At 55.6% G+C, this 461,373-nt stretch carries 439 protein-coding genes, 6 tRNA genes, 1 pseudogene and 1 other annotated feature (2 of these 447 only partly in view); of the genes and pseudogenes, 95 read left to right on the top strand and 351 right to left on the bottom strand.

The genetic code is table 11. From position 1 onward, the window contains the following. The 14 genes from A2V21_301640 to A2V21_301705 form a co-directional block, all read right to left on the bottom strand. On the bottom strand, window positions 1–950 hold the 5' end (the start) of the coding sequence (locus A2V21_301640) for an ATP-dependent DNA helicase RecG (GenBank protein OIJ75000.1). Its footprint begins 1,360 nt before the window's first position; 950 of the gene's 2,310 nt are visible here — the first part of the coding sequence; the start codon lies at window positions 948–950; its stop codon lies beyond the left edge, outside the window. A 113-nt stretch (window positions 951–1,063) separates the two neighbouring features. Beyond that, window positions 1,064–2,857: a potassium transporter Kup gene (locus A2V21_301645; protein OIJ73078.1), complete on the bottom strand. Its 1,794-nt coding sequence runs from the start codon at window positions 2,855–2,857 to the stop codon at window positions 1,064–1,066. 5 nt (window positions 2,858–2,862) lie between these two features. Then, window positions 2,863–6,186 carry a carbamoyl phosphate synthase large subunit gene (locus tag A2V21_301650; protein OIJ73079.1) on the bottom strand — a complete coding sequence of 1,108 codons (3,324 nt, stop codon included), beginning with the start codon at window positions 6,184–6,186 and terminating at the stop codon, window positions 2,863–2,865. A 35-nt stretch (window positions 6,187–6,221) separates the two neighbouring features. Continuing rightward, the gene (locus A2V21_301655) at window positions 6,222–7,352 is read right to left on the bottom strand and encodes a carbamoyl phosphate synthase small subunit (protein OIJ73080.1); all 1,131 of its coding nucleotides are present in this window, start codon (window positions 7,350–7,352) and stop codon (window positions 6,222–6,224) included. A gap of 64 nt (window positions 7,353–7,416) precedes the next feature. Next, a complete protein-coding gene (locus A2V21_301660; GenBank protein ID OIJ73081.1) occupies window positions 7,417–8,706 on the bottom strand; it encodes a dihydroorotase in 1,290 nt (429 codons plus the stop codon). Beyond that, window positions 8,703–9,650, bottom strand: a complete 948-nt coding sequence (locus tag A2V21_301665) for an aspartate carbamoyltransferase (GenBank protein ID OIJ73082.1) — start codon at window positions 9,648–9,650, stop codon at window positions 8,703–8,705. The genes A2V21_301660 and A2V21_301665 overlap by 4 nt, the downstream gene beginning before the upstream one ends. Window positions 9,651–9,653: 3 nt before the next feature. Continuing rightward, window positions 9,654–10,205 carry a bifunctional pyr operon transcriptional regulator/uracil phosphoribosyltransferase gene (locus tag A2V21_301670; protein OIJ73083.1) on the bottom strand — a complete coding sequence of 184 codons (552 nt, stop codon included), beginning with the start codon at window positions 10,203–10,205 and terminating at the stop codon, window positions 9,654–9,656. 128 nt (window positions 10,206–10,333) lie between these two features. Next, window positions 10,334–10,630 carry a hypothetical protein gene (locus A2V21_301675; protein ID OIJ73084.1) on the bottom strand — a complete coding sequence of 99 codons (297 nt, stop codon included), beginning with the start codon at window positions 10,628–10,630 and terminating at the stop codon, window positions 10,334–10,336. A gap of 144 nt (window positions 10,631–10,774) precedes the next feature. Next, window positions 10,775–12,139, bottom strand: coding sequence for a UDP-glucose 6-dehydrogenase (locus A2V21_301680; GenBank protein ID OIJ73085.1), 1,365 nt, complete (start codon window positions 12,137–12,139; stop codon window positions 10,775–10,777). 142 nt (window positions 12,140–12,281) lie between these two features. Further along, on the bottom strand, window positions 12,282–12,617 hold the full coding sequence (locus tag A2V21_301685; protein ID OIJ73086.1) for a hypothetical protein: 336 nt from the start codon (window positions 12,615–12,617) through the stop codon (window positions 12,282–12,284). Window positions 12,618–12,725: 108 nt separating this feature from the next. Continuing rightward, on the bottom strand, window positions 12,726–14,126 hold the full coding sequence (locus A2V21_301690; GenBank protein ID OIJ73087.1) for an undecaprenyl-phosphate glucose phosphotransferase: 1,401 nt from the start codon (window positions 14,124–14,126) through the stop codon (window positions 12,726–12,728). Then, the gene (locus tag A2V21_301695) at window positions 14,098–15,210 is read right to left on the bottom strand and encodes a hypothetical protein (protein OIJ75001.1); all 1,113 of its coding nucleotides are present in this window, start codon (window positions 15,208–15,210) and stop codon (window positions 14,098–14,100) included. Before A2V21_301695 ends, A2V21_301690 begins: the two co-directional genes overlap by 29 nt. Before the next feature lie 472 nt (window positions 15,211–15,682). Next, the gene (locus A2V21_301700) at window positions 15,683–16,612 is read right to left on the bottom strand and encodes a hypothetical protein (GenBank protein ID OIJ73088.1); all 930 of its coding nucleotides are present in this window, start codon (window positions 16,610–16,612) and stop codon (window positions 15,683–15,685) included. 138 nt (window positions 16,613–16,750) lie between these two features. Further along, on the bottom strand, window positions 16,751–17,044 hold the full coding sequence (locus A2V21_301705; protein OIJ73089.1) for a septation protein SpoVG: 294 nt from the start codon (window positions 17,042–17,044) through the stop codon (window positions 16,751–16,753). 358 nt (window positions 17,045–17,402) lie between these two features. Between A2V21_301705 and A2V21_301710 the strand changes: the two genes are divergently transcribed. Genes A2V21_301710 through A2V21_301725 form a run of 4 tightly spaced genes read left to right on the top strand, consistent with a single transcriptional unit; the run spans window position 17,403 to window position 20,284 of the window. Next, window positions 17,403–18,461: a phosphoribosylformylglycinamidine cyclo-ligase gene (locus A2V21_301710; GenBank protein OIJ73090.1), complete on the top strand. Its 1,059-nt coding sequence runs from the start codon at window positions 17,403–17,405 to the stop codon at window positions 18,459–18,461. Further along, a complete protein-coding gene (locus A2V21_301715) occupies window positions 18,461–19,114 on the top strand; it encodes a phosphoribosylglycinamide formyltransferase (protein ID OIJ73091.1) in 654 nt (217 codons plus the stop codon). Before A2V21_301710 ends, A2V21_301715 begins: the two co-directional genes overlap by 1 nt. A gap of 20 nt (window positions 19,115–19,134) precedes the next feature. After that, the gene (locus A2V21_301720; protein OIJ73092.1) at window positions 19,135–19,572 is read left to right on the top strand and encodes a hypothetical protein; all 438 of its coding nucleotides are present in this window, start codon (window positions 19,135–19,137) and stop codon (window positions 19,570–19,572) included. A gap of 40 nt (window positions 19,573–19,612) precedes the next feature. Beyond that, window positions 19,613–20,284 (top strand): metal-dependent hydrolase, encoded by a 672-nt coding sequence (locus tag A2V21_301725; protein ID OIJ73093.1) that lies wholly within the window; start codon window positions 19,613–19,615, stop codon window positions 20,282–20,284. A gap of 34 nt (window positions 20,285–20,318) precedes the next feature. On the opposite strand, the gene A2V21_301730 is transcribed toward A2V21_301725, so the two are convergent. Continuing rightward, window positions 20,319–20,897 carry a hypothetical protein gene (locus tag A2V21_301730; GenBank protein OIJ73094.1) on the bottom strand — a complete coding sequence of 193 codons (579 nt, stop codon included), beginning with the start codon at window positions 20,895–20,897 and terminating at the stop codon, window positions 20,319–20,321. A 116-nt stretch (window positions 20,898–21,013) separates the two neighbouring features. Between A2V21_301730 and A2V21_301735 the strand changes: the two genes are divergently transcribed. After that, entirely contained in the window at window positions 21,014–21,205 is a 192-nt protein-coding gene (locus A2V21_301735) for a 50S ribosomal protein L28 (protein ID OIJ73095.1), read from the top strand. Window positions 21,206–21,252: 47 nt separating this feature from the next. Here A2V21_301735 and A2V21_301740 read toward each other — a convergent pair whose 3' ends face one another. Next, on the bottom strand, window positions 21,253–21,645 hold the full coding sequence (locus A2V21_301740; GenBank protein ID OIJ73096.1) for a hypothetical protein: 393 nt from the start codon (window positions 21,643–21,645) through the stop codon (window positions 21,253–21,255). Between the two features lie 36 nt (window positions 21,646–21,681). Beyond that, entirely contained in the window at window positions 21,682–23,868 is a 2,187-nt protein-coding gene (locus A2V21_301745) for a GTP pyrophosphokinase (GenBank protein ID OIJ73097.1), read from the bottom strand. Window positions 23,869–24,006: 138 nt separating this feature from the next. Here A2V21_301745 and A2V21_301750 point away from each other — a divergent pair, with 138 nt between their 5' ends. Both A2V21_301750 and A2V21_301755 read left to right on the top strand, forming a co-directional pair. Further along, a complete protein-coding gene (locus tag A2V21_301750; GenBank protein ID OIJ75002.1) occupies window positions 24,007–26,385 on the top strand; it encodes a hypothetical protein in 2,379 nt (792 codons plus the stop codon). Then, the gene (locus A2V21_301755; protein OIJ73098.1) at window positions 26,386–27,387 is read left to right on the top strand and encodes a cyclic pyranopterin phosphate synthase MoaA; all 1,002 of its coding nucleotides are present in this window, start codon (window positions 26,386–26,388) and stop codon (window positions 27,385–27,387) included. It abuts the gene before it with no gap. A gap of 339 nt (window positions 27,388–27,726) precedes the next feature. Here the strand turns inward: A2V21_301755 and A2V21_301760 are convergent, their stop codons facing one another. Together A2V21_301760 and A2V21_301765 are read right to left on the bottom strand one after the other, a co-directional pair. Next, a complete protein-coding gene (locus tag A2V21_301760) occupies window positions 27,727–28,464 on the bottom strand; it encodes a hypothetical protein (GenBank protein ID OIJ73099.1) in 738 nt (245 codons plus the stop codon). Window positions 28,465–28,486: 22 nt separating this feature from the next. Next, entirely contained in the window at window positions 28,487–28,795 is a 309-nt protein-coding gene (locus A2V21_301765) for a hypothetical protein (GenBank protein OIJ73100.1), read from the bottom strand. A gap of 157 nt (window positions 28,796–28,952) precedes the next feature. Here A2V21_301765 and A2V21_301770 point away from each other — a divergent pair, with 157 nt between their 5' ends. The 3 genes from A2V21_301770 to A2V21_301780 are packed head-to-tail and all read left to right on the top strand — an operon-like array spanning window position 28,953 to window position 33,650. Further along, complete coding sequence (locus A2V21_301770) at window positions 28,953–29,837, top strand: hypothetical protein (GenBank protein ID OIJ73101.1); 885 nt, start codon at window positions 28,953–28,955, stop codon at window positions 29,835–29,837. A gap of 3 nt (window positions 29,838–29,840) precedes the next feature. Then, window positions 29,841–31,310 (top strand): hypothetical protein, encoded by a 1,470-nt coding sequence (locus A2V21_301775; protein ID OIJ73102.1) that lies wholly within the window; start codon window positions 29,841–29,843, stop codon window positions 31,308–31,310. Between the two features lie 51 nt (window positions 31,311–31,361). Further along, entirely contained in the window at window positions 31,362–33,650 is a 2,289-nt protein-coding gene (locus tag A2V21_301780; GenBank protein OIJ73103.1) for a hypothetical protein, read from the top strand. A gap of 56 nt (window positions 33,651–33,706) precedes the next feature. On the opposite strand, the gene A2V21_301785 is transcribed toward A2V21_301780, so the two are convergent. From A2V21_301785 to A2V21_301960, 36 genes are all read right to left on the bottom strand, one after another. Further along, window positions 33,707–34,732: a 3-isopropylmalate dehydrogenase gene (locus A2V21_301785; protein ID OIJ75003.1), complete on the bottom strand. Its 1,026-nt coding sequence runs from the start codon at window positions 34,730–34,732 to the stop codon at window positions 33,707–33,709. A gap of 140 nt (window positions 34,733–34,872) precedes the next feature. Beyond that, entirely contained in the window at window positions 34,873–35,088 is a 216-nt protein-coding gene (locus A2V21_301790) for a hypothetical protein (GenBank protein OIJ73104.1), read from the bottom strand. Continuing rightward, a complete protein-coding gene (gene leuD, locus A2V21_301795) occupies window positions 35,085–35,579 on the bottom strand; it encodes a 3-isopropylmalate dehydratase small subunit (GenBank protein ID OIJ73105.1) in 495 nt (164 codons plus the stop codon). The genes A2V21_301790 and leuD overlap by 4 nt, the downstream gene beginning before the upstream one ends. Before the next feature lie 23 nt (window positions 35,580–35,602). Next, window positions 35,603–36,250, bottom strand: a complete 648-nt coding sequence (locus tag A2V21_301800; GenBank protein OIJ73106.1) for a hypothetical protein — start codon at window positions 36,248–36,250, stop codon at window positions 35,603–35,605. Between the two features lie 35 nt (window positions 36,251–36,285). After that, entirely contained in the window at window positions 36,286–37,545 is a 1,260-nt protein-coding gene (locus A2V21_301805; protein OIJ75004.1) for a 3-isopropylmalate dehydratase large subunit, read from the bottom strand. A 92-nt stretch (window positions 37,546–37,637) separates the two neighbouring features. Further along, complete coding sequence (locus tag A2V21_301810; GenBank protein ID OIJ73107.1) at window positions 37,638–39,182, bottom strand: 2-isopropylmalate synthase; 1,545 nt, start codon at window positions 39,180–39,182, stop codon at window positions 37,638–37,640. Between the two features lie 4 nt (window positions 39,183–39,186). Continuing rightward, window positions 39,187–39,993, bottom strand: coding sequence for a CDP-diacylglycerol--serine O-phosphatidyltransferase (locus tag A2V21_301815; GenBank protein ID OIJ73108.1), 807 nt, complete (start codon window positions 39,991–39,993; stop codon window positions 39,187–39,189). Beyond that, complete coding sequence (locus tag A2V21_301820) at window positions 39,986–40,627, bottom strand: phosphatidylserine decarboxylase (GenBank protein ID OIJ73109.1); 642 nt, start codon at window positions 40,625–40,627, stop codon at window positions 39,986–39,988. Before A2V21_301820 ends, A2V21_301815 begins: the two co-directional genes overlap by 8 nt. 87 nt (window positions 40,628–40,714) lie before the next feature. After that, complete coding sequence (locus tag A2V21_301825; protein OIJ73110.1) at window positions 40,715–41,731, bottom strand: ketol-acid reductoisomerase; 1,017 nt, start codon at window positions 41,729–41,731, stop codon at window positions 40,715–40,717. Window positions 41,732–41,768: 37 nt separating this feature from the next. After that, window positions 41,769–42,254, bottom strand: coding sequence for an acetolactate synthase small subunit (locus A2V21_301830; protein ID OIJ73111.1), 486 nt, complete (start codon window positions 42,252–42,254; stop codon window positions 41,769–41,771). Between the two features lie 26 nt (window positions 42,255–42,280). Continuing rightward, window positions 42,281–43,978, bottom strand: a complete 1,698-nt coding sequence (locus A2V21_301835; protein ID OIJ73112.1) for an acetolactate synthase, large subunit, biosynthetic type — start codon at window positions 43,976–43,978, stop codon at window positions 42,281–42,283. A gap of 25 nt (window positions 43,979–44,003) precedes the next feature. Beyond that, a complete protein-coding gene (locus A2V21_301840) occupies window positions 44,004–45,665 on the bottom strand; it encodes a dihydroxy-acid dehydratase (protein OIJ73113.1) in 1,662 nt (553 codons plus the stop codon). A gap of 23 nt (window positions 45,666–45,688) precedes the next feature. Then, window positions 45,689–45,910 (bottom strand): hypothetical protein, encoded by a 222-nt coding sequence (locus tag A2V21_301845; protein OIJ73114.1) that lies wholly within the window; start codon window positions 45,908–45,910, stop codon window positions 45,689–45,691. Window positions 45,911–46,166: 256 nt separating this feature from the next. Then, window positions 46,167–46,856 (bottom strand): tRNA (adenosine(37)-N6)-threonylcarbamoyltransferase complex dimerization subunit type 1 TsaB, encoded by a 690-nt coding sequence (locus tag A2V21_301850; protein ID OIJ73115.1) that lies wholly within the window; start codon window positions 46,854–46,856, stop codon window positions 46,167–46,169. Window positions 46,857–46,859: 3 nt separating this feature from the next. After that, window positions 46,860–48,161 (bottom strand): RIP metalloprotease RseP, encoded by a 1,302-nt coding sequence (locus A2V21_301855; GenBank protein OIJ73116.1) that lies wholly within the window; start codon window positions 48,159–48,161, stop codon window positions 46,860–46,862. Between the two features lie 14 nt (window positions 48,162–48,175). Then, window positions 48,176–49,336 carry a 1-deoxy-D-xylulose-5-phosphate reductoisomerase gene (locus A2V21_301860; GenBank protein OIJ75005.1) on the bottom strand — a complete coding sequence of 387 codons (1,161 nt, stop codon included), beginning with the start codon at window positions 49,334–49,336 and terminating at the stop codon, window positions 48,176–48,178. Window positions 49,337–49,348: 12 nt separating this feature from the next. Next, window positions 49,349–50,119 carry a hypothetical protein gene (locus A2V21_301865; GenBank protein OIJ73117.1) on the bottom strand — a complete coding sequence of 257 codons (771 nt, stop codon included), beginning with the start codon at window positions 50,117–50,119 and terminating at the stop codon, window positions 49,349–49,351. 53 nt (window positions 50,120–50,172) lie between these two features. Continuing rightward, complete coding sequence (locus A2V21_301870; GenBank protein ID OIJ73118.1) at window positions 50,173–50,916, bottom strand: di-trans,poly-cis-decaprenylcistransferase; 744 nt, start codon at window positions 50,914–50,916, stop codon at window positions 50,173–50,175. A gap of 178 nt (window positions 50,917–51,094) precedes the next feature. Then, window positions 51,095–51,652 carry a ribosome recycling factor gene (locus tag A2V21_301875; protein ID OIJ73119.1) on the bottom strand — a complete coding sequence of 186 codons (558 nt, stop codon included), beginning with the start codon at window positions 51,650–51,652 and terminating at the stop codon, window positions 51,095–51,097. 35 nt (window positions 51,653–51,687) lie between these two features. Then, window positions 51,688–52,401: a UMP kinase gene (locus tag A2V21_301880; GenBank protein OIJ73120.1), complete on the bottom strand. Its 714-nt coding sequence runs from the start codon at window positions 52,399–52,401 to the stop codon at window positions 51,688–51,690. Window positions 52,402–52,484: 83 nt separating this feature from the next. Then, entirely contained in the window at window positions 52,485–53,129 is a 645-nt protein-coding gene (locus tag A2V21_301885; GenBank protein OIJ73121.1) for a translation elongation factor Ts, read from the bottom strand. 36 nt (window positions 53,130–53,165) lie between these two features. Continuing rightward, the gene (locus tag A2V21_301890; GenBank protein OIJ73122.1) at window positions 53,166–53,957 is read right to left on the bottom strand and encodes a 30S ribosomal protein S2; all 792 of its coding nucleotides are present in this window, start codon (window positions 53,955–53,957) and stop codon (window positions 53,166–53,168) included. Window positions 53,958–54,271: 314 nt separating this feature from the next. After that, on the bottom strand, window positions 54,272–54,925 hold the full coding sequence (locus A2V21_301895) for a hypothetical protein (GenBank protein ID OIJ73123.1): 654 nt from the start codon (window positions 54,923–54,925) through the stop codon (window positions 54,272–54,274). Between the two features lie 11 nt (window positions 54,926–54,936). Then, window positions 54,937–55,779, bottom strand: a complete 843-nt coding sequence (locus A2V21_301900; protein OIJ73124.1) for a hypothetical protein — start codon at window positions 55,777–55,779, stop codon at window positions 54,937–54,939. A gap of 89 nt (window positions 55,780–55,868) precedes the next feature. Further along, window positions 55,869–57,275: an amidophosphoribosyltransferase gene (locus tag A2V21_301905; GenBank protein ID OIJ73125.1), complete on the bottom strand. Its 1,407-nt coding sequence runs from the start codon at window positions 57,273–57,275 to the stop codon at window positions 55,869–55,871. A 15-nt stretch (window positions 57,276–57,290) separates the two neighbouring features. Continuing rightward, a complete protein-coding gene (locus tag A2V21_301910; GenBank protein OIJ73126.1) occupies window positions 57,291–59,492 on the bottom strand; it encodes a phosphoribosylformylglycinamidine synthase II in 2,202 nt (733 codons plus the stop codon). Window positions 59,493–59,500: 8 nt separating this feature from the next. After that, window positions 59,501–60,577, bottom strand: a complete 1,077-nt coding sequence (locus A2V21_301915; GenBank protein ID OIJ75006.1) for a branched chain amino acid aminotransferase — start codon at window positions 60,575–60,577, stop codon at window positions 59,501–59,503. Window positions 60,578–60,584: 7 nt separating this feature from the next. After that, window positions 60,585–61,553: a hypothetical protein gene (locus A2V21_301920; protein ID OIJ73127.1), complete on the bottom strand. Its 969-nt coding sequence runs from the start codon at window positions 61,551–61,553 to the stop codon at window positions 60,585–60,587. A 94-nt stretch (window positions 61,554–61,647) separates the two neighbouring features. Next, window positions 61,648–62,112, bottom strand: coding sequence for a hypothetical protein (locus tag A2V21_301925; GenBank protein ID OIJ73128.1), 465 nt, complete (start codon window positions 62,110–62,112; stop codon window positions 61,648–61,650). A 111-nt stretch (window positions 62,113–62,223) separates the two neighbouring features. Beyond that, window positions 62,224–62,610, bottom strand: a complete 387-nt coding sequence (locus tag A2V21_301930; GenBank protein OIJ73129.1) for a hypothetical protein — start codon at window positions 62,608–62,610, stop codon at window positions 62,224–62,226. Window positions 62,611–62,632: 22 nt separating this feature from the next. Further along, window positions 62,633–63,823 (bottom strand): S-adenosylmethionine synthetase, encoded by a 1,191-nt coding sequence (locus A2V21_301935; GenBank protein OIJ75007.1) that lies wholly within the window; start codon window positions 63,821–63,823, stop codon window positions 62,633–62,635. A 66-nt stretch (window positions 63,824–63,889) separates the two neighbouring features. Further along, entirely contained in the window at window positions 63,890–64,471 is a 582-nt protein-coding gene (locus A2V21_301940; protein OIJ75008.1) for a hypothetical protein, read from the bottom strand. A gap of 83 nt (window positions 64,472–64,554) precedes the next feature. After that, on the bottom strand, window positions 64,555–65,586 hold the full coding sequence (locus tag A2V21_301945) for a Holliday junction DNA helicase RuvB (protein ID OIJ73130.1): 1,032 nt from the start codon (window positions 65,584–65,586) through the stop codon (window positions 64,555–64,557). Between the two features lie 71 nt (window positions 65,587–65,657). After that, window positions 65,658–66,260 (bottom strand): Holliday junction DNA helicase RuvA, encoded by a 603-nt coding sequence (locus A2V21_301950; GenBank protein OIJ73131.1) that lies wholly within the window; start codon window positions 66,258–66,260, stop codon window positions 65,658–65,660. After that, window positions 66,257–66,781: a crossover junction endodeoxyribonuclease RuvC gene (locus A2V21_301955; protein ID OIJ73132.1), complete on the bottom strand. Its 525-nt coding sequence runs from the start codon at window positions 66,779–66,781 to the stop codon at window positions 66,257–66,259. The genes A2V21_301950 and A2V21_301955 overlap by 4 nt, the downstream gene beginning before the upstream one ends. Window positions 66,782–66,793: 12 nt before the next feature. Then, window positions 66,794–67,543 carry a transcriptional regulator gene (locus A2V21_301960; GenBank protein ID OIJ73133.1) on the bottom strand — a complete coding sequence of 250 codons (750 nt, stop codon included), beginning with the start codon at window positions 67,541–67,543 and terminating at the stop codon, window positions 66,794–66,796. 207 nt (window positions 67,544–67,750) lie between these two features. On the opposite strand from A2V21_301960, the gene A2V21_301965 reads away from it, so the two are divergent. Next, window positions 67,751–68,797, top strand: a complete 1,047-nt coding sequence (locus A2V21_301965; protein OIJ73134.1) for a hypothetical protein — start codon at window positions 67,751–67,753, stop codon at window positions 68,795–68,797. Window positions 68,798–69,284: 487 nt separating this feature from the next. Here A2V21_301965 and A2V21_301970 read toward each other — a convergent pair whose 3' ends face one another. From A2V21_301970 to A2V21_302070, 21 genes are all read right to left on the bottom strand, one after another. Then, a complete protein-coding gene (locus A2V21_301970) occupies window positions 69,285–70,661 on the bottom strand; it encodes a hypothetical protein (GenBank protein OIJ75009.1) in 1,377 nt (458 codons plus the stop codon). 198 nt (window positions 70,662–70,859) lie between these two features. Next, entirely contained in the window at window positions 70,860–72,233 is a 1,374-nt protein-coding gene (locus A2V21_301975; protein OIJ73135.1) for a Fis family transcriptional regulator, read from the bottom strand. Then, window positions 72,230–74,452, bottom strand: a complete 2,223-nt coding sequence (locus A2V21_301980) for a PAS domain-containing sensor histidine kinase (GenBank protein OIJ73136.1) — start codon at window positions 74,450–74,452, stop codon at window positions 72,230–72,232. Before A2V21_301980 ends, A2V21_301975 begins: the two co-directional genes overlap by 4 nt. After that, window positions 74,445–74,999, bottom strand: a complete 555-nt coding sequence (locus tag A2V21_301985) for a hypothetical protein (GenBank protein OIJ73137.1) — start codon at window positions 74,997–74,999, stop codon at window positions 74,445–74,447. Before A2V21_301985 ends, A2V21_301980 begins: the two co-directional genes overlap by 8 nt. Window positions 75,000–75,183: 184 nt before the next feature. Further along, window positions 75,184–76,044 (bottom strand): hypothetical protein, encoded by an 861-nt coding sequence (locus A2V21_301990; protein OIJ73138.1) that lies wholly within the window; start codon window positions 76,042–76,044, stop codon window positions 75,184–75,186. A 79-nt stretch (window positions 76,045–76,123) separates the two neighbouring features. Then, window positions 76,124–76,435: a hypothetical protein gene (locus tag A2V21_301995; GenBank protein OIJ73139.1), complete on the bottom strand. Its 312-nt coding sequence runs from the start codon at window positions 76,433–76,435 to the stop codon at window positions 76,124–76,126. A 22-nt stretch (window positions 76,436–76,457) separates the two neighbouring features. After that, complete coding sequence (locus A2V21_302000) at window positions 76,458–77,192, bottom strand: cytochrome C biogenesis protein (GenBank protein OIJ73140.1); 735 nt, start codon at window positions 77,190–77,192, stop codon at window positions 76,458–76,460. A 46-nt stretch (window positions 77,193–77,238) separates the two neighbouring features. Beyond that, on the bottom strand, window positions 77,239–77,784 hold the full coding sequence (locus tag A2V21_302005; protein ID OIJ75010.1) for a hypothetical protein: 546 nt from the start codon (window positions 77,782–77,784) through the stop codon (window positions 77,239–77,241). Window positions 77,785–77,871: 87 nt separating this feature from the next. Further along, the gene (locus A2V21_302010; GenBank protein OIJ73141.1) at window positions 77,872–78,759 is read right to left on the bottom strand and encodes a c-type cytochrome biogenesis protein CcsB; all 888 of its coding nucleotides are present in this window, start codon (window positions 78,757–78,759) and stop codon (window positions 77,872–77,874) included. Continuing rightward, window positions 78,756–80,192, bottom strand: a complete 1,437-nt coding sequence (locus tag A2V21_302015; GenBank protein OIJ73142.1) for a hypothetical protein — start codon at window positions 80,190–80,192, stop codon at window positions 78,756–78,758. The genes A2V21_302010 and A2V21_302015 overlap by 4 nt, the downstream gene beginning before the upstream one ends. 15 nt (window positions 80,193–80,207) lie before the next feature. Then, on the bottom strand, window positions 80,208–80,759 hold the full coding sequence (locus A2V21_302020; protein ID OIJ73143.1) for a hypothetical protein: 552 nt from the start codon (window positions 80,757–80,759) through the stop codon (window positions 80,208–80,210). Window positions 80,760–80,771: 12 nt separating this feature from the next. Continuing rightward, on the bottom strand, window positions 80,772–81,197 hold the full coding sequence (locus A2V21_302025; protein ID OIJ73144.1) for a hypothetical protein: 426 nt from the start codon (window positions 81,195–81,197) through the stop codon (window positions 80,772–80,774). Between the two features lie 134 nt (window positions 81,198–81,331). Next, a complete protein-coding gene (locus A2V21_302030; GenBank protein ID OIJ73145.1) occupies window positions 81,332–82,189 on the bottom strand; it encodes a hypothetical protein in 858 nt (285 codons plus the stop codon). A gap of 9 nt (window positions 82,190–82,198) precedes the next feature. Beyond that, window positions 82,199–82,789, bottom strand: a complete 591-nt coding sequence (locus tag A2V21_302035) for an electron transport complex subunit RsxA (protein OIJ73146.1) — start codon at window positions 82,787–82,789, stop codon at window positions 82,199–82,201. After that, a complete protein-coding gene (locus tag A2V21_302040) occupies window positions 82,790–83,419 on the bottom strand; it encodes an electron transport complex subunit RsxE (GenBank protein OIJ73147.1) in 630 nt (209 codons plus the stop codon). Beyond that, window positions 83,409–84,044, bottom strand: a complete 636-nt coding sequence (locus tag A2V21_302045) for a hypothetical protein (protein ID OIJ73148.1) — start codon at window positions 84,042–84,044, stop codon at window positions 83,409–83,411. The genes A2V21_302040 and A2V21_302045 overlap by 11 nt, the downstream gene beginning before the upstream one ends. Before the next feature lie 21 nt (window positions 84,045–84,065). Then, window positions 84,066–85,046 carry an electron transporter RnfD gene (locus A2V21_302050; protein OIJ75011.1) on the bottom strand — a complete coding sequence of 327 codons (981 nt, stop codon included), beginning with the start codon at window positions 85,044–85,046 and terminating at the stop codon, window positions 84,066–84,068. A gap of 47 nt (window positions 85,047–85,093) precedes the next feature. Further along, on the bottom strand, window positions 85,094–86,434 hold the full coding sequence (locus tag A2V21_302055) for an electron transporter RnfC (protein OIJ73149.1): 1,341 nt from the start codon (window positions 86,432–86,434) through the stop codon (window positions 85,094–85,096). Between the two features lie 268 nt (window positions 86,435–86,702). Beyond that, the gene (locus tag A2V21_302060) at window positions 86,703–87,446 is read right to left on the bottom strand and encodes a hypothetical protein (protein OIJ73150.1); all 744 of its coding nucleotides are present in this window, start codon (window positions 87,444–87,446) and stop codon (window positions 86,703–86,705) included. Further along, a complete protein-coding gene (locus A2V21_302065; GenBank protein OIJ73151.1) occupies window positions 87,446–88,513 on the bottom strand; it encodes a hypothetical protein in 1,068 nt (355 codons plus the stop codon). Before A2V21_302065 ends, A2V21_302060 begins: the two co-directional genes overlap by 1 nt. Beyond that, window positions 88,510–89,208: a glycosyl transferase gene (locus A2V21_302070; GenBank protein ID OIJ73152.1), complete on the bottom strand. Its 699-nt coding sequence runs from the start codon at window positions 89,206–89,208 to the stop codon at window positions 88,510–88,512. The genes A2V21_302065 and A2V21_302070 overlap by 4 nt, the downstream gene beginning before the upstream one ends. Window positions 89,209–89,372: 164 nt before the next feature. Here A2V21_302070 and A2V21_302075 point away from each other — a divergent pair, with 164 nt between their 5' ends. Continuing rightward, window positions 89,373–90,515, top strand: a complete 1,143-nt coding sequence (locus A2V21_302075; GenBank protein ID OIJ73153.1) for a hypothetical protein — start codon at window positions 89,373–89,375, stop codon at window positions 90,513–90,515. Between the two features lie 66 nt (window positions 90,516–90,581). On the opposite strand, the gene A2V21_302080 is transcribed toward A2V21_302075, so the two are convergent. Further along, complete coding sequence (locus A2V21_302080; GenBank protein OIJ73154.1) at window positions 90,582–93,056, bottom strand: ATPase; 2,475 nt, start codon at window positions 93,054–93,056, stop codon at window positions 90,582–90,584. A 459-nt stretch (window positions 93,057–93,515) separates the two neighbouring features. On the opposite strand from A2V21_302080, the gene A2V21_302085 reads away from it, so the two are divergent. The 9 genes from A2V21_302085 to A2V21_302125 all read left to right on the top strand — a co-directional run bounded on the left by A2V21_302085 (window position 93,516) and on the right by A2V21_302125 (window position 101,656). Continuing rightward, window positions 93,516–94,586: a radical SAM protein gene (locus A2V21_302085; GenBank protein ID OIJ73155.1), complete on the top strand. Its 1,071-nt coding sequence runs from the start codon at window positions 93,516–93,518 to the stop codon at window positions 94,584–94,586. A gap of 11 nt (window positions 94,587–94,597) precedes the next feature. Beyond that, window positions 94,598–95,602 (top strand): hypothetical protein, encoded by a 1,005-nt coding sequence (locus tag A2V21_302090; protein ID OIJ73156.1) that lies wholly within the window; start codon window positions 94,598–94,600, stop codon window positions 95,600–95,602. Window positions 95,603–95,604: 2 nt separating this feature from the next. Continuing rightward, on the top strand, window positions 95,605–96,660 hold the full coding sequence (locus A2V21_302095; GenBank protein OIJ73157.1) for an acetoin dehydrogenase: 1,056 nt from the start codon (window positions 95,605–95,607) through the stop codon (window positions 96,658–96,660). Further along, window positions 96,641–97,405 (top strand): hypothetical protein, encoded by a 765-nt coding sequence (locus tag A2V21_302100; GenBank protein ID OIJ73158.1) that lies wholly within the window; start codon window positions 96,641–96,643, stop codon window positions 97,403–97,405. The genes A2V21_302095 and A2V21_302100 overlap by 20 nt, the downstream gene beginning before the upstream one ends. Beyond that, window positions 97,402–98,886, top strand: a complete 1,485-nt coding sequence (locus A2V21_302105) for a hypothetical protein (GenBank protein OIJ73159.1) — start codon at window positions 97,402–97,404, stop codon at window positions 98,884–98,886. The genes A2V21_302100 and A2V21_302105 overlap by 4 nt, the downstream gene beginning before the upstream one ends. Continuing rightward, window positions 98,887–99,378 carry a hypothetical protein gene (locus A2V21_302110; GenBank protein OIJ73160.1) on the top strand — a complete coding sequence of 164 codons (492 nt, stop codon included), beginning with the start codon at window positions 98,887–98,889 and terminating at the stop codon, window positions 99,376–99,378. Window positions 99,379–99,386: 8 nt separating this feature from the next. After that, window positions 99,387–100,316, top strand: coding sequence for a hypothetical protein (locus tag A2V21_302115; protein OIJ73161.1), 930 nt, complete (start codon window positions 99,387–99,389; stop codon window positions 100,314–100,316). 5 nt (window positions 100,317–100,321) lie between these two features. Continuing rightward, window positions 100,322–101,221, top strand: coding sequence for a hypothetical protein (locus A2V21_302120; GenBank protein ID OIJ73162.1), 900 nt, complete (start codon window positions 100,322–100,324; stop codon window positions 101,219–101,221). 87 nt (window positions 101,222–101,308) lie between these two features. Beyond that, a complete protein-coding gene (locus A2V21_302125; protein OIJ73163.1) occupies window positions 101,309–101,656 on the top strand; it encodes a hypothetical protein in 348 nt (115 codons plus the stop codon). 138 nt (window positions 101,657–101,794) lie between these two features. Here the strand turns inward: A2V21_302125 and A2V21_302130 are convergent, their stop codons facing one another. The 12 genes from A2V21_302130 to A2V21_302185 form a co-directional block, all read right to left on the bottom strand. Then, a complete protein-coding gene (locus tag A2V21_302130; protein OIJ73164.1) occupies window positions 101,795–102,205 on the bottom strand; it encodes a hypothetical protein in 411 nt (136 codons plus the stop codon). 17 nt (window positions 102,206–102,222) lie between these two features. Next, window positions 102,223–103,920, bottom strand: a complete 1,698-nt coding sequence (locus A2V21_302135) for a hypothetical protein (GenBank protein ID OIJ73165.1) — start codon at window positions 103,918–103,920, stop codon at window positions 102,223–102,225. An 89-nt stretch (window positions 103,921–104,009) separates the two neighbouring features. Further along, a complete protein-coding gene (locus tag A2V21_302140) occupies window positions 104,010–104,405 on the bottom strand; it encodes a hypothetical protein (GenBank protein ID OIJ73166.1) in 396 nt (131 codons plus the stop codon). A 295-nt stretch (window positions 104,406–104,700) separates the two neighbouring features. Next, a complete protein-coding gene (locus tag A2V21_302145) occupies window positions 104,701–106,104 on the bottom strand; it encodes a Fis family transcriptional regulator (protein OIJ73167.1) in 1,404 nt (467 codons plus the stop codon). Between the two features lie 9 nt (window positions 106,105–106,113). Then, complete coding sequence (locus A2V21_302150) at window positions 106,114–107,781, bottom strand: hypothetical protein (protein ID OIJ73168.1); 1,668 nt, start codon at window positions 107,779–107,781, stop codon at window positions 106,114–106,116. A gap of 8 nt (window positions 107,782–107,789) precedes the next feature. Next, entirely contained in the window at window positions 107,790–109,010 is a 1,221-nt protein-coding gene (locus tag A2V21_302155; protein OIJ73169.1) for a pilus assembly protein PilC, read from the bottom strand. 3 nt (window positions 109,011–109,013) lie between these two features. Then, window positions 109,014–110,135, bottom strand: a complete 1,122-nt coding sequence (locus tag A2V21_302160; GenBank protein OIJ73170.1) for a type IV pili twitching motility protein PilT — start codon at window positions 110,133–110,135, stop codon at window positions 109,014–109,016. A 112-nt stretch (window positions 110,136–110,247) separates the two neighbouring features. Continuing rightward, a complete protein-coding gene (locus tag A2V21_302165) occupies window positions 110,248–111,945 on the bottom strand; it encodes a type IV-A pilus assembly ATPase PilB (GenBank protein OIJ73171.1) in 1,698 nt (565 codons plus the stop codon). Window positions 111,946–112,083: 138 nt separating this feature from the next. Continuing rightward, window positions 112,084–112,458 carry a hypothetical protein gene (locus A2V21_302170; GenBank protein ID OIJ73172.1) on the bottom strand — a complete coding sequence of 125 codons (375 nt, stop codon included), beginning with the start codon at window positions 112,456–112,458 and terminating at the stop codon, window positions 112,084–112,086. Window positions 112,459–112,602: 144 nt separating this feature from the next. Further along, complete coding sequence (locus A2V21_302175; GenBank protein ID OIJ73173.1) at window positions 112,603–114,564, bottom strand: hypothetical protein; 1,962 nt, start codon at window positions 114,562–114,564, stop codon at window positions 112,603–112,605. Window positions 114,565–114,664: 100 nt separating this feature from the next. Then, the gene (locus A2V21_302180; protein ID OIJ73174.1) at window positions 114,665–115,234 is read right to left on the bottom strand and encodes a CDP-diacylglycerol--glycerol-3-phosphate 3-phosphatidyltransferase; all 570 of its coding nucleotides are present in this window, start codon (window positions 115,232–115,234) and stop codon (window positions 114,665–114,667) included. 6 nt (window positions 115,235–115,240) lie between these two features. Next, on the bottom strand, window positions 115,241–115,843 hold the full coding sequence (locus A2V21_302185; protein ID OIJ73175.1) for a hypothetical protein: 603 nt from the start codon (window positions 115,841–115,843) through the stop codon (window positions 115,241–115,243). Window positions 115,844–116,250: 407 nt separating this feature from the next. On the opposite strand from A2V21_302185, the gene A2V21_302190 reads away from it, so the two are divergent. Further along, complete coding sequence (locus A2V21_302190) at window positions 116,251–117,846, top strand: L-aspartate oxidase (protein ID OIJ75012.1); 1,596 nt, start codon at window positions 116,251–116,253, stop codon at window positions 117,844–117,846. Between the two features lie 17 nt (window positions 117,847–117,863). Here the strand turns inward: A2V21_302190 and A2V21_302195 are convergent, their stop codons facing one another. The 27 genes from A2V21_302195 to A2V21_302325 all read right to left on the bottom strand — a co-directional run bounded on the left by A2V21_302195 (window position 117,864) and on the right by A2V21_302325 (window position 144,273). Further along, on the bottom strand, window positions 117,864–118,925 hold the full coding sequence (locus tag A2V21_302195) for a hypothetical protein (GenBank protein OIJ73176.1): 1,062 nt from the start codon (window positions 118,923–118,925) through the stop codon (window positions 117,864–117,866). A 538-nt stretch (window positions 118,926–119,463) separates the two neighbouring features. Further along, entirely contained in the window at window positions 119,464–120,213 is a 750-nt protein-coding gene (locus A2V21_302200; protein ID OIJ73177.1) for a hypothetical protein, read from the bottom strand. Window positions 120,214–120,262: 49 nt separating this feature from the next. Continuing rightward, window positions 120,263–121,087, bottom strand: a complete 825-nt coding sequence (locus A2V21_302205) for a hypothetical protein (protein OIJ73178.1) — start codon at window positions 121,085–121,087, stop codon at window positions 120,263–120,265. Between the two features lie 35 nt (window positions 121,088–121,122). Next, on the bottom strand, window positions 121,123–122,313 hold the full coding sequence (locus tag A2V21_302210; GenBank protein ID OIJ73179.1) for an S-layer protein: 1,191 nt from the start codon (window positions 122,311–122,313) through the stop codon (window positions 121,123–121,125). A gap of 11 nt (window positions 122,314–122,324) precedes the next feature. Beyond that, window positions 122,325–123,284 (bottom strand): hypothetical protein, encoded by a 960-nt coding sequence (locus tag A2V21_302215; GenBank protein ID OIJ73180.1) that lies wholly within the window; start codon window positions 123,282–123,284, stop codon window positions 122,325–122,327. A gap of 2 nt (window positions 123,285–123,286) precedes the next feature. Further along, window positions 123,287–124,021 (bottom strand): hypothetical protein, encoded by a 735-nt coding sequence (locus tag A2V21_302220; GenBank protein OIJ73181.1) that lies wholly within the window; start codon window positions 124,019–124,021, stop codon window positions 123,287–123,289. Window positions 124,022–124,068: 47 nt separating this feature from the next. After that, window positions 124,069–125,253 carry a hypothetical protein gene (locus A2V21_302225; protein ID OIJ73182.1) on the bottom strand — a complete coding sequence of 395 codons (1,185 nt, stop codon included), beginning with the start codon at window positions 125,251–125,253 and terminating at the stop codon, window positions 124,069–124,071. A 155-nt stretch (window positions 125,254–125,408) separates the two neighbouring features. Further along, on the bottom strand, window positions 125,409–126,584 hold the full coding sequence (locus A2V21_302230) for a hydrolase (protein ID OIJ73183.1): 1,176 nt from the start codon (window positions 126,582–126,584) through the stop codon (window positions 125,409–125,411). Between the two features lie 102 nt (window positions 126,585–126,686). Further along, a complete protein-coding gene (locus A2V21_302235) occupies window positions 126,687–127,853 on the bottom strand; it encodes a sulfate adenylyltransferase (protein OIJ73184.1) in 1,167 nt (388 codons plus the stop codon). 40 nt (window positions 127,854–127,893) lie between these two features. Further along, window positions 127,894–128,592 carry a phosphoadenosine phosphosulfate reductase gene (locus tag A2V21_302240; protein OIJ73185.1) on the bottom strand — a complete coding sequence of 233 codons (699 nt, stop codon included), beginning with the start codon at window positions 128,590–128,592 and terminating at the stop codon, window positions 127,894–127,896. Further along, a complete protein-coding gene (locus tag A2V21_302245) occupies window positions 128,561–129,085 on the bottom strand; it encodes a hypothetical protein (protein OIJ73186.1) in 525 nt (174 codons plus the stop codon). Before A2V21_302245 ends, A2V21_302240 begins: the two co-directional genes overlap by 32 nt. A gap of 1 nt (window position 129,086) precedes the next feature. Next, the gene (locus A2V21_302250; protein ID OIJ73187.1) at window positions 129,087–130,514 is read right to left on the bottom strand and encodes an anion transporter; all 1,428 of its coding nucleotides are present in this window, start codon (window positions 130,512–130,514) and stop codon (window positions 129,087–129,089) included. Between the two features lie 19 nt (window positions 130,515–130,533). After that, window positions 130,534–131,727, bottom strand: a complete 1,194-nt coding sequence (locus A2V21_302255) for a hypothetical protein (protein OIJ73188.1) — start codon at window positions 131,725–131,727, stop codon at window positions 130,534–130,536. A gap of 18 nt (window positions 131,728–131,745) precedes the next feature. After that, window positions 131,746–132,573 carry an adenylyltransferase gene (locus A2V21_302260; GenBank protein ID OIJ73189.1) on the bottom strand — a complete coding sequence of 276 codons (828 nt, stop codon included), beginning with the start codon at window positions 132,571–132,573 and terminating at the stop codon, window positions 131,746–131,748. 93 nt (window positions 132,574–132,666) lie between these two features. Beyond that, window positions 132,667–133,110, bottom strand: a complete 444-nt coding sequence (locus A2V21_302265; GenBank protein ID OIJ75013.1) for a hypothetical protein — start codon at window positions 133,108–133,110, stop codon at window positions 132,667–132,669. Between the two features lie 53 nt (window positions 133,111–133,163). Further along, entirely contained in the window at window positions 133,164–134,117 is a 954-nt protein-coding gene (locus tag A2V21_302270; GenBank protein OIJ73190.1) for a cysteine synthase, read from the bottom strand. A gap of 268 nt (window positions 134,118–134,385) precedes the next feature. Beyond that, window positions 134,386–134,622: a FeS-binding protein gene (locus tag A2V21_302275; GenBank protein OIJ73191.1), complete on the bottom strand. Its 237-nt coding sequence runs from the start codon at window positions 134,620–134,622 to the stop codon at window positions 134,386–134,388. Next, complete coding sequence (locus A2V21_302280; GenBank protein ID OIJ73192.1) at window positions 134,619–134,900, bottom strand: molybdopterin synthase sulfur carrier subunit; 282 nt, start codon at window positions 134,898–134,900, stop codon at window positions 134,619–134,621. The genes A2V21_302275 and A2V21_302280 overlap by 4 nt, the downstream gene beginning before the upstream one ends. A gap of 45 nt (window positions 134,901–134,945) precedes the next feature. After that, a complete protein-coding gene (locus A2V21_302285) occupies window positions 134,946–135,191 on the bottom strand; it encodes a tRNA methyltransferase (GenBank protein OIJ73193.1) in 246 nt (81 codons plus the stop codon). Window positions 135,192–135,195: 4 nt separating this feature from the next. After that, window positions 135,196–136,086, bottom strand: coding sequence for a sulfite reductase (locus tag A2V21_302290; GenBank protein ID OIJ75014.1), 891 nt, complete (start codon window positions 136,084–136,086; stop codon window positions 135,196–135,198). A 186-nt stretch (window positions 136,087–136,272) separates the two neighbouring features. Then, a complete protein-coding gene (locus tag A2V21_302295) occupies window positions 136,273–137,526 on the bottom strand; it encodes a threonine synthase (protein OIJ73194.1) in 1,254 nt (417 codons plus the stop codon). Window positions 137,527–137,622: 96 nt separating this feature from the next. Continuing rightward, window positions 137,623–137,738 (bottom strand) — a binding site (SAM riboswitch class I). A 99-nt stretch (window positions 137,739–137,837) separates the two neighbouring features. Then, complete coding sequence (locus A2V21_302300; GenBank protein OIJ73195.1) at window positions 137,838–138,242, bottom strand: hypothetical protein; 405 nt, start codon at window positions 138,240–138,242, stop codon at window positions 137,838–137,840. A gap of 57 nt (window positions 138,243–138,299) precedes the next feature. Beyond that, window positions 138,300–139,223 (bottom strand): hypothetical protein, encoded by a 924-nt coding sequence (locus A2V21_302305; GenBank protein ID OIJ73196.1) that lies wholly within the window; start codon window positions 139,221–139,223, stop codon window positions 138,300–138,302. A 17-nt stretch (window positions 139,224–139,240) separates the two neighbouring features. Then, entirely contained in the window at window positions 139,241–139,582 is a 342-nt protein-coding gene (locus A2V21_302310; GenBank protein OIJ73197.1) for a hypothetical protein, read from the bottom strand. A gap of 219 nt (window positions 139,583–139,801) precedes the next feature. Next, the gene (locus A2V21_302315) at window positions 139,802–141,439 is read right to left on the bottom strand and encodes a hypothetical protein (protein ID OIJ75015.1); all 1,638 of its coding nucleotides are present in this window, start codon (window positions 141,437–141,439) and stop codon (window positions 139,802–139,804) included. 197 nt (window positions 141,440–141,636) lie between these two features. Continuing rightward, entirely contained in the window at window positions 141,637–143,223 is a 1,587-nt protein-coding gene (locus A2V21_302320; GenBank protein ID OIJ73198.1) for a peptide chain release factor 3, read from the bottom strand. Between the two features lie 150 nt (window positions 143,224–143,373). Then, window positions 143,374–144,273 (bottom strand): zinc transporter ZupT, encoded by a 900-nt coding sequence (locus A2V21_302325; GenBank protein OIJ73199.1) that lies wholly within the window; start codon window positions 144,271–144,273, stop codon window positions 143,374–143,376. 315 nt (window positions 144,274–144,588) lie between these two features. Between A2V21_302325 and A2V21_302330 the strand changes: the two genes are divergently transcribed. After that, window positions 144,589–145,140: a hypothetical protein gene (locus A2V21_302330; protein OIJ73200.1), complete on the top strand. Its 552-nt coding sequence runs from the start codon at window positions 144,589–144,591 to the stop codon at window positions 145,138–145,140. 696 nt (window positions 145,141–145,836) lie between these two features. Next, a complete protein-coding gene (locus tag A2V21_302335) occupies window positions 145,837–146,658 on the top strand; it encodes a hypothetical protein (GenBank protein OIJ73201.1) in 822 nt (273 codons plus the stop codon). Window positions 146,659–147,092: 434 nt separating this feature from the next. Here A2V21_302335 and A2V21_302340 read toward each other — a convergent pair whose 3' ends face one another. The 10 genes from A2V21_302340 to A2V21_302385 form a co-directional block, all read right to left on the bottom strand. Further along, the gene (locus A2V21_302340) at window positions 147,093–147,581 is read right to left on the bottom strand and encodes a molybdenum cofactor biosynthesis protein (GenBank protein ID OIJ73202.1); all 489 of its coding nucleotides are present in this window, start codon (window positions 147,579–147,581) and stop codon (window positions 147,093–147,095) included. 7 nt (window positions 147,582–147,588) lie between these two features. Then, window positions 147,589–148,014 carry a molybdopterin biosynthesis protein MoeE gene (locus tag A2V21_302345; protein ID OIJ73203.1) on the bottom strand — a complete coding sequence of 142 codons (426 nt, stop codon included), beginning with the start codon at window positions 148,012–148,014 and terminating at the stop codon, window positions 147,589–147,591. A 79-nt stretch (window positions 148,015–148,093) separates the two neighbouring features. Further along, window positions 148,094–148,342, bottom strand: a complete 249-nt coding sequence (locus tag A2V21_302350; protein ID OIJ73204.1) for a hypothetical protein — start codon at window positions 148,340–148,342, stop codon at window positions 148,094–148,096. Then, entirely contained in the window at window positions 148,339–150,669 is a 2,331-nt protein-coding gene (locus A2V21_302355) for a hypothetical protein (protein OIJ73205.1), read from the bottom strand. Before A2V21_302355 ends, A2V21_302350 begins: the two co-directional genes overlap by 4 nt. A gap of 2 nt (window positions 150,670–150,671) precedes the next feature. Then, complete coding sequence (locus tag A2V21_302360; protein ID OIJ73206.1) at window positions 150,672–151,076, bottom strand: hypothetical protein; 405 nt, start codon at window positions 151,074–151,076, stop codon at window positions 150,672–150,674. A gap of 96 nt (window positions 151,077–151,172) precedes the next feature. Then, window positions 151,173–152,429, bottom strand: a complete 1,257-nt coding sequence (locus A2V21_302365; protein ID OIJ73207.1) for a glutamate-5-semialdehyde dehydrogenase — start codon at window positions 152,427–152,429, stop codon at window positions 151,173–151,175. Window positions 152,430–152,767: 338 nt separating this feature from the next. After that, the gene (locus A2V21_302370) at window positions 152,768–153,886 is read right to left on the bottom strand and encodes a glutamate 5-kinase (GenBank protein OIJ75016.1); all 1,119 of its coding nucleotides are present in this window, start codon (window positions 153,884–153,886) and stop codon (window positions 152,768–152,770) included. Window positions 153,887–153,900: 14 nt separating this feature from the next. After that, window positions 153,901–154,920, bottom strand: coding sequence for a hypothetical protein (locus tag A2V21_302375; protein ID OIJ73208.1), 1,020 nt, complete (start codon window positions 154,918–154,920; stop codon window positions 153,901–153,903). Between the two features lie 189 nt (window positions 154,921–155,109). Further along, complete coding sequence (locus A2V21_302380; protein OIJ73209.1) at window positions 155,110–155,361, bottom strand: 50S ribosomal protein L27; 252 nt, start codon at window positions 155,359–155,361, stop codon at window positions 155,110–155,112. Between the two features lie 33 nt (window positions 155,362–155,394). Beyond that, the gene (locus tag A2V21_302385) at window positions 155,395–155,706 is read right to left on the bottom strand and encodes a 50S ribosomal protein L21 (GenBank protein ID OIJ73210.1); all 312 of its coding nucleotides are present in this window, start codon (window positions 155,704–155,706) and stop codon (window positions 155,395–155,397) included. Between the two features lie 125 nt (window positions 155,707–155,831). Between A2V21_302385 and A2V21_302390 the strand changes: the two genes are divergently transcribed. After that, window positions 155,832–157,022: an MFS transporter gene (locus A2V21_302390; GenBank protein ID OIJ73211.1), complete on the top strand. Its 1,191-nt coding sequence runs from the start codon at window positions 155,832–155,834 to the stop codon at window positions 157,020–157,022. A 16-nt stretch (window positions 157,023–157,038) separates the two neighbouring features. Here the strand turns inward: A2V21_302390 and A2V21_302395 are convergent, their stop codons facing one another. Continuing rightward, entirely contained in the window at window positions 157,039–157,908 is an 870-nt protein-coding gene (locus A2V21_302395) for a hypothetical protein (GenBank protein ID OIJ73212.1), read from the bottom strand. A 193-nt stretch (window positions 157,909–158,101) separates the two neighbouring features. Between A2V21_302395 and A2V21_302400 the strand changes: the two genes are divergently transcribed. From A2V21_302400 to A2V21_302415, 4 genes are all read left to right on the top strand, one after another. Then, a complete protein-coding gene (locus A2V21_302400) occupies window positions 158,102–158,533 on the top strand; it encodes a hypothetical protein (GenBank protein OIJ73213.1) in 432 nt (143 codons plus the stop codon). A 193-nt stretch (window positions 158,534–158,726) separates the two neighbouring features. Beyond that, complete coding sequence (locus tag A2V21_302405; protein ID OIJ73214.1) at window positions 158,727–159,377, top strand: molybdopterin-guanine dinucleotide biosynthesis protein B; 651 nt, start codon at window positions 158,727–158,729, stop codon at window positions 159,375–159,377. Between the two features lie 119 nt (window positions 159,378–159,496). After that, complete coding sequence (locus tag A2V21_302410) at window positions 159,497–160,033, top strand: hypothetical protein (protein ID OIJ73215.1); 537 nt, start codon at window positions 159,497–159,499, stop codon at window positions 160,031–160,033. Beyond that, the gene (locus tag A2V21_302415) at window positions 160,023–160,817 is read left to right on the top strand and encodes a nucleoside triphosphate pyrophosphohydrolase (GenBank protein OIJ73216.1); all 795 of its coding nucleotides are present in this window, start codon (window positions 160,023–160,025) and stop codon (window positions 160,815–160,817) included. The genes A2V21_302410 and A2V21_302415 overlap by 11 nt, the downstream gene beginning before the upstream one ends. A 171-nt stretch (window positions 160,818–160,988) precedes the next feature. On the opposite strand, the gene A2V21_302420 is transcribed toward A2V21_302415, so the two are convergent. Continuing rightward, window positions 160,989–162,554 (bottom strand): murein biosynthesis integral membrane protein MurJ, encoded by a 1,566-nt coding sequence (locus A2V21_302420; GenBank protein OIJ73217.1) that lies wholly within the window; start codon window positions 162,552–162,554, stop codon window positions 160,989–160,991. A gap of 165 nt (window positions 162,555–162,719) precedes the next feature. Between A2V21_302420 and A2V21_302425 the strand changes: the two genes are divergently transcribed. After that, window positions 162,720–162,986 (top strand): 30S ribosomal protein S20, encoded by a 267-nt coding sequence (locus tag A2V21_302425; protein OIJ73218.1) that lies wholly within the window; start codon window positions 162,720–162,722, stop codon window positions 162,984–162,986. A gap of 514 nt (window positions 162,987–163,500) precedes the next feature. Here A2V21_302425 and A2V21_302430 read toward each other — a convergent pair. From A2V21_302430 to A2V21_302440, 3 genes are read right to left on the bottom strand one after another with little or no spacing between them, the layout of a single operon-like run. Continuing rightward, on the bottom strand, window positions 163,501–164,457 hold the full coding sequence (locus A2V21_302430; GenBank protein OIJ73219.1) for a DNA polymerase III subunit delta: 957 nt from the start codon (window positions 164,455–164,457) through the stop codon (window positions 163,501–163,503). Window position 164,458: 1 nt separating this feature from the next. Continuing rightward, on the bottom strand, window positions 164,459–164,944 hold the full coding sequence (locus A2V21_302435; GenBank protein OIJ73220.1) for a hypothetical protein: 486 nt from the start codon (window positions 164,942–164,944) through the stop codon (window positions 164,459–164,461). 11 nt (window positions 164,945–164,955) lie between these two features. Then, the gene (locus A2V21_302440; protein ID OIJ73221.1) at window positions 164,956–167,550 is read right to left on the bottom strand and encodes a leucine--tRNA ligase; all 2,595 of its coding nucleotides are present in this window, start codon (window positions 167,548–167,550) and stop codon (window positions 164,956–164,958) included. Window positions 167,551–167,756: 206 nt separating this feature from the next. On the opposite strand from A2V21_302440, the gene A2V21_302445 reads away from it, so the two are divergent. From A2V21_302445 to A2V21_302455, 3 genes are all read left to right on the top strand, one after another. After that, window positions 167,757–168,296 carry a hypothetical protein gene (locus A2V21_302445; protein OIJ73222.1) on the top strand — a complete coding sequence of 180 codons (540 nt, stop codon included), beginning with the start codon at window positions 167,757–167,759 and terminating at the stop codon, window positions 168,294–168,296. Window positions 168,297–168,382: 86 nt separating this feature from the next. After that, window positions 168,383–169,237 (top strand): 6-phosphogluconate dehydrogenase, encoded by an 855-nt coding sequence (locus A2V21_302450; GenBank protein OIJ75017.1) that lies wholly within the window; start codon window positions 168,383–168,385, stop codon window positions 169,235–169,237. Window positions 169,238–169,402: 165 nt separating this feature from the next. After that, window positions 169,403–169,765 carry a hypothetical protein gene (locus A2V21_302455; protein ID OIJ73223.1) on the top strand — a complete coding sequence of 121 codons (363 nt, stop codon included), beginning with the start codon at window positions 169,403–169,405 and terminating at the stop codon, window positions 169,763–169,765. Here A2V21_302455 and A2V21_302460 read toward each other — a convergent pair. Together A2V21_302460 and A2V21_302465 are read right to left on the bottom strand one after the other, a co-directional pair. Next, window positions 169,762–171,690 (bottom strand): hypothetical protein, encoded by a 1,929-nt coding sequence (locus tag A2V21_302460; GenBank protein ID OIJ73224.1) that lies wholly within the window; start codon window positions 171,688–171,690, stop codon window positions 169,762–169,764. The genes A2V21_302455 and A2V21_302460 overlap by 4 nt on opposite strands. A 29-nt stretch (window positions 171,691–171,719) precedes the next feature. After that, window positions 171,720–172,193 carry a hypothetical protein gene (locus A2V21_302465; GenBank protein OIJ73225.1) on the bottom strand — a complete coding sequence of 158 codons (474 nt, stop codon included), beginning with the start codon at window positions 172,191–172,193 and terminating at the stop codon, window positions 171,720–171,722. Between the two features lie 345 nt (window positions 172,194–172,538). Between A2V21_302465 and A2V21_302470 the strand changes: the two genes are divergently transcribed. After that, entirely contained in the window at window positions 172,539–173,258 is a 720-nt protein-coding gene (locus tag A2V21_302470) for a hypothetical protein (GenBank protein OIJ73226.1), read from the top strand. Between the two features lie 192 nt (window positions 173,259–173,450). After that, entirely contained in the window at window positions 173,451–173,696 is a 246-nt protein-coding gene (locus A2V21_302475; protein OIJ73227.1) for a hypothetical protein, read from the top strand. Between the two features lie 64 nt (window positions 173,697–173,760). On the opposite strand, the gene A2V21_302480 is transcribed toward A2V21_302475, so the two are convergent. Next, window positions 173,761–175,455 carry a proline--tRNA ligase gene (locus A2V21_302480; protein ID OIJ73228.1) on the bottom strand — a complete coding sequence of 565 codons (1,695 nt, stop codon included), beginning with the start codon at window positions 175,453–175,455 and terminating at the stop codon, window positions 173,761–173,763. Between the two features lie 106 nt (window positions 175,456–175,561). Beyond that, complete coding sequence (locus A2V21_302485) at window positions 175,562–177,484, bottom strand: hypothetical protein (GenBank protein ID OIJ73229.1); 1,923 nt, start codon at window positions 177,482–177,484, stop codon at window positions 175,562–175,564. A gap of 166 nt (window positions 177,485–177,650) precedes the next feature. Between A2V21_302485 and A2V21_302490 the strand changes: the two genes are divergently transcribed. From A2V21_302490 to A2V21_302545, 12 genes are all read left to right on the top strand, one after another. After that, entirely contained in the window at window positions 177,651–178,682 is a 1,032-nt protein-coding gene (locus A2V21_302490) for a rod shape-determining protein (GenBank protein OIJ73230.1), read from the top strand. A 25-nt stretch (window positions 178,683–178,707) separates the two neighbouring features. Further along, window positions 178,708–179,559 (top strand): rod shape-determining protein MreC, encoded by an 852-nt coding sequence (locus A2V21_302495; protein ID OIJ73231.1) that lies wholly within the window; start codon window positions 178,708–178,710, stop codon window positions 179,557–179,559. A gap of 95 nt (window positions 179,560–179,654) precedes the next feature. Then, window positions 179,655–180,143 carry a rod shape-determining protein MreD gene (locus A2V21_302500; GenBank protein OIJ73232.1) on the top strand — a complete coding sequence of 163 codons (489 nt, stop codon included), beginning with the start codon at window positions 179,655–179,657 and terminating at the stop codon, window positions 180,141–180,143. Next, window positions 180,140–182,101: a penicillin-binding protein 2 gene (locus tag A2V21_302505; protein OIJ73233.1), complete on the top strand. Its 1,962-nt coding sequence runs from the start codon at window positions 180,140–180,142 to the stop codon at window positions 182,099–182,101. Before A2V21_302500 ends, A2V21_302505 begins: the two co-directional genes overlap by 4 nt. After that, window positions 182,094–183,185 carry a rod shape-determining protein RodA gene (locus A2V21_302510; GenBank protein OIJ73234.1) on the top strand — a complete coding sequence of 364 codons (1,092 nt, stop codon included), beginning with the start codon at window positions 182,094–182,096 and terminating at the stop codon, window positions 183,183–183,185. Before A2V21_302505 ends, A2V21_302510 begins: the two co-directional genes overlap by 8 nt. Continuing rightward, the gene (locus A2V21_302515; GenBank protein ID OIJ75018.1) at window positions 183,179–183,643 is read left to right on the top strand and encodes a hypothetical protein; all 465 of its coding nucleotides are present in this window, start codon (window positions 183,179–183,181) and stop codon (window positions 183,641–183,643) included. Before A2V21_302510 ends, A2V21_302515 begins: the two co-directional genes overlap by 7 nt. Next, window positions 183,640–184,128, top strand: a complete 489-nt coding sequence (locus tag A2V21_302520) for a hypothetical protein (GenBank protein ID OIJ73235.1) — start codon at window positions 183,640–183,642, stop codon at window positions 184,126–184,128. Before A2V21_302515 ends, A2V21_302520 begins: the two co-directional genes overlap by 4 nt. After that, a complete protein-coding gene (locus A2V21_302525) occupies window positions 184,125–184,682 on the top strand; it encodes a 2'-5' RNA ligase (protein ID OIJ73236.1) in 558 nt (185 codons plus the stop codon). Before A2V21_302520 ends, A2V21_302525 begins: the two co-directional genes overlap by 4 nt. Before the next feature lie 23 nt (window positions 184,683–184,705). Then, window positions 184,706–185,737, top strand: a complete 1,032-nt coding sequence (locus A2V21_302530; protein OIJ73237.1) for a recombinase RecA — start codon at window positions 184,706–184,708, stop codon at window positions 185,735–185,737. Between the two features lie 8 nt (window positions 185,738–185,745). Next, the gene (locus A2V21_302535) at window positions 185,746–186,906 is read left to right on the top strand and encodes a type IV pili twitching motility protein PilT (GenBank protein OIJ75019.1); all 1,161 of its coding nucleotides are present in this window, start codon (window positions 185,746–185,748) and stop codon (window positions 186,904–186,906) included. Window positions 186,907–187,110: 204 nt separating this feature from the next. Next, a complete protein-coding gene (locus A2V21_302540) occupies window positions 187,111–187,587 on the top strand; it encodes a hypothetical protein (GenBank protein OIJ73238.1) in 477 nt (158 codons plus the stop codon). A gap of 43 nt (window positions 187,588–187,630) precedes the next feature. Beyond that, window positions 187,631–190,267, top strand: a complete 2,637-nt coding sequence (locus tag A2V21_302545) for an alanine--tRNA ligase (GenBank protein ID OIJ73239.1) — start codon at window positions 187,631–187,633, stop codon at window positions 190,265–190,267. Between the two features lie 88 nt (window positions 190,268–190,355). Here A2V21_302545 and A2V21_302550 read toward each other — a convergent pair whose 3' ends face one another. The 39 genes from A2V21_302550 to A2V21_302740 form a co-directional block, all read right to left on the bottom strand. Further along, window positions 190,356–190,715 carry a hypothetical protein gene (locus tag A2V21_302550; GenBank protein ID OIJ73240.1) on the bottom strand — a complete coding sequence of 120 codons (360 nt, stop codon included), beginning with the start codon at window positions 190,713–190,715 and terminating at the stop codon, window positions 190,356–190,358. Window positions 190,716–190,859: 144 nt separating this feature from the next. Further along, the gene (locus tag A2V21_302555) at window positions 190,860–191,168 is read right to left on the bottom strand and encodes a ferredoxin (GenBank protein OIJ73241.1); all 309 of its coding nucleotides are present in this window, start codon (window positions 191,166–191,168) and stop codon (window positions 190,860–190,862) included. Further along, window positions 191,165–192,253 carry a hypothetical protein gene (locus A2V21_302560; GenBank protein OIJ73242.1) on the bottom strand — a complete coding sequence of 363 codons (1,089 nt, stop codon included), beginning with the start codon at window positions 192,251–192,253 and terminating at the stop codon, window positions 191,165–191,167. Before A2V21_302560 ends, A2V21_302555 begins: the two co-directional genes overlap by 4 nt. Window positions 192,254–192,263: 10 nt before the next feature. Then, on the bottom strand, window positions 192,264–192,536 hold the full coding sequence (locus A2V21_302565; protein OIJ73243.1) for an AbrB family transcriptional regulator: 273 nt from the start codon (window positions 192,534–192,536) through the stop codon (window positions 192,264–192,266). Window positions 192,537–192,802: 266 nt separating this feature from the next. After that, window positions 192,803–193,513 (bottom strand): hypothetical protein, encoded by a 711-nt coding sequence (locus A2V21_302570; GenBank protein OIJ73244.1) that lies wholly within the window; start codon window positions 193,511–193,513, stop codon window positions 192,803–192,805. A 5-nt stretch (window positions 193,514–193,518) separates the two neighbouring features. Continuing rightward, window positions 193,519–194,352, bottom strand: a complete 834-nt coding sequence (locus tag A2V21_302575) for a hypothetical protein (protein OIJ73245.1) — start codon at window positions 194,350–194,352, stop codon at window positions 193,519–193,521. 10 nt (window positions 194,353–194,362) lie between these two features. Further along, window positions 194,363–194,845 (bottom strand): hypothetical protein, encoded by a 483-nt coding sequence (locus A2V21_302580; GenBank protein OIJ73246.1) that lies wholly within the window; start codon window positions 194,843–194,845, stop codon window positions 194,363–194,365. Beyond that, window positions 194,842–195,372 (bottom strand): hypothetical protein, encoded by a 531-nt coding sequence (locus tag A2V21_302585; GenBank protein OIJ73247.1) that lies wholly within the window; start codon window positions 195,370–195,372, stop codon window positions 194,842–194,844. The genes A2V21_302580 and A2V21_302585 overlap by 4 nt, the downstream gene beginning before the upstream one ends. Next, window positions 195,369–197,399: a hypothetical protein gene (locus A2V21_302590; protein ID OIJ73248.1), complete on the bottom strand. Its 2,031-nt coding sequence runs from the start codon at window positions 197,397–197,399 to the stop codon at window positions 195,369–195,371. The genes A2V21_302585 and A2V21_302590 overlap by 4 nt, the downstream gene beginning before the upstream one ends. 359 nt (window positions 197,400–197,758) lie before the next feature. Then, window positions 197,759–199,015 carry an adenosylhomocysteinase gene (locus tag A2V21_302595; protein ID OIJ73249.1) on the bottom strand — a complete coding sequence of 419 codons (1,257 nt, stop codon included), beginning with the start codon at window positions 199,013–199,015 and terminating at the stop codon, window positions 197,759–197,761. A 94-nt stretch (window positions 199,016–199,109) separates the two neighbouring features. Next, on the bottom strand, window positions 199,110–200,279 hold the full coding sequence (locus A2V21_302600; protein ID OIJ73250.1) for a methionine adenosyltransferase: 1,170 nt from the start codon (window positions 200,277–200,279) through the stop codon (window positions 199,110–199,112). A 226-nt stretch (window positions 200,280–200,505) separates the two neighbouring features. Next, on the bottom strand, window positions 200,506–202,278 hold the full coding sequence (locus tag A2V21_302605; protein ID OIJ73251.1) for a phosphoenolpyruvate--protein phosphotransferase: 1,773 nt from the start codon (window positions 202,276–202,278) through the stop codon (window positions 200,506–200,508). Beyond that, on the bottom strand, window positions 202,278–202,571 hold the full coding sequence (locus A2V21_302610; protein ID OIJ73252.1) for a phosphocarrier protein HPr: 294 nt from the start codon (window positions 202,569–202,571) through the stop codon (window positions 202,278–202,280). Before A2V21_302610 ends, A2V21_302605 begins: the two co-directional genes overlap by 1 nt. Before the next feature lie 61 nt (window positions 202,572–202,632). Continuing rightward, entirely contained in the window at window positions 202,633–203,094 is a 462-nt protein-coding gene (locus A2V21_302615; protein ID OIJ73253.1) for a hypothetical protein, read from the bottom strand. 65 nt (window positions 203,095–203,159) lie between these two features. Beyond that, complete coding sequence (locus A2V21_302620; GenBank protein ID OIJ73254.1) at window positions 203,160–203,564, bottom strand: PTS sugar transporter; 405 nt, start codon at window positions 203,562–203,564, stop codon at window positions 203,160–203,162. Between the two features lie 22 nt (window positions 203,565–203,586). After that, window positions 203,587–204,438 (bottom strand): RNase adaptor protein RapZ, encoded by an 852-nt coding sequence (locus A2V21_302625; GenBank protein ID OIJ75020.1) that lies wholly within the window; start codon window positions 204,436–204,438, stop codon window positions 203,587–203,589. Between the two features lie 5 nt (window positions 204,439–204,443). Continuing rightward, window positions 204,444–205,379, bottom strand: a complete 936-nt coding sequence (locus A2V21_302630; GenBank protein OIJ73255.1) for an HPr(Ser) kinase/phosphatase — start codon at window positions 205,377–205,379, stop codon at window positions 204,444–204,446. 16 nt (window positions 205,380–205,395) lie between these two features. Further along, on the bottom strand, window positions 205,396–205,866 hold the full coding sequence (locus A2V21_302635; protein OIJ73256.1) for a PTS fructose transporter subunit IIA: 471 nt from the start codon (window positions 205,864–205,866) through the stop codon (window positions 205,396–205,398). Between the two features lie 97 nt (window positions 205,867–205,963). Continuing rightward, window positions 205,964–206,506, bottom strand: a complete 543-nt coding sequence (locus A2V21_302640) for a ribosomal subunit interface protein (GenBank protein ID OIJ73257.1) — start codon at window positions 206,504–206,506, stop codon at window positions 205,964–205,966. Between the two features lie 161 nt (window positions 206,507–206,667). After that, the gene (locus tag A2V21_302645; protein ID OIJ73258.1) at window positions 206,668–208,113 is read right to left on the bottom strand and encodes an RNA polymerase sigma-54 factor; all 1,446 of its coding nucleotides are present in this window, start codon (window positions 208,111–208,113) and stop codon (window positions 206,668–206,670) included. 43 nt (window positions 208,114–208,156) lie between these two features. Then, a complete protein-coding gene (locus A2V21_302650) occupies window positions 208,157–208,882 on the bottom strand; it encodes an LPS export ABC transporter ATP-binding protein (GenBank protein ID OIJ73259.1) in 726 nt (241 codons plus the stop codon). After that, window positions 208,848–209,402, bottom strand: a complete 555-nt coding sequence (locus A2V21_302655; GenBank protein OIJ73260.1) for a lipopolysaccharide transport periplasmic protein LptA — start codon at window positions 209,400–209,402, stop codon at window positions 208,848–208,850. Before A2V21_302655 ends, A2V21_302650 begins: the two co-directional genes overlap by 35 nt. Before the next feature lie 5 nt (window positions 209,403–209,407). Beyond that, window positions 209,408–209,974: an LPS export ABC transporter periplasmic protein LptC gene (locus A2V21_302660; GenBank protein ID OIJ73261.1), complete on the bottom strand. Its 567-nt coding sequence runs from the start codon at window positions 209,972–209,974 to the stop codon at window positions 209,408–209,410. A gap of 128 nt (window positions 209,975–210,102) precedes the next feature. Continuing rightward, entirely contained in the window at window positions 210,103–210,633 is a 531-nt protein-coding gene (locus tag A2V21_302665; GenBank protein ID OIJ73262.1) for a phenylphosphate carboxylase subunit delta, read from the bottom strand. A gap of 71 nt (window positions 210,634–210,704) precedes the next feature. Further along, entirely contained in the window at window positions 210,705–212,831 is a 2,127-nt protein-coding gene (locus A2V21_302670) for a hypothetical protein (protein ID OIJ73263.1), read from the bottom strand. 43 nt (window positions 212,832–212,874) lie between these two features. After that, on the bottom strand, window positions 212,875–214,134 hold the full coding sequence (locus tag A2V21_302675; GenBank protein OIJ73264.1) for a hypothetical protein: 1,260 nt from the start codon (window positions 214,132–214,134) through the stop codon (window positions 212,875–212,877). Next, window positions 214,131–215,552, bottom strand: coding sequence for a glycolate oxidase subunit GlcD (locus A2V21_302680; GenBank protein ID OIJ73265.1), 1,422 nt, complete (start codon window positions 215,550–215,552; stop codon window positions 214,131–214,133). The genes A2V21_302675 and A2V21_302680 overlap by 4 nt, the downstream gene beginning before the upstream one ends. A 109-nt stretch (window positions 215,553–215,661) precedes the next feature. Then, the gene (locus tag A2V21_302685; protein OIJ73266.1) at window positions 215,662–216,330 is read right to left on the bottom strand and encodes a DNA-binding response regulator; all 669 of its coding nucleotides are present in this window, start codon (window positions 216,328–216,330) and stop codon (window positions 215,662–215,664) included. Between the two features lie 163 nt (window positions 216,331–216,493). Then, entirely contained in the window at window positions 216,494–217,756 is a 1,263-nt protein-coding gene (locus A2V21_302690; GenBank protein OIJ73267.1) for a zinc protease, read from the bottom strand. A 233-nt stretch (window positions 217,757–217,989) separates the two neighbouring features. Next, the gene (locus tag A2V21_302695) at window positions 217,990–220,068 is read right to left on the bottom strand and encodes a polyribonucleotide nucleotidyltransferase (GenBank protein ID OIJ73268.1); all 2,079 of its coding nucleotides are present in this window, start codon (window positions 220,066–220,068) and stop codon (window positions 217,990–217,992) included. A 185-nt stretch (window positions 220,069–220,253) separates the two neighbouring features. Beyond that, complete coding sequence (locus tag A2V21_302700; GenBank protein OIJ73269.1) at window positions 220,254–220,520, bottom strand: 30S ribosomal protein S15; 267 nt, start codon at window positions 220,518–220,520, stop codon at window positions 220,254–220,256. Between the two features lie 146 nt (window positions 220,521–220,666). Continuing rightward, window positions 220,667–221,371: a tRNA pseudouridine(55) synthase TruB gene (locus tag A2V21_302705; protein ID OIJ75021.1), complete on the bottom strand. Its 705-nt coding sequence runs from the start codon at window positions 221,369–221,371 to the stop codon at window positions 220,667–220,669. Window positions 221,372–221,384: 13 nt separating this feature from the next. After that, on the bottom strand, window positions 221,385–222,371 hold the full coding sequence (locus A2V21_302710; GenBank protein OIJ73270.1) for a hypothetical protein: 987 nt from the start codon (window positions 222,369–222,371) through the stop codon (window positions 221,385–221,387). 26 nt (window positions 222,372–222,397) lie between these two features. Beyond that, window positions 222,398–222,754 (bottom strand): ribosome-binding factor A, encoded by a 357-nt coding sequence (locus tag A2V21_302715; protein ID OIJ73271.1) that lies wholly within the window; start codon window positions 222,752–222,754, stop codon window positions 222,398–222,400. 84 nt (window positions 222,755–222,838) lie between these two features. Next, entirely contained in the window at window positions 222,839–223,126 is a 288-nt protein-coding gene (locus tag A2V21_302720; GenBank protein ID OIJ73272.1) for a hypothetical protein, read from the bottom strand. Between the two features lie 162 nt (window positions 223,127–223,288). Continuing rightward, the gene (locus A2V21_302725; GenBank protein OIJ73273.1) at window positions 223,289–225,712 is read right to left on the bottom strand and encodes a translation initiation factor IF-2; all 2,424 of its coding nucleotides are present in this window, start codon (window positions 225,710–225,712) and stop codon (window positions 223,289–223,291) included. Between the two features lie 57 nt (window positions 225,713–225,769). After that, a complete protein-coding gene (locus tag A2V21_302730) occupies window positions 225,770–226,039 on the bottom strand; it encodes a hypothetical protein (protein OIJ73274.1) in 270 nt (89 codons plus the stop codon). Next, window positions 226,032–227,345, bottom strand: coding sequence for a transcription termination/antitermination protein NusA (locus tag A2V21_302735; GenBank protein OIJ73275.1), 1,314 nt, complete (start codon window positions 227,343–227,345; stop codon window positions 226,032–226,034). Before A2V21_302735 ends, A2V21_302730 begins: the two co-directional genes overlap by 8 nt. A 33-nt stretch (window positions 227,346–227,378) precedes the next feature. Then, window positions 227,379–227,843, bottom strand: coding sequence for a hypothetical protein (locus tag A2V21_302740; GenBank protein ID OIJ73276.1), 465 nt, complete (start codon window positions 227,841–227,843; stop codon window positions 227,379–227,381). Window positions 227,844–228,156: 313 nt separating this feature from the next. On the opposite strand from A2V21_302740, the gene A2V21_302745 reads away from it, so the two are divergent. Beyond that, on the top strand, window positions 228,157–228,849 hold the full coding sequence (locus tag A2V21_302745; protein ID OIJ73277.1) for a hypothetical protein: 693 nt from the start codon (window positions 228,157–228,159) through the stop codon (window positions 228,847–228,849). 55 nt (window positions 228,850–228,904) lie between these two features. Continuing rightward, window positions 228,905–229,522: a hypothetical protein gene (locus tag A2V21_302750; GenBank protein ID OIJ73278.1), complete on the top strand. Its 618-nt coding sequence runs from the start codon at window positions 228,905–228,907 to the stop codon at window positions 229,520–229,522. 72 nt (window positions 229,523–229,594) lie between these two features. On the opposite strand, the gene A2V21_302755 is transcribed toward A2V21_302750, so the two are convergent. The 57 genes from A2V21_302755 to A2V21_303035 form a co-directional block, all read right to left on the bottom strand. After that, the gene (locus tag A2V21_302755; protein ID OIJ75022.1) at window positions 229,595–230,086 is read right to left on the bottom strand and encodes a peptidylprolyl isomerase; all 492 of its coding nucleotides are present in this window, start codon (window positions 230,084–230,086) and stop codon (window positions 229,595–229,597) included. A 198-nt stretch (window positions 230,087–230,284) separates the two neighbouring features. Then, window positions 230,285–231,667, bottom strand: a complete 1,383-nt coding sequence (locus tag A2V21_302760) for a hypothetical protein (protein OIJ73279.1) — start codon at window positions 231,665–231,667, stop codon at window positions 230,285–230,287. Between the two features lie 89 nt (window positions 231,668–231,756). Next, complete coding sequence (locus A2V21_302765) at window positions 231,757–234,123, bottom strand: hypothetical protein (protein OIJ73280.1); 2,367 nt, start codon at window positions 234,121–234,123, stop codon at window positions 231,757–231,759. Window positions 234,124–234,348: 225 nt separating this feature from the next. Beyond that, entirely contained in the window at window positions 234,349–235,050 is a 702-nt protein-coding gene (locus A2V21_302770) for a hypothetical protein (GenBank protein ID OIJ73281.1), read from the bottom strand. Window positions 235,051–235,086: 36 nt separating this feature from the next. Further along, entirely contained in the window at window positions 235,087–236,421 is a 1,335-nt protein-coding gene (locus A2V21_302775; GenBank protein OIJ73282.1) for an acetyl-CoA carboxylase biotin carboxylase subunit, read from the bottom strand. Between the two features lie 46 nt (window positions 236,422–236,467). Beyond that, window positions 236,468–236,917, bottom strand: coding sequence for an acetyl-CoA carboxylase, biotin carboxyl carrier protein (locus tag A2V21_302780; protein OIJ73283.1), 450 nt, complete (start codon window positions 236,915–236,917; stop codon window positions 236,468–236,470). A 9-nt stretch (window positions 236,918–236,926) separates the two neighbouring features. Then, window positions 236,927–237,979 (bottom strand): hypothetical protein, encoded by a 1,053-nt coding sequence (locus A2V21_302785; GenBank protein ID OIJ75023.1) that lies wholly within the window; start codon window positions 237,977–237,979, stop codon window positions 236,927–236,929. A 46-nt stretch (window positions 237,980–238,025) separates the two neighbouring features. Then, window positions 238,026–238,385, bottom strand: a complete 360-nt coding sequence (locus A2V21_302790) for a hypothetical protein (protein ID OIJ73284.1) — start codon at window positions 238,383–238,385, stop codon at window positions 238,026–238,028. 13 nt (window positions 238,386–238,398) lie between these two features. After that, entirely contained in the window at window positions 238,399–238,608 is a 210-nt protein-coding gene (locus A2V21_302795) for a hypothetical protein (protein OIJ73285.1), read from the bottom strand. Window positions 238,609–238,688: 80 nt separating this feature from the next. After that, window positions 238,689–239,765 (bottom strand): 3-dehydroquinate synthase, encoded by a 1,077-nt coding sequence (locus A2V21_302800; GenBank protein OIJ73286.1) that lies wholly within the window; start codon window positions 239,763–239,765, stop codon window positions 238,689–238,691. A gap of 81 nt (window positions 239,766–239,846) precedes the next feature. Continuing rightward, window positions 239,847–240,359, bottom strand: coding sequence for a hypothetical protein (locus A2V21_302805; GenBank protein OIJ73287.1), 513 nt, complete (start codon window positions 240,357–240,359; stop codon window positions 239,847–239,849). Further along, a complete protein-coding gene (locus tag A2V21_302810) occupies window positions 240,359–241,558 on the bottom strand; it encodes a chorismate synthase (protein ID OIJ75024.1) in 1,200 nt (399 codons plus the stop codon). The genes A2V21_302805 and A2V21_302810 overlap by 1 nt, the downstream gene beginning before the upstream one ends. A 131-nt stretch (window positions 241,559–241,689) precedes the next feature. Then, on the bottom strand, window positions 241,690–244,446 hold the full coding sequence (locus A2V21_302815; GenBank protein OIJ73288.1) for a hypothetical protein: 2,757 nt from the start codon (window positions 244,444–244,446) through the stop codon (window positions 241,690–241,692). A 69-nt stretch (window positions 244,447–244,515) separates the two neighbouring features. Further along, window positions 244,516–245,031, bottom strand: a complete 516-nt coding sequence (locus A2V21_302820) for a hypothetical protein (protein OIJ73289.1) — start codon at window positions 245,029–245,031, stop codon at window positions 244,516–244,518. Continuing rightward, window positions 245,031–245,663: a hypothetical protein gene (locus A2V21_302825; protein OIJ73290.1), complete on the bottom strand. Its 633-nt coding sequence runs from the start codon at window positions 245,661–245,663 to the stop codon at window positions 245,031–245,033. Before A2V21_302825 ends, A2V21_302820 begins: the two co-directional genes overlap by 1 nt. Further along, window positions 245,663–246,223 (bottom strand): hypothetical protein, encoded by a 561-nt coding sequence (locus A2V21_302830; GenBank protein OIJ73291.1) that lies wholly within the window; start codon window positions 246,221–246,223, stop codon window positions 245,663–245,665. Before A2V21_302830 ends, A2V21_302825 begins: the two co-directional genes overlap by 1 nt. Beyond that, window positions 246,220–247,287, bottom strand: coding sequence for a pilus assembly protein PilM (locus A2V21_302835; GenBank protein ID OIJ73292.1), 1,068 nt, complete (start codon window positions 247,285–247,287; stop codon window positions 246,220–246,222). The genes A2V21_302830 and A2V21_302835 overlap by 4 nt, the downstream gene beginning before the upstream one ends. 10 nt (window positions 247,288–247,297) lie before the next feature. Next, window positions 247,298–247,495, bottom strand: a complete 198-nt coding sequence (locus A2V21_302840; GenBank protein OIJ73293.1) for a transcriptional regulator — start codon at window positions 247,493–247,495, stop codon at window positions 247,298–247,300. Between the two features lie 397 nt (window positions 247,496–247,892). Further along, window positions 247,893–249,173 (bottom strand): hypothetical protein, encoded by a 1,281-nt coding sequence (locus A2V21_302845; protein ID OIJ73294.1) that lies wholly within the window; start codon window positions 249,171–249,173, stop codon window positions 247,893–247,895. Continuing rightward, complete coding sequence (locus tag A2V21_302850; GenBank protein ID OIJ73295.1) at window positions 249,160–253,536, bottom strand: hypothetical protein; 4,377 nt, start codon at window positions 253,534–253,536, stop codon at window positions 249,160–249,162. Before A2V21_302850 ends, A2V21_302845 begins: the two co-directional genes overlap by 14 nt. Window positions 253,537–253,555: 19 nt before the next feature. Further along, window positions 253,556–254,050: a hypothetical protein gene (locus A2V21_302855; protein OIJ73296.1), complete on the bottom strand. Its 495-nt coding sequence runs from the start codon at window positions 254,048–254,050 to the stop codon at window positions 253,556–253,558. A gap of 3 nt (window positions 254,051–254,053) precedes the next feature. Beyond that, the gene (locus A2V21_302860) at window positions 254,054–254,512 is read right to left on the bottom strand and encodes a hypothetical protein (GenBank protein ID OIJ73297.1); all 459 of its coding nucleotides are present in this window, start codon (window positions 254,510–254,512) and stop codon (window positions 254,054–254,056) included. A gap of 122 nt (window positions 254,513–254,634) precedes the next feature. Further along, the gene (locus A2V21_302865; GenBank protein OIJ75025.1) at window positions 254,635–255,936 is read right to left on the bottom strand and encodes a histidine kinase; all 1,302 of its coding nucleotides are present in this window, start codon (window positions 255,934–255,936) and stop codon (window positions 254,635–254,637) included. A gap of 29 nt (window positions 255,937–255,965) precedes the next feature. Further along, window positions 255,966–257,480, bottom strand: a complete 1,515-nt coding sequence (locus A2V21_302870; protein ID OIJ73298.1) for a hypothetical protein — start codon at window positions 257,478–257,480, stop codon at window positions 255,966–255,968. A gap of 1 nt (window position 257,481) precedes the next feature. Beyond that, complete coding sequence (locus A2V21_302875; GenBank protein ID OIJ73299.1) at window positions 257,482–258,261, bottom strand: peptidase A24; 780 nt, start codon at window positions 258,259–258,261, stop codon at window positions 257,482–257,484. A gap of 54 nt (window positions 258,262–258,315) precedes the next feature. After that, a complete protein-coding gene (locus A2V21_302880) occupies window positions 258,316–258,738 on the bottom strand; it encodes a hypothetical protein (GenBank protein ID OIJ73300.1) in 423 nt (140 codons plus the stop codon). 9 nt (window positions 258,739–258,747) lie between these two features. Then, complete coding sequence (locus A2V21_302885; protein OIJ73301.1) at window positions 258,748–259,959, bottom strand: bifunctional ornithine acetyltransferase/N-acetylglutamate synthase; 1,212 nt, start codon at window positions 259,957–259,959, stop codon at window positions 258,748–258,750. Window positions 259,960–259,986: 27 nt separating this feature from the next. After that, window positions 259,987–262,701 (bottom strand): preprotein translocase subunit SecA, encoded by a 2,715-nt coding sequence (locus tag A2V21_302890; protein ID OIJ73302.1) that lies wholly within the window; start codon window positions 262,699–262,701, stop codon window positions 259,987–259,989. A gap of 488 nt (window positions 262,702–263,189) precedes the next feature. After that, entirely contained in the window at window positions 263,190–264,095 is a 906-nt protein-coding gene (locus tag A2V21_302895; GenBank protein ID OIJ73303.1) for a hypothetical protein, read from the bottom strand. A gap of 333 nt (window positions 264,096–264,428) precedes the next feature. Continuing rightward, window positions 264,429–265,085 (bottom strand): hypothetical protein, encoded by a 657-nt coding sequence (locus A2V21_302900; GenBank protein OIJ75026.1) that lies wholly within the window; start codon window positions 265,083–265,085, stop codon window positions 264,429–264,431. Window positions 265,086–265,108: 23 nt separating this feature from the next. Next, window positions 265,109–266,470 carry a hypothetical protein gene (locus A2V21_302905; protein OIJ73304.1) on the bottom strand — a complete coding sequence of 454 codons (1,362 nt, stop codon included), beginning with the start codon at window positions 266,468–266,470 and terminating at the stop codon, window positions 265,109–265,111. Next, window positions 266,454–266,948, bottom strand: a complete 495-nt coding sequence (locus A2V21_302910) for a GNAT family N-acetyltransferase (GenBank protein ID OIJ73305.1) — start codon at window positions 266,946–266,948, stop codon at window positions 266,454–266,456. Before A2V21_302910 ends, A2V21_302905 begins: the two co-directional genes overlap by 17 nt. A gap of 2 nt (window positions 266,949–266,950) precedes the next feature. Beyond that, the gene (locus A2V21_302915; protein OIJ73306.1) at window positions 266,951–268,690 is read right to left on the bottom strand and encodes a DNA repair protein RecN; all 1,740 of its coding nucleotides are present in this window, start codon (window positions 268,688–268,690) and stop codon (window positions 266,951–266,953) included. A gap of 23 nt (window positions 268,691–268,713) precedes the next feature. After that, window positions 268,714–269,577, bottom strand: coding sequence for a hypothetical protein (locus A2V21_302920; GenBank protein OIJ73307.1), 864 nt, complete (start codon window positions 269,575–269,577; stop codon window positions 268,714–268,716). 29 nt (window positions 269,578–269,606) lie between these two features. Continuing rightward, window positions 269,607–270,629 carry an alcohol dehydrogenase gene (locus tag A2V21_302925; protein ID OIJ73308.1) on the bottom strand — a complete coding sequence of 341 codons (1,023 nt, stop codon included), beginning with the start codon at window positions 270,627–270,629 and terminating at the stop codon, window positions 269,607–269,609. A 13-nt stretch (window positions 270,630–270,642) separates the two neighbouring features. Beyond that, entirely contained in the window at window positions 270,643–271,452 is an 810-nt protein-coding gene (locus A2V21_302930) for an autoinducer 2 aldolase (GenBank protein ID OIJ73309.1), read from the bottom strand. A gap of 162 nt (window positions 271,453–271,614) precedes the next feature. Then, complete coding sequence (locus A2V21_302935) at window positions 271,615–271,890, bottom strand: hypothetical protein (GenBank protein OIJ73310.1); 276 nt, start codon at window positions 271,888–271,890, stop codon at window positions 271,615–271,617. Then, entirely contained in the window at window positions 271,887–272,375 is a 489-nt protein-coding gene (locus A2V21_302940; GenBank protein ID OIJ73311.1) for a 2-amino-4-hydroxy-6-hydroxymethyldihydropteridine diphosphokinase, read from the bottom strand. The genes A2V21_302935 and A2V21_302940 overlap by 4 nt, the downstream gene beginning before the upstream one ends. A 128-nt stretch (window positions 272,376–272,503) precedes the next feature. Continuing rightward, the gene (locus A2V21_302945; protein ID OIJ73312.1) at window positions 272,504–273,754 is read right to left on the bottom strand and encodes an aspartate aminotransferase; all 1,251 of its coding nucleotides are present in this window, start codon (window positions 273,752–273,754) and stop codon (window positions 272,504–272,506) included. Between the two features lie 62 nt (window positions 273,755–273,816). Continuing rightward, entirely contained in the window at window positions 273,817–274,620 is an 804-nt protein-coding gene (locus A2V21_302950; GenBank protein ID OIJ73313.1) for a hypothetical protein, read from the bottom strand. Then, the gene (locus A2V21_302955; protein ID OIJ73314.1) at window positions 274,617–275,939 is read right to left on the bottom strand and encodes an argininosuccinate synthase; all 1,323 of its coding nucleotides are present in this window, start codon (window positions 275,937–275,939) and stop codon (window positions 274,617–274,619) included. The genes A2V21_302950 and A2V21_302955 overlap by 4 nt, the downstream gene beginning before the upstream one ends. Next, entirely contained in the window at window positions 275,940–276,854 is a 915-nt protein-coding gene (locus tag A2V21_302960; GenBank protein ID OIJ73315.1) for an ornithine carbamoyltransferase, read from the bottom strand. 16 nt (window positions 276,855–276,870) lie between these two features. Beyond that, on the bottom strand, window positions 276,871–277,185 hold the full coding sequence (locus A2V21_302965) for a hypothetical protein (protein OIJ75027.1): 315 nt from the start codon (window positions 277,183–277,185) through the stop codon (window positions 276,871–276,873). A gap of 199 nt (window positions 277,186–277,384) precedes the next feature. Further along, window positions 277,385–278,596, bottom strand: coding sequence for an acetylornithine aminotransferase (locus A2V21_302970; GenBank protein OIJ73316.1), 1,212 nt, complete (start codon window positions 278,594–278,596; stop codon window positions 277,385–277,387). A gap of 16 nt (window positions 278,597–278,612) precedes the next feature. Continuing rightward, window positions 278,613–279,470: an acetylglutamate kinase gene (locus tag A2V21_302975; GenBank protein OIJ73317.1), complete on the bottom strand. Its 858-nt coding sequence runs from the start codon at window positions 279,468–279,470 to the stop codon at window positions 278,613–278,615. A gap of 79 nt (window positions 279,471–279,549) precedes the next feature. After that, window positions 279,550–280,911, bottom strand: a complete 1,362-nt coding sequence (locus tag A2V21_302980) for an HslU--HslV peptidase ATPase subunit (GenBank protein ID OIJ73318.1) — start codon at window positions 280,909–280,911, stop codon at window positions 279,550–279,552. Further along, on the bottom strand, window positions 280,908–281,453 hold the full coding sequence (locus A2V21_302985; protein OIJ73319.1) for an HslU--HslV peptidase proteolytic subunit: 546 nt from the start codon (window positions 281,451–281,453) through the stop codon (window positions 280,908–280,910). Before A2V21_302985 ends, A2V21_302980 begins: the two co-directional genes overlap by 4 nt. Window positions 281,454–281,462: 9 nt before the next feature. After that, a complete protein-coding gene (locus A2V21_302990) occupies window positions 281,463–282,386 on the bottom strand; it encodes a hypothetical protein (protein OIJ73320.1) in 924 nt (307 codons plus the stop codon). 156 nt (window positions 282,387–282,542) lie between these two features. Beyond that, window positions 282,543–283,241: a signal peptidase I gene (locus A2V21_302995; GenBank protein ID OIJ73321.1), complete on the bottom strand. Its 699-nt coding sequence runs from the start codon at window positions 283,239–283,241 to the stop codon at window positions 282,543–282,545. Then, window positions 283,241–285,031, bottom strand: coding sequence for an elongation factor 4 (locus tag A2V21_303000; GenBank protein OIJ75028.1), 1,791 nt, complete (start codon window positions 285,029–285,031; stop codon window positions 283,241–283,243). Before A2V21_303000 ends, A2V21_302995 begins: the two co-directional genes overlap by 1 nt. 165 nt (window positions 285,032–285,196) lie before the next feature. Continuing rightward, window positions 285,197–285,493 (bottom strand): hypothetical protein, encoded by a 297-nt coding sequence (locus A2V21_303005; GenBank protein ID OIJ75029.1) that lies wholly within the window; start codon window positions 285,491–285,493, stop codon window positions 285,197–285,199. 116 nt (window positions 285,494–285,609) lie between these two features. Further along, complete coding sequence (locus A2V21_303010) at window positions 285,610–286,041, bottom strand: hypothetical protein (protein OIJ75030.1); 432 nt, start codon at window positions 286,039–286,041, stop codon at window positions 285,610–285,612. Between the two features lie 171 nt (window positions 286,042–286,212). Further along, window positions 286,213–287,241, bottom strand: coding sequence for a hypothetical protein (locus A2V21_303015; GenBank protein OIJ73322.1), 1,029 nt, complete (start codon window positions 287,239–287,241; stop codon window positions 286,213–286,215). Between the two features lie 45 nt (window positions 287,242–287,286). Next, window positions 287,287–288,735: a hypothetical protein gene (locus A2V21_303020; protein OIJ73323.1), complete on the bottom strand. Its 1,449-nt coding sequence runs from the start codon at window positions 288,733–288,735 to the stop codon at window positions 287,287–287,289. Between the two features lie 67 nt (window positions 288,736–288,802). After that, a complete protein-coding gene (locus tag A2V21_303025; GenBank protein ID OIJ73324.1) occupies window positions 288,803–289,516 on the bottom strand; it encodes a hypothetical protein in 714 nt (237 codons plus the stop codon). Continuing rightward, entirely contained in the window at window positions 289,513–291,042 is a 1,530-nt protein-coding gene (locus A2V21_303030; protein OIJ73325.1) for a hypothetical protein, read from the bottom strand. Before A2V21_303030 ends, A2V21_303025 begins: the two co-directional genes overlap by 4 nt. A gap of 62 nt (window positions 291,043–291,104) precedes the next feature. After that, window positions 291,105–292,463, bottom strand: a complete 1,359-nt coding sequence (locus tag A2V21_303035) for a DNA repair protein RadA (GenBank protein OIJ73326.1) — start codon at window positions 292,461–292,463, stop codon at window positions 291,105–291,107. A gap of 173 nt (window positions 292,464–292,636) precedes the next feature. On the opposite strand from A2V21_303035, the gene A2V21_303040 reads away from it, so the two are divergent. Both A2V21_303040 and A2V21_303045 read left to right on the top strand, forming a co-directional pair. Then, entirely contained in the window at window positions 292,637–294,148 is a 1,512-nt protein-coding gene (locus A2V21_303040) for a hypothetical protein (protein OIJ73327.1), read from the top strand. Next, a complete protein-coding gene (locus A2V21_303045) occupies window positions 294,145–295,476 on the top strand; it encodes a hypothetical protein (protein OIJ73328.1) in 1,332 nt (443 codons plus the stop codon). Before A2V21_303040 ends, A2V21_303045 begins: the two co-directional genes overlap by 4 nt. A 429-nt stretch (window positions 295,477–295,905) precedes the next feature. Here A2V21_303045 and A2V21_303050 read toward each other — a convergent pair whose 3' ends face one another. The 3 genes from A2V21_303050 to A2V21_303060 form a co-directional block, all read right to left on the bottom strand. After that, window positions 295,906–296,418, bottom strand: coding sequence for a GNAT family N-acetyltransferase (locus A2V21_303050; protein ID OIJ73329.1), 513 nt, complete (start codon window positions 296,416–296,418; stop codon window positions 295,906–295,908). Between the two features lie 181 nt (window positions 296,419–296,599). Further along, a complete protein-coding gene (locus A2V21_303055; protein OIJ73330.1) occupies window positions 296,600–297,199 on the bottom strand; it encodes a hypothetical protein in 600 nt (199 codons plus the stop codon). Next, window positions 297,189–298,484 (bottom strand): methylenetetrahydrofolate--tRNA-(uracil(54)-C(5))-methyltransferase (FADH(2)-oxidizing) TrmFO, encoded by a 1,296-nt coding sequence (locus tag A2V21_303060; GenBank protein OIJ73331.1) that lies wholly within the window; start codon window positions 298,482–298,484, stop codon window positions 297,189–297,191. The genes A2V21_303055 and A2V21_303060 overlap by 11 nt, the downstream gene beginning before the upstream one ends. Window positions 298,485–298,602: 118 nt before the next feature. Between A2V21_303060 and A2V21_303065 the strand changes: the two genes are divergently transcribed. Together A2V21_303065 and A2V21_303070 are read left to right on the top strand one after the other, a co-directional pair. Continuing rightward, the gene (locus tag A2V21_303065) at window positions 298,603–298,899 is read left to right on the top strand and encodes an acylphosphatase (protein ID OIJ73332.1); all 297 of its coding nucleotides are present in this window, start codon (window positions 298,603–298,605) and stop codon (window positions 298,897–298,899) included. Window positions 298,900–298,925: 26 nt separating this feature from the next. Beyond that, complete coding sequence (locus A2V21_303070; GenBank protein OIJ73333.1) at window positions 298,926–299,468, top strand: hypothetical protein; 543 nt, start codon at window positions 298,926–298,928, stop codon at window positions 299,466–299,468. 129 nt (window positions 299,469–299,597) lie between these two features. Here the strand turns inward: A2V21_303070 and A2V21_303075 are convergent, their stop codons facing one another. The 18 genes from A2V21_303075 to A2V21_303160 form a co-directional block, all read right to left on the bottom strand. Beyond that, window positions 299,598–299,915: a hypothetical protein gene (locus tag A2V21_303075; protein OIJ73334.1), complete on the bottom strand. Its 318-nt coding sequence runs from the start codon at window positions 299,913–299,915 to the stop codon at window positions 299,598–299,600. Window positions 299,916–299,919: 4 nt separating this feature from the next. Beyond that, complete coding sequence (locus A2V21_303080) at window positions 299,920–300,753, bottom strand: 16S rRNA (cytidine(1402)-2'-O)-methyltransferase (protein OIJ73335.1); 834 nt, start codon at window positions 300,751–300,753, stop codon at window positions 299,920–299,922. Continuing rightward, window positions 300,750–301,520: a hypothetical protein gene (locus A2V21_303085; protein ID OIJ73336.1), complete on the bottom strand. Its 771-nt coding sequence runs from the start codon at window positions 301,518–301,520 to the stop codon at window positions 300,750–300,752. The genes A2V21_303080 and A2V21_303085 overlap by 4 nt, the downstream gene beginning before the upstream one ends. 55 nt (window positions 301,521–301,575) lie before the next feature. Then, window positions 301,576–302,520 carry an ABC transporter ATP-binding protein gene (locus tag A2V21_303090; protein ID OIJ73337.1) on the bottom strand — a complete coding sequence of 315 codons (945 nt, stop codon included), beginning with the start codon at window positions 302,518–302,520 and terminating at the stop codon, window positions 301,576–301,578. A 244-nt stretch (window positions 302,521–302,764) separates the two neighbouring features. Next, window positions 302,765–303,790, bottom strand: a complete 1,026-nt coding sequence (locus A2V21_303095) for a hypothetical protein (protein ID OIJ73338.1) — start codon at window positions 303,788–303,790, stop codon at window positions 302,765–302,767. A gap of 11 nt (window positions 303,791–303,801) precedes the next feature. Beyond that, complete coding sequence (locus tag A2V21_303100; GenBank protein OIJ73339.1) at window positions 303,802–304,506, bottom strand: DNA-binding response regulator; 705 nt, start codon at window positions 304,504–304,506, stop codon at window positions 303,802–303,804. Then, window positions 304,469–304,894 carry a hypothetical protein gene (locus A2V21_303105; GenBank protein ID OIJ73340.1) on the bottom strand — a complete coding sequence of 142 codons (426 nt, stop codon included), beginning with the start codon at window positions 304,892–304,894 and terminating at the stop codon, window positions 304,469–304,471. Before A2V21_303105 ends, A2V21_303100 begins: the two co-directional genes overlap by 38 nt. A gap of 131 nt (window positions 304,895–305,025) precedes the next feature. Then, on the bottom strand, window positions 305,026–306,444 hold the full coding sequence (locus A2V21_303110; GenBank protein OIJ75031.1) for a glutamate synthase (NADPH), homotetrameric: 1,419 nt from the start codon (window positions 306,442–306,444) through the stop codon (window positions 305,026–305,028). A 91-nt stretch (window positions 306,445–306,535) separates the two neighbouring features. Beyond that, a complete protein-coding gene (locus tag A2V21_303115) occupies window positions 306,536–307,387 on the bottom strand; it encodes a ferredoxin-NADP reductase (protein ID OIJ73341.1) in 852 nt (283 codons plus the stop codon). A gap of 77 nt (window positions 307,388–307,464) precedes the next feature. Next, window positions 307,465–308,226 carry a hypothetical protein gene (locus A2V21_303120; protein ID OIJ73342.1) on the bottom strand — a complete coding sequence of 254 codons (762 nt, stop codon included), beginning with the start codon at window positions 308,224–308,226 and terminating at the stop codon, window positions 307,465–307,467. A 1-nt stretch (window position 308,227) separates the two neighbouring features. Continuing rightward, on the bottom strand, window positions 308,228–310,081 hold the full coding sequence (locus A2V21_303125) for a 1-deoxy-D-xylulose-5-phosphate synthase (GenBank protein ID OIJ75032.1): 1,854 nt from the start codon (window positions 310,079–310,081) through the stop codon (window positions 308,228–308,230). Window positions 310,082–310,129: 48 nt separating this feature from the next. Then, a complete protein-coding gene (locus A2V21_303130; protein OIJ73343.1) occupies window positions 310,130–311,011 on the bottom strand; it encodes a polyprenyl synthetase in 882 nt (293 codons plus the stop codon). A gap of 213 nt (window positions 311,012–311,224) precedes the next feature. After that, the gene (locus A2V21_303135; protein OIJ73344.1) at window positions 311,225–311,428 is read right to left on the bottom strand and encodes a cold-shock protein; all 204 of its coding nucleotides are present in this window, start codon (window positions 311,426–311,428) and stop codon (window positions 311,225–311,227) included. Between the two features lie 265 nt (window positions 311,429–311,693). Continuing rightward, window positions 311,694–312,584: a hypothetical protein gene (locus A2V21_303140; protein OIJ73345.1), complete on the bottom strand. Its 891-nt coding sequence runs from the start codon at window positions 312,582–312,584 to the stop codon at window positions 311,694–311,696. Between the two features lie 71 nt (window positions 312,585–312,655). Continuing rightward, a complete protein-coding gene (locus A2V21_303145) occupies window positions 312,656–313,990 on the bottom strand; it encodes a peptidase S41 (GenBank protein ID OIJ73346.1) in 1,335 nt (444 codons plus the stop codon). 97 nt (window positions 313,991–314,087) lie between these two features. Further along, window positions 314,088–315,245 carry a hypothetical protein gene (locus A2V21_303150; protein OIJ73347.1) on the bottom strand — a complete coding sequence of 386 codons (1,158 nt, stop codon included), beginning with the start codon at window positions 315,243–315,245 and terminating at the stop codon, window positions 314,088–314,090. Continuing rightward, a complete protein-coding gene (locus tag A2V21_303155) occupies window positions 315,242–316,138 on the bottom strand; it encodes a hypothetical protein (protein OIJ73348.1) in 897 nt (298 codons plus the stop codon). The genes A2V21_303150 and A2V21_303155 overlap by 4 nt, the downstream gene beginning before the upstream one ends. Next, window positions 316,138–316,788, bottom strand: coding sequence for a cell division ATP-binding protein FtsE (locus tag A2V21_303160; protein OIJ73349.1), 651 nt, complete (start codon window positions 316,786–316,788; stop codon window positions 316,138–316,140). Before A2V21_303160 ends, A2V21_303155 begins: the two co-directional genes overlap by 1 nt. Before the next feature lie 259 nt (window positions 316,789–317,047). Between A2V21_303160 and A2V21_303165 the strand changes: the two genes are divergently transcribed. The 3 genes from A2V21_303165 to A2V21_303175 are packed head-to-tail and all read left to right on the top strand — an operon-like array spanning window position 317,048 to window position 321,215. After that, window positions 317,048–319,588 carry an ATP-dependent helicase HrpB gene (locus tag A2V21_303165; protein ID OIJ73350.1) on the top strand — a complete coding sequence of 847 codons (2,541 nt, stop codon included), beginning with the start codon at window positions 317,048–317,050 and terminating at the stop codon, window positions 319,586–319,588. Next, window positions 319,585–320,754 carry a cystathionine beta-lyase gene (locus tag A2V21_303170; GenBank protein ID OIJ73351.1) on the top strand — a complete coding sequence of 390 codons (1,170 nt, stop codon included), beginning with the start codon at window positions 319,585–319,587 and terminating at the stop codon, window positions 320,752–320,754. Before A2V21_303165 ends, A2V21_303170 begins: the two co-directional genes overlap by 4 nt. 56 nt (window positions 320,755–320,810) lie before the next feature. Beyond that, window positions 320,811–321,215, top strand: a complete 405-nt coding sequence (locus A2V21_303175; protein OIJ73352.1) for a quinol oxidase — start codon at window positions 320,811–320,813, stop codon at window positions 321,213–321,215. Window positions 321,216–321,285: 70 nt separating this feature from the next. Here the strand turns inward: A2V21_303175 and A2V21_303180 are convergent, their stop codons facing one another. The 19 genes from A2V21_303180 to A2V21_303270 all read right to left on the bottom strand — a co-directional run bounded on the left by A2V21_303180 (window position 321,286) and on the right by A2V21_303270 (window position 344,777). After that, window positions 321,286–323,022, bottom strand: coding sequence for a YgiQ family radical SAM protein (locus A2V21_303180; GenBank protein ID OIJ73353.1), 1,737 nt, complete (start codon window positions 323,020–323,022; stop codon window positions 321,286–321,288). A 56-nt stretch (window positions 323,023–323,078) separates the two neighbouring features. Continuing rightward, a tRNA-Asp gene (locus A2V21_303185) sits at window positions 323,079–323,155 on the bottom strand. A gap of 59 nt (window positions 323,156–323,214) precedes the next feature. Next, window positions 323,215–323,290: transfer RNA gene (locus A2V21_303190), tRNA-Val, on the bottom strand. Window positions 323,291–323,382: 92 nt separating this feature from the next. Next, entirely contained in the window at window positions 323,383–325,833 is a 2,451-nt protein-coding gene (locus A2V21_303195) for an endopeptidase La (protein ID OIJ73354.1), read from the bottom strand. Window positions 325,834–325,906: 73 nt separating this feature from the next. Further along, window positions 325,907–327,163 carry an ATP-dependent protease ATP-binding subunit ClpX gene (locus A2V21_303200; protein OIJ73355.1) on the bottom strand — a complete coding sequence of 419 codons (1,257 nt, stop codon included), beginning with the start codon at window positions 327,161–327,163 and terminating at the stop codon, window positions 325,907–325,909. Window positions 327,164–327,208: 45 nt separating this feature from the next. Beyond that, window positions 327,209–327,814 (bottom strand): ATP-dependent Clp endopeptidase, proteolytic subunit ClpP, encoded by a 606-nt coding sequence (locus A2V21_303205; GenBank protein OIJ73356.1) that lies wholly within the window; start codon window positions 327,812–327,814, stop codon window positions 327,209–327,211. A gap of 28 nt (window positions 327,815–327,842) precedes the next feature. Next, window positions 327,843–329,126, bottom strand: a complete 1,284-nt coding sequence (locus A2V21_303210; GenBank protein ID OIJ73357.1) for a trigger factor — start codon at window positions 329,124–329,126, stop codon at window positions 327,843–327,845. Between the two features lie 57 nt (window positions 329,127–329,183). Beyond that, a tRNA-Leu gene (locus tag A2V21_303215) sits at window positions 329,184–329,266 on the bottom strand. A 316-nt stretch (window positions 329,267–329,582) separates the two neighbouring features. Further along, window positions 329,583–331,769, bottom strand: a complete 2,187-nt coding sequence (locus A2V21_303220) for a hypothetical protein (GenBank protein ID OIJ73358.1) — start codon at window positions 331,767–331,769, stop codon at window positions 329,583–329,585. Between the two features lie 201 nt (window positions 331,770–331,970). Further along, complete coding sequence (locus A2V21_303225; GenBank protein OIJ73359.1) at window positions 331,971–332,630, bottom strand: hypothetical protein; 660 nt, start codon at window positions 332,628–332,630, stop codon at window positions 331,971–331,973. Between the two features lie 3 nt (window positions 332,631–332,633). Then, on the bottom strand, window positions 332,634–334,214 hold the full coding sequence (locus A2V21_303230) for a hypothetical protein (GenBank protein ID OIJ73360.1): 1,581 nt from the start codon (window positions 334,212–334,214) through the stop codon (window positions 332,634–332,636). Beyond that, window positions 334,215–335,063: a hypothetical protein gene (locus A2V21_303235; protein OIJ73361.1), complete on the bottom strand. Its 849-nt coding sequence runs from the start codon at window positions 335,061–335,063 to the stop codon at window positions 334,215–334,217. It abuts the gene before it with no gap. A gap of 349 nt (window positions 335,064–335,412) precedes the next feature. Beyond that, the gene (locus tag A2V21_303240) at window positions 335,413–336,921 is read right to left on the bottom strand and encodes a cytochrome C oxidase subunit I (GenBank protein ID OIJ73362.1); all 1,509 of its coding nucleotides are present in this window, start codon (window positions 336,919–336,921) and stop codon (window positions 335,413–335,415) included. Between the two features lie 228 nt (window positions 336,922–337,149). Next, entirely contained in the window at window positions 337,150–337,683 is a 534-nt protein-coding gene (locus A2V21_303245) for a cytochrome C oxidase subunit II (protein OIJ73363.1), read from the bottom strand. 924 nt (window positions 337,684–338,607) lie between these two features. Further along, entirely contained in the window at window positions 338,608–339,834 is a 1,227-nt protein-coding gene (locus A2V21_303250) for a hypothetical protein (GenBank protein ID OIJ73364.1), read from the bottom strand. Window positions 339,835–340,193: 359 nt separating this feature from the next. Next, window positions 340,194–341,159, bottom strand: coding sequence for a D-arabinose 5-phosphate isomerase (locus A2V21_303255; protein OIJ73365.1), 966 nt, complete (start codon window positions 341,157–341,159; stop codon window positions 340,194–340,196). Between the two features lie 164 nt (window positions 341,160–341,323). Next, a complete protein-coding gene (locus tag A2V21_303260; protein OIJ73366.1) occupies window positions 341,324–342,151 on the bottom strand; it encodes a 3-deoxy-8-phosphooctulonate synthase in 828 nt (275 codons plus the stop codon). After that, window positions 342,132–343,856, bottom strand: a complete 1,725-nt coding sequence (locus A2V21_303265) for a CTP synthase (protein ID OIJ73367.1) — start codon at window positions 343,854–343,856, stop codon at window positions 342,132–342,134. The genes A2V21_303260 and A2V21_303265 overlap by 20 nt, the downstream gene beginning before the upstream one ends. A gap of 180 nt (window positions 343,857–344,036) precedes the next feature. Further along, window positions 344,037–344,777: a 3-deoxy-manno-octulosonate cytidylyltransferase gene (locus A2V21_303270; protein OIJ73368.1), complete on the bottom strand. Its 741-nt coding sequence runs from the start codon at window positions 344,775–344,777 to the stop codon at window positions 344,037–344,039. Between the two features lie 200 nt (window positions 344,778–344,977). Here A2V21_303270 and A2V21_303275 point away from each other — a divergent pair. Beyond that, a tRNA-Leu gene (locus A2V21_303275) sits at window positions 344,978–345,064 on the top strand. Between the two features lie 445 nt (window positions 345,065–345,509). On the opposite strand, the gene A2V21_303280 is transcribed toward A2V21_303275, so the two are convergent. The 11 genes from A2V21_303280 to A2V21_303330 form a co-directional block, all read right to left on the bottom strand. Beyond that, a complete protein-coding gene (locus A2V21_303280) occupies window positions 345,510–345,704 on the bottom strand; it encodes a hypothetical protein (protein OIJ73369.1) in 195 nt (64 codons plus the stop codon). Window positions 345,705–346,323: 619 nt separating this feature from the next. Next, entirely contained in the window at window positions 346,324–347,463 is a 1,140-nt protein-coding gene (locus tag A2V21_303285; GenBank protein OIJ73370.1) for a P22 coat - protein 5 family protein, read from the bottom strand. A 9-nt stretch (window positions 347,464–347,472) separates the two neighbouring features. Beyond that, window positions 347,473–348,027, bottom strand: a complete 555-nt coding sequence (locus tag A2V21_303290; GenBank protein OIJ73371.1) for a hypothetical protein — start codon at window positions 348,025–348,027, stop codon at window positions 347,473–347,475. A 19-nt stretch (window positions 348,028–348,046) separates the two neighbouring features. Next, complete coding sequence (locus A2V21_303295; protein ID OIJ73372.1) at window positions 348,047–349,039, bottom strand: hypothetical protein; 993 nt, start codon at window positions 349,037–349,039, stop codon at window positions 348,047–348,049. A gap of 223 nt (window positions 349,040–349,262) precedes the next feature. After that, a complete protein-coding gene (locus A2V21_303300; GenBank protein ID OIJ73373.1) occupies window positions 349,263–349,928 on the bottom strand; it encodes a hypothetical protein in 666 nt (221 codons plus the stop codon). Window positions 349,929–350,102: 174 nt separating this feature from the next. Continuing rightward, complete coding sequence (locus tag A2V21_303305; GenBank protein ID OIJ73374.1) at window positions 350,103–350,285, bottom strand: hypothetical protein; 183 nt, start codon at window positions 350,283–350,285, stop codon at window positions 350,103–350,105. 143 nt (window positions 350,286–350,428) lie between these two features. Then, the gene (locus tag A2V21_303310; protein OIJ75033.1) at window positions 350,429–351,508 is read right to left on the bottom strand and encodes a hypothetical protein; all 1,080 of its coding nucleotides are present in this window, start codon (window positions 351,506–351,508) and stop codon (window positions 350,429–350,431) included. 743 nt (window positions 351,509–352,251) lie between these two features. Next, window positions 352,252–352,473, bottom strand: coding sequence for a hypothetical protein (locus A2V21_303315; protein OIJ73375.1), 222 nt, complete (start codon window positions 352,471–352,473; stop codon window positions 352,252–352,254). 125 nt (window positions 352,474–352,598) lie between these two features. After that, window positions 352,599–353,441, bottom strand: a complete 843-nt coding sequence (locus tag A2V21_303320) for a hypothetical protein (GenBank protein OIJ73376.1) — start codon at window positions 353,439–353,441, stop codon at window positions 352,599–352,601. A 100-nt stretch (window positions 353,442–353,541) separates the two neighbouring features. After that, entirely contained in the window at window positions 353,542–354,108 is a 567-nt protein-coding gene (locus A2V21_303325) for a hypothetical protein (protein ID OIJ73377.1), read from the bottom strand. A gap of 5 nt (window positions 354,109–354,113) precedes the next feature. Beyond that, entirely contained in the window at window positions 354,114–355,298 is a 1,185-nt protein-coding gene (locus tag A2V21_303330) for a hypothetical protein (protein OIJ73378.1), read from the bottom strand. Window positions 355,299–355,436: 138 nt separating this feature from the next. Between A2V21_303330 and A2V21_303335 the strand changes: the two genes are divergently transcribed. Further along, a tRNA-Leu gene (locus A2V21_303335) sits at window positions 355,437–355,529 on the top strand. 131 nt (window positions 355,530–355,660) lie between these two features. On the opposite strand, the gene A2V21_303340 is transcribed toward A2V21_303335, so the two are convergent. From A2V21_303340 to A2V21_303355, 4 genes are all read right to left on the bottom strand, one after another. Next, the gene (locus A2V21_303340; protein OIJ73379.1) at window positions 355,661–356,170 is read right to left on the bottom strand and encodes a hypothetical protein; all 510 of its coding nucleotides are present in this window, start codon (window positions 356,168–356,170) and stop codon (window positions 355,661–355,663) included. Continuing rightward, window positions 356,167–356,547 (bottom strand): hypothetical protein, encoded by a 381-nt coding sequence (locus A2V21_303345; GenBank protein OIJ73380.1) that lies wholly within the window; start codon window positions 356,545–356,547, stop codon window positions 356,167–356,169. Before A2V21_303345 ends, A2V21_303340 begins: the two co-directional genes overlap by 4 nt. Window positions 356,548–357,038: 491 nt before the next feature. After that, window positions 357,039–357,317: an addiction module antidote protein, HigA family gene (locus A2V21_303350; protein OIJ73381.1), complete on the bottom strand. Its 279-nt coding sequence runs from the start codon at window positions 357,315–357,317 to the stop codon at window positions 357,039–357,041. 177 nt (window positions 357,318–357,494) lie between these two features. Further along, window positions 357,495–358,916 (bottom strand): hypothetical protein, encoded by a 1,422-nt coding sequence (locus A2V21_303355; GenBank protein OIJ73382.1) that lies wholly within the window; start codon window positions 358,914–358,916, stop codon window positions 357,495–357,497. Between the two features lie 289 nt (window positions 358,917–359,205). Here A2V21_303355 and A2V21_303360 point away from each other — a divergent pair, with 289 nt between their 5' ends. Further along, window positions 359,206–361,218 carry a hypothetical protein gene (locus A2V21_303360; GenBank protein ID OIJ73383.1) on the top strand — a complete coding sequence of 671 codons (2,013 nt, stop codon included), beginning with the start codon at window positions 359,206–359,208 and terminating at the stop codon, window positions 361,216–361,218. A gap of 51 nt (window positions 361,219–361,269) precedes the next feature. Here A2V21_303360 and A2V21_303365 read toward each other — a convergent pair whose 3' ends face one another. The 3 genes from A2V21_303365 to A2V21_303375 are packed head-to-tail and all read right to left on the bottom strand — an operon-like array spanning window position 361,270 to window position 364,318. After that, window positions 361,270–362,490 carry a hypothetical protein gene (locus A2V21_303365; GenBank protein OIJ73384.1) on the bottom strand — a complete coding sequence of 407 codons (1,221 nt, stop codon included), beginning with the start codon at window positions 362,488–362,490 and terminating at the stop codon, window positions 361,270–361,272. Between the two features lie 40 nt (window positions 362,491–362,530). Then, window positions 362,531–363,673, bottom strand: a complete 1,143-nt coding sequence (locus A2V21_303370) for a hypothetical protein (GenBank protein ID OIJ73385.1) — start codon at window positions 363,671–363,673, stop codon at window positions 362,531–362,533. A 30-nt stretch (window positions 363,674–363,703) separates the two neighbouring features. Beyond that, entirely contained in the window at window positions 363,704–364,318 is a 615-nt protein-coding gene (locus A2V21_303375) for a hypothetical protein (protein ID OIJ73386.1), read from the bottom strand. A gap of 252 nt (window positions 364,319–364,570) precedes the next feature. Between A2V21_303375 and A2V21_303380 the strand changes: the two genes are divergently transcribed. From A2V21_303380 to A2V21_303400, 5 genes are all read left to right on the top strand, one after another. Then, complete coding sequence (locus A2V21_303380; GenBank protein OIJ73387.1) at window positions 364,571–365,368, top strand: uroporphyrinogen-III C-methyltransferase; 798 nt, start codon at window positions 364,571–364,573, stop codon at window positions 365,366–365,368. A 23-nt stretch (window positions 365,369–365,391) separates the two neighbouring features. Beyond that, complete coding sequence (locus A2V21_303385) at window positions 365,392–365,856, top strand: transcriptional regulator (protein OIJ73388.1); 465 nt, start codon at window positions 365,392–365,394, stop codon at window positions 365,854–365,856. Further along, entirely contained in the window at window positions 365,856–366,347 is a 492-nt protein-coding gene (locus A2V21_303390) for a hypothetical protein (GenBank protein OIJ75034.1), read from the top strand. Before A2V21_303385 ends, A2V21_303390 begins: the two co-directional genes overlap by 1 nt. Before the next feature lie 41 nt (window positions 366,348–366,388). Beyond that, on the top strand, window positions 366,389–367,798 hold the full coding sequence (locus tag A2V21_303395; protein ID OIJ73389.1) for a hypothetical protein: 1,410 nt from the start codon (window positions 366,389–366,391) through the stop codon (window positions 367,796–367,798). Between the two features lie 372 nt (window positions 367,799–368,170). After that, window positions 368,171–368,467, top strand: coding sequence for a hypothetical protein (locus A2V21_303400; protein OIJ73390.1), 297 nt, complete (start codon window positions 368,171–368,173; stop codon window positions 368,465–368,467). Between the two features lie 106 nt (window positions 368,468–368,573). On the opposite strand, the gene A2V21_303405 is transcribed toward A2V21_303400, so the two are convergent. After that, entirely contained in the window at window positions 368,574–368,993 is a 420-nt protein-coding gene (locus A2V21_303405) for a hypothetical protein (protein OIJ73391.1), read from the bottom strand. Window positions 368,994–369,038: 45 nt separating this feature from the next. Then, window positions 369,039–370,634 carry a nitrite reductase gene (locus A2V21_303410; GenBank protein ID OIJ73392.1) on the bottom strand — a complete coding sequence of 532 codons (1,596 nt, stop codon included), beginning with the start codon at window positions 370,632–370,634 and terminating at the stop codon, window positions 369,039–369,041. Window positions 370,635–371,299: 665 nt separating this feature from the next. Here A2V21_303410 and A2V21_303415 point away from each other — a divergent pair. Next, entirely contained in the window at window positions 371,300–371,950 is a 651-nt protein-coding gene (locus A2V21_303415; GenBank protein ID OIJ73393.1) for a hypothetical protein, read from the top strand. Window positions 371,951–372,019: 69 nt separating this feature from the next. Here A2V21_303415 and A2V21_303420 read toward each other — a convergent pair whose 3' ends face one another. Both A2V21_303420 and A2V21_303425 read right to left on the bottom strand, forming a co-directional pair. Then, window positions 372,020–373,762 (bottom strand): hypothetical protein, encoded by a 1,743-nt coding sequence (locus A2V21_303420; GenBank protein ID OIJ73394.1) that lies wholly within the window; start codon window positions 373,760–373,762, stop codon window positions 372,020–372,022. Beyond that, the gene (locus tag A2V21_303425; GenBank protein OIJ73395.1) at window positions 373,759–374,280 is read right to left on the bottom strand and encodes a hypothetical protein; all 522 of its coding nucleotides are present in this window, start codon (window positions 374,278–374,280) and stop codon (window positions 373,759–373,761) included. The genes A2V21_303420 and A2V21_303425 overlap by 4 nt, the downstream gene beginning before the upstream one ends. 122 nt (window positions 374,281–374,402) lie before the next feature. On the opposite strand from A2V21_303425, the gene A2V21_303430 reads away from it, so the two are divergent. Beyond that, complete coding sequence (locus tag A2V21_303430) at window positions 374,403–375,035, top strand: hypothetical protein (protein ID OIJ73396.1); 633 nt, start codon at window positions 374,403–374,405, stop codon at window positions 375,033–375,035. A gap of 153 nt (window positions 375,036–375,188) precedes the next feature. On the opposite strand, the gene A2V21_303435 is transcribed toward A2V21_303430, so the two are convergent. Then, a complete protein-coding gene (locus A2V21_303435; protein OIJ73397.1) occupies window positions 375,189–375,542 on the bottom strand; it encodes a hypothetical protein in 354 nt (117 codons plus the stop codon). Between the two features lie 468 nt (window positions 375,543–376,010). On the opposite strand from A2V21_303435, the gene A2V21_303440 reads away from it, so the two are divergent. Beyond that, window positions 376,011–376,421 carry a hypothetical protein gene (locus A2V21_303440; protein ID OIJ73398.1) on the top strand — a complete coding sequence of 137 codons (411 nt, stop codon included), beginning with the start codon at window positions 376,011–376,013 and terminating at the stop codon, window positions 376,419–376,421. A 354-nt stretch (window positions 376,422–376,775) separates the two neighbouring features. Here the strand turns inward: A2V21_303440 and A2V21_303445 are convergent, their stop codons facing one another. Beyond that, window positions 376,776–377,504 carry a hypothetical protein gene (locus tag A2V21_303445; GenBank protein ID OIJ73399.1) on the bottom strand — a complete coding sequence of 243 codons (729 nt, stop codon included), beginning with the start codon at window positions 377,502–377,504 and terminating at the stop codon, window positions 376,776–376,778. A 142-nt stretch (window positions 377,505–377,646) separates the two neighbouring features. Here A2V21_303445 and A2V21_303450 point away from each other — a divergent pair, with 142 nt between their 5' ends. Beyond that, window positions 377,647–378,273 carry a hypothetical protein gene (locus tag A2V21_303450; GenBank protein OIJ73400.1) on the top strand — a complete coding sequence of 209 codons (627 nt, stop codon included), beginning with the start codon at window positions 377,647–377,649 and terminating at the stop codon, window positions 378,271–378,273. 211 nt (window positions 378,274–378,484) lie between these two features. Here A2V21_303450 and A2V21_303455 read toward each other — a convergent pair whose 3' ends face one another. The 5 genes from A2V21_303455 to A2V21_303475 form a co-directional block, all read right to left on the bottom strand. Beyond that, window positions 378,485–379,081 carry a hypothetical protein gene (locus A2V21_303455; protein ID OIJ73401.1) on the bottom strand — a complete coding sequence of 199 codons (597 nt, stop codon included), beginning with the start codon at window positions 379,079–379,081 and terminating at the stop codon, window positions 378,485–378,487. A gap of 8 nt (window positions 379,082–379,089) precedes the next feature. Next, entirely contained in the window at window positions 379,090–380,136 is a 1,047-nt protein-coding gene (locus A2V21_303460) for a hypothetical protein (GenBank protein ID OIJ73402.1), read from the bottom strand. 19 nt (window positions 380,137–380,155) lie between these two features. Then, complete coding sequence (locus tag A2V21_303465) at window positions 380,156–381,109, bottom strand: epimerase (GenBank protein ID OIJ73403.1); 954 nt, start codon at window positions 381,107–381,109, stop codon at window positions 380,156–380,158. A gap of 89 nt (window positions 381,110–381,198) precedes the next feature. Then, window positions 381,199–381,633 carry a hypothetical protein gene (locus A2V21_303470; GenBank protein ID OIJ73404.1) on the bottom strand — a complete coding sequence of 145 codons (435 nt, stop codon included), beginning with the start codon at window positions 381,631–381,633 and terminating at the stop codon, window positions 381,199–381,201. 86 nt (window positions 381,634–381,719) lie between these two features. Further along, the gene (locus A2V21_303475) at window positions 381,720–382,148 is read right to left on the bottom strand and encodes a hypothetical protein (protein ID OIJ73405.1); all 429 of its coding nucleotides are present in this window, start codon (window positions 382,146–382,148) and stop codon (window positions 381,720–381,722) included. 206 nt (window positions 382,149–382,354) lie between these two features. Between A2V21_303475 and A2V21_303480 the strand changes: the two genes are divergently transcribed. The 3 genes from A2V21_303480 (at window position 382,355) to A2V21_303490 (ending at window position 384,807) form a co-directional block, all read left to right on the top strand. Beyond that, window positions 382,355–383,812 carry an RNA-splicing ligase RtcB gene (locus tag A2V21_303480; protein ID OIJ73406.1) on the top strand — a complete coding sequence of 486 codons (1,458 nt, stop codon included), beginning with the start codon at window positions 382,355–382,357 and terminating at the stop codon, window positions 383,810–383,812. A 2-nt stretch (window positions 383,813–383,814) separates the two neighbouring features. Then, entirely contained in the window at window positions 383,815–384,246 is a 432-nt protein-coding gene (locus A2V21_303485) for a hypothetical protein (GenBank protein ID OIJ73407.1), read from the top strand. Window positions 384,247–384,579: 333 nt separating this feature from the next. Continuing rightward, on the top strand, window positions 384,580–384,807 hold the full coding sequence (locus A2V21_303490; GenBank protein OIJ73408.1) for a hypothetical protein: 228 nt from the start codon (window positions 384,580–384,582) through the stop codon (window positions 384,805–384,807). A gap of 99 nt (window positions 384,808–384,906) precedes the next feature. Here A2V21_303490 and A2V21_303495 read toward each other — a convergent pair whose 3' ends face one another. Genes A2V21_303495 through A2V21_303515 form a run of 5 tightly spaced genes read right to left on the bottom strand, consistent with a single transcriptional unit; the run spans window position 384,907 to window position 389,396 of the window. After that, entirely contained in the window at window positions 384,907–386,439 is a 1,533-nt protein-coding gene (locus A2V21_303495; protein OIJ73409.1) for a phosphoglycerate mutase (2,3-diphosphoglycerate-independent), read from the bottom strand. 24 nt (window positions 386,440–386,463) lie between these two features. After that, on the bottom strand, window positions 386,464–387,807 hold the full coding sequence (locus tag A2V21_303500; GenBank protein OIJ73410.1) for a hypothetical protein: 1,344 nt from the start codon (window positions 387,805–387,807) through the stop codon (window positions 386,464–386,466). Between the two features lie 25 nt (window positions 387,808–387,832). Next, window positions 387,833–388,303 (bottom strand): hypothetical protein, encoded by a 471-nt coding sequence (locus A2V21_303505; GenBank protein ID OIJ73411.1) that lies wholly within the window; start codon window positions 388,301–388,303, stop codon window positions 387,833–387,835. Between the two features lie 7 nt (window positions 388,304–388,310). Next, window positions 388,311–388,706 carry a ribosome silencing factor gene (locus A2V21_303510; protein ID OIJ75035.1) on the bottom strand — a complete coding sequence of 132 codons (396 nt, stop codon included), beginning with the start codon at window positions 388,704–388,706 and terminating at the stop codon, window positions 388,311–388,313. 48 nt (window positions 388,707–388,754) lie between these two features. Continuing rightward, window positions 388,755–389,396, bottom strand: a complete 642-nt coding sequence (locus A2V21_303515) for a nicotinate (nicotinamide) nucleotide adenylyltransferase (protein OIJ73412.1) — start codon at window positions 389,394–389,396, stop codon at window positions 388,755–388,757. Window positions 389,397–389,543: 147 nt separating this feature from the next. On the opposite strand from A2V21_303515, the gene A2V21_303520 reads away from it, so the two are divergent. The 10 genes from A2V21_303520 (at window position 389,544) to A2V21_303565 (ending at window position 398,473) form a co-directional block, all read left to right on the top strand. Then, window positions 389,544–390,869 carry an AAA family ATPase gene (locus tag A2V21_303520; GenBank protein OIJ75036.1) on the top strand — a complete coding sequence of 442 codons (1,326 nt, stop codon included), beginning with the start codon at window positions 389,544–389,546 and terminating at the stop codon, window positions 390,867–390,869. Further along, window positions 390,866–391,396 carry a hypothetical protein gene (locus A2V21_303525; protein ID OIJ73413.1) on the top strand — a complete coding sequence of 177 codons (531 nt, stop codon included), beginning with the start codon at window positions 390,866–390,868 and terminating at the stop codon, window positions 391,394–391,396. Before A2V21_303520 ends, A2V21_303525 begins: the two co-directional genes overlap by 4 nt. Before the next feature lie 5 nt (window positions 391,397–391,401). Beyond that, window positions 391,402–391,902, top strand: coding sequence for a peptide deformylase (locus tag A2V21_303530; GenBank protein OIJ73414.1), 501 nt, complete (start codon window positions 391,402–391,404; stop codon window positions 391,900–391,902). A 159-nt stretch (window positions 391,903–392,061) separates the two neighbouring features. Next, window positions 392,062–392,571: a hypothetical protein gene (locus tag A2V21_303535; protein ID OIJ73415.1), complete on the top strand. Its 510-nt coding sequence runs from the start codon at window positions 392,062–392,064 to the stop codon at window positions 392,569–392,571. Between the two features lie 130 nt (window positions 392,572–392,701). Further along, window positions 392,702–393,688 (top strand): biotin synthase BioB, encoded by a 987-nt coding sequence (locus A2V21_303540; GenBank protein ID OIJ73416.1) that lies wholly within the window; start codon window positions 392,702–392,704, stop codon window positions 393,686–393,688. Between the two features lie 6 nt (window positions 393,689–393,694). Then, a complete protein-coding gene (locus tag A2V21_303545; GenBank protein ID OIJ73417.1) occupies window positions 393,695–394,852 on the top strand; it encodes an 8-amino-7-oxononanoate synthase in 1,158 nt (385 codons plus the stop codon). Further along, entirely contained in the window at window positions 394,842–395,618 is a 777-nt protein-coding gene (locus tag A2V21_303550; protein OIJ73418.1) for a hypothetical protein, read from the top strand. The genes A2V21_303545 and A2V21_303550 overlap by 11 nt, the downstream gene beginning before the upstream one ends. Before the next feature lie 8 nt (window positions 395,619–395,626). Continuing rightward, window positions 395,627–396,415 carry a hypothetical protein gene (locus tag A2V21_303555; GenBank protein ID OIJ73419.1) on the top strand — a complete coding sequence of 263 codons (789 nt, stop codon included), beginning with the start codon at window positions 395,627–395,629 and terminating at the stop codon, window positions 396,413–396,415. 4 nt (window positions 396,416–396,419) lie between these two features. Continuing rightward, complete coding sequence (locus tag A2V21_303560) at window positions 396,420–397,778, top strand: adenosylmethionine--8-amino-7-oxononanoate transaminase (GenBank protein OIJ73420.1); 1,359 nt, start codon at window positions 396,420–396,422, stop codon at window positions 397,776–397,778. Then, on the top strand, window positions 397,775–398,473 hold the full coding sequence (locus tag A2V21_303565) for a dethiobiotin synthase (GenBank protein ID OIJ73421.1): 699 nt from the start codon (window positions 397,775–397,777) through the stop codon (window positions 398,471–398,473). Before A2V21_303560 ends, A2V21_303565 begins: the two co-directional genes overlap by 4 nt. A 73-nt stretch (window positions 398,474–398,546) precedes the next feature. Here the strand turns inward: A2V21_303565 and A2V21_303570 are convergent, their stop codons facing one another. The 3 genes from A2V21_303570 to A2V21_303580 all read right to left on the bottom strand — a co-directional run bounded on the left by A2V21_303570 (window position 398,547) and on the right by A2V21_303580 (window position 403,210). Continuing rightward, window positions 398,547–400,478: an aconitate hydratase gene (locus A2V21_303570; protein ID OIJ73422.1), complete on the bottom strand. Its 1,932-nt coding sequence runs from the start codon at window positions 400,476–400,478 to the stop codon at window positions 398,547–398,549. Window positions 400,479–400,727: 249 nt separating this feature from the next. Continuing rightward, on the bottom strand, window positions 400,728–402,632 hold the full coding sequence (locus A2V21_303575; GenBank protein ID OIJ73423.1) for a hypothetical protein: 1,905 nt from the start codon (window positions 402,630–402,632) through the stop codon (window positions 400,728–400,730). A 14-nt stretch (window positions 402,633–402,646) separates the two neighbouring features. After that, the gene (locus A2V21_303580) at window positions 402,647–403,210 is read right to left on the bottom strand and encodes a hypothetical protein (protein OIJ73424.1); all 564 of its coding nucleotides are present in this window, start codon (window positions 403,208–403,210) and stop codon (window positions 402,647–402,649) included. Window positions 403,211–403,535: 325 nt separating this feature from the next. Here A2V21_303580 and A2V21_303585 point away from each other — a divergent pair, with 325 nt between their 5' ends. After that, entirely contained in the window at window positions 403,536–403,916 is a 381-nt protein-coding gene (locus A2V21_303585; GenBank protein ID OIJ73425.1) for a hypothetical protein, read from the top strand. 306 nt (window positions 403,917–404,222) lie between these two features. On the opposite strand, the gene A2V21_303590 is transcribed toward A2V21_303585, so the two are convergent. From A2V21_303590 to A2V21_303610, 5 genes are all read right to left on the bottom strand, one after another. Next, window positions 404,223–404,297 (bottom strand) — tRNA-Cys (locus A2V21_303590). 212 nt (window positions 404,298–404,509) lie between these two features. Next, window positions 404,510–405,907, bottom strand: coding sequence for an NAD(P) transhydrogenase subunit beta (pntB, locus tag A2V21_303595; protein ID OIJ73426.1), 1,398 nt, complete (start codon window positions 405,905–405,907; stop codon window positions 404,510–404,512). Window positions 405,908–405,919: 12 nt separating this feature from the next. Next, window positions 405,920–407,476, bottom strand: coding sequence for an NAD(P) transhydrogenase subunit alpha (locus A2V21_303600; protein ID OIJ73427.1), 1,557 nt, complete (start codon window positions 407,474–407,476; stop codon window positions 405,920–405,922). A gap of 176 nt (window positions 407,477–407,652) precedes the next feature. After that, window positions 407,653–408,387, bottom strand: coding sequence for a hypothetical protein (locus A2V21_303605; GenBank protein OIJ73428.1), 735 nt, complete (start codon window positions 408,385–408,387; stop codon window positions 407,653–407,655). A gap of 10 nt (window positions 408,388–408,397) precedes the next feature. Further along, the gene (locus A2V21_303610; GenBank protein OIJ73429.1) at window positions 408,398–408,943 is read right to left on the bottom strand and encodes a hypothetical protein; all 546 of its coding nucleotides are present in this window, start codon (window positions 408,941–408,943) and stop codon (window positions 408,398–408,400) included. 185 nt (window positions 408,944–409,128) lie between these two features. On the opposite strand from A2V21_303610, the gene A2V21_303615 reads away from it, so the two are divergent. Both A2V21_303615 and A2V21_303620 read left to right on the top strand, forming a co-directional pair. Next, window positions 409,129–409,329, top strand: a complete 201-nt coding sequence (locus A2V21_303615; protein ID OIJ73430.1) for a hypothetical protein — start codon at window positions 409,129–409,131, stop codon at window positions 409,327–409,329. Beyond that, window positions 409,326–409,775, top strand: a complete 450-nt coding sequence (locus tag A2V21_303620) for a hypothetical protein (protein OIJ73431.1) — start codon at window positions 409,326–409,328, stop codon at window positions 409,773–409,775. The genes A2V21_303615 and A2V21_303620 overlap by 4 nt, the downstream gene beginning before the upstream one ends. On the opposite strand, the gene A2V21_303625 is transcribed toward A2V21_303620, so the two are convergent. From A2V21_303625 to A2V21_303775, 31 genes and pseudogenes are all read right to left on the bottom strand, one after another. Beyond that, entirely contained in the window at window positions 409,772–410,644 is an 873-nt protein-coding gene (locus A2V21_303625; GenBank protein OIJ73432.1) for a 5,10-methylenetetrahydrofolate reductase, read from the bottom strand. The genes A2V21_303620 and A2V21_303625 overlap by 4 nt on opposite strands. Window positions 410,645–410,702: 58 nt before the next feature. Beyond that, window positions 410,703–411,392, bottom strand: coding sequence for a phosphoribosylformylglycinamidine synthase I (locus tag A2V21_303630; GenBank protein OIJ73433.1), 690 nt, complete (start codon window positions 411,390–411,392; stop codon window positions 410,703–410,705). A 234-nt stretch (window positions 411,393–411,626) separates the two neighbouring features. Beyond that, complete coding sequence (locus A2V21_303635; protein OIJ73434.1) at window positions 411,627–411,866, bottom strand: phosphoribosylformylglycinamidine synthase; 240 nt, start codon at window positions 411,864–411,866, stop codon at window positions 411,627–411,629. Further along, complete coding sequence (locus tag A2V21_303640) at window positions 411,863–412,573, bottom strand: phosphoribosylaminoimidazolesuccinocarboxamide synthase (protein OIJ73435.1); 711 nt, start codon at window positions 412,571–412,573, stop codon at window positions 411,863–411,865. The genes A2V21_303635 and A2V21_303640 overlap by 4 nt, the downstream gene beginning before the upstream one ends. 16 nt (window positions 412,574–412,589) lie before the next feature. Then, entirely contained in the window at window positions 412,590–413,501 is a 912-nt protein-coding gene (locus tag A2V21_303645) for a restriction endonuclease (protein ID OIJ73436.1), read from the bottom strand. Further along, window positions 413,488–414,798 carry an adenylosuccinate lyase gene (locus A2V21_303650; protein OIJ73437.1) on the bottom strand — a complete coding sequence of 437 codons (1,311 nt, stop codon included), beginning with the start codon at window positions 414,796–414,798 and terminating at the stop codon, window positions 413,488–413,490. Before A2V21_303650 ends, A2V21_303645 begins: the two co-directional genes overlap by 14 nt. Window positions 414,799–415,106: 308 nt before the next feature. Continuing rightward, window positions 415,107–415,745 carry a hypothetical protein gene (locus A2V21_303655; GenBank protein OIJ73438.1) on the bottom strand — a complete coding sequence of 213 codons (639 nt, stop codon included), beginning with the start codon at window positions 415,743–415,745 and terminating at the stop codon, window positions 415,107–415,109. A 4-nt stretch (window positions 415,746–415,749) separates the two neighbouring features. After that, complete coding sequence (locus tag A2V21_303660; GenBank protein ID OIJ73439.1) at window positions 415,750–417,102, bottom strand: V-type ATP synthase subunit B; 1,353 nt, start codon at window positions 417,100–417,102, stop codon at window positions 415,750–415,752. A 36-nt stretch (window positions 417,103–417,138) separates the two neighbouring features. Beyond that, window positions 417,139–418,893, bottom strand: a complete 1,755-nt coding sequence (locus tag A2V21_303665) for a V-type ATP synthase subunit A (GenBank protein OIJ73440.1) — start codon at window positions 418,891–418,893, stop codon at window positions 417,139–417,141. A gap of 6 nt (window positions 418,894–418,899) precedes the next feature. Then, the gene (locus A2V21_303670; GenBank protein ID OIJ73441.1) at window positions 418,900–419,229 is read right to left on the bottom strand and encodes a hypothetical protein; all 330 of its coding nucleotides are present in this window, start codon (window positions 419,227–419,229) and stop codon (window positions 418,900–418,902) included. A gap of 1 nt (window position 419,230) precedes the next feature. Next, window positions 419,231–420,316, bottom strand: a complete 1,086-nt coding sequence (locus tag A2V21_303675) for a hypothetical protein (GenBank protein OIJ73442.1) — start codon at window positions 420,314–420,316, stop codon at window positions 419,231–419,233. Window positions 420,317–420,352: 36 nt separating this feature from the next. Next, window positions 420,353–420,931: a hypothetical protein gene (locus tag A2V21_303680; GenBank protein ID OIJ73443.1), complete on the bottom strand. Its 579-nt coding sequence runs from the start codon at window positions 420,929–420,931 to the stop codon at window positions 420,353–420,355. Between the two features lie 4 nt (window positions 420,932–420,935). Continuing rightward, on the bottom strand, window positions 420,936–421,148 hold the full coding sequence (locus tag A2V21_303685) for an ATPase (protein ID OIJ75037.1): 213 nt from the start codon (window positions 421,146–421,148) through the stop codon (window positions 420,936–420,938). 36 nt (window positions 421,149–421,184) lie between these two features. Continuing rightward, window positions 421,185–423,071: a hypothetical protein gene (locus tag A2V21_303690; GenBank protein OIJ73444.1), complete on the bottom strand. Its 1,887-nt coding sequence runs from the start codon at window positions 423,069–423,071 to the stop codon at window positions 421,185–421,187. Beyond that, window positions 423,068–423,397, bottom strand: a complete 330-nt coding sequence (locus A2V21_303695; protein OIJ73445.1) for a hypothetical protein — start codon at window positions 423,395–423,397, stop codon at window positions 423,068–423,070. The genes A2V21_303690 and A2V21_303695 overlap by 4 nt, the downstream gene beginning before the upstream one ends. Before the next feature lie 67 nt (window positions 423,398–423,464). Next, window positions 423,465–423,893, bottom strand: coding sequence for a hypothetical protein (locus A2V21_303700; GenBank protein OIJ73446.1), 429 nt, complete (start codon window positions 423,891–423,893; stop codon window positions 423,465–423,467). 17 nt (window positions 423,894–423,910) lie between these two features. Next, entirely contained in the window at window positions 423,911–425,497 is a 1,587-nt protein-coding gene (locus A2V21_303705) for a citramalate synthase (protein ID OIJ73447.1), read from the bottom strand. A gap of 128 nt (window positions 425,498–425,625) precedes the next feature. Then, window positions 425,626–426,867: an aspartate kinase gene (locus A2V21_303710; GenBank protein ID OIJ73448.1), complete on the bottom strand. Its 1,242-nt coding sequence runs from the start codon at window positions 426,865–426,867 to the stop codon at window positions 425,626–425,628. 109 nt (window positions 426,868–426,976) lie between these two features. Beyond that, complete coding sequence (locus tag A2V21_303715; GenBank protein ID OIJ75038.1) at window positions 426,977–428,368, bottom strand: dihydrolipoyl dehydrogenase; 1,392 nt, start codon at window positions 428,366–428,368, stop codon at window positions 426,977–426,979. 51 nt (window positions 428,369–428,419) lie between these two features. Continuing rightward, complete coding sequence (locus A2V21_303720) at window positions 428,420–428,860, bottom strand: tRNA (adenosine(37)-N6)-threonylcarbamoyltransferase complex ATPase subunit type 1 TsaE (GenBank protein ID OIJ73449.1); 441 nt, start codon at window positions 428,858–428,860, stop codon at window positions 428,420–428,422. Beyond that, window positions 428,861–430,411 (bottom strand): hypothetical protein, encoded by a 1,551-nt coding sequence (locus A2V21_303725; protein OIJ73450.1) that lies wholly within the window; start codon window positions 430,409–430,411, stop codon window positions 428,861–428,863. Next, on the bottom strand, window positions 430,408–430,758 hold the full coding sequence (locus tag A2V21_303730; protein OIJ73451.1) for a holo-[acyl-carrier-protein] synthase: 351 nt from the start codon (window positions 430,756–430,758) through the stop codon (window positions 430,408–430,410). The genes A2V21_303725 and A2V21_303730 overlap by 4 nt, the downstream gene beginning before the upstream one ends. A 179-nt stretch (window positions 430,759–430,937) precedes the next feature. Next, entirely contained in the window at window positions 430,938–431,660 is a 723-nt protein-coding gene (locus tag A2V21_303735; protein ID OIJ73452.1) for a pyridoxine 5'-phosphate synthase, read from the bottom strand. Window positions 431,661–431,769: 109 nt separating this feature from the next. After that, on the bottom strand, window positions 431,770–433,128 hold the full coding sequence (locus tag A2V21_303740) for a phosphoglucosamine mutase (protein ID OIJ73453.1): 1,359 nt from the start codon (window positions 433,126–433,128) through the stop codon (window positions 431,770–431,772). A 5-nt stretch (window positions 433,129–433,133) separates the two neighbouring features. Further along, a complete protein-coding gene (locus A2V21_303745; GenBank protein ID OIJ73454.1) occupies window positions 433,134–433,781 on the bottom strand; it encodes a hypothetical protein in 648 nt (215 codons plus the stop codon). Next, window positions 433,778–434,578, bottom strand: a complete 801-nt coding sequence (locus tag A2V21_303750) for a TIGR00159 family protein (protein OIJ73455.1) — start codon at window positions 434,576–434,578, stop codon at window positions 433,778–433,780. The genes A2V21_303745 and A2V21_303750 overlap by 4 nt, the downstream gene beginning before the upstream one ends. A gap of 1 nt (window position 434,579) precedes the next feature. Further along, window positions 434,580–435,728 (bottom strand): dihydropteroate synthase, encoded by a 1,149-nt coding sequence (locus A2V21_303755; GenBank protein OIJ73456.1) that lies wholly within the window; start codon window positions 435,726–435,728, stop codon window positions 434,580–434,582. Between the two features lie 261 nt (window positions 435,729–435,989). Beyond that, window positions 435,990–437,765: pseudogene (locus A2V21_303760) on the bottom strand (cell division protein FtsH). 126 nt (window positions 437,766–437,891) lie between these two features. Then, window positions 437,892–438,731: a hypothetical protein gene (locus A2V21_303765; GenBank protein OIJ73457.1), complete on the bottom strand. Its 840-nt coding sequence runs from the start codon at window positions 438,729–438,731 to the stop codon at window positions 437,892–437,894. A gap of 3 nt (window positions 438,732–438,734) precedes the next feature. Further along, window positions 438,735–440,045, bottom strand: coding sequence for a ribosome biogenesis GTPase Der (locus tag A2V21_303770; protein OIJ73458.1), 1,311 nt, complete (start codon window positions 440,043–440,045; stop codon window positions 438,735–438,737). Window positions 440,046–440,113: 68 nt separating this feature from the next. Next, window positions 440,114–440,992, bottom strand: a complete 879-nt coding sequence (locus A2V21_303775) for a GTPase Era (GenBank protein OIJ73459.1) — start codon at window positions 440,990–440,992, stop codon at window positions 440,114–440,116. Between the two features lie 79 nt (window positions 440,993–441,071). On the opposite strand from A2V21_303775, the gene A2V21_303780 reads away from it, so the two are divergent. Continuing rightward, window positions 441,072–442,019: a glycosyl transferase family 2 gene (locus tag A2V21_303780; protein OIJ73460.1), complete on the top strand. Its 948-nt coding sequence runs from the start codon at window positions 441,072–441,074 to the stop codon at window positions 442,017–442,019. A gap of 31 nt (window positions 442,020–442,050) precedes the next feature. Here the strand turns inward: A2V21_303780 and A2V21_303785 are convergent, their stop codons facing one another. From A2V21_303785 to A2V21_303815, 7 genes are read right to left on the bottom strand one after another with little or no spacing between them, the layout of a single operon-like run. Continuing rightward, on the bottom strand, window positions 442,051–443,835 hold the full coding sequence (locus A2V21_303785; protein ID OIJ73461.1) for a hypothetical protein: 1,785 nt from the start codon (window positions 443,833–443,835) through the stop codon (window positions 442,051–442,053). A 46-nt stretch (window positions 443,836–443,881) separates the two neighbouring features. Beyond that, complete coding sequence (locus A2V21_303790; protein ID OIJ73462.1) at window positions 443,882–444,373, bottom strand: hypothetical protein; 492 nt, start codon at window positions 444,371–444,373, stop codon at window positions 443,882–443,884. Next, a complete protein-coding gene (locus tag A2V21_303795) occupies window positions 444,370–445,779 on the bottom strand; it encodes a radical SAM protein (GenBank protein OIJ73463.1) in 1,410 nt (469 codons plus the stop codon). The genes A2V21_303790 and A2V21_303795 overlap by 4 nt, the downstream gene beginning before the upstream one ends. Window positions 445,780–445,793: 14 nt before the next feature. Beyond that, window positions 445,794–447,323, bottom strand: a complete 1,530-nt coding sequence (locus A2V21_303800; GenBank protein ID OIJ73464.1) for a methionine--tRNA ligase — start codon at window positions 447,321–447,323, stop codon at window positions 445,794–445,796. Next, on the bottom strand, window positions 447,316–448,242 hold the full coding sequence (locus A2V21_303805; GenBank protein OIJ73465.1) for a hypothetical protein: 927 nt from the start codon (window positions 448,240–448,242) through the stop codon (window positions 447,316–447,318). Before A2V21_303805 ends, A2V21_303800 begins: the two co-directional genes overlap by 8 nt. 34 nt (window positions 448,243–448,276) lie before the next feature. Then, entirely contained in the window at window positions 448,277–449,281 is a 1,005-nt protein-coding gene (locus A2V21_303810) for a DNA polymerase III subunit delta' (protein ID OIJ73466.1), read from the bottom strand. Further along, on the bottom strand, window positions 449,278–449,916 hold the full coding sequence (locus A2V21_303815) for a dTMP kinase (protein ID OIJ73467.1): 639 nt from the start codon (window positions 449,914–449,916) through the stop codon (window positions 449,278–449,280). Before A2V21_303815 ends, A2V21_303810 begins: the two co-directional genes overlap by 4 nt. 128 nt (window positions 449,917–450,044) lie before the next feature. Here A2V21_303815 and A2V21_303820 point away from each other — a divergent pair, with 128 nt between their 5' ends. The 10 genes from A2V21_303820 to A2V21_303865 all read left to right on the top strand — a co-directional run. Continuing rightward, a complete protein-coding gene (locus A2V21_303820) occupies window positions 450,045–450,467 on the top strand; it encodes a hypothetical protein (protein ID OIJ73468.1) in 423 nt (140 codons plus the stop codon). Next, on the top strand, window positions 450,464–451,375 hold the full coding sequence (locus A2V21_303825) for a hypothetical protein (protein OIJ73469.1): 912 nt from the start codon (window positions 450,464–450,466) through the stop codon (window positions 451,373–451,375). Before A2V21_303820 ends, A2V21_303825 begins: the two co-directional genes overlap by 4 nt. A gap of 50 nt (window positions 451,376–451,425) precedes the next feature. Then, complete coding sequence (locus A2V21_303830) at window positions 451,426–451,806, top strand: hypothetical protein (protein ID OIJ73470.1); 381 nt, start codon at window positions 451,426–451,428, stop codon at window positions 451,804–451,806. A 24-nt stretch (window positions 451,807–451,830) separates the two neighbouring features. Next, window positions 451,831–453,129, top strand: coding sequence for a hypothetical protein (locus tag A2V21_303835; protein OIJ73471.1), 1,299 nt, complete (start codon window positions 451,831–451,833; stop codon window positions 453,127–453,129). Beyond that, window positions 453,126–454,466: a hypothetical protein gene (locus tag A2V21_303840; protein OIJ73472.1), complete on the top strand. Its 1,341-nt coding sequence runs from the start codon at window positions 453,126–453,128 to the stop codon at window positions 454,464–454,466. The genes A2V21_303835 and A2V21_303840 overlap by 4 nt, the downstream gene beginning before the upstream one ends. Further along, window positions 454,466–457,576: a cation transporter gene (locus A2V21_303845; GenBank protein OIJ73473.1), complete on the top strand. Its 3,111-nt coding sequence runs from the start codon at window positions 454,466–454,468 to the stop codon at window positions 457,574–457,576. The genes A2V21_303840 and A2V21_303845 overlap by 1 nt, the downstream gene beginning before the upstream one ends. Window positions 457,577–457,676: 100 nt before the next feature. Then, window positions 457,677–457,988, top strand: a complete 312-nt coding sequence (locus tag A2V21_303850) for a hypothetical protein (GenBank protein OIJ73474.1) — start codon at window positions 457,677–457,679, stop codon at window positions 457,986–457,988. 936 nt (window positions 457,989–458,924) lie between these two features. Beyond that, a complete protein-coding gene (locus A2V21_303855; protein ID OIJ75039.1) occupies window positions 458,925–459,464 on the top strand; it encodes a hypothetical protein in 540 nt (179 codons plus the stop codon). After that, window positions 459,464–460,009: an ATP synthase F1 subunit delta gene (locus A2V21_303860; protein OIJ73475.1), complete on the top strand. Its 546-nt coding sequence runs from the start codon at window positions 459,464–459,466 to the stop codon at window positions 460,007–460,009. Before A2V21_303855 ends, A2V21_303860 begins: the two co-directional genes overlap by 1 nt. A gap of 3 nt (window positions 460,010–460,012) precedes the next feature. Continuing rightward, window positions 460,013–461,373 carry the 5' portion of a F0F1 ATP synthase subunit alpha gene (locus tag A2V21_303865; protein ID OIJ73476.1) on the top strand. Its footprint extends 154 nt past the window's final position, so only the first 1,361 of its 1,515 coding nucleotides appear in the window; it begins with the start codon at window positions 460,013–460,015; its stop codon lies off the right edge, out of view.

Raw genomic sequence — 461,373 nt, forward strand, 5'->3', positions numbered from 1 at the left:
AACGATATGCCGCTCTCCTTTTTTATGCTCATCCTTCTCATGGCAAGGCCTGTCTCAAGGAGGAATAGCTCGTCGAAGGCGAGGCTCTTTTTGGCGGCGATCGGGGCTTCGGGCCCTCCTTCAGGCAGGTGGGCCTCCCTCATAGCGGCGGCAAGGCCCAGGAGGCCATGCCTCTCGGATACCCCGCAGGGCACCCCGCCTACCGCCTTCCGGGCGTACTCATCGACCACGCCCCTTACAATCTTCCGTATAGTCTTCTGGTGGAAGTTCTCGACCTGCGAGTATATGGGGACGATGCCGCCAAAGTCCGCTGAAAGGCCAGGCTCCTCGTCATGAGAGAGCACCTCTATGTCCGGGTGTATCATCTCCTTTTGCGCGCCGAACGCGGAGACCTGGCCGAATATGATGAGGCGCTGGCCGTTTTTGAACCGCTTTTTTATATGCGGGCCGAAGTTGAACCACTTGACCTTGAGGATGGCGCTGCCGTCGCTTACTGCCATCTCAAGCACCCTCTTTCTACCGTACCTCGCCTCTCCGATAGCGAGCACCTCGCCTGTGGCGGCCTCGCTCATCCCCGGGATAAGCTCGCGTATCTTTTTTATCCTGCTCCGGTCCTCGTATCTTATTGGCAGGAAATAGAGCAGGTCCTCGACGGTCGAAAGGCCTTTTTTAGATAACCTCTCGGCAAGCTTTGGGCCGATGCCCTTTACATAGGTAAGCGGTGTTTTAAGGGCGGCAAGCCTCTTTTCAGCCTCTGCCGGCTGCAAGGGCAATGGGGTGGCTGGATAACTGATAGAACGTATGGCCTCGAACGCCCTTTCTATCCGCTCTTTTTTAAGTGGCGCGTCAAGGCTGTCGAAGCCTGAGAAAAGCTCTCTTAGCTTCTGTATCCCTGAACGGGCTTCTGACGGGAGTTGAAGGGAAAGGGCCTCTGCGGTAAGCGATGAGATGAGCGGCTCCACCGACTTAAGCGAGCCGAGGTGCTGAAAACCATCCTTTGAGGCGAACCTCAATGGCTTGAGAAAAGCCTCGAGGATCTCACCGAGCCTCGTACCTTTCATGGCTACATCTCTACGCGGGTTATGACGCCGTGGAGCTTGTTTGTAGGGAGCTTATAGAATATAAGGAAGGTCGGGGTAAGCTTTTTTATGACAGAAAATACCTTCCAGAAGATGTTCGAGGTGGATATCTCCTCGAGCCCGTAGAATATGGTCTTCTCGTTTATCCCTGAGGACTTTAGTATCGCCTCGACGTCTACGACCTCCATGTATCCTGAGCGTATCTCGAAGACTCTGAGCCCCGGCGCCAGCTCCTCGCCGGACCTTGAGGATATCCCATAGGGGGAGTCTTCCCTCGTTATGGAGACTATCACGTTGTCGTGATATATGATGTTGTTCTTGAACATCGTATGGACGATGTACGGGGCTATCTCGTTCGCGTCCTTGGCGAAAAACAGGGCTGTGCCGTGTATCTTGGGCAAAGCCTTGTAGATCTGGTTGTAGCCTATGAGGAAGGCGTCCCTGTTAAGCGGCTTCAACGCCCTGTATAGCCTCCTTTGGCCCCTTGTGTATATGAGTATGATTGAAAACGGCAGCAGGGCTATGATGATCGACCAGTAGCCTCCGTGGGGGATCTTGAAGATGTTCGAGAAAAAGTAGATAAAAACTATGATCGAGATAAAGACTGAGACGGCGGTCCTGAAATAATCTCCCCTCCGGAAGAATATCCAGGTCATCATGATGCCGGTGACCGCCATCGTGCCCGTTACGGCAAGCCCGTAAGCGGCGGCAAGGCGGCTGGAAGCCTGGAAGACATACATGATGAAGAGGACGGCTACGAGGAGGAACCAGTTTACGAACGGAATGTATATCTGGCTCCTCATCTCGCGGGAGGTGTAATCGACCTTGAAAAGGGGCATGATATGCGTGGTGATGCCCTGGTAGACTATCGAGAACATACCGCTTATCATAGCCTGCGAAGCTATTATCGTGGCCGAGATGCTCAAGATCAGAAAAGGCACGTACAGGAACTGCGCCTGGCTGAAGACCATCTCGAAGAGGACGTTCTTGGTCTCCGGATGGGTAAGGAGGAAGGCGCCCTGCCCCATATAGTTGATCACAAGGACGACGAAGACCATGTACCATCCCTTGACGATCGGCGCCCTTCCGAGGTGCCCCATGTCAGCGTAAAGGGCCTCTCCTCCGGTGGCGCAGAGTATCACCTCGGAGAGGATGAAGAAGCCTGCAAGGCCATGGTCGGCCATGAACTTCATCCCGTAATACGGGTTGACACCTGCCAGCACACCTGGCTCGTTCATTATGCCGGCGATGCCAGAGACGGCAAGCGACGAGAACCATATGAGCATCACTGGGCCGAAGGCCCAGGCCATCTTCTCGGTCCCTTTTCTCTGAAAGAGGAACAGCACGATCGCGATGAGGCCAGCGATCATGACGATACCGGTCTGGCTCAGGTTCTCTAAACCCGGTATGAGGGTCGAGCCCTCGACCGCGCTCAGTATGGAGATGGCCGGGGTTATGACTCCATCGCCGACCAGGAGAGAAACGCCTATAAAGGAAAGTATCGAAATAAAGGCTATCTTCCTGCCGCCCTTGAGATAAGGGAGCAGGAGTTCCCTTAAGACTATAGTGCCGCCCTCGCCCTTTTTGCCGAGGGTCGTGGCAAGCCACGCGTACTGGACGGTGACAAGGGTGATAAGGGTCCAGAAAACGAGCGAGAGCACACCCCGTACATTCTCAAAGGTGGGCTCCAGGAGAAGGAAGATGACAGTAATGGTGTATATAGGGCTTGTGCCTATATCACCGTAGACTATGCCGAGGGATTTTATTATATTTCGCATGAGGCTTAAGTGGTCAGGGTCCTGCTTAAGGGCCTGAAATCGGACTTAAGCCCGTCATGATACTCCTGCAGCGGCTTGACGTCAAGCCCTCCCTTCCGCATCGCCTTGATGCCCTGGGCCGCAGCCTTTGCCCCGGCCACAGTAGTAAAATACGGCAAGCCAAGGTCTACTGAAGACCTCCTGATGGAATAAGAGTCGGCGACACTTTTGGCGCCGAAGGAGGTGTTGATGACCATGTCCACCTTCCTGCTCTTTATCATGTCTACTATGTTCGGCCTGCCCTCGGTCACCTTCAGCACCGTCTCTACGCTCACGCCACGGCCAGAGAGGAACCTGGCAGTCCCTCCGGTGGCCAGTATATTGAAGCCGCACTCCTTGAGCTCCTTCGCGACAACGGCCATCTCCTGCTTGTCCGCGTCCCTCACGCTTATGAATACGGTGCCCGAAAGCGGGAGCCTGTTGCCAGCCGCTATCTGCGCCTTTGCGAAGGCCCCGCCAAAGTCCTGGGAGATGCCCATCACCTCGCCTGTGGATTTCATCTCAGGGCCGAGGAGTATGTCGACGCCGGGGAACTTGATGAACGGGAAGACCGCTTCCTTGACCGAGACATAAGACGGAGCGACCTCAGCCGTGAATCCAAGCTCCTTAAGCGTAAGTCCGATCATGAGCTTGGTGGCGAGCTTGGCAAGTGGCACGCCTATGGCCTTGCTAACGAACGGGATGGTCCGCGAAGCCCTGGGGTTCACCTCAAGTACGTAGACAACCCCGTCCTTCACGGCGTACTGGACGTTCATGAGCCCTATGACCTTAAGCTCTTTGGCGAGCATGACCGACTGCCTCTTTATCTCATCTATCAGGCCCGGAGAGAGCGAATAAGGGGGTATGGAGCAGGCGGAGTCGCCAGAGTGGACCCCGGCCTCTTCTATGTGCTCCATGATGCCCGCTACCACGACCGTCTCTCCGTCGCTTATGCAGTCGACGTCTACTTCCGTGGCGTTCTGCAGAAAACAGTCTATAAGAACGGGGTGCTCTGGAGAGGCCTCTACCGCCCTCATCATGTAGTCTATGAGGCTCATCTCGTCGTAGACTATCTCCATGGCCCGTCCGCCGAGCACGTAAGACGGTCTCACCATCACAGGGTAGCCGACCGACCCGGCTATTCTTACGGCCTCGTCTATGGAGCGCGCCGTCCCGCTATTGGGCTTTCTTATGCCGAGCCTCTCAAGTAGTTTGTCGAACCGTTCCCTGTCCTCGGCCATGTCTATCGAATCAGATGAAGTGCCGAGCACCTTTACCCCGGCCTTCTCAAGGGCGACGGAAAGCTTGAGCGGGGTCTGCCCGCCGAGCTGGACTATGACGCCCATAGGCCTCTCCTTATCGACTATGGCCATGACGTCCTCGAAGGTCAGCGGCTCGAAGTAGAGCCTGTCAGAGGTATCGTAGTCGGTGGAGACGGTCTCCGGGTTGCAGTTGACCATGATGGACTCGACCCCGGCTTCCCGGAGCGCAAAGCTCGCGTGCACGCAGCAGTAGTCGAACTCGATGCCCTGCCCTATCCTGTTCGGCCCGCTCCCGAGTATGATGACCTTCTTCCTGCCGGTCGGGCTTGCCTCGCAGGCGAGCTTCGGAAGATCGCCGGTTGACACGTGGAAGAAGGGTCGCTCGTATGATGAATAAAGGTACGGCGTATGGGCCTCGAACTCGGCGGCGCAGGTATCTACCGTCTTGAATACCGGCTCGACCCCGGCCTCCTTAAGGGCCTTGCTCATGTCGGCCTCGGGAGTCCCTGTCAGGGACGAGAGCATCTTGTTGGAGAAGCCGGCCTCCTTGGCCTTCCTCAACATCTCCTTTGAAAGACCTCCCTGGCGCCCCTGCCAGAAGATACCTTCCTCGATATCGATTATCTCCCTCAGATTATTCAGGAACCAGCGGTCTATCCTGGTAAGCTCGAATATGTCATCGACGTGGAGGCCTGCCCTCAATGCCTCCGCTATGAAAAAGAGCCTCTCCGACCGCGGGGTCTTGAGCATGGCCCTGATGGCATCCATCTCCGCCTCGGTCGCCTTGAAGCGCGGCTCAGGCCTGTTCTTCCTTACCACCCTGTCGAAGCCGCTGCACCCGATCTCAAGAGAGCGAAGCGCCTTCTGGAAGGCCTCCTTGAAAGTCCTCCCGATGGCCATCGCCTCTCCAACTGACTTCATCTGGGTTGTGAGGGTCGGGTCTGCCTTCTGGAACTTCTCGAAGGCGAACCTCGGTATCTTCACCACCACGTAGTCTATCGTCGGCTCGAAGCAGGCCGGGGTCTTCTTCGTTATGTCGTTCGGTATCTCATCGAGCGAATAGCCTACCGCGAGCTTTGCCGCTATCTTCGCTATCGGGAAGCCCGTTGCCTTGCTCGCCAGCGCCGACGACCTCGAAACCCTCGGGTTCATCTCGATGACGTAGAGCTTTCCGTTATCCGGGTTCATTGAGAACTGGATGTTCGACCCGCCGGTATCGACGCCTATCTCCCTTATTATCCTTATGGCGGCGTCCCTCAAGACCTGGTACTCCTTGTCGGTAAGAGTCTGCGCAGGCGCGACCGTGATGGAATCGCCGGTGTGCACGCCCATGGGGTCGAGGTTCTCTATCGAGCAGACGATGACGACGTTGTCGTTACAGTCCCTCATCACCTCGAGCTCGAACTCCTTCCAGCCGATGACAGATTCCTCTATGAGTATTTCGCTCACCGGGCTGCACTCAAGGCCGAACCTGACCATATGCTCGTACTCTTCCCTGTTGTATGCGATGCCGCCGCCCATGCCGCCCATGGTGAACGAAGGCCTTATGATGGCGGGGAAGTTCATCGTCTCGATTATCCCGTCAGCTTCCTGAAAGGTCCTTGCCACACCGCTCCTCGGGACCTCAAGGCCTATTCTCTGCATCGCCTGCTTAAAGAGGTCCCTGTCCTCGGCCTTCTTTATGGCCGGGAGCCTGGCGCCTATAAGCTCTACGCCGTACTTCTCAAGAACGCCGGATTCAGCGAGCTTTACCGAGACGTTGAGCGCGGTCTGGCCGCCCATGGTGGGAAGGAGCGCGTCCGGCCTCTCCCTCTCGATTATCTTCTCGACCATCTCTGGCGTTATGGGCTCTATGTACGTCCTGTTGGCAAGGGTCGGGTCGGTCATGATGGTAGCGGGGTTCGAGTTCACCAGCACTACCTCGTAGCCGTCCTCCCTCAACGCCTTGCACGCCTGTGTGCCAGAGTAGTCGAATTCGCAGGCCTGGCCTATGACGATAGGGCCTGAGCCTATGATCAGTATCTTCTTTATATCAGTTCTTTTCGGCAACTAAAGACCTCCGGATTGAGTGCGGGATACGGCGTTCAACTATTGGCCTCCATCATCTCGGTAAACCTCCTGAAGAGGTACTGCGAGTCATGGGGGCCGGGAGACGCCTCTGGGTGGTACTGGACCGAGAAGACAGGCTTGCCCTTCAACGCAATGCCCTCGCAGGTCCTGTCGTTCAAGTTAATATGAGTGAGGTCAGCTATGCCCTTTAGAGAATCGATGTCAACGGCGAAGCCGTGGTTCTGCGAGGTTATCTCGACCTTGCTGGTCGTGAGGTCCTGCACCGGCTGGTTGCTGCCCCTGTGGCCGAACTTGAGCTTGTAGGTCCTGCCGCCGATGGCCAGCGAGAGTATCTGGTGTCCCAGGCAGATGCCGAAGATCGGCCTTTTTCCGATGAGCTTGCCGACGGTCTCTCTGGCGTAAGAGACCGCTTCCGGGTCACCTGGGCCGTTGGAGAGGAATATGCCGTTGGGGTTTAAGGCCAGGACCTCTTCAGCCGGGGTGGATGCCGGGACGACCGTTACGTCGCAGCCCGCTGAGGCGAGGTTACGGAGGATGTTCTTCTTTACGCCAAAGTCGTAAGCAACGACCCTGAACTTCTTTTTAGCGTTATCGGTCTTCGGGTATCCGCCCTTGTCAAGGTCCCAGAGCTCTCCGTGCCAGTCGTAGGCCTTCGCGCAGGTGACCTCCTTAACGAGGTCCCTTCCGACGAGGCTGGGGGCGGACTGTGCCTTCCTGACAAGGCGCGCGTGGTCGCCATCAACGGTCGATATTATGCCCTGCATCGCGCCCTTATCCCTGATGATGCGCGTGAGCGCCCTGGTGTCTATCCCTGATATGCCTACTATCCTGTTCCGGATCAGATATCCCATCAGGCTTTCGGTCGAGCGCCAGTTCGAAGGGAAAAGGCATGGCTCTTTTACGATAAAGCCCTCCACCCAAGGCCGGATGGATTCCATGTCTTCGGCGTTTATGCCGTAGTTGCCCTGCTGGCTGTAGGTCATCGTGACCATCTGCCCCTTGTATGACGGGTCTGTCAGGACCTCCTGATACCCGGTAAGGGAGGTATTGAAGACGACCTCTCCGCAGGCCTCGCCATCCGCGCCGAAGGATAAGCCCTCGAAGACCGTACCGTCTGCGAGGGCCAGTATTGCTTTTTTCAACATGCCACCTCAAAATATTAATAGATTCGGTTGCTTTAACAATTATACTAAGATTACGTCTTAAATACTACGGCCTGCTGAACTTGACGTTCCCAGCCACTATGGTCTTAAGGACTACCGCCTTAAGCTCTAAGCCTGCCCAAGGGGTGTTCTTTGACTTTGATTTAAGCTCCCTTGGCTCCACCTTCCAGCGCTGCCCCAGGTCGACGATGGTGATATCGGCCTGGCTCCCCACTGAGAGCCTTCCACCTTCGAGCTTGAAGACCTTTGCTGGGTTCGTAGACATGGCCTTCACAACCTGGCTGAGCGTAAGGATACCAGCCTCCACAAGGCCGTAGACGACAGAGAAGGCCGTCTCAAGGCCTATTATGCCGTTGGAAGCCTTGTCGAACTCTACGTCCTTTTCGATTATCGAATGCGGCGCGTGATCGGTCGCTATGCAATCTATCGTGCCGTCCTTGACGCCAATCCTCAATGCCTCTACGTCCTCAACAGAGCGTAGCGGCGGGCTCATCTTTGCGTTCGTGTCATAGCCCGAAACGGCCTTGTCAGTAAGAGCGAGGTGGTGCGGCGTTACTTCAGCCGTGACCTTTACCCCCCTCTCCTTCGCCCTTCTTATAAGCTCGACAGCGCCTTTGGTGCTTACGTGCGCTACATGCAAACGTCCTCCGGTAAGCTCGGATAGCGTTATGTCCCTTGCGACCATCGCGTCCTCAGCGGCGTTGGGTATGCCCCGAAGGCCAAGGCGGGTTGCGACCTCACCCTCGTTCATGACTCCCCCGCCAACAAGGGACGGCTCTTCGGCATGGCTTATGACCGGGATATTGACGATGAGGGAGTACTCGAGCGCCCTCCTCATAAAGGCGCTATCAACGACAGGCACTCCATCATCCGATACCGCAACGCAACCGGCGGCCTTTAGCTCCGCCATCTCCGTGAGGCGCTCACCCTTTTGCCCAACGCTAAGCGCGCCTATCGGGTATACCCGGCAGCCCGCCTCTTCCGCGCGCCTGAGTATATATCTCGTGACCGATTCGTTGTCGTTTACGGGCTTCGTATTTGCCATGCACATGACAGCCGTAAAGCCCCCGGCTGAAGCGGCCAGGCTGCCTGTCCTTATGTCTTCCTTATATTCGTAGCCAGGTTCGCGCAGATGCGCGTGGGCGTCAATAAAGCCTGGCATTACAACCTTGCCTGTAGCGTCTATGGCCTCTACGCCCGGGCCTACCTCGGAGGTGTCGGCCTCGGCCTTTTTTACCGATGCCACCCTGCCGCCCATGATGTAGATATTGTAAAAGCCGTCTATATTCTGCGCCGGGTCGACCAGTCGGCCTCCCCTTATCACAAGCCTCGTCATCTCGCTACCTCTGTATGCTCTTCCTTCGCCCCGCCAAGCAGGTGGTAGAATATGGCCATCCTCACCGCGACACCGTTTGTGACCTGGTCCAGGATGACCGAATAGGGGCCGTCCGCCACTTCAGTGGATATCTCTACCCCCCTGTTTATCGGGCCCGGATGCAGTATCACCACATCGTCCTTCGCCGCCTTGAGCTTCGTCTCATCGAGGCCGTAAAGCCTTGAGTACTCTCTTACGCTCGGGAAGAAGGACTCGCTCTGCCGTTCTATCTGGATCCGGAGCATCATCACTACGTCCGCACCCCTTATCGCCTCATCCATGCTTGAAGTGGCCCTGCACCCGAGTTTCTCTATTCCAGCCGGCAGCATCGTCGGCGGCCCCGCAACCGTCACCTCCGCGCCCATCTTCGTGAAGCCATATATATTCGAGCGGGCTACGCGGGAATGTGTGATGTCGCCGATTATCGAGACCTTCAGCCCCTCTATCGTGCCCTTCTTCTCCTTCACGGTAAGCATGTCGAGGAGGGCCTGGCTCGGGTGCTCGTGCGCGCCGTCACCGGCGTTCACGACAGGGCAGGCGAGATATTTCGAGAGCATGCCCGGGGTGCCTGAAGATGAGTGCCGTATTACGATGCAATCGGGCCTCATCGCCTCCAGGTTCTTGGCGGTATCCCTCAAGGTCTCGCCCTTTACAACCGAGCTTGAAGAGACCGAGATATTCACCGCGTCAGCGCTCATGCGCTTCGCGGCTATCTCGAAGGAGGTCCGTGTCCTGGTCGATGCCTCGTAGAAGAGGTTGATGATGGTCCTGCCCCTTAAGGTGGGGACCTTCTTTATCTCCCTCTCGGAGACCTCTTTAAAGGACTCGGCCGTAGCGAGTATCAGCTCGATCTCGTCCCTTTCGAGGTCCTCTATCCCGAGCAGGTCTTTTCTTTTAAGCCGCATCGTTTAGCCTTGCTCCTGCTTCGCTTCCGGCGCTTCCACCACGACTTCGCTAACGCCGTCAATCTCCTCGAGATGTACCTTGACCCCTTCTTTTACGGACGTCGGTATGTTCTTGCCCACGTAGTCGGCCTTGATGGGAAGCTCCCTGTGCCCCCTGTCTACCAGCACTGCAAGCTGTATCGCGATTGGCCTGCCGAAATCCATAAGCGCGTTCATCGCCGCCCTGATAGTCCTGCCGGTGAAGAGGACGTCATCGACCATTATTATCTTCATGCCGTCTATCGATATCGGTATCTCCATCTTCTTGAGAGACGGCTGGTCTTTTTTAATGCCGAGGTCGTCCCTGTAAAGTGTGGCGTCCACGGCGCCGGCAGGGAGGCTCACCCCTTCTATCTCCTCTATCTTTTTCTGGAGCCTCAGGGCAAGATGGTACCCCCTCGTCGGTATACCGAGGATGACGAGCTTTTCGGTGCCCTTGTTCCTCTCGAGTATCTCGTGGGCTATCCTGGCCAGGGCCCTGTCTATGGCCTTATCGTCCAATACTGTTTTTTTCATCGATTAGTTGGCAAAAAAATACCCCTGGACCCAAAAGGGCACAGAGGCAACAGGATTGTTTTCATGTGATATGCCACTTATTTCCCCGTTTTTAATCTCTCAGGATTAAATTAAAAGGGTTTTTTGTTTCAGCGCATGCTGCCGCTTGCATCCCTTAGCGGCTTATGCACCTTTATGTCGTAAACAAGCGTTTTACTGTACTGGTTGAAAAAATCGAGCTCTTTCCTGTAATGCACGGAGATTGTGATATCCTCCGCCTCCCTCTCGATCAACAGATTTTCCTCAGAGAGCGGGATGGACCAGGCCGAGGCCTTTTTGATGATATGGCCAGCAAGCTCCTCGTCCGTATACATGTGCGCGACCTTTGCCTCCTCCTCCACGTCGGTCTTGAGCATCAAATATCCGAAGTAGGGAGGGGCGAACATATACGCGCCATAGATAGCGGAAGCAAGAAAGAGCAGCCAGAATGTTGACTTTAGCGTGATAAATCCGGCTTTATTTCCCGGTCGTACGTTCACTTCATATTACATATACAACGTATAGACAGGACAGTCAATACAATTCTTGGGCTACCTGGGCTCTGTAACAGGCGCGTTAAAGGTGCTGGCGAAGGTAAGCCCGGTCTTCGTCTCTCCCCTTCCCACGCATACGTACTCGAAACCCATCTTCTTCATTACCTCCGGGTCGTAGATGTTCCTCAGGTCAATTATCCTTGGGGCCTTAAGGAGGCTCTTTAGCCTGCCGAGGTCGAGCTTCCTGAACGGGTTCCATTCGGTCAGAATAACGAGCGCGTCGCAGCCTTCTGCCACCTCATAGGCGTCGTTGCAGAACTGGACCGTCTCAGGCATCGCCTTCCTGGCGTTCTCCATGCCTGCGGGGTCATAGGCCTTTATAGAGACCCCCTCGGCAAGGAGCTTCTCGGCTATGTCCATGGCCGGAGATTCCCTTATGTCGTCTGTATTGGGCTTGAAGGCGAGGCCGAGGATGCCGATGCGCGCGCCCTTAAGCTCGCCAGTAAGCCCCTTTATCTTATCGATCATCCGCTCCCGCTGCTCCCTGTTGACCTCGATGACCGATTCGACGATCTTGAAGACATACCCGTGAGACCTGGCGATCTTGGTTATCGCCATCGTGTCCTTGGGGAAGCACGACCCGCCGTACCCCGGCCCCGCGTGCAGGAACTTGGAGCCTATCCTGTTGTCGAGGCCCATCCCCTTGGCGACCATGCGCACGTCCGCGCCGACCCTCTCGCAGATATTGGCTACCTCGTTTATGAACGATACCTTGGTGGCGAGGAAGGCGTTGGACGCGTACTTTATAAGCTCGGAGGTCTCTACATCGGTTATGACGAACGGGGTCTCTATGAGATAAAGCGGTGAGTAGAGGTCCTTCATGATGGCTATGGCCTGCTCGCTCCTGGCGCCGAGGACCAGCCTGTTGGGCCTCATGAAGTCCTCTACGGCAGAGCCTTCCCTGAGGAACTCCGGGTTCGATACCACGTCGAATTTGTGCTCCCCGCCCTGCCCCTTCTCGATGATATCCTCGATGAACTTTCCAGTGCCGACCGGCACGGTGCTCTTCGTGACGATGACCTTGTAGCCGTTAAGATTGGCGGCTATGGTGCGCGCGACCTCTTCTATATAGCTTAAGTCGGCGGAGCCGTCGTCCTTTGGCGGCGTGCCAACGGCTATGAAGATGACGAGGGATTTCTTTATCGACTCGCATAATTCCGTCGTGAACGTCAGGCGCTTCTCACTTATGTTCTTGTCGACAAGCTCCTTGAGGCCGGGCTCATAAATTGGTATCTCGCCCCTGTTGAGCATATTTATCTTCTCGGCATCCTTGTCAACGCAGGATACGTTCACGCCGAAATCAGCGAAGCAGGTGCCGGTAACAAGGCCTACGTACCCTGTCCCGATGACACAGATATTCATGTGGAAGGACCTCCGTTCAAAGACTATTTTTTTTTAGCTGGCGCGCCGTAACCAGCGGAAAAACACCTGAATTCTTGAGAGTTATCGCTCAGTATAATCTCGCGCAGTCCCTATGTCAAGAAAGCCGGACTTCTAAAGATCCTCAGCGGAAACTGCCTCTTCTCCAGCAGTCTAACTGCAAATAGCTCATGAAGAGGAAGGCGTACACAAAGATCCCCCCGAGGAAGTTGATGACATGCGTGAGCCTGTAAACGGTCTCAAGCCCTATAAGCGGCCTGCCAGGAGCGCCGACTGGCGCAAGCACCAGGTAACCGGACGGGGTCAGGAAGTAGGCCGCTATGTAAACCGGGAGGACATATGCGAAAAGGGACAAAAGCCTTTTCAGGCGGGCCCTTGGGCTTAGGCCCCCGTATATGGACGCGTGGGCGGCGAGGAATATGATAAAACACAGGAGCCCCAGGACTATTGCCTTTATCATCGTCTGTCAAAACCTTACGGATTCGTCTTTTTGGAAGGGCTATATTAACATAACTTGGTGGATTTTTAAAATGTTTACAGCGGGTTTTCAGGCGGGATGATGGGGCTTTCAGTACGCGTTACGGTTCACGAAGCCCTTCCATAGCGTTAGAAAGAGTATCTTGAGATCGAAGGCAAGGGACCAGTGCTCAATATAATAAAGGTCGTGCTCTATCCTTTTTCTTATGTCCGTATTGCCCCTCCAGCCGTTCACCTGCGCCCAGCCGGTAATACCTGCCTTCATCCTGTGGCGGAGCATGTACCTGGGTATGTCGCGCCTGAACTCTCTTATGAAGACCGGCCTCTCCGGCCTTGGGCCGACAAGGGACATATCCCCGCGGAGGACGTTAAAGAGCTGTGGCAGCTCATCCAGGCTCGTTCCCCGAAGCGCAGCCCCCAATACCGTGCGCCTCGGGTCCCCTTTTCTCGCCCAGACCGCGCCTGTCTCTTTTTCAGCGTCCGGGCGCATGGTCCGGAACTTCAGTATCTGGAAGGTATCCCCGCCAATGCCCATTCTCTCCTGCCTGTAAAGGGCCGGGCCCGGCGAAGTTGCCTTTATGAGCGCTAATACCGCGAGCATAAGTGGCCCCAGGAACGCGATCGCCATAAGCGAGAACGTGATGTCAAAAGCCCTTTTCAATATCATGTTCCAGCCGTAAAGGGGCGAGCCCTGAAGGTTGAGTATCGGCATGCCCTCGAACTCCTCCACCCCTGCGCGAAGCGTTATGAACCGCGCTATATCGGGTATCACCTTGATATCTACCGCCTCGTCCCCAATGCCCTTGATGGCTTCCTCTACCAGCGAGTGCTCGTCCCATGAAAGGGCTATAAAGACGATGTCTATGCGCCTCTCCTTTATAAAGCCCCTTATCCCATCGAGATCTGCGACGACCCGCACCCCTGCCACAAGGCGTCCCTTTTGAGCCTCGTCAGCGGATATGAGCCCCTCGACCTTGATCCCGACCTCCGGGTGGGACTCGAGCCTATCGAGCACCATCCTCGCCGGGGCGCCTGTGCCGACAATAACGGCGTACCTCAGGTTGTAGCCCTTCCTCCGAATAAGCTTGAGGGCTTTTCTGAAGAGAAGCCTCTCGACACTCAGTGCCGCTATATTGATGACAGTAAAGAAGACGAAGACAAGCCTTGAGTACTCGTACTGCTTGGCAAAGAATGTGAAAGCTATGAAGAAGAGCATCGACGCGGCGCAGGCCTTGACCAGATCAAATATCTCCGCCTGGCTATCTGTCCTCTTCGGGCGATAGAGGCCGAACCATTTGAATACCACCGCCCAGATGGCGATTATCGGGAAGAGCAGGAGGCTGTAGGCGAGGAAGTCCGGTATGCCCTTGGGTGTAGCGACAAGGCCGGATTGGAAACGGATGTGGAAAGAGAGCACCCAGGATAAGGTGATGATGACGAGGTCTGCTATGAGGAGAAGGCTCTCAAAGAGCTGGCTGTGTTTTTTCAGCATAACCGGTCCAGGATGTATGTTCAGAGTACCTTTCCTCTATGAACGCCCTCACCTTATCCTTAAAAACCGCCCTGTCAAACGAGAGCGCGTGCTCCCTTATCGCCGCCGGGTCGAAAGAACCTTCCAGGCGTTCGAAGGCCGAAAGCGCCTCGTTTAAAGCGGATGGGTTTTGCTCCAGGAAAAAAAGCCCTGTTGCGTTCCCAGCTGAACCTGGCGGCACGACGGTCTCAAGAGCGCCACCAACCCCATAAGCGACTACAGGCCTCCCTGAGGCCATCGCCTCAAGGGGAACGATGCCGAAGTCCTCCTCGCCAGGGAAAATAAGCGCCCTGCAGCCATGATAGAGCGCCGCGAGCCCCTCGTCATCCTTCCACCCTGTTAACTCTATGTTAGGCATGGCGAGCCGCTTAAGCCTCGCTTCGTCCTGACCGGAGCCAGCGATTACGAGTTTCCGCCCTGATGCGTTGAAGGCCTCGATGGCGAGGTCGATACGTTTGTAAGGCGCGAAAGCGGAGACTATAAGGTAGTAATCGCCACGAATACCCCTGAGGCTGAACCTGGAACAATCCACCGGCGGATGGATGACCTCGGCCCCTCTCCCATAAAATCTCTCGACACGTTTCGCCACGTGCCTTGAATTGGCTATGAAATGGTCGACCCTCGCGTTCGTGGACGAGTCCCAGAGCCTCAGGTAATGGGCCGTGGCCCGTGCTACAAGGGCCTTGACGCCCTTTTCCCGCCCAAAATACGCGTCATACATATCCCAAACGTAGCGCATCGGCGTATGTATGTAACAGATATGGAGCGCGCCCGGCGGCGGTATGGCGCCCTTGGCCACGCAATGGCTCGTTGAGAGCACAAGGTCATATCCCTTGAGGTTAAAACCCTCTATAGCCATGGGGAAAAGGGGCAGGTAGTACCTGTACCCCTTTCGTGAGAAAGGGAGCCCCTGAATAAACGAGGTCTCTATCCGCCTGCCCTCTATCTTTTTGGATACCGCTCCCCTGTCGTGGACAAGGGTATAGAGGTCTGCTGACGGGAAGATATCGGTGAGCGCTTCCAGCACCTTCTCACCGCCCCTCATCCCGGTAAGCCAGTCGTGCACAAGGGCGACCTTCAACAAAAACTCCTATGGAGAATCTTCTGGAGAGGCGGACTAACAGGATGTTGAAAAAGTCCTCCTGGACTTTTTCAACTACGATTTGGCCTGAGTGAACCAGTCCAAATCTTACAAATTGCTCGACTTTTCAAGTCTCGCGATTTGGCAATCCGTCCATGGATTGCTTTCAACAGCCTGCTAAAAGATAAACCGCCTCCGGTCAGAGTATAATCCGGCTTTTCAGGACGTCAAACGCGACGTTGAAATATTTTTAATCAAGGATTTTTATTGGAAAACAGAGATGAACGCGCGAAGCCGCCTGTGCGGGGCTTCACTGAAAAAAGCCACGCAGGTTATCACATAGGTTATAAGGAGGAGCGAGGATGAGATAACTTTTTTTGATAAGCCGTATTCACAGGCGACGCAGGCAACAAAGCAGATGGACTTTTCAAGTCTCTTAAGCTGACCTTAGAAAGCTGGAGTACAGGAGATCGCTCTCAGCGAGCTCTGTGTAGCAGCCAGCGCATTTTACCTCGCCGATCTTCTCGAAGGCCTCACGATATCCGAGGAGCGCTCCGCTTGGCCATTCCTTTGAATAGAACGCCGGATAACACGGGGCGACATTGCCGGTCGGGGTTACCGCGCAATAAAGTCTTCCAGCCCAGCACTCCCTCCTGTTCAAGCCCCATACCGGCAGTTTTATGTGGTCGAGGTACTCAGGCGAATTGACTATCGGAGCCCCCTTCTTTTTAAGCTCCTTGAGCCCCTGGATGGCCTTCATATAAGCCTTGCCCTCCGGTGACATGGAGCTTATCCTGGATACGTCAGATGAAAAAGGATAGCTCAAGACCGGCTGGAATGTCATCTTTACACCAAGCCTTTGCGCGTCGTCGACCATAAGAGGCAGATAGTCGAGGTTCTCTTTCGTGATAACGGTATTTGTCCAGACATTAAGACCAGCCATCTTGGCGGCCCTGATGCCTGAGGCGAGCTGCCTGTAGCTCCCTCCATCCCTCAGTTTGCCGTGCGCCTCTTCAGGCCCGTCGAGGCTTACTATGATGAGGTCCAGCTCTTTGAGCTTTTCCATATTATCCTCGAGGAGCGAGCCGTTCGTAAAAAGTGACGTAAAAACACCCTTTCGAACGCTATAGGAGGTGAGCTCGCCTATGTCGTCCCGCGTTAGCGGCTCACCGCCGGTAAAACAGAGCCTGCTCATGCCCATATCCGAGAACTCGTCTATCATCCGTATGGCGTCATCGGTAGAAAGCTCATCATCCCTCAGGCGCCAGATATCGCAGTACTCGCATCTGAAGTTGCACCTGTAAGTAGAAATGAATGTCACGGAAAGCGGATACCTTCTGACAGCCATATTCGACGCCGCCATCATGGAGCGGCTGCCTGCGCTACTTAAAAGGTCTCTCATTGACTGCACCTGTCCCGCTCTCGATCTTTACCGGCTGAGCACGCGCCTTTAATGCCGTACGAACGCGGGAGAGGCCGGCGGCGGGGATCGCCGGCCATTTGGTCAGATAGCCCTTGACAGTTGCTCTCCTTTTTCGAAGCCGGCCTGCATCTTTTTGAACTCATCCATGACCTGGTCTTCAAGCATCTGCCTTGTTGGTTTGTCGAGAGGGTGGACAAGGTCCCTGTACGTGCCGTCTTTCATCTTCTTCGCCGGCATGGCCACGAAATAACCGGTATTGCCCTTGATGACCTTCATGTCCCTTACGACAAAGCAGTCATCAAGTTTTATCGTCACGTAGGCCTTGAGCTTTTCATCCCCATCCACCGGAAGCACCTTGATCTCAGTAATACGCATCTTCTCTCCCTCCTTATAGTGTGATTCTAGGCACCTGCCCGGCACGCCCTTTGAATGCGGGCGTGCTATCCAGAAGTCTGTGTCGAGATCCGTATTGTTAGGATTTAATGGCTTGTTATTGCAACTGGTATGCCAAGGCTTGATGTAAAAAAATATTTAGTCTAATTAACAGGATGGCAAATCAAGGCGAAATGCTTTATTTGGATTTATGCACAATAATTTATGCACCGCACAAAAAATTGTGCATAAAGAGAACCTTTATCCGCTCTCATCAACGGATATTCCGTGATCGTGGAGAAGCCAATTTTCAAACGCATACCCGTTGACTTCAAAAACGCTTTGCTTTAATCTATAGCTCATGAAAAAACTTACATACAGTCAGGCAGGCGTTAACATCGACGAGGGCGCGAGGCTTGTAAGTCTCATCAAACCCGCTGTCCGGTCAAGCTACAGAAAAGAGGTGCTTGGAGATATCGGCGGCTTCGGAGCCCTCTTCTCCGGCAGGTTCAAGGGGCTTAAAGAGCCGGTCCTTGTCTCATCTACCGACGGGGTCGGGACAAAGCTCATGGTCGCCTTCATGGCAGACAGGCACGACACAGTCGGCATAGACCTTGTCGCCATGAGCGTAAACGACATACTCGTAAGCGGGGCAGAGCCGCTTTTCTTCCTCGACTATTTCGCAACCGGCAAGCTCGACGCGAAGAGGGCCGCGGATGTCGTAACTGGGATAGCAAAGGGATGCAAGCTCGCCGGATGCGCCCTCATAGGCGGAGAGACGGCTGAGATGCCAGGGCTATATAAAACAGGCGAATACGACCTCGCCGGTTTTGCCGTGGGTGTGGCGGACAAAAAAAAGCTCATCGACGGCTCGAAGATAAGGCCCGGTGACAGGGTCATTGGCCTTGCCTCAAGCGGCCTTCACAGCAACGGCTTTTCGCTGGCGAGGAAGGTCATATTCGATATCCTGAAGCTTAAGGTAAAAGACAGGCCGAAGGGCTTTACCACCGATATAGGCTCGGTCCTCCTTGCCCCCACCCGTATATACGTAAAACCGGTCCTCAAGCTCATGAAAGAGCACGACGTGCTCGGCATGGCCCATATCACAGGCGGCGGCTTTACAGACAATATCCCCAGGGTTCTTCCTGACGGGGTATCAGTGGTAATAGAAAATGGCTCATGGCCCGTCCCTCCGATATTCAGACTCATAAAGGAAGGCGGCTCGATAGAGACTGGAGAGATGCTCCGCACCTTCAACTGCGGCATAGGCCTTATCCTCATAGTCAGGGCAAAGGACGAGAAAGCCGTCCTCATAAGGCTCAAGGCCCTCAAGGAAAAGGCCTTTACCATCGGCGAGGTCGCCCGCCGCAGGGGCAAAGGCCCACAGGTAGAGTTCACAGGAAAATCGGGTATATTGTAATGGTCGCTATAGGGGTGCTTGTCTCAGGCAGCGGGACGAATCTCCAGTCGATAATAGAAGCAGTTGAAAAAGGCAAGCTCGACGCCTCAATAAAGGTCGTCATAAGTAACATTGCCGATGCCTTCGCCCTCGAGCGCGCCAGAAAACACGGCATCCCCACGGCGGTCATACGGGTAAAGGACTTCCCCGAAAGAGAGGCCTATGACGCCGAAGTCGTCCGTGTCCTTAAGGAGCACGGCGTAGAGCTTGTCGCGCTCGCCGGGTTCATGAGGATAATATCGAGGGTCCTCCTTGACGCCTATCACATGAGGATAATGAACATACACCCCTCCCTTCTCCCGTCGTTCCCGGGCCTTGAGGTCCAGAAAGCGGCCCTCGACTATGGCGTAAAGTTCTCAGGCTGCACCGTCCACTTCGTCGACGGCGGACTCGACAGCGGCCCGATCATAATACAGGCTGTAGTGCCTGTAAAAGACGAGGACACAGTTGAGTCGCTTTCAAAGAGGATACTCGCCGAAGAGCACAGGATTTACCCGCAGGCGATACAGCTATTCTCAGAGGGCAGATTAGAGGTCAGGGGCCGGAGGGTATTCGTACGAAAGAGCGAGGCCCCCTCCGGGACGATGGAAAACCCCAGGGCTGCTACCTTTTAGGGGCGCAAAACATTATTCCAATGTACAACGGACCTGTCATCGTAAGCGCCTGCCTTCTGGGACTCAGGACCCGGTATGACGGCAGCGACGCCTGCAACACGGAGGCGATAACGCTCCTTGAAGGGCGCCAGGCGATACCGGTCTGCCCGGAGCAGCTCGGCGGCCTGCCCACGCCGAGGCCGGCTGCACAGATAGCCCAGGGAGACGGGATCGAGGTGCTTGCTGGCGCGGCAAGGGTCATCGACGAGTTCGGCCAGGACGTTACCGTACAGTTCATGAAGGGCGCGATGGACGTACTGCAGATAGCAAGGCTTACAGGCGCGAATGAGGCTTTCCTCAAGGAGAAGAGCCCGTCCTGCGGCGTCGGCTCCATCTGCAGGAACAGCCATTGCGTAAACGGCATAGGGGTCACGGCTGCCCTGTTAAAGCGCGAAGGGCTTATCATACGGGGATTTTAGGCCTGTTTGACGGCTCAAGGCTATTTCAAAAGGAGGAGCGATGAGGATCACATGGCAGGGGCACTCCTGTTTTATCATTGAGGCCGATGGCAAGCGCGTCATAATCGACCCGTTCCTTAACGGCAACCCGCTTGCGAAGATAAAGCCTTCGGAAATCAAGGTAGATGCCGTGCTTGTAACCCACGGCCACTCAGACCACCTTGGCGACGCGATAGAGATATCGAAGGCCAACAAGGCCCCTGTCATAGGGACCTTCGAGCTCGTGAACTACTGTACCGAAAGGGGCGCGACAGGCCACCCTATGCACATAGGCGGGAGCTACACATTCCCATTCGGCCGGGTGAAGCTGACGATAGCCCACCACGGCTCCACAACCGATACCGGCCCGGTCGGGAACCCATGCGGCTTGATAGTCAGCATGGGCGGCAAGACGATCTATCACGCGGGCGACACCGGCCTCTTCTCCGACATGGCCCTCATTGGGGAGATAAATCCCATCGACTGCGCCCTGCTGCCGATTGGCGACAACTTCACCATGGGCATAGAGGACGCGATAAGGGCCGTTGGCTTCCTTAAGCCTGCTGCCGTCGTCCCGATGCACTACAATACCTTTGACATGATAAGGCAGGACCCGGAGATATTCCGAAAAGGGCTTGCGGGAAAGCCGGTGGATGTCAAGGTGATGAAGCCGGGTGAGAGTATAGATATCTGATACCGCCTTTTGAAGACGACGCCGCAGATTGGCCTTATTTCATGCCTGTTACGGTGAATCTGCCTACATACCAGTAATACTTCACGAACTCGACAGCCAAAAGGCCCAGGCTCTTGCCGCTCCACCACCTCTCACCGTCGAAGTTGGGGGTCGAGATGGAGTAGGCCTCGGTCCTCATGTCAGGCATTACCATGGTAAAGGTGTAATAGGCCCTCTTCATGTGATAGCCGGAGGTAATAAGCACCATCGACTTAAGCCCCCTCTCCTCCATTATCTTCCTCACCTCTATGGCGTTCTCATAGGTGCTGGTCGATTGCTTCTCAAGGATTATCTTCGAGCGCTCGACCTTGTTTATCCTGTTGAGGAATATGGCGTCGAGGTCGGCGTCCTCATGCACTCCGCTCAATATAAGAAGGCCGGCCTTACCCTTCCTGAACTGGGCAAGCCCTTCTTCCGTACGCCCCCTCCCCCCGGTAAGGACGACTATCGCGTCGGCAACGGATATGGCAGGCCTGTAAGCCCTCGTATCGTGGACGAAATCGAGGAAAAGGATGAGGAGAGCGGCAAGCAAGGCCGTGGCCGCGATAAGCTGTATTTTGCTCAGGTTTTTCATATGTCTAAAGGTTTTCGTCAGAAAACCATTTTACTTTACTTTTTTTTAAAAAAAACTTGCAAAAGGATTGCGGTTATGCTAAAAATTACAATTCAAATCTTTTCGGAGGTAATCCCGTGGCAGCCACATGTGAGATATGCGGAAAGGGCCCGTCATTCGGAAATAACGTAAGCCATGCCAACAACAAGACCAAGCGGAGGTGGAACCCCAACCTCCAGCCGGTCAAGGCCATCAGGAACGGCAAGGTCAAGAAGATAAAGGCTTGCAGCAGGTGCATCCGTACAGGGGCCGTTGTAAAGGCCGCCTAAATACGCCTGTTTCCTCTCAGGCCTGCCGTGAACCCGGCAGGCCTTTTTTATTCCTCGTCGCCCGCAACGGCTATGGCGTCTATCTCGACCTCGACTCCCTTTGGCAGGGCGCTGACCTCTACGGTCGCCCTCGCCGGGTAAGGCGGCGTGAAGAACTCTCCGTAGATGCCGTTCATCTCGCCGAACTTCGAGAGGTCTTTGAGATAGACGGTGGTCTTGACCACGTCCTTCATGCTCGCCCCGGCCTCTTCAAGGACCGCCTGCAGGTTCTTAAGCACCTGCCTGGTCTGCGGCCCTATGTCAGCCGACAATACCTCTCCGGAGGACGGCTCAACAGGTATCTGCCCTGAGAGGAAGAGGAACCTCCCTATCCTCACCCCCTGCGAATAGGGGCCGATGGCGCCGGGCGCCTTTTCAGTCCTTAGCTCTTCCTTCTTCATAGCCACTCCGATGGGTTATTGATATCAGCAGCCTGCTCAGGATACGCTTTCAGCCTCAGACTCCCTTGCTTTAAGCGCTTTAATCCTTTCGACCTTTGATACCTTCTTTATCTTTTTCAGGGCCGAGATGATGGTCTTAAGGTGGTTCGCGTCGCTCACCTCGACCTCGAAGGTGCATATCGCCTTGTTGTCCTGGTCTGTCCTTATGTCGGCGCTCGTTATGTTGGCGTCCGCAGTCTTTATGGCGTTGGTCATCTCGGCCAGGAGGCCCTTCTCGTTCCTTGAGACTACCTGGATGGATACCGGCCTCATCGACCTGGCCTTCTTGTCCCAGGCCACCTCTATCCTCCTGTCCCTGTCTATGTGCAGGAGGTTCGGACAACCTGTGGCATGGACCGACACGCCCTGGCCGTGTGTTATGAAGCCCTCTATCTCGTCTCCGGGAAGCGGGTTGCAGCACCCGGCGAACCTTACCAGCACGTCCTCCACGCCCCTTACTATGATGGCGCTCCTGTCCTTCTCGGCGGGCTTCCACTTGTCGAACATTCTCTTGAAGGAGAACTTCTGGCTCTCTTTGAGCTTATCCGGCGGCAGGAGCTTGCCCAACACCTGATTGATGGATATCCTGCCATAGCCGACCGAGGCGTACAACGAGTCGGTCCCCTGCATCCCCATACCCGATGCTATCTTTTCAAGGTCGTCGGATTTAAGCACCTTACCAGGCTCAAGGCCGTGCCTGGATATCTCCTTTTCCAGTATATCCCTTCCGAGAGTAATGGACTTTGCCCTCTCCTCGGTCTTTATCCACTGCCGTATCCTGGCCTTTGCCCTGGAGCTAACGACGAACTTTAGCCAGTCCTTGGACGGGTGATGGTTCTGGGTCGTGATTATCTCAACTATGTCCCCGTTCCTGAGCTTGTACTTAAGCGGCACCATCCTGCCGTTGGCCTTGGAGCCAGAGCACCTGTTGCCTATGTCCGTATGGACAGAGTAGGCGAAGTCGATAGGTGTAGCGCCCAGCGGGAACTGCTTTATGTCGCCCTTGGGGGTAAAGACGAAGACCTCCTCCGGGAAAAGCCCGACCTTAAGAGAGTCCATGAACTCTTCCGAGTCCTTCAGGTCCCTCTGGAACTCAAGGAGCTGGCGGAGCCACGCGAAGCTCCTGTCGTCCTTGCCCTTCTCACCCTCCCTGCCTTCCTTGTACTTCCAGTGGGCTGCTATGCCGTACTCGGCGACCCTGTGCATCTCCTCGGTCCGTATCTGCACCTCCATCCTCACCCCGAACGGGCCTACTACCGTGGTATGGAGGGACTGATACATGTTGAGCTTGGGTATGGCGATATAGTCCTTGAACCTGCCCGGCACCGGCTTCCAGGTAGAGTGGATGATGCCCAGGACACCGTAGCAGTCTTTCAAAGACTTAACTATGACCCTGAATGCCATGATGTCGTAGATCTTGTCGAACTCTACGTCCTGCTCCTTCATCTTCTTATAGATGCTGGTCAGGTGCTTCGGCCTCCCGGAGACATCTCCTTCTACCCCGTGCTCCCTGAGCCTGTCCTCTATCTGCTCCTTGACGGTGCCGATGAAGTTTTCCTTTACGTTTATGGCCGCGGCGAGCTTGTCTTTTAAGTCCTTGTACCTCTCCGGCTCAAGGTACATGAAGGCCAGGTCCTCAAGCTCGGTCTTTATCCAGCCTATGCCGAGCCTGTTTGCCAAAGGCGCGTAGATATCGAGCGTTTCCTGTGCGATCTTCCTCTGTTTGGCTGGCGGTAGCGCCCCGAGGGTCCGCATATTATGGAGCCTGTCGGCAAGCTTTATGAGGATGACCCTGATGTCCCGGCCCATGGCAAGGATCATCTTTCGAAAGTTCTCGGCCTCGCGGTCTGCCTTCTTCTCGAAGGTCATCTTGCTCAACTTGGTAAGTCCGTCGACAAGGCCGGCTATCTCGGCCCCGAAAAGCTCCTCTATCCTCTCTATGGTGGTATGGGTGTCCTCGACGGTATCGTGCAAAAGCCCCGTGGCGACGCTCTGGACGTCCATCTTAAGGTCCGCGAGGATCTTCGCGACCTCCAGCGGGTGGGTAAGGTACGGCTCCCCGGACTGCCTTATCTGCCCCTGGTGGATGACCCCGGAGACGACATAGGCCTTCTTTACAAGCTCCAGGTCCGCCTTGGGGCTGTAGGCCGCTATCTTCTCCAATATGTCTTCAAGTCTGACCATATTATCCAATTTAACCCAACCACCCCTGTTTTTCAATAGACAAGGGGAGCTGAAACAGGCGGGATCCGAGTTCAGCCCCGGTTTAAAGGCGGGGATTGCGATTGCTTTACCTGAGTGTTTTCTGTTATCATTTCTGTCATGCGTCTTCTCAAGATACTGCTTATCCTGGCTCTGGCCTTCACCGCGGCAGGCTTAGGCACATACCTTTACTTCACGCGCGACCTCCCTCCGCTCGACAGCCTCCAGGACTATAACCCGAACCTGGTCACGAAGGTATGGTCCCAGGACAACCGTCTTATCGGGGAGTTCTATATCGAGCGCAGGGTCATAGTGACCCTGGACAGGGTCCCGAAACATCTCATAAACGCCTTTCTTTCAGCCGAGGACTCCGGCTTCTACGAGCATGAGGGCATAAGCTATACGAGCATTTTCAGGGCTTTCCTCAAAAACCTCAGGGCAGGCCGTGTGGTCCAGGGCGGCTCAACGATTACCCAGCAGGTGGCAAAGAGCTTTTTCCTCTCTTCCGAACGGACCATCGCGAGAAAGATACGCGAGGCCATAATGGCCTTCCGGATAGAGAAGAACCTCAATAAAGACGAGATACTCCACCTCTACCTCAACCAGATATACTTCGGCAACGGCGCCTACGGCATCCAGACCGCCGCGGAGACCTACTTCGGAAAGGACGTAAGCGAGCTTACCCTGGCGGAGTCGGCCCTGCTCGCAGGGCTTCCCAAGGCCCCGAGCAAGTACTCCCCGTACGAGAACCTCGACCTCTCCAAAAAGAGGCAGGAGTACGTACTCGGCAGGATGTCCGAGGAAAAGCACATAACAGCCAGAGAGGCCGAGATCGCGGCGCAAGAAAAGATAAGGCTCATGCCGCGGCGTTCAGATAGCCTCTGGGCCGGCCCCTACTTCACGGAAGAGGTAAGAAAGTACCTCGAGGAAAAATACGGCACGGAGCTACTGTACAAAGGCGGGCTCGATGTATATACGACCCTCGACGTCGACATGCAGAAGGCCGCTAACAGGGGCGTCGACGAAGGGCTTCGCGAGCATGACAAAAGGCGCGGGTTCAGGGGGCCTGTCAAGGTGCTCAAGAGCGACGAAGAAGCCGCGTCGTTCAAGAAAGAAATGGACAAAAAACTCCTTTTTGACCCGCCTCAGCCCGGCAAGTATTACCTTGCCGCCGTTACGGCCTTCAACGCAAAGGACTCTTCCTTAAGCGTCGAGATAGGCGGCAGAAGCGGTGTCATCTCAGCCAGGGACATGGAATGGGCCAGGCTCTACAACCCCACAAGCCAGGCTGACAACGGCAAGCAGGAGGAGCTCAAGAGGCTCTTCAAGCCCGGCGACGTGGTGCAGGTAATGGTCAAGAGCCCTCCAGATAGCCCCGGGGCGGTAATACCCCTCAAGCTTGAGCAGGAACCCCTTGCCCAGGCCGCGCTTATGGCGATAGAGCCGGAGACCGGCGCCGTGCTGGCGATGGTCGGCGGCTTCGACTTCTCAAAGAGCCAGTTCAACAGGGCAACACAGGCCCGGAGGCAGCCCGGCTCCTCCTTCAAGCCCGTTATATATACGGCGGCGATGGACAGCGGCTTTACCCCGGCCACTATCGTCATGGACTCGCCCATAGTCTTCGAAGACGCTGAAAAGGAGACCTCCTGGAGGCCGAGGAACTATGACGAGCAGTTCTACGGTCCAACGACCGTCAGGGAGGCCATAACGAGGTCGAGGAACATAATCACGATAAAGGTATTAAAGGAGATAGGCATAAACCAGGCTCTTGAGTACGCGAAGCTTCTGGGGATAAACTCGCCTCTTTCAAGAGACCTTTCCCTTGCCCTCGGCTCATCGGCCGTAACTCTCCAGGAGATGACTGTAGCCTTCTCCACGCTCGCCAACCTGGGTGTTAAGCCGGAGCCGCTCCTCGTTACAAGGGTCACCGACAGGGCCGGTCGCGTACTCGAAGAGAACTCTCCGTACACGACCCCGGTAATAAGCCCCCAGACCGCTTACCTGATGACAAGCCTCCTTCAAAGCGTCGTCGAATCAGGCACCGGCATGAGGGCAAGGGCCCTCGGCAGGCCTGCAGCCGGTAAAACGGGCACCACCAACAACCTTAACGACGCATGGTTCGTGGGGTATACACCCGGTCTTGCCGCTGGGGCCTGGATGGGTTATGATGATGAAAAGCCGCTTGGACACCGCGAGACAGGCGGAAAGGCGGCCCTTCCGATATGGCTCAAGTTCATGCAGGGCGCGGCACAAAAGCTCCCGGCAAGGAGCTTCCCCATACCTGACGGTCTTGAGTTCGCAAGGGTCGACCCGTATACGGGCCTTCTCGCCGGGCCGTCAACGCAGGAAGCGGTATTCGAGGTATTCAAGGCAGGGACCGCGCCAACGCAGGTATCAACCGCCAGGAGCAGGACTCAGCCGTCGGATTTCTTCATGATCGACACAGAACCTGCCCCGGTAACGCGCAAAAGGCCCGACAACTCTGAGTTCATCGACTGAATGATTATGAAGCCCCTTGTAGACGCATACGAACGCAAGATAGAGTACCTGCGCCTTTCTGTTACAGACAGGTGCAACCTGCGCTGCGTTTATTGTATGCCGCCGGAGGGCATAGAGCTTGCCGAGCCGAAGAACATCCTCCGGTACGAAGAGATGCTCCGTCTCGCCAGGATCGCCGCTGCCAACGGGGTAAAAAAGATAAGGGTCACAGGCGGAGAGCCGCTTGTAAGGAAAGGGATAGTCGAATTCCTTCACGAGATAGCCGATATCCCCGGCATAGAGGACTTGAGCCTTACCACTAACGGAGTGCTCCTTAAGGAGTACGCGCGGAGCTTGAAGGAGGCCGGGCTCAACAGGGTCAACGTAAGCCTCGATTCATTGAAAAGGGACAGGTTCATCAAGATGACCCGCGGGGACAATCTCCAGCAGGTGCTCGACGGCCTTGACGAGGCGTTAAAAGTCGGTCTGACACCTGTAAAGATAAACATGGTCGTCATAAAGGGCTTTAACGACGACGAGATAGTCGACTTTGCGCTGCTCTCCAGGACAAGGCCATTCCATGTGCGCTATATCGAGTATATGCCCTTCAACACCCAGGAGGGCTGGCAGAGGGACAAGTGCTTGACCGCAAGGGAGATAAAAGAGATCATCGAAGCGGCGGCAGGCCCGCTTGAGCCTGTCTCCGACCAGACGGGCGCGGGAGGCCCGGCAAGGCGCTTCAGGTTCAAGGGGGCCCCAGGCGAGGTAGGCCTCATAAGCCCGGTATCTGAGCACTTCTGCGGCTCCTGCAACAGGCTCCGCCTCACCTCCGACGGCAAGTTGAGGACCTGCCTCTTTTCTGACAACGAAGTAGACTTAAGGACGCCGCTCCGGGATGGCTCAAGCGATGAAGAGATAGTCAGGATACTTCAGGAGGCCGTGCGCGAAAAACCCAAGGGGCATACGATAAACGAGAACATATTCAAGAAGTGCAGCAGGACGATGAGCCTGATAGGCGGGTAGAAGACGGCTCCCCTGTTTTCTAAGATATACAATTCCATCTTCATAATCCTTCAAAAGACCTTTTGCGCGCTGCCGCGCTTTTTTTGGGCATAAGGCTCGGCTCGCTTTCCACCCCCTTCCTCTTCGCTCGCCCCTTATGTCGCTCGCAAAATGCCTCGCTCCTTCTTCCTCGGCTCGCTCGCCCTTCCCCCAACCTTAGGCTCGCTACGCCTTATGCCCGCGGTGTTTTATTAAGTACAGGACATAAAAAAGGAGAGGTCTAAAAGACCTCTCCTTTCTAAATCAAAGCTACAATCGCTGGGGATTTCGGTCAATAAAACAAAAGTTACTTCTCACCTTTCACCACCCCAGCTTCAATCTTTCCGCAAGCCTCTCCGGAAGGCCTGCCGCAAGTATCTTTTCCGCCGTCGAGTGTATGTCGTACTCGAACCTGTAGAAGTTTATCTGGTTTTTCCTGCTGTCGTAGATGAGGAAGGCGGCCCTGGGGTCACGGTCGCGCGGTTGTCCAATGCTCCCCGGGTTGACGAGGTACCTTACACCCTTCTTGAGCTTAAGGGGGTTCTCCTGGTTGAAGACTACTTCCCCGTCCTCATGGCTATAGGCCGCCGGGACGTGCGTGTGGCCGAAAAAGCAAAGGCTTAAGGTGCTCCGCGCCTCTTTCATAAGGTCGAAGTTCCTCTCGGCGTCCCTCGGCCCGAGTATGTACCTGTCAGTATTATTTATCCAGCCGTGGACGGCCATGAACTTCCTGTTGACGAGGATATCCCTCGGGAGGCCCCTCAGGAACTCCATGCTCTCTTCATTGACGGCGTCCCTTGTCCAGTAGACAGCGGCCGCGGCATGGTAGTTGAAATCTGTCGGCTCCTCGAAGCCCGCAACCCTCGAATCATGGTTGCCGATGACGCACAAAGCCCCGTTATCCTTCAGGAGCTTTATGCATTCATTAGGGTTCGCGTTATAGCCGACGATGTCGCCAAGGCAGATTATCTTGTCGACGCGGAGGCCTTCCGCGGCCTTCAGGAAAGCGGAGAGCGCCTCGATATTTGAGTGGATGTCTGAGATGACAGCGTAGCGCATCAGCGTCGGGGCAGACTTGGGCTCAGTGGATAGTGCCCTTTAAGTCCTCTCCCTCGAATACGGCTTTGCCTGTCTGGAACGGATCGCTGGTGAACCTGTCACGGCAGGTCTTGCAAAGTATATAGATAAGCTCTCTTGAAACGTCCTCCTCAAGGGCCTTGGGGTCCATGTTCTCCATCGCGTCGAGCAGGTCGTTTATCCCCTCCTCCACATCCCCCTCAAAGTCCTCCAGGTAGCCGTCAAAATCGGCGAAACTGCGTATTTCTACGATATATTTCAGATTGCCCTTGGGAAGCTCCCTGCCGCAGCAATGGCACCTGAGTTTCTGCATTATATAAAATCCCTTTCTGACGCTAACTGCCTGATTTTTAATAGCAAAACACCACTCTGCCCGGCAGGTTTTCGGTCATGGCAGCTCTTACATTTTGTAAATCTTAACCCTAAAGATGCCGCTTGTCAAACCAAATGGGACGTGTTAGATTTTCGTGATGTCCTACGACTCTATCCTTTCGAGGGACTCCTTCCTGCTCTCGGTAGAGCTCCGTTTTTTCTGGGCTATAGCGTTTGCCTACGGCATCTCTCTCATCCTTCATATATTTCACGTCCTCACCAGAGGGGCTTTCTCTGGCAAGGCCGCGTACACGGTCCTTTGGGCAGCCGGCGTCTCTCACGCTGCCCTGATAACGTTTCGCGCCTTTGAAGCCGGAAGGGTCCCGATCCAGACCCTGTATGAGAGCCTTTCATGGTTCGCCTGCTCCGCCGTCCTTACATGGCTTTTCGTCTCACGCAAGTGGAAGGGGGTATACCTGCCCGGCGCCATCGTAGCCGCGCTCGCCATGAGCGCTTCGCTTTACGCGTTGCTTGAGCGCTCTCCGGCTATCGGCCCGCTTCCTCCACAATTCAGGAGCTGGTGGTTCGAATGGCATCTCATGCTGACCCTCTTCTCATACGCCTTCTTTGCCGTAAGCGCGGCCATAGAGATAAGCTGGCTTGCCATTAAGCGGTCTGTCCTCTATGGCAGGGCTGCCGGGTACGGACTTACAGCAGGGATGATGGATGGTTTTCATGACGCTTCCATGAAGCTCGTCCTCTTCGGCTTTCCGCTTCTTACCTTCGGCCTGTTATCTGGCGCGGCATGGGCAAACGCGGCGTGGGGCAAGTATTGGATATGGGATCCGTTTGAGGCATGGTCGCTTGTAACATGGTTTGTCTTCGCCATCTATCTGCATGCAAAGGCGGTCCCGACGCTCAAGGGCCTTCCAGCCTCATTTTTCAACCTCCTGGGCTTCGCTTGCATGCTCATGACCTTCCCTGGTGCCAACTGGCTCGCCAGCCTCCTTGGCATACCGGGCCTGCACGTCTATGCGGTGTAGCCTATGCTAAAGGAGATGGTCAAGATCGTACGGCGAGATGTCATCGTGAGGCGGCTGAGAGGCGTTCTTGCCTTGTCGTATAAAAAGCTCTCATCTGTCGAGACCTCGATTATTATCCTCGGCCTCCTCGCCCTCTCCTTCATGGCTGGAAGCATATTCCCGCAGGGCGCTGATATGGACGATTACATTAATGATGGCGGCAGCTTCGTCTTTCCAGTAGAGGCGTTAGGCCTGCTCGACCTCTTTTCATCGCCAATCTTCCTCTTCCTCGCCGCTTTATTTATTCTCAACCTCGTCATCTGCACCTTTGGAAGGTACAAATCCCTTTTCGCCCAAAGGACCTTCCCCGGCCCCTTCGAGCCGGATAAAAGCTTCCTCGTAACGCAGGACGCTAATCGCGCGCACGAAGAGGTTAGACGGGTTGTAAAAGAGCTCCTCGGTTTCAGGCTCGTCGATAAGGATGGCCTCTGGACTGTGATGGAAAAAGGCCTTCCTTACCGCTGGTTGACGTGGGGCTACCACGCAGGCTTCGTAGTCTGCATGGCAGGGCTCGTCTTTACATTCCTCTTCGCCTATGATGATACGATGGCCCTTAAGGCGGGCTCGCCTCAAACTGTCATGCCTTCTACAACAGGCAACGCTCAGTCCATCTGGCAGGAGAAGAGCGCTCAAAGCGACTTTCATCTCCTTCTTGATGGCCTTTCAACCGAGTATGTCGAAACGCCGGTGCTCGATTACCCCGGTGACAGAAAATCGAGGCTCGCCATCGGGCTCGGCTGGCGAGCCCCCCAGTACAGGATCGAAGACGACCAGCTCTTCCCGACAGTCCGGAAGGCGCGCGTCAAGGTATTGCGCAGCAGCTCCACACTCGCCGAAGAAGATATCGAGACAAACAAGCCGCTTAAGTACGGCGGTTACGCCTTTTATATACTCGGCTTTGAGCAGGCATTGAAGCTCAGCATAAACGGCAGCCCTATACTCCTCGAAGCGAAGGCGGATAACACGGTCCTGATACCGGGGAGCACGTCTACACTTTTACTTGGCAGGCTTCGTTACGGCAATGTAACGAGGCTTGACGGCACTGTCGAGGAGCTCACCCCGTATGTAACGGTAAAATATGAGGATAGCGATGATGCCGCCAGATTAAGGCTTGGGGATTCCGTAATCGTTGACGGGACGGTCATAAGCCTTGCGGACTACACCGAATCTGCTCTATTGAGTTACAGGTACGACCCCGGCGTACCGCTCCTCTGGATAGGCGGCATCATCGTGCTGATCGCAATCTCTCTCCGGTTCTACGGCCCTTACTATCTCCTGGCCTACAGGGTGGACGACTCGGATTCTATCGTCTGCGTAAACCTGCATCTATCCACGAAGGGGATAGTCTCCTCACCTGAGACCGTCATGGCGAAGATCGAGCGTGAACTTGCCGCAAATGACCTTAAGCCGGTAGCCCTGCCCTCTCAACCCTGATTACTCCCCTCAAACATGGCAAAGCAAGGCGCGAGATGATAATATTTTAGAGTGGATATCAAAGCGTTCATAGACGAGATAACGGGCAGGGCAGACCTTAAGGAAGTGGTCCATCACGAGGTGTTGCCATCACGCGAGCCTCTCCTTGCCGAGACATCGGAGCCGTTGAGCCAGGAGGTAAAAGCGGCCCTCACCTCACTCGGTATCGATGGCCTCTTCAGCCATCAGGCAGAGGGCATCGACCTCGTAAGGCAGGGCAGGAACGTGGTCGTCATGACCCCGACCGCGAGCGGCAAGAGCCTTATCTATAATATCCCGGTTGCCGAGGCGATACTCAAAGACCCTGAGGCAAGGGCCATGTATATCTTTCCACTTAAGGGCCTTGAGCAGGACCAGCTCGGGGCCTTTCGCGAGCTTGCCTCCAGGCTGCCGCTCCCTCAGCATGAGAGCGCGGGAAAAGGCAGGAGAAAGGCTTATACCCCGGGCATATCAGAGATATACGACGGGGACACAAGCGCGTACAGGAGGAAAAAGATACGCGAATCTCCGCCGGCGGTAGTCCTCACAAACCCGGACATGATCCACCTCGCCATAAACCCGTTCCACCAGAAATGGGAACGGTTCCTTAAAAACCTCAAGTACGTGATAGTGGACGAGGTACACACCTACAGGGGGGTATTCGGCTCTCATGTGGCAAACGTCCTCCGGAGGCTCCGGAGGGTCGCGAGGCTCTACGGGAGCGACCCGGTCTTTATCGCCTGCTCCGCTACCATAGCAAACCCCGGTGAGCTTGCCCACATGCTCACCGGGCTGGAATTCGAGACGATAAGTAAAAGCGGCGCGCCGCAGGGCACCCGACATTTCGTCTTCCTTAATCCTTCGTTCGGCGTAAGCCCTTATACGGTTGCGACCCGCCTTTTCGCGTCATCGGTGCGCTCTGGCTTCAAGACCATCGCCTTCACAAAGGCGAGAAAGATAACCGAGCTTATGCACTCCTGGATAAACGACGGCTACCGCGACATAAGGGAATCGATAAGCTCATACCGCGCTGGGTTCCTGCCTGAAGAAAGGCGCGAGATAGAAAGGCGCCTCTTTAACGGCGAGCTCTCGGGCGTTATCTCAACGAGCGCGCTTGAGCTGGGAGTGGACATAGGCGGCCTTGACGTCTGCATACTGGTCGGCTACCCAGGCACCGTAAGCTCGACCTGGCAGAGGAGCGGGCGCGTGGGAAGGAGCGGCCGGGATTCCCTGATTGTCATGGTCGGCCTTGCCGACGCCCTCGACCAGTACTTCATGAGAAACCCCGCCGACTTTTTCAGGCGCAGGTCCGAGGCGGCGGTGCTCGACCCTGAGAACAGGCCCATAACGAAATCTCATCTGCTATGCGCGGCTACAGAGCGGTACTTGAAGGCGGACGACCGGTTTTATAATGTGCCTAGGTTAGCCCCGCTCATTGCAGAGCTTGAGGCGGAAGGCAAGATAAGGCGCGGCAAGCTCGACGTCTGGTTCTCCCGCAGGAAATACCCTCAGATGGAGGTATCGATAAGGGAGGCCGGCGAGGCCTACTCGATCATAAAAGAGGACGGGACGCTCCTTGGCGAGTCAAGCTCGTCACGGGTCCTCTACGACCTCCACCCCGGCGCCATCTATCTACACAAGGGCATGCAGTACAGAGTACATAAATTGGACATGCGCGACAGAGTGGTCCTCTGCAGGCCGGCCAATGACGTCATGTATTACACGCGTGCCATAACCAACGAAGAATCGGAGATACTTTCAGAGGACGATTCAATTGAACTCAGGAATACTATCGTCAAATTCGGCAGGCTCAGGATAACCGAGCGTATCCTCGGCTACAGGAAAAAGCAGATCTACACAGAGCAGGGGCTGGGAGAATTTCCGCTTGAACTCCCGCCATCGGTATTTACCACGACCGGCATATGGATGAAGGTGGGCGAGGACATCCTTGACGGGATAAAAAGAAAAGGCTTCAGCACCGGCGGCGCGCTCCACGCGGCAGAGCACGCGGCGATAGCGGCCCTGCCTCTCTTTGCGCTCTGCGACAGGATGGACCTTGGCGGCGTAAGCTACCCCATGAACACCGACCTTGGCAGCGCGGCCATATTCATATATGACGGCCACGAGGGCGGGGTAGGCCTCACCAGAAGGGGCTTCGAGTGTGTACGGGACTGGTTCTCGTCTACCGCGGCCCTCATGGAGGAGTGCTCATGCGAAGTAGCCTGCCCCTCTTGCACGCAGGACCCAAAGTGCGGCAACAACAACGAACCGCTCGATAAACGCGGGGCTATCATGATATTAAGGGACTGGCTCGGTAAATAACCAGGGCAAAAAAAAAGCCCCGCCGAAAGGCGGGGCGGTTATAACGACATTTAATCTTACAGCTCGTTCAACACCGCCTCACCCATCTCAACACAGCTGACCCTTTTCTTTCCTGGCTGCATGATATCGGCGGTCCTGTAGCCCTTGGCGAGCACCTTCTCTACGGCGCTCTCTATGATGTCAGAAGCCTCGTTCATGTCAAACGAGTACTTGAGCATCATCGCAGCCGAAAGGATGGTCGCGATGGGGTTCGCTATCCCCTTGCCAGCTATGTCAGGGGCGCTGCCGTGTATGGGCTCGTACATGGCCCTGTTCTTCTCGGCCCCAAGGCTCGCCGACGGGAGCATGCCTATAGAGCCCGTCAACATCGAGGCCTCGTCAGACAATATATCGCCGAAGGTGTTCTCGGTCACTATGACGTCGAACTGCTTCGGGTTCCTTATGAGCTGCATGGCGCAGTTGTCGACGTACATGTGGCTTAGCTCGATATCGGGGTACTCCCTGCTCATCCTGACGACGACCTTCCTCCAGAGCTCGGTCGTCTCAAGCACGTTTGCCTTGTCCACGCTGCAGAGCTTCTTCCCGCGTTTCCTGGCGACTTCAAAGCCTACCTTGGCGATGCGCTCTATCTCCGGGGTGGTGTAGACCATAGTGTTGACCCCGCGTTCGGTGCCGTCAGGTAGCTTCTCGATCCCCTTTGGTGTGCCGAAATAGAGCCCGCCCGTAAGCTCCCTCACGACAAGCAGGTCAACTCCTTCAATGACCTCCGCCTTCAGCGTAGAGGCTTCTATCAGCTCGTTGTATATCTTCGCGGGCCTCAGATTCGCAAAGAGTCCCAGCTCTTTCCTCAATGCCAGAAGAGCCCTCTCCGGCCTGATCGAATAATCAAGTGCTTCCCACTTGGTGCCGCCCACGGCCCCGAGCATGACCGCGTCGCTCCCGAGGGCGAGCTTCAATACGTCATCTGTAAGGGGATTTCCGTAGGCGTCTATCGAAGCGCCTCCGACAAGTGCCTCGGCAAGAACGAACTCGACGTTGAATTTTTTCCCGACGGCCTTGAGGACCTTTATGGCCTCGCCCATTATCTCAGGGCCTATCCCGTCTCCGGGCAATACCGCGACATTGAACCTTTTCACTTCAGTTGCTCCTTGGAAGAATTATAGATGCGCGCGAAAACAGGGACAAGGTCCTTTATACAAGTATGGCTGGCGGTACGCTACGCTTAAAACGTGCCGCCAGCTATCTTCTGCAGGACTTCCATGAAAGCTGCAAGGCCGCTCAAGGGTATGACGACCGTTGAGCGCCTGTCGTTCGAGAGCTCGGCTATCTGCAGGAACTTTCCACCCTCGTTTTCCTTAAGGTCCACAAATATCGTCTTGTTCTCTATGTGGAGCTTCTCGGTGGAGAGGACCTGGCTTTTAGCCCCTTCTCTCTTCATATATTCCCCCTCTTCCTTATCGACTCCATGAGCCCGCCTGCCTTTATAAGCTCCTGCATGAAAGGCGGCACAGGCCGGGCCATAAAGCTCCTGCCTTTGGTGAGGTTTACTATCTTGCCGCTAGCGATATCAACCTCGAGTATGTCTCCCTGGTCCGTTGAGGCGAAAACCTCTTCGGATTCGAGTATGGAAAGCCCCATGTTGAAAGAGTTCCTGTAGAATATCCTCGCGAAGCTCTTGGCTATGACGCAGGCGACCCCGGCGGCCTTAATAGCTATGGGCGCGTGCTCCCTCGACGAGCCGCAGCCGAAGTTCTTGTCTGCCAGTATTATGTCCCCAGGCTCTACCTTTGAAGCGAACGACGGGTCTTCGTCCTCCATGCAGTGGTTTGCCAGCTCCTTCGGGTCGGACGTATTGAGATACCTTGCCGGGATTATCTTGTCGGTATCGATGTCGGCTCCGAATTTCCAGACCTTGCCCTTGAAGTTCATCTGCTCACCTCAAAAAAATTCTTTTATGTTTTCTTTACCGTTACGAGCTGCAAAAACCTGTTCAGGAAAAATGAACGCCTGAAGTCTCTGAAACCGAGGCCTGTAAGGAGCGACTGCAGGTCTCCCCTCACCCATTCCTTCGCGCAATCTCCCTCGAAGAACGTGAACAAGAGCGATTGTGCCGCCCTTGTTGCGGCCCCTTCCGCCCTGTGAAAATCGAGTATGGCGAGCGTGCCGCCGTCTTTAATGACCCTTTTTGCCTCACCAAGCGCCACCATCGCGGCGGAAGGCGCTGCCTCGTGAAGCCCCATTGAGGCGATGACCCTGTCAAAAGAGGCGTCTGTAAAAGGCAGGGCTTGAGCTTCACCCCTAACAAGGCCCATCCGTACCCCGGCGCCCTTTGCCTTAACTCCCGCGGCCTTGAGCATGCCATGGGTTACGTCAAGGGCTGTAACGCTCGCGCCCATCCTCGCGGCCATTACGGAGAGCGTGGCAGTACCTGAAAATATCTCCAGGACCCGCTGCCCCTCTTTTATGCCTGCCTCATCAAGGAGCCTTCTCCTCAAGGCCTCCTCACCGCCAAATGGGAGCGCGGCAAGCCTTACGCCCAGGTCATAGAGCGGTGCAAGCAAGTCATAAAGGAAGTAATGCGAGGGACGGGATCTTCTCATGGTATGGCTTTCAAAGCCCGGCCCTCAAGACATCCTTACTTTGATACCTCGTCAGGGTGAGCTATCCTGCCCATTACGGCTGATGCCGCGGCGATAGCCGGGCTGGCGAGGTAGACCTCGCTTTTGGGGTCGCCCATCCTTCCGACGAAGTTCCTGTTCGTGGTGGCAACAGCCCTCTCTCCGGCGGCGAGTATGCCCATGTGGCCGCCGAGGCACGGGCCGCAGGTGGGCGGGCTTATGACCGCGCCTGCCTTGAGGAATATGTCAAAGTAACCGAGCTTCATCGCCTCGCTGTAGATGAGCGGGGTCGCCGGTATTACGATGAGCCTTACGTACTTGGCGGCCTTCTTGCCCTTTAATATCTTCGCCGCTACCTTCAAGTCCTCAAGCCTGCCGTTGGTGCACGAGCCTATGATGACCTGGTCTATGGTGATGTTCTTAAGCTCCGAGACGTTCTTCGTGTTCTCAGGAAGGTGCGGGCACGCAACCGTCGGCTCTATCTTCGAGCAGTCGTACTCGATGGTCTTGCAATACTGCGCGTCTGGGTCGCTCTCGTAAAACTTGTATGGCCTTTCGGCCCTCTTCTCGACGTAAGCCTTTGTGGCGGCGTCAGGGGCTATTATGCCGCTTTTCGCCCCAGCTTCTATCGCCATGTTACACATGGTCATCCTGGATTCCATCGAGAGCTTCTCTATCACCGGGCCGCATAATTCCATCGCCTTGTAGAGCGCGCCGTCGACGCCTATGTCGCCGATGACCCTGAGTATCAGGTCCTTGCCGCCCACCCATTTATTGAGCTTTCCTCTGAAGACGAACCTCATCGACTCCGGCACCTTGAACCATATCTGTCCTGTGACCATGACCGCGGCCAGGTCGGTAGAGCCTACACCGGTTGAGAAGGCGCCGAGCGCCCCGTATGTGCAGGTGTGTGAGTCCGCCCCTATGACCACGTCGCCGGGGAGCACTATGCCCTTCTCGGGAAGGAGCGCGTGCTCGACACCCACGTCCCCGCCCTCGAAGTAATGGGTAAGCTTCTGCTCTTTAGCGAAGTCGCGCAGTATCTTCACCTGTGTTGCGCTCTTTATGTCCTTATTAGGGGTGAAGTGGTCGGGTACAAGCACGACCTTATTTCTGTTGAATACCTTCTTCGCGCCGATCCGTTTGAACTCATGGATGGCTATCGGAGCCGTTATGTCGTTGCCAAGGGCGATATCGACCTTCGCGTTGATGAGCTGTCCTGGAGCTACCTCTTTCAAACCGGCGTGCCTGGCGAGGATCTTCTCTGTAATCGTCATCTGCCTCATAAAGTCTTCAGCAACCTCTCACTTTCTCAAGGGATTAAATAGACACTGACCGCCTTTAAAAAGACGAACATGTCCGCGATAGTTTACAACACCAGGCTTTCGCGCCTGTCCTTCTTCCTGTACTCGAGCCTGTTGAGCGCGTTTATATATGCCTTCGCGCTCGCCACTATTATATCGGTATGCGAGCCCTGGCCGAGGACGATCTGCTCGCCCTCCCTGAGCCTCACCGTGACCTCTCCCTGCGCGTCAGTGCCGCCTGTGATGGCGTTTACGGAGTACTTGAGGAGCGTACTCTTCGTGCCGGTTATCTTCGCGATGACGTTATAGGCCGCGTCAACCGGCCCGTCGCCGGATCCGGACTCCTTTACGGTCGCGCCCCCGACCTCCATCTCGACCTCGGCGGAAGGGGTGGTGTCGGTGCCGCTCTTCACATTGAGCTTTACGAGCCTGTACCTGTCGGGCATTTCTATACGAAGGACCTCGTCCTGGACTATGGCCTCGATGTCCTCGTCAAAGACCTCTTTTTTCTGGTCAGCGAGCTTCTTGAACCTCTCGAATGCCTTGTCGAGCCCCTCTGTGGAAAGCTCGTAGCCGAGCTCGGCGAGCCTTGTCTTGAAGGCGTGCCGCCCGGAGTGCTTTCCCATGACGAGCGTGGAGCGGGAGATGCCGACCGACTCGGGCACCATTATCTCGTAGGTCGACTTATCCTTCAAGAGGCCGTCCTGGTGTATGCCGGACTCGTGCGCAAAAGCGTTGTCGCCGACGATGGCCTTGTTGGGCTGCACCATGATGCCCGTTATGCCGCTTACGAGCCTGCTCGTCGGGTATATCTGCTCCGTCACGATGCCTGTGTCAAGGCCGAGGATGTCCTTTCTGGTCTTGAGTATCATGACTATCTCTTCGAGAGAGGCGTTACCCGCCCTCTCGCCGATGCCGTTTATAGTGCACTCGATCTGTCTGGCGCCGTTCACCACGGCCGCGAGCGAATTAGCTACCGAAAGCCCCAGGTCATTATGGCAGTGTACCGATATCACGGCCCTGTCGATGTTCCTTACGTTCTCCCTTATGCCCCTTATGAGCGCGCCGAACTGCTCAGGGAGGGCGTAGCCGACGGTATCCGGTATGTTGACCGTACACGCCCCGGCCTCTATTACAGCCTCTATCATCTCATAGAGGAAGGCTGGCTCTGTGCGGGAGGCGTCCATGGCCGAGAACTCCACGTCCTCCATGTGCCCCCGCGCCATCTTGACCATCTCTATGGCCCGTTCAAGCGCCTGCTTCTGAGTCAGCCTGAACTGGTGCTTGAGATGTATTTCAGAGGTCGAGATAAAGGTGTGTATCCTTGTTTTTGGAGCGCCCTTGAGAGCGGCGGCGGCGGCGTCTATGTCCTCCGGCTTGCACCTCGCCAGGCTGCAGATGACAGGCCCCTCGACCTCGTGCGCTATCCTCCTTACGCTGTCGAAGTCCCCCGGAGAGCTATAGGCGAAACCCGCCTCTATTACGTCTACGCCGAGCTTGGCGAGCTGCTTGGCGACGGTTATCTTCTCCTCGGCGTTCATAGAGGCGCCGGGGGACTGCTCACCGTCCCTTAAAGTGGTATCGAATATCCTTACCCTGTTCTCCGTCATCTTCCTACCTGTTGGCCCCGGCCTCTTTAGGCTCTCGCCTGTCCTTGGCGGGCGCTTTTAAGTTTATCTTCCTTCTCCTGTCTATCAAGGTCGTTATCGGCCCGGAGGCCACGTACCCGAAGGTAAGAAGGAATAGCATCAGCTGCGGGTTCGCGGCCACGACTATCAATAGGAAGATAAGCCCGACAAGAAACCTGAAAGGCATCCTCTGTGAGAGGCTAAACTCCTTGAAGCTGTAATAGTGCACGTTGCTTATCATGAGGAAGGCCAGCGCGTAGACGATCACGAGCACGGTCACGTGCTTGACCATCTCCTCGCCCCTGCCGATATAGAAGAACATGAGGACGGTCGTGCAGACGAGAGCGGCCGCGGCAGGGATCGGAAGGCCGTTGAAGCGCTTGCTCTCTACGGTGGTTATCTGGACGTTGAACCGCGCCAGCCTCAAAGCCCCGCATACGACGTACAGGAACGCGGCGAGCCATCCGTACCTTCCGAAAGGCCTCAATGCCCATGTGAAGACGAGCACTCCAGGGGCGAGCCCGAAGGCTATGAGGTCGGCCAGAGAATCATACTCGACCCCGAACTTGCTGCTCGACCCGGTGAGCCTTGCTATCCTGCCGTCCAGGCCGTCGAGTATGCCGGATATTATGATGGCTATCGCGGCGTACTCGAAGTTGCCGTCGAGCGAGGCGATGATGGCGTAAAAGCCGCCGAAAAGGCTCGCCGAGGTAATCAGGTTCGGAAGGAGATAGACCCCCTTCTTGATCTTTTTCTTCTGGCTGTTCTCGATATTTATCTCGTTATCAAGCATCCCAGCACCCCAGTATTGAAGAGCCAGCCCTGACCTTCTCCCCGACCTTTACCGTCGGGGTGCAGCCGGCTGGCAGATATACGTCTACCCTCGAACCGAACCTTATAAGCCCGAACCTCTGCCCCTTCTCGAAGCTCATCCCGGCCTTCGCGTAGCAGACTATCCTTCTGGCTATGAGGCCGGCTATCTGGTTGAAGGCGAACCTCCTGCCGTTTTCAGCCTCCATTATGACGGCGTTCTGCTCGTTGTGAAGCGAGGCCTTGTCGAGCGAGGCGTTGAAGAACTTTCCAGGGTTGTATATGACGTCAACGACCCTGCCTGAGGCAGGGACCCTGTTCACATGGACGTTGAAGACGTTCATGAATATACAGATACGCAGCACCTCGGCTTTAAGGAACTTTTCATCCCTTACCCGCTCCACCTTTATCACCTTGCCATCGGCGGGGCTTATTATCGCGTTCGCGTCTGCCGGAACAACCCTTTCCGGGTCCCTGAAAAAAGCCAGAACGAAAACGCCCAAAGGCGCGAAAAACAGCTCCAACCATACCAAGCCCGCAATCCATATAACAATTATACAAAATAACGCCGCCAGTATAAAGGGATAACCTTCCCTGGCAACCGGGATCCTTGCCAACTAAAAACCTCCGTAAACTGCCTTCTATTAAATAGATACCCTCCCCTGACGGGGAGGGTATCTATGAACAACCCTCGTAGCGGCTTGTCAGTTCCTTGCCTTGTCTACTATCTTCCCCTTCTTGAGCCAGGGCATCATGTCGCGAAGCCTTGAGCCTACTTCCTCTATCTTGTGCTCCTGTCCCATCCTCGTGAGGGCGGTAAAGAGGGGCTTATTCGCCCTGTTCTCCAATATCCAGTCCCTCGCGAACTCGCCGGACTGTATCTCGCGGAGGATCTTCTTCATCTCTTTCTTGGTCTCATCCGTGATTATGCGCGGCCCTCTGGTGAGGTCGCCATACTGGGCGGTATTGCTTATCGAGTACCTCATGTTCGATATGCCGCCTTCGTAGATGAGGTCGACGATGAGCTTCATCTCATGCAGGCACTCGAAGTAGGCCATCTCCGGCGGGTAGCCCGCCTCGGTGAGCGTTTCAAAGCCGGCCTGTATGAGGGCGCTCACGCCGCCGCACAGTACCGCCTGCTCTCCGAAAAGGTCGGTCTCGGTCTCGTCCTTGAAGTTGGTCTCTATTATGCCAGCCCTGCCCCCGCCGATGGCGCTCGCGTAAGCGAGAGCGATCTCTAAAGTATCACCGGAGGCGTCCTGGTGGACGGCCACAAGTGTCGGTACTCCGGCGCCCCTGGTGTACTCGTGCCTCACAAGGTGTCCCGGCCCCTTGGGCGCCGCCATGAAGATGTTACTGGACTTATCGGGCGTTATCTGCGAGAAATGGATGCTGAAGCCGTGCGCGAAGGCAAGGTAAGCGCCCTTCCTGAGGTTCGGGCCTATCTCGGTCTTGTAGAGGTCGCCCTGCAGCTCGTCCGGCACGAGGACCATGACCACGTCAGCCCCTTTTACCGCATCCGCCACGTTCATGACCTTAAGCCCGGCGGCCTCGGCCTTCTTCCACGACCCGCCGTCCTTCCTCAAGCCGACGACCACGTCAACGCCGCTATCATTCAGGTTCTGAGAGTGAGCGTGCCCCTGGCTCCCGAAACCGATGACAGCGACCTTCTTGGACTTTATCTTCTCCAGATTGGCGTCCTTGTCATAATAGACCTTCATTAATCAGCGTCCTCCTAAGGATTTTTCGTAGTAAGTATCACTTCTGCTTCGGGCTTCTGGCCATCGCCACCCTGCCGGTCCTGACTATTTCCTTTATCCCGAAGGGGCGAAGAAGCTCTGTCATGGCCCTTATCTTCTCCTCATCCCCTGTTATCTCTACCGTGTAGGTGCGCGGGCTCACGTCGACGACCTTGGCCCTGAATATGTCAACGATAGATATTATCTCTGCCCTGGTCTCCGCCGTGAGGTTCACCTTTATGAGGGCAAGCTCCCTTTCGATATGCTCTTCGCTCGTGAAATCATAGACCTTGATGACGTTTACGAGCTTGTTGAGCTGCTTGTTTATCTGCTCTAAGACCTTGTCGTCCCCGCTCGTGACTATGGTCATCCGGGATATCTGGGGGTCGAGGGTTTCCGCTACGGAGAGGCTCTCAATGTTAAAGCCCCTACCGGAGAAGAGCCCCGATATCCTTGAGAGGACACCGAATTCGTTCGTGACAAGCACTGATATCGTATGGCGCACAAAAAAACCTCCGGAAAAACTCAAACTTAAACGAGCAGCATCTTGTTGATGGGCTGGCCGGCAGGGACCATCGGGTAGACCCCCTCGAACTGGTCGACCCTGAAGTCCATGAGCACGGGCTTGCCCTTTATCGCCAGCCCCTGCCGCAGCACCTTCTCTACCTCTTCAGGCTTCGTGGCCCTCAAGCCCGCCGCCCCATAGGCCTCGGCGAGTTTTACGAAGTCCGGGGCAACCGAGATGCAGGTATGGGAGTACCTCTTCTGATAGAAGAGCTCCTGCCATTGCCTGACCATCCCGAGGACCATGTTGTTGAGTATCACCACCTTGACCGGAAGCTTGTACTGCACGGCTGTGGCGAGCTCCTGTATGTTCATCTGCAAAGACCCGTCACCCGCTATGTCCACGACGGTCTTCCCTGGGAAGGCTATCTGCGCTCCTATGGCCGCGGGGAAGCCAAAGCCCATGGTGCCAAGGCCGCCTGACGTAAGGAAGGTGCGCGCCTTGTCATATTTAAAGAACTGGGCGGCCCACATCTGGTTCTGCCCGACCTCGGTCGTGATTATGGCGTCCCCGCCGGTCAGGTCGTAGAGCTTGTCGATGACGAACTGAGGCTTTATCTTGCCCTTTGGCTCCTGCTTATAAGACAGCCTGTGGTTGGCGTCCCACCCGGCTACCTCGTTACGCCAGCCCTCGATGCCCTTCCTCTGCTCCTTGAGCGACTTGGGGAGGGCCTTGATGATCTCCTTCAAGACCGTCTTTACATCCCCGACTATCGGGATATCAACCTTGACGTTCTTGCTGATGGAGGTCGGGTCTATGTCTATGTGCACTATGCTGGCGTACGGAGCGAACTCGTCTATCTTGCCCGTCACCCTGTCGTCGAACCTCGCGCCGACGGCTATGAGGCAGTCGGTGTTTGTGACAGCCATGTTGGCGCAATAGGTGCCGTGCATGCCGAGCATACCCATGAAAAGAGGATGGGTGCCCGGGAAGGCGCCGAGGCCCATGAGGGTCAATGTGGTCGGGATGCCGAGCTTCTCAGAAAAGGACAAAAGCTCTTCCGACGCATCCGACAGGATCACCCCGCCTCCAGCGTACACTACCGGCCTCTTGGCGGAAAGTATCAGGTCGATCGCCCTCTTTATCTGGCCAGGATGCCCCTTGTAATTGGGCTGATAGCTGTCGATAGTGACCTTTTCAGGGTATTTATATTCCTGCAGCCTGTCGTTAAGAACGTCTTTCGGGATATCGACGAGCACGGGCCCCGGCCTTCCGGTAGTAGCGATGTAGAAGGCCTCCTTCACTATCCTCGGCAGGTCCCTCACGTCCTTGATCAGGTAGTTGTGCTTTGTGCACGGCCTGGTGATGCCGACGATATCGGCCTCCTGGAAGGCGTCGTTCCCTATGAGGGCCGTTGGCACCTGCCCGGTGAATACCACAATCGGGATAGAGTCCATGTAGGCCGTGGCGATGCCTGTAACGGTATTGGTGGCTCCGGGGCCTGAGGTTACGATGACGACGCCGGGCTTGCCGTTCGCCCTCGCGTAGCCGTCCGCCATGTGTACCGCCCCCTGCTCGTGCCTTACGAGTATGTGCCTTAACGAGGCGTCATAGAGCGCGTCATATATGGGGAGCACCGCCCCGCCCGGGAAGCCGAATACGGTGTCAACGCCTTCCTTGATGAGACATTCGATCAAAATCTCAGCGCCGCTTCTCTTGTTCATTTCATTATCCGTCCCGTTTTTCCGCTCAGCCCTTTACAACCGCGCCGGTATTCGCTGACGTTACCACCTTTGCGTACCTGGCGAGCCAACCGCCCTTTATCTTGGGGGAAGGCATCTTCCACGCCTTCCTTCTCTCGGCAAGCTCCTTCTCGCTTACCTTAAGCTCTATCTTCCTCGCCGGGATATCAAGCTCTATCACATCACCGTCTTTAACGAGGGCTATGGGGCCGCCCTCCATGGCCTCCGGCGAGATGTGCCCTATGCAGGGCCCCCTTGTGCCGCCTGAGAACCTGCCGTCTGTTATAAGCGCAACGCTTTCTCCAAGGCCCATGCCCATCAACGTGGCCGTCGGAGCGAGCATCTCCCTCATGCCAGGGCCGCCCTTGGGCCCTTCATACCTTATGACCAGCACCTCTCCGGCTTTTATCCGGCGACCGAGTATGGCCTTCATGGCGGCCTCTTCTGAATCAAAGACCCTGGCCTTGCCTGTAAACCGCATCATCTTCTCGCTTACGCCGGATTGCTTGACGACAGCTCCGAGAGGGGCGATGTTGCCTTTCAGTACCGCAATGCCGCCTTCCTTGTGGTAGGCTTCACCAAGCGGCTTTATGACCTTCTCATCGATGAAATCGACGCTCTCTATAAGCGCCTTTATCTTCTTGCCGGAGACCGTCGGGTTGTCCTTCACGAGGCCGCGGAGCCTGTAAAGGAGCGCCCCCATACCGCCAGCCCAGTGGAGGTCTTCCATGTAATATTCGCCGACCGGCTCAAGGGACGTGATATGAGGGGTCGTGCGGCTTAAGGTATCAAATGCCTCAAGCGGAAGCTTCACCCCCGCCTCATTCGCTATCGCAAGGAGATGAAGGACCGTATTTGACGACCCGCCGAGGGCGAGGTCCGCCCTTATGGCGTTCTCGAAGGCCGCCTTCGTCAGTATCTTCCTCGGCGTTATGTTCTTTTTCACAAGCTCTACTATGCGCACGCCGCTGTCAAAGGCTATCCTTCTTTTATCGGCTGAGTTGGCAAGCGCAGTGCCGCAAAACGGAAGCGACATGCCCATAACCTCAGTAAGGCAGCTCATGGTATTCGCCGTATAGAGCCCCTGGCAGCTGCCGGCGCCTGGGCAGGCCCCTGTCTCGCAAGAGTTGAGCTCTTCTTTCGTTATCTCGCCCTTCCTGAAACGGCCCATGGCCTCGAAGGTGTCGCGGATAAACGACGTCCTCCTGCCCCTGTACCTGCCAGTGAGCATTGGACCGGCCGTGACCACGATGGACGGGATATTGAGGCGCGCCGCGGCCATCAGCATGCCGGGCGTGATCTTATCGCAGTTCGTGAGGAGCACGAGGCCGTCAAAGGCGTGCGCCTCCGCGACTGTCTCGACCATGTCGGCGATAAGCTCCCTTGAGGGAAGCGAATAGTGCATGCCCCTGTGCCCCATGGCTATCCCGTCGCATATCCCTGGCAGGCCGAAGAGCATGGGGTATCCGCCGCCGGTGTGGACGCCTTTTTCTATGAACCTTTCAAGGTCCCTCATCCCGACGTGGCCTGGTATGAGGTCTGTAAAGCTTGAGGCTATCCCTATGAAGGGCTTTTTCATCTCCCCTGTGGGAACGCCTGTGGCGTAGAGCAGGGCCCTGTGCGGGACCCTTTCAAGCCCTTTTTTTATCCTGTCGCTGCGATTTGCCATCTCGAGTGCGTGTTGCCCCTTTCTCAATGCCTTCTGTAATCGGAGAGCCTCTTTTCCATCTCGTCTTTCAATGCGAGCTTGAGCTTCTTGAGCCTGTTCTTCTCCATCTTCTCATTAGGGCTCAGGGTCGGCTTCTTCTCCATCTTGGCTATCTTGTTCTCGTAATCCTGGTGGGTCTTAAAGGTCTTTCTGAACCCCTCGTCCTCATCAAGAAGCTTTTTGACGATCTCGTCGCGTTTTTCCATAAAAGCCACCTTTTTTCCACCTGAAGGTTTTGGATGGGTTATCTTAACCGCGCCCACTTTGATTTAAATACTTATAATTGCGCCTTCCTTCACAAAAGAGCCTTTAAAGCCCTTAATTTTTAAGGGCAAATGCAGATATTTTATAATAACCTAACCGGGAATGCTTTGTCAATTTGATACTAAACAGATATTTTGCCAAAAACAATAGTAAAAATGATTTTTTATACCGTTATTGTCACTAAGTCCATACAAACAATCATGACGGCCTTTTAAGCTCCGCCTCGGATTTCCTAAGATATATCGGGGAAAGCGCCGCAGGCTCTACCGCCTCATCCAAACGGTCAAACGCCAGGAGGCCGACGTTCGCTGCCTTTATCTGCCAGAGCGGCTGACTGGCGACTTTAGCGCCGCCCAGGGCGTCGCTAAAGATATCGAGGTAGGCGGTAAGGCCGCTCCCAAGAAAGATTATATCATCTCCGAGGTTCATCTCCGAGACGGTCTTCACCAGGTCGTCAGGGCTCATGACCGAATCGGGCAGCACGGCCCTTGGAAGGCCCGAGACGGTATCGTAAAGGGCGGCATATACCTCGCCCTTTCGAGCGTCAAGCACCGGGCATACCATCTTTCTGGAATAAGGGATATTCATGGCGAGGGAGGCAAGGGTCGAGACACCGGCCACCTTCCTTCCAGTGGACCAGGCAAGGCCTTTTAGAGTGGATATCCCGATCCTCAAGCCGGTGAACGAGCCTGGGCCGATATCAGCCGCGAAGATGTCGATAGCGGCCACAGGACATCGGGCGCTTTCCAGATGGGACTTTATTGAACCAAGGAGCCAGTTCGAGTGCGTCCCGGCGTCCCCGACAGTCCATTCTGAAATGAGCCTTCTGTCCTCGATAAGGGCTATGGAGCCCGACGAGGAAGAGGTGTCGATCGATAGGACCTTCAATAGCTATCCGAAAATCCTGAAAAGGTCGTTGTAGGTGACAAGGACCATGAGCGCGACAAGGAGCGCGATGCCTACCTGCTGAGCAACCGTCATGAACTTCTCGCTCAAGGGGCTGCCCTTTACGGCCTCGATGCTGAAAAAGACGATATGGCCGCCGTCCAGCACCGGTATCGGGAAAAGGTTTATTATGCCGAGCTGGAGGCTCAGGAAGGCCACGAGAGAAAGGATATCCACAAGGCCGCTCTCCGCGGCCTTGCCCGCGACCTGGGCTATCATGATCGGGCCGCCAAGCGTCTTAAGGGAATACTCGCCCAGGACAAGGCCCTTTATTACCACAAAAAGCTTGGAGGTCATATCTATGCCGGATGAGACCCCCTTATCAATGGACTCGATCAGGCCGTAGCGCCTAAGGACCTGATCTTCCTGCCTGGATATGCCGACGAGGTAGGCCTTCGCCTCTTCGCTGTACCTGGGCGTTATCACAAGGCTCAGCTCCTCGGCCCCCCTCCTTATCACAAATGTCTTTTTATCGCCGCTTTTGTGTATAGCCACTTCGAGCTCTGCCCAGTGGACAATCGGGGTGCCATTGACGGATATTATCCTATCGCCGGGCTTAAGCCCCGCCTCTTTCGCGGGAAACCCGGGGGATATATCGCCGATCACAGGCTCCATCGGCGGGTACAGGCCACCGTAGCCGGCCCCGGTCTTCTCTGAGGTCTCAGGGACAAGCGAGGCATTGAGCCTCTGCCCGTCCCTCAAGAACCCTACCTCAAGTGTTTTGCCAGGGCTCATCGTAAGGGCTCCAAGGAGCTCCTCCCAGGTCTTTATCGCCTTGCCGTTTACCGTGTTTATGATGTCGCCGTTCCTGATGCCAGCCTTTGAAGCGGCGTCTCCCGGGACAACATAGCCGGCTTGGGCAGGCTTTTCAAGGTACAGGGGCACCTGTATGCCTATCATGAAGATGACCGGAAGGAGGGCTATCGCGAGCACCAGGTTCATGACCGGCCCTGCGGCAACTATAGCCGCCTTCTTCCACACAGGCTTATGCGTAAAGGATTTTGCCCTTAACTCCTCTGTTATCTCCTCACCGGGCGCCTCGCCGACCATCTTGACGTAGCCGCCAAGAGGAAGCGCCGATATCCTGTACTCGGTCTCACCCCTTCTTACGCCGATCAATTTTGGACCAAAGCCCAAAGAGAACTTCTCAACGCCGACTCCGCAAGCCTTGGCGACCGCGAAATGGCCCAGCTCGTGGATGAATATCAGGATCCCAAGAACGATTAGAAAAGAGATAAAAGTTGTCATTTTTCTATTATATACTATGTCCTGTCTGATATGGAGGAGGCAGCCTCCTGGGCCGCCTCCCTGGCCGTTCTGTCGGCCTCTATTACATCCTCTATTGTCTGTATTTTCATGGGCTTATGCCTGCCAAGCACTTGAGACATAACCCTGTAGATGCCGGTAAATGGGATCCTGCCTTCAAGGAATAGCGCCACCGCCACCTCGTCAGCGGCATTAAGGGCCGCCGGGGCCCCTCCGCCAAGCCTCAAGGCCTCGTAAGCGAGCCCAAGGCATGGGAACCTTTCGGGGTCAGGGTCGCTGAACTCAAGGGAAAGAGATCTAAATCCCAGGTGTTCGGTACCGGACGGGACCCTTTCCGGGTACGAAAGGGCATAGGCGATGGCCCCGCGCATGTCGGGGTTGCTCATCTGCGCCATTATGGAGCCATCTATATATTCAACCATTGAGTGTACTATCGACTGGGGGTGTATTACAACCGATATCTTCTCGGGAGGGAGCGCGAAAAGCCACCTCGCCTCTATGACTTCGAGCCCCTTGTTGAAAAGCGTGGCTGAATCTATGCTTATCTTCCTGCCCATCTTCCACCTGGGGTGGTTCAATGCCTCTTCCGGGGTCGCCCTTTCAAGGGTATCGACTGGCCTTGTGAGGAACGGCCCGCCTGAGGCAGTAAGTATTATCCTTTTGACATCCTCCTTCCTGTGGCCAAGGAGGGACTGAAAAACAGCCGAATGTTCGCTGTCTATCGGGATTATCTTTACGCCGCGCCTGGCGGCCTCGTCAATGACGAGGCTTCCGGCAAGGACAAGGGCCTCCTTGTTGGCAAGGGCCAGGTCTACCCCTGCCCTTATGGCGGCCATCGTCGGCAAGAGTCCAGCAGCCCCGGATATTGCGGATACCGCCATCACAACCCCGTCAAAAGAGGCGGCCTTCATGGCGCCTTCGACCCCGTAGCCTGTCTCGACTTGAAAGGAGAGCGACCTTTTCAAGGCTTCGGAAGCCTCTTCGCTTGCTACAGATATGAAGGCTGGCCTGAACTCCTCTGCCTGCTCTTTTACAAGGGCCACGTTATTCCCGGCGGCAAGGGTCACGACCTTGAACCTCTCCGGGTGCATGCGCACGACCTGAAGGGTATTCCTTCCTATGGACCCGGTCGAGCCGAGTATGGCCAATCCTTTTATCTTCATCGATATCTAAACCTGACAGGCGAGATAATAATACAATAGCGGCACAGAAAAAAGAAGGCTGTCTATCCGGTCGAGCACCCCTCCATGGCCTGGGATTATCGCCCCGGAGTCCTTGACTCCCGCGGCCCTTTTAAGCACCGATTCGGCAAGATCGCCTATCATGGCGACGATCCCAATTACAGCAGCCAGCACAAAGACGTTTAACGGAGAAAGGCCCATTCCGGCAAGATAGCTGAACAATACCGCTACAGCCGCGCCGCCTATTATGCCGCCCGCCGCGCCTTCGACCGTTTTTTTCGGGCTTATCTCTGAAGCGAGCTTATGAGCGCCCAAACCCCTGCCGATAAAATAGGCGAAGGTGTCGTTGGACCATATCACTATAAGGAGAAACAGGAGCCACCATTGGCCGTTTTCTATCTCACGGAGAGGCGTTAGAAACGAAAGCGGCAGGGCGATGTAGACCAGGCCAAAGGCCTTGTGCGTTGTATCCTGGGAGGCATCCTTAAGCTCTCTTCCGGATACAATCGCGTAGAAGAAAAAAGCGAATAGCAGAACAAGCGCGGCTGGCGCGAAAGAGCCGGCCCCGCCATAATAGACCACGGGGACAAGCGCGGTCCCGGCCATGACGCCTGTCCAGTCGAAGATGGCGTCCCTCTTCTGGACAATGGCAAGGCCGTTGAACTCGTAGAGGGCAAGAAGGGTTATGGCGGCTGAGACCGCGAGTATAAGATAAACAGAAGCGTACAGGACTATCGCGACGAATATCGGGATAAGCACTATCCCGGTGACTACCCTTTTCAGACTACCCTCCGATAAGGCGGACTCAGGCGCTATCCAGCCGCGCCAACCCCTTTTTCCTTGACCAGGCCGAACCTGCGTTCCCTTTTCTGATAATCCCTTATGGCCGCCTCAAGGTGCTCCCCTGAAAAGTCCGGCCAGAGCGCGTCGCAGATGTATATCTCGGTATATGCGAGCTGCCAGAGGAGGAAGTTGGATATCCTCATCTCGCCGCTCGTCCTTATGAGGAGGTCCGGGTCCGGGGCGCCAGCGGTGTAGAGGTTTGCCTGGAAGGTCTCCTCGGTTATCTCTTCAGGCAGGAGCCTCCCCTCGGATACAAGCCTCGCTATCTTCTTCGCGGCGCTGGTTATCTCCTCTCGTCCGCTGTAGCTCAAGGCCAGCTGAAGGACCATCCCTGTATTATAACGGGTCTTCTCCTCGAGGTCGGAGATGACGCCCTTCACACCTGCCGGCAGGTCCTCGACTCTGCCGATGGCGCGGAAGCGGATATTGTTCTCTACCAGGTTCTTCTCCTCGCCGCGGAGATGGACCTCGAGGTACTTCATGAGCATATTCACCTCGAGGGCGGGGCGGTTCCAGTTCTCTTTCGAGAAGGTGTACAGGGTAAGGTAAGCGATGCCCATCTCCCTGCAGAGGCGTACGGTCTCCCTGGCGACCTCGATGCCCTTCCTGTGGCCGTTTATCCTGTTGAGGAGGCGTTTTTTCGCCCACCGTCCGTTGCCGTCCATTATGACGGCTATGTGCCTGGGGAGATTTTCCCTTGTGATATCGCTCATAGGTTTTTGCCTGGACTTGAGAGTTCTCTAACAGGTTCTTGAAAAATACGGATTCTGTTCAGGCTGCTTAAAAAAACATATGCGAGGCGATTCTCGCCGTTTGACGAATGAGGCGTACTCCTTATCAGTGACGAGCTTCTGAAGCCAACGACGCAGATGAACTTTTTCAGCAGCCTTGTCAGACCTCCATTATCTCCGTCTCTTTCTGGGCTACCATCTCATCGACCTTGTGTATCTGCTTGTCGATTATGTCCTGGACCTCTTTCTGCAGTTTCTTGTGATCGTCCTCTGAGATGCCCTTGTCCTTCTCAAGCTTCTTGAGCCCCTCGTTAGCGTCCCTCCTCACGTTCCGTATGGAGACCTTGCACTCCTCTCCGTACTTCTTCGCGAGCTTGACTAACTCCTTCCTTCTCTCCTCGGTAAGAGCAGGTATGCTTATCCTTATGATCTTGCCGTCGTTGGAAGGGTTGAGCCCCAGGTCCGAGGTCATTATGGCTTTTTCTATGGCGTGGAGCTGGGATACGTCCCATGGCTGAATGGTGATGGTCCTGCTCTCAGGGACCGAAAGGGTGGCTATCTGCTTTATGGGAGTCGAAGTCCCGTAGTAATCCATCTTGACGTGGTCGAGAAGGGCAAGGGAAGCCCTGCCGGTACGGAGCCCGCCCAGTTCATGGGCGAGCGCCTCGATGGCCTTCTCGGTCCTTTTTTTCATCTCGGAAAATATCTCTTCCTTCATCCCTGTTCTCCGTTGCCTCCGGCAGATTTTTTATTTCAGGAAACCAACGTGCCTATGCTCTCGCCTCTGACGACCTTCAGGAGGTTGCCGGAGGTCTTGACGCTGAAGACGATGATAGGGAGGTTGTTGTCCATGCAGAGCGAGATGGCGGTAGCGTCCATCACCTTGAGCCCGTCCTTGAGGACGTCTATGAACTTGAGGCTCTCGTACTTTCTGGCGTCCTTCTCCTTCATCGGGTCCTTGTCGTATACCCCGTCGACCTTGGTTCCCTTGAGTATCACGTCGGCGTGTATCTCCATCGCGCGGAGCGACGCTGCGGTATCGGTAGTGAAGTACGGGTTGCCGGTGCCGGCGGCGAAGATTATCACCCTGCCCTTTTCGAGGTGGCGGACGGCGCGCCTGCGTATATAAGGCTCGGCAAGCTCCTTCATCTCTATCGCGGACATGACGCGGGTGAAAACGCCGTTCTTCTCGAGCGCGTCCTGCAGCATGAGCGAGTTTATGACCGTTGCGAGCATGCCGACGTAATCGGCTGTCGCCCTGTCCATGCCCTTCGCGCTCGCGGAAACACCCCTGAAGATATTGCCGCCGCCTATGACGACGGCCACCTGGACCCCAAGGTTATAGACCTCTTTTATTTCCTGCGCGATAGCGTTGATTACGGCGGTGTCGACCCCGAACTCCTTGTCGCCCATGAGGGCCTCGCCCGAAAGCTTAAGGAGTATCCTTTTGTATTTATGCTCTGGCATTTTTACGTCCGGTGCGGGCAGCGAGGCCCGTTGAAAGGTGAGATTATGGAACAAAAAAAGGGAGCCCTTGCGGGCCCCCTCGCCTACTTCTGAGCCGCTGCGACCTCGGCTGCAAAGTCAGTTACCTTCTTCTCCAGGCCTTCGCCTACCTTGAACCTGGTGAACCTTCTGATGGAGATGTTCTCGCCAAGCTTGGCTATATTCTCGATGACGAGCTTCTCTATGGTCTTGTCCGGGTCCTTCACGAAGGGCTGCTCAAGGAGGCATGCTTCCTTGTAGAACTTCTCCAGCTTACCTTCTACCATCTTCGCTATCACATGGTCAGGCTTGCCGGACTCCTTTGCCTGAGCCTCATAGATGCGCTTCTCGCTCTCGACCACATCGGCCGGGACTTCCTGCCTCGTCACATACTGCGGGTTCATGGCCGCTATGTGCATGGCTATCTCGCGGACAATGGCGCTGAAGCCCTCGGTCTTCGCCACAAAGTCGGTCTCGCAATTGACTTCGAGAAGAACGCCAACCTTGCCGCCGTGTATGTAACTGCCGACTATGCCCTCGGAAGCGAGCCTCGAAGCCTTTTTCTGCGCCGCTGCCAGCCCTTTCTCGCGCAAAAAGCTTACGGCCTTCTCTATATCGCCTTTGGTCTCGGCAAGGGCCTTCTTACAGTCCATTATGCCGGCCCCGCTCTTCTCTCTAAGCTCCTTTACCGCCGCTGCTGAAATCTCCATTATTGCCTCAACCCTCCAAAAAGTTTTTCTCTTGATTTAGCCCTGTGCGGTGCCTTCGCTGGCCGCGGCTGGGGCTGGGGCTGGGGCGGAGACGGCCTCAGGCTTTTCGGCCTGCTTGTCGCTCTTCGCCTGCATGGCCTCTTGATAAAGGGCCTTGCCCTCAAGACAGGCATCCGCCATGGAGGATGAGAAGAGCTTAATGGCTCTGATGGCGTCATCGTTACCCGGTATCACGTAGTCGACCTCGTCCGGGTCGCAGTTGGTGTCGACTATGGCGACGACCTTTATGCCGAGCCTTTGGGCTTCTTTTATGGCGATAGCCTCTTTCTTGGAGTCGATTATGAAGATGGCCTCAGGCACCCTGTCCATTTCCTTTACGCCGCCGAGGTACTTATCAAGCCTATCCTTTTCCCTCTTGAACATCAAAAGCTCTTTTTTGGTAGCAGATGCGAAAACAGGGTTGGTGTCGAGGGTATCAAGCTCCTTGAGCCTGTTTATAGACTTCTTCACAGTCGCGAAGTTGGTGAGGAAGCCGCCTATCCACCTGTTGTTGATGTATCCCATTCCGGCCCTGGCGGCCTCTTCCTTGATGGCGTTCTGGGCCTGCTTCTTGGTGCCTATGAAAAGGACCCTGCCGCCCTTCGACGCCGTTTTCCTGATAAAATCATAGGACTCTTTAAAGAGCTTGACCGTCTGCTGAAGGTCGATGATGTAGATGCCGTTCCTGGCCCCATAGATATACGTCTTCATCTTGGGGTTCCACCTCTTGGTCTGGTGCCCGAAGTGGACGCCGGATTCCAGCAGCTGTTTCATTGTCAAATAAGCCATTTCCCGTACTCCTCCTTTTTTTGGTTAGCCTCCGCGTGGCATTACTTCACAACCGGGACCCCTGAGGGGCACCGCCGGTTTTAAGCCTACGCGTGCGTAGTTAATCGAAAATATTTAGCATAATAAAGCGTGTGTTGCAAGAAAAAAGGCATCCTGGCCGTGCCTTTCGGCAAACCGCCGGATGCAACCCATTGATTTTAACCAAGTTTAACACGAAAATCGATCGGTGGGCGATTTAAGGAATGTACAGGGCATCTGCAGCACGAAAGAAAAGCAAAAACGCGAAAAACGGGACGATAAAGATGAGCGGCCCCTTACTTCCCCCCTGAGCGCCACTCAAGGGCGCCTTTGCCCATTACTCCGGTCACTGTGAGCCTTACCAGGCCGTCCGGGCCGGGTATCTCCTGGCCGGTCTCATTGTACTTTGGAAATTTTACGACGTAGGCCTTGCTCCACAGGTCGTAATAGGGAAAGAACTCCCTGATGACAGCGTCAGAGTTCTCTACCCTTGCTATCGATATGGGCCTGACCTTGCCCCCGCTGCCGTCCTCCAGGTAAAGCTGCCAGACCGAGGCCGCTTTATCGAAGTCGTTGATAGACTCATCGGGGGTATAGGCCGCGAAAAAGAACTCGTTATACCCTTCGGCCTGCTCAAGCTCCCTTTCAAGGAGCATCTGCGAGCGTTCCGGGCCCATGGCATAGCTCTCCGAGTACCTCTGTATATAAGCCTTCCTGAACTCCACGCTCTTATAAGTGGCGTTCATATACAACCTGGACTCAAGCCCCTCGTAGACCTTGAACCCGCGCGACCACCTGTTGAGAGCCTGGTTATAGCCCGCCTCTCCGGCGGGCTTACCCGACTCTTTCCCTACCCCGCAGCCCTGAAAAAGCGCCGCCGACAACAAAAGAACGCAGAGGACCGCAAGGCCCCTGCCCACGCCTGTCTTTTTGGTAAAATGGTAGCGCATCAGCGTCCCTGTCACTCAACGAGCCTGAAGCCGAGTGTCGGAAGACTTTTGCCGGGCTCAAGGCCATACCTGTAAGTGGTGCGGAGCTTACTAGGCTGGTCCAGGAATGAGCCGCCCCTGACGACACGGAACATCGAGTGATCAGCGCCGGGTGGATTTTCCAGCGGACTTATCTTGTAGTAGTCGAAATCGAAGTAATCCTCGACCCACTCAAATACATTGCCGGTCAAGCCATAGAGGCCGAGGGCGTTCGGCTGTTTGCTTTTTACAGGCTCCATCATGACGCTGTTGTCGCTGAAGACGGCATAGTCCCTGAGTTCGGCCTCGTTATCGGTGCCAGACCACCGCATATCCTTGCCGCGCTCCCTGGCGGCGAATTCCCATTCGGCCTCGGACGGCAGACGATAGAAGCCGCCGGTTACCTCGTTGAGCTTTTTTATGAACGCGGACACACCGGTCCAGGTAACGTAATTTACGGGCGCCTGAGGGTCTTTTTTCATATCAGGGTTTATCCTGGTCGCAGGCAAGCTCCCTATCAAGGCCTCGAAGAGCTCCTGGGTCACCTCGGTCTCAGCCATATAGTAGTCGTCAATGCACACCTCATGGGCCGGCCTCTCGTCATCATCGCCATCCCCTGTAAAATCCCCCATATTGAAACAGCCGCCCTTAATGAATACCATCTTTATGGGAGGAAGGTCCTCTTTCTTGACTATTCTCTCCTCTTTTTTCTTCTTCTTATTTTTTACGGCCTCGTCCTTCATCTGCTCGCCGATGCCGAGATCATCGTCTTCAGCCGCGGCGCCTTGGCCTTGGTCAGCCGCGTATGCCTTCGCGCCCATGACGGCGAGGGCCAACAATAGCGAAAAAATGATCAAAGAAGTCCTTTTCCTCACGTTCCAGCCTCCTTCAGCTTTTTACCTTGATAGGGCCTGGGCCCTTCTGCTCACTTGAAAAGTGCGAGCTGGGGCACAGGCTTCATACAAACGTCCACCGGGTATTTTCCAGTAAAACAGGCGTCGCAGAAGCTTCCGCCCGCTTGACGCACCGCGTCATAGAGCCCCTCGACGCTTAAATAGCCAAGCGTATCGGAAGTTATGTACCTGTTTATGGCCTCCGTGCTCTGGACAGCCGCTATTAGCTCTTCCTTACTTGGCGTGTCTATGCCGTAGTAGCATGGGCAGATGGTCGGAGGCGAGCTGATCCTCATATGTACCTCCCTGGCCCCGGCCGACCTTATCATCTTTATTATCTTTCTGCTGGTGGTGCCCCGCACTATGGAGTCGTCTATGACCACGACCCTCTTGCCCTCTATAATATCCCGTATTGCGTTGAGCTTTATCTTTACACCGAAGTGGCGTATCGAGTCCTTGGGCTCTATGAACGTCCTGCCCACGTAATGGTTCCTGACGATCCCCTTGTCGAACGGGATGCCGGAGGCCTCGGCGTAGCCTATCGCGGCGGGCACCCCGGAGTCCGGGACCGGCACGACTATGTCGGCCTCGACCGGGTGTTCGAGCGCGAGCCTCGCCCCCAACCTCTTCCTTACCGCGTGCACGTTTGCGCCGAAGATCCTCGAATCCGGCCTCGCGAAGTAGATGAACTCGAAGACGCACGGAGTGTAAGCCGCGGGAGGGAAAGGCTTGTAGGAAGTCAGGCCGTTCTTGTCGATAAGCACTATCTCGCCAGGATCTATGTCGCGGACGTATTCGGCCTCGATAAGATCGAACGCGCAAGTCTCGGAAGCGACCACCCACGCCCCCTTGTGCCTGCCGAGGGAAAGAGGCCTGAAGCCGTGTGGATCGCGGACCGCTATCATCGCGTCATTTGTAAGGAAGAGTAGCGAATAGGAACCCCTTACCCTTTTGAGAGAGGCAGCTATCCTGTCGACAAGAGTGTCCTCCTTGCTGGAAGCCAGCAGGTGGACGATTATCTCGGTGTCCATCGACGACTGGAAGATGGAGCCGTATGCCTCGAACTCGGCCTTGAGGAGCGCGGCGTTGACTATGTTGCCGTTGTGCGCGACAGCTATGCCGCCCCTTGAGTACTCCACCACGAAAGGCTGAGCGTTCCTTATGTGTGACTCCCCGGCGGTAGAGTACCTGACGTGGCCTATCGCCGCGTTCCCGTGGAGCCTCTCTATATCATTGCTTGTGAAGACGTCCGCCACAAGGCCCATGCCCTTGTGCGAAAATATCTCCTTGCCGTCGGTAGAGACTATGCCGGAGCTCTCCTGCCCCCTGTGCTGAAGCGAGTAGAGTCCAAGGTAGGCGAGGTTAGACGCCTCCGGGTGGCCGTAGATGCCGAATATACCGCACTCGTCATTGAACATGTCTTCTCTGAATGGGCTCATATAGGAAAAATACCTTTAGGAACGTATATAGTTGTCAAGCGCGCCTGACCAGGCATCTTTGGCGCTCTCAAGGGCGATATCAATGAGACCGCCTATCTGCAGGGAACACCCGCCGACCCTGCCTATTACAGAGAAAGTCGCTCCGGCCCCCTGGGCTATCTCCTTCATCCTTGCGAGGTCGTCCTCATGAAAGCTCACCACTATCCTTGACTGGGCCTCGCCAAAGAGCGCGTCGTCAGGCCTGAGCGCGCCGCCGATATCGACCCTGGCGCCTACCGCGCCGTCCGGGTTAAGGCACGCCTCGGCAAGCGCCACGGCGAGCCCGCCATCCGAGACATCGTGGGCAGACAATATTATACCAGCCTTGATGGCCTGCGAACAAGCCTTCTGGACGGCCTTCTCCCTTTCAAGGTCCAAGGCCGGGGGAAGCCCCCTTTCAAGGCCGTGGACAACGCTTAAGTATTCGCTCCCGCCGAGGCCCGGCCCGCTATCGCCTATAACGCCGATGAGGCCGCCCTCCTCCAGGAACCACTGCCTTGTGTGGACGTCGAGCTTTTCGATGAGGCCGACCATGCCGATAGCAGGCGTCGGGTGGACGGAGGTGCCGGAAGTCTCGTTATAAAGGCTGACGTTCCCGCTCACCACAGGGATATTGAGGGCGATGCACGCCTCCTTGATGCCTTCTATCGCCTCTACTATCTGCCACATGACCTCAGGCCTTTCCGGGTTGCCGAAGTTGAGGCAATCGGTCAGGGCCATGGGGCGCGCGCCGCTTGCCACGAGGTTCCTCGCCGCCTCAGCCACGGCTATCCTCGCCCCCGCTCTCGGGTCGAGGAAGCAGTACCTTGAGTTGCAGTCGACGGTAAGGGCCAACCCCTTGTCTGTACCCTTTATCCTTACCACAGCCGCGTCAGAGCCGGGGCAGACGACGGTATCGGTCCTTACCATGTGGTCGAACTGGCGGTAGATCCATCCCTTGCTCGCAATGTTGAGCGATCCAAGGAGCCTCAGGAGGACTCCGTTATAGTCCTTCGGCTCTGGAATAGCAGATATGTCAAGTGAGTTAAGCTCGTCCTGGCCTGCCGGCTTTGATATCGGCCTGTCATAGACAGGGGCGTCGTCGGTAAGGAAAGCAACTGGTATATCGGCCGCGACCCTGCCGCGCTCTATAATGCGGATATTGTTCCCCTCGACGACCGTCCCTATCACCTCCGCATCGAGGTCCCATTTCCTGAATATCTCCTTTACGAAGCCCTCCGTGCCGGCGCGGACGACCATGAGCATCCTCTCCTGCGATTCTGAGAGCATTATCTCGTACGGCGTCATCCCCTCCTCGCGCCTGGGGACCATATCCATGTCGAGCTCGATCCCCACGCTCCCCCTTGACGCCATCTCGACGCTTGACGATGTAAGCCCGGCCGCGCCCATATCCTGGATGCCTACGACGTAATCTGTCCTGAAAAGCTCAAGGCAGGCCTCAAGGAGCAGCTTCTCGGCAAAGGGGTCGCCCACCTGGACGGTCGGCCTCCTCTCCTCGCCACCTTCTCCGAATACGTCAGAGGCCATGGTGGCCCCGTGAATGCCGTCCCTGCCGGTCTTGCTGCCGACATACATGACCGGATTGCCGAGGCCAGCCGCCTTGCCCCTGAATATCCTGTCTTTTTTTACGAGCCCCGCGGTCATAACGTTCACAAGACAGTTGCCGTTGTACGAGGCGTTGAACAGGACCTCGCCGCCGACCGTCGGTACGCCGATGCAGTTGCCGTAACCGGCTATGCCTGATACGACGCCTTCAAGGAGGAACTTCGTCCTCGCGTTATCAGGAGAGCCGAAGCGGAGCGAATTGAGGGAGGCGACGGGCCTGGCGCCCATGGTGAATATGTCGCGCAGTATCCCTCCCACGCCTGTGGCCGCGCCCTGGTAAGGCTCTATGAAAGACGGGTGGTTGTGGCTCTCCATCTTGAAGGCCACGGCCAATCCGTCGCCGATATCGACTATTCCAGCGTTCTCGCCGGGCCCCTGGAGGACGAACTCGCCTTTTGTCGGGAAACCCTTCAAGTGCTTCCTCGACGACTTGTACGAGCAATGCTCGCTCCACATGACGGAGAAGATGCCAAGCTCAAGGAGGTTTGGCTCCCTGCCGAGCGAGCTTACTATCCTTCCGTACTCATCCGGGCTAAGCCCGTGCTCTTTTACGACTTCCTCTGTTATCTTCATTCCCTCTGTTATTCCGCCGGTATGGTGTAGACCCACCCGAACCTGTCCTCGGCCTCCCCGTACTGGAGGCTGGTTATGTAGTCATAGAGCTTCCTGGCAAAGGGGCCAGTCTCGCCGTTATTTATCCTGATATAAGCGCCCTGGTGGTGTATCTCGCCTACAGGAGAGATTACAGCCGCGGTGCCGGTGCCAAAGGCCTCCTTGAGGCTTCCGTTGCCGCACGCGGCGAATAGCTCATCAATTGATATCCTCCGCTCACAGACCTTTACACCCCACTCCTTCGCAATACGTATCACCGAATCCCTTGTAACGCCGCCGAGCACAGATCCTTCAAGGGAGGGAGTTACAAGCTCGTCCGCGATGAGGAAGAAGATATTCATGGTGCCGACCTCTTCGACGTACCTGCGCTCAATGGCGTCGAGCCATAAAACCTGGGTAAAACCCTTTTTCTTCGCCTCTTCGGCTGGAAGGAGGCTGGCGGCATAGTTTGCCGGGGTCTTGGCGGCCCCGAGGCCGCCCTTCACGGCACGCACATACTCGCCCGGGGTAGTGAGCCTCACCGGGTTTATGCCTTCCTTGTAATAAGCGCCGACAGGGGAGGTTATGATGAGGAACTTGTATGTCTCCGAGACCCTTACGCCGAGATAGTTGTCTGAGGCGAAGATAAAGGGGCGGATATAGAGCGAGTAGCCCTTCTTCTTCGGAACCCAGTCCCTGTCGGTCTTTACAAGGGTGGACAGCCCGGCAAGGAAATCATCGTAGCTCACCTGAGGTATGCACAGGCGCGCCGAGGACCTGAGCATCCTTTCGTGGTACTTATCGGGCCTGAAGATGTTTATAGAGCCGTCAGGGGCGTGAAAGGCCTTGAGCCCCTCGAAGATGGCCTGTCCGTAATGCAGGGTCGTGAGGGCAGGCGAGACTTCGAGGTTGCCGAAGGGGACCACCATGGGTTCACCCCACCTGCCGTCGCTGAAATCCATCGAGAGCATGTGATCGGAAAATATCGTGCCGAAGCCAGGGTTCTCCAGCGCCGCCGGGTCAAGCCTGCTCTTAGCCGTCTTTTGTACCTCGATATTTTTAAGCATATCCATATCAGCCCTTTTTCCTGGCGTAAACCTCTATGGTGCCGCCTGCCCTCAAGAGCGCCTCAACCGCTGAAAAGACGGTCGAGAGAACGGCAACAAACGGCAATGTCGCGAACATGAAAGCGAGGCCAGCCCGGGTCTTGACGCTCCGCGCTGATCTCGACCTCAGGTATTCATACAGTAGGTTCTGCTTAAGCCCCATGGCGTTATAAAAACTCTGCAGAAAGCCGTAAGGGTTGTACTCGAACGAAAAATGCCTTCTGCTTTTTACCTCGAACCCGTTTTTCTCAAGGAGCCTCTTCATGTTCCCTGCCGAGTAGTGGTACAGGTGGAAGGGCGGGTCGAGGTGGAACCAGGCGCTGCCCGTTGTCATGGACTGCAGGCTCGCCGTGTTCGGCACAGCCACCAGTAGAAGCCCTCCTGGCTTTAGTATCCGGGCGCACTCTTTAAGCGTCCACTCTGGGTCCCTTACGTGCTCAAAGACGTGCCAGAACGTGACGGCGTCGAAGTACCCGTCCGGGAAGCTCGAATCAGAGAGGCTCCCGTATCTAAGCTCAAGGCCGGGCCGGTTAAAACTGCTCACGCGCTCATCGAGCTCGAGACCGAAGCATTCCCACCCTCTTCGAAGCATCATGAGGAGGAAATCCCCCCTGCCGCAGCCTATGTCGAGTATACGCCCCTTGCGCGCGTACTTCTCGACGGCCCTTCGCCTGCCATCCCTTACAATGCCTATAAGCCATTCCAGGGGAGCGGGAAACCTGGTAGAGTCCTCCTTACGGTAGGTGCTCGAATAGAGCTTTTTAAGCTCCGATTCTTCAAGGAATGGCTCTGTCTTGCCCAGGCCGCAGCCCTGGCAGAAGACCACCTCATAATACTTTCCCTCGGCCTTGAGGCCTGTAAGCCTCTTGCCTGAAAAACTGCCTCCGCAGACAAAACAACTCTGTGTCGGCCTCCTTTTCTGAGGGATGCTATGCACGATTTCCCAGGACCCGAAGAATCTAATGAATTTTTAAAATAACCCAAAATGGATTAAATGACAAGAGTGAAAACAGGGGGTTGTTGTGGAGTTTTTACGGCCTTCGCTGGCCTGTGGCCTCGCTGGACTCAAGCTCCCTTATCATCCTTTTCGCTTTTTCGATTATTTCCTTCTCGTCTTTGAACCTCATGAGCCCTACGGCCTCATCTATGGTGACCCACCTGCACTCGTCGACCTCCTGGTCGTGGTCTTCTACGCGGCCTGAGGCATATTCCATGAGAAAGAAATAGACTATCTTGAATATCCTTTTGATCTCGTCTTTATCCCTGAAGCTGAAAAAATACTCGATATGGCCGATCTTCTCGATTATATGCCCTTCAAGGCCGGTCTCCTCCCTTACTTCTCTGTGGGCTGTCCTGGCGAGGTTCTCACCCTTTTCTGCCGTGCCCTTGGGGAGGCCCCAGACCTTGCCGCCCTTTGTGGAGATGACGGCGATGTCGACTTCGGCGTCCCTTCTCCTGAATATCACCCCTCCGGCTGAGATCTGCCGCTCTGCCACAACCCACTCTCCGATTCATGACATCAATTGCGCTTGCAATTCACTTTTCCAAGGCAGGACTGCTGGATTATTATATCAGGAAAAGAAACTCGGCTGAATCAAAAAAGCCCTCTACATCGTGGGCTTTTTTCCTCCGCCTGACTCCATTTCCGCCTGGCACCTGACGCAATAGCCTGTATATGGCATGAGCTTAAGCCTTTCCTCTTCTATCAGAACGCCGCAGCTGTCGCACTTGCCGTAGGTGCCCTCCTCGACCTTCCGTAGCGCCGCGTCGAGCATCTCAAGCTCCTGCCTCCGGATATCGGAGACCGTCAACCCCAGGTCCTCTACATGGTCGAGGACCGAGAGGTCCTCTATGTCCTGGGGCGTGTCGAACTGGGCATTGTAGTCCTTGCCAAGCTTCCTGAAGATCTCGTCCCTCAGGTCGACCCACATCTTTCGCTTGCGCTCAATGAGTATCACCTTGAGCTTGTTAAAGCGGTCATTATCTTTGCCCACAGTTTAAGCCTCCTTTCGGTAGTCAGCACACAGGGTGCTCGCCCCTTGAAAGCTCCTCTGTGAAAGCCGGTATACTTAAGAGGAACTCGTCGATTATCCTCCAGACGTTCCTGGTGATCCGGGCCTTGAGAGGCTTTTTCCCCGGCCTGACCTCCACGTAGACCTGCTTTGGCTCGTTTATCGGCCTTCCTATCTCGCTCAAGAGCCAGACCGATACCTCTTTCAGCCCCTCTACCCTCTCGTATATCTCATTGGCCATCTGATGCGATAATATAGAGTATATCTTGCCTACGTGGCTTACGGGGTTTTTGCCCGCCGCCGCCTCCGTGCCCATGGGACGATTTAACGAGATCACACCGTTTACGCGGTTGCCCCTGCCTACCTGGCCAGAGTCGGCGTCCTCGGCGGAAGTGCCGAGAAGGCTTATATAAACGCCCCGCGTGCCCTGCCCTTTCGCGTCAAGAGAATTGAAATTGAGGTTTACTTTTGAGAAAGGGCGGGTGGAGAGGAATTCCATCACGGCGGCGTGTATCTCCCGCTTTTTCCTGAAATAGGCTCTTTCGCTGTCGATGAGGCTGGCCATGAGCGGACAGGCGAGCGTAAGGTCAAGCTCTCTGCCTCTCCTGACGCCCATGACCTTCACGTCCTCTCCGGTCTCTGGAAAGCGGAGCTTGAATGCTGGCGAATTTATAAGCCGCTCCGTGGCGAATACAGCCTGTTCAGTCGGCGTAAGCGGTGCATAGCCTGCGGCGGCAGAGGTGTCGTTAGCGCCCCTTACCCTGCCCCGCCTCGCGAATATGCCGGCAAGCTCAACAGAGCCTGGTTGCAGTACGACCCTGACCTTGAGATGTTTTTTTGGGTCTATGTGCGGCAGGTTCTCGCGGAACCAGGAAAAAACGGTCTCTCTGGCTATTTCAGCAACTGGCACGCGGGAGCGCCCTGTGCCGTAGGAGGCCCGGTCGCCTACTATAAGCTCCATGGGCTTTATCACTTTCCCGCCGCCGAAGCCCTTCACAACCTGCCCGGCCACCAGCAGCCCCTTATCGGTATTATGATGGAGCACCGTGCCGAACCTTTTCAGATACTCGCGGCTCAAAGCGACCGATATCCGCTCCATCACCGCGTCGCAGATATAGTCCGGGTGTCCGGTCCCCTTCCTTTCTACTATCTCCACGGCCTGCTCTGCCACGGGGGCCCTGTTTGATATTTCGATCGTCTTGTGCACTCTGTCACCAGTGGGGGATTAAAAATAGACAGGTCTTAAACGGATGTGAGCCTCTTACTTTTTTTTAAGCTTTTTTGAATACCTCTCTATCCGGCTGTATACGCAGCCGCAGTACTTCTGCATATAAAGGCCCAGCCCCCTCGAAGAGTCCATGCCCTCCTGCCAGAGGGTCCTAAAGTCCTCGTACAGGAAAAGTATGCCGTACTTCCGGGCTGATTCAATACCAGCTTCCATTATCTGTTCGTGCCCCTGATACATGCTGAAAAGAAGCGACGATGTGAAGGCATCGAAGCCGCGCAGAGCGGCTTGCCTGGCCGTTGCGTCGAGCCGGGTCGAGTAGCAGTAAGCGCACCTGCCGCCGTGGGGCGGGATGCCGGAAGGCGTCATGGTCTCCTCCCTTACGCCCTTTATAAACGCGGATGGAGAGTACTCCTCGTCGCAGATGACTGGCAACGAAAGGATGCGCGCGAGCTCCTTTACGGACTCAAGCCTTTTTTTGAACTCAGAACGGGGATGGATATTCGGATTGTGAAAAAACCCCCATATGTCGGCGTGTTCGCCGAGCAGCTTCCGCAAGGGCGCCACTGCGCACGGGCCGCAGCAGATATGGGCCAGCACCCTTGGCCTCTGGCCCATGGATGCCTTTTCCATGAGGCCATCAAAAGTCACGACCTCTTTCATAGTTTGCATGAGATATTTCGTATAACTTATTGAAAGACTTAAAAAAGGCCATCCTGTGTGTCGGCCTTGCCTGCCTTTTTGTATGGCCTTCCAAGATGAGCATATGAAAGCTCTGTGGCGATCCTGCCCCTCGGGGTCCTGTTAAGATACCCTTCCTGAAGAAGATAGGGCTCATAGAGGTCCTCTATGGCGTCCTTCTCTTCATGGAGCGAGGCCGCCAGCGCCTCTATCCCAACCGGCCCGCCGCCGAACTTGTCTATGATGGCAAGGAGTAGCCTCCTGTCCATCTTGTCAAAGCCCTTCTCGTCTATCTCCAGCATGTCAAGGGCCCTGGAGGCTACCTCCCTGGTGATGACCCCTTTTGCCTTGACCTGGGCGAAGTCCCTTACCCTCCTCAAAAGGCGGTTTGCCACCCTCGGCGTGCCCCTCGACCTGCCGGCTATCTCATCGGCCCCGTCCTGGGTCATCTCCACGTCGAGTATCGCGGCAGACCTCGTGACTATGGTCTTAAGCTCGGTGGGGGTATAAAAATCAAAGCGGATGATCACCCCGAACCTGTCCCTCAAAGGGGCGGTCAAGAGGCCGGCCCTGGTAGTAGCCCCTATAAGGGTGAACTTCGGAAGCTCGATCTTCACAGACCTGGCCGAAGGGCCCTGCCCTATGAGTATGTCTATGTGATAGTCCTCCATGGCCGGGTAGAGTATCTCCTCGACGGTAGCGGACATCCTGTGTATCTCGTCTATGAAGAAGACGTCCATTGGCTCAAGGTTGGTGAGCATGGCGGCAAGGTCGCCGGTCTTCTCTATTATCGGCCCTGAGGTCGCCTTTATCTGGCTGCCGAGCTCGTTGGCTATGATATTGGCCATCGTGGTCTTGCCGAGCCCCGGAGGGCCGTAGAAGAGCACGTGGTCGAGCGCCTCGTTCCTTCCCTTGGCCGCCTCAACGAATACCTTAAGGTTCTCCTTGAGCTTCTCCTGCCCGATAAAATCGGTAAGGAGCCTGGGCCTGAGTGTTACCTCAAGGTCGTCTTCCATGAGCTTTGCTGGTGTTATATCGCGCTCGTCTTCCATTTTAATCCTATCGGTATGTTAATAAAGCCCATCCATGGATCGCCTTGGCAGGCTGCTTTTTCAAAAGTCCGCTATTTCTTCGAGAGCAGCTTCAAGGACTCTTTCAAAACCGTTTCAAAGGCGGCCTCGCTGCCAAGGGCCTTTATCGCCTTCCTGGCGGCCTCCTCGGCCTGCGCGCTCTTATAGCCGAGGTTTTCAAGGGCTGATGCCACATCGACCGTAAGCGGGTCATTTGACGCGGCTTCCATCGGGGCAGCGGCCTTAAGCGCTATAGAGCCTATCTTGTCCTTGAGCTCGAGGATGAGCCTTTCGGCTGATTTGGCCCCGATGCCTGGTATCGAGTTGAGCTTTGCCTTATCTGACGTCCCAAGCGCCTGGACAAGGTCGACAACCGCTACCCCTGAAAGGATATTCCTCGCGAGCTTGGGGCCTACACCAGAGACCCCTATAAGGAGCAGGAAGACGTCCTTCTCCTCCTGCGTAAGAAAGCCGTAAAGCTGTATGGCGTCCTCCCTCACATGGGTGTAAACTCTCAAGTTTACGTCCTCGCCATGGCCGGGGAGCATATAAAAGGTTGAAAGGGGTATGAAGAGCTCGTAGCCGAGTCCATTTGCCTCGACGATGACCGACTCCGTTGACTTGTGCGTTATCCTGCCCCTGATGCTCGCTATCATACAGGGCGTTTTGCCTTAAGCACGCCTTCTCCTTTTATCTTAAGTCCTGGATTATGGCTGTTCAGATGGCATATCGCTATGGCGAGGGCGTCTGTAGCGTCAGATTTTCCTGAGAGGGCGCGGTCCTTTAAAAGGATCCTGACCATCTTCTGCACCTCTTCCTTTGTAGCCCTGCCGTAGCCGGTTACAGCCTGCTTTACCGTTGTCGGCGGGTACTCGAAGACGGGGATGCCGAACTCCGCCACAGTAAGAAGGGCCGCCCCCCTCGCCTGCGCGAGCGTTATGGCGCTCTGAGCGTTCCTGGCGAAAAACATCGACTCTATTGAAACGGCCTCCGGCCTGTATGTCTCAAGGAGCTCCCTCAGCTTTGCGGATATGCCGAGAAGGCGCTCTGTAAGCGGCAATCCCGCGCCTGGCGAGATACTGCCGTGGCAGACGTAAGTGAAGCTATTCGCGCCAGCCCTGTCGATTGCGCCGTAGCCGGTGGATAAGCTTCCAGGGTCTATCCCCAACACCCTCAACGGATACCTCGCTTAAGCAAGTTTCGCCATCTCTTCAGGGGATATATCGAAGTTGGCAAAGACCGATTGCACGTCGTCCAGGTCCTCCAGCTCTTCAAGGAGGTTAAGCACCTGCTGCGCCGCCTTGCCCTCTACCTTGACCGTGGTCTTTGGTATCATCGCCAGGTCAGAGTTAGAGTATTTTACCCCTGCCTGGTCAAAGGACGCCTTTACCCTGGCGTACTCGGTCGGGTCTGTATATACCTCGAAGACCTTATCTTCCTGGTTGGTCACCACGTCCTCGGCCCCGGCCTCAAGGGCGGCCTCCATGAGCGACTCTTCCGTAATAGAGCCCATGTCGAAGGTGAAGACCCCCTTCTTCTCGAACATGTACGCCACCGAGCCGCTCTGGCCGAGGCTCCCGCCGAGGCTTGAGAAGGCGTGCCTGACTTCAGACGCGGTCCTGTTCCTGTTGTCGGTCATGAAGTTGACGAGAACGGCCACCCCGCTCGGGCCGTAGCCCTCGTAGGTGCCCTCCTCGTAGATGACGTTACCCAGCTCGCCTGCGCCCTTCTTGATTGCCCTGTCGATATTATCAGCGGGCAGGTTTTCCGCCTTCGCCTTCTCTATGGCGAGCCTTAGCCTGGGGTTTCCGGAGGGGTCGCTCCCGCTTTTGGCCGCGACCATAATCTCCTTTACGAGCTTCGTGAATACCTTGCCTTTCTTTGCGTCTGATTTGGCCTTTTTATGTTTTATATTGGCCCATTTGGAATGACCTGACATCAATTACCTCCAAAATATTTCACAATAAATAAACACAGATTTCATAACACAAAAGGGCTTTATTTTCAATTTACAATATCGATGAGCGCCATGTTTGCCCAAAACAGGGCCGTCCATGCGGAGCGACGTTCATAGTTTTTTTGTTATAATGGAAAATAGAGGAGAAAGTCCATGGGAGTACCATCGAGCGGAAGAGAAGATCTCTTGATGGAGATAGAGCTGCTCAAACGGCGCGTGGATGAGCTTCAAGAGGCCGAAGAGAGGCGAAAAAGAGAGGTCGAGGAGAGCCCTGCCACCATAGAAGCCCTTATGGACTACATCCCGGAGGCCATCACGATAATATCGGCGCATGAACAGAAGATACGGATGGCGAGCAGGGAAGCGCTCAGGATCCTTGGGGCAGAGCGCGAAGGGATCGAGGGCATGACGCTTGCCGAACGCGCCGAAAGATGGGCTGTATACGCACCCGACGGCCACAGGCTCGCCAACGAGGAGCTTCCGCTTACAATAGCCTTAAACGAAGGCAGGACGATAAAAGACCAGGAGATGGTCCTTGTCAGGCCCGACGGCCAGACCATCTGCCTCCTGGCCAACGCAGGCCCGATATTCGACCACGCCGGAAAGCTCCTGGGCTCCATATCCGCATGGAGGGACATAACAGCGAGGAAAAAGGCCGAAACGGCCCTCAAGGAGAGCGAACGGATGCTCGCCGAGGCCCAGAGGATGACCCATGTCGGGAACTGGATATGGGACCTTGAAAAAGACCTCTTCTGCGGCTCTGACGAGGCGTACGTGATATTCGGCAGACCAGCCGGGACGCCCATCAAATACGATGAGTTCATCGGTACGGTAGTCCAGGAAGACCAGGAATCCATACAATCGGCGATAGCCCGCGCCCTTGAAGGCGAGCCGTACAAGGCCGAGTACAGGATCGCTGTGCAAGACAGACTGAAGCACATCCTGGCGCTCGGCTCTACGGAGTTCAGGGACGGAAGGCCGGTGTCGATGAGGGGTACCGTACAGGACGTGACCGAAAGGAAAGAAAGGGAAGAGCAGCTCATGGAGGCCCTCGCCAAGATAAAGACCTTAAGCGGCCTCATACCCATCTGCGCGAACTGCAAGAGGATAAGGGACGACAGGGGCTACTGGATGAGGATTGAAAAATACATAGAAGAGCGATCGATGGCTGAGTTCACGCACAGCCTTTGCCCCGAGTGCGAAGAGAAACTTTACGGGAAGGAAAAAGAGCAGTAAACCGGCTTTCAATAGCAACCGGATGACCCTGAACTCAAGCGGCGGAGATATCTGAATCCATCAGTTCTCACCACTGTCCCCTTCGGACAGAAGCCAGTTCTCAGGTATCAGGTGGAAGAATAATATTAACAAGCCCAGGCTGCGTAAAATCAGACATAAGATGATGAAAACGGCATAGTGTAAATCCCGACTGAAATCTCCCCCTTTTCCAAATGGGTACTAAGGGGGATTATAAACCATTCAAAGATAATCTCCCCTGACCCCTCTTCAGGAAAGAGGGGGACCGGGAATATCCATCGCTTCCACCAACGCTTCCACCAACGCTTCCACCAACGCTTCCACCAACGCTTCCACCAACGCTTCCACCAACGCTTCCAATTGATATCGCGCTTTCAGCCTGGCATGGGACGTAAGCTTGAAAATCTCATTAGACGCACTGGAAGTCTTCGCCTGTAAGGCGAGGGATTTCAGGTCCCGTTGTGAGACATTAATGGCCCGGGGATTTTATGCCGAGCTCTTTCATCTTAAGGAGAAGCGTATTCCTGTGAATATTGAGCGCGCGAGAGGCCTCAAGCCTGTTCCAGTTGCTCCTGTCGAGCACGCCTGTTATGTAGCGCCTTTCAAAAGACCTTACCGCGTCCCTGAAATCCGGCGAATCGCCGTTGCCAGCCTCCAGGCCGGTAAAGAGGCCTAAAGGAAGGTCATCGGCCCTTATAACGCCGCCTTCAGGGGCGAGGACCACAAGCCTCTCCATCAGGTTCTCAAGCTCCCTGATATTGCCCGGCCACGAGTAGCCCATAAAGGCGCTTACGACAGCCGCCTCCACGCCTTCTATCCTTTTGCAGCATTTTCTGCTGTGCTTCTCTAAAAAATGTTGTACGAGAAGAGGTATGTCCTCTTTCCTGCCGCGCAAGGCCGGCAGGTCTACCGGCACGACCTTGAGCCTGTAGTAAAGGTCCTCCCTGAAACGCCCCTTCAGGACCTCGCCCTCAAGGCCGACGTTAGTAGCCGCTATTATCCGGATATCGACCTTTATAGGCGTGTTGGAGCCGAGCCTCTCGAAGGACCTCTCCTGCAATACCCGGAGGAGCTTTATCTGCAGATACGTTGGAAGGGTCGAGACCTCGTCAAGGAATATCGTGCCCATGTCAGCGTACTCGAACTTCCCTATTTTTCTCTGGTGTGCCCCTGTAAACGCCCCCTTTTCATGGCCGAAGAGCTCGCTCTCCATCAGTTCCGCAGGCACCGCGCCGCAATTGACGGCCACAAAAGGCTTCTCCTTCCTGTCGCTCATGTAATGTATGCCCCTTGCGACAAGCTCTTTGCCGGTGCCGCTCTCTCCCGTTATAAGGACGTTTGACGGCGTGCGGCTTACCGCCTTCATCAGGTCGAATATCTTCATCATCCTCGGAGACTTGCTTATTATCTCCCCGTAGCTGTACCTCTCCTTATAGCTCTCGTTGAGTTCTTCCTTGAGGAACTCAAGCTCGCTTTTAAGCTTGAGCCCCTCCGAGAGCCTGCCGAGGGTTGATAGCAGCTCGTCGTTGTCAAATGGCTTGGTTATATAATCATAGGCGCCCTTCTTAAGGGCCGTGACCGCCTGCTGGGCGCTGTCAAAGGCTGAGAGCATGACAACCTCTATCGACCCGTCGAACTCCTTTATCCTCTCAAGGGTCTCCAGCCCGTTCATGCCCGGAAGCTTAAGGTCCAACAGCGCAATATCTACAGCCCTCGAATTTATTATGCCAAGCGCCTCGGGACCGTTCTTCGCCTTTAGTACGCAATAGGAATCCCCCAGGATTATCTCCAGGGTATCTGAGATGAAATCATCGTCATCCACGACAAGGACCACGGGTCTTTTCATAACGGCTACCGTCCCGATCTGTTTTTTGTAAAGACGCGCCATAAGCCCTGATTAACTTTTAATGTAAATTCAGGCTTATGGTAACAAATTATTTACATATGTCAAGCACTATTTTAAATATTTTGTTTACGACGGGAGGCTTGCTCCCAAGGTGTGGGTTTCCAGGTGAGGTCTTGCTATTTGCAGCTACTTACGCTGTCAGGCTGTTTCAGTCGTGTCGGCATGCTCTATGCCATAGCTTCTTATCTTTCTATACAGGTGGCTCCTTTCTATCCCAATGGCCTCGGCTGTCCTGGCTATATTGCCGCCGAACTCCTTGAGCTTTCTCGTTATGAACTCACGTTCGAAATCGCTTCTGGCCTCCTTGAGGAGGTCCCTCCTGAAAAGGTCCCTTGGTTGAGCCGGCTGCGCGCCCTTTATATAGGAAGGTATGTCATCTGCGGTTATGGTATGGGACGGGGCCATTATTACGAGCCTTTCTATAAGGTTCCTGAGCTCCCGTACGTTACCCGGCCAGTCGTAGCCGTAGAGCACGCCCATCGCCTCTTTATTGACCGTAAGAACCTCCCTGGCCGTCTCCCTCGCGAACTCCTTGAGGAAATGGTCTATCAGCAGGCCTATGTCTTCCCTGCGCTCCCGAAGCGGCGGCACGTGGAAGGGTATGACGTTGAGCCTGTAGAAAAGGTCTTCCCTGAACCTGCCTTTGGCTACCTCGCTCAACAAGTCTTTGTTGGTGGCGACGATGACCCTCGCGTCTACGTTTATAAGCTCTGTGCCCCCCACCCTTTCAAAGCTCTTTTCCTGAAGCACCCTTAATATCTTGGCCTGCGTACGCAGACTCATGTCGCCTATCTCGTCGAGGAAGATGGTACCCTTATCGGCAAGGTCGAACTTCCCCTTTTTCTGGGCCACGGCGCTGGTGAAAGAGCCCTTCTCATGGCCGAAGAGCTCGCTTTCTATCAGCTCTTCGGGTATGGCCGCGCAGTTGACCTCCACAAAGGGCCTTCCCGACCTGTTCGACAGCAGGTGCATGTTCCTCGCGACAAGCTCCTTGCCGGTGCCGTTCTCGCCGGTTATGAGCACCCAGCTGTTGGAGGGGGCGGCCTTCCTGATGTCGGCCTTAAGAGAGAGCATGACCTGGGACGACCCTATTATCTCGTACTTGGCCCAGGCCTTGAGGCGCAAGTGGCTGTTCTCCTCCAGAAGCCTTTTCTGCTCTATGGCGTGCTCGACGGTCAAGGTCACTTTTTCAAGCGAAAGGGGCTTCTCGATAAAGTCGTACGCCCCGAGCTTTGTGGTCCTTACCGCTGTCTCGATATTCGCGTGCCCCGATATCATTATGACCGGTACGCCAGGGTACCTCGACTTTATCTCTTTTAGCGCCTCTGTCCCGTCCATGCCAGGCAGCCAGATATCGAGCAGAATGGCGTCAGGAACGCGCGCCTCAAGCTTTTTAAGGGCCTCCTCGGCGCTCCCCGCCGCGATAACGTCGTGCCCCTCGTCTTTAAGTACGCCCTGCAGGGCTTCCCGTATATCCTTCTCGTCGTCTACTACAAGAATGGTGGTCTTCATATGTTTATCGCCTTCACCGGAAGCTCGATGACGAACCTTGTGCCCTTGGGCTGGTTGTCCCTTACCCTTATATAGCCATTGTGGTCGGCTATGATGTTATTGACTATGGCAAGGCCAAGGCCAGTGCCTGTCTTTTTCGTCGAAAAATACGGCTCAAAGAGCTTCTGCTTGGACTCAGCCGGTATGCCCTCCCCGGTATCGATGACCTCGATGCGGGCGAGCTGCATCTCATCAAGAAAGTGTGTCTCAACCCTCACGGTGCCCTCGTCGCCCATAGCGGCGAGAGCGTTGTCTATAAGGTTAATAAGTACCCTTTTTATCTGGTCCCTGTCAATATCCAGCACAGGGACCAGATCGTCAAGCGAAGACTCGAACTGGACGGTCTTCCGCCCCGGCTTATAGAGGGCCATCGCCTCGCGTATGACCTCATTCAGGTCATTTGGGCTACGGTTCGCGGCAGGCATCCTCGCGAAGCTCGAGAACTCGTTCACAAGGGTCTTAAGCTCGTCTACCTGCTTTATTATGGTCATGGTGCACTCGTCAAAGACAGTATCATCCTCCGGGAACCTGTCGAGGTACTTCTTCCTGAGCCTCTGAGCTGATAGCTTTATGGGCGTAAGCGGGTTCTTGATCTCGTGCGCGATCCTCCTGGCGACCTCCTTCCAGGCCGACATCCTCTGCGTCTTTAATAGATGAGTAAGGTCGTCCAGGACCGCGACCATCCCCAGGTAGTTGCCTGATTCGTCCTTGAGGGCGTTAAGGTTGGCAAGCACTGTCATCACCTTGCCGTCGACCTCGACCCGCATCTGCTTCTCCAGGGACTCAAGGCCCACTTCGGTCATCTCGCGGATCATCTCGCGGAGCACCTCCCTGTCCTCCTGCCGGAGCACCTCCCTGTAGTTCTTGCCGAGGGCAAAGTCTTCGCCAGTGCCGAGCATCTGGGCTGCCACCCTGTTAATCGAAACTATCCGTCCGGATTTGTCGATCGATACGACACCGGCGGGGACGTTCCCGAGGACTATCTCGATATACCTCCTCCTCTGTTCAAGCTCCATGTTGGTGCGCCGGAGGTCAAGGTTCGCCGTCTCTATCTTTCCCTTGCCGGTCTTCAGGTCCTCTGTCATCCTGTTGAAGGATTTCACCAGCAAGCCGATCTCGTCGTTCGATTCGACGTTTATCCTGTAATCGAGGTTGCCGCTGGCAACGGCGTGCGTGCCCTCGGCAAGCTCGTGGATTGGGACGGTAAGCTCCTTGGCGAGGTAGCGTCCTATCCAGATGGAAAAGAAGACTATGAGGAGCGTTATGATGAGCAGTATCGTGAAGTAGCTCGCCTTAACGGGGTTTTTGAGCAGCTTGAGCTGTTTGTACCCCTCGAAGGCGGCGGATATCTCCTTCATCTTGTCGATGAGGCTCAGTGGGACGTAATAGTTGACGACAACCGCCCCTGCTGGCATGCCGTCCACAGAGACCTGTACCGGCGCGACAGCCCTTACCACGTCCCCTACCTGCATGGTCTGCACGTAGCTCGACGCCTCTCCGGCAAGCGCTTTAACGACAGATTCAGGCGCGATGTCCGGGACCATGTTCTGGTTTATCTTGTCCGAGATCGAGTAAAGCACCCTGTCGCCAGAGGCCGAATATATCTCGATGGTGGAAAAATCCCCCTCGACGAGCTTCCTGTTGATAAACCGCTCAAGCTTTTCGTTATCACTGCCGAACCCTTCGGCCACGATGGATACGGCAATGATCCTGGAGGCCGCCTCGACCCTGTCGTTTATGTCCTTGTAATAGTTCTGGGCAAGCTCAAGGGATTCCTGAAGCGAGTCCTCCACCTTTATCCCGAACCACCCGTCAATGGAGCGGTTTATGAACCCGATGACTATCACGAAAAGGAGGACTGTGGGGACGATCGAAAGGCTCACGAAGGCTGTGACGAGCTTGGTCCTAAGGCGCGAGCCCATCACCTGGCTCTTCCTTTCGATGAAGAGCTTGACCATGTTCCTCAATATCAGGAAGACGAGCAGGATAAGGAGGATGATATTCAGGTTTATGAGGCCGAAAATGAGGATGTTCGTGGCGATAGGCACGTCGCCGCTTATGGTGGAGACGTGCGATTCCACAAGGGTGAGGATTATTATGGCGGGCACTACGAGCAGTATTATAAGAAGCTCGCGGCGGCGCCTTTTGGCTTCCCCCTCTATCTTCTGGTTGTCATTCATAGGTCTGGGACGGCAAAGGTCTCACGTGCCAGTCGGTCTCAAAATCAAGAAGCTCAAGGAAAAAAAAGACGTAATTAAAAAGGAACGGCAGCTCTACCGGGTCCATCTCCGCCTTTATCCTTAGCTCGTACTCTTGCCCGGGCTTAAGATGTGCCGGGGCTATCGTAACGCCGGAGCATGAGCTCATGAGGCGCTTGACCTCACCAAAGTCCTTTATCTTCACCGGCCTCTCCCCTGTCTCGTCAAGGGTTATCTCGTACTCGTCACGGAGGCTGTCGTACTTGACGGTATGCCTGAACTCCCATCTTCCTGTGTTCTCATTTGGCAGCAGGCGGTTTACCCTGTTTATCTCTACTATGAAGTTGAACGATGTCGGCAGGCCGCTTTTTACCGCCTCCTCTATGTCCTTGCTGAAGGCGTCTTTTACATGGAAGGATACCTTAAGCGGCGGCCTCGTAACCGACACGTCTGTGATGGTGGCTGTGCCAGCCATGACCTGAAGCGGCAGCAGCCATATGGAAAAGACGAGTATTATGAGCTTTTTCATGGAAAATTCGATTTAAGAACAGGCTTATATTTAAAGTGGCCAGGTCGAAGGGCCCCCGTGGACAGGCCCGCCAAGCTATTATCCCGTCTATCCGGTTGAGTCAAAATATATCGAATTTTATTGGAAAAAGCAATAACAGGAGCCCTGTCCGGGACAGATTCAGGCCGGCTCTTCTATAAGCGTATTAAAAAAAAACTTTAATCATCGCCTTGAAGCGGTTAAAAATCCTTATTAAAAAAATTGGCTGTCTTGTAAAACGATAATCCTTGTCCGTCTCCGTTTTTTCTCCCGTCTCTACGATCCTGAAGCCTGAGGAGACGAGCAACAGGCCCAGAAAACGCTCAAGCGCATGGGCTAATGTGCCGTCTAACTGGCCTTGCTCTGGCTCAAAATCGTTCCTTGAAAGCTTCAGGCTTAAAAGCTGCTTCAAGGCCAACGGGCGAAACCAGAACATCGAGCCGGCTACAAATTGAAATTGCGCGCCGGTATACGGGATATTGATGATCTCAGCCAACTTCCTGACCTTGGGCTCATTGGCGCCCAAATTAAAAGATAACGGCAGCACATGCCCTTGCGGAGCGATCACTCCGGTATTCAAATTGGACTCAAAAGTCACTTTTATTTTTTGGACCAACATCTTTGAGCCCAGGAGCTTCTCCATCAGATCATGACGCCAGATATCGCCGTCCTGACGGTGCCTGGTTTTTTTGGTATGTATCTTCAAAACATATTTATACTGGCGATCGATGATAGACGAGAGTATCTCCAAAAAAGGAGCGATATCGCGCCCCCTGTTCTCACAGCGATATATATAGGTGTCACGATGTCCCTCAAATATCTTTTGCTCCGCAAAATCGACATCTTCAGGTATCGAAACGAAGAGGTCAAAATCCCCCTCAATGTTCCTTAAATACAGGCTCGTCTCCTCCCACAGGTCCGGATAATACAGATGGAGGATAACGGCTGTATCATGATGTTTTTCTACGCTTTCCGTCGGTAGTGAATCATGCGTAAAAAAACGCGCTGTCGTTTCCACTTTGACCATAATCCATATTTTGTCGGGCTAAATGGGTTTTCAGGCGGAAATAAAAACAAAAAAACTGATCGGATGTGGCGCTGGCAGGTCAGCTGTAGCGCTCTTTTTTGGAGAGGCGGAAAATCCCGGCTTTTATGATCTCTTTTCTAACCTTCTTCCTGAACTCCGCCTCATCGACCTTATACTTGAAGGCCTTTTTCCCGTTGATAAAAACAGTAGGGATCTCGCCCGTGTACTTCCTCATGAGGTCATCGCTCGAGTCTATGTCCACCTCCTTGCACTGGAAAGGGACATCCTGGCTGACCTTGCCTATTACGCTCAATGCCTCCATGCACAGGGCGCAACCCTGCAGCTTGCAAAGGGCACAGTCCTTACGGGCATATACTTCGATGAGCGGCATAGTCATAGGGTAAAGGTAGAGATCAGCTCAGGCTCGGGATCAGGCTATTCAGGTACACCGCTATAATACCAAGAGAGTTGGTAAATATCAATAGTCCAGTGGCTACCAGGAAGATGCCGGTTACGACAGATACGACCCGCATGTGTTTTTTGAGCCTGTTGAAGTGCTTAAGGAAGGTGTTGATGCCAAGGGACGTCAGCAGGAATGGTATGGCCAGCCCAACGGAGTAAGCTATGAAAAGGAGCATGCCTGACCAGGGGCTTTCGGAGGTGGCTGCCACGGCGAAGATGGCTGAGAGTATCGGGCCTATGCAAGGTGTCCAGCCCGCGGCGAAGCCGATGCCGACAAGGAACGAACCGAGAAGCCCAGTGGGCTTCTCGCGGAAGAAATGGAGGCGCTTGTCCCTCTGGAGTATGTTGAAGTTGATGATGCCTATGATGTGGACGCCGAGGAGTATTATGACCAGGCCGCCGATCTTCCGTATGACGTCCTGGTACTCCATGAAAAGGCTTCCGAAGAGCTGGGCTGAGGAGCCCAGGATGACGACGAAGACGGTGGAGAAGCCGAGTATGAACATGAGGGAGTTGAAGAGGATCACCTTCTTGAGCGACTTGTCCCCTTCCACGCTGGTGAGCTCCTCGAAGGAGATGCCTGTCACAAACGAGATATACGACGGCACGAGCGGCAGGACGCATGGCGATACGAAGGACAGAAGCCCTCCCATGAACGCGAGCGGTATTGAGACATCGGTTGTCATCTTGGGACCCTTCCCTCACTAAAACGGTCAGTGACTCCAGAAGCTATTATTTCGCCTCGGCCTTGTATTCGCCCTTTTTCCTGGCTCCGTAACTGATGAGGTCCATGATGGTCTTTGTCGCATCAGGGTCGGTCCAGTCCTTCGGCCCCCATATCTTCTCGGCTATGACCCCGTTCTGGTCTATTATGAACGTCTCGGGGACACCTGTTGTCTTGTATCTCTCCTTTATCTTGCCGTTCCTGTCATGCAGTATGGTAAAGGTCAACCCGTAGCGCTTCGCGAACTCCGCGACGGTCTCAGGTCCGTCCTTATCGACGCTTACCGCGACTATCTCAAAAGGGAATGTCTTAAGGTTCTCATAGAGCACCTGCATGGACGGCATCTCATCCTCGCACGGCTTGCACCAGGTAGCCCAGAAGTTCAGGAATATCACCTTGCCCTTGTAATCGCTCAGCTTGTGCATCTTGCCGGAAAGGTCCGGGAGCTCGAAGTCTATCATCTCCGAGTTCGCGACCACCGGTTCGAACTTCTGCCTCTGGGTAAAGACTATTACGACCACCGCGGCGACTACAGCCAGGATGATTGCGGCTATGGCTGTCTTTGGCAGCCCTTTCTCGTTATCGTCGCTTTTCAACTTTTCGCTCATCACATCCCCTGAGATCTTTTTTTCTATCCCTGATCAAGCGTACGCGTGCAGGCCCGGGAGTATGAAGCTTACGCCCCAGTACAGGAATATCACGGCAAGGAAGCCGGCTATGGAAAGATAGGCTGCCCGCGTGCCTCTCCATCCCCTCGTGACCCTGGCGTGAAGGTACGCCGCGTATATCAGCCAGGTGATGAGCGACCACGTCTCCTTCGGGTCCCAGCTCCAGTATGTGCCCCATGCGTAGTTGGCCCATACAGCGCCCGAGACGATGCCGACCGCGAGGAAAGGGAACCCCCAGGCGACAGCCCTGTAGCTGAGCTCATCGAATACCTTCGAATCAGGGAACGAGTCTATGATCGAATTTCGTTTCCCGCTGTTCTCGTATCTGTGCTTTACCAGATAAAGCAGCGCGAGACCGAACGATATCGCGAAACCGGCATAGCCGACGAAGGTCATAAAGACGTGGAAGTCGAGCCAGCCAATGGCGTACTTCTGAAGGCCCCATGTGGACAGGATGTCAGACATCCAGTGCCACTTGTTCTGCAGGGCGGGGTTCAGCGGCTCCGCGTCCTTGAAGCTGTACGGAAGTAAAGAGGCGGAAAGCATGGCCAATGACTCGATGCCCATTACTACGGCGCCCACGGACTTGAGCTTGTGCTTGTACTCCATCAGCAGATAGCCCGCGTTAGTCGCCCAGATAAAGAGCATCATCGACTCCCACAGGTTCGAGAAGGGGGCGTGCCCGGACTCCCCTGCCCTGCTGATGAGTATCATGGAGGTGGAGACCAGGGCGACGAAGGCCATCGCCGTTGCTGTCTGCCCAAGCCACTTCTTCTTTAAAAACCAGTTGCTAACGTACAGGACCGTCGTGATCAGGTAAAAGACGAACGAGAACGTAAAAAAGACAAGAGAAAGTATCATTTATTCCCCCTGGACGCATCCGTTGAAAGTGCGCTGGTTATTTCCTTTATATCCTTTTCGAAGACCAGCTGGTTCTTGTTTATGGTACCGCCTATCCTGACCTCGGTCGATTGACCGGTGTCCTTAAGATAGATCCATATTCTCCTGTGATATATGAAAAAGGCCAGGATGAAGCCAAGGCCCATGATGATCGAACCGAGCCAGACTATGTTGGTGCCAGGGTCCTTGTTTACAGAGATGCCGGAATACATTATAGGACGGTGGGCGAGATAGACGAGGTCCTGGCTGGAATCGGGAATGGCCGGGAATATCCCAGGGTACTTCATAAAGAGCCACGGGGTGGACACGAGCCTGTCCCCGTCGTCATATACCTCGACCATCACCGCCGGGTTGTTGGCCTCCGGAGACTTGGAGAAGACGGTGCTTGTCCTCTCGTCATAGGCGAAATCCGCGGTATAGCCGACAAGCTTCACCGAGTACTTGCTGCCGGGGACTTTCTGCACGGCATCCCATTTAACGGTAAAAGGCGCCTCAGGCTTGCCCTTGTCCTTGTTCCTCAGGGCGATTTCAGCCTCTGAAACCTTGTTCCAGGACTGGCCGTAGCTCGACTGATAGAACCTTATCCCCTTGTAGTACAGAGGCTCGTTCACCCATATCTGCTTTTTAAGGACCTCTTTGCCGTCCTCCATGACGGCAAGGTTGGAGTTAAACTGTCTTATCTGGCCCGAATCATAGTAGTCTATCCAGAACTTATCGAGCCGGAGATTGAAATCGGCCTGCGGCACGCTTATGGTGCCGCCCTCGTTCACGGCAAAGAAGTCCTTATATCCGGCATAACTGCCCACGATGGAGCCGAACAATATGACGAGCAGGCTTATGTGGATCGCATCTGAGCCGAGCCTGCCATGCCTGCCCTTCCAGGCGTAGATGTAATATTCCTTCCCGCCTCCGGAAGAGACTACCCCGAACTTCTTCTTCCTGAGCACGCCAAGAAGCTTCTCCTTCAAGGCTTCGGGGCTCTCTTTTATGCGCAGGGTCTCGTGGTGGGCAAACTTCTCTATGAGCTTTGGGTCGAATTTCTCTACCTTGTGATTCAATAACGACTTCCACTTGGGAGGGAACCTCTCCATGGTGCAGACGATGATGGATATGGACATAAGAGACAGGAGGGACATGAACCACCAGGCGTGGTACATGTCGTTAAACCTGGCGTAGAGGATGACCCTGGTCCACGTCTCACCGTATTGGGCGAGATATTCCTCGACAGGCGAGTTCTGTTCTACGACCGTCCCTATTATCGCGGTCAAGGCGATGGATACGAGGATGAATATGGTCAGCTTTAGGGAGTTAAGAGCGCTCCAGACCCTGGACCCGAGAGTCTTGTACCACCTGGCGTCGACGACTTGAGCCGCTTCCTTTGCTTTATCGGGCATATTGGTCAGGCTTCCTTATTTTTTAGTCAGAGCTGAAAGATATTCCGCGGCGGCCTTGCCGATCTGGCTCTCAGGGTTGAGGGCGTTGGCCTTCTCCCAGGCTGCCTTTGCCCCCTCCATATCGCCTGAGCCGTAAGCGAGTATGAAGCCCTTGGTTAGCCATATCCTCTGGTGGTACGGGTTCTTGTTTATGCCTTCCTCAACGTACTTGAGGGCCTCTGCCGAGTTGCCCAGATAATGGAGAGAAAGACCCAGGTCGTTATACAGATCGGTCTCGCCCGACTTTATCGCCAGCACTTTTTTGTAATAGACGGAGGACTGCTCGAACTGTTTTGACTCAAAGTAAACGTCAGCAAGTTGCCAGAGGAGCTGTGTGTCCTTCGGGTTCTCTCTCAGCTTGCCCTCCAGCTCGGCTACGAGATTGGTGTTGCCCATCGATGGATGCGGGGCCTGTTGCGTCTGCTGGACCTCCCCGCCGGGTTGCTGCCCTTTATCCTTTGAGCAACCCGCAAACGCGAGCCCGATGGTTACTATAGCGGTTGCCAGGACAAGGTTCCTGCTCTTCAAGGTGCCTCCTTATTAATGCCTCAGATGTGAGAAGCGCTCGTCTATCGCCTTTTTTATTCCGTTCATGTCCACGCCTTTTTTATGCAGGTCATGGGCCATGATGGCCTCGTAAATACAGATATCGCAATTGGCCCCGTGCTCGTCGACAAAACAGCTCAGGAGGCTCTTGTGGCCGAAGTTCTTCTCGCAGTCGCAATAGCAGTACAGGCCGTCAAGCACTTCAGGCACCTCGGCGGCTGCCTGGTAGGCCGCAGCTGTCTCACCGGTAAAGTTCGACGCAGGAAGGGTCGGCCTCGTCTCGCCTCCCTTTCCAAGGGTAACCGAGCTTGCCGGTTGAGGAGCGGCCGTCTGTTTGGCTGAATCGCAGGATGAAATGCCGAGAGCGAGGAATGCAACAAGCGGGAATATTGCTACTAAATATTTTAAGCTACGGACCATCTTTATTATCGCCTTACCTCTGACTTTTTAGCTTTTTTCAGCGCGTTACAAGTCATGGACATATTAACAGACCTGAATTAAAAATCCATTAAGTTTTTATTAGGAATTGAAAATGAAGGGGCAGGTCCGAACGTCTACAGCGCGTGGTCCTTCTTTGGCTCTGAAGCAGAGTAGCTTGCCTTTGTTATCTTCTCTTCCTCGTTAAAGAGAATGCACTTTGTGGGGCACCTCTTTATGGACTCGTCGGTCTGGGGGGCGACAGCGTAGTTCACTGCCGCGAGGTTTTCCTTTAAGGCGATGCCCCCGGGCACCGAGCAGTCCTTCACGCACAGGCCGCAGGCGATGCAGGCGACCTTGCAGGCCTTCTTGGCGTAGGCGCCCTTGTCCTTGCTCTTGCAGTAGACGAAGAGCTTGTGGTCCTCGGGGTGCATCTCGATTATGTCCCTGGGGCATGCCCTGGCGCACGCGCCGCACCCCACGCACTTGTCGTATAAGACGACCGGCAACCCGTTGGAGTTCATCACCATGGCGTCGAAGTCGCAGGCGTCAACGCACTCCCCAAGCCCAAGGCAGCCATAGGTGCAGGACTTGTCCCCGCCGGTGATGTCGGCCGCCGTGCAGTTCATATCGCCCTTGTAGGCGGCGCGCCTTTCGGACTCGGCGTCGCCTCCGCGGCACAGCACCACGGCGAGCATCCTCTTCATCGACCCGGCCTCGACCCCGAGCATGGCGGCTATATGCGCGACCGCCTCGTTGCCGCCTACCACGCACCCGGTAGGCAAGGCATCTCCCTTTACAAGGGCCTCGGCGAAAGGCCTGCAGCCAGGGTACCCGCAGCCGCCGCAATTGGTGTTCGGCAGGGCGTTTATGACAGCCTCTATCCTCGGGTCCTCCTCGACCTTGAGCTTCCTGTCGGCGAAGGCGAGAAAACCTGCGAGCACCGCCCCGATGACGCCCATGCTAAGGGCTGATATTATAAGTATCTCTACCATTAAATTTGATTATCCTCTTATAAGCCCGGCAAAGCCCATGAAAGCGAGGGCTAGCATGCCGGATACAATAAGTGTCATGGAAACACCCTGAAAGTGCCTGGGGACGTCGGCGAACTCAAGCTCTTCCCTTATGCCGGACATCATGACTATCGCAAGTGTAAAACCCACGCCGGTTGCGAAGCCGAAGACTATCGATTGGAGATAGTTGTAGTCCCTCAACACCATGAAAAGCGCAAGGCCCAGCACCGCGCAGTTAGTTGTTATAAGAGGCAGGTAAATACCTAAGGCCCTGTAGAGCGCCGGGCTTGACTTTCTTATGTACATCTCCACCAGCTGGACAAGGGCGGCGATGATTATTATGAACGAGACGTACTGGAGGAACGGGACATGAAAAGGCACGAGCACGTAGTTGTATATGGGCCAGGTCGCGGCGGCGGTAAGGGTCATGACGAAAGTGGTAGCAAGGCCCATGTTAACGGCGTTCTCAGTCTTGTTCGACACCCCCAGGAACGGGCATATGCCGAGGAAATAGGTCAGGACGAAGTTGTTTATGAGCGCGGCCGATATGAATATCAGTATAAGTGTTCCAAGAGTCTCCATTTAAACCCTCGCCGTCTCGGCCGCCTTTGCGGCCTTCCTGCTTGATATGTAGTTTACGAGCGCCACGAGCCCCCCGAAGACGAGGAACGCCCCGGCCGGGAGTATCATGACTATCCAGGGCTCGAACCAATCGCCGAGGACCCTGAAATGCAGGATGGTCCCGAAGCCAAGGACCTCGCGTATAAGCCCCATAGCGGCGAGGCTCAACAGAAAACCGATCCCTATGCCGAGAGCGTCCGCTATGGAAGGCAGGACCGGGTTTTTCTGGGCGAACGCCTCTGCCCTGCCGAGTATCATGCAGTTGACTATTATAAGCGGCAAGTACGGGCCAAGCGCTTTTGATATGGGCGGGAAAAAGGCCGCCATGAACATATCGGTCACTGTGACCAGCAGCGCGATGATGACGATATAAGAGGCGATCCTCACCTGCGAGGCCACGAACCTCCTCAGGAGAGATACCATGATATTCGCACCGAGGAGGACGAAAAGGGTCGCAAGCCCCATGGCGATGCCGTTTACGACTGAGTTCGTGACCGCCAGCGCCGGGCATGTCCCCAGAACGAGCCTGAAAGGAGGCAGCTCCTGCCAGAGCCCTTTTTTGAACTCATATCCAAGGCCTTTACCTGCCATGTCTTACCTCCGGCGCCTGCTTCTGTTCCTCCGAAGCCGCCTTGGACAGGTCTTCAGCCTTAGGGAACGCCTTAAGGACCTTTTCCACGGCCTTGTTTATATTGCTCACAACGGCGTTGGAGGATATCGTGGCGCCTGTTATGGCCTGGATCTGGTTAGGCTTCTCCGGCTTCCTGTATTTTATATATTCGACCATGGGCTGAGCCTCGACACCATTAAATTGGTCCTTGAACGCGCTCTCCCTTATCCTGTCTCCGAGGCCGGGGGTCTCGGTCTGGTCGAGTATCTCAATGCCTTTGAGCTTAAGATAATCGAGGTTGAGGCCTACCATGACGCCCACGTTGCCCTGGAACCCGACGCCGTCGGCCTTGAAGGCCACCCCAACAGGCTTTTGAGTCTCGTCAAGGCCGATATATACGACCACCGGGTTGCCAGCGCCAAGCTCTTTTTTAACGGTCTTTATGTTCTTGGCCTCAGGTAGCACCTTGAAGATGGCCTCCTTGAGCTCTTTTTCCTTGTTGGCGCGTATCATCGGGTCGGCTACCGAAAAGACGCCCGCGAGGACGGCCCCGGAGAACGAGCCGATGACGACAAGGTTCAAAAACATTTTTATCGCTGTGTTCAAAAAAACCTCCGGGCTAAAACTTTAGCCCCGTTCGCCTGCCCCGAAGACCCTGGGCCTGGTGTGCTTGTTGAGGAGCGGCACAAAGGCGTTCATGAAAAGTATCGAGTACATGACGCCTTCGGGGAGCCCTCCGAAGAGCCTTATGACCACCGCCAGCATGCCGGCGCATATGACGAATATCCACTGCCCCATCGATGTCGTAGGAGACGTCACCATGTCGGTTACCATGAACCAGGCTCCGAGCATCGCGCCGCCCGCGAGGAGATGGAAGAGCGGGCTCGGGTACTTCACCGGGTCGGAGAGCCAGAAGATCGACGAGAAGGCGGCTATCGTGCCCAGGTACCCCAGCGGAAGCTTCCAGTTTATATAGCCCTTGTACCTGAGATAAAGTCCGCCGATTATTATAGCTATGGCAGAGGTCTCTCCGAGTGAGCCGGAAGTATTGCCGAGGAACATGTCCATCCAATTGAAATCGACCTTGCCCTCGAACTTCGCAAGGGCCAGCGGGGTAGCGGCCGTTACCGCGTCAACCGCCTTCTGGACGGTCCGTGGCTCCACCCAGGTGGTAGTAAGGACCGGGTACGTCGCCATGAGGAAGGCCCTTCCAAGGAGGGCCGGGTTAAATATATTGAAACCGAGGCCGCCGAAGAGTTGCTTGCCCACGCCTATCGCAAATAACGAGCCGAGCACAGCGCCGTATACCGGGAACCCCGGCGGCAGCGTAAGCGCCAGGAGCATGCCTGTTATTATGGCGCTGCCATCGTATATCTTTATGGGCTTATTTCTTATCCTCTGGAATGCGTACTCGGTTGCGAGGCACGCCGTCACGCAGACGGTGATAAGAAGGAGCGCCCTCCACCCGAAGAAATAGACGCTCGCGGCAACGGCCGGGAAAAGAGCGAGCACGACCGTGTGCATTATCTTCGGTATGCTCTCGTCGTTAAGGAAGTGCGGCGAAGGAGATACGACCAGCCTTGCGGCCGCCTTGGCCGGCGCCTCGATCGGGGCTTCCTTCAGCTGATTATTGTTTTCCACGGTCTTCTGGTCCATTATTTTGTCTCGCCATGGCCATTCTGGGCCTCCTGGCGGAGCTTGAGCTTCCCGAGCCTTATCCACTGCAGCAGCGGCCTCTTCGACGGGCACACATAGGAGCAGCAACCGCACTCTATGCAAGTGAGCCCGTCCCAGCCCTTGAAGTCAGCGGTCCTGTACGCCTTTCCGTAATCACCGAGCCTGTAGGGCATGAGACCCATGGGGCAGGCCTCCACACAGCTCGCGCACCTGATGCATGGCTCGTATTGAAAGGTCTTTCCGGCATCAGCGGCTATGACCGTAATGCCTGATGTGCCCTTTACGACCGGCACGTTGAGGGTCGGCTGGGAGACGCCCATCATCGGGCCGCCGTTCAAGACCTCAACTTCCTGACAGTCGATGAGGCCGCCGCAGAGCGCCAGTACGTCTTCAAAAGACGTGCCCACGCGCACCCTTAAGTTCCTGGGCTCCTTTACGCCGTTGCCGCTTATGGTGACGACCCTGTCTATGAGGGGCTTGCCCCAGTTCAGGGCCTCGTATACGGCGATGGCCGTGCCGACGTTGCTGACGATGACGCCAACGTCAAAGGGGAGCTTGCCGACAGGGACCTTCCTGCCAAGGGCGGCCTTTATAAGCATCTTTTCCGCGCCCTGGGGGTATTTGGCCTCGAGGACTATTATCTTTATATCGGAAGAGCCGGCTACGGCCCTGCCAAGGGCGCTTACAGCGTCGGGCTTATTCTCCTCGATCCCGATGACGCCGCTTGGGGCGCCTACGGACCTCATGATGGCGCGCAGGCCCCAGACGACCTTGTCCGGCTCCTCCAGCATCATCCTGTGGTCTGCGGTAAGAAATGGCTCGCATTCGCAGCCGTTAAGTATAACGGCATCAATGGCCTTGCCCTTCGGTGGAGAGAGCTTAACCGAGGTCGGGAACGCGGCCCCGCCCATGCCGACGATACCTGCGTCCTTCACGGCTTCGCGTATGGCCTCGGGAGAAAGGGAGGCGAGGTCGGCAACACCGTTCTGAGGGCCCCATTCCTTCGCGGAGCCGTCCCCCTCGATGATGACAGACAGGCACCTGAAACCGCCCGGGTGCTGCGCCATCTCTATATCTTTTATTTTTCCTGAAATACTTGCGTGGACAGGCGCTGAGATGAAGGCCTTTACATCGCCTATCATCTGCCCTTCCTGGACCACCTCGCCTTTCTTGACGAGTGCCTCGCAGGGCGCGCCTAAATGCTGCTGAAGAGGTATGGTTACCGTCTTTGGCAGTGCAGCCGGCTCGATGGGCCTACCGGCGGTAAGCTCTTTATAATAAGAGGGGTGTACCCCTCTTTCAAATGTCTTGTGTCCCATTTGTTTAGGAGGTCAAGAGATATAATCTTCTGACCGTCGTGGGTCAAGTTTTTTCTTACGGACAATAAAAAACCGTCATAGCAAAGCACGCAGCCTCATTTGGCTGCAGGTCTTTGCCCAGACGGTCGGCATGCTACATATCACGTTTCCCGATCCCCAGTGGTAGCCACCTTGATTCCGTCAGTCACGGGAAAACTCAGTTATCTTATACTATGATAATTCATGATGCCTTGTATTGTCAAGGTCAATCACCAAAATAATAACAGGCTCAATCACCTTTGAGCAGCCACTTCAGGAGACAGACAAAGGCTATAAGGAGGCCGGCTGAGACCAGGGCTGTGCTGAATACCGCCATGGGGAGGACAGAAGCTTCCGCCGCCGCCTCGCCGAGCGCGGTCGTCCTGAAGCCCATTATTATCCAGGCCAACGGGTAGAAAAAGCTCCCGGTGCCAAGAGCGGCTGCGGCAAGGGTCTTTGTCCTCGCCCCAGCGGGCACAAAGGCGAGCATCATGGATACGCTGATGGTCAGCACGCCAAGGCCCATCGCGTGCAGGTGCCCCCTGGCGAGCCTCTCGTGGGCCTCTTCCATTTCAGGGCCATGGTGGCCAGCTTCCTGGGCCACCCTCTCCGATATCTCTTTTCTTATCTCAAACAGCTCCTTTTCCATCCCGGCGCCCGCGCCATCCCGGCTACCGGAGAGATGGCCATGTGCGGCGTCTTCATGCCCGGAGTGGACTTCGCCCTCAGCCCCGGCCATGTGCGCCTGCGCATCTTCCGAAGAGGCGTCCATCTGATGACCAACGTGCCCCTGATGCGACTGGTGGCCCGCGCCTGAGATCACGAACTTTTCTTCCAGGGCCGCCCTCGCCGACTCGCTCAGCTGCCTGTGTATGGAATCATGGTTTACCGTGATGTAGACGGCCCAGGATACCCCGAAAAGCAGGCACAGGACCCCCAGAAGGAACCCGATGCCTACGCCCTTTACCTCCTGCCTTATCTCCTTGAGCCTCATCAATAGTCCCTCGGCATCTCCTCAAGGGTGACCTTGAGGTATATTGTCTTGCTCTTTCTTACGGCCTTTATGGACGCTATCCCGCCCACCCCGACGGCGTCTACGATCCCGTTAAGCTCGTCCATGGATGAGACGGCCTTTCCGTTTATCCCTATGATAAGGTCACCGCCTGAAGCGACGATGACGTTGCCGAGCCTTAAGCTGCCTGAAGATGCCGTAATACCGGCCTTCTCGGCAGGGCTCCCCCTGAACACATCGGCGACCAGGACACCGCCGGAAGGCAGCCCCATAGCCATGGCGTCCGCGGCGTCTATCGTCTGCCCTGTTATCCCGAGCCACGCCCTCGAAACATACCCCTTGTCTATCAGGCTGGATAGCGCTTTTTTTACGGTATCCGCGGGGATGGCAAAGCCGATGCCGATTGAGCCGCCTACGGGGCTGAAGATAGCCGTATTGACGCCTATCATCCTGCCCTGGCTGTCAAGGAGAGGGCCTCCGGAGTTGCCGGGGTTTATGGCCGCGTCAGTCTGTATTATGCCGCCTATGAGCCTGCCGTTTGTAGCCCTCATCGTCCTTCCCAGAGAGCTCACCGTGCCGACGGTAAGCGTCCTCTCAAGGCCGAAGGGATTTCCTATGGCAAGCGCCTTCTGCCCTACCTTAAGCGATGAGGACTCTCCAAACCTTATCGGCTTGAGCCTGGATAGCGGCGCGTTCACGGCTATTACGGCGAGGTCGTCCCCGGGGTCTGAGCCCACTACCTCGGCCTTGTACCTGCTGCCGTCGAAAAGGGTCACCTCAAGGCTCCTGGCCCCATCTATCACATGGTAGTTCGTCACTATGTAGCCGCGTTTTCCGCGCCTGTCGACTATGACGCCGGAGCCGGAACCGGTCGTGGGTACGGGGTTGTAGAAGAAATCGTAGGATACGGCGCTGGTCACTATGTTTACAACGGATGGGCCGGCCTCCTCGTATATCCCTATATTATTCTCCTCATCGGGCGAGAGCGCAAGGGCAAGGGCCGGGAATAGCAGAAAGACAAGGATGGCTTTTATTGCATTTTTACTCATCTTAAGAGATTGAACTTGAATATATGCCAGAAGGCCGCGATACCGTCCTTCCAGTTTATCTTCTTGCCTTCCTCGTAGGTACGCCCCGCGTATGATATCGATGTCTCGTATATGCGGCACCTCTTCCTGGCGACCTTGGCCGTTATCTCCGGCTCGAAGCCGAACCTGTCCGACTCAAGCCTTATCTCCTTTAACACCCCGGCCCTGAAGGCCTTGTAGCCGGTCTCCATGTCGGTGAGGTTCAGGTTCGTAAGCATATTCGAGAAAAAGGTCAGTAGCTTGTTCCCTATCATGTGCCAGAAGAAGAGCACCCTGTGCGATTCCCCGCCGATGAACCTTGACCCGTAGACCACGTCAGCCTTTCCGTCGAGTATCGGCTGGATGAGCTTGGAGTAGTCATTGGGGTCGTACTCGAAGTCCGCGTCCTGCACTATGACGATATCGCCTGTCACCTCTGAGAAGCCGGTCCGGAGGGCCGCGCCCTTTCCCTTATTGAGGTCGTGCATGAGGAGCTTGAGGCGCACCCCCTCATTCCACTCCGCCTGCATGCCCTTCAGCACGTCCCTTGTGCCGTCCCTTGAGAAGTCGTCGACGATGACGATCTCGTCAAGCATGCCTGTTGCGAGCACCCTTTTTATGACCGCGGATATGTACTCCCGTTCATTGTAGACAGGCACGACTACCGAAATGCTCATTTTACCTGCAGGCATCAGTCCGGCTCCGTTATGGTTTTTATTTTTATACAATAAAATCAAAACGAAATCCACTGTCTGCCGTCTTCTCTTGCTGTTTTGTTTTGATATGCGAGCGAAAACTGGTATAATCCCGCGCATCCGGTAAAAACTTTTTGAGGTTGAAGATGATTAGAAAGGCTGTAATTACGCTACTTATAGCGGCCTTCGGCTGGGCAGCCATTTGCCAGCAGGCCCTTGCCGAGGAGAGCAAGTTCAGGAAGAGCTTCAGGACGAGCTACGAGCAGAACAGGTTTGACGCGCTCGGTTTTCTTGTCAGGACCAACAGAGACAAGCTGCCAGGCGAGATACAGTCGCTTATCGACGAGGCCAGGGCAGCCGAAAGCTTTCCCGAGAAGATGGTCATCCTGGACCTCGCGAACGCCATGGCTACGATGCACAAGGAATGGCACGGGGTGGACACCTTCCTTCCAGAAATAGAAAAGATGCAGAAGGAAGAGATAAAGAAGGAAGAGTCGAGGAAGGCCGAGATCGAGAAATGGGAAAGGTACGAATCCTTCCCGGGCAACCTGTTGATGAAGGCAAAGGCGGAGGAGCTGGAGGCCATAGGGCTTTCTCCTGTAATCTTCCCTCACTGGGTCCACAGGATAAACTTCGAGTGCAAGGCCTGCCACCAGGAGCTCTTCCAGATGAAGAGGTCGGACGCGATAACCATGACAGAGATATTCGAGGGCAAGCTCTGCGGAGCGTGCCATAACGGGAAGGTGGCCTTCGACGCAGCCGAAAGCTGCGAGATGTGCCACGTTGCCGGCAAACCCGAGGCAGAGCCGCTCGTCTCACCGAAAAAAGCGGATATGAAAAACATAAAGGCCACCGCAGACCGTCTCGGCACAGGGCTCGACCTTGACCTGCTGCCCAACAATAAGCTTCCATTCGACAAGTTCGGCAACATAGACTGGACGCTCCTGAGGAAGGCCCAAAAGCAGCCTATAAAATCGATAAAGAAGGACCCTCCAACGGACGAGACCAGGGATAACGAGATACTCTTCGAGTCGCCGGTACCCTTTGTGAGCCACGTGGTCTTCAGCCACAAGAAACACTCTGAAATGATCGTCTGCTCATCCTGCCACCAGGAAGTTTTCAGAGAGGATCTCGGCTCGTCAAGGGTCAACATGACCGAGATGTCTCGTGGAGCCTCGTGCGGCGCATGCCACGGAAAGGTCTCATTCAAGTTCGCGGACTGCAAGCGCTGCCACTCAAAGCCTGCCGGAGAGACAGCCGGGGGGATGCTGCTTCGGAAGAAGCGGTAAGGATGAGCGCTTTAAAAAAAAGAAGGCGGGCCATCTGGCCCGCCTTCGCTCATTTCACTCCGCGCTTTAAATAGCAGCGGGGGTGAATCTCCTTAAACGGAGAGAATTGCTCACGACGCTTACAGATGAAAGCCCCATCGCCGCCGCCGCGAACATCGGGTCAAGGAGCACCCCGAAGAATGGATAGAGCGCGCCGGCCGCGACAGGGATGAGCAGGATGTTGTAGAAGAACGCCCAGAAGAGGTTCTGCTTTATATTCCCGATAGTCGCCCTGCTCAAGGCGATAGCGGTACCAATGGACCTCAAATCGCCCCCGACAAGGGTTATGTCAGAGGCCTCTATCGCCACGTCCGTCCCTGTGCCTATGGCCACCCCTACGTCAGATTGCGCCAGCGCAGGCGCGTCGTTTATGCCGTCGCCCACCATCGCTACGATCTTCCCCTCTGCCTGAAGCCTTTTTACCTCTTTGGCCTTATCCTCCGGCAGCACCTCAGAAAGTACCCTTTCAACACCAAGCTCTTTCGCGATCGCCATGGCTGTCCTTCTGTTATCACCCGTCATGATGACGGTTTCAAGCCCCATTCTTTTCAAGACGTCTATCGCCTCTTTCGAGTTCTCCTTGAGCGTGTCGGCAATGGCTATTATCCCTGCCGCCTTCCCGTCGATGGCGACGAAAACAGGCGTCTTCCCCTCGTCAGAGAGCCTGTCACCTTCTTCAGCGGCCTTGTACATCGCTATATTCCTGCCCCGCAAGAGCCTCTCCGTGCCCAGGAGCACGTCTTTCCCGTCCACGCGCGCGGCTATTCCATGGCCTGGAAGCGCTTCGAAGCCCTGAGCGTCAACCGTACTTATCCCAAGCTCGGCGGCCTTTTTCACGATAGACTCGCCGACCGGGTGCTCAGAGCCCCTCTCGGCTGAGGCGGCGTAGAATAAGAGCTCCTCAACGGTGATGCCTGGGCCGTAGCCAAGCGGCACGACATCCTTTACGGAAGGACGCCCTTTTGTGAGCGTCCCGGTCTTATCGAGCACGACGGTATCGAGCTTGTGGGCCGTCTCAAGAGACTCCCCTCCCCTTATGAGGATGCCGAGCTCCGCGCCCTTGCCTGTCCCGACCATTATGGAGGTCGGGGTAGCAAGCCCCATCGCGCACGGGCAGGCTATGATAAGTACGGCTATGAAGTTAAGCAGCGCTATCGTTGCGGCTGGCGCGGGGCCGAACGAGTACCATGTGATGAAGGTAACGACGGCAATGGCTATGACCGCCGGGACGAAATAAGAAGCGATGACGTCTGCCAGCCTGGCTATGGGGGGCTTGCTGCCCTGGGCACGCTCCACGAGCCTTATTATCTGCGCGAGCGCGGTATCCTTTCCGACCTTTGTCGCCCTGAACCTGAACGCGCCTGTGGTATTTATGGTCGCCCCTATGACCTCGTCCCCCTCCTTTTTCTCTACAGGCATGCTCTCGCCGCTTATCATCGACTCGTCAACCGACGAATAGCCGGACGTTACGACTCCGTCCACCGGGACCTTCTCCCCCGGCCTCACGGCGACTATCTCTCCGGGGAGGACCTCATTCGCCGGGATATCTATTTCAGCGCCCTGCCTTACCACACGCGCCGTCCTTGCCTGAAGCCCGATGAGCTTCCTTATGGCCTCGCCTGTCTGCCCCCTGGCCCTAAGCTCAAGCATCCTGCCAAGGAGTATGAGCGCTATGATAACCGAGGCTGTCTCGAAATAGACCTCCCCGGCAAGGCCGCGCGAGGAGAAAAAGCCGGGGAAGAGCGTTACGGCTGCGCTAAAAAAGTACGCCGCGGATGTGCCGACAGCGATAAGGGTGTTCATGTCAGCGTACCTGTGCCTTGCGGCCGCCCACGCGCCCCTGTAAAAACGCCAGCCGCTCCAGAACTGCACAGGGGTTGCCAGTATAAGCTGCGGGAAATGGTCGCCGAGAAGGTCCGGGGCCCTATCAAGAAGGCCAATGAGGGAGGCTGCCATGAGAGTGGCCGAGACAAAGGCCGCGAAAAGGAACCTTATACGCAGACCCCGTATCTCTTCATTTTTAACACGGCTGTCCTTCGCAAGAAGGTCGTCTTCTTTTGCCGGAGGCTCGGCCCTGAAACCGGCGTCAGTTATCGCCTTTACAAGGGCGTCTATCGACACTACCGCGGGCAGGTAATTTATGTCAGCGCGTCCGGTCGCCAGGTTAACCGACGCGCTTTCGACCCCTTCGACCCTGTCGAGCGCCGCGGTTATCTTGCTTAAGCAGGATGCGCAGCTCATGCCATGGACCGTTATCGCGACACTTTCTACTACAGAGCCGTAGCCAAGCTCTCTTACAGCCTTTACAAGGTCTTTGATGCTGACCAATTCAGGGTCGTAGAATATGGATACATTCTCGGCGGCGAAGTTGACCCTGGCTGATACAATGCCGGTTAAATCCGTGAGCCCCTTTTCTATCTTGGCTGCGCACGAAGCGCAGCCCATCCCTGTTATGGGGAAGCTGACCGTTTTGTGCAAATCCCGATTCTCCTGAACGTTCAAACTATGTAATTATATCATAGCCGCTTGTTTAATGTCTCACAATGGTATCTGAAATCCGTCGCCTTACAGGCGAAGACTTCCAGTGCGTCTAATGAGATTTTCAAGCTTACGTCCTACGCCAGGCTGAAAGCGCGATGTCAATTGGAAGCGATGGTGGAAGCGATGGATATTCCCGGTCCCCCTCTTTCCCCCTTTAGAAAAGGGGAAAAATTCAGCCGACTGTTTTTCGAACCTGCCGCCTTCCAGGCGGTAGTGGTTCAGTTCTAAAAACCTGTGCTATGACCGGTCGCGAGCGCGATCTTAAGCCCGCGGTTTCCGCTGGGAGCTTCAACCGCCGGTTTGCGGGACAGGAGCCCGTCCAGTTCCGGTTACAAGAGTATTTTAGTATTGTCTTAGGCTGTTTACCTATGCTATCTTTTATAGAGATTTTAACATCTTGCAAGGGACTGCCGGGCGGCCATAATGGATGAATTCAGGATCGACAGCCACAAGCTCATGTACCATGTTGGCCGGGTGAGCGATTGGCTGAAAGGTGATAACATCTACCCGCTGTACATGGAAGTCTCGCCCATAGGGGCATGCAACCACAGGTGTACCTACTGCGGTCTCGACTACATGGAATACCAGGCCCGCTCCCTCGACGCCTCCATCCTGAAAACACGCCTTACAGAGATGGGCAGGCTTGGCCTCAAGTCCATAATGTACGCCGGTGAGGGGGAGCCCTTCCTCCACAAGGATATCGCCGGTATCATCAACCACACCAAGGCCTCCGGGATAGACGTCGCCATCACCTCAAACGGGGTGCTCTTCGGCAGAAAGCTCTTTGAGGCAACACTAGCCTCCATAACATGGATAAAGGTCAGCATAAACGCCGCCACACCGGAGACCTACTCAAAGATACACAGGACAAAGCCAGAGGACTTCCCCAGGGTAATAGAGAACATAAGAGAGGCCGTGAAGTTCAGGGAGGCCAATAAGCTCTCCTCGACCATCGGCATGCAGATGATACTCCTCCCGGAGAACATTGGAGAGGCGGTGCTGCTGGCCAGGAAGGCCAAGGAGATAGGCGCCGACTACCTGGTCATCAAGTCCTACTCCCAGCACCTCAAAAGCGTCACACGCCAGTACGAGGAATTCAAGTACACGGACTTCTACTACCTGAACGACGAGCTCAGGAAGCTATCTGACGCGAAGTTCAACGTAGTCTTCAGGATGAACGCCATGAAGAAGCTCGAGGAGGGCACAAAGAGGTACGACAGGTGCATGGCCCTGCCCTTCTGGTCGTACATAGACGCCGGCGGCTGCGTCTGGGCCTGCAGCGCCTTCCTGGGCGACGAAAGGTTCCTCCTGGGCAATATAAACGAAAACAGCTTCGAGCAGATCTGGAAGAGCGACCGGCGCAAGGAAGTGATGGAGTTCGTGGATAAGGAGCTGGACACCACCGAATGCCGCAGGAACTGCAGGATGGACGAGGTGAACCGCTATCTCTGGGAGCTTAAGCACCCATCCTTGCACGTCAACTTCATCTGACCGGAATACCAATGAAAAAAGAGCTCTCAAGATACGGCCTTGGCGCGATAGACGCGAATACGCTTCCCGGACTCCTGAGGAACATGCTGAGGATAAGGATGTTCGAGGAGAAGATAGTCGAGCTTTACCCGGAGCAGGAGATGAAGTGCCCGGTGCACCTCTGTATCGGGCAGGAGGCCATAGCCGCCGGTGTCGCCGCCCACTTGAAAAAAGAGGACTACGTCTTCTCCAACCACAGGGGGCACGGCCACTGCCTTGCCAAGGGCAGCTCCATGAAGCCGCTTTTCGCCGAGTTCTACGGAAAGGCGACCGGGTGCAGCAAGGGCAAGGGCGGCTCCATGCACCTGATAGACCTCGAGAACGGGATCTTCGGCACCTCCGCGATAGTCGGCGGCGGCATACCGATGGGCGTTGGCGCGGCCCTGGCGTCAAGCATCAAAGGCGAGGAACGTGTCACCGTCATATTCTTCGGCGACGGCGCATATGACGAAGGCGCCTTCTACGAGTCCTTCAATTTCGCCGCCCTCAAAAAGCTCCCCGTGCTCTTCGTTTGCGAGAACAACTTTTACGCCACCAACTCGCACCAGTCATCAAGGCAGCCGGGCTGCCGGATATCAGACGCGGCCGCGGCCTTCGACGCGCACGGCAGGTGCATTGACGGCAACAGCGTGCTCGAGGTCTTTGATGCCGCCGGGGACGCTATTTCGGCGGCGCGCGGCGGCACCGGCCCCTCTCTCATAGAGGCCAGGACTTATAGATGGAAGGGGCACGTGGGGCCTGATGAGGACTGGACCAAGGGCTGCAGGCCTGAAGAGGAGCTGCGCTTCTGGAAGGAACAGTGCCCCATAAAACGCTTTAAAGAGCTGCTCGTCTCTGACGGCGTCCTGACCGACCGGGAGATAGACGATATGGCCTCTTTAATAAGGGCTGAAATAGACGAGGCGGTGGCCTTCGCCAAGGCGAGCCCTTACCCCGCCGCTTCAGAACTCCTTACAGACGTTTACTTCGAGGCATAAGGATGCCCTGGACAAAGATATATTCCAATAAGACAGAATTTGAAAAGGCTCTCAAGGAGAACCCGGATCTCCGCGGCCTCACATATAAAGAGGCGATACGCGAGGCGACCGCCCAGCTCCTCTCATCCGACCCGTCGGTATTCGTACTCGGCGAGGGGGTCGATGACTCAGGCGGTGTATTCGGCACTACCATCGGGCTTCAGGATGAGTTCGGCAAGGCAAGGGTCATGGACTCCCCGCTTGCAGAGAACGGCGTAACCGGCATAGCGGTCGGCGCCGCCGTCTCCGGCATGAAGCCGATACTCGTCCACATGAGGGTCGACTTCCTCCCCCTCTCCCTCGACCAGATAATGAACCACGCGGCCAAATGGCATTACATGTTCGGCGGCAAGGTAAACGTGCCGCTTGTCATACGGAGCATAATCGGGCGCGGCTGGGGCTCGGCTGCCCAGCACTCGCAGAGCCTCCAGGCCATGTTCATGAACATACCGGGGCTCCGGGTCGTAATGCCGGCTACACCTTATGACGCCAAGGGGTTGCTCATCGCCTCGGTGCGCGACGGTAACCCGGTAGTCTCCATCGAGCACCGCTGGCTCTACGAGCACACCGGCTATGTGCCGAAAGAGATGTACGAGGTAGAGCTTGGCAAGGCGATAGTCAGAAGGGCAGGCAGGGACATTACCATCGTCGCCATATCTCACATGGTGCACGAGGCGATGCAGGCGGCCGATGAGCTCGCCCTTGCCGGCATAGATTGCGAGGTCATCGACCTGCGTACGCTTAAGCCGATGGACTCAAGTACTGTAGCCGAATCGGTGGCAAAAACAGGGCGGCTCGTAGTCGCGGATACCGGCTGGAAAGATTGTGGTGTAGGCTCGGAGGTCATTGCCAGAATAGCTGAGGCCGGACTACTCCTTAAGGCCCCAGCGGCGAGGGTAAACCTCCCTGAGGCCCCGACACCGGCAAGCCCGGTGCTGGAGAAGGCCTATTACCCGGGAAAAGAGGCGTTGGCTGAGACGGTCAAGAGGGTGCTTGAATATGGAAAAGTCCAGGCTTAGCGTCTCCATAATCGTGCCCTGCTATAACGAGGAGGGCAATATCCTCGGCACTATCGGCGCCATCAAGGAAGCGCTTTCCGCCGCCAATACCTTCAGCTCCTATGAGATACTCATCTTTAACGATTGCAGCGCCGACAATACCGGCAAGATAGCCGAAGAGATAAAAAAAAGCGAAAAAAGCGTACGCGTTATCCACAACCCAAGGAACATGGGCTTCGGCTACAACTTCACCGAAGGCGTAAGACAGGCCCGGAAAGACTATATAATAATGGTCCCCGGGGACAACGAGATACCAGCGGAGGCGATAAGGCGTGTATTGAGCCGCGCTATAGAGGCTGACGTCATAATCCCGTACACCGCCAACCCCGAGGTAAGGCCGCTTTCACGGCGCGTCATATCGAGGGCCTTCGTCGCGCTCATAAACACGATGTTCGGCCTGAGCCTCAGGTACTATAACGGCACCTGCCTGATAAAAGCCCCTCTCCTCAAGAAGGTCCCTCTAAAGACCTGGGGCTTCGCCTACATGGCGGCGATACTCGTGAGGCTCCTGCGCTCCGGGGCGAGCTACTCCGAGGTCGGCATAGATATAGCGCAGAGGAGCTCGGGCAGGACAAAGGCCTTCGCCTTAAGGAACATCGTAAGCGTTATAAAGGCCATACTGACGCTTTTCTGGGACGTAAGGGTAAAAGAGAGGTCGAATTACAGATCGAGGCCAGTTAGGCCGGAGGCGAAGACGGCAAGTTGAAGATACTTTTCGTTATAAAGGACGTAGAGTATATCGACCCCATGGGGATCATGCTCCTTTCAGCGCTCGCGAAGGAGAAGGGGCACCAGACGGCCCTCGCCGTAATGGCGGATGGAAACCTCAGGGAGAAGGTAAGGGAGTACGGCCCTCAAGTCGTCGCCTTCAGCGCCAAGACGGGCGAACACAAGTACTATCTCGCCGCCAACAACCAGGTAAAGGCCATAAACAAGGATATCTTTACGGTGATGGGCGGGCCGCACGCCACCTTCTTCCCTGACATAGTGGCGAAATACGATATCGACGCCATCTGCATCGGAGAGGGCGACGACGCGTGGCCGGAGCTGTTGACCGCGCTCTCCGAAAACAAGCCCGTCGACGGCATCCCCAACATAATCACGAAAAAGAGCTTCAACGCCGGCACGCCGCCGGTCATACGCGAAAGGAGGAGGTCGATAGACGACCTGCCTTTCCTCGACCGCGACCTCGTCTATTCCGCCACGCGCCTCGCAAGGTTCCCGATGCGGAGCTTCATGGTCTCGCGCGGCTGCCCCTACAAATGCACATACTGCTTCAACCACAAGTACAACATGCTCTACAAGGGCAAGGGGCCTCTGTATTCGCGCATGAGCGTCGACAGGGCGCTGACAGAGCTGAAGGAGCTGAAGAGAAAGTACGAGACCCAGTTCATAAAGTTCTACGACGACATCTTTATCATGAAGGACGACCAATGGCTTGACGAGTTCTCGGAGAGATACCCGCGCGAGATAGGGGTCCCCTTCCACTGCCTCATGAGGGCGAACCTTCTTACCGAGTCCATCCTGCTGAAACTTAAAAAGGCGGGGCTCGCCTCGATGAGCATGTCGATAGAGCACGGCAACGACAAGACAAGGAACGAGGTCCTTAAAAGGAACATGACGAAGGAGACGCTCATCGAGGCCTTTGACCTTTGCCAGAAGCACGGGGTGCCGACCTTCTCCAACACCATATTCGCGATACCCGGCACGTCCATTGCGGAGGACATCGAGTCCCTCGACCTGAACCTGAGCTGCCGCGTGACCTTCGGCGAGTTCCCGCTCTTCTTCCCTTACCCGAAGACCGAGCTTGCCGAGTACGCCATATCAAGGGGGGACTTCGACGGGGACTTTGACAAGCTCCACATGAGCTACCAGTCGACCTCTCCCCTCACCTGCTTTACCGAAGAGGAGAAAAAGCTCCAGAGGAACCTGTCTCTCCTGTCAACGCTCTGCCTGTGGATGCCGTCGCTCCGCAACCTTGTCGTAAAAAGGCTCATCTACCTGCCCCTTGACGGCCTATACTTCGTCCTCTATTACCTTGTGAAGGCTTACCTGGTAAAGACCAGGATATACCCCATGAAGTTCACGTTCCTCAACACCCTGAGAGGCATCTACGAAAGCTTCGTGCTTGAGAAGTTCAAGCATACGGAGGAGATAGTAACGAAGGACGAGATGAGCAAGGTCTGAGTGAGGCCGCGCGACCACGTAATAGCCGGCGCGGCGGGGGCCGCGGCGCTCTCTCCCTTCATCGGCTGGGGCGAGAGCCTGGTCTTCATGGCGGCCTCGGTCTTAATAGACGTGGACCATTACCTCGATTTCCTCTGGCACAACCGATTCACGGACTTTAGCCTCAAGGGGATGTTCAGGTACCACGCATGGCTTAAGGAAAGGTGGCTCAAGCCAGAGTTCCTCAACATCGAGGTATTTCACACGGCCGAGTTCCTCGTGCCGCTCCTGGCCCTTTCGTACCGGCTTGGTTCGGGGCCGCTTTTCGCATTATGGCTCGGCTTCTTCTTCCATGCGGCTGTTGACGCGATATATCTTTCGGCTAACAGGGTCCCCTTCATAAGGGCCCACTCCTTCGCCGAGTACTTCATAAGGAGACGCAGGCTCGAAAAACGGGGCCTCAGGCCCGCTCTGCTCTACCTCGAAGCGGTAAAAATGACAAGGGAGGATTAAACCTGTATATGGCAAGGGAGAAGACGCTCATCATAAAACTCGGCTACTCCGAGACTCTCGTCGGGGAGATAAGCCGTAAGACCAGCCTCGGGGACGTGCTCCGGAGCACCGTCCTCCTGCCGCATTTCAAGGACGCCCGCATAACCTGGCTGGTCGACGAGAAGGCCATAGCGCTCCTTAAGGGCAACCCCTACATAGAAAGGATCATGCCCTACGACCTGACCTCGATATTGCAGCTCAGGGCCGAGAGGTTCGATACCATTATAAACCTGGAGAAGGTCGCTGGCATCTGCGCCTTCGCCGACTCGCTAAACGCCTGGCGGAGGTTCGGCTTCAGGTTCGACCCGGAGGAAGGCGACGCCAAGGCCTACGACGGCTCCCAGCACGTGCTTGACCTCTGCCTTAACGAGAAGGAGAAGCTATCCAACAAGAAGTACTGGGAAGACTTCCTCTTCGAGATGGTCGGGAGCAAATGGCGGGGAGAGATACCGATAATAGGATACAAGCCTCAGTCAAAAGAGGTCTACGACATAGGCTTCAACTTCAACGTCGGCGAGAAGTGGCCCGTAAAGGCGTGGCCCCTTGAGTACTGGAAGGAGCTTGAGGCGGCGATAGGCTCCAGATACTCGATATCATGGCAGCAGGGGCTCAAATCCATAGAAGAATATATCGAATGGATAAATTCCTGCAAGCTCATAGTCACCAACGACAGCCTGGGCCTCCATATCGCCCACGCCCTCGACAAGAAGATAATAGCGCTCTTTGGCCCGACGCTCTCCAGCGAGGTCTATGTAAAGAACGGGGTAAAGCTCCTTCCGGAGGCGGAGTACGACTGCCTCCCTTGCATGTCGACCAGCTGCAGCAGACCCAGGCCATGCATGTACGACATAAGCACAGCGACCGTCCTCAAGGAGATAAAAAAACTTCTGCCGGAGTAGACCAGATGGAACTCAAGCCGATAAAGATACCGGAGCATTACAATTACATAGCCGCCTTCCTGACGCTGGCCTGCAACCTGAAGTGCAGCTACTGCATAAACCACTACGGCAAGGACGGGTTTACGAAAAAGCACCTGACAGGCGAGGAGTGGGTCAGGGGGCTCAACAGGATAATCTCCAGGGACGACTTGCCGCTCACGCTGCAGGGCGGCGAGCCGAGCCTGCACAAGGACTTCATATACATAATAAACAACCTGAAGCCCGAGCTGCACATCGACATCCTCACCAATCTGCAGTTCGACATCGAAAGGTTCATAAAAGAGGTCGACCCGAACAGGCTCCGCCGGAACGCCCCTTACGCCTCGATAAGGGTGAGCTACCACCCGGAGCAGATGGAGCTCGACCCTCTCGTCAAGAAAGTCCTCCGCATGCAGGACGCCGGCTTCTCCATCGGCATCTGGGGGGTGCTGCACCCCTCTCAGGACAAGATAGTGAGGGAGGCGCAGGAGAAGTGCGTCAAGTCAGGGATTGACTTCCGCTTCAAGGAGTTCCTCGGCGAGTACGAGGGGCAGATGTACGGGACCTTCAAGTACGAGGGGGCGTGTGACAAGACCTTCGAAGAGACCGTGCTTTGCAAGACCACGGAGCTCATCATGGGTTGCGGCGGCGGGGTCTACAAATGCCACAGCGACCTATACGAAGGCAGGGAACCGATAGGCAACATCACCGACCCTGATTACTCGCTTGAGGACATCTACCACGTATGCGAGGCTTACGGCAGGTGCAACCCCTGCGACATAAAGGTCAAGACCAACCGCTTTCAACAGTTCGGCCACACTTCCGTCGATATAAAGGAGATACCGGGCGGGTTCAAGGTCAAGAACCTTTACGAGACGACCACGTAAACCCCCTTTTCTAAAGGGGACCAATGTGATCTTCCCCCTTTCCTAAAGGGGGACTGAGGGGGATTACCAATCGGCCGAGTTCCTTCTATGGTCTATTACAATATCCGTCTGAAGAAATATGCACGCGAACTCAGGAATAACCCGACCGAGACTGAAAAACTGCTATGGTCACGATTGAGAAACAGGCAACTGAAGGGGAAACAGGTCTACAGGCAAAAGATAATCGGCGATTACATCGTGGATTTCTACTGCCCTAATGCAAAGCTAATCATTGAGGTTGATGGTGGGCAACACTACACTGAAGAGGGATTAAGAAAAGATAAAATCAGAGATGCTTATATCGAAAAACAGGGGTTTAAGGTCATAAGGTTTTCAGATGTCGACGTATTATCGAACATCGAAAGTGTGATAGAGACTATATACGAAAACATGTAATCTCCCCTGCCCCTCTTTAGAAAAGAGGGGTTTTTTTATGCGCTTCCCCCTTTCCTAAAGGGGGAGTGAGGGGGATTACCAATCGGCTATCAAAAAAAATCTCCACTGCCCCTCTTTAGAAAAGAGGGGTTTGTTTTTTCAACAGTGGCTGCCGTCAGCCCAGGTGCAGGCGCTTGGGCTTATCCATGTGAGAGGGGATTTTCCTGGCCCGGCGTTCGAGTTCTCCACAGTGACCACGAAAGAGTCCGAGACACCTGTGCCGCCTGCCGTTACTTCGAGCGTATTATCCCTGCTCGCGCTCACCGAATTGAGCCCAATGGCGAATGTAGCGGGGCCGGTCATCGACGGGATGACAACATAGGTCTGGTTCTCTGTCTTGTAGTTCTCTTCCATTATGACAGTGTTCTTGGCGTCCGATAGCATGCTGAGCCTCGTGGCGCTCTGGATGTAGGCCTGGAACCTGGGGACCGCTATCGCCGCCAGTATCGCCAGTATAGCGACCACAAGCAGCAGCTCTACCAGCGTAAAGCCCCTGTCCTGTCCGTGCATGCCACCAATGCTTCTCATCACTCGCTCCGTAAGGGTTCCGCCACGCCTAAAGCCCTTGCCTGCCTGAGGCTTATATCGGCCTTTGCCTGGTCCCCTGCTTTCATGTAAGCCATAGCCATATTATAATATGCCCCGCCGTTTTTAGGGTCCGCCTTGACCGCCCTGTTGAAATCATCTATGGCCAGGTCGAACTTCCCCGCCTTGTAATAGGTAAAACCCCTGTTATTGTAGGCTCTATCAAAGAAAGGGTCGAGGGATATCGCCCTGCTGAACTCCTGGACAGAATCGTCCAGCCTGCCCTGTACGCCATAGACGATCCCCAGCTCGTTATATGCCTTTGAGTATAGCGGATTCAAGCTTATCGCTCTCTTTAGGTCTTCCACAGCTGCAGCGTACTCACCTGACGACTGAAAAGCGCTCCCCCTGTAGAGGTAGGCCTTTGGCAGCGATGGGAATAGCCCTATCTCATGCGTCCATAAGGAGACAGAGTCCTTCCATACGCGCTGTTGGTTTACGGTCAGGACCAAAAGCGCGCCAAAAGCCAGCAGCGCCGTTGCAGCAGTCATATTTTTTAGCGCACGAGCATGCAACCGGGCGTAGAAAAAGGCCAGAGCCGCCCCTGCCAGGATAAAAAAGCCGAGGCTTGGAAGATACATGTACCTGTCAGCGGCAGACTGCGCGCCCACGTGAACTAAGCCAATGACAGGGATGAGTGTCAATATGAAATAAATCCATACCGAAGCGAGTATCTTAGACCGATAAAGGCATAGCGCCGATATGGCGACGAACAGAATGGCTGCTGATATGTACTCAAACCCGTAAACCTCCTCCACACCCGGGTACGGATAGAACGGGGCGAGGCCGGAGGGCCAGATGAGCTTCCAGAGATAGAAGACATAGCTCTTTACAGCTACAAGCAGGCGAGCCGGCAGAGGCGTCACCTCAAGCGGGACCATAGCCCCGCTATCGTCCTGGGCGATTATCGTCGCGGTGGCAGAAAATACGCTAATGACGAAGAATGGTATCTTTGCATAAAGTAAGGCCGAGATATCGTGCTTGAGCCCCTTTATCCTCTCAAGGGGATAATAATCGAGTATAAGGAGAACGAGAGGAAGGGTCATCGCCATAGGTTTGCTCATCAAGGCAAGCGTAAATAATACGATCGAGATGGCGTAAAAGAGCTTCCTCCTTGAATTGAAAGATTCGTTATATCTTAAATAGAATATGAGGCTTGAAAGAAAAAAGAGGCCATAGAGCACATCCTTCCTCTCCGAGACCCACGCAACAGACTCCACGTGCAGAGGATGTATGGCGAAGAGCGCGGCGGCGACTACTGCGGCGATCATACTCCTGAGGCCGGGAAGCCCGGCAATCCTGGCAAGCATTATCGTAAGGACCAGGACGAGGGCCGCATTGGCCGCGTGAAGGATGACATTGGTAAGATGGTAGACGAACGGGTCTTTTCCGCCGACAGTATAGTCAAGGGAATAGGAGATCCATGTGAGCGGGTGCCAGTTGGCGGCATCGTTCGTGGTGAACGCCCACTTTATGAAGGAGAGATCGATGGCGCCCATCATAGGGTTATCGTAGATGTAGAGGCCGTCGTCCCAGTTGACGAAGGCGCTTCCCAGGGACGGGAGATAGGCAACAAAGGCCAGCAATGCGGCACCAGCTGCCGCAAGAGCCACGTTACGTCTGTTCATCTGCCTGGTCATATCTTTTCAGGGCTTGAGGCTAAGCTTAAATGAATAGAGGGACCCGTGGGTCCCTCTATTCTCTCTTCCGTTCAGGCGTTAAGCCCTTATTACGGGTTCGGGGACGACTTGGTAAGCGTACCCACGTTGCTGATTGTGGCGTCGGTCACGTCCCACGCGGCAGGCGCGGCAATCGTAAAGACACCAGCGGAGGCGTCTATTGTGCCGGTGCAGGTCACGCTAGCTGAAGCCTGATAGCCGGGAACTTCAGCGGCGACTGCACAATCGGAAGTCCCCTCTGGGCTATCCGAGAGGTAAGCCATCGCGGCCGTGTAGGCGTTCTTGGCGTCAGAGTTGAGGGTAGCGGCATAACCCCTCTTCCTGTAGGCTGAGAACTGCGGGATGGCTATCGCCGCCAGTATGGCTATGATAGCGACGACTATCAGAAGCTCGACCAGCGTGAAGCCATCTTCCCTCTTGATCTTCCTTGCGAACTGTTGCAGCATTTTGTTTCCTCCTTTCGGCCTTTGAGTGATATTTACATACATTTCGGAAAAACAGATGGGAACTTTACAACAATTATCTTGATTCTTTAATAATGCATCTGGCGTGCCAATAAGCAAAGTACTTTAAATTCAACAACTTACAAAAATCATACGAAATCAAGCTCCGAAGAAGTAACAATTTTTGTCAGTCAAGATGACATTTTATGTCAAAAAAACGCTAATGAGAGATTTAGCAACAGGACCGTCTGAATGTTGGTCTTATAGCCAGGGGCGACGATCTTATCCTGATATCTGCTCAGTCCTCATGGATGGCATACTTGCTGAGCTTGTATCTCATCGACCTGAAAGAGAGACCAAGAAGCTCCGCGGCCCTTTTCTTTACTCCACCCGCTTTCTTGAGGGCATCGGTTATTATCGCCTTTTCAAAATCCTCGACGGTCTTTTCAAGGTCCATCCCTCCATCAGGGACGCCAAGGCCCTGCGCGCCGACAGGCACGACGGAGAGCGCCGGAAGAGACGGCTGAGGCGCCCTCAGATGGTCCGGCAGACTTTCAAGGGCCGCCTCTGTACCCTCTTCAAGGGTAACAGAGCGCTCGATGATATTTTCAAGCTCCCTGACGTTGCCTGAATAATCATAGTCCATAAGAGAGCGCATGGCCTCTTCAGATATCTTTTTTACGTCCTTGGCAAGTGCCTTGTTGTACTTCTCTAAAAAATGCCTGCAAAGGTGTGGGATATCCTCCTTGCGCTCCCTGAGAGGCGGCATGGCGATCCTTATGACGTTTAGCCTGTAGAAGAGGTCTTCACGGAACCTCCCCGCCTTTACCTCTGATTCGACATCCCTGTTTGACGCGGCGACAAGCCTTATATCGACGCTTATGTCGTTGCCCCCGCCGACACGCCTGAAGCTCCTCTCCTGTATGAAACGCAGGAGCTTCACCTGCAGATGCAGCGGCAGCTCGGTTATCTCATCGAGGAAGAGGGTCCCGCCGTCGGCCTGCTCCGCAAGCCCTTCCCTGCTGGCCACGGCGCCGGTAAAAGCCCCCCTCACATGGCCGAAGAGCTCGCTTTCAAGGAGGTTTTCAGGTATCGCCCCGCAATTGACCGCAACGAAAGGCCTATCCTTCCTGTCGCTCTCGTTGTGTATGGCCCTGGCGATAAGCTCTTTCCCGGTGCCGCTCTCCCCGCTTATGAAGACGTTGGTCCTTGTCTTGGCAACGCTCATTATGAGAGAGTAGACCTCGGCCATCCTCGGGCTTGTGCCTATGATATTGGAGAAGCCGAGCCTGGATTTAAGCTCGTTTTTGAGGAGCCTGTTCTCGCGCTCCAGCCTCTTAAGCTCCAGCGCCTTCCTTACGGTGAACTTTACCTCGTCTATATTGAAGGGCTTGGTGAAATAATCGTAAGCGCCAGCCTTCATCGCGTCGATGGCCGTCTCAACGGAGGCGTAGGCGGTTATCATCACGACGAGGGCTTCGGGGTCCATTTCCTTCATGGCCTTAAGGAAGTCCACCCCGCCCATCACGGGCATCCTTACGTCAGAGATGACGAGGTCGGCCCCGCGGCTCTTTATCTCTTCGAGGGCGACAGGGGCCGATTCCACCCCCAACGCGTCATACCCTTCCTTCCTGAGCATTATCTCAAGGAAGTCCCTCATGTCCTTTTCGTCGTCAACTATTATTATACGCTGTTTGCTCATAGTAACCCGCTAAGTAAGAACTGCCCGCTCCTCGATAGGGAGCAATATCCTGAACGTAGCCCCATTGCCAGAAACGCTTAAAACCTCTATAAAGCCGTTATGGCTCTGTATTATCCTGTGGACTATAGCGAGGCCAAGGCCGGTGCCCCTGTCCTTCGTGGAAAAGAACGGGTCGAATATCTTCTTTATGTCCGCTGGCCTGATACCGGCCCCAGTGTCAGCCACCGTCACCTCGACGAAGCCGGCCCCGTCCTTGTCATGCAAGATGCCGCCTTTCGTGGTATAGCCTGTAGAGACAGTAAGCCGCCCGCCCGCCTCCATCGCGTGGGCCGCGTTCACGAAGAGGTTCCAGAAGACCTGCCCCAGCTGCCTGGGGTCTCCGTGGAGCCGGAAGCTGTCGCTTACATGCGTCTCTATGCTTATCCGCGACGCCTCAGGGCAGTTCCTGAAGACCTTTACGGTCTCGTTTATTATGGCCGAAAGGTCGACTGTCTCGCGAGGCTCTCTGGCGGGCTTGGCGAAAAGGAGGTAGTCGGTTATAAGCAGGTTCAGCCGGTCGGTCTCACGGAGTATTATGTCCATGAGCCTCCTGTCGTCGCCGGTGGGGTCGCTATCCTGCCTGAGCATCTGTATCGAGCCGCTTATCGAGGCGAGCGGGTTCCTTATCTCGTGGGCTATGCCTACTGAAAGCTCTCCGAGGGCCTTCATCCTCTCGTCCCTCTGGAGCGCCTCCTCCATCTCACGGAGCCGCGTGAGGTCCTGGAATATTATTATGCTGTCAACGTCACCGCCCTGCCCCTGCGATATGGTAAAGCCCAGGTATATCTCCTCCCCTGTCTTCTTCCTGAACTTCTCCTCGACCCTGACCCCGCTCATGGCGTACTCAAACCCCTTGCCGAGCATGCCCGGGAATATCTCCTCTACGCCCCTGTAATAGACCTCCCGGAGGGTATAGCCGGTGACGTTCTCGGCCTCGCGGTTGAAGGACGTTATGCGCATCCTGTCGTCAAGCGTCATTATGCCGCTCGTGATGTTCTCCACTATCTGCCTGTTCAGCGCCTCGAGCCGTTCGTAGTCGATCCCCTTCTCCTCAAGCTCCCTTTCGACCTTTGCCGTCCTCTCGGCGAGGTACCCCGCGAGGTAAGCGACCGTAAAGAAGGCGAGTATGTTCGTGGAGACGGTCATGAAGACGTCTTCCCACGCCGGGGCGAAAGGGGCGCTTATGAGCTTGTGTTTTATCGGCAGCATCCTGTAGAAGTCCATGTCGATGAGGACCCCGTAGGCGATGCTGGAGACGGAGGCCGCGTAGAAGCCTCCGCGCTTGTTAAGGAGTATCGCGGCCCCGATAACGGTAAGTGGATAGAGGGCTGGCAGATAGCTTTCAGTGCCGCCGGTTATATAGACGATTATCGTGGCGAGGGCTATATCGACGGTAAGCTGCGCGTAAGTAAAGAGTTTGAGGTTCCTGACCCTGTTGAGTAGCAGGGCATAGAGAATGGTGAGGAAGCCTACCGCGGCCACGATGACGTAGAGCGGGAAGAAGTTCACCCTCGAAAAGGAGAACTCCCTTACCTGGAACCATGCGGTAACGCCCAGGAAGGCAAGGGCAAGCACCACCCTCAATATCATCATGGCCAGGAGCCTGGCCCTGAGGACCTTCTGGGGGTATGCCTGCATCCTGGCCCTTAGCTTCCGGCTGCGCCGGCTATCTGGAATATCGGGAGATAGAGCGCTATGACAAGGCCTCCGACGACGATGCCGAGGAAGGCCATCAGCAATGGCTCGATAAGGGAGGTCAGCGCCTCGACGGCCTGGTCGACCTCCTCTTCGTAAAAGTCCGCTATCTTCGTGAGCATGGTATCTAGCGCGCCGGTTGACTCTCCCACAGCTATCATCTGGGTCACCATGCCGGGGAAGACCTTTGTCTCCATAAGCGGGTCGGCAAGGGTCTTGCCCTGGCTGAGCGAGGTGCGCGCCTTGAGGACCGCCTCTTCTATGATGACGTTCCCGGCGGTCTTGGAGACTATCTCAAGCCCTTCGAGTATAGGCACTCCGCTTGAGAGCATCGTGCCGAGCGTCCTCGTGAACCTGGCGACGGCGGTCTTTCTTATGAGGTCGCCAAGCACCGGGAGCTTAAGGAAGGTCTTGTCCATGACCCTGCGCCCCTTGGGGGTCTTATAGGCCCTGTTGAGACCAACTCCTATGCCTACGCCGGTGGCGATGATGGCGTACCAGTAGGACTTAAGTACGTTGCTCATCTTGACGACCATCTGGGTCGGCGCCGGCAGGGCCTGGCCGAAGCCGGAGAACATATCCTCGAATATGGGGACGACCCAGAGAAGCAGGCCGCTTACTACAAGCGAGGCTATGACGATGACCGCGGTCGGGTAGGTCATCGCGCTCTTTACCTTGCCCTTGAGCTTCTCGGATTTCTCAAGGAAGGACGATAGCCTGTTAAGTATGGTATCGAGGATGCCGCCGATCTCTCCGGCGGCTATGAGGTTGACGTAAAGGTCGTCGAATACCTTCGGGTGCTTCTTGAGCGCGTCGGCGAATGTCGAGCCGCCTTCTACAGAGGATTTCACGTCGAGGAGGACCTTCTTGAACTCGGCGTTCTCCTGCTGGCTCGCGAGGATATCAAGGCACTGCACGAGCGGGAGGCCGGCGTCTATCATCGTGGCGAACTGGCGGCTGAAGATGACTATGTCCTTTGTCTTGACGCCCTTGCCAAGGCCGGGTATCTTTATATCGGAGAGCGCGAACCCCGCCTTCTTCTGCGAGATGGAGGCGGGCATTATCTGCTGGCGCCTCAAGGCAGCGGTTGCCTGGGCGAGGCTCGCCGCCTCTATTTCCCCCTTTTTCCCATCCCCGCTGAGTGTCCTGCCGCTGTAGACGAAAATAGGCATGGCTTACATCGTCCTCCCTGTTGGCGCGCCGGTCCTCAACACGCCAGCGTTAACGAGCATCTGGCGGAGCTCATCAGGCTCCTGGCTCCTCCCGAGGGCCTCCTCGAGGGTAATAAGCCTCCTGGAGTAAAGGCTCATGAGGCTCTGGTTCATGGTCTGCATCCCGAACTTTGCCTGGCCAACCTGCATCTGCGAGTAAATCTGGTGTATCTTGTCCTCCCTGATGAGGTTCCTTATGGCGGCGTTCGGCACCATCACCTCGAGCGATATGACCCTGCCCTTGCCGTCAGCCCTGGGTATCAATAGCTGCGAGAGCACCCCTTCGAGGACGAAGGAGAGCTGCGCCCTTACCTGCGGCTGCTGGTCAGCGGGAAATACGTCCACGATCCTGTTTATGGTCTGCACGCATGAGTTGGTGTGAAGGGTCGCGAAACAAAGGTGGCCCGTCTCGGCGATGGTGAGCGCGGTCTCGATGGTCTCCATGTCCCTTAGCTCTCCGAGGAGCACCACGTCCGGGTCCTGCCTGAGGATATACTTCAACGCCTTTTTGAAGGCGTGCGTGTCGTACCCGACCTCCCTCTGGTTCACGAGCGCCATCTTGGAGTTATGGAGGTACTCTATAGGGTCCTCGACGGTTATTATGTGCTCTGCCCTTTCGGTGTTTATCTTGTCTATGATTGACGCGAGCGTCGTGGACTTGCCGCTCCCGGTGGGGCCAGTGACGAGTACGAGGCCGCGCGGCTTCTTCGAAAGGTCTTCCATTATGGGCGGAAGGCCAAGCTCCTGGAAGGACATGATCTTAAAGGGGATGGTCCTGAAGGCGCCGGCCACGGTGCCCCTCTGGACGAAGAGGTTGCCCCTGAAACGGGAGAGGCCCTTGATGCCGAATGAGAAATCCAGCTCGTTTTCCTCTTCGAACTTATGCTTCTGGGCGTCTGTCAGAATGGAGTAGCAGAGCTGCTTTGATTCAATGCCTGTTAACGCCGGGGTGCTCATCGGGGCCAGTTTGCCGTGAAGCCTTATCCTCGGAGGCGAGCCAGCCGTTATATGCAAATCGCTTCCGCCCTGGTCGATCATCACCCGCAGAAGCTCCTGAATATTGTATTTATTGCCTTCAACCGCCATGAACCTCTCCCCCTTAAGTTGCACGTTCTTACGCAGTCTACCTGAAAATCTTAGATAATAAAGCGCTCCGGCGTAAGGACAAAAGTTACAAGGCCGCAATAAAGTCCCGGCCTCAGTCGGCCATGGTCACCCTCAAGACCTCTTCGAGAGTCGTGACACCCTCGCCAGCCTTGGTCACGCCGCTCATCCTCAAGCTCTTCATCCCGTCTTTTATGGCCGCCCTCTTTATCTCGACCGAGGAGGCCCCGTTAAGGACCAGGTCTTTTATCGTATCGGTAAACGGCATTACCTCGTAGAGGGCGATCCTGCCCTTGTAGCCGCTCCCTCCGCACGTGGCGCAGCCGTTCCCCTTGCATATCTCCATTTTTTTGGCCTCCTCTGGCGTGACACCCAGGTCAAGGAGCACCTTTTCAGCTATCGGTGCCTTTACCCTGCAGTCCTTGCAGATCTTCCTGGCAAGCCTCTGCGCCAATATGAGGTTGCATGACGACGATACGAGGAAAGGCTCTATGCCCATGTTAAGCAGCCTGTTTACAGTCGAGGGCGCGTCGTTGGTATGGAGGGTGGAAAGCACCAGGTGGCCGGTAAGGGCCGCCTTTATCGCTATCTCGGCAGTTTCGTAGTCCCTTACCTCTCCGACCATTATGATGTCCGGGTCCTGACGCAGGAAACTCCTCAATGACGCCGCGAAGTTAAGCCCGATGTCCTCATGCATCTGGACCTGGTTGATGCCCATGAGGTTGAACTCGACCGGGTCTTCAGCCGTGGATATGTTCTCGCTTATCTTGTTAAGCTCGGACAACGCCGAGTAGAGCGTAGTAGTCTTTCCGCTTCCGGTGGGGCCCGTTACCAGCACGATGCCCCAAGGCCTGTGAATGGCACCCATGAAGTCTTTTAATGCCTTCTCCTCGAATCCGAGCTTGGTCATGTCGAGCTGGAGGTTCGCTTTATCGAGGAGCCTGCAGCAGACCTTCTCGCCAAAAAGGGTGGGAAGGACCGAGACCCTGTAGTCCATCTCCTTGTTCTTCGAGAGCTTGAGCTTTATCCTGCCGTCCTGCGGGAGCCTCCTCTCGGCGATGTCCAGGTTGCTCATTATCTTTATCCTGGAGACTATCGCGTTCTTGAGCTTCATGGGAGGCTTCATCACCTCCATCAGGACGCCGTCTATCCTGTACCGTACGCGGAAGTGCTTTTCGTAAGGCTCGATGTGTATGTCGCTCGCGCCCTTTTTTATGGCGTCGGTCAGGATGAGGTTGACGAGCTTTACAACAGGCGCGTCCTCTACCGCCTTCTTGAGGTCCGAGAGGTCTACCTCTTCCTCTTCCTTGATGACCTCCATCTCGCCCTCGTCGAACTCCGTGAGCACCCCTTCGAGGCCCATCTCAGGGGTCTCGTAATACTTCTCGATGGCGCTCTTTATGGCGGTGTCAGAGGCCACAAGCGGCTCGACGTTATAGCCAGTGAGGAACTTTATGTCGTCTATGGCGAATATATTCGAGGGGTCGGCCATCGCGACGACCAGTGTAGAGCCGGTCCTGGTGACCGGTATTACCTGGTATTTCTGGGCAACGTCCTCAGGGATGAGCTTTACTATCTCGTGGTCTACTTCCTGGACGGAAAGGTCAATGGTGGGGATACCGTACTGCCTGCTTAAAAAAGAGGTGAGGTCCTTTTCGGTAATATAGCCGAGCTTCGCGAGGTTAAAGCCAAGCCTTCCCCCGCTCTTTTTCTGCTCATCTATCGCCTTCTTCAGCTGCTCCGGCGTGATGAGTCTTTCCCTTAGAAGAAGCTCGCCTATCCTGTCTGTCATCGTCCCTGATAGTTTGAGTGACAAAAATTGTCGTTAGTATCGTATTAAATTAAGTCCCTGATGTCAAGGTAAATAGGCCGTCAGATATTGGCGCTAACGGCCCGAAAATAAAGGAGATTAAGGGCTTTCCGGGCACATTCAGGCGTATTTTACTGCGGTGTTTACTATTTCCTCGGAGAAAAAGGGCTTCCTGATGTAGACGTCTATCATCCCCTCTTTTACCCCCTCGAAGATAGCCTTGTCCGCATCCTTGAAATAGCCTGTAAAGAGCACAACCTTAGCGCCTGGCTTCCTCTTCCTGATCTGCCTGAACGTCTCCAGGCCGCTCATGGCCGGCATCACCATGTCCAGGAATATCAAGGAATAATCAGCAGTTTCAAGCTTCTGAAGCGCCTCGCTCCCGGATGTAGCGTAGCTTGCCTCAAACCCCGCGTCCTTGAGCATCTCTGACATGCCTATGCCGACAGTCTCCTCGTCGTCCACGATGAGGACCTTTTTCGCCATTTGGGCCATAAACCAGCCTCCTTTTATATCGGCATCTATCACGATACCTTGAAAAACATTTGAAGCTCCGCGGAAGAGCGCGGGGAATTGTCGACATGCAATGGAAAATAGGACCATTGCATGTCTGCTTGCTTGACCCCGCCGCGGGCCTGTTCACTCCCCCTTGTGAACAGGGAGGGATATCCTGAAGACAGCCCCGCCGCAAGGGTGCTCTTCGACCGAGATCTTCCCGCCGTGCTCCTTTATTATGCTCTGCGAGATGGAAAGGCCAAGCCCGATATTGTGCCCGCCTCCCTTCTCCTTTGTCGTAAAGAACGGGTCGAATATCTTATCCCTGATATCCGGGGGCACCCCTGGGCCCGTGTCACGGAACTCCGCCGTCGAATACCTGTTGCCATTGTCTTCCGTCACCAGCGTCTTGATGAATATACTGCCGCTTCCGCCTATGGCGTCCCTCGCGTTCTTGAGTATGTTGAGTATTACCTCCATTATCTGCCCCTTGTTGCCCAAGACCTGCGGCAGCTCTCTGTCGAACTGCTCCACTATCTCTATGCCCCTGGTCTTTATCTCAGAGGTGAATATGGTGAGCGTGCCCCTTACGGCCTCGTTCAGGAACATCGGGGCAAAGCCGGCCTTCGACGGCCTGGAATAGGTGAGCATGTCGAGTATTATGTACTTCGACCTCACGGCCGCGTCCTTTATCTTATCGAGCAGGAAGTAGCTTGGGTTCTCCTTGCCGAGCCTGGACATGAGCACCTCTGTTATGGAGAGGATGCCGGCAAGGGGGCTGTTGAGCTCATGGGCGATCCCCGCCCCCATCTCGCCGAGGCTTACGAGCTTTGCCGACTGGATGAGCCTCTGCTCGGAAAGCTGAAGCCTTCCGTACGCCTCTACAAGATCTCTTAGGGACCTGTCAAGCTCGGAGGTCCTTTTTTGAACGGTCCCCTCAAGCTCCTGAACGTGCCTTCTAATCGTCTCCTCAAAGCCCTTTCTCTCTGATATGTCCCTCCATATCTCCTGTACGCACTTCCTGTCCTTTAACTCCAGGACCGATGCGGCGACCTCTACCGGCACCGTAGATCCGTCCTTTCTCCTGACCAGCGCTTCATGCAGGTAGCCTTTGCCTTCGGCTGTCCACCTTGAGACCGCCTCCCTGTAATCGGCTATGGCAGGGGCCTCGTAGAGGCTCTCCGGAGATAACCCGAGGAGCTCTTCCCTCGAGTAACCGAGGAGGCGGGAAGCGGCAGGGTTGGCCTCTACATATTTCATGGTATCGAGGTCGATGAGCACGATGACGTCGGTTGCCGCATTGACGAGCTTCGAGTACTTCTCACTCAAGTCCCTGATCTCGGAGGTACTTCTCAACAGTGTGTCGGCCATCCTGTCGAAGGCCTCGCCGACCAGCTCAAGCTCGTCCCCGGTCTTGATCCCCACCCTGAAATCGAGCCTGCCCTCCGAGAGCGACTCGGCGGCTTCTTTTAACCTGGCAAGCGGGGCAAGCATGCGCCTGTGGACGAGCGCGAGCACGGCTAAAGAGATAGCCAGCAGTATGCCCCCTCCCAACAAGAGGAACTCCAGGTTATGCGATGCTATTATCTCTTCATATCCCTTGAGCGACACGTAAAGCGAAACGGCTACAGAGACAGCCCCCAGGACCTCGCCCTCCCTGGCCCTGTGGCAGCTCAAGCACCCCCGCTCAGCGAAGACGGGCCTTACGCTGCGCGCCACCATATAGCCCTTTTCTACCTCGTATATCCCGGTCGACCCCTTGCCTGCCAATGCCATCCTGTCAATCTCATCGACCGGGCCCTCGTCCAATTCGACGCCATACTGCCTGTCTATCGCTTCGCCGTGCATGACCCGTAAATCCTCGATGCCAGGCAGCTGCCTGTACCTTTCTATGATAGCCTTGTTCTCGGCGCGGCCTCCGCCGAGGCGCATGGAGATATGAAGCTGTTCGAAGATGGCCGCGGAAAGTTTACCGGCCTCTCCGAGCGCCACCTCCTCAAGGAGCGTCGAGCTCGACCACCGGTCAACGTACATAAGCGCCAGCAGGCCGGCGATAAGGATAGTCCCTATGTAAAGGGTAAACCTTTTGGTAAGGTTGATACGCATACTGGGGAGCTACGCTCCTGTCAGGGGTTTTTGAGGGTTTGCGGGGAAGAGGCCAAGGACGATGTCGCTGTGGGAATTCTATCGACGAACTGCTGACTTGTCAATTTTCAGCGGCCTTTTCAGCCCTGAAAAACCCGATGAAATAATCGATACCTGACCACATGGTCAGTATGAACGCGACGGAGAGCAGTATGGCGCCGGCAAGATGGAAGTCAAAGCCGTAATAGGTGTAGTGGACAAGGAGCGGGACAAGGCAGACTATCTGGGATATCGTCTTGAACTTTCCAAGGCGGCTTGCAGCTATGACAACACCCGCGTCAGAGGCTATGGCGCGGAGCCCCGTTACAGCTATCTCCCTTCCTATCATGAGGGCGACCACCCAGGCAGGCACCCTGCCGAGCGGAATGAGCATTATGAAAGCGGTAGTGATGAGGAGCTTGTCGGCGAGCGGGTCGAGGAACTTGCCGAGCGAAGTGACGATCCCCCTCTTTCTCGCCACATATCCGTCGAGCCAGTCTGTCGTGCATACGAGCGCGAAGAAGACGGCAGAGGCGAGGCTCATGCCCTTGCCGGGCGAAAGAAGCATCAAAACAAATACCGGGGCTGTAACTATCCTGATAAGAGAGATGCTGTTGGGAAGGTTCCAGCGGGGCTCTGTTCCGTTGCGCATAAAGGCCTATTGGGTCCCTGCGCTGTATTGGTCATAGTAACGGAGGACCCTTTTTACGTAAGTCTGTGTCTCGGCATATGGGGGGATGGTACCATACCTCAAGACGGCGTTCTCTCCAGCGTTATAAGCCGCTACCGCCAACGGCACCTGCCAGTTGAACATGGTAAGGAGCTTGCTCAGGTACTTTATGCCTCCTTCCACGTTCTCCTCCGGGTCATGGATGTTCTTGACCCCCATCCTGGAGGCCGTTTTAGGCATAAGCTGCATGAGCCCCCTCGCGCCCTTGCTGGATACAGCCGTATGGTCGAAGTCGGATTCTGCCTTCACGATGGCCTTAACGAGGGTCGGGTCTATGCCGTACCTCTGCGAGGTGCTCCTTATCATATCATCGAACTTCTGCCTGGAGACCTTCTTGTAGGCAGGGTTCATGGGAGAGAGCAGCGACGGCCTCCTCTCCACCATCATCCACCTGTACTTCGCGGAGGTCGGCACGTTGGTGATATGGATAGTGCCTTCCTCGTCGGTGTACTGGAAGAAATCAGCCCTGACAACCGCTGGCAAGGCGAGCGCCGCTATAATTATCAGAATGAGAAAAAACGGTCTGGTCATATTCTGTCTTTGCCTGTTTAGCAGGCCTGTATTAGCGGTAGACTTCTCATCGTTACGTTGAGAATCACGCTCAAACCGGCAGAATACCTCAAATATTCTATACCGGCAAAGTGGAAAGGGCAAGTTTTTTCTCTTCATTAGCTGAGTCTCTCAATTTGAAAATTGACAAATAGCGTCTCTTATCATACTCTGAAATTCCCGGTATTCATATCGTAAAAGTCACAGGAAATATTTAATTTTTTTTTCAGGCTATCTCTAAAAATCAGGTATTTTTTCTGAGGCCAAGGAAGGGCGGGAATAAAAAGCGCAGCATATACAATAATATGTGAGCATTTTTATTTTTGCCCTGACGTAGCGATCAGGAAAAAGAACAATCTTTAGAGGCAGCCTTGAGCGTCAGGAGCATTTTGGAGACAAAGTCTGATTTTCTCATCATAGGCAGCGGCATCGCCGGGCTAACGTTCGCCCTCAAGGCGGCCTCGTCAGGCAGCGTCGCGCTTGTGACCAAGCGGGGTTTGAGCGAATCCGCCACCTACTATGCCCAGGGCGGGATAGCGTCCGTTATAAGCGCCGAGGACACCTTTGACGCGCACATAAAAGACACGCTTTACGCGGGGGCCGGCCTCTGCGACAGAGATATAGCAGAGCTGGTGGTACGGGACGGCCCGGCGAGGATACAGGACCTCATTGCGCTCGGGGTCAAGTTCTCCATCAGGCAAGAGAACGGCCATGAGCTCGACCTCGGCAAGGAGGGCGGCCATTCCAAGCGAAGGATCGTCCACGCCGAGGACCTTACAGGCAGGGCGGTCGAAAACGCGCTTGTAGCGGCGGTAAGGGCGCACACTGGCATAACAGTCTACGAAGAGCATATAGCCATAGACCTCATACCGCATTCAAAATTCGTCTCCCCGTCTGGCAAAGAGGCGGTCTGGGGCGCCTATGTCCTCGATAAGGGCACGGGAGAGGTCTCTACCTTCCTCGCAAGGGCCACAGTGCTGGCCACGGGAGGGGCAGGCAAGGTCTATCTCTATACCAGCAACCCTGACATAGCCACAGGCGATGGGCTTGCAATGGGCTACCGCGTTGGCGCGGAGGTCGCCAACATGGAGTTCATCCAGTTCCACCCGACCTGCCTTTACCATCCAAGGGCCAAGAGCTTCCTCATATCAGAGGCGGTACGCGGAGAAGGCGGGGTGCTGCGCCTCAAGGACGGCACGCCTTTCATGAAGACGCACCACCAGATGGCAGACCTTGCCCCGAGGGACATAGTAGCGAGGGCTATAGACTACGAGCTAAAAAAGAGCGGGGACGACTGCGTCTACCTGGACATAAGCGGCAAGCCGGCCGATTTCGTCCGCGCCCGCTTCCCGAACCTCTACAAAAAGTGCCTTGAGTTCGGCTTTGACATGACCAAAGAGCCCATCCCGGTAGTCCCGGCAGCCCATTACACCTGCGGCGGCTTGAAGACCGACAACAACGGCAGGACAAGCGTCGGGAGGCTCTACGCCATAGGCGAGGTCGCCTGGACCGGACTTCACGGGGCCAACCGCCTCGCCTCCAACTCGCTCCTTGAGGCCCTTGTCTTCGCTGACAGGGCCTCAGCCCACGCGAGCCTCATGATAAAGGCCGACAAAGACGAAGTGCCTCTGATACCGCGGTGGCAGACAGGCGGGGCTATAGTGAGCGACGAGGCGGTTGTGATCACCCAGAACTGGGACGAGATAAGGCGGTTCATGTGGAACTACGTCGGGATCGTCCGCTCGGACAGAAGACTTGAACGGGCCGACAGGAGGATATCGCTTTTAAAGAACGAGATAAACGAGTATTACTGGGATTTTACCATCACCAACAACCTCGTGGAACTGAGGAACATCGCCACCGTAGCCGAGCTTATCATAAAGTCGGCCAGGATGAGGAAGGAGTCCAGGGGCCTTCATTACAACATGGACTACCCTGGAAAAGATGATGAGAACTTCCTTAAAGATACTATTCTAACTATTTAAAATCAAAGGACTATCTATCACCTTGCCGGGTGGAGCCTTACTGTCACGACAGTGCCCTTGTCCTTGGCGCTATCCACCTCTATCTCACCACCGTGGTCCTGGATTATCCGGTAAGTTATGGTAAGGCCCATGCCAGCGCCCTCGAACTTGGTCGACTGAAACGGGTTGAATATCTTCCTTACCTCTTCCTTTGTCATCCCGACTCCGTTGTCGGTTATCCTGATAATGAGCGTCTCATCGGCCACCGGCGCCGTCTCAACCGTTATGACCCCGTTTGTCTCTATCGCCTCGACCGAGTTCTGGAGGATATTGAAGAGCGCCATCTTCATATTCCCATAGTCGTAGTTCACCGGCGGCGCGTCTGGCATAAGGTTCTGCCGTACCTCGATAGTCTTCCCCTGCCCTTCGATAAATTCCCTTATTTCGTTTGTGGCTTCAGCAACTACCTTGTTTAAATCCCCTTTTACGAGGGTAGATACGAGGATCCTTTTGTACTCGTCGATCCTTTCGATCATCCGTTCAAGCCTCTCAACGGACTTTATTATCCATTGGGCGTACTCCCTGTGCTGCGGTTCTGTCTCGTGCTCAAAAAGGCGCCTCGCTATGCCTCCGATCGCCGTAAGCGGGTTCCTTATCTCGTGTGCTATGCCGTCGACCATCTCGCCAAGGGCGGCGACCTTCTCGGTCTCCCTGAGTTTTGTCTGCAGCGCCCGCATCCTCAAAAGGGATTTGACCCTCGCTGAGACCTCCAGGAGGCTGTAAGGCTTGTTTATATAGTCCTCGGCCCCGACCTCAAAACCCAGCACCTTGTCCTCTACCTCTGCCCTTCCTGTGAGCATTATGACAGGTATGTACCTCGTCTCTTCCCTTGACTTAAGGTGGCGCAAGGCCTCGTACCCGTCCATCCGGGGCATCATCACGTCCATTATTATGAGGTCCGGATGAAAGCTGGTCACCTGCTGCAAGGCCTCGATACCGTTTCTGGCAGTGGCCAGCTCATAGCCATCCCTGTCGAGCTTGGCAGACAGGAGCGCCAGGTTCCGCTCGTCATCGTCAACGGCAAGGATACGCGGTTTCATAATATATCCCTGCCTTCCTTCAGATTATTCAAATTCGCCTCCTTGACGCCCATACCGCCTTCCCCGGCCAACCTTGCCATATTACAGCCCTTTTCCAATTATACAACGCATCCCGCGGCCCCGCCTTCATAATGAGCCATCCTTGAATGAGTACGTTTTAGAGATTTAGCCTATTAAAATTTACTCAATAATTACACCTATATTGATGCCTAGTCAAGAATCTTTCTTGGATGGTGATTAAAAGTGATCAGGAGGAAAAATCTCAGGGGTCGCTTTTGATGGACTGTACGAGTAAGGCTATATGGGCTTTGGCTTTATATCTTTATGCCTCATCCAAGGCGCTGGGGCCTGTTTGACCAGGCCCCAGCCAATAACAGTTTAGCCGGGCTAAAAAAACACAGAGTTTGTTCAGGCTGCTTAAAAAACCATATGCGAGGCCCCAATTAAATCGGGAAGCGAGAATGAGGCGTACTCATTATGTACGCCGCAATGGCTGGCTTCTGGAGCCAACGACGCGGATGGACTTGATTCATGCCTGTTAAAAATCAGCCCTGAGCATCACGAAGGGCCCCTTTACGGTCAGGTCCGCGAGGTCGTCGTCGCTTTCAAGGTGGAGCTTAAAGATCCTGTAGCCGCCGGATATCACAACAAACGGCGCTGGCTTCAGGTTCACCATCGCCTCGCCATCGATGATATAAGCCTCGCTTCCGATGCCCATGCCCGTGACCTCTCCCCCGACGCTCAGGAGGAATGGAAGCCCGACCTGGGCCGCTATGCCGACCGTGGGTATCGGCGCCTTGAAGCTCTCGGTCTCATCGAGGCCGGCTGACGGGGCCGTGAGGCTCGCCTCTCCGTCAAAGTACTTTATCTCGAATATCACACCCAGGCGGTTGTTGAGCGTATCGATGAAATCGTACTCGTATCCAAGCCGGTGATAGCCCATCTTAAGCTCGGATTGAACATCGGTCGAGGCCGAGTAGGTCTCGCCGTTAAAGACTATGTTCTGGGTAGTGGTCTTGCTGCCGTTCCATTTTAGCGGCATATACCCGTACCTTATCTTGTGGCTCCCCAGCTCAAGGGTTATCCTTGCATCCAGAAAATCATCGTCCTCGACCCCGAGGTCGTCGGTTAAGTCTATCTCCGTTCCGCTTGTCCCGCCTTCAGTTACCTTGACCGTGCCGTCGAGGTCTGTAAACCAGTACCTTCCCTCGATATCGACGACAGCGAAAGCCATGGAACCGGTAAAGAGCACCAACATGAACGCGAACAAAAAAGAGAGCTTTTTCACAGACGACCTCCAGCTTTTATTATAGACCCGATTGCCTTATTCCAACGTCTCAGTTCAACACAAAGACGACCCTCGCGGCCTCGAAAAATCCGCCGGTCTGGTTCGCCGAGAAGACCATCACCGCCTCTTCCGGCGCAAGCTCGACGTCGGTACCCCTTACAACGCCGCTCGCCTTAACGACAAGAGGGTTCTTTGAGCCCCTCGCAGCGAGGATGGACATTGCCTCATCGATGCCGCTGGTATAACCCGCGGCGCCCCTTGAGGCGATAACCTCCCGCGCCACCTTTGACGGGTCATATATAGCCTCTCCGCCTTTTGTGATTATCCTGTTTATGAGCGCAGGCTTCATTTCCAGCTCCCGCGCGTCGATTATCAGCCCATCATAGCCCATGGCAGAGGCCGCCCCAGCAGGCTGGAAGGGCGGCATGGCGACCTCTCCTGAAAGTAGCGGGATAAGAGATCCGGCTATGCCCTGCAAGGGAACGGTTACGTAAACTGCCGCCATGGCGGCAGCGGGGTCGTAGACCTCTTTTACGACCCGCGCCCCCGTTACTACGCCCTCTACAGAGGTACGCACTACGTCCGATGAGGCGGCCGCATCCTTGACCGTCGTCTCCCCGGTGACCGCGACCCCGTTAAGTATCTCCGCCACTTCCCTCAACGCCGTTATCTTTGCCGCCCTCAGGGCGAGCATCCTCTTTTGCGCGGGTGAGATTGGCTTATCAGGGGCCGCACCCTCGCCTTTTACCATAACCCCACCTGCCATAAAGGCCTGTTTTGGGTCGAGCGTCTCCTGCGGCATATCGGTCAAGCCCGCCCAGGACGCGACGGCAAAGGCCAGCATGAAGACGGGCAATAGAAATATCTTACACATCAAGTCCTCCGTCAGGCTACTTCCAAACATTGTCCTTAATAGATATTCAACTGATGGCGAAGCGCCCTTATCGCCATTATCGCCTCGGCCCCGTCCACAGGCTCATCCGGCCTGAATTCGCCTGAAAGCCCGGTCTCCATCAGGTTCCTTGTGGTCACGCTCATAATGGCGTTGTACCAGGGCGAAGAGGTCTCAACGTCAGGGAATGGCGAGTTCCTGTGCCCTAAAAACGCCGAGGCAATCTTTGCGTTGCCCGTAAGCTTTATCACTATGTCCTCGAGGGCCAATGCCAGCTCTTTTCTCTTTACCGGCTCTTCGGGCCTGAAAAGATACGCGCGAGTGCTCTCGTCATAGACAGGCTCAAGGCCGCGGACGCCCCACTTGACCATCGATGAGACCTCTTCCCTGAACGGGCTTGAAAGGACGTCAGCCGGGACAAACGGCGGCTCCTTCGCTTTTTCAGGGATGCGTCCCGCGAAAAGCTTATCGACCTTTATCTCGTCTACGAAAAGGGCGGCCATATCGGCCCTGGTAACCGTATCCCTCAGGGCTATCCCCTTTCCGATGTCACCGAGCGTTATGCCGGAAAGGGCCCTTACGGCCTTATCTGTCCTCTTCCACGCCACGTCAGATGGTCCGTGCCACCTGCCCTCCTGCCTTGAGTTAAGGACTTGAGCGAAGCGCTCCCTTGCCTGCTGGAACTCCCTGGCCTCCATGTAGGCGATCCCCATGAAGTAATCGGCAGACTCCCTTGCCTGATAGTATGGGAGCTTAACGGGATCGACCTTGAGCTTCAGGGCTCCCCTGTAGCTCTTCTCAACGTCCTTTAGCCAGCCATTGCCCTTAAGTATGCTGTCTACCCTCATGGAAGCGAGCCTCCACGCGAACTCGTCCTCAGGGGTATCGGCATTTTTTTTCGCTGCCTTTAGTTCTCCGTATACTTTTTTTACCTCTTGGCTACGGTATTTATCATCCTTTACGTCCCTGGCCTTGAACGCCATGGCAATGGCGGCTCCTGCGTGCGCGGGCGAGTACTTCTCATCGCACCAGGAGGAACGGCTGAACTTTTCGGCGGCGGCATCGGTTTTGCCTGCCTCAAGCAGCTCCATGCCGGTGAGATAATGGTGGGCCGGGTTGTCCTCTGGCGCCGTGCACCTTACTGGCGTCTTCGAGCAGGAGAAGATAAATACAACGAGGAGGAGCGCAAGGGCTGAAAGCTTCCTCATCTCAGGGCCTCCTATTTTTTCACCTTTATCACGTCCCCAGCCTTAAAGCCCGTACCAGAGCTGACCTTGGCCTCGGAGATCATCTCGCCCTGGTGCTCTGCAAGAGTTACCTCACCGATGAGCTTCTCCCTCTTGCCGATCACCCTGCCGGTATCCGGGTCAACGAGGTCGGCCCCCGGCCTGTAGACAGAGAAGACGGTGCCCGGGTCGAGCCTGCTCCTGGTCCCGGCCCTCACGGTAACGCTCGAACCGTCTACGTCAAGGACCTTCCCCTGGAAAGGCAGCTGGTTCAGCTTGGCGACCATCTTGGTCATGGCCTTTGTGAGCGCGTCACGGAGCGCTCCGTCCCTTAGCCCCGGGTCAGCCGTTGCCTTTGAGCCAAGGCCGAGGATACCTCCGGTCGTCTTCGCGTACTCACCCATGCCGGATTCGGCTACAAGGCTCTTGCCGGTAGCGACATCTACGAGAGAGTAGTCTACCTGCACCCTCGCTATGTGCTTTTTCTTCTGGGTGATGATCCTCTCTACCGACTCTTCTACCTCGGCATAGGAGGTCACTGAGCCTGATATCCTGAAGTCGAGCGACTCATACCCGGCTCCCGCGTCCTTCAATCCCTTTTTCACTGCCCCGGTCTGCTGAAGCTCAATCAGCCTCTCCTGCTGCTTGAACTCCTCTTTCGTGACGACTATCGGCTCAAGCCCCGAGTTCTTGACTATCGTCCTCAGTATGTCGGTGGCGGCCTCGCCGACGCCTATGGTCCTGCTCGGCGTCTTGTTCTCGAACTCGAGTATGGCGATATTGTACTCAGGCCCCCTGTACAGGGCGCCTTCAGCCTCAAGCTCCCTGGTCTGCTTGGTCAGTGTCACGTCGTCCTTTACAGCCCCTGTGGTCTTTATGCCGCAGCCTGCGGCAAGGCCACCGATGGTTAACACAAACAACAACATGATGCTCTTTATCGTCTTTCCCGTCATCTCTACCTCCTTTGGTCCCTATCATCACGCTGCATAGGCCTTCCCGGCCCTGATGGCAGCCTCGCCATTACCCAGTTCATCATGCTCTCTGTCTCAAGCCAGAGGTGGACGCCAAGGGCCTTGGTCAGGAGCTTCTCGCCAAGAGATATCGCGGCGGCGTCCTCAGCTTTTTTTGTCGCCCCCGCCCTGATTACCCGCCAGTCCCTCAGCCCCTCTATTTCATCGAGCCCCTGTATGGCGCTGAAGGCCTCAAGGCCGTCATCCATCGCCTCTTTAAGCACCGTTACGCCGACCCCGGCCTTTGTCCCTGCGATGACACTTTTGACGCCCAGGCCCCTGGACCAGATGACAGCCCCGGTCCTGGTGTCTACCAGCTTGAATCCGGCCCTGACCTTCTTGACGTTATAAAAGCCCGTCGTGATGTCGTCGAAGTTCAATACGTAGCCGTATATCACGCCGTCTACCCCAAGTACCTCGCCAAGCTGTGCCGGGTTAGTCATCTCAAGCTGAGAGCCAAGGGTTATGCCCATCTGGTTCAAGAGCAGCTCGTCTACCTCTTTTAAAGGCATCACCCTGTAATGCCTGTGCTCTATCCTCTTCTGGAATTGCTCCCTTATCTCCTTCGGCCCGCCGACGTCGTTCGTGGCGTTGTAGAACGGAAGCACCGCTACCGTGTATACCGGGTTCGACAGGTCCGGCGGATACTTCGGCAAATGAGCGGCGCATGACGCCAGCAAAAAGATGAGCGCGATTAATAAAAGACCCTTCGGGATGTGAATATACCTCAGTTGCCGGCCTCCACCTCGATGGTATTCTGGGTAGCGCCGGTCACCCTGAAGCCCTCAAGCCTCGATATCTCGTCGGCTATCGCCTGGGCGGCGACCCTGGATTCTACCTCAAATGCGGCAACCCCTTCCACGAAGCTCCTCTGGTAAAGGGCCGCTATGCCCCTTACCCTCGACTTAAGGAGCCTTTTGAACTCGACTACATCATCGTAATCCGCGCCCTTAAGTGTTATCCTGACCGTTGCTGGCCCGGACCATTTTGAGGTTATCTGGGAGATAAGGCCTTTAGCCAGCTCCGCGGATGCCTTCGAAAGGGCTTCGGCGGCACCTGTTCGCTCAGAGATATGCCTTGATGTGCCGTACCCCTTCGCCGACGCGATGACGCTTCCGTCATCGACCCTCACAGCCTCTGCCGTTATGTCGGCGAGATAAGTGCCAACGGTGCCGCCAGCGCTTGCCCCCTGCCTTACAGAGGCCTTGCCGAATACCACTACTTCGGCTTGAAGGCCCTTGCCTGTCTCCCTTGCAAACAGGCTTGAAACATCGGCTGCGCCGTAGCCTTCGGCTATATCTTTTTTTTCAGCGCTCGCGGTTGTATCAACGACGCTAAACCCTCTGGCGATGAATATCTCCTTGAGGGCGGCCTCCGAATCGGGCATATCTATCGCTTCACGCGACTGCCACCAGGATGAGTATGAACTGCTTTCCATGCTCTTTTCGGCTATCATGAAGAGCACCCTGGGGCGTTCGGCCTTTCTCTGGAGAAGCCCCATGGCGTCGAGATCGCCTTCGATGTCCCCGGTTGCGACATTGGCCCTGACTGTAACCTGGTAGGTATCACCGGAACGGGCTTCGCCTGTAACCGCGTAATTGACGACATAGCCCTGGGTCCTGCTATAGACGCTGTCCCTCAAGACCTCATAACTTTCGACAACCGTCTCGGAAGAGATGATCGTCCCTACAGCCTGCTCTACGGCGTTCCTCAGGGCTTCGGCTATGGCGCTGTCACGGGCCATGGCTGCGTTGCCCCCCTGGATAGCGGAGGACCCGGTCGCGTTTATTGTTATCGACTTCTCTGCTGCTTGAATGTTTGCGAGGAAGAAAAAAGAGTATAGAAAAGAGAGGATAACTATTGAAAGGAGGGTTCTGGACGCCAGTCCAGGGCCCCAGGTCTTTCCAGTCATAAAATCCTCCAGAATCTTATACGGCCTTAAAGAGCCGCCCGGGGGTAAATACCCACAAGTTATACCACAAATACATCTTCAAGTCTAATTACCGAAGCAATAAATACAGCGGCTGACTTCACACACAGGCAGGATGGGGCTTAAGGACGATGAGTCTAGTCCCCCGTCTTAAAATCCTTTTTTACGGCCTCCATCGCTTCCGGGTTAAAGAGCAGCTCGATGGCCGTGAGCCCCAAGGCCTTTACGCCTTCGATGAGCGCCCTGTGGCCGTCCGGGGTGATGGTTGCGTCAGCGAACTCGTGGGTGTGGATGTTTATGCCGTCCCTTATGGGCACATGCGGATGGATGGTGGGTATGACCTGAGAGACGTTGCCTATATCGGATGAGCCGACGTTCTTCTCAGCGGCCTCAGTGGCTTCCGCCAATCCAAGCTCTTTAAGAGAGCGCCTGTAGACATCCGCGAAGGCCATGTTTATCTTCATCGGGGCATTGAGGTCCCCGGCCTCAACCGCCTCAAGGGTGCAGCCCGTGGCCGATGCCGCGCCCCTGGCGCAGTTTATGACACGCTCCCTTACTGAAGCAAGCTCGGTTAAGTCCTTCGCCCTTACGTAAAAGCTCGCCGAGGCCCTCTCCGGGATTATGTTCGGGGCCTTGCCGCCGTCCGTTATTATGCCGTGCACTCTGACATCGCCTCTTAGCTGCTGACGCAGTAACCCTACTGAGTTAAAGAGCAGTATTACGGCGTCAAGGGCGTTTATCCCCTCTTCTGGATAGGCAGAGGCATGGCTTGACCTGCCGTGGAAGGTAAAGTTGAGCCTCACGAGGCCGAGGAAGTGCTTCACGACCTTTCTCTTTGACGATCCGTGCACCATCATCGCGGCGTCGATATCGTCAAAGACGCCGGCCTTTATCATCTCTATCTTTCCCTTGCCAAGCTCCTCAGCTGGCGTGCCGAGCACCATGAGCGTGCCCTGCCCCGGCTTTAAAGGGCCGGAAAGCGCCATGGCAAGGGCCGCGCCAGCGCCGATGGAAGCGGTCCCCGCTATATTATGGCCGCAGGCGTGGCCTATTCCGGGGAGCGCGTCCATCTCTGCGAGAATGGCCACAGCGGGCCTTCCGGCGCCAAGGGTCGCCCTGAATGCCGTCGGCATACCGGCAATACCTGCTTCAACAACAAAGCCCGCCTCCTTGAGCAGGGCCCGCATCGCGGACGAAGTCTTCTCCTCCTTTAGCCCCAGCTCAGGGTTCCTGTAAAAACAGTCGCTAAGCTCGGTAAGCCTTCCGGCTAACGCGTCAGCTCCCCTTAGAAATTCCTCCCTGACCTTTAACATACAAGTTCAGTCTCCCCTTGGCTTTTGATAATACTGTACGGATGGACCTGGCATGCAAAAAGATGACGGGCCGCCCCGAAAGGGCGGCCCGTCATCTGCTCGTTACTGTGGCTGGCCCTGCATAGCCTCTATGAGTATCCTGGCGACCTCAGGCCTGCTGAACTCAGGCGGAGGGTATACGCCTGTACGGAGCATCTCCCTCACCTTTGTCCCCGAGAGGACGACATGCTCGGAGGAATCGTGCGGGCAGGTCTTGTACGAGGCCATGCCGCCGCACTTCTTGCAGTAGAAGGTGTGGTCGAAGAAGAGCGGAGTTATGCCGATGGCCTGCGGGTCGAAGTTCTCAAAGATGTAATGCGCGTCAAAGGTGCCGTAGTAGTTGCCCACTCCGGCGTGGTCCCTGCCTATTATGAAGTGGGTGCAGCCGTAATTCTTCCTTATGAGGGCGTGGAAGACCGCTTCCTTGGGACCCGCGTACCTCATGGCCGCCGGGTTCACGACGAGCGCGACCCTGTCCTTCGGATAGTAGTTCTCTATCAGGGCCTTGTAGCACCTCATCCTGACCGAGGCCGGGATATCGTCCCCCTTGGTCTCGCCGACGAGCGGGTGTATGAGTATGCCGTCGACTATCTCAAGGGCGCTCTTCTGTATGTACTCGTGCGCCCTGTGTATCGGGTTCCTGGTCTGGAAACCGACCACCCTCTTCCAGCCCTTCTCGTTGAAAAGGGCCCTTGTGTCCCTGGGGTCGAGCCTCTCTTCGATGAACTCGGTATGCTCGGGCCTCTTTACGAGCGATATCTTCCCGCCGAGCAGCATGTCGCCCATCTCGTACACCTTCTTTACGCCGGGGTGCTTGTCCTCAGCGGTGCCGTAGACCTGGATTGCCTCCTTCTCCTTGTCATGGGCGAATATCTCGTCTATGCGCATGGTGGCGAGTATCTCGCCCTCTCCGTTGGCAAGGGCCACTTCCATCCCGACCTTGAGCGCCTTGGCCTCCTCGCCCGTGGCAGAAAGGGTTATGGGCATCGTCCACGGAAGCCCGTTTTTAAGGTGCATGGTGTCCATCACCGCGTGATAGTCGTCCTTGCACATGAAGCCCTCGATCGGGCTGAAGGCGCCTATGGATATCATCTCGATATCGGATATCTCGCGGTCGTTGAGGGTAAGCTTCTTAAGCTCCTTTGCCCTCTTCGCCGTCTCTTCCCGTTCCTTTCCTTCAAGGGCCCTGTTCACCAGCACCCCGCCATGCGGCCTTATGAGTCCTTCCACTTGCTGCTACCTCCTCATATTATTCGTAAGAATCTTTTCCTTACTTATGCAGACCGCATTCGGTCTTCTGAAAGCCGGCCCACCTGCCTGCCCTCGGGTCATCTCCGGGCATGACAGGACGCGTGCAGGGCTCGCATCCGATAGAGGGGTAGTTCTTGTCATGGAGCGAGCAGTATGGGACGTTGTTCTTCCTGATATACTCCCATACATCCTGCGAGGTCCATCTGACGAGCGGGTTGATCTTGACGAGGCCGAACTTTGCGTCCCAGCTTACTACAGGCGCGTTTGCCCTCGTGGGGGCCTGATCGCGCCTGATGCCGGTTATCCAGCACTTGAGCCCTGAGAGGGCCTCGGCCAAGGGGACCATCTTCCTTATGTTGCAGCACTTGTCCGGCTCCTTCTTCCAGAGCTCGGGGCCGAACTCCGCGGCCATCTCTTCCAGTGTGGTCTTCGCGCCGTATTTCTCAAGCGTCACCCCGTACCTCTGCATGAGCTTCTCCTTCACCTCATGTGATTCCTTGAAGAGAAGATCGGTATCGAGGTAGAAGACCCTCGCGTCGGGCTTTATCTTCGTCAGCATATCCATCAGGGCCACGTCCTCCGCGCCGAAGCTGCAAGCAAGCGAAAGCTCGCCGGTCGCGAAGTTCTCTACAGCCCACCTTATCGCCTCTTCCGGGGCCTTGCCCTCAAGACCATCGCTAATCTTTTTAAGTTCTTCCTCTGTCCACGCCTTTGACATCTCCCTTTTCCTCCTTTATAGGTTCCTGGGTGTCGGTAAAGACGACAACTTCGCAGGAGGCCTTCTCGGCTATATCGTCCGCGAAGCTCCTGGAGAAGTATTTGAAGAACGCCCTTCTCTTCCTCTTTACAAGCACCGCCGTGGTTATTTCCATCTTCTCTATTATGGAGAGCACCTTCTCAACCGGCTCCCCTCGCTCAAGGAGGGGCTCGAAGGCTACCCCTTCCTCCATCGCCTTTATCTGCACCTTGCCGAGCTCCTCGTATCCCCTCTGCCTGTACTCTTTCATTATCGCCTCGGATACCTGGGCAGAGGGCTTGTCCCCGATGAAGCCTATATCGGTGAAGGTATCGAAGACGTCACTTGCGGCGCCTGTCTCGAGGAGGTAGAGGGCGATGAGCGCGCCGTTACAGTCCTTCGCCTTCTTAACGGCGAAAGTGACGGCCTCTTGGGCCTTGGCATGTCCGGAGAGTACCAGGAGCACCTTTTTCATGTCAATACCCCATGCCTATAAGAGGCCACCAGTACGCCGCCACAAGGTTGAAGGTTATCCACGCCACCACGGTCATTATAACGCCGCCCTTTATCATGTCCCGTACCGTAACGTAGTTGGACGATACGGCTATGGCGTTTGCCGGGGTCGACATAGGGAACATGAAGGCCAATCCAGCCGGAACGGCTACCGCGAAGGTGACGACCGACGGCTCGATCGACAGGCTCTGGGCCAGCCCGATGCTCACCGGCAGCAGCACCGCTATGACGGCCGCGTTGCTCATCGCCTCTGTCATCATAATCGCGAGTAACGAAAATACCGCGAAGATCGTCCACGGGCTCACTGCCCACGCCCCGACCGCCCCTTTTACGAGCCACTGGGCGGCCCCGCTCCGGTCGAGCGCGGTCCCCAGTATTATGGCCCCGCCGTACATGAGTATTATACCCCAATTGACGTATTCCTCTATATCTTTCCATCTTACGAGCTTAAAGACAAAGAGGGCCACTACCGAGCTGAGGGCGATCGTCGCCAGTCCCATCCTGGCGCCGAGGAACATCCAGGCCGCGATCGTAACGGCCAGCACGCCGCCAACGGCGTATTCGGAAAAACTTATCTTTCCAAGACCCTTGAGCCTTTTAATGATGACCTGGCGGGCGTTCTCGACCCCTGTTATGTCTACCGGATAGATCCTCGTAAGGAGGAAAAACCCGACAAAGAGCATGATGACAACCAGCGGCAGGACAGCTATGGTGTAGTCGAGAAACCCTATGGTATCCCCGGTCGTCTCCTTGAGTATGCCTATCGCGAGAGGCACCCTCGCGCCCCCAAGGAAGGTGGCCACCCCGCCGATGACGCACCCCCACGCCAGAGAAAAGAAGAGGAGCTTGCCGTAATTGGACTGCCCTGGCTTGAGCCCAAGCGCCTTTGATATCTCGAGCACGATGGGAAAGAGCATCGCGGCCACGGCGTGCTCGGACATGAAAAACGACAGTATAGCCGCCAGGAGGAATATGCTCACAAGGAGCTTTTTCGGCGAATGGCCGTACCTCTTCATTATGTTAAGCGCTATCCTGTTCGAGAGGCCGGAGTGCATTACAGCGCCGGCGAGTATGAACGCGCCGAGGATGAAGAATACCGCCTCATTGCCGAAAAGGCCGTAGGTCTCCTTATGAGGGAGTATCCCGAGCACAGGCACAAGGACGATGGCGAAAAGGCTCGTTATGGCCAGCGGCACCACGTTTGTGACCCAGAGGACGAGGCAGAGAAGGAATACGGCTATGGCCTTCTGCCCCTCGGGAGCGAGGCCTGCCGGCGCCGGCATGGTTATGAAATAAAGGAATAAAAGAGCGAGTATGAAAAAGAAAAGAGGCCTTACCGCCTTAAGCGCCAGTATCAGCCAGATGGGCCGGGTATCTATCTCTATGCTCACAAAACGGCTCCGGAAACTTTCAGTGCTTTGTCGGGTCAGGGTCCTTGTCAACGACCCTGAGCTTCCTTCTCAGGGACGAGAGTCCCCACGCTGTCCTCATGCCGATCTTCGATTTATAGAAGCTCTCGATTATGCCGCCCTTTGATTCATCCACCAGGCCCCGTATCTCAGCCGGGGTCGTCACCATGCTCAGGTCCCGCACCCAGTTGAGGTTCACCTTCTTTTTCTTCACGGCCTTGTACAGGTGCTTGTAGACCGGGAGTATTATCTCGGTGGTAAGCGGAGAGATGCTCAAGTCCTTCTCCGATGAGGGCCTGTATATGGGGAGTATCGGCACTACCCCGATATCGGTCAGAAAGTCTATCCCCATGCACGTCGACCCCGGCGGCTCAAGGCCCACTATGAGGTGGGATGCTACGGTGCCGTTCGGGAAGATCTTCGCGGCGTAGCCCAGCGCCTCGATATATCTTTTTCTGCCGATGAGCGCCGCCCTGCCGGGGCATATTATCTCAAAGAGCTCCTTGTCGAATATCTCGATATTGAAAAGGAGCGAATCAGCCCCAATGGCGTACGTCTCGTCTATCCAGCGGTTCTCCCTGGGCGGAAGGGCCTCTACCGCCACAAGACAGTTGAATGTCTTCTTTATCGCGCTTATGTATGGCCTCAGGAACTCTATGCCGCCGTCGTCCCCGGGGCTAAAGCCGATGGACAGGTAGATTGTCTTCGAGGCCCCTTCCTTCAGGACCGCCTCGACGGTCTCTATGACCTCCTCTACCGTATAGTCGCGCCCTGCGCCGCCAGAGACGTTAAAGTTGCCGGCGCAGTACTTGCACTCTATGCTCCTGTTGAAGAAGTCGCATCTTTTCGAGGGGGTCACGACCGTGTAGCTGCCGTGGACTGTAGCTATCTCTGAGAAAGGCACTCCCGTAGAGGTCTTCCTGCCGTAGAAGGCGGGCCGTGGCACAAGCTCGACAGCCACCTCTCCATTGCCGTCGGTTATGGTGTAGGTCTCTCCCCTTCTTTTCAAGGTATAAGGAGAACCCTTGGTGAACTCTTCCCTGCACGGGATATTGACAAGGGTGTTCTGCGGAAGGAGTATGTCTATCCCGGAACATCCGCACGCCCACGCCTTTACCACGGGGTCGTCCATCCTTATCCCGCGGAGCATCAGGTCTATCTTGAGCGAGGCCGGGTTGTCCAGGTATCTGCCCATCTATATCCTATTCTATTATCACTTCTCGCAAGTAGCGGCTGTCCTCAATTCGCAGGCCTGTTCCTCATATGCCACAAGCTCGCGTATGGTGGCCTTGTCTCCGCAAAGGCCGCACTCAGGGTCCTTCCTGACCTTCACCTTCCTGAAGGTCATCTTGAGGGCGTCGAATATCATGAGATGGCCTTCAAGGGTGTCGCCTATGCCCAAAAGGAGCTTGACCGTCTCTACAGCCTGCAGTACCCCTATGACGCCTGCAAGCGCCCCAAGGACGCCAGCCTCCTGGCAGCTAGGCACCAGCCCCTTTGGGGGAGGCTCAGGGTACAGGCACCTGTAGCACGGGAAGCCCCTCCTGGGGTTAAAGACCGATACCTGGCCGTCGAACCTGAACATCGACCCCGAGACGAGCGGCTTTTGCTCGAAATACGCGGCGTCGTTCATGAGGAACCTCGTCGGGAAGTTGTCGCTCCCGTCGAGAACCACGTCATAGTCCCTGATTATGTCCCTGATATTCTCGACGTTCAGCCGCCCGTGGAACGGCACGACATTTACGTCCGGGTTCAATTTATTTATGGTCTCCATGGCCGAATGGACCTTCGGCATGCCGACCCTGTCGTTATTGTGGATTATCTGGCGCTGGAGGTTGCTTAAGTCCACGCAGTCGCCGTCAGCTATGCCTATCGTCCCGACACCTGCCGCGGCGAGGTACATTAGCGACGGAGAGCCGAGGCCGCCTGCGCCCAGGACAAAGACCTTGCTCTTAAGAAGCTTTGCCTGCCCCTTGCCGCCCACTTCGGGCAATATTATGTGCCTTGAATACCGTTCGATCTGCTCTTCTGTGAAGTCCATTTTCCTTAAAACCCTCCCGTCCGTAATGCAAAAAAAGCCCCTTGCAGGGGCAGAGGTAGATACTGGATATCAAATCCTATCGTTTTTGAACCGTCAGATGATCTTTATCTTCTCTTCCTTGAAGGAAGCGTTCTCGTCCTCGATGCCCCAGCTCCTCGCGGATACGTCCTTGCCGCCTGCCACAGAGATTATGATGTAAGAGTACCCGGGCTGCGCCCATTCCCTGTCGGTGGCCGAGGGCTTGTCGGGGTGGTCGGGGTGCGAGTGATAGAAGCCCATGACGTCCATCCCCTGCGTCCTGGCTATCTTGTCAATAAGATTAAGCTCCTTCGGGTCTATCATATACCTGTCATGGGCCCTGTCGTTGTTGGCGTTGGTCGCCCTGTGCGACTCGAAGACCTTTGGCGCGTGGTAGGTCGTGCCTACAAGCACCCCGCAGCACTCGTTGGGGTACGCCTCCTTCGCGTGGTTTATTATCTCGTCATATACCGACTTCGATATCTGTATTACGCTTTTGCCGAGGCCGAGAAAGGATATCACGGAAATATCGCTCCTTCTTTAATTAAGACGGGCCGCCTTTCGGCCGGCTGTTATAACTCCCACAGGCGGGTGGAGAGGTACTTGTCCCCGCCGTCAGGGAAGATCACGACTATAAGGCCTTTCTTGAGCTTCCTTGCGACCTCAAGCGCCCCCCACATGGCCGCGCCAGAGGACTGGCCTACCAGTAGGCCCTCCTCCCTGGCAAGCCTCTTTACCATGGTATAGGACTCTTCCGTGGGGGCCGGGGCCTTCTCATCAAGCTCGTCCTCGTGGTAGATGCCAGGGACGATGGACGAGGCCATGTGCTTCAAGCCCTCGAGGCCGTGGAAGGCGGCAGCCGGCTCTACGGCTACTACGCGTATATCCTTATTGAATTCCTTGAGCCTCCTGCCAGTGCCCATGATGGTGCCGCCGGTGCCGATAGAGGCGACGAAATGCGTTATCCTGCCCTCGGTCTGCTCTATTATCTCAACTCCGGTGCCGTTGAAGTGCGCGAGAGGGTTTGACGGGTTGTTGTACTGGTCGAGCTTGCAGTACTTCTCCGGGTTGTCGACGTATAGCTTCCAGGCGAGCCTTATCGCCCCGTCAGAGCCCTCGAGAGGGTTTGAGTAGACGACCTTCGCGCCAAAGGCGTGGAGTATCTTCTTCCTCTCCTCGCTTACGTTGGCAGGGACCACGAGCTCTACCTGGTAGCCCTTCACGGCCCCTATCCAGGCATAGGCTATGCCGGTATTGCCGGAGGTCGAGTCAAGTATGACCTTCTCCTTCGTGAGCCTGCCGCTCGTCTCTGCGTCGAGTATCATACTGAGGGCGGCCCTGTCCTTTACCGACCCTCCCGGGTTGTAGCCCTCCAACTTGACATAGACCTCTACCTCAGGAGGCAGGTTTTTTGTGATGTTGTTTATCTTTACAAGCGGTGTATTGCCAACAAGGTCCAGAACCGAGCCCTTTATAGCGGAGAATGCCTTCTGCGGGGCAGCCTCAAGCAGCCTTTGTCCTCTCATAACCCATTACCTCCCCACGGGGGGTGAACTTTACAACTCAAAACCGCTGAAACAGCAATGGAAAAACGGCAATGGAATACCTTAGTAAGCTTCTCAAGCTTATAATACCTTACTAACTCTGTCAAGATATTTTGGCCAAGATAGCAAGGGCAGGTAAAAAAAAGGGAACCCCATCCTGTACGGCGGGGTTCCCTTTGCAAATCAAGTGTTTCCGAAAAAAACTACCCCAAAAGAGCCGGGGCAGTCTATCCCAGGAAAAACTCTCCGGCTACTCGATGATACCCAGCTCGATGGGCTCTACCTTGACGCCCTTTTCGATGAAGAACTGTATCGCCTTCTCTATCTCCTCCGGCTCACCTTCAAGCTCGAGGGCAACAAGACCTATCTTGTCAGACACGCTCGCCTGCCTGATATTGGTCATGACGTTGAAGTTCTTGCCGACGTAGTAAAGAAGCGGCTCCTTTACCTGCTCTTTCGGGTAGGTGAGATAGACCCTTTTCTTCAAGATACGCCTCCGGCGATGGCTGGGATTATGGAGAGCTCGTCGTTTTCCCTGAGCGCGGTCTCCATATTTTCCTTGAACCTTATATCCTCGTCATTGAGGTATATGTTCACGAACCTGCGGAGCTTGCCATTGTCCTCGCAGATCCTCTCCTTGAGCCCCGGGTAGTTCCTCTCGAGGTCTTCTATTATCTCGGCGACATTCGCGCCTGAGGCGGTAACCTCGTCAGAGCCGTTCGTGAGCTTGCGGAGCGGGGTCGGAATCCTCACCTTTACAGCCATCTTCTGTCCTCCTGATTTCGAAAATTGGGCGTAGCCTTGACCTTATTAAGAGCCCCTCTGAACCTTCAGCCTGAAGCTGTCGCCTTCACGCTTGACCTCGACGATCTTGTGCCCCTCGTCCTTTATGGACTTTGGCACGTTCTGTATGGGGTCTCCGGAATCGAGTATCACCTCAAGCACCTCGCCAGGGCTCATGGTCTCGAGCTTGAGCTTGGTCTTGACGAAGTTGATGGGGCATAGCACCCCCCTTAAATCGAGTGTGGCTTGCGTCTTGATATCGGTATCGGACATCTTCTCACCCTTGCGCGGCAGCGGCCGACTGGTTATTCTGGAATACGGGCTCCATGAACTTGAGATAGTTCTCCAGGCCCACCCTCTCTATAGCTGTCCCTATCCTTTCGCCCCTCTTGCCGTTGGCGTTGTACCATTCAACCGTCATCCTTACGGCGTCGGCGACCTTTTCATCCGGGAGGAACTTGCATACCTCCTTGGCCTCCATGGGGTGCCTGCCATGCTTGCCGCCGACCCTCACGGTATGGCCGTATTTCCCGGCCTTCCATGCCTCTGTCGGGCATGCCCTAATGCAGTCGCCGCAGTAGATGCACTTCATCGGGTCGAATATTGGCTTGCCTGTATCAGGGTCGGACTCTATAGCGCCCTCTTTGCAGGCCGGGGCGCAAAGTGTGCAGCCGGTGCAGTCCGCCTCCACCCAGACCGGGTCGACTACGCCCTGAAAGCCCAGGTCCATCTCCTTGGTCCTGGAGCAGTCTATGGGGCAGCCGGAAAAGCAGGTCTTGAACTTGTGCGGCGTAGGGGTGCCGAAGAACTTCTCGTCGACCATCTGCGCGAGCCCCTGCGTGTCTGTGAGCCCGTTCGGGTTGTACTCGCAGCCGCCGCAAGCGGTCGGGACCCTCACTCTCGGGCCGCAGGAGGCGACCTTCTGCCCGACCTTCTCAAGGTCGGCCACAAGGGCGTTGAAGTCCTTGTAATCGACGTACAGTATCTCGAGCGACTGGCGGTAAGAGAGGTGGACGACCCCCTTTTTGCTGTATTTTTGCGCCAGCTTCGATATCTCAACGAGCTTATCGGTGGTAAGCTTGCCGCCAGGGCACCTGAGCCTTACGGTAAAAAGGTCCTTCTGCTTCTGCTTTATGAAACCGCCGGACTTGAGGTCGTTGAAATCCATCTTCTGCGCTGGGCCTTCGATGGAGACAGTCACTTTGTTTGACTTATCTTCGATGAAATGGTCGGTCATATCCTGCAAGGTTCCTTTCCCCTGGAAAACTTAGGTATTTGGCACAAAAGGACGGCTGAACCGTCCCAATGCTCAATCATACCAGAAAAAACTTGAGAAATAGAAGCGAAAAAATCCTCAACCCTTTACCGCGTACTCTTTCCCGTTGGCCTTGACCAGGTCGTCGAACTCCTGCAGCCTTGCGTTGATGACGGTAGGCTGGCCTATCTTCCCGTGGAGAGCCTCCTGGGTTTTAAGCCCGTTGCCGGTTATGCAGATGACTATTGATTCGTCCTTTGGTATCCTGCCGGCCTCGATGAGCTTCTTTGTCGTCCCGAGGGTAACGCCTCCGGCGGTCTCGGCGAATATCCCCTCTGTTTCGGCCAGGAGCTTCATCGCCTCTATTATCTCCTCATCCGTAACGCACTCGCCCCAGCCGCCCGAGTCCCTCATGACCTTCGCCGAGTAGTATCCGTCGGCCGGGTTGCCGATTGCTAAAGACTTGGCTATCGTATTGGGCCTCACCGGGCGTATGAGCTCGCTCCCCTCCTTGACGGCGTTCACTATCGGGGAGCACCCGGCGGCCTGGGCGCCGTAGAACCTGGTCGTGTTCTCCGGCACAAAGCCCAGTGTGTGAAGCTCCTTGAAGGCCTTGTGTATCTTGGTTATGAGAGAGCCTCCGGCCATAGGCACGACTATGTGCTTCGGGAGCGTCCATCCGAGCTGCTCCGCTATCTCGTAGCCGAAGGTCTTGGAGCCTTCGGCGTAATAGGGCCTGATGTTGATGTTCACGAAGGCCCAGCCGTATTTCCCGGCTATCTCGCTGCAGAGCCTGTTCACTTCGTCGTATGTGCCCTTTATGGCGACGACGTTTGCGCCGTAGACGAGCGTGCCGAGTATCTTTGTCTGCTCAAGGTCGTACGGGATGAATACAAAACTCTCCATGCCGCAGGCCGCGGCGTTGGCCGCCACGGAGTTGGCGAGGTTGCCTGTAGAGGCGCACGCCGCTATCTTGAAGCCCATCTCCCTGGCCCTCGATATCGCCACAGATACGACCCTGTCCTTGAACGAAAGCGTCGGGTAGTTGACCGCGTCGTTTTTTACGTAGACCTCTTTCACGCCGATGGCCTTCGCGAGGTTATCTGCCTTTATCAGCGGGGTGAACCCGACCTGGGCGCCTACCGTTGGCTCGCCCTCTATCGGAAGGAGCTCCTTGTATCTCCACATGTTCGGCGCCCTTTTCTCTATCTTCTCCCTGGTGAGGACGCCCTTTATCTTCTCGTACTCGTATACGACCTCAAGAGGGCCGAAACACAGCTCGCAAACATGGAGCGCCTCTTTCGGGTATTCCTTTCCGCACTCCCTGCATTTCAACGCCTTCATGTAACTCATTTAACCTCTCCTCCTTTTATCCTCCGGCACAAAGCCCAAGAACCGAACAAAAAAAAACCCCTTCTTATGATAAGAAGAGGCTCCGCTTAAAACCCTTTCTTATCTTCCAAGGCTAAAAAACCTTGCTGGAATTAGCACCTGGCGCTCCGCCAAAGGCGGAACCGGTTGCTGTGGCTTCACAGGGCCAGTCCCTCTGCCACTCTCGATAAGATTACCGATATTAAATTATCGTACAGATTTATAATACAACTCTCCCTGGGTGTCAAGGGCTTTTTGCCTGGGCTGCCCCCCTTAAGTCCGTCCATTGCCTTCTATTTTATGTGGCAGGCCATGCAGAGCCTGCTGGCGGTATTGTCAATTATAAGGAGCGGATCAGGCTGGGAGCCATCCCTTGTCATGGAGTCCGCCTCGTGCTCACCGGCCTTATATTGGGTATGGCAGGTACCGCAGCCGATCTTCCCTTCCGGAAGCCTTATCGACGGGTCAAGGAAGGGTATGCTTACAAGGGCTGGGTTCCCACTTGAGGCCAGGGCGTAGTCAACGCCTATAGGATGGTCGCAGTCAGCCTCATGGCAGAGGAGCGCCCCCCTTACGGATATCTCATTGTGGCAGCCCAGGCATTCCATCGACTCCTGGTCAAGGAACGCATCCAGGCAATGGGCCGGGACCGGCATAAGCGCAAGGAGGCAAAAAGCAAGAAGAAGCCTGACCGCCATACCTTATATCCTTTGTTATTACATGTTGCTTCAAAACTCAAAATCATGTTCAGCCTGCTAAAACTTGTAGTTGACCCCTAACATTATGGCTTTCGAATCCCAGTTCACGTCGTTAAGCGGCGTATCGGAGGCGGTGCCGTCCGAGAAATAGGTCCTGTCCGTGCCATCGGAAGCTGACCAGTCCTGGAGGTCGAACCTGCCGGCGAGCGACCAGTTCCTCTCCATAGCATACTCGGCCCCGAGCGAAATGACAACCCCCGTGCCTGTTGCCCAGTGCTCAAAGCTTACCGGGTGGGCGAAATCAGTCCTCAGGTTCCAGTCGGCCTCAGCCCTGTAGTAGGCGAGGTGGTACTCGAAAGAGCCCAAAAGCGACAGCTTCCTGTAGGAGTAAGATAGGTCTACCCCGGCCCACGGCCCTGCCCAGCGGGCCTCGTAGGTGCTGTCGAGGCCGCTGAACGGCCCGACGTCCCCTGTGGGCGAGATGGTCTGAAAGCCGTCCGTCAGGGTGAGGTTCTGCTTATGATAAGAGAGGCCCGCTACCGGTATTATATCCAGGGCCCCGGCCGGTGTGGCAAACCTGAAGAGGTACCCCATACCGGCGGAGAAGTCCCAGAGCGAGCCATCGTCCGTTTTATTGTTGGACCGCGAGTACTCAAGTGTCCTGTTGTCTCCCCTGTAGTCAGAGTCCTGGTTCTCTCCGCTTGTGATGAAGGCATACCCGGCGTAACTCCTTATATATACGCGGTCGAGGTATATCCTCGCCTTTGCCATGGCCTGGTAGCTTTCAAGGTCCGTCCACGTAAGCTCTGAGAGGACGTTGACGACGTTCCCATACGGAGACACGCCGGATATGTTCCAGTCAAGGTTATCGACCCTCTTCCCGGCGGAGAATTCGATTTTAGATATTTCATCGGCGGCGCTGGCACCGTTGAGGAAAAAGAGCGTTACCGCCGCAACCGTCAAAACAAGGCACTTCTTCATCTCAAACCTCTTGTCTGTTAAAGGCCATCATCAATGATGCCGAACCTGGTCTCGCTTATCCCTTCAGACCTGCAGACAGGGCACCTGGAGGGGGTCTTGAGCCTATCCCGTTTTCTGAAGACAAAGCCGCATTCCATGCATTTTGAAGGATCAACGACAAACAAAGGGCCCCCATGCCCTCCCCTGGGGGTTGACCTTGAGATATGAGGCAGGTGATAGATGACATCCTTCTCGCTTATGCCTACCGCCTTTGATATATCCCTGGCGGTAAGCATATTGCCCTTCAAAGCCTCTATTATCCTCTGGCGGATTGTAAGATCTGATTGGCTCACAGGCGGATAAGGTACGGGAACTGGAATTGGTCAGGAGAAAGAAGAAACCGTCAAAGGGTTCAAACGACAGATGGAGTATACCACAGTCTGGCTTAACCGCAAAGGTATTCTGGATTTTTCTTTAACTGAGGTAAAAGGGAAAAACCAAAGAAGTCAAATGCTTGAAGGATGTCATAAAGAGAAGGTATGAGATATTGAGCGCCCATAGAAAGGGGCGCTCAATGGACTTGTTTTTTCAGCAGCCTCTTAATAGACCTCGTTAAAAACGCTCAGAACATGCGGCAGGAGCTGCTTTTTCCTTGAGATCACATTTTTAAGCTCAAATACGCTCTCCTTGAGCCTCGGGTAATCGAGCTTGCAGATGACCTCCTTTTCGCCGGTGGCCAGAAGAAGCGATGTGCCAAGGGTGATATCCGTAACGAGCAGAGCGGAGAGCTTCAACTCCTTTTTATCCCGGGCCTTGACGAGCTCGTCCATGAGCTTTTGCGCCTCTGAATGGAACTCGTCGAAGCCGATAGTCTCGACCTGGCCGATGCCGAACTTCTTGCCCTTGGCCTCGAATACCTTGAAGTCGCTCCCGACGACCGCCTCCGGCCCCCTCTTGCTTATGCTCGCCGTCGAGCCGAAGATTTCTGCCCCGTATGTGTTATGGTCAAGGCCCGCCCTCTCCTCAAGCCATTTGACTATTTCCCTGTCGCGCTCCGTGGTCGTGGGCGACCTCAGTATCACGGTGTCAGAAAGGACCCCTCCGAGGAGGATACCGGCTACCTCCTTCTTTATGGGGGCGTCCTTCCTCCTGTAGAGCTCGGATACGAGCGTCGAGGTAGAGCCGACAGGCTCGCAGATGAAGGATATGGGCAGCGTGCAGTTGAAATTGCCTATCCTGTGGTGGTCGACGACCTCGACTATATTTACCTTCTCCGCCCCGTCCACGGCCTGCGAAATCTCGTTATGGTCGACGAGGACCAGGTTCGTGCCGGCGGGCTTCAATATGTCGGACTTTGTTATGACGCCCTGCATGACCCCGTTCCCGTCGAGGACTATCAGCCCGGCCGCGGCGGCGGCCTTTGACTTTAAGCTCTCGACCAGGTCATCCGGAGATACAGTCTCAAAGCTCCTCTCGCATACCATGTAAGCCGGGGTGCTGACCCTCACGAGGATCGAGGTCGTGGCCGAGTCGAAAGGAGATACTATTATGCTTACGCCGCGCTCTTTCGCCGCCTTCACAACGCATTCATCAACGTCGAAGCCGCCTGATATGATGAGAAGGCCGACGCCCTTCTCAACGGCCCTCTTCTGTATATCAGCCCTGTCGCCGACTATCAGGGCGCACTTGCCGGGGTCCTCCTGACCGAGTATGTAAAGGAAGGCCTCCTCTGACATCGCGCCGATGTAGACTGTGAGTGTTATCTCTTTAGAGCCGAGGGTGTCGTTTTTGACCCTCGCGCCAAGGGTTGCGATGATATTTCCAAGCGAGGTAGTGACCTCTATCGAGTGCTCGGCCTCAAGATACCTCTTGGCAAGCTCCATGAGGGTGAGTACGCCCTTGGGCCTGCCGTCCCCGTCGAGCACCGGCATGAACCTGACCTGCTCCTCCCTCATAAGCTCAAGGACCTTGTGGAATGGGGTCTGCTCTGTAACTGTGACGACCCCGGTTGACATGATGTCCTTTGCCCTGGGATGCACGTCCGAGATATACCTTGGAGGCTCGACGTTATTGTACTTGAGTATGAACTCGGTCTGCGGGTTCAGGTCACCGGCGCGGGCCGGGACGAACGCCCCCTCGCCGAGGGCGCTCTTAAGCTCCGCAAGGCCTATGGCAGAGCAGACAGAATCAGAATCAGGGTTCTTGTGTCCGATAACGTATACCGCTTCCTTAGCCATTGACGCCGCTTTTTCCTTTCCGTCCATAACTTATTAGTTTATTTAGGATTTTAACCCTTTGTACCGCTTCAGGCAACAGAAAACGCTTTGTATGAGGGAGGTATTACCTCCTCACCTTACTCCTGTCACCCATGGGGAGAGGATATAAAATAAAAATACCGCGACAGCCGGTATAGCCGCGGCATCAGGTCTTTATATTATAGACTGTGCTCTTTGGTCCTGTTGAAGACGATATCCGGCCACTGCTCTATCGTGTAGTTGAGCTGCCACTCGCTCGGCGCGAGGTAGGTAAGGTTCCCCTCGGTATCCCTCGCAAGGCGCATGACGTTTTTCTTCTCGAACTCTTCTATCTTCTTTCTCTCCCCGTCTATCCAGCGCGCCCTCTGCGCCTCTACACCTTCATATGCGGCCTCTACACCGTACTCGTCCCTGAGCCTCGCTATCGTCACGTCGAACTGAAGCGCCCCAACGGCCCCGAGTATGTAGTCGTTCCCCATAAGGGGCCTGAAGACCTGGACAGCGCCCTCTTCGGTCAGCTGCTCAAGCCCCTTCTGCAATTGCTTTACCTTGAGCGGGTTCTTGAGTATAACGCGCCTGAAGTGCTCCGGGGCGAAGCTCGGTATGCCGGTGAACTTCAAGGGCTCTTTTTCGGTGAATGTATCGCCTATCTTTATCGTGCCGTGGTTGTGTATGCCGATGATGTCTCCTGAGAAGGCCTCTTCGACGTTCGTCCTGTCCTGCGCCATGAATATGGTGGCGTTCGATAGTATCAGCTCTTTGCCTATCCTGTGGTGCATGACCCTCATGCCGCGTGTGAACCTGCCCGAGCATATCCTTATGAAGGCGATCCTGTCCCTGTGCGCCGGGTCCATGTTCGCCTGTATCTTGAAGGCGAAGCCGGTAAAGGGCTCTTCATACGGCGACACTATCCTTTCGACGGCGGCCCTGGGGCCGGGGGATGGGGCAAGCTCTACAAAGGCGTCGAGGAGTTCCTTAACGCCAAAGTTGTTGATGGCGCTCCCGAAGAATACCGGCGACTGGCTGCCCTTCAGGTAATCCCCGATGTCGAACGGGTTTGCCGCGCCATGCAGGAGCTCTATATCGTGCCTCAGTTCCGCGGCCTGTTTTCCCACCAGTTCATCGAGCCTGGGGTCGGCGATGTCGGTTATGACGATGCCGTCGGCGTCCCTCTTCTCCTGTCCAGGGGTAAACAGGTGCAGCTCCTTCTTGTAGAGGTTATAGACCCCCTTGAAGGCCTTGCCAGAGCCAATGGGCCATGAAAGAGGGGTACATTCAATTTGAAGCTTATCCTCGATCTGGGAGAGTATATCGAGCGGGTCCATGCCCTCGCGGTCGAGCTTGTTGATGAAGGTGATGACAGGGGTGTTCCTCATGCGGCATACGCCCATGAGCTTCTCGGTCTGCGGCTCAACGCCCTTTGCGGAGTCTATGACCATGAGGGCGCTGTCTACGGCAGTCAAGACCCTGTAGGTATCCTCCGAGAAGTCCTGGTGGCCTGGGGTGTCGAGAAGGTTCACCTCAAAATCACGGTAATTGAACTTCATCACCGAGGTGGTAACGGAGATGCCCCTCTCCTTCTCAATCGCCATCCAGTCGCTCGTGGCGTGGCGTGAGGCCTTCCTTGCCTTGACCGCGCCCGCGAGCTGAATGGCCCCGCCGTAAAGGAGGAGCTTTTCAGTGAGCGTGGTCTTACCGGCGTCCGGGTGGCTTATTATGCCGAAGGTCCTGCGCCTGTCGACCTCTTTTTGGAAATGCTTTGCCATCTTCTCTTTCTGCTTTAAGGAATAAAAAAATGGGCCTGGGAGGCCCATTAATTATCAGGGATTATACAATATCGGGGTAAAGGGGTCAACGGAGAAAGCGTTTGGGCAGCCGGAAATCCCCAAACCATGCCTTGCTGTCTGAGCTTCCTTTCACTTCATCAAGAGCAGGCTCAACGCCATCAGCCCCATCCCTGACACAAGCCCGAATATGCTGTCATGCCCTTTGCCGTATGCCCGGCTCGTGGGCAGGAGGCCGTCAAGGCTGATATAGACCATGACGCCGGCTATGCCGCCGAACATGACCCCCATTACCTGCGGAGGCACTCCCCCGCCGTTGCCGACGATCAACCAAAGTATAAGGTAGGCCGCTATCGCGCCGACAGGCTCCGCAAGCCCGCTCAATACCGAATATGCAAATGCCTTGCGCCGGTTCCCGGTAGCGTAATAGATGGGCACCGACACGCTTATGCCCTCGGGGATATTGTGGAGCGCTATCGCTACGGCTATGGCTATTCCTACGCCAGGGCTTTGCAGGGCGGCTAAAAATGTAGCGAGCCCCTCAGGAAAGTTGTGTATCGCTATCGCCAGGGCCGTAAAGAGGCCCATGCGAAGGAGCCTTGTATTGTGTTTGCCGTGGTCGTGCATGCCTGAATCGGCATTTCGCGAGCCTTCTGCTATTGCAGCGAAATCCGGCATTGGAGCGGATGAATTATGCAGCGGCGCCGTCTCGGCGTTAGGGTGCGTCTCATGGGGGTTCTTCGCCGCCGGGACAAGATTATCTATAAGGCCGATAAGCAGAATGCCGCCGAAAAAAGAAGCAGCGTTGACCCAGTGCCCCCAATAGCCCCCGTAAGCGTCGGTGAGCGCGCTGGTCCCCTTTACGAATATCTCTACAAAAGAAACATATAGCATGACCCCTGCGGAGAAGCCGGTCGATACCGAAAGAAACCGGTAGTTCGTCCGCCTCGCGAAAAAAGCTATCGCACTGCCGATGCCGGTTGCCATGCCAGCAAGGACCGTAAGCCCCAGCGCAAACCAGATATCCGTCATATCATACCTCCGGGAACCTCGCTCTTGTTCAACTCACCTCCTCATCATTTTATATCATTTTTTGATTTTAAATGGGGCGAGGCAAAAAAAACCGCGCCGCGCGATAAGGGAAGGAAGCTTTAGCGAGCGCCTCAAAAGTCCGACAGGTTGCCAAAAAGGCCTTCAAAAGACGTGTTCAGGCTTTAACCCTTAACCCGATTTATAAAGGCCGCTCCCTTGACGGGCAGGAAAACGCCCTTTATCTTTATATTGATTACGACGGCGCCATAAGTGTCCGTCTGGCCAGCATAAGACACACCTTCAGGAGGTAATCAGATGGAAAGATCCGCAATCAAAGCTCTGCTTGAGACTGCGAATAAAATAAAGACGCTCGCCATCTCCGTCTTCATATTCGTTGCCCTTTTTGCTGGAAACGCGCTTGCAGAAGATGCGTCCGCAGATCTCTCTGACTCAATGCCTGCCGGAAACTTCCGCGCCGGCATAGGCGCCGGCATACCTTACGGCGGCATAGGCGCCAACCTCGAGGCTATCATGGGAAGGTACTTTGCCGCCACAGCCGGGGCAGGCGTACTGGACGGCGAGCTTGGATGGGTCGGGGGCTTGAGGCTCTATCCACTTGGAAGGGACTCGGAGGTCTCCCCGAGGCTTTCAGCCTATTACGGGACTGTCGCGGTCATCGAATGGTCAAACGGCGGCAAGGAAACTGACACAGGCATCGCATACGCGATTGGAGCGGATTGGAGGCCCCAGCCCTCTTACAGCGCGGATATTGAGCTACTCTATATAGATTACGACACGCCCCAGGGATTTACCAGAGAAGATGACGAAGACCTCAAGGCGGTGGTAGGGTTTGGGTTTTATTTCTGACAAAATCACCCTGGTTCATGGCTTTAGCATTTGTCTTTCATACAAACGGGGCATAAGCGAAGCGAGCATAAGGCTGGAGGCGGGGCGAGCGAGGAGGATGGAGGCAGAGAGCGAGCGTAGCCTTTGCCCAAGGCGGCAGGTTCGAAAAACAGTCGGCTGAAAGCCCGCCTGAAATCTCCCCCTTTTCCAAAGGGGGAGTAAGGGGGATTATAAACCCTTCAAAGATAATCTCCCCTGCCCCCTCTTTAGGAAAGAGGGGGACCAGCTTGGTAGGGTGCGCTGTGCGCACCCTACCAAGCTGACATAGGGTGGTTTAGCGTGGTCTCAGACCCGACCGGCGCGGCTTTTGGGCCCTGGCAGCCGAAAAAAGGCAAATAGGATAAGACAAAACAAAGTGGTCAAATATATATGGTGCGCAGAGCGCACCATATATGACTGTAAAGAAATCCAGACAGCCTTCATCTCCCGACATCATTCGCCCCATCGCATGTAACTCACTGATTTATCATGAAAATCCTTTCAAATGGCACTCTTCTGGTTTGTCGGTATTCATTACACGCCGCTTCAGTAACTCAGCGTCGCAGTTATCTTAACAAAAAAACCATCATGATATTAAGCAGTTAGAGGCAGCTGGCACTCTCCGGCACGCAATTTGCTTATTAATCCTATCGACTACCGAAAAAAAGGAGAGCGAAGATGAAGAGACTGTTCATGCTGTCTGCAATGGCGATTGCGCTTACTGCTGCAAGCGAGGCCGGTGCAATATCAATAACCCAGACCAACAGCGCCTCAGCTCTCGGAGCCGCGCTTGGCGGTGTTACCGTGACATCGGTTTCAGGCGACGCCAGCCAGTTCGGCACATTCACAAACTCTTCCGGGCTCTGGGGCATTGGAAGCGGCGTAGTCCTCTCGACCGGAAATGTCAACAATTACAATGACGGGCCGAATACGATTGGAAGTAAGAGTACGAATTACGGTACCGCAGGACAGGCAGACCTTACTGGACTGGCGGGATATACAACTTATGACGCCGCGCTGCTGCTCTTCGATTTCGTGGCAGGCAACACCCAGTTCAGCTTTGATTTTGTTTTCGGCTCAGACGAATACCCCGAATATGTAGGTTCCCAGTTCAATGATGTGTTCGGGGCGTTTTTTGGCGGAGCTGGGGGCACCAATGTCACTTACGATCAGTTTGGGAACCCTATTACGATAAATTCGGCCTGGATGAGCAGTCCCACAGGCACAGAGCTTGACGGCGCAACCATCCTGCTTTCTACAACAGTCGGAGGCCTCACCGTCGGCAATACCTATTCTCTCATGTTCGGTATTGCGGACACCTATGACCACATCTACGACAGCACTGTCTACATCAGCAACTTCAGGTTCACGAGCGGGCAGGATGTGGGCACGAACCCGACCCAGAACAATCCGGTTCCTGAGCCCTCCACGATTATCCTCCTCGGCACAGGGCTTGCCGGACTCGGCTACTATGCCAGGAAGAGACAGAGGAAGTCATAATAGACCGGCAAGTCTCGCTGTTTTTGATACGGAAGCTTCAGGCCAGCTTCGTAGATACCGTTTTGCCTGTCAAGCCTAAATTGATCCAATTTTTGGATTGAACGGCTTTCGGGTTTTTATTACGCCATAGATTATGTGAACTAGTTTCCTCATCACGGCGCAGACGATGACTTTGCCGTTTTTGCTGTTCTCCTTGAGGCGGCGTTGGAAAACTGAGACGACCGGATTGAATCTCTTCTTAGCCTCGCGTTGCCTGTCTTACAGAGCCGTGGTTTGCCTTTCACGGATGTGCCTGAGATTTTGTCCCGATGTTTTATATTTTTTAATGGTGCGCAGAGCGCACCCTACGAAGCTGTAGGGTGCGCTCTGCGCACCATTTTTTACTCTGCCTCTATGCCATTAAACTCAATAACGCCTCCGCCCCAATCCGGAGATTACGGCGTCGCGCACTCGGAGGGACTGCCTTTTATCTTCTCAATGGTGTGATTCAAGGCTGGCATTACTACGGCGAGGTTCTCCCTTACGGCCCTGGGGCTTCCGGGTAGGTTTATTATAAGCGAACACTTCCTTATCCCGCAGACAGCGCGGGATATCATGGCGTTTGGCGTCTTCTTGAGGCTCTCGGCACGCATGGCCTCTGCCATGCCGGGTAGCTCCCTTTCTATCACCGCCTTTGTGGCCTCAGGCGTAACGTCCCTGGGAGTCACCCCCGTGCCGCCGGTCGTAAGTATCAGATCGTATCCGATGTCGGCGTATTCGATGAGCTTGGCCTTTATAACGTCGACCTCGTCAGGGATGACCTCATAGGCCTTTACCTCGGCGGGGAGCTCTTTTATCATGCGCTCTATCTCCCTGCCGCTTAAGTCCTCCCTCTCCCCGCGAGCTCCCTTGTCGCTCATTGTGAGTATGCCTACGGTTACCATATCTTCCTCACGGCGTCTCAGAGACCCAGACATCACCCTTGCCTGTCGTCTCGCGCTTCCATATCGGGGTCGTCCTCTTAAGCTCTGTTATCGCCCACTCGCAGGCCATGAAGGCGTCGTTACGGTGGGCCGACGCGGCGACTATAAGGACGATGTTCTCCCCTATATCGATCTTGCCGACCCTGTGGACTATGCCAATCTCTATAATGTCGAAGTTCTTAAGCGCCCTCTCCCTTATATCGGCAAGCTTCTTCTCGGCCATGCCGGGGTAGTGCTCGAAATCGAGGCCTGTTATGGTCTCACCCTTCGAGAAATCGCGCGCGGCCCCTAAAAAGACGACCACGCCTCCGATGCCCTTTGAGGCGGCCATGACCAGCTCTACCTCTTTATCTATCGAAAAGTCCTCATTCTGTATCCTTGCGAGCTGAGACATTTTTCATCCCTGAGAAAATTTTTGTTAAGGAATCTCTGATTAATTCGCGATTGTACGTCATTGTGAGCGAAGCGAAGCACTACCCGCCTGAGAACGGGGGCAGAAAGCCCACCTCGTCACCGTCTGTAACAATGGTGTCGTTCCTGGCGAACTCCTGGTTAACCGCGATAAGGAGTGAGCGGCTGTCGATAAGCGTCGAAAGCCCCGGAAAATCCCTCTTTATAAAAGACTTAAGCTCCTCCACTGTGATGGGGGAGCTTACATCGTACTCCTTGACCTCTGTTTTTGCCAGCCCCTTGAGCATGGCGAAGAACCTTACCGTTATCATGGGTGCGCTTGCTTGTACTCCGGGTCATAGGGCCGGTTCACATCCAGCCTGCCCCTGTTGGAGGCCTTGGCGAAAAGCTCCTTGAAAGAGTCGCCGTCCCTCGGGAAGATCGAATAGCCGTAAAGGATATCGGTCTTGCCCTCGGAGAAGGCCTTCTTGAAAGAGTCTTCGTTCGCGATGACCTCGGTTATCGAATAAAGGAGCCTCGTTACCTTCTCGTCTGTGTCGAGGAAGAGGAAGCCGAAGGTCTCCTCGTTAAGCCTTACGACGACGTCGAAGCTCCGCGTCTTTCTCCTGATGTGTCCTACGAGCACGGATTCGAACTCGGCCTTGCCGGAGCCGAAGTCCTTGAGCCCCGCTATGCGGACTGTGGCGAGCACAAGGCCCCTGTCAAAGCGCCTTGCCCGGTTTAGCTCCTCGTCGACCCTCTGCTCGAATATCTGCAGCGGCGGCGGCCCTGAGGCCACGGCCTCTTTCCTTAATTCCATCGGCTCGGGCGTCTTTATGTTCAGGAGGGATTTCTCGGCGTAGACCGAGAACCGCGCGAGTATCTCTCCGTCCTGCTTTGAGAAGGCGCACGGGAAAAGCGAGTTGTCTCCGGTCTTGTTGAAAAGCGACAGCACACCAGCCACCTCGTCATCGACTAAAAGCGGCCTTGAGATGACCGACCTGATGTAGGGGCTGGCGTCTTCCGAGAACTCGCGGGAGACCGGCTCTTTTCTCCGGAGGACCTCCATCACAGTCTCCTTCTCGAACGGCAGGAAGTACTCCCGCACCTTGGCGTCGTCAAGTCCGAAGGTGGCGGCTGTCTGGAACCTCTTCGAGCCTGCCTGTTTTATGCGAAGCAGCGACCCTTCGGCCCCGAGTATCGCCGCCGGGGTTGTTGCGATGATGGTGACGAGCCTTTTCGGGTCTTTTATCGATATCATCTCGAGGCCCGCCTCGTCCACGGCGAACATCTTCCGCGAGCGCATCTTCTCTCTTTCGTTCTGCTTGTGCTTCCATACGCTCTCGGCGAGAAGCGTTCTTATGTCTTTCAGGAAAGATTCATGGTAGACCGAAAGGCCCTGGTGCGAGATTATCTGCCCGTTCAGGGTGCCTACGAGCTGCCCCTTCGCTATCATCGGAAGGGACATGTAAACCCGCTTCGTGTGCCCGTGCTCTGTCCTATCTACGAGGAAGGTGTCGGCCATGCCCTCAAGGGAAGAGCCCTCGATGCCTTCGCCCGGCCTCAAGGTCAATAGCCCGATGCCCTTGCTGTCCCTTATGCTCGAAGCCTGGAGCATGAGCCTGCCTGAGTCGTCGTCATAAATATAGATAAAACAGGTGAGCCCCGGTATTATCTCGACGAGTCGCTTTGCGACCGCGCCAAGGCGCCGCTCCAGCGGTATCTGGGTGGACATGATCGAGTCCACCTCTTTCCAGAAGGTGAACTTAGCCGAGTCCACCCGGAGGCTTTCGTACTCGTTCGACCTCTGTATGACCTCAGCCGCAAGCCCCGCAAGGCTTGAAAGGAAGCCGAGGTCGTCTTCGGTAAATACGTGCACCGATTCGCTCGAACTTACGTTTATTACGCCTATCACATCGCCCTTTACGACAAGCGGGACGCTCATCGCGCTCTTTACGTCGCTCCTCTCCATCGGCCTGGAGAATTCCCCTGTCCTGGCCTTGCCGCTTATAAGGAGCGGCTTCCCGGTCTGGGCGACCTTGCCGGATACGCCCTCGCCCATGGAGACCCTGATCTTTCTTACTACCTCCTCATCCATGCCCTTGGCTATCTCGACCCGAAGCATATTCTCTTCGTTTATGAGCATGATGGAGCCGCGCTCGGCCATGGTCGATTCTGTGGCGAGCTTCAAGATCACGGAGAGCAGCTCTTTTCTGTCGATTGAAAGCCTTACGGCGTCGACTATCTCGCGGAAGGCTGAAAGGAGGTTCATCTGCTCGTGTATCTTGTCCTGCCCAGGGCCTTCCTGAGGCGTGGAAGTCCTTACCCCCCAGAGAAGGCGCGTGGAAAGGGGGCCGAGCTTCTCGACGTCCCTGAACTCCGGGGCTTCGAGAAACTTCTCGGTAGAGTGGTCCTGAAGGGCGTTTACGATTATATCTACGCGCGCCTTCTTTATCTTTTCAAGATCGGTCGTTATCTCGATATTGAACTTGGGCGGAATGCGGTAGCCGAGCTCCTTCAATTTAAAGAGCATGGCGTTTGGGTTCGGATCGGCTATGAGGCAGACCTTGCTCCGCCTGTCTGAAAGGAGCACGGGCAGGAGCTTTAGCCCCTCTTTATTGGCGCCGATTATGGCTATGTTCTTGACTTCCCCTGCCATCCTCAGACCTTCTCCAGTATGCCAAGCTCAAGGAGCCTGTTCATAAGCCTTATAGACTCGATGTCGCCGACGTTGCCGCCATGCTCGATCCCCTTGCCCCTGGCCTCGTCGAGCCTCCTCAAGCCCTCGAGGATAAGCCCCTCTGGAGATTCGCTGATGGTCCTCTCAGGGCTCGGGGTGTCAGGCTCGACCTCGAACTCGCCGTCCTTCCACGAAAGGAGCTGGTAGAAGGCATCCGGGCCTGTAAGGTCCCTGAAGGCGGCGTGGACTATCAGGCCGTCTTTTATATAGACACGTCCATAGCCATGCTCTGAGCCCAGGTGCACGGCTACCGTCTTCCTCTCGGCATTGAATATCTGGACGATGTCCACCAGGCCCATGTCCTTGAGCCTGCCCTTTACTCCCACGGGAGCCTCCCAGGGGGGTCTCAAATACCCCCTTTTTCCACGTCTATTCTATCCCAAAGACAAGATTTTATCTATCACTAATTATTTAAGAAAAGGCTACTCCCGTATCTGCCCTTCTCCGTAGATTATAAACTTCTGGGTGGTAAGCTCCTCAAGGCCCATAGGCCCGAAGGCGTGTATCTTGGTGGTGGAAATACCTATCTCCGCGCCAAGGCCGAGCTGGAAGCCGTCTGAAAACCTCGTTGACGCATTCACAAGGACGGTCGATGAGTTGACCTCGCGCAAAAACCTCTGAGAGTTGGCGTAATCGCTCGTTACTATCGACTCTGTATGTAGAGAGCCATACCTGTTGATATGGTCTACAGCCTCGTCAAGACCGTCCACCACCTTTACGGCCAGGATGAGGTCAAGGTACTCGGCGGACCAGTCTTCGACTGTAGCCGCCTTTATATCTTGCACTACCTGCCTTGTCCTCTCGCATCCCCTTACCTCCACCCCTGCCGCCCTGTACTTCTCCAACATCGCCGGCAGGAACTTTCCGGCTATATCCTTATGGACAAGGAGCGTTTCCATGGAGTTGCATACCCCCGGCCTTTGCACCTTGGCGTTGAAGGCTATCCTTTCGGCCATGTCGATATCCGCAGAAGAGTCTATAAATACATGGCAGACGCCCTTATAGTGCTTTATTACCGGTATCTTTGAGTTCTCGACCACGAACCTTATAAGCCCCTCCCCGCCCCTGGGGATTATGAGGTCTATATACTCCTCAAGCTTGAGCATCTCAAGTATCGCTTCCCTGTCCGTGGTCGGTATTACCTGTATCGAGCGCGAAGGCACGCCAGAGGCCTCGCAAGCCTCATTGAGTATTTTGGCTATCGCGTTGTTCGAGTTTATGGCCTCGCTCCCCCCGCGAAGCACCACAGCGTTCCCGGATTTCAAGCAAAGTCCGGCGGCGTCAGCCGTGACGTTCGGCCTGGACTCATAGATGATGCCGATGACACCGATAGGGATCCTCATCCTGCCGACCATGAGGCCGTTCGGCCTCTTCCACATCTTCGTCACCTCTCCGACAGGGTCGGGTAGCGCCGCAACCTCACGGAGCCCGGCGGCCATCGTAGCGATGACCTTATCCGAGAGGGTAAGCCTTTCTATCATGGCCTTCGTAAGCCCCTTCTTCTCAGCGGCCTCGATGTCCTTTTTGTTCTCTTCCTTTAAAAAAGCGGCGGCGGCCACAACCCCGTCTGCCATCTTAAGAAGCGCCCTGTTCTTCGCGGCGCTCTCTAGCTTCGCCAAACCGAAAGAGGCCTGTCTCGCGGCCTTTGCTATTTCAAGAACCCCATCCTTCACAGACATGAAAATCTCCTTGAGAAAACAGGTATAACTACCCTGTTTTTCAGTGATTTTTTATTCCAAACAGGGCCCCAACAGTAAGGACCGGCAGTAGACACACTCCTTGCCGCTACGTTTCTATCGGAGGGAACCCTTTAAAAGTTAAGGGAAAAGTAACAGGATAAGGTAGCTTTCTACGAAAAGGTTTCCCGTAAAAAATCCACCGCACCATACTAACAGGCTGCTAAAGAGCTCCATATGCGAGGCTATTCTCGCCGCTTGATGACTGCGGCGTACCTGAGTGTACGCCGCAGTGACGAGCTTCTGAAGCCAACGACGCAGATGGACTTATTTCATGCCTGTTATAGCACTACGAGGTTATCCCTGTGTATAACCTCGTCATAGACCTTATAGCCAAGCACTCCAACAAGCTCGGCTGTGTTAAGCCCTTTTATTTTTTGTATTTCAGAAGAGCTGTAGTTGGCCACACCCCTGGCGAATTCCTTGCCCAGAAGGTCTACGCAGTGGACGACCTCTCCGGCGTCGAAGCTGCCGTCAACGTCCCTTATGCCGGTGGGCAGAAGGCTCCTGCCTTTATTAAGGAGCGCCTCCTTTGCCCCGTCGTCTACGAAGACCCTGCCGGAGGGCCTGGCCGAGAAGGCGATCCAGTGCTTCTTGCTCGTAAGCCTGTCCTCTTTGGGCAGGAAGAGGGTGCCCTCTTCCTCTCCGGCCAGTAGGCGCGAGACGATGCCAGGCTTATTCCCGTTCGCGATGATGGTAGCGGCCCCGTAGTGGGCTGCGCGCCTGGCGGCCTCGCACTTTGTCTTTATGCCGCCTGTGCCGAGGCTGTTGGCGGTGTTTATGATAGTGTCGATATTAAGCTCGTCGACATCCTCGACCAAAGCGAGCTTCTTGGCATCCGGGAAGGCCTTGGGGTCTTTATCGTAAAGTCCGTCTATATCCGAAAGTATTATGAGGAGGTCGGCCTCCACAAGGTTGGTCGCAAGGGCCGAGAGGGCGTCGTTATCCCCGAACTTTATCTCCTCTACCGCTACCGTGTCGTTCTCGTTTATGACCGGGACGATGCCGAGCCTGAAAAGGGCTGTAAGGGTATTGCGGGCGTTGAGGAATCGTTTGCGGCTTCCGAGGTCGTCATGGGTAAGGAGCACCTGCGCCGCCTTCTCTCCTACTTTAGAGAAGGCCGAATCGTAAAGGGCCATGAGCGAGCCCTGCCCGACAGCCGCCGCGGCCTGCCTTTCAGGGATCGTCGCCGGGCGCTCCTTCATACCGAGTCTGCGCATGCCGAGGGCTATGGCGCCGGAGCTTACAATAGCCGCCTCCCTGCCAGCCTCCTTAAGTCCCTTTATCTCGTCAGCGAGCCTCGTGAATATGTCGGGGCCGTCCGCAGGCCTGGCCGCGACAACGGCGCTCCCTACCTTTATGACGACCCGGCGGGACCTCTTTATTATCTTCTTCCTCAGGTCCTTCATACGCCTCAGGAGGCGCTCTTGGCCTTTAGACCTACCACATGAGCGCCTACGTAATTGACCAGCTCCCTTAGCCCCTTGCCTGTAGCGGCTGAGATGGAAAATACCTTTATACCCAAACCCTCGAAAAATTTCAATAACTCCGGGATCTTCTCCTCTGCCTCCGGGATATCTGTCTTATTGAGGGCAATGACCTGGGGCCTGCCGGCAAGCTCCGCGTTAAAGCCCTTGAGCTCACGGTTCACAACCGCGAAATCCTCCTTAGGGTCCCTGCCGGTCATTGGGGAGATGTCTATCACATGGACGAACATGCTAGTCCTCTCGACGTGCTTCAAAAACTTTACGCCAAGCCCCTTGCCCTCGTGAGCCCCTTCGATAAGCCCGGGTATGTCGGCCACAACGAAGCCGCCGAAGTCCCCGAACTTTACGATACCGAGATTTGGCACAAGTGTTGTAAACGGGTAGTCGGCTATCTTGGGTTTGGCCGCAGAGATATGCGATATAAGGGTAGATTTTCCGGCGTTCGGAAAACCTATTATGCCGACATCCGCGAGGAGCTTTAGCTCAAGCTTCAGGTTCCGCTCCTCGCCAGGTTCGCCTGGCTGGGCAAACCTCGGCGTCTGGTGCGTTGATGTCGCGAAGTGCGCGTTTCCCTTGCCTCCCCTTCCGGCCTTGCAGCACAGGAACTCCTGCCCGTCCACCACGAGGTCGGCTATCACCTCTCCGGTATCCGCGTCTTTTATGACGGTGCCAACAGGAACCTTTATGGTAAGGTCTTCCCCGTCCCTCCCGGAGCACATGCTGCCCATGCCATGCTCTCCCCTCTCAGCCTGGTACTCGCGCCTGTACTTGAAGTCGAGCAGGCTTGACAGGCGATTGTCGGCAACGAATATCACGTCCGCGCCCCTGCCGCCGTTCCCGCCGTCAGGACCGCCCTTCGGCACGTACTTCTCTCGCCTGAAGCTTATGCAGCCTTTGCCGCCATCACCGGCCTTTACGTATACCTTCGCCTCATCAATAAACTTCATATTTTCAATTCCGTTTGATGCGTTATTGGATTCTCAGGGATTGTTGCCTCTTCGGTTCTTTCGATACGCAGACCGTTGTCTTCGTTATAACGGTTTTTAAAACAATATCTACGAAATATAAAAAGGGCGGATGCCGGAGAAGACCGACTCGCCTCTCCATTCCGCCCTTTTCAAGTTATCATATCCCTCTTACTGCGGAAGGATGTTTACGAACTTTTTGGCTCCCTTGTCCTCGAACTGGACGATGCCGCTCACCTTGGCGAAGATGGTGAAGTCCCTGCCCATGCCAGCGTTGGAGCCTGGATATACCCTGCTGCCTACCTGCCTTACTATGATAGAACCGGCCGATACCTCCTGACCTGAGAAGCGCTTTACGCCCCTTCTCTGACCGTTAGAGTCCCTGCCGTTCCTTGAGCTTCCGCCTGCCTTTTTATGAGCCACTGTAAAGACCCTCCCTTGACCTTAACTTAAAAATCAGCCCTTTATTTCCTGAATCTTTATGCTGGTAAAGAGCTGCCTGTGACCCTGCCTCTTGTCGTAGCCCTTCCTTCTCTTCTTCTTGTAGACTATTACCTTCTTGCCCTTGCCCTGGCCGAGTATCTCGGCTACGACCGTGGCCCCTGCCACCGTCGGGGTCCCAAGCTTTATGCTTTCGCCCTCGCCTACAGCGAGGACCTCTGAGAGCTCGACCCTGGCGCCGGGGTCTCCCGCGAGCTTCTCAACGTTCAGGACGTCTCCCTCGGAAACCCTGTACTGCTTGCCCCCTGTCTTTATGACCGCGTGCATCTTCCACTATCCTCCGGTAATATTGAATGTAAGATATTAGCGGTTTTGCCAAACCATGTCAAGACCTTTATGAAGGCAGCTCCTCGGCCTTGCAAACGGGCGGGAAATCGATAGAATCACAGGGTATGAAGCCTGCCGTCCGCGAAAGAAGATATCCCTTCGGCTTAAGCCGCAACGTATTCTTCACAGGGGTAGTAAGCATGTTCATGGACATCTCCTCCGAGATGATCTACCCCCTCCTACCGCTTTTCCTTACAAACGTGCTCGGCGCCACAAAGACGGCGGTCGGCATAATAGAGGGCATCGCCGAGGCTACCGCCTCTTTATTAAAGGTATTCTCAGGGTGGCTTTCCGACAGGCTGGGGCGAAGAAAACTCCTCATGGGCGCCGGTTATGGGATATCAGCCCTTAGCAGGCCCATTATCGCCCTTGCCGCGACCTGGTCACAGGTACTGGGGGCCAGGTTCATAGACAGGGTCGGAAAAGGTGTTCGGACCTCGCCAAGGGACGCCATAATAGCTGATTCTACAGATAACAGCAAACTCGGATTAGCCTTCGGCTTTCACAGGTCGATGGATACCATCGGGGCCGTCATCGGCCCCGGCATAGCATTTGTGCTGCTCCTCATATTCGTCGACAACCTGCGCCTCGTATTCTTCGCCTCGGCGATACCGGCCATTATCGCGGTAGTTGTCATAATATTGTTCATAAAGGAACGGAAACGGCCAAAGGAAGATGTAATCAAGCTCCCAAAATTATCCATCTCATCCTTTAACGGCCCCTTCAGGAGATACCTGCTGGTAGTGGGGGTCTTCTCCCTCGGATACTTCGCGGACGCGTTCCTCATCCTGCAGGCAGAAAACCTCGGCGTACAAAGCGCGCTTATCCCCATAATATACCTGGTATTCAATGTAGTTTACGCCGCCTCATCGACACCCATGGGCGCGCTGGCCGACAGGATAGGCCTCAGGCTCATGATCCTTGCCGGGTTCATATACTACTCGATACTCTTCCTTTTCATAGGGTTCTCCTCAAGCGCCATCCACATATGGATACTTTTTCCACTCTACGGCCTCTACAAGGGCATGAGCGAGGGGACCCTGAGGGCATATCTTGCCACTCTTGCCCCAGAAGGGCAGAAGGCTACCGCCTTCGGCGTATACCATACGGTCGTGGGGCTCATGCTCCTTCCCGCGAGCATAATAGCCGGATATCTTTGGGATAACGTAGGGGCTTCCGCGACGTTTCTCTTCGGGAGCGCGATGTCTGCGCTTGCGGCAGTACTCTTCCTGTTATTGAAGACCCACAGGTCGTGAGGGTTTTAAGGCGGGGCTACTTTTCAGATGCCTTTTTGATGGAGGAGTCCGTCAGGTTTACCTCCTTCAGCCTGCCTTTTACGTCGCCGAAGAAGAATATGCCCTTTGCTATGGCATGGGTTGGGAGCATGCCCTTTGTGAAGCGTATCTCCACGTCGCCGTTCATGGAGCCGAAAAGTTCCTTGTCTATCCTCGCGTCAGCGAGATAGTCCGGGACGATTCCTGACCTCGTCCTCTTTTTAAGCTCTTTTTCAGTGGCTACCTTTATATGTATCTCCGGGAAGCGGTCCTCCTTCGGGAAGCTCGCTATGTCGTATTCGCGGCCATGCTCGACCTCGCCATAGGCCCCGAACCTGAAGTTATAGAAGGCGGCTATCGGGTCATCCACATACATGCCTTCCGGTATCTTCACGTTGCCGCTCTTTTCTTCCTTCCCAGCGCCCCAGCTCTTCCAGCTGACTATCCTCTTGTCATAGTCCATCTTGTAAGTGCCTTTTCTCGCGGACTTCCCGTCCATCTCGACCTCTTTTTCGAAGCTTACGGTAACAAACCGCTTTCCGTCCCCGGTCATCTTGAGCCTTGAGACGTACCTGTCCTTCCTGTGGCGCAAAAGGGTATCTATTAAGCCGCTTGTACCGGCGGTAAGGGTGGCGGTATAGGTATTCGGGCCGTCGCTTTTCAGAACGACCTTCCCCTGCGCCACATTACTGAAGAACCATACGCCGATATCATAGACCAGCTCCTCGCCTTCGAATGTCTGGCCTATGGTCTTCCCATGATCTTTTGAAGGCTCAGAGGCGCTTAACGCGGGTGCTGAGGATAAGAGGGCGATCGACAGAAAGAGTGAGCCGGCTAAACGCCTTAGCCATGACAGATGAAAGAACATGCGGATATTTTAAGTCAATTCAGCCGCTAATTCAAGTAAATAGCTAAAATACAAGGCTTTCCATGGCAGAGCTGCTTGCGCGCCGGGGTTATTGCTGTATACTTAGATTTAAGGAGGGGCGCGCGCGTCAAGCCCCCATATACTTGCCGTATCTTCCATTCTCACTTACCAACAATACCAAGGAGGTAACAGCATGAAGAGGTCTACTCTTTCAGCGGTCGCGATGTCATTTCTTTTATCAATATTCGCAGCTTCCCCTGCACTGTCAGATGAGGCGACGGCAGGGACCACAGAGCAGCAGGCAGCCACTCAGCAAAGAGGCGCCGCTGCCCAGGATGTCTCCAAGCAGCAGAAGCAGGCTGTCAAACAGACCCAGCAGGCCATAGACAACTTAAGGTCCGCCCTGAGGAACTTCGAGCAGGCCCAGCAGCAGGCAAGGCAGGATGAGCACCTGAAGCAGGCCGTCAACAGCGCGAAGGAAGCAATAGACAGCGCCGAGAAGGCGCTTGAACACGCCAGGATATCACCTGCCGCCGGCACTGAACGTGGTATGGAGCAGCAGCAAAGGCAGATGACACCGGGTTCTGAGCGCAGCGGCGCAGGCACCAGCGGCGGCGGGATGTAAAAATACCTGACAATACCCAGGAGGCGGGCCGAAAGCCCGCCTCTTTTTTTATTGGGCCGCATGACAGAACATCCCCTGATGCTTCAACGATCATAGTGGGTGTCCCTTCTCGCCTGTCCTCACGCCGATCAAGGTTAAAAATCATTTACACGCCGCGTAACCCATAGTATATTATCCGTATTCTTTAAAAATTATGGCGCCAATAATATCAATAATAGGCAAATCCGGCAGCGGCAAGACGACCCTCCTTGAGATGGTCATCTCAGAGCTTACACGCAGGGGCTACAGCGTGGGCATCTTGAAGCACGACGCCCACGGCTTTGAGATAGACCACGAAGGCAAGGACTCGTGGAGGCATAAGCAGGCCGGGGCAAGCGTCGTCGCCCTCGCCTCTCCGGAGAAGTTCGCGGTAATAAAGGACACCTCCAGCGAATGGCCGCCAGAGAGGATCATAGCTTCCTACTTTACGGATGTAGACGTCATATTAACCGAAGGCTTCAAAAAATCGGGATTTCCCAAAATAGAGGTCGTCCGCAAGGCAAACTCGTCGAGGCCGGTCTCTTCCAAAGATAAAAACCTCATAGCCTTTGCCTCGGACTTCCGGGTGAGCAGGCGCCTTCCGGTCTACGATATCAATGATTTCAAGGGGGTTGCCGACCTCATCGAAAAACAGATAATAAAAAAGCACCTGGAGCCAGGGATAAGCCTCATTGTTGACGGGCAGCAGGTCGAGCTCAAGCCATTTATAGAAAACCTCCTCCGTGACGGGGTCTCCGGGATGATAAAGAGCCTCAAGGGGTGCGATAAGGCAAAAGAGATAGAGATAAGGATCAAAAAGGGATGACCCTCTTGAGGGCCCCTGAAAAGACCTGCCGACAGATTCCAACCAATCAACTGCCTGAGACAGCCTTGAACAAAATCAATATGACAGGAGCAATACTCGCCGGGGGCCAGAGCCGACGGATGGGCTTCAACAAGGCCTTCATCTCTACAGGCGAAGGCGCCATAATAGAACGGACCGTCCGGCTCATAAGCTCGGTATTCAAAGAGTCCTTCATCGTGGCAAATGACGCGGCCATCTATAAAGGCCTCGGCCTTCCGGTCTATACCGATATCATAAGCGGGGCCGGTAGCCTGGGCGGGATATACACCGCCATTTTCCATTCCGGAAATAATTACACATTTGTAGTCGCCTGCGATATGCCGTACCTTGACGAGGCTTGCGTAAGGGCGGTGGCTGAAAGGACTGGCAAGGCCGGCTCTGTAGCGCCCTTCATAGGCGGCATGCTCCATCCCATGCACGCCGCGTACTCGAAAAGGTGCCTCACCGTGATAGAAAAGCATATAAAGGCCGGGGACTTGATGATAAACACGCTTTTGGATGAGATAGACACCCTGCGGCTTACCGAAGATGACTTCCCTGGCCTGCCGATAGCGCGGTCAGTTGAAAACGTCAATACTAAAGATGACTTGAGAAGGACAGGACTCGATGGAGAATAGAATAGCTGATATAGGCAAGCTTGAAGCCCTTATGGAAAGGCTCCGGGGTGAGGACGGCTGCCCATGGGACAGGGCCCAGACATTCGATTCGCTCATACCCTTCATAATAGAAGAGGCCTATGAGGTCATATCAGCCATAGATTCCGGCGACGCGCGCCATATGAAGGAGGAATTGGGCGACCTCCTCTTCCAGATCATATTCGTATGCCAGATGGCAAAAGAAAAAGGGCTCTTTAGCCTCTCAGGCGTTATAGAAGATTCCCACAGGAAGATGACAGGCCGCCACCCCCATGTATTCGGACAGAGCAAGGCCGATACCCCTGAAGAGGTCTTGAGGCAGTGGGCGGAGATAAAGAAACTGGAGAAGAAGGGTGAAGAGGCGAAGGGATATCTCGAAGGCATTCCAGAGGTGCTGCCCGCGTTGCTCCGCGCCCACAAGGTGAGCCAGAAGGCCGCGAGGGCCGGCTTTGACTGGAAGGACGTAAGCGAAGTATTGGTGAAGCTCGACGAAGAGGTAGCCGAGTTCAAGGATGCCGTAAGACAAAGGGCGGCAGCTCATATGGAGGAAGAGCTCGGCGACCTGCTCTTCACTCTCGTGAACGTAGGCAGGTTCCTGGAAGTAAACCCGGAGGACGCGCTAAGAAAGACGATAGGAAAATTTATCACCCGCTTTCATCATATAGAAAGGTCTCTCATCGAAAGAGGCGGCGGCCTTTCATCGACGACTATAGATGAAATGGAGCGGCTTTGGCAGGAGGCGAAGGCCAAGGAAAAAGAGCGGTAAAAACAGAGGCTTCAGAAGATGTCCCCACAAGCTGTGGATAAGTTGTTGAAAAGAGGGCGGGTGCAAAAAACGTTGGAACCGGATTTTATGGGCGCTATGAAGGTTGACTATTTTTTAAGCAGTGATTGGACAGATAAATCAACGGGTTAGGGCTTAACCACCCTTATTCATTTAACCCGCTTTTTTGCCCCTTCGACTTAAAAAACCTTTTAAAAACACGAGTTCAGGCACCTGCATATACTTCGAGGCTATGATATAAGTCACAATTCCTATGCTTAAGCACGCGGTCAAGAGGAATGTCTTGCCGAGGCCACCTGTAACACCGATCGACTTGAACGCTACAAAATAGACCAGAGCCCCCATCACCGCTGAGGCGGCAGAAGCCTTAAGGGCCGACCACGCCATCTCTTTCATACCGATACGTCCGAACTTCAGCCTCAGTATCACGAAGAGCATAACACAGTTTACGGCTGACGCAAGCGTGGTCGCCAGCGCCAGTCCCCCGTGCCCTAACGGCCCTATAAGGACAAAGCAGAAGAATGTATTGAAGATAAAAGCGATGGCGGCGACCCAGACAGGTGTCGCCGTATCTTTAAGGGAATAGAATACCGAGGTAAGTATCCTCGATACCGCCACAGGCACAAGTCCGGCAGAGTAGAAGTACAGGGCAACGGAGGTGGCGGCAGCGTCCTGGGGCGTGAACTCCCCTCTCATGAATAGCGCCTCCACTATCGGATAGCTCAAGATTATCAGGCCGATGGTAGCCGGTATCATCACGAAGTTTACGAGCCTTACGGCGAACGAAAGGGACCTTTTGAAGGCGTCCCATTCCTTTTTCGCCACATGTTCGGAGAGGCTCGGAAGGACGGCGGTAGTGACAGAGACTCCGAAGACCCCCAGGGGAAGCTCCATGAGCCTTCCGGCGTAATAAAGGTATGATACAGCCCCCTCAGGGAGCTGGGAGGCGAACCACATGGTAACGAAGATATTAAGCTGGTATACGCCGATGCCGAAGGTTGCCGGGCCCATGAGGATAAATATCTTTTTTATCGCGCTGTCGTTGAATTTGAACGATAGCCCCGGGAACATGCCGAATCTGCTTAAGTAAGGGAGCTGCAAAAAAAGCTGTAACGCCCCGCCGACGAGCACCCCTGCTACAATGGCATATACCGGGGAAGAGATGAACGGGGCTATGGCGAAAACGCTCGCTATTATCGCGAGGTTAAAAAGGACCGGGGCAAGGGCCGGGGCGGTGAAGTGCTTGTACGAGTTCAGCACCCCCATGGCTATGGCCATGAGACCGATGAAGATCATATAAGGGAACATCCACCTTGTCAGCGATACCGTTAGCGAGAACTTCTCAGGGTCCGCGAGGAACCCCGGGGCCATTATCGAGACTATCTCTTTTGAAAAGAGAATCCCGAGGACGGCAAGGATGGTAAGTATGATGGCGAAGATGGTAAATACGCTCGATACAAGCTCGCGGGTAGCCTCCTTCGAGCGGCTGTTCATCTCTTCCGTAAAAATGGGGATGAAGGAAGATGTGAGGGCGCCCTCCCCTACAAGCCTTCTCAAGAGGTTCGAGATCCTGAAGGCCATGAAAAAGGCATCGGCCAGGAGGCCTGCGCCAAAGACGTACGCGAGGACGGCGTCCCTTATATAGCCGAGTACGCGGCTAAGGGCCGTCGCGGCGCTTATTATGGAGGCGGCCCCGGTGATCCTCCTCTCGTGGCTCATCGGGCGGCCCCAAAATACTTGACAAGAGGTTTAAAAACGAATATTATCATCTTTTCTTCAAGCCGGCTCATGGACAGAGTTTGCCTGGCACAAGAGCGAACATTAACAGATTTGCGCCTTAAAAGGTAGCAGAAATTAAGAGGAAAGAGCTTACAGGAGGGTATTTTGGCTAACCACGCGTCAGCAATAAAAAGGCACAAGCAGAGCGAAAAGAGGAGGGAGAGGAACACCTCCGTTAAATCTACCGTAAGGACGGCTGTCAAGAAGGTAAAGGACGCGGTAGCCGCGGGCAAGGCGGACGAGGCAAAGACAAGCCTCAGCAATGCCGTCTCCGAGCTTGGCAAGGCCGCCTCGAAGGGCGTTATCCACAGGAACAACGCATCAAGAAAGGCCGCCCGCCTCTCGAAGTTAGTGAACGAAAAGGCGAAGTAAGGCCTTAACAGATATCCAAACCAAAGCCCCCGGAAAACCTGGGGGCTTTTTTTATTTGGGGGTTGGAAGCATCTTTCCAACGATATGTCGATGAAGGTGTATATCCGTCCGATTGTGGCGGAGTTTGAGGGCATAGGGGCAGAGTAAAGAAATGAAAATGGTGATGGGCCGAGCCCACCCGCTGTCAAATCCCGTTTTTCCTTACATTCACATCAATGCGATTGCCAGGATATAGAGAATGTTCCCGACCGCGAGCATGAGACAGGTGGTGCCTAAACCCTTATGCGTCTGCCTGGTCTTGAGGAAGAGGATGAAAAACACGGCTGCCCCCGCAAGGTTCCAGACGAATGAGCCTGTTGACATAGGATACTCCCTGTGAAACTAAATGGTGCGCATGGCGCACCCTACTAGACTGCGATATTGCATATGCCTTCTATTTATTGTTGGGTTACGCTTCGCTAACCCAACCTACCCGGCTGACAAGGCAGATGGACAGTTTCCTTGCATGAACGTATTACTTCCCGCAAAGCTCCATGATGACCCTCGGAAGCACCGTCGCAACGGGCGCCCTGCCGGTCTTCAGGTCGGTGTCGGCCGCAAGGAGCTTTAAGATGGCGGAGGCAAGCTCGGTTTCACCAAAGAGCTTGCTCCTCCTTATGTAGTCGCTCGCGTATTTGGGGAACAGGCCCGTAAGCCCGCCGATCCTCTCTACCGGCGTGCCCTTCTTAAGGAGGGCCTTTATCTTAAGGAGCGTCCTCATCTGGCGGGCTATGGCCCCGAGCACCTTTATGGGTTCCTCATCCGAGAGCTTCTCGTATACGCGGAAGGCCTCTTTGACGTCCTTTTTCCCTATGGCGTCGGAGAGGTTGAAGATCGACTCTTCCCTGCACTCAAGGCCCGATTCCGCGACATCGTTCTCGTCGATCGCTCTTTTCTCACCGGCGAAAAGGACTATCTTGTCGAGCTCGCCCTTTATATCACGGAGCCTTGTCCCGGATATCTCAAGAAGGCTCCTGGCGGCCGCATCCGCGATCGTCTTGCCCTGCCTCACGGCCTCTTCCTTTATCCATCTGAGAAGCTCTGTATCGCTCAGGCGGTTTAATGCCTTTGTATGGCCCCCGGCCTCAAGGGCCTTCACAAGGGCAGAGCCCTTATCAAGCTTCGCGGCGTTTGAGATGAATACAAGGCAGGTAGTCGGGGACGGGTCAGCTACGTACTCAGCGAGCTCTTTTTCCTGGGCGGCCTTTATGCCCTCGGCCCCTTTGACTGCTATGAGCCGCCATTCGGCAAAGGCCGGCATGGTCTGGGCGGTCGAGACCAGGTCAGAGGAGGCAAGCCCCTTGCCCTCGTAGACATGGTAGTTCATCGAGGCGAAGCCGCCCGTGAGCGCCTCGCTCTTTATCTTGAGAAAGGCTTCCTCTACGAGGTAGTCGTCCGTTCCATAGAGGTAATATAACGGTTTCAAGGCCACCTCAGAAGCCCTCCATCATGCGCTCCTTGACGAGCCTCGCCGTGTCCCTGGAGAGCTTTCGGAGCGCGTCGGCTTCCCTGTCCTTTGTGGCAGCGACGTCGTCTATGTTCACTGCAAAGTCCTCATAGTCGGTAACGCTCCTGTCCTGCCAGATAACAGCGCCGGTATTCTCGTTAAGTATTCGAAGCGACATGGTGACCGTAAGCCTGTACTCCTGGTTTACGTCGCTCTTGGTAAAGGAGACGGGCGTAAGGCTGTAGGCAGTGATGACCCCTTCCATTACAAACGGCGCGTCACCTGCAACGCTTACGGTCGTCACAAATTCGCTCACGAAGGCCGATGTGACAGCGGACTCTATATCGGGCTTGATGGTCTTGTTGGTGAATACCGGTATGGCAAGGGTCTCCACCCCGCCCGGCATCTGCCCCGCCTTTCCGGCGACGTGGTAGCCGCAGCCTGCAAAGAGCAAAAGAACGAGTATATACAAAAAGCGCGGCTTCAAGCGACCACCATATTCACTATCTTATCCTGGACGTAGACAAACTTCCTTATATCTTTGCCTGTGATTATCTCTTTTATCTTCTCGTCGTTCATCACGATCCGCTTTACCTCTGCCTCCGCTGCCCCTGCGGGGACCTTTAGCCTGCTCCTTACCTTGCCGTTCACCTGTACCGGTATCTCGATCTCATCTTCCCTTACGGCCTCTTCGCTCCAGGCGGGCCAGCCCGTCCTGTAGACGGGCTTTGTGACCCCGAGCCTCGACCATAGCTCTTCAGAGATGTGGGGGGCAAACGGGGCGAGCAGCAGCACCACCGCTTCTATAGCTTCCTTGAAGACCCTTGCCTCGGCCGTACCATGCCCCTTGCCGTCAAGCGTTGACTGGAACTGGTAAAGAGCGTTCACAAGCTCCATTATCGAGCTGATGGCCGTATTGAAATGGAACCTCTCCTCTATATCCTGTGTGACCTTCCTTATCGTCCTGTGGGTGGTGGCGTGAAGCTCTTTAGCCTTTCCTTCAAGCCCTTCGCCAGGCTTCCATGACAGAGCTGAAGTCAGAAGATCGGAGTTCTCGACAACGAGCCGCCAAACCCTGTTCAAAAACCTGTACGAGCCCTCGACACCCTCCTCGCTCCAGTCGAGGTCCTTCTCAGGCGGGGCGGCGAAAAGGGAGAATAGCCTTGTGGTGTCGGCTCCGTACTGGCTTATTATCCTGTCCGGGTCGATGACGTTCTTCTTCGATTTGGACATCTTCTCTACCGCGCCTATTACTACCGGCTTCGAGCAGAGCTTGCATTTGCCCTCTACAACCTCCTCAGGATAGAGGTATCCGTGCTCAGGGCACCTTGTTATCTCCTTACAGACCATGCCCTGGGTAAGGAGGTTCTTGAAGGGCTCGTCCGCCTCATGGAGACCGAGGTCGCGAAGGGCCTTTGTGAAGAACCTCGCGTAAAGGAGGTGGAGGACCGCGTGCTCTATACCCCCGATATACTGGTCTACCGGCATCCAGTAGCCGGCCTCGTCTTTTTTGAAGGGCAGCCCCTTTTCCTGGGGAGAAGAGTACCTTAAAAAGTACCAGGACGAATCGACGAAAGTATCCATGGTGTCTGTTTCGCGCCGTGCGCTTCCCTTGCAGGACGGGCACTCCGTCTTTACAAAACTTTCTGACGAGGCGAGCGGCGAGAGCCCCTTGCCGGTCAGCATTACGTCCTCAGGCAGTATTACCGGAAGGCTCTCGAAAGGCACCGGCACAGTGCCGCATTTATCGCAGTAGATGACCGGTATGGGACAGCCCCAGTACCTCTGCCGCGATATGCCCCAGTCGCGGAGCCTGTAGGTTGTCGTCCTCTTACCAGCCTTCTTCTCTTCCACAAGGTCGATGATGGCGTCCATGGCCCCGGTGCTTACCGTGCCGTCCACAGGGCCGGAATTGACCATTATGCCAGGCTCTACATAGGCCGCGTCCATCGTAGAGGGGTCGAGCGCCGCGCCAGGAGGGTTTATGACGACCTTTATCGGAAGTCCGTACTTTTTGGCGAACTCGAAGTCCCTCTGGTCATGGGCGGGAACAGCCATGACAGCGCCGGTGCCATATTCCATAAGGACGAAGTTCGCCACATATACGGGGACCTTCTCGCCCGTGAGCGGGTTTACGCAGAAGGCCCCAGTGAACGCGCCATCTTTCACGACCTCTTCCGGGTTCATGCGCAGGTCCCTGGCCTCTGCCCTGGCCCTGGCCACGAACCTCTCCACATCCGCCTTCCTCTCCCCGGTCGTTATCCTCTCTATAGCCGGGTGTCCCGGCGCGAGCGACATGAAGGTAACGCCAAAGAGCGTATCCGGCCTGGTCGTAAAGACCCTTATGCTCTCCTTTGACCCGTCGACCGGGAACACGACCTCGGCCCCGGTAGACTTGCCTATCCAGTTCCTCTGCATCACGAGGACCCTCTCGGGCCAGCCCTGGAGCTTGTATGTATGCTCAAGAAGCTCTTCAGCGTACGCGGTAATTTTAAAGAACCACTGCTCAAGCTCCTTCATCTCGACCGGCGAAGAGCACCTCCAGCAGCTTCCGTCCTCAACCTGCTCGTTTGCAAGGACAGTCGCGCACTCCGGGCACCAATTTACCGATGAACGCTTCTTGTAGGCTATCCCCTTCTCAAGGAGCTTAAGGAATATCCACTGGTTCCATTTATAGTACTCTGGCGAGCAGGTCGCCACCTCCCTGCCCCAGTCGTAACTCAAGCCCATGCGCTTGAGCTGGACGCGCATGTTGTCTATGTTCTCGTATGTCCATTTGGCTGGGTGTATGCCGTGCTGAATGGCAGCGTTCTCCGCTGGAAGGCCGAAGGAATCCCAGCCCATCGGGTGAAGGACGTTCTTCCCCCTCATCATGAGAAACCTCGCCAGCACGTCCCCGATGGAGTAGTTCCTCACGTGGCCCATGTGTATCTTGCCGGACGGATATGGGAACATCTCCAGGACATAGTACTTCGGAGAGCTTGTCTCCCCTGCGGAGAATGCCTTGTTCCTCTCCCACTCGGCCTGCCACCTGGCCTCTATCTCCTTGTGGCCGTATCTTTCGGACTTCTCAGCCATCTGCCCTCACTCGTAGAAAAATTTAACGATTTAAACAGGTTTTGTAACATATAAATGTAGCATTTTTCAAGGGCAAGGGGTTACTGGAAAACGAGCCCTGACGCAGAGGTCAGGGAAAAGAACAATTTTTAGAGGGAGCCTTATGACAAAAGCCACTTTCGCTCCCCTGCCCTTATCTGCTATCATCGTCCGGAACGGAGGTGCCAATGAAAAAAACCCTTTTTACCATGCTCGCGATCTGCCTTCTTGCCGCGGGGTGCGGGGAGAGCGCAAAAAAAGATGAAAGCAGGTATGTAGTAAACCTTACAGCCGGAAGCCCGTCGGTTGATTTCCTTTACAGGGACATGGCCGGCAAGCCCTTCCGCCTCTCAGAGCAAAAAGGCAAGGTAGTGCTCCTCTACTTCTGGAGGATGAAGTGTGAAGCATGCAAAGAGGAGCTGAAGGCCATAGAGGCGCTCTACCGGAAGTTCAGGGACAGGGGGCTCGTCGTAGTAGCGGTCGGGGCAGATTCCATGCACAGCGCCTCTCTTTACGACGTGAGCCGGTTCATGGAAAAAGAGGGTTTTACATTCATAAAGATAAGGGATGAGGACGGCTTTGTGGCCGAAGCCTACCAGGTGATGCGCGCCCCGGAGGCGTACCTCATAGACAGAGACGGGCGTATCGCCATGGCGCAAAAAGGGAGCGCCGACTGGGCGGGGCAGGTATCCGTGCTTATCGACGGCCTCCTTTCCGGCAAGAGATAATGGCGCGCGCCGGAAATAGCGGCAAGTCTGCTATACTATTAAGGAGGCTTGTAAAAATCCATATAGAGAGGTCCTGAGTGGCTCCTGTGAGGGCAGGTCTTATCGGGCTTGGCCGGATGGGCAAGGCGATCGCCTCAAGGCTTAAAAGCGAGGGCGTGGAGGTCTACGCCTGGAACAGAACGCTTACGAAGGCAAGGGAGCTTGACGTGCTTGTAAGCGACACCCCTGCCTCCGCCTCGACGAGGGCCGATTTTATAATACTCAGCCTCTATGACAGCGCGGCTGTCCGCGAAGTCCTTACCATGAGGCATGGACTTCTTAGCGCCGGGCTCAAGGGCAAGGTGATCGTAGATACGACCACCAACCACTTTAGCGAAGTGAGCGCCTTTCATTCGATACTCAAAGAACGCGGGGCAAGCTACCTTGAGGCCCCGCTGCTGGGCAGCATAGTCCAGGCCATGACAGGCAATCTCTGCGTACTCGTGAGCGGGGAAGAGGCCCCGTACAGGGCCGCCCTCCCCATCATTGAAAAGCTCGGCAGGGAGATATTCTTTTTGCGGGAGCCGGGGCTTGCCACGAAGGTCAAGCTCATCAACAACCTCCTCCTCGGCTCTTTCATGGCCTCCATAGCCGAAGCGACGGCCCTCAGCGAGAAGGCGGGCCTTGACAGGCATGCAGCCCTTGATATATTTTCAAAGGGCGCGGGAAGCTCCGCCGTAATGGATGCCAAGAAGGAGAAGCTCCTGAAAGAGGACTACGCCGCTCACTTCAAGACCTCTCTTATGTACAAGGACCTCCATTACCTGCAGGACCTTGCACGGGAACTGAGATCGCCACTCTTTACAGCCGGGGTCGCCAAGGAGCTTTTCGCGGTGGCCATGTCGAGGGGTTCCGGCGAAGAGGATTTTTCGGCGGTCTATAAGGCTGTAAAAAACCTTTAGCAGGGTGTTGAAAAACATCCTGCCAAGCAATCCAGGGACGGATTGCCAGATTGCGAGACTTGAAAAGTCGAGCAATCTGTAAGATTTGGACTGATTCACTCAGGCCAAATCGCAGTTGAAAAAGTCCTGGATGGACTTTTTCAAAATCCTGTTAGGAGAATAAGGGTGACAGAAGCTTCAACTATTAACACGGAAGAGCACAGGGAAGAGCTGGAACGGGTGCTTGAGCATTACAACTTAACCCCGGCATGCCTGTCGTTCACCGATAGCTTCCCGAACGAGCCAATGAGGGCCTCCAAATGCCAGAAGCTCTTAAGCAGGATAATATTCAAGAGCCTTATAACGGCGGAGGAGAAAGAGGCGGCGCTTAAGGAGCTTCACCTTTTTCCTGAGGACGTGAAAGAGCTTGAGGACGACCGGATGTTCCTTAAGCACACCCTTCTTAAATATATCTGTTCCATACAGCAGCGCTGGCAGCCGGCGTATGAGTGCGCCAAGTGGGCCTTCTACCATATGAGGCGGGTTTAAAAGTACATGTTCCAGGACAACACCCCCTCCGTCGAATAAAACCCGTCGAACTTTTCCTTCCTGACATTAAGGGTCACGGCCTCATCCCTTTTAACAGAGAAGGTCTGATTAAATTCGATTGAGGCGATATCGTGGCTGTCACCTGGCCCGAAGGATGCCGCCATGAGCTCGACCTGCGCCTTCCACCAGCCGGTTAGGGGGCGTATGGCGCCAGCCCGGACGCTGCCGCCCAGGGCATAGCCGTCGTCAAGGCCGCTCCCGAATTTTGCCTCAGGGCCGATAAAGCCGTAGACGAGCAGACCGCCAGAGGCGGAGTAGCTCAGGCCCGGCCCGCCGGAAAGCCTCGCAACGGTCCTGTGCTCTCTTTTGCGCATCTCTTCTCTAAAGACATCGGCTGAGACCCTCCATGATACGGGCTTGAAGAAGTCATCGCGCGGGGCGACCGAGTTGATATCGACGAAGGTCAGCCTCTCAAGCGTCAGCTTCCTCTCCGTAAAATTGTATCTCGCCTCGCCTTCCATAAATATTATCGCCGCGCCCGGCAGATAGCCCGGGTCAGGGTCCATAAGCGCGTGGTTTGCCGGCCTGAGCTTAAGCGAGAGAAATGAAGCCCCCTCTTTTACGCCGCCGCCAAAAGCGATCTTTGCCGGGCCGTGCCCTTCCTCGGGCGGCACGGGCGCATCGACCTTGTATTCTGGTATAAGTCCTTGAGCGCTCCTCGCGCCAAGGACCTTGAGGAAGCTCGCGGTATACTCTTCCTTACTGAGCATCTCCCTCGAGTACCTGTACTGAAGGTACTCTGAAGCGAGGTCAAGAACGCGCGCCTTCTCCTCCCTGCTCAATCGCTCTTGAGAGAGCTGGCCTGGGTCTTTCCTGCCAAATGCCATATCAAGGGCCAGGAGGCGCGGCCCGGCGCCGAGCGTCGTCTCAATGTGCCTTATCCTTGTCGCCTTGGCCGGCCTGTAGAGCGCGGACCCGGAATCGAAACCCGCCTTCTTAATGGCCTTGACGGTGTCCATAGGTATCACCCATGGCGGGAGTAATTTAATGATATCCGTCCCCGGCCTTGCCGCCTCAAGCACAAGAAGAAGGTTATAAGAGCAGTTCTCGTCGAAGAAATAATAATAAGTATAAACGTCCTTCAGCTCCCAGAGGTGCAGTAGCAGCCTTTCGACCTCCTCCCTGGAAAACTCAAGCCTGTACTCCCACATGTCCCTGTTCTCGAGGTTGCTGTACTCCTTTATCTTTTCATAATAGGGGAGCACCCCAAAGTAGCCCTTGTAGAAACCGAAGAGGCCTTTGGCGGCGAAGAGTATCCCGTTGGTCTCGCCGGTCACAGCCGTATAATTGACGGCAAAGGAGAAAAGGCTCGACTCCTTGCCGGAATCTATCCTCAACAGGGTGTGGCCGAACATCGAGGCCGGGCTGTTCATGTGAGAGACCGGAAAGATGAGGACCGCGGACCTGGGGTCGAGGTTTCGGGAGAACTCCCTGAACCCTTTACAGTCCGGGCCCGGAAGCTTGGAAGAGTCTATCTCAAGCTCCTCGTCAAGCCACTTGTACCTGGCAATGAATCTGCATTGTGGATGGAGGTCTCCGTCGGTATCGGTCCTGAAAAAGGACCTTATCGTGGCGCGCATTTCTTCCAGCGGGTCGTCCTTGCCGGAAGGCGAATTGAAGAAGGCAGGGTCGTCCACAAGGCTCTTATAGCCGCCAGGAAGAGTCGGCCTGTAATGAAGAAGCACCTGCCACTGCCGCTTTTCATGGAGTTTGAGGGCTACGGCCTTATCCGCCAGCTCATCTTTATAATCGACTTCCGCAAAAGCTCCCGATGGGAAGGCGAAGAACAGGAAGAGAAAAAAAAGAGGCCATGCGGGAAAGGTCCCGCACGGCCAACTGGTCGAAAGATTAAAACGTCCCTGCACTGCGCTCGAATTCAAGCCCGGGCCGGCCTTTAAAGAGCTACTTTGGCGATGTTGTCAATGACATCGGCAGACTGTACGTCCGCGGAGGTATATATGCTTTTGAAATTGGACTGGACAGAGGCGTAGAAAGCCGACCTCTTCTCAGTTGGGACCTCCATGAGCTCGGCAAGGGTCACAAGAGTTTCGCCGCTGCCGGCGGCCATATCCTGAGCCAGCGTTTCCATGTTGGCCGCCACGAAGGTCTTCAGCCTGTCGTTACTGACGAAGCTTGCCGGCTGCTTGCACTCAAGGGTGCCGGATGAGATTCCGAATGTCTGGTTGCCGAAAGTCCCGTTCGTTGTGACGGCGAATACCTGGAATAGCGTCTTCTCCTGGCCTATCTCCTTAAAGAGCATGTAGCCGAGGCCGCAGCCTACGTTGGTATCGTACGCGGCATGTGCAGGAAGCGCGGAAAACCCGGTCAGTATAGCGAGAGCAGAGCCTAATACCATAAACCTTTTCATGCCAGCACCTCCCCAAAATGTTTTTCTTAATAGGTTAATTCAAAAACCACGCTTGTCAACCTGACATACTGCTTTTGCGTCAAGGCGGCTTGCCAGGTAAGAATGCCGGGCACCTGTAAAAAAAGTTCCCAGTCTACTGTATCTTCGCGAAAATAACGCAATACAAGGCACTTAGGAACAGGTCCGCTACTAAAAACAGCTCCATCAATAGCAGATCGCTGGAAAAAAGTTTTACTGCCATTCATCTCCTGTAAAAAGAAATAGAAGCCGGATCAGAGACTTACAAAAAGGGCACGTCCTTTGCAATTCACATATTCTCAAATAAACCGTTGGAGGAGGTGCGAGATGAGGCGCTTAAGGAATCTACTAGCAGGGGTCGCGGCCGCTACTACGCTCTTTGCCGGCGCCGCGTATGCCGAGCCGACGCTACAGCTGGACATCCTTGACGGGGTATACGACACCAATACGGAGACGATAGTGGCGACGTCCGACCAGTTTACTCTTTATGCCCTGCTCCTCCCGGACCAGGACACCCTTCTTGGCGACACGTTCTATATCTCGGCGGCGCTGGTCCCGCAAACAAGCACCTCGACCGACCTGGGCTCCTTCACCTTCAACGGCACTACCATAGACGTCACGGCGGATATGGTCTACGGAGTGCCTCCGCTTGAGGCGAACCTCGCCTTTGACGCCAACGACCTTTCGAAGCACGGGATATTCCCGACCTACTTCGCTGAGTTCGAGTTTACGTTCGACCCGAACAATACGGCGACCGCGTACAACACCCAGGACGATGCCGGTGAGGGTCCGACACCCGACCCAAATGGCACGATGTATTTCGAGGACTTCCTCGTTGACGTCTCGAACCTGGACGGGGATTACACTATACACTTCGACCTGTACACCAAGGATGGGGTCGAGGGCGATATCGACAGGGATGAGTTCGCACCGTTCTCCCACGACGCCGAGTCAGGCCCAAGGCAGGTACCGGAGCCTTCGACATTGCTCCTGCTTGGGACCGCTGCCTCCATTATCATAGCGTCACGCAAAAAGAATAAAGGATAGAAAAAAATTTACAGTGGGAGCGGAACTGGGATAAGCGTGCAAGAACAAATACTTGCCGGAGATCACCGTCCGCCCCGCTGTAAAATATTCTTACAACGCAATAACGGAGTTCCTTGAAATTAAAGGGATCTGGCGATTGGCACTGTTATTGCGATACAAACAGGTACATCAAACCTGAAAGGAGGAAACCGCATGAAAGCACTCTTGACAGCCGCTATCCTGGCGCTTGGCTTAACTGTCGCGAGCCCCTCGACAAGCCATGCTTGGGGCTGGTTCAACTTCAACTTCCACAACAACAATACCAATAGCACTTACGAAAACAACACCAACGGCACTTACGACAACAACGAGAACCATGCCGTGCCAGAGCCAGGCACAATGGCCCTGCTCGCCGCTGCGGCCGGCGCCATCTATCTTAGAAAAAGGACCCAAAAGTAACGAAAAAAAAGCCGCCACCTGAGAAAGGTGGCGGCTGCCTCAAAACGACCCAGTCAGGTCAATATCATAAATTGAGAGTTTTTTTCACCTCGGAGACGGCCTCTTCGACCTTGACAAGCCTCACTTCCCCGCTCATCCTCTCTTTTATCTCCACAAGGCCCTGCTTGAGGTTCCTCTCTCCAATGATCACGCGCACTGGTATGCCTAAAAGGTCCGCGTCCTTGAACTTAACGCCCGCCCTCTCGTCCCTGTCGTCAAGGAGGACGTCCATCTCTTTACGGATGCTCTCGTATAACTCCTCCGAGACCTTGCGCGTCTGGTCGTCCTTTACGTTCACGGGCACCACCTCGCAGTCGAAAGGCGCGAGCGGCCTGGGCCATATTATGCCAGCCTCGTCATGGTTCTGCTCTATGGCTGCGGCTGCGGTCCTGCCGATGCCTATCCCGTAGCAGCCCATGGTCATGACCTGCTCCTTGCCTGCCTCGTCAAGGAAGGTCGCGCCCATCGCCTCGGAATATTTGGTGCCGAGCTTGAAGACATGCCCGACCTCTATCCCGCGCTTTATCTCAAATAAGCCATCGCACCTCGGGCATTCATCCCCGGTCGCGGCGTTCCTTATATCGGAGTAGACGGCATTAAAGTCCCTGCCCGGGAGCACGTGTATAAGATGCGCTCCGTCCTCGTTCGCGCCGGTAACGCCGTTAGAAATACCCCTTACAGCGAAGTCGGCGTAGACCGGGATAGAGAGCTTCACCGGACCGGCGAAACCAACGGGCGCTCCTGTAGCCTTCTTCACAGCCCCCTCTTCGGCGAGCTTCACCCAGGCAGCGCCGGCCACGTTCCTGAACTTGAATTCATTCAACTGATGGTCGCCCCTTACGAGGGCGGCGGCAAGCCCCTTGTCGGTCTCGTAGATAAGGGTCTTTATCATAACCTCAGGCTTGACCTTGAGAAAACCGCTTACCTCCTCGATGGTCTTCATGTTGGGCGTCGATACCCTTTCGACGGAAGGCGCTGAAGCGGGGTTTCCGGCCCTATGCTCGCGTATCTCAGCCCTCTCCACATTGGCTGCGTATGAGCACTTCGCGCAGCTCGCTATCGCGTCCTCTCCGCTTTCCGCCAGCACCATGAACTCGTGAGAGAACCTGCCGCCTATGGCCCCTGTCTCCGCCTCCACGGCCCTGAACTTGAGGCCGCACCTCTGGAATATCCGCGTGTAGGCGCGGTACATGTTCTCGTACTCCTCGTCCAGGCTCTCCGCGGTGGCGTGGAAGGAGTAGGCGTCCTTCATTATGAACTCCCTGCCCCTCATGAGGCCGAACCTCGGGCGTATCTCGTCACGGAACTTTGTCTGTATCTGATAGAGGTTCAAGGGAAGCTCCCTGTAGGAGCGCACCTCCCTCCTCACCATGTCGGTTATCACCTCTTCATGCGTAGGGCCCAGGCAGAATTCCCTGTCGTGCCTGTCCTTGAGCCTCAGCAACTCCTTCCCATACTCGTCCCACCTGCCGCTCTCCTGCCATAGCTCAGAGGGGACGACCATGGGCATCAGGACCTCCTGCGCCCCGGCCCTATTCATCTCATCCCTCACTATGGCCTCTACCTTCCTTACCGTCCTGAGGCCGAGCGGCAGGAGGTTATAGATGCCAGCGGCTACCTTCCTTATCATACCGGCCCTCATCATGAGCTTCTGGCTTATGACGTCAGCATCTGCCGGGGACTCTTTCAGTGTCGGGAGCAGCATCCTCGAATAGCGCATCTTGTCTCCGTATTGTTAAAAATGAAATGGCCGGTCGTCCCGGCCTTGTCACACAGGTTTTGAAGCAGCCGGGGGCATTCCCCCCGGCGGTTTTAATATGCCTTTATCAGAGCTCGCCTTCGTTTATCTTTATCTTCGCGTTCTCCCTGAGGCCTGCGAGCCACTTGCCGAGGACCTCGTCCTGCTTCTCTGCAAGGACCCTGGCGCGTATCTCTTCTTTTTTCGCGTCGAGGCCGGCTTCCTGCGCCTCTTTCACACCTGCGAATTTAAGGACATAATGGCGGCCTCCCTGCGAGAGGACCTCAGGGAAGTAAGGAGATTTCTCATCGAGCTTGAAAAGCGTTTCCTTGTCGCCGACAAAGAGGCCTGTGCGCGGCATGAAGCCGTCGGTGCGGCTGAAGTAGCCGGTAGAGGCCACTTTCAAATTCTCCGAGCCTGCCACCTTTGCCATATCTTCTCCGGCCTTGAGCCTGTCAAGCATCTTGACGGCCTTCTCCCTTGCTGCCAGCCCTGCTTTCTCTTCAGTAATCCTGCCCTTGACCACTGAGGCGACATCCTTAAAGTCGTGGACGCGCGCATCCTGCCTCTGTACGGCCCTCAAGAGGTACGCGCCATCTTCGGTCTCTACTATCCTGGAGCCCTCGCCGGGATTAAGCGTAAAGACGGCTGATTTGAGCTGCTCGTTACGCGCAAGCTCCACGCCCTGGTCGTCCTCTGAGAAAAATCCCGTAACCCCCGCCTTGAACCCCTTTGCAGAGGAGGCTATCTTTTTAAGCTCGTCATCGCCCTTTGCCTGTGCCGCTTTTGCGTCAAGCGCCGTAAGGGCCTCCCTCGCAAGCTCTACAGCCTTCTGCCCGGCGAGCGCCTCTTTTATCTCTGGCTCAACCTCCTTTACAGGCTTGAGCCCCGCATCCTTTTTCTCCTCGACCTTTATGACATGGTAGCCGAACTCGGTCTCTACCACGCCGCTCACTTCATTCTTGTTGAGCGCGAAGGCAGCCTCCTCGAAGGCCTTTATCATAACACCCTTCTGGAACCATCCAAGCTCGCCGCCCTGCCTGGCGCTCCCTGGGTCCTGAGAGACCTTCTTCGCGATCGTCGCGAAATCCGAGCCGGATTTTACCTTCTTCAGAATATCGTCTATCTTCCGCCTGGCCTCTGCCCTGGCCTTCTCCTTGTCGGCGGCAGCCGCATCAGACCTTATGAGTATATGCCTTGCCTTAACGGCCGCCGGGGTCTCGAACCGCCCCTTGTTCTTCTCGTAATACTCCTTCACCTCGGCTGACGTCACCTCGGCCTTGCCCTTGAAGTCGTTAAACCCGGCGAAGGCGTAGAAGGCATTCACCCTGGCAGGGGCCATGAACTCCGAGGCGTTCTTCTGCAGGTATGCCTTCGCCTCTTCGTCCGTAACGGTTATGCCGCCCTTTGCCGCGGAGATGTCGACGGCGATGAAGCTCAAGTCTATCTTCCTGTTCTCGCTGAAGTACCTCTCGCGGACATCCTCTTCGCTTACAATGACGTCCTTCAAGACCTTATCCCTTATCTTCGAGGTTATAAGGTCTGCCTCAACGTTTCCTTCAAACTCGGCGGGGTTGATGCGGTTCGAGCTTAAGACCTTGAAGTAAAGGTCCTTGTCGAAGGCGCCGTTGCTGCTGAACGCCGGGATGGCCTTTATCGCGTCCTGGACATCCTTGTCGGTGACGTCTATGCCCTGCTCCTTTGCCTCTTTTATGGCGAGGAGCCTGTTTATAAGGATATCGAGGGCCTTTTTCTTGAGATTGAGCCTCTCCGCCATCTCCTCAGTAAACTGCTCCTTGAATGTATTCCGGTAATATTCAATCTCCCTTTTGTAGAGGTTCGCGTAGTCCCTTGAGCCTATCGACTCGCCGTCGACTGTCGCTACCACGCCGGAGGCGTCTTCGCCTCCTGAGTTCGGCCCTACACCCCAGAATATAAAGACTACAATGATGGCGGCGAAAGCAATCAATATAACGACGGAATTTCGCCTCTTTCTGATACCCTCGAGCATTAACGCCTCCTGAACGCCGGCCTACCCCGGTCGATGATTAATCTGATTCAAACAGTTATCATAATGAAATTTGTATGTAAATTCAACTTTTTTCCTTGCCAAGCCGAAATGTTTTCTGTTAATATTTTTTATATCACGTATTAATTTCAAAGGAGTCCGGAAACACATGTTTAATTACCTTTTAGGTCTTTTCTCAAACGACCTCGCGATAGACCTTGGCACAGCCTCTACCCTCATATACGTCAAGGGCAAGGGGATAGTCTGCAACGAGCCTTCGGTCGTCGCCGTCAAAAAAGACGGCAAGGGCAAAAGGGTCCTCGCCGTCGGCAGGGAAGCCAAGGCCATGCTGGGGCGCACGCCCGGGAACATCACCGCGATAAGGCCCTTGAAGGACGGGGTCATCGCCGATTTCGAGGTCACCGAGGAGATGCTCAAGTACTTCATCGCCAAGGTGCACAACAGGAGGCTCCTTGTGCGCCCCCGCATAATAATCGGCGTGCCCTCAGGCATAACCCAGGTAGAGAAGAGGGCCGTAAGGGAATCGGCCTACTCTGCCGGCGCCGCAGAGGTCTATCTGATTGAAGAGCCGATGGCGGCCGCGATAGGCGCGGGCCTCCCCATAACCGAGCCATCGGGCAACATGATAGTCGACATCGGCGGCGGCACCTCCGAGATCGCCGTCATATCGCTCGCTGGCATAGTCCAGTCAAAGTCGATAAGGATCGGCGGGGACAAGCTCGACGAGGTGATCGTCCAGTACATCAAGAGGAAGTACAACCTCTCGATAGGCACCGGTGTAGCGGAGATGATAAAGATGTCGCTCGGCCTGCCTATGCCTGAAGAGAAGACGCATAAGCTCGAGATAAAAGGCTCGAACCTCATAACAGGCATACCCACCACCCTTGCGATAGAGTCCGGCGAGATAAGGGAAGCCCTTAACGAGCCGATCAACGCCATCATAGAGGCGATAAAGCACGTCCTCGAGACGACCCCGCCGGAGCTTGCCGCCGACCTCGTCGACAAGGGCATAGTCCTTGCCGGAGGGGGCGCGCTCATAAAGAACCTCGATACGATACTGAGGGAAGAGACCCAGCTACCGGTCACGATCGCCGAGGACCCGCTCACCTGCGTCGTCAAAGGCGCCGGCAAGGTCCTTGACGAGATGAAGCTCCTTAGGGAAGTGACCATACCAAACTGATAAAGGCAAAGCCGGGTAAACGTGGATGCGGTCATCTGAACGTAACATCTACTCTTTTTTAAGAAAGCACCAGCTTATCATCATCTCTACCGTCCTGGCGCTCTTTTCCCTGCACCTCGCCCTCACCGGCAAAAGGGATTACGAGAGGGGCTATCTCCTCAAGGAACTCCTTGCGTACACGGTAGCCCCTGCGCAAAAGATGGTCCTGGGCGCGGAGGCCTTTGTCAAGGGTATCTGGACCGACTACGTCTTCCTCGTCGGCGTAAGGGACGACAACGAAACGCTCACAAAGACGGTAGCGGCCCTCAGGCAGGAGAACAACAGGCTCGTCGAAGAGCTTAAGCTGAACGAGCGCCTGCGCGCCCTCATCGAATACAGAGAGGGCCTTCCATACAGCGCCTACGGCGCTGGAATAATCGCCCTCAACAAGGAGAGCTGGACCAGGACAGTGGTGGTGGACAAGGGCAAGGAGGACGGCATCGCGAAAGACCGCGCGGTGATCTCCCCCCATGGCATAGTGGGTCGTATCCTTGAAGTACAGAACCATACCGCCCGCGTGCTGCTGGCCACCGACCTGAGGTCGAACATAGACGTGGTCATCCAGCGTACGCGCGTTAAAGGCGTGGTCGAGGGCAACGGCTCCGACGGCATCATACTCAAGTACATCAGACAGGTCGACGACGTCCAGGTCGGCGACCTGGTAGTGACCTCGGGCCTCTCCGGGATATTCCCCAAGGGGCTCGTCGTAGGCGAGGTGACCAAGATAGAAAAAGGCGGGGATAACTTTTTCAAGCACATAGAGGTCAGGCCCGCCGCAGACACAGGCAGGCTCGAAGAGGTGCTGATCCTGAAGGAAGATTCCTTCTACACTGAATAGCTCTCCGGCGTTTTTAGCTCTTTTCACCCCCCGGTCTTTTCTGTTAAAATCCGGATTAGAATGTTCCCGCCTGTGGCGGGCGCAGCAGGCACGAAATGAAAGAGTTCATCTTATTTCTTCCGCTTACAATCGCGTATCTGGCTCTTAAGAGCACGCTTTTCCCGGGCATTCCGCTGCCGGACGTCCCACTCATAATCGTCTTTTACATGGCTTACAGGAAGGCCTCCGCCGAAGGCGCCATCTCGGCCTTCGCCCTCGGGTACCTGGACGACGCCTTCAGCGGCGGGATAATCGGCACAAGCTCCTTCGCCCTTATCGTCATATTCCTGGCGGTCCGCTACCTCGCCTGGATAGTCCAGTTCACCACCCCGGCAATCAGGGCCGCCGGGGTGTTTGCAGCCGCCCTGATGAAAGGCGCGCTCACCTATTACGCCCTCAAGGTCACGGACGTCGACGTCTATTTCTTCTCCGGGGTGGTCCTGGCTGCCATGGTCACCGCGTTCCTGGCACCAGCGGTAATCGCGCTCCTTCAGAAGATTACCTCCCTTGTGACCTCCCATAAGTTCAAGGACAGCGAGAATTGAGCAGAAGCTATTTCAAGGACAAGGAGCCCCGTGAATTCAAGGGCAGGGTCTTTGCCGCCACCATCCTTGTAGGGGCCCTCTTTTTCATCATTACCGCGCGCCTGTGGTACCTGCAGGTCCTCGAGCACTCATACTTCAACGAACTATCCCTCAACAACGCGACACGCCTGATAAAATCCCCTGCCCCCAGGGGCGTTATCTACGACCGCGTTGGGGTAAAGATCGCAGAAAACCGCCCCGGATTCGACCTCTACATCATGCCGGAGGACGTAAAGGACTGGGCCAGGACCAAGGAGATGCTCACGCGGCTCGTGGGCATCGACGAGGAGACCGTCAACGAGAAGCTCGCCAAGAAGAGGGCGCCCTTCAACGCGGTCAAGCTCAAGGAAGACCTCTCATGGGAGGAGACCGTAAAGATAGAGAGCTTCAAGTTCGAGATACCAGGCATAATGCTCGACGTCTCGCCGAAGCGCTCCTATGTCTTCAGCGAGGCCACCGCCCATCTCCTCGGCTACATAGGCGAGATAAGCGAGCGGGAGCTTAAGGAACGCGAGGAGGAGGAGAGGTACTCTTCCGGCGACCTTATCGGCAAGTACGGGCTTGAGAAGTACTTTGAGAACGAACTCCGCGGGGTGGACGGCGGCAAGGAGCTTGAGGTAGACGCCCTTGGCAGAAAGATAAGGGTAGCCAACTGGATACCCCCCTACCCCGGCAACAACATGAAGCTCACCATCGATATAAAGACCCAGGTCGCGGCATGGGCGGCCCTGAGCGGCAAGGTCGGCGCGGCGGTCGCGATGGACCCGAAGACCGGCAAGGTCCTCGCCATGGTCAGTACTCCTGGGTTCGACCCCAATGCCCTGTCCACCCGCATAACCAGGGACGAATGGAAGGCGATAGTGGAAAACCCCCTTAACGTGCTCAACAACAGGGCCATACAGGCGCAGTACCCACCGGCCTCCACCTATAAACCTATCCACGCGGCCGCCGCCCTCGAAGAGGGGGTCATAACGTCGAACACCATGATCTACGCCGGCCCGTCCTTCTGGTTCGCCGGCAGGGCGTACAGGGACTGGAAGGAGGAAGGCCACGGCACTATAAACGTGCACCGGGCCATAGTGGAATCGTCAGACACCTTTTTCTATCAGGTCGGATTGAAGCTCGGGATAGACCGCCTGGCAAACTATACCAAACGCTTCGGCTTCGGCACGAAAACAGGGGTGCCGCTCCACAATGAGAAGTCCGGCCTGGTGCCGTCCTCGGAGTGGAAGCTCAAGACCTACAAGATAAAATGGTACGAGGGCGAGACCATATCGGTATCTGTGGGACAAGGGTATACGCTCACCACCCCGCTTCAGCTCCTTAACGCCTACGCGGCTATCGCCAACGGCGGCACGCTGTGGAGGCCGCTGCTGGTCGATGAGGTCACCACACCGGACGGCAAGCTCATATCCAAAGCAACGTCCGAGAAAAGGGGCGAGCTGGGAATATCCGAGAAGACGATGGCTGTCGTAAGGGATGGCCTACGCGGGGTCACTCACGAGGAGGGCGGCACGGCCCGGTTCCTCAGCAGGCCCGTTGACCTTAAGATCGCCGGCAAGACCGGGACGGCACAGGTCACAAGGCTCATAAAAAGGACAAAGAACATCGAATCCATCGCGTACAAGTACCGCGACCACGCCTGGTTCGCCGGGTTCGCTCCATATGACGACCCGCAGATAGCCGTAGTGGTCATCGTAGAGCACGGCGGCTTCGGGGCGTCGGCGGCCGCGCCTGTGGCCAAAGAGATGTTCAAGGCATATCTCGAAAAGGAAGAGCCCGGGGCCGGGATAGAGACACAAACGCCGCCCTCGGAATTGGAGTCGCCGGATGAAGACCCCTCGGAGGCTAACCCGGCTGTCGTACCGGTGAGAGCCCCAGGGAAGAGTACCCCCCGGCAGGAGACTATCGATGATTGACAGGCGGCTTTTCACGCATTTCAACTGGTCTATACTCTCCGTCATCATCGCCCTCATCTTCGTGGGGTTCATGAGCATATACAGCGCCACGCACGCCCAGATGCCGTCCATATACAAAAAAGACGTCTACTGGATGAGCATAGGCGCGGCCTGCATGCTCTTCGCCATAGTCATAAGCTATGCCTATCTGGAGCGCGCAGCCTATTTCATTTACGGCGCATCGCTACTGCTCCTAATCTCGGTATTCTTCATCGGAAGTTCCTTCGGCGGGGCCAAGAGGTGGATCTCGCTCGGTTTCTTCTCGCTTCAGCCGTCGGAATTCGCCAAGATCGCGCTCATAATCATGCTCGCCAAGTACTTTAACGAGAAGATGGTGCCGGACAGGGGCATGGGCCTTAAAGACCTCATCCTGCCGGGCCTTATCATGATAATCCCCTTCCTGCTCATAGCAAAGCAGCCGGACCTTGGCACCGGGATAATAATCTGGATGATATTCTGGTCCATGGCCTTTATCGTAAAGATAAGGACAAGGGTCATAGCTGGCCTGGGACTGCTCTTCGCGGCCATGGCGCCTATCGCCTGGGTCTTCCTCAAGGACTACCAGAAGGCGCGGCTTACGAGCTTCATGAGCCCGGAGGCCGACCCGCTGGGCACAGGCTACCATGTCATGCAGTCCAAGATAGCCATAGGCTCCGGCGGCGTGCTCGGCAAAGGCTTCCTTCACGGCACGCAGGGCAATCTCATGTTCCTGCCAGAGCACCATACCGACTTCATCTTCGCCGCCCTGGCCGAGGAATGGGGGCTTGCCGGGGCGCTCGTGGTCATAGGGCTCTTCCTCGCCCTCATAATATCGGGGCTCCATACCGCCACGGGCTCAAAGGACAGGTTCGGCTTTCTCCTTGCCTTCGGCATTACCGTCATGTTCTTCTGGCAGATAACCATAAACCTGGGCATGGTCTCGGGGCTACTGCCCGTGGTCGGCGTACCGCTCCCCTTCATAAGCTACGGCGGGTCGTTCCTTATAACCTCGATGATAGCCGCAGGGGTGCTCCTCAATATAAACATGAGGAGGTTCATATTCTGAGAGACCGCCTGGCCGTTTTTCTCGCAACCGGCGCTTACCTGGGCAGGGCCCCGGTCATGCCCGGCACCTTCGGCACGCTATGGGGCGTGCCCATAGCCTGGCTCTTGTCAGGGCTTGCCATACATTGGCAGGCTCTGGCCACGATAGCCGTCATCGCGGTCTCTATCGCTGTCTCATCAGAGGCCTCCAGGATACAGGGTACTCACGACCATCCCTCCATTGTGGCCGACGAGATAAGCGGTTATCTTGTGGGCATAATACTGCTTCCGTTCACGGCCATAAACGCAATATTGGTGTTTATTCTTTTCAGGTTTTTTGATATTCTTAAGCCCTATCCGGTATCCTGGCTGGACAGGCGGTTAAAGGGCGGGACCGGTATAGTGCTGGACGACCTGGCCGCCGGCGTATACGCCAACATTGCAGCCCATCTCGTCCTCTGGCTTGCCGGGAAGATATGATAGCGGCCCTTATAGGAGAATCCCTTCGGAGAAAGGGGCTCAAATTGGCGATCGCCGAGTCATGTACCGGGGGTCTTCTTTCAAGCCTTATAACCGACGTGCCGGGGAGTTCCGATTACTTTAAAGGCGCTATCGTTGCCTATGACGATAGCGTAAAGATATCACAGCTCGGCGTCAGGAAGGCCACCCTCGCCTCTTTCGGCGCCGTCTCAAGGCGGACAGCCGCGGAGATGGCTAAAGGCGCGAGAAGCAGGCTTAAGGCCGATATCTCGGCAGCTGTAACAGGCATAGCAGGGCCTGGGGGCGGCACCCCAAAAAAGCCGGTCGGCCTTGTATTCATTGCCGTATCCAAGGGCTCAAGGACTACTGTCAAGAGGTTCCTCTTCAAGGGCGGAAGAAAGTCGGTAAAAAAGAGCTCGGCTCAAGCCGCCCTCAAGATGCTCGCGGATGCTGCCGGCATAAAGACAGACGGAGGCCTGAAATAAGGACCTTCATAGCCATAAGGATACCAACGGAGGTCAAGGAAGCGCTCCGCGCAGTACAGGAGAGCCTTGACCGGGGTTTTAAATCGGTGGGCTGGGTAAGGCCCGAGGCCGTGCACCTGACGCTTAAGTTCCTCGGAGAGGTCGACGATAAACGCCTCGAAGAGCTTGGCAGCGCCCTTCAAGAGGCCGCCTCCGGCATCCCCCCATTTAGCCTCACGGTAGAAGGGGTTGGCGGGTTCCCAAACCAGAAGAGCCCGCGGGTCATATGGGCAGGTATAAAGGAGAACGAATCGTTTGCGAAGCTCCAGCGCCAGGTGGAAGAGCACCTCAATGCGATAGGCTTTGAGCGCGAGGAGCGCCCCTTCACCCCGCACCTTACGCTTTGCCGGATAAAATCCATTGGGGACGGCAAGGCATTGGGAAGGCTCCTGGCAGATATAAAGCCGCAGATAAAGGCGGATTTCAGAGTTTCTTCGGTAATACTCTTTAAAAGCGAGCTGAAAAAAACCGGGGCCGAGTACACGGCCATGAAAGAAGCCGCTCTCAAACCTTAAAACCCAGAAGGAGGCCGCAATAGATGTCCACTACGCCCACGACCACATCGGCAAACAAGACAAAGGCGCTTGACCTCGCCATAAGCCAGATAGAAAAGCAGTTCGGCAAGGGTTCGATAATGAAGCTCGGCAAGGACGGCGCCCCTGTGAAGATATCGGCCGTATCGACCGGATCGACGGCCCTCGATATAGCCTTGGGGATCGGCGGGGTCCCAAGGGGAAGGGTAGTCGAGGTATTCGGCCCGGAGTCTTCAGGAAAGACCACCCTTACGCTCCACATAGCGGCTGAGGCGCAGAAAAAGGGCGGGACAGTAGCCTTCATCGACGCCGAACACGCCCTCGACCTCTCGTACGCCAAGAAGCTCGGAGTCAACGCCGACGACCTGCTCCTTTCACAGCCGGATACCGGCGAGCAGGCCCTTGAGATAGCCGACGTCCTCATAAGAAGCGGCGCTGTCGACCTCATCGTCGTAGACTCTGTCGCCGCGCTCGTGCCAAGGGCCGAGCTCGAAGGCGAAATGGGCGATTCGCACATGGGCCTCCAGGCCAGGCTCATGAGCCAGGCGCTCCGCAAGCTCACCTCGACCATAAGCAAGTCCAACACCTGCGTCATATTCATAAACCAGATAAGGCACAAGATAGGCGTCATGTTCGGCAGCCCGGAGACCACCACCGGCGGGAACGCGCTCAAGTTCTACGCCTCCATCAGGATGGACATAAGGAAGATCGGCCAGCTAAAGCAGGGAGACTCGGTCATAGGCAACCGCATAAGGGTCAAGGTCGTTAAAAACAAGCTCGCCCCGCCCTTCAGGGACGCCGAGTTCGACATCCTCTTTAACGAGGGCATATCGAGGGAGGGCGACATCCTTGACCTCGGCTCCGGCGTCGATATCGTCGAGAAGAGCGGCTCATGGTTCTCCTACAACGGCGAGAGGCTCGGCCAGGGGCGCGAGGCCGCGAGGTCGTACCTCCGTGAGCACCCGGAGGTGGCCGCGGACATCGAGCAGAAGATACTCCAGCACTACGGCATCAAGACAAACGAGGAGCAGAAGTAATGGCGGAGATAGACTTAAGTTCCATCCTGAACGTCGCCGTCAAGGGCAAGGCCTCTGACGTGCACCTAAAGGCTGGTGTGCCCCCGATACTGAGGGTGCACGGCTCTCTCGTGCCGATAAAGAACCACGAGAGGCTCGCGCCTGATGAGATAGCCAGGGCAGCGATGAGGCTCATGAGCGACGCCCAGAAGGAGACCTTCAGGCAGAACCACCAGCTCGACATGGCCTACAGCGTCCCAGGCCTCGGCAGGTTCAGGGTAAACATATTCCAGCAAAGGGGCGCGGTCGGCATAGTCCTCAGGGTCATCCCGATAAAGATACAGACCTTCGATGAGCTTAACCTGCCGAAGGTCCTTGAGACCGTCGCAAACGAGATAAGGGGCCTGGTCCTTGTGACCGGGGTCACCGGCAGCGGGAAATCGACAACGCTTGCCGCCGTGCTCGACTATATCAACAACCACAAATCCAGCCACGTGATAACCGCCGAAGACCCCATCGAGTTCCTTCACAGGGACAAAAGGTGCATCATCAACCAGAGGGAGATAGGCATGGACGCCCCGAGCTTCTCGGACGCGTTGAGGGGCGCCCTCAGGCAGGACCCGGACATCATCATGGTCGGCGAGATGAGGGACCTTGAGACGATAGAGATAGCCCTCACAGCGGCCGAGACCGGCCACCTGGTCCTTTCCACCCTCCATACCATCGACGCCATGGAGACCGTGAACAGGATAGTATCGGTATTCCCCCCGTACCAGCAGAAGCAGATAAGGATACAGCTCGCGGGGGTAATAAAGGCGATAGTCTCCCAGAGGCTCATGCCCACCAAGGACGGCCAGGCGCGCGTGCCGGCCGTAGAGGTCATGGTCTCCACCGGGCGCATAAGGGAGTGCATCGAGGACAAGGAGAAGACAAAAGACATCGCCGACGCCATCTCCAAAGGCTACACCACATACGGCATGCAGACCTTCGACCAGTCCATCATGTCTCTGCTTAACAAGGGGCTCATCTCCTACGAAGAGGCCCTGAGGCAGTCGAGTAACCCGGCTGATTTCGCTCTCAAGGTAAAGGGTGTCTCCGGCACGAGCGATATGGGATGGAAGGACTTTGAGAAAAACGAGAAGGAAGGCGGCGGCGCCACGCCCCCTCCGGCTGACATAGAAAGGTTCTGAGGGGGGACCTTTTTTGTTGTCCCTTGACAGGTTGCTGAAAAATACAGATTTTGTTCAGGCTGCTTAAAAAACCATATGCGAGGCCCCAATGAAATCGGGGAGCGAGGAAGGAGGCGTACTTCTTTGGTACGCCGCACTGACTCGCTTTGAAGGCAACGACGCAGATGGACTTATTTCAGCCTGCTAAGTCCTCCCCTCCCCATTATGAAAGAAAGGCCGCAAAAGAAGAACGGCATAAGCGCCAAAGGGGCGGCGATGCGCCTCCTCTCCATAAGGCCCAGAAGCGTCCGGGAGATGGAGACGAAGCTCAAGGAAAAATTTGATACTGACGAGGCCGGAGAAGCCGTCCAGTACCTCATCGAGCTTGGCTACCTCGACGACGAGAAGTTCGCGAGAGGGCTGGCCGAATCACGCGCCAGACACAAGGCATGGGGGCCAGCGCGGATAGCCAGAGAGCTATCATTAAAGGGGATCGAAGAAGGCATAATAAAACTGGTATTAATTGAATCGGCGCCTGAAGAAGAAGGCGCAAACGACGCGCTCAAGAGGTGGCTCAAGAGGAACAGCTCGGTCAAAGGGCCCAAGGCGCGGGAGCGGGCCTTCAGGCACCTGCTGGCAAGGGGCTTTTCAACCGGGGCCATAATGAAGGTCCTGGGCGGCCTCTCTGTAGATGACGAATAGAGATTGATATTAAAAAAATATTATTTTATCAACGGGAAAGAGTATGAAGTCATCAGACATCAGAAAACGTTTTCTGGATTACTTCGCGAAAAAGGGCCACACGATAGTGCCGTCGTCCGGCCTTGTGCCAAAAGGCGACCCAACCCTCCTCTTCACGAACGCTGGAATGGTCCAGTTCAAGGGGGTCTTCCTCGAAGAGGAGACAAGGGATTATACAAGGGCTGCGTCATGCCAGAGGTGCATGAGGGCGGGTGGCAAGCACAACGACCTCGAAAACGTCGGCAGGACCGCCAGGCACCACACATTCTTCGAGATGCTCGGCAACTTCTCATTCGGCGACTATTTCAAGGAAGGCGCCATAGAGTTCGCCTGGGAGTTCCTTGCAAAGGAGATGGGCCTCCCCAAGGACAGGCTCTGGGTAACGGTATTCGAGAGCGACGACGAGACCGCCGGGATATGGAAGAAGGTAGCCGCCATCCCTCCTGAGCGTATAGTAAGGCTCGGGGAGAAGGACAACTTCTGGTCGATGGGAGATACCGGCCCCTGCGGCCCGTGCTCCGAGATACTGATAGACCAGGGGCCTCATGTCGGCTGCGGAAGGCCGGAATGCGCCGTAGGGTGCGACTGCGACAGGTACCTGGAGCTTTGGAACCTGGTCTTCATGCAGTACGACAGGAGCGCCGGTGGGAAGCTTACCGGGCTGCCTAAACCATGCATAGACACCGGCATGGGCCTTGAGCGCCTTTCAGCAGTCATGCAGGGCAAGCTCAACAACTACGACAGCGATCTTTTCTCGGCTATCATAGGGAAGATTCTGGAGCTGTCTTCGGTCAAATACGAAGCAAACCCTGAAACAGACGTATCCATAAGGGCGATAGCCGACCACGCGAGGGCGATAACATTCCTCATGGCCGACGGGGTGTTGCCGAGTAACGAAGGCCGTGGCTACGTGCTCCGGAGGATAATCAGGAGGGCGGCCCGCCACGGAAGGTATCTGGGGCTACAGGAGCCTTTCCTTTACAAGGTGAACGGGGCGGTAATCGAATCGATGGGGGCGATCTATCCGGAGATAGTAAAGGCCAGGGACCTCATCGCCAGGGCCACCAGGGGCGAGGAGGAACGCTTCTTTGAGACACTGGAGCGCGGCCTCGCCCTCCTTGAAGGAGAGGTAAAGGCCCTGAAGGAGATGAACGCGACGGTAATACCAGGCGACGTCGCCTTCAAGCTCTACGACACCTTCGGCTTCCCTGTGGACCTTACCGCCGACATAATAAGGAAAGAAGGCTTCTCAGTCGATGAGGACGGCTTCGGCAAGCTCATGGAAGAGCAGAAGAAGACGGCACGGGCCTCATGGAAGGGGCTTGAAGGCAAGTCCTCCTCGCAGGAGTTCTACAAGAGCCTCTCTTCAGCCGGGCTCTCATCTGAGTTCGCCGGCTACCACATGGACGCCGTCTCCTCAAGGGTCCTCTGCCTTATTAAGGACGGACAGACGGTAGACGCGGCCTTCTCCGGCGAAGATGTCGAGGTCATAACCGGCGAGACGCCTTTTTACGCCGAATCAGGCGGACAGGTTGGAGACACGGGCGTGATCGTCGGCAAGGGCTTCAGCCTCAAGGTAATGGACACGAGAAGGCCGGTAAATAACCTCATAGTCCACTATTGCAAGATCGAGGAAGGCTCGATAAACGTAGACGACACGGCTGAGCTGGCGATAGATATAGAAGCCAGGAACGCAATACGCAGGAATCACACCGCCACGCACATACTCCACGCCATACTGAGAAAGACAGTAGGCGAGCACGTCAGACAGGCAGGCTCTCTCGTGGCCCCAGGCTACTTCAGGTTCGACTTCAGCCACTTCGAGCCGCTGGGGGCTGACACGATAAGAAAGATCGAGCAGGAGGCGAACAGGGCCATCCTTTCAAACAGGGAGGTCACGACAGACGTCCTCTCCTACACCGAAGCCGTAGAAAGGGGGGCGCTCGCGTTTTTCGGAGAGAAATACGGCGACCTCGTGCGCATGGTGCAGGTCGAGGGAGTAAGCGCCGAGCTATGCGGCGGGACTCATGTGAGGAGGAGCGGCGATATCGGTATCGTCAAGGTCACAGGTGAAAGCTCGGTAGCCGCTGGCGTAAGAAGAATAGAGGCCGTGACCGGAGAAGCTGCCCTCGCGTTCCTCAACCAGGCCGAGGATACGCTTAAGGAAGCGTCGGCGCTCCTTAAGGTGCCCAGGAACGACGTGCCTGAGAGGATAAAAAAGCTCTTCGAGGAAGAAAAAGAGCTTGGCAGAGAGATAGAGCGCCTCAAAGGCAAGGAGAAGGCAGGAGCCGCTGGAGAGCTCTTGGAATCTGTGCGCAAGGTGGCTGGCGTGAGCGTTCTCGCCACGAAGGTCGCCGGCGACGCCAAAGAGCTACGCGAGATGGCTGATGCCCTGAGGCAGAAACTCGGAAGCGGCATAGTCGTTCTCGCGGCCGAGCAGGACTCCAAGGCGCTGCTCCTTGCTGCCGTTACAAGGGACCTGGTATCACGCTACAGCGCCGGAGAGATAATAAAGAGGCTCGCGCCAATAATAGGCGGCAAAGGCGGCGGAAAGGCCGATATGGCGCAGGCCGGCGGGGCTCAACCCGAAAATATCGGCCTGGCTATCGATCAGGCGTACAGGACGATAGAAGAGCTGTAAAACAGCCTTATTGGTGAGATTGCGATCAACAAAAAGCCCGGTCATCCCGGGCTTTCGCGTTTTAGTAGTTTTTTAAGTAGTACTTAAGTCAACAGCACGACGACCACTTCATCATCGCCGTCGTAAGACCAGAGGAGAGTTTCGCGAAATCGCTCCCAAGCTCCAGCCCGTCGGCCGCCGCCTCCTTCTTCCCGGTGACAGCGTAATCGAGTATCTTTGCCGCCTCTTCATGAAAGGAGGCGTGGAGGTTCCTGATCCTCGTCCAGCTCTCTCCTTTCTTCTCATGATCAGGCAGTCCGTGCAGCCATTTTCCGAAGTCGCAATTGTTGTCTGCCTTGACCTTGGCTACCGACCACTCGCTCTGGCCTGTCTCGATAGCCTTCTTAAGCCTTACCTTCCACATGCCATGCGCCCCGATAGCCTGCTTGATCTCGTCTGCCTTGGACATCTTTAAGCCTCCTTAGCTGTATGCTTTAGCTCTATTTCGCAACCCTGACCGGGAACTTTACAAAAAAACACTTTCTACCCCCTGTCGATCTTTAATTAGAAGCAAGATATGTCCTGTGTTGTTAAAAACAGCTAAAAAATTATCTCAGCAGCACGCCCCTTTGCCATTATCACCATTATCCGCCTCACTTCCGCAGCCGCACGAGACATCACCAGTTACCATTCCCCTTATAAGCGCAGCGGCGCAGCCGACTCCGGTTTTGACCTTGATGGCCCCGTGCTCGCAATTCCTCATGCAGGCGCCGCATTCCATGCAAAGGTCCCTATCGGTCAGCCTTGCCCTTTTATCCGCCATGACGAACACCCCATGAGGGCAGACATCGGCGCAAAGTCCGCAGCCCTTGCATTTTTCCGTATCATACCCAAGGGTACAAACAGCTTCCAGATACCTCATAAGAGCCCCCACTGGCTTATCTTGAACGCGATGAAAAGCAAGAACGCCATACCCGTACCAGCAAGGTAGACAGGAATCGAAAACTTAAGCTCCTTATTGACCCCCGAGGCCCCCGTGAAAGTAGTAGAGCCCGTGAACTGAAGGGCCATGTACGAGCTTGCGAGGGGAAAGAAAAGCAATGACGCCGCCTTTAAAAGGACGCTTTCCGGGGCGGGAATAAAAAACGAGGCGACGAGAACAGAGGCAAGCCCGGCAAGCCAGCCTTTTATGGCGAACGGCCTGAATGGTATGTACGGCAGCAGGGCCGGGGTAAGCAATGCGCCCGCCAGTACGGAGACGAGCCCCAAAATAATGAGCGGCCCGCCGTAGCCAATTGCCGCTTCGAAGGAGATCCCTCTGGTGGTAAGTCCGGATAACGCAAAGAGCAGTAAAGAGAAGATGGCAAATATCTTGAGCGCGGGCCTGAGCTCCATAGGGGTAAGCACGAGCCTGTCCTTCAGGCTGAATTGGACCAGCCTCATCCCCGCGCTCGCCTTATAGCCTGAGCTTACGAATTCTTTCAAATCGGAGGCCAGCACAGGGCCGTATATAGCCCTGAAGCCGGTCTGCTTCCTGACCTCAGGGGCCGAAACACCCGGTGCGCCTAGCTGTGGCAGTATGAGACGCCTGTGTGATACCTTTTCATGGAGCCTTTCCGAGAATACCTTTTTTACAAGCTCATCCGTGCCGAATGTCCCCTTCCCTGCGGCGCACCAGACGTTTATGCCTTTGGTATCAAGGACGAGCAGCCATGCGTCCACGCCTGGTATAGATCCGCGTAAAATATCGAAGCTCATCTTGTAGTTCGCGGTTACAAAAACGTCTGAGCCGGGGCCAGGGCTGCCCAGGGCGTAAAGCCCGGGCACGACTACATACTTCATCCTGTACGCGCCTATCCTGCATCTGAAATGGTCTATGCGGTCTTTCCAGGTGACAGCAGAATCAGTGCTTAAGGGCTTTTTCCCCGCGTCTTCAGTTGGACAACATTGAGCGGTATTTGCCCCGCAGCAAGCGGCCTTCTCTCCGAGCCGTGTCTTCTTTTTCATGGAAGCCTCCTCAGAGCATCTCTCTCATGACAGGGCCGAGCCTGTGTTTGAGCATATCCACCAGGTCTTCTACCTTGACGAGGGTGATACAGCAGACCTCGCCGTCCTTCTCCCATGTGGCTACCGCGAGCTTGTCTCCGGCCCTTATGCCGGCCTTCTCCCTCAACTCTTTTGGCAGCACCATCTGCCCTCTCTCGTCAACGCTTACGACGGCCTCTACCTTGCAGCCCTCCACCCTCTTTACATCAGTCCCGCAGCAGCCCCCATCCTTCTTCCTCGCCATATCTCCTCCAAATTATCTTACCAATCAGACTTATCAGAATCATCAGAATTATACTCCAATCCTCCGGAATGTCAACGGCTTTTCGCCAACATGGAAAAGACGCACCTGTTCCGATCCCAATACGAATGGTGAAGGTATCTGTGCTGAAAAAAGTCATGATCTACGAGAATTATAAGAAGACAAGGCGCGCGGGACTGGCCGCGGCTGCGTAGCTGGGGCTGTTTAGGGATAAACCGATGGGCGGAGATGAAACTGATCCCTGGGGCTCAGGGCTTTGCTGGCGTGCGGAGCAGGTTCATGTACATCTGGGCCATCTTGTTGCCGGGGTTCTCTCCGAGCACCTTCAGCCATTCGGCCTTTGCCAAATCACGCTGCCCCATGACGTAGTGGGTAAGCCCGAGCTGTATCCTTGAGCCAGGGTAATCGGGGTGCTCCTTTATGGTCTCATTGAACTCACGAATGGCGCTCTCAAAGTCCTTCATATCCCTGTAGACGACCCCAAGGCTGGTCCTGATATCGACGAACTCGGGCCTGAGCCTCAAGGCCTTTTTGAACTCTTCGGCTGCCTCGGTATAGAAGCCGAGGTCCTTGTAGATAAGCCCCAGGTCGGCGTGCATATTGGCGAGCTTGCCTTTGACGTAAGGGTCGAGGTAACTCTCGGCGCCCCTCCTGGCCAGCTTCGCGAGCGAATATACCTCGGATGATTTATCGAACTGGCCGAGCTCGTTGTAGACTACCGAAAGGTTGAGCGACGCCTCTGTATAATCCGGGTTTATCTCAATGGCCTTCATAAAAGACCTGATGGCGTCCTCGAACCTGGTGGCGTTGTAGTAGATGAGCCCGAGCATATTATGTACGTCCGCGTACCCGGATTTTTCGATCGCCACCTTCTCCAGGTACTGCTGGGCCGTATCGAGCTTTTTTTCGTCAAAGGCCCTCTTGCCAAGGTCGTAATTATGCTGCCAGCCCTTCTCCATATGCCCTATACCTCTCCCATCCGGCCCTTGGCGTCGCGCGCGTACGGGCTCCCGGGGTAGTTTGTAATAAGCGTGGAGAAGGCCTCGTTGGCGAGCTCCTTCTCCCCAAGCCCGATATATGACTCCCCTATGAAGTAGAGGGTCTTGTCGGTTATCCCGGCGTCAGTATAAGATGTGAGTATGTCACGCAGGCGGCCAAGGGCCCCCTTATATTTTTTCTGCTTGAAATAGAACCTGGCGATGTAGAACTCCCTTTCCGCAAGCCTGTTCCTCATGAATACCGAGAGGTCCTTTGCCGTGGCGACATAAGGCGAGCCGGGATAAGCCGCGATGAGGTCTTCAAAGGCGAAGAGGGCCTTCTTTGTCGAGGCCTGGTCCCTGTCGAGCGTGAGCACGTCCTTGAAATGGCTCATGCCCTTCTGGAAAAGCGCGTACGGGGCCTTGATGTGCGCGGGATGAAGGGCAACGAAGTTGGTGTAATAGGAGCTTGCGTCCTCGTAGCTCTCCATGGCGTAGCTCACGTCACCCAGCATCAGCTCGGATTCCTGGGAGTACGGGCTCAAGGGGTACTCCTCCATGAGCATCTTGAAGGACCTGTCAGCCTCTTGCAGGTTGCCGCTCAAGTACGCGTTCACGGCGCCGTCGTAGATCTCTCTGGCGTCCCTTCTAACTGGCCCTTCAGGGATGCTGGCGCAACCTGAGAAGACGAAAAGAGCCAGCACGACGGTAATGGCGGCCCTGAGGCAGGCAGCCCCCCTCGCCACTCCATAAGCTTTTTTGTTCTTACGCGAGAAAACGCTCATCAAATAAAAATACCACGGGACGCATCCCTTGTTCAAGCCAATTGCCTCATGCCTGCCGGGTAACAGGGCTGGCAAGCGCTCTTTTTTCAGCATCCGTAAGGATCCTGGCTGTATCAAGTATAATCACCTTGCCGCTGTCGGTATCGACACTGGCCTCTACGCATCCGTCCCATGCATCCCCCTTTGCCTCTGGCCTGAGGGTCGCCTCTTTTGCCGCAAGGGTGATCTCAGAGACCTCGTCTACGATGAGACCTATTATTAACGAATCAACAGAACACACTATTATTCTTACGTTTTCCGACTGAACGACCGGCAGCGAAAATCTTCTCCTCAGGTCAAGGGCCGGTATGAGCATGGAACGGACCTTTACACGCCCCTCGAGAAAACCAGGCACGCCTTCTGCCACTACCTCTTTGAGCCTCACTATCTCCTTGACGCGGCTTACATCCATGCCAAACTCATGCTTGCCTAACCGGAACCTGATAAACTGGAAATCCGGCTGTATATATCTGGACCTGACCTTCTTCATGCGCTCTCTTGGACTTCGACAAGGGCCAACGCGTCAAGGATCTTTATGGTCCTTTCCCCGGCGTTTATAATACCCTTGAGAAAAAATGCATGCTCAGAGTCTCCTGGAGGCTCTAGATAGCTCGCCGGGAATTCCTTTACCCCTGCCAGCCTGTCGACAAGAAGACCTGCCTTCAGGTCGTCGACCGCCACTATAAGTATCCTGGAAGACGGCCTGCACTCGACTGTGCCGATGCCGAGCCTCGTCTTAAGATCAAGTACAGGCACCATCTCGCCCCTCACGGATAGTATGCCCTTGATGTAAGCGGGGGTCCTTGGCACCTCCGTGACCTGCCTGGGCCGGAGCACCTCCACCGCCTCGGCAACGTCAAAGGCATACTCCTGCAAGCCGAGGAAGAAGGAGATCACGTTAATAGTACCCTCGAAGCCTTTCTTGTGCTCAAGGCTTGAGGTGTAGTTCTCCTCTGTGGGCGCGATGGTGGCCTGGCGCGGCGCCTCCTCGGCTATCTTGAGCCATGGCCCTTTCATACTATCGCGGGCCGGGGCTGCAGCCCCGGCTTCCTTTCCCTTACGACCTGATCGAGTATGCCGGTCACATCCAAAACGAGCAGGGTGCCCTTCTCCCCCATATCGGTAGCCCCGGCGATGCCAGGGACCTTGAGCATCCTTGAAAGCGGCTTTATGACAACGTCAAGCTCCTCTACCAGGTGGTCTACCACGAGGCAGAGCCTGTGCTCGGCAAGCCCTGCCACAATGCCGTAGCCGACCTCCTTGTCGGAAGGCTGGTGGCTGAAAAACCTTGAAAGCCTGAGGGCAGGTATCATCCTGCCCTCTATGCTGATCTCCCCGTTTGCCTGGACCGCGTCGAGCGAGGAGGAGCGCAACTCGACTATCTCAAGGACCGAATTTAGGGGGACCGCGTACCTCTTCCCCGACTCTTCGATTATAAGCGCCTGGATGATAGCGAGGGTTATCGGTATGGTAAGAAGAAACCTCGTGCCCTTGCCCTTTACGGTCTCAATATCTATTATCCCGGAAAGGCGGGTTATGTTCTCCTTCACCACGTCCATCCCCACACCCCTGCCCGATGTCTCGCTCACGATATCCCTTGTCGAGAACCCGGGCAGAAAGATGAGATCGAGCGCCTCCAGCCGGGAGAGCCTGTCAGCGTACTCGCGGGTCACAAGGCCTTTTGAGACGGCCTTCTCCTTAACAAGCTCGGTGTCTATGCCGGTGCCGTCGTCCTTGACCTCTACGACGACATGGTTCCCCTTCTGGTAGGCGGAAAGTATTATCGTGCCAGTCCTTGGCTTTCCGAGGGCCTCCCTCACCGCAGGGGCCTCGAGGGCGTGGTCGACAACGTTCCTTATTATGTGCATGAGAGGGTCGGCGAGCTCCTCGACGATGAGCTTATCCAGCTCGGTGTCATCTCCGCGGGTGACTATCCTTATCTCCTTGCCAGCCTCCCTTGAAAGCTTCCCAAGGAAGGTGTCGAACCGGCCGAAGAGCTGGCCTATGGGGACCATCCTTACGTCCAGGACGCTGTCACGAAGCTCTGAAAGCTTCCTTTCGAGGTTCTTCTCGGTCCTTGAGAGCTCAAGCCCGTAGACGGAAAAATCGCTGTCTCCCTTGAGCTCTCCGCTCAAGGAGGCTATGCTCGATTTCAGCATGCCAAGCTCGCTTATGAGGTTCATGATATAGTCGAGCTTTGAGATGTTGACGCGCACGGTATTGCTGACCCTTCGAAGCGTCCCGCCTTTCGAGGGATGCTGCCCTGTCCCCCTTATGACTTCGAAGACCGGCTCCCTGGGCTCTAACTTCGGGGCAGGCTCCGCGAGCATCCTTATCTCGGCCTCGGCGGCGTCTTTTATAAGCCCCAGTATGAACGACCTGTCGCGGCAGGTGCCTATGAGAATATCAAAGTAGAGAAGCTCGTGGCTGGACTTCGAGGACGGCAGCGTTGCTATCACCTCTGCCTCGGTCCTTAACAGGTCAGTGAGCGCCATATAGCCCTTATCGAAGTTTGTGATAGGGAACCGGACGGTCACTATCAGTACGCTCTTCCCCTCGCGCAGGCATTCCCTCAGCCTGTGCTCCTCGTACTCGGTCAATACCGAGACAAGCTCCTTGGCGAACTCCTCCCTTGGCTTGGGTTTCTTGACGTGTATCCTGGACAGAGCAGACTTAATCTCGTCTATTTCACGGGAGAAGTCCCCTGTGCCCTTGGCCGTAAGGATCTTGACCATGAGGTCGTGGGCGCTGATTATGCAATAGATAACTTCGTCGGTGAGGGCGATCCTCCCAAGGCGCAGGAGGTCGAGCGTATCTTCGAGGCTGTGGCTCAACGAGGCAAGCTCCTTGAACTCGAAGATGCCGCACATGCCTTTGAGAGTATGGGCCGAACGGAATATGGCGTTTAAGACGGCGGGGTCGATGATGCCGGCCTTAACGCCCTTCCCCAGCTTATTGAGCCCCTTGCCCATGGAGTTGAGGATGTCTTCGGCCTCTGCCAGAAATTCTCTGAAACGCTCTGACTTCAAATCTGTTTTAGTCATTACAGCGCCCGCCTGGATGAAAGGTTCTACCTGAGAAAAGCTCTGTTACGGGACCGTCTACAGATGTTTACAGGGATATTTTCCGGAGTGCGGCTAAGCTGCCTGGAGAAGGGTTGGACCGGGCCGTCCTGTGCGGATGAGGCACGCTTGAAAAGAAAGAGAACTTCCTGCCACCGCAAAGATACCCCAGTCATAAGGATACCGCTTCCACCTTTCACAGGCAGGCTTAAGGTCAGCCATCAACCTTAGGTTGATATTTTAACACAACTTACGATTATGTAAAGCAATTTACAATTCAGGGGCGCACGTAAAAACGGGCGGGAAAAACAACTCTTCCCGCCCGTTTCCTCTTGCCTTGCCTATGTGCCCATCTCCCAGGAGGCGAGGTACTTTTTCTGCTCGCTCGTGAGGGTGTCTATCTTCATCCCAAGGGCAGAGAGCTTGAGGCGCGCTATCTCCTTGTCTATCTCCTGAGGGACCGTGTAGACGTCCGCGGAAAGTCCCTTCCCCTTCTTTACAAGGAAGTCGGCGGCCAGCGCCTGGTTGGCGAAGCTCATATCCATGACGCTTGCCGGATGCCCCTCAGCCGAGGCCAGGTTTATAAGCCTGCCTTCGCCGAGCACGCAGACCGTCTTGCCGCTCTTAAGAGTATACTCCTCGACGAAGTCCCTTACTATCCTTTTGCCCTTGCTCGCGGCCTTGAGGCCGGCGAGGTCGAGCTCGACGTTAAAGTGGCCCGAGTTGCACACGAGCGCGCCGTCCTTCATCTTGAGGAAGTGCTCCTTCCTTATGACGTTCAGGTTGCCGGTCACGGTGCAGAACATATCGCCGATCCTGGCGGCGTCGGCTATCGGCATCACCCTGAAGCCGTCCATTACGGCCTCGAGCGCCTTCAAGGGGTCGATCTCGGTTACTACGACGTTGGCGCCCATGCCCTTGGCCCTCATCGCCACTCCCTTGCCGCACCAGCCGTAACCGCAGACGACGAAGGTAGACCCGGCGAAGAGCCTGTTGGTGGCGCGAAGTATCCCGTCGAGCGTAGACTGGCCCGTGCCGTAGCGGTTGTCGAAGAAGTGCTTCGTGCAGGCGTCGTTCACGGCTATGACCGGGAACTTCAATATCTTGTTTGCCGCGAGGCTTTTAAGCCTTATGACACCGGTAGTGGTCTCTTCGGTTGAGCCGAGGATGTTCTTGGCGGCCTCCTTCCTGCTGGTATGGAGGAGCGAGACGAGGTCGGCGCCGTCGTCCATCGTTATATTGGGCTTGGTGTCCAGCGCGGCGTTCAGGTGCTTATAATAGGTCTTGTTGTCCTCGCCTTTTATGGCGTAGACCGGTATGCCGTAGTCCTTTACAAGAGAGGCGGCCACGTCGTCCTGGGTGCTCAGGGGGTTGGAGGCGCAAAGAACAACGTTCGCCCCGCCGGCCTTGAGTGTTATCATCAGGTTGGCCGTCTCTGTTGTGACGTGGAGGCAGGCCGCGAGCCTTGAGCCCTTGAGCGGCTTCTTCTTCGAGAAGTTCTCCTTCACCTTCCTGAGCACTGGCATGTCCAGCTCAGCCCACTCGATCCTCTTCTTCCCTGCCTGGCTGAGCCCGATATTCTTCACATGGAAATCCATCTTACCTCCAAAAAAAGTGTTTTTAAGGGACCTGACAAAAGAATGACTTTAGGGGCTACAAGCCCCTAAAGTCATTCAAATCAATAACAGTTTTTCAGGCGACTACGCCCGCGGCCTTGCGGAGCGCCTCGGCCTTGTCGGTGAGCTCCCAGTTGAAGCCCTCCTCGGTCCTGCCGAAGTGGCCGTATGCCGCGGTCTTCCTGTATATGGGCCGGAGGAGCTTAAGGTCCAGTATAAGCTCGGCGGGCTTCATGCGGAAGTTCGCCTTTATGATATCCTCTATCTTCTCTACCGGTATCTTCTCGGTGCCGAAGGTGTCGACCATGATGGAGACCGGGTCCGCTACACCTATGGCGTACGCGAGCTGGACTTCGCACTCTGTGGCAAGCCCGGCGGCCACCACGTTCTTGGCTATGTACCTGGCGAGATAGGATGCGGACCTGTCGACCTTTGACGGATCCTTGCCAGAGAAGGCGCCGCCGCCGTGGCTGCCATGGCCGCCGTAGGTATCGACTATGATCTTCCTGCCTGTAAGGCCGCAGTCCCCGTGCGGGCCGCCCACGACGAACTTGCCGGTCGGGTTTATGTAATATTTGGTCTCGGAGGTAAGAAGCTCCGCCGGGACGACCTTCTTTATGACTTCCTCGATTATGCCTTCCTTGAGCTTGGCATGAGTGACTTCAGGGGAATGTTGGCTCGAGACGACCACCGTGTCTACTGCGGCGGGCCTGCCGTTTACGTATTTGATGGTGACCTGGCTCTTGCCGTCTGGCCTTATGAAGGAGAGCACCCCCTTCTTCCTCACCTCGGCGAGCTTCTGGGTTATCTTATGCGCGAGGGCTATCGGCATCGGCATGAGCTCGGCGGTGTGGTCGCAGGCATAGCCGAACATCAGCCCCTGGTCGCCGGCGCCCTGCTCCTTCGCCTCAGAGCTGTCGACACCCATGGCGATATCAGGCGACTGCCTGTCGAGGGTGACCATTACCGCGCAGGTCTTGTAATCGAAGCCCATGGCGGCATCGGTGTAGCCGATGTCCCTTATGGTCTCCCTTACTATGTCCTGATAATCGATGCGGGCTGTGGTGGTTATCTCGCCGGCTATCATGGCGAGCCCGGTCGTAACAAGCGTTTCGCAAGCGACCCTGCTTTTCGGGTCTTCCTTCAACAGGGCATCGAGTATGGCGTCCGATACCTGATCGGCTACTTTATCCGGATGTCCTTCGGTAACGGATTCCGAAGTGAAAAGATACTCCCTATTTGGCATTAGTTTCGCCTCCTTTTCGATTATAAGGCAAAGAATTTCTTATTATTTAATCTTTCAAAAGGTTTGTCAACCAAAAAAGCCATTTGATTTTCCACGTTGTAATGGCAGGCGGACTGCCTGGAAAACTCCATGCGCGAGGCGTCGAGGGGGAAAGGGTCAGACGTACTGTGCGGCCGTGGCAGAAGCTTTGAAGCCGACGACGCAGATCGACTGATTTGAAGCCTGCTTAGCTCCAGAACTCTTCCTTGTACAGTCCGGGGAGCTTCATGTTGATGTAGCCTTCCACGTCCTTGGCCGTAGCGAAGCCCAGTATGTTCTTGCATATCTTTCTGGCCTCGGCGAAGCTTATTGACCGTATAAGCCTTTTTACCCTCAGGATCGAATAGGCGTTCATCGAGAGCTGATCCACCCCGAAGCCAAGAAGTATAAGGGCGTACTCGGGCTCTCCGGCCATCTCCCCGCACACGCTCACGCTCACTCCTGCCTTGTTCGCCGCCTCGGCCACACCCTTGATCATCCGGAGGACAGCCGGGTGGAAAGGTTCATAGAGGTACGCCACATGCTCGTTGACCCTGTCTATAGCAAGCGAGTACTGCAGGAGGTCGTTCGTCCCTATGGAGATGAACTTCACCTCCTTGACGATGAGGTCGGCTATCATGGCGGCTGACGGCACCTCTATCATCACGCCCACTTCTATATCGTGGTTGAAGGCCTTGCCCTCGGCCTTAAGCTCCCTTTTGCACTCCTCGAGCACCTGCTTCGAGCGCCGGATCTCCTCTATGCCGGATATCATCGGGAACATCACCTTTATGTCACCGTGGGCGCTCGCCCTCAAGATCCCCCGGAGCTGGGTCTTGAATATGTCCATGTTCTTGAGGCAGAACCTTATCGCGCGAAGCCCCATCGCCGGGTTCGCCTCCTTGGGCCCCTCGGTACCCGCAAGGAACTTGTCTCCGCCGATATCGAGGGTCCTTATGACCACCGGGTGCGGCGCCATCTTCCTGGCGACCTGGCGGTAGGCCTTGACATGCTCGTCCTCTGTGGGGAGGTCTTTCCTGTTGAGGTAAAGGAACTCTGTCCTGTACAGGCCTATGCCCTCGGTCCCGTGCTCAAGGAGCGCGTCTATCTCCTCGACTATCTCCATATTGCCCATGAGCCTGACCCTTCTGCCGTCGGTCGTCTCGCTGGGCAGGTCCTTGTAGTGGAAAAGCGCCCTGCCGTAGTTCTCGTAGCGCTCCCTCCTCCTCTTGTAGACCTCTACCACGCTCTCGGACGGGTTTATGATGACGGTCCCGGTGGTCCCGTCCACGATGATGGTGTCGCCGCTTTCCGCCTTGCGGGTGATAGACTCAAGGCCCACTACGGCCGGGATCTCCAACGACCTGGCCATGATGGCCGTGTGAGAGGTCTTTCCGCCGACGTCGGTCAGAAAGCCCAGCACGGTGCCCTTGACCATCTGGGCCGTGTCCGTCGGGGCGAGGTCGTGGGCTACCACGATGACCGGCTCGTTTATGGCGGCAACCGACTCGTGCTTTTTCCCCATGAGGTTAAGGAGCACCCTGTCCACAAGGTGCTCTATATCGACCGCGCGCTCCTTGAGATAAGGGTCTTCCATCTTCTCGAAGTACTCCATGACCTCCTTGAGCACGGTCTTAAGGGCCCATTCGGCGTTGACCTTCTGCTCGCTTATGACCTTGACCGTGTCATTTATGAGCATGTTGTCCTTGAGGATCATGAGATGGGCGTCGATTATGCGGATGTGCTCCTTGCCCTTGCCGTCCTGCTCCATCCGGTGCTTTATCCGCATGAGCTGGTCCCTGGACGCCCTGAGGGCGGCCTTGAACCGCTCTATCTCGCGCTCGGTCTCGGAAGGGTCAAGGTAGCAGAACTGGGCCGGCTCGACCTTGCCGCGCTCAATGATATAGGTCTTCCCGATGACGATGCCGGAAGACACGCCTATGCCCTTCATCAATATGACCTGTTTTTTCGGGTCAGTCATCAATCCTCGCCAAAACCGTTGTCTATAAGCTCGCCCAGGGCGTTCATGGCGCCATGAGCATCAACGCCTTCAACCATAAGGGTTATACTGGCGCCCTGCGCGGCCGCGAGTATCAGTATGCCCATTATGCTCTTGCCGTTCACCTCCTGGTCGTTCCTGCGGACCAGTATCTCTGAATCGAACCTGTTGGCAAGCTGCACGAAAAGCGAGGCCGCCCTCGCGTGAAGTCCGAGCTTGTTCTTTATGGTAAAAGTCTTTTCAAGGCGGAGACCCTGCCCCTGTCCACTCTCCATCTTCTCCTGCCGCTCCTTCGCCTTCCAATAGATTTAAAAGACCAGCGCCTGTCAAGCCCCTTTAGCCGTTTTTCCTGTACGCGACAGGGGCGCTCCTGGGCACGTCACGTATTTCGATTGCGACCCCGAGATCCTCGAAGCGCGCCATTATCTCCTCGTCCTCCGCGTTGACTATTATCGAGGGAGTGATCTTCCTGCCGTCATCGTGGTGAACGTTGCCGAGGTTAAGGGCGCTGAACCTCATCCCTTCCTCGTAGAGCCTCATGGCGTCCGTCAGTTCCCCGACGACGAGCATGATGCTTTCGGATGAGCCCTTGTTTACAAAACTGACGGCGTCCTTAAGGGTCAACACGTGCACACGGAGTTCCTTATTGCCGCACGCGGCTATTATTTCGGCGACCAGGCGGTCCCCGGCAGCCTCGTCAGAGGCTACAACAAGGGCTTCGGCCCCGATAAACGGGACCCATGAGCATATTATCTGCCCGTGCAGCAGCCTGTCGTCTACCCTTACAAGTTTGAGCATGGGTCCTGGTCCTTCAATGGTTTAGCTCAAAATCATATTTTAACAAATTGCATGAGATTACGCCGCTATTTCTTCTCTCTGAGCATCTCTCCGGCGAGGACTATCGCTTTCTGCCCATAGTCCTTGAGAAGAATGGTAAGCTCCTCAAGGCTCTTCTCCGACCTGTGGCTCACGTATTTAAGCACCATCGGGAGGTTGACGCCCGTTATGACCTCTACCCTTCCGGCCTCGAAGGTAGAAAGCGATATGTTCGTTGGAGTGCCGCCGAACATATCGGTAAAGAGCACCACCCCGCTTCCGCTGTCGACTTCCTTTACGGCCGCTGTCAGCACGTCCCGTATGCCTCCGGCCGTATCCGACTGCGAAATGGAAAGCGTCCTTACGCCTTCTATCCTGCCGCTTATGGATTCAGCCGCTTCCAGGAGGGCCTCGGCAAGCCTGCCATGCGTGATTATCACGGATCCTATCATCTCGTCACCTGCGTCGCTGTTTTTATTTGTTTATGTCCCTGTGCCTTTTCCGCACCAGGACCATCTCAGAGCCGAGCCCCTCGGACAGGGCCTCTACGATAGCCACAGACCTGTGCCTGCCGCCGGTGCAGCCTATGGCTACAGTCAGATATGACTTCCCCTCTTTCCAGTAAAGCGGGACGAGATAGCCAAGGAACTCACTGAACCGCAGGATGAACTCCCTTGCCTCGTCCCTGGAAAGTATATACTCGCTTACGCTTTTATCGAGGCCGTCGAGGCGCTGCAAAGAGCTGACGAAATACGGGTTTGGGAGAAAACGGACGTCCATGATGATATCCGCGTCGGTCGGCACCCCGTAGCGGTAGCCGAAGGAGATGAGGTTCAGCGCCATCTTCTCCCTCGCAAGCGGCCCGGAGTATATCTCCTTTACGAGGTCTCGTAGCTCATGGACGTTGAACTCCGTGGTGTCAAAGACCCTGTCGGCGTGGGCCTTGATCTCCTTCAGGAGGTCCCTCTCCCTGGTTATCCCCTCAAGCGGGCTCTCCTCAGCGGCGAGCGGGTGCCTTCTGCGGGTCTCGCTGAACCTCCTTGCCAGGACCTCGTCGGAGGCCTCCAGGTACATGACCTCAAGGAGGCAGCCAGCCGCCTTAAGCTCGGAAAATACCGGCGTTACGTCCTTCAGGAATTCGCGCTCCCTTACGTCTATGACGGCGGCGACCCTGGCTATCTCGCCTGAGCGGGCCAGAAGCTCCATGAACCTGGGAAGCAGGGCCACCGGCATATTGTCGACGCAGTAGTACCCAAGGTCCTCGAGCGCCTTTATGGCCGTGCTCTTGCCCGACCCGGACGGTCCGCTTAAGACAACAAGCCTTATACCGCTCAATGCTTGAACCCCTTCATGGCGTTGTCGAGTTCGCGCTCAAGGGCCTTCGCCGGATGATGCCCCATTATCTTGAGTATCTGGTTCCTCGCCGCCACCTCTACTATCGTCGCGACACTCCTGCCCGGGCTTACCGGGACCTTAAGGTATGGAAGCTCGACACCAAGGATATTGAATGTGTTCTCCTCGAACCCGAGCCTGTCGTATTCGGTCTCGCTCTCCCATTTGACCAGCTCGACGACGATGTCCATCTGCTTTCTTTCCCTGATGGCTGTTATGCCGTACAGGTCTTTTATATTCAGTATGCCGAGGCCCCTTATCTCCATGTGGTACTTTATAAGCTCTGAGCTTGTCCCGAAGAGGATCGAGGGGGGCATGCGCTTTACTATCACTACGTCGTCGGAGACCAGCCTGTACCCGCGGGCGACCAGGTCAAGGGCGCACTCGCTCTTGCCGATGCCGCTCTTGCCGATGATAAGGACCCCGACGCCAAGTACGTCCACGAGCACTCCGTGAAGCGTGGTCGAAGGGGCCAGCCTCTCCTCAAGGTACTTCGTCACCAGCTCTATGAGCACCGAGGAGGTATGCGGGGTCCTGAAGAGCGGGATATTCCTGTTCATGCAAAGGTCTACCAGGAACGCCGGGGGTTCGAGGTCCCTCGTGACGATTATGGCGGGAAGCTCGGGCTTAAAGACCTTGAGGATGGCCTCAAGCTCGTCCTCTTCGAGGCGCTTGAGGTAGTTTATCTCAGCTGCGCCGAATATCTGGAGCCTGTCCGAATGAAGCTCTTCGAGAAGGCCGGTCAGGAGGAGCCCGGGTTTCTGTATCCTGGAGGTAGTCACCTCCCTGGCAAAACCCTTTTCCCCCGCGATGATCCGGAGGCTGAACCTTTCGGCCTGCTCTCCGTTTATAAGCTCTTTTACAGGTACGCCCATAGCTCTCCTTTTCCGCTTACAGAACGCTGCCCCTTATCTCAGCCTCGACGATGGCCCTGTATATCTCTGATCTCGTGTCGGCGGTAAGGAGCCTGGTCCTGAACTCCTGGTTCTTGAGCAGTTGAGAGATGCTCGCGAGCACCTTAAGGTGCGCCGAGGCGGAATTCTCCGGCGCCATGATGAGGAAGAAGAGATGAACAGGCAGCTTGTCCATGGAGTCGAAGTTCACTCCCTTCCTGCTCCTTCCGAAAAACACTTTAAGGTCCCTCAAGCCCTTGACCCTGCCATGCGGTATCGCCACGCCGTGGCCTATGCCGGTGGTCCCAAGCCTTTCCCTCTCGAGAAGGGCCCTCAGGACTGAGTCCCTGTCAAGCTCGGTCTCTATGACCATGATAACGGAGACCATCTCGTTCAGGAGCTCTTTTTTCTCCCGCGCCTCAAGGTCTGTTATGATGTACTCTTCCCTAAGGACATCCGCAAGTCTCATAAGATTTCACCAGTCAACGGGGGGATGGCCGAAGGCCCGGGTCTGGCCCGGGCCTTCAAAAACCAGCAAAGAAAATAAGAGGATTACGGCAGGCCTGTTATCTCGTCGTCTCTATCAGGCCGTAATCTCCGTCCTTTAGCCTGTAGATTACGCTTATATTCCCTGTAGCGGAGTCGGTAAAGACCAGAAAGTCCTTGCCTATGATATCCATCTGCATGGAAGCCTCCTCTACCGACATGGGCTTTACGAACTGGTTCTCCTTTTTGACGATCCTCGGCCTCTCGACCGCTCCGGCTGCGGCCTCTCCCTCCGGGACAGTGTACCTGATCGAGGCGGGCTCGCCGTTGTGGGGCTTGTGCGTCTTGAGCTTTTCCTTGTGCTTCATCGCCTGCCCCTCGATCTTGTCGATGACCATGTCGATGGCAGAGTACATGTCCTGAGTATCGAACTGCGACTTGAAGGTCGTGCCGTTGGCGTTAACGGTGGCGTCGGCTATGTGCCTGATCCTCTCCACCGAAAGCACCCAATGTATCTCTATCGGCTCAAAGAGGTACTTGGAGAGCCGATCGGATTTATCCTCCGCATATTTTTTCAGGGCCTCGGAAGATTCCATATGCCTGAATGTGACGCTCTTCTGCATGTATCATGACCTCCATATGTAATAAAAGAATATGCCAGCTTGAATAGTGTTTCAGGCCATCTTTCTGGAATCCGGAACCCTATCTTTTTAAGCTTTAAGGGGGAAAAAGTCAACATCATAAAGCATGAGGCAGAGCGCCACAATATTGGGCGCTGCGGGCCTCAAAAATAGACTTTTCTCCTGCTCGAGGACTGGAACCCGATGGCTTCCCTGTACTTGGTCGCGGTCCTTCTGGCGACCACTATGCCGGACTCTTTCAGGATCTCGGCTATCTGCTTGTCGCTTAACGGGTGCTTCGAGTCCTCGGACTCTATTATCTTCCTGACCTTCTCCTTTATGTACTCGACCGCCACCTCCGTGCCTCCATCGCCGGTCATGCCGGTGGAGAAGAAGTACTTGAGCTCGAATATCCCCCTCGGGGTCTGGACGTACTTGTTCGAGGTCACGCGGCTCACCGTAGACTCGTGCACGCCTATCTCGGTAGCAACGTCCTTCAAGACGAGCGGCTTAAGGTACTTTAAGCCCTTTTCGAGGAACTCCATCTGGAATTTTACGATGCATTCAACGACCCTGTAGATCGTCCGCTGCCTCTGGTGGACGCTCTTTATGAGCCAGACTGCGCTCCGGAGCTTGTCCTGTATATAGCCCTTGGCCTGGTCGCCGGCCGTCCCGCCTGACTTGAGGATCTGCCTGTAATACTGGCTTATCTTGAGCTTCGGCATCCCGTCTTCGTTAAGGGATATGAGATACTCGTCCCCGACCTTGTGTATGTATATGTCAGGCACGATGGCCCTGGCCTCTTCACCGCCGAATCCAGCGCCGGGGGTCGGGTTGAGGCTCTTGTTTATTATCCTCGCGGCATCGAGGACCTCTTCAGGGCTAACGCCGACAGCCTTGGCTATGGCCTTGAAGTTCCTGTTTGCGAGCTTGTCGAGGTGGGCTTCTATCACCTCCTCCACGACGGTGTCGCGCACAGGGAGGCTCCTGGCCTGTATAAGAAGGCATTCCCTCAAGGTGCGAGAGCCCGCCCCGAGCGGGTCGAACTGCTGGATGATGCCAAGCACGCGGGATATGTCTTCAGGAGACGCGCCGGTGCACCTGGCTATATCGGAGATGGAGGCGGCCTCATATTCGGCATCCCCCATCTCGCCCCTGTCCAAAACGCGCAGATACCCGTCCTCGTCTATATTGCCTATTATGAACTCGCCTAACGCGAGATCTTCCTCCGGCAAGCCGTACATCTTAAGCTGCCATGATATGTGCTCGGAGAGGCTGCCGCCGGGCGAGGATATGTTCGACATGAAGTCGTCTTCCTCTTCCCTGACGCTGAAATCTATCCCGCCTGATCTATAGTCGCTCTGCTCCTGTATATAGCTCTCCCAGTCCACCTCGGGCTTCTGCGGCGCCTCCTGCGGCGCTTCCTGTCCGCCAGCTTCGATGTCAGGGCCTGAAAGGTCTTCGAGAACGGGGTTGGTCTGCACCTCTTCCCTCACCATCTCGACGAGATCGAGTCTCGACAGCTGCAGCAGCTTTATCGCCAGCTGCAGCTGGGGGGTCATCACCAGGTTCTGAGTGAGCTTTAGTTCCTGCTTGAGTTCGTAAGCCATGCTATTGAAAGCCTCTACGCGACGGTTTTAAATACTTCCACTGCTAAAGCCTGAACCTGTCCCCAAGGTACACCTCGCGGACGCGCCTTGAATCGAGTATCTCTGTGGGTGTGCCGGCCTTAAGGAGCTTCCCTGAGCCTATTATATAGGCACGGTCGCAGATCCCGAGGGTCGCGCCCACGTTATGGTCGGTGACCAGTATGCCGATCCCCTTTTTCTTAAGCTCCAGCATTATGTCCTGTATGTCCCCTACCGCGATGGGGTCTATACCGGAGAAGGGCTCGTCAAGTAGCAGGAACGCGGGAGAGTTGACAAGCGCCCTCGCTATCTCGACCCTCCGCCTCTCTCCCCCGGAAAGGGCGTACGCCTTCGTCTTCGCCAGGTGCAGCACCCCGAGTTCCTCAAGAAGCGTTTTAAGGCGCGATTCGGCCTCAGCAGCCGGCAAGTCCAAATATTCTATGATACTGCGGACGTTCTCCTCGACCGTCAGTTTCCTGAAGACCGAGGGCTCCTGCGGCAGATAGCTTATGCCGAGGCGGGCCCTCTGGTACATGGGCATGGACGTTATATCCATCTCACCGACAGATATGCTTCCCTCGTCCGGGCTTATGAGCCCGACGGTCATGTAGAAGGTCGTCGTCTTTCCGGCGCCATTAGGGCCGAGGAGACCGACTATCTCGCCCGGCTCTACATCAAGGCTTACGCCGTCGACGACCTTCCTTTTCTTGAAGGACTTAACGAGTCCCTTTACAGCGAGCTGCTTGTTCACCAATCGGCCTCTCCGGCGCCTTGTTTTCCGGGCAGTCCTTGTTCGGCATTATCACGGCCTTTACCCTGCCCCCGTCGCCGCTTTCGACCAGGGCGTTATCCTTGTCGAGGTAGACGGTAATCCTCTCCCCCTTGACGATATCGGAGCACTGCTTCACCTGCGGGCTCTCCGTAAGGACTATGACCCTGTCCTTTCTATTATATACCGCCCTGCCGGAGGTGGAGGTCTTCTGGTCCTGGAATATCCTCACGTTGCCGGTTGCCTCTATCCGGCTTACGTCCTTGTTCTCGTCATATATGATATTAAGCTCATCGGAACAAAGAGTGAAGTCCTCTACGGCCTCGACGTTGCCCTTGAAGACGACCTTGTTCTCACCGGTATTCGCTTCCATCATATCTGATGTGACTGTAACGGGTTTTCTGGGTGTGTCTTCTGACCCGGCCTTTGCGGCGTCAACGGAGGCGGGGATAAGGAACGCCGCGAAGATGAGCGGCAGTACATGACTTTTGCTTACATTCATCGGTTTCACCTGACGGCAGAGCCTTTGAAGACCGCCTTTACATTACGGAGGAGCCGGAACTCCCCGGAATCTATCCTGGCTGTGAGGCCGTCCCCTTGAGCGTCCAGGCGGTCCGAAGTAATAAAAACCCGGTCAGCGGTGCTCATCTGCTTGGTATTTATCGCGTACCTGAGGCTTCCAGTCTTTAAGCTGTAATCATCTTTGGGCGAGCGTACAAGCACATCTCCGGAGACCTCTATATCCCCGGCGTTCTCCCTGAAGCTGCCATGCAGGGCAGAGAGGGTATAAGGCGTGCCGTCCTTTGAAAAGAACGTGACCTTTACATTATCGAAGGATGTAAGGTCCTCTTCCCTGGACCTCCGGGCCGAGTCTGCCTCCAGCTCCCATTCCACCCTGCCATCTTTCGTGCCCGAATAACGTATCCTGTCTATCTTTACCTGGACCTTTTCATCTTCCTTGAACTCAGCCCGGGGAAGCTCCATGGTCTTATAATGTATAAAGACCAGAAGAGCCAGGCCGACGATCGAGAGTATTATGAAGGCTGAAAGGGATACCCTTATCTTACGTTTCATGAGTAGGCATCACATGCCCATAAAAACCAATTATTTCAAATAGTTACAACTGCGGATTACATTCCTGCCATGAGTATAGCAAAAATTATACCATCGGCAAATAGTGCTGTAAAGGCATTTTACCCCCATTAAACGAGGTACGTCCTCATGACCTCGTCCCACTTGCCCTGGGCCTTTAGTATCAGCTCTACAAGCTCTCTGGCGGCCCCTCTCCCGCCCGGTCTACGTGCGACATAGTCGACCATCCCCCTGACCTCTTCCACGCCATCGGCCACAGTTGCCGAGAAGCCGACCCTTTTAAGTACCGGGATATCTATTATGTCATCGCCCATGTACGCCATCTCAGAGAGCGGGATGGCGCTTTTAGCCACTATATCGTCAAGGGCCAGCCTCTTGTCCTTTATGCCCTGGTAAACAAGGTCTATCCCAAGGTCCTTGGCGCGCCTTAAGACGACCTCGGACTCCCTCGCGGTTATTATGGCGCCCTGTATACCCGATCGGATAAGGAGCTTTATCCCGTGACCGTCCTTTACGTCGAAGCACTTTGTCTCGACCCCTGCGGCGTCGAATATTATCCTTCCGTCGGTGAGAACTCCGTCGACGTCGAATATGACGAGTTTTATCTGTTTGATCTTTTCATCGAAAGTGACTGCGGACATCGGCCTCCTCCAGGGTTGTGGTCAGTCCCCAAGCCGGGGATTACCTTTTACCATAGTACATGGCGCGAGGTCTATGCGGAAAGACCTTCGACACTGAGCCTGAAAGAAACCCTGAACGGGCCGTGCCAGGCATCTGAGGGGAAGAGGAACAGGAGGCAGGAGCCCTGGTATATCTTCTCGAAACCGCCTTCGGAAAGGGATACGGTGTGGACAGGGTGCCTCCATAGGAGCGCGGGCCTGTCGAGCTCTATCGTGGCCCCGATCCCCTTCCACGTATCCACGAGCTTTATATCGGTTACACCGCTGGCGACACCCGTGCTCCCGAGGCCCATGCCGCCGCTTCCCTCTATATCCGCCGAGGCGCTCCTGTACTGGCTTGCGGGACCGTCACAGCACGGCAGGATGAGGTTCAATTCCACCCCGAAGTAGCCTTCCATTCCGGCCCCCTTGCCTCGCCTTATCTCGTAGCCTACCGTGAAGGCGTTGCGCCCGGCCGTAGCTATTACCTTCTCCATGGAATGCTTGCGCCCCAACGCTGCGGCGGTCCTCCGCATGACGGCGCTGACATTCGTAAGCTCGCATGCGTACTTCCTGAACGCGAAGTCGCCCTCCTCGCGGAAGCTCTGCGCGTAAAAGGTATCCAGGGTAAGGTCTTCACCGAAGAAGTGGTCTATGAAAGAGGCCCGGCGGTGCCTGTCATATTTAAGATAGCGCTCGAGCCCTTCCTCCTTGACCTTCACGATATCGTGGATGGACTTCGCGCCAGAGTGGTTTTGCGCCTCTGCCGAACGCTCGAGCTTGTAGTGATAGCCCTCCAGGTACCTGGTAAGGGTGTTCTGCAGGTTTACTCCCTTTGGCTTGTAGTCCAGCTCAAAGACCGAGCCGCCGTTAAAGGGGCTCAAGAAGATATTCAAGTCCCTTGACCTCACGGCCACTTCCTCGTGGTTGTCCGCGTCCATGTCAGATGACGTTATATGCGGCGCGTCACCCTCAAACCTTACGCCATCGTTGGCGATATTCTCCGCGAGTATAAGGTTCTCGTAGACGGCGGTCCTCAGGTGAGGCAGGTACAGGCCGCCGAAAACGCCATGCCAGTAAGCATCGTTGCACTGGGCCTGGTAAAGGTGCCTCTCGCCCTTTGCCTGCGAACCGTCTTTTTTGCCGGCAGCGCGGGCTTTAAGCTCACGGCTTACCATGAGCATCCGTTTATGTATCCAGTTCGCCTCAGGGTACTTGGCAAGGAAGTTCCTCCACGTGCCCCCCTGCAGAAACCTCTTGACGCTGTCGCCCTTGTCCCCCCATTCGGCTATCTCTTCGATGAGCTGCATGTATTTGCGCGAGGCCTCGGCAGGAAGCGACCACTCGCCCATCTCCATGTACGACGTATTCGGCAGATAGGTATGTCCCACGGGCTCTTCATGGTCGAGGTATTCGCCAAGGGTCGCCGGCTTAATCCAGTCGAGGTTCCTCTCAATGGCCTCAAAAAAACTTTCCAGCCAGCCGTCATCGAAGACCCATTTATGGGTCCCTGGCCACACCCCGAACTTCTCGCCGTCGTCGCCGTAGATGGCGGCATTGCCGCGCGTGAAAAAGCCGTTCTTTATCCCGGACATGTACTGCTCGAAATTATCCACGCTCTTAAAAGGTATAAGATACCTGAGCGTTTCGTTCCCGGGGAATATCTTTATGAGGTTCCCCTGGTCCTCGGTCGTATAATATCCTCCAAGCTCGTCCTTCCTCAAGCCGGCCTTCACGAAATGAAAATCGTCGACCACCAGGTACTCAAGCCCGGCCTTCCTTATGATGCTCGGATGCGTCGGCTCCCAGACCCTCTCCGCGAGCCATATCCCCCTCGGCCTCTTGCCGAAAAGCTCCTCGAGCCTGTCCGAGAGCATCGTTACCTGCCCTACCCGGTCCTCTTCAGGGATGACAGAAAGCACAGGCTCGTAATAGCCGCCGCCAACGATCTCGACCTGCCCTGTCGATACCATCTGGCGCGCGAGATCTATATACTCCGGGTGCCTTTCGGCGATCCAGTCAAGGAGAAACCCCGAGTTATGAAGAGATAATTTTATGGAGGGATGCCTTGCAACGGCCTTGAGGAACGGCCAGTAGGAGGCCTGGTAAGCCTCTTCAATAACGCTGTCGAAGTTTCCTACAGGCTGGTGGTTGTGGACGCAGAAAACAAAATATGTCATTTAATGGACCATCCTCCAGAGTTTTTGTCAGCAGAGCTGTGCCCTACAGAAGCTCGATCACATGCGCGACTTTCGCTTTGACGCCGAACCTGTGGAGTCCATCCCTAAGCTGGACCATGCATCCGGGGCAGGCTGTCGTGACTATTTCAGCGCCGGAGTTTTTTACGTTCTCGGCCTTTTTCCGGGCTATCTCCATCGACAGCTCGTAGTTGGAGTACATGAGGCCGCCTCCGAGTCCGCAGCACAGACAAGGGTTCTTCATCTCTTTCAACGCGGCCCCGCCCATCTGGATGACCTGTCTCGGCTCTTCCCTCAGGCCCTGCGCCCTGCCAAGATGGCATGGGTCGTGGTAGGTCACTATCCTCTTGGGCCCGTTGCCGCCACCCGTGTTTTTAAAGCCGAGGTCGTTTATCAGCAGCTCCGAGATATCCCTTACCTTGGCCGATACCTTATCAAGGCGCTCTTTTAATTCAGGCCTGTCCGAAAGCAGCTCTTTCATGACGTGCTTCAGTCCATGTCCGCATGTGGCGCATGAGGTGGCTATGAAATCGCACTCGGCGGACTCCAACACCTCGAGGTTCTTTAACGCCATCTCGGAAGCGGCCTTTATATCCCCCATCGCATATGCCGGCATCCCGCAGCAGACCTGCCCCTGTGGCACGAACGCGTCCGCCCCGGCCCGCCGTATTACATCAAGCGATTTGACGCCAAGGTCAGGCATCATGTAGTTTATGCCGCAGCCAGAGTAGAATGCCACCATGGGCCTGCCTGTTCTATCTTCACCTGACAGGGCCTTGACATCCGGAAGGTCGAGGAAAAAAGTATCGGCAAGCGGGGGGACAAGCCTGCCGTCTCCCACGAGCGGGAGCGAAAACCTTGATACGAGCCCGGTACCTGCTGAAGACTCTTTAAAAAGAAGGCCCTGCAGCCTGCCGGCAAGCTTGAACCCTAATCCCAGGAGCCCGCCGGGCTCTTTAAGGTTCCTGAATATCAGGGAAGCGGCCAGCGGGACCCCCTGCTTGTCTATCGCGTCGGCCCTTGCCGCGGTGAATATGGCGATCGTGTCCACCCCGTTGGGACAGTTCGAACGACAAGCACCGCACAGGGTGCACTCCTTAAGGTGCTTGAGATATACATCCGTGAGGCCGAACTCGCCCTTCGAGTACGCCTGGACGAGCGACACCCTTCCGCGCGGGGAAGCGGTCTCTTTATCCAGCACCTTTGTCGTGGGGCAAGTGGCCCTGCATGTGCCGCAGCGCACGCATTTATCTATCGCGTCCTCAAGTAGCTCTAACGTCTTCATCTCAAAAACCCGGCTTTGCTCGTTTCTGGCTCCGCTTCAACGGCCTTCGGGAATATCTTGCCGGGGTTAAGGATACCCCTGGGGTCAAGGGCCGCCTTTATCTTTTTCATGGCATCTATCGCGACAGGCGTAAGCTCCATCCCGATATACCTGGACTTGGCGGTGCCGACCCCGTGCTCGCCTGAGATGGTCCCGCCAAGGCCGACAGTCAGCCTGAATACGTCTGTGACCGCGTCCAGGGCGCTTGCGGCTTCGACCGGGTCTTTTTTGTCGTACATCACGTTCACGTGGATATTGCCGTCCCCGGCGTGGCCGAAGCTCGCGATAAGCACCCCCCGGTCTTTCGATATGCCCTTGAGCCCTTCGACAAGCTCTGGTATCCTGGACCGAGGCACCACGATATCCTCATTTATCTTATTCGGCTTGACCCTGTAGAGCGAGGCAGATATCGCCCGCCTCGCCTTCCATAGCTCCTTTACCTCATGCTTATCGGCCGCCGCCCTGAAATCCGTTGCGCCATACTCCAGGCAGATCGCGCGCACGGCCTCGGCCTCCTTCTCTACAGACCCCTTCGGGCCGTCGACCTCTATGAGCAGCAGCGCTTCAACGTCAGGCAGCCCTGCCTTCGAATATTCCTCAACGCACCTCAAGGAGACCCTGTCCATTATCTCAAGGGTGGAAGGGATGACCTTTCCCCTTATGATGGCCGATGTGGCAGCCGCGGCCTTTTTCATGTCGCCAAAGAGGGCGAGCATGGTCTTCGTAGCCTCAGGCAGCGGCAGAAGCCTTAAAATAGCCTTGGTCACTATGCCGAGGGTCCCCTCCGAACCGACCATAAGCCTCGTAAGGTCGTAGCCGACTACACCCTTTGCCGTCCTCACGCCTGTATTTACTATCTCACCTGTAGGGAGCACTACCTCAAGGCCGAGGATGTAGTCCCTTGTGACCCCGTATTTAACGGCCCTCGGGCCCCCGGCGCACTCGGCGATATTCCCCCCTATGGTCGAGACCTTGAGGCTCGACGGGTCTGGAGGATAGAAAAGACCATGCCTTTCGACCTCCTGCTGCAGATCCCATGTGACCACCCCGGGCTCTGCGACGGCGATGAGGTTTTCCGTATCGACCTCGATTATCCGCTTCATCCGCTCGAAGGAGATGACAACGCCGCCCTCTACAGGGAGGCTCCCGCCGGAAAAACCCGTGCCCGCGCCCCTGGGGATGACAGGAAAGCCTTCTGAGTTGGCCATCTTGAGTATGAGAGAAATCTCTTCAGGGCCTGTGGGAAATACTACCGCTTCCGGCAGATGGAGCGTATTTGTAGCGTCATAGGAGTAACAGAGAAGCTCCTCTTTCGAAAAAGAGACGCTCCTCTCCCCCGCGATCCTCTTAAGCTCGTTTTTTACGATGTTTGAGATCATAGGATAGTAAAAGGGCCTCCGAAAGCCCGGAAGTCCTTCAAATCATTATACTACTATTCGGGGAAATATCAAAAAGAGAAGGGCGGGGCCAGGAGGCTTTAAAGAGGGCCTATTCGTCCTTAAGGACGTATCCCACGCCCCTTATGGTGTGGATGAGCTTTTTCGAGAAGTCCTTGTCTATCTTGGTCCTCAAGTGGTTGATATAGACATCGACGACGTTGGTCTCGCTGTCGAACGACTGGTCCCAGACATGCTCGGCTATGAGGGTCCTCGTGAGCACCCGGTTAGGGTTCCGGAGCAGGTACTCAAGGAGGGCGTACTCCTTAACCGTAAGCTCGACGTCCATCCCGCCCCTCTTGGCCCTGCGGGTGGAAGGGTCGAGGCTCAGGTCGGCGAACCTCAATATGGGAGAGCCGTACCCGCCCCTTCTCATGAGCACGCGGAGCCTTGCCAGAAGCTCTTCGAAAGCAAAGGGCTTTGTAAGGTAGTCGTCAGCGCCTACGTTCAAGCCCTTTACCCTGTCCTGGACCGTATCACGCGCGGTAAGAAGAAGCACAGGTGCCTTCACCCCGGCCGCCTTTATATCCTTTAGGACATCGAGGCCGTTCTTCTTCGGGAGCATGATATCGAGGATTATGGCGTCATAGTCGTTCATCTCGGCGAAGCTCTGCCCTTCGACGCCGTCCTCAACGACATCGACGGCGTAGCTCTCCTGCTCAAGCCCGCGCTTGATGAACGCCGCTACCTTCTTCTCATCCTCTACTACAAGTATCCTCATATCCAAATCCGCTTATGATCTAATAACATATCCTGCCTCTCGGTTCAAGCCCCATGGCCTGGCAGGTGGGTTAAGAACTTTGATCGGGAACTAAAAGTCTTTGAAAGGGGTCTGTGGGAAATTTTCTGCAGAAAGTTTCCCACAGAAAGTCTTATCCAACCCGCTAAACCATGGCCTTGAGCGGCGAAGGCAGGCGTCTGTTGTTCACCTTGCCCATGGCGACCATGGTTATTCTATCGGGAGAAAGAAACTCGGAGGCGGCCTTTTTCATCTCCGCGAGGGTGACCTTGTCTATCTCTTTGACGATCTCCTTAACGGGCACGTACCTGCCGAAGTATATCTCGTCTCTGGCGAGCTTCATCATCCTGTTGTCGCTCGTTTCAAGGCCGAGGAGCATCCCGCCCTTGAGCTGTTCCTTGGCGTTTTTAAGCTCTACTGCGGTCATGTCTTTGGAGAGCCTCTCGAACTCCTTCAATATCAGGCCGGAGACCTCTCCGAACTTGTCGTCAGAGGTGCCCGCGTAGGCTATGAGCGAGCCTGCGTCCTTGCAGAGGTTGACGTAGGTATATACCGAATAGGCAAGCCCCCTCTTCTCCCTGATCTCCTGGAAAAGCCGCGAGCTCATCCCTGCGCCAAGTATGGTGTTCATGAGGTATATCTTGTACTTGTCCGGGTGCGACTGCGGGGGGACCGGCACGCCCATGCACATATGGACCTGCTCAAGCTCTTTTTTTATGAGCTTGACGCCCGGCTCCGCCACTGGGGTCAGGAGCTGCGAAGGCGACCCGCCTTTCTTTATGGCGCCGATGGCTGGCTTAAGGAGCTTCACGACGCTTCTGTGGCTAAGCCCTCCGGCGGCTGTGATGAAGACGTTGTGCGGGGCGTACTGCTCTTTAAAGTACTTGAGCACGCTCGCCCTCTCCATCGACTTTATCGTCTTTGACGGACCGAGTATCGACCAGCCGAGCGGGTGCCCTTCCCAGAACCTTTCCGCGAAGATATCGTGGATGATGTCGTCTGGCGTGTCCTCGACCATCTTTATCTCCTGGAGGACGACGAGGCGCTCCTTGTCCATCTCCTTCCTGTCGAACTTCGAATTGATGAAGATGTCCGAGAGGAGGTCAATGGCCTTTGGCAGGTCTTTATTGAGTATCTTGGCGAAGAAGCAGGTGTATTCCCTGCCGGTGAAGGCGTTAAGGACGCCTCCGACGCTCTCTATTTCCATTGAGATGTCGAGGGCCGTCCTTTTATCGGTGCCTTTAAAAAGGAGATGTTCTATGAAATGCGAAACGCCGTTGATCTCTCGGGTTTCAAACCTTGAGCCTGTATTCACCCAAATGCCGATGGAGGATGATTCCACATCGGGCATCTCTTCGGTGATCACGGCTATGCCGCTTTCTAATCTGGTCTTCTGGACTAAGGACATTGGTGAGGCCCCTTATGCCGGGAATTTTTTAGAAAGCGGCTTGAAAGCCGAAATCCGGGAGGGGCTCCCGATTGAAAGCCCCTCCCGAACGGATTGCTGACTCAAAATATTTTCAGGCTGCTCAAAAAGCTCCATATGCGAGGCGTCGAGGAGCGAGGAACGAGTCGTACTCTTCATGTACGTCGCAGTGACGAGCGACGAAGACAACAAAGCAGATGGACTTTTTCAGCGGCCTACATGTTCTCTTCGAGAGCTTCTTTCCTGGAGAGCCTTATCTTTCCGTCCTTGTCTATGTCTATGACCTTGACGAGGACTTCATCGCCTTCCTTGAGTATATCCCTTACGTTCTTGACCCTTTCAGCGGCGAGCTGGGATATGTGCACAAGCCCCTCTGTGCCGGGGAATATCTCGACGAAGGCGCCAAAGTCGACGATCTTCTTGACCTTGCCGTTGTAGATCCTGCCTATCTCGGCCTCGGCTGTGAGCATCCTGACCATCTCTATGGCCCGTTCGGCGGCGGCGCCGTCGGTGGAGGCGATATTCACCTTTCCGGTGTCGTCGATGTCTATCTTGACCCCGGTCGCAAGGATGATGCCCTTTATGTTCTTGCCGCCGGGCCCGATGACGTCCTTTATCTTCTCCTGCCTGACGTATATCGTGGTTATCCTCGGAGCGTAGACAGAAAGCTCTGCCCTCGGCGTGGAGATGCCGCTCTGCATCCTGTCGAGGATATGGAGCCTGCCTTCCTTTGCCTGATAGAGGGCGTCCTTCAACAGCTCTGCCGTAACACCGCCTATCTTGATGTCCATCTGGAGGGCGGTCACGCCGTCGGCTGTTCCGGCAACCTTGAAGTCCATGTCCCCGAGATGGTCCTCGTCGCCGAGGATGTCGGAGAGTATCACGACCTTGTCGCCTTCCTTTATAAGGCCCATGGCTATGCCCGCGACGTGCCCCTTTGTCGGCACGCCCGCGTCCATGAGTGAAAGAGAAGCGCCGCAGACGGTGGCCATTGACGACGAGCCGTTGGATTCGAGTATGTCAGAGACGACCCTTACGGTGTAGGGGAAGCCTTCCTGGGGTAGTATCTTCGATACCGCCCTTTCAGCGAGCGCTCCGTGGCCTATCTCCCTTCTTCCAGGGCCGCGCAGTATCTTTACCTCTCCGACGCTGAAGGGAGGGAAGTTGTAGTGGAGCATGAAGTTCTTGTACTCCCACCCTGAGAGGGCATCGATCTTCTGCTCGTCCTCGGAGGTGCCGAGGGTGGTGACGACCATGGCCTGTGTCTCGCCCCTGGTAAAGAGGGCCGAGCCGTGGGTCCTCGGCAACAGGCCTACCTCGCAGGTTATGGGGCGTATTTCCCTGGGCCCCCTGCCGTCCACCCTCCTGTTCTCGTTTACGACCATCTCTCTCATGAGCCTGTACTTCAAGTCGCCGTAGATGGAGTCGATCTCTTTTTCCCTACCGGGGAAAGACTCCGCAAGGGCGGCTATCGTCTCTTTCTTGAGGGTCCCGGCGGCAAGATAGCGCTCCTGCTTGACCGGGATCCTGAGGGCGTCGTTGAGCCTTGATTCGGCGAAGGCCTTTACCCTGGCTTCAAGCTCCGGGTCTGCTACGACGGGCTGCAGCGCCATATTGGGCTTGCCGACCTCTGCCGCTATCCTCTTCTGGAGGTCCAGCACTCCCTGCATCTCGCTCTGGGCGAACGCAAGCGCCTTTACGAGGAACTCTTCAGTTGCGAACTTCGCCCCGCCTTCGACCATTATTATGGAGCCTTCCTTGCCGGCCACCATCAGGTCTATATCGCCCTCCTTCTGCTGCTTGATGGAGGGGTTGGCGATTAGCTCGCCGTTTATCGACCCGACCCTGATCCCGGCTATGGGCCCGTCAAAAGGCACATCCGATATCCCGAGGGCCGCGGAGGCACCGATCATCGCGGCTATCTCCGGCTCGTTCTCGAGGTCGACCGAGAGTACGGTCGCTACTATCTGGGTTTCGTTGAAGTATCCTTCGGGAAAGAGCGGGCGCAACGGCCTGTCGATAAGCCTTGAGCCCAGCACTTCCTTCTCGCTCGGCCTGCCTTCCCTCTTGAAGAACCCGCCGGGTATCTTGCCGGCGGCGTAGGTCATCTCCATGTAATTCACGGTCAGCGGCAGAAAGTCAACTCCCGCGGCCGGAGACTCGTTACGGCAGGCCGTAACCAGCACGACCGTATCACCGTACCTGACTGTGCATGAGCCGTGCGCCTGCCTGGCCATCTTGCCTGTCTCAATTATAAGCGGCCTGCCGGCGTAAGTTGTCTCATATATACTCATTATGCTTCTATTCTCCTGTCTTTTGTGTAGAAAATACTACAGGGCCCAAAGCGCAAATACGCCCTGTGCCCTTGATTGTCGGTTACGCCCATCTGATGGGCCCAGTCCACAATTCGGGACACCTGGCGGCGTAATCGCCGCCAGGCTTGGCCGCGCAAGCTCTTCGCGCCGCCGCACCTTATCTTTTATCTCCTGAGGCCGAGCTTTTCTATTATGCCCTTGTAACGCTCGACGTCCTTCTTCTTGACATAGTCAAGAAGCCTTCTCCTGTGACCGACCATCTTAAGGAGACCTCTCCTTGAATGGTGGTCCGCCTTATGCGTCTTGAAATGCGAGCTAAGGCTGTTGATCCTTTCGCTCAGGAGCGCAATCTGCACTTCAGGAGAGCCTGTATCCTTCTCATGCGTCTTGTAGGATTTGATAATGTCCTGCTTTTTTTCGGTTGCCAGCATCTGAACTCTTTCCTACCTCCCTTCTCGTTTGACTGATCAAGCTATATGACAAGGGCGCAAACCCTTTTCATTGATTATAAAAACAAGCAGCCGAAGCAGACGGCAAAAGGATATTAACACCGTTTTAATAATAAGGAAAGCGAAATTTAATGTGCCTGACAGGGCTCTCCGCCAGCCTCTCCAGAGGCCCTTCTCAGGGCCTCATCGAGCGGTATGACCCTTAGAGAGAGCTCCTCGGCGGCGGCTCCGGGGCCTACGGCCTCTTCTATCGTAAACGCGCCCGACCTCGTCCTTCGAAGCTCTGCCAGATGGCCTCCGCAGCCGAGCCGTACACCGAGGTCATGGCAGATCGACCTTACATAGGTGCCGCCGGAACAAAGGGCCCTGAATTCAACTATCGGCGGCTCTATCTTCAGGGGCTCCATCTCGTAGACCTCTATCTCCCTCGCCTCGCGCTCTATGGTCACTCCCTTCCTGGCAAGCTTATAGAGCGGGACACCTTTTGACTTCAAGGCCGAATACATGGGAGGGACCTGGGTTATGCGCCCCTTGAAGGCCTCTAACGCCTTTTTTATCTCGACAGGTGAAAGGGCCGAGGTATCTGAAGTGCTCAGGACCTTGCCCTCTCGGTCGTATGTGTCGGTCTCTTCGCCCAGCTTGCAGGAAGCGACATATTCCTTAGCGCCTCCGCCAAGGCTTGAGGCGAATTTTGTGGCGGAGTCAATGACAAGGACCAGTACCCCTGTGGCCAGAGGGTCGAGCGTGCCAAGATGCCCGACCTTTTTCGCGTTCAACTTTCTTTTGACGTGCGCTACGACGTCATGGGATGTCCAGCCCTGGGGCTTGTCCATGACGAGGACGCCGTTATACCCTGGCGAATGCACCCTTGAGCGCCTCTATCACCCTATTCTTTACATCTTCAAGGCTTCCCTTGAGCATGAAACCCGCCGCGTTCCTGTGGCCGCCGCCGCCGAAGGACATGGCGACATCCGCCACGTCCACGTCGCCCTTTGAGCGAAGCGAGACCTTGTACTCAAGCTCTCCTGCCTCCCTGAAGAGCACGCCGACCTCCACGCCCGCTATCCCCCTGGCGTAGTTGACGAACCCGTCGGCGAGGTCCTTTTCGGCCTCAGCCTTCCGGAACATCTCCTGGGATACCGTGACCATCGCTACCCTGGCGTGTCCGTTGCTGTTTAGGTCTATGACCTCAAGCGTATTAAGCACCATGCCGAGGAGCTTGTACTTCCTTGCCGGATGGTTCTCATAGACCCTCTTGGAGACCTCCCAGGGCTCTGCCCCGAGCCTGACGAGATCTCCGGCCTTGATAAACGATTCTGGCGTGGCTGATGAATAATGGAATGAGCCGGTGTCGGTGTGTATGGCGACATAGAGGTTTACCGCGACTTCACGTGTTATCGGCAGGGACGCGGCCTTGCAGAGGTCGTAGACCATCTCTCCGGCGGCGCTCGCACCGGGCTCTATCACGTTTATGTCTCCGAAAGAATCGTTGGTGGCGTGATGGTCGACGTTTATTAGCTTGCCGTGGTGCTTAAAAGAGACAAAACCCTTGCCGAGGCGCTCCTTCTGGCCGCAGTCGACCGCGAAGGTCGCGTCAAATGGCGCGGCCCCTTCGAGGCTGTGCACCACGGTGTCGGCGCCTGGAAGGAACATGAAAAGCTCTGGCACAGGGTCTTCAAGGTAGGCGACAGCGTCTTTGCCGATATTCCTCAACGCGAGCGCCAGCCCAAGAAGGGACCCGAGGGCGTCGCCCTCAGGGCTTACGTGCGAGACCACGAGGAACCGCTTGCCTTTTTTTATCTCAGCTTTTACTTCTTCGAACCTGTTGTCCATTATGAGAAATCCAGCCCCTGATTGACTTAAAGGCTGCCTCCTTCTTTCATTTCGCGTATGACCCGCTCTATCTTTTCAGCATACTCGAGAGAGTCGTCAAACAGGAACATGACCTTAGGAATATGCCTCAAGTCCAGCCTTTTTGCAAGGCTCCTCCTGACATAGCCGCTCGCGCTGGTGAGCCCCTGCCTGCTTTTTTCCTTGTCGGCGTCGCTTCCGATCTGGCTGAAATAGACCTTGGCCTCCTTGAGGTCAGGAGTAAGCTCCGCCTTTGTTATGGTCACGAACCCTATCCTAGGGTCCTTTATCTCTCCGTGGAGTATCATCGAGGCGACCTCCTGTTTTATAAGGTCGCCTACCCTGTCGGCACGCCTGTAGCTCATCTATTTTTTCCTTCCGGGAATCGGTTCAGGACTTCGAGGGCCTCGATAAAGAAAATTACTGCGGATGACACAAGAGAGGTCAGCCTAGAAGTTCACTATCTCTATCTCGCTGTCCGTCACTTCGGCGAGGTGAAGGCCCTCTATGAAATTCAACACCTTGTCAAGGACCGAGTTCACAAAGGCCCTGTCGTTGCCGACCGCCGTGATGCCGATCTCCGCCCTCTGCCAGACGTCGTTGCCGCCCACTTCTGCGACCGAGACGTTGAACTTGTTCTTTACCTTCTCTATAACGCTCTTCAATACCTGCCGCTTGTCCTTGAGGGAATTGCTTGCGTGCAGGATGAGCGTGACCCTTGCAACACCTACTACCATCTTTAAAACTGCCTTAAGTCGCTGACAAACACTGTGTTCAAGCTGCTCAAAAAGATCCATATGCGAGGCAATTCCCGCCGTTGATGAATGAGGCGTACTCTTCGTGAACGCCGTAGCAGAAGCGACGATGATAACGACGCAGATGGACTTATTTCATGCCTGTTAAAGCTTGGCGGCTTCCTCTTTCAGAGTATAGAGCTCGATGACGTCGCCCACTTTAAGGTCGTTATAGCCCTCGATGGTCATTCCGCACTCGAAGCCGGAAGCGACCTCCTTTACGTCCTCCTTGAACCTCTTGAGAGACGAGAGCTTGCCGTCATAGATGACGATGTTGTCGCGTATCAGGCGGGCCTTCGAGCCCCTTACGGCCTTGCCATCCGACATGAAGCAACCCGCGACATTGCCGACCTTGGTTATACGGAAGACCTCCCTTACGGTCGCCCTGCCGAGGACCTCTTCCTTGACCACCGGGGCGAGCATGCCCTCCATCGCGGCCCTTATTTCGTCCACGAGGTTGTAGATGATGTCATAGAGGCGGAGGTCGACATTCTCCCTCTCGGCAAGCGCCTGGGCCTTGGCGTCCGGCCTGATGTTGAAGCCTATGACTATGGCGTTGGAAGCGGACGCGAGCATGACGTCGCCCTCGTTGATGCCGCCTGCGCCGCTGTGGATGACCCTTATCTTCACGGCCTCGGTCGGAAGCTTGGCGAGCGTTTCCTTGACGGCCTCGACAGAGCCCTGCACGTCCGCCTTGATGATAAGGTTGAGGTCCTTGACCTCGCCCTTGCTTATCTTGTCGTAAAGGTCGGTGAGGCTCACCTTCGCGGTCTTCATGCGGTCTTTCTCTATGCTCTTGCGCTCCCTTATGGCAGCTATCTGCTTGGCTGTGGCCTCATCCTTGACGGCCGCGAAGGTATCTCCCGCCAAAGGCACGCCGGAAAGTCCGAATATCTCTATCGGCATTGACGGGCCGGCGCCATCTACGCGCTTGCCCCAGTCGTCTATCATCGCCCTTATCCTGCCGTAATGTATGCCTGAGACTATCGCGTCGCCTACTTTAAGCGTGCCGTCCTGGATGAGGACTGTCGATACCGGGCCTCTGCCCTTGTCGAGCTTGGCCTCGACGACCACGCCTCTGGCAGGGGAGTCCGGGTTGGCCTTAAGCTCAAGCACCTCGGCCTGAAGGAGTATCATCTCGAGGAGTTCCTTTATCTTGATGCCCTTCTTTGCCGAGACCTCGATGAATATGGTATCGCCACCCCACTCCTCGGATACGAGTCCGTAGGTCGTAAGCTCCTGCTTTATCCTGCCGGAGTCCGCCTGCGGAAGGTCTATCTTGTTGATGGCGACTATGATGGGCACTCCTGCAGCCTTGGAGTGGTTTATGGCCTCTATGGTCTGCGGCATGACGCCGTCGTCAGCAGCGACGACAAGGATGACTATGTCGGTCGCCTTGGCTCCCCTCGCCCTCATGGCGGTGAAGGCCTCATGGCCGGGGGTATCAAGGAAGGTGACGTCGCCTTTATCGAGGTGGACGTGGTAAGCGCCTATGTGCTGGGTTATCCCTCCGGCCTCTCCGCTTACAACGTTCGTCTTCCTTATGGCGTCAAGAAGAGAGGTCTTGCCGTGGTCTACATGGCCCATGACCGTGACGACCGGGGCCCTGTGCTGCCTCTCCCCTGCAGCGGCCTCGGCGCCTGTCTCCATGAGGCTCTCTTCCTGGACGGCCGCGCTCTCTACCTCGTAGTCATAGTCCTGGGCGATGAGCGTGACGGCGTCCATGTCTATAAGCTGGTTCACTGTAGCCATTATGCCAAGGCCCATGAGCTTCTTTATTATCTCTCCGGCCTTTACCCCTATCTTTTGCGAAAGATCGGCTACACTTATGGCGTCTACTATCCTTACGACCCTCTTTGTGGCCTTTGGCACCGTTATCTCGGTCTTCTTCATAGGCCGGGCCTGTACGGCCGCTTTTCTGGTGTCCCTCTGGTACCTGTCTTTTTTCTGAGGGCGCCTGGACGGGAAGAACTTCCTTACATCAGGCTCCTTGCTGAATACCTTCTCTGTCTTTATGGCCTTATCGACGGGGGCAGGCGCCTGTACGGCGGCTTCGGCGGCAGGGGCCTCGGCAACAGGAGCTTCTTCGACCAGGGCGGGGATAGCCTCTTCCTCCTCCGCCTTTAACTCTGCCAGTATCTCGGCGGCGGATTTCTCCTTCGTCTTCTTGACAGCAGGTTTCTTGAGCGCCTCTCTTTTCTCATCTGCCTTTGTCTTGAGCTTTCCGGGCCTGGCGCCTTTTTTCTCTTCCTTCGTTTCTTCTTTTTTGACGGCGGATGGAGCGGCAGCTGCACCGGGCTTTTGCACGACTTCGGCCTGGGCCTTCTTATCTGGCTGGGCAGACACCTCCGCAGCTGGCCTGGCCTCGGCGGCTATCGGCGCTGTAATTGTCTCTGCCGGGACTGTCTCTTCAGGCGCTGGCGCCGGTTTCGCGGAAGTCCTTCTCCTTATTACCGAGGGCTTTATCCGCTTTTCCTCGACATCCACTGCCTGCTGCGGTTTTTCTTTTTCTTTTTCTTTTTGTGTCATTTTCCTCGCCCGAAAATTATTGCCAGGACCATGGATCCCAACAGTATGAAAACAATTTCAACCCCGGCCTCTTTCGAGACCGGCCTTTATATGCGCCCACAGGGCCTCATGGCCGGCTATCTCAACCTTCGACTTGAGGGCCCTTGATAAAGCGTTCTTTCTGATCGCCTCGTTAAGACAACTCTCCTGAGGGCATATATAAGCCCCTCTGCCGCCGAGCCTGCCTGATGGGTCCGGCTCAAGAAAGCCGGAGCCGCCGAGCGCGAGCCTTACAAGTGAAGCCTTCTCACGGACGGACCTGCAGCCCAGGCACGTCCTCTCAGGCATTACCCTTCCCGGCGAGGGCCGCAACAGCGTCCATTATGCTGTCTATGCCCTCTTCGTCCAATCCTTCTATCTTTTGAAGCTTCTCCCTTGTGGCCTTCATGACGCCGTCAGAGCCCTCGTACCCGGCTGCGGCGAGTGTCGCGGCGATCTCTGAAGAGATGCCGAGCGTTTCTTCCATTTCCTTTGCCGCGGCCGCCCTCTCCCTCTCTTCCCTTTCGCCGGCTGCCTGGACCTCTTTTCTCAAGGCCTCTTCAGGAGAGAGCTTCTCCTTGCCGCTCTTTGAATCGGACTCGGTGCGAATGTCTATCTTCCAACCGGTGAGCTTTGCGGCGAGCCTTACGTTCTGCCCCTTCTTGCCTATCGCCAGGGAGAGCTGATCGTCCGGGACGATGACCTCCATCGAGTGCTCAGCGTCATCAGTTACGACCCTGGATATCTGGGCTGGCGAGAGCGTGTTCTTTACGAATATAGCCGGTTCGTCGGACCAGTGGACGATGTCGATCTTTTCGCCCTTCAGTTCCTGCACCACCGCCTGGACCCTCGACCCCTTCATGCCCACGCATGCTCCAACCGCGTCCACGTCCGAATTATGTGATAAGACGGCTATCTTGGCCCTGTCGCCGGGCTCCCTCGCCGCGCCTTTTATCTCAACGATGCCTTCGTACAGCTCGGGGACCTCCATCTGGAAAAGCTTCATCAGGAAGGCCGGATGCGTCCTTGAAAGGCCTATCTGAGGGCCTTTCGCCTCGACCTTGACGTCAAGTATTATGCCCCTTATCCTTTCGCCCTGCCTGTATCCCTCGCGCCTGACCTGCTCCTTTTTCGGGAGCACAGCCTCCGCCCTTCCGAGGTCTACTATTATGTCGCCCTTCTCGAACCTCTGGACTATGCCGGTTACGATCTCGCCCCTCTTGGAGGAGTACTCGTTATAGACGATATTGCGCTCCGCCTCACGCACCTTCTGTATGATTATCTGCTTCGCGGTCTGGGCGTCGATACGGCCGAACTCCTTGGAATCGAGCTTCACCCCGAGGCTGTCACCGAGGGCCACTTCCGGGTCGAGCTCCCTGGCGGCGTCAAAGCCTATCTGGGTATCGGGGTCCGCGACCTCTTCGACAACGTCCTTGAAGACGAAGAGCTCTATCTCGCCCATCTCTTCCTGGTAGTGCGCCTCTATGATCTTGTTCGGGCCGAACCTCTTCTCGGCGGCCTTGAGCATCGCGGTCTCGAGGGCCTCGATAAGGATATACTTGTCGATCCCCTTGTCCTTGCCGACCTGGTCGATTATATTGGCCAAGTTAAGCATTCAAAAACCTCCAGCTTCTTCCTGTAAATTTTTTCAGATCTCTATTTCAAGCCTTGCCTTCTCGATATTCGAGACGGCAATCATAAACTTCTTTCCGTCAAAGTCGGTCACGAGCACCGTGCCGTCCCTTACCTCGTCTATGACGGCCTTGAAATTCCTCCTGCCGTCAATAGCCTCCATGGTCTTTATCTTCGCCCTTCTGCCGGCGTACCTGGCAAAATCCCTTTCGGTCTTGAGCGGCCTGTCGAGGCCCGGCGAAGATACCTCCAGGTTGTAGCTCTGGGGTATCGGGTCTTCAACGTCCAATATGGTGCTGAATTCGCGGCTCACCTGCTCGCAGTCGTGCACGGTGATGCCGCCGGGCTTGTCTATGTAGACCCTCAAGACCCTCCGTCCATGCTCGGAGGCGAACGATACGTCGACGAGTTCCAGCCCCAGCCCATCGGCCACCGGCTGGGCGAGCTGCCTTATCCTGTCTTCAACGCCTTCGGGCTTCATCCCTTCCTCCGCCCCTGGACGAAGCCCGGCAAAAAACATATTGCGGGGAGACCGGTTCTTCTCCCAAACAAAAAAAGTGAGCGAAGGCCCACTTTCGATGTAAGAGGGGTTTTAATCTTTATAATTTAGCACACAAGAATCGTCATTGCAAGGCCAAAGTAAAGGTTTTTCAAGTTGAAACGTGCTGATTGATCTCTGCCGAACAAGGCAGAACCGGCCTTTGCCGCGGTTATTTAAAAACACCTTGTTAAAGGGAGGATGCTCTGCTATACTCAACACAGTTTAATCCTTTCATCGATCGGCTCCTTCGATAATGACCCCTGACAGACACACTTCCAAAGACCCTGTAAAGGCCCTTAAGGCAGCGCTCACTGACGAGTTGCGCCTCGACCCGGTAGCATTTCCCATCGACGTGCAGATGGAGAACGGCTCAATCATGGTCGACGGCGTGGTCGAGAAGGTCTCTCAAAAAAAGAGGGCGATCCTTTTCGCGATGGGGCTCGACGGCGTCTCCGGCGTAATAGACAGGCTCAGGGTAAGGCCTTCCTCCCACATGTCCGACGACGAGATAAAAAAACATATCTACGACGCCATCGCGGGGGAGAACGCCCTTACAGGCCTGAAGATCGAAACCGAGGTTATAAACGGCATAGTAGACCTGGAGGGCGAGGTCTGGTCTTTAAGCCACAAGAGGCTTGCCGGGGCGTTGGCGTGGTGGGTGCCCGGAGCGACAGACGTCATCAACAGCATAGAGGTGGTCCCCTCGGAGTCTGACTCTGACGACGAGGTAAGCGACGCCTTGCGGCTCATCCTCGAGAAGGACAGGCTTGTCGACGCGGCAAGCATCAAGGTGCGCACAAGAGACTGGGTCGTAACGCTCGAAGGAGTAACGGGCAGCGCCGCAGAACGCGAAGCAGCCGAGGACGACGCATGGTTTACATGGGGCGTCAACGGAGTTGTGAACAAGATTATCGTGGACGCTACGAGCGTCCATAAACTGCCTTGAATCAGCGATCCCGCCTTGAACCGAACAAAACCCCAGCAGGAGGATGAGCCGAGTAATGCGAAAGACCGCCGTAAAAAAGGAAAAGACCGCCGTAAAACCCAGGAAGAAAAGCACTACCAAGATAAGGATCACTGAAATAGACCCGAGGATAACCAGCCATACGGGCCTTTTCGGCGAGGGCTGCTACGGCAGCTCCTGCAAGGACGAATGCTGCGGCTGGGGCTGTGATGTGGACTTCGCGTCCTACAAGATGATACTCAAGCACAGGGACCTCGTAGAGCCACTTATCGGGGCGAAGATCGAGGGTTGCTTCTCGACAGTCCTGAAAAAGGACGACGACTATGTCGGCGGCGCTTACAGGGAGACCGCCGTGCGGAAAAAGGACAAGCTCTGCGCCTTTCACCTGAGAGGCTCCAAGGGCTGCTCCCTTTTCTACCTGTGGATATCCGAGAAGCTTCCCAAGAGGATAGTGCCCACGATCTGCAGGACCTACCCCATAACCTGGCACAGGGGCAGGCTCTTCGTGGACACCCCCCTCAAGAAGAACTGCAAGGCGAAGGAGAAGGTCCAGAAGGGCGTCAAGGTGCCGTCACTCTACGAGACCCAGAGGAAGGAAGTCCACGCGCTTTTCGACATAGCCAAAAAGGAAATGAAGAAGCTCCCTAAAAAGTAAAAACACGATGTGGATGAAATAATAAAAAAGGCCCCGAAAGGGGCCTTTTTTATTATCAAAGCAAGACGAAGTTTACTCCACTATCCTCACCTTCAGCTCCACCCGCTCGTTCGGGAGGTCCCTTGGGTTCCTGGGGAGGCTTACTATCTTGTCAGCCACTTCGATCCCCTTCGCGACCTCGCCGAATACGGTATACTGGCCGTCGAGGAAGTTGGAGTCCTTGACCACTATGAAGAACTGCGAGCCGGCGCTATTAGGGTCCTGCGACCTCGCCATGGAGAGGATGCCTCTTTTATGCGGGATGTCATTGAACTCGGCCTTTATATGCCAGCCCGGCCCCCCGGTTCCGTAAGTGTCCTTGTCAGGCCCCTTGGTGTTCGGGTCCCCGCCCTGTATCATGAACCCGGGTATTACCCTGTGGAAGATAGTCCCGTCATAGAAGCCTTCCTTCGCGAGCTTGACGAAGTTCTCGACGTGCCCGGGGGCGGCCTCAGGGAAGAAACGTATCTCCATCTCCCCGTACTTTGTCTCTATTACTGCCCTTACTTCCTTCTTCTCTCCCATCTTCTTCGCTCCTTCTTTCGCGTTAATTCCGGCGGGCACCGCCGCCATTATAAGTAAAAGGAAAATAATGCAGGCGTATCTCATATGTTGTCCCCTCTATCAAACGAAGATTAAAAGCAGTACAGTAAACCTTATGGCCAAACGATTGTCAATAGCTTATGGCTGTAAAAACCCATAATCCCATAGAGGAAAGCGCATCTATAGATCTCTTTCCTTGAGCCATTTCCTGATATGGCTTTTAGCCTCTCTTTTGGTCCTTATCAACCCCTGCTCGACCCGGCTGTTGAGCTCGCCGATTATCTCTCCGACCAGCGGCCCTTCAGCGACCCCGAAAGTATCCATAATCTCCTGCCCTGTCAAAAGCGGCTTTGGCTTCTTTTTCGTATAAACCCCGTAGTAGAAGCTCATCATGTCGAGGACGACCGAGTATAACTCGGCGTCCTCAGAGCCCCTTGTGGCCCTGGCGTCAGCGAGGGCGAGGCAAAGGAGCATGAGCCCGCCGGATGAGCCGGAGGCTCTGAAATAATGCCCCTTGGCCCTGAAGCTCCGTTCTTTAAGGGCAGCGAGCATGAAGACCCTGTGGTGGTTCTTTATAAAAAACGAAAGGTCGTTTACGGTCTTCCTGCTGAACCTTAGCCTCTGGAAGAGCCCTTTTATGCCTTCTGCCCCTTTTGTGTCGTGGCCTATGAATGTAAGCCTTCCCTCTTCCCTTGATATCGCGTAAGGCTTTCCGAAGTCATGGAAGAAAGCGGCGAGCTTAAAAATGCACAAGTTAGAAAGCTGACCCTCGGAGCGCTGGAAGTATTCCCTTAGCCTTTCAGAAAAACCAGGGAACGTGTATTGAGACAGACCAGCGAGAAGCGACTCAGCCTCCTTAAGCGTCGCCAGCGTATGCCTGAGAAGGTCATAGCCCTGAACTGAAGCCCAGCCCGAGATCTCAGGCAATATCTCATTGACGAGGCCGGTCCCATAAAGCAGCTCTATGCCCTCGGCGGTGCCGTTGGCGAGAAAAAGCTCCGTTATCTCGTCCCTTATCCTCTCCGGAGAGCTTTTTCCTATAAGGCCGGCCTTCTTCTTTATAAGCGAGAACGTATCAGGCGTTATATCGAGGTAGTACTGCCTTGAAAGCCTCACCGCCCGGAGCATCCTCAACGGGTCTTCATCAAAGACGGTCTCAGAGACCGCCTTAATGACGCGCCTCCGGGCGTCCTCAATGCCTCCGAAGGGATCGATAGGCAGCGAGCCTGGTGAAAAGAGAGAGCGCGCCGGGATCGCCATCGCGTTTACGGTAAAATCCCTTTTACCGAGGTCTTCATCTATGCCACCAGGGCTTAACGGCGTGAAATCGAGCGTAACTTTCGCCCCATCTTTCAGAACCACCCTGAAAACACCTGCCTCCGCGTCCAAAGCGAAATGTGCCCCGCCGAGCCTTGCCGCTACCTCGGCCGCGAACGCGGCTATATCATCCTTCACGGCAAAATCATAGTCAGGGGCGGCCGGGACTCCCAAAGCGAGGTTCCTCAGCGCCCCGCCCACGAGATAGACCTCTGTATCGCCAGCTACGGAGACGACCTCTTTCATCACAGGGTCGCCTGCCAGCCCTTGAAGTCCCTTGAAAAAAGAAAGGGCCGAATCTCTTCGGCCCGTCTGTCCTCTCTCGACTTTTCGGCTCACAGGAGCTCTACCTCGATAAGCCCGTCATCGAGCGGCACCATCGGCCTGTGGCTCATCGATTCATTGACCTTCGAAGCGATCTCCCTGAACGAAGGCGCAAGCTCGTAGATGCCCTTGAATATCTCCTCGGACTCCTCAGTCTCTCCGGCGGCCTCATAGGCGAGCCCGAGCTCGTACATCATGCCGATCCTCTCCTCGATCGAACGGCCCTCTACCTTTATACCCTTAAGATAATAGCCCACCGCCTCCTGAGGCTCGTCCATCGCCATGGAACAGAGCCCGAGCCTCGAATAGCAGTCGAACTCAAGGCGCGGGTCCTTGAGGGCTATCTTGAACTCTTTTGAGGCCTCGGCAAAGAGCTCCATCTCCATGTACGCTATCCCCAGGTTGTAATGGGTCTCGGAGTCCTCCTTGCTGAGCTGCTGACCGATGCCGGTCTTGAACTCGTCGAAGGTCTCCCTTGATTCATTGCCTCCCCAGGGACCTGCGAGGTCCTTGAGAGCCTCCTCCATCCCAAGCTCGGCTGAAAGGTCGACATACTCCTCCGCCACGGAGCCGGCTGGCTCAGCCGCCTCATGAGGAGCAGGCTCTATCTTCTCCATAAGCTCGTCTATGGCGGAGGAAAGGTCTTCAAGGGACTCTTCCGTCTGGAATCCGAGATCCTCGCCCTTCTCTTCCGGAAGCGGCTCCTCCTCAATAGCTTTCAGATCTTCTTTGATATCCTCTGCCGGCACAGGCTCCGTAGAGTCCAGCACCCCTGAAGGGCTCATGCCCTCTTCAACCATGCTCTCGAGCGCTTCTATCTGAGGGCTCTCAGCCTGGGCCGCCTCTTCTGATTCAACCGGCGGCGGTTCATTCGATATGAGTTCGAATTCTATTTCCGGAGAAGCAACAGGCTCAGGCTGGGCCACTTCCTCGACAGGCGCGGAATGTTCCTCTTCAGCCAGAAGAGGAACGGCCTCAACCGCTTCTACCTCCGCGCTCTCTTCTACCACCTCTGGCTCCGCCTCTTGCGGATTAAAGGCCTCTATCTCTATCGCATAAGGCGCCTTTGGCTCCTGCTCGCTAAATATCTCTTCGGCCGCATCCTGAAGCGGCTCTTTAACCTCGGCTTCGGGCAGCACCTCTTCCTGAGCCGCCACTACAGGAGCTGCATCTTCCTGCGGCGCGACATCTTCTACAGGCGCTGCCTCAACATGGAGCTCGAATTCTATTTCGATTTCAGGGGCCTCTTCAAGTGGTGGCTCACCTGCAGGGGCAGCCTCTGGCGTGCCCTCCGCTTCCATCAAAGGCAGTTCGCCCTTAAGGAGGTCTTCAAGCTCTATTTCGATCTCACCTGATGAGGTTTCTGTCTCCGCCTGGACATCAGGCTCTTGTTCCGCAACCGGCACATCGACCTGCTCCAAAACGGCATTGGCAGGCTGATCTGATTCCTCGAAGCCTTCTACCGATATCTCAAGTTCCTCTTCAGGCCATGAGATAAGCGCCGGCTCACCGGTAACGGGAGGCGCGGCCTCGGCCTGAGGCGCGCTAACAGCCTCGACCGGTATCTCGACAGGCTTTTCCTCGTCCTTCTTGAGCTTTTTAAGGAAACCGGCGGCTTCCGCGTCGGCAGGCTTTATCCCGATTATCTTCTCAGCCGTTTCCCTCGCCTCGTCGCTCCTGGCCGAACCCTTGTAATATTCAAAGAGCAGTTTTAGAAAACGGGTCTGCTGGAAGGTATCGCCTTTTAACCTGTAGAGCTCGGCGAGGCCGGTGATTATCTTCTCATCGGCGGGGTTGGAATTGTAGAGCCCGAGGTAGACCTTCTCGGCTTTGTCCAGCTTGCCCTGCTGGACGAGCCTGTCGAAGATGAAGGAGTATTCAGCGAGCGCGTCCTTGTCGAAGGAAAGGCGCTGGTAGAGTTCAGCGAGCTTGAGCCTGACCCCGATATTATTCGGGTCGACCTCGACCATCTTCTTGAGGAGATCAAGCACCTCGCTGGTCTTGCCGCGGCGCTCGAACCAGGCCACGATATAGCTGTACTCGCTTATGGCGTCGGCTATGAGCCTCTGCTTGGTATAAAGCTCAGCCAGCTTGTTGTGCACTTCCAGGGTGTCTTCGAGCTTCAGTACCTGCTTGTAGACTGCTATGGCCTTGAGATAGAAGCCCCTCTGGGCGTTGGCCCTGGCCGCCTCGGTATACTCCTTCACGGCCTCGGGCTTCTTCCCGAGCTTTACGTAGAGGTCGCCTATCCGAAGGCGGATGGAGATGTCCCTCGGGTCAGCCTCGGCGGCAGACCTGTACTCGGCTATAGCCTTGTCATAGTAGCCCTTCTGTATGAGCTTCTGGGCCTTGTCTATGAGTTTTTCCTTAAGAGCCATATCCCCCCGAGTCTAATATATCGGCAGCTCCTTTTAAAAACCAAAGGGAAAACCTTTGACAAATTATATCATAATCCGGTTTTTGAGGAAAAACAATCACTTGGGAGAGATACGTTCCACTGGACAGGAGGCGGCAACTGTTTACCCGGCGAGTTGGTGAAAAAATGCCGAAATGACGATTTTTGAAGACTATGGTCGCAGAGCGGGCTTATTTTAAGCAGCCTGTCAGAGTGCTTGCGCCTCATCTTCCCGGGTAAGCCCTGAGAGATCGAAGGTGACGCCAAATCCCTCTGCGAATCTTTTGACCAGAAGGGATCTGAGCTCTGAGGCGCTAACAGTGCTAAACTCGCCTGCCGAGGCCATCTTCCCGGCGATCCCCGGGCCGAAGACCATATCATTAAGCTCGGTGTCAGGGCCCATGAGTATTGAGCCGTGCTGGAGGAAGGCTTTTCTAAAGCGCCTCTGGGCGCTGCCGACGATCTTCCTTCCCCCGGCGAGGACCTCGAACCTCGAAGGCGACTGGAAACAGGCCCGGTTCTTCGCTCCCGAGGCGCTGCCCTTGAAAAGGGCGGCCTCCACCCCGGCATCCCTGAGCGCCGCTGTAATGCACCGGCTTATGACAGAGTAGCTCTTCAAGATGCCGCCTGAGAAAAGGGGGTCTCCGCAAAGGCCCGCTACCGAATAGGTCACCTCGTGCCAATGGAGGACCGCCCTGCCGCCGGTTATCCTCCTCACGACAGGAAGGCCGAGGCCGGCAAACGGGCTCTCGTCCTGCAGATAGCCCAGTGAGATGGTCGGACGGTCCCAGCCGTAAAGCCGGAGCGTGGGAGCGCCCTCCCCCGACTCAAGCGAGCCGAGGAGGAAGGAGTCCCTTGCCATGTTCACCGCTCCCGGCAGGTCCTCATCCAGTATAAGCCTCCATTGCATAAGGCCTGTCTTCGTCATATGCGGATTTTAGCAGAGTTACGTAAATCTGGAGAGGAAGTCTATATTGGTCTTTCCAGCGATGAAGTCGTGGTCCCTCATGATCTTAAGGTGCAGAGGGATATTGGTCTTGATGCCGCCGATATGGAATTCCTCAAGCGCCCTCGTCATCCTCGCTATCGCCTCCTCCCTCGTCTCCGCGTGGACGATGAGCTTGGCAAGGAGGTTGTCATAATGGGGAGTAACGGTGTAGCCGCAATATATGGCGCTGTCGAGCCTCACGCCGAGGCCGCCGGGCAATATGAGCTCGGTTATCTTGCCTGGGCAGGGCATGAATGACTTTGGGTCCTCCGCGTTTATCCTGCACTCTATGGAATGGCCCTTCATGGAGACGTTCTTCTGCTTTATCGGAAGCTTCTCCCCGAGGGCTATCTGAATCTGGGACTTCACGAGGTCAATGCCGGTTACCATCTCGGTCACCGGGTGCTCGACCTGGACCCTGGTGTTCATCTCCATGAAATAGAAGTTCTTGTTCTTGTCGAGCAGGAACTCGACCGTGCCGATGTTCGTATACCCTATGCCCTTGGCAAGCTTCACAGCAGCCTCGCCCATCTTCTGCCTGAGCCTTGGGTCGAGGGCCGGAGAAGGGCACTCTTCGAGTATCTTCTGGTGCCTCCTCTGTATGGAGCACTCCCTTTCGCCGAGGTGTATGATGTTGCCGTGCTCGTCGGCCATGACCTGTATCTCGATATGGCGCGGCAGCTCGCAGAAACGCTCTATGAAGACCTCTCCGTCGCCGAAGGCCGCCAGGGCCTCTGTCTTGGCGGTATTGAAGGCGCTGCCGAGGCTCGCCTGCGTGTGAACGAGCTTCATGCCACGTCCACCGCCTCCGGCCGCGGCTTTTATGAGCACCGGGAAGCCTATCCTCTTGGAGACCTCAAGGGCCTCCTTCTCGTCGGCCACGGCATGGTCGGACCATGGGAGCACCGGGACCTTGAGCTCCTCCGCGAGCTTCTTTGCCTGTACCTTATTTCCCATGAGGCGCATGGTGTTCGACGTGGGCCCTATGAACTTTATGCCGCACTTCTCGCATGCCTCGGCAAAGCCGGAGTTCTCTGCGAGGAAGCCGTAGCCGGGGTGCACAGCCTCGGCATCAGCGACCTCCATGGCGCTTATAAGGGAAGTTATATTGAGGTAGCTGTCCTTGCTCTTCGCCGGGCCTATGCAGATGGCTCCGTCGGCAAGCCTTGTGTGAAGGGACTCCCTGTCTGCCTCGGAGTATACCGCCAGGGTCTTTACTCCCATTTCGCGGCAGGCCCTTATTATCCTTACGGCTATCTCGCCCCTGTTTGCTATCAGTATCTTATTGAACATGGTTTCCTTGGCGGGCCGCTGCCTCCATGAGGCGCGGGACGGCTTGCTATTTGGAGACCTCTATATGGAAGAGCGGCTCGCCGTACTCGACAGGCTGCCCGTTCTCCACGAGGATCGACACGACCTTTCCGTTATACTCGCTTTCGATTTCGTTCATGAGCTTCATAGCCTCTATGATGCACAGGGCCTGTGCCTTCCTGACGACGCTGCCCGTCTCTATGAAAGGCGCGGCGTCCGGGGCCGGGGACCTGTAGAATGTGCCGACCATCGGAGAGGTAACGACCTTTATGTTGTCGGGCCTGGCCTTCTCATTCTTAGCGGCCTCGACGGATTTTGCCTCTTCCGGGGCGGCCGCTGGCGCGGCAATCGCCTCTTGTACGGCGTAGGCGTTGCCCCGTTTGAGCCTCACCTTGCCTTCCGGCCCCTCGAGCTCGAACTCGACTATGTCGGTCTCCCTCAGGAACTTGTAAATGGCTTTTATATCCTTAATATCCATCAATCCTCCTCAAAGTATGACGAGATCCCGTATGGAATTTGTGAGCATCTCGCATCCGCCCTTTTTGACAAGGACCATATCCTCTATTCTTACTCCACCCCATCCCGGAATATATATGCCGGGCTCGACCGTTATGACCATCCCCTCATGGAGCACGTCCTCGCTTATAGGGCTTATCGAAGGCCCCTCGTGTATTTCAAGGCCTGTGCCGTGGCCTGTGCCGTGGGAGAAGTACTTGCCGTACCCGGCCTTCTCTATATATCCCCTTGCCGCCGCGTCGACGTCAGAGGCCTTGACCCCGGCCTTGACCGCGTCAATGGCAACGGCCTGCGCCTCTTTAACTATCCGGTAGACTTCCTTCTGCCTGGCCTGAGGCCTTCCGACAGAGAAGGTGCGGGTCTCATCCGAGTTATACCCGTCCTTGATTACCCCCATGTCAACTACGACCAGCTCGCCTTTTTTTATCTTCTTCCCGGAGGCCTTGCCGTGCGGGAGCGCCCCCCTCGGGCCTGAGGCGATGATCGTATCGAAGGCCAGGGCTTCAGCCCCTCTCCTCCTCATGGCCACCTCTACGGAGAATGCGGCCTCTTCCTCCACGGCACCGGGCTTTATGAAGCGCATGGCGGCCTTGAAGCCCGCGTCAAGTAAAGAGGCCGAGGCCTTAAGGCGCTCTATCTCGAAGGCGTCCTTCCTCTGCCTGAGCTTGCCGACGACCCCGGCGGTAGGCTTGAGCTTTACCTTTGAAAGCGCCTTGTCGAGCTTCGAGTATGTGCTGAAGTTCAGGTTTGCCGCCTCGAAGCCGAGTGTCTTGACCTTCAAGCCCTTCGCGATATCCGCTATTTCGTCAAAGGCCTTCTTGAATATCCTGATCTTACAGCCCCTGACCTCGGCCTTTGCCTGCTCCGTATAACGGGGGTCGGTCAAAAAGAAGGCCTCGCGGGGCGTGATTATCATAAAGACGTTGGAGCCGGTGAAGCCTGAAAGATATCTGGCGCTATTGATATCGCTTACAAGGATGGCGTCTACCTTCTCGGTTTTAAGCGCCGCCTTTAAGCCCTTGATCCTCGCCCTGTGATCAGCCTTTGTTTTGACCGCCAACTTGATCCCCTCAGGCAAGCTCAACGGAGGCCGCCTCCGCGGCCCTCCTCAAGAGATATCTCGCCTTCCCGATGTTAGAGTCGTGGACGAGCACGAACGCTATGTAATAGTCCTGTGTCGCCATCCTCAAGACAAGGTCGCTTGAGGCTGTCGCGACCATCACCTCTTCTACGGCGCCCAGGTCAAGGAGCGCAGAGGCTTTTTTTATCTCGTCTATTACCTTGCCGTACTCGACCCCTACGGTCTCGACGTCATATCCGCCGGACTTTATGTACTGATCTACCGAGATACCGTCCATGCCCATGAGAGTGGCCGCTACCGCGCCATCCACCCCTTCGACAAGCCCCCTGAGTATCTCCCTGAAAGACATCCGTTAGCCCTCTTCAGTTCGCGTCCTGGCGCGGCTTTTTCCTTCCGCGCTCGGCAAGCCCCTTGAGCCTCTCTATCCTGAAGATCAGGGACTGGTCCCAGGGGCTGGTATCCGCGAGTATCTTGTAGATCATCAGGGCGTCCTCATAGTGCCCCTGCCCCTCAAGGACCTCAGCCATCGTGGCTGTAAAAAACATGTCGTCTCCGGCCTTTATGTTGCCCATAGCTTTATTAAACCCGGTTTAATGACCTAAATTATTAAAGAAAGCTCACCAAGTCAAGGAGGAAAACGCAACTCATTGAATTACTTTGCGAAAGAGGAGAGGTACCCTGTGAGCTCGTCCTCCCCGGCCTCCTTGAGACAGACCTTGCCTATCTCCTCCGCCAGTACGAACCTTATCTGCCTTCCAAGGACCTTTTTATCGAGCCTCATGGCATCGATGAAATCCTGCGGGGCGATGGCCGGGGGCGATGACGGCAACCCGAGGGAGTTCAACAGGGCCGTTATCCTCGGCTCGCAGTCCTTGCACATGCCAAGCCTCGCGGAAAAGGCGGCTGCCATCGCCATGCCTATGGCCACCGCCTCGCCATGCCTGTAGGCTCCGTAGCCGGAGACGGCCTCTATGGCATGGCCGAACGTATGGCCGAAGTTAAGTATCGACCTTATCCCCTCTTCCCTCTCGTCACTGCCTACGACCTCGGCCTTTATCTCGCAAGACCTGACGATGGCATTGACCAACGCATCCCCTGGCGCGAGCAGTTTCGATGAGTTCTCCTCAAGGAAGCTAAAGAAGCGCGGGTCCCAGATGACCCCGTATTTTATGACCTCGGCAAGCCCTGCCTTACAATCCCTCTCGTCGAGTGTTGTCAGCACGTCAGGGTCTATGAAGACGGCCTTCGGCTGATAGAAGGCGCCGATCAGGTTCTTCCCCTTTGGGTGGTTTACGGCGGTCTTGCCGCCGACAGAGCTGTCTACCTGGGAAAGGAGGGTGGTAGGCACCTGGATATATGGGACACCCCTTAAATAGGTCGCCGCCACGAACCCGGCCATGTCCCCGATGACCCCGCCGCCAAGGGCGACTATGGGGGAATTCCTCTCGAACCTGTGCTCTATTAAAAAATCGAATATATTCGAGGCCTCGGCAAGGCTCTTGTACTCCTCACCGTCAGGTACAGTCACAAATTGGGGGGTGAAGCCGGATGAGGCAATGCTTTCGGCAACAGTACTTCCGTATAGCCCTCCCACCCTCGGGTTGGTGACTATGGCGGCCCTGCCCTTGAGTCCAAGTCCCTTCATAGCGGGGCCGATGTCCTTCAATATCCCCCGTTCAATAGAGATATCATAGGACCTCTCAGCCAGCTCTACCTTTATTCTTTTCATCAGCACCAGCTAACAGGATTTATCAACTTATAACACAAAGCGATTGTTTCTTCAGCGTTTTTCTTCCGCGATTTTGGGTTTTCAGCGCCCCTCTATGAAACTGCTAATCTTCTCAGCTACCTTCTCGATGCTTACACCTGTGGTATCCACCTCAAGGTCGCAGTCCCTGTAAGCCGCCTCCCTTTCATCAAGGAGGGTCTCTATAGCCTCTCTCCTGTCAGGTCTGGCAAGGAGCGGCCTGTCGGTCCTGTCACCAACGCGCCTCAACACCTCGTCTACCGACGCCCTCAGACAGACGAGCCTTCCCCAGGCCTTAAAGAGCGAGCGGTTCTCTCGACGGATAACGGCCCCGCCTCCCGTGGAGACGACAAGAGAGCTGCCGAAGGCCCCTGAGGCGAGCTTTTTAACAACGCCTGATTCGAGATCCCGGAAGTATGGCTCGCCTTTTGAGGCAAAGATATCTTTGATCGTCATCCCGGCCTCAGCCTCTATAAGCTCGTCCAGGTCAACGAACTTGAGCCCGAGCCGCCTGGCAAGGAGCCTCCCCACGGTCGACTTTCCAGTGCCCATGAAGCCGGTAAGTACGATATTCATCAATAGGCCGCTATTTCCTTCAGATACCCCTTGTAATTGCGGGCTATCTCTTTGATCGAATCCCCGCCGAACTTTTGAACGAAAGCGTTGGCGACTTCAAAAGCGGCTACCGATTCGGCGATCACCGCTGCGGCCGGCACAGCGGTCACGTCAGAGCGCTCAACGCTCGCCTCGAAAGGCTTTTTAGAGCCTATGTCAACGGACTTGAGCGGCTTATAGAGCGTCGGTATCGGCTTCATGGCCGCCCGGAGCACGATCGCCTCTCCGTTCGACATCCCGCCCTCTATACCACCAGCGTTGTTCGTCTTCCTCAAAAACCTCGGCGTCTGAGGCCACCATGAGCCTGCCGCCTTCCCCTTTTTCGAATAGAATATCGCGTCATGGACCTCTGAACCGGGGCGCGACGCTACCTCGAAGCCCATGCCGACCTCGACCCCTTTTATCGCCTGAATGGACATGAGGGCAAATGAGAGCCTTGCGTTAAGCTTCCTGTCCCATTGAGAATAGCTTCCGAGCCCGGGCGGGACGCCCGTAATAACGACCTCAAAAGCCCCTCCAAGGCTGTCTCCTGCCTTTTTAGCGCTATCTATCCGCCTCATCATCGAGGTCGAGGCTTGAGCGTCAGGACACCTCACCTCCGAGCCCTCCGCCCTCCTGAAAATGGCCTCTGCCTTCTCATCTTTAATGCCGGCGTGCACTCCGCCTATCTCCACCACCCAGCTGTAGACCTTTATGCCGAACTCGTCGAGGAGCCTCTTCGCGAGCGCACCAGCGGCGACCCTCATCGTGGTCTCCCTCGCGCTCGAACGTTCAAGCACATTCCTTAAGTCCCTGTGTCCGTACTTGAGCCCGCCGGAAAGGTCGGCATGCCCTGGCCTCGGCCTGGTCACAATCCTGCTTGCCCCAGCCGAAGGAGAGACGACCCCGGGGGCCATGATCTCTTTCCAGTTCTCCCAGTCCCGGTTTTTTACCTGAAGGGTTACGGGAGAGCCAAGTGTAGCGCCGTGCCTTACGCCTGAGGTTATCTCAACGGCATCCTTCTCAATCTTCATCCTGGCGCCCCTGCCGTATCCGGACTGCCTTCTGGCCAGGTCTGCGTCTATCTGCGCGGCCGTTATCTCAAGTCCTGCCGGCATGCCTTCTACGATGGCCGTGAGGACCGGTCCGTGTGATTCTCCGGCTGTCAGGTATCTGAGCATCTTCTCCATCCCGAATAAATGTTTTTGGCCTGCGGTTTAGCCTATATTTATATACCTTTTTAGCCCTCCCATAAATAAAAAAATGCACCCTTCGGGGTGCATTTTTTATGACCGCTAAAAAAGTTGGCCCTTTAGCCTACCGCCTTCTCCTTCATTATCTTGGGCGTTATGAATATAAGGAGCTCTGTCTGAGAGTCTGTCGTCGATTTGCTCTTGAAGAGCCATCCGAGCACCGGGATATCCTTGAGGTAAGGTATGCCCTTGTCGGTATCGTTCCTGTCGGTTATGACTATGCCGCCGATGACCGTTGTCTCGCCGTCTTTTACCAGCACGTCGGTCGTAGCCTCTTTCTTGTTTATAGAGGGCTGTCCGCCTGACGTCCTGAACGTGCCTATCGAGTTCCTCGACGCCTTTATGTTCATGAGCACGCTGCCGTCGGGCGTGATGTGCGGGGTGACGGTGAGGCTCAAGTTGGCGTCAACGAAGGTCGTGGCGGTGCCTGAGGCCGAGGTCGTCTCAAACGGGATCGACTCGCCCTGCTCTATCTTTGCTTCCTTGTTGTCAAGGGTGGTGACCCTCGGCCTTGATATGGTCTTAAGCTGTCCCTGCGATTCACCAGCCGAGATCCTGAGATCCAGGATCAACGGGTCGCCCAGCCTGCCGAATATGAAGCCGAGAGCTCCAAGAGTCCCGGCGGTACCGGTAGCCGGAAGGTTAACGGCGTAGTTGGTAACGCCTGTATTCCCTGAAAAATCCTGCTTCTGGGCTGGGTAAGCCACTGTGTCGCCATCGAAGGTCGCTGTCTGCGTACTGGGGTCGGCCCCGAACTGGCCGACCTGCGGGGACGAACCAAAGATATTGGTGTGTGTATTGCTGCCGGTCTTGAAGTCCGCGCCCCACTGTATGCCGAGGTCGCGAGCGAAGCTCGATGACGCCTCGACTATCCTGGCTTCTATAAGGACCTGCGGTATCGAGGTATCGAGCTTTGTTATCACGTTCCTGGCCGACTCGATCCCCTTCCTGATGTCCTGCACTATAAGGGTATTGGTGCGCTTATCTGTCGTGACCTGCCCCCTGTCGGAGAGGACGCTCTTTACCTGTTTTACGAGGTCTTCGGCGACGGCGTAGTTGATGGCCACGAACTCGATATCCATCTCCTCGAGCTTCTCTTCGGCCTTCTTGGAGGCAAGGAAGGCCTCGCGCTCCTGCCTTATCTTTATCGCCGGGGCGACCCTTATGACGTTGCCGAGCTGGACGCTGTCGAGGTCCTTCGTCTTCATGATGATATCGAAGGCCTGGTCCCAGGGCACGTTCTTGAGCCTTAACGATATAGTCCCCTTCACGTCATCAGAGGCTATGATGTTCATGTTGCTTATCTCAGCCAGGAGGCGCAGGACGTCGGCTATATTGGCGTCCATCATGTCGAGGTCGACCTTCTTGCCGGTATACTGCTTTTCGGGCACGGCAGCGGCGTCTTCCGCGGTTATGACCTTATCTTCCCCGGCCGCCACCATGGCTTCCTGAACAGGCTGCGAGAAGTCTATGACGAGCGCGTTGCCGGCTTCCTGCACGCTGTACCGGGCCTTCTCCTTGAGCTTGATGAGCACCCTTACAGAGCTGGGGCTCACGGAGTCCTGGTACGAGCTTACGCTTACGACCGTTGTACCGAGCTTTGAGGCATCGAGCGTCCTTACAAGCTCGTCAGGGATGGTCGCCCCCTTTATATCGAGGGCTATGGTCTTGCCGTCCTTGCCTTCCCTTACCCGGTACTCGGTCTTGGCTGAAGTCGTGATGGTAAGCCTGCCCTTGTCGGCGACCTTCTTGTAATCTATCGCCTCTACCGCGGCCTCCTTCACGATGGCTTCTGCGGCAACAGGGGCCTCTATGACCATTGGTTGCGCCGTTTCCACCGGCTTTACCTCAGGGGAAGCCGCCCGTACCGGCGTCGGCGCTGCAGCCTTGACGCCGGGGCCGATGGTGACGACGATAGCGTCATTCTCGACGCTTATCGCGTGCGGGGGGAGCGTCTTACCGGCCGCGTCAAAGACAAGGCGCGTCTTGTCGGCGTAGCTCCCTATCCTTACGCCCTTTACGAACTTATCCTCAAGCTTCTTCAAGTCCTTCCCGGTGGAATTGGTGACGCCCCAGATATCTACCACGATCCTTGCCGGCTTTGAGAGCGCGAAGGATGTGTTGTTGCCGGCCACCCCGTCCGTTAAGACCTTTATTACCGTGTTCCCGTCCTCTGTGGCCGATTCTATCGCGGTTACCTTTGAGGCCTGCTTCGCGCTCTTCCCAGCCGGTTCTTCTTTTACCTGCGCCGGAGCCGACGTCTCACTGGAGACCGCCTCCTTTGCGGGTACACTCTCTTCGGCAAGAGGCACCTCGGTTACGGCCTCGCTCGACGCCATGAGAACAGAGCCTGGCTCGCTACCGGCCGTATCGGCGGATTTTTTAAGGCTTACGAGTATGCTGTTCTCGCCTGACTTGACCTCGTGGTCTACCCCTTCCTTGAGGCCTATCGTTATCCTGCCTATATCCTTGTTCTCGCCATATGCGGCAGTTGATATCTCACCGAGAAAATCATTGCCCACGGCAAGGCTCGGGGCGATCTTACCGAGGTCTACTCCTGGCATATCTACAATGAGCCTTGACGGGTCTGAGAGCTTGAAGACCGTGTACCTTACGGTCCCCGTAGTCCCTATGAGCACCCTGTCGCCCTCGCCGACGACGTTTATATACTCAACGGAAAGCTTCGCTTCTTCGCCTGGAGAAGCCGCGCCGGCCTCCTCGCCAGGGCCTGCCTGTATATCCTTGGGACCTGTAGAAGCGCAACCTGAGAAGGTAAGCGCGCCTCCGAGCACGATACCGAAGAGGGCCTGCCTCAACCGAACTTCTCTCAAACTCATAAAGACCTCCGTAAACTACTGCCCTTGGCGGCTATATTGGTCCCACACCTACTTCTGCTTTTCAAGTAAACCGAGTTCCATCTCTTCGCTGGATTTCACCTTGCCATCTTCATCCCTTATCGTCTCGCGCACCACGACGCTTCTCGGGGTGAGCTTCACGACCTTGCCTTCCCTTGTGCCGAGGACGTCCCCGCGCCTTATGACGTACCTCTTGCCGTCCGGCGCCTGTATGAGGGCAAAGCCGGAGTCCTCTCCGACCCCGACCACGACCGCTACGAGCTTGAAGGCGCTAAGCTCGCAGCACTCGAGCGGCCCCTTTATCTTCTTGGCCCCCTCAACGCCCCTCATTACCACGAGGTGGCTCTGGAACGGGTTCCTGAGCCTGAGTTCGTCCCCTTCTTTATGCTCCTCGGCCTTCGGGGCGAGCTGTTCTTCGGGGGCGGCCTTCTTCTGCACGGCGGGTCTTTTTACCTGGACCTGATCCGTCTCCTCCGCCTTGTTGCAAGAGGCGGCAACGAACGGAAGCATGGCCAGCACGATGATCGTAATGATGGTCCTTGCCATTACTTCTTCTTCGCTCCCTTCTTCTCCCCTTCCTTCTGCGCCCCTTCTTCACCGGCCGGTATGAACCTGAACGTGGTAGCCACGAAGTCAGCCTTCAATACCGGCACACGGTTCCTGTGGCCGAGGGATTTAATGTCCAGGTTCCCGAGGTTCACTATCCTGGGCAGGCCGCCTATCTTTACGCTGAACTCGTAGAGGCTCTCGTACCTGCCCTCGACGGTCATCTTGACCGGGACCTCCGCGTAAAAGCCCTTCGCTATTTCCTTGCCGGGCTTGAAGATCTGTATCTTCAGGCCGGATTTTTCGCCAGAGCTGCTTATTGCGTCTATAAGGTCCGGTATCTCCTTCTCGTTCGGGAGCTGGGCGACAGCCGCGGCAAGCCTGGCCTCCATCTCTTCTTTCTCCCTTATGTACTTCGGGATGTCGGCGGCTATCTGCCTGTTCTCGTTGAGCTTCACGGTAAGCTCCTGAAGCTGCTGATCGAGCTCCTTCACCTCAACGTACTTGGGGCCTATGAGGAACCAGTACAGGATGCCGACAAGGGCGACGTTCACAGCTACGGCTATCGTTATCCTCTTCGAGAGGGGGAGCTTAAGTACGGAGTCCAGGTTTATCTTCAGGGAAAGTGCCATTACTTTGTCTCCCTGGCCGGTTTTTGCTTCTCAAGCCTGATGATGAAGTTCACCACCTCGGCCCCAGCCTCCTTCTCAACGACCCTCTGGGCGACGTCGAGCTCTACCGTCCCCATGTTGGTCTTCTGAAGCCCCCTCATGAACTCGGCTACCACCTCGTCGTCAGAGGCATAGCCCTCTATCGTTATCTGGAAGCTTTCATCCTTGAGGCTCTTCATCCAGGCCTTCTGGGGAATCGCCTCGCTTATGTTCTTAAGAAGCTTCACCGGGCCGGTCCTGCCGGTCTCGAGCTGGGTTATTATCCTGAGCTTCTCCTCAACTATCCTCTTCTGCTCTTTTATCCTGGAGAGCTCGCCTATCTTCATCTTGAGGTCGGTTAGCTCCTGGTTCCCGGCCGCTATCTGCCCGTTGAGGCTACTGGCCTCGCTCCCTACGACAAGGTAGGAGGCTATCGACACGGCCGCCACCAGAAATGTGGCCAATCCGGCTACCGTGAGCTGGAACCTTATCGACTCTTTCTTCTTGGCCGCCCTTACCGGCAGCAGGTTTATGCGTATCATCTGTCGGCGAACCTCCTTGTGGCAAGGCCGACCGCGACGCCGAAGAAAGGCGCCGCCTCCTTGAGCCTCTCGCGGTCGAACTGCTTGGAGCTGGCCTCGATGCTCTTGAAGGGGTTCACGACCTCCACCGGTATCGAGGTCTTGTCCTGCATCAGGTTTTGCAGCCCAGCCACCTTCGACCCGCCGCCGGAGAGGTATATCTTGCTGACGTACGAGCCCTGCGCGCCGCCCAGGAAGAAATCAAGGGACCTCTTGACCTCGAAGGTGAGGTTGGTGGATACCGACCCGACGGAGGAGGCAAGCTCGGAAGATTCCTGCTCGGAGGCCGCTTTCCTTCCGGTCTTCAGGTCCTCCGCGTCCCTGAAGCTAACGCTCAATTGCCTCTGTATCTCCTCGGTGAACTGGTTGCCTCCCATGGGTATGGACCGGGTGAATATGGTGAGGCCCCCGAGTATCACGCTGATGCTTGTTATGCTGGCGCCGATATTGACCATGGCGATGTTCTCACCAGGGGCTATCGGGTAGTTTATCTCCATCATGTTCTCAAGGGCGAAGGAATCGACGTCTATGACGACGGGGTTGAGCCCCGCCTCCTTTATGACGTTGGTGTAGTCGTTTATGACGTCCTTCTTGACGGCCACGAGCATCACGTCCATCTGCCCCCTGCCCTCGGAGTCGGCCCCGAGTATCTGGAAGTCGATGTTTACGTCCGAGATGGGGAACGGGATATACTGCTCAGCCTCCCACTGGATGGAGTCGGCCAGCTCATCCTCGGTCATCGCCGGGAAGCTGACCTTCTTGATAATGACGGAATGGCCTGTGAGGGAGGATACGGCGTCCTTCACCTTTACGCCGTGTTCCTTTACAAGGTCCCTCAAGGTGTTCGTGACGGTCATCGAGTCGATGATGGACCCGTCCACTATCGCCTCCGGCGGGAGCTCGGCCATGCCCATCTTGATGAGTTCCCAGCCCTTCTTGGCCCGGTTCATCTGCACAAGCTTGATGGAGTTGGAGCCGATATCGAAGGCCACCGCGTCCTTCTTCCTCGTAAACGAAAAATTCATTTCACCCCCGTCAATCCAGGAAGACCTTGCCTTTTTCTGTCACCTTGAGCCCTAACGCGTAGATTATCTTCCGCTTCGTCTCAAGCCTGCAGGCATAGCCCCTTTCGATCCTGTCGATGGTAAGCGAGGAGACCCCGGCTTTCCTGGCGAGTTCGGATTTGCTGAGGAGCATGCCCTCACGTATCTTTTTTAGATTATTTTTCGACATGGCACAAGCACATAAGTCACAACACCTTCAGGGTATTTTATCGGAAGAAATCAGAAGTCGGTCAGACCTGAACGTATTTAGATGAAATCTATGTCAACGTTCTATAATTGTCAACTGATTTCTTTTAATTGACCTATAATTAAATATAATATCGGAGCAAAGGGACAGGGCTTTAGCTTTTTCTAATTTCCTTTTTCGCGACAGTGGGTTACCTGGGTGAGCGAGCCTGTTCCCTATAGCAGATTATTGAAAAACACAGTTTTGTTCAGGCTGCTTGAAAAACCATATGCGAGGCCCTATTGAAATGGGGAGCGAGGAAGAAAGGCGTACTTCTTTGGTACGCCGTAGTAGAAGCCTCTGAAGCCAACTACGCGGATGGATATTTTAGAGCAGCCTGCTACAGCCTCTTCCACAGGATTATCGACGAAGTGCTGTTCTCCTTGGCGACGTCCTCAAGGGTTGCCTGGTCGTATGAGACCGTTATATTGCCGTTTATCGAGACGGTATTGTCCGCCATTATGCCGCCTGTGACGTTCAGCTCGCTGCCGCCGCCTGAAAGGGTGAGCGTGCCGAATACGTATATCAGCCCCTCATAGGTGAGGCTCCCGCTGAGCTTGAGATCGCCGGTGACGACAAGTATGCCGCGCCCGGTGAAGTCGCCGGATATCTCGGCCTCCTTGCCTCCGGAGTTGTCTATGTAGATCATGGTCGAATAGGTGTCCCCGGCCGCGTCGCCCCAGTCCTGGACAACGGTGTCTATCTTGCCGCTCGCCGGCATATCGTCACCCGAAGCGCTGCATGTGGCGTTCTTGCACTGATGCTTCTCGCTTGCGAAGTCTATTATCTTGGATATATCCTCGCCCAGGTATGTGGTCATGTCGTCGTTTGCCTTGGCGGCGCAGCCGGCGAGGGTGTCGTCGCAGGTAGTGCAGCCGCCGCCGCCTGCCTCCTTGACGCCTCCGGTTATATTAGATGCGCCTCCGGATATGGAGATGCACGAGTTGGTATTGATGGCCCCTTCGGTATCGGTATTCAGGTTGCTTGAGCCCACATAGGCGACGACAGTCCTGGTCGTGCCGTTGGATGTGCCTACAGATGTCACCTCGTATACCGGGAGCTTGCCGTAGCTTATGTATGTGGCGGTGTCGGCGAGCTTGAAGTCCCTGCCGTACATGACTATCTCGACAGGGCTGGCGTTGCAGGTCCAGGATGCAGGTGAGGTAGAGGCGTTCCCTGAATTGTTTGGCCCTGCGCCATTGCTGTCGCAGAAGCCTTCGGGGTTCGTCTCGTCGAGGTAGCTGATAGTCACGGCATAGTTAAGGTTATCGGCGCTATTCCTGTCGCCTCCCACGTCGACGCCGAAGTCCTTTGAGCCGTCCGAGTTCCATGTGGTCGTCCGGTATCCGGCATCCCCTGTGAGCTCCCCTACGTGCCTGGCGTTCCCTGTCGGCAGATGGAGCCTCGACATCGTCTCGTTTATCCCAGCCTCCGCCAGCTGAAAGGCGGTCTTGGCGTCGCGCTCGTTACGCGAGAGCTGAACGTCGGTGGTCATGTTCATCACCAGGCTGAGGCCTATTATGGTCATCGCCATCATGGTGACGAGCGCGAGTATAAGGATAAAGCCACGCTCGTCCCCCGCCGTCCCCTTAAGGGTAGATCTCCTGTCAGTTCGTCTCATTCCACTCATTTGAATACCCGCTCTCTTCCGGCGTCCCGCAGGTGTCGTAGGCCGTAAGCTTGAAGTAGTATATCCTCTGGTTCAGGTTGCCCTGGTCACCCTCGACAATAACTGAGGTAGAACCCGAGTCCGCCGTAGTACGCAGGAACCAGTCGGCGACTATGTCGCTCCCGGTGCAGTTGGGTTTGTTCTTGGCGCAGACCTTCTCGTAGACCCGGTAGCCGGCAAGGTCCGTTATCGCCGAGTTGTCGGTATTCTGCGTTACAGCCGTCCATGAAAGTGTCACATTCTGCCCTGTGACAGAGCCGCTTAAGCCCGTAGGGGCCTTCGGGGTATTGGTGCACGGGTCTACCACAACGCTTATGGTCTTGGTCGTCGGCGAGGCGTAAGGATAATAGACCGAGATGGTGTCAGTCGTAAGCGTCAGGAGCTTGCCGCTATCGGTCACGTCGCTGGTCGTAGTGATGGTCTTGTTGAAGGTGCCTGTGGCCGCGCCGGTCTCGGTTATGGTCGGGGCGTACTCGTCCGGAGCGAGGCTCGTTGTCTTGAACCCGGTAAAGCCTGCCGTGGTGTTTATGGTCTCTATCGTCGTTCCGTAGGTATACGGGGCGTCGTTCCTCATGGCGAGACAGTCGACTATCGTCACATCGAAGCTGTCGCCCCTGTATATCGAGGTCGGGCTCACGGAAAGGGTCGCCTGGCTGGTACTGCCAACGCAGGTGGCGGCGGTATTGGAGGCGCTGCTCAAGCGCTCCTCGGTCGAGCACGAATTAAGCGCCTTTACCGTATAGCTGTATACGCCCGTGGCAACGGTATCGGTATAGGTAAGGCCGGCCTGGTCGCTCCCTTGCTGAGTCCCATTCCTGAATATCCTGTAGGTTATGCTGTCAGAAGCGTCGATAGAGGCGCCGGAGGTGTAGGTTGTAACGGCATCCCATGACAGAAGAGCGGATGCCGCGCCGCCCGTGGAGGTGAGGTTCGCAGGCGCGCTCGGCGTCACGTCGCAGACGTCAAAGTCCATCTGGTCGTAGACATAGGCCCCGTAGTCAATCTCCGGGTCCCGGTCCCAGTTGCCGTCGTTGTCGACCGCGACGATATAGTACCAGACGCGGTAGCCGTCGCTGGCGGGGATGTCCGCGCTCCAGATGTTGCCGCCGGTGTTCGTCATGGCTACGGCAGTATATCCGGAGGCCGGCGCCGTGGTCGTCGTCTTGACGGTTGTCTTGTAGTAAAGGGTAGCCGAAGAGACAGCCACCTTTGAGCCGGTGCTCGCGTCGGTGGTGTTGCCTGCTATGCTGGCCGATACCGTGACGGTAGCGCCTGAATCGACCACGACTTCCCCGTCCGACCCGGATGGTACTGTGTTAAGGCCGGTAGAGCCTGGCACGGCGTACCCGAAGGTCGGGCTCGAAGGCTTGTTCTGCTGCGTGGCCGTGATACTCGGGCCGAAGGGCACGGATATGCCTTCGGAACTTAACGAGACGGTCAGGTAAGATACGCAGGAAGATACGCCGGTAGAGTCGTTGGTCACCTGGAGCGTTATGAGGAGTTGGTCGTCCCGCATATCGACATAGCTATCGCTTGCGTCCTTGAAGGTGAAGGTCATGGGCACGTACCTTGCTCCCGCTGGCACAGTCGATGAGGCAAGGGAGGCGTTCGAGACCACTCTCGTGTAAGGCGAGCTGCCGCCGGAGGCCGTAAGACCAGCGGCAAGGCTCGTGGTAATCGTACCCATGCCGCTCCTGCCTCCGCCTATCTTTATCTCCCTTAAGTAGGCCGAGGAGTTCACCCAGTATACGGTCGCTCCGGTTATGGTCATGGTGCCGGAGCTGGTGTTGTTGAGGAACATGGTGACGGTATTGTGCCTTTGCGCCGATGTTACAGAGCTAGACCCGTTGCCAGAGCCGGTGGAGCTGTCGATATCGACCCCGGTGAGCACGGCCCTGTGGTCGTCCTTCGTGCAGCCCCCGGCGCCAGGGCACTTCTCGTCCCTTATGATGCTCCCGGGCATTACAGGGCCGAGGAGAACCGAGTTGAGGTAGCCGGAGATCATGTTGGCCCGTATGGTAGCTTCAGACGGGTTCATCTTCTCATATGGGCAGTCGGTCGTAACGATACGGTAGTAATATGTCGTGCCCTCCGAGGCTGTGGTGTCGTTAAAGGACGATCCCCAGTAGGGGGCCACGCCGGAGATCATGGTCGATGCCGAGAAATCCGCGCTCGTCGACCTGAATATCCTGTAGCCGGCGAGGTCGAACGGGTTATCCGGGGTAGAGCCCAATGGGTTGCTCGTATCGCTCGGCACCTGGGTCCATGCAAGTGACACTGGTGTTGAGCAGCAGGAGACGCTCGCGCTGGTTACGGCCGGCGGCTTCTCGCCTGAGGGCGGATCCTCGTCGCAAAGTATCGTCGTATCCTGCGCGCCGGTAGGGGCTGACCCTCTTGAGCACAGGTTAAAGGCCACAGCCCTGTAAGAGTAAGTGCCGGTATCGGCGAGCGCAGGCGGGCCAGGGTTCTCAAGTGTCATCGAATCGTGCCAAAATGAGGTCGACTGCGACCTTTGCAGCTCTGCTACCGTAAATACGCCGCCAGAGTCGGGGATGAGCCTCGCGTCCGGCGTCATCGATGTATTTACCTGATAGCAGCCTGAAGCGAGCGGGTAAGTATCCGTGTCGGTCAAAAGCTCAGGGTACGTCGCGCTTTCGTTGACGTAAACGCATGTATGGCTTACCTCCGGCTCATCCGGCGGAGGCGACACCGGCGGCTGAGTAAGGGAGACCGCGACCCTCTTCCATCCGGCGTTAGCGGAAATTGACGGGGCCGACGGAGCGGTTGAGTCATTGGGGGCTGTATCAGAGCCGGTTACAGAGGCAAAGCCGGTTCCGGCGGAGCAGGCTGTGGAGCCATCGCCGCAGGTGGCGTCGTAATCGTCCTGGACGTACTTCTCCTCGTCGGAATCGCCGCCGGAATCGGATATAAGGGTCGTGTCGCACTTGACCGGGGCGATGGCGTAATAATACGTCTGGCAGCCGGTAAGGCCGGTATCGGTAAAGCTCGTGGCTGTCTGGCTCAATATAGTTGGTTTGCCGCTTCCAGTCTCTCCGGCTATCCACTCGACCTCAGTCTGGGTCGCCGGGTCGAGCGGGTAATCGGAGAAGGGGCTCTCTGACCTGTAGACCCTGAAGCCAATTACGTCCGGGTTGTTAGTTGTGTCATAGGCTGTCCAGCTAATGGCCACCTGACCGTCCGAGGAGCCGTTTGCGCCGGAAAACCCTGTTACCGCGGAGGGCTTGACGGGGTTGAGGGTCGAATCATCTGAGCCAGCGTCGAAAACAGAGTTGCTCCCTGCCGGGTTGCCGTAGACCTCGGAGGAAAAATCGCTGTGGTTGAGGGAATTGTCATATGCCTTTACAGCAACGTAATATGTAGTGGTAGAGCTTCCATCGGAAGGCGAATAGGATAGCGTCGGAAGACCAGGCGCCATCGTGCACTCATAGTCCGAGCCCGTATCCGAACAGGTATAGTTACTCCCGGAAAGGATGGTCGTCGGTACGTTCACGACGCCCTCATAGCTTCCGGACGAGACGCCGTAATATATCTTGTAGCCCAGGACGTCGCCCTCGGCGTTCTTTGTCCATTTCACCTTGAGCCTGCCGCAAAGCCCCGGGTCCCTCACCTGGATGCCCGTCGGGCCGGCTGGCGCATCGCTGTCATTGGCGACCTGCCCGAGTCCGATGTTACGAAGCCTTATGTGTGTTTCAAGCGTAAAGGTCGCCGGCGCTCCGGTGCTCCCTATATTCGACTTTGTACGCGTCACCATGTTGACGGTCACGAACTTTACGCTGTTCCGGTCTGGCTGAGTCGACGTATCGGCGATCTCTGCGCCGTCGAGGTCGTAATAGGTAAATGTTATGCTGTTCACGTACGGGGCCACCTGCTCGGTAGAGCCTGTCGTCGCGTCACTTAAGTTGTCGGTCTTTTTTACGAGGTACTGGACGCCGCCGGTGGTCTGCAGCCAGTACTTGACCTTGAGCCTTTTCCCGGCGGTGAGGCTTAAAGAGGTGTCGGTCTCAGGGTCCGTGTATATGAACTCGATCAGGCTTGAGGTGGCGTCGGTTATGACGTCCGCGGTACCGGCGGCATATCCGGCGTTCATCAATTCCCTTTCGAGCATGTTAAGAGAGACCCTCGCGTTCTGCTGTGCCTCTACCTTCAGGTCTTCGATCTGCGACTGCTTGAAGAAGGTAGTGTAAAGGGAGTAGATGGCCAGGGAAACGACCGAGGTTATCACTATCGCTATGAGGACCTCGACCAGCGTAAAACCCCTTTCGCGGAACCGTCCGGGCCTTGTTATGAGTGACATGCAATTGTGGGCCATCGTCTTAACCTTTCGTCCTCATGGTTGCTAAGGTGACGCTCTTGGTGGCGTGCCAGAGCGCGTCTGTCCATGAAACCGTGACATCTATCCTTTTCAGCCCGTCAAGGGTGGGGTTGGCGACCCCGTTTCCGCTGAGATCGATATATGTGACCGTATACGACCAGGTGAAGCTCTTGTTGCCTGAGGTGAGTGTGGCGTCTACCGGCGTGCATGAGTATACGGGCCTGCTGACGGAAGCGCTCGTCTGCGTGCAGTTCCTCCTCAAGTCCGCCCTTGGCGCGGTCGTATCAGTGACCTGGATATTGTTGTAATCGACGCTAAGAAGAGCCTCGAGCTTTTCCTGCGAGAGATTATTGGCGAGAGACATCGACTGGCTGTAGCCGGAGTTCTTCGCGGCGGTCCCAGCGAGCCCGGCTATCCCCAGTATGCCTATGGAAAGGATGGTCATGGCTATAACGACCTCTATCAGGGTGAAACCGTCTTCAGTACGCCATCTCATGACTTAGCACCCCTGGGAAACGGTTATCATGCCCGTTGTCCCTGTCACGTTTATCTGCATCCTGTCGTCAGACTTCTGGGTATTATTGACGCATATAGTAGTGGCGGTAGCGGCCCCGTTCGTGTAGAACTGCACGGAGAAAGTATCGCCCGGCGAGGTTATATCTATCCCTGCGCCCAGCTCTCCCTGCCCCCTCGTTGGGTAATCGACCCAGGCGCCGCCGCTATAGATCCAGAGGTTATAGGTGCCGCCGGAGAAGTCCACCCGGAAGGAGGTGTTCTGGGCTATGGCCTTGAGGCGCGCGGCGTTGAGCTCGGTGGCTACGTCCCTCACGGTCCTTGTAAGCCTCAAGTGGGACAACTGGGAGATGATGGAGGGCGCGGCGATGGCCATTAAGATGGTGGCCAGGGCTATGACTATTATGAGTTCGACGAGTGAAAAGCCTTTTGAACGTCCAGACATATACGCCATCCCTTCAGACACTTCTGTCTGAGGTGATTAAAAGCAAATGCCATGCCAAAACCTAAGTAGCTGATTTTATTCAGGTCAGATGAGGCGGGGTGTCATGGAACTATGCACATATTTCATAGTCCGTAACTTTTTATCTTATAAAGAAGGGCCCTGTGGCTTATCTCAAGGAGGGCGGCGGCCTTTGTCCTGTTATTATGGGTCTTCTCGAGGGCCTTCATTATAAGCTCCCTCTCGGTCGATTCATGCGCCTTTTTTATAGAGAGGCCCTGCGCCTCTGCCGGGCGAGGGCCGGAAAGTATCGGGAGAGATCCCTTGCCTATCGTCCCGGCCTCTTCGAGTATCATCGCGCGCTCTATGACGTTCTCAAGCTCCCGTATGTTGCCGGGCCATGGATACGAGGTAAGGGCATCCATAGCCTCTTTTGAGATCTTCTTGCAGCCTTTACCGAACCTGGCCGAGTACTTCCCCACAAAATACTCGGCGAGGGCCGGTATATCCCCGGCACGCTCCCGCAGAGGAGGAAGCTTTATCTCTATCACGTTAAGCCTGTAGAAGAGGTCGTCCCTGAACGTACCCTTGTTTACCTCAGCCCTCAGGTCTTTGATAGTAGCCGCCACTACCCTGGTATCTACCTTGCCGGGCTTGTTGTCCCCTACCCTCCTGACCTCCCCCTCCTGCAATACCCGAAGGAGCTTTACCTGCAGCTCGAGCGGCAGCTCTCCGGCCTCGTCCAGGAAGATGGTCCCTCCGTCCGCCTCCTGGAAAAGCCCGGTCTTGTTCCTGTGCGCGTCAGTGAACGCGCCCTTCACATGGCCGAAGAGCTCGCTTTCAAGGAGCGGGCCGGGTATCGCGCCGCAGTTGACGACCACGAAGGGACTCGATGCCCTGCTTCCGCAGTAATGTATCGCGCGGGCCACAAGCTCCTTGCCAGTGCCGCTCTCGCCGGTTATAAGGACGGAGGTTGAATAATCAGAGACCTTTTTCACAAGCTCAAGGATAGCGAGCATCCCGGCGTCAGAGGTGCGTATCCTTGAAATATCGTACTCCCTGGCCGCCTCTTCCCTGAGCCTCAGGTTCTCCTTCCTGAGCCTCTCCCTCTCCTCGGCCTTTTTAACAGTCAGTATTATCTCGTCGGCCTTGAAGGGCTTTGATATGAAGTCGTACGCGCCGAGCTTCATGCACTCTATCGCCGTATCCATCGTGCCGTAGGCGCTCATCATGATAACGGTCTTTGACGCGCCCCTTTCCTTAAGGGCCTTCAGGAAGGCTACCCCGTCCATGCCGGGCATCCTGATATCCGACAGAATGAAATCAAAGTACTCGTTCTCAAGGCACTCAAGCGCCTTGGCGGCATCCGCAAACGATACCGTCTCGTAGCCCTCTTTCCTGAGGATGACCGAGAGCATATGCCGCATCGACTCTTCGTCGTCTATTATCAATATCCTCACTGCTGCCTCCCTGCGGGAAGGGCCACGGTGAAGACAGAGCCTTCCGCGGATGTCCTGAAGGTTATCTCCCCGCCGTATGCCTTGATTATGGACTGGGAGACGAAGAGCCCGAGGCCCGTCCCCCTGCCAGCCTCTTTGGTGGTGAAGAACGGGTCGAATATGCGCTTGGCGTGCTCTTCGGCTATTCCATCGCCTGAGTCAAGAAAAGATACGCAGACGTAGTCCCTTTCAGCCGCCTCGCCCGGAAGCGGAGGGTCGTCCTTGCGCCTTCGTACAAGCGGCGTAAATGGCCTCTTTTCGATCCCGGTCGATATCTCGATCGACTTGACATCTTGGCCCTCCATCGAATGAGCCGCGTTTATAAGGAGGTTTACGAATACCTGCCTCAATTTGCCCTCGTCAGCCATGACCTCCAGCGGGGCTTCCCTCATGCCGAGCTTTACCTCGACCGCCTTGAAATCCTCACGCAGCGACAGCTCCGAGAGAGTCTCATTCAGGAGCGAGTTCACGTCTACAGGCGAAAGGGCGGCCTTCGTAGGCCTGGCCACCCCCAGAAACTCCCTTACTATGGTATCGATCCTCGCGACCTCCTTCGAGGCCCCCTCGATTATCTCCGTTTTCTCCGCTGGCTCAAGCCCGCCTCTGCCCAGCAGATCGACGTAACCGCGGAGCGCCCCAAGAGGGTTTCCGATCTCGTGGGCTATACCCGCGGCGAGCCTCCCCACAGCGGCAAGGGTCGAGGAGCGAAGAAGCTCATCCTGCGCCGTCACAAGGTCCAGGTTCACGCGCTCAAGGCTCCTTATCTCTTCTTCAAGCCTCTCAGCCATGCTGTTGAAGGATGACGCGAGGCTCCCAAGCTCGTTGTCGATATCGACCCTGGCGCGCTCATAGAGCTTGCCCCCGGCTATCCGGGTAGCCGCCTCCTCGAGCCGCTTAAGAGGGCTTACAACAGAACGGGAGAGGAAGAGGATGCCAACGCCGATTATTATGGCGGAATCGAGGAGGGCATAGAAGAATAGAAACCTTCTGGCCCCGGAAAGCTCTGAGCTTATATCGTGAAGGTCGAGGAGAAGCTCGAGCGTGCCTTGCCCCTTGCCCTGCCATTCCATCGGGGCAAAGATACGGAGCGACTCTCCAGCGCCCTTGAACCAGCCGCCGCCGTATACATAGGCCTCTATGCCGTCATCCGCGGCGAAAAGAGCGCCTCTGTCCACGGGAAGGGCGCCTTCCGTAACAGCGATCCTGCCGTCCGGGCCGGTGAGCCTGAAGGCCGATATCCCGGCCTCCCTCAAGACAGCGGCCGTAAGGGCCGCCGCCTTTCCTTCGTCCTCGATCCTGAAAGAGGCGCGGACGATCCTGACCATATCCCCGGCCTGGCTCGCCTTCCAGAAAAGGGCACTTCTCTCCACTATCTTGACGCTCAGAAGGCCTATGAGCCCGATGCCCGCCAGCGTCATAATGACAATGGCGGATGTGAGCTGGAACCTGATCCCCAGTCTCTTTTTTCTCATCCTAAACGCCCGTTGCCCGCGCAATGTACCAGGTTATGATCCAATCGCCGAAAAAGAGGTGTACCGCTGCCCCGAGGGCAAGGAACGGCCCGAAGGGGATAGCGTACCTGCCGCCCTTGCCAAAGGCGAGCATCAATATGACGCCTATGACAGCGCCAATGAAGGAGCCGAAAAGAAGCGTCACGATCACGCCCTTCCAGCCGAGGAAGGCGCCTATCATGGCAAGAAGCTTTACATCCCCTCCGCCCATGCCCTCATGGCCTGTAGCCATGTAATATCCCCAGGCCACCAGGAAGAGTATCCCGCCGCCGGCTATGGCGCCTATGAATGAGTTGAGGACCCCTGGGTAAGGGAGAAAAAACGAGGCCACAAGCCCAATTGCCACGCCCGGCAGGCTTATGACATCCGGTATTATCTTAAGGTCGAGGTCGATGAAGGTGATGACGATGAGGGCGCAAATAAATACGAAGTAGACGATGGCCTCAACGGAGAGCCCGAACCGTAAGACGGTAAAGAGGCCGAAAAGGCCGGTAGCGGCCTCGACGACAGGATACCTTAAAGAGAACGGCTCGCCGCATGAAGAGCACCTGCCGCGCAATATGATATAGCTTAGAACGGGGATATTAAAATAAAAGGGGATGCGCCTGGAGCAGTTCGGACAGCTTGAAGGAGGGGAAACGACCGAGAGCCCAAGGGGGACCCTGTATATGCAGACGTTGAGGAAACTGCCGATTATGGCCCCAAAAACGAAGGGCAGGATCAATATGAAGTCTTCGGACATTAAATGAAATCACCCGGCATCAGGCGGGCCCGCCGTAATAGCGCATGTCGCGCATCAAAGGCTCTCCGGAAGATAGTCCTTTCTCTTCTTCTCGACTATGGCGATGATATCGGCCGCCTGCCTTATCGCCTCGACCGATTCCTTCTGGGAGATGACCTCTGCGGGCACGCCCCCGGGGATGGCGTCAGGGAAACGGGATGTCTTGTAATACAGGTCCAGGCTCCTTCCGGAGCCGACAAAACCCCTGAACTCCTCCTCGTAGGTTATCGCCCTGTCGAGGAGGTCCACCACAGAACGGGTCTCCCTTACATCCTCCTTATTGAGGAAGAGAAAGGCCCTGAGCGCTTTCGCGGCAGCCTGCTGCGCCCAGAAGGTGGCCTGCGCGTGAAAGCCGCCCTGCTGGTTCCACTCGGCGCCCCTCAAGTCGTACTCAGCCTGCCTGAGCCATCTTTCAGACTCCTTTAGGAAAGGGTCCATAATTCCTCCTTAGGTCCTGTAAGCCGAGTTTATCTTGACGTATTCGTATGTAAGGTCAGAGGTCCAGACCCTTGAAGAGCGCTTACCGGCCCCGAGCGAGACCTTGACATAGAGCTCCCTCGTCTTCATGGCCCTCGCGGCCTCTTTTTCCTTGCCGGTATCGAGACCGCCTGAGGCCACCTTGACGCCGTTTATCGATATGGACGTCCTCTCCTCTTTCATCTTCGCCCCCGACCTGCCTATGGCCGCGATAATGCGCCCCCAGTTCGGGTCTCCGCCAAAGAAGGCGGTCTTGCAGAGCATCGACTCTGCCACTGTCCGCGCAGCAAGCCTTGCGTCCTCGTCGGTAGCGGCCCCCGCCACCTCTATCTCCACGAACCTTGTTGCCCCTTCGCCGTCCCTGACTATCATATGGGATAGCTCCACAGCCAAAGATGTAAGGAGGTCTGTGAAGGCGGCAAACTCCCTGGTGCCGTCCTTTATCTCATTGCCGTCCGAGCCGTTGGCGAATATCAGCACAGTATCGTTGGTCGAAGTGTCGTTGTCTACTATTATGCTGTTGAACGACCGGTCTACCGCGGCCTTCAATGCCCTGGAAAGGGCCGGGCTTTTGATATTCGCGTCGGTCATGAAGAATGCGAGCATGGTAGCCATGTTCGGGCATATCATGCCGGCGCCCTTGGCGATGCCGGCTACAGTGACCCCGGACCCGCCTATCTTCGCCTTGCCGACCGTCTTTTTGGGGAAGGCGTCTGTAGTCATCATCGCCTCGACAGCTGAATGAAGGCCGTCGTACCCGATCATCTTCGCGACCGTCGGCATCCCGGACTCTATCTTTTTGATGGGCAGAGGCACGCCTATCACCCCGGTCGAGGCCACCAGCATGCTGCCCTTCCTGAGCCCCAGGGCCTTCTCGGCTATGGCAGCCATGGCTTCGGAGTTCTTCAAGCCCTCCCTGCCGGTGCAGGCGTTGGCGTTGCCGCTGTTGACTATGATGCCGCTCGCGGTCCCCTTCCTTACCCTCTTCATGTCGAGAAGGACCGGGGCGGCCTTTACGCTATTGGTGGTAAATACACCCGCGACCCTGGCCGGGCTGTCGCTTACTATGACGGCGAGATCCTTCCTGCCGTTCTTTTTGATGCCGCAGGATACCCCGGCGGCCCTGAAGCCCGGCACCCTCAAGTCGAAGATCTTGCCGGACCTTAAAAAATCAGATGCCATCTCTTGTCTTTCCGTTCCCCGTGAATTTTATCTGACGGCTTTCATGCCGCAGCACCTCTTGTACTTAAGGCCGCTGCCGCAAGGGCAGAGGTCGTTCCTTCCGATCTTCTCGCCTGCCCTTGTGACTGGCTGCTCTTTTTCCGGCTCGTCTTCCTCGCCCCGTGAGTACCTGACCTTCTGTGGCGGCCGCCTGGCCGGCTCAGGCACGCTCTCAGCCGGAGCCTCTTCGTCATTTCTCTTTATCTGTACCTTGAAGAGCCTTTCACACACCTCGCTCCGGAGCCTGCCGATGAGGGCGGCGAATAGCTCAAAGCCCTCCTTCTTGTACTCCTGCAGGGGGTTTTTCTGTCCATAGCCCCTCAAGCCGATGCCGCCCTTCAGATGGTCCATGGAAAGGAGGTGGTCTTTCCAGATGGTGTCGAGCGTGTGGAGCATTATCACCTTCTCGAACTGAAGGAACGGCTCGTCTCCCACAAGGCCGACCTTCTCCTGGTACGACTTCCAGGCCTTCTCGGCTAACGCCTCGGCCAGGGCCTCGCGGCTGTTCACGCCTTGCATGTCCTCTGTTCCGAAGCTAACGCCGAACTGCGTCATCGCCGCGTCGTTTACGGCCTTGAGGTCCCAGTCCTCAGGGTGGCTCCTCTCGCTTATATGGGTGGAGACTATCTCCCTGGATGCCTCTTCGGAGAACTCCTTCACCATATCGCGAAGGCCCGCCTGGGAGAGTATCTGCTTCCTGTACCCGTAGACGACCGACCTCTGCTGGTTCATCACGTCGTCATACTCAAGCAGGTGCTTCCTTATCTCGAAGTTATGCCCTTCGACCTTCTTCTGCGCGTTCTCAATGGCCCTGGATACCAGGCCGTGCTCGATGGGCACGTCCTCTTCCATGCCGATCCTTTCCATGACGGAGGCTATCCTGTCGGAGCCGAATATACGAAGGAGGTCGTCCTCGAGCGAGAGATAGAACCTGGAAATACCAGGGTCGCCCTGACGTCCCGCGCGGCCACGGAGCTGGTTGTCTATTCGCCTGGACTCGTGCCGTTCGGTGCCGAGGATATATAGTCCGCCGAGGGCGAGGACCTTTTGCTTTTCCTCCTCGCAGAGCACCCTGGCCTTCTCAAGGGCCGTGTGATAGGGCTCGCTCGAATCGTCCTTGCCGGCTCTCGCCGCGGCGAGGTACTCGGGGTTTCCTCCGAGCAGTATGTCGGTTCCCCTTCCCGCCATGTTGGTGGAGATGGTCACCGCCCGGAGCCTTCCCGCCTGCGCGACTATCTCGGCCTCGCGCTCATGCTGTTTGGCGTTAAGGACATGGTGCGGGACATTGTGCGTGGAGAGCATCTTGGAGAGGCGCTCCGAGTCGTCGATAGAGATGGTGCCGACGAGCACCGGCCTGCCCAGCCTGTGGCACTCTTCTATGTCCTTTATTACGGCCTTGAACTTCTCTTTCTTTGTCTTGTAGACGAGGTCGGTGTTGTCGGCCCTCGCCAGCGGCTTGTTCGTGGGGATGACCATGACGTCGAGGCTGTAGATATTTCGGAACTCGGCGGCCTCGGTATCGGCGGTGCCGGTCATGCCCGCGAGCTTCTCGTACATCCTGAAGTAGTTCTGGAAGGTCACTGTCGCAAGCGTCTGGTTCTCGTTCTCTATCTTGACCTTCTCCTTGGCCTCTACAGCCTGGTGAAGCCCGTCGCTCCAGCGCCTGCCCGGCATGAGGCGGCCCGTGAACTCGTCCACTATGATGACCTGGCCGTCCTTGACCACGTATTCTACGTCCCTGTGGAAGAGGGCGTGCGCCCTCAGGGCCTGGTTGACGTGATGGAGCGTTTCTATGTTGGCCGGGTCGTAGAGGTTGTCGATCTTAAGAAGCTCCTCGACCTTGTCTACACCCTCGTCCGTAAGCAGCACCTGCTTGGCCTTCTCGTCCACGGTGAAGTGGTCGTCTTTCCTGAGGCCAGGCATTATGCGGTCTATGGTGTAATATTTGTCGGTCGAGTCCTCCGTGGGCCCCGATATGATAAGCGGGGTCCTTGCCTCGTCTATGAGGATGGAGTCGACCTCGTCCACTATGGCGAAGTGGTGCTCCCTCTGGACGTACTCCTCGAGGGAGAACTTCATGTTGTCTCTGAGGTAATCGAAGCCGTACTCGTTATTGGTGCCGTAGGTTATATCGGCGTTGTAGGCCTCTTTCCTGCTGATGGGGCGGAAGTGTATGAAGCTGCCGGAACCTTCCGTGTAGGATGGGTCGTAAAGAAAGCTCGCCTCGTGCTGGATGACGCTCAGGGTAAGGCCCAGGGCGTGGTAGACCGCGCCCATCCAATGGCCGTCCCTTCTCGCCAGGTAATCGTTTACGGTGACAAGATGGGCGCCCTTGCCTGTGAGGGCGTTTAGGTAAAGCGGGAGGGTGGCGACAAGCGTTTTGCCCTCGCCGGTCTTCATCTCGGAGATCGTGCCCGCGTTAAGGACGTATCCACCTATGAGCTGGACGTCGAAGTGGCGCATCTTAAGGCGCCTCCAGGCGACCTCCCTTGCGGCGGCGAAGGCCCTTGGCAGTATGTCGTCGAGCGTTTTGCCCCCGGCAAGCTCCTCTTTGAGCTTAAGCGTAAGCCCCAGAAAGTCCTCGTCAGAGAGGGCCTTCATCTGGGGCTCAAAAGAGTTTATCTCTTCTACTACCGGCATTATCCGCTTTACTTCGCGGTCGTTCTTTGAGCCGAAGACCTTTTTAAGCAGGCTATTTATCATATTCGACTGTCTCGAAAAAGAAGTCCTTTCATGGGGTTTATAGGCCCGATGGCGCAACTATGCCATGGATTGCAAACTTTTATATTAGCACAATTATACAGATATTTCCATGCCGGGCAAAGCTTTTTAAAAACCTGCCGCTGTTTAAACTTTTTGATAGTCGCCGAAGAACTCAAACACACATTCAGGATTCAAATGAGGTCAAGACGCAAGGAGTCGAACATGCCCGCGAGCAATCCTCGCAGTTTACCGCGAGGTCAAGCGAGCGAAATGCAATGGTTGTCTTTTCCATTACATATAGAAGATTCCATGGGTCTTCCGCGGGGAATCTTCAAAAATGAGGAATGCGGCGTACTTGGATGGTTCGCCGCTCTTGCCGCTTTGAAGACGACACAGCAGATCGGCCTTTTTCAGCAACCTGACAAAATAAAAAGGGCCCCTCGGAACTTTCCGGGGGGCCCGGTCCATCTTTTGGGAATCAGGGCTTCTCAGTCAAGTATGTATCTTTCAGGGTCTACGTTCAGTCCGTTCACAGAGACCGCATAATGGACGTGCGGCCCTGTAGAGCGCCCTGTGTTGCCCATGGCAGCGATCTTCTCACCCCTTTTCGTCCTCTGCCCCACCCTCACGAAGGTCTCGGAAAGATGTCCATAGACCGTCTTTATGCCGTAGCCGTGGGATATCTCCACGAACTTGCCGAGGCTCGTATCCCTGCCAACCTTTACAACTATCCCGTCTGCTGAGGCAGAGACCGGCGTGCCTACGCGGTTCGCGATGTCCATCCCGGAATGCTGCTGCGGCCTTCCGGTAAACGGGGATATCCTGCTCCCGAAGTCCGAGGTCACCCAGCCCTTCGCGGGCCATATCGAGGGCGTGGAGGCGAGCATCACGGATTTGTTTACCAGGTATTCGCTAAGGGCCTCGAAGCTCGACTCCTGGGTCGTGGCCTGGTGCTCGAGGTTCACAAGGTCGCTCTTCATCTTCTCCACAAGCTCGTCGACCTTGGCGCCTGGGGTGGCAAGGGCCTCCTCGTCCACGACCGAATCACCGCCCATGCCGAGCACCTGCTCATGCCCGCCTGCGGGCTTGGGGTCCTTTTCTATGTTGGATATGATCCTCAGCTTCTTGTCGAAAAGATTGAGCTTGGCGATCTGTCCTTCAAGCTCCTTTATCTTCGAGGCGAAGCCCTGCAACGCAAGCTGGTCGCTGCCGGCCAGAGATGAATGGCCCATCTTCATGCGGGCGTAATCGAAGATTATGAAACCGAATACCAGCGCGAATACTACCGAGACCGCGCCAGCGATCTTAAGGATCTTGAATGGGACCTTGAGCTGCCTCGGTTTTGAAACGTCGTTCGTAAGGACAAAAAGGGTAAGAAATCGCTTATCCAAAATGAAGTCCCTCCCTTCAGAGATTCTGCTTGAGCTGTAACGCGTATCGGCCGCGTCCGGGCCTTTTTGCTTGCCTGCCCCTTCGACGCTTCGGCCATCACAGGCCGTTCATGGTGAGACTTCTTGACGCTGGGTTTTTCGCCGTCCCATATTATCGGAGCGGCAGGGGAAAACTTGAAAAAAAGGTCGTTCTTTCGGGAGAACAGCCTGCGACAGGCTTTTTTCTGGGTTCTGATTGATTAGCATACCAATCGGCCCCATGTCAAGTTAATTAGCCAGCCGTCGCGACCATGGCAGGAGTATATTGCATGGGTGTGTTTAAGACAGTGACAGGAGTCACTCGGAGAGATAAAGCAGTATCCTGTTCTTCTCTATCTTGATGTAACCTTCCTGGGTCATCTTCTTCAAAGCCCTGCTCACGACCTCCCTGGAAGAGCCTATCATGGCCGCCAATTCCTCATGTGTCGGGCGCTCTATGGCGATGACCTTCTCTTTAGAGCCCTCATCCGCCCTGGCCATGCCGATGAGGGTATGGGCGATGCGCCCGCATACATCGAGGAGCGCGAGCCCCCCGATCTTCCGGGTAGCCTCCCTGAGCCTTCCGGTAAGATAGGCGAAAAACCTCATGTATACCTTGTGGTGCCTTGAAAGGTACTCCAGAAAGGCCGTCTTGCTCACGACCAGGCACTGAAGTGCAGAAACGGCCTCTACGTTGGCCGACCTCGGCTTGTCGTCCATGATGGACATCTCGCCGAACATGTCCCCTTCGTTAAGGACCGCCAGCACAATCTCCCGCCCTTCCTCCCCGTAAAGCGTCACCTTTACCCTGCCTGAGAGGATGAAGTAAACGGCGTCCCCGGCCTCGCCCTCGGTGATTATATGAATGCCGTCTGGCCAGGACCTGACCTCCGCCCTCGCGATGATGTCCTTGAGGTAGAAATCGTCAAGCCCGTTGAAGAGGGGGTTTTTGGCAAGCCCCTCCTCTATCTTCATGGTATCTTCCTTTGCAGTCTCCTTCATGTTCCGCTCGCCTCGATTTCATTGACGAGGAGGCTCGGCGCCCCAATAGACCCGATGAACCTCAGGTCTGCCCCGCACTCAGCCACCCCGGAGAAAAGCCCGAGCAGGTTCCCGGCGATCGCCATGCCCCTTACCGGGTAGGCTATCTCGCCCGCTTCCACCCTGAAGCCCGCGGCCCCGAGTGAGAAGTCACCGCTCACTGTATTTATTGTATGTACGCCCAGGAGCTCGGTTATAAATAGCCCGCTTCCAAGCTCCTTAAGCAGTTCGTCGAACCCCTTTGCGCCCTTGTCGATATAGAGGTTCGTTATGCCTACGCCCGGGGTAGACTTGAACCCGCCCCTCGAGGCGTTCCCGGTGGATTCGCCACCGGCCCTTGCCGACCAGTAGCTGTCGTACAGATAGCCCTGGCAGACGCCTCCGAGCACAAGCGGCGTCCTCCTCGATGCCGTGCCCTCGGCGTCGTAGGAAGAGGTCGCCCAGCCGGCCTTCATTATACCATCATCCCGGATATTAAGCACCGGGGACGCGATCTTCACGCCTTTCTTGCCGATGAGCATCGACTTGCCCTTCAAGACGTTGTCGCCAAGGAAAGAGCCCGCGAGCGCCTCAAGTAGTTCGCAGGCGACTATATTCTCGATGAGCGCCCCGCACTTGACTGTTTTAATGGTCCTCGCCCCAAGCTGCCTGACCGCGTTCCCGGCGGCCTTCCTGCCGATTGCCGCGCTCTCTACGGACCCCCTTCTGTGGCCCATGCCAATCTCCCAGCCCATCTGGGACTCCCCGTCCGATTCAGCTACGGCAGTGACGCTTCCGCTATAGTATGTGGCGGAGTGGACGATATCCACACCGTTGGAGTTTACGACCCTGTCAGCGGCGAGTGATTCAGAATAAGAGGCCTTCCTGACCCTCTTGACCCTGGGGTCGAACGACCGGGCCGCCGCCTCTATCTCTATGGCGGCGTTTATCATCTTCTCCTCAGCCACAGTGCCGAAGGACTTATCGAATATATCGAGGCTGCCTTCAGGTATGCCCTGCTGCGGGCCCGGAAGGCCCAGAAACTCATCTACCGCCGCTTCCCTGCTCCCGGCTATTGCCTTATCCACAAGCTCGGCGAGGGCATCTGCCGCAAGGACGCTCGAGTAGGCGAAGCCGAGCCTTTTACCCTTAACCGTCCGGAGGCCCACCCCCGCGCTCGAGCGCGCCTTCAGTGAATCTACCGCGCCGTCCTTTGCCTCGGCACCGAAGCCTTTCTGCATGGAAAAATATATCTCGTACGAATCGGCCTTGCCGGCAAGAAGCTTCCTAAGCCTCTGTACCGCCTCGTCCGCGCCAGCGCGCTCAAATAGCCCTTTCATGCCGCCCCCCTTTCGATTGCCCCGCTCCTGAAAATTCTATTATAACGGCGTTCTCGTCGCAGTTGGGGAACTTGACGCATTTTATGCAGTCGCCCCAGATCTTGTGCGGCAGGACTTCCTTGCTTATTACCTTGAAGTTGAGCTTCTTGAAAAAACCCGGCTTGTACGTAAGGGCAAAGACCCTTTTCAACCCGATGGATACGGCCTCTTCGAGGCATGCTGTCACGAGCTCTGTCCCTATGCCCCGCCCGGTGTGCCCGCTCCTTACCGCGAGCGACCTCACCTCGCCCATCTCAGGGGAGCAGATGTGCATGGCGCAGGTCCCGACTATCTTCCCGTTATCCTCGTATACAAAAAAGTCCCTCAACGTGTCGCAGATATCAGAGGCTGACCTGTGAAGCATCTCGCCTCTTTTTGCAAACGCCTCCACTATTTCATGGATCGCCTGAACATCCGTCAGATGTGCCTTCCTTACCAACTCTACCCTTTGCCCTCCTGGGCGCCCTGCTTTTTTAACGGCGCTTTCTTTCTTGAGAGGCTTCCAGCCGCCTCTATAAGTTCGCTGGCGTGCTTCCTTGTAGTCTCCGTGACCTTAAGCCCTCCGAGCATCGCCGATATACGCTCTACCCTTTCTTCTCCGGTTACCTCGGCGACCCTGGTGACCGTCCTGCCGCCAGCCGGTTCCTTAGAGACCGAATAATGGCTGTCGGCGAAAGCGGCGACCTGCGGCAGGTGGGTTATGCAGAGCACCTGGTTCGTCTTCGAGACCTCCTTGAGCTTGAGGCCCACGGCCTGCGCGATGGCCCCGCTTACGCCGGTGTCTATCTCGTCGAATATCATGGTCGGGACCCTGCCCGAGGCTATGACGCTTTTCATGGCGAGCATGACCCTCGAAAGCTCCCCGCCTGAGGCTATGCGGGCCAGAGGCTTCAAGCCCTCGCCCTTGTTCGTGGCTATAAGGAAGCTTACCCTGTCAGAGCCCTTCTCCGTGAGCCTTACGCCGTGCTCCGGAGTCGATTCAGCCTCTATCGCGACCTCGAAGGCCGCCCCCTTCATACCGAGGGCGGCAAGCTCGCCAGCGATCTTTGCCTCAAGCTCTCCGGTGGCCTTCTTTCGCGCCTCGCTTAAAGAGGCGGCAGCCCCGGAGGCCTTCTCTGCCGCGCCCTTGAGCCTGGCGGTAAGCTCGCCCAACTTGAAATCGAGCCCCTCGGCAAGCCGAAGCTCATCTTCCATCGCTTCCTTTTTGGCGAGTATATCCTCTACGCCGCACCCGTACTTCTTCTTGAGCCTGCCTATGAGGTCAAGCCTGTCGTCAGCATCTTCCAGCGCGGCAGGGTCTGACTCGATCGACGACGCATAATCCCGGAGAAAGCCGCCGGCGTCCTCCAGCTCAAAAAGGCTCGCCTCTATCCTCCCGGCCACCTCTTTAAGCCTCGTGTCTATGGCGGAGAGGTCTTTAAGGGACCTTGCGATAGAGCCGAGTTTTTCGGTTATGGACCCGGCCTCGGAGTATATGGCCGCCTGAGCCTGTTCAGCAACGGACTTAAGCTTCCCGGCGCTCTGGAGCCTCTCCTTATCTCTTTTAAGCTCGTCTTCCTCGCCGGGCCTCAAGTTGGCGGCAGCAAGCTCGTTTATCTGAAACGAGAGAAAATCTTTCTTCTCGCCAGCCCCCTTCGCGGCATGGACGAGGGTGTCGAGCTCTTTTTTTGCAGCCCCGTACTCCCTGTAAGCGGCAGCCATCTGCGAGCGCATCTTCTGGAAGCCGCCGAAGGCGTCAAGCACCTCAACGTGCTCCTCAGGCCGGGTAAGGGAGGTATGCTCGCTCTGCCCGTATATGTCTATGAGCCTGCGGCCAATCTCTGTAAGGGTTACAAGGGTCGCGAGGCTGCCATTTATGTATATCCTGTTCCTCCCTGCCCTCTGTACGACCCTTTTTATGATAAGCTCGGGCGCCGCCTCTATTCCGGCCTCGGCCAGGAAGGAGTCGATGCCCCTGCCTTTCAACGCGGATATATCAAACAGGGCCTCGACCTGCGCCTCTTCACGCCCCTCCCTTATAAGGTCGTTAGATGCCCTGTCGCCCAATATGAGGGCCAGGGCGTCAAGGATAATGCTTTTACCGGCGCCGGTCTCACCCGTAAATATATTGAGGCCCGGCCCGAAGTGAATAGCCAGAGACTCGATTATCGCGAAGTCCTTTATGCGCAGCTCTAAAAGCATATACAGTTTTTACCGCAAGGCGCTCAATTCCTTACCGCCTTTACCTCCCACATGAGCCTCTCCCTCAATATATCGAAATAGCTCTTGCCCTCGTATTTTATCAGATAAACGCTCACCTCCGCCCTCTTTACCTTGATGACGTCGCCTCTTACGAGCGGTATATTGACCTGGCCGTCGAGGATGAGCTCGCTATTCTCCTGCTCAGGGGCGACCGTTATGTCCACGGTCATCCAGTCAGGTATGACTACCGGCCTGTTGGTAAGGTTAAAGGGGCAGATAGGCGCGACGATTATGGAGTGTATGGTCGGGTAGAGTATCGGGCCGTTCGCGGAGAGCGAATAGGCCGTAGAGCCTGTGGGTGTGGCTATGATGAGGCCGTCGGCCCTGTATGTATTGACGTACTCTTTGTTGATGCGTGTTTCCAGCCTCACAAGCCTTGCGCTCGCGCCCTTGATGACCGCGTCGTTCAGGACGTTATTGACGGCAAGGCTCTCCCCGCCCCTTGTGTGCTCGACCTGGAGGAGCATGCGCTCTTCCTTTACGAAGTCGCCTTTGCTTATCTTTTCCAGTAACGGAAAGACCTCTTTCACCGTTATGGCCGTGAGGAAGCCAAGGCTTCCGAGGTTTACCCCGAGTATGGGTATGTCCCTGCCGTTCAAGAGCCTGGCGGCGTGGAGCATGGTCCCGTCCCCGCCGAGGACTACCATGATATCTATATTTTCAGGAATATCCTTTATCTTCGTGGGCTGGGCGTTCTTTATCATCAGGGCAAGGCCGTCATCGGTTATGACCTTGCCTCCCCTTTCGGCGGCCCAGTCGGCTATGCTGCCGGCGAGCCTTACCGCCTCGGGGTTACTGACCTTTACTATGAGGCCTATCCTCTTCAAAAAACCTCCGGGGAATTATGATTTGCGCTTCACCTCTGCGGCTCTATGATGACCTTTATCGATTCCCTGGCCTCTGCCGCGAGCCTGAAGCCGTCGGGGGCTTCCGCAAGGCCGAGCCTGTGGGTTATCATGTCGCTTACATCCACCCTTTTGGCGGCTATGAGCCCGAGCGCGACCTCGGTGTCATACGGCGGAGAGGCGTAGGAATTGATTATCGTTATGTTGTCCCTCCAGAGATCGAAAAGGGGGAGCGGATAGGTGCCACCCGGCTCCTTGGGGGCAAAAAAGATGACGGTGCCGCCACGGTCAACGCTTCCGAGCCCCTGCGTTATGGCGGGATCGCTCGCCGCGCAGATTATGACGAGATCGGCAAGTGTGCCGAGCGCCCCCCTTACCGCCCCTGGCACGTCCGCATCAGCCCGTAAGGCGAGGTCGGCCCCTGCGCCCCTTGCGGCCTTGAGCCTGAAATCGTTTATGTCGGTCGATATTATCTTACCCGCGCCGAGGGCCTTCGCGAGCTTTATATGAAGAAGGCCCGACATGCCGCTCCCTATTACGAGCACGTTCATGCCGGGGGTAAACCTCGCCATCCTGAACGCCCGCACCACGCATCCCAGTGGTTCTGCGAACGTGCCCTCGCCGAAACTCACCGAGTCTGGCAGGATGAATGTGCCCCTGTCCAGGTTTATCGCCGGGACCCTCACGAACTCGCAGAAGCCGCCCGGGTCGAAGTTTGTAGAACGTAAAGTATCGCAGACCGAATGGTTCCCGGCAAGGCAGTACCTGCAGCTGTTGCATGGCACATGGTGCGCTACCGTCACCCTGTCACCTGCCTTGAACCTTTCTACCCCCGCGCCTGTCTCTACTATCGTGCCTGCTATCTCGTGGCCGAGGACCAGCGGGGCCTTCTTTATCCTGTACCACTCCATGACGTCGCTTCCGCAGATGCCGCTCGCCTCTATCCTGACGAGCGCCTCCCCGGCAAGCACCGTTGGCACGGGCCTCTCTTCGATCCTTACGTCCCTGTTATTGTAGTAAACAGCCGCCCTCAAAAAAACGCCCTCCTCAGGACTGCTTCGCGTAGGCGGGCTTTTTTTCGTTGGCTAGCGTATTGAAAAGGTCCCATGCCTTGGAAGGAGTCAGGTCCCTGTGGACTATCTCCCTCACGGTCTTTATCATCGGCACCGGGTGCTCTGACTGGAAGATGTTCCTCCCCATGTCAACCCCGGCGGCGCCCCTTGTGATCGCGTTATACGCGAGGTCGATGGCCTCCCTCTCCGGGATCTTCTTGCCCCCGGCTATTACTACGGGCACCGGACAGGAGCTTACGACCTTCTCGAAATCGTCGCAGTAGTAGGTCTTGACTATGTGCGCCCCGAGCTCGGCTGCTATCCTGCAGGCCAGCCCCAGGTATCTCGCGTCCCTGGTCATCTCCTTGCCGACGGCAGTGACCGCGAGCACCGGCACCCCGTATTCCTCGGCCTCGTTTATGAGGTCGGCGAGGGCAAGGAGCGTCTTTCTTTCAAGCTCGGAGCCGACAAATATGGAGAGCGCCACGCCAGAGACGTTCATCCTGAGCGCGTCCCTCATGGAAACCGTCGTGCCCTCGTCAGCGAGGTTCCCGAGTATGCTCGCGCCCCCGGAGACCCTTAACATTATCGGCACGTTAACGTCGGCTGTCACGCAGTTCCTCAGCACTCCCCTGGTGAGCATCAGGCAGTCGGCGTGCTCTACGAGTGGGGCTATTGTCTTGGCAGGCTCCTCAAGGCCGCTTGTAGGCCCGAGAAAATAGCCGTGGTCAACGGCAAGCATCACTGTCCTTCCGGTCTCCGGGCGTATTATCCTCATGAGACGGTTTTTCATACCCCAATCCATATCTGCCCTCCTCAAAAAAAGGATTTTATCGAACGTTTACGGCAACCCCAAAAACCTTTTTAAAACAAGTAGTTCTGGAAATCTATCAGAAGGTTTTCAAAAAGTCAGCATAACAAGCAACTTCGTCTGCGTCAACTGAATTTAGGCTGCCTTTAAAAATTGCTATCTTCCCTGTTCTGCCTTCGACCTGCACTCCTCAGAGCAGTAATATGACCTCTTTCCGCCAGCATCCGACATTATGGCCGCGCTCACAGGCACATAGCTTCCGCATATCTGGTCGAGGACCATCTCCTCGCTCTCCCTATGAACGGTAGATACGGTCGTCCTCTCCGTCCCTGGCTGCCCTGGCATATTTACCCGAGCGCTTTTAGCCTCCAGGCTTTTCTTCAACGCCCTTACAAGGAAAAAGACGACCAGTAATATCAGTACGCTTTTCAACCCTCTATCCTCCGCAGCCCCTTGCCCCCGAGCTTATCCGCCAGGGCTCGCACCGTCAACTTAAATACCGGGTGGACGAACTCTGGCGCTATCTCAGCCAAAGGCGTCATCACAAAGGCCCGCTCATGGGCGTCCGGGTGCGGCACCACAAGCCCCTCACCCTCCAGGAGACGCTCCCCGTAAAATACGATATCCAGGTCTATTAAACGCGGCCCCCAGCGCTCTGACGGCCTTCTGCCCATCCTGGACTCTATACCCTTAAGGAATAGAAGAAGCTCTTTTGGAGAAAGATTGGTACGCGCCTCGACGACAGCGTTCACGAACATGGGCTGGTCTGCCACACCCCATGGCTCGGACTCGTACAGGGAGCTTGCCTTGACGACCTTAAGCCCCCCGTCCGCTTCAGCGATCCGAAGCGCCTCGCGGACGTTAGCTGCCCTGTCCCCAAGGTTGGTGCCTATGGCTATGAATATCCTCTCTTCCATAAATAAAAAAGGCCTGAACCGCTCTTCGCGTATTCAGGCCCGGTAAGCCTCTATACCCGTTTAAGCGGGTGAAATTATTTAAGAGGAACTTTCTACAGAAAGGTTCCCCCGGAAGGGGGCTTCAGCGGCTAAAAGACCAATTCCAGGCCTTTGAGCCTTTTTTTCATCTCTTCTATTACCCTGTACTCGTCATCCTTGTTCTTGGCGATGAAGGTCGCGGAGAACCTCAAGTACTGGCCCACGTCGTCCCATGGCACGGTCGAGATATGCGCCTCTTTTATGAGGTACTCGGAGACGTCCTCTGCCGATGAAAAGGCGGTATTCGTCTTCTTGGCCATCTTCGGCGCGCCAACGTACAGGTAGAAGGAGCCCTTTGGCATTACGGCAGAGAAGCCGCATGAGCTTAAGGCGTCGACCATGAGCTTGAGCCTTCTTTTGTACTTGTCCGATATCTTCTCGGTTATCTCCGGGTGGTCGAGTGCGTAGATACCGGCCTTCTGTATCGCTATGAACTGGCCGGAGTCATAGTTGTCCTTTACGTGCCCGTAAGCCGCCACGACCTTTTCATTGCCTGCGACAAAGGCGAGCCTCCAGCCTGTCATGTTGAAGGCCTTTGAGAAGGAGTGTATCTCCACGCCCACGTCCTTTGCCCCTTCGACCGAAAGGAAGCTCAGGGGCTTGGAATCGAACGAGAGGGCTGCGTACGCGGCGTCGTGCACCACGATGATCCTGTGCTGCTTTGCGAACTCGACTACCCTGGCGAAGAACTCCGGGGTTGCGGCCGCCCCGGTGGGGTTGTTGGGGTAGTTGAGGTAAAGGAGCTTTACACCCTTAAGGTCGGCCTCCGACAGGGCGCCAAGGTCGGGCAGATAGCCGTTCTCCTCTTTAAGAGGGAGCTTTGTTACCTTGCCGCCGTTCCACTCGGTGTGTGTCGCGAGTATCGGGTAGCCGGGAACGGTCATGAGCACGCCGTCGCCCGTGTTTATGAAGGCGTCCGGCAGCATGGCGAGCGCGGGCTTGGAGCCAATCGAATGGATTATCTCCTTTACCGGGTCTATGCCCGCGACACCGTATACCTTCTCAAGGTACCTCGCGGCGGCCTCTTTAAGCTCGGCTATGCCGTTATCCGAGTACCCCCTGTTCTCCGGCTTGGCGCACTCGAGCTTCAGCGCCTCGACGACAGGCGGGAATGCCATCTCATCCGGCTCTCCAACGCCAAAATCAAGAAGCTCGGTATTGGGGCTATTTTTCCTGGCCTCGGCCTTTGCCCTCTTTATCTTCTCGAATTTGTAGGTCTTCTGGCTCTTTCCAAAGAGCTTGCCGCCTATGCGCTCCGCGAAAAGTCCCTGTATAAAATCCTCAGACATCTTTACTTGCATCCTCCTTGCTCCTGACTGAACAGAATTCGTATATTAAAACAAAACGCCGTCCGGCGCAAGGCTCAAGAATCTGACCAGACCTTCCTGAAGGCCTTTCCCTCTGAAATTACGTTCCTCAGGGTGCCTATACCATCTATTTTTACCTCTACCACGTCCCCCGGCCTCATCTTCCCCACCCCTGAAGGGGTCCCGGTAGTTATGACATCCCCCGGAAGGAGCGTCATGACGTGGGAGACGAAGCTTACCAGCTCATAGACATTGAATATCATGTCCTTTGTGGAGGTATTCTGCCTCAGTTCGCCGTTAAGATAGGTCTGTATGGTAAGGTCCAGCGGGTCTATGTCTGTAGAAACGCACGGCCCCATGGGGGCGAATGTATCGAAGCCCTTTGCCCTCGTGTACTGAATATCCTTGCCCTGGAGGTCCCTGGCGGTCACGTCATTCACGCAGGTGTAACCGAGGATATAATCTCTGGCGTCCCTGGACGAGACCTCTTTCGCGACTTTTCCGATGACGACCCCAAGCTCGCCCTCGTAGTCTACCCTGTGCGACATGTGGACAGGGTAGATGACCTTATCCTCATGGCCGATGACCGCGGTAGAGGGCTTCATGAAGATCATCGGCTCTTCAGGCAGGGGTTTGCCGAACTCCGCGGCATGGGCCTTGTAGTTTAGCCCTATGGCGATTATCTTCGAAGGCGCGACAGGGGCAATGAGTTTTACATCCTTGAGGTCCATCTGCCTGATCTTGTTTACAGACCCGCTTAAACCCGCTGAAACAGGGTCTTTGTCGATCTCAAATAAAGAGTCGCCCTCGATAACGCCAAACCCGATCCTTTCAGATGCCTGGAACCTGCAAAGCTTCAACGCCTCGCTCCTTTGGAGGATATTGCCGCGGCCTTGGCTACACGGGCCGCCTTAACCGTTTTTTTGGCCTTTTTCGCCTGTTTAGGGCTTACAGCGGCCCTGTCGACCATCGACTTTATCTTGAGCCTCAAGGCGTTTATCTTGATGAACCCTTCGGCGTCCTTCTGGTTATAGACGGTGTCCTCCTCGAAGGTAGCGAAGTCGGGGTGATAGAGCGACCTCTCCGCCTTCCTGCCGACCACTATGGCATTACCCTTGTACAGCTTCATCCTCGCTACCCCTGTAACCCCTGAAGTCGCTTCATCTATAAGAGACTGCAGGGCCTTCCTCTCCGGCGAGAACCAATAGCCGTTATAGACCAAAGAGGCGTACTTCTGCGAAAGGCTGTCGCGAAGGTGCAGCAGTTCCCTGTCCATGGCGACAGATTCTACCGCTCTTCTCGCGCCGTGGAGTATCGTGCCGCCGGGGGTCTCGTAGACGCCCCTGGACTTCATGCCCACGTAGCGGTTCTCGACCATGTCCATCCTGCCGACGCCATTCGCCCCGCCCATCTCGTTTAAAAGCGCAAGGAGGCGCGCTGGCGAGAGCTTTTTGGCGTTGACGGATACAGGGTTGCCGTTCTGGAAGCCTATCTCGACGTAGGTAGCCCTGCCGGGCGCCTTCTCAGGCGAAACGCTTAAAGTATACATGTTCTCCGGAGGCTCTGCCCATGGGTCTTCGAGTATGCCGCCCTCAAAGCTTATATGGAAGAGGTTCCTGTCAGAGCTGTACGGCTTCTTCTTGGTGACAGGGACAGGGATGCCGTGCTTCCTGGCGTAGGCGATGAGGTCGGCCCTGCCCTTCATATCCCACTCCCTCCACGGGGCGACGACCTTGATATGAGGGTTCATCGAATAATAAGTCAGCTCGAACCTGACCTGGTCGTTGCCCTTGCCGGTAGCGCCGTGTGAGACCGCGTCGGCCTTCTCCTTTGCCGCTATCTCCATCTGCACCTTGGCTATAAGGGGCCTCGCTATAGATGTGCCGAGCAAGTAGGTCCCCTCATAGACAGATGATGCCCTGAGCATCGGGAATACGAAGTCGGATACGAACTCCTCGCGGAGGTCTTTTATATGGACCTTCTTCGCTCCAGTGGCAAAGGCCTTTTTCCTTATGCCGTCTATCTCGACCTCTCCCTGTCCGATATCGGCGGAGAAGGCGATGACCTCGCACCCATAGGTTTCGATGAGCCATTTCATTATGACCGAGGTATCAAGCCCCCCGGAATAGGCGAGAACTACCCTTTTTACACCTTTTGCCATCTTCTTCTCCTTATTCACTTATCTCGCGCCCTCAACCAGAAGCCATTCGAGGATGGCCTTCTGGATGTGAAGCCTGTTCTCAGCCTGGTCCCAGACAGCGGAGTTAGGCCCTTCAAGGACCTCTTCGGTTATCTCTTCCTCCCTGTGCGCGGGGAGACAGTGCAATACCATGGCGTCCTTCTTCGCAACACCCAATACCTCTGAGTTTATCTGAAAGCCTTTAAATGCCTTCCTTCTCTTCTCGGCTTCTTCTTCCTGCCCCATGCTCGCCCAGACGTCGGTGTTGAGAACATCCGCGCCTTTGGCGGCCTCAAGGACGCTTTCAGTGAATCTTATCTTCGGGTTCAGAGCTACCGCCTTCTTGAATATCCCATCATCCGGCTGGTATCCCTTCGGGCAGGCAAGCGTAAGCTCGAAACCGAGCCTCATGGCAGCCTCTATCCATGAGTTTGCCATGTTGTTGCCGTCGCCTATCCAGCAGGCCTTTATGCCTTTATAGCCGCCCTTCTTCTCGACCACCGTGAGTATGTCGGCGAGCACCTGGCATGGATGGCTCAGATCAGTAAGGCCGTTTATGACAGGGATAGTCGAGTACCGCGCGAACTCCTCTATTACATCGTGGCCGAAGGTCCTTATGACTACGGCGTCGACGTACCTTGACATGACGCGCGCCGTGTCCTTAATAGGCTCCCCGCGCCCTATCTGCGAATCCCGTTGGCTAATGAATATGGCGTTGCCGCCAAGCTGGCACATCGCGGTCTCGAATGAGACGCGCGTCCGGGTAGAAGACTTCTCGAATATGAGGCCGAGCGTCCTGCCGCGCAGCGGATTGTGCGGTATCCCCTTCTTATGACGCGCCTTAAGGGTCGCGGCCATATCAAGGAGATGGTCTATGTCCTCTTTCTTGAGGTCGGATATGTTAAGGAGGTGCATTCTAATTCCTTTTCGTTTATTTCTCCCCTCCCTTGACGGGAGGGGACTGAGGGGAGGGTGACCTGGATATTTCCTCCCAGATAGATCTCAAAACATTCTCGGTATCTTTAAGGACCTCGTTATTCCAGAAACGGATAACCTTGAAGCCTCTGCTTGCAAGCCAGCGTTCTCTTTCCTTATCTTTTGAATTCGAGGCGTGCTGCCCGCCGTCTATTTCAATGACAAGCTTTCTCTCGAAACAGACAAGATCAACGATATAACTTCCAATCCGCGCCTGTCTTCTGAATTTCAGTCCATTAATCTGCTTAGACCTTAGATGCCTCCATAACATGGTTTCAGCATCTGTCGCTTTTTTTCTCAGATTCCTGGCGAGTGCGGTTAAAATTCCCTCTTTCACCCTCACCCCTGCCCTCTCCCGTCAAGGGAGAGGGTGTTTAGAACCCATTCCCAAGCTACAAAGCTTATTTCTCGCCCCTGCTTTTCCTCCCCTCCCTTGATGGGAGGGGACTGAGGGGAGGGTGGAATCTCCCTTAAACCTTTGCCTGCCCTCCAGCCTGAGCGAGCAACGGCTCCAGTATTCCGAGCATCTCGTCGACTTCCTTCTCGGTCACGATGAGGGCCGGGATGAAGCGGAGCACTTTATCGCCCACGCAGTTTATGAGAAGGCCCTTGGCAAGGCATTCCTTCACTATATCGCCGCCCTTTATGCCCTCGGCCAGTTCCATGCCTATTATGAGCCCCTTGCCCCTGACCTCTTTTATGAAGCCGTACTTGTCCTTGAGGCCATTTAACTTGCCGGTCAGATACGCACCCACCCTTTTGCAGTTATCGAGGACGCCATCGTTGATGGTAGTCCTTAAGGCCGCGATCCCAGCCGCCGTCGCCAGCGGGTTTCCTCCGAAGGTCGAGGCGTGGGTGCCTGGGACGAACGCAGACATGACATCATCTATAGCGAGCATCGCGCCTATGGCTACTCCGCCCGCAAGCCCCTTGGCAAGAGTCATGATATCGGGGGAGGCCCCATAGTTCTCATAGGCAAATAACGTCCCTGTGCGGCCAACGCCCACCTGCACCTCGTCGAATATGAGGAGCGCCCCAGCCCTTTTGCAGAGCTCTTTCAATTCCCTGAAGTAATTATCAGAGGGCACGTTCACCCCGCCCTCGCCCTGTATCGGCTCGACCATAATAGCGGCGGTCGTGTCATTTATGGCCCTCTTCGCGGCCTCTATGTCGTTAAATGGCACGTAAATGAACCTCTCAAGGAGGGGCTCGAAGCCTGCCTGATACTTCTTCTGCCCGGTCGCCGCGAGCGCCGCGAAGGTGCGGCCGTGGAAGGACTGCTCCATGGTGAGTATCTGGTGCCTCCTCTGCCCCTTGTCGCTAAAGTACTTTCTCGCGAGCTTCAGGGCCGCCTCGTTGGCCTCTGCCCCCGAGTTGCAGAAAAAGACCCTGTCAGCGAACGAATTCTCCGTGAGTATCTTCGCAAGCTCTGACTGTGTCTCTATGTGATAGAGGTTTGATACGTGTATGAGCTTCTCGGCCTGCGCCTTTATGGCCGCGACGACGTTCGGATGGCAATGGCCGAGGTTACAGACGGCGAGGCCTGATACGAAGTCGAGGTACTCTTTCCCGTCAGCGTCCCAGACCCTGGTGCCCTTGCCCCTGACGATTGATATCGGAAATCTGCCATAGGTATTGGCGACGTGCTTTGCGGTAAGGCCGATTATTTGAGCGTTCGACAACTTAGACCTCTCTTTTCTATTTCTTAAGCCCTATTGCAGTTCCGACACCAGCGTCGGTAAAGACCTCAAGAAGGACCGCGTGCTCGACCCTGCCATCGATTATATGGGCCCTCCCGACGCCGGAGGCGACAGCGTCCATGCAACACCGGAGCTTGGGTATCATGCCTCCTACCGCGACCTTCTTCGTGATTAGCGAACGGGCCTCTGAGAGCGTTAGCGCCGAGATGAGCTTCTTCTCCTTATCGAGTACACCCGCGACGTCTGTGAGGAGTATGAGCTTTTCGGCCTTAAGAGCGGCTGCGATCTTCCCTGCTACCGTGTCGGCGTTTATATTGAAGCTCTCGCCCTCCTCGTCACCGCCGACAGGGGCGATGACGGGGATAAAATCGCTCTCCTCGAGGACGCTTATGACGCTTGCATCTATCGACTCCACGTCACCCACAAAGCCCATCTCCTCGCCCTTTATCTTGAGCCTCTTGGCCTTGATCAACCCGCCGTCCTTGCCGCCGAGGCCCACGGCCTTTCCGCCGAAGTGGTTTATGAGGCCGACTATCTCTTTATTAATCTTGCCCATGAGGACCATCTCTACCACGTCCATGGTCTCGTCGTCGGTTACACGTATGCCCTTTACGAACCTCGATTCCTTGCCGAGCCTGGTGAGAAGTCCGCCTATCTGCGGCCCCCCGCCGTGGACTATAACGGGGTTTATCCCGACATACTTCATGAGGACGACGTCCCTGGCGAAACTCTTCTTGAGCCCCTCGTCGACCATCGCGTGGCCGCCGTACTTTATGACGATCGTCTTGTCGAAGAACTTCCGGATGTACGGGAGAGATTCGAATAGCGTCCTTATCTTCTCAATATTCTTCTGCACCGGCGCGCTCCATAAAAAAAATAACCGTGATGCCGGGGCAGAAACGTCCCGCCGTACCCCGCTATCACGGTCTAAAGTACTAAAGGATATACCTTGAAAGATCCTCGTCTTTTACTATGTCCGCAAGCCTCTTCCGGACGTACTCCATGTCGATCGTGACCTGCTTGTCCGCCATGTCCGGCGCGTCGAAGGATATCTCGTCGAAGACCCTCTCCATTACCGTATGGAGCCTGCGGGCGCCGATATTCTCCATCCTCTCGTTCACGATGGTGGCAATGGAAGCGATCTCGCGCACGCCGTCGTCCGTGTAAGTAACCTCCATGCCCTCGGTGGCAAGGAGGGCCTTATACTGCTTCAGGAGGGCGTTCTCAGGCTCGGTAAGTATCCTTATGAAGTCATCTTCTCCCAGCGGGCCCAGCTCGACCCTTATCGGGAACCTGCCCTGGAACTCCGGTATCAGATCAGACGGCTTCGCCACATGAAAAGCGCCTGAGGCTATGAAGAGTATATGGTCGGTCTTTACCATGCCGTACTTCGTGCTGACGGTAGAGCCCTCGACTATCGGCAGGAGGTCCCTCTGTACGCCTTCCCTGGATACGTCCGGGGTCTGTGCGGTCTGGCGTCCCGCGATCTTGTCTATCTCGTCTATGAAGACTATGCCCGACTGCTCTACTCTTTCGACCGCCTCTTTCTGCACCTTTTCCATGTCTATGAGGCGCTGGCTCTCTTCCAGTATAAGGAGGCTGTAAGCCTCCGGGACCTTGACCTTCCGACGCCTGGTCTTTTTGGGGAAGAGGTTCGAGAACATGTCCTTGAAGTTCATGTCCATCTCCTCCATGCCGCCGGAGGAGGTGAGTATCTCGATAGAAGGCATCTTCTGCTGCTCGCTCGTCTCTACCTCTATCTCCTTGTCGTCGAGCTTGCCTTCCCTGAAAAGGGCCCTGAGCTTATCACGGGTCGACTTCTGAAGCTCCCGTTCCTTGGCGATCCTCTCCTGGTCAGCCGCCTGATAGGGCGCGGATGTGACAGGCGGGAGAAGGAGATCGAGTACACGCTCTTCAGCGAGGTCCTTTGCTCTTACCCTGACCTTTACCCGCTCCTCGTCCTTTACCATCTTGACCGATAGCTCCGTAAGGTCGCGGATAATGCTCTCGACGTCGCGGCCCACGTAGCCGACTTCAGTGAATTTGCTGGCCTCCACCTTGATGAACGGCGCCTGCGCGAGCTTCGCGAGCCTCCTCGATATCTCGGTCTTGCCGACCCCCGTCGGCCCTATCATGATTATGTTCTTCGGGTATATCTCCTCGCGAAGCTCCGCCTCCACCTGCTGGCGCCTCCATCTGTTGCGAAGAGCTATGGCCACGGCCCTCTTGGCCTGCTTCTGTCCGATGATATACTTATCCAGCTCGGATACTATTTCCCTTGGCGTAAAGCTTTTCATAATGAAAGCTCTTCCACTGTTATATTGTTATTGGTGTATATGCATATCTCTGCGGCGGCCTTCAAGGCCTCTTCCGCTATGGTCCTGGCGTCTAAAGAGGTGTGCCTCACCAGCATCTTCGCCGCCGCCAGCGCGTACGCTCCGCCGGAGCCTATGGCAGCTATGCCCTCCTCCGGCTCTATGACGTCACCTGTCCCGGAGATGATAAAGGTATGCTCCCTGTCGGCCACGATAAGGAGCGCCTCCAGTTTACGGAGTATCCTGTCTGTGCGCCAGTCCTTGGCAAGCTCTATGACCGCCTTGGTGATATTGCCCCTGGTGCTTTCGAGCTTGCTCTCGAACTTGTCAAAGAGCGTCATGGCGTCGGCGGTAGACCCGGCGAACCCGGCTATCACCTTGCCTTCGAGCATGCGCCTCACCTTGACGGCCCCTTTTTTCATGACCGTGCTCCCGAGCGTGACCTGGCCGTCGCCGGCTATTGCCACCTTGCCGTTCTGCCTTATCGCTATTATCGTAGTGCCGTGAAAAGTCGTGCCTGACAACCGAGCCTCCTAACCTGTCTTTCTGGCCCTCGGGTGGGCCTTGTCATAGGCCTCCATGAGGGTAGACATACCGACCTTCGTATACCTCTGGGTGGTCGATAGTTTCGCATGCCCCAGCATCTCCTGGATCGCCCTCAAGTCGACCCCCGCGTCAAGGAGATGGGTGGCGAAAGAATGCCTCAGCGCGTGCGGGGTCGGGTCTTTTGAGATGCCGCTTTCAAGGACGTACCTTTTAACAAGCCTCTGGACCGTCCTCGGGGTGAGCCTCGCGCCGCCCTTTCCGGTGAAAAGCGCTCCTGCGGACGCCCCACTTACCAACAAGTATGCCTCAATAGAGGCCTTTGCGCTCGACCCGATATAGGCTATGCGCTCCTTGGAGCCTTTGCCAAGGACCCTTACAGTCCCTGATGAGAGGTCTACGTCCTTAAGATCAAGGCCCGTAAGCTCGCTTACCCTTATGCCGGACGAATAAAGGACCTCCAGTATGGCAAGGTCCCTTAACGCGGTCTTATTATCCTTTGAATTTGCCGGGGCCTCTACAAGGCAACTGGCCTCTTCGACCGTGAGAACTGCCGGGAGATACTTCTCTATCTTCGGGGTAGGCACGTTCTCAGCCGGGTTAGCCGCCGCCAGCCCCTTCCTTATCAGGAATCTGAAAAAAGACCTTATTGAAGACAGCTTCCTGGCAACAGTTACCTTCCTGCACCCCCGGTGGAGGCTGTAGACGTAAGAGGTCACCGCCCTCTCGTCGATACCGGAAACTTGAGGCTCCAGCCCGCCCTCCCCTGCAAGAAAGCGGTGAAACTGCGTTAAGTCCCTCAGATACCCCAGTCGGGTATGAGGGGATGAGTTCCTCTCAACGGCCAGATAGCTTACGAATTCGTCGATAAGCCGCCGTAGGCCCTGCGGTCCAGTCTCTGTATTCCCGGGCATCTCTTGTCCTGTCCGAGCCGCTTGAAAGTCTCAAGCGCCTCAGGGATGATCACGGCAGAAAGCCGTAAAACCAGACCGGGTTATCAAAAAATGCTTATAGCACCAAAACCTGAAAGCTGCAATCATTTTTGAAGCGTTACCGCGGAAGCCTCGCGGTTATTTTATTATATCCCCGATCCTCCCAAAGCGCACCCAACGGCTGTCCCTGTCCCAGGACCAGTATATGATGAGCGCCTTGCCCTTGATGTCCTCTATGGGCACCGGCCCCCAGTACCTCGAATCATAGCTCCTGTCCCGGTTGTCTCCCATGGCAAAGACCGCCCCATCCGGCACGGTGTACGGCCCGAACGAGACGCTTTTTTCAGCCTCCTCGCCGTATGCCCCGCCCTTGTTGACCCCGAAGCGCTCATCCCACCTCTCGCCGTTTATGTATATCTTCCTGTCGCGGAGCTCTACCCTGTCGCCCGGCAGGCCGACTACCCTCTTTATATAGTCCTTTGACCTGTCGCCGGGGAAACGGAAGACCACCACGTCTCCCCTTTCAACCCCGCCCCATGTCCGCGAGAGCCTGGTCTCGAAAAACGGCACAGTAGTGCCGAGTATCTTGATCATCGCGGGCTTTGGCACCTGCAGCCCGTAGGAGAGCTTGCTCACTATTATATGGTCGCCGACAAGGAGGGTATCCTCCATCGACCCGGATGGTATCTTGAAGGCCTGTATGAGAAAGGTCCTTATGATGAGCGCCAGTATAAGGGCTATTACTACGGCCTCGGCTATCTCCCTTGCATGCCCCTTTTTGCGCTTCTCCGCGGTCCCGGTCCGCTCTTTTTCCTTTTCAGCCATCTCTACTCCCATCAGCTCACCTTGAGAACGGCGAGGAAGGCCTCCTGCGGCAGTTCCACGCGGCCCACCTGCTTCATCCTCTTCTTTCCTTCCTTCTGCTTCTCGAGGAGCTTCCTTTTTCTTGATATGTCTCCGCCGTAGCACTTGGCGGTTACGTTCTTCCTCATGGCCTTGACCGTCTCTCTCGCTATCACCTTGTTCCCGATAGATGCCTGTATGGCTATCTCGAACATCTGCCTGGGGATGAGCTCCCTCATCTTCTCCGTCAGTTCCTTGCCCCTCTGATAAGACCTTTCTCTCGGCACGATAAGAGAAAGCGCGTCCACCGGCTCGCCATTTATGAGTATGTCGAGCTTCACGAGGTCGGATCTCCTGAAATCGAGGTACTCGTAGTCCATCGACGCGTAGCCCTTGGTAAGGGTCTTGAGCTTGTCGTAGAAATCGAGGACTATCTCGTTAAGGGGTATCTCGTATACGACGACCACCCTGGAGGTGCTTAAATACCTTATCTCCTTCTGCATCCCCCTTTTAGCCTCGCAAAGGCCCAGTATGGCGCCGAGGAACTCTGAAGGCAGGTGGATGGTAGCGAGTATATAGGGCTCCTCTATCATCTCGATGTGCTGCGGCTGGGGCAGGTTCGATGGGTTTTCCACCATCATCACGCTCCCGTCGGTCTTGGTGACCCTGTAGACGACCGTCGGAGCGGTTGTTATGAGCTCAAGGCCGTACTCCCTTTCAAGCCTCTCCTGTATTATTTCCATATGAAAGAGGCCCAGGAACCCGCACCTGAAGCCGAAGCCAAGGGCAAGGGAGGTCTCAGGCTCGAATGTAAAGGACGAGTCGTTGAGCCGGAGCTTCATGACCGCTTCCTTAAGCTCCTCGTACTGTACTGAATCTACCGGGTAGAGGCCGCTGAAGACCATGGACTTGGCGGGCTTGTACCCGGCGAGAGCCTCTGGCGTAGGGTTGGCGGCATCGGTGATGGTGTCGCCGACGCTGGTGTCCCTCACCTCTTTTATGCCTGCTATCACAAAGCCGACCTCTCCGGGGCCGAGCTCGCCAATCTCTTTCGGGGTGGGCGAGAATACACCGACCTTGTCGACATCGAACTCCTTGCCGTTGGCCATGAAGCGGATCCTGGTGCCCCTCTTTACGGTCCCCTCAAATACCCTGACCTGTACTACGACCCCCTGGTAGATATCGTACCAGCTGTCAAAGACAAGGGCCTTTAGCGGCTTAGCCGCGTCCCCGCCAGGGGGCGGTATCCGCTTTACGATGGCCTCAAGGACGTCCTTTATGCCGACTCCCTCCTTGGCGCTCGTGAGGACCGCTTCAGAGGCGTCGATGCCGCATACCTCTTCTATCTCAGCCTTGATCCTCTCGGGCTCGGCGGAGGGGAGGTCAATCTTGTTCAATACCGGGAATATCTCAAGGCCGACGTCGACGGCGGTGTAGAGGTGGGCGACGGTCTGAGCCTCAACCCCCTGAGAGGCGTCAACGATGAGTATCGCGCCCTCGCAGGCCGATAGCGACCTCGATACCTCGTAGCTGAAGTCCACGTGCCCAGGCGTGTCAATGAGGTTAAGTATGTAAGTCTGCCCGTCATCGGCCTTGTAGGAAAGCCTCGCGGTCTGGGCCTTTATGGTGATGCCACGCTCGCGCTCAAGTTCCATCTTGTCGAGGAACTGGTCGACCATCTCCCTCTTCGTTATGGTCCCGGTATACTCCAGGAGCCTGTCCGAGAGGGTCGACTTGCCATGGTCTATATGCGCGATTATGGAGAAGTTGCGTATGGTTGCGATATTAGTCAAATCGACACCCTTGTCCTTTTTATAAAGAAGCGCGGTAACATAATATTGTAAATAATAGCGGCTTCTTTGTCAAAAGAAAACCCCCGGCGCGTTTTCCGGGGGCCCTGTCAGCCGTTGAAAAAATCAAGATCACGCTCAGGCTGCCAAAAATCTCTTTCAGCGTCCCGTGACCTGGTCTATCCACTTGAGATAATCGCCGTGGCCGGCCTTTATGTCGACAGCTATTATTTCCGGCACCTCGTAGCTGTGCATCTCAAGTATGCGTTTTTTAAGCCCCTCAAAAAGCTCTGCCCTGGTCTTGATGATACAGAGCACCTCATGCTCATCGTACATCTCGCCTTTCCACATGTAGATAGACCGGAGCCCGGGGAGTATGCTGCAGCAGGCAGCAAGCTCTTCACCTACTATAGCGTCAGCTATCTGTACGGCGGCGTCAGGGTTGGGGGCTGTCATGAAAACGACTATATACCCGTCCACGGAAGGTCTCCTTTAAAGCCCAAAAGGTAAGAAGAAACTAACATCTTTGGTAGGATAAATCAATGCGCGAAAATGATTAGCGCTTACATTCTTTATTCAAGGAACTTCCTCAAATCCTCTAACATTCTCTCCCTGTGGGTTGCCCCCCAGTAAGTCCTCTGGCAGACAGGGCATACGGAGAACTCTGCCTGGGTCTGGAATACGTAGGGCGGGACCTTGGCTTTAACCGACTCCTTCGGGACATCTTTCAACAGGGCGTTGCAGCGGAGGCACCTTGTAAGGAGGAGGCTGTCGTCTGGGGGAAACTCTCCTGCGACCTGCCTGAGCTGCTCCCCGACAAGATCGCTTTTTATAAAAAAAACCCTTTTGCGCGCGCCTCTCCTCTCGATGAGCCGCGTGTCCCTCGTAAGTATGAGCCTCTGTTCTGCCGTAGCCCTCTTTATAAGCTCGGTGTCCTCTATATGCGTGTCGTACTCCACATCATAGCCGAGCGTCCTCATCCACCTGGCAAGCTTGCCAAGCATGGCGTCGGCGAAGAATTTCGTTACGCTCCCCTCCATCATATCTGGCCATAAAAAAGGCCGTCATTACGACGGCCTTAAAAAAAATGTCATTGCGAGCGGAGCGAAGCAATCTCAGTCATTTTAGCGCAATAATGAGATTGCTTCGTCGCCTTCGGCTCCTCGCAATGACGGCTAACCAAAAAAAATCTGCGCCGTCCTCAGCATCTCAGGGTCTACCGTCTTGAGCTTTTCCGTCGCCTCCTGAAGGGATACGTCCACTATGTTGTTACCCTTGAGCGCCACCATCCTGCCGTACTTGCCCTCGTTCAGCATTTCAATTGCCTTTACGCCGAAACGGGTAGCGAGCACCCTGTCATAGGCAGTAGGCGTGCCGCCCCTTTGAAGATGGCCCAGCACGACAAACCTGGACTCAACTCCAAGCCTCTTTTCGATTTCGGTGGCGAGGAACTCGCCTACCCCCCCAAGCTTCACGTGGCCGAACGAGTCAAGGGTCTTGTCCTTCGTTATCATGCCGCCGGCTTCCTTTGGATAGGCCCCCTCTGCGGTGACGACGAGGCTGAAGTACTTGCCTGCCTCCCTGCGCTTCTTTATGAGGTCGCATACCTTTTCGACGTCAAAAGGCTCTTCGGGGATGAGTATTACGTCCGCCCCTCCGGCAAGCCCGCCGTAGACGGCTATCCAGCCGGCGTGCCTGCCCATGACCTCGACCACCATGACCCTCTGGTGCGCCTCCGTAGTCGAATGGAGCCTGTCAAGGGCCCAGGTGACTATGCTCACGGCCGTGTCGAAACCGAAGGTGAAGTCGGTTCCGGAGAGGTCGTTATCTATCGTCTTCGGAACGCCAACGGTCTTTATGCCCTTTTCGTGGAGCTTTGCCGCAACACTCAAGGTATCGTCCCCGCCTATGCATACGAGGGCGTCTATCTTGAGCTCGTTGAGGTTCCTGAAAAGCTTCTCGGCGTCCTCGGGCTTCTTAAGCGGGTTGGTGCGCGAGGTGCCGAGGACCGTGCCTCCGAGAGGCAGCAGCCCTGAGACCGACTGCCTTGTGAGCTTGACGGTCTTTGCCTCGACGAGCCCCCGCCAGCCCTCCCGTATGCCGGTGAACTCGTGGCCGAGCTGAAGCCCTCTTTTCACTACCGCCCTTATTACCGCGTTGAGCCCCGGGCAGTCTCCGCCGCCGGTCAATATCCCGATATTCATCTACTCCCCCCTCTTGTCAGGATATGGAAAATATCACAATGACATCTACTGGACTGTAGCCTTTCCCGCCGGCGCGCTCAAGTGCGCGGCGGCCATGGGCAGGCGTACCGTAAAGACAGAACCCTTGCCAAGGACGCTTTCAACATTTATCGTGCCCCCATGGGCCTGGGCTATCTCCTTGCAGATAGATAGCCCCAGCCCAGCCCCGCCGACCGTGCTTGTGCGGGCCTTGTCCACCCTGTAGAACCTGTCGAATATATATGGAAGGTCCTCAGCCGATATGCCAGCCCCGGTGTCGCGGACGCTCAGGACCGCCTTTCCCGCCTCTTCACCCAGACGAAGCTCCACCCGCCCGCCACTGGGCGTGTATTTAATGGCGTTATCGATGAGGTTAAAGACGAGCTGTCCTATCCTCACAAGGTCCCCGTTCACGACGGCGGGCTTATTCTCAAGGATATCCAACTGAACAGCGCTGTCAAGGGCCCGCCTCCTGAGCTGATCGATCCTCTCCTGCACCACCCTGTCGAGGTCGACCCGCTCCCGGGCAGTGGCCCCCTTTTCAACGTCCATCTTCGCGAGGTCGAGGAGGTTCCTTACTATGTAGCTCATCCTGTCTATCTCTTCGAGCCCTGATGAGAGGACCTCTTTCATGTACTCAGGGTCGCTCTTGGACCTGAGGGCTATCTCCATCTCGCCTTTCAATATCGTAAGCGGGGTCTTAAGCTCATGGGAGGCGTCGGCCGTGAACTGGCTTATCTGTTTGAAAGACTTCTCGAGCCTTTCTATCATCTCATTTATAGTGGATGCGAGCCTGCCGATCTCGTCCTGCGGCCCTGTTATCTGTATGCGCTCGTTGAGGTTTTCGGCCTCTATCCTCCTGGCGGCCTCGGTTATGTCGGCAACCGGCTTCAACGCCTTTTTGGCCAGGAACCACCCGAGAGCGCCAGCCACGAAGACAGAGGCGAGTATGGCCGAGACGAGTATATACGCGAGAGAATGCAATATCTCGTCCATGCCCTCGAGAGACGAGCCGACCTGGACGATCGCGACCAACCCCTTGTCCTTGAAGGCTATGGGCTTTGTCACGACCCGCACGGGATACCTGCCCATGTTCTTTACTATCTCGAAGGTGGTAGCCCCGCCGATTGCCGCGTGATATGTCCCCTTGGTGAGAGACATCCCGAAGCCCTGGAGGTTGGACGACCTTGCGACTATCTGCCCGTGCGCGTCAAGGACCTGTATGTAATTGCCGGCTGTCCTGATCCCAAAAAACCGCTCAAGTATTATGTCAAAGTTCCTGGGCAGGAAGAGCTCTCCCGAAGGCCTTATGATGGTATGGACCATCATGTTGGCGACCGAGCTTATCTGGTTGTCCGTCCGGTAGATGATTATCTTGGAAAGCGAATAAGAAAAGGCGGCTCCGAAGGCGATGAGGCTTACGAAGAGAAGGGAGGTGTACCAGAAGGTAAGCCTTGTGCGTATTGAAAAGTTCATGAGGGTCTTCCCATCCGTCCCGGTTCAAGGGAGGGGTCCGTTTTTAAGCTCATGGGGGGCCGCGCAGTTACTGGCTTATCTCCTTGAGCTTCGAAAGGGACTTTATGATGATCTCCTTCCTCTTTATATCAAGGATCCCGTCTTCCTTGAAGCTCTTAAGGAGCCTTATGGAAGTCTCCTGGGTTATCCCAAGGAGCTCCGCTATCTCAAGCCTGGAGAGGGTAAGGTTGAGCTTTACCGCGCCGTCGGACTTGACGCCGTACTCCCCGGCGAGCGTGTAAAGGAGATGGGCGAGCTTCTCCCTGGCGTTAAGGAGCCCAAGGTGGCCTATCCTCTCGTAGGCGGCATTCAGCTCCTTGCCCATCGAGATGATGAGCTTCTTGGCGATAGACGGCTCCTCCTCGAGTATCTTGAAGAAAGCGTGCCTGTCTATGTAGCAGAGGTCGCACTCATCCATGGCCACGGCGGTATTCTTGTAGGTGCGCGCGTTATAGAAGACCTCGAAGCCCAGGAGGTCCCCTGGGTCCAGTATGCTTATTATCTGCTCCTTACCGGTCGAGGAAGACCTCACCACCTTGATCCTTCCGGCCCTGACTATATAGATGCCGTTGCAGTCGTCCCCTTCCATGAAGACCACCTCGCGCTTCTTGTAGCGGTTTATTATCACCGCCTCCTTGAAAGCCTCGAGCTGCGCGATATTCAGTCCGGTAAAAAGGGCATTCTCCTTTATGTGGCACCTGCAAAGCGAACAGACCGACTCTTTGTCTACTTCTGTCGTCATCTCATCCCCTCTATGCTCGCGAGCCCTCCGCCCGAAAGCTCGCCGAACGGAAAGCCGCCCCTGTACGGCACGACGGCGAGGCTTACGCCGCGCGCGCCCTTTATCTCCCTTATAAGATCGACTACCTCCTGGTCCGCAAGCGGCTTCCCTGTCCTCCAGTCAACGGTCTGGACCTTTATTAGGACCCTCGCCGGGTCTCCTACGGCCCTCGACGCGTCCCCGACCATCTTAACTATCATGTCCCTGATCTCCGGGGCGCTCTTCTCAAGCTCCTCCCCCATCTGCCTGTGGTAGGCCATGATGGAAAAATAGTCGAAGTCCGACATAAGGGCTTCGTTCAGGTCCTGTGAAAGCCAGGCAAGGGCGTATGGAGGGTTTACTATGCTCTCGTACATGAGGTTGATCGCGAACATGGCCTGTGGGCGCTTGTACTTTACAACGGCCTTGAGCCTGTCGGCCACCCGCACCAGGTGCCTGTTCTTCCAGGAGGCCCACCTCCAGAAAAGCCCGGTATAATGCACCGGGCCGCCTTCCGGCTCCCGTATGTAAAGCGCCTCTGGGTCAAGCCCTGTCCCGGTCTCTTTCTCAAAAAGGGCGGCAGCCGCCTCGCCAAACCCCTCGTTGTGCCTCATCACAAGGTCGTCCTGAAAAAGGACGCCGTCTATTTCGTGGGAAGCGAGATCCGAGTATATGCCCTCAAGCCTCTGGACCGCCCTTTCATTGAAGAGGTCGAGCCCCTTGCACCTGCCGTAACCCATCTTCTGAATATCATAAGATACGCAGGCAAGCCCTTCGTCGTCCTCTGCCCCATAATCGGCGTACCGGGTGGTCATCCACGCGAAGACCTTAAGCCCTTTTGAATGGGCCATCTCTATGACCCTGGGGAGAAAGTCGTCTACGACAGGGGCGTATGACGTTTTGAAGTAGACCCCGCGCTTATTTGAGGGCTTTGCCGCCGGATAGAACCTATCGCCCTGGTTGTGGAAGGCCCTGACTATTATGGTATCGACACCGGCGCCGGCAAGGCTTTCAAGTTCGCTTTCGACCTCGGCATAGGTCCTGCCCTCAAAGAGCATCACCTGCACCGCCCTTAGATACGGCCGCTTCTCCCTGTATATTTCAGGCAGCGGCTGAGGGGCGGCCTTCTTAAGCTTGTCCCTGGCCTCCTGCATCTTTATCTCGGCCACTATGGCGAAGGGGCTGTCGACGAAGTTTGATATGAAAAGGCGGAACTGCCCCTCTGCCTCGCTGTACCTGCCAGAGTACAGATAGGCCTCGGCCATCCTGAACTGGGCTTCAGAGATGAGCGGGCTTCCGGGAAAGCAATCGATGAACCTGCCGAACTCACGCGCGGCGGTCTGATAGTCCCCCTCGTCCATCAGGAACCTGGCGTAATTGAACTGGCCGAGGTCCGTGAAATACGGGGCCCTTGTTGCGGCGCCAGCCACCCTCGTCCATGCAAGGAGCAAAAGGATCAGCAAGGCAACTGCTGCCGGCCTTATCTGAGCGCGTTTGATATCTTTCAAGAAAAAGCTCCTAAGATAGAAAACTATTATATCAAAACGGCTTAAACCGGGCTACAGCTAACTCAGAAGAACTTCTCTATCGCCTCTTTGACGGTAGAGATACCGACGGTAGAGATGCCGCCAGCCCCCTTCAGCCCTTTAAGATTGTCCTTTGGCATTATGCACCTTTTGAAGCCAAGCTTCGCCGCCTCCCTTATCCTTGGCTCGACCTGGCTTATCGCCCTCACCTCACCGGCAAGGCCTACCTCGCCGAATATCACCGTGCTTGGCTCTATGGGCCTGTCAAGATAGTTCGATGTTATCGCCGCCAGCACACCAAGGTCCACCGCTGGCTCTTCGAGCTTTAGCCCACCGGCGACCTTTATAAAGATATCGTGGTTCGCGAGCTGCATCCCGGCCTTTTTCTCGAGTACGGCGGCAAGGAGCATTACCTTGTTGTAGTCTACCCCTACGACAGTCCTCCTCGGCACGCCGAAAAGGGTCGGGCATACGAGCGATTGCACTTCTACCAGTATCGTCCTTGTGCCCTCGAGACTTGAGACCACCGCCGACCCTGAGGCCCCCTCCGGTCTTTCGGCGAGGAATACCTCAGAGGGGTTTGCTACTTCGCGGAGCCCACCCTCCTGCATCTCGAATACCCCTATCTCCATGATAGAGCCGAACCTGTTCTTGACTGCCCGGAGTATCCTGAAGGCATGGGAGCGCTCGCCCTCGAAATAAAGGACGGTATCCACCATGTGCTCCAGTACCTTTGGCCCTGCTATCGCCCCTTCCTTTGTAACGTGCCCCACAAGGAAGACCGGGACCTCCATCGACTTCGCAAGGCCCGTGAGCCGGGAGGCGGTCTCCCTTACCTGGCTTACGCTCCCGGGAGAGGACTCAAGCGCCTCCGAGAAGATCGTCTGCACGGAGTCTATTACTATGATGCCGGGCTTCAATTCCTTTACAGACTGGAGGATGCTTTCAAGGGAGGTCTCCGGATAGACCAGCAGGTTTTCGCTTACCGCGCCGAGTCGCTCGCCACGGAGCCTTATCTGCCTTGAGGACTCTTCGCCTGTAACATAGAGGACCTTGTGCCCAACGGAGGCAAGGGCGCCCATCGCCTGCAGAAGGAGGGTCGATTTTCCTATGCCGGGATCGCCGCCTATGAGTATCGCCGAGCCCGGCACGATGCCTCCGCCAAGGACCCTGTCAAACTCGGTTATGCCGGTCCTTGTCCTGTCCTCTTCGGTTATGACGAGGGAGGTTATAGGCTGGGGCGTCCCGGAGAAGTCTGAGCGGTGAGAAAGAGCCTTTTTTTCCGGCGCTGCCTTCTCTTCGAGGAATGTGTTCCATCCGCCGCAGTCAGGGCATTTGCCGAGCCACTTGTAAGAGCTATTGCCGCACCCCTGGCAGGAATATATCGTCTTTGTCTTGGCCATGTTTTCTTCTCAACCGCGGAGCATGAAATCCGATAAAACTACAAGAGGCTTACTGATTGACAAAGATGGCAGTTTTGTTATCATATTTCCAATTAAACACGGAAACCAAGGAAATGTCTGTAGAAATTTCAAATTACGCCACCATACTAATTGAACTCGTTAAGGCTGTCAAGATGCACAATTTCTACCCGCAGGGGCATCCGCAGCTCGAGTCCATCATCGAAAAATCTTATCTCGCCCTCAAAAAAAGCATCGACACAGCCGGGGAGTTCAAGTGGCGCATAGACCAGCGCGGCTTCTACTTCGAGAAGTTGCCGCTTGCGCCGGGGAACGCCGAGATAGCCGGGCTTGCCAAAAAACTCTTCTTCAGGCGCATAAAAGAGATCACCTTCCTTGCTCAACTGGACATGAACGACATAAAGGTATTCCTATCGGCGGTAAACGCCGAGCCCGAGGAGATACAGGCTAAAGGCGGCGTAGAGGCGTTCTTCGCCTCTCTTGACATAAACGGCATCCTCCTGAACGAGCAGCGCTACGAGGACATAAAGAAGCTCAAAAACGAGCTCGAGGCAAAAAAAGAAGCGGAGAAGGCAGCCGCTGAAGAAAAACAGGAGCAGCCAGCCGGAGAGTCTGAAAAGGCCCAGGAGGAGCAGGAAGAAAAGCCGAAAGAAGAGGTAAAACAAGACTCTCTTGAGACGCTTATAAGCAAGATACGCGGAGAAAAAGACGACTTGAGGTACAAAGACCTCTCCGCCAGGATAACAGAGCTGCTTACCCAGGGGAAGGCGGAAAGCGTCTATCCATGTCTCATCGTCTTCTACGAGCATACACTCCCGGCCTCCGGGCGGAGCGACTTCATAAAGAAGACCGCCCTTGAAGGTATTAAAGGCCTGCTTACGAGGGAGATGCTTAAATTCCTCGCGTCAAGAATAGGCGCTAAACAGGAGCACAACCGCGCCGCGGCGCAGAACATCCTCGTATACGCCGGAGACGAAGGGGCGCAGGCGCTCCTCGACGCCATCATCGAAGCTCAGGATGCCATGGCGCGCAGATACATCTTTAACGCCCTTGTCATCTTTGGCGGTCGTATCAGGCCGCTTATCGAGGCACGGCTCGATCATCCTGAATGGTACGTGGTCCGTCAGATGGCCGCCCTTTTGGGGGCCATAGGCGGCCCGGAGGCCATGGACGCCCTTGAGACCGCTTATAAAAACCCGGAGCTGAGGGTCAAAAAAGAGGTACTGAAGAGCATGGTAAAGATACGCACCCCGAGGGTGACCGAGTTCCTTCTGAAAGCGCTTGGTGAGGAAAACCAGTCGCTCGTTGCGCAGGCCATAATATCGCTTGGCATAATCAAAGACCCGTCGGCGGTCGAACCGCTCGCCGAGCTTGCCTTCAAAAGAGAGGCCTTCTCAGATGCCTCCGAGACCAGCAAGGAAGCTGTAAAGGCCCTCGGCATAATAGGCGACACAAGGGCCGTCCCGCATCTTGAGAAGATACTTTTCAGGACGGTCTGGTTCGGGAAGAAGGCCAACGATGAAGTAAGGTCGCTCGCGGCATATTCCCTTGGGTTGATCGGCACCACTGAGGCCCTGGACGCGGTAGACGCCGTTTACGCGGAATCGACCGGCGAGCTGCACATGGCCTGCAAGAGGGTGCTCGACGGGAGAGAAAGGACCTCATGAACGGAGATAACAGGGACGGCATACTCAAGAACATAAACGCCGGGCTCAAGAGCAAGAAGCTCTACCCGCCGGGCCACCCGTCCATAGCGGCCCCGGTGAACAAGGTCTACGCGCTTCTCATGGACGAGCTCAAGATGAACAACAACATAGCCGTGGCCATCGTGAACGATGCGCTCATCTACGAGGACGACCTCGTGCCTGACGCCGAGAAGCTCTACGCCGACATCATCCAGAACATGGGCGCGAGGAATGTGGACGCCATCATCTTCGAGAAGGGCCTCTCGCAAAAGGAGATATCATCTCTTTTCGACGTGCTCTCCGGTTCCAGCCTCCAGGGGCAGCAATTGCAAAAGGAGATGCACTCGAAGGGCATAACCCACATCACCCTCAAGTCCGTGCCCATGGGCAGGAAGAACATCCTTGAGGTATACAATGGCGCGGTAGAGGTCGTAAAGAACGTAATGGGCGAGATAAGGATGGGGAAGATACCCGAATCCGAGCCCATCGACAACATCGTAAACGAGATGGCGGAGACGGTCTTCTCCGACCCGAACGCCATCATAGGCCTCACGATGATAAAGAACTACGACAACTACCTCTACAACCATTCGGTGAACGTCTCGATACTTTCGCTTTCGCTTGCCAAGTCCATGGGCCTTTCCGACGAAGAAATACACGACGTGGGCGTCGGCGCGCTCCTCCACGACATAGGCAAGACCGGGGTATCCGAGCAGATAATAAGGAAGCCGGGGGGATTAAGCTCCGAGGAGTGGGAGAAGATAAAGGAGCACCCTCTTCTTGGGTCGAATATAATAAAGAGGATGGACGGGATGAGCGACGCGGTCGGCAGGGTCATCTTCGAGCACCATATAAAGTACGACCACACCGGCTACCCGCAGACGACGTCAAAACTCCATCCCTTGAGCCAGATAGTCACGGTCAGCGACGCCTATGACGCGCTCACTACTTTAAGGGTATACCAGAAGCCACACGACCCTGTCGACGCGGTCAAGGTATTGAACAGCTTCTCTGGCAGGCACTTCAGCCCCGATATCCTCAAGGCCTTCACGAACATGATGGGCATGTACCCGGTGGGCACGATGGTCAGGCTTTCGACTAACGAGGTCGGGGTGGTCACGAAGCTCAATAGCGAAATACCCGCGAGGCCCGTGGTGAAGGTTATTTACGGCGCTGACGGGATAGAGCTGGATACCTTTTTAGAGGTCGACCTTTCAAACGACGCGACAAGGGAGATCGTCACGAACGTAAACCCGGCCACGACCTCTACAGACCTGGCCGCGTTCTTCGAAAAAGAGGCGGCTGAGTAAAAAGAGTTTATCAATAGCAAAAAGGCAGGCCGATTGGCCTGCCTTTTTTTTACTTCCTTTCTACTTTTTTCCCTTCGTTATCTTCCTTACCCTCGCGGGCATGACTTTCACCTCCTGACTGAACCTGTTGTGGCTAAAACTGAACCACTACCGCCTGGAAGGCGGCAGGTTCAAAAAACAGTCGGCTGAAATCTCCCCCTTTTCCAAAGGGGGAGAGAGGGGGATTATTTTTGGTGCGCACGGCGCACCCTACAGGACTGGAAGTCTTCGCCTGGAAGGCGAGGGATTTCAGGTCCCATTGTGAGACATTAATTTTATACCAGGATTTCAGGTATGAAGGACGGAGGGATGTCAGAAAGATCCGAAGAGACTATTCAAGGCGTGCAGAGCGCACCTTGAATGACGATAAAGCTTCGCGTACACCTCTTGTCAGCCGCTCGCCTTGAAGCCTTCGTGGAAGGTGACGGTACCCTGCGGAGCCTGTCCAGCAAAAGACAGAGCGAGGAAGAATTCCTGAGGCACTCCATCATGCACAAGTCCCGGCATGTTCTTGAACCCGAACTTTCTGTAATAATCCGGATACCCCACGAGGCAGCAACCTTGCGCATCAAGATCTTTCAGTCGTGACAATCCTTCCCGTATCAGGGCTTTGCCGATGCCATGCCGCTGGTACGCCGGCAAAACCGAAACAGGCCCAAGGCCGTACCAGTTCCGGGTGCCGTCGGAGATGCTGACGGGAGAGAAGGCAATATGCCCTATCACCCGGCCATCCACTTCCGCGACGAGCGATACCGTGAGGGCTTTGGCTGCGCGCAGCGCCGTAATGATAAACTGTTCCGTATGATTGCTGATCTCCATGGTCTCGAATGCGGCAACTGTCACATCGGTTATGGCGCCGATGTCGGCGTTTGTCTCGCTCCTGATAACGACATCATGTTTCATGCGTCTGTATTCCTCTTCTTTAGTGGCCAAACAATTATTAGCCAGGATGCCGGGTGCGCTGCGCGCCCATTCTCACTCTACCTTATTCTGTCCAATTGCTCCCTGAATTGAAAAAGGCAAGCCATCCGGCTTGCCTTTCGATTTTTATCCCATCCCCTCAACACATCCACCCATCTTCTCCTCAGCGGTCCATCACTCCAAGGCCCCTCAAGGCTAAGCTCCTCATCCTGGGGTTGCCCTTTGTGGCGAAATAGAGCAAGGCCTCTTCCGCCCGCTTGTCACCTATCTTTGAAACCGCCTCAAGGGCGCGCTCGACCACGCCGCTGTCCTGGTGCTTCATCGCCTGCACCAGCGGTCCCAGAAGCCTCGAGTCCTTGAATAATGTCATGGATTCTACCACCGCCCTCACCACTATCGGGCTCTGGTCTTTCAACGCCTCGACAAGGGCGGGTAAGGTCGACGGGTCGCCGAGGGCGCCAAGCGCCCTCGCGGCGGCGGCCCTCACGTCTTCGGCCTGGTCATTTAGCGCAGCCGACAAGAGCTCGGCTATCTTCGCCCCCTTAAGCTCGGAGAGCGCGTAGATGACCCGCACCTTCTCGAGCATCTCGCCGGACCCTACCTTCCTGGAGAGCATCTCAAGCCTGTCGCGCGCCTCAAGCTTTTCAAGGGCTTCGGCTGCCGCCTTCCTGACATCTTCGTCCGCGTCCTTCAACGCCGCGAGCAGTGCTTCTTTCCTCTTGTCCATGCGATAATCTATATCAGAAGAGGGCTCAAGTTGCAAGGGCAACGTCCCTCCATTTCGCGAACTCGTCTATCGCCCTTCTCGCCTGCTTCTCGCGCCTGTCCTTTCCGGTAAGCGGAGGCAGAAGGCCCATGTTCGCGTTCATCGGTGAGAACTCTCCATCCTTGCCAGAAATGTACCTCATCAAAGCCCCGGATATCGTAGTCTCAGGCGGGCAGACGGCTTCAAGCCCCAATGCGGCCCTTAACGCGTTTATCCCGGCGAGCGCCCCTGACATGGCAGATTCGCAGTAGCCCTCGACCCCGGTTATCTGCCCGGCAAAGAATATGCCAGGAGAGGACTTAAGCTCCTGCGCCTCGGTGAGAAGGCGGGGAGAGTTGATGTAGCTGTTCCTGTGGAGCTTTCCAAGTCTGGCGAACTCGGCATTCGCCAACGCCGGGATCATCCTGAAAATCCTTTTCTGCTCAGGGAACTTGAGCCTCGTCTGAAATCCTACGAGGTTATATAAAGTCCCTTCCAGATTTTCTCTTCTCAACTGTACAACGGCAAAGGGGCGCTTGCCTGTGGCGGGGTCGGTAAGGCCGACAGGGCGCATGGGGCCGAAGAGCAGGGTCTGTGCGCCGCGCTGGGCCATTACCTCTATCGGCATGCAGCCCTCGAAGCTCGCCATATCCTCGAACTCGTGCTTCCGGGCGGTGTCGGCTTTTATAAGCTCGGCGTAGAAGGCATCGTACTCGTCTTTCGAGAGCGGGCAGTTTATGTAATCATCCCCGCCCTTCCCGTAGCGGGAGGCGCTGAAGGCGCTTCGCATGTCGATAGATTCGGCATAGACGATAGGCGCTACAGCGTCATAGAAATTCAGATTCTTCCCGACAAGCCCTTCTATCGCATTGGCAAGACCGTCAGAGGTCAAAGGCCCTGTGGCGACAATAACAGGGCGCTCAGCAGGCAACGCCTGCACCTCTCCCCTTCTTATCTCGACACCCGCGCGCTCAAGCTCCCCTGTCACAAAGGCGGAAAACGCGCTCCTGTCCACAGCGAGCGTCTTCCCGGCAGGCACCCTGGTCTGGTCCGCGGCCTTTATGATTATAGAATCAAGGAGGCGCATCTCTTCCTTTAATATGCCGGAGGCGTTCTCGATGCTTTCGGACTTAAGAGAGTTGCTGCAGACAAGCTCCGCAAGGGTAGCGAGACTGTGCGCCGGAGAGTAGCTCTCCGGCTTCATCTCGAATACTACCGCCCTGCCGCCGCGCCTTACTGCCTGCCAGGCCGCTTCAGCCCCGGCAAGCCCGCCGCCCACTATGATTATCTTCTTTTCGCTCATGCTCTTCTCCAACGGACATTTTAAACTCAGGGGCCCCGCGCTTCAAGCATAAAGCTTCAACCATAAATGCGCCCGCCCTCTCCTTGCGCCACAGCCCTTTTTATGATAGGTTTTGAGAATGGATGGGCCAGTGCGCGCGCACCTTATAATCGAAGGTCTTGTGCAGGGTGTCTCCTACCGCGCTGCGACGGTAGAGACGGCGAGGCAGCACGGTGTTTCGGGATGGGTAAAGAACAACCCGGACGGCAACGTCGAGGCGATTATAGAGGGGGACAAGGCCATGGTCGAGAAGCTCATAGACTGGTGCAGAAAAGGGCCGCCGCTCGCGCGTGTCGAAAGGGTGAACGTCAGCTGGGAGCCCTTCAAGAACGAATTTGACGACTTTACCGCCCTCACGCGGTACAGCATATATTGAGGCTTATGAGACTGAGATTTTTAATCATGCTCCTTGCCGTCATTATGGCAGCTGGTTGCCAGCCAAAACCCAGGGTAGGCTACCTTGCGCCTGAGGCCATCGGGCCGAAGGGCTATCAGGTCGACGCGGGATCCGGCGTTATAGACACGAGCTTCATAAGGATGTCAGCGCGGCAGGTGAAAAAAGGGGAAGAGACCTCGAAGCTCCTCTCTGCGCTCGTTGAGAAGGGCTACATACTCATAGCCCTCTCGATAGAGAACACTTCCGGCAAGACGGTAATATACAAGCCGAACCTGACGGTACTCACCAATGACGCCTTTGATTTCCTGAGGCCTCTCGACTATACCGACCTGTACTCACTCGATGACATGGAAGGGCTGGAAGAGATAAAGGGCAGGTTCTACGACCTTGATGTGACGCTCAGGCCCGGCCAGCGGACAGCGAAGCTGCTTATATTCAGGGCCCTTTCAAAGAACGTTAAGAAGATCAATCTGCAGATAGACGACCTCTATGTCGGCACAGAGCCGATAAGGCTTACATTCCCGTTCTACTTCAAGCCTGAGGCCTGACAGGCTGCCGCAAAAAGTCCGTGACTGTCATAGCGATGAGCATTTTTTGCGAAGCAATCACTAAGCCATTACAGAGACAAGATCGCTTCGCTTTGCTCGCAATGACCGCAAAATATTTTTTCACTGATGCTAATCCTTTTCCGCTTCCCTCTGCTTTTCATCCGTATTCTCGTTCGCGCCTGCCACCGCCTTTTTGGCCTTGTTTATGGCGGCGCCGATAGACTCCTTGGCGTCTCCGGCCTTTTCCTTCACAGTCTCGGCTGTATCGCCAACGACCTCTTTGGCCTCTTTAGCGGTGCTCTTTATCTCTTTCTCGTACTTCTCAAGTTTCGTACCGGCCTGCTCGGTCTTGCTGCCGAAGGCCTTAAGATACTCTGGGCCGCCGAAGTAGAGGAAGGCCGCGAGCGCCAGCACCCCGATTATCAAACCAAACAGGAATCTCATCATCGCCTTATCCTTTTCTTGTCTTCTCCCTGATTGATAGAGCCTCTTTATAGACCTCTGCCCTTGGAGCGCTGAAGTCCTTTGCTATCGCCTTTACCGCGTCGTTCAATTTTGCTCCCGTCGCGAGAAGCGATTCAAGCGCGGGCCTGAAGTCCCCCTTTGCCGCATCCTCCGTACGGACGGCGAGCGTTATCTCTCCCCTTACCTCTTTATCTCCAAGCTCTGCCAGTATCTCGCTTATCCTCCCCCTCAGCACCTCTTCGTGCACCTTCGTAAGCTCCCGCCCAACGGCCGCCTGGATATCTCCCAGTATTGCCAGCATGGCCTCAAGAGTTGCCTTGAGCCTCCTTGGGGATTCATAAAAGACAAATGTGCGGGCCCGTCCGGAAATGCCGGACAGATACTCCTTTAGCGCGGCTTCCTTCTCCGGGAGGAAGCCGGCGAAGGTGAACTCGTCCGTCGGGAGGCCAGCCACACTCACAAGCGAGATGATAGCCGAAGGGCCGGGTATGGCTACTACATCTACCGAGCTTTCGGCAGCCGACTTAATAAGCCTGTAGCCAGGGTCTGATATCCCCGGCGTGCCCGCGTCCGAAACAAGCGCTATATCCGTGCCCTCCATGAGCTTCCCGACAAGATAACCGGATTTTTCCCTCTCGTTGTGCTCATGGTAGCTCGTAAGAGGGGTATCTATCCCGTAATGGTCCAGGAGCCGCCTGGTGTGCCTTGTGTCCTCAGCCGCTATGAGCCCCGCCTCTTTCAGGACCCTCAGGGCGCGCAGTGTAACGTCCTCAAGGTTCCCGATGGGAGTAGCGACAACGAAAAGCTTTCCTTTGCTCATTTCCTCCTCTCGAACATGAAAGCCGAGGCAAAGGTAAAGATAAGAGCGAAGACCGCCACGAAGGCTATGTCGATGGCTATGGGGAACTCTGCCATAAGCCTCCCCTGCCCAGGCAGGAGTATGTGCTTGAAGGAATCGACCCCATAGCAGAGCGGGTTTATGAAGGCGAATACCTTTATATACTCCGGCAGCGACCCGACCGGGTAAAGGGCGCCGCTCAAGAAGAACATCGGAAGCACTATGAAGTTCATTATCACGTTGAAGCCCTCGAGGGAAGCGAGGAAAGAGGCAATGAACAAGCCGAAGGCCGTTATGGCGAAAGCGACCAGCGACATAAGGAGCAGCATCAGGATGAAATCAAGGGCGCCGACGTCCAGGCTCAGAAACGGCGCCACGATGAGGAGGACCGCCCCCTGGAATACCGAAAGCGCGGTGCCTGAGAGGAGCTTGCCGAATACTATCGTGACCCTTGATACCGGGGCGACGAGCATCTCGCGCAGAAATCCGAACTCGCGGTCCCAGACGACAGAGATGGTCGAAAAGATGGAGCTGAAGAGTATGGTCATCCCCACGATGCCGGGGAGTATGAACTGGATATACTGGACCCCGTCGGTCGTATCTATCAATCTGGTAAAGCCGGAACCAACGATAAAGAGCCAGATAAGGGGGCGCGCGGCAGTGACGACGAGCCTTCCCTTCTGCCTGAAAAACCTCTTAAACTCCCTTAAGGTTATTACGTAAATAGCTTTATATGATAGTATTTTCATTCCGCTTGCATAGTCCTTAAAAATTTCAACCTTGTCTTCTCTATCGCCCTAAGCCCTAGCCCCTGAACCTCTGCTGGGGGGCATACTCCCTGATCTCCCTGCCCGTAAGGTTGATGAAGACGTCCTCGAGGCTGGGGCGTTTGAGGTTCACGGAGATTATCCCCACCTCGAGCCTCTCGAAGAGCCTGGGGATGAACTTTTCTCCGGCCTCTACCATTAAGGCGAGCCCCCCCTCTATCCTCTTGGGCTTTAAACCGAGCTTAACCTCTATCTCTGATGCCGCCCGGTCGTTATCGATGGTCTTAAGGTAGATGGTATCGCCCCGCAGGGCGCTTTTAAGACCGTCCGGGCTGTCGCAGGCGATTATCTGCCCCCTGTCTATGATGGCTATCCTGTCGCAGACGTCTGCCTCGTCCATGTAATGGGTCGTCATGAAGACGGTATTGCCCTCGGCCTTCTTAAGGCTCCTTATGAACTCCCATACGTTTACCCTTGTCTGGGGGTCGAGGCCGAGGGTCGGCTCGTCCAGAAATAAAACCCTGGGCCTGTGGAGAAGCCCCCTTGCTATCTCAAGGCGCCTTTTCATGCCGCCCGAGAACTTCTTCACCAGGTCGTCGCGCCTGTCGGCGAGGCCAACGACCTCAAGTATCTCGCCTATCCTCTCCTCGGTGAGCCTCGTCTCCATGTTGTACATGTAGCAGTGGAACTTGAGGTTCTCGTAGGCCGTAAGCTCGTTGTCGAGGGTTACCTCCTGAAAGACCAGCCCGATCGATGAGCGCACCTGATGGGCCTGCCGCCTGCAGTCGTAGCCGTTTACGATGGCCGACCCTGAATCGAAGCCAAGGAGGGTGCAGAGGATATTGATGGTCGTGGTCTTCCCGGCGCCGTTGGGCCCCAGAAAGCCGAAGGTCTCCCCCTCCTTCACATTGAAGGAAACACCCTTGACCGCTTCGGTGCCGTTATATCTCTTGACGAGGTCTTCTACTTGTATTATCGCCATAGTCTAACAGGATGTTGAAAAAGTCCATCCAGGACTTTTTCAACTACGATTTGGCCTGAGTGAATCAGTCCAAATCTTACAAATTGCCCGGCTTTTCAAGTCTCGCAATTTGGCAATCCATCCATGGATTGCTTTATCAGGCTGTTTTTCAACAGCCTGATAAAGAAAAAGGTAACCGGCGGATTATAACATAATTCAAGGAAAAGGGTATATTCCGGATAATTAGCAGGTTGCTGAAAGTGGCTTACTTGCAGGCCTTGATGGAGAAGCTGAAGGTGGAACCCTTGCCTGGCCTGCTCTCGACATGGAGCTTGCCGTTATGCCCCTGTATGATGTGCTTTACGATGGCAAGACCGAGGCCGGTGCCGCCAAGCTCCCTGCTCCGGGCCTTGTCCACCCTGTAAAAACGCTCGAATATCCGCGGGATATCCGCCGCAGGGATGCCTATGCCGGTATCCTTGACTTCGATCCTGACACTGCCGTTGTCGCTCTCGGCGGAAACGCTTACTGCTCCGCCCGAATGTGTGTACTTTATCGCGTTATCAAGGAGGTTCACGAGCACCTGCTCGATCCTGTCGTGGTCGCCGAGGGCCTTGGGGAGCTTTTCAGGGATGGCCGAAGAGATCGCAATGCCCTTGTCCCTGGCCTGCTTCTCAAAACCGGGTATTATGGTATGCACAAGCTCCTTCATGTCGACAGGGGCGGAGACTATGGTCATCTGATGGGATTCGAGCCTGGAGAGCGTCAGCAGGTCGTCTATGAGCCTCGACATCCTCGTTGCGTGCCTGTCTATTATGCGGAGGAACTCGCGGAGCGTCTCCCTGTCGTCCATGCCACCGTCAAGGAGGGTCTCGGAATAGCCCTTGATAGAGGCCAACGGGGTGCGGAGCTCATGCGAGACGTTCGCGACGAAGTCCTTTTTTATCGTCTCTACCCTTTTTTCTTCGGTTATATCCTGGAGGAAGATGAGCAGGCTGAACGCGGCCCTCTCCTTCAAGGGGACAAGACGGACGCTGAAGAACCTCTGCCCTTCGGTTATCTCGATATTCTCGGTGCTTCCGCGGCGCCTCTCAAGAAAGCCGCCTATCGCCTTGAGGAGCGGCTCGTTCCTGATGATCTCCGCAACAGCTCTGCCTTCTACGCCGCCCTCTACGGGAAAGAACTTGGTAAAAGACGGGTTCGCGTAAAGCGCGGCGCCTTTTTTGCCAAGGACGATGATGCCTGTGCGCATCTCACGGGCTATGGTCTCGAGTATCAGGGTCTTTGCCATATACCGCTCTCCTATTCCTCCCTGAACCTGTAGCCCACGCCCCTTACGGTCTCGATATAATCTCCGGCCTTGCCGAGCTTCGAGCGTAGCCTTCTTACATGCGTGTCGACCGTCCTGGGTATCACGTAGCAGTCCTGCCCCCATGCCCTGTCCAGGATGGCGTCCCTGCTCAAGACCCTGCCCCTGGCCTGCATAAGCTCTCTCAATAGATTGAACTCTGTAGAGGATAGCTCTATCAACTTGCCTCCCGAGTGCACCTTGTGCCTTGAGAGGTCAATGGAAATGTCCTTGAATGATATGAGACGATTTCCTTCTTCGTCCTGAGGTCTTTCAGATGTGCGCTTCAAGACCGCCTTGACCCTCAGGATAAGCTCCCTGGGGCTGAAGGGCTTTGTGATATAGTCCTCAGCTCCGAGCTCGAATCCGATTATCTTGTCGATCTCCTCGCCCTTGGCTGTGAGCATTATTACGGGGATGGAACGGGTGGTATCGTTGGACTTGAGCCTTTTGAGGACCTCGGTCCCCTCCATGTCAGGGAGCATTATGTCGAGGAGCACAAGCTCCGGCATGTTGGCCCTGGCCGACTCTATCGCCTCCGGGCCGTCCCTGGCCAGGAGGACCTGAAACCCTGCCTTCTTCAGGTTGTACTCAAGAAGGTTCAGAATGTCGTGCTCGTCGTCAACGACGAGGATCCTGGACTGGTTCGCCTTCTGCAAGTATAAGCTCCCTGACCTTCTTTTCTATTTCATCCCTTACTCGCCGCATCACTTCCCATGGCCTGCCGAGCGGGTCCTCTATCTTCCAGTCGTACTTCTTTGCGCTGCAGCCCTTGGGGCACAACTCCGCTGCCGGACAGCAGCCCATCGTTACTACCACGTCAGCCCACTCGATAAGCTCGTCCGTGACCTGGGTCGAGGCCTGCCCGGAGATGTCTATGCCCACCTCGTTCATCGCCTCGATGGTGCTCCTGTTCACGTACCCCGCCGCGGATGTGCCTGCGCTACGCACCTCGACACTGCCCTGGCCGTAGCGCCTGGCGAAGCCTTCGGCCATCTGGCTCCTGCACGTATTCCCGACGCAGACAAAAAGTATCTTCGTTGCCATCACACGTCCTTGATCTGTATATCAGTCATTCTTAACACATGAAAGATTGCAGAGGCAATAACAATCAGGGAGGCATACCGTAAGGCAAGGGGGAAGGCGTTCTTGCCGCTCCTCCATAAGACACATCACTGTTACCAGACGCCTGTCGTAAGGTACTCGTCTATGGAGTTTGCCGCCCTCCTGGCGTCCCCCATGGCGAGGATGACTGTGGCGCCTCCCCTTACGATGTCTCCGCCGGAGAAAACGCCCTTCTTGCTCGTCCTTCCGGTATCAGCGTCAGCCGAAATATTGCCCCACCTGTTCACCTTTATATCGGGCGTAGTCTGGGGTATAAGCGGGTTCGCGCCGTTGCCGATCGATATTATCGCTACATCGGCCTCTATTGTGAACTCTGAGCCAGGGACCTCGACAGGGCGCCTCCTGCCCGATTCGTCCGGAGGGCCAAGCTCCATCCTCACGCACTCTATTGCCTTGAGCCTGCCGTCGTCGTCGCCTATGAACCTCCTGGGATGGGTAAGGAGCTTCAATTCAAGCCCTTCCTCCTCGCCGTGGTGTATCTCCTCGATCCTGGCCGGCATCTCCTCCCTCGAACGCCTGTAGACGATAGATACCTCATCCGGACGGAGCCTCAGGGCTGTCCTCGCCGCGTCCATAGCGGTATTGCCCGCGCCTATGACGACCACCCTCTTTCCGCGGATGATCGGCGTGTCATATTCGGGGAACAGGTACGCCTTCATGAGGTTCACCCTTGTAAGGAATTCGTTCGCGGAATATACCCCTATGAGGTTCTCTCCGGGGATGTTCATGAAGTTTGGTAGTCCCGCGCCGGAGCCGATGAATACGGCGTCATATCCCGAGGAAAATAGCTCGTCCACGGTATCGAGCTTTCCAACTACGGCATTGAGGACGATCTCAACGCCCATGCGCTTCAGGTACTCTACCTCTGACTGGACTATCTTCTTGGGGAGCCTGAACTCGGGTATGCCATACATGAGCACCCCGCCGGCGATATGCAACGCCTCGAAGATAGTGACCTTGTGCCCCTTCTTTACGAGGTCGCCTGCGACAGTCAACCCGGCGGGGCCTGCGCCGACAACAGCCACCTTCTTGCCGGTCCACCTTGGGATCTCAGGAATCGAGACTTCACTATGCTCCCTTTCATAGTCCGCCACAAACCTCTCAAGCCTGCCTATTGAAACCGGGTCGTTCTTCTTGCCGATGACGCAGACCTTCTCGCACTGGTCCTCCTGCGGACAGACCCTGCCGCAGACCGCCGGCAACCCGTTAGTCTCCTTTATCTTCCTCGCCGCCTCCAGGAACTTGCCCTCGGCGATGAGCCTTAAGAACCACGGTATGTCTATATTCACCGGACAGCCGCCGACGCAAAGAGGCTTCTTGCACTGGATGCACCTCCTGGCCTCTTCCATCGCCTGCTCAGGGGTGTAGCCGAACGGCACCTCATGGAAATTGGTCACCCTCACGGCCGGGTCCTGCTCAGCCATGGGCTGCCTTGGGATCTTCATCCGTTCTTTGATCTCTTTCGGGTCCATATCCATCTGAAACTCACCTTTTATCATCGTAGAAGAAGCATACTGAAAGGGTTACAAGAGGTTTTCCCCAGACCCCCGCAATGCTCCCAGCCTACTTCCTATCGTAACACTTTACGCCTTCGTGGCAGGTCAATTCTTCCATAGCGAGCTTTTCCTCTTTAAGATAGCTCCTGTTACGAAGGATAAGCTCGGCGTAATCGACCTGGTGGCCATCGAACTCCGGGCCGTCGACGCAGACGAACTGTGTCTTGCCGCCGACGGTCACCCTGCAGGAGCCGCACATGCCGGTGCCGTCGACCATTATGGGATTGAGGCTCACGACCGTCGGTATATTGTACGGCCTGGTAACGTTGCTAACGGCCCTCATCATGGGCACCGGGCCTATGCCAACTACGCAGCCCATCTTCATGCCGCCGTCTATGAGGTTCTGTAGCACCTGGGTGACAAAGCCATGGTGGCCGTAGCTGCCGTCGTCTGTGGCGACATGAAGCTCGTCGCTCACCTCCCTCATCTCCTTTTCGAGTATGAGTAGCGATTTATTCCTCGCGCCGATGATCGAGACCACCCTGTTCCCGGCCTCTCTCATGGCCTTCGCTATCGGGTAGACCGGGGCGGTCCCTATGCCTCCGCCAACGCAGACCGCTATACCGAAGTTCTCTATGCGGGTTGGCTTGCCGAGCGGGCCGACCACGTCAAGGATGGAATCGCCCACGCCCATGTTGCCGAGCATGGCTGAAGACTTGCCGACCTCCTGGATTATGATGTCGATGGTGCCGCTATTAGTGTCGGAATCGAGTATGGTAAGAGGGAACCTCTCGCCAGTCTCATTGAGCCTCAAGATGACGAACTGCCCGGCCTTCCTTTTTCTGGCTATGGAAGGGGCCTTTATCTTGAACTGGTAGACCGTGTGCGCCAGCTCTTTCTTTTCCATTATAACGAACATGATTTGACTCCTTGGAGTTTCAGGGGTTCTCAGGTTTGAGCAGGAGGATGATACCAGAGGAGTGTCTTGCGATAATTTCAGTCGGTCGAGGTCTCAAGCCTTATCCAGAACTCCTTGTTGCCCTTTGTGCCTGAGATGGGCGAATCCCCTATTTCGACAACCTTGAAACCAAGGTCCTCCGAGAACCTCGCTATCTTTTCAATCACCTCGGCGTGCTTTGCCGTGTCCCTCACTATCCCACCCTTGCCGACCTGCCCTTTGCCGACCTCGAACTGAGGCTTGATGAGGGCGAGCACAGTAGCTTTTTCCTTCAGGAATTCAATAGTCTTGGGCAATATCTTTTCAAGGGATATGAACGAGACGTCTATTACAGCCAGGTCAACCGGTTCGCCGACCTCGGAGGGATCGAGATATCTGAAGTTCTTCTCCTCAAGGACCGTGACCCTTGGGTCTGCCCTGAGCCTGGAGTCTATGAGGCCCTTCCCAACATCTATCGCGTAGACCTTTTTGGCCCCTCGCTTAAGGAGGCAGTCGGTGAAGCCGCCGGTCGAGGCCCCGACATCGATTGCGACCAGGCCAGTGACATCAATGCCTGTGCTCTTCAAAAAGCCTTCGAGTTTTACCCCGCCTCTCCCTACGAACGGAAGGTCCTCTTTCAATGACAATAGAGCTTCCGGGTCGACCTCCTTGCCCGGTTTATCGACAATCAGACCGGCTACAAGGACCTTGCCGGCCATTATGAGTGCCTGCGCCCTCTCGCGGCTTGAGACCAGCCCCTTTTCAACAAGCAGGCTGTCTATCCTGAGCTTTTTATTTTTTTTCCCTGTCTTTATCTCCACCTCAAAAAGCCATCTTTACGCTCTTTTTACCTGCGGCAAAGATACGTACCGCGGCCTCGATGCCCCCGGCGGTAAGCCCCAGCCTTTCCCGGAGCTCTTCCTGAGTGCCGTGCTCTATGAACTCATCCGGCACGCCCAGCCTCTTGACCGGTATGGTGACCATGCGCTCTTCAAGCAGTTCAAGCACCGCGGCCCCGAAGCCGCCCTGGAGCGCGCCTTCTTCGACCGTTACGAGGCAGCCTGTAGAAGCGGCCGCCTTCAATATGCAACCCGCGTCAAGCGGCTTCACGAAGCGCGCGTTTATTACGCCTGCATGAATCCCTGCCTTCTCAAGGCTGAGCGCTGCCTCCATGGCGGGCCCGACCATCGTGCCAAGCGCGATGATGGTGGCGTCCTTGCCCGTCCTTAATACCTCGGCCTCTCCGGCAGGTATCAGCCTCATGGGGCCGGAGGTATCGACCCCCAGGCACGCGCCCCTCGGGTATCTTATCGACGCCGGAGTGCCGTACTGGACCGAAGAATAAAGAAGGTGCCTGAGTTCGTCCTCGTCCTTTGGGGCCGATACTGTCATATTCGGGATGTGCCTCAGGTACGAGATATCGAAGATGCCGTGGTGCGTCGGCCCGTCCTGCCCTACTATACCGGCCCTGTCAATGGCTATCACCACCGGCAACTTCTGAATGCAGACGTCATGGACGACCTCGTCATAGGCCCTCTGCAGGAAGGTGGAGTATATGGCCGTCACAGGTACAAACCCTTCCTTGGCAAGACCCCCCGCGAAGGTGAGCGCGTGCTGCTCGGCGATCCCTACGTCGAAGAACCTCTCAGGGTGCCTCTCTGCAAAGGTCGAAAGGCCCGTGCCCTCAGGCATCGCCGCGGTTATCGCAACAACGCGCCTGTCCTTTTCGGCGATCTCAAGCAATGCGGAGCTGAAGACATTGGTATAGGAAGGCTTCGAGGCCTTCTTCGACTTTCCGGTCTCCCTTACAAACGGCCCGACGCCGTGGAAGGCGGCCGGGTCGGCCTCAGCCGGGAGATAGCCCTTTCCCTTCCGTGTAAGCACATGCAGGAGCACCGGTCCCTGGATAGTCGATACGTCGTTCAGCGAGGCGACGAGGGCGTTTATATCATGTCCGTCGATGGGGCCTATGTAATGGAAGCCGAGCCCCTCGAAGAGCATGCCAGGGGTAAGGAGCGTTATGATCGAGTCATCCGCTCTCCTTGCTATCTCAAAGAGCCTGCCGCCTATCCGGGGGATCGACTTTATGAACCTCTCCACGTCTTTCTTGAGGTTTGTGGCGAACCTGCCCGTGAGCTTGCGGCTCAGGAACTGGGAGAGGGCGCCGACGTTCTTGGATATCGACATCTCGTTGTCGTTCAAGATGACGATGAGGTTCTTCTTGAGATGTCCGGCCTGGTTGAGCCCCTCGAAGGCGAGCCCGGCCGTAAGAGAGCCGTCGCCTATTACGGCGACTACCTTATAGTCCGCGCCGCCGAGGTCGCGGGCCGAGGCAATGCCGAGAGCGGCGGAAATGGATGTAGAGGAATGTCCGGCTATAAAGGCGTCGAAGGGGCTTTCAGATGGCTTGGGGAAGCCGCTTATGCCTCCGTACTGCCTGAGTGTAGTGAACTCGCGCTTCCTGCCTGTCAATATCTTATGGGCATATGCCTGGTGGCCTACGTCCCATATTATCTTGTCCTCAGGCGTATCGAGGGCGTAATGAAGGGCGATTGCTATCTCCACGGCCCCCAGGCTTGAAGCCAGATGGCCGCCCTTGTCCGATACGGTCTCTATTATAAGCTCTCTAAGTTCCGCGGCGAGCTCTACGAGCTCCTCGGGGGCCAGGGCCTTCATGTCCTTGGGCGCCTCTATCCTGTCCAGGAGTTTTTTCACCCTGTCTACCTACTTTCTTCTCGCTATGATGTAGCGTGCTATGGCCCTTAGAGGGTCGGCCTTCCCGTCGAAATCGGCAAGCGAACCAAGGGCCATCTCGACCAGCTCAGAGGCCCTTTTCCTGGACTCGTCAAGCCCTATGAGGGAGGGGTAAGTGGCCTTGCCCTTTTTCTCGTCCCCGCCGGTATTTTTGCCCATCTCATCTGACGACCCCTCGACATCGAGGATGTCGTCGGCTATCTGAAAGGCAAGGCCTATGGATTTCCCGAACCTGGAGAGCGCGCCAAGTTCTTTTTTGGACGCGCCTCCGAGTATCGCCCCGCACCTTATGGCCGCGAGTATGAGCTCCCCTGTCTTATGTATATGTATGTACTCGAGGACAGGGAAAGGTATATCACTGTCCTCTGACTCGATGTCTACCATCTGCCCGCCTATCATGCCGGTCGACCCCGCGGCCTTGGCGAGCTCCTGGATGACCTTTACGATAGCGCCCCTATTCCTGGTCTCGGTCCTCGCGATCATATCGAAGGCCACCGTAAGGAGGGCATCTCCGGCAAGGATCGCAGCCGCCTCGCCGAAGGCGCGATGGCAGGTGGGCCTGCCCCTTCGGAGGTCGTCATTGTCTATGGCTGGCAGGTCGTCATGAATAAGCGAATAGGTGTGTATGCACTCGAAGGCGCAGGCGCAATTAAGCGCGGCAGCCGGGTCGGCGCCAACAGCCTCAGAGGCGGCGAGCACCAGGACCGGCCTTATCCTTTTGCCTCCGGCGAAGAGGCTGTAGTGCATGGCCCTGTGGAGCGTCTGAGGGTAGTCATCCTCCCTCGGCAAAAGCTCCTTGAGACCTCTGTTTATGACCTCTACCTTCTCTGAAAGATACCTGTTTAGGTTCAAATAGGCCTCGCTACCGGCTCCCGGGCCGGTATTTAAGCCCTGAGACAGCCGATCAAGAATACAAAGCTAATATAATATATTATCAGAACAAAATTTTAAATACAAGGATGCCATAGGGTATTCCGGGCGTTTAAAAACCCCCTCCTGCACATGGCAGGAGGGGGTATTCAGGAACAAAGCCCTGGATTTCTCCAGGCCTCTGGGAAAGGTGGCTTAGGCCACCTTCACCACGTTTGAGGCCTGAGGCCCCTTGGGGCCCTGGGTTATCTCGAACTCGACTTCCTCGCCTTCCTTGAGGGTCTTGAAACCCTCTCCGCCGATGGCCGTGTAATGGACGAATACGTCCTCACCCGACTCCTGCTGGATGAACCCGAAACCCTTGGTGTCATTGAACCACTTCACTCTGCCTCTTGCCATTTTTTACCGTGCCTCCTTGTTTTCTGGTACTCTCTTGCAGCATATAAAAAGCCGTGGCGAGTTACTGCGTCACTCTCCACGGCCCTGACTGACAATAACACAGCCCACATACTGCAAATAAGAATCCCTTTGTAGAATTTGCCGCCATACTACCAGCTTAAATAATACGTGTCAAGCTTTTTTATAAGAAACAATTCTTTTAATTTCCAGGGCCGTTTTCCGCTATTTCGCCAGGAAAATACTATCCATGGCTTGTAAGTAGCTCCTACTCGGCCACCTCTGATACCCTCACTATCTCGACCCCTTGAAGCCCAGGGAGAGCCTCCTTCAGCGCCTCGATGGTCTCCGGGTAAGGGTGGCCTATCGCCACTGCCTTTCCGCGCTTCCTGGCTATCCGGGCCGCTTTCATGAGCTGCCCCTTGATATAGGCCACCTCCCTTTTATTATCAAGGAATATGTTCCTCTCGGCGCTTTTTACCTTAAGCTCCCTCGCAAGCCTGCCGCCGACGGTAGCGGAGGTGGTGCGGCTGTCGAGGAATATGAGCCCCTTCTGCTTCATCAGTTTGAGGACAGCCCTCATCTTCACTTCGTCCTCGGTGAACCTGGAGCCCATGTGGTTATTGAGGCCTATGGCTCCAGGCACGGCCTTAAGGCCGGCCTCAACCCTTATGGCTATCTCCTCGGGGGTCATCTCGACAAGAAGCGCGGCTACCCCAGGGTCGTGGCCTGCCGGGTCCTTTGGCTCCATTGGCATATGGACAAGGACGTCGAGGCCTTTTGAACCGGCCTCGTTCGAGACCTCCTTCGAGAACCTGGTATCCGGCATAACGGCTATGGAGATCGGTTCTCCGACAGCGATAATATCCCTGAGCTTCTTCATATCAGGCCCCATGTCGTCTATGACGATGGCAAGCTTTGGCTTTGGCGCGACTATGGACGGGACAGGCATCTCAGGAGGCGCCTCGGCCGGAGGCACGGTTACTATCTCTGGAGGGGCAACCTCAACCGGCTTGGGAAGGCTTACCCTGGGAGCCTCAGGCTCCGGGCTTTCAAGGCCGCCCATGAACTTGAGCGCGACAAGAACGAGGGCCGCTCCTGCCACAAAGCCCGCTGCGAGCATCCACCAGCCTTTTACCTTCTTCCTCTTCTTTCCCATAAAGATATTCTATCCCTCATAAGCAAAGGCCCCTTCCGGGGCCTCGCTCTTGTTTATTTTTTTACGTTTCCTCAGCTTACCTTCTGCATGGTGCCCCTGAATATGTACCAGCTCTTGAGGTACTCTACGGCCCTGTTAAGCTGGATGTCTTCAACTGCGCCGGACTTGGGGGTATCCGTGGGTGCCGCGTTTATCTTTTCCACTTCCTTCTTCTCGTCCTTCTTTACCTCTGTCTTTACCTCAGGCCCCTCTGCGGCCAGGTGGCCTTCAAGGTCCGCCTCCTTGAGGTGTCCCTTTGGCGCCTGCCCGACCACTATGTCCGGCTCTATGCCCTTCGCCTGGATGGACCTGCCGGAAGGGGTGTAGTACTTGGAGGTGGTCAGGCGCACCGCCGAGCCGTCGGCAAGCGGTATTATGGTCTGGACAGAGCCCTTGCCGAAGGTCGTAACGCCGAGTATCATCGCCCTCTTCTGGTCCTGGAGGGCGCCCGCGACTATCTCAGAGGCTGAAGCGCTTCCGTTGTTCACGAGCACTATCATCGGGTAATCTGGCTGCGTCTTCGATGTGTCGGCGCTAAAGGTCATGTTCTGCCCCGCCACCCTGCCCTTCGTATAGACGATGAGCCCGGAGTCGAGGAACTCGTTCGACACCGATACCGCCTCCTGCAGGAGTCCGCCAGGGTTGTTCCGCAGGTCGAGTATCAATCCCTTGAGCCTTCCGCCGTCGGTCTTGGAAGCGAGCTCCCTTAATGCCTTGTCGAGCTCCTCGGTGGTGCGCTCCTGGAACTGGGTTATCTTCACATACCCGAATCCTTCGTCGAGCATCTTGGACTTGATGCTCTTGACCTTGATTATCGCCCTCGTCAGGGTGAAGGGCCTTGGGGAATCGAAATCTTCCCTCATGATAGATATGGTAATGGGGGTGTCCTTTGGCCCCCTCATGAGGTTCACGGCCTCGGAAAGGGGCATGTCCCTGGTGCTCTTGTCCCCTATCTTAACTATCCTGTCCCCGGCGAGCAGGCCCGCCTTGTGGGCAGGGGTATCCTCGATGGGGGCGACGACCGTAAGGACGTTCTCCTTCAACCCCAGCTCTATGCCGATCCCTCCGAAGACGCCCTTTGTGTCTACCTGCATCTCCTTGTACTCATCGGGGGTAAGGAAGCTTGAATGCGGGTCGAGGCTCTTGACCATGCCCTTGAGAGAATTGTAGATGACCTCCTTGGAGTCTACCTCCTCGGTATAGTTATCCTGCACTATCCCCAGCACGTCGGTATAAATCTTCAAGCTTTCGTAGGTGTTGCCAGGGACCGGGACAGCCTTTTGGGATATGCCCCATGAAGAGAACGAAAGGACTGCTATTATGGCTAAAGCCCCTCCAAGGAGCTTGGGGTTGAAGATCTTCGTCATTAAAGCCCTCCTTTTTTTTGCCGCAGATAAAAAAAGACGTTCTGAGACGCAGCTTTTTAATTATATCAAATTAATCGGGTCTTAAAACAAAAAATAATCATCTTGCGGAAAGCCAGCCCATAGGGTCCCTGGGGACCCCCTTCTGGCGTATCTCGAAGTAAAGCCCGGCCTTGCCCTCCGGGCCAGAGTCCCCGACGAGGCCGACATCCGCCCCCTTTGCCGCCTCCTGGCCGGTTTCCATGAGCGCCCTTCCGAGGTGGGCGAAAAGGGTATAATAGCCGCCCTTGTGGTCTATTATCATCACCTGGCCGTACCCCTTGAGCCACCCGACATAGATGACCTTGCCGTCGTAGACGCTCTTTATCGTCTCTCCCAGCGGCGCCTCTATGGTTATTCCGTTATTGAAGGTCACTGTCTGGAACTTGGGGTGTCTTACCTTTCCGTAGAAAGAGACGACCTTGCCTGCGACCGGCATGGGGAGCCTGCCTTTCATCGAGGCGAAGCCGGTCCCTGCGGGAGGCGGGGCCTCTTCCCCGGCGGACCGGAGCTTGTCGACCAGCCTGGAAAGGTCGGCAGCGGCCTGCTCAAGCTCTTTTACTACCCGCTCCCTCCTGCTCTTCTCCTGCTTTACATCGTTGAGGATGGCGAGTTTTTTCTTTTGAACAGCCTCCGTCTCCTTCTCCCTGGAGGCGGCCTCGGCCCTGGCTGACTCAAGCCCCGCTACAAGCGACGTCTTCTTCTCTTTCTCACCAGCGAGGCTCGTGATGGTATTCGAATACCCCTCTATAAGTTCTGCGTCCATGTCCATTAACATGGTCAGGTACTTATGCCTCCTGCCGAGATTCGACGCGTCAGAGGAGAAGAGCACTTCCATCGCCTCGCCCCTGTTGACCTTGTACATGGCCCTTAAGCGCGCGGAAAGCCTCTCGGCGAGCTTTTTTTTCCTCGCCTCGAGCCTTGATATCTCGACGCTCACCCGGTCGAATTCCTTTTTTATCCCGCTGAGGGTCTCCTTCACGCCCTTGAGCTCTTCCCGTTTTATCGTCAGTTCCCGGTTGAGCCCCTCAAGGTCGTCGAGGATGCCTGTCTCCCTGGCAGCTATCTCCTTTATGCTCTTTTTTTCTTCCCGTATCTGGCGTTTTACGTCCTCGAGGCTCTTCTCTTTCTTTAAAAGCTCCTGTCTCGGGCTCTTTTCGGCGAAGGCCGGGGTGAGAAGAAATAAGAACGCGAGGCAGGAGGCGACGAGCAGCTTCATACCTTGAGGAACCTGTTCATGGAGACGAGGCTTCCAGCCACCCCCATGGCCATGCCCGAGAGGACGAGGGCAAGGAGAAAAAGAGGGGCCGGGAATGGCATCTCGAGAGCGAACCTCAGGTAGGCAGGGACGTGGCCTATAAGCACCGCCCTGCCGGCCGCGAGCGCGCCCATGGCCAGCAGACCCCCCAAAAGGCCCTGCAGCATGCCTTCTATGACAAAAGGCGCCTTCACATACATATCGGACGCGCCAACGAGTTTCATTATCTCTATTTCGGCGCTCCGCGCGTATACGGCAAGCCTTATCGTATTGGAGATGATAAAGAGGGTAGCCAGGGCTATGAAGGCCCCGATTATGACCGCCGCCATCTTTACAAACCTGACCAGCGACGCGAGCTTCTCGACCCATTCACTGCTGTACTGGACCTCGTCTACCCATTCCTGGGCCTTCAAAACGCCTACCACCGAGGCGAGCCTGGCGGGGTCGTTGAACTCGTCCTTTACTTTTATTTCGAAAGAAGCGGGCAGCGGATTGGAGTCAACGCCTTCAAGGATACCCTCATATCCTTTTAGCTCCGCCCTTATCTCGTCGAGCGCCTTTTCCTTCGATACGAACTCGACCACGCTTACGCCGGGTATCTCGAGTATCCTGTTCCGAAGGACATCGGGAGCAACGGTCCCGGCGTCCTTTACATAGGCGATGACCTGGGTCTTCTCTCCCCAGCCCTCTATGACGCCGTTCAGGTTAGTGATGATGAAGACGAAGAGCGAGAATATGGCGAGAGAAAAAGCAAGGGTCAGAGATGTAAGGGCTGTCGTGACCTTGTTCTCTTTCAAGGAGCCTATGGCGTCGGTCACGATATAGAGGATATCCGCGGAGCCTGCCTTGGACATTATACCAGCCTCCCGGATTCAAGGGCGACGGTGCGCCTCGCGTACCTCTCGATGAGCCCCTTGTCATGAGTAGCCACGACAACCGTAGTGCCGCGGCTGTTGACTTCCTTGAAGAGCTCTATTATCTGTACCGATAGCTCAGGGTCAAGGTTTCCAGTGGGCTCGTCAGCGAGTATTATGGCCGGGTCCTTTACCAACGCCCTCGCGATGGCGACCCTCTGCTGTTCCCCGCCGGAGAGCTGCAGGGGCTTGAAGTTCGCCCTGTGCTGGAGCTTCACATAGGTAAGCATCCTCGCCACCCGCCTCCTTACATCCGCTGGGGCCACACCCATGACCTTCAACGCCAGCGCTACGTTATCAAATACGGTCTTGTTTGGGAGGAGCTTGAAGTCCTGGAATACGAAACCGATCCTCCTCCTTAAAGAAGGGAGCTCGGCCTGAGGTATTCTAACGTAGTTCCTGCCGTCCAGGATTATCTGCCCCTGGGTGGGCGCCTCCGAGCCGCACATCAACTTAAGCAGTGTTGATTTGCCGGCGCCGCTCGGCCCGGTTATAAAGAGGAACTCGCCTTTGCCTATCTTAAGGGTAACATCGGAGAGCGCTGGGGTAGAGCCTTCATAACTCTTCGACACATGGAACATCTGTATCATAATAAAGACCCTCTGAGGGCTGGAATCCCTGAAAAAGCTTGATTTATAAAGTATTTAGTAGAAAAAGCCCTGGATATTATCCCAATTCGGCCTCGCTCCTGTCAAGGGTTTTGGCCTGGCAGCGGGAAAAAAGGTTCTTATCTTGTACGTTACTACGCGACACAACACACCCTTGCTCCCCCAATATGCCGGAATGGATTAAAACCCGTCTTTTTAAATTTCAATTCTGGCCGTCCCGCTTTTGTGATAAAAATTTCATATGAACGGACTGAAATCGATCCTTGATAGCATCGACCTCCCGATAAAAGGGTCGATAGCTGATATACGCATGGCGCTCTGTAAAGGGAGGAACGCGGTAGTAGAGGCCGCGCCTGGCGCCGGCAAGACAACGCTAATCCCCCTGACGCTCCTTGATGAGCCGTGGCTCGACGGCAGGCGCATCATCATGCTTGAGCCGAGGAGGCTGGCGGCAAGGGCGGCGGCAATAAGGATGGCAGAGCTCATCGGAGAAGATGTCGGCGCGACCATCGGATACCGCACAAGGCTCGATAGCTCTATCGGGCCATCGACAAGGATAGAGGTCGTCACCGAAGGCATACTCACGAGGTTTTTGCAGAGCGACCAGGCCCTTGAAGGCATAGGGCTCCTGATATTCGACGAGTTTCATGAAAGGAGCATCAACGCCGATCTTGGCCTGGCCCTCTCCCTTGAGTCGCAGTCGCTCCTGAGGGATGACATTCGCATCCTCATCATGTCCGCCACACTCGACGGGGAAGAGGTCTCGGCTCTGCTCGGCGGCGCGCCTGTGGTAAAGAGCATGGGCAAGGCATACCCGGTCGAGGTGCGTTACATGTCTAAAACTGTGGGGAGCGGACGAGCGTACACATCGACAGGCCCGGATTTCATATCAAGGGTGGCTGGGGCCGTATGGAAGGCCTTGATGGAAGGAACGGGAAGCATCCTCGTCTTCCTTCCCGGAAGCGGCGAGATAAAACGCGTAGCCGCGGCCTTGATGGAAAGAGAGATCCCCGCCGATACCGTTATAATCCCGCTTTACGGCGAGCTGTCAAAGGAGGCGCAGGACCAGGCCATAAGGCCCTCGCCCGAAGGTAAAAGGAAGGTGGTCCTTGCTACATCGATAGCCGAGACGAGCATAACCATTGACGGCGTAAGGGTTGTAATAGACGGCGGATTAAAGCGCGTGCCCCGCTTCTCCCCCTCTATCGGGATGAGCAGCCTTGAGACGGTGCGCGTAACTAAAGACTCGGCTGAACAGCGGTGCGGCAGGGCCGGAAGGCTTGGGCCCGGCCTATGCGTACGCCTCTGGCAGGAGACTGAAAACTCCGGCCTCAAGGACAAGAGCACGCCGGAGATAATGGAGGCCGACCTTGCCCCACTCGCCCTTGAGCTCTCTGTCTGGGGGGCGGCCCCTGAAAAACTAAATTGGCTTGACCCTCCCCCGGCGGGGGCCATGTCGCAGGCTAAAGAACTTCTCTATCATCTTGGCGCTATCGATAAGACAGGCGCTGCCACAGCGCACGGAAGGGAGCTTGCGCGCCTTGCGCTCCATCCCCGGCTGGCCCACATGGTCATAAAGGGGCGCGAGCTTGGCCTTGGAAGCATCGCCTCTTCCATCGCCGCCTTCCTGACCGAGCGTGACTTCGTAAAGACAGGGTTAGCTGACCGTAACCAGGATATACGGCACCGGCTGGAAGTGCTGTCTGGCGATGACAGTCAAGGTAGAGTCGACATAGACAGGTCAGCGTTAAAAAGGGTGCGGGCAGCGGCAGCTCAGATAAGAAGACAGCTTGGCATCAGAGAAAAAGATGAGGACTCCGACAAGGCGGGGCTTCTCCTCGCATTCGCCTATCCGGACAGGATAGCCAAAAGACGAGGAGAGACTGAGGGTCGCTATCTGCTTGCCAACGGCAGGGGCGCGCTGCTTCCTGCCTCCGCACTCCGTCAAGAGTACATAGTTGCCGCGAGCCTTGACGGAGGTGAAAGGGAATCCCGCGTCTACCTTGCCGCGCCTCTGTCATTGTCAGACCTCGAAGAATACTTCAAAGAAGATATCGAGGAGCGGGATATCGTCGAATGGGACCAGGCCCAGAGGTGCGTTAGCGCGCGAAGGCAGAAACACTTCTGGGAGCTTCTGTTATCAGACAGTCAACTTCAAGCCCCTGACACGGGAAAGGTGCTCGACGCCTTTATCAACGGGGTCAAGCTTAATGGACTTAACGCGCTCCCGTGGGAGAGGGCTTCACAGGCGCTCCGGGAAAGGGTTGGTTTCTTAAACCGGATAAGCGGTGAAACGGGCAAAAAATTCCCGGACCTCTCGGAGGGGCGTCTTTTAGCCGATATAAAAGAATGGCTTGGGCCCTGGATAGACGGGATGACGCGCCTTGAGCACCTTAAAAAACTCGACATGAAGGCGATTATCCTGAGCATCCTCACATGGGAAGAGCGCGAAACGATTGAGAGGCTTGCACCTATGCATATCATCGTCCCGAGCGGGTCGCGGATCGCGATAGACTATTCAGGCGAGCGCCCCGTGCTGAAGGTCAAGCTGCAGGAGCTATTCGGGCTGGACAGGACCCCGGCTGTTGCCGGGCATCCGGTTCTCCTGCACCTCCTGTCGCCAGCCGGGAGGCCTGTGCAGGTAACGAACGACCTCGCCGGCTTCTGGGCCAGGAGCTACCAAATGGTAAAAAAAGAGCTTAAGGGGCGATACCCCAAACACTACTGGCCTGACGACCCCACTCAGGCCGAGGCGACCAAAGGGGTCAGGAGAAAGAAGTGAGATACGATTTCGACAAATTGATAGTCCGTACAGGCACCGACTGCGTCAAGTGGGACCACTATGACATGAAGGATGAAGTCAGGGCCATGAAGTCCATGTCGATAGCCGACATGGACTTCATGGCCCCGGGGTTCATAACGGATGCCATAATCAAAAGGGCAGGACACGGCATCTTCGGCTATACTGTCGTGCCTGAAAGCTATTACGCTTGCCTTGCCGGATGGCTCGGCAGGAGGTTCGGCTGGCAGGTCAAAAGGGAGTGGATGAGGTTTTCCCCCGGCGTCATACCTGCCCTTAACTTCGCGGTCCAGGCCTTCACCGAGCCGGGGGATAAGGTCGTCATACAGCCCCCCGTCTATCACCCTTTCAGGGCTGTCGTGGCCAACAACGCTCGAGTGGTCGCGAACAACCTCTTGAAATGCGTTGACGGCCAATACGCCATGGACCTTGAAGGGCTCAAAAAACTCATAGACAGGCAGACAAGGATGCTGATACTTTCCAGCCCGCATAACCCTGTTGGCAGGGTCTGGAGAAAAGAAGAGCTTGAGGCCCTTGGCAATATCTGCCTTGAAAACGATATCCTCATCGTATCAGATGAGATCCATTCGGACCTCATCATGCCCGGCTTCACACACACGCCTACCGCGAGCATCTCGGATGAGCTTGCGAAGATAACTATAACATGCACCTCCCCGAGCAAGACCTTCAACATCGCGGAGCTTCATGTGGCGAACGTGATAATCCAGAACGAGGAGCTCTATTCAAGATTTGACCTTGCCCTTACGAAGGCGGGAATAAACAAGCCCAATATCCTGGGCATGGTAGCCGCGGAGGCCGCATACACAAATGGCGACGAATGGGTCGAGGAGCTTATCCCGTACCTGCACGGCAACTATCTATTGATGCGGGAACTCGTTACTGAGAAGCTCCCAGCGGTGAAGGCAGCTGATATGGAGGGCACCTATCTCGGCTGGCTCGACTTCAACGGATTAGAACTTACAGACGCCATGCTCGAAGATACGCTTCTTGCAAAGGCCAGGGTCGCCATGACCCCTGGCCGCATATTCGGCCCTGGCGGAGAGGGCTTCTACAGGATGAACCTCGCATGCCCGAGGAAGGTCCTCGAAGAGGCGCTACTAAGGGTAATATCGGCTTTTAAAAAATAGCCTCCGCTCCCTTCTGCTATACTTGGAATAATGTCTAAGTACAGGGGGAGGGACCCATGCGGCGCGCGCTTCCTTTCTTGCTGCTCTTCATAGGCCTGCCGGCCCTGCTCCTCTCAAAGGAGGTCGAGACATACATCTCCAGGATTGGGGCTACCGGCGTACAACGGGTGGAGATAACCGGCGGAAGCTATTTTTTCAGGCCCGGCCGCATAGTAGTGAAAGCAGGCGTGCCTGTTGAGCTTGTCTTAAAGAGCGAATCGGCCATCATACCGCACAACTTCGTCTTAAAGTCGCCTGAAGCTGGAATAGATATATCGGTGAGGCTTGAAAGGGAGCCCACGACTTTGCGCTTCACCCCCGCCAAAAGCGGACAGCTCACCTTCTACTGCGACAAGAAATTCTTCTTGCTTAAAAGCCACAGGGAACACGGAATGGAAGGCACTATCGAGGTAGTGCCATAGTCAATGGAGGGTCTACAAAGCAGGCAGGGTTTGGGGCTTTCATTTTATCGCCGCCGGATGCCATACCCCTTTAACGCCATCTCTTTTGTGTATGTCGCTTATCGTTCCGTTTCATTATATCCGGGCCTGTAAGTATCGACTTCTGCCTCTCCCTGCCCTTGTCGCTCTTTTCCACAAAACAGGTATCGCCTGTAGACGGGTCGCGCCCTGTCCAGTACATAAGGGTCGAATAGGTCGACGGTGTGGGCGTAAACACCTGTACCTGCTCAGGGACCGTACCAAGCTCTTTCAACGCGAACTCCCTCAATTTTTTCATATCGCCGTCGGTGCAGCCTGGGTGGGCTGCCATAAGGTAGTATGAAAGGAACTGCTTCATCCCGGCCTCTTTCGTAAACCTGTAAAAAAGCTCCTTGAACTTTATAAGGGCGGCGCTATTAGAGCCCTGCTTCCCCATCTTTTGAAGTACTCCCGCCTCCGAATGCTCCGGAGCTATCTTCATCTGCCCGGAGACGTGGTTGCATACAAGCTCCTTCAAATATCTCTCGCCGTCTTTTTTATCAGCGAGCACCATATCGTGCCTGATGCCAGATGCCACGACCACCTTCTTGACACCGTCGATCGAGCGAAGCTCCCTCAAAAGCGACACCTGCTCCGCGTGGCCGGGATGAAGGAGCGGGCAGACCTTTGGCGAGATACAGCTCTTCTTCGGGCAGCAGCCCTGTTTTTCCATCCTCTCGCAGCCGGAGGCGTACATATTCGCAGACGGCCCGCCCACGTCATGTATCCTGCCCTTGAACAACGGGTGCCTGACGATCTCCTTCGCCTCGGCGATGACAGATGCCCTGCTCCTGCTCCTCACCCTTCTCCCTTCATGCACGGCGATGGCGCAAAAGGAGCATTCGCCGTAGCATCCCCGGTGAGTGGAAATGGAGAAACGGATAGTCTCCAGGGCCTTTACCTCGCCGTCTTTGCGGTGGTACGGGTGGAGGTCGCGCTCGTACCTGAGGCCGTATACCCGGTCAAGCTCTTCCCGGGACAGGTACAGGGCCGGGGGGTTCTGGACGAGATAGCGGACGTCGTGCCTCTGTGAGAGCCTCCTGGCTGTGGCGGGATCGTTGTTGTTGTAGAATATCTGGAACGCCCTCGTAAAAGCATCCTTGTCTTTAGCCGAGTCCTCATAAGACGGAAGCTCGATACAATCATCTGGAAGCTCTTTTGATATGTAGCAGAGTCCGCGGATGCCCCGTGGGTCGCCTCCATCCTTAAGGCATCCGGCAAGCTCGACTATTGAACGCTCAGCCATGCCGTAAAGGAGGTAGTCGGCCTTGGCGTCAAAGAGGATAGACCTTCTAACGCTATTGGTCCAGAAATCGTAATGGGCGACACGGCGGAGGCTCGCTTCTACGCCACCGAGTACTATCGGGCGGGTATTCTTGAAAAAACGTCTAATGAGGTTGGCGTACGCGAGAGAGGCCCGGTCGGGGCGCCGGTTATTTACACCGCCGGGGGTATAGTCGTCGCTCTTACGCGGGCGGCCCGTTGCGGTCCGGTTGGCCACCATCGAGTCGATACAGCCGCCGGAGACGCCCCAGAAGAGCCTTGGCTCGCCGAGGCGGGTTATATCAGCGCCTGAGATATCAGGCTGGCCTATGACGCCGACCCTAAAACCTTCCGCAAGAAGAAGCTTGCCGACAATGGCTACTCCGACAAAGGGAGAGTCTATATAGCTATCGCCTGTTACGAGGATAACGTCAAGACGGTCCCAGCCAAGGGAGTCCATCTCTTTTTTTGTAGTCGGCAGGAACATCTGAATATCATAAAATAAAAAGGGCTGATTTCATAATGAAATCAGCCCTTCGTGTCTGGCGGGGCCGACGGGACTCGAACCCGCGCCCTCTGGCTTGACAGGCCAGCGTTATAACCGACTTAACTACGGCCCCGTTTTGTGGCGGTCTCTAAAAATTGTTATTTTTAGAGACCGCCTTACATTTTTGAATAATGGTAGGCGGAACAGGGATCGAACCTGTGACCCCAGCCTTGTAAGGGCTGTGCTCTACCAACTGAGCTATCCGCCCGCTTGAAGATGAATCCCCCGCCGAGTACGACGGGGGATTTAATTATGTACCAGTTTTACTTTCCGGTGTCAAGCGAAGTTTGAAGACCAGGCTCAGTGCCTGATGAGATCTCCAGGCACCGCCTGCGGCGCGGGGCTTGCAGGCACCGGCCCAAGCTCTTTTTCTTCAGCCTTGGCCTTGAATATCTCTTCCCTCGTCTTCGCGTCAAGTGCCTGGGTGAGGACATCGTCCATATGCTCCACGAGCACGGTCTTCACCTTCTTCGTTATCTGCTGAGGTATCTCCTTCAGGTCCTTCTCGTTCTCTTTCGGGACGAGCACCTTGGGGATGCCGGCCCTGTGCGCCGCGAGGAGCTTTTCCTTCAAGCCCCCAATGGGCAGGACCTTGCCACGTAGCGTAATCTCGCCTGTCATGGCGACATCTTTTCGCACCGGGATCCTGGAGAGGGCCGAGGCGATAGCGGTCGCTATGGTGATGCCTGCCGAAGGGCCGTCCTTTGGTATGGCCCCCTCGGGGACGTGAATATGTATGTCGAGCTTCTGATAGAAGTCTTTCTCAAGACCGAGCTCGGTAGCGCGGCTCCTGATGTAGGTCATTGCCGCCTGCGCCGACTCCTGCATCACCTCGCCGAGCTTTCCGGTTATGATGAGCTTGCCCTTGCCGGGGACGAGGGCCACCTCTATCTCGAGGAGCTCTCCTCCCACCTCTGTCCAGGCAAGTCCGGTTGCGACCCCGATCTCATTGGTCTTGTCTACAGTGCCGTAGCGATAAGGCGGCACGCCAAGGTACTTGGAGAGCGACCTGGCGGTTACGGCCACCTTTGTCTCGATACCCTTCTTGAGTATCTCCTTTGCGGTCTTCCTGCAGATGGCGGCCAACTGGCGCTCAAGGTTCCTTACGCCGGCCTCTTTGGTATACTTCCTGATGAGCATAAGGATCGTCGACTTGCCCATATCGAGGTTCGCTTCGGTCAGGCCGTGCATCTTGAGCTGCTTGGGCAGCAGGAACCTCTCCGCTATATGCAGCTTTTCGAGCTCTGTATAGCCGGGTATCCTTATAAGCTCCATCCTGTCCAGCAGCGGATAAGGTATGCCCTGCAGCGAGTTGGCGGTTGTCAGGAACATTATCTTCGAGAGATCGTAGTCGCAGTCGAGATAATGGTCGTTGAAGGTATGGTTCTGCTCAGGGTCCAGGACCTCGAGGAGGGCTGAAGCCGGGTCGCCTCTGAAGTCGTGGCTCATCTTGTCTACCTCGTCGAGGAGGAAGACAGGGTTATTGGAGCCGGCCTTCTTTAGCGACTGTATAATCTTGCCCGGCATGGAGCCTATATAGGTCCTCCTGTGCCCCCTTATCTCGGCCTCGTCCTTTACGCCGCCGAGCGAAAGCCTTACGAAGTTCCTTCCCGTAGACCTGGCGATCGATTTCGCAAGCGAGGTCTTACCTACGCCCGGAGGGCCGACCAGGCAGAGGATGGGCCCCTTCATCTCTTCAACGAGCCCCCTTACCGCGAGGTACTCTATTATCCTCTCTTTAACGGCCTTGAGCCCGTAGTGGTCCTCGTCCAGGACCTTCTCGGCCTCCGTTATGTCCTTCTTCTCGTCGGTTAACTGGTCCCATGGCAGGTTCACGAGCCAATCGATATAGTTCCTCGATACGGTCGCCTCTGCGGACATGGGCGACATGAGGCGGAGCTTTTTTATCTCCTGCTTGGCCTTCTTTGTCGCCTCCTTGGAGAGCTTCCTGGTCTTGAGCTTTTCCTCGAACTCCTGTATCTCGTTCTTGAAGTCGTCCTTCTCGCCAAGCTCCTTCTGGATGGCCTTCATCTGCTCGGAGAGATAGTACTCCTTCTGGGTCTTCTCCATCTGGCGCTTGACCCTCTGGCGTATCTTCTGCTCTACCTCGAGTATCTCTATCTCGCTCTCCATTATGGAGTAGAGCCTCTCGAGCCTCTTGGTGGGGCTCGCTATCGCCAGGAGCGCCTGCTTGTCCTCGATCTTGATGGTCAGGTGCGAGCAGATGGTGTCGGCAAGCCTGCCCGGATCCTCTATTGAGGAAACGCTCATTATCATCTCGGGCGGGACGCGCTTGTTGAACTTGACGTATGTCTCGAACGACTTGACAGCCGACCTGGTGAGGGCCTCTGTCTCCACCGTCTCGTCTATGGCCTCCTCGACCTCCTCGACCGCGACCATGAAGCAATCGGCCTCTGAGACGTACTCCTTTATCTTCGCCCTCTTCTTGCCCTCGACAAGCACCTTTACGGTACCGTCCGGAAGCCTCAGGAGCTGGAGTATGGTGCCGAGCGTGCCTATCTCATAAATATCGTCCTGGTCAGGCTCCTCTGTCTTCGCCTTTTTCTGGGCGGCAAGCAGTATTGACTTGTCCGAGCCCATCGCGAGCTCAAGGGCCTTGATGGACTTCTCCCTTCCCACAAAAAGGGGCACGACCATGTATGGAAATATGATTATGTCTCTTAACGGAATTAACGGGACTACCATTCTGTCTCTCTTCAAATCCCTTCCTCCCTTTAAAAAGGACAGCATCTCCTCACCCGCTGAAGACCCCGCTTTAAAAGCGGGGAATATTAGGCAACTATTATCTGTCCGCTTGAGCGGATCAGGCTGTCTCTGCCCTGTTACCGTACACGATAATGGGCTTTGCGTTCTCGAGGATGACGTCCTCGTTGATTATGCACTCTTTTATGTTCGTCTGAGAAGGCAGCTCGTACATGGTGTCGAGCATCACGTTCTCGAGGATCGCGCGAAGTCCCCTTGCCCCGGCCTTCCTCCTCATCGACTCCTTCGCCACAGCCGCGAGCGCCCCGTCCGTGAACTTGAGCTTCACGCTCTCGAACTCGAAGAGCTTCTGGTACTGCTTTATTATGGCGTTCTTTGGCTCCATGAGTATCCTGACAAGGTCATGCTCGTTTAGCTCGTCCAGGACCGCCGTCACGGGGAGCCTTCCCATGAACTCAGGTATGAGCCCGTACCTCAGGAAGTCCCCGGGCTCCACCTGGTGCATGAGCTTGGTGTAGCTCGTGTCTATATCCTTTACCTTGCTGTCCTCGGTGCTGAAGCCGACAGACCTTTTTCCGACCCTCTGGGCCACGATCGACTCAAGACCGGAGAAGGCCCCGCCGCAGACAAAGAGTATGTTGGTGGTGTCCACCTGCAAAAACTCCTGCTGGGGGTGCTTCCTGCCGCCCTTTGGGGGGACGTTCGCGACGGTCCCTTCGATTATCTTCAAAAGGGCCTGCTGCACGCCTTCGCCGGATACGTCCCTTGTGATGGACGGGCTGTCGCTCTTCCTTGATATCTTGTCGATCTCGTCGATATAGACGATGCCCTTCTGGCACCTCTCTATGTCGTACTCGGCGTTCTGAAGCAAGCTCAGGATGATGTTCTCGACGTCCTCTCCGACGTAGCCGGCCTCCGTAAGCGTGGTGGCGTCGGCGATGGTGAATGGCACGTTAAGTATCCTGGCCAGCGTCTGGGCAAGGAGCGTCTTGCCGGAGCCGGTCGGTCCCACGAGGAGGATATTGGATTTTTGCAGCTCGACGTTCCCGAGGGCGATCTTCGACTCTATCCTCTTGTAGTGGTTGTGGACCGCCACCGAGAGGACCTTCTTGGCGTGCTCCTGCCCGATGACATACTCATCGAGTGTCTTCTTTATCTCGGAGGGCTTGGGGATGGCGTGCTCCCGCTTCTTGAACTCCTCCTTTTCGTACTCATCGGCGATGATATCGTTGCAGAGCTCAATGCACTCGTCGCAGATATAGACCATCGGCCCGGCGACGAGCTTTTTGACCTCGTCTTGCCCCTTGCTGCAAAACGAGCACGTAAGGTAGCTACCACCCTTTTTATTAATCGACATCTTGTCCTCCGACCGTTACTTCAGCCGAACCATGCGTTTGGATTACTATTTCGGCTTCGCCTCGATGACCATTCTTTTCTCAATAACCTTGTCAATTATACCATACTCGGCTGCCTGCTGCCCAGTCATAAAAAAGTCCCGCTCCGTGTCCTTGTGGATCTTCTCGAGCGTCTGGCCGGAATGCCTGGACATGATGGCGGTTAGCTCCTCGCGCACCCTCAAGATCTCCTTTGCCTGGATATCTATGTCGGTTGCCTGCCCCTGTGCGCCGCCGAGCGGCTGATGTATCAGTACCCTTGAATGCGGAAGAGCGTATCTTTTGCCAGGCGACCCGCCGCAAAGAAGGAGCGCGCCCATGGAGGCGGCCTGGCCGATGCAGATGGTGGAGACGTCAGGCTTCACGTACTGCATGGTGTCGTAGATGGCAAGCCCGGCGGTGACAAGGCCTCCCGGCGAGTTGATGTAAAGGTAGATATCCTTGTCATGGTCCTCTGATTCAAGGAACAGAAGCTGAGCTACTATGAGGTTGGCGACAACATCGTCGACACCGCTGCCAAGGAATATGATCCTGTCCTTCAGAAGCCTCGAGAAGATGTCGTAGGCCCTTTCTCCCCTGCCTGACTGCTCAACTACCATAGGGACCAGATTCATATCCCCTCCCCTGTTTTTATTTGGGCCATCAGGCCGCTGTCTTGCTTGAACCTATAATGATATCAAATACTTTCTCGTGCTTAAGTCCGTCCTTGATGACCTCAAGGGCGCCTTCCTTCTCTATCCTGGCCATGAGGGACTCATATGATACCTGCCTCTGGGCCGCTATGTTCCTTACGGCGCTCTCAACGTCCTGCTCGCTCGCGTCGACCTTTTCTTTGGCGGCGATATAGTCGAGCACTATATCCTCCTTCACCGACCTCACGGCGGCAGGCGTATACTTCTCCTTGAGCTGGTCCACGTTGAGCCCCTTGTCCTCGGGAGCGAAGCTACCCATCCTCATATTGTCGATTATCCTGTTGAGGATTATGCCCATGTACCTGTTTACCAGGGCCTGCGGCACCTCAAACTGGTGCTTGTCGATGAGCATTGTGAGGATATCGTTCTTAAGACGCTCCTTCGCCTCGTTGCTCTTGTGCCTCTCTATCTCTTCCTTTACCTTTGCCCGGAGGGCATCAAGGTTTTCGCAACCTACGTCCTTCGCGAAATCTTCAGTGAGATCAGGGACCGACTTTTCCTTTACGGCCTTGACAGTCAGCTTGAAATGGCCTGTCTTGCCGGCGATAGTGGCTTCGCTGTAGTTCTCAGGGAAGTTGAGGTCGATCTCCTTGGGGCCCTTTGTGGCTCCCTTCAACGCCTCGTCAAACCCGGGCAGCATAGTCCTCTCGCCTATTATACATGGATAATCGGCGCCCTTGCCGTTCTTTATGGGCTCACCGCCAATAAACGCCTCAAAATCGACCACGACCAGGTCGCCTTCCTTTGCCGGCCTTTCAACGTCTTTAAACTGGGCCGAGGCCTGGCGAAGGTTCTCTATGCCGGTGTCTATGTCCTGGTCTGTTACGGTTACGTCTTCCTTTTTAAGCTCCATCCCCATGTAGCCGTCGATCTCGACCCTGGGCTGGACCTCGAAAGTGACCGAATAGGAGAAGTCCTGGTCCTCGCGGGCCTTGTCAGCCTTGAGCTCGACCTTGGGGGCCTCTACAGGTATCAGCTTCTTTTCGCCGAGTGCCTGCGGATAGGTCGATTCTATAAGCCTTTTGGTAACGTCCTCCTGGATATCGCTTCCGAATCTGGCCTTAAGGATATTAAGAGGCGCCGCGCCCTTCCTGAAGCCGGCAATGGACGCGTTGGACCGGAGCGACTGGTAGGCCGCGCTTATCTCCTTCCTGACCGTCTCGGCAGGGACCGAGATATCCAGCTTTTTCTTTACCGCGCTTAGATCTTCAAGTTCGACTCTGATGTTCTGCATGCTTTTTTCCCTATTCTTGTATGATATTCTTTGAGACCTGTATTTTGCGGCTTTTATTGGTGCGAGAGGGGGGAGTTGAACCCCCACGGTTGCCCACCAGATCCTAAGTCTGGCGCGTCTGCCAGTTCCGCCACTCTCGCAAGGGTGTCCTGGCCTTCGAGCCGCGAACAACTGGACGAACTACCCTGGTTCCAGATTTAAAATCTAATTCCGCCAGTTTTTAAGAGCTTCTACTGAGCAAGGCGGGTATTGTCAAGGCCGGAGGATCCTCGCCTTAAGAAGGCTTGTCAACGCAAAAGCGGCGTTTTTGCTCAAACGTAGAATATTATATGGTATTAATCCCCCATGCGCAAGATTTTTAAGGCCGCTTAGCGTCCTTAAGCGAATTTCACAGGTTTTCAGGGGCTTTTTATGCCTTTAAACGTCAAAACCGCGCTTTAATCGTAAAAAACTAGTCTATTTGAGCTTAAACCTCTTAACGCCCTCGGTCATCTGCCTGTCGAGCCTTGTAAGCTCCTCGACGGCCCTGTCCGTCTCGACCGCCTTTTCGATATTCTCAACAGAGACCCTGTTGACCGCTTCGAGGGCCTCCAGGACCTTTGTCGTGTTCTTTATCTGCTCCTTTATCACATCATTTATATAGACCACCATCCTGTTGACGTCCTCAATGGTGGATGTTATCTGGCGCGTGGCCTCGGCCTGAGACTTTGTCGTGCCCTTGACCCTGTATGTTATATCGGACATGCGCTCGGTCGCTTTATTTATAAGCTCGCTGCCCCTTGTATGCTCCTGGGTCGCGTTCATGATCCTTCTTGTCATCTCGGCGACCTTTTCCGTTGCTTCGGCCACCATCCTGCTCTCCCTGGCCTGAAGCTCGGAGGCTGCCGCTATCTGCCGGACGCTCGTAGTGGACCTCTGCGCGCTCCCGGTTATCTTTCTCAAGCCCTCGCCGGCCTTCATGGAAAGGCGCACCCCTTCCTCGACGCTCAGGTAACCCCTCTCCATCGACTTTACGGCCCTCTCGGACTCTATCTCGACCGAGTCGATTATATCGGAGACCTCCTTGGCCGAGGTCGAGGTCCTCTCGGCCAGGTCCTTTATCTCGTTTGCCACGACCGAGAAGCTCTTTCCGTGCTCGCCCGTCTGGGCGGCTATTATGGCCGCGTTCATGGCCAGGAGGTTCGTCTCCTCGGCCACCTCCTGTATCACATCGAGTATTTTGCCGATTTCTTTAATCTTTTCAGAGAGGCTATTTATTATCTGCGTGGACTCCCGGGTTATCTCCTTTGTCTTCAATATCCCGTCTATGGTCGAGTCAACGGTGTCGGCCCCCGCCCTGGCGTCTTTTATGACCTCTTCGGCAAATTTTGACGCCTCCGCCGCGTTGGCCTCGACCTCCTTTATCTTCGCGTTTATATGCATCATCGACGAAGAGACCTGGGTGGCTGCCGAAGAAAGGCTCTCGATGTTCTCGGATATCTCTTTCATCGAGAAGGACATGTCCCTGGTCGATGTCGACGTCTCATCCACGCTCACCGAAAGGGACTCCATGCTGTCGACGACCTCGTTTATGCCAGCCCCCAGCTCAAGAACCGATAACGAGCCCTTCTCCAGGGACTTGGCCAAAAGCTCAGTGTAGTTGGCTATGCCTGAAACCGATGCGTTTATGCCCTCCATGCTCGACCCGATGGAGTCCAGGGCAGAGCCCTGGACGTTGGAACCTTCGAGCACGTGAGCGCTCATCTCGCGAACACGATGTGAGATGCCGGCGGCCTCGTCCGAGGTCCTCCTGATGTCCTCTATCATCCTGTGGAGGTTCTTTACCACATCGTTCATCTGCGCCCCAAGGTCTCCCAATTCGTCATTCGAGGTCACCTCGGCCTTGCCGGTCAAGTCCCCTGAGGCGAGGTGCCGGGTCGTATCGACCAGGGCCATTATGGGCATTGTGACGACCTTCCTTATGAAGGCGAGCCCCGCCAGGCCCATGGCCAGGACCACGGCGAACCCGAAGGCGATAGAGCGCCAGACATCGCCCATGGCCGCGGCCAATTCGCTCTCTATTGGTATTATTATCTCAAGCCCTCCGGCTACGTCGCCGATCTTGTAATCCCTCCTCGGGCTTGACGGCTGCGAGTTATGGCAGTCCACACAGGTCTGGGACGTAGCCATGTCGGGTATCATGTACCTGACCGATTTCTTGCCCTTGTACTCCTCAAACCTGTAGAACTCGGTATCGGCTCCATTTACAAACTGCTTCAGGGCCTCTCTCTGGAAATCGTCCTTGGGCAGGTTTGCCGTATTGACCGGGTAAAGGCTCACGAGGTCCATATTTATAGCGCCCTCTACCCCGGTGGTCTGGGATGCCTCCTTTATAAAGGTGAAATGGAGCGGTATCGCCCGTTCCTGGTCATGGTAGGTGCTCGATACGGTAAGCCCGGCGTCCAGCGCCCTTTTTACGACAGTGGACGTATAATACTGGCGGGTGGCGTTTATCTCCCTGGAGAGAAAGCTCGCCGTCGTAAGCGCCATCCTCCGGGTCTGGGCGATCCTTTCCTTATAGATATATACGCTGTATGCGCCGAAGATCATGGCCCAGGCAAGGGCTGCGAAGATGAGGAGCTTGACCCTGATACCGATTCTCATTAGTTCCCTTTTAGACAGGTTTCAGATTATGTTTTAAGCCCCGGACCGCTGCGTAACTACCTGAATATTAAATCTTAAAGTGCCCTTTTACAAGGTTTTTCTCAACATCTACTTATCGGACAGACACCCGGTTTCCTGAAATAAATCAGGGAGGGGATCGCGTCGATCCCCTCCCTGATAAAACCGGCCTCAAGACTTATTTCAGCCCAGCACGAGGCCACCCGCCTTCTGATCGAACCAGACGGCCTTCACGTCTGCCGGCTTTACGATGAAAGCCGCGTCAAGGACATAAGAGGCCTTCTCCCTGCCCCCGGCGTCGTACAGAAGGACCCTTACGCGATGAGAGCCGGGCTTGACGAATACCTCGTCGTAGACATACGAAGCCATGTCCTTCTTGATCCCCGTAGGCGCATAGGACCTGTCCAATACCTTCTGCCCGTCGATGAATAGCTCAACGTCCACGGGGTGCCTCTCACGGGGGCAGTTCGCGATCCTTTCGATGTTCATCTTGACCTGCCTGGTTTCCTTCAGCTCCTGCCTGTACCTTTCGCCTTCCTGCCTTACAAGCCCTGCCTCGTCGCAGTCATAGACCTTCGCGCCCGTGTGCTTGAAGGCTATCTTTAAAAGAGCGTCATCCGGGGCGAAGAACGAGTAAGGGGCCTCAGAGCCGAGATAGACCGGCACGGCCACTGCAAGGAGGAGCAAAGAGGCCCTTGCCACCAGCGCCGCGGAGACACTCTCTTTCTTACCAGGAGCCCTGCCTTCCCTCGCTTCACTTTCCCTCTTTTTCTTCCATTCCATCCACAATACTATCGCGACAGGTATAAGGAAGGCGAGGAACGTTATCAGTATTATGACCATATCTTAGCGCCTCCGTTTAAGCGCCTCTGCGAACTCCTCAAGGCCTTTAAAGAACTCTTTACCCTCGGCGGACGAGAGGTATACGGCCTTGATCCTCGACCTGTCCAGGGACTTTCTCACCAAAGGCGGCCTGTAACCGAGAAGCCTGCCCATGAACCACTCATTCCCCTTCCTGTAATGGCAGTCGCCATGGCGGCAGGCCGACACATAGACACCGTCCATTCCAAGAGATTTCTCAAAAGGTATGGAGAGCATCGAGGGCTGAAGCATACCGATGCAAGGCAGCGTTATGACCCGCGCCCACTCTATGCCCTCTACCACCCCATTCCCGTCTAACACACCGGGAAGGCGCGCCCCTTTGGCGCAGGCGAAGACGATGACCTTTATAACGCCTCCGGAATCCCTCAAGGCGCTTGCGTGCGAGCGTATCATCCCCTTGACGGCGTCTTCGGTAATATCAGGCAGGTCAAGGGCCTTGTAGTCGCAAGAGCCCATGCATATGCCGCAGCTCGCGCATCTTGCCGGAGATATCACCGCCTCCACCGGGTACGGCAGATCATCCGTCCTCTTCCTCATGGATATGGCCTGGTACGGGCAGTCCTCCATACATAGCTCGCAACCGGTGCAGTTCTCGAGGGTAAGGCGTACGTGTGGGTTCCTCTTCCGCCTCGTAAGCCATGGCGCCGCGGCAACGGCCAGGGTCATGGCAACGATAAAGACCCATAGCTGGTGCGCGCTCATGAACCTCAACAGGGGGAAGATGAACATGTAGAACCAGTCGAAAGGCACGCTCCCGGCAAGCCTTCCAAGCTCGGCCTGAGGCGCGCTTGTGGCTGGCTTTATGAATGAGAGCGCGAGGAGAGCGACCATAAGCGCGTATGCAAGCACCCTCGGCGGGTTTATGACGGCCTTCGTCACCCTGACGAGGTGGATGAGTATGAGTAAGAATATAAAGAATATGGTGGAGAAATGGATAAAGAGGATGATGTAGAAGAGCTGGTCCGTGAGGTTCTCCACCCTTGCGAAATTGAGGCTCAGCGGGAGGCCGAATATCGGCAGGTTCTCGAGCATGTGGGCCGAAAGCGTCGCGATGAGCTTGGCCCGCTCATCCCATACCATCCAGTACCCGAAGATGCCTCCGGCCCATATGGCCCACGCTATGGCTATCCCGGAGACCCAGGCCAGCCACCTCCAGTGGGTGTGCCGCCCGAGCGCGAAGCAGCGCATCGCATGGAAGAGCATCGTTACGACCAGGCCGTCAGAGGCGTACCTGTGGAGGCTCCTCATCACCCCGCCGAGATACCACTGGTTCACTGTGAGCTTCTGGACGGAAAAATACGCGCCCTTGGCGCTGATGCTGTAGAAGAGGAAGAGATAGATGCCAGAGACCAGGATGACCCAGAGGAGGAATATGCCGATTGCGCCGAGGAAATATAATGGGTTGTACTCTGCGGTGGTGAGCCTGTTGACCAGGGCCTCCATCTTGAGCCACGAAGCCTCAAGAAGACCGGGCCCGGCAAAACCGCGCGCTGGCCCGGCGCTACGCTCTTTCAAGCCCCCTTCCACAGGGGAAATACCAGCCATTCACACCTTCCTTTTTTTTGAAAACCGTTTCCCTATCCTCCGGCCCCAGACCGCGTAGACGATTATGCCTATGATAAGCGCCTGTATGAAGATGCTTACGAAGACCGGATAATCGAGCACATATTTTCCGGTATATGGGTCGTACCTGTAGCAGAAGAACTTGATCTTATCGACCATGGAAAGGGTATTGCCGCCTTCAGCCTTTCCTGTTATAAGCTCATCGAGCCTCAAGCCGAGGTTCTGCGGCTGGGTCCGCAAGCTGTATATCTGCCTGTATATCGTCCCGTCGGGCCTCACGACGGTCGTCATGTCCATATGGTCGAAGCTCCCGTCATCCTGCTTTACGTGGAAAAAACCCGTGTCGCTCAAGAGCCTCTCGATAGTCTCCATGTCTCCGGCGGCGAACCTGAATCCCTTGAAGCTCTTCGTGAACCTCAAGCCGTACTCCTTCATCGCCTCAGGCGTGTCGTTTACCGGGTCAAAGCCGATGGTCAAGACCTCGAACCTGTCACCGAACTTCGAACGCGCCCCGTCGACCGCCTTTTTAAGCTCCATCGTTATCGTCGGGCAGACCTGGGGACAGCTCGTATAGATGTAGCTCAGGACAAGGGGCTTGCCGTCCTTGAAATACTCGCTTAAAGAGAAGCTGACCCCGTCCTGGTCGACGAGCTTGTAGTCGCCGGGTTTTTTCCCCTCTGCCGCTATCGAATTGTCCACGGCGTTCTTGAGCACCACAGGGTCAAGGCCCTGGGCAGCGCCGGATAGCGGCGCGTAGCCCAGGATGAAGGAAAAAGAGAGGAGCAACGCTCTAAAGATATTTACAGGCATCTTTTTTATCCTCATTATCAAAATGATATCAACCCGGAAGTGGTCTCGGTATGATTTTTATCATCAAAGACTACTATAGTTTCGAAATCCTGAATCTATGCCGTCCTAAGAAGGCCCGGCCAGGGCCGGGCTGAGTTTTAATTATAACATTTCAGGGATAGGGAATACAAACCGCCATATCTGCTTCCCCATTTCATAAAGGGGGACTGAGGTGGATTAAAATAGAGTTCTCAAGACAAGCTCCCCTTACCCCTCTTTAAAAAAGATGGGTAACCTCATTCCGGGAGCGTAGCGGGAATATTCGCGCAGGCTGAAAAAAAGCCGGGCCGCCTTTTGGCGGCCCGGCTTGAGGTGAGGTCCTGAAAAACTTTTACTGCTCTATCTTCTTGCCCCAGATTATCGAGCCGAAGGCAAGGCAGATATAGAGGACGCCGCCGGCTACGGCAAGAAGACCGCCCACGCCCATCATCGACAGGAAGAGGTCGATGGAAGGATCGAAGGTGAAGGAGAACGGCGCCCCTGAGAAGGTTATGTCGTAGTGCCTCCTTGGCACGCCAAAAGACCCTGCGGACATCATGCCTATCGACAGGAGCGCGACACCAACGCCGTAGATCCATGGCTGGATGGTCGCGAAACCCTTCCAGATGATCTCTCTCCTGAAGATAAAAGGTATCAGGAGATAGGTGAAGCCCATGAAGGCGAGTGTCGTACCGGCAACGACGGTAGAGTGGAAATGGCCGGTTATGGCAATCGTGTTATGGCGGATGATGTTGAACTGCTCGGTGCCGAATATGACCCCTGTGGTGCCGCCGAGGAAGCCGAAGAGGAGTATCGATATGGCGGTGCCGGAGAAGGCGGGGTTGCCCCAGGGCGCTTTTTTAAGCCACTCGAAAAGGCCCCTGGTATGCCCCTGCTTCCTCAGGGCGACCTCGATGGAAGCCGGTATGGCAAAGGCGTGGATCATGCTGGCCAGCACCGCGAGGTGCATCATGTAGCTGGTGTTCACGATCTTGTGCCAGGTCGAAAGGACCGGGTCGACGAGCAGATGGTGCTCGGAGGCCACGTTTATGAAGAGGATATAAAGTACGAAGGCCGTCCTCGACAGCTTCTCGTTAACGGGCTTGCCGCCGACCACGAAGGCCGAGGTCATGTACCACACGGCTACCATCGCCGAGACGTTTATCTGCTGGGACGGATGTCCGAGCCCCCAGAAGACGAGCCTGTAGGCTGCCGGGTCTATGGAGCCCAGGATGTCCATCGACCAGAGCCAGGTCGGGACCATTATGGCCGCGCCGTGCGCGAGGGTCAATACGGCTATGATGCTCGCGGCCAGCATGCCGAATGAGCCGAGCGGCAGGGTCCTCTTGAAGCCGCCGTCCCTCTTGGCCATCGCTATGTTTATGAAGAATACGATGAAGCCCAGTAGAGCGCCTACGGCGAAGAGTATGACGCCGAGGTAATACATCGGGCTTCCCTTCAGGGGCACGTACGAGGTGAACATTATGTCGGCGCCGCCCATGAGGACGATGACGTTTATGACCGCTCCGCCCGCGAGCATAAGGGCGAAGGCGAGCCACCCGAGCCACGGCGCGTATGAGCGCACGCCGAGGATAGCGGCTGATGTAAAGTGCACCAGCGCTATCTCGAAAAAGATTATCCAGGCGAGGAGCGCGTCAATGCCGTGGAGCGTAAGGAACCTGTAATAGTAGTCGAGCGGCAGCAGATGCACGCTCGGCCACCTGGTAAGGACCACCAGAAGGCCCAGCAGTCCGCCGACCGCCAGGGTGGCGAACGCCGCGATAAGGTTCCACCGTACAAGGTTCTCTGTGGACTTCTCTATCTTTAGACCTGACAAGGGGTCTGTCCTGAAAATAGCCATGAATTGTAAACACCTCCCGTTATGAATTCACCAACAGCTTCGAGTCCACCAGCCCGGGGATTACTTCACTCCCCAGACGTCCATCAGCCACTTGAGGTGCGCGAACCAGATAACAACGAAAACAGCAAGGAAAATAAGGGCGAGCACTAATACGCCCGGCGCTTCTATAATATCCTTGTGGTCCAGCTTCGGCATTTTTTGACCCTCCTTCCAGGTCCTCTCGCTTCTTTAGATGGCTTCCTTGACGTACATCTTGCCGACCATCATATGATGTCCTACGCCGCAGAACTCGTTGCAGACGACATGGAACTCGCCGCTGGTCGTCGGCGTGAGCGTAAGCACGTAGTCATAGCCGGGCAGCACCATGAAGTTCATGTTTATTGGCAGCACCGAGAAGCCGTGCTGTATATCCATGGACGAGAGGTGCACCTTGTAGGTCTTGCCCTTCTCAAGCTCGACTATCGGGTACCACTGCCACATGGAAGCCCTGATGTAGACCGGCTCGTCAGGGCTGGGATGGACGACAGGGAAGCCCTGCTCCTCGCCGACCTTGTACTTTGTAACCATGCCCTCGACGAGCTTGTCGAAGTCTTCAGCGCTTACCTTATACGTCTCTGACGGCGGGTTCTGAGCGCCGACGAGGTGATAGATCGGCATGAAAAAGAACGAGACGAGCATCCAGATAAGGGCGAGCGCCACCCAGATCCTTTCGTCCTTGGATAATGGGTTCCACCAGACTCTTTCGGGTTCGTATATTGCCATCTCTATCCCTCCTTAAGGGGCCACGGGCAGCTGGGGTACGCTCATGACCTCTATAAGCCCCCAGACCGTGTAGACCAGTGTAGGCACGACAACGCCAAGTATCAACAGCAACCACATGTTATCGAAAAAAACCTGCCAGGCCGGCAGCGGCCCCTCCGCTCTGTTAGCCATTACTATGCCTCCTTTTATTTGTACGTCTCCCCTGAAGGTACGTTTGTGCCATTTTGTTGATTTGCAAGGTAATAATATAAACTACTCCGCCAGTGATAAATGACTTTTATCAATATTTTCGGATTCTAATTTAATTTACTTGCACTGAAAGCGCGAGAGATGCATTTAGATGAGACTAAAAACCCTTGAACAGGGCGAAAAGCTTTTGCTGGATAGTGAAAATCTATACCAATTCCGTAGGTTTGTCAATAAAAGTGTGGCTCCTGCCACGGAACGGCAAAAAACCCATAAAAAATCGGGACATGGAAGGGCCTGGTCCATATAAATATGCCCGGCTTGTTTAAAAATCAAAGCCCCCTTCACCATTTCCTCTGGTCATTGCGAGGAGCGTAGCGGCGAAGCAATCTCATCTTATTGACAAAGACCGTAGATTGCTACGCTATCGCTCCCAATGACCATACTTACTTCCCCCTTTTATAAAGGGGGAACGTGGGGGATTATTTTTTTGGTGCGCACGGCGCACCCTACATCTCCAATGTCGTCATTGCGAGGAGCTTTAGCGGCGAAGCAATCTCATCCTTTTACCAAAGACCTGAGATTGCTTCGCTACGCTCGCAATGACAATACATGCCCCTCTTTAGAAAAGAGGGGTAACTCTCGGCTTCCCTTCGCCTTCGGCTCGCAATGACGCAGGCAAAAAAAATCGGGGCAGGCTTTTTAGCCTGCCCCGACTGATCTTCCGGTCCCGAAGGATTAGAAGTTTGCGGTGATCTGAAGATAGGCCCAGTCCTGAGCATCATCAGGAGTGGTCGCTGTCGCCTCACCAGGGGTGAAGCGCGCGGCGCCAGCTTCGATGGAAACGTTGTTGCTGTACTTGTAGGAGGCTACTAGGTCGATCTCATTGCCGATGTCATCGCTTGCGCCTGAGGCGGCTTCGTCCGTCGTGTAATCCCAGTAGGCCGCATAGAGCCTGAGCTTCTCGTTTACGTCAGCGGAGACGTTGAGGCTCCAGGCCTGGATATTCGACCAGCTGTTGGCTACAGCCACGTCGCCGATACCGAAGTGGTTGTGGTTGGTCGGATAGAGGTTGTTGAACGTCTCGTTCTCATCGGCTGAATCGGCCTCATCGCCGCTGGCGAAGTCATACTCGGCGCCTACCCTGATCTTCATCGGGGTCGGGAGAGTGTAGCCGGCCTTGGCGGCAAAGGCCCACGCGCTGATATCAACGGTACCTGAGGTCTCGCCGGTCTGATAGGGGAGCTCAACGGTGTAGTCAACGCCCGCGACCGCGCCCTTCACCCTCGCGCCGATGGTGTACCTTGTGAGGTCAACCGCGTCGGTCTGGTGGAGGACATATACATCAAGGCTGTTGTTCGGGATGACCTTGCCGAGTGTGGCGTAAACGCCGGTCAGGGTCGTGTCATGGGTGGTGCCGGTCAGGGTAGTCGCGCCGGTCGAGGAGCTGGTCGCAACGCCGGTGGCCTCTGAGACGGTCATCCTGAAGAGGTCGACGTTTATGCCGTCACGCACATAGCCGAACTTCACGCCATCGAAGGCCCTGCCATAGTTCGACCAGCCGAAGGAGCCGATGAGCCTCTCATCGCCATAGTTGAGCTCCTGGCGGCCTATCCTGAAGTTCACAGGGGTGCCGAAGATGCCATTGACGTTGAGGTAGGCCTCATGGAGGTCCGGGCTCTCGGTGGTGTCGGTGATGAGAGAGTCGGAGCCGCCGAGTATCCTTGAATCCTGAAGCGTGAGCTTTACAGAGGTGTCGTCAGTGGCCTCGGCATTGACGTTGAGCCTGACCCTCTGGCCGATGAACGCCTTGGCGTCGCTGGCGTCATCGTTATAATCGGCGTTGTCCCTGAACTCGCCCCTGACCCTGTACTGGCCGCTAAATGACACATCAGTGGCGCTCGCGGGCACCGCCCACGCAGCGGTCACCGCTGCCGCAAAAACCGATAACAAGATTCTCTTCATCCGTCTCTTCCTCCTTCTTTCTGTGTGAGTTAGTACTGCACTGCTGCAATAAGCGCAGTCTTCTTTGACTACGCTTGAGACTCAGGTCGGGAATGGCGCCAGGAACTATTGATGGACAATTTGGTCTCTTCGGATGCTATCTGCAAAACACCTTCAGACAATTTGCGTCATCACCGTTCTTGCGTCGATACCCTTTCTTGTACGGGATAAAGAGATGGATTCAACAGGTACTTCGTCTGACTTTTACTTCTTAATTTTGCACCCTTATACCTTACATATATTTTGGTGTCAAGCTTTTTAGCTAAAATATACTAAAAAAATAATCAAAACGTAACAAAGAGAACTAATGCAGGCGTTCATCAAACAACTCCTGCCTTAAGCAGGTCGTGCATGTGCACCACCCCTATGGCCTTCATCCCCTCGCCTGTAACAAAGAGAGACGTTATCGAGCGCTCTTCCATCATCCTCAAGGCGCTCTCCGCGAGCTCTTCGCCTGAAATGGTCAACGGATTTTTTGTCATCACCTCCGCGGCCCTTCTGCCGAATATGTCGGCACCCTTTTCAAGGGCCCTTCTCAAGTCTCCGTCGGTTATGATGCCGACGAGCGCGCCCTTATCGAATACGCCGGTCAAGCCCATCCTCTTCGCCGTCATCACGAGTATCGCGTCGCGCATCAAGGTGTCCGGCCCTATCCCCGGTATCGAATCCCCGGAGTGCATCAGCTCCGAGACCTTCATGAGCCTCCTACCCAGGCTCCCGGCCGGATGAAGCCCGGCAAAGTCAGCTTCCATGAAGCCCTTCTTCTCGATGAGCGCCACCGCGAGGGCGTCTCCCATGGCAAGGGTGGCGGTAGTAGAGGCGGTAGGCGCGAGCCCAAGCGGGCATGCCTCTTCCGCGACCCCTACGTCAAGGAGCACGTCGCCGTAGCGCGCGAGCGAGGAGTCCTTGCGCCCCGTCATGGCTATCATCTTTATACCCATCCTCTTTACGATGGGTATTATCTTTATAAGCTCCTCTGTCTCCCCTGAGTTCGAGATGGCTAAGAGCACGTCGTTTTTCATGAGCATACCGATATCGCCGTGTACGCCCTCGGCCGGGTGGAGAAAGAACGCAGGCGTGCCTGTGGAGGCGAGCGTTGAGGCTATCTTCTGCCCGATGATGCCTGATTTTCCCATGCCGCAGACGACCACCTTGCCGGTTGCCGCGCATATGATGTCAACGGCCCTGGTAAACCCTCCGTCGAGCTTCTCGACAAGGGCCTTTATTGCCTCGGCCTCTATCGTAAGCACCCTTTTAGCGGTATCGATCGCGTCTTTTGTTATCATCGTTCAAGTCCGTTTGCATACTTATGATGAGCCGAATCTTTTCAGGGATGAGATCGCCGCACGCCACGCTTCGCTCGCGGTGACCGTATTTACTTCCCCCTTTTATAAAAGGGGACTGAGGGGGATTACAATAAATGCCATAAGATAATCTCCCCTTCCCCTCTTTAAAAAAGAGGGGTAACTGCTTTAACTACCCCGTCTATATCGATTATCTCTTTCAGTATCGACGGGAGGTCCTTGAGAGCGATCGAATTGGGCCCGTCGCAAAGGGCCTTGTCCGGGTCAGGGTGCACCTCCAGGAAAAAGCCGTCCACGCCAACAGCAGCCGCTGCCCGGGCAAGCACCCTCGCCATAGCCCTGTCGCCGCCAGAGCAACTCCCCATGCCGCCTGGGGCCTGCACGCTGTGCGTGGCGTCAAAGACCACGGGGCAGCCGAAGCCCCTCATTATGGGTATAGACCTGAAGTCGACCACGAGGTTGTTGTAGCCGAAGCTCGACCCCCTCTCGGTCAAGAATACGCTCTCGTTCCCGGCGCTCCCGGCCTTCCTGACCGAATTGAGCATGTCTTGAGGGGCCATGAACTGCCCCTTCTTTATATTGATGATGCGACCCGTCCTGGCGGCCTCAACAATCAGGTCGGTCTGCCTGCAAAGGAAGGCCGGTATCTGGATGATGTCAGCGACCTCGGCAACGGATGCCACCTCATCTTTACAGTGGATGTCGGTAAGAACAGGCACGCCGAAGGCCTCCTTCGCCTTCTTTAATATACGGAGCCCCTCCTTCATGCCGGGGCCGCGGAAAGAGGATACGGAGGTCCTGTTTGCCTTGTCGTAGGATGATTTGAATATGAACGGGACCCCGAGGTCTGCCGTGACGCGCTTCAATGCCTCGAGGGTTGAGAGGGTCGCCCCCTCGCTTTCGATGACGCATGGGCCGAGGATGAAGATGAGCCCGGAGCCTATGGAGAAGTCCTTAAGACCTATCCGCTTCATTCAGATGGACCTGCTTCCTCGCGCGTACGGCGGCACGTGTGGCCGTCTTCTTTTTTCCGGGCTTGCTCTTTTGCCCCTTCACGGCGTTGAGCTTGTGCGAAAGCACCGCTCTTACGAAGCCCTTGAAGAGCGGGTGCGGCTCCATCGGCCTGCTCTTGAACTCCGGGTGGAACTGGCAGGCCACGAACCACGGGTGGTTCTTGTACTCCATTATCTCTACAAGGGAGCCGTCAGGCGAGAGGCCGCTGAAATCGACCCCCGCCTTCTCAAGCTCTCCCCTGTAGGCGTTGTTGACCTCGAAGCGGTGCCTGTGCCTCTCGCTTATCTCGGTTGTCCCGTAGACAGAATGCGCCTTTGTGCCTTTTTTGAGGACGCAGGGGTAAGCGCCGAGCCTCATCGTGCCGCCCTTTGAGTTGACCGACCTCTGGGATTCCATTATATGGACGACCGGGTACGGGGACTCCGGGTCGAATTCGGATGAGTTGGCGAACTTCATCGAGCAGAGGTCGCGGGCTATCTCTATTATCGCCACCTGCATGCCGAGGCAGATGCCGAAGAAAGGCATCCTGCTCTCTCTGGCGTGCCTGATCGACGCGATCTTGCCTTCCACGCCCCTGCCGCCGAAGCCGCCGGGTATGAGGAGGCCGTCGATGCCTTTCAACAAGGCCTGCGCCCCCTTCTTCTCTATATCCTCAGAGTCTATGTACTGGAGGTTCACGCTGGTGTTGCTCGCGATGCCGGCGTGGATGAGCGCCTCATGCAGGCTCTTGTACGAGTCCTGCAGGTTGACGTACTTGCCCACTATGCCGATGGTTATCTCGTTTTTGAGGCTGTTGACCCTCTTCGCGAGCGCTTCCCAGTTTTCGAGCTTTGGCGAGCGGGTCCAGATATTAAGGAGCTTCACTATCTTCTCGTCAAGCCCCTGGTTGTGGAAGACCATCGGGACTTCGTAGATGCATTTCACGTCCTGGGCGGATATGACGGCGTCCTTGTCGACGTTGCAGAAAAGGGCTATCTTCCCCTTAAGCTCCGGCGCTATGGCCCTGTCCGAGCGGCAAAGGAGTATGTCGGGCTGTATACCGATCTCCCTCAATTTGTTTACGCTGTGCTGAGTGGGCTTTGTCTTGACCTCGTGGGCGGTGGCTATATAAGGAAGAAGGGTAAGATGCACATAGAGGACGTTCTCCCTGCCGAGGTCGAACCTGAGCTGCCTTATGGCCTCGAGGAACGGGAGAGATTCTATGTCGCCGACGGTGCCGCCTATCTCTATGATGGCGATATCTACCCCGTTGCCTATCGCGAGTATCTTGCCCTTTATCTCGTCGGTCACATGGGGAACGACCTGGACCGTGCATCCGAGGTAGTCTCCCCGCCTCTCCTTCTGTATTATCGAGTCGTATACCTGGCCCGTGGTGAAGTTGTTACGCCTGGTGAGCCGGGCGGTAGTAAACCTCTCGTAGTGGCCGAGGTCGAGGTCGGTCTCAGCCCCGTCGTCGGTGACGAAGACCTCTCCGTGCTGAAAGGGGCTCATGGTGCCTGGGTCAACGTTTATATACGGGTCGAGCTTCTGGAGGGTTATCGAAAGCCCCCTTGATTCAAGCAGGGCGCCTATAGCGGCGCTCGCAAGCCCCTTGCCCAGGGAGGAGACGACACCCCCGGTTACGAATATGTACTTTGTCTTTGATTGTTTTTTAGGTTCGCTCATATGAAGGCCGGGAATGTTTTGGATTTTTGATTAAGGTTCTAATATAACCTGAAACCGCCATCGATTTGAAATACTTTTTAAAGCCCCCTCTCTTTTATTATCACCATCACAGTCTCTTTCCCCCTCCCTCCGGGGACAGCATAATCACCTCCCCCTTTTCTAAAGGGGGACTGAGGGGGATTATAGCCCCCTCTCTTTTATTATCCGCCTCACCTTTTCAAGGTCTTCAGGGGTATCTACAGATACCGGGTTATAGTCCACCTCGACGACCTTTATCCTGTGGCCGTTTTCAAGGGCGCGGAGCTGTTCAAGGCTCTCCGCGACTTCAAGGGGCGCAGGCTTGAGCTTCGTGAACTCAAAGAGGAAGTCGCGCCTGTAGACGTAAAGCCCTATGTGCTTGAAGGGCGGCGGCGCAAGCTCACCGAATGGCACGCGGGCGAAGGGAATCGGGCTTCTTGAGAAATAAAGCGCGTTCCCGTCCCTGCCGGTCACCACCTTTACCGCGTTGGGGTCATAATACTCGTCCTCTTCGGTTATCCTTGTCTTGAGGGTGCATACCTGGATGGACGGGTCGTCGATGAGCGGCTTCACGGCAGCGTCTATGAGCCACGGCTCGATGAGGGGTTCGTCGCCCTGAAGGTTCACGATTATTTCGGCGTCGACAGACAGAGCCGCCTCAGCCACCCTGTCCGTGCCAGACCTGTGGCTCACGGAGGTCATTACGGCCTTGCCGCCGTGGAAGATAACCGAATTGAGTATCCTTTCGTCGTCCGTGGCTACTATCACCCCCTGGATGAGGCTTGCGGCCCTGGCCCTCTCATATACGCGCCAGACCATCGGCTTTCCGTTGAGGTCGGCAAGGGGCTTTCCTTCCAGACGGGTCGAGGCGTACCTGGCAGGGATTATCGCGGCGATTTTCATCCTCGCCAATATATCAAAACAGGTTTTGAAGTCAATAGGTGACGTTGAGCCCGTCACCACCGGGGGAAACGAAAAGAAAATTTAGTTTTAAAGAGGTCATAAAACCGGTAAAGCCGGTTTTCGCTGGGACATTTGCGTTGACAGCGAATGGACGCTGTGTTAATTTTTTCTTTTCTTTCCCCGCATCCCAACCGAAGAAAGCCGGAGTGGTGAAACAGGCAGACGCGCGGGACTCAAAATCCCGTGGGAGCAATCCCGTGAGGGTTCGATTCCCTCCTCCGGCACCAATAAAATCAAGGGCTTACAGGGTTTTTAAGGAATTCTACCTGTAGCCCTTTTTCTTTAGCAAGGTATTTGTCCAACCCCTGTCCAACCTAATAAAAAAGACCGCCCCCCTTTTCAGGGAGCGGCCTTCCGGCATGGGTGCCTGGGGTTATGTGGCGGGTGTGAGGAAAGTTATTATAGGGAGCCGGACGCCGGGCCGGATAACCAGTATCCGTCATGGTCCCGGACGCCCGCTCCCAGTGTGCCCCTCAATGCCGATACATCGAGAGGGCAGCCTGTATCAAGCTCCTAATGCTATCGCGTCGAGTTCGCGCCTCGGGTGCTCGCCCCAGGGTGATTCCTCAAAGCCTCTATGCTCAAGAGGCCCGGCGCATTTACCGCAAAGGCGATCTGCCTCGATGGTCATAAAGTCGAATGTAGAGCCGCAAGCCGAACAGATATACACGTTCATCGTTTCCGTCCTTTCATTCCGGGTGTGTTCCGGCGCTCCGGTAGAATAACCAGCTGTATCAGCTTATTGACGGTCCTGAAGTACGCCGCCCGGAGCCTTGCCATTGCCGCCTTATCGTCTCTAAGGTGTGCCTGGACGGAAGCCCGGTCGAGCCTCTTTTCCTCTGCCCATAGAGCTTTGAGCCTGTCCATGTACGCCTCTGGAGCTTCCGTTGAAAATAGACCGATTAAAGGGCATTCTCTCACGGAAGAAAACCAGAATCAGAGGGCGCAACCTTCTTCATAAATGGGCGCAAATGGTCAACATTGCCCTTTCTTCCTCTCAAGGCCGGATTCGTGCCTAACCTGTAGTCCCATAAGCTGCATTTATGGGGAGACGGATTCAGGATGTTACCCTGGCAGGAAACAACCTCGGCGCGGCTGCCCACGCAATCGTGGCAATGGCCCCTTATCCTCTTCAGCGGAGACAACCGGCGGTCATTCAGATTACAGGAAGTGCTCTCACAATCAAACCGCTGCCCGGACTTGCAGTAGCGGCATTGAACCTCAATGGCTTTTCTGGGAGTCATACCCGTTTCACCTTCTTTGTAGGCTTCTTTCCTTCCTGTCCGTAAAGAACGTCCGTGGGCTTTAAATCCTCTTTGTTGATTACGCAATACCCGCCCGGACATTCCGGCCTTACTATCCTTATAGTTTCAATCTCACTCATATTAGCACCTCATCCATTTATTAGGAGCCCCCCGCCCCGGAGGAGATTGCCGGAGCGGAGGGCAGAGAAGGGACCCGCATGGCAACGGGCCCCTTCAGCTTGCTATCCGAGCAGTATTGCTGCGTGCTCGGGTTTCACCATTTTGTAGCCCCATGCCGCCGAAACTTCGTAGTGCATCTGGCGGTAGCCGGGATACATTGCCACTTCAAAAGCCAGGCCAGTCCTCGCGTCCGAGATAGCCAGCCTATCCGAAGCCAGGTCCCCGCCAGAAGGAAGCGCGGGCAGCCTCGTTGCAAGGACTATCGCGGAACGGGCAAAGGCCAGATTGTTGACCGAATTCGCCCCGATGGTCATAGCCGTGGCGCTCCCCGGAATAGCTTGCCGGAGCCCAGGAGCCGCTATAACTATCGTCCCCGGTTCCGTAACCCCGGTCGTAACGATATACTTATTTGAGTCTCCGGCAAATGTAACTGTGTCCCCCGCCAGGACGGTCCCGGAGCCGGTGATTATCGGGATGGAAGTAGTCCCGATAGCAAACCCCGCGTTCGTCGTGGTGTAGGACGTGCCCGTGCCTTTGGTGTGGCTCTTGACCTGCGCGGACTCCTGCACGCCGAAGCCGTGAAGGGAGAGAAGCTCGCCCTGTCTGAGAGTCGCATCGCCGCCCGCCTGGTTCGCGTTTGTCAACTGCGTCAGCGTCCTCAGGGCCGTTCCTGCGTCCGTGTTGATAACCAGGTGCAGGTCAGATAACGGACTGCCGTTATTACTGAGAATCTTACGGAGGGCCGCCGTGTCCGCGAGAGTCGTAGCAAAAGGCGTTGTTCCTGCCGTACCAGTAGCCCTCGAAGCTGCAACATACAGACTCGCAATGTCGGCTTCTATCTCGTTAACGATAGCCCTCATGGCCTGTTCTATCTGCGCGGACTGAATCGTACCAGCGCCGGGGCCGTGGTTTACTCCGACCTCTTCTTCGCCCGTCCACCTGAAGGGCGCTCTCCTGGACTTGCTTATGGTAACTTCGACGTTGCCGATGGTCTGATCGCCGTCGTCCGGGACCGTCGAGGCCGGAGTAACATCGGAAACGGTAGCAGCCGGGGCCACTATCGAGCGGACGGACTGGTTAAGGGCCGCGCGTTCAACTCCGCTGTCGCGGGTGACGGACGGAATGAATCCGGTAAGTTCGCGTGAAACAGTGTCAAGGGCCTGGTACAAAATAGGCACAAGGTTTGTGAGTGTGTTTGACATTTGAAGCTCCTATTCTTTTAGCTGCCCGCCGGAGCGGACAAATGTGGTTTTTCGTGGAGCGTCGAGCCTGTCAAAATCGGCCCGACGCATGGTTTTAGTCTCCCCCGCATTGTGGCGCATGAAGGTGCCCGCGCCCGCTGTGGGTGCGGCTTTCGCAAGGTGCGGGTTATCGGTCAAAAACCCCTCAAGATATGTTTTGACGGACAAAGGACTGCCAGCCTCATCGAGACGGACAACGCCTTTTTCGTCAACTACCTCGAGTACACCATCTTCTCCGATTGCGATATTTTCATTGATTAGCTTCGCAACCTGTATTCCGTTTACCGCGCCAGTCGAGGCCACTTCCGCTTGTAGAAGGGCCTTCCTGATACGCTCGTTCTGTCCGTCCCTCTCCTTTTGGAGAGTATCGTTACCCGCCCGGAGCGTTTCAATCTCGCCCTGGGCTTTTGCCTCGGCCTGTACAACGGCTTCGGCAAGTTCTTTTTCGTGCTTGGCCTTTATCTCGCCAACCCGCTTGTTTATCATGGCGTCAATCGTCGCCTGCTGTTCTTTAGAAAAGTCCATTATTTATCTCCTCCCGAATTCAACCTCGAAGTGCAACGAAGGGAGCAGCTACTTCGATTGGTTTTTTGAAGCCCAGGCATTTTCTGGGTCTGTTGTTGATTAAGAACTCGATTCTGGCGATCTGGTCGTCCGTTATCTTACTGAAGTCGGTGCCCTTGGGCAAGTACCACCTGATGAGGCCGTTTACATGTTCGTTTGTGCCGCGCTGCCATGAGGCGTAGGGGCGCGCGAAGTAGCACTTGATGCCTATTGCCGATGTAATGGCCTCATGCCTTGAATTCTCGGTGCCGTTATCGAAGGTCATGGTCCGTCTGGCCTTTGACGGTAGGTCTCCGAGTCTCTCCACAACGGCATTATAGGTGGCCTCCGCTGTCTTGGCGTCGAGCTTGGTAAGCATAAGATACCTGCTCTTGCGCTCCACCAAGGAGTTGAGGGCTGCAAGGCTCTTTCTGGAGACCAGGCTGTCGCCTTCCCAGTGGCCGAACTGGATGCGACTTTCAACGGCTTGAGGCCGCTGGTCTATGGGAACGCGGTTGGGTATCTTGGTCTTACGCTCTTTTCTGCCGATGCCTTTGTTCCTTCGCTTGCGGTGTGCCCTCCTGAGGCACCGTATAAGCTCCTGACGGTCTTTTGTGTCAGGATGGTAGATGTACTGGTAAATGGCCTCGTGGCTTATTGAGAGCCCCGGCTGGTCGATCTCGATTCTCCCAGCTATTAGCTCCGGCGACCAGCCATCCTTGAGCATGGAGCGCACATAGGCCTCGATGCTCTCGTTCTTGAGCCTCTGATGCGTATTGGCCTGTTTCTTTCTCTCTTCGGCTCTGCCGTGTGCCCTGTGGGACATGTAGAGCCGATACGCAGGCGTTGCATTGCGGCGAAGTTCCCGTGAGACAGTGCTCTTGCTTCTTCCGAGGGCCTTGGCTATTTCCCCGAGGGACTTCTCCTCGGCAAGCATGGTGGTTATTAAGTCTCTTTCAGACAAAGACAGGTGAACATATTCTCTTTTCGGCATAGCCACTTAGGATAGCATCTTCCTTCCTGCTCTCCCAAGTGTTGCACTTCGCTATTGAACCGGCGCCTTAAAAATCCAAATAGTTTTTTGTTTTTTAATTCCTCAATCTCTGCCTTGAGTGCGTCTATCTCGGCTTGTGCTTTGCGCCGTCCTTTGCCGTATGCTTCGTTGATTAATCTGTCAACGTGTATCTGTTGTGTAGGCGTGAAGGAAACCCGCTCCATTATTCCCCCCCCAGGGCCGCCTTTGCTTTTGCCGCCTCAGCCTCGTGGAGTTCAAGGGCGCGGAGCTTCACGGGATCGCTGTACTCTGAGGCCGCCGTTAAAGAGGTCTTGACTGCCGCCTGGACGTGCTCATTCAAGTCCCGATAGGTATCACGGGCCTTGACGATATCAGGGGCCGCCGTCTGAAAATACTGTTCACGAAACTTTCCAATATCCTCAGAGGAAAGGCCGGTGAGCATCGAGGGCGCGTCAATGATTGCCGCAAGTGATGAACCATCACGGGACTCAATCATGGCCTGTACGACCTTTACCTTTTCTCCGGGTGCCATGCCCTGTAGCCTCTGCCTTATCTCGACGGCATAAGGACCGTTGACAAGGCCGCTGTGCTCTCTCAGGCTGGACTCAAAAGAGGCCCCGGCGGATGTAGCCTTCGTGGTTATAGCGGCCTCAGCCGCCTCTGCAAGAACCTGAAGCCTGGCCGCTGCCCTCCCTACATTCAAGGCGTGGTCCCCGCCCTGAGGGTTTGCCCGGATAAATTCCACGGCCTTTAAAGCGTCGGCAAGGTCATTGAGCGTCGTCTGCAAGGCTTTGTGGTCCCGGTTCTGCTTGTCGTGCTTTTCCTGAAATCTTACCTTGAGTGTGTCCAGTGCTTTCGTGTAGTCCATTTCTCTCTCCTGTATGTGGGCGCGGGATTGCGCTTTATTTGACTAAAAAGGTCTAATTTGTACGGAAATGTAACCCTCGAATTTTCATGGGAAAATAGTTGAAACCTGCGCCTTGGAATCCGCACGTTATGTAACAATCTCTGAACCCCAAGAGGGGGTAAGTGTTTGATATCATTAATTAAATTCCTTTTTATCCATCACGGAAACATCCGGCTTACAAGTGCACGGGCCTTTCCCTTTCAGGCGCGGGCAGTCGTGGTCATGCTTAATTAATATGTGGCCTATGCCGCCCTTCGGTGTTTGGGCCAGCTTCCCCGCCTGATAGCCCTCTATTAATTTTTTAAGCCAGTTTTCCATTTAATCCCTTGTCCGGTTTTATGTCCGTTTTGCGTCCGGTTTGCGTCCGTTTTGTCCGGTTTACCTGTTTTGCCTGTGTCCGGTTTGTCCGGTTTATGTATGTAATACATAACCGGACAGGACAGTACAACCGGACAGGACCATCAAAAGACGGGTGAGACAAAGCCGTGTGCTTCATGTACCGCTTGAGCTTCGATTAACGCCCTTGTAACCTCAGCAATCCTCTGGCGTGGAAAGTCCTCGTCCTTGAGTGCATCTTTCCAATCAGCTAAAGAAATCCTGGCGGCTTCGCCTTCGCGGTCCTGCCGGGTGCTCCAGATATTCATCAAGACTTCATTTGCGCGTGTCTGCCACTTCCCCCGTCCTTGCTTTCCCTTCGCCGCCCGTGGTTCGTAGGACGTAAGCTCAAGGGCCGCGCCGGTGATAATCTCGCCGGTGTCGGGGTCTATCAGGTCGAGGTCAACTGGCCGCAGCCGGAACGCCATAGGTTCAGGGTGCTCGGCGTCTTTCATTTTTGTGGCCTCAAAGCGAATGGTCCCGGTTTCGTCTTTGTCCAGCCGGTACTCGGAATCGAGGGCCGCCTTGAGGGACATCGCCCCGCGCGCCCTTGTCTTATCAGCATGGCCGCTGTGGTGAACCAACAGGACGGTCGAACGATAGCGCGCCCGGATTGCGTCAGCCGCCGAAATTGCTTTAGACATATCTGAAGTGCTGTTTTCGTCCGCTGGGCCAAAGTTCCGGGCCAGGGTGTCGAATATGACGACGCGCGGAGGTCCTGCGGAAGCTGCGATATCATCGATCGCCTTTAGAACCTCGTCGAGCGCGTCCGGGTCTACAAGGGCCGTGGGAGACATAGAGACAAAGAAAGGCGCGCTATCGTGGCTTACGCCGCGCAACGCGCTCCAAGCCATCAACCTGCGCTTTATTCCGTTCTGGCCTTCGCCGCATACGTAGACAACGGGGCCGTGATCAGCGATAACATGGCCGTGAAAATCCGTACCCGTAGCAACGCTCAGGCCGATATCCATCGCCCAGAAGCTCTTGCAAGTCCCAGGGTCCCCGAATACGAGGGCCAGGGCTTCCGCTTCCAGAATGTCACGCACAACCCACCTCGGAGGGCGCGCTTCGATTGCGCTTGCATGGACTAATTTAAAATGACGGTCTGTTTTTGTTCCGGCCTCTGGAGTTCCCGCCGGTTCGTATCGTGCTACGCTCTGGGCAATGCCCTCGACCTCGGCATCAGGGAGGGGAGGACTACATTTTTCTTGATTCTCTACTCGGAGCGCGGCCAGGATTGCGGCCTCGGAGAAACCGCGCCGCCGCATGGAACCGCCCTGGCTGGTAAGAGACGCGTTACGCGCCCCCTCTGGCATGACTTCCCCTATCGCCGGAGCTGTGGTCTTTTTTGCCGCTGGTTTTGCCAGTTCCAAAAGCCAAGCCGGGGCCTCTGCTATCTCCTGTCCGGCGAGCGGGTCAGATGAAAGCTCCCAGGTGTAAATTTTGCCGTTCCTATGAAGCGACGGCGGCACCACGATATAACCGCCATCGGCCTTAATATCAACTTCCGCGAGTACGCCAGTTTTGCTCGCAAGCCCGCCAACCGGCCTCTTGAAAATCAACTGCCGCCCGCGCCCCGTGTGCTGCTCAGCGGTGTCAGGCATCGCGTAACCTTCGAGCGCCGCCTCGCCTTGCTCGCCGTCGATATCGCATGATGTAATGCCGCTTTCCTCGCCCGTCACAACCCCGATATTTGCTTCCGGCCATTGCGCCCACCACCTGCGGATTATGGCCGTGTCGGTTGTGGCATCGTCGCGCCCGTTCATGGTGCGCGGGTGCTTGCCAATGGATGTGCAATCTTTTTTACGGCAAGAGCAACCACCATTTAAAGGCGTGTGCAGCGGAAAGACGGGCCAGCCTTTTTCGGCATAGGCAAGCGCGTGTGTTATAAGGTCATCCGCGCCCGTCATTAAATGCCGTCCTTCGTCCTGGCCTGCAGCCACGCGCAAAGGTCTTCGACGCGATAGAAAATCTTTCGGCCCATTCTTCCTCTCGCCGGGCCTTCGCCCAGGCTGTCGAGGTTCGCCAGCGTCCTCGCGTTCAAAAGTCCGCCTGTAAACTTCGGGACTTCGTGCCTCGCCACTATGCCGGACGGCCACCTTTTAGCGAGTTCCTGAAAGTCAAAAGTCATAATGTCCCCTCCTTTTAAAATAAAAAAAACCCACGCTGATTTTTCAGCATGGGTTCATCTTACGCTTTATGAATATTTGTTCCCGGTACATTCGGAAGATTTTTTATCCTCGAATGTTCCGATTCTTACCGTTTCGGTTTTCGCGCCTTAGTGATATTGTCCGCCTCAATATCCTCATCAAAAAGAGCTTTTACAATTCCCGCCAAGCTCTCATCCGTCAGCTTAAATCTCTCCGGAAGGTTGCAACAAATGTCCCGGTCCTGCATAATACAGTCTTCAAAGCCTCTTACGAAATCGGCATAACTTGTTTTGCGCGAATCGCTTACCGCGTCAACCTCAGAACGGCAGCCCGATATGGGGCTTTCCATCTCACGCTTTAGAGCCGCGAGAACATCCTGTATTCGCGGCATATACTTCCCCATGCGCAAGCCACCATCAACCTTTGCCAATATGGGCACTACATGGCCTTCAAAAAGGAATTGCCTTTCCACTGTTCCAGATTCCAGCCCTGCCCTTTCAACCAGGTGTAAGGGGCAAGTATTGGCCGCGCTTGTCAAGTAACTCTCCTCTTTAATTCTGTTACGCTTATCGAGGAATTTTATCAGTTCCTCGGTTGTTTTAATTATGTCCTCCTGTGCTTCCTCTAAATCTTTACGATCCCTCTTTATGTTACGCTTTTCCTCATAGACTATCGCTGCATCAACGATTGCGGCCAAAACCGCTCGTCTGCCTAATCCGCCGTTTCCTCTCGGCGTGGAGCGGTCTGTTATCTTATGTTCAATCTCGGCATATACCGGGTTCATAACATCCGAGTTTTCTTTAAGTCGCTTGAGTATGTTTTTTTGCTCGGCTGTCGTCGTCTGTATTATTCTGTTGAGGCCGGGGTCAAAATAGCCGTTGATTCCCTCATCAATGAAATCGTCAGCCCATTTATGTGAACCGTTTTGGGGCCCTTTAAATCGCTTCATTTTTTGCACCTCTCCGTGCCTCGCTTTTTATTATTGCCCCGAAGCCGGAAGCGAGAGAGAGTTCCGGTTTTCGGCCCGTCGGCCTATCGGGGCAAGCTGTCTATCCCTTCTTTACAGGTATCTTTGTCAATTTCATATCTTTAGGTATGTAGCAAATAAATTCTTGTTCCTTTCGCTCATTGATATAGGCATATATATTTTCAACCGGAATAATAGCCTTGAACACTACAGGGTCCGACAAATACGCATATCTTGATGAAAACCACTTTGCCAGCTCAAGGTCTGCCGTCCAGGACAGACCTCTTACCCTTCGCGCCGCACCTTTTCCGGCAACTCCACGATAAAGAGTAAAGGGACCGTTACCGGGCAAGGGATCTCCAGCCGATAACAGCCGCGTGCGGTCTGCTATATCAAAAAAAAGGTAATCAAGGACAACCTTAGAAATATGCATATTGTTTAATCGACAAATTATGAAGGCATGGAGAAGGGCATCTTCGAATAATCCCGCTTTCTTTAGTGAAATATGATTGTCACAAACAAAGGCTAAGTTTGCCATATTGTCCATCTTGATAAGAACGCCGAATATATCGCGTTCTTCCCAACACTGCAGAGCTTGTTTTCTTAGAGATAAATCTATAAGAGATAAATCCAATTGTGTGTTATCCATCGGCGTTATCCCTTCTTTACCAGCTCAATCACTTTGCCCTGTTCAGGCACAAGGGCCTGTGCAAGTCCGCTCATAGCGCGCCTCTGCGTGTCCTCGTCTCCCTTTGCATACCTGAAAACCATTGAGGGAGTTTTCCAGCCGAAAAGTATTTGAAGGTCTTTAACAGGCGTTCCTCTCCGGGCCGCCAGTGTCGCCGCCGTATGCCTCAAGCTATGGAAAACAACTTTGTCCCGCGCTCCCCTGCCCTTGTTAAGTTCAAGGTTCTTGACGGCAGTCCTGAAGGCTTGCGGGGTCTTTTCAAACGGGGTTCCGTCCTTCATGGTGAATACATACTCGCCGGGGCCGCCTATGCCGCGCCGCTCCATCATCTCAATGACGGCTGGCACAAGGTAAACCGTGCGCGGTTCTTTGTTCTTGGTGTCAGGGAATAAGGCCGTGCTTCTGGCCAAGTTCACGTGCTCCCAAGTAAGCCGCGCCGCCTCGGAGAAACGGCATCCGGTGAAGGCACAAAACATGGCTATGTCGTGAGTTGCCGTTTCGGTCACGCTCAGATAATCGAGTATGCTTTTTAACTCTGTCGGAGTAAGTACCCTGAGCCGGGTATTATCCATTTTGGGAAGCGTGACGCCGATTGCCGGGTTATCCCCTGCCTTTACCAGCTTCCTCTTTGCCGCGTGTTTCCATATCCTGTAAAGGGTCCCAACGGCATACTGTTGTGTACGCGGGGTCAGCTTATCCTCCCTCATACGGTCAAGCATCCGATCAACATCTTCCGGCGTGATTGTTTTAATAGGCTTGTGGCCCATAACCGGAAAAATCCGCTTCGTGTAATGCGCAAGCTCTTTTTCCCAGGAGGTTTCCTTTATCCTGGCCTTGAGGTTATGGACATAATCCTTGTCCCAAAACTCTGAAAGGGTAAGGCCCTCTGCAAGCTGTAGGGCCCTCTTTTGTTCCTCTAAGGATTTTTCCTCTCGATAGGTTTGATGTTTTTTGAGTAGATCGCCTCTTTTATCTGAGGCCGTTTTTTCTGTCCAGTCTTTTTCAGAGGCCCAACCCAGGGCCTCCTGTACCATCTTCCCGTTCAATTTATAAAATATGGTGAAGTACCTATCCGGTTTAGCGCCATGCGTCCTTGTCGGGTGTTCGCGCCAACGGACGCCAGTCCTTTTACTCTTTATCCATTTCGCCATCGGCAGACCTCCTTAAAATCCCGTGGAGTGTTTTTGTCCAACCCCTGTCCAACCTATATAGCTGAAACAGTGTGTTTTTACGGTAAGTCTCAGGAAGTCAGAATATCAAGGAAAACAGAGGAATGTCAAGGGGTTTGTGCGGTTTAGTGAAGTTATGGTAAGTAGTTCAAAAGGGACTCAAAATCCCGTGACCGCAAGGTCGTGCGGGTTCGACCCCCGCCTCCGGCACCATAATAAAATCAAAGACTTACAGAGTTTCTAAGACTTCAACATGAAACCCATTTTTCCTTGAAAGACGATTCTCTCCCTAAACTCTCCCTGAAAATAAAAAAACCGCCCTCGAAAGAGCGGTCTAAAGGGCTTTAATAGCAGCTTGTGAAAGCGGTTGTGCCCAAATAGCCCATAGAGGTGGTGCAGTTTATAGGACGACGTGGCTGGTAGCCGTTCGAGTTGCCGTATATTGTCTGAGAATTATTTTGAATCTGCTGGCCTGTGCGAGACATGGAATCGCTCAAGGCACCTAAGCCTTGGATGTAAGCTTGTTCCTCTGAAAGAGCGCGCTCTCTTGTAAAGGCGAGGAATTGATTGATAGCTTCATTGGCTTCTTTTATATCGTCGGTAGCATCAAGGCCGTCTGTTTTTTTCTGCGTTATTTTTTGATGGAGCCCTTCTATATAATCCACTTCCATTTCATATTCGGGGAAAGCCGTCCTGAATGCAGCAATTAATGCCTTATTCTTTTCCGTAGAACTCATTGAATCATCGCGTATTTGTTGAGCTGTTACGGTAAGCTGATCCATCCGCATATTGTGCCTGGACAATGGACTACAGCCTACGATGATGAGCGCGAGCACTAACAGAAGAATTCTCATGGAGCCTCCTGTTTTATCTTGTATAAACTGGCAGCGAAAGGGTAATGCGTACAGTTCCAGAATTTTACAATTTTGCCAGGGACTGGAATTAAAGAAACTATTGCGCCCAAAACTGTAAAAATTAAAAAAAGCGATTTTTCATCAATGTGCCTTATGTGAAACCATGAACTCGCTACATAAAAACCCATGCCGGACAAAATTGCATAGAAAATAGCGAGACGGAGCGCGGCAAACACAAAACCAAATACGGTTGGCAAGGGAACTTTTCCTGCCATAAGGCCGTGTGCGCATATTAAAAAAGCAACAACGCCCAAGAGCACCTGAATTGCAAAATTACCAAACAAAGCACCCCAAATAACAAGAACAACATTATCCATAAAAAGCCCCTTAAACCTTATCTGTCTCAGGTCAAACTTCTTTTATGCTTCCCTTATCAGTACAGTTATCTTTACAAACATACAAAGTTCGCCTCAAGGTTCTAATTGACATATATTATTCTATCCAATAAGCGTAAAACTACCATTGACAGTTCCTTTTTGTCAACAATGTTCTTGTGTCAGATTGTTTCAATTTTGCCTGGAATGTTCAATAAATACGGGCATGAAAACAAAAGAGCTTACCGGTCTGAGAATCAGTCTCGTAGGGTGGGCTATGCCCACCAATATATTTCCTACAATCACACATTCCGAAGTCTCGTAGGTTGGGTTGCGTCTTTCAACCCAACAATAATGGACTCTCTTGCATTTAGGTTGGGTTACGCTCCGCTAACCCAACCTACACTAACTCTTGATTCCTAAAGGGTGCGCACGGCGCACCCTTGTATCTTTTTACTAAAAAACCATCTTCATTTATAGGCATGAAATTCCCATTAAGCCGCCTTCAACTGTCTCACTTTTATCTTTTTCTTTCTCAACTCCCAAAGGTCATACTGCATCTGCTGATTAAGCCAGCTCTCCGGGGTAGTGTTGAAGGCTATGGAAAGCCGCACAGCCATTTCAGGGCTTATGCCAGCCCTTCCATTGACAAGCTCGGAAAGGGTCTTGCGGCTTACGCCCAGGGCCTTTGCCGTCTCGGTTATCGAAAGGCCCAAAGGCTCGATGCAGAGCTTCTTTATGACTTCCCCAGGATGAGGAGGATTGTGCATCATTGTTTTATCTCCCTTCAATGGTAGTCCAGATAATCGACCACATGGGCATCATGCCCTTCAAATTTAAATATTACTCTCCAGTCTCGCAGGTTGGGTTGCGTTTTTCAACCCAACGATAACGGACTCTCCTGCATTTTGTTGGGTTACGCTCCGCTAACCCAACCTACAAAACTTTTCTTACTTCGGGTGTTTCACCGACCCCGCATAAAATACCTCGCACTCTCCGCCCTTCAAGAGCTCGCTTGTCTTTTCAAAGAGGTTTAGCACTGGTCCGGCAAGCGACTTGAGCGTGCTCACCTTTTCTACTTGTGGATGCTCGAAGCTGCCGTGGACCTTCTGCGTGAACCTTACGCACCCTTTTTCATCCACCACCGCCACCGTCACATCGTCGAACCGCTCTTTCACAAAATCCAGCCTCCCCTTCATGGCGACCCTGTTCTCTTTTGTTGAAAAGGCTACGTCCTGAGCCTCCGCGACGCCGTTTTTCACCCTCCAGTCAGAGACGAGTATTTGTATCGTGCTCTTTCCTCCAAGGGAAGCCGCGTAGACGCTCCCGAAGTCATAGCCCTTTGTCAACACCGCGCCAAGGGGGCCCGCGATGAAAAACGCGCCCATATCGATAAGGCTCACGGTCTGGGTCTTTTCGAACTTCTCCAATACGCGGTCGAGGTCGATGCTTTCGTGAACAAGATTCTGCCCCCGAAGAGTTATCTCCCCCTGTGTGCTCCTCTCCATCTCATCGAGATTTTTGCCTTTCATCACAAGATGCGACTTAAGATCAAGCTCGCCCCGTATAGATTTTTCCTGTTTAAACGCCCCAAGCACCTCTTCAAAACGGAATTTCGTTATCGCGAAATCCACCGTGTACTCCGGGCTTTCGCCGGACATCACGCCTTTTATGCTCCCCATGCCTTCCCCGCCAAAGACCTTCATCGTGACGGGATCTGCCTCAAACTTTCCCTCACGGGCCTCCATTGCGACGCGCAGATCTCTTATCTTCAATCCTTTAGACTTGACCTCACCGCATGACAATCCCCCACCGAATGATATGTCGTAAAGAGACCCCCCTCCGGCCACAGCGATATCTTTTATCTCAACGTCGCACCCGTCCGCCTCGACTTTTCTCCTTTTTTTTTCATCCCTGAAAACGAATAGCCCCTTTTTGATGAAGATCTTTTCCACCTCAAAGGCGGGAAGCTCTTTAGGTTTCATTTCAGGCGTTTCGAAGTTGAAATGCCCTCTCCTGTCTTTAGTGATAAAGAACCTGGGTGAGATAAGCGCCACCTGGCGTACAAGTATTTTACGCCTTAAAAGAGGCGGCAGTTTTATCCTTACCTCAGCCTTTTCTGCCAAGGCGACATCGATACCCCGGTTTTGTATCAGGACGTCATCAAGCGATACACCAGCGTGTGGAAAGAGCACGATCTTCATTTTGCCGTTAACGCGGACCTTCATCCCCGTAGCCTCGGAAGCGGCCGCCTCGATGCGGGGCTTGTAGCTCTCTATGTCGAAGGTGAGGACGAAGATGACCGCCGCAAGGACAAAGGCTAACGCTGCTCCGGCGAGGATAAAAAGGGCTTTTTTCATCTTTGCGTTCATCGCTTCGCACCCATATACAGAAAGCCTCGATTGATATAGACAGCATCTTCCACCTCTATTCTGCCAGAAAAGAGGTCACGAGTTAAGCTCAGCCAAAAACATCAATCGATTCATGTTGACATATTTTTTCGAAACGTATTATTCTGAGCTGATTTAGAGCCTTTTTTCATGAAAAAGAAGGCCGTTGATATGTGGCGTTAAAAATACTGAAACCTGTTTTTACAAAATCCAAAAGCGATAGCGCAGGGGCATCATGAGAAAGCAGACCGGTATCCTGATTTATCTTTGTATGTTTGTCCTTCTTTTTTTCTCCGTCTCTAAAAGCTATTCCGAGGAGCAGCCCCCACCGCGCCTTTCCGTCCTCGAAAATTATGTAAACCAGACCATAGCCCCGTATTTCAATGAAAACCAGGTCGTCCGCCAGTTCGGATACGATATCTTCGGGCGCCCTGCGGCCTTTGACCCGTCTGACCTTATGCCCGTTGGCCCGGATTACCTGCTGCGGCCTGGGGACGAGCTCAAGATAAGCTTCTGGGGCAAAATAAGCTCCGACCTCTCCGTCAGGATAGGCCGTGACGGCAGCGTAAGCCTCGGCGAGTTCGGCGTCCTGCATCCGGCAGGCCTCACCTTCGCTGAGGCGAAGGCGTATCTTCAGGAGGTCGTTGCCCGCTACTACAAGCCCTCTGAAGTGAAGATGAACCTGAGCATGGGAGCGCTCTCATCTATGAGGGTCTTCGTGGCCGGAAGTGCTTCAAACCCTGGCAGCTTCACGGTTTCATCGATGTCGTCTATCTTAAACGCGCTTATGGCGGCTGGAGGCCCGAGCAAGTCCGGGTCTATGCGCTCGATCACATTGCATCGTAACGGCAAGGTAGTCTCCGGCCTCGACCTCTATGACCTCTTGCTTAAAGGGGATAAGTCGGGGGATATAAGGCTACAGCCGGACGATGTCATATTTATCCCGCCGGTCGGGCCTCAGGTTGCTGTGGCAGGCTATGTCAAATCCCCTGGCATATATGAACTTAAAGGCGAGTCGAGCATAAAGGAAGCGATAGAGATGGCCGGAGGGATCGACGCGCTGGCCTACTCCGGAAGGCTTAAGATAGACAGGATAGCTGAAGGCGGCAGGACCGCGGCCTTCGAATGGAAGTACGATGACGAGCTCATTAAAACCGGGGTCAGGCCGGGCGACATCATAACTATCTTTCACGCGGTAGCAGACAAGAAGCACGTAAGGCTTGAGGGCGCGGTCAAACGGGAAGGCGAATACGGGGTAAACGGGAAGCTCACGGTAAGCGGGCTTATAAACCTCGCCGGAGGGGTTGAGCCTTATTCGTATACCAGGGAAGCTGAGCTTACCAGGGTCGACCCAACGCCAGCGGGCCCCAAGACGACAAAGTTTTTTATCGACCTCGACAAGGCGATGGCCGGCAACGCTCTGCACGACATCGAGCTTAAGGGGGATGACTACCTCTATGTAAAGACGATCCCCGAATGGCGGCTGTACAGGAAGGTCAAGGTAAGCGGCGAGGTAAAATTCCCAGGGACATATATCGTCGAAAAGGGTGAGACGATAAGCTCGCTCCTTTCGCGCGCCGGCGGGCTTACGGATAAGGCCTTCTTCAAAGGCGCGGTCTTCACAAGGGTCTCCGTGAGAGAGGTCCAGCAAAAACAGCTGGACGAGTCTATATCAAGGCTGGAGTACGAGCTCTTTTCTTCTTCCGCCGAGGCTATTGAGACGGCTTCCGACCCTCAGAGCGCGGAACAGCTAAGGCTTTCCATGGTCCAGAAAAAAGCGCTGATAGCCAAGCTGAAGAGCGCGCAAGCCCTCGGCAGGATCGTCATCAACCTTGAGCCCATCGACAAGTTCAAAGGCTCTGTTTACGATATCGAGCTTCTGGACGGCGACGAGGTCCGTATCCCGGAGGTGCCAGCCCAGGTACAGGTCGTAGGCTCGGTATATAACCAGACGGCGCTCGTCTATTCCCCTGAGCTTTCGGTCTCTGAATACATCAATACCGCGGGAGGCGTCACCAAGTATGCCGCCGAGGACGAGATCTACATCCTCAAGATGAACGGCACCGCCATAAACAGCCGCCAGGCTGGAAACTGGTCTGTCGGCTGGGACAAGGTAACGGGCCGGTGGGTGACGGGTTTCATGTCCAGCTCCCTCGACCCTGGAGATACGATAGTCGTGCCGGAAAAAACGGACAGGATCGCATGGCTCAAAGAGACAAAGGACCTGACCCAGATACTTTACCAGATAGCCGTTACAGCAGGCGTATTGATAGTGGCTTTCTAAAAGGCCGCTGTCCCTCTCCCCTCCGGGGAGGGGGACAAAAGACTGCGCCTGTCATAGGCCGAACTTCGATGCCCTGTCCGTAGAGAAGACCCCTGACGGCTTGTGCGACGGGAACTCCTTTATGAGCTTGTACGTGTCAGCGTCATAGACGGCGATCTTGTCCTCCTCGCGGACCGATATATAGACCGCCTCGCCCTTGGGCGTGAACTGCGGGTCAAGCGCGCCCTTGCCGACGTCTATAATCTTTTTGACCTCCATCTTCTCTACGTCTATCACATCTACAAGCCTCTCCTCCGGGCTTCCTGGCGCTCCGACGTTATCGACCCAGACCTCCCTGCCTCCAGGCCTTGCCACCACAAATAGCGGGGTGCCGGAAACAGGAATCGATCTCATCACCTTCCAGTTTTTGATGTCGTATACTATGACCCTTTTTTCGGCGAAGGCAGGCACGAAGGCTATGTCTCCGGCTATGGCCCATGACTCAAGGTGCGGTATATGGTAGAGCGGCACCTTCTCGCCATCGGGAGAGAGCCCGGCCTTTCTTTCGCGCACGTCGAGCCTTTTCATCCCGTCGAGCTTCCAGGTATCGAGGAGCCCCATCCAGTCCGAGTTGAGCAGGCCCACGAGATAGTACCTGCCGTCAGGCGTTATAAGCTGGTCGTAGGGCGTGTCGCCCACGTCGTTGAACTTCCTTATTACGGGGAAACCCTCCTGCTTCATATCGACTACCCATACGGCGTTGCCTTCCATGAGGCCGAATATCATGAGGTTGTCCGGGGTGTCGAGCGGCCCGACCGTCCGCGACCTTATCTGTGTGCCGTCGGCCGTCTCCTTTATGACGGCGGGTATCTCCTTTACGAGCTTCAAGGTCTCGGAATCCATTATGACAACGCCGCCCGGGTCGTAGTTGCAGACCATGACATATTTATTGTCCCTTGATATCGCTATGCCAATGGAATTCTCCCCTGACTTCGCCTGCCTGTCGAGCCTCATCTCGATAAGGTCGACCTTGCTGAGCGTGCCGTCCCTGGCTATGACGTAAGCGAAGCGCGCGTCCCTGGAAAAGACTATGGTGCCGTGCCTTAAGTTCCCCAGCCCCTCTACCCTGCCCAGAAGCTCATGGTTTATCGTATCGAATACCGCTACGCGCCCTTTTTCCCTCTCCACCACTACCATGAGCGCTGCCGTGCCGTATACCTTCTTAGGGGGTTCTGCCAGTGCCTGGGTAGAAAGGAGCAAGAACGTAAACGCCGCTACAAGCAACTTTCTCATGACGCCTCCTTGTAAAATACTATAGTATGAATATGGCAAGTCAGCTGATTCCAAGCTCTTCGTCCGTCAAATAACAGGCCGGGTCCTCGGCCCAGATATCCCCCGTGGCAAACTCGGCGCGCACCCTGTAGCTCCCCCCGCATATGTCGAAAAAGGCGCACTTCGCGCACCTTCCCTTCACATAGCCGCGTCTGTCCTTGAGCGCCATGAGGAGCGGGTCAGTCGAGGTCCATATCTCGCCAAAGGGCCTCTCTTTGACATTACCAAAAGAATGCGCTGTCCAGAACTGGTCGGCGTGCACGTTGCCGACGCTGTCTATGTTGCCGAGACTTACGCCTGAAGAGTTGCCGCCCCTTCCGGCAAGGAGCTTCCTTACCATCGCCGCCCTCTCCGGGTCGGACTTGACGAGCAACCGGTAAAGATAGACCCCGTCCACGTCGTTGCTGCCGGTGACTATGTCCTTCCTCCCGCCAAAAGCCCTCGCGCGGTCAAATATATAGCCTACGGCCTCTCTCGTCTCCCTGTGGTCAAGGTCTTCCCGCGCAAACCTCTCCCCCCTGCCCGCATAGACGAGATGGGCGAAGTAGCCCCTGTCTATCCCTTCCCTCTCTATCAACTCGAATATGAAGGGCAGCTCCCCTATCGTCTTCCTGCTCATCGTGAAGCGCACTCCGACGATGAGGCCGGCGTCACGGCAATGCCTCATGCCTTCTATCGCCAGCCTGTACCCGCCTTTGCTGCCCCTGAGCCTGTCGTTTACCTCTTCGCCACCGTCAAGGCTTACCCCCACGTAGACGACACCAGCGTCCTTGATCCTTTGCGCGGTCTCTTCCTCTATCGAGACTCCGTTTGTGGAAAGGATGCTCCTTACGCCCCTGGAGGCGGCGTACTCGATGAGCTTGAAAATATCGGGCCTTTGCAGCGGGTCCCCGCCTGAGAATATGAGGGCAGGCACCTTGAAGTCGGCAAGCCCGTCTATGATGGCGAGCGCTTCAGTTGTGGAGAGCTCTCCAGGGTATTCTTTTTTTCCGGAGTCGTTGTAGCAGTGTACGCAGCTGAGGGTGCAGCTCCTGGTGATGTTCCAGACCACGACCGGGCGGTCCTCACGCAAATAGCGAGCGCTATCCGTGGAGCTACCCTGGCCCGGCAAAGACTTCCCGAGAAGCTTTGATACGCTCAGCATAGCTTTAGTCCTGGATGAGAGGTAGGATAGCTACTTTGACTTATTCTGCCTGAACCTCATGTATGAGATCAGCTCGTCTATCTCGTCCGGGCTCAAAACGGCAAGACCGCCCATGCCCTTAAGATAGCCCTTCATGGGCGTGCCGGGCCTTCCCCACATGATCGTGCCCCTGAGCTCGCCATCGGATATCGACGACAGAAGGCCCGCGTCTAACAGCGGCGGGGCCATCGCGCCCTCGCCTTCCGGGCCGTGACAGCCGCCGCAGAGGATGAAATGCCTTTCGCCCCTTTGAGTATATAAGGGCGAAACTGCATGGGACGGGGCAACTACCTGCTCGCCTTCCTGCCATGATTTTATGTACGACGCTATATCTTCAATCTCCAGGCTTGCGAGCCTTCCGTTAAAGGACGGACAACCGAGCAGAGGCCTGCCATAGAGCATCGTCCCGGTAAAATAATCGAGGGTGACCGTGCGAAGGAGCCCCTCTTTCCTCAGGGCAGGGGCCTTTAGCCCCTCGCCCCCCTTGCCGTGGCATGAGGAGCAGTTTTCAATGTACAGAGTCCTGCCTTTCCCCTCCGAAAAAGCGTACGAAGGGAAGAGCCCGATGGAGATGATGACAAGGAGGGAAGCAGAGAAGAATTTCACAGATCCGATTCTATCAGAAAATGAAGAAAATGTTAACATGAAAAAGGAAATCAGGTTGACAGAAGAAGAAGTCGGTGCTAAGTTGGTTAATAGTAAAAGGCGCAAAATGTTCAGGTAAACTGCGTTTTTTGTAACAATCATCACCATATGCCGCCAGCCTCTCCTTACGCTCGTTATCCTTGGCGTATTTCTAAATATTTTGTTACAATTTTATATTTTTACTAACTCTAACGGCACTACTCAAGGTCTGATTTGACTCCAAAGGTCTATCTTGTCGGGGCAGGGCCCGGTGATCCGGAGCTAATAACCATCAAAGGCAGACGTGTCCTCGAAGAGGCTCAAGTCGTCATCTACGACCGTCTCGTCTCAGAGCGGATACTCGACCTCGCTGGAGATGACGCCGAGCTTATATTCGTAGGCAAGGAGACCTCCTTCCACTCCACTGCCCAGGAAGATATCAACCGCCTCATCGCGGCGCACGCCAGGAGAGGAAAACGGGTAGTAAGGCTCAAGGGCGGCGACCCTTATATCTTCGGGAGGGGCGGTGAGGAGGCCTCCCACCTGCATGATGAAGGCATCCCTTTCGAAGTGGTGCCTGGCGTCACCGCAGCCTCCGGCATAGGGGCCTACGCCGGTATCCCGCTTACAGACCGCCGGTACTCCCAGGCCGTGACCCTCGTTACCGGCCACCGCATGAAGGGCGAAGGGCTCGAAGACCTCAACTGGGCCGCCCTTGCCGGGCTTGGCCACACCCTGGTCTTCTACATGGGAGTGGCCAATATTTCCGAGATAACCGGCAAGCTCATGGCGAACGGTCGGGCTCCTTCGACTCCGGCGGCTATGGTCAGCCGCGGCACAATGCCGGGGCAAAGGACGGTACTCGGCACGCTATCCGACATAGACGTACGGTGCAGGGAAGAGGGGGTAAAGCCCCCGGCGCTACTCATCATCGGAGAGGTCGTTGAGCTAAGCCGCGTCCTTAACTGGTCCGAGCAGGCGTTGGACGAATCTCAGGTCCCGATCGACGGGCCGCTTAAATCCTTCGGCTAAAAAGGCTTTAAAAGGAGTGTGGGATGACAGATACGCTGGATGGCATTGATAAGAGCCTTCTGAACAGGATCCAGGGTGATTTTCCGTTGTCTGCCGACCCCTACTCGGAGATAGGGCGCGAGCTTGGGATAAGCGCTGAGGAGGCGCTTTCAAGGATGCGCGCCCTCGTAGAGGCCGGGGTCGTCCGCAAGGTCGGGGCGTTCTTCGACGCGCGCAAGATGGGCTACACCTCTACCCTTTGCGCCATGGACGTGCCTCAGGAGAGGCTTCAGGAGGCGGCCTCGGCCGTAAACTCGTACCCGGAGATCACGCATAATTACCTGCGGGCCGGCCACCCCAACATGTGGTTCACCGTTATAGCCGGGTCGAAAGAGAGGATAGAAGAGATAATATCCGAGATATCGGTCAAGACATCTGTGTGTCCCATACGCAACCTCAACGCGACGAAGATGTTCAAGGTGAAGGTCGACCTCAAGGTGGGGGAATGATGGAACCGAGGGACATAGAGCTTATAAGGGCGCTGCAGGACGAAGAGATATTCCTTATGCAGAGGCCCTTCGAAGAGGCGGCAAGGAGGCTTGGCTGGGGGCTTCAAGAGGTGCTTGAGCGCGCCGCGGCGCTTAAAGGTTCAGGGGTCATAAGGAGGTTCGGCGCCGCGCTCACCCCAAGGAACGCCGGGTTCAAGGCCAATTCGATGGTGGTCTGGGAGATAGCCGAGGAGAAGGCGATGGAGGCTGGAAACCGCCTTGCGGGGCACCCGAGGGTAAGCCACTGCTATATAAGGCCGTGTTTTGATGGATTCCCTTACAACGTCTACACCATGGCACACGGGAACGACCCGGAAGACCTCGAAAGGATTGTCCTTGAGCTTGCCGGGATAGCCTCCGCTGCCTCTTACAGGACGCTCGATTCGCTCAAGGAGTTCAAAAAAAGCTCTCCCGTCTATTTTCCACGGCCGACCGAGCCAGCCGGGGCCTGAGGGCCAAAAAGCACGTCAAACCTATTGGACGGAAAACCCAGATGATGAAGAAGCTGCTGCCCGCGATACTCGCCACATTACTACTCTGCGGCCATGCCTTTGCAACCGGAGAGGCAATTTATTCGAAGCACTGCTCAAACTGCCATCACCCTGAAAGATACGGACTGAGCGGACCGCCCCTGATACCAGAGTACTTCGGCATGAAAAAGGAGAAGGAGCTTATCTCTATCGTGGCTAACGGGCTTGAGGCTACGAACATGCCTGCCTTCAAAGGCCTCCTCACGGACGATGAGATAAAAGAGGTGGTGGCGTTCTTAAAGACCCCCGCCAGGACGCCGAGGTGGGAACAAGCTGAGATGCTCTCCACCTGGGATCTGGCCGTTACGGAAGACAATGGGAGAGAGGCCCCCTATGATTTAGAGAACTTCTTCATGGTCGTGGAGGGCGGCACAGGCAAGGTCCATTTCATGGACGGCGGCAGCTTCGAGGTGCTCGGCAATGTCAAGGCCGGGGCTGTCCATGGCGGCCCGAAGTTCTCCCCATCCCTCAAGGAGGCCTACGTGGTCTCAAGGGACGGATGGGTCACAAAATACGACATCGTCAACCTGAAGGAGACCGGACGGCTGAGGACAGGCATAAGCGCGCGTAACCTGGCCATCTCTTCGGACGGGACGAGGCTGGCGGTCGCCACCCTTCTCCCGGAAGGGCTTGTAATACTCGATTCGCTTACCATGAAGCCGGTCAAGACCTTTAGCGGGATAGGAGCGGTCAGCTCCGTATACGCCTTGAAGGGCAGCTCCAGATTCGTGGCTGCCCTCAAGGACAGGCCGGAGGTCATCCTCATTGATGAGTCGACCCTGGAGACCAGGACTATCGCGACAGGACAGCCCCTTACAGACTTCTTCATAGAACCGGAGGAGAGGTATATTATCGGCACGTCGAGGGGCGCCTCCGATATAACTGTACTGGACCTCAAGGAAGAAAAGGTCGTAAGGTCAATAAAATCCGGGGTGAGGATGCCGCACCTCGCCTCTGCCGCGGTCTGGAGCCAGGGCGGCTCCGTTTACGCCGCCTTCCCGCACATAGGCGAGCCCCTTGTTAGCGTTCTAAGGCTCTATGACTGGGAGCTTGTGGCCGAGATAAAGATGAAAGGCCCCGGCTTTTTCGCCCGTACTCACGAGTATATCCCGCATATCTGGGTGGACACAGGCACCGATACGGTTGAGCTCATAGACAAGAAGACACTAAAGCTCGCTGGCGAGGTCATCCCTCAGCCCGGCAAAAAAGCGATGCACATCGAGTTCACCAAGGAAGGCTCCTTCGCGCTGGTGAGCGTGTGGGAGGACGACGGCGCCGTCGTGGTCTATGATACCCGCACGCTAAAGCCTGTAAAGAGCCTGCCTTTCAAAAAGCCGGTCGGCAAATACAACGCTACGAACAAGAGGTTCTGAGCTGATCCAGGCACGTTAAATGCCTGCCAGACAAGCTATTCCAGCGCCAAAGGCCGCCTCCTTAACCAGGAAGCCGCTTACCGGTTCAAGCGCCTTCCTGTCGCATGCGGCATTTTTGCAAGCGGAAGTAAAACGACTGTTTTTAAAAAGAAAAAACCAATACATCAAATGTAATGCATTCCATATTGCCGCATCATAACAAACAAGGCCAGCTTCCCCGCCAGTAATCCCTCATATTACATTGTTTTTTAAGCCACATATTACCGGCACGTCTTTTGCAATCAACACAATCCGGACCGATCCATCCCGAATCAGGAGTGGAGAAGGCATGCGCTCTTTTGCTTTTATGAAATCTTTTTAAAGGAGGAAAGAATGAAAGGGTTTTACCTGACGATCGCAGCTCTATTATCTATCTTCGTATTAAGCACTACCGTGAAGGCTGAAGAGCTTCTGGACGCGGACAGGATAATATCCGCGATGGAGGACAACTACAACGGCTACACCTACAAGAACGTCCACAAGCTGGATAGCTTCATCGCCGCCCTCGGCGACCAGTATACCCCGGAAAGGTATCAGGCGATCATGGACCCCGCCAGGTTTACCGGTCTCCTCAACGAGAAGCATGCCGAGCAGGCCTTTGCAACCTGGTTATTCTCAGAGAGAAACTAAGGACAAAAGAGAGGCAGACATGAAAGCCGGCCGTGATTTCACGGCCGGCTTTCATTTTTGGCTACATGCCTAAACACCGCCAGGATGGCCAGTTGCGGTTTGAACCCTAATAGCTGATCTCATCTATCAGGGCTATCATCTTAAGGAACCTGTCGCCCTGCACCCCGCTTGCGATGCTAATGGCCTCTTCCTCTTTTCCGGAGAGGATAAGGGGCACAAGCACCTCTTCGCGGGTCTTTTTGAACGCATCCCAGGTATCTACCAGCAGCTTGTACCTGCTCGCCTTCGCATCAGGCACCCTGATCTGGGCAAGTGTCGCGCTTACCGCGTCAGCCGTCTCTTTTATCTTTTTCTGCTGCTCCGCTCCGCGCATATCCGGGTGCTGGATCATAAGAGTAAGAGAGTTCCTGGCATCTATCATCTTTGCCTTGAGGTCCCCGAAAGTCCCTGCCGCCTCAACAGCCGAGACCATTACATACAAGGAAACCACGAGCAAGGCTATGAAGCCTTTGGAATTTAACCGCATCTGCTCTCTCCTTTGATATCTGTTTTTGCCATACGTCACCAGACGTCAATAGATGTCCCACATGGTATTGTATACGTTAAACTTGCCAGTAGGTGTATCGACCTTTATCCTGTTCTTTACCTTCCTGGTCTTGTCGTCTATGACGATTATCTCCCCTTCCCTGTCCCAGACAGACAGCCATACCTCGTCCCCGGCCTTGTTGTACTCCATGTGAACTATCTTGCCGTGGTCGGTGAGCTTCATGTCGACCGGCTTTGCGTCGAGGTTCTTCTTGCTGTAAACGGTGACCGTCTGAGCAATGGTGAGGTCCTTGCTGAGGGTGTTATCCACCCAGATATTATCGCTCTTCGGATGGGTCTTGATGAAGAGGCCGTTTCCGGATACCGGGAGTTTCCTTACGACCTTCCAGGCATGCTCCTTGTGCTTCGCCGGGTCTGTGCCGATGACCGCCACCATTGGCTCGCCAAGGTGCGGGGTCGCCCAGACAGGGCCGTACTTCGAGTCCACCCAGTTCGCGCCCCTGCCGGGGTGGGGCTTGTTGCCGGTCTCTACGAGGGCCGCGAGCTTTCTCTCGACGGTGTCGATGACTGCGACCTTGTTCCTCATATTGGCCGCGACGAGGAAGTACCTCTTGGATGCGTCCCAGCCGCCGTCATGCAGAAACCTTTCGGCGTTTATCTTGGTCTCGATCACCGTGCCGCTGTCCACCTTGCTGTAGTCAACAAGCAGCACTATCCCGGTCTCTTTTATGTTTAGGACCCACTCCGGGGCGTGGTGGGAAGATACTATGGAGGCGACCCTCGGCTCCGGGTGAAACTCGTTTGTGTCGTACGTGTAGCTCCGGGTGCTCACGACCTTCAATGGCTCGAGCGTATCACCCTTGAGGATGACATAATGGGGCGGCCAATAGTTGCCGACGACCGCGTATTTGTCGGTGAAGTCGCCGAGCTTGCCCTTGTACTTGCTCGTGTCTACCGACCTCGCGTCAAAGCCGGTCTTTATCTCGGCCACGATGTTGGGGGTCGGCGACCAGAGGTCTATCATCGTCGCCTTGCCGTCGCGCCCTATCGAGAACATGTACCTGCCGGACGCCGAAGTCCTCAAGATATGGACGGCGAAGCCGGTATTTATACTGGCGAGTATCTCTTTGGTATCGCCGTCGATTATGCTGACCTTGCCGATATCCCTCTGGATGACCCCGAAGTAGTTCAACCAGTTCCTCTTGGGAGGCTGCGTGGGCCTTTTATCGACAGGGACGATGAGCTTCCATGAGTCCTTTATCTGCTCCATGCCCCACTCTGGCGGCTGAGGAGGGTCGCTGTGCATATAGGCCGCGACCATGTCGATCTCTTCTTTGGTCAGTATGTCCTTATGGGGCGGCATGCCCCCTTTCGTGCCTTCCGCGATTATAAGCGACAATGACGCTGTAGGTATGGCGCGGGTCTTGGCTGGCTCGAGGTTCGGCCCTGTGGCGCCTTTCCTCAGGGTCCCGTGGCAACCGGCGCACCGGTCGAAGTATATCTGCTTGGCCTTGGCGAAATTCTCTTCTGAAAGGGCGGCCTCCTGGGAATAGGCCGCGCCAGCCGCAGAAAGCAGGACTACGGCGAGTAATATGGACAGGAGACTGAGCTTATTGACCATAGACAGGTTCTCCTCTTTTTTTGCGGGTTAAAAGGTTGGGGTCAGAGTGAAAACGGCAAATAATCCTTCCATAAGAGATATCGTTTTCAGGCGAATGATGTCTCAGGAAGGATCTCTCATTTCTTTTGCCAAAGGCTCTACGGCTTGATACTCGCGTACTCTAATAGGGTAACTGGTACCCTGGCGCGGAGGTTTGTGACGTGTTGACGAGACGACCCTGGCAATGGATGCCAGGAGAAGGCATGGCGACCCTTGAATACTTTCCGGCGAGTGTGAAGCTATATGACTTAAGAAGGATTATGTCTATTATTGCCGGGTCTGGCCATGGATTCTCTTGCCCCTCCGATTTGTGAAGGAAGTCAAAACAAGCCCGTACGAGGGCCGGCTCAGGTCAGCGAATATCAGGTTATTTCAGCGGCACCTCCTTTCACGCGGACTTGGGAAATTCGCAGGTAAAGAGACAACCACCCCCTTCCATTCGAGAGAAACGTCTTTGGGGATTGTACAAACAATATATCAACCTGGACTTGATGTCAACTGAAAATCGGCCCGGCTGCCGTTAAAAAACAAATATGGTTCCTATAGTGCTGGATTTCAGCCTGACGATTACCTATAATGCGTAAGACCGTCGAATAAAATCTCAGACGGACTTAAAGGAGAGAAAAATGATACGCGCCAAAATACTCATCTCAGCTCTTGCTTTTTTGATAATTACAGCCTCGTACGCTATCGCCGGGGGACAGCACACAGGGACCGTCCTCGAGACCGCGGAAGGCGGCGGGTACACATACGTCAAGGTCAAGGAAAAAGGAGAGGCCTTCTGGATAGCGGGCCCGCAGACCAAGGTAGGCAAAGGGGCTACTGTAAGCTTCTCGGAACAGGTGTGGATGCCGAACTTCAGGAGCAACGCGCTCAATCGCACATTTGACAAAGTATTGTTCGTAAGCGAGATCAAGGTCGGTTCATCCAAGGGCGCGCCTGCCAAGAAGCCCTCCAAAAAATCCAAGGCGGCAAAGGCAGCCAAGGCATACACTATCGAGCAGATCTACGCCAACGCCTCTGGCCTTAAAGGGCGCGTCGTCAAGGTCAGCGGGAAGGTCGTAAAGGTATCCGAGAACATAATGGCCAGGACATGGGTGCATATCCAGGACGGCACCGGTGAACAAGGCACAAACAACCTTGTTTTCAGGACCACGGATACGCCGCCTGCCGTCGGTTCGGCTGTTACCGCCCAGGGTACGGTCGATACTGATAAGGACTTCGGGTTTGGGTACTTCTATGCAGTCATCATCGAGGATGCTACCTTTTCAAAATAAGATCTCTGCTCCCGGATCGTAAAGCTGGGCCCGCCAGGGTTGACCTGGCGGGCCCAGCCCGTTTGAAGCTCAACGCAACGAACCCAGCTTCGGCAACGGTATAACTCCCCTTGCAGCCTCAGCGAGAAGCTCGTCGAACTTCTTTAAACGCTCCCCTGCTATTCCGTTGACGTCTATAAGCCCCTTGAAGCTGCCATTGAGCTCCTTGAGCGGCTCCGCAGTCTTTTCCAGGAGCTCACCCCTCATACCGCTTTCGAAGGCTGCCACTTTATCCCTCAAGGCGCCCCCGACCGCGCCGCTTAAGACCCTGTCCAGGTCTGAAGAGACGCTCAAGCCATACGCGTCGAGCTTACCGTCGACTTTCGCGTCGATATTAAATGCCTTAACGTCAGAGAACGCGGCGGCGATAGTATCGAGCATGGGGTTCTTCTCTGCCTTGACCGTTGCTTCTGTCAACGCCGACCTTACGGCAGAGCCGATATGCCCATTTATCATACCCCCCTTCACCTCGGCATTAAGGTCAAAGTCCGCGAGCGCCTCTTTTAAGGCTACCGTCATGTATTCATTGTCTGTAAGCAAAAGATCGTGAAGCCTGTACCCCTTGACAGAGAAGTTTATTATATCCCTGGGGCTTTCAGGCGCCACCCTGTTTATCTCGCCTTCGAGGAGCGCTGATGTTAGCCCCTTTAGCCTCTCGCCGTAGAACCTTATCCTCATGGGGCTTCCGAGTATATCCTGGTCCCCTGTTATGTTCGTTACAGCCCCTGCGATATCTCCTGAGGGGATATTGAATGATACAGAGGCCTTTCTGATGAGAAAATCCGGCAACGGCCTGTACTCGTGGAACTGGACGTCGACCCCCCTGCCCCTCAAGCTCTTTTGCACCTCGGCCCCGCCCTCCTTGCCTTCGCGTGAGACTATCCTGTCGAGCTTCTCACGCCATTCAAGGCCGTTTTCCACCCACTCGCGTACCCTGCCGCCGACAAAAAGACTGCCAAGGTTCTTAAGCCCCTCGGGTGAGATGGAATACTTGCTTACTATCTTCTGAACATCTCTGCCCGGCGCTAAAGCGGCCGCCTCAACCCTTTTCCGGTAATCGGCGGTCTTCACGGCAACGGTATCCTTGAAGACGGCTACGCGCTTGAGGTCAGCCTGTATCTCGTTTTTAAGGGCTAGCGCCTCGCCCGCCCCGCCTACTATGCCGCCGAAGCCCCGAGAGCCCTTCAGGGCCGCTATACGCCTTTCATACTCCCTTATCTTCTTCTCGTCAGGCAGGGCCTTCAGCTCCTTTTCGAAGTTCTCCCTGTCCGCCTTTACTTCTTTATTTAGCCCTTCTATCTCTTTTATCGACTCGATCTTTTCCTTTTTAATGACCTCATCCACTTCAGGCAGCTCAAAGGTCAGGAGCTTCAAGGCCTCCTCTTCCGGGCCTTTGCCTTTTTTTGCCCTGCCGATAGCGCCTGAGCTCTTGCGTTGCGTATTGAGCCTCACGCCCTCAACGGCCATCTCTTCTATAATATACTTCTTGCGGATGAGGTTCGCTCCGTCGATGGTGAATGCGATGCGGCCGGCCTCGAAGGCGTTCTTCATCGGCTGGCCTGGGTTTGTCACACGCAGGCCGTAAAGCGTAAGCCCAAGGGGGAATAGCGTCAAGTCGGCCTCGCGAAGCTCGACCTTCGCTCCGACAATGGCCGTCCCTGTCTTTTCTATCTGGCGCTTGATGATGACATCGATAAAAAGAAACCAGAACGCGAGCAGTACCGCCGATAGGACGAAGAAGGCCAGGAGCCCTTGCCAGCGTATCCACTTCATAGCCTGCCCCGTAACTTACTGAATGACATGTAGTACTCGTAGAACTTGCTCGCGGTTATGGTCTTAGCCAGAGGGGTCTTTTTAAGCCATGTCAGCACGTGCTCGCGATACTTCCTGATGGCGTAATTCAAAGATAAAAGCAGCGGGATGAAAACGACGATTGAGAAAAGCAGGCTCCCCATGACAATGGAGTTATAGAAGTTGGAGAGCTTGAAGAGAGTAATATTGTAAAGCGAGGTCCAAAGGCCGGAGAGCCCTCCGATGGAGAGCGCCTTGAAACCTATAAGATGGAAAATCGGGTCTAGCGCGTACGCGAAGGCGCTGAAGAAGGCAAGGCCGAGCATGAAGGAGGAAATATTGACCTTAAGGCCGAGGACAAGAAAAAATACGAGGATATTGTGGAGGCTTAATAGAGGCGTAAGGCCGGCTATCATCGACAGGCACAGAGCAAGACTTATCTGGCCGGGCGCCGTCCCGGAATTGAGGACTACAAGAACTTTCGCTACAGTCCTTATCATATTATGATTATATAGCAGGAAAGCAGGAAGAGGCTTCTATCGATCCCTTCCCTCACGCGATCCTTTCGGGTGCGGCTATTTAAATCATGGATTCTTTACGGCCATCTATGTAGAATAACCGCATGAGATCCATACCCGCACTTCTCCCGGCTCTTTTCCTCGGGCTGGCCCTCTTTGCCGCCAACGCCACGTCCATCTATGCCCATCCGCCATCGTACTCGCCTGCAAGGCCGCAACAGGAGATAGACGCGCTCGATTTTTCGCCAGCAAAGGGCAAGTTCCTCGTGGCAAGCAGGAAGATGAAAGACCCGATCTTCAAATCCGCCGTAATACTTCTGGTGGACAGGAACAATCTGGGCTACACGGGACTGATCGTTAACCGCCCCATAATGAAGCTCAAGGACTACAATGTAAAAGGTCCGGGAGGGGACGATCCGCTCTTTTTCGGCGGCCCGGTCGAGGTCAGCAACCTCTGGATCCTCGTCCGTTCAGAAGGGCCGTCCGAGGGATGCAACCAGGTCCTGGCAGGCGTGTGCGTGAGCACAAGCCAGGGACTGCTGATGAACAATATGAACGCCGGGGCCGGGCCTCAGAAGTTCCGGGTCTACGCGGGATATTCAGGATGGGCGGCGAACCAGCTCGAAAGGGAACTGGCAAACGGCGGATGGCACCTGGTCGACGCCGACGCGGAGGTGATATTCGCGAAGGAACCTGGGGAGATATGGAATGAGCTTGTGCCTGCTGAAACCCGGTAAGCAAGTACTGGAACCGCACATTGACGGTGCTTTTAGCCACGATATCGCTACGTCAATTGAAAACAGGGCAGTAATTTTCCATATAATCGGGAGAGTCTTTCAGGGCAGAAAGGCGGGGTGCTCAGGCTCAAGATATAAAGCCCGGCTGCTGGTTCATTCCGCAACACTCCAGGTATAAAGGCGCATGCCGGTCATAAGGCTTCTTTTTATAAGCTTTGCGAATGCCGACTGCTCTTCATCGGGTTCAGCAGCTTTTTTTTCCTGTTTTTTCCTGACCGGCTTGAGGACCTCGCCATCATCATATCTGGCGGAGTTGGCCTTAACGAGGTCGCTGCATGATACCCCGGTGCCGTCTTCGAAAACGTCCTTGCACCTGTCCATCGCGCCTTCATAAGAGCTTTTCGCCTGAACGTAGACAGGGGCGGCAGCGTGAGCAATAGATGCGCGCCTGCCCTCTTTTGGCTCTATTACAATGACCGAGCAGCCTGAGAGCAGGAAAAATACCAACAAAAACGATAAAAAAACGGGAGACCTCTTCCTCATCGACTCTCCATTCAAGCTAGCGGTCCAGAATCTAAGTATAAACGCGGAACAGAACGAGTCAAACCTGCCCCTTCTCATGCCTTTTGCCATCAAGCAGAAACTACCCCGCGCGAAAGTGCTATAATTTATATATAGGAGGTGAGGTTTATGTTCTGGTATGACTGGACCGACCCTGAGATAAGGCACGTGGATGAGGTCTACATCGCCGTTACCCTCTTGCTGACCCTTGCCATGATCATCGGATGGGTCCTCATCTGGTAAAGGGATATCTTTCAGTGGAGCTGCGGCGCAGCTTCGCGTTAACGATAGCTGATGATAGCGGGGCAGAACTCAGGCTTCTTGACAACGGCAGATTATGGTCTACGATTAGATTGTGTCTGCTGTAATAGAGAGTTCTCCTCCCCATGGCTTTCATGAAAGGGGTGAAAAGAAATGCAGCTAAAACAAATCATGCAGAAAAAAGTAGTCACGGTCAGCCCTGACACTTCGATACGGGAAGCGGCCAAGAAGATGAAGGACTACAGGATCGGCTATCTCCTTGTCACCAACGGAGAGTCCGTAAAAGGATGTCTCACCGACAGGGACCTGGTGATCTGGCTTGCGGGCGGCAAGGAACCTGACACGACCAGGATAAGCTCGATAATGCAGACGAACGTAGTAAGCGCCACACCGGAAACGGACGTCTTCGAAGCCTCCAAGCTTATGGCGCGGAAAAAGATAAGAAGGCTCCCGGTAGTCGACGGCGGCAAGCTTATCGGGCTGGTCTCAATATCTGACCTCGCGTCAGTGATCGAGGAAGAGGTAGACAACTTCTTCCACGTCGAAGAGGCTTACCAGATATAGGCTTAAGAGGCTGCTTTCCCGGAACGGGATACCCGGCTGACAAGAGGAGAGAATAAGGGACCGTCCTTGGGATGGAACCCGAAAAGCTCCTCTCATTGGCCGGAGATACCCGGGCCGGGAAAGTAAATTGAGGCAGGAGGGAAACCTCCTGCCTCAAAAAAGGCTTCGCGGGGCGGTAAAACCCGATCGGTAAGAGAAGAGCTAATAAAGTGTCATCTTCGGATGATAACTTGAGCTCTTCTCTTACCGACCGGAAGAAAACGCCCCGCGGAGGCAAAAAAAGGCGGCAGGATAAAACCTGCCGCCTTTTTTTATTGTCGGGTCTTCATCTTCGAGGTATCGCTCCCTGCCTGCCTATTGTCCGTCGCGCTCGTCGATTTCAGTATTATTTGGTTCAGTATTTGATTCAGCATTTGGTCCTGCCTTTTGCCTGCCCCGTCTCTTTGCCGGCCTGTTCGTTCCGCGGGACCTCTCCATGCGCTCCTTTATCATGTCTATCCTTTTGCCGAGGCCGAAGACCTCGCCAAGAGGCTTCGCGAGGCGCTTCCTCGTATCCGGGTTAGAGTACCTCACATAGACCATGCCGACCACGGCGGTTACAATGCCGCCTATAAGGTCGTTGATGAGGTCCCACATGGTGTCGCCAAGGCCGTTCTGGGTCATCTTGCCGAAGAGGGTATCCACAGTGAACTCACCAATTTCCCAGATACCGCCCATGGCCATGGCGAACGTAACGGTAAAAAGCCCGATGAACGGCAACGAAAGCCGCACTTTGCGTGTATAATTTAAGGAGTAGACGACCACAAAGGCCAGCAGGCCCACTACTGCGCTGCCGTAGACGTGCAAGGCCTTGTCGTAGAGCCAGACCCGCTGGTAAAAGTTGAGCCATTCTCCCATGAATGTATTCAGGAATATGGAGAGCGTTATGAGGAGGTCAAGCTCAAATGGCAGGGTCACCCTGTAGCTCCTCTCAAGGAGGCTCGGTATCATTGAGAGGGCGACGGAGAAAACGATAAGGACCGAGAAGAGGTAATCACCTCTTGAGACCGCCACCGGAAGAAGCAGTACCATCAGAAGCTTCATGAACCAGGAAAGACCCGTTGTTATGGACAGGGTCCGCCAGTTCTTAAGCATATTTACGATGCTCAGCATAGAGGGCGTCCGCGTGCTATGGTTTTCGGTAAACCGTATAATTATTATACATGGAAGGCCTCTTGGCAAGTAAATGCTAAAATTTTTACTCTACAGGCTTTGGGCAGTCACTTTACCCCTCCTCCTTATCTATAACGGGGCGGCCGCCTCGCCTGTTCCTTCTATACCTTACGGCCCCGGAGCAGCTCCACTGCCTCCGATGCTGAACTTTAATCCCGGCCCACAGGATAACGGCGGTCTCGTCGACCAAAAGGAGCGCTTTAGCGATGACCCGCCCGTTACCGGAGAGACGGGCCGTCAAGCGGTAGTCTCGGGCAGGATGACGAGGCTTTTCAGGTCCATAATGGAGTTCGGGTCAGGCTTCCCTTCCACGCTCTGCGAGCTGGTCGAGAACATCTACACAAGGGGCAGCGTGACCAGGTCACCGGCCGGTGCTGGTGCCGGGCTATCCGAGATCCTTTCAGATGAGAGCCGGGTCGTAGGCACCGGGGTCGGCTACGACATAGGAGCAGGGCTCAGGGTCCAGGGCTTCGGCGTATTTGACATGGACGACAACAGCGCCTTTGCAGGCCCTGCCTTGAGATTTAACGTACAGGAGTACATAGACCTGACTACCGGCATGCAACTCCTTATAAACGAGGATGAGAGCCGCTTTGAGCGGCAGGGGCTCTATTTCGCGGAGTTCAGGTTCCAGTTCTGACAGGCTGCCCAGGGCCCTTTCGGGGATATAATCAATATATGGATATTGTCGAAGAAAAAAAGGAAGGCCGAGCGGAAGATATATGTCCGGTCTGCGGATACTCTCTCGATGAGTGCGTCTGCTGCGCCGAATGCGGCCATGTCTGCCCGCTTGAGGCCGGGCTCCCGTACTGTCCGGTCTGCAGCCCCGGAAGAGGGAAAGCCGCTGAAAGTTAATCGAGCTTCTTTCTGACTTTTAGAAGTGCCTTCCTAAGCTCACCGACGCTCTCGTCAAGGCGCTTCTGCCTTCTCAAGATGTAAGACGGGTGATAGACCGGCATGACCGGCCTTCCTTCAAATTCCAGCCATTCCCCGGCCATAAAATCGCTATCGGGCAAAAGGGCAAAAAAGGCGGTCTTGCCTACGGCGATTATGACATCAGGGGCGATTATATCGATCTCTTCCATAAGGTAAGGGATGAAGAACTCTCTTTCGTCCTTTTCCGGCTTCCTGGTCCTGAGCCTCTTCGTCTCTACGTTAGGCCATATCTTGAGGACGTTGGTGATATAGATATTCTCTCTTTTTAACCTCAGGGCGTCCTCAAGTACCTTCACGAAAAAAGAGCCGGCCTTGCCAACGAAAGGCCTTCCGAGCCTCGTCTCGTCACGCCCTGGGGCCTTGCCTATGACCATGACGCGGCACGGCGCCGGCCCCTCCCCGAAGACAGACATGGAGCCTCTGAAACGCCTTGAGCACGTCTCGGAGAGCCTCCTTCTCAGGGCTTCGATCTGTTTTGATGGCTGTTTTCCCGGCTTTTTTGCGGGAGCCATTCAGGACTTCAGGGTTGGCGAAAAAGGTTGAGCGTGCCTCTTTCGCCGTTAGCGTCTTCCTTTTTCTCTTCAGCCTTTGCGGCTGCAGGCTCGTCCTCGGCTACAGGGGCCCCGCCCCTGTAGATATACCTTTCGAAGAGCTTCTGGTACGAGGTCCAGTTCGAGCCGTCCCCCTTATCGGTTACAAGGGACCTTACCATCGTGACCTTGGCGTCAAGGTCGTCGATGTAGGAGAGTATTATCGCCTCGATGGTCTTTGGCCTCTTGGGTGAGCCGAACTCGAGATGGCCGTGATGCGACAGGACCATGTGCTTGATAAGTACGGAAAGCTCCCTCGGAAAATCCGGTATGGCGGAGGCCTTCCTGTCGATAAGCTCTACCCCTATGGTGATATGGCCCAGAAGGCGCCCCTCGTCGGTGTAGTCGAACGACCTCTGGTACGAGAGCTCCCAGATCTTCCCTATGTCGTGGAGCATGGAGCCGGCTATGAGGAGGTCCCTGTTTATCGCCTCCCCGTAGTGCTCGACGAGCTTATCGGCAAGGCCGCACATCGAGACGACGTGCTCCGCGAGCCCCCCGAGCCACGGGTGGTGCATGCTCTTCGCGGCAGGGGCCATGAGGAACTTTCCCCTCACCTCAGGGTCGGTGAATATGGCCTCAAGGAGGGCCTTCACATGCCTGTCCTTGAGGCTCGCGATTATGGAATCTATCTCAGAGGCGAGGGTCGCCGGATCTTTGGCGGAGGCGGGGAGGAAGTCCCTCAGGGAATAGGCGTTTTCCGCAAGCGCCTTCACCGCCGAGACGTTCATCTGTACGCCGCCCTGGTAGGCCACCGCATAGGCCTTGACCGAGACGACGTCGTTTTTATTGAAGGCCTTCGCTATCTCCTCGGCGTCGTCCCATACCCGGGCCTCCATCTCGCCGGATGAGTCCATGAGCCTCAGGCTTAAGTACGCCTTTCCGGACTTGCTTATCCCGGTCTCCTTTTTCGAGACGAGGAAGACGTCCTGTACGCTGTCCTTCTCCCTTATGTCCTTTATATAGGTCTTTTTCAATCGCTCTCTCCGGGGGCTTTTAAGCCTTCTCCCTTTCAGTGAACCACCTTACGTACCTTTCGACCCCTTCATCTATCCTTACCGTCGGGCTGAAGCCCAGGAGCCTTTTGGCCTTTGTAACGTCGGCATATGTTATGGGCACGTCCCCTGGGACCGTGTCCGTATATTTTATCTTCGCCTTCCTGCCGAGCGCCGCCTCGATAAGCTCTATCAGGGTCTTGACCTCGACCGTATTCGCTCCTCCAAGGTTCACTATCTCGTACCTTGAACGGGTGTATATCGCCTTCAGAAGGCCGGAGATTATATCACCTACGTAGGTAAAGTCCCTCCTTGCGGTCCCGTCACCGTAGACCTGAAGTTCCTTCCCTTCCCAGATGAGGCGGGTGAACTTGGCTACCGCCATGTCAGGCCTTCCCCTCTCGCCGTAGACCGTGAAGAAGCGGAGGCAGGTGGCCGGGAGGGAGTACAGATGCGAATAGGTGAAGCACATTAATTCTCCGGCCCTCTTTGTAGTGGCGTAAGGGGATATCGGAGTCGTTATCGGGTCCTCTTCCGAGAACGGCACCTTGCTGTTGATGCCGTAGACCGAGGAAGATGAGGCGAAGACGAAGTTCACGGTACCTGTTGAGCGCGCCGCCTCGAGGAGGTTAAGAGTGCCGACACAGTTTACCTCTTCGTAAAGGATCGGGTCCTCTATCGACGGCCTCACCCCGGCCCTTGCCGCCAGATGGCAGACCGCGTCCGGCTTTACGGAGGCGAAGATGGCCTCCATCTTCTTTTTGTCCCTGATATCGGCCTCGAAGAGGCTGAAGGAGGCCCGTTCCTTATAGGCCTCCACGTTCTCCCTCTTGAGCTTTGGGTCGTAGAAGCCGTTGAAATCGTCTATTACAGTAACGTTCTCGCCGCGGTCAAGAAGCGCGGCCACAAGGTGAGAGCCTATGAAACCGGCCCCCCCGGTCACTATTATTTTCATGCGGTAAAGCTATCATAGTTGAACTCGAAGGGTCAAGAGAAAGGGGCTTGAAAGGGCGGCAGACGCGCCCTTTCAAAGGCCGCCTCACCTCATGGATTCACGAGATTCCCGATATTGCCCCTCAAGGCAAGCTCCGCCCCTTCAACGTCCTCGGTGTCCTTGTTAGGATGGTGCAGGACCTCTATCTTGTCCCAGTCCTTGAACTGGGCCCCAGGCACCCTCGCTATGTAAGAGCCTCTGCCATCGCCGTCGCTTACAAACGTAAGGTCGCCAGAACCCACGCCCACTTCGCCGAGCATAGGCGTCACGTCGATGAGCCAGATAGAGAAGACCGAATTCGGCTCAAGCCCTGTAGCGGCTATCTTTATCTGCTTCTGCCCTCCAGCTATGTCGTCTATAACGGCCTCGCCCCTGGCGTCGTCCCATACCTCGCCCCTGAGCTCGATCACGCTTGGCGAAGCGTACGCCCCCGCGGCCGAAAGAAAGAGCGCCGCAAGAGCGGATATTAGCTTGATGTATCTCATCTCATACCTCTTTCCCCAATGGCCTCAAAAAAAAGAAAAAGGCCTCCGGCCTTGGGCGGAGGCCTTTTATCCTGCTGGCTTTTTCATCAGCCCAGGTCACCCCTGAGTGCTACCTGCGCGTTGTCCAGGTCGGCTGGGTCGCCGTTCGGATGATGAGCGATCTCGATTACATCCCACCTTAACATCTCGCCATCCGGCACCGACGCCACGAACCGGCCGTTCCCTGCCGCGTCTGTCCTAAACGCGTAATCCCCTACCCCGAGCCCCTTAAGTCTGGACGGAGCTTCCCTGGTGAGCCATACCGTATATACGGCGTTAGGCTTAAGTCCGCTCACATCGACCGTGACCTCGTTCACGTTGAGCCCGATATCGGAGTAGGATATCTCTACGTTTCCCTTCGCGTCCGGGAAGCTCAAGAGGCCCTCGAGCGGTATCGTAGTATACGCGGCGTACCCGGTTGATGTAAAAGCGGCCACGACAATAGTCAATGCGGCCGCAAGCAAGCTCTTTTTCATTTCACACCTCCTTTGAGTTCAAAACCCCTGAGTACCGATGCGGAAGACCCTATGTCCGCATAATGCCTCATATTTAGATTGTAAACCCGCAAGGGGGCTTGTCAAGCTCACGCGGCGGCGGTGGAATCCGGAGCAAAACAAGATCGCTTTTTTCTGATAGAGTATTAATTATTAATCCAGTCCATCTTTAACAATGAGAGGCTTATATGCCTTTGCCTTCAGCCCTGAAAAGGGTCTCAGAGACCGTCTGGGAGCTGCCCACAAGCTACAAGGAGGGCATGCTCGTCCCGGCGCGCGTCTTCGCCACGGAGAAGCTCATAAAGGAGATGGACGATGGCGTATTCAATCAGGTCACGAACGTCGCCTGCCTGCCCGGCATAGTGAAGTACGCCTACTGCATGCCTGACGGCCACTGGGGCTACGGCTTCCCGATAGGCGGGGTTGCGGCCATGGACCCTGTAAAGGGCGTCATCTCCCCTGGCGGCATAGGCTTCGACATCAACTGCGGCATGAGGCTCGTCCTCACGAGCCTGACCTTTGAAGAGGTGAAGCCAAAGCTCAAAGAGCTTGTGGACGCCCTCTTCTACAGCATACCCTCCGGCGTTGGCTCAACAGGCATGCTCAGGCTCAAGCGCGACGAGTTCAGGGAGGCCCTGAAAGATGGCTCCCGCTGGTGCCTAAAGAGAGGCTTGGCCTGGCCAGAGGACATCGAGCTTACCGAGGAACGCGGCTGCTTCGAAGGCGCGGACCCCACGAAGGTGAGCGAGAAGGCGATAGAGCGCGGCTTTGACCAGATCGGCACCCTCGGCAGCGGGAACCACTACTGCGAGATACAGGTCGCCAGCCCCGGGAACGTCTTCGATGAGAATATCGCGAAGGCCTTCGGCTTTCGTATACCGAACCAGGTGGCGATAATGTTCCATTGCGGCAGCCGCGGCTTCGGCCACCAGGTCGCAACAGACTACCTCAAGCTCTTTCTCAAGGTCATGGAAACGAAGTACGGGATCAGGGTCCAGGACCGTGAGCTCGCGTGCGCACCCTTTAGCTCACATGAGGGGCAGGCCTACTTCGCCGCGATGAAATGCGGCGCCAACATGGCCTTCGTCAACAGGCAGGTGATCCTCCACAGGATACGCCAGGTCTTCTCCGACGTATTCAAGAGGTCCCCTGAGGACCTTGGCCTCGACATGGTCTATGACGTCACGCATAATACCGCCAAGCTGGAGACTCACCTTGTCGACGGGAAGCAAAGAGAGCTCCTTGTGCACAGGAAGGGCGCAACGCGCGCCTTCGCCCCCGGGATGGAGGGGCTGCCGGAAAAATACAGGGACACCGGGCAGCCGGTCATAATAGGCGGGAGCATGGAGACGGGCTCGTACCTGCTCGCCGGCCTCAGAAGCGGAGAGGACGCTTTCTACTCGACCGCGCACGGCAGCGGCAGGACTATGAGCAGGCACCAGGCAAAGCGCATGTACAGGGGGACGAAGCTCCAGCACGACATGGAGGAGCGGGGCATATACGTCAAGACCGTCACGTGGGGCGGCCTTGCCGAAGAGGCCGGAGCGGCATACAAGAAGATAGACGAGGTCGTCGAGGCAACAGAGCTTGCTGGATTGAGCAAACGGGTCGTGAGGCTTACGCCCATCGGCAACATAAAGGGTTAGGGATGGAATACCGTTATCTGGAAGAGATCGCCACCGCTGACGTGGCATTTGAGGCCCGTGGCAAGGACCCGGCTGAGGTCTTCACCGCCGCGGCAGAGGCCACCGTAAACGTCATGGTCGATGAGCCGGAGAGGATAGAACGCAAGGAATGGGTTACGGTAGAGCTCGAGGACACCGGCCTTGAGATGCTGCTTTTCGACTTCCTGAACGAACTCGTCTATTACAAGGACGCCAAAAAACTCCTTTTACGTGTGGACACCATGAAGATACGTGAGTCTGACGGGAGCTACAGCCTATCCGCAGAGCTTTCAGGCGAGGAGATCGATCCGGCCAAGCACCCTCTCGGAGCTGACGTAAAGGCGGTGACGCTCCACATGTTCAGCCTGGAGGAGGATAGCGCCGGATGGAAGGCGATAGCGATACTCGATATCTGAAAGGCTCTTCTTTAAAAATCCTCTTCGAGAAATAGCTCGTCCGTCTTCTTCTTGCGAAGCGCCAACGGTGTCTGGCAATAGGGGCAGAATACCTGCTCGCCCACCCTCTCATCCCCTGCCATCGGGACTTCGACGTCGCACATCGGGCATGTAAGATAGCTGTATGAGCCTTTAGTGGACATACGCACCTCCCAAAGCTTAAACCAAAATTATCTTCTCATACCTTGTCGAAAGGTTCAAGTCCGTGCTTTAGCGCATCAATAAGCCAACTCTCCTTTCCCCTTGACGCACACTGATAAAAGACGGAAAATTATAATTAAATAAAGGTGCGCCATGCGCGAGGAGATAAGAAAATTATATCTTTCCGTAGGTGAAGTCGTCGTCCACCTGAGGCACCCTGAATGGGGGCAGGGCCGGGTGGTCGAGGAGATGAACTCTATCATTCCTGGCGGGATATCGATTATAAGGATCGAGTTCAGGTACGCGGGCAGGAGGGCCTTCGACAACAACCTCGAAAGCCTCATGTGCTGTTATCACGCTGGCGTAAGAAGGTTGGGCTGAGATTGTTTTTTGACAATAAATAAGGGCGGGAGCCCCTCCCCCCCTTATTTATTCCTGTTTAGAAGGTTGCGGAAAAACTAAAAATCACAATTCAGCCTGTCAGAGGAGCGGCTTCCCGGTCATCTCCGCAGGCTGAGTCAGTCCCATCAACTTCAATACCGTCGGCGCCACGTCCTGAAGCCCGCCGCCATTGAGTTTCACGCCTTTCATGGAGTCGTCTATCAGGATGAACGGGACCAGGTTCGTGGTATGGGCTGTCTGCGGCTCGCGCGAAGCCGGGTCTATCATCTGCTCGGCATTGCCGTGGTCAGCGGTGATGATAACGGCCCATCCACCGGCAAGGGCTGCCTCCGTTACCATGCCTATGGCCTTATCGACCGCCTCGCAACCCTTTACGGCGGCCTCGAGCACGCCGGTGTGGCCTACCATGTCCCCATTCGCGAAGTTCATGAGCATGAAGGAATAGCCCCCCCGCCCTATCTTCTCAACGGCTGCCTCGGCTATCTCTACGGCCCTCATCTCAGGCTTCAAGTCATAGGTGGGCACGTCCTTTACGGAGGGTATCAGGAGCCTGTCCTCTCCCGTAAAGGGCTCTTCCCTGCCCGCGTTGAAAAAGAAGGTTACGTGGGCGTACTTCTCGGTCTCTGATGTCCTGAACTGCCTCAAGCCGTTCCTGCTCAAGACCTCTGCGAATATATTCTCAAGCCCCTGCGGCTTGAACAGCACAGGCAATTTGAGCCTGGATTCGTACTCCGTCATGCAGACGAACCTTGAGAGGGCCGGCCTCCTCTGCCTTTCAAAGCCGTCAAACCCGTCAAGGACAAAGGCCCTTGTTATCTCACGCGCCCTGTCGGCCCTGAAGTTGAAAAAGAGGATCCCGTCCCCGTCCGATATCGCGCCTGAAGGCGTCCCGCTGTCTTGCAAGACCGTCGGCATTACAAACTCGTCCGTCTCGCCCCTTGAGTAGGCGTCCTTTACCGCCTGCACAGGGTCTATGGCAGATAAGCCCGCCGCGCCGGTCATAGCGTCGTAGGCCTTCCTGACCCGCTCCCACCTGTTGTCCCGGTCCATGGCATAGTACCTGCCTGAAACAGTCGCTACCCTCGCAGGCGAGCCGGTATCCTTCAGATACTTTACCAGCTTTTCCATATACCCCGCCCCGCTCGACGGCGGCGTGTCCCTGCCGTCGAGGAAGGCGTGGATGAATATCCTCTCAAGCCCCGTTCTTTTGAATATATCGAGGAGGCCGAAGAGGTGTTCGATGTGGCTATGGACCCCGCCGTCGGAGACAAGGCCGGGCAGGTGCAGGGCCGCGCCCCGTTCCTTAAGCGTTCTTGCCAATTCGCCTATAAGCGGATGCCTTTCAAGCTCGCCGTCCTTTATCGACTTCGTTATCCTGACAAGCTCCTGGTAGACGATCCTTCCGGCGCCCATGGTAAGGTGGCCGACCTCGGAGTTCCCCATCTGCCCTTCAGGCAGCCCCACAGAGAGGCCAGAGGTGTCGATGGCGGCAGCGGGATACTCTTTCGATAGACGGTTATAGTTGGGGGTTGAGGCGATAAGGGTGGCGTTCCCGTCCTTGTCAGGGTTTATGCCCCACCCATCGAGCACTATAAGGCAGACCTTCTTCACGCATCGGTTCTCCGGGTATTTTTTTCAGAAGAGCTTTCTTAAGGCAGGGGCCTTGAGCTGACCTTGAATGCCCCTCATCGCGAGCGTATCCCACTGCCCGCATGAATGGCACCTCGCCGACCATGAGACGGTATCCATGCCGCACGCAGAACACTTGAAGCGGGGGCCGTACTCCCTGTCGAGGCCGAGGGCCTTGTGGAAGAGGTGGGCGGCCCTCCCGCCCTGCTTGCGCCTGAGGTACGCCTCACCAAGGAGCACCGAGTGATAGAAGCCATCCTCGCCTTCGGTCTGCAGCCTCTCAAGCTCTTCTATGGCGTTGTCGACCATCTCAAGCCTCAGGTATAGCCTCGCGAGCAGGAGCCTCAGGTTCAGTCCGTTCTGGTGCGTGAGTATCTCCCTGTTATACCTCTCAAGTATCCTTTCGGGGGCCGATTCCCTGATACAGAGGTCCTCGAGCCGGAGCATGAGCGCCTCCGGGTTCGGGAACTTTTGTATGGCCTTCTCCCAGACCTTGGCCGCGTTCGCGGTGTTCCCCTGCTTGTCGAGCACATCTCCCAGAAGGATATGGCCTGGGAGGAAGCTCTCCTCGTTCTTCAATACCTCTTTGAGCTTTATAAGGGCCTCAGCGAGCCTGCCTTCGGCCGATGACTGGCACGCAGATTCATATTGAAGCCCGGCAAGAAGCTTTTTCTCCTTCTTCCTCGACTCCTCGTTTCTCTCCGAATCTATGACGCTTCTCTGGAGCGCCGACGCCTCAGCCCATGACCCGTCCTCGATCTTCCGGTCCCTGAGCCTCCTGAGGGCGTGGAGGTTCCTGGGGTCGAGCCTTATGACGTCTTCGAGCGCCTTGGCCGCCTTCTGAAGGTCACCGGACTCAGAGGCGCACCTCGCAAGGGAGATCAATATGCCGATGGAGGAAGGGTTGGCTGCAAAGCCGTTCTCCAGTACGCTTACCGCCTCTTTGGGCCTGTCCTCCCTCATATAGGTCTCAGCGATGCTTATGATAACGCCGGTATCGTTCGGCTTTGCCCTGTGGGCCTTCTCCATAAGCTCCCTCGCGGAAGAGGTATCGCCCTTTACCTGTAGTTCCGCGCCCTTCCTGTAGTTCTCGTCCGCCTGGACAAGGAGCTTTTTCTCCTTCCTCTCCTTCATCTCTTTCCAGGCCCTTCGCGCGTCCGCGAGAATGGAGTTGAGGACCGCCAGCGCCACGCCGGAAATAAAACCGAAGAAAAGGAGGAGCGTGGACGGGAGCACGTAAGTGCGATCCCGCGTGACCACGAATGTCATCGTGCCTGGGTTCTGGGTATGGAGATAGAAGAAGACCCCGAGGATGAAGATAATAAAGACGAGAAGGACCTTGGTATACATCGAAAACCCGCGCTTTTGAATTTTGTCAGTGCGAATACGGCTCGTTGCCCAATATGGTAAAGGCCCTGTAGACCTGCTCATACAGGACCAGTCTCGCGAGGTCGTGCGGCAGGGTCATCGGCGAAAGGGAGAGCAGCTCGTCGGAAGCATCGTAGACATCATTGTGAAGGCCATACGCCCCGCCTACTATGAACACGAGCCGCTTTCTCCCTGAATTCAGGAGCCCCTGCATGAACTTCGCGAGCTGAGACGAGGTCATCTGCCTGCCTGTGTCGGAGAGTACCACGACAAAGTCGCCTGGAGAGAGCTTCGTGAGGACCCTCCGGCCTTCGCTCCGAAGGACCTCCTCCCTGGGCGTCTTGGGTGTGGCCGGCTCGTCTTTCACCTCGGCCACTTCTACAGGGGCGTACCTTTTTATCCTCTTGAGGTACTCTGAGGCCGCTTCCCCCACCCCCGCCTTTTTGACCTGCCCCACGCAGATGAAGCATATCTTCATCTAAGGCCTATGAGCCCTTTTTCTTCGGGGCCGGCTTGGCCGGCTTGGCCGCCTTTGCGGGTTTTGCGGCAGCAGCCTTCTTCGGCTTATCGGCGACCTCTGTTGCCGGGGCCTCCGCCCACAACCCCTCAAGGTCGTAGAACGTCCTGGCGTGCTCAAGGAAGATATGGACGACTACGTCGATATAATCGATGAGCGCCCACTTGCCGCCTGTGACGCCTTCCGTCCCGATGGGCCTCTCGCCCTGCTTTTTAAGCCCATCCTCTATCGAAGAGGCTATCGCCTGCACCTGTCTTTCAGACTCGGCGCTGCATACGACGAGGTAGTCGGAGACGCTGGAGAGCTTCTTTATATTCAGTATTACGATCTTCTCGGCCTTTTTGTCGAGCGCGTACTTCGCTATCTCGAGCGCCTTCTTTTTCGGTTCCAGTTTCGCCACTCCTTTGGTGCCTTATTTATAAAGCCCGTGAGACTCTATGAGCCGAGCCGCAACATCCGGCAGCAGATACCTTATCGAAAGCCCCTTTTGCACCTTGCACCTTATATCCGACGAAGAGATGTCCAGCATGGTCGTATTCAGATAAGTGATAGAATTCCCGTCGGAATTGACGTAAGAGCCGGTTTGAGAATCATACCAGAACTTGCGGGCCACTTCAACCGGCAGGGCCTCTCCCGGTTTTTTGGCCGGGTAGTGCGGCCTCTGTACCACGACGAAACTCGCAAGTTTAAGCAGCTCCTCGTATTCGCACCAGGTAGTTATCTCGTTAAACGAATCGTTGCCGATTATGAGGCTAACCTTTGCGGAAGGCCTTTGTCTCGTAAGCTCCCTGACGGTATCGATGGTAAACGACCTTCCACCCCGCCTGATCTCGATATCCGACAGCTCGAAGGCGGGGTTGCCTTCGATTGCGGCCTTGACCATCTCGAAACGCAGCTCCGGCGGCGTGAGGGCCTCTTCGGGCTTATGAGGGGTTACGCAGGCCGGGATAAAGACGACCTTGTCGAAAAGACAAGCCTCCCTGGCCTCCTCCGCTATCCTCAGGTGGCCGAAGTGTATGGGGTTGAAGGTGCCTCCAAGGACGGCTATGCGCATCAGTTTTCCATTTTCCATCCATGTGAATTGAGAGCTAATGCTATCCCAGAGGGATAATCCGTGTCAACCCTTAAGGCCGAAGCTTGAGCCCTTCCATTTCCATACCGCATATAGTAAACTTTCTGAAAGGAGTTTTATCCAATGGAAATGGAGCTTTTCAGCAGCCCTGAAAAGGGAGGATTGGACCCCTCGCCGCTTGCGGACAGGATGAGGCCCGCCAACCTTGAAGGGTTCGTCGGCCAGGAGCACCTTCTTGGAGAGGGAAAGCTCCTGGACAGGGTCATAAAGAAAGGGGACCACCCTTCCCTTATACTCTGGGGGCCGCCGGGCACGGGAAAGACCACGCTCGCCAGGATCGTCGCCGAGGCGTCGAAGGCCGAGTTCGTCGAGTTCTCCGCGGTACTCTCCGGGGTAAAGGAGATAAGGGAGGTCATAAAGATAGCGAAGGACAACCTCATGCGCGGCAGGAAGACGGTCCTGTTCGTAGACGAGATACACAGGTTCAACAAGGCACAGCAGGACGCCTTCCTCCATAGCGTTGAGGACGGCACCATAACGCTCATCGGCGCAACGACCGAGAACCCCTCCTTCGAGGTGAACGCGCCGCTCCTTTCCCGGTGCAAGGTGCTGGTGCTCGAATCTCTATCCCCTGACGGGCTTAAAAAGATAATGGCGCGCGCCATGGAAGATAAGGAACGGGGCCTTGGCTCATTGGAGGCCAGGCTCGACGATGGCGTGCTCGATTTCATCTCCGATGCTTCGGCAGGGGACGCGAGGACCGTTTTGAACGCCCTTGAGGCTTCTTACATGCTGACAGAGCCTGATAAAGATGGCGTAAGGCATGTGACCCTTGAGGCCGCGACAGAGGCGATGCAGACAAAGGCCCTCTTCTATGACAAATCAGGCGAGGAGCACTACAATGTCATCTCTGCCTTCATAAAATCGATGCGCGGGAGCGACCCTCAAGCAGCCCTTTACTGGCTCGCCAGGATGGTGGAGGCGGGGGAGGAGCCTCTCTTCATAGCCCGGCGAATGGTGATCTTCGCCTCCGAGGACGTCGGCAACGCCGACCCCAACGCGCTCCGCGTGGCCATAAACGTTAAAGATGCCGTCGATTTCATCGGCATGCCGGAGGGTTGGATCCCTCTTGCGCAAGGGGTCACGTATCTCGCGACCGCGCCAAAGTCGAACGCCTCGTATATGGCCTACATTGAGGCGGCGGACGACGTAAAAAAGCACGGCGCGCTAAGCGTCCCCCTTCATATAAGGAACGCTCCTGCGAAGCTCATGAAAGGCCTCGGCTACGGAAAGGGCTACAGGTACCCGCACAGCTACAAGGACGCGGAGGTGGAGCAGGACTACCTGCCCGATAGCCTCAAGGGACGGGAGTACTACAAGCCCAATGAACGGGGCTATGAAAAGGAAATAGCGGAGAGGATGAAACAATGGGAGTTAAAAAAGAGAAGGAAATGAAAAGGTTCGCCCTTTCGGCAATAGGGCGGGACAGGCCCGGCATCATCGCCGCCGTGACAAAGGCGCTCTACGAGCACGATTGCAATATCGAAGACTCCAGCATGACCGCCATTGAAGACGAGTTCTCGATAATCCTCATCATGTCCATGCCCGCTGAAGGCGACGCGGCGGGCCTTGAAAGGTCGCTCCGCCGGATAGAAGATGAGATGGGCCTCTCCATAAACTTTAACGAGCTTGGGGAACGCGGCGAGGAAGGGCCTCCGGGGAACTGCCTCATCACTGTCCACGGCGCTGACAAAGCCGGGATAGTCTACCTGACCGCCGACCTGCTGGCGCGCCTCGGCATAAACATCACCGACCTTGAGACAAAGGTCATCGGAATGCCGCCGGTCTACATAATGCTCATCGAGGCGTATGTGCCGGAACAGGACAGCCTGCCCGGGCTCGGACAAAGACTCAAAGAACTTGAAAAGACGCTCGGCGTGACCATCACGATAAAGCCGGTCGAAGAGGCCGAAGTCCTCTGAGTACGATGGGACCTTTTGAAATAAGGATATACCCTGACCCGGTGCTAAAAGAGCTCTCAAGCGAGGTCCGGGAAATAGACGCGGGGATATCGTCCTTCATCGACCGACTCGTCGCCACCTTGAGGTCGACCCCGGGAGTTGGGCTTGCCGCCCCGCAGGTCGGAGAGCTCCTCAGGATAATCGCCATCGACGTCACCCCGAAAAACCCCGGGCACGGACTCATCGTCCTCATCAATCCGGTAATAACCTCCTCTACCGGCATTGAAAAGGTCCGCGAAGGCTGCCTTTCAGTCCCCGACTACACGGCCAATATCCAGCGGGCCAAAGAGGTCGAGGTCAAGGGGCTTGATAGAGATGGAAAGGAGGTCGCGTACAGCTCAAGCGGTCTTGAGGCCATAGCCTTCCAGCACGAGATAGACCACCTCGACGGGATCCTCTTCCTGGACAGGATAGCGAACATGAAAAGGGACCTTTTCAGGCGTAAGATAAAAGGCACTGTGAGCTAAGTCACATAATAGATTTAATTATTTTAATAAAAGAAAGGAGTGATGAGCAGAAAAGAGCTGAACATCAACTCGCCTTGTATTCCTTCCAGTTCTCATTTCAACCTTTATCCCAGCCGCGCCTCCCTCACCTGTGTGTCCTTAAAAAGAAAGGAGCCTTAAATGAAAAGGTTCGCGCTTTTGGCCTTTGGGGCTAAAAAAAACTGCCTTCCGGCGCTCTACAGGTCGCTCATAAAAAACGGGTGCTCTACGGGAGACTCGCTTATAGCCTCTTTCGGCGAGGAGTTCGCGGCAGCCGTTGAAGTGCTCGGAAAGGACGGCCAGAGCGTATCAAAGGCGATAAAGGGCATGAAGGGCGCCGTCGCGATAAGGTCGAAGGAGCTTAAGGAGAAAAAGAGAGCGCCACTCAGCAACCTGCTTATAACCCTTCACGGCCCAAACAGGGAAGAAACCCTGTATGAGCTTTTTATGCTTCTTGAGCGCTCAAATGTAGCGGTGAACGGGATGGAGGCCAAGACCGTCGCGGAAGGCACCCTTTTCGCCGCAGCCCTGGAGGCCTGGTGCCCGACAAGGACCGTTCAGAGGAAGATCAAAAGCGATATATCCGCCCTCGCCAGGTCCTTAGGCCTCAAGGCGAGCGTAAGCCCGACAGAGCCTGTTGACATCTTTTGAATGTGGCTGAAAAAAATAGCGCCAGGTTCGATTGCCTTTCCATTGTCAACCACATAGATGTTTGAGTTGACAATTATCATTCTCCTATGCTATTCAATTTAAGGTAAATACCTTAACCCATGGAAAAAACATGAAAAAAATACTGGATATCGCGCTTGAGAAAGGGCTCGGGAAAACAGGCCTTTCAACAGACGAGGCCCTTGAGTTTACGAAACTGCCGGCATCGTCAATATACGGGATATTAGCGGTCACTGAAAAGGTACGCACAAGCCATAAAGGGGTCGAGGTCAGCCTCTGCTCCATCGTGAACGCCAAGAGCGGGCTCTGCAAGGAGGACTGCTCCTTTTGCGCCCAGTCTGTGAAGTACTCGACAGGCTCGCCCGAGTACCCAATGGCAGAGGCCTCAAGGCTTGTTAGCGCGGCCAGGGAGGCCGCATCAAACGGGGCGCGCGAGTTCTCGATAGTAGCGAGCGGTACAAGGATTGAAAAAGACAGGGATATATCCATACTCACCGATGCGATAAGGGAGATGCGCCACGAGCTTCCTCTTGAAAGCTGCGCCTCATTGGGGATACTGACTAAAGAGACGCTAAAAAAACTCAAGGAGAGCGGCCTTGAGAGCTATCACCACAACCTTGAGACCGGCAGGAGCTTCTTCCCCAACGTATGCACGACCCACGATTACGAAGATGATGTGGAGGTGGTGAGGACGGCCAAGGAGCTTGGGTTCCATGTCTGCTCAGGCGGCATATTCGGCCTCGGCGAGGGCTGGGAGGTACGCGTAGAGCTCCTTTCCACCCTGAGGGAGCTTGAGGTCGATTCCATCCCGATAAACTTCTTGAACCCCAGGCCCGGCACCCCTCTTGAGGGCGCGGGTTTTCTCACGCCCGTAGAATGCCTCAGGATAATAGCCCTGGCCCGGCTCATGCTCCCTGAAAGGGACTTGATCGTCTGCGGTGGCAGGCAGGTGAACCTGCGCGACCTTCAGCCGCTCATATTCGCGGCAGGCGCTAACGGCATGCTGATAGGCAACTACCTTACCACGCCTGGAAGGGCCCCTGAAGACGACCTCAGGATGCTGGCCGACCTCGGCCTCAAGCCCAAGGGCCATCACTAATCACCTATGAAAAACGGAATACTCGAAGAGCTCGATAGGCTTTCGGCGCTGGGGCTCAAACGCGCCCTAACCAAGGTCGAAGGCCCCCAGGGACCCAGGGTAAGGGTAGATGGCCGCGAGGTCCTGCTCATGTGCTCAAACGACTATCTCGGGCTCGCAGATCACCCGCTCGTAAAAGAAGCCGCGATAAAGGCGACCGAAAGGTGGGGCGCTGGCGCGGGTGCCTCACGCCTGGTCTCAGGCTCGATGGAGCCGCATATGATGCTCGAAGAGAGGATACGGCGGTTCAAGGGGGCTCAGGCCGCGCTCCTTTTTAACTCCGGCTATAGCGCCAACCTCGGCGCCATCAGCGCCCTTGCGGACAGGACTACCGAGATCTTCTCTGACAGGCTCAACCACGCCTCTATCGTAGACGCCTGCGTATTGAGCAGGGCCAGGGTAAGAAGGTACCCCAACAGGGACGTCGATTCGCTCGACAGGCTCCTCAAAGCTTCCAGGGCCAAAAAAAAGCTCATAGTGACCGACAGCGTCTTCAGCATGGACGGCACTATCGCTCCTTTAAAAGAGATAATATCCCTCCTTGATAAATATAACGCCATGCTGCTTGTGGACGACGCCCACGCCACGGGCGTACTGGGAAGCAATGGCAGGGGCAGCCTCGAAGACCTGCAATCAAGCAACCAGTCGATAATACAGATGGGCACGCTGGGAAAGGCCCTGGGCTCTTTCGGGGCCTTCATAGCGGGGAGCAAGGATATAATAGAGTTCCTGATAACGAAATCGCGCCCCTTCATATACACCACGGCGTTGCCGCCTTCGGTATGCGCGGCGGCGGCAAAGGCGATCGATATAATAGAAGAGGGACCTGAGATAATAGAGCGGCTCTGGAGGAATACCCGCAGGCTTAAAAAGGGGCTTAATGACGCTGGCCTTGACACGATGGGGAGCGCTACACCCATAATACCCGTCAAGGTCGGCGACGCCAAAAAGACGATGGAGGCCTCAGGGAGGCTCCTTGAAAAGGGCGTATTCATACAGGGGATAAGGCCGCCAACAGTGCCAGAGGGCGCTTCACGCCTGAGGGCGACCGTCTCGGCGGCACATACCGATAGAGATATCGACCTGGCAGTCTCGGCTATCACAGAGGCCTTCGATGAGTGCTGACAGGCTGATATTCGTTCACGGCTGGGCGACAGACAGCCATGTATGGCAGGACGTTGCAAGGGAGTTCAGCTCCGTCCTTGTAGACCTTCCGGGCCATGGCGGCAAAAGGGGCTGGGACGAGGCTACTCTTGCGCCAGCGGCCGGGGAGGTATCAGAGCGTATGAAAGGCCTTGAGGGGGAGGCTATAGGCGTTGGCTGGTCCCTTGGGTCGCAAGCTCTAATGACAGCGGCCCTGAAGCAGAGGTTCAGGGCCCTCATACTCGTCGGCTCTACCCCATGCTTCGTCGAGAAAGACGACTTCCATTGGGGGCAGTCAAAGGCGCTGGTCAAGAGGATGATACTGGACATGAAAAAGGACCCGGCATCGACCGTAGACAGGTTCTACGCCCTCAACTTTACCGCGGAAGAGGCCGGCAGCCCTGAGGCCCGCGCCTTTATCGAGAGGTACAGATACCCCGGCCCGATATCATGCGAGGGCGATATTCCTGGCTGCTTCCCGACTTTCAAGTATGACGAGGTCACACGGGCGCTTGAAGCCCTGTATTTGACAGACCTGAGAAAAGAGATAACCGCGATAGATATACCCGTCCTCCTGGTCCACGGCAACAATGATGCCGTCTGCCCGGTTGGCGCGGCAGAGTACATGGCCCACAGGATAAAGGGGGCCAGGCTTGAGGTATTCGAGGGCGCGGGCCACGCCCCTTTCATCACGGAGCGCGAGAGGTTTATCACGGTCCTTAAAAGGTTTCTCGGTTCTATCGGGTAACGATTAAAATGCTAAAGACATCTATCGATAAAGGGATGATAAAAAGGTCTTTTTCGCGGGCCGCCTCTACCTATGACGAGTTCTCCTCTTTTCAGAAGGAGACCGCTGAAGAGGTCTCAAGGAGGCTTGCGTCCCTGGTAGAAAACGGAGAAGCACCCTCTGTCCTCGACATCGGCTGCGGCACAGGAAGGCTCATGGGGCTTATAAACGCTTCAATCCCCGGGGCACGGGTCTTTGCCTGTGACATCGCCTTCCCCATGCTCCTGAAGACGCGTGAAAACAACGGGCCCTCGTGCTCAGGCCTTGTAGCCTCGGAGTGCGAATCGCTCCCTTTCATCGATTCATCGTTCGATATAGCCGCCTCAAGCCTGACCTTCCAGTGGGCTGAGCTTTCAGCAGCCTTCTCCGAGGCCGCGCGTGTGCTTGAAAAAAGCGGCCTCTTTATCTTCTCCACACTAGGCCCAGAAACGTTAAAGGAAATAAGGGAGTGCTATCCCGGCTATCATGGGCTTGAGTTCAACAATTGTGATGAGATAGAAAACGGGCTTAAGGCCGCCGGCCTTGACCCCCTTTTTATTGAGAAGCGCATAGTAAGAAAGAGATACGCAAACCTCATGGAGCTTCTGAGGACCCTTAAATACATAGGCGCATCCCCTCCGCTCGAATGCGGCAAGGGGCTTTCGCCTGGAAGGGCGCTTAAAGAGGCCGGGAGGTCATACGCCAGGATGTTCGCTAGCGCCGACGGAGGCGTATACGCGACTTACGAACTTATGATAGCCGCCGCGAGGAAGCCTTAACCATATGAAAAAGAAGACATCACGCCTTATAGCCCTTGACCGGAAATACGTCTGGCACCCGTTCACCCAGATGAAAGAGTGGACTGCGACCGACCCGCTCATAATCGAACGGGCGCAGGGCAACTACCTCATAGATACTGAGGGCAGGCGCTACCTCGACGGGGTCTCGTCGCTCTGGGTCAACGTCCACGGCCACAGGAAAAAGGAGATCGACAGGGCGATAAAAGAGCAGCTTGGGCGCATCTCCCATTCAACGCTCCTGGGCCTCGGCAACACCCCTTCGATAGAGCTGGCCGAAAGGCTTGTAAATATCGCCCCCAGGGGGCTTACAAAGGTATTTTTCTCTGATAACGGCTCTACCGCCGTGGAGATAGCCCTCAAGATGGCCTTCCAGTACTGGGAACAGTCCGGGAAGGCGGATAAGAAAAAGTTCATCGCCTTTACCGGCGCGTACCACGGGGACACCTTCGGCTCCATGAGCGTCGGGGAAATAGATATCTTCGTAAAGAAGTACCGGCCACTCCTTTTCAGCGCCTTCCGCGCCCCGTACCCCTATTGCTACAGGTGCCCTCTCAAGAAAAACTACCCTGACTGCAAGACAGGTTGCCTCGATGTCTTTGAAGAGACCTTGAAGAGGCATCACGAGGAAATAGCCGCCTGCGTTATAGAGCCCCTCCTGCAGGGCGCGGCTGGCATGGTCACCTCCCCTCCAGGGTTTCTGAAAGAGGTAAGACGGCTCACAAGAAAGTACGGGGTGCTCCTCATAGCCGACGAGGTGGCAACAGGCTTCGGCAGGACCGGCGCCATGTTCGCCTGCGACATTGAGATGGTCAGCCCGGATTTCCTCTGCCTTGCCAAAGGGATAACAGGCGGCTACATGCCTCTGGCGGCCACCTTGACGACTGAGAAGGTCTATAAGGCATTTCTCGGAAGATATGAAGATTACAGGAGTTTTTTCCACGGCCATACCTACACGGGAAACCCGCTCGGTTGCGCGGCTGCCCTTGCCAACCTCGATATCTTCGAGAAGGAGAAGGTGCTATATGCGCTTTTACCAAAGATAGACCTCTTCAAAAAAATGCTTCAGGGTTTTAACGGGCTTAAGCACGCAGGCGACATAAGGCAGACAGGCCTTGTCGCCGGGGTCGAGCTGGTAAAGGACAGGCTTACAAAAGAGCCATACCCGGCGAAGAAGAGGGTTGGCTACAGGGCATGCCTCAACATGAGGAAGTATGGAGTAATCCTTCGCCCGCTTGGGGACGTCATAGTCATCATGCCTCCCCTCAGCATAAAGACCTCAGAGCTTAAAAAAATAATGGCAGCGGCCTATAGGGGAATAAAGGAGACGACCGAAGGACTGTGAAGCGGGGCTTTTTCATAACCGGGACAGACACAGGGGTCGGAAAGACCGAGGCGGCATGCCTGCTTGCGAGGTCTTTCAGGGGCGCCGGGTTGCGTGTCGGGGTCATGAAGCCTGTAGAGACCGGGTGCCCTGAAAGTGACGGGAAGCTCGTGCCAGTCGACGCGCTTAAGCTCCAGGAGGCCGCTGGCTCAGAGGCCAGGCTTGAGATAATTAACCCATACAGGCTCCCGCTACCCTTATCGCCTCAGACAGCATCAGAGCATTTCGATATAACCATCGAATTTGAAAAGATTAAATCCTGTTACGAAGAGCTATCGATAGATAGTGATATCATGTTGATAGAAGGCGCCGGAGGCCTCCTTGTGCCTGTCTCCGAAGGCAGGAGCATGGCTGACCTCGCCCTCTCGCTTGGCCTGCCCGTCATCGTAGTTGCGGCAAACAGGCTTGGCGCGATAAACCACACCCTCCTTACCGTCAGATGCGCCATCTCAATGGGGCTTAACGTTGCCGGCGTCATACTAAACAACGCCACACCGGAAGACAACGACATAAGCCGTGGATATAACCGGGCCGATATCGCACGCCTCTGTCAAGCCCCCCTCTTATTCGAGATCCCTTTCAGCGACAGAAAAAAAGAGGCCCCCTTCCTTCTGGAAGAGGGCCTCTTGTCTGACCTTTTAAGCAGAGCTACTTAATTAGCGCATCAAGACAAAGCAGACCAAGGCGAACAGAAGAGCAACGCAGGCATGCCTCAGTCTCGTGGCTGCGTTACTTGGCCGCGGTCGTGTAGTTAAGCGTGCCTCCGGCAAGTATCGTCTCTACCTGCCTGGGCGAGTACCCGTGCTTGAGCTTAACATCCGTACCCTTTGACACGTTCCTCATTATGACCGTATCACCGGAGGTAAGCCCCTGCCTCAAGCCAGGCATCTCAAGCTCGTCCCCGTCCTCGATAGAATCGTAGTCAGCCGGGGTGGCGAAGGTAAGCGGCAGTATGCCGAAGTTCACCAGGTTGTCCTTGTGGATCCTCGCGAAGCTCTTCGCGACTATCGCCTTAATGCCAAGGTACATCGGGCAGAGCGCCGCGTGTTCGCGGGACGAGCCCTGGCCGTAGTTCTCTCCGCCGACCACGAACCCGCCGCCAGCGGCCTTCGCCTTCTCATGGAACTGTGCGTCTATCTGCGAAAAGACGCTCTCGGAGTACTTTGGCACGTTAGAGCGGTACTTGAGCCACGTGCCCGCGGGCGTGATATGGTCTGTGGTGATGTTGTCCCCGAGCTTTATGAGGACCTTGCCTTTAAGAACATCGGGAAGGGGCGACTGCTTGGGGAGCTCTTTTATGTTCGGTCCGCGCGAGATATTGACCTTTGAAGGGTCCTTCGCTGGCGCGACTACCATAGAGTCGTCGATAAGGAACTTTGCAGGCATCTTGACCTTGGGGAACTTGCCGAGCTTCCTCGGGTCGGTTATGACGCCGTAGATGGCGGCGGCCACGGCGACCTCGGGGCTGCAGAGGTAGACCTTGCCGTCCTTGGTCCCCGACCTTCCCTCGAAGTTCCTGTTGAAGGTACGAAGAGAGACGCCGCCGGACGGGGGCGACTGGCCGTTTCCGATGCAGGGGCCGCAAGTGGCCTCGAGGATCCTCGCGCCTGACTCGATCAGATGCGAAAGCCCCTTGTTCAGCGCCATCATGTCGAGCACCTGCTTGGAGCCAGGGGAGATGGTCATGCTCACGTCAGGGTGCACCTTGAAGCCGCCCTTGTGGAAGACCTCGGAAACGAGCATCAGGTCCCTGTATGAAGAGTTGGTGCAGCTTCCCACGCATACCTGGTCGACCTTGAGCCCTTCTATCTCGGAGACCTTGCAGACCTGGTCGGGCATGTGGGGCTTCGCTATCATAGGCTCGAGCTTCGAGAGGTTTATCTCGATAGTCTCGTCGTATTTTGCATCCTCGTCGGCCTTAAGCTCTATCCAGTCAGATTCCCTGCCCTGCGCCTCGAGGAACGCCTTTGTCACATCGTCAGAGGGGAATACCGAGGTGGTCGCGCCTAGCTCGGCGCCCATGTTGGTGATGGTAGCCCTCTCAGGCACGGTGAGGCTTGCGACACCCTCGCCGCCGTACTCGATGACCTTGCCTACACCACCCTTAACCGTCATCTTTCTCAGCAGCTCGAGGATGACGTCCTTGGCAGAGACCCAGGGCTTCAATTTGCCCTTGAGGTTCACGAGCACTACCTTGGGGTATACGAGGTTAAAGGGGCCGCCGCCGAGAGCCACCGCCACGTCGAGGCCGCCCGCGCCTATGGCCAGCATGCCTATGCCGCCGCCGGTCGGTGTGTGGCTGTCGGAGCCGAGCATGGTCTTGCCGGGCTTCCCGAACCTCTCGAGATGGACCTGGTGGCATATGCCGTTGCCGGGCTTCGAGAAGTATATGCCGTACTTCGAGGCGAGTGTCTGGAGGAACCTGTGGTCGTCGGCGTTCTCAAAGCCGCCGTACTGCAGGGTGTTGTGGTCGACATAGCTCACCGAGATCTCTGTTTTGACCCTTGGCACGCCCATCGCCTCAAACTGCAGGTACGCCATCGTACCTGTGGCGTCCTGAGTAATGGTCTGGTCTATCCTGATGTTTACTTCTTTCCCCTGTACAGGCTCGCCTGATACAAGATGGCTGTCGATCAGCTTATGCGCAACGCTCTTGCCCACGATAGCTACTCCTCCTTTTCGGATATTGGAGATTCTTTATTATTTTAACTTTAAAAAGCGCTTTTTTCCACAAAAACGGACACTTACGCTTTTCTAAATTTTAGAGCACACAAGGATACACAAACATCCCTGAAAAGTCAATCCAAAACCGGCTGGCTCTCAGGCAAAAGCAGGTTTCCCTGAGTTTTCCCGAAAAAAAGCCAAAAAAAAGCCCCCCTCTTTTTGAGGGGGGCTTAAAGCGCGAGCGCCTTATCTTACCAGGGCGAGCTTTCTTTTCAATTTCCCCTGTCTCTTTTTTTCATCCACGGCAGGGGGTTCGTCCTCTGTGGACGCCTCCTGCCCACCGCCCTGTTCAAGCTTGAACATGGATATCATATCCTTGAGCCTGGCTGAGAGCTTCGCGAGGTCGACCGCTGCCTCGGCTATGTGGTTCACGTCATCAGCCCTGCCATTCGCCACCTCAGCGACAGCCTCTATGTCACGGCTTATCTGGGTCGCGGCGGTCGACTGCTGCTCGGATGCGGTAGCTATCTGCTGGACCATTACCGAGACCTGCTCGACCTGGCTCAATATCTCGTCAAGGGCTATCCCGGCTTCCCTGGCGTACCCGGAAGCCTCCTCGACGGCCTTGACCTCCTTGTCGGTGCTGTCTATCGCCAGCCTGGTATCCACCTGGATGGCCTTTATCATCACGCTTATTTCCTTGGTGGCAAGCGTTGTCCTCTCGGCAAGCTTTTTCACCTCGTCGGCCACGACCGCGAAACCCCTGCCCTGCTCGCCGGCCCTGGCGGCCTCGATGGCCGCGTTAAGCGCAAGGAGGTTGGTCTGGTCGGCGATGTCGTTGATGACTCCTACGATATTTCCTATCTCCGCGGAACGGCTGCCGAGTTTTGATATCGTATCGCACGACTCGTTCACTATCGGCACGATGGAGTTCATGCCGTGTATCGAGTGGGCTACGATGTCTGCGCCCATCCTGGCGGCATTGCTGGCCTTCATGGCCGCCTCGGCGGCCCCGTGCGTATTGCCGGCGACCTCGTTAATAGTGGCGCTCAGTTCCTCGGAAGCTGTCGCGACCTGGGCCGTCTTCCCCCTCTGCGCGTCGGTGCCAGTCACTATCTGGCCGGATGAAGCGGAAAGCTCCTCCGAAGTGATGGCGATCTTCACCGTCGCGTCCTGTATCTCGCGGATCATCCCGTTGAACCTGTCGAGGAAAGAATTGAAGCCCTTGGAGAGCTTGCCCATCTCGTCATCCCTTGTCACAGGCAGCTTCGTCGAGAAGTCCCCTTCAGACATCCTGTCGAACCCGGCAAGAAGTTCTTTTATGCCCCTTATGACAAAAACACTCATGAAAAGGGATAGTATGCCCAATATTATGATGAGTCTCACGACCCCGACCCCGGCGGTCTTGAGGTTGTTGACCGTTATCTCCTTCTTGATATCGGCGATGGAGAACTCCATGCTTACGGCGCCGAGCACGTCCCCCTCTTTGGCGAGCTTGTGGCACCCGCTCGCCGACGAGCAGCTCTTCTGCGCCACGTAAGGTATCAGCACCCTGGCCTTGTCGCCATCGAAGCGGTATACGGGCTTGGCGGTATCAAGGACCTCCCTGTCGAACTCGTCCTTGGGGAGCTCCCTCGGGTCGGTCACAGGGGCGATCTTGCCCTTCTCGATCTTCTCTTCCGCGTCCTTGATAGAGCCCTGGATGTCATTTATTTCTTCCTTGATATCGCTCCTCTCGGAGGGGTCCTTTTCGGCCTTCAACTCCTTCTCGAGGCGCGCGATATCTTCCTTAAAACCCTCTATCGCCTCGAGCTCCCTGGGGATCACCTCTTCTTCCATGACCCTCCTGAAGCCTTCGTTGACCTTCGGTCCCCGTATTATCCTCACGTTCTCGACGCCGTTTATCTCTTTTGACATGGCGTCAAGCATCGAGAAGCGGATATCCATCTGGTCTTCGCGCATGAGGGTATTGAGGGCGGTCCTCACGTTCTCCGCGAAGACAAACGTCCATTTCTTGATGTCCTTGTACATTATGTCCTTCTCTTTTTGCGTGTTGAACCATACATCAAAAAGAGTCAGGACTACGAGGACGGCGCCGATCGAGATCATGAACTTGGCGCCAAGGTTTAAATCCTTCAGCTTCTTCTTCATCGTTCTCCCCCGGATCAATGATTGCCTTCGAGCGGATAGAGCTTATGGAAGGCGCGGGAATTGTCTATCGCCTCCTTGACGTCGAAACCCTCGTCCCTGAACGGGTTGTCCTTGTTTTTGTGGCAGGAGTAGCAGACCTGAGGGTCTACAGACCCGAAGAGCTGCCCGGCGGCCTTGACCTCTGCCCTTGTGAACTTGGTGGTCTTCTCCTTGTGGATCTGCCTGTAATCGCTTCCAGGACCGTGGCACATCTCGCAGCCGACCCCGGCGAGCTTCGCAGTGGAAGAGAGGTCCGTGAAGCCGCCATCATCCTTGTAGCCGGTAGTATGGCACTTTACGCACTTGGGGTCGCTCGAATAGTCCTTGTCCGGGTCCAGGCCGGCCTTCTTCTTCTTGGCGTCTTTCTTCCCTGGGCTCAACAGATCGAAGGCCTTGGCGTGAGAGCTCCTCTCCCAGTCGGATATCTCCGACTTGTGGCACTTACAGCCGTCAACGCCTACATACTTCGGAGCGGCCCAGGCGCTCCCGGCGAGTACCGTGACAAATGCCGCTGATATGAACAGTTTCATGAAGCTCATCTTACGCCGTGCTCCTTTCAGTTTGTTATCCTGTCGTTATCCACCGAAGTGGTAGTCAAACGCTATCGCCAGCGGCATAGCCGCTGTGCCTAATGGGCAAACTGTCGTTTCTCAGGAAAAGGTAAGATCGCCGCCAGCCATATTCTCATGCATGGCTCCCCCGAAATGTTGCTTTAACCTAATATCGTCCGGCCCCCGGAAAAACTTTACTGAAATCGCCCTCACTTTCCCGTATGCGTTGATTTGACAAATGAATTTCACATGTTTAAATCAAAATATATGGCAATTGAAGCCCGCTTTTCCCTTCAGCGGACAAGGAGTTCCCATGGATTACACCAGGTTCATCGACGAGGTTAAAAAATACGGTTTCATAGGTTCCGAGGAAAGGGCCGATTCCATCGTGAAGGCCGCCCTCGGCATACTCGCAAGCTCCATGAGCGAGGAGCAGGCCCGAAAACTTGCCGCGCGGTTGCCGGAGCCGCTTACATTCGAGAGGCTCAGGGGGCACCAGGCAAGGCCGGTCGACATCACCATAGAAGAGTTCTTCTCGGAGATAGGCGCCCAGTTCAGGATCAGCCCGGATGAGGCCAGGACCGTGATAGACGAGGTCTTCCGCCTGGCAAAAGAAGCTATTGGAGAGGACGCGGCTTCCGAGCTCGAGTATGAGATGCCGCCGGATGTGGCAGAAGAGTTCGAAGCGGCCTGAAGGCGCGTCTCCGGAAATACTTAGGACGTAAACCGGTTGACGGAAAAACTCTGCCTGGTGAGAAGAAGACGGCTGAAGGTAGACTACCGGCCTGTCTTCATAACGCGGGTGACCCTTGAACTATTAAGAAAGCTCTGATCAATTCGCAATTGTACGTCATTGTGAGCGAAGCGAAGAATCTCGTCTGTAGACAAATCAAAAGATTCTTCGGTCGCTTACGCTCCCTCAGAATGACAGAAACAGAATTAATCAGAGATTCCTTAAAATAAAAAAGCCCCGCGCCGCGGGGCTTTTTTATGAAAGAATTGGAGGCGGCGAGCGGATTCGAACCGCTGGATGGCAGTTTTGCAGACTGCTCCCTTGCCACTTGGGTACGCCGCCCTGAGTCCATATTTAATCAACAGGCCTTTATATTGTCAACACAAAAGAACGGATATAACAGGAGCAAACAAACTCTCCTCATGGTCTCTTGAAGAAGTATGAGACCATGAGGGCAGAGATGCCATATAAATCGCAGCCACTCCATTTTATTTTGAAAGAAGAAAGGACTTTTGCGGTTTGATTTTACGGGTGATTTTTTATTTGAATCCCCGTTATCCCTTCAATGCCTTGAGCACCGCGTCAACCGTTGACTTGGCGTCGCCGAAGAGCATACGGTTGTTTTCCTTGTAGAAGAGCGGGTTGTCTACACCCGCATAGCCTGAGGCCATGCTGCGCTTGAGCACGATGGAGGTCTTGGCCTTCCATACCTCAAGCACCGGCATTCCCGCGATAGGGCTGCCGGGGTCTTCCTGGGCCGCGGGATTTACGATATCGTTGGCGCCGATCACCACTACCACGTCCGTATCCGGAAAATCGTGGTTGATCTCTTCCATCTCCATGACGATGTCATAAGGCACCTTGGCCTCGGCAAGGAGCACGTTCATGTGGCCTGGCATGCGTCCCGCCACCGGATGGATGGCGAAACGGACCTTGACGTCCTTGTCGCGCAGAAGCTTGGCAATGTCAGAGACCGCGTGCTGCGCCTGCGCCACCGCCATGCCGTAGCCCGGGACGATGACCACCTCCTGGGAATTACGCAGGAGTTCTGCGGTCTCTTCCGCGGAGACGGATACCACCTCGCCGCCGGTCGTCGCCGCGCTCGAAGCCGTTGACGTGCCTGTGCCGAAGCCACCGGCGATGACACTCAGGAACTTCCGGTTCATGGCGCGGCACATGATGTAGCTCAGGATCGCGCCGCTGCTGCCCACCAGCGCTCCTGTAACAATAAGAAGGTCGTTGGAGAGCATAAAGCCGGTTGCTGCCGCCGCCCAGCCCGAATAGCTGTTGAGCATGGACACCACCACCGGCATGTCCGCGCCGCCGATGGCCATGACCATGTGGATGCCGAAGAACAGTGCGATGACGGTCATGACAATCAGCGGGAAAAGCCCCGCGGCGCTGTCTTCAGCGCGCACAAACGATACGGCGAAGAAGATCACGATGACGAGCGCGATGAGGTTGAGCCAGTGCCGGGCCGGAAGCAAAAGGGGCTTGCCGCCGATCTTTCCGCTCAATTTGCCAAAGGCTATTATGGAGCCGGAAAATGTTACCGCGCCGATAAGCACGCCCAGATAGGTCTCCACATCGTGGACGGATTTTTCAGCGCCGGCTAAATGGATGTTAGGGTCGATGTAGTTTGCGTAGCCGACAAGCACCGCTGCGAGGCCCACAAAGCTGTGGAGCATGGCCACCAGTTCCGGCATCTCGGTCATCTTGACCTTTGCCGCCAGCAACGCGCCGATTATTCCGCCGGCGAGCATGGCGATGCCCAGCACACCGAATGAACCGGTGACCTTGCCGATGATCGTGGCAATTATAGCGATGGCCATGCCGATTATGCCGAACATGTTGCCGCGGCGCGCTGTTTCGGGATTGCTCAGCCCGCCGAGGCTCAGGATGAAGAGGATGGTCCCTCCGATGTACGCTATGGTCACTAATCCTTCAGGCATTGTCATTCCCTTTTATTTGCTGAACATGCGCAGCATGCGCTGAGTCACAAGAAAACCGCCTGCGATATTGACCGAAGCGATAAGTATGGCAAGCCCGGCCAACACCATAATAAACGTGGTCGGCGCGGCGACCTGCAAGATAGCCCCGATGACGATGATGCCGCTTATGGCGTTCGTCACGCTCATGAGCGGGGTGTGCAGCGCTGGCGTCACATTCCATATCACCTGATATCCCACGAAACAGGCCAGAACAAATACGGTAAAGTGCGCCATAAACGCGGGCGGCGCAACCGCCCCCAGTCCGAGCAGGAGCAGCGCTCCCACAACCAGCGCAACCGCGGTCTTCACGCCTGATGAGGCGGCTGGTTTTTCCGGCTCTTTGACCACCGGCGGAGCGGCTGTCGCAAGTTTTTTCGGGCCGGAGAGCTTGGGCGCGGGAGGCGGCCATGTTATAGCGCCCTCTTTGATGACCGTGGCGCCGCGTATCACCTCATCCTCCATATTTATATCGATGGTCCCGTCTTTCTTTGGAGAGAGCTCTTCGGTAAGCCGTAAAAGGTTCGTGGCATAGAGCTGGCTTGCCTGCCTCGAGAGACGGCTGGGCAGGTCAGTGTAGCCGATTATCGTCACGCCGTATTTCACCACCACTTTTCCCGGCTCGGTGAGGGCACAGTTCCCGCCTTGCTCAGAGGCAAGGTCGACGATCACGCTCCCCGGTTTCATGCTTTCGACCATGCCCTCGAGAATAAGCTTTGGCGCTGGTTTGCCAGGGATAAGCGCCGTGGTGATGATTATGTCGACCTCCATCGCCTGGCGGGCGAAAAGCTCCATCTCCGCCTTGATGAACTCAGGGCTCATCACCTTGGCGTATCCGCCCTCGCCGCTTCCATCTTCCTTGAAGTCAAGCTCAAGGAATTCCGCGCCCATGCTCTTGACCTGGTCCTTGACTTCGGGACGGGTGTCAAATGCCCTGACAATGGCGCCCAGACCGTTGGCAGCGCCGAGCGCCGCGAGACCCGCCACTCCGGCGCCGATCACCATAACCTTGGCAGGCGGGACCTTTCCCGCTGCGGTTATCTGGCCCGTAAAAAAACGGCCGAAGTGGTGCGCCGCCTCTATCACCGCGCGATAACCGGCGATATTGGCCATTGAGCTCAACGCATCGAGTTTTTGAGCGCGCGAGACACGCGGGACGCTGTCCATGGCGATCACGTTTACTTTTCTGTCCGCCAAACGCCCCATCAACGTGGAGTTCTGGCCTGGCCAGATGAAGCTTACGAGCGTCGCCCCTTCTTTCAGGAGGCTGACCTCATCAACAGCCAGCTCAGGGTGGGTCTCCGGGGCCCTGACCTTGAAAATTATGTCGGAGGACGCCCACAGCGTCTTTGCGTCGGCTATGACCTCAACGCCTGCTTCCCGATAGGCTTCGTCGGAAAAGTTGGCGGCTGCGCCAGCGCCGGACTCGACGGCAACGGTAAAACCGAGTTTTTGCAGCTTTTCGGCCACATCAGGCGTTGTAGCAACGCGCTTTTCCCCTTCGTGTATCTCTCTGGGTATACCTATCCTCATCTCAAAACCCCTTTTGAGCCGTGTATTTCAAAGTTCTTCAATTCAGAAGAAATCGGGCAAACAAATACCATCATGCATTATCCTTGTCAATAATTTTATTTTCGTATAACTCTCCAAAGGCCGGGAATGAAGCTCTGCAATATAACTACAGCTAACAAAAGGAAGTAAGATACATTTTATTCCAGCCTGGAAGGCGAATCGATGAGTATCTCAGGCCTGCCCCTGTATTCTGTTATTATGCCTGTTATGGCGACCTCCCTGCCCTTGAAGGCGTGGAGGTCTATGCCCCTTCTCTCGAACTCGGGAAGCGCCCTCGGCAGCACGACAGCCCTGAAGGCGTCAGGGCCGCCGAAATCAAGGTACCAGCTGTTGCCGAAATGGATGACGTCTTGAACCACACCCTTGAGCTTCACCATCCGCCCGATGTGCAGCCATGCCTCGTCGGAGCGGATAGTGGGCACGCCGGCCTGGGCTGCCGGCCCCCAGACACCCAGCTTCCTTGACCTGGCCTCTGACTCGGCCAACTCGAATTGCCTGGCCGTAACTAACCCGCAAGGCGGTATCATAAGGGCCCTTCCAAGCCCTTCCCTCAGAAGGGTCTCGTTAACGAGCGCTCCGTCGGAATAGACCCAGGCGAGCACCCTGCCGTACTTATCCCTTTGCTCCATACCGCAGACCGAGACACGCACAGGCTTGCCGAGCACAAGCACCATGTTCCTTACCCTGGCCTCAAGATAAAAGGGTTCGTTCACCTCAGGTGTGTCAACACCTATATATCTTACCTTTTCACCGTTAAGGAGCACGATGGTGTCGCCGTCGATGACCTCGCGCACCGTGTAAGTGCCGGATGCCATCGATAACGCCGTGGAAGGAAGGAGCAGGAGGGCTATAAGGAATATTATCAAGGGCATGGGTACGGAGCTACCATTTCTCCCTGAACTCATGCACTTTCTTTACAAGAACGGATATCTCTTCCCTTATCATCGGACAGTCAGCCTTTTCTTTTTCAAGCTCTCTGACCATCCCCTCAAGGCTTGCGAGCACTGTGCTGTTGAGGCGGCTGTATTCAACGCTCATGTCATCGAACCTTGACAGGAACGAGTTCAGATAGTTGATGAAGTTTTTGATGTGCAGGTCGTCCTGGTTCCTGACCGAGAGCTTATTAAGCCGGTTCCCGGCAACGATAAGCTTCATCTCGTATTCCAGGCGCTTGAACGGCCCGACAAGGCGGTGTGTGAAGAAAACGGCAAGGAGGATCACGATAAAGACATAGCCTAAGATAAGGAGCACCCCGAGCGCCGGGGTGTCCATGCCGTAGTAGCTTATGAGGGCAGAAGAGACCGTCTGAAGGAAGATGCCGGCCAGGAGCGCCAGCACTACGATGAGGGCTATCGAGAATTGCAGCTCCCGGGCCGCGAAATGCCTCTGCTTTATTATCCTGGATTTCAGGGAGCCGTCCTTAGCCATAGCTTTCCCTATCAAAGCAGCCGGATTGTGATTCTCTCTGCGCCGTTCAAAAAGCGGAAACAACTCTCGAATATTTTATAACTTAGCATAAAACAGGCCTTCATGGAACATAAATTCTTGACTATGCCCGGAGGCGCGATTAAGATATAGTCAATACACAAAAGACGAAGGCAGGGCGCTTTTCAATGAAAGAGAAGATAGTAAAAATAGAAAAAGGAAAAGAGGGGGTAACCCTGCCTGAAGAATATCTTAGGTTCCTCGAGCTGATCCCCGGCGCCGAGGTCGAGGTCCGGCTCGACAAGAAGAAGAAGTGGATAATAATCCGCCCCATGCACGGCGAGGACTTCCTCGAGCACTTCAAGGACACCATGGAATCGATGGCATGAAGATATACAGGCTCCCCCAGCTCGCCGACTCTGCCCAGGACGGAACATACCTTTTAGGACCCCATGAGCTGCACTCCAGGGCCATCTACATGGTCTACGGGAAGCTCCGTCCGGGAGAGACCCCGAAGAAGCTGGCCCCGGAAAACGGGACCGAGGCGATAATATTCGTCCTCAAGGGCAACATGAAGACCAAAACAGGCAAGACTGCCGTATCTGTCGGCCCTGGCGAGGCATTTCATCTGAAGGGCCCTGATATCTATTATCTGGAGAGCGCTGGCGCGGAGGAGGCCGTCTATATCGAGGCCGGTGGAAACGTTGTGGCGGGCTTCGAGCCCATGGCAATAAAGCCGCCCGAAGTTCCTCAAGCTGAACCGGCCCCTCAAAAGGCCGCCCAGGAAGAGCCCGAATTCATCATCACAAGGGAAGCCGGAGACGAGGGCTCTTAAGCGCCCTCGATGATATTGACCACGCTCTCTTCCTGCCCTATCGCCATTATGTGAGCGCCGTGGCTGAAGCCCTTCAGTTCCCTTACCTGCCTTGAAGCTATCTCGATACCCTTTTTAAGCTGGTCTGGCGCCGCCTCGATCTCGTCGATAAGGCCTTGAGGCACGGTAACCCCCGGCACGTTGTTATTAAGATAATGGGCCATCTTGGCTGATTTCAAAAGGAGTATACCGCCAAGCACCTTCGCGCCGGTCTTCTCCGCCTTCTCAAAGAACCTCTTGAACCTGTCCATGTCGAATATGGCCTGGGTCTGGAAAAAGGTGGCGCCTGAAGCCAGCTTCTTCTCGAACTTTATCTCCTCCGGCTCCCATGGGTCGGCCTCAGGCGCGACCACGGCGCCGATATAGAAGCCCGTCTTCCCGCGAAGCTCGGTCTCTTTCATGTTCCTGCCCTGGTTCAGGGTATTTATGACGCCGACGAGCTGGACGGAATCGATGTCGAATACCGCCTTCGCCTCCCTGTGGTCGCCGAAGGCGACGTGGTCTCCGGTAAGCGCGAGCACGTTTTTGACCCCGAGGACCCATGCGCCCAGGATATCGGACTGGATCGCAAGCCTGTTCCTGTCCCTGCACGTGACCTGGAAGACAGGGTCTATCCCCTCGTTCAAAAGGAGCACAGAGCACGCAAGAGACGACAGGCGCATGACCGCCCTCTGGTTGTCTGTAACGTTTGCCGCGGCTACCTTGCCGCGGAGCAGCCTCGCTTTCTCTATGAACGAGGCTACGTCAGTGCCCCTGGGCGGGCATATCTCCGCGGTTATAACGAACCTTCCTGATTCCAGCTCATCCCTTAGGCGCAAGTTGACTTCCATTTTTTATTTTCCGGTTGATTGGTTGTTTGTCAGGCGCTGACAGGCTTAAGATCGGCGTCTATTTCATGATCCCTAGAATAGACTCGAAAACTCCCCTGCCGTCAAGCGAGCCAAGCTCGCCCTCGCAGGCCCTCTCCGGGTGCGGCATCATGCCGAGGACGTTGCCACGCTCGTTGAGTATACCAGCGATATTGGAGAGAGCGCCATTGGGGTTGGCGTCAGCCGTAGCGAGCCCCTCAGGGGTAGAGTACCTGAAGGCGACCCTGCCCTCGCCTTCGAGCCTCTTAATGGTCTCTTCATCTGCGTAGTAGTTGCCGTCGGCATGGGCTATCGGTATGTCCACGACCTCGCCCTTGCCGTAGGCCCTTGTGAAGGGCGAGCCAGTATTTTCTACCTTCAAATGGACGTGGCTGCAGATGAACTTGAGTCCCTTGTTGCGCATGAGCACGCCGGGCAGGAGCCCGGCCTCGGTGAGTATCTGGAAGCCGTTGCAGATGCCGAGCACGAGCCCGCCCCTTCCTGCGAAGGCCTTTACCTCGTTCATGACCGGTGACGAGCTGGCTATGGCCCCCGTCCTCAGGTAATCTCCGTAGGAGAAGCCTCCTGGCAGTATCACGCAGTCAAGGCCCTTCAGGCTCGTTGACTTGTGCCAAACGTACTCGGCCTCCTGGCCGAACACGTGCTTTACCGCGTGGTAGCAGTCATGGTCGCAGTTTGAACCTGGGAATACGATGATGCCGAATTTCACCGAAGCACCTTCTTATTTTATTCTCACCCTCCCCTCAATCCCCTCCCGTCAAGGGAGGGGAAGCTGCCAGGAGAATTGGTATTTATTGAGCTGCGTTCTAAAAAATCAGGTTTTTTTTCTGAGGTCAAGGAATGGTGGAAATAAAAAGCGCAGCATATGTATTCTATATGTGAGCATTTTTATTTTCGCCCTGACACAGAGATCAGGAAAAATAACAATTTTTAGAAGTAGCCTTTATTCTATCTCTATCCTGTAGTTCTCGATGACGGTATTGGCGAGGAGCCTTTCGCACATCTCCTTCAGGCGCTTCTCCTCCGCCTCCCTTGAAGCCCCGTCAAGCTCAAGCTCCATGAACTTTCCGACCCTTACGTCTTTTACCTCGCCGAACTCCATGGATTTCAGCGCGCCCATCACGGCCTTGCCCTGCGGGTCGAGAACGCCCTTTTTAAGTGTCACGTAGACCTTTGCCCTCATATCTTCTCCGTTACCTTCCTCAGGACCTCCTGGTAGGCCTCTTCGACCTTGCCCAAGTCCCTCCTGAACCTGTCCTTGTCCATCTTCTCGCGGGTAACCTTGTCCCAGAGCCTGCAGCCGTCAGGGGTTATCTCATCTCCCAGGAGTACCTCTCCGTTGTGCTCGCCGAACTCGAGCTTGAAGTCAACCAGTATTATACCCCTCTTGTCGAAAAACTCCGAGAGGATTTCGTTTATCCTGAGGGCAAGCTCGGACATCCGCTTAAGTTCCTTGTCGGTTGCGAAGCCGAAGGCCCTGGCGTGGTACTCGTTTATCATGGGGTCGCCAAGCGGGTCGCTCTTGTAGAAGAACTCGACTATCGGCTCTTTTAACGGCGCGCCCTCTTCCATCCCAAGCCTCTTGGCAAGGCTCCCGGCGACAAGGTTCCTCACGACGACCTCTACAGGGATGATGCGGAGCTTTTTGACGACCATCTCCCTGTCGCTCGGCTGGTCTACGAAGTGTGTCTTTATGCCGTTTGACTCGATGAGCCTGAATATGGCGGAGGATATCTTATTGTTGAATATGCCCTTCTTCTCTATTATGCCCTTCTTCTTGCCGTCAAAGGCCGTGGCCTCGTCCTTGAAATACTGGATGAGGAGGTCCGGGTTGTCTGTCGTATAAAGGACCTTTGCCTTGCCCTCGTATATCTTATCGCGCTTTTCCATTGAAGCCCTCCCAAACCTATTCTTCCGAAAAATAATCAGAATCTATTTTTTTAACTTCATAGGATGCGATTCTGGAAACACCGACATCATAATCAATCATATGCTGAGCAAGTGTTTCGCCATCAATAAGGACTATTTTGTTTTCAATTCTGGAAGCATAATCTTCCGCTTCTTTTGAAAAATTCGAAGTTGTGATGAAAACACCTTTTTTTGCCCTAAATCCCTGAAGTGCACCTGCAAATTTTTGAATTTCAGGACGTCCAACCGTACTATCCCACCTTTTGGCCTGCAAATATATTGCATCAAGACCTAGCTTGTCCTCTTTTATTATTCCATCAATCCCGCCATCGCCGCTTTTCCCTACGGCACTGCCGGCATCCTTTCTGGAGCCGCCGTAACCCATCTTAACGAGCAATTCCACAACAATCCTCTCAAAAAAACCAGGAGAGCTGCTTTTAATTCTTGTCAAAAGGTCGGAAGCCAAATCCTGTCTGATTTTTTGATAGCTATATTCAAATATTTCTTCCGGGGTCTGCTCTTCAGTTTCGATCCCCGTGTCAGTATTTTCTTTTATTTTCTTTACTGCAAAGTACCCCGATTCAAAAAAATCAGGAAACTGTTTGAGAAATTTTACATTTATATATGTGGGATTTTGGCTGAGTACTTTTAAGCCTCTGTCCGTTATCTTACAATAGCCCCTTTTTGTATATTCGATCAAACCAGCTTTCTTAAGATAGGAACGCGCCCACCCCACCCTGTTAGCAAACACACCTTGCTGTCCGCTTGGCAATAACTCGTTCAATTCCATTTCGGATAAATGGAATTGAGCTGCAAGATGTTCTCTTGCTTCGTTAATTGTATGCTCGTTTTTATCCCCAGCATACATTAAGAACGGCAGCATTATGCTTTGAAAATCAGGAATCGCCATTCTTTTTCCCGAAAGTCCTCGCAAATATGTAATCCACCTGCTTCAAATACGGCTTTATGTCAAAGCAGGAGTCTATTTCCTTTACCGTGAGATAGTTCATCACCTCGGCGTCGTCTATAAGGAGCGACCTGAAGTCTCCAAGCCCCTCCCAGACCTTCATCGCGTTCCTCTGGACTATCGCGTATGCCTCTTCCCTCGTGGTGCCTTTGTCGACGAGCTTCAAGAGAACCTTCTGCGAGAAGACCACGCCTTTCAACTTATCCATGTTCTCGAGCATGTTCTGCGGGTATACCACGAGGTCCCTGATGAGGCCGGTCGCCCTCGTCAACATGAAATCGACAAGTATGGTGGCGTCCGGCGCAATGACCCTTTCTACCGACGAATGGCTTATGTCCCTTTCGTGCCAGAGCGGGATGTTCTCAAGGGCGCTCACCGAGTAGCCTCGCACCAGCCTGGCCAGGCCCGTAAGGTTCTCGGATAGTATCGGGTTTCTCTTGTGAGGCATGGCGGAAGATCCCTTCTGCCCCTTTGTAAAAGGCTCTTCTGCCTCAAGGACCTCGGTCCTCTGGAGGTGCCTTATCTCCACCGCGAACTTCTCAATGGACGAAGCTATGAGGGCAAGGGTCGTGAAGTACTCGGCGTGCCTGTCCCTGTGCACGACCTGGGTCGCCACGGATTCGGCCTTAAGGCCGAGCTTCTTCAACACGAACTTCTCTACCCTCGGGTCTATCTGCGAGAAGGTGCCTACGGCCCCGGAGAGCTTGCCGTATGAGATAGTCTCTTTCGCCCTCTCCATCCGGGCAAGGTTCCTGCCCATCTCGTCGTACCAGAGGGCCATCTTGAGGCCGAATGTCATGGGCTCGGCGTGTATGCCATGAGAGCGGCCCATCGTGGGGGTGTTCTTGTGCTCAAAGGCCTTCTTCTCAAGGGCCGCCCTCAGGCCCTTTATATCCTCTATTATGAGATCCGCCGCCTCACGGAGAAGTAGCGCAAGCGAGGTGTCGAGTATATCTGAAGATGTGAGGCCCATGTGTATGAAGCGGGAATCGGGGCCCACGAACTCGGCAACTGAAGTGAGAAACGCTATGACGTCGTGCTTTACCGTCCTTTCTATCTCGTCTATGCGCGCGACGTTGAAGTCGGCCTTCCTTACGATGGTCTTAAGCGAGTTCGCGGGGATCTTGCCGAGCCTCTCCCACGCCTCGCACGCGGCGATCTCTACTTCAAGCCACTTCCTGAACCGGTTCTCCGGCTCCCAGATGCGCCCCATTTCCTTACGCGTATATCTCTCTATCACCTTGGATGTCCTTCAGCGGATTAGATTAAAAAAATAATATACCAGAAGGGAACGCCCCAATACAAGAGGGATATTTCCGAATGATTTCATAGGGAAAGGCGGATTGTGGCGGGTTGCACGAAAGTAATCGCTATCATCAAAGGATTTGATTTAACAGGTTGCTGAACATCTCGGATTTTATTCAGGCTGCTCTAAAAACCATATGCGAGGCTATTCTCGCCGTTTGATGAATGAAGGCGTACCTGGATTGTACGCCGCAGTAGCCGGCTTCTGAAGCCAACGGAGCAGATGGACTTTTTTCATGCCTGTCAAGCCTCCTCTGCCTGCCTCTTGGCCTTGTTCCTCTTAAGCCTGTAAACCTCCTCCCTCTCCCGCTCCTCAAGCACTCGCTCTATGTACTTTATCCTGCCTTTGATAGAGGGGAGTATCACCTCGGTGATGGCGTTGATCTTGCGCGAATCGGACCTTATGACCTCTCCTATCCGCGTAAGCCTTATCTCGCGTGAGGCTATCTTTATGATAAGCTCGCAGGCGCCCTCGAACTCCTTGGCCACCTCTATCACATCTGCCCTTTCGCCGATCGGGGACAGGTCCCTGGCCTCAAGGGACCTCGTGAGCGCGGACTCTTCTATCTCCGGGACGAAGACCCCCCATATGCTCCGTGCCTTGATATCGAGGGGCACGCTCCTTTTGGCGGCATGCGCGAATGAGGCGACAGCCCCGGCGTCGATGGCCCTGGCGCGCTCAAGGTCCCTCTGTGCCTTTACAAGGAGCGAGTTCAGCTCATCGCGCATCCTTATCGACTCGTCGACGATGCCGAAGAACTCCTTCATGAGCGCCTCCCTCTTGCTCTTAAGGAGGTCGAGCCCTTTGCCTATGACGTCGTACCTGCGCCGGAGGGCCAGGAACTGCTCCCTCGTAGGCGCGCTCTTCTCAAGCAGCGCCATCCCTTTATTTCCTCCTTGCCACAGCCTCTCTTTCGGGTACCGACTTCAATAGCTCAAGGCCCAGGTCGAGCGTTTCATCTATCGTCCGGTCGGCCTCGCCCTGGCCCACGAACCTCTTCTCGAACTCGTCGGCGAAGGCAAGGTATTTCCTGTCGAGGTCGGAGAGCCCTTCTTCCCCGACTATCGTGACAAGCCTCCTTACGTCGATGCCCTTGGCATAGGCTGAATAGAGCTGGTCGGCTATGTTTCTGTGCCCGTCCCTTGTCCTGCCCTTGCCTATCCCCAGGTTCATGAGCCTGGAGAGGCACGGCAGCACGTCAACGGGCGGGTATATCCCCTTCCTGTGAAGAGTTCGGCTCAAGACTATCTGCCCTTCGGTGATATAGCCTGTGAGGTCGGGTATCGGGTGGGTGATGTCGTCGTCCGGCATGGTGAGTATAGGCATCAATGTGACCGAGCCCTTCCTACCCTTGAGCCTCCCGGCCCTCTCGTAAAGGGTGGCGAGGTCGGTATACATGTAGCCCGGGTAGCTCCTCCTGCCAGGTATCTCCTCCCTGGCGCTGCCTATCTCGCGGAGCGATTCGCAGTAAGAAGTCATGTCGGTAAGCACCACCATCACGTGAAAGTCTCGCTCAAAGGCAAGGTACTCGGCAACTGTCAAGGCTATCCTCGGGGTGAAGAGCCTTTCGATCGTGGGGTCGTTCACCTGGTTTATGAAGGCTATAGTGCGCTCGAACGCCCCGGCCTCCTGCAAGGACCTTCTGAAGAAAAAGCTCTCCCTTGAGGTTATGCCCATGGCGCCGAGTATCACGGCGAAATCCGCCGCCTCCGATACCTTCGCCTGCCTCACTATCTGAAGCGCCAGCTCCTTGGCAGGGAGTCCCGCCCCTGAGAATATCGGCAGCTTCTGGCCCCTCACGAGGGTATTGAGCCCGTCTATGGCAGAGATGCCTGTCTGCACGAAGAAGTCCGGCTTCTCCCTTGAGGCCGGATTCATGGGAAGGCCGTTTATGTCCTTATACTCGTCAGGGACTATGGGGGGAAGGCCGTCTATGGGCTCGCCGAAGCCGTTAAGGACCCTGCCGAAAAGGTCCATCGATACGCCTATCTTCGCGGTCTCGCCTGTGGGGAGCACGCTTGAGGCGTCAGAGTCTATCCCGGAGGTCCCCTCCAGTACCTGGACTATGGCGCTCGTGCCCATAAGCTGAAGTATCTGCCCGGTGCGCCTGTCGCCTTCAGGCAGTTCGATAGAGCACATCTCTCCCAGGCTTCCGCCCCGCATCCTGTCCACGAATATGAGCGGGCCGGAGATGGACTTGAGCGTCTGGTAGCGCCTTGTAATGAGGTCTATTGACATACAGCCTCGCCTCTCCCATTTGGAAGATAAGCCTTATTACTTCTCTTCCAGCATGCTGAACTCGTTTTCTATCTCACCTATGATGGCGAGCGCCTTTTTCGAGAATCCCTCGTTCGGCTCGTCCTTCATCCGGGCTATCCTTCCCTTTACCGGGTTCTCGAGTATGGTCTCGATGTAGACCCCGCGTTTGAGAGCGGCTTCCGCGCTCTCGAAGTATGTGAATATGGCCTTCAGCATCCAGTACTGCTTCTCATACGTGTTGAAGGCGTCTATGTCGCTAAAGGCGCTCTGCTTGAGAAATGACTCGGTAGCTATGTTTGCCGCTTCAAGGGTAAGCCTGTCGGACTCCTGCAGCGCCTCGACCCCGATTATCTGTATTATGTCCTTTAGCTCGGTCTGCCTCTGCAGGAGCATATAGAGCCTGCCCCTCAGCCTTACCATGTCATCCGCCACCTCCCTTGCGAACCAGTCATTGAGCTCGGCCTGATAGAGGCTGAAGCTTGCCAGCCAATTGACCGCCGGGAAGTGCCTCCTGTAGGCGAGGTCCGGGTCGAGCGCCCATAGCGCGCCGGCGAACCTTAGCGACGCCTGGGTCACAGGCTCGGAGAAATCCCCGCCAGGCGGCGAAACGGCGCTTATGACGGTCACGGAGCCGGTCCTCTCATCAGAGCCCAGGCACCTGACCTTCCCGGAACGCTCGTAGAACATGCCGAGCTGGGTGGCGAGATAGGGCGGAAAGCCTTCCTCTCCAGGCATCTCTTCCAGACGCGACGATATCTCCCTTAGAGCCTCGGCCCACCTTGAGATGGAGTCAGCGAGCATCGCAACGCTGTAGCCCATGTCCCTGAAGTACTCGGCTATGGTTATGCCGGTAAATATCGAGGCCTCCCTCGCCGCAACCGGCATATTGGATGTGTTGACGACTATCACCGTGCGAAGGCTTAGCGACAGGCCTGACGTCGGGTCCTTGAGCTTCGGAAAATCCGTCAGTATCTCGGACATCTCATTTCCGCGCTCCCCGCAGCCCACGTAGATGACGATATCCGTCCGCGAGAACTTGGCTATCGTCTGCTCAACAACTGTCTTTCCGGTGCCGAAGCCTCCGGGGACGATAGCCGTGCCGCCGTCCGCCACCGGCAAGAGGGTGTCGAAGACCCGCTGCCCGGTGATGAAAGGCTCGCGTGGAGGGAGCTTGGCCTTGAAGGGCCTCGGTCTCCTCACAGGCCATTCCTGGAAAAGCTCTATGAACTTCCCGTTCTCAAGGAGGCATATATATTCCGCCCCCGATACCTTATCCTTTTTTATCTCCTTTATTACACCGCTCACACCGGGCGGGACCATTATGCTGTGCGTTATGCGCTCCGTCTCCTGCACGGTGCCGAGGACGTCGCCTTCAGCCACATGGTCGCCTTCTTTCTTTAAAGGCGTGAAATCCCACTTTCTGTCAATATCGAGCGCCTCGACCTTTACGCCTCTCGTGATGAAGCCACCGGCAGCCTCCATTATCTTGTCAAGCGGCCTCTGTATGCCGTCGAATATGCCGGTAAGCAGCCCCGGCCCAAGTGTTACGCTCAAGGGTATCCCGTAGCTTATGACCTCCTCGCCGACAGAGATGCCACTGGTGTCCTCATAGACCTGCAGCGTGACAAGCTCTTCCTTTATGCGGATTATCTCGCCCAGGAGGCCGAGCCTGCCCACAAGGCAGACCGTGTTCATGACCGCGCCTGTCATGCCCTTTACGACGACCGTAGGGCCTGCCACCCCGTGTATCGTTCCCCTTGTCTCTTTCATGCCCCTCTATCTCTTGAGCTTGATCTGGTAGCCGATAGCCCTCCTTATGAGCCTCACCACAGGAGATTCCGCCGCTTCCATCTCGCCCCACTTCCTCGGAAGGTTAATAGGTATTATTATGGGAAGCCCCTTTTTCCGGAGGCGCTTCATGACAAGCTCCGGGACCTTCTCCATGAGCGTTTCCTCCATGGCAACAAGGCCGTACCTGCCCCCCGACTGTATGCCAAGGAGCAGACCTGAGATATCTGAGGTCTCATCTACCTCAAGGGTATCGACCCCGGCGCATTTGAAACCGGCTGAAGCCCCAGGGGCGGTTATCACGAGAAAATCGGCCATGCTACACCGGATATATGAGGAGCCTTCTTACTTCGTCATCGGGCATTCGGAAAGACTTCGCCAGTCCTATGAGCCTCAGGTTCTTCGCCTCCCTCGCCAACTTGTAGATGAAAGAGGCCGCCAGCGCGATAGAGAGCGGGTCTACGTTCGCCAGCTTCGAAAGCCTCTTTTGAAGAGCGTCATCGAAGGCCTCTTCGGTCAGGCCAAGGTCCCCGGGGTCGGCGTTGTCGAGCGCCCCCCTCATCCATACATCGGTCACCCTCTTCCTCAAGGCCTCTAAAAGCCCTGCCCTGTCATTCAGCCCGGCCATACTGATGAAATCGCCTTTCCTTAACGCTATCCCGCCCTCGACGAAAAAATCCCCGGCCCCCTCTGCCGTATATCCCTCGTCAACGGCCTTGAACAGGGTAAGGATGTTCATCAGGTCTATCCTCATGGACATCCATCGCCTCATTATCCCGGCGTCGGCCCCCTTTCCTTCTCCAAGGGTCGACATGATCGACTCGTTCGCCTGCCTGTCGAGCGCTATCTCCATCTCTGTTATCCTGCCGTCCCTCTGAAAGGCCGGAATGCCTTTCTTCAAAGGCCTGGAATAAGGGCTCCCCCATGTATCGAGGAAGCGTATGAGGTCAGGCACGTCCCGCGAGGTAAGGAGCATCTTCAGGGCGGCTGTGTCGAGCTCGCCAGCCGGGATGAGCACATCCCCGACATCATCCCTTTTAACCCCTCTCGCTATCCCCCTGATAATGGTCTTGAGGTCAAAGACCTCCAATACCGAGAATACCGCCTTAAGGAGCGGCCTCGCGCCTTCCGGGGCTATCTTCCACAGAAGCTCGAAGGTCTTCGAAAGCCTTGACCGCAGCGCGTTTGAGAGCACCTCTTCCTTATTTTCGGATTTAGCCGAGGCAAGCTCTACATCAGGGCCGTATCCCGTTGAACGGAGCCTGTCCACGACAGAGTCCAGCCCCTCGGCATGCAGGAGCGCCTCATAATCGGGACCCCTGAGAAGCGCGCCCCTTAAACCCCGCACCCTCGCGTTAAAATAGCTTAAGTCCGCCGGGGCCGGGTATTTCAATATCTTTCTCATGCTCACTGGCCGCTTAGCCTTTTTCCCATTTAATCCCTACATCACCTCGTTAAAAAGCATCTCGTTCAAGGCAGGAACCATCTTCTTTCTGCCCCTTTCAAGCCTTGCCTCAACCGTGTTCTCAAACCTGACCCTCCCGTCCCCCGACGTGAAGACCACCCCTGCTTTCACCTTCTCGTCAGGCAATACGTTACCTTCCGCGCTTAAGCGGCCGATATCCGCCGGGTTCACGTAGACTACAGGCGCCTCGCCATGAAGACCCTTCTCCCAAGCGCTTAAAAGCTCGTCATAGAAGCCGTTCAAGAGCCTTGAATACTCCTGTTCCGGCAGACTCGTGAGCCTTTTTACGGCCTCGTCAAGGGCCCGCCCGACAAGCTCCAGCCTGACGCCGAGCTTCAGCCCTGAGGCCTTTGTCCTCGCGGCGTTAAGCCTGGCGGCCCGTTCCTGTTTGAGCCTGCCTGTTAGCTCAAAGAGGCGTTCTTCCCTCTCGCGCTCCGCCTCTTCCCTTGCCTTCTGCAAAGAGGCTGCAGCTGCCTCCCGGGCCTCTTCGAGTATCCTTCCTGCCTGGGCCCGGGCGTCTTCCTCAAGGGCCTCCATCAACTGGTCATCAGGCATAACGCTACCCGCTTATGATGAGGTAGGCCATGACGAAACCAAGCAGCACCATGGTCTCCGGTATGGCGATGAGGATTATGACGATGCCGGCAAGCTCCGGCTTTTCCGCCACTGTGCCTGCCCCGGCCGCCCCGATCCTGCTCTGCGCCAATCCGGTAGCCAGGGCAGGCAAGCCGATGGCTATCGCCGCCGCGATAGCGATGAGTCCATTTTCCATAAGCACCCCCTTTTCCTTTATTCCAGACATTCTTACCTATCGCTTCCTGAAAGGCCTGTACCTCCTCCCCCCACCCTCGTAGAACTTGCTGAAGAACTCGACGTACTGAAGCCTCATCGACTGTATCGAGGGGCTTAATATGCTCAAGAGCAGGTTTAAGGAGTGTATGAGCCCCGCCACTATAACGCCCAGGACCAGGCTCTCCGCCATGGAGCCCATCCTGTTCGCTACGAGCGCCATCACGACAGAGGCCGTGCCTACAGCCATGATACGGACGTATGAGACGATATGCCCGAGCGACTCGATAAACTCTATCGGAGCGAGCAAGCCTTCGAGCACGACGAATATGATGAATGACAGGACCATCATAGTACCGCCGTAATAAAGAAACTCCCTGGGCACATAGCCGAAGATGGCGCCCAGAAGGACAAGAGACGAGGTAACGAGCACGAAATAAGAAAGCCTTGCGCCAGCCGAGCTGAATTCCCGCCTCAATAACCTGCTTATGAAGCTCAGGATGATGCCAAGCAGCACCTGCCCGACCCCTATTCCAAGAGTTATGTAGATCATTGTCTTCAATGCCTCTATCCTGTTGAACAGTACAGGGTGCAACAGGCCGAGCCTTTCCCCAAGGTCGCCGAAGAACTCGCCGAAGAGAAAGCCGAAGAGAATGGCCGAGATGCTGCTTATGGCTATGACATAGGCCATGTCAGCCAATATCCGGCGCCCCGGCTTACTCGTGAGCCTCCGTAAATAGAGCGCGAGGGCGAGTATCAGTAGGCCGTAGCCCATATCTGCCACTATAAGGCCGAAGAAAAGCGGGAAGAAGAACGCGACATACGGGGTGGGATCGACTGAGCCGTACCTGGGCGGAGACAGAGCTGCGAGAAATACCTCAAAAGGGCGTATGATCGAGGGGTTCTTTATGTATACCGGAACCGATCCCAGATCTTTCCTGCCTACCTCGAGGCGCCTTATCCTTACCCTTCCGCCAAACAGACCACTGAACCTTATTTTGAGCCCGGCATAATTTTCCGCTGGCACCCAGCCCTCTATTATGTAGGCGAACCTGGTGGCGGCCGCATAGGAGAGAGCCCCGAACTCGTCAAGGGCATCCTCGACGGCCATCAAGGCCCCCGCTATGATGCCATACCACTGGGATGAGAGGGCCGAAAGCTCCCTGTCGATATCACGTATGCGCCCGGGTATCTCGGCCTTGCGCTTTCCCATGAGCTTCAAGGCCTCTATAAGGGGCATCTCCTCATACTCGTCCGGCAGACGGACCTCGGTTATGGCCTTGCCCGTAAGGAGCGATTTTACCTCAGGGGCGAAGTGCTTCTGGTAGGCGAGTACCACCCCGATGGTCTCGGCCTCTATCTCGCGGGCGTGTATCTGGTAGGCGCCACCGGTAATCCTCGATACCTCCGCCCCGAGTAGCCCCGCGATGTCCTCCCTCGTCTTCTGCAAGGTAAGGCCGACTATCTCGAAGTTCTTTAACCCTCCAAGCCTTGTAACGACAGGGGCGAAGCCGCGGAGCAGCCTTGCATACCTGGTCACGACCGAAAACTCCTCGGTGAGGGCGTCCTTGCCTGCCCTCAAATACCTTGCCATCTCCTCGATGGGCTCGAGATCGCCCATGTGCCTCGGTATCTCTTCAGCCGCCACAGCCACCGGCTTAAAGGATGGCGGAGGAGCGAGAAGGCCGCTCAAGCCCTTGAGCCTGTCGGCGGCCCTCTCAAGCTCCTCTTTCTCCTTGAGCTTTTCAGCCTCTATGGGCAATTTCATCAAAAAATCGCTTTTACGCAGCTCGTCCTCCGGTAATGTCTCTATATGGACCACCGCGGCCTCGTGGAGCGCCTTTATAGAGGCGTCAAGGAGCGTCTTTGGACCTATTATCTGCACCTTGAGCATCTTCTTTATCACCTGAGCACCCCTTTGGGAGATTTGAGAAAACGCACGACCTCGGAGACCGCTTTCTCAATGTTCCTATCTCCCTTCCCGCGAAGCTCCCCCGCCTCCTTCTCCCCCTCCTCCACGATCATCATGGCCTCTTTCCCGGCTGCCTCACTACCGGCCGCTTCGAGGCTGCGGGCCTCCTCCTCGGTCTCCTTCCTCCTCGACTCCTTCAATTCGCGGGCAGACCTCAAGGCCTCCTCCCTTATCCTGGAAGCCTCTTTCCTGGCTTCGTTTATAAGGGCCTCCATCTCCTCTTCCCTGGCTCTAAGCTCTGCGAGGATATCTTCTGGCATAATCACCCTGATTCTTAAAAAGAAACCGTAACTGCTTGAAAATAAAAGAATATTCCTTAGGAGAGACCTACCTGGAAGGCTGACCTGACCCGTCTGCTGAAGGCCCCGCTACTACAAGGCCCCGAATCTTCTCCAATTTTACTTTACCAACCCACTTGACCTCTGTCAAATCGTCGACCCTTCTGAAGCCATTGAGTTCGGCCCTTTTTTCGACTATCCTCCGGGCTGTCTTCTCGCCTATGCCTGGCAACAGCATAAGGTCTTCGACGGTGGCCCGGTTTATATCAAGAGGGAATACCGGGAGGATGTTTTTTGGCTGAGCCATAGCCTGCCCATCCGGAAGGGCGGAAGGAGATGGAGTTGTTGGCGATGGTTTTTCCTGATCTATCGACGGGTTATAGGCTTTTTTTGAGAAATGGCCTGAGTAGCTTATGAGAAAAGCGGAAAGGAGTACGGCTGAGACGAGGAGAAAGGCCGGGTAGCGCTTGTCTCTCATGGATGCCCCTCCGGGCTTTAAGAGCGAGGCTTTCGTTTTTTCTTTTTACTGTCCTTAAAGAGTTTGTACTCGAGGCTGTCGACAATGGCCTGCCAGCTCGCCTCGATGACGTTCTCGGAGACCCCGACGGTCCCCCATTTATCGGTCTTGTCGCCTGATTCCACAAGCACGCGCACCCTGGCCTTGGTGCCCTGCATGCCCGCGAGCACCCGCACCTTGAAGTCCAGCAGCTCTACCTCGCTTAGCGACGGATAGAAGCGTTCAAGCGCCTTTCTCAACGCCTTGTCGAGGGCGTTCACCGGGCCGTTGCCTTCGGCGGCCGTGTGCTCGACGACCCCGTTTACCTCAAGCTTTATGGTAGCCTCGGAATGCGGGGCCTCGTCCTCGTTTTTCTTCTCGTCGATGACGCGGAAATCGAGGAGCTTGAAGTACCTCTGTTTCTTCTTGAGTGCCTTCTGGATGAGGAGCTCGAAGGACGCTTCAGCCCCTTCGTACTGGAAGCCCTGGTGCTCGAGCACCTTAAGCTCTGAGAGTACGTCTTTCACTACATCCGAGGCGCTGCCGATGTCGACCCCGTACTCCTGCGCCTTGTATACGATATTGGACCTGCCTGAGAGGTCGGAGACCAGCACCCGCTGGCGGTTCCCGACAAGCTCCGGACTCAAGTGCTCGTAGGTGGCCGGGTTCTTGAGGACCGCGCTCACGTGGATGCCGGCCTTGTGTGCGAAGGCGCTGTCCCCCACATAAGGCTGGTGCTTCATGTGCGGCAGGTTCGCCAGCTCGTTTATGAACCTCGCGGTGCCCCTTAGCTTTTTAAGCCGCTCAAAGCTAATGCACTCAAGGCCCATCTTGACCTTCAAGGCCGGGATTATCGAGCAGAGGTTGGCGTTGCCGCACCTCTCGCCGAATCCGTTTACGGTGCCCTGCACCATCGACGCGCCCTCCCTTACGGCTGAAAGGGTATTCGCCACAGCGGTCTCGGAGTCGTTATGGGCATGGATGCCGAGCCGGGCGGAGGTATTCATCCGCACCTCCCTTGTTATCTCCGCCACATCAAAGGGCAGAGTGCCGCCGTTCGTGTCGCAGAGCACCAGGAAAGACGCGCCGGCTTCTTCCGCGGCCTTTAGCGTCTTAAGGGCATACGCCGGGTCGTCCTTATAGGCATCGAAGAAGTGCTCGGCATCATAGAAGACCTCGCCGGTGCGTTTGTTAAGGTAGCTCACGGAGTCGAAGATCATATCGAGGTTCTCTTCAAGCGAGACCCTGATGGCCTTTAGTACGTGGAGCTTCCATGTCTTGCCGAATATGGTAACCGCGGGCGTACCGGCGGCAAGGAGCGCTTTGATATTGGCGTCGTCCTTCGCCTTTACTCCGGCCCTGCGCGTTGAGCCGAAGCTTACCATCCTGGAGCAGGAAAGCCTCTCCCTGCCGATAGATTTGAAGAACTCGATATCGCGCGGGTTGCTCCCGGGCCAGCCGCCCTCGATATAGTGCACGCCGAGGTCGTCGAGCGCGTTTGCTACCCGGACCTTGTCCTCGACAGAAAATGATATGTCCTCTGCCTGGGTCCCGTCGCGAAGCGTTGTGTCGTATAGAAGTATCATCTTATCAACCGTAAACCCTGTCAGTCATTTATCAGGATATTGCCCGACGTTTCAAGTCTCGCAATTTGACAATCCGTCCATGGATTGATTAGCAGGCTGTTTTTCAACAACCTGCCATAATGCCGGTTTTAGACCCCTGCCTCTTCAACGACCTCGCTATTGCCGAGGCCGAAGGACTCGTGAAGGACCCTCACCGCCAATTCCGTGTACTTGACGTCCACCACGACCGATATCTTTATCTCGGAGGTGGATATCATCTGTATGTTGATGCCCTCGGCGGACATGACATCGAACATCCTCGACGCGACTCCGGCGTGGCTCCGCATGCCGGCGCCGACGATAGATACCTTGGCTATGTTCGGGTCGCCTACGACGTCCTTTGCCTCTATCTGCCCGGCGGTCTCCTCCACGAGCTTCAAGGCCCGCTTGAAGTCCTCCTTCGATACCGTGAAGGTCAGGTCTGTATGGGCGTCCTGGCTTATGTTCTGCACTATCATGTCGACGTTTATGCCAGCCTCCGTAAGGGGGCGGAAGAGCTTCGCGGCTATACCCGGCCTGTCAGGCACCCTCAGGACCGATATCTTGGCCTCGTTCTTGTTATAGGTGATGCCTGAGACCATTACCTTTTCCATTTCCCTGTCCTCCTTGCACACGATGGTACCCTCGGTGTCGTTGAACGAAGACCTCACCATAAGGGGGACCTCGTATTTCTTCGCGAACTCGACCGACCTTGTCTGCAGGACCTTGGCCCCGAGGCTTGCCATCTCGAGCATCTCGTCGTAGGAGACGCGCCTGAGCTTCCTCGCCTCCTGGCAGATGTTAGGGTCGGTGGTATAGACGCCGTCCACGTCAGTATATATCTCGCAGAGATCGGCCTTGAGCGCCGCGGCCAGGGCTACGGCTGTAGTATCCGACCCGCCCCTGCCGAGAGTGGTTATATTGCCCTCCGAATCCACCCCCTGGAAGCCAGCGACGACCACGATAGCGCCGTTTGCCAGCGCTTCCCTCATGCGCCTGTCGTCAATGGATTCGATCCTCGCGGAGCCGAACCGGGAGTCGGTAACTATCGGCACCTGGTGGCCCATGAAGCTCTTTGCCTTGCGCCCCATCTCCTTCAATACAATGGAAAGGAGCCCTATGGTGACCTGCTCGCCTGTTGAGATGACCACGTCGTACTCCCTGCCAACGGGGAACTCGCTCGCCTCGTTGCACAGGCCCACGAGCTTATTGGTCTCGCCAGACATCGCCGATAGGACCACGACCACCTGGTTGCCTTCGTCGCAGGTCCTGGCGACCCTTTTCGCCACGTTCTTTATGCGTTCGATATCGCCGACCGATGTCCCGCCGTATTTCTGGACTATCAAAGCCATAAAAAAATCCTTTCAACATGTTTCTGAAACGCTTCTGACCATTCCAGGCTGGAATATCATGGCCGATGGCCATAAACATAGAGATTCTTCGCTGCGCTCAGAATGACACCTACCTCTTTCTCCCTATCTTGTGTATCGCCATGCCGTGCACGTCCTCTGCCGCCTCCATTACCATCTCCGGCAGAGTGGGGTGCGCGTGTACGGTCTCCGTCAACTCCTTTACGGTAACCCCCGCCTTCATCGCGACCGCGACCTCGCCTATAAGGTCGGTCGCGTGCGCGCCTACGATAGAGCAGCCGAGCACCTTGTCTGTGCCCGGGTCGGCAAGCATCTGCACGAACCCTTCGGTCTCTCCCATGCCGAGAGCCTTTCCGCTCGCCGCGTAAGGGAACCTGCCGATAGATACGGGTATGCCCTTTTCTTCCGCCTCTTTTTCGCGAAGCCCTACGCTTGCTATCTCAGGGTCGGTGAATATCCCCGCTGGTATCACCGAGTAGTCCATCCTCGCGTTCTTCCCAAGGGCGTTATTTGCCGCCACTATGCCCTGGCTGGAGGCGACATGCGCAAGGAGCATCTTGCCCGTGACGTCGCCTATGGCGAAAACTCCTTTTACGTTCGTCTCCATCCGCTCGTCAACGGCTACGCGCCCCTTCTCGACCTTTACCCCGGCCGCGTCGAGCCCTATCCCGGCTGAATTGAAGGAACGGCCGATGGAAACAAGCACCTTTTCGGTTATGAACTCACGGCCGTCCTTGAGAGTGGTCTTGACATGGCCGTTCTCCGGGACGACAGATTCGACCTGGACCTCCGTAAGGACGCTTACGCCCGTCTCCTTGAATTTCTTTACAATAACCCTTCCGACCATCTTGTCCTCGGTCGAAAGGATGCTGGGAAGGAGCTCTACTATCATGACGCGGCTCCCGAAGGATGAAAAGAGGGTCGCGAACTCGCAGCCCATGACGCCGCCGCCGATGATCAAAAGGGATTCGGGGACCTTCTTGAGGTCGAGCATCTCGGTCGACGTAAGCACGTGCACGCCGTCGATGTTGAACGCCGGTATCATGGCGGGCTCTGAGCCCGTGGCTATGATTATAGATTTGGCGGCGACGGTCTCGGCATCCTCTCCGTTAGAGACCCTCACCTTGACAGCGGACTCTAAAAAGCCGTCGCCCTTTATGACCTCGACCTTGTTGCCCTTCAAGAGCTGCTCTATGCCGCCGACGAGCTTCTTTACTATCCCGTCCTTTCTCTCGACAGCCCTGGCGAGGTCAAAGCTGACCTCTCCCACGTTAACGCCGAACTCGGAGGCGCGCTTCGCGCTCTCTATCGTCCTGGCCGAATAATAGAGCGCCTTGGTCGGGATGCAGCCCCTGTTGAGGCAGGTCCCGCCTATCTTGTTCCTCTCTATGATGGCTGTCCTGGCCCCAAGCTGCGCGGCCCTTATCGCCGCCACATAGCCACCGGGGCCCGCGCCGATGACCACGCAATCGAACTCTTTCACTTTGAGATCCCCCTGCACATTAGTAATCTTTTTTATATCACAGGCTTTCTACTATTTTCCAGCCCCTTTAATCCGTACCTCGATCTCCCTTTCGCCCTCGCTTACGTACCTGAACCGGACGCTTATCCTGCACTCCCGTATAAGCCACGGGGTCCTGTCGGCCCATTCTATGACAGATACGCCCTTGCCGTAGACGTACTCGTCGAGGCCGGCGGCGTGGAAATCCTCCGGCCGGTGTATCCTGTAGAGGTCGATATGGTAAAGAGGCAGCCTGCCGCCCTCGTATATGTTGATTATCGTAAAGCTCGGGCTTTTGACAAAGCCCTTTGAGCCGAGGCCGCGCGCGATCCCCCTTACGAAGCGGGTCTTGCCGCCGCCGAGCTCTCCAAGGAGGGCAACACAGTCCCCTTCCCTGAACTTCCCTGAAAGCTCCTCTCCAAGGCGCTCGGTCTCCTCAGGGGTGGTAGACATGTATGTGAAGGACTCTTCCATTCAGGCTTCGAACGGGATAAAGGAGTTAATAAGGCGGGGTATCTCGTCGACGAGGTCGGTTGCCATCATGCCAAGCTCTCCGTGCTTCCTTTTTACCTCGTCCCCCGCAAGGCCGTGTATATAGACCGCAGCCATGGCCGCCTCGATTGTCCCGTATCCCTGGGCAAGTAGCCCGCCGATCATGCCGGCGAGCACATCCCCTGTGCCGGCCGTGGCAAGGCCCGGGTTGCCGGTCATGTTTATGTAGATATTGCCCAGGGGGTCAGCGATGACAGTGCCAGCGCCCTTTAAGACCACGGTGGCGCCGGTTAACTCAACGAGCTTCTGCGCCGCGCCTATCCTGTCTGATTGCACATCGGCGGTGCTGATCCCCAGGAGGCGGGCCATCTCCCCCGGGTGTGGGGTAAGCACCACCTTCGCGCCTGAGCCCTTGAGCGTTGCTATCCGTGGAGCGAAAGAATTAAGGCCATCGGCGTCGATAACAATCGGCACCCTTGCTTCCGAAACGAGCCTTTCCACGAGCCTTCTCAGCTCATCGCTATTACCGGCTCCAGGGCCGATGACGACAGCCGTTTTATTGGGCAGTATCGCCCGTATGGCCTCGAAAGAAAGCTCGCCGAGGGTCCTGTGAGACGTCTCAGGCAAGGCCTTGCTCATGACCTCGGTCGTCTTGACCTCGATGATATCGTTCAGGCTTTCCGGGACGCCAAGGGTAGCAAGCCCAGCGCCCGTCCTCATCGCCGATACCGCTGCCATGCATGCGGCGCCAGTCATACCGGGGGAGCCGGCGAGAAGAAGCACGTGGCCGTGGGTAGCCTTGTGGGACTCTGGCTTCCTGGGCCTGATTATCTTTCCTATATCTTCCCCTGTGATGAGGTTCCACTTTATCCCGGGGTCGTCTATTATCTCTGTCGGCACCCCGATATCCACGACCTCGACCCTGCCGGCGTACAACCTGCCTGGATACAGGAGGAGGCCGAGCTTTAGGATTGCCATTGTCGCTACCACATGGGCCTTTACGGCATAGCCGAGGACGGCCCCTGTGGTAGCGTCTATGCCGGATGGCATGTCAACGGCGATGGTCTTCTTATTGAGGCTGTTGATGAATGTTATCGCCTGGGCGTGGAGGCCGGAGACCTCTTGAGAGAGGCCGGTGCCGAATATGGCGTCGACTATGATGGAGGAATGGCTGACAGGAGATCCGACTGACCTCAGGTCATCTGACGAGAGAAGTTCGCGTACCTCGCCCCCCATCCTGACCCACGAGGCGGCGTTCGAGGCCGCATCCCCCTTTAGATCCGCGATACTACCGAGAGAATATACCGAGGGCTTGTACCCCCAGTTTCTGAGGTGCCTTGCCGCCACATAGCCGTCCCCGCCGTTATTTCCCTTTCCAGCGAAGATGGCTACGCGCGAAGGCGAGGCCTCTCTCTTAATGATTTCAGCCAGGCCCCTTCCGGCGTTCTCCATGAGCTGCAGCCCGGTGATGCCGTACTTCTCTATCGCGGTCCTGTCGGCATCGCGGATTGTCTGGGCATCGGCTATCTTCACGGGCAGACCTCTATTATGGTCTCGGCTATGCTCAGGTCCCCGTCATGAGATATCGACAGGTTGACCTTGAGGCCGCCGCCAAGCCCCCTTGCCATTATAGACGGCGCGCCGGAGCTATCCTTTACGACCTCGACCTCCCTGTACGGAAGCACCCTGCCAAGGGCCTTGAAGAAACTCACTTTCGCGGCGAAACGGGCTGAAAGATGACGCTCTGGACTCCTGTGCCTCATGCAGTAGGCGAGCTCACCGCCGGTAAAAAGGCGGGAAGTAAGCCTCTCGCCCCATCTGTCCATCGCCCTTTTGAACCTGGAGACCTCCAGGGCGTCTATGCCTATGCCGTGGATCACGCGTGCCCCTTAGCGGTTGTTAAAAAACACAGTTTCGTTCAGGCTGCTCTAAAAACCATATGCGAGGCCCCCATTAAACCGGGGAGCAAGGAATGAGGCGTACTTCTCTGGTACGCCGTAGTAGCCGGCTTTTCGAAGCCAACGACGCAGATGGACTTATTTCATGCCTGTTGGGCCTTCTATCTCGCCTCTATAATAAGCCGCTTCATCTCCCTTACCGCCTCCCCGATGCCGGTATATATGGAGCGGGCGATGATGCTGAAGCCGATGGCGAACTCGTCTATCTCTCTTATCGAGGCTACGGGGATGATATTGCCGTAATCAAGGCCGTGCCCGGCATGGGTCTTCAGTCCAAGCTTCCTTGAAAATATCGCCGAATCGTAAATCCTTTTAAGCTCGGAGTGCATGGCCGGCCCTTCCTTTGATTCGGCGTATGTCCCCGTATGAAGCTCAACCCCGTCAGAGCCTATCCTGTGGCACGCCTTTACCGCCTCTGGAGAAGGGTCGACAAAGAGGTTTACCCTGATCCCGGCGTCCTTAAGCTGCCCCACGAACCTCTTCAAGTGCTCCAGGTGCGTCTTCACGTCAAGGCCGCCCTCTGTGGTAAGCTCCTGCCTTTTTTCAGGCACCAGGGTCACCATGTCCGGTTTTATCTCAAGGGCCGATTCGAGCATCTCTTTGGTGGCGGCCATCTCAAGGTTCAATTCAGTCTTTACGGTCCGGCGCAAGACCTGCACGTCCCTGTCCTGTATGTGGCGCCTGTCCTCCCTCAAGTGGACGGTTATGCCGTCCGCCCCGGCAAGCTCCGCCAAAACGGCGGCTGAGACCGGGTCCGGTTCTGTAGCCAGGCGCGCCTGCCTGACGGTCGCCACATGATCTACGTTCACAGAAAGCTTCGCCATCTCAAAATAGTCCCTTCACGTATTTATATACAGCGACTGAGTAATTGCGCATAAAGAGCGACAGAACAAAGCAGGTCTGCCTTAGTTTGACACTCTATATACCAGCATATCAGCCTATCTCTTTTTTGAGGACCTCGGCCAGCTCACTGGCCATGGCCGCGATCTCTTCCTTCCTCTCGCCCTCTATGGTTATCCTTGCCAGCGGCTCTGTTCCGGAATAGCGTATGAAGGCCCGCCCCTTGTCCTTGAGCTTCTCCTCGACATCCTTCAGGGCCTTCGCCACCGCGGGGATGGAGCCGAGGTCTTTTTTCTCCCTGACCTTTACGTTAAGGAGTATCTGCGGGTAGGTCGTCATCACCTTCGCGAGCTCTGAAAGCGGCTTGCCTTCCTGTACCATCATCTTCAATACCTGAAGGCCGGATATGACCCCGTCGCCCGTGGTCGTATGGTCGAGATAGATTATATGCCCGGACTGCTCTCCGCCGAGGTTGTACCCGCCCCTCAGCATCTCCTCGACCACGTACCTGTCGCCGACCGCGGTCCGTATGACCTTGCCGCCGGCGTTTCTGATGGCCTCCTCGAAGCCGGAGTTGCTCATTATGGTCGAAACTACCGTGTTGCCCTTGAGGGTCCCCTCTTTAAGCATGCCTGAGGCGCAGATGGCGAGTATGTAGTCTCCGTCGAGGACATTGCCGCGCTCGTCGACCATTATGCACCTGTCGCCGTCGCCGTCCAGGGCAAAGCCCACGTGCGCGCCGGTGGCCCGCACGAGGGAGGCGACCTTTTCAGGGTAAAGGGCACCGCACTCGTGGTTGATGTTCTCTCCGTCCGGGCTCACGCCTGTTGTTATGACCTCCGCGCCGAGCTCGTAGAATACGGATGGGGCAACCTTGTATGCCGCCCCGTTGGCGCAATCGACGGCTATCTTCAATCCGTCGAGGGTAAGCTCCTTGGGGAACGTGTTCTTCGCGAAGACGACGTACCTGCCGATGGCGTCATCTACCCTGTAGGCCTTTCCCACCTCTCTGGCGGTGGGCCTGTGGCTCGGGTCGTGGTTCTCGAAGATGAACTGCTCTATCTTAAGCTCAAGGTCGTCAGGGAGCTTAAGCCCGTCCCTTGAGAAGAACTTGATGCCGTTGTCCTGGTAGGGGTTATGCGAGGCGGAGATGACGACACCCGCGTCAGCGCGCATGCTCGATGTGATGAAGGCTATGCCGGGCGTCGGGAGAGGCCCCACCATGAGCGCGTCTACCCCCATCGAGCAGATCCCGGCCATCATGGCGCTCTCGAGCATGTAGCCAGAAAGCCTCGTGTCCTTGCCTATGACTATCCTGTGCCTCCTGGCCTCCTGCTTGAATATATACGCTATCGCCCTGCCAAGCTGAAGGGCCATCTCCGAGGTCATCGGCTCGATATTGGCCACTCCCCTCACACCATCAGTGCCAAAAAGCCTTTTCTTGACTCGCATGGGGCTTATCTCTCCTTCCTTATGACTATCTTTACATCCACCTTGTCCGCGCTCAATGTCCTCAAATCCATCCCTGAGGCGTCTACAGTGGCAGAGAGGCTTACCGATGAATCGAGGCCGGAGACGTCGACCGGCCTTGTGTAGAGCTCTCGAAGGTCCCTTATCCCTTTTTTCGTGCCGCTCGCGGCCACCGTCCTTGGAAAGACCAGCACGTCCGCGACCCTGTAGCCGTGGGCCGGCCTGCCGGAGATCCTTACCCTCACAGGCAGCTCGACATTTATGAGCCTCTCAAGTCTAAAGTCTATCGAGCTCGGCCTGAACCTCTGCACGTCGACTCCCAATGGTGTCCTTATGTCGCCGGGCTGTATGCGGTATGTATTGAGCCCTTCCTTCGCTCCGCTCAAGTCAAGCTCGGCTGTTATCTGGGAAGAAGAAAGATTGCCGATGAAGAGCTTTGGCCCGGTGACCCGCACCTCCACCTCGTCAGGCGGCATGCTCGTCATGATGAGGTCTTTGGGGACCCCCTTGAAGCCCACGGGGACTATAAAGCCCACCTCGGTCCTCGACTGCCCGGCCACAAAGAACCATAACGCGGTGGCAAATACGAGGGCAAGGGCCTTTAGCCGCAAGTTCGACGAGAAGAGCACCTTCATTTTACCGGCGCCCTCCAGGGGAATATGTCCTTCCTGGGATAGCCTTTGTGCGCGAAGAGCTTTTTGAGGTCCCCAAGGAGCTTGTCGGCGCCGAGGTCTACCTGCAGGCCATCCTCCACGACAAGCGTCATCTCCCCGGTCTCCTCGGAGACGACTATTATGGCGGCGTCCGTCTCCTCGGCAAGTCCTATGGCAGCCCTGTGCCTGGTCCCCATCGAATTGGAAAGCTCCCTGGCCGTAAGTGGCAGTATGGCGCCGGCCCTTGAGACCCTGCCGTTCTTTACGATTATCGCGCCGTCATGGATAGGCGAGGCCGGGTTGAATATCGACAATATAAGCTCCTTCGAGACCCTGGCGTCGAGCTCTACCCCGGCCTCCTCCCCAACAAAGTCGCCAAGGTCGATCGAGCGCTCGAGAACCACAATGCCGCCTGTCCTCTCCTTGGACATCTTGGAGACGGCCTTCACTATCTCTTCGAGGAGCCCCCCTGAGTTCATGGTGTCGCGGGTGCTGAAGGGCTTGCCCATCTGGACAAGCGCCCTCCTTATGTCCTGCTGAAAGACGACTATCAAGAATATTACTATCGACCCGAGGAAGTTCGACAGTATCCAGTGGAGCGTAAGCAGCTCAAAGCGTTGGGAGACGAAATAGACCACCACGATGATGGCTATCCCCCAGAGCATCCTCTCTGCCCTGGTGCCCTTGAACATGAGCATGAGCCAGTAGAGGACGAAGGCCACTATAGCGATATCGAGTACCGCTATCACGGTATTGATGCCGAAGATATTCTCTATCATATTATCTATGGTTTACGATTGCGTCCGCCACCAGCGCCGCGTCCTTTGCCTCTTTCACGTCATGGACCCTCAGGATGGAAGCCCCGTTCATGACCGCGGCAACCGAGGCGGCAAGGGTCCCGGAAAGCCGCTGCCCGGCATCCGCTCCGCCGGTTATCCTGCCGATGAACGACTTTCTCGAAGCCCCCACGAGCACCGGCCTGCCGAGCGATTTAAACTCCTTCAACCTGCCGAGTATTTCAAGGTTGCCTTCCATCGATTTACCGAAGCCCAGGCCGGGGTCTACGATGATGCTGTCCCTGTCTATCCCCCTTGAGACCGCGAACTCGACCCTGCCATGGAGCCAGCCGTAGACCTCGCCCATGAGGTCGGCGTAGCGGGTATCAAGCTGCATCGTCTCCGGAGTGCCTCTCCTGTGCATGAGTATGACAGGCGCTCCGCTTGCCGCCGCCACATCTGCCATCGCGTCGTCAGCCGTCAATGCGCTCACGTCATTTATTATCGAAGCTCCGGCTTCAAGGGCCGCCTTCGCGACAGCGGCCTTCGTAGTATCTATTGATACGGTAAGCCCTGCCTTTGATAAAGCCTCTACGACAGGAAGAACGCGCTTCAACTCATCCTCCGCGCAAATGGGCTTTGCCCCAGGCCTCGTCGACTCTCCGCCGACGTCTATCCAGCGGGCTCCCTCTTCGGCCATCTCAAGCCCTCTGGCCGCCGCCTTGCCACGATCGACGAAGGCGCCCCCGTCAGAGAAAGAGTCCGGGGTGACGTTCAGTATGCCCATTATAAGAGTAGACGGGCCTATGGTGAAGCTCTCAGCGCCGCCCTTTACAACATAGGTCCGCTGGTCCATACCCTTGATGGCCTCCTTCATCGAGGCGGCTATCTCAGGGAGGCCGAATGCCTGGCGGGCAAGCTTCTCGAAAAGAGCAAGGAAGTGCGCCATGGTGCCGGAGACTATGGCGTCCGTCCGCTCTACCGAGCACGAGGCCACGCCTCTGGCAACAGCCGCCTCGCCCCCTATGGAGAGGATGTCCTGCTTGAGGATATTCGCCTGGGCGGGGGTAAGCCCTTCTACCTTGAGGTTATAATGGAGCTGCTTGGGGGCCATTATCCTGGCCCCGGCCGGATCCACGCCGATCCGCTCCATCTCCGAGCGCGACCTATCGGCACAAGCTATCTCAAGGCATCTTACAGGCAACCTCACCAGAGTCTATCCGGAAGAAATTTTATCGGAATATAAACCGGCCGCTTGTGCGGCCGGTTTATGAACGACAGATAGGCGTAAACGGGATTTGGGCCGCGGCTACTTTACGGAAACCCCGAGGCTGGCCGCGTCCTCAGGCTTGAGCGTCTCAGGCCTGGACCCGGAAGGCCCAGGGTCAGCTGGCCCCTCGTCGTCGCCGGAGAATATGAGCCTGTCTATCTCTGGGCCGTCCAGGACCTCTTTTTCAAGCAAGGCCTTTGCGAGCCTGTGCAGGACGCCCATGTTCGAGTCGATGAGCTTCCTGGCCCTGGCATAGTTCTCGATGACCGTCTTCTTTATCTCGGAGTCTATCTCCTCGGCGGTCTCTTCGCTGAAATCTCTCCGCTGCGCCATCTCTTTGCCGAGGAATATATGCTCTTCCTTCTTGCCGAACGTAAGCGGGCCGAGTTTATCGCTCATGCCCCATTCGCATACCATCTTGCGGGCAAGCTCTGTGGCCCGTTCGATATCGTTGCCGGCGCCTGTGGTCATGTGGTGAAGGACAAGCTCCTCCGCCGCCCTGCCGCCCATGAGCACCGCTATATTGTTGATGAGATATTCCTTGCTGTAGGTATGCCGCTCGTCTATCGGGAGCTGCTGCGTAAGGCCAAGGGCCATGCCCCTCGGTATTATCGAGACCTTGTGTATGGGGTCTGTGCCGGGTATGAGCCTCGCCACGAGCGTATGGCCAGCCTCGTGGTAAGCAGTACTTTTCTTCTCGGCCTCGTTTATAATCATGGACCGCCTCTCGGCGCCCATGAGGAGCTTGTCTTTCGCCTCGTCGAACTCGGCCTTCTCAAGCTTGTCCTTGCCCCTCCTGGCGGCAAGTAGGGCCGCCTCGTTCACCAGGTTTGCAAGGTCTGCGCCGGAAAAACCCGGTGTGCCCCTTGCGATGACATCCATCTCGACGTCGGGCGCGAGCGGGGTCTTAGAGGTATGTACCCGGAGTATCTCCTCCCTGCCCTTTATGTCGGGCTTGAGCACGACAACGTTCCTGTCGAACCTTCCCGGACGGAGAAGGGCCGGGTCGAGCACGTCCGGCCTGTTGGTGGCGGCTATGATGATGACGCCCTCGTTGGACTCGAAGCCGTCCATCTCGACGAGGAGCTGATTTAAAGTCTGCTCCCTCTCGTCATGGCCGCCGCCAAGGCCAGCGCCCCTGTGGCGGCCCACGGCGTCGATCTCGTCTATGAATATTATGCAGGGCGCGTTCTTCTTTCCCTGCACAAAGAGGTCCCTTACTCTCGATGCGCCGACCCCAACGAACATCTCAACGAAATCGCTCCCGGATATAGAGAAGAAAGGGACGCCTGCCTCTCCGGCTATCGCCCTTGCGAGAAGGGTCTTACCGGTGCCCGGAGGGCCTACCAGAAGCACACCCTTGGGGATGCGTCCGCCAAGGCGGGTAAACTTCTTCGGGTCCTTCAGGAACTCAATTACCTCCTCGACCTCTTCCTTGGCCTCTTCTATCCCGGCTACGTCCTTGAAGGTCACCCTGTGCTGGCTCTCGTTAAGGAGCTTGGCCCTGGATTTGCCGAAGCTCATGGCCTTGCCCCCGCCGCTTTGCATCTGGCGCATGAAGAATATCCAGACCCCGATGAGGAGTATCATCGGGAACCATGAGACGAATATGGTGCCCCATGAAGGGCTGTCCACGACCGGCTCGGCGGCGATCTTTACTCCGCTCGACCTGAGCTTCGATATGAGGTCAGGGTACTGGGGGGAGAATGTCTGAAAGACCTTGCCGTCCTTGTATTTGCCGTTTATGTTATTACCCTGGATCGTGACCTCGGATACGTTCCCGGACTCGACCTGCTGGATAAAATCGCTGAAAACGACCTTTTCTAAGGATGGCTGCTTGTAGCTTATAAGGTTAAACATCAGCACGACTGTGGCTATGATTATGAGCCACATGGCTATGTTCTTATATAGCTGGTTCATCTATTCCCCTTTGTAATGAGTTGTTTTCATTCAAATTTAAATAAAAACATTCTGTCATATATTTCTGGATTTTACAATAAAAATCTCCGTTTATTTGACGCTTAACCCTTCTGAAAACGGGCTTTTTTATATAGCGTGCCCTTTTTTTGACCTCAGGTAAGAGGCCCTGGCCATGGAGGCGGCGAAAAGAAAGATATTCATCGTATAGAATATCCACAAAAGCAGTATCATGAGGGTGCCGAGCGACCCGTAGAACTTATTATAGCTCAGGAAATTGGAGACGTAGAGGGCGAAGAGCTGCTTGGCCGCCTCCCACAGGATGGCAAAGAGCGCGCTCCCGAAAAAGGCGTGCCTCAAGTCGAGGTTCCCCCCGGCAAGCACCCTGTAGACAACAGCTATCACAAGAGATATCAGCATAAGTGGCGCGAGGTATCCGAAGACAAGGATAAGGAGAAGCCCGTAGACGTAACCAAGGCCGAAGAGGTCTATCTCGAACCTGTCAAGAAAGAAGAAAAGCGCTGTCACCGATATCGAGGCCAGCGCGGACATTATTGCCAGGAATATCACGACGAGGCCTATCAGCCTGGTCCTGAAAAAACCGAACCTTTCCTCTGTATCGAATATCGAGGTAAGGGCCTTTACCATGGCGTTGAGGACGAGTTCGGCGCCTGAGATGAGAGAAAGGAGGCCCAGCCATCCGAAGGTCTGCCAGTTCTCCGAGAGCGTCCTTAAGTCCCTGACAAGCCCTCCACCGATATACGGGAGGCTCTCCCTGACCATGCCGATTATCCTCTCCTCAAGGTCGGGCCTGGCGCCGAGGACAAAGCCTGCGCCCGCGATTATAAGGAACATTATCGGGATCAGTGAAAAGAAGGCGTAAAAGGAGATGGCGGCCGCGTTTGTCATGCTGCCGTTTTTGCGGAATATCCTTATGCCCTCACTGGCGGCGGATATGAATTCCCTCATGCCTCAATGCCTTCTCCTGAAAACGAGCCGGAGCGGGACCTCCTCAAGGCCGAGGGCCTCCCTCAGGCCGGATGTGAGGTATTTTTCATAGGAAGGCTCCACCCCCTCTGGGTGGTTTGCGAAGATTATGAATGTCGGCGGCATGGTGCCTACCTGGGTAGCGTAGTAGAACTTGACCTCCTTGCCCCTGAAGGACGGCGGCCGGTGCCTGTTCGTCACAGACTCAAGGGCGCTGTTGATGGCCGAGGTCGCTATCTGCCTCCTGGATTTCTCGACGAGCCCGTCGACAGTCTCCAATACCTTCGGGACCCTCTGCCCGGATAGCGCGGAGATAAAGAGCACCGGGGCGTAAGAGATGAATGGGAGCTTCCCCCGGAGGGTATCCTTCGCGTGGTCGGCGGTCCTGGTGTCCTTTTCGACGAGGTCCCATTTGTTGACGACCACCATGCAGCAGCGCTTCCTCTCCTCGATGAGGCCCGCGATCTTTTCGTCCTGCGTCTTTACGCCGTCCTTGCCGTCGATGACAAGCACCGCCACGTCGCATCTTTCTATCGACCTTATCGCCTCCATGACGGAGTAGGTCTCGACGGTCATGCTGACCTTGTTCTTCTTCCTTATGCCGGCGGTGTCTATGAAGAGGTACTTTCCCCCGCCGAGGTCTACCGGCATGTCAACAGGGTCTCTCGTGGTGCCGGCGATGTCGCTGACGATCGCCCTTGGCTTTCCTATTATCCTGTTCAGGAGCGAGGATTTTCCGACGTTCGGCCTGCCGACTATGGCTACCCTTATCCTCTCCTCGTCAACAGGCGCCGGCGAGCGCTCCGGGAGCCTCTTCATTATCTCGTCTATAAGCTCGTTTATCCCAAGGCCGTGCTCGGCTGATATGCCGAGCGCCTCTTCGATGCCGAGCGAGTAAAAATCAGCGGTGAGCGCGGCCTGCCTGGGCGTGTCTATCTTGTTCACGGCGTAGATAACGGGCTTGCCGGCCTTCCGGAGCATGCCTACGAGGTCGGAGTCCTGAGGAGTCAATCCAACCCTTCCGTCCATGACGAATACTATGACGTCGGCGTCCTCGATGGCGACCCGTGCCTGCTCCCTCACCTGATCGAGGATTATATCGCCGGTGGCGGCCTCGAAGCCGCCGGTATCGACGATCGTGAACGGGCGCGCCTCTTCTTCGACGTCCGCGAAGTTAAGATCCCTTGTGACCCCCGGCATGTCGTGGACTATCGCCTTTTTCCTGCCCAGGAGCTTATTGAAAAGCGTCGACTTGCCGACGTTCGGCCTGCCGACGATAGCTACTATAGGTTTCATTTACTGTGCCGCGCAATCCTTTCCAAACTTTTAGAAGCTGAATAAATAATATGATTTTCAGCAGGCTGCTAATACCCGAATTCTTTTAACGCCCCCGGCTTCTTCGTCCACTCCTTCTGAACGCGGACGAACAACTCAAGGAATACCTTCGAGGCGAGGAGCTTCTCGATATCTTCCCTCGCGGCGGTCCCTATCTTCTTGAGCATCGCGCCGCCCTTGCCGATTACGATGCCTTTCTGCGAGTCCCTCTCGACGTTTATGGTGGCGGCGATGGAGATGACCTCTTTTTTTTCCTCGAACCTGTCGATAGTGACGGCTACCGAATACGGTATCTCCTCCCTTGTGAAGATAAATACCTTCTCCCTCACTATCTCGGCTGCTATGAACCTCTCCGGCACGTCCGTCAATACGTCGTCGGGGAAGTACTTCGGCCCCTCTGGCAGGAGAGCGGAAAGGGTATTGACCAATAGCTCCACACCCTCTCCCTTGAGGGCGGAAAGAGGTATTACGTCTTTAAAGGCGTACATCTTCGTGTACCGGTCGATGATAGGGAGTATCAACCTCTTGTCGACCCTGTCCACCTTGTTTATGCCGAGGAGCACCGGGCACTTGAGCCTTTCCAGCGCCTTTATGATGTAGAGATCGTCCTCTGATACGGTCCTGTCTGCCTCGACAAGGAGCACCACCGCGTCCACGTCCCGTATCGACGAGACAGCCTGCTTGACCATGAACTCGTTAAGGAGGCCCTTGCCCTTGTGGATGCCGGGGGTATCCAAGAATACTATCTGGCAGCCGTCGAGGTTTTTGACCCCCCTTACGACGTTCCTTGTCGTCTGCGGCTTTGGCGAGACGATAGATATCTTCTCGCCCAGTATGCTGTTCAACAGGGTGGACTTGCCCGCGTTGGGCCTGCCTATGATGGAAACAAAACCCGATCTGAATGACATTTGTTTAGACTCCGATATTTCAGGATACCATTATAGGATTAAGGTGTCAAAATGGTTTATTTTATGCTAATAAGGAGCCATGGCAGAAGACATTGACAAATTCACCGTCTCGGTAGTGGTCCCTTGCTTCAACGAGGAGGGCAACATAGAAAAGGTCGCCTCCAGCCTTCTCCCGATATTGTCCGCTTACCCCGGCTACGAGATAATCTTCGTGAACGACGGCAGCAGGGACAGGACGCTGGAGGTCATCAAACGGCTCCACGCGGCGAACAGCAAGATAAAATACATCTCGCTTTCGCGGAACTTCGGCCACCAGAACGCGCTAAGGGCCGGCATCGACCACGCCTCAGGCGATTGCGTTATCTCCATGGACGCTGACATGGAGCATCCGCCGGAGCTGATACCCGCCATGATAGAAAAATGGCGCGAAGGCCATGAGGTCGTATTTACCATCAGGGAAGAGAACCCGAATCTCTCATTTTTCAAAAGGACGTCAGCCAGGATATTTTACAGGCTGATGAGCAGTCTCTCCGACTTAGAATTCGAACATGGCACGGCAGACTTCAGGCTCCTGGACAGAAAGGCCGTGGACGCGTTCAGGGAGATGCCGGAAGGGTTCCTCTTCGTAAGGGGCATGGTCAACTGGATGGGTTTCAGCCAATTCGGGATGAGATACGCGCCGAACAAAAGGACGTGCGGAGAATCGAAGTACTCTTTCAGGAAGATGCTCTTCCTGGCGATGAACGGGATAACGTCGTTCAGCACCAAGCCACTTCACCTGTCGACGCTGCTCGGCTTTTTTATCGCCTGCTCGTCTTTCCTGTACGCTTCATACGCCTTCTTCCTGAAGATATTCACCGACAGGGCCATATCGGGCTGGACCTCGGTCATCATAAGCGTCCTCTTTATCGGCGGGGTGCAGCTACTGATGCTCGGCATAATAGGCGAATACCTCGGAAGGCTTTTCATAGAATCAAAAAGAAGGCCGCACTACATCGTGAAGGAAAGATCCCTGCCAAAGGATTGACCGGAGACCCGCCCTCTTTTTCCCTCCCGGGTCAGTATGCCCTGTAATAAGCCGCGAAGTTATACTCGTTTACGTATCTCCTGTACCTGGAGCGGTCAAGCCAGGGTGAGTCCGCGAGGAACTTCTCCTCAGCTCCCGGGAATATTACTATGGCCTTTATGACGCTCCTGTCAGGGATGGAGTCCAGCCCCTTGCCGCCATACAACTGGCCGGCGGAATTTATGAGCGTAGAGTCAAAGGCGTTATATGACGTACTGGTCATGACCGGATGGAAATAAAGGTTGGTCCGTCCGGACTTGATGTTCAGGTACCTTTTTAGAGAAAGCGCCCATTCGTAATTGAGCGCCGGGTCTCCGGCTACGACTATCAGGTCGTCCCTTCCGGTGTTCTCCTCGATAGACGCGATCCATTCGTTCGTGGTCCGGCCCTGAAGGGCAGAAAGAAACCCTTTATCAAAGGAGATCGACAGGTTAAAAAGGACCGCCCACGCCGCAAGCAGCATGAGAAGCGTCTTCTGGTTCAAGTACCTGCCGACGGCGGCTGTCCTGCTTGCGTAGGCGCTGAAGGCGGCGATAGCAAGGAGGATCCACGGTATCACCTGCTGTGACGCCTTGTGAAAACCGGCTGTGGCAAAGGCCATTGAAGGCACCTTTCTGAACTGAGAGAGCGCTTCAAGGTTGGGTACGGTGAAGGTTATCGAAAGCTTCGGGCCGCTCATCATCCACGCCCCGATAAGGACGGAAGCCGCGGCTGCGCCCCATCCCGCCAGAGAGCGCGCGCTGAATGACTGCCTCCGGGCTTTCATCTTCTCCCCCACGAGAGTTATCATCTGTACGGACATAAAGGCCAGGCCGAAGGCGCCGGGGAGTATGTACCTTTCGCTTACGCCTGATTTCGCGTAGACAAGCGCCTGCGGGACTACCGACAACAAGAGAAGCACCATGGACGGCATGACCTCGCGGGCGGCCCCCAGGGCGTCCCTTGATGTAGCAAGCAAAAGCGCCAGCCCGGCGAGTATGAGCCAGCCCTGGGCGGCGAAGAGGTAATTTACGATCGCCGAAAGGAAGGAAAGGGCGCTAAAGCCCTCATAGCCGGCATAGCCCGTGCCAGAGGTTCCTATCATGAGCTTGATAAAAAGAAGGCCTGCCGCGCTTGCGGCAAGGAGGACCGCTATGGGAACGGCATTCTTTTTCGCAGCTTCGAGCCAACCCCGGCAACTCAAGCGGCTGGCCCAGACCTTGAAGAACAGCATCGCGGGGATAAAGGGGATGAAGGTCTCCTTTACCAGCATCATGAGGATACCCGCGAGCACGAAGAGGGCGTCAAAGGCAAGGCTCTTCCTCTTCGCGCCGAGAACGGCGGAAAGGGACATAACCGACAGGATGAACATAGCCAGAGTCTCGCCCGGGCCAAACCTCCACCAGATGGCGGACTGAAATCCGAGAAGCAAAAGCAGCGGGAACAGGAGCGCCTCAAAAAGACCGAAGCCCCAGACCAGAAGAGATGCCGAGAAAAAGGCGGAAGAGAGCCATGCCAGGACCCCGGTATATACGCCCCAGGCAAGAAAGCCTGTCCCGAAGAGCTTTATCTCGACAAGCCTGTGTATGTAATAGAGCGGACGGAACCTGCCTGAGGCCATGTCGCCGCCGATGAGATCCACCGCCGTGGTGAATAGGCCCGTACCCTTCATGCTCTCGGAGAAATATACGATCTCGTGGTCGTCGGTAAAATGGAAGCCGGATGTGAGGGTCCCGGCAAGGGCGAGGAAAACGGACCAGAATATCAGGAAGAAGATGAACGGAACGGCCTTTTTCATATCAAATGAGAGTTAACCTTTCTAAAACGGCTGGGCCTGTCTTAAGTTACCAATCCGCCTCTGTCTGGTAGATCGACATAACCCCGCCGGGATCTTGCCAGCTATAGAGCTCCTTAAGGGGGAGGCGCTCCCTGAAATCGCTCTCCAAGGTATTTGGCGTGTCAGTTGGCGTTATGAAGAGCAGGTAGTCGCCGTTTTTTATGGCCGCAGGGTCGAATTCCCGATCAAAAGATACAAGCGCGAGCTTCCTCTGGTAGAGCTGGTACTTGATCCTCATCTCATAGAAGCCGCCCCTGGAACTGCGTGGTGGGAACGGGTTGAAGAAAAAGACCTTTGAGCCGCGCGGTATCAGCTCTTCGGCCTTTATCGCGAACCTGTCTATGGGCTTTACCGTCGCGGCATCCCTTACAGCGGGTTCCGTCTGGAGGAGATACGCGAATCTTACCCCTTCCCACTCTGCCCTGAAAAGGGCGATGGAGCCGCCTATCCAGACGGGGAGCAACAGAACCAGGAGCTTTGATCTCAACAGGAGCTTCATCCGACGGTATTATATTCCCTTACCCTGAACCTTACCCCGAGGTCGTCCTCAGCGACTTTGCGGCAGGCCTCGATATCGAGGCCCGGGACGCTTACCGCCGAGGCTATGACCTTCGGGATGTGCTTTTTGGCTTCCCTGATGAAAAAAAGTATCGCCGGGTAGGCATTATCCCCGAAGGGCGTCTTTATGAGCTTCTGGTAGGTCTGTGAATCAGGGGCGTTCAGGCTCACCGATACGCAGTCAACGAACTGAAGCTCCGGCAGCACGTTCCTGCCGTGCACCAGGTTGGCAAGGCCGTCGGTGTCTATCCTTATCTTGCAGCCCCTGCGCTTCAGGTACATGCCGACCTCCTTGACGAGGTCGACCCGGAGGAGCGGCTCCCCGAAGCCGCAGAATACGATCTCGTCGTACTTGTCTTCCGGGTCAGGTCCGGCGGCGGCTATCACCTCGGCGAAGGTCGGCTCCTGGCGGAGCCTCAGGTAGTGCCCCTTCACCGTATATGACTTGAACTTCGCGCAAAAGGTGCAGTAGTTGGAGCACCTGTTGGTGATATTGAGGTAGAGCGAGTTCCTTATCGGGTAGGCTATCCTGGCCTTTTCATCGACCGCCTTGAGCCCGAAAAGCTCCTCGGCATTGAGTGTTGTTATCCTGGCCACGTCATCGGCGCTCAAGCCCTTCAAGCGCGCTATCTCCCTGGCCGTCTCTACCACGAAGGCAGGCTCGTTCCTCCTGCCCCTGTACGGCTCAGGCGCAAGATACGGGCAGTCTGTCTCAACGAGCATATTCTCTATGGGGACCGATTTGACGACCTCCCTTAACGCGCCGGATTTCGGGAAGGTAATGACCCCGGTAAACGACAGATAAAAGCCCATGTCGAGGGCGGCCTTTGCCATCTCCTTTGAGCCGGAGAAGCAATGCACCACACCCCCTACCTCTTCGGCGCCCTCAGCGCGCATCACCTCAAGGGTATCCTCCTCGGCATCCCTGGAGTGGACTATAAGCGGAAGGTTCAGCTCCCTGGCGAGCCTTATCTGCCTGGCGAAGACCTCTTTTTGCGCCTCTCTCGGCGAATGGTCGTAATAGTAATCGAGACCGGTCTCTCCTATGGCCACGAGCCTGCCGCCGCCCTCTTTTTTCAATGCGACGCGCCTTATCTCTTCCCATGGGCCTGAGCCAACGGCGTCCCTGGCCTCATGCGGGTGCACGCCGAGCGCGAGATAGAGGAAGTCGTATTTCTCCAGCACGCTCAGTACCGGTCCATAGCCGTGCTCGCGGCTCCAGCAGCCTACCGTTATCACGGATTTAAGCCCGGCCTCTTTGGCTCTCCTTACGACGACGTCTATGTCTTCGGCGAACCTCGGGTCGTCGAGATGGGCGTGCGTGTCTATCAGTAAAGGCTTTTCCATCGATGATCTTCTTTTTACTGAATCCTCGGAAAAAGCGGCGGCATCTTCGTTATCCTTGAGCCGGATAACGAATCACCCCAGGCCACAGCCTCGTCAAAGTTTGCCTGCGAGATATTCTTTTCGAGCCCCAGGCTCTCCCATATCTTCTGCGCTGAGCCTGGCATGGCAGGATAGGCGTATACGGCCACAATCCTCAAGCCCTCGGCAAGGGTCGCGAGCACGGTCGAAAGCGCCGCCTCGTCCTTCTCCTTCCATGGGGCGGCCTTGTCGACATAGGCGTTGAGCTCTCTTACCACAGCCCAGACCTTTGAAAGGGCGTCGTAGAAGTTAAGATCATCTATCCTCTCCTCGTACTGACGAGGGAGTTCGCTAAAGAGCAACCTTACCCTGCCCTCAAGCTCTCCGCGCTCGACAGACCCGGACGGGATAATGCCGCCTCTATACTTCTCTATCATCGTAACCGACCTGCTCAAGAGGTTTCCCAGGTCGTTGGCCAGGTCGCTATTGATCCTTCCCACGAGCGCCTTCTCGGAGAAGTCCCCGTCGACCCCGAAAGGCACCTCCCTTAAAAGGAAGTACCTGAAGGGGTCCACCCCGAACTTCTCGGCGGTTGCCCAGGGGTCGACCACGTTGCCCTTTGACTTGCTCATCTTCTGCCCGTCTACCGTCCACCAGCCGTGGGCGAAGACCTGCCTCGGCGGCTCGATACCCGCTGCCATGAGGAATGCGGGCCAATATACGGCATGGAACCGCAATATGTCCTTGCCTATGAGATGGACGTCGGCGGGCCAGTATTTTTCATTCCGGCCGGTATCGTCAGGATATCCGGAGGCTGTGAGATAATTTGTGAGCGCGTCGAACCAGACGTACATGACATGCCTGGGGTTGCCTGGCACGGGGATGCCCCATGTGAATGAGGTCCTGCTGACGCTCAAGTCGCGGAGGCCTTCCCTCAAGAAGGATGTAATCTCGTTTCTCCTGTTCTCAGGCCTTATGAACCGTGGGTTATCCCCGATGTGCTTAAGGAGCTTCTCGCCGTACCTGGAGAGCCTGAAGAAATAGCTCGGCTCCTTTAGCTTCTCCACCGCCCTGCCGCAGTCAGGGCACTTCATGTCAACGAGCTGTTTTTCAGTCCAGAAGCTTTCGCACGGGGTGCAGTACCAGTCCTCGTACTCGCCAAGGTAGATATCGCCGTTTTTGACGGCGGTATCCCAGAGGCGTTCTACAGCCTTCCTGTGCCTCTGCTCGGTAGTGCGTATGAAATCGTCATTCGATATGTTGAGCCTGGCCCATAGGTCTTTAAACCTCTGCCCGACCCCTGTAGCGAAATCCAGCGGCGCGAGCCCCGCGGCTGCCGCGGCCTTCTCGACCTTCTGGCCGTGCTCGTCGGTGCCGGTGAGAAAAAATACGTCAAGGCCCTTGAGCCTTTTGAACCTCGCCAGGCAATCGGCGGCGACGGTGGTGTAGGCATGGCCTATGTGCGGGACGTCGTTTACGTAATATATGGGGGTGGTGACGTAAAAAGTCTTCTTCTCCTCAGGCATTCTCTTGAGCCCCTTGCCCCTTTCCCTCTTTGCCCTTCTCTTCTTCCTTGTTCTGCTGCTCTACCCTTTTCCCAGGCTCTTCCCTCTTTTTCTCCTTACGGCCATGGTCCCTGCTGCCGTGCCTGCCGCACCCGCCGCAGCCGTTCTTATGACCCTGCCCCTCGGCGGCCTTGCCCGGCCTCTTCCTGTCCCGGTCCCTGTCGCCCTTCTCCTTCTGAGGAGCCACTTCCCCTTTATCCCTATTTTCCTTCTCCTTTTCCCTCTCCTTCTTCCTCTCGTTCTGGTAGAAGTCGTGCTCGTAGGAGAGGCAGCACATAAGCCTGCCGCAGATGCCGGAGATCTTAACGGGGTTAAGGGCCAGGTTCTGCTCCTTGGCCATCTTTATGGTCACAGGCTCGAAGTCGGCGAGGAAGCCTGAACAACAGAGCTCCCTGCCGCAGGGCCCCAGGCCGCCTATCATCTTGGCCTCGTCCCTTACGCCTATCTGGCGCATCTCAATCCTGGTATGGAAGGTCGCCGCGAGGTCCTTCACAAGCTCCCTGAAATCCACCCTCAGGTCAGAGGTGAAGTAGAATATCGCCTTGCTCGAGTCAAAGAGGTACTCCACCCTGATAAGCTTCATAGGGAGGCTGTATTTTATTATCCTCTCCTTGCAGATTCTGAAGGCCTCGTACTCCCTCTCCGTATTGAAGCCGAGCCTCTCTATGTCGACAGGGTCGGCCTTTCTGACGATCTTTTTGAGCTGCCTGGCTATACTGGCAGGGTCGGCCTCCCTGGGGCTGTAGACCACGGTACCCATGCCGAGGCCCCTTTCGACCTCGACTATGACCGCGTCCCCGGGGTTAAGCTCTATCTCGCCTGACTCAAAGTCATAGACCTTGCAGGCCTTCTTGAACCTTACTCCAGCTATCTTTACCATCTATCGTTTACCTCGCAGTAGCCTTTCTCCAGCGCTACATGGAATGCGCGCCTGAGAGCCTCAGCATGAGCGCCTCGAGCGTCAGTTGTTTGTTCCCGTACCTAGGCGGCGAGATGTTCTTTTTCGCCTCCTCCACCGCCTGGAAAGCGGAGCGCAGGCGGTTGAAGCCTTCGACCCGATTGTCCTTCATCTGCCTTTGCATATCTATGTTGGCTATGAGGTGGGCCGCGCCCTCAAGGGCCACTATCCTGTCCCTGTACCACGACTTTAGGAAGTCAAGCATCTCGTCGAGGTCGTCGCGCTTTGAAAGCTCCTCGGCGAACTTAAGCGCCTCATCCGCGTCGTCCGGACCAAGCGCCGAAAGCCTCTCGATAACCGCCCTCCCCTTATGGTGCGCCCCATCATCTATATAGGCTGAGGCCCTTGAAAGCGACCCCTCGGAAAGGCGGGCCACGGCCCCGGCCTCGGCTGGGGCGACGCCCTTCTTCTCGATGAGGAAGGCCCTTACCGTCTCCTCAGGGAGCGGCCGGAAGTTTATCCTGTGGCACCTGGAAAGGACGGTGGGAAGGAGCTCTGCCGGCTTTGAGGATATGAGTATTATGACCGAATCCCCGGGAGGCTCTTCAAGGGTCTTGAGGAAAGCGTTGGCCGCCGCTGGCATGAGCCTGTCTGCCCTGTCGATGATTACTGCCTTCATGCCCCGTTCGGCCTTGTACCTGAGCGCCCCCTGTACCTCCCTTACCTGGCCTATCCTGACCAGCCCAAGCTCATCCGGCTCCCCATCTGCGTCAACAGGACCGACCTCTAACAGATTGGGGTGCGTGCCTGCGCACATCGCGACACAGTCGCCGCAAGCGCCGCAAGCGTCCCCGCCCCCAGCCGAGCAGTTTAGCGCCAACGCGAACGCCCTTGCGACAAGCTTTTTTCCTATGCCATCGGGGCCGGCAAACAGATGCGCGTGCGCCACCTTCCCGGCGGCGATAGCCTGCTTGAGTACGCCTATCGCGCGGTCATGCCCAAGTATGCCCTGGAAGCTCATCCTTTGATCCAAACCCTATCAATAATATCACATATCTGCCTGTGGACCGTAGAGATTTCCGCCGAGCCCTCGACGACCTTTATCCGTGCCTCCCTTTTCGCGGCCTTAAGAAAACCGTCCCTTACCCGTCTATGAAAGTCTATCTCTTCCTTCTCAAAACGGTCCTCCCTTGCCCCCCTGGCCGACGCTATCCTCGAAAAGGCCCGCTTGAGCCCGTCTTCTACCTCGCAATCTATAAGTATCGTGATATCAGGGACGAGGCCGCCGGTTGCGATGCTGTTTAGCTTTCTGATCGACGCCCTTTCAAGCCCCCTGCCAAAACCCTGGTAAGCGAGGGTCGAATCGTAAAACCTGTCCGAGATAACGACCTTGCCGGCGGCAAGCGCTGGCTTCACAACGCGTGTTACGAGCTGGGCCCTGCATGCCTCGTAAAGGAATAGCTCGGCCCATGGGTCGACAGATTCTTCAGCGCTCTCAAGGAGTATGGCCCTTACCTTCTCGCCAAGAAGAGTCCCCCCCGGCTCCCTCACGGCAACGACCTCTTTGCCCTTTTTTTCGAGATAGCCTTTAAGGAGGTTTAGCTGGGTGGACTTGCCGCAGCCCTCGATGCCCTCGAATGTTATAAAGAAACCCAAAAAACCTCCGAAATACTGTCTGGAATGGCTTCAATTTTCACAAATATTACAGTAAACCGCCCTGATTGGCAAGGAATTCCGCTTGACTTTCTATACATTGTCGAATAATATGAGGTCGGAAGGTACTTATGACAAAAAGCGCCAATTTTGAAAACTATGGAAAGCTCCTCGGCCCGCTTGAGCAGGAATTGATGGAACTCCTCTGGAGAAAAGGAGAAGCAAGCGGCAGGGAGGCCCACGCTCAGATAGCCTCCTCCAGGCAGGTCGCCCTTACGACCGTACTCACAGTCCTTGAGAGGCTCGCCAAAAAGGGGCTGGTCAAGAAGGTGAAGGGCGAAAGCGTATTTATCTTCAGGCCAGGATACAGCAGGGACGAGTTCGCAAAGGCGGTCTCCCATGACGTATTCAGGGGTATTATGGACATATCCTCGGCCGGGATATGCGCCTCTTTTGTCGATGCCCTCGCTGACACCGACCCTGGTGAGCTGGAGAGGCTTTCAGTCCTCATCGAATCCAAGAAAAAAGAGCTGCGCGTAAAGGTGGATAAATGACAACGTTTGCGCTCCTCCCGGTCATGCTCCTGGCTATCACCGCAGCGTGGCTCGCATACGCCCTTCCCGGCCTTCTCTCATATACGGGCTCCATCGCCGACGCCTGCCAGAGCATCTTCGTAAGGTGCGTGGAGATATTCTCACTGGGAAAGCTCTTCATCTTCTGGTCAGGGGCGCTTCTTGTGCTCTCAGGCATCGTATATGCCTCTTTCCGCGCAGCTTTTGATATTGTTAAAACAAACAGGGCGATAAAGAGGCTCCCGCTCTCTAAAAGATGCGCCGGGTTTATCCTTATAAACGATGACAGCCTCAAGGCCGCGTTCACGCACGGCCTTCTGAAACCGGCGGTCTACCTGTCCAGGGGCCTTCTTAAGAGCCTTTCAAATGAAGAGCTGAAGGTAGTATTGCTCCACGAACTCAGCCACAAGAAGAGGAAAGACCCTCTCAGGTTCCTCGCCCTCGGCTTCCTGAGGAACGCCTTCTTCTACTTGCCCGCCATCGGGCGCATTGTCTCTTTCTCGAGGCTTAGAAGCGAGCACGCGGCCGATGACGCGGCGGCGAGGACAGGCGGTCAGGTGAGCCTCGCATCGGCGATACTAAAGGTGGCCAGGACGGCGCTGCCGGTCCCATCCATAACCGGGAGCCAGGAGCAGGTCTCAGGCAGGATCAGAAGGCTTCTCGAGGACAAGGAGCATTCCTTTTTAGTCCCCCGCGCTCAAGCCATCTTGAGCTTCAGCATAGCCATCGTCCTTGCGGCTTCTCTCGCCATGCCCCTTTACGCCGGCACCGAGGCGCACGAGTGCACGATGGAGCACTGTAAAATGCATGTAGACCAGGTGAACGGTTGCAAGACACATTGCGAAAAACACGGGCACATACACGACCACAGCCATCAGCACCCGCATTGATTTTTTTTGGATATTGATTCTACGACTGGTAGAAAAAGGAGGATATACAAATGAAGAAAAAGACGATATCAACCGCGGCACTGGCCGTCGCCGGAGCCCTGTTCATCTCAGCGCAGTCCTATGCTGATGTAACAGCAAAAGCCGCCGGGGACCTGAAGGCGACCCTTTCAACAGACCCGGCAAAATCGATGGTCGATCTCTTCCTTAAGGAATTTAAGAGCGGGAACGCGATAACGAGCGCGAAGGTAAAGGCCAGGGTGACCTTCCCCAACGGCACGACGGTCGAAAAAGAGCTTATCGGCATGAAGATGGGCGACGCCTACTCCTACATGAACTCTCTGGACTTCTCAAGGAAAGGCAGATATATTTTCAACATCACTATCGTTACTCCAAAGAAAACCGTCAGTATGGAGTTCACTCACCGTATCTGACCTGCCATAGGGAGGCTTTTGTGTATGCGGACGGTCTTCTCACGAGCGGCTTTGCTCATTGCGCTCCTCGCCCCTTCGCCATGGATATTCGCGGAGGAGCCACTTCTTCTCGCTCCCCTTCTCGAAGAGGCGCGGGAAAAGAACCCGGAGCTTCGGGCCCTCAGGGAACGTGTCGAGTCTTTGGATGCAAGGACAAGAGCCATTGGGAGGCTCGATGATCCGACCCTCAAAATAGAGCTTGAGGACCTCTCCACCGACCGCCCCCTCGACATATCGCCTGACGACGCGATGCTCACGAGGTACACCTTCTCACAGATGCTCCCCTTTCCGGGAAAATTGCGGCTGCGCGAGAGGATCGCCTCCAAAGAGGCGCTCTCAGCCAGGGCCGAGCTTTCATCCCGAACGCTAGATGTCTCGCAGATGATAAAGGAGGCCTTCTTCGATTACGCCTTCCTTGACGAGTCGGTCCGCATAAACATGGGCATAAAAGAGCTACTTTTGGATGCCGCGAAGACAGCCGAGGCGAGATACGCTACAGGCCAGGTCCCTCAGCAGGACGTCCTGAAGCTCAACGTCGAGCGGTCGATGGTCACGAACGAGATAATAGCCCTTGAGGCCGAAAAGGAGGTCGCCGCCGCGAGGCTCAAATCGCTCCTTGACAGGCCGCAGAAAAGCGAACTCGCCTCCCCCGGAGAGCTGCCGAAAGAGAGGGCGGCCTTCGACACAAATGAGCTTATCGACACGGCGGTCGCGTCAAGTCCTGATGTTAAGATGGCGGAAGCGGCGGCACAGGCAGGCGAGCTGGGGGCAGACCTCGCAGGCAAGAACTACTACCCGGATTTCATGGTAGGCATCGCGCCCATACAGCGGGACGGCAGGTTCGACAACTACGACCTCATGTTCCAGATGAACATACCGATATGGAGGGGAAAGTACGACTCTCAGGCGAAAGAAGCGAAGGCCGCGGCCACGTCCGCCCGCTCAAGGCTTGCCAACGAGAAGAACCGCAAGGGCTTCGAGGTAAAAAGCGCCGCTATCCAGGTGGGCGCGTCAGACAGGGCCAGGGAGCTTTACGAGACGACCCTCATCCCGCAGGTAGAGCTCTCCTATGAATCGGCCTTGAGGAACTACCAGGCCGGGAAGATAGACCTCATTACGCTCCTTGATACCGAGCGCGAGCTCCGGAGGACGAGGATAGAGTACCTGCGGACGATACTCGGATACAACAAGCGCCTCGCCGCGCTTGAACGCGCCGTCGGCGCTGACATAAGGAAAGGCGCGACATCCCTTGAATCTACAGGTGTTGCGGACATGACTGAATGAAAAAAACAACAACCGCACTCTTATTTTTGGCTATCGGGCTCATGGCCGGCTCTGCCGCCGTGTGGTTCCTTACGCATGGCGATAAGGAACCGTCGGCAGCGGTAGCCAGGCAGAAAGGCGAGCGCGGGATAATCTACTACAGGAACCCGATGGACCCGGGCGTGACATCGCCTGTGCCCATGAAAGACCCGATGGGCATGGACTACATACCAGTCTACAAAGACGAGGCGGCTGCCGAAGCCATGAAGCCCGGCACGGTGCGTATAACACCGGAGCGCATTCAGAAGATAGGCGTCAAATCAGAGCCCGTTGAGAGAAGGCCATTAAACCACGTCATACGCACGGTCGGCAGGGTAGAGCCAATTGAAGAGAAGGTCCATATCATAACGGCCAAGGTACCGGGCTGGATAGAAAAGCTCTACGTCAACAGGACCGACGCGATGGTCGGCAAGGGAGCGATGCTCCTCGAGATATACAGCCCGGAGCTCGTCTCAGCCCAGCTGGAGTACCTGATCGCGCTCGAGGGCCTCAAGAAGGTGAAGGATAGCCCGTATAAAGACGCGCGCGAAGGGGCCGAGACGCTGCTGCGGGCCGCAAGGCAGAGGCTCAGGTACTGGGACATAACGGAAGACCAGATAAACGCACTTGAGGCGCGGGGCACTGCCGCGAGGACAATGGCCATAAGGTCCCCGGCCGGCGGGTCGGTTACCGAGAAGATGGTGGTCGAAGGGCAGAAGATCGAGGCCGGGGAGCCGCTCTTCAAGATCATAGACCATTCCAGCGTCTGGGTATACGGCGAGATATACGAGTACGAGATGCCTTACATAAAGATGGGGCAGTCGGCTCTCCTTACCTCGGCCTATTCACCCACAGACAGGTATACGGGGAAGATAGAGCACATATACACCCACCTCGGCTCCATAAGGTACACCCCTGAGGAAGGCACAGAGGTGAGGACCGCCAAGGTGAGGTTCGCCCTCCCCAACAGGGAGCACAGGCTCAAGTTCGGGATGTACCTCAATATCGAGATATCGGTGCCCATAGCCAGGCGGCCGCTCTCTGTGCCTGAATCCGCCGTCATAGACACGGGTGTCAGGCAGCTTGTGATAGTGGACAGGCGCGACGGCACCTTTGAGCCCAGGGAGGTGAAGCTCGGGGCCATGGGCGATGGTATGCGCGAGGTGCAAAAGGGCGTTGCTGAAGGAGAATGGGTCGTGACCTCGGCCAACTTCCTCGTGGACTCCGAAAGCAACCTCAAGGCCGCGGTAAGCTCCATGGGCCACGCGAAAGGCGAAGAGGCGGCCGGACAAGCGCCTGCCCAGGGGCAGAAGCGCTGATGCTCAAGAAGATAATCGAGATATCGGTAAAGCACAGGCTCCTTGTACTCCTTTTCACCGTCTTCATCACAGGCTGGGGCATATGGACCATATACAAGACCCCGATAGACGCCATACCCGACCTCTCTGACGTACAGGTCATAATCTTTACCGAATACCCGGGGCAGGCCCCGCAGGTCGTAGAAGACCAGGTCACCTATCCTCTCACGACGGCGATGCTTGCCGTGCCGAAGGCGAAGGTGGTAAGGGGCTACTCCTTCTTCGGGGTCTCCTTTGTCTATATAATCTTCGAGGACGGAACCGACATCTACTGGGCCCGCAGCAGGGTCCTCGAGTACCTGAACTTCGCCGCCAACAAGCTCCCCTCAGGCGTCTCCCCTTCTCTCGGCCCTGACGCCACAGGCGTAGGCTGGGTCTACGAGTACGCCCTTGAGGGCAAGGGATACAGCCTCGCGGAGCTCCGCTCCATACAGGACTGGTTCGTAAGGTACCAGCTCACCTCAGTGCCAGGGGTATCTGAAGTCGCCTCCATCGGCGGCTTCGTAAAACAGTATCAGGTCAACATAGACCCCAACAGGCTCGTAACCCACGACGTCACCATAGACGACGTGGTAAAGGCCCTCCGGATGGGCAACCGCGACACCGGAGGCCGGGTCCTTGAGATGGCCGAACGGGAGTACATGGTCCGCGGCCTCGGCTACATAAAGAGCATCCCCGACATAGAGAATATCGTCTTGAAGGTAGACCGCACCGGCACGCCCGTAAGGATACGGGACGTGGCGAGGGTAGAGATCGGCCCGGATGAAAGAAGGGGCCTTGCGGAGCTTGACGGCGAGGGTGAGGCCGTGGGCGGCATAGTCGTCATGCGCTTCGGCGAGAACGCCCTCACCGTCATAAACGGGGTCAAGGCAAAGCTCGATGAGATAAAGGCCGGCCTACCCCCAGGCGTGAGCGTCAGGCCCGTCTACGACAGGAGCGAGCTTATCTACAGGGCCATAGAGACCTTGAAGGAGAAGCTCATAGAGGAGTCTATCCTCGTCTCGATAGTCTGCATAATATTCCTCCTCCACTTCAGGTCATCTCTCGTCGCCATAATAATGCTGCCCATAGGCATACTCGTCTCGTTCATCGTCATGTACTCGATGGGCATCAACGCCAACATCATGAGCCTCGGCGGCATAGCCATAGCCATCGGCGCCATGATAGACGGCGCCATCATAATGGTCGAGAACTGCCATAAGCACCTCGAGCGCGAAAGCGGCAACGGAAGCAACAAGCCCCATTGGGATATCGTCACGCAGGCCGCGAAGGAGGTTGGCCCCGCCCTTTTCTTCTCGCTCCTCATCATAACCGTCTCCTTCATGCCCATATTCACGCTGGAGGCGCAGGAAGGCAGGCTCTTCAAGCCCCTTGCCTACACAAAGACCTTTGCCATGGCCGCCGCCGCCATACTCTCCATCACCCTGGTGCCGGTCCTCATGGGGATATTCATAAGGGGCAAGATCCGCCCCGAGGAGCACAACCCCATTACAAGGTCGCTCATCTGGGTCTACAGGCCGGCCATAGAAAAGGTCTTGAAGTACAGGAAGGCGACGATATTCGCCGCCATAGGGGCCCTCGCCTTAACGGCCTTTCCAATCGCCAGGATCGGAAGCGAGTTCATGCCCGCTCTCAACGAGGGGACGCTCCTTTACATGCCCGTTACGCTCCCCGGCGTCTCGGTAACAAAGGCCGCCGAGATACTCCAGACGCAGGACAAGATAATCAAGAGCTTCCCTGAGGTCGAAAGCGTCTTCGGCAAGGCCGGGAGGGCGCTTACAGCCACGGACCCGGCGCCCTTCGAGATGTTCGAGACGGTAATAAACCTGAAGCCCATGGACGAGTGGCGCCCCGGCATGACAACCGACAAGCTCATCGAGGAGATGGACTCCGCCCTCGACCTCCCCGGCATAACGAACGCGTGGACGATGCCGATAAAGGCCAGGATAGACATGCTCTCGACAGGTATCAGGACCCCGGTGGGCATAAAGGTCTTCGGCAAGGACTTGAACGAACTTGAGAAGGTCGCCCTCGACGTGGAGTCGGCTGTCAAGAAGGTGCCGGGGACCTCGAGCGCCTACGCCGAGAGGATAGTCGGCGGCTACTACCTCGACATAGACATAAAAAGAGAGGAGGCCGCGAGGTACGGCCTCAGGATAGAGGACATACAGGACGTGGTGATGTCAGCCATAGGCGGCGAGAACGTGACCACGACCGTCGAGGGGCTTGAGCGCTACCCGGTGAACGTAAGGTACAAAAGGGAATTGAGGGACAACGTCGACAAGCTCGGCAGGGTGCTTGTGCCGACCATGTCAGGCGACCACATACCGCTCTACCAGGTGGCTGACCTGAAGATCAAGATGGGCCCGCCCGGCATAAGGACAGAGGACGCCCTTCTTACGACCTGGATATTCGTCGACGTAAGGGGCAGGGACATCGGCGGGTATGTAAAAGAGGCAAAGGCCGCGGTCGCGGATAACGTAAAATTCCCGCCGGGCTATTACGTCAGCTGGAGCGGACAGTACGAGTACATGCAGAGGGCGTATTCCAAGCTCAAGGTCATCATACCGCTTACGCTCCTCATCATATTCCTGCTCCTGTACTTCAACTTCAAGAGCTTGACGGAGTGCCTCATAATACTGCTTGCCATACCGTTCTCGCTCATCGGCGCGGCGTGGCTGATCTATCTCCTCGGGTATAACCTCTCGATAGGCGTGGCGGTGGGGTTCATAGCCCTGGCCGGACTTGACGCGGAGATGGGCATAGTCATGCTCATCTACCTGAACCAGGCCTACAACCAGAGGAAGGAGGCCGGCAGGATGAACAACTGGGCTGACCTGCACGAGGCCATAATCGACGGAACTGTCTTGAGGGTGCGCCCAAAGCTCATGACCGTGACCGCGATAATCGCGGGACTTCTTCCCATCATGTGGAGCACCGGCACAGGGGCCGACGTCATGAAGAAGATAGCCGCCCCGATGGTCGGCGGCATGTTCACATCGGGCCTCCTCGAGCTCCTTGTCCTCCCTGCCATCTACGCCGTATGGAAAGGAAGGAATCTCCCCCGGTAGCCCACAACTACCTCTCGGGATTCTCTGCTATAGTAAATTGTATAGGCTGAATGGCGGGTTCTGCCGCCTTTCAGCCACATACCCTACGGAGGTCATGAGCATGAAAAGAGCGTGGCCGGTCGTTGTCCTGCTACTGTTTACCTTCGCCGGTCCATTGACATCGCCGGGTACTTCTCTGGCTCAGTTCCCTGACCAGAGGTTTCCGTCCGGGGACCCGTTCCTTAATATGGAAAGCCAGCAGTTGACCCAGGAGACGCTTATGGCATTAAGGGAGCTCGTAAACGTGATGAAGGAGCTTCAGTCGACTCCGCAGCCACAAAAGGAACGGCTTCAAGCGCTCTCCGAGAGGCTCGATTTCCTCATAATGCGCCAGCAGGACCTCGCCATGCGCCAGAGGATGAGCAGGCCCTGAGGCCCAAAAAAGGTCTATCATGAAAAGAACGGCCCTTGCGAAACCGCCGCAAGCCAGATAATGAAGGAGAGCCGGGCAAACGCCCTTCCGGGCAACAACTCAACAGGCTCAAATAACGATTGAAGAGTCTTCCCCCCTGTGTTAAAATCCCGAAAAATTAAAAGGGACTGTAGTATTAAGAACCACCCGTCAAAGCGCCCGGGACCCCTCGTTATCCTGAGTTTCTTTTCCCTGTCAACTCCCCATTAAAGACGCCGGGTCGGAAACGAAAAGACAAGCGATAAGCAGGAGAACGCCCTGCGTACAAATAGCTTGACAACGAACTTTGGCATGTGATAGCAATACCCTGTTTAAGCTTTAGCAAGGCCAAACTTCACAACCCAGACAACCATTTCGGCATGCGCGGCGGCCTTATGAACGCACGTTGCCAGGCGGTCCTCATACCCTGGGCTTGAGGGCTTAAGCGTATCGGCTCTCTTAAAAAACGTTAAAAAATCCAAGGCGTACGGATAAAAGATGATATCACTCGACCAGACCCTTCTTTTCCAGGTAATCGGCTTTTTCATCCTCCTCGTTATCTTGAACCAGTTTCTTTACAAACCTGTTCAGAGGGTCCTCAGGGAGCGGGACGAGCGCATAGACGGCAATCTGAAGAAGGCCTCCCTTACTAAAGAAGAGCTTGCCGAAGGCCTTTTGAACTATGACAGGAAGCTCAAGGAAGCTGCTGTAAAGGGGCACGAAGAACGCGCCAGGATGAGAAAAGAGACCCAGGAAAAGGAAAAGGCCATAATCGAAGCGGCCAGGGTAGATGCCGCCAAAGGGCTTTCATCCATAAGGACCGAGCTTTCGGCAAGCAAAGGAAGCGCCCTTGCGGGCCTTAAGGCGGAAGCGAGCGTGCTTGCCAGGGAAATAGCCGGCAAGGTTCTCGACAGGAACATAGCCGGCCTGCTCGTCCTTGCTATCCTTCTCCCCTCCATCGCGTTCGCCTCGGAGAGCGAGCACGGCGGGAACGGCTCGACATGGAAGCTCATTAACTTCGCGATACTCGCCATAGGAGTATACTTCGTCTGGACAAAGGTCATAAAGGGTCTGCTTGACAAGAGGGGCACCGATATAAAAAAGGCCATCGAAGAGGCTCAAATGGCCAGGGACGAGGCCGAGAAGAAGGCTGCCGAGTACAGGGAAAAGCTCTCGCTCCTCGATAAAAGGGTCGCCGGGATACTGAGCGAGCTCCGGGCAGAGGGTGAATCCGAAAAAGAAAGAATGATACTTGACGCCGGCAAAGCCGCCGAGAGGCTCAAGGAGCAGGCGAAGGTGGCCGCCGAGCAGGAGATAAGGAAAGCGAAGCTCGAGATAAGGGAAGAGGCCGCAAAGCTCTCTGTAGAGCTTGCGGAGCAGATATTGAAAAAGGAGCTCAATCCTGCTGACCAGGAGAGGCTTGTAAAAGGATACCTAAACAATCTGAGGCTTAACTGATGAAGAGTTCCGCATCCAAGAGGTTCGCGAAGGCCCTTATAGAGGTCGGCAAGGAAGAAGGGGCATGGGACAGGTACGGCAAGGAGCTCAGGACCGTTATTGCCGTATTCAGGGGAAACCCGGAGCTTGAAAAGGCCCTCCTGAACCCCATGTACAAGCTCGAAGAGAGAAAGGCCCTGATGGACAGCGTTGCCGCCTCTACGGGACTTTCGGCCCACGTCGCGAAGTTCCTCGACATACTCGTCGAGACCAGGAATATCCGTTTCATAGAAGATATAGCCGAGGCATACTCAAGGTTCGAGGACGCCATCGCGGGCAGGATAAGGGCCACGGTCGAATCGCCTGCCGAGCTTTCCCAGGCCCTCGCGGAAGAGATAAGGACGAAGCTCAGCGCCACAACGGGCAAAGAGGTCATACTCACCTGCAAATACAACCCTGAGCTACTCGGCGGGCTTGTCCTCAGGATAGACAACACCATCCTTGACGGCAGCCTCAAGACCCAGCTTGAACTCATGAAAGAAAAAATACTCGAAGGGGTGGTTTAGACGATGATCAAGGTAGAGGAGATAAGCCAGCTCATTAAGACCCGGATAAAGGGTTTTGAGAAGGAAATAGACGTACAGGAAGTCGGCACCGTAATATCGGTGGGCGACGGGATCGCCAGGATATACGGCCTTGAGAAGGCCATGGCCGGAGAGCTCCTCGAATTCCCCGGCGGCCTCTACGGCATGGTCCTCAACCTCGAAGAGGACAACGTCGGCGCCGCCATATTCGGAAGCGACCAGACGATAAAAGAGGGCTCCCCGGTAAAGAGGACCGGCAGGATAGTCGAAGTGCCTGTAGGCAAGGGGCTCATGGGCAGGGTCATTAACGCCCTGGGCCAGCCCATAGACGACAAGGGGCCGATCGAGGCCGCCGAGTACAAGAGGGTCGAGCTCAAGGCCCCCGGCATAGTCGCGAGGAAGTCTGTCAAGGAACCTCTCCAGACCGGCATCAAGGCCATAGACGCCATGATACCCATCGGAAGGGGCCAGAGGGAGCTCATCATAGGCGACCGTCAGACAGGAAAGACCACCGTCGCCATCGACACCATCATAAACCAGAAGGGGCAGAACGTATTCTGCATATATGTCGCGATAGGGCAGAAGCAGTCCACCGTCGCGCAGATAGTCGAGAAGCTCAAGCAGTTCGGAGCCATGGAATATACGGTCGTGGTAGCCGCCACCGCCAGCTCCCCTGCCCCGCTTCAGTTCATATCCCCGTACACGGGCTGCGCCATAGGCGAGTACTTCAGGGACAACGGCATGCACGCCCTGATAATATACGACGACCTCTCGAAGCACGCGGTCGCCTACAGGCAGCTCTCTTTGCTCCTGCGCAGGCCTCCGGGCAGAGAAGCCTACCCCGGCGACGTATTCTATCTCCACTCAAGGCTCCTTGAGAGGGCCGCGAAGCTCTCGGATAAGCTCGGCGGCGGCTCGCTTACGGCACTGCCGGTCATCGAAACGCAGGCAGGCGACGTCTCGGCCTATATCCCGACCAACGTCATATCGATCACCGACGGGCAGATATTCCTCGAGACCGACCTCTTCTACTCAGGCATAAGGCCGGCCATCAACGTCGGCCTCTCGGTCTCCAGGGTCGGCGGCAGCGCCCAGATAAAGGCGATGAAGTCGGTTGCCGGCACCCTGAGGCTCGAGCTCGCGCAGTACAGGGAACTCGCGGCCTTCGCGCAGTTCGGCAGCGACCTCGACGCCGCCACACAGAAGCAGCTCAACAGGGGATCCAAGCTCGTCGAGATATTGAAGCAGGGGCAGTACAAGCCCCTTCCGATTGAAAAGCAGGTACTGATAATCTACGCCGCCACAAACGGCTACGTAGACGCCTATCCCAACTCGGCCCTCAAAAG

Source organism: Deltaproteobacteria bacterium GWC2_55_46 (genome assembly GCA_001595385.3).
Taxonomy (GTDB): domain Bacteria; phylum Desulfobacterota; class GWC2-55-46; order GWC2-55-46; family GWC2-55-46; genus UBA5799.

Bases quoted from the DNA above. Each gene is read 5' to 3' on its own strand.
- A2V21_301645 (OIJ73078.1), bottom strand. From the start codon at position 2,857: ATGCGAAATATAATAAAATCCCTCGGCATAGTCTACGGTGATATAGGC.
- A2V21_301655 (OIJ73080.1), bottom strand. From the start codon at position 7,352: ATGTTGAAAAAAGCAATACTGGCCCTCGCAGACGGTACGGTCTTCGAG.
- A2V21_301660 (OIJ73081.1), bottom strand. From the start codon at position 8,706: ATGACGAGGCTTGTGATAAGGGGAGGCCGACTGGTCGACCCGGCGCAG.
- A2V21_301665 (OIJ73082.1), bottom strand. From the start codon at position 9,650: ATGCGGCTTAAAAGAAAAGACCTGCTCGGGATAGAGGACCTCGAAAGG.
- A2V21_301670 (OIJ73083.1), bottom strand. From the start codon at position 10,205: ATGAAAAAAACAGTATTGGACGATAAGGCCATAGACAGGGCCCTGGCC.
- A2V21_301675 (OIJ73084.1), bottom strand. From the start codon at position 10,630: ATGTTCGCCCCTCCCTACTTCGGATATTTGATGCTCAAGACCGACGTG.
- A2V21_301680 (OIJ73085.1), bottom strand. From the start codon at position 12,139: ATGAATATCTGTGTCATCGGGACAGGGTACGTAGGCCTTGTTACCGGC.
- A2V21_301685 (OIJ73086.1), bottom strand. From the start codon at position 12,617: ATGATAAAGGCAATAGTCCTGGGGCTCCTGTGTTTTATCATATTCCTC.
- A2V21_301690 (OIJ73087.1), bottom strand. From the start codon at position 14,126: ATGCTGAAAAAACACAGCCAGCTCTTTGAGAGCCTTCTCCTCATAGCA.
- A2V21_301695 (OIJ75001.1), bottom strand. From the start codon at position 15,210: ATGAGGGGCGGTGAGAAGGTGCTGGAAGCGCTCACCGATATCTTCCCG.
- A2V21_301700 (OIJ73088.1), bottom strand. From the start codon at position 16,612: ATGATGGCGGCGTCGAATATGGCTGTCAGAAGGTATCCGCTTTCCGTG.
- A2V21_301705 (OIJ73089.1), bottom strand. From the start codon at position 17,044: ATGCGTATTACTGAGATCAAGGTGCTTCCGGTGGATGGGGATGAAAAG.
- A2V21_301710 (OIJ73090.1), top strand. From the start codon at position 17,403: ATGAAAAAACTTACATACAGTCAGGCAGGCGTTAACATCGACGAGGGC.
- A2V21_301715 (OIJ73091.1), top strand. From the start codon at position 18,461: ATGGTCGCTATAGGGGTGCTTGTCTCAGGCAGCGGGACGAATCTCCAG.
- A2V21_301720 (OIJ73092.1), top strand. From the start codon at position 19,135: ATGTACAACGGACCTGTCATCGTAAGCGCCTGCCTTCTGGGACTCAGG.
- A2V21_301725 (OIJ73093.1), top strand. From the start codon at position 19,613: ATGAGGATCACATGGCAGGGGCACTCCTGTTTTATCATTGAGGCCGAT.
- A2V21_301730 (OIJ73094.1), bottom strand. From the start codon at position 20,897: ATGAAAAACCTGAGCAAAATACAGCTTATCGCGGCCACGGCCTTGCTT.
- A2V21_301740 (OIJ73096.1), bottom strand. From the start codon at position 21,645: ATGAAGAAGGAAGAGCTAAGGACTGAAAAGGCGCCCGGCGCCATCGGC.
- A2V21_301745 (OIJ73097.1), bottom strand. From the start codon at position 23,868: ATGGTCAGACTTGAAGACATATTGGAGAAGATAGCGGCCTACAGCCCC.
- A2V21_301750 (OIJ75002.1), top strand. From the start codon at position 24,007: ATGCGTCTTCTCAAGATACTGCTTATCCTGGCTCTGGCCTTCACCGCG.
- A2V21_301755 (OIJ73098.1), top strand. From the start codon at position 26,386: ATGATTATGAAGCCCCTTGTAGACGCATACGAACGCAAGATAGAGTAC.
- A2V21_301760 (OIJ73099.1), bottom strand. From the start codon at position 28,464: ATGCGCTACGCTGTCATCTCAGACATCCACTCAAATATCGAGGCGCTC.
- A2V21_301765 (OIJ73100.1), bottom strand. From the start codon at position 28,795: ATGCAGAAACTCAGGTGCCATTGCTGCGGCAGGGAGCTTCCCAAGGGC.
- A2V21_301770 (OIJ73101.1), top strand. From the start codon at position 28,953: ATGTCCTACGACTCTATCCTTTCGAGGGACTCCTTCCTGCTCTCGGTA.
- A2V21_301775 (OIJ73102.1), top strand. From the start codon at position 29,841: ATGCTAAAGGAGATGGTCAAGATCGTACGGCGAGATGTCATCGTGAGG.
- A2V21_301785 (OIJ75003.1), bottom strand. From the start codon at position 34,732: ATGGGCGAGGCCATAAAGGTCCTCAAGGCCGTCGGGAAAAAATTCAAC.
- A2V21_301790 (OIJ73104.1), bottom strand. From the start codon at position 35,088: ATGAAGAGAGAAGGGGCTAAAAGCCAGGTCCTCTCCACCGAGAAGCTC.
- leuD (OIJ73105.1), bottom strand. From the start codon at position 35,579: ATGAACTTCAAGGGCAAGGTCTGGAAATTCGGAGCCGACATCGATACC.
- A2V21_301800 (OIJ73106.1), bottom strand. From the start codon at position 36,250: ATGAGAAGATCCCGTCCCTCGCATTACTTCCTTTATGACTTGCTTGCA.
- A2V21_301805 (OIJ75004.1), bottom strand. From the start codon at position 37,545: ATGACGATTACAGAGAAGATCCTCGCCAGGCACGCCGGTTTGAAAGAG.
- A2V21_301810 (OIJ73107.1), bottom strand. From the start codon at position 39,182: ATGACGGAGAACAGGGTAAGGATATTCGATACCACTTTAAGGGACGGT.
- A2V21_301815 (OIJ73108.1), bottom strand. From the start codon at position 39,993: ATGCTTGATAACGAGATAAATATCGAGAACAGCCAGAAGAAAAAGATC.
- A2V21_301825 (OIJ73110.1), bottom strand. From the start codon at position 41,731: ATGAAGGTCTATTATGACAAGGACGCCAATCTGGAGAAGATAAAGTCC.
- A2V21_301835 (OIJ73112.1), bottom strand. From the start codon at position 43,978: ATGAACAAGAGAAGCGGCGCTGAGATTTTGATCGAATGTCTCATCAAG.
- A2V21_301840 (OIJ73113.1), bottom strand. From the start codon at position 45,665: ATGGCAAATCGCAGCGACAGGATAAAAAAAGGGCTTGAAAGGGTCCCG.
- A2V21_301845 (OIJ73114.1), bottom strand. From the start codon at position 45,910: ATGGAAAAACGCGACGAGATCGTCAAAAAGCTTCTTGATGAGGACGAG.
- A2V21_301855 (OIJ73116.1), bottom strand. From the start codon at position 48,161: ATGACAACTTTTATCTCTTTTCTAATCGTTCTTGGGATCCTGATATTC.
- A2V21_301870 (OIJ73118.1), bottom strand. From the start codon at position 50,916: ATGAGCGATATCACAAGGGAAAATCTCCCCAGGCACATAGCCGTCATA.
- A2V21_301875 (OIJ73119.1), bottom strand. From the start codon at position 51,652: ATGAAGGAAGAGATATTTTCCGAGATGAAAAAAAGGACCGAGAAGGCC.
- A2V21_301880 (OIJ73120.1), bottom strand. From the start codon at position 52,401: ATGCCAGAGCATAAATACAAAAGGATACTCCTTAAGCTTTCGGGCGAG.
- A2V21_301885 (OIJ73121.1), bottom strand. From the start codon at position 53,129: ATGGAGATTTCAGCAGCGGCGGTAAAGGAGCTTAGAGAGAAGAGCGGG.
- A2V21_301890 (OIJ73122.1), bottom strand. From the start codon at position 53,957: ATGGCTTATTTGACAATGAAACAGCTGCTGGAATCCGGCGTCCACTTC.
- A2V21_301895 (OIJ73123.1), bottom strand. From the start codon at position 54,925: ATGCGCTACCATTTTACCAAAAAGACAGGCGTGGGCAGGGGCCTTGCG.
- A2V21_301905 (OIJ73125.1), bottom strand. From the start codon at position 57,275: ATGAGCCCATTCAGAGAAGACATGTTCAATGACGAGTGCGGTATATTC.
- A2V21_301910 (OIJ73126.1), bottom strand. From the start codon at position 59,492: ATGAAGATAACAGAGGAAGTCGTAAAAGAGCACGGGCTTAGCCCGGAT.
- A2V21_301915 (OIJ75006.1), bottom strand. From the start codon at position 60,577: ATGCTTAAAAATATCGAGGTACAAAAGACGGCTAAGAGCAGGCTTGAC.
- A2V21_301940 (OIJ75008.1), bottom strand. From the start codon at position 64,471: ATGGGCCAGAGGCCAAGGGTGCTGGCCCATATCTGCTGCGGCCCGTGC.
- A2V21_301945 (OIJ73130.1), bottom strand. From the start codon at position 65,586: ATGGAAGACGAGCGCGATATAACACCAGCAAAGCTCATGGAAGACGAC.
- A2V21_301950 (OIJ73131.1), bottom strand. From the start codon at position 66,260: ATGATAGCGAGCATCAGGGGCAGGATAACGCACAAGTCAACGGAGTCG.
- A2V21_301960 (OIJ73133.1), bottom strand. From the start codon at position 67,543: ATGTCAGGTCATTCCAAATGGGCCAATATAAAACATAAAAAGGCCAAA.
- A2V21_301965 (OIJ73134.1), top strand. From the start codon at position 67,751: ATGGAGATAGAGCTGCTCAAACGGCGCGTGGATGAGCTTCAAGAGGCC.
- A2V21_301970 (OIJ75009.1), bottom strand. From the start codon at position 70,661: ATGAAAAGACCCGTGGTCCTTGTCGTGGATGACGATGATTTCATCTCA.
- A2V21_301975 (OIJ73135.1), bottom strand. From the start codon at position 72,233: ATGAAGACCACCATTCTTGTAGTAGACGACGAGAAGGATATACGGGAA.
- A2V21_301980 (OIJ73136.1), bottom strand. From the start codon at position 74,452: ATGAATGACAACCAGAAGATAGAGGGGGAAGCCAAAAGGCGCCGCCGC.
- A2V21_301985 (OIJ73137.1), bottom strand. From the start codon at position 74,999: ATGAAAAAGCTCATAATACTCGTCTTTTCCATATGGCTGCTGCCGCTT.
- A2V21_301990 (OIJ73138.1), bottom strand. From the start codon at position 76,044: ATGGTCAAAGTGGAAACGACAGCGCGTTTTTTTACGCATGATTCACTA.
- A2V21_301995 (OIJ73139.1), bottom strand. From the start codon at position 76,435: ATGCCGCTCATCGAAGTATATGCCCGTAAGGACTGTGCCCTTTGCAAG.
- A2V21_302000 (OIJ73140.1), bottom strand. From the start codon at position 77,192: ATGACAACCGATGTCTCAATACCGCTCGCGTTCATGGGAGGGCTTCTG.
- A2V21_302010 (OIJ73141.1), bottom strand. From the start codon at position 78,759: ATGATACTTTCTCTTGTCTTTTTTACGTTCTCGTTCGTCTTTTACCTG.
- A2V21_302015 (OIJ73142.1), bottom strand. From the start codon at position 80,192: ATGCCCGATAAAGCAAAGGAAGCGGCTCAAGTCGTCGACGCCAGGTGG.
- A2V21_302025 (OIJ73144.1), bottom strand. From the start codon at position 81,197: ATGGTCCGTAGCTTAAAATATTTAGTAGCAATATTCCCGCTTGTTGCA.
- A2V21_302030 (OIJ73145.1), bottom strand. From the start codon at position 82,189: ATGGTAGAGATACTTATAATATCAGCCCTTAGCATGGGCGTCATCGGG.
- A2V21_302035 (OIJ73146.1), bottom strand. From the start codon at position 82,789: ATGGAGACTCTTGGAACACTTATACTGATATTCATATCGGCCGCGCTC.
- A2V21_302040 (OIJ73147.1), bottom strand. From the start codon at position 83,419: ATGGCAGGTAAAGGCCTTGGATATGAGTTCAAAAAAGGGCTCTGGCAG.
- A2V21_302055 (OIJ73149.1), bottom strand. From the start codon at position 86,434: ATGGGACACAAGACATTTGAAAGAGGGGTACACCCCTCTTATTATAAA.
- A2V21_302060 (OIJ73150.1), bottom strand. From the start codon at position 87,446: ATGAGGCTCAAGGAGATAAGGCAGGAGGTAAAGGGCGTAGGCATCGGG.
- A2V21_302065 (OIJ73151.1), bottom strand. From the start codon at position 88,513: ATGAGTAAAAATGCAATAAAAGCCATCCTTGTCTTTCTGCTATTCCCG.
- A2V21_302070 (OIJ73152.1), bottom strand. From the start codon at position 89,208: ATGAGCATTTCGGTAGTCGTGCCTGTCTACAATGAACGGGAGTACATA.
- A2V21_302075 (OIJ73153.1), top strand. From the start codon at position 89,373: ATGATTAGAAAGGCTGTAATTACGCTACTTATAGCGGCCTTCGGCTGG.
- A2V21_302090 (OIJ73156.1), top strand. From the start codon at position 94,598: ATGAAAAAAGAGCTCTCAAGATACGGCCTTGGCGCGATAGACGCGAAT.
- A2V21_302095 (OIJ73157.1), top strand. From the start codon at position 95,605: ATGCCCTGGACAAAGATATATTCCAATAAGACAGAATTTGAAAAGGCT.
- A2V21_302100 (OIJ73158.1), top strand. From the start codon at position 96,641: ATGGAAAAGTCCAGGCTTAGCGTCTCCATAATCGTGCCCTGCTATAAC.
- A2V21_302115 (OIJ73161.1), top strand. From the start codon at position 99,387: ATGGCAAGGGAGAAGACGCTCATCATAAAACTCGGCTACTCCGAGACT.
- A2V21_302120 (OIJ73162.1), top strand. From the start codon at position 100,322: ATGGAACTCAAGCCGATAAAGATACCGGAGCATTACAATTACATAGCC.
- A2V21_302125 (OIJ73163.1), top strand. From the start codon at position 101,309: ATGGTCTATTACAATATCCGTCTGAAGAAATATGCACGCGAACTCAGG.
- A2V21_302130 (OIJ73164.1), bottom strand. From the start codon at position 102,205: ATGCACGGACAGGACAGGGGCTTTACGCTGGTAGAGCTGCTGCTTGTG.
- A2V21_302135 (OIJ73165.1), bottom strand. From the start codon at position 103,920: ATGACCAGGCAGATGAACAGACGTAACGTGGCTCTTGCGGCAGCTGGT.
- A2V21_302140 (OIJ73166.1), bottom strand. From the start codon at position 104,405: ATGCTGCAACAGTTCGCAAGGAAGATCAAGAGGGAAGATGGCTTCACG.
- A2V21_302145 (OIJ73167.1), bottom strand. From the start codon at position 106,104: ATGAGCAAACAGCGTATAATAATAGTTGACGACGAAAAGGACATGAGG.
- A2V21_302150 (OIJ73168.1), bottom strand. From the start codon at position 107,781: ATGCAGGCATACCCCCAGAAGGTCCTCAGGGCCAGGCTCCTGGCCATG.
- A2V21_302155 (OIJ73169.1), bottom strand. From the start codon at position 109,010: ATGCCTATTTTCGTCTACAGCGGCAGGACACTCAGCGGGGATGGGAAA.
- A2V21_302160 (OIJ73170.1), bottom strand. From the start codon at position 110,135: ATGGCGGTTGAAGGCAATAAATACAATATTCAGGAGCTTCTGCGGGTG.
- A2V21_302165 (OIJ73171.1), bottom strand. From the start codon at position 111,945: ATGACAGACAGGATAGGCGAGCTTCTTCTAAGGGAAAGACTCATCACG.
- A2V21_302170 (OIJ73172.1), bottom strand. From the start codon at position 112,458: ATGGCCCAAATGGCGAAAAAGGTCCTCATCGTGGACGACGAGGAGACT.
- A2V21_302175 (OIJ73173.1), bottom strand. From the start codon at position 114,564: ATGCGTATCAACCTTACCAAAAGGTTTACCCTTTACATAGGGACTATC.
- A2V21_302180 (OIJ73174.1), bottom strand. From the start codon at position 115,234: ATGCGCAACGGAACAGAGCCCCGCTGGAACCTTCCCAACAGCATCTCT.
- A2V21_302185 (OIJ73175.1), bottom strand. From the start codon at position 115,843: ATGACCAGACCGTTTTTTCTCATTCTGATAATTATAGCGGCGCTCGCC.
- A2V21_302195 (OIJ73176.1), bottom strand. From the start codon at position 118,925: ATGAAACCGCGTATCCTTGCCGTTGACGATGACGAGCGGAACCTGGCG.
- A2V21_302205 (OIJ73178.1), bottom strand. From the start codon at position 121,087: ATGTGTAAGATATTTCTATTGCCCGTCTTCATGCTGGCCTTTGCCGTC.
- A2V21_302210 (OIJ73179.1), bottom strand. From the start codon at position 122,313: ATGAGGAAGCTTTCAGCCCTTGCGCTCCTCCTCGTTGTATTTATCTTC.
- A2V21_302215 (OIJ73180.1), bottom strand. From the start codon at position 123,284: ATGACGGGAAAGACGATAAAGAGCATCATGTTGTTGTTTGTGTTAACC.
- A2V21_302225 (OIJ73182.1), bottom strand. From the start codon at position 125,253: ATGACTGGAAAGACCTGGGGCCCTGGACTGGCGTCCAGAACCCTCCTT.
- A2V21_302230 (OIJ73183.1), bottom strand. From the start codon at position 126,584: ATGTTAAAGGTCAGGGAGGAATTTCTAAGGGGAGCTGACGCGTTAGCC.
- A2V21_302240 (OIJ73185.1), bottom strand. From the start codon at position 128,592: ATGTCAAAGGCGTGGACAGAGGAAGAACTTAAAAAGATTAGCGATGGT.
- A2V21_302245 (OIJ73186.1), bottom strand. From the start codon at position 129,085: ATGAAAAAGGTGCTCCTGGTACTCTCCGGACATGCCAAGGCCCAAGAG.
- A2V21_302255 (OIJ73188.1), bottom strand. From the start codon at position 131,727: ATGGGCAGATACCTGGACAACCCGGCCTCGCTCAAGATAGACCTGATG.
- A2V21_302260 (OIJ73189.1), bottom strand. From the start codon at position 132,573: ATGGACTTCACAGAAGAGCAGATCGAACGGTATTCAAGGCACATAATA.
- A2V21_302270 (OIJ73190.1), bottom strand. From the start codon at position 134,117: ATGAGAGGACAAAGGCTGCTTGAGGCTGCCCCGCAGAAGGCATTCTCC.
- A2V21_302280 (OIJ73192.1), bottom strand. From the start codon at position 134,900: ATGGCTGTAAAGGTGAGGATTCCGACCCCGCTCCGCAAGCTCACGAAC.
- A2V21_302285 (OIJ73193.1), bottom strand. From the start codon at position 135,191: ATGTCCGATACCGATATCAAGACGCAAGCCACACTCGATTTAAGGGGG.
- A2V21_302290 (OIJ75014.1), bottom strand. From the start codon at position 136,086: ATGGATTTCAACGACCTCAAGTCCGGCGGTTTCATAAAGCAGAAGCAG.
- A2V21_302295 (OIJ73194.1), bottom strand. From the start codon at position 137,526: ATGAGTTACATGAAGGCGTTGAAATGCAGGGAGTGCGGAAAGGAATAC.
- A2V21_302300 (OIJ73195.1), bottom strand. From the start codon at position 138,242: ATGGCGGTCAGGCTTCTTCTTGCTTTTTGCCTCCTTGCGCTTATGCCG.
- A2V21_302305 (OIJ73196.1), bottom strand. From the start codon at position 139,223: ATGAAGAAGTGCCTTGTTTTGACGGTTGCGGCGGTAACGCTCTTTTTC.
- A2V21_302315 (OIJ75015.1), bottom strand. From the start codon at position 141,439: ATGGCTAAGGAAGCGGTATACGTTATCGGACACAAGAACCCTGATTCT.
- A2V21_302320 (OIJ73198.1), bottom strand. From the start codon at position 143,223: ATGGCAAAGCATTTCCAAAAAGAGGTCGACAGGCGCAGGACCTTCGGC.
- A2V21_302325 (OIJ73199.1), bottom strand. From the start codon at position 144,273: ATGACGGATATCTGGTTTGCGCTGGGGCTTACGGTCCTTGCTGGCATG.
- A2V21_302330 (OIJ73200.1), top strand. From the start codon at position 144,589: ATGGAAAGATCCGCAATCAAAGCTCTGCTTGAGACTGCGAATAAAATA.
- A2V21_302335 (OIJ73201.1), top strand. From the start codon at position 145,837: ATGAAGAGACTGTTCATGCTGTCTGCAATGGCGATTGCGCTTACTGCT.
- A2V21_302340 (OIJ73202.1), bottom strand. From the start codon at position 147,581: ATGGTAACCGTAGGCATACTCACAATGAGCGACAAGGGAGCTCGCGGG.
- A2V21_302345 (OIJ73203.1), bottom strand. From the start codon at position 148,014: ATGTCTCAGCTCGCAAGGATACAGAATGAGGACTTTTCGATAGATAAA.
- A2V21_302350 (OIJ73204.1), bottom strand. From the start codon at position 148,342: ATGATAACGGTAAGGTTCTTCGCCATGCTCAAGGGGCTGGCAAAAACA.
- A2V21_302355 (OIJ73205.1), bottom strand. From the start codon at position 150,669: ATGGCAGGGGAAGTCAAGAACATAGCCATAATCGGCGCCAATAAAGAG.
- A2V21_302365 (OIJ73207.1), bottom strand. From the start codon at position 152,429: ATGTCTGTGAAGGATGGGGTTCTTGAAATAGCAAAGGCCGCGAGACAG.
- A2V21_302375 (OIJ73208.1), bottom strand. From the start codon at position 154,920: ATGAAGTTTATTGATGAGGCGAAGGTATACGTAAAGGCCGGTGATGGC.
- A2V21_302385 (OIJ73210.1), bottom strand. From the start codon at position 155,706: ATGCACGCGGTCATAAAGACAGGGGGCAAGCAGTACAGGGTTTCCGAG.
- A2V21_302390 (OIJ73211.1), top strand. From the start codon at position 155,832: ATGAAGCCTGCCGTCCGCGAAAGAAGATATCCCTTCGGCTTAAGCCGC.
- A2V21_302395 (OIJ73212.1), bottom strand. From the start codon at position 157,908: ATGTTCTTTCATCTGTCATGGCTAAGGCGTTTAGCCGGCTCACTCTTT.
- A2V21_302400 (OIJ73213.1), top strand. From the start codon at position 158,102: ATGAAGAGGTCTACTCTTTCAGCGGTCGCGATGTCATTTCTTTTATCA.
- A2V21_302405 (OIJ73214.1), top strand. From the start codon at position 158,727: ATGGCGCCAATAATATCAATAATAGGCAAATCCGGCAGCGGCAAGACG.
- A2V21_302410 (OIJ73215.1), top strand. From the start codon at position 159,497: ATGGGCTTCAACAAGGCCTTCATCTCTACAGGCGAAGGCGCCATAATA.
- A2V21_302415 (OIJ73216.1), top strand. From the start codon at position 160,023: ATGGAGAATAGAATAGCTGATATAGGCAAGCTTGAAGCCCTTATGGAA.
- A2V21_302420 (OIJ73217.1), bottom strand. From the start codon at position 162,554: ATGAGCCACGAGAGGAGGATCACCGGGGCCGCCTCCATAATAAGCGCC.
- A2V21_302440 (OIJ73221.1), bottom strand. From the start codon at position 167,550: ATGGCTGAGAAGTCCGAAAGATACGGCCACAAGGAGATAGAGGCCAGG.
- A2V21_302445 (OIJ73222.1), top strand. From the start codon at position 167,757: ATGAAAAAAACCCTTTTTACCATGCTCGCGATCTGCCTTCTTGCCGCG.
- A2V21_302465 (OIJ73225.1), bottom strand. From the start codon at position 172,193: ATGAAAAGGTTTATGGTATTAGGCTCTGCTCTCGCTATACTGACCGGG.
- A2V21_302470 (OIJ73226.1), top strand. From the start codon at position 172,539: ATGAGGCGCTTAAGGAATCTACTAGCAGGGGTCGCGGCCGCTACTACG.
- A2V21_302475 (OIJ73227.1), top strand. From the start codon at position 173,451: ATGAAAGCACTCTTGACAGCCGCTATCCTGGCGCTTGGCTTAACTGTC.
- A2V21_302480 (OIJ73228.1), bottom strand. From the start codon at position 175,455: ATGCGCTATTCGAGGATGCTGCTCCCGACACTGAAAGAGTCCCCGGCA.
- A2V21_302485 (OIJ73229.1), bottom strand. From the start codon at position 177,484: ATGCTCGAGGGTATCAGAAAGAGGCGAAATTCCGTCGTTATATTGATT.
- A2V21_302490 (OIJ73230.1), top strand. From the start codon at position 177,651: ATGTTTAATTACCTTTTAGGTCTTTTCTCAAACGACCTCGCGATAGAC.
- A2V21_302495 (OIJ73231.1), top strand. From the start codon at position 178,708: ATGCGGTCATCTGAACGTAACATCTACTCTTTTTTAAGAAAGCACCAG.
- A2V21_302500 (OIJ73232.1), top strand. From the start codon at position 179,655: ATGAAAGAGTTCATCTTATTTCTTCCGCTTACAATCGCGTATCTGGCT.
- A2V21_302510 (OIJ73234.1), top strand. From the start codon at position 182,094: ATGATTGACAGGCGGCTTTTCACGCATTTCAACTGGTCTATACTCTCC.
- A2V21_302520 (OIJ73235.1), top strand. From the start codon at position 183,640: ATGATAGCGGCCCTTATAGGAGAATCCCTTCGGAGAAAGGGGCTCAAA.
- A2V21_302530 (OIJ73237.1), top strand. From the start codon at position 184,706: ATGTCCACTACGCCCACGACCACATCGGCAAACAAGACAAAGGCGCTT.
- A2V21_302540 (OIJ73238.1), top strand. From the start codon at position 187,111: ATGAAAGAAAGGCCGCAAAAGAAGAACGGCATAAGCGCCAAAGGGGCG.
- A2V21_302545 (OIJ73239.1), top strand. From the start codon at position 187,631: ATGAAGTCATCAGACATCAGAAAACGTTTTCTGGATTACTTCGCGAAA.
- A2V21_302550 (OIJ73240.1), bottom strand. From the start codon at position 190,715: ATGTCCAAGGCAGACGAGATCAAGCAGGCTATCGGGGCGCATGGCATG.
- A2V21_302555 (OIJ73241.1), bottom strand. From the start codon at position 191,168: ATGAGGTATCTGGAAGCTGTTTGTACCCTTGGGTATGATACGGAAAAA.
- A2V21_302560 (OIJ73242.1), bottom strand. From the start codon at position 192,253: ATGAAAAAGAAGACACGGCTCGGAGAGAAGGCCGCTTGCTGCGGGGCA.
- A2V21_302565 (OIJ73243.1), bottom strand. From the start codon at position 192,536: ATGGCGAGGAAGAAGGATGGGGGCTGCTGCGGGACTGATGTAAAGAGG.
- A2V21_302570 (OIJ73244.1), bottom strand. From the start codon at position 193,513: ATGGAGAAGGGCTGGCAGCATAATTACGACCTTGGCAAGAGGGCCTTT.
- A2V21_302580 (OIJ73246.1), bottom strand. From the start codon at position 194,845: ATGAAGAAGGTCAGGTCCAGATATATACAGCCGGATTTCCAGTTTATC.
- A2V21_302585 (OIJ73247.1), bottom strand. From the start codon at position 195,372: ATGAAAGGGCCATGGCTCAAGATAGCCGAGGAGGCGCCGCGCCAGGCC.
- A2V21_302590 (OIJ73248.1), bottom strand. From the start codon at position 197,399: ATGACTAAAACAGATTTGAAGTCAGAGCGTTTCAGAGAATTTCTGGCA.
- A2V21_302595 (OIJ73249.1), bottom strand. From the start codon at position 199,015: ATGGATTTCCATGTGAAGAATATCGGGCTCAGCCAGGCAGGGAAGAAG.
- A2V21_302600 (OIJ73250.1), bottom strand. From the start codon at position 200,279: ATGCCAAATAGGGAGTATCTTTTCACTTCGGAATCCGTTACCGAAGGA.
- A2V21_302605 (OIJ73251.1), bottom strand. From the start codon at position 202,278: ATGACTGACCCGAAAAAACAGGTCATATTGATGAAGGGCATAGGCGTG.
- A2V21_302610 (OIJ73252.1), bottom strand. From the start codon at position 202,571: ATGGAGAGTGGACAGGGGCAGGGTCTCCGCCTTGAAAAGACTTTTACC.
- A2V21_302615 (OIJ73253.1), bottom strand. From the start codon at position 203,094: ATGCTCAAACTTGTAAGGGTAGACGACAGGCTGCTGCACGGGCAGATA.
- A2V21_302620 (OIJ73254.1), bottom strand. From the start codon at position 203,564: ATGATAGGATCCGTGATAATCACGCATGGCAGGCTTGCCGAGGCCCTC.
- A2V21_302630 (OIJ73255.1), bottom strand. From the start codon at position 205,379: ATGGGCGTACCTGTAAAAGAGCTTATAAACGGAGAGCAGGCCGAAAGG.
- A2V21_302635 (OIJ73256.1), bottom strand. From the start codon at position 205,866: ATGAGACTTGCGGATGTCCTTAGGGAAGAGTACATCATAACAGACCTT.
- A2V21_302640 (OIJ73257.1), bottom strand. From the start codon at position 206,506: ATGCAGAAGAGCGTCACATTCAGGCATATGGAATCTTCCGAGGCCCTG.
- A2V21_302645 (OIJ73258.1), bottom strand. From the start codon at position 208,113: ATGGCTTACGAACTCAAGCAGGAACTAAAGCTCACTCAGAACCTGGTG.
- A2V21_302655 (OIJ73260.1), bottom strand. From the start codon at position 209,402: ATGAATGTAAGCAAAAGTCATGTACTGCCGCTCATCTTCGCGGCGTTC.
- A2V21_302660 (OIJ73261.1), bottom strand. From the start codon at position 209,974: ATGAAACGTAAGATAAGGGTATCCCTTTCAGCCTTCATAATACTCTCG.
- A2V21_302665 (OIJ73262.1), bottom strand. From the start codon at position 210,633: ATGTCCGCAGTCACTTTCGATGAAAAGATCAAACAGATAAAACTCGTC.
- A2V21_302670 (OIJ73263.1), bottom strand. From the start codon at position 212,831: ATGACATATTTTGTTTTCTGCGTCCACAACCACCAGCCTGTAGGAAAC.
- A2V21_302675 (OIJ73264.1), bottom strand. From the start codon at position 214,134: ATGAAGACGTTAGAGCTACTTGAGGACGCGATAGATAAATGCGTGCGC.
- A2V21_302680 (OIJ73265.1), bottom strand. From the start codon at position 215,552: ATGATCTCAAACATCGTAAAAAACGAGCTTAAGAGGATCGCGGGGGAG.
- A2V21_302685 (OIJ73266.1), bottom strand. From the start codon at position 216,330: ATGAGGATACTTGTAGTAGAGGATGAGAAGAAGGTAGCGGCGTTCATC.
- A2V21_302690 (OIJ73267.1), bottom strand. From the start codon at position 217,756: ATGTCCTTAGTCCAGAAGACCAGATTAGAAAGCGGCATAGCCGTGATC.
- A2V21_302695 (OIJ73268.1), bottom strand. From the start codon at position 220,068: ATGAGTATATATGAGACAACTTACGCCGGCAGGCCGCTTATAATTGAG.
- A2V21_302700 (OIJ73269.1), bottom strand. From the start codon at position 220,520: ATGCTGGCAACCGAAAAAAAGCAGGACATTATCAAATCCTACAAGACG.
- A2V21_302705 (OIJ75021.1), bottom strand. From the start codon at position 221,371: ATGGACAAGCCCCAGGGCTGGACATCCCATGACGTCGTAGCGCACGTC.
- A2V21_302710 (OIJ73270.1), bottom strand. From the start codon at position 222,371: ATGGACAACAGGTTCGAAGAAGTAAAAGCTGAGATAAAAAAAGGCAAG.
- A2V21_302715 (OIJ73271.1), bottom strand. From the start codon at position 222,754: ATGAGCTACAGGCGTGCCGACAGGGTAGGCGACCTTATAAAACAGGAG.
- A2V21_302720 (OIJ73272.1), bottom strand. From the start codon at position 223,126: ATGGTAGTAGGTGTTGCAAGGGTCACGCTCATCCTGCACGCAAGCAAT.
- A2V21_302725 (OIJ73273.1), bottom strand. From the start codon at position 225,712: ATGACACAAAAAGAAAAAGAAAAAGAAAAACCGCAGCAGGCAGTGGAT.
- A2V21_302730 (OIJ73274.1), bottom strand. From the start codon at position 226,039: ATGCCTGAGAGGACGTGCCTGGGCTGCAGGTCCGTCCGTGAGAAGGCT.
- A2V21_302735 (OIJ73275.1), bottom strand. From the start codon at position 227,345: ATGCTTAACTTGGCCAATATAATCGACCAGGTCGGCAAGGACAAGGGG.
- A2V21_302740 (OIJ73276.1), bottom strand. From the start codon at position 227,843: ATGAAGCCCGAAGGCGTTGAAGACAGGATAAGGCAGCTCGCCCAGCCG.
- A2V21_302745 (OIJ73277.1), top strand. From the start codon at position 228,157: ATGACCCCTGACAGACACACTTCCAAAGACCCTGTAAAGGCCCTTAAG.
- A2V21_302750 (OIJ73278.1), top strand. From the start codon at position 228,905: ATGCGAAAGACCGCCGTAAAAAAGGAAAAGACCGCCGTAAAACCCAGG.
- A2V21_302755 (OIJ75022.1), bottom strand. From the start codon at position 230,086: ATGGGAGAGAAGAAGGAAGTAAGGGCAGTAATAGAGACAAAGTACGGG.
- A2V21_302760 (OIJ73279.1), bottom strand. From the start codon at position 231,667: ATGAAAGAGGTCGTCTCCGTAGCTGGCGATACAGAGGTCTATCTCGTG.
- A2V21_302765 (OIJ73280.1), bottom strand. From the start codon at position 234,123: ATGGCTCTTAAGGAAAAACTCATAGACAAGGCCCAGAAGCTCATACAG.
- A2V21_302770 (OIJ73281.1), bottom strand. From the start codon at position 235,050: ATGCAATGGAGGCTTATACTGGATGAGGACCTGCCGGGAGCGGTGAAC.
- A2V21_302775 (OIJ73282.1), bottom strand. From the start codon at position 236,421: ATGTTCAATAAGATACTGATAGCAAACAGGGGCGAGATAGCCGTAAGG.
- A2V21_302780 (OIJ73283.1), bottom strand. From the start codon at position 236,917: ATGGATATTAAGGATATAAAAGCCATTTACAAGTTCCTGAGGGAGACC.
- A2V21_302790 (OIJ73284.1), bottom strand. From the start codon at position 238,385: ATGTCTTTCAGGGAGATACTCAGGGGGCTTGTCGAAGGGGTGGATGGC.
- A2V21_302795 (OIJ73285.1), bottom strand. From the start codon at position 238,608: ATGGGCAACATAAAGGCCGGAGACGACATGTTTTTTACAGCCACGATG.
- A2V21_302800 (OIJ73286.1), bottom strand. From the start codon at position 239,765: ATGAAAAGAATAAAGGTAGAGCTGGCTGAGAGGTCCTATGATATCTCT.
- A2V21_302805 (OIJ73287.1), bottom strand. From the start codon at position 240,359: ATGAATATCGTACTTACCGGCTTCATGGGCACTGGAAAGTCGACCGTG.
- A2V21_302810 (OIJ75024.1), bottom strand. From the start codon at position 241,558: ATGCTCAGATACCTGACAGCCGGAGAATCACACGGACCGGTCCTCACG.
- A2V21_302820 (OIJ73289.1), bottom strand. From the start codon at position 245,031: ATGGCAAGGACCATCATTACGATCATCGTGCTGGCCATGCTTCCGTTC.
- A2V21_302825 (OIJ73290.1), bottom strand. From the start codon at position 245,663: ATGGCACTTTCCCTGAAGATAAACCTGGACTCCGTACTTAAGCTCCCC.
- A2V21_302830 (OIJ73291.1), bottom strand. From the start codon at position 246,223: ATGATACGCATAAACCTGCTGCCGGTAAGGGCGGCCAAGAAGAAAGAG.
- A2V21_302835 (OIJ73292.1), bottom strand. From the start codon at position 247,287: ATGAATTTTTCGTTTACGAGGAAGAAGGACGCGGTGGCCTTCGATATC.
- A2V21_302840 (OIJ73293.1), bottom strand. From the start codon at position 247,495: ATGTCGAAAAATAATCTAAAAAAGATACGTGAGGGCATGCTCCTCAGC.
- A2V21_302845 (OIJ73294.1), bottom strand. From the start codon at position 249,173: ATGAGACGAACTGACAGGAGATCTACCCTTAAGGGGACGGCGGGGGAC.
- A2V21_302850 (OIJ73295.1), bottom strand. From the start codon at position 253,536: ATGTCACTCATAACAAGGCCCGGACGGTTCCGCGAAAGGGGTTTTACG.
- A2V21_302855 (OIJ73296.1), bottom strand. From the start codon at position 254,050: ATGAGATGGCGTACTGAAGACGGTTTCACCCTGATAGAGGTCGTTATA.
- A2V21_302860 (OIJ73297.1), bottom strand. From the start codon at position 254,512: ATGTCTGGACGTTCAAAAGGCTTTTCACTCGTCGAACTCATAATAGTC.
- A2V21_302865 (OIJ75025.1), bottom strand. From the start codon at position 255,936: ATGCGGCATATGCTCTCGGTCATCCTCAGGAAAGAGGGCTACGAGACG.
- A2V21_302870 (OIJ73298.1), bottom strand. From the start codon at position 257,480: ATGAGAAAAAAGAGACTGGGGATCAGGTTCCAGCTCACATCCGCCATT.
- A2V21_302875 (OIJ73299.1), bottom strand. From the start codon at position 258,261: ATGTCCGAAGACTTCATATTGATCCTGCCCTTCGTTTTTGGGGCCATA.
- A2V21_302880 (OIJ73300.1), bottom strand. From the start codon at position 258,738: ATGGACCCTTTCCTAAAGGAGTCTGAAAGATGGCTCAGGCAGGCTGAG.
- A2V21_302885 (OIJ73301.1), bottom strand. From the start codon at position 259,959: ATGGCATCTGATTTTTTAAGGTCCGGCAAGATCTTCGACTTGAGGGTG.
- A2V21_302890 (OIJ73302.1), bottom strand. From the start codon at position 262,701: ATGATAAATAGCCTGCTTAAAAAGGTCTTCGGCTCAAAGAACGACCGC.
- A2V21_302900 (OIJ75026.1), bottom strand. From the start codon at position 265,085: ATGAAGATAGAGGAGGGGCTTGCCAAAAACCCCCTCTTCAACGGGCTT.
- A2V21_302905 (OIJ73304.1), bottom strand. From the start codon at position 266,470: ATGAAAGGGCTATTTGAGCGCGCTGGCGCGGACGAGGCGGTACAGAGG.
- A2V21_302915 (OIJ73306.1), bottom strand. From the start codon at position 268,690: ATGCTTTTAGAGCTGCGCATAAAGGACTTCGCGATAATCGAGTCTCTG.
- A2V21_302930 (OIJ73309.1), bottom strand. From the start codon at position 271,452: ATGGATTGGGGTATGAAAAACCGTCTCATGAGGATAATACGCCCGGAG.
- A2V21_302940 (OIJ73311.1), bottom strand. From the start codon at position 272,375: ATGGAAGAGAGGATATTCATAGCCATAGGCACCAACCTTGGGGACAGG.
- A2V21_302945 (OIJ73312.1), bottom strand. From the start codon at position 273,754: ATGCAAGTAAAGATGTCTGAGGATTTTATACAGGGACTTTTCGCGGAG.
- A2V21_302960 (OIJ73315.1), bottom strand. From the start codon at position 276,854: ATGCACCTCCTTAACATATCCGACCTCAAGAAAGAGGACATAGACCAT.
- A2V21_302965 (OIJ75027.1), bottom strand. From the start codon at position 277,185: ATGTTATGGAGGCATCTAAGGTCTAAGCAGATTAATGGACTGAAATTC.
- A2V21_302980 (OIJ73318.1), bottom strand. From the start codon at position 280,911: ATGAAAAGCTTTACGCCAAGGGAAATAGTATCCGAGCTGGATAAGTAT.
- A2V21_302990 (OIJ73320.1), bottom strand. From the start codon at position 282,386: ATGCCCGGGAATACAGAGACTGGACCGCAGGGCCTACGGCGGCTTATC.
- A2V21_302995 (OIJ73321.1), bottom strand. From the start codon at position 283,241: ATGGGAGTAGAGATGGCTGAAAAGGAAAAAGAGCGGACCGGGACCGCG.
- A2V21_303005 (OIJ75029.1), bottom strand. From the start codon at position 285,493: ATGACAGCCCCCAACCCTGACGCCGCCGTACAGATAGCTGACGCTATA.
- A2V21_303010 (OIJ75030.1), bottom strand. From the start codon at position 286,041: ATGCTTGGCAAGCTTGCCAGGTGGATGAGGACGCTCGGCTATGATGTG.
- A2V21_303015 (OIJ73322.1), bottom strand. From the start codon at position 287,241: ATGAATATCGGGATATTGACCGGCGGCGGAGACTGCCCGGGGCTCAAC.
- A2V21_303020 (OIJ73323.1), bottom strand. From the start codon at position 288,735: ATGAACTTTTCAATACGCACAAGGCTTACCTTCTGGTACACCTCCCTT.
- A2V21_303025 (OIJ73324.1), bottom strand. From the start codon at position 289,516: ATGACGACAGAAGTAGACAAAGAGTCGGTCTGTTCGCTTTGCAGGTGC.
- A2V21_303035 (OIJ73326.1), bottom strand. From the start codon at position 292,463: ATGGCCAAGACAAAGACGATATATTCCTGCCAGGGGTGCGGCAATAGC.
- A2V21_303040 (OIJ73327.1), top strand. From the start codon at position 292,637: ATGCACAATTTCTACCCGCAGGGGCATCCGCAGCTCGAGTCCATCATC.
- A2V21_303045 (OIJ73328.1), top strand. From the start codon at position 294,145: ATGAACGGAGATAACAGGGACGGCATACTCAAGAACATAAACGCCGGG.
- A2V21_303050 (OIJ73329.1), bottom strand. From the start codon at position 296,418: ATGAAACATGATGTCGTTATCAGGAGCGAGACAAACGCCGACATCGGC.
- A2V21_303060 (OIJ73331.1), bottom strand. From the start codon at position 298,484: ATGAGCGAAAAGAAGATAATCATAGTGGGCGGCGGGCTTGCCGGGGCT.
- A2V21_303065 (OIJ73332.1), top strand. From the start codon at position 298,603: ATGGATGGGCCAGTGCGCGCGCACCTTATAATCGAAGGTCTTGTGCAG.
- A2V21_303070 (OIJ73333.1), top strand. From the start codon at position 298,926: ATGCTCCTTGCCGTCATTATGGCAGCTGGTTGCCAGCCAAAACCCAGG.
- A2V21_303075 (OIJ73334.1), bottom strand. From the start codon at position 299,915: ATGATGAGATTCCTGTTTGGTTTGATAATCGGGGTGCTGGCGCTCGCG.
- A2V21_303080 (OIJ73335.1), bottom strand. From the start codon at position 300,753: ATGAGCAAAGGAAAGCTTTTCGTTGTCGCTACTCCCATCGGGAACCTT.
- A2V21_303085 (OIJ73336.1), bottom strand. From the start codon at position 301,520: ATGAAAATACTATCATATAAAGCTATTTACGTAATAACCTTAAGGGAG.
- A2V21_303090 (OIJ73337.1), bottom strand. From the start codon at position 302,520: ATGGCGATAATACAAGTAGAAGACCTCGTCAAGAGATATAACGGCACC.
- A2V21_303095 (OIJ73338.1), bottom strand. From the start codon at position 303,790: ATGGCAAAGACCCTGATACTCGAGACCATAGCCCGTGAGATGCGCACA.
- A2V21_303105 (OIJ73340.1), bottom strand. From the start codon at position 304,894: ATGGCAACGAAGATACTTTTTGTCTGCGTCGGGAATACGTGCAGGAGC.
- A2V21_303110 (OIJ75031.1), bottom strand. From the start codon at position 306,444: ATGGACCCGAAAGAGATCAAAGAACGGATGAAGATCCCAAGGCAGCCC.
- A2V21_303115 (OIJ73341.1), bottom strand. From the start codon at position 307,387: ATGTTCGTTATAATGGAAAAGAAAGAGCTGGCGCACACGGTCTACCAG.
- A2V21_303125 (OIJ75032.1), bottom strand. From the start codon at position 310,081: ATGAAGGCCCTGGCCCCCGAGGAGCTCGTAGAGCTCGCCGCGGAACTT.
- A2V21_303135 (OIJ73344.1), bottom strand. From the start codon at position 311,428: ATGGCAAGAGGCAGAGTGAAGTGGTTCAATGACACCAAGGGTTTCGGG.
- A2V21_303140 (OIJ73345.1), bottom strand. From the start codon at position 312,584: ATGGGAAAGAAGAGGAAGAAGGTAAAAGGCTGGTGGATGCTCGCAGCG.
- A2V21_303145 (OIJ73346.1), bottom strand. From the start codon at position 313,990: ATGACGAAGATCTTCAACCCCAAGCTCCTTGGAGGGGCTTTAGCCATA.
- A2V21_303150 (OIJ73347.1), bottom strand. From the start codon at position 315,245: ATGAAGCTGCTCGTCGCCTCCTGCCTCGCGTTCTTATTTCTTCTCACC.
- A2V21_303155 (OIJ73348.1), bottom strand. From the start codon at position 316,138: ATGTCCAAGGCAGGCTCCGCGGATATCCTCTATATCGTGACCGACGCC.
- A2V21_303160 (OIJ73349.1), bottom strand. From the start codon at position 316,788: ATGATACAGATGTTCCATGTGTCGAAGAGTTATGAAGGCTCTACCCCA.
- A2V21_303165 (OIJ73350.1), top strand. From the start codon at position 317,048: ATGAACGGACTGAAATCGATCCTTGATAGCATCGACCTCCCGATAAAA.
- A2V21_303175 (OIJ73352.1), top strand. From the start codon at position 320,811: ATGCGGCGCGCGCTTCCTTTCTTGCTGCTCTTCATAGGCCTGCCGGCC.
- A2V21_303180 (OIJ73353.1), bottom strand. From the start codon at position 323,022: ATGTTCCTGCCGACTACAAAAAAAGAGATGGACTCCCTTGGCTGGGAC.
- A2V21_303195 (OIJ73354.1), bottom strand. From the start codon at position 325,833: ATGCTGTCCTTTTTAAAGGGAGGAAGGGATTTGAAGAGAGACAGAATG.
- A2V21_303200 (OIJ73355.1), bottom strand. From the start codon at position 327,163: ATGTCGATTAATAAAAAGGGTGGTAGCTACCTTACGTGCTCGTTTTGC.
- A2V21_303205 (OIJ73356.1), bottom strand. From the start codon at position 327,814: ATGAATCTGGTCCCTATGGTAGTTGAGCAGTCAGGCAGGGGAGAAAGG.
- A2V21_303210 (OIJ73357.1), bottom strand. From the start codon at position 329,126: ATGCAGAACATCAGAGTCGAACTTGAAGATCTAAGCGCGGTAAAGAAA.
- A2V21_303220 (OIJ73358.1), bottom strand. From the start codon at position 331,769: ATGAGAATCGGTATCAGGGTCAAGCTCCTCATCTTCGCAGCCCTTGCC.
- A2V21_303225 (OIJ73359.1), bottom strand. From the start codon at position 332,630: ATGGTCATAATACTGATAACGTTCCTCGCCTTCCTTATACCTGTCGCG.
- A2V21_303230 (OIJ73360.1), bottom strand. From the start codon at position 334,214: ATGGCTGGTATTTCCCCTGTGGAAGGGGGCTTGAAAGAGCGTAGCGCC.
- A2V21_303240 (OIJ73362.1), bottom strand. From the start codon at position 336,921: ATGGCTATTTTCAGGACAGACCCCTTGTCAGGTCTAAAGATAGAGAAG.
- A2V21_303245 (OIJ73363.1), bottom strand. From the start codon at position 337,683: ATGGCAATATACGAACCCGAAAGAGTCTGGTGGAACCCATTATCCAAG.
- A2V21_303250 (OIJ73364.1), bottom strand. From the start codon at position 339,834: ATGAAGAGAATCTTGTTATCGGTTTTTGCGGCAGCGGTGACCGCTGCG.
- A2V21_303255 (OIJ73365.1), bottom strand. From the start codon at position 341,159: ATGATAACAAAAGACGCGATCGATACCGCTAAAAGGGTGCTTACGATA.
- A2V21_303260 (OIJ73366.1), bottom strand. From the start codon at position 342,151: ATGAAGCGGATAGGTCTTAAGGACTTCTCCATAGGCTCCGGGCTCATC.
- A2V21_303265 (OIJ73367.1), bottom strand. From the start codon at position 343,856: ATGAGCGAACCTAAAAAACAATCAAAGACAAAGTACATATTCGTAACC.
- A2V21_303270 (OIJ73368.1), bottom strand. From the start codon at position 344,777: ATGAAAATCGCCGCGATAATCCCTGCCAGGTACGCCTCGACCCGTCTG.
- A2V21_303280 (OIJ73369.1), bottom strand. From the start codon at position 345,704: ATGGACAGGCTCAAAGCTCTATGGGCAGAGGAAAAGAGGCTCGACCGG.
- A2V21_303285 (OIJ73370.1), bottom strand. From the start codon at position 347,463: ATGTCAAACACACTCACAAACCTTGTGCCTATTTTGTACCAGGCCCTT.
- A2V21_303290 (OIJ73371.1), bottom strand. From the start codon at position 348,027: ATGGACTTTTCTAAAGAACAGCAGGCGACGATTGACGCCATGATAAAC.
- A2V21_303295 (OIJ73372.1), bottom strand. From the start codon at position 349,039: ATGCCGAAAAGAGAATATGTTCACCTGTCTTTGTCTGAAAGAGACTTA.
- A2V21_303300 (OIJ73373.1), bottom strand. From the start codon at position 349,928: ATGGACTACACGAAAGCACTGGACACACTCAAGGTAAGATTTCAGGAA.
- A2V21_303305 (OIJ73374.1), bottom strand. From the start codon at position 350,285: ATGGAAAACTGGCTTAAAAAATTAATAGAGGGCTATCAGGCGGGGAAG.
- A2V21_303315 (OIJ73375.1), bottom strand. From the start codon at position 352,473: ATGACTTTTGACTTTCAGGAACTCGCTAAAAGGTGGCCGTCCGGCATA.
- A2V21_303320 (OIJ73376.1), bottom strand. From the start codon at position 353,441: ATGAAGCGATTTAAAGGGCCCCAAAACGGTTCACATAAATGGGCTGAC.
- A2V21_303325 (OIJ73377.1), bottom strand. From the start codon at position 354,108: ATGGATAACACACAATTGGATTTATCTCTTATAGATTTATCTCTAAGA.
- A2V21_303330 (OIJ73378.1), bottom strand. From the start codon at position 355,298: ATGGCGAAATGGATAAAGAGTAAAAGGACTGGCGTCCGTTGGCGCGAA.
- A2V21_303340 (OIJ73379.1), bottom strand. From the start codon at position 356,170: ATGAGAATTCTTCTGTTAGTGCTCGCGCTCATCATCGTAGGCTGTAGT.
- A2V21_303345 (OIJ73380.1), bottom strand. From the start codon at position 356,547: ATGGATAATGTTGTTCTTGTTATTTGGGGTGCTTTGTTTGGTAATTTT.
- A2V21_303350 (OIJ73381.1), bottom strand. From the start codon at position 357,317: ATGATGCACAATCCTCCTCATCCTGGGGAAGTCATAAAGAAGCTCTGC.
- A2V21_303355 (OIJ73382.1), bottom strand. From the start codon at position 358,916: ATGAACGCAAAGATGAAAAAAGCCCTTTTTATCCTCGCCGGAGCAGCG.
- A2V21_303360 (OIJ73383.1), top strand. From the start codon at position 359,206: ATGTTTGTCCTTCTTTTTTTCTCCGTCTCTAAAAGCTATTCCGAGGAG.
- A2V21_303365 (OIJ73384.1), bottom strand. From the start codon at position 362,490: ATGAGAAAGTTGCTTGTAGCGGCGTTTACGTTCTTGCTCCTTTCTACC.
- A2V21_303370 (OIJ73385.1), bottom strand. From the start codon at position 363,673: ATGCTGAGCGTATCAAAGCTTCTCGGGAAGTCTTTGCCGGGCCAGGGT.
- A2V21_303385 (OIJ73388.1), top strand. From the start codon at position 365,392: ATGACAGATACGCTGGATGGCATTGATAAGAGCCTTCTGAACAGGATC.
- A2V21_303390 (OIJ75034.1), top strand. From the start codon at position 365,856: ATGGAACCGAGGGACATAGAGCTTATAAGGGCGCTGCAGGACGAAGAG.
- A2V21_303395 (OIJ73389.1), top strand. From the start codon at position 366,389: ATGATGAAGAAGCTGCTGCCCGCGATACTCGCCACATTACTACTCTGC.
- A2V21_303400 (OIJ73390.1), top strand. From the start codon at position 368,171: ATGAAAGGGTTTTACCTGACGATCGCAGCTCTATTATCTATCTTCGTA.
- A2V21_303405 (OIJ73391.1), bottom strand. From the start codon at position 368,993: ATGCGGTTAAATTCCAAAGGCTTCATAGCCTTGCTCGTGGTTTCCTTG.
- A2V21_303410 (OIJ73392.1), bottom strand. From the start codon at position 370,634: ATGGTCAATAAGCTCAGTCTCCTGTCCATATTACTCGCCGTAGTCCTG.
- A2V21_303415 (OIJ73393.1), top strand. From the start codon at position 371,300: ATGATACGCGCCAAAATACTCATCTCAGCTCTTGCTTTTTTGATAATT.
- A2V21_303420 (OIJ73394.1), bottom strand. From the start codon at position 373,762: ATGAAGTGGATACGCTGGCAAGGGCTCCTGGCCTTCTTCGTCCTATCG.
- A2V21_303425 (OIJ73395.1), bottom strand. From the start codon at position 374,280: ATGATAAGGACTGTAGCGAAAGTTCTTGTAGTCCTCAATTCCGGGACG.
- A2V21_303430 (OIJ73396.1), top strand. From the start codon at position 374,403: ATGAGATCCATACCCGCACTTCTCCCGGCTCTTTTCCTCGGGCTGGCC.
- A2V21_303440 (OIJ73398.1), top strand. From the start codon at position 376,011: ATGCAGCTAAAACAAATCATGCAGAAAAAAGTAGTCACGGTCAGCCCT.
- A2V21_303445 (OIJ73399.1), bottom strand. From the start codon at position 377,504: ATGAAGCTTCTGATGGTACTGCTTCTTCCGGTGGCGGTCTCAAGAGGT.
- A2V21_303450 (OIJ73400.1), top strand. From the start codon at position 377,647: ATGCTAAAATTTTTACTCTACAGGCTTTGGGCAGTCACTTTACCCCTC.
- A2V21_303455 (OIJ73401.1), bottom strand. From the start codon at position 379,081: ATGGCTCCCGCAAAAAAGCCGGGAAAACAGCCATCAAAACAGATCGAA.
- A2V21_303465 (OIJ73403.1), bottom strand. From the start codon at position 381,109: ATGAAAATAATAGTGACCGGGGGGGCCGGTTTCATAGGCTCTCACCTT.
- A2V21_303470 (OIJ73404.1), bottom strand. From the start codon at position 381,633: ATGAGATACATCAAGCTAATATCCGCTCTTGCGGCGCTCTTTCTTTCG.
- A2V21_303475 (OIJ73405.1), bottom strand. From the start codon at position 382,148: ATGAAAAAGAGCTTGCTTGCGGCCGCATTGACTATTGTCGTGGCCGCT.
- A2V21_303480 (OIJ73406.1), top strand. From the start codon at position 382,355: ATGCCTTTGCCTTCAGCCCTGAAAAGGGTCTCAGAGACCGTCTGGGAG.
- A2V21_303485 (OIJ73407.1), top strand. From the start codon at position 383,815: ATGGAATACCGTTATCTGGAAGAGATCGCCACCGCTGACGTGGCATTT.
- A2V21_303490 (OIJ73408.1), top strand. From the start codon at position 384,580: ATGCGCGAGGAGATAAGAAAATTATATCTTTCCGTAGGTGAAGTCGTC.
- A2V21_303500 (OIJ73410.1), bottom strand. From the start codon at position 387,807: ATGTATACCAAGGTCCTTCTCGTCTTTATTATCTTCATCCTCGGGGTC.
- A2V21_303505 (OIJ73411.1), bottom strand. From the start codon at position 388,303: ATGAAGATATGCTTCATCTGCGTGGGGCAGGTCAAAAAGGCGGGGGTG.
- A2V21_303515 (OIJ73412.1), bottom strand. From the start codon at position 389,396: ATGCGCATAGCCGTCCTTGGAGGCACCTTCAACCCCATACACTTCGGC.
- A2V21_303520 (OIJ75036.1), top strand. From the start codon at position 389,544: ATGGAGCTTTTCAGCAGCCCTGAAAAGGGAGGATTGGACCCCTCGCCG.
- A2V21_303525 (OIJ73413.1), top strand. From the start codon at position 390,866: ATGAAAAGGTTCGCCCTTTCGGCAATAGGGCGGGACAGGCCCGGCATC.
- A2V21_303530 (OIJ73414.1), top strand. From the start codon at position 391,402: ATGGGACCTTTTGAAATAAGGATATACCCTGACCCGGTGCTAAAAGAG.
- A2V21_303535 (OIJ73415.1), top strand. From the start codon at position 392,062: ATGAAAAGGTTCGCGCTTTTGGCCTTTGGGGCTAAAAAAAACTGCCTT.
- A2V21_303540 (OIJ73416.1), top strand. From the start codon at position 392,702: ATGAAAAAAATACTGGATATCGCGCTTGAGAAAGGGCTCGGGAAAACA.
- A2V21_303545 (OIJ73417.1), top strand. From the start codon at position 393,695: ATGAAAAACGGAATACTCGAAGAGCTCGATAGGCTTTCGGCGCTGGGG.
- A2V21_303550 (OIJ73418.1), top strand. From the start codon at position 394,842: ATGAGTGCTGACAGGCTGATATTCGTTCACGGCTGGGCGACAGACAGC.
- A2V21_303555 (OIJ73419.1), top strand. From the start codon at position 395,627: ATGCTAAAGACATCTATCGATAAAGGGATGATAAAAAGGTCTTTTTCG.
- A2V21_303560 (OIJ73420.1), top strand. From the start codon at position 396,420: ATGAAAAAGAAGACATCACGCCTTATAGCCCTTGACCGGAAATACGTC.
- A2V21_303575 (OIJ73423.1), bottom strand. From the start codon at position 402,632: ATGAAGAAGAAGCTGAAGGATTTAAACCTTGGCGCCAAGTTCATGATC.
- A2V21_303580 (OIJ73424.1), bottom strand. From the start codon at position 403,210: ATGAGCTTCATGAAACTGTTCATATCAGCGGCATTTGTCACGGTACTC.
- A2V21_303585 (OIJ73425.1), top strand. From the start codon at position 403,536: ATGGATTACACCAGGTTCATCGACGAGGTTAAAAAATACGGTTTCATA.
- pntB (OIJ73426.1), bottom strand. From the start codon at position 405,907: ATGCCTGAAGGATTAGTGACCATAGCGTACATCGGAGGGACCATCCTC.
- A2V21_303600 (OIJ73427.1), bottom strand. From the start codon at position 407,476: ATGAGGATAGGTATACCCAGAGAGATACACGAAGGGGAAAAGCGCGTT.
- A2V21_303605 (OIJ73428.1), bottom strand. From the start codon at position 408,387: ATGCCCTTGATAATATTCCTTATAGCCCTCCTGCTCCTTCCTTCCACG.
- A2V21_303610 (OIJ73429.1), bottom strand. From the start codon at position 408,943: ATGGCTAAGGACGGCTCCCTGAAATCCAGGATAATAAAGCAGAGGCAT.
- A2V21_303615 (OIJ73430.1), top strand. From the start codon at position 409,129: ATGAAAGAGAAGATAGTAAAAATAGAAAAAGGAAAAGAGGGGGTAACC.
- A2V21_303620 (OIJ73431.1), top strand. From the start codon at position 409,326: ATGAAGATATACAGGCTCCCCCAGCTCGCCGACTCTGCCCAGGACGGA.
- A2V21_303625 (OIJ73432.1), bottom strand. From the start codon at position 410,644: ATGGAAGTCAACTTGCGCCTAAGGGATGAGCTGGAATCAGGAAGGTTC.
- A2V21_303635 (OIJ73434.1), bottom strand. From the start codon at position 411,866: ATGAGGGCAAAGGTCTACGTGACACTTAAAAAGGGCGTTCTCGACCCG.
- A2V21_303640 (OIJ73435.1), bottom strand. From the start codon at position 412,573: ATGGAAAAGCGCGATAAGATATACGAGGGCAAGGCAAAGGTCCTTTAT.
- A2V21_303645 (OIJ73436.1), bottom strand. From the start codon at position 413,501: ATGGCGATTCCTGATTTTCAAAGCATAATGCTGCCGTTCTTAATGTAT.
- A2V21_303655 (OIJ73438.1), bottom strand. From the start codon at position 415,745: ATGGCGCTGCTTGAGAAGAGCGCGCCTACGAGGGAGCAGTTCCTGGCC.
- A2V21_303660 (OIJ73439.1), bottom strand. From the start codon at position 417,102: ATGTCAATAGACCTCATTACAAGGCGCTACCAGACGCTCAAGTCCATC.
- A2V21_303665 (OIJ73440.1), bottom strand. From the start codon at position 418,893: ATGAAAGAGACAAGGGGAACGATACACGGGGTGGCAGGCCCTACGGTC.
- A2V21_303670 (OIJ73441.1), bottom strand. From the start codon at position 419,229: ATGGCCGATTTTCTCGTGATAACCGCCCCTGGGGCTTCAGCCGGTTTC.
- A2V21_303675 (OIJ73442.1), bottom strand. From the start codon at position 420,316: ATGAGAAAGATATTGAAATACCCGGCCCCGGCGGACTTAAGCTATTTT.
- A2V21_303680 (OIJ73443.1), bottom strand. From the start codon at position 420,931: ATGCCTGATGACCAGTTGATGGAGGCCCTTGAGGAAGACGCCCGGGCC.
- A2V21_303685 (OIJ75037.1), bottom strand. From the start codon at position 421,148: ATGGAAAATGGACTCATCGCTATCGCGGCGGCGATAGCCATCGGCTTG.
- A2V21_303695 (OIJ73445.1), bottom strand. From the start codon at position 423,397: ATGCCAGAAGATATCCTCGCAGAGCTTAGAGCCAGGGAAGAGGAGATG.
- A2V21_303700 (OIJ73446.1), bottom strand. From the start codon at position 423,893: ATGAGAGACAAGCGCTACCCGGCCTTTCTCCTCGTCTCAGCCGTACTC.
- A2V21_303705 (OIJ73447.1), bottom strand. From the start codon at position 425,497: ATGATACTTCTATACGACACAACGCTTCGCGACGGGACCCAGGCAGAG.
- A2V21_303710 (OIJ73448.1), bottom strand. From the start codon at position 426,867: ATGGCTTTGATAGTCCAGAAATACGGCGGGACATCGGTCGGCGATATC.
- A2V21_303720 (OIJ73449.1), bottom strand. From the start codon at position 428,860: ATGGAAGAGTCCTTCACATACATGTCTACCACCCCTGAGGAGACCGAG.
- A2V21_303735 (OIJ73452.1), bottom strand. From the start codon at position 431,660: ATGGCGAAGCTTTCTGTGAACGTAGATCATGTGGCGACCGTCAGGCAG.
- A2V21_303740 (OIJ73453.1), bottom strand. From the start codon at position 433,128: ATGCGAGTCAAGAAAAGGCTTTTTGGCACTGATGGTGTGAGGGGAGTG.
- A2V21_303745 (OIJ73454.1), bottom strand. From the start codon at position 433,781: ATGAAGGTGCTCTTCTCGTCGAACTTGCGGCTAAAGGCCCTTGCCCTC.
- A2V21_303750 (OIJ73455.1), bottom strand. From the start codon at position 434,578: ATGATAGAGAATATCTTCGGCATCAATACCGTGATAGCGGTACTCGAT.
- A2V21_303755 (OIJ73456.1), bottom strand. From the start codon at position 435,728: ATGGAGCGGATCGGCGTGGATCCGGCCGGGGCCAGGATAATGGCCCCC.
- A2V21_303765 (OIJ73457.1), bottom strand. From the start codon at position 438,731: ATGAGGGAATTCATATCCGCCGCCAGTGAGGGCATAAGGATATTCCGC.
- A2V21_303770 (OIJ73458.1), bottom strand. From the start codon at position 440,045: ATGAAACCTATAGTAGCTATCGTCGGCAGGCCGAACGTCGGCAAGTCG.
- A2V21_303775 (OIJ73459.1), bottom strand. From the start codon at position 440,992: ATGTCATTCAGATCGGGTTTTGTTTCCATCATAGGCAGGCCCAACGCG.
- A2V21_303780 (OIJ73460.1), top strand. From the start codon at position 441,072: ATGGCAGAAGACATTGACAAATTCACCGTCTCGGTAGTGGTCCCTTGC.
- A2V21_303785 (OIJ73461.1), bottom strand. From the start codon at position 443,835: ATGAAAAAGGCCGTTCCGTTCATCTTCTTCCTGATATTCTGGTCCGTT.
- A2V21_303790 (OIJ73462.1), bottom strand. From the start codon at position 444,373: ATGAAGCTCCTGTTGAGATCAAAGCTCCTGGTTCTGTTGCTCCCCGTC.
- A2V21_303795 (OIJ73463.1), bottom strand. From the start codon at position 445,779: ATGGAAAAGCCTTTACTGATAGACACGCACGCCCATCTCGACGACCCG.
- A2V21_303800 (OIJ73464.1), bottom strand. From the start codon at position 447,323: ATGCCTGAGGAGAAGAAGACTTTTTACGTCACCACCCCCATATATTAC.
- A2V21_303805 (OIJ73465.1), bottom strand. From the start codon at position 448,242: ATGGTAAAGATAGCTGGAGTAAGGTTCAAGAAGGCCTGCAAGGTCTAT.
- A2V21_303810 (OIJ73466.1), bottom strand. From the start codon at position 449,281: ATGAGCTTCCAGGGCATACTTGGGCATGACCGCGCGATAGGCGTACTC.
- A2V21_303820 (OIJ73468.1), top strand. From the start codon at position 450,045: ATGACAAAAAGCGCCAATTTTGAAAACTATGGAAAGCTCCTCGGCCCG.
- A2V21_303825 (OIJ73469.1), top strand. From the start codon at position 450,464: ATGACAACGTTTGCGCTCCTCCCGGTCATGCTCCTGGCTATCACCGCA.
- A2V21_303830 (OIJ73470.1), top strand. From the start codon at position 451,426: ATGAAGAAAAAGACGATATCAACCGCGGCACTGGCCGTCGCCGGAGCC.
- A2V21_303835 (OIJ73471.1), top strand. From the start codon at position 451,831: ATGCGGACGGTCTTCTCACGAGCGGCTTTGCTCATTGCGCTCCTCGCC.
- A2V21_303840 (OIJ73472.1), top strand. From the start codon at position 453,126: ATGAAAAAAACAACAACCGCACTCTTATTTTTGGCTATCGGGCTCATG.
- A2V21_303845 (OIJ73473.1), top strand. From the start codon at position 454,466: ATGCTCAAGAAGATAATCGAGATATCGGTAAAGCACAGGCTCCTTGTA.
- A2V21_303850 (OIJ73474.1), top strand. From the start codon at position 457,677: ATGAAAAGAGCGTGGCCGGTCGTTGTCCTGCTACTGTTTACCTTCGCC.
- A2V21_303860 (OIJ73475.1), top strand. From the start codon at position 459,464: ATGAAGAGTTCCGCATCCAAGAGGTTCGCGAAGGCCCTTATAGAGGTC.